We start from the raw sequence: 448399 nt of genomic DNA on the forward strand, positions 1-448399 counted from the left end.
GATCGTGGTCGGCGGCCAGGACGGCATGCTGCTGGCCTTCGACATGGATGGCAAGGCGCTGTGGAAGACCCAGCTGTCGAGCGAACTGCTGTCGCCGCCGGCGGTGGCCCAGGGCGTGGTGGTCGCGCGCTCGCTCGACAACCGCATCGTCGGCGTCGACGCCAAGACCGGCGACAAGAAGTGGACCGTGCAGAAGGTCGCGCCGCCGCTGACCCTGCGCAACGCGCCGGGCATCATCGTGGCCGGCAGCGACGTCATCGTGGCCCAGCCGGGCGGCAAGCTGTCCTCGCTCATCCTCGCCACCGGCGCGCCGCGCTGGGACGTCGAGGTGGGCGTGGCCCGTGGCGCCACCGAACTGGAGCGCGTGACCGACATCGGCGGCGCTCCGGTGCTGTTCGAGAACGACGTCTGCGCCGTGTCCTACCAGGGCCGCGTGGGCTGCTTCGACATCACCACCGGCGCCCCGCGCTGGACCCGCGACCTCTCGTCCGAAGTGGGCGTGGCGGTCGACCAGCGCTTCGTGTTCGCGCCCGACGACAAGGGTGCGCTGCACGCCTTCGCGCGCGACACCGGCGCCTCGGTCTGGAAGAACGACAAGCTGTCCTTCCGCCGTCTCTCAACCCCGCTGTCCTACGGCCGCGCCGTGGCGGTCGGCGACTACGAAGGCATCGTGCACTTCCTGTCGCGCGAGGACGGCGCATTCCTGGCGCGCGCCGCCACCGACGGCAGCCCCATCGTGGGCACGCCGCTGGTGGCAGGCACGAACCTGATTTTTCAAACACAAAATGGAACTGTGGCCGCCATCGCGGTCGAATAGAATAACTACATGAAGCCGGTAATCGCACTCGTAGGTCGTCCCAACGTCGGGAAGTCGACCCTGTTCAATCGCCTGACCCGTTCGCGCGACGCGCTCGTGGCCGACCTCCCTGGCCTGACCCGCGACCGCCACTACGGCGAAGGGCGGATTGGGGAACGTCCCTTCCTGGTCATCGACACGGGCGGTTTCGAACCGGTCGCCAAGGAAGGCATCATGCACGAAATGGCGCTCCAGACGCGCCAGGCCGTGGCCGAGGCCGACGTGGTCGTGTTCATCGTGGACGGCCGCCAGGGCCTGACTCCGCACGACAAGACCATCACCGATTACCTGCGCAAGACCGGCCGCAAGGTCATGCTGGTGGTCAACAAATCCGAGGGCATGAAGTACACCTCGGTCACGGCCGACTTCTACGAGCTCGGCCTGGGCGACCCCTACGTGATCTCCGCCGCCCACGGCGACGGCGTGCACGACCTGGTGCGCGAAGCCCTGGACATCGCCTTCGAGCAGCGTCCGGAAGACGCCGAGGAGCTGGAAAAGGCCGACCGCGGCGTCAAGATCGCCATCGTCGGCCGTCCCAACGTCGGCAAGTCGACCCTGATCAACACCCTGGTCGGCGAGCAGCGCGTGATCGCCTTCGACATGCCGGGCACCACCCGCGACTCGATCGAGGTGCCCTTCGAGCGCGATGGCAAGGCCTATACCCTGATCGACACCGCCGGCATCCGCCGCCGCGGCAAGGTCTTCGAGGCCATCGAGAAGTTCTCCGTGGTCAAGACCATGCAGTCGATCTCGGACGCCAACGTGGTCATCCTTCTGCTGGATGCGCAGCAAGATATTTCGGAGCAGGATGCCCACATCGCCGGTTTCATCCTGGAAGCGGGCAGGGCGCTCGTGGTCGCCGTCAACAAGTGGGACGGCCTGCAGTCGGACCAGCGCGACCAGGTCAAGATCGATCTGGACCGCAAGCTCGACTTCTTGTCCTTTGCCAAGACCCATTTCATCTCGGCACTGAAAGGCACCGGCATCACCCAACTGATGAAGTCGGTCGACTCCGCCTATGCCGCCGCCACCGCCAACCTGTCCACCCCGCGCCTTACCCGCGCGCTGCAGGAGGCGATCGAAAAGCAGGAGCCGAAGCGCAAGGGCAGTACCCGTCCCAAGATGCGCTACGCCCACCAGGGCGGCCAGAACCCGCCCATCATCGTCATCCACGGCAATGCGCTGGACGGCGTCACCGAGCCCTACAAGCGCTACCTCGAGAAGCATTTCCGCGATACCTTCAACCTGGTGGGAACGCCGCTGCGCATCGAACTCAAGAGCGGGAAGAACCCGTTCGCCAAGGAACAGAAATAGCCGTAGCAGTACGACAAAAAGTGGCAAAACAGGTTACAGTAGCTCAGGGCTTTCATTCGCCATAGCGGAATGTCGCCTTAACACTTGAAATCTGGCAAAGTGCCTCAAACTTTTAACTACAACAACATTACGGAGCTGTCATGAGCAACAAAGGGCAACTGTTACAAGACCCATTCCTCAACGCCTTGCGCAAGGAGCACGTCCCCGTCTCCATTTACCTGGTCAACGGCATCAAGCTGCAGGGCCACATCGAGTCTTTCGACCAGTATGTCGTCCTGCTTCGTAATACCGTGACCCAGATGGTCTACAAGCATGCCATTTCCACCGTCGTGCCGGCTCGCGCCGTCAATCTTAACCTCGACAACGAAGCCGAGTAAGGCCGATGGCTGACGCCCCCGGCACTACCACCATGCGCGCAGCGCTGGTCGGCATCGATTTTGGCGCTGGCGACTTCACCGCCAGCCTGGAAGAGCTGTCGCTGCTTGCGCGTTCCGCCGGCGCCGAACCGATCACCACGATCACGGCGAAGCGCGCCAGCCCCGATCCCGCGCATTTCGTCGGCAGCGGCAAGGCCGACGAGATCGCGACGGCCGCCAAGGCCGAACGCATCGACATCGTCATCTTCAACCACGCGCTTTCTCCCGCCCAGCAGCGCAACCTGGAGCGCCGCCTCGGCATCCGGGTGGTCGACCGCACCAGCCTGATCCTCGACATCTTCGCCCAGCGCGCCAAGAGCCACGAGGGCAAGCTGCAGGTCGAGCTGGCCCAGTTGCAGCACCTGGCCACGCGCCTGATCCGCGGCTGGACCCACCTTGAACGCCAAAAGGGCGGTATCGGCCTGCGCGGCCCCGGCGAAACCCAGCTCGAGACCGACCGCCGCCTGATCGGCGAACGGGTCAAGATGCTGCGCACCCGCCTGACCAAGCTGCGCAAGCAGCACGAGACCCAGCGCCGCGCGCGCGGACGCAACCAGACTTTCTCGGTGTCGCTGGTCGGCTATACCAATGCCGGCAAGTCGACCCTGTTCAATACGCTGACCAAGGCCGGGGTGTATGTTGCGAACCAGCTGTTCGCGACCCTGGACACCACCAGCCGCCGCCTCTACCTGGGCGACGAGGTGGGCAGCGTGGTCATCTCCGACACCGTCGGCTTCGTGCGCGAACTGCCGCACCAGCTGGTGGCGGCCTTCCGCGCCACGCTCGAGGAAACCATCCACGCCGACCTGCTGCTGCACGTGGTCGACGGCAATTCGCCGGTGCGCATGGAGCAGATCGAGCAGGTCAACGAAGTGCTGCGCGAGATCGGCGCCGATCACGTGCCCCAGATCCTGGTCTGGAACAAGATCGACGCGGCCGGGCTGGAGCCCGGGGTCGAGCGTGATGAATATGATAAGATCAGCCGCGTTTTCATCAGTGCCCATACAGGCGCCGGACTCGACTTGCTGCGTGACGCGGTGGTCGAAGCGGCCCTGGCCGGACCTGGTCCGGGCGATACCAATGAAGCGCAGGACTCCGTCCTGAATTTCGCACAGGGAGAGCCGTCGGTGGGCGGCGTCCTGGGCGGTCCTGCCGATAATATGCCAACTTCCACCCATCACGGGCCACACTAGCCTATGCTTGTTTCTTTACTAAAACGTCTCGGCATCAAAATGTCGCTGAACGATCCGCGTTGGGGCCGCAACCCCGACGACGACCGCAAGGCCCAGGAGGGCCGTCGTCCGGGGGAGGGGCCGCCCGACCTCGATCAACTCTGGCGCGACTTCAACGCCCGCCTGAACCGCATGTTCGGCAACCGCGGCAATGGCGGTGACGGCGGTGGCGGCGCGCCCGGCCGCGGCGACATGCGCGGCGCCGGCGTCACCGCCGGCGTGGTCGCCTTCATCGTCGGGCTGATCTGGCTGGCCAGCGGCGCCTTCATCGTCCAGGAAGGCCAGGTCGGGGTGGTCACCACCTTCGGCAGGCTGAGCCACACCACTAGCGCCGGCTTCAACTGGCGCTGGCCCTATCCCTTCCAGGCGCACGAGACGGTCAACGTCTCGGGCATCCGCACCGCCGAGATCGGCTACCGCGCCAACGTGCGCAACAAGCAGCCGCAAGAATCGCTGATGCTCACCGACGACGAGAACATCATCGACATCCAGTTCGCGGTGCAGTACACCCTGAAGGACCCGGTTTCCTGGCTGTACAACAACCGTGACCAGGACGAGACCGTGCGCCAGGTCGCCGAGACCGCGATCCGCGAAGTGGTCGGCAAGAGCAAGATGGACTTCGTGCTGTACGAGGGCCGCGAGAAGGTCGCGGTCGACGTGCACGCGATGATGCAGAAGATCGTCGACCGCTACGCGCTCGGCGCCTTGATCACCAACGTGACCATGCAGGCGGTGCAGCCGCCGGAGCAGGTGCAGAGCGCCTTCGACGACGCCGTGCGCGCCGGCCAGGACCGCGCCCGCGCCCGCAACGAGGGCGAGGCCTACGCGAACCAGGTGATCCCGCAGGCGCGCGGCCAGGCCTTCCGCCTGCTGCAGGACGCCGAAGCCTACCGCTCCATGGTGGTCGAGAACGCCACCGGTAACGCCTCCCGCTTCAACCAGGTGGTGGGGGCCTACGCCAAGGCGCCGGCCGTCACCCGCGACCGCATGTACATCGACACCATGCAGCAGATCTTCACCAGCACCACCAAGGTCATGCTCGACACGCGCAACAACAACGGCATGATCTACCTGCCGCTGGACAAGCTGATCGCCCAGGCCGCGGCCAACGACGCCGCGGTGGGCGGCAAGTCGGGTCCGGTGCAGGTGCAGGGCGGACAGAGCCTGTCGTCCCAGCCTTCGCCCGAAGTGACCCAAGCCATGGACAGCGTGCGCCAGCGCGACGAGCGCAGCCGCGATTCTTCACGTGACCGGGAGAGCCGTTAAATGAACCGCCTCGTAACTCTTTTCGTGGCGGGCTTCATCGCCCTGATGCTGCTGTCCTCGACCGTGTTCGTGGTCGACCAGCGCCGCTTCGCCATCGTGTTCGCCCTGGGCCAGGTGCGCGACGTGATCGTCGAGCCGGGCCTGCACTTCAAGCTGCCGCCGCCGTTCCAGAACGTGATCTACCTGGACAAGCGCATCCTGACCCTCGACACGCCGGACGCCGACCGCTTCATCACGGCCGAGAAGAAGAACATCCTGGTGGATGCCTTCGTCAAGTGGCGCATCATCGACCCGCGCCTGTACTACATCAGCTTCAGCGGCGACGAAGGCCGCGCACGCGACCGCATGTCGCAGATCGTCAAGGCGGCCCTGAACGACGAGATCACCAAGCGCACCGTGCGCGAAGTGATCTCGGGCGAGCGCGGCGCCGTGATGGCGGCGGTGCAGCAGAAGGTGGTGGCCGAAGCCAAGGAGATCGGCGTGGGCATCGTCGATGTGCGCCTCAAGCGCGTCGACTACATCGAGCAGATCAACAACTCGGTGTACGAGCGCATGCGCGCCGAGCGCGTGCGGGTGGCCAACGAGTTGCGTTCGACCGGCGCCGCCGAGTCCGAGCAGATCCGCGCCGACGCCGACCGCCAGCGCACCGTGATCATCGCCGAAGCCTTCCGCGAGGCCGAGAAGATCAAGGGTGACGGCGACGCCAAGGCCTCGGTGATCTATGCCGATGCCTTCGGGAAGAACCCGGAGTTCGCCAAGTTCTACCGTTCGCTGGAGGCTTACCGCGCCAGCTTCAAGGATCGCAACGATGTGCTCGTGGTGGATCCGAATTCGGAGTTCTTCAAGTACTTCAAGCAGCCGGGTGGCGGCGGGAAGTAAGTGAGGCGCTGCGCCGGTCCTGAGGGTGGGGCGGGCGCAGCGGGTCTTCAAGCAAACTTGGGTCCCCGCCTGCGCGGGGACGACGTTTTGGGGTTGCGGGTGATAGCCTGCGCCGCGTCGCATCAGATATTGCGATTGGTGACGCAAGCCTTAAGACCGTCGTCCCCGCGCAGGCGGGGACCCAAGTTCGTCCCGCAATGTTGACCCGTCCCCGCACCCCAAAGTAAGCAAACCACCAACTTGTCTATCGTGGCAAATTGCCAACCAGACAGCTGTCAAGCCAGCATTCCTCGCCTGCTCCCACCCATTTTCAGGTAAAATTGTCGATTCGGCGCTTGCGCCGTGCGTCGGCACGCCTGCTGCCGCCATGAAGAACAACACTCCCACTACGCCGTTGCCCATGCCGAACTGGCTTTTGCCTGAGAACATAGCCGACGTCTTGCCGTCCGAAGCGCGCAAGATCGAGGAATTGCGCCGATTGATGCTCGACAACTTCCGGCTGTATGGCTACGAGCTGGTCATGCCGCCCCTGCTCGAGTACGTCGAGTCGCTGCTGGCCGGGGCAGGGCAGGATACCGAAGTCCGGACCTTCAAGGTCGTCGACCCGCTCTCCGGCCGCCTGCTCGGTCTGCGCGCCGACATGACCACCCAGGTGGCGCGCATCGACGCCCACCTGCTCAACCGCGACAGCGTCACCCGCCTGTGCTACGCCGGCTCGGTCCTGCATACCCGTCCCTCGGGCCTGCACGCGACCCGCGAGCCGGTCCAGATCGGCGCCGAGATCTACGGCCATGCCGGCCTCGAGGCCGATGCCGAGATCCAGGAACTGGCCCTCGGCTCGCTGGCCCTGGCCGGCTTCACCGAGGTGCGCCTGGACCTGTCCCACGCCGGCGTGCTGCGCACCCTGCTGGCCGAGGACGCCGCAGCGCGCCGCGACGAAGCCCAGCTCTATACGCTGCTGCGCGCCAAGGACACCGCCGGCATCGACGAGATCTCGGTCAACTACTACCCGCAGACCCGCAAGGCCCTGCTGGCGCTGCCCCAGCTCTACGGCGACATCGAGGTGCTGGCCAAGGCCAAGGACGTGCTGCCCCAGATGCCGGGCATCACCCGCGCGCTGGCCGAGCTGGCCGCGCTGGCCGGTTCCGCCCTCGGCCGTGCCGACGTCGCCATCGACCTGGCCGACCTGCGCGGCTACCAGTACGAGAGCGGCGCCATGTTCGCCCTCTACGTGCCGGGCCTGCCGAACGCGGTGGCGCGCGGCGGCCGCTACGACCACGTGGGCGAGGCCTTCGGCCGCGCGCGCCCGGCGACCGGCTTCTCGCTCGACCTGCGCGAGCTGGCGCGCCTCCTGCCGACCGCGGAGCGCAAGCACTCCATCCGCGCGCCCTGGGGCAATGCCCCGGAACTGCGCGAAAAAATCGCTGACCTGCGCAAGGCAGGCGAAGTCGTGATCCAGAGCATGCCGGGTCACGACAATGTTCAGGACGAGTTCGAGTGCGACCGCGTGCTCGTCCTCGAAAACGGAAATTGGATTCTCAAAAACTTAGGTTAAGTGATGTCAAATACTAACGTGGCAAAGAACGTCGTCGTCATCGGCACCCAGTGGGGCGACGAGGGCAAGGGTAAGATCGTCGACTGGCTGACCGACCACGCCGCCGGCGTGGTGCGCTTCCAGGGCGGCCATAACGCGGGCCATACCCTGGTGATCAAGGGCCAGAAGACCGCGCTGCAGCTGATCCCCTCGGGCATCATGCGCGAAGGCGTGGCCTGCTACATCGGCAACGGCGTGGTGGTCTCGGTCCCCGACGTCCTGCGCGAGATCGACAAGCTGGCCGCCGCCGGCGTCGAAGTCGTGTCGCGCCTGATGATCTCGGAAGCCTGCCCGGTCATCCTGCCTTACCACGTCGCCATCGACAAGGCGCGCGAAGCCAAGCGCGGCGAGAACAAGATCGGCACCACCGGCAAGGGCATCGGCCCGGCCTACGAAGACAAGGTGGCGCGCCGCGCGATCCGCATCGCCGACATGCTCAACGAGACCCGCTTCGCCGAGAAGCTGAAGGAAAACCTCGAGTACCACAACTTCGTGCTGGTCAACTACCTGGGCGGCGAAGCGATCGACTTCCAGCAGACCTTCGACGACGCGATGGCCCTGGTGCCGCGCCTGCGCCCGATGGTCGGCGACGTGTCCTCGGCCCTGTACGCCGCCCACAAGGCCGGCGGCAATCTGCTGTTCGAAGGCGCCCAGGGCTCGCTGCTGGACGTCGACCACGGCACCTATCCCTTCGTGACCTCGTCCAACTGCGTGGCCGGCAATGCCGCCGCCGGCGCCGGCGTGGGTCCGGGCATGCTGCACTACATCATGGGCATCACCAAGGCCTACACCACCCGCGTCGGCTCGGGCCCGTTCCCGGCCGAGCTGCCGACCGACCAGGGCGTCGGCGAGCACCTCTCGCGCGTGGGCCACGAGTTCGGCACCGTCACCGGCCGTGCGCGCCGCTGCGGCTGGTTCGACGCCGCGCTGCTGCGCCGCTCGGTCCAGATCAACGGCGTGTCGGGCATGTGCCTGACCAAGCTGGACGTGCTGGACGGCCTGGAGTCGCTCAAGCTCTGCACCGGCTACAAGATCGACGGCCGCGACGTCGACATCTTCCCGGTCGGCGCCGAGGAAGCCGCGCTGTGCCAGCCGGTCTACGAAGAAATGCCGGGCTGGAAGGAAAGCACCGTCGGCGCCAAGTCGATGGACGAGCTGCCGGCCAACGCGCGCGCCTACATCAAGCGCATCGAAGAACTGGTCGGCATCCCGATCGACATGGTGTCGACCGGCCCGGACCGCGAAGAAACCATCGTGCTGCGCCACCCGTTCGCGGCCTAAGCATCCATAAGAATAGGAATAGCCTGAAATGAACACCCCTGCATCGACCGACAAGGACCTCTGGGTATCGTGGGACGACTACAACCGCCTGGTCGAGCGCCTGGCCCTGAAGGTCTATGAGTCGAACTGGAAATTCGACATGGTGCTGTGCCTGGCGCGCGGCGGCGTGCGCCCGGGCGACGTGATCTCGCGCATCTTCGACGTGCCGCTGGCGATCCTGTCGACCAGCTCCTACCGCGAAGAAGCCGGCACCAAGCAGGGCAACCTGGACATCGCCAAGTACATGACGATGACCAAGGGCCCGCTGGCCGGCCGCATCCTGCTGGTCGACGACCTGGCCGATTCCGGCGTGACCCTGCAAAAGGTGCGCGAGCACCTGCAGGCCAACTACCCGGACGTCACCGAGGTCAAATCGGCCGTCATCTGGGTCAAGGGCACCTCGGCGTTCAAGCCGGACTATCACCTGGAAGACCTGCCGCACAATCCGTGGATCCACCAGCCCTTCGAAGACTACGACGGCCTGCGCCCGCACCAGCTGGCGGCGTGGATGAAGAAGTTCGAGAAGTAATCCCCGGGTGCATCCGGCACGAAACGGGAGCGGGCGCAGGTCCGCTCCCGTTTTTATTTCTGGGGCGAAATTTCTCGGCCCTCTGGTAAGATGCAGGCACCCATCCGCCGGGTAAACCAACAATAAGAATCCATGACCCAAAGCTTCTTCCAGACCTTCATCCTGCTCATCCTCGTAACCGACCCCTTCGGCAACGTTCCCCTGTTCGCCGCTGCCCTCAAGGACGTGCCGGTCCAGCGCCGCCCGCGCATCGTGGTGCGCGAATGCGCGATCGCCTTCCTGCTGCTGCTGGTCTTCATGTTCTTCGGCCAGCACTTCCTCGAAGCGCTGCACCTGTCGCCGATCGCCCTGCGCATCGGCGGCGCCGTGATCCTCCTGATGATTGCGATCCGCATGATCTTCCCCCACCCGGACGGCGTGCTGGGACGCAGCGAGCATGGCGAGCCCTTCATCGTGCCGCTGGCGATCCCGGCCCTGGCGGGACCCTCGGCCCTGGCCACCGTGCTGCTGTTCAGCTCGACGAGCCTGTCGGACACCATGGTGCACGTGGCCGCGCTGGCGGCGGTGGGCGTGGTCTGGCTGGTCGTGTTCCTGAGCGCCGAGCGCCTGCAGGCCAAGCTCGGCCCCCAGGTCATGACCGCCTTCGAGCGCCTGATGGGCCTGATCCTGACCGCGATGTCGATCGAAATGCTGCTTGGCGGCATCCGCGAGTTCGTCAAGACCCTGTAGCCGCCGTATTGACGCCGCCAGCCGTGCGGAAGGGTTGCCGGGAAATCTGGCACACTGCGGCTGGCGCGGTCACGCGTCGTCCACCTGAACATTAAAAGAATGAAACAGGAACACGCGATCCCTTCAGAATGGCTGCCCTTCCTCAGCGGCGGCGGCATGATGGGCGCCATGATGCGCGCCCACGACTGGTCGCAGTCGCCGCTCGGGCATCCGCGCGCCTGGCCACAGGCCTTGCGCACCGTGGTCGGCCTGATGCTCAACTCCAAGTTTCCGATGTTCGTGGCCTGGGGGCCGGAGCTCGGCTTCCTGTACAACGATTCCTACGCGCTCATCCTGGGCGAAAAACACCCCGCCGCGCTCGGCCGGCGCTTCCACGACATCTGGGCCGAGATCTGGGACGACATCCATCCCCTGATCGTGCGCGCGCTCAAGGGCGAGGCCACCTACATGGACCGGCTGCCCTTGCGCATGCGCCGCCACGGCTATGACGAAGACACCTGGTTCACCTTCTCGTACTCGCCGGTGCGCGACGAGGGCGGCACCGTGGCCGGCATGTTCTGCGCCTGCGTGGAGACCACCGCCGAGGTGCTGGCCGAACGCTATCGCGAGGAGGAGAACGGGCGCCTGATGGCCTTGTTCGAGCAGGCCCCCGGCATCATCGCCGTGCTGCGCGGCCCCGACCACGTGTTCGAGCTCACCAACCGCTCTTACATCGAGCTGATCGGCCGGCGCGAACTGGTGGGCAAAAGCGCGCGCGAGGCGCTGCCCGAGGTGACGGGGCAGGGCTTCTTCGAGCTGCTCGACCAGGTCTACCGCTCGGGCGAGCCTTTCGTCGGCCACGACGTCCCCTTGCGCATCCAGCGCGAGCCGGGCGCGCCGCTGGAAGAGCGCTACATCGACTTCGTCTACCAGCCCTTCCGCGACGACAAGGGCGAGGTGGCCGGCATCTTCGTCGAGGGCAGCGACGTCACCGCGCGCAAGCGCGTGGAGGACGAGCTGCGCGCCGCCAACCGCCAGAAGGACCAGTTCCTGGCGATGCTGGCCCACGAATTGCGCAACCCGCTGGCCCCGATCACCACCGCGGCCCAGCTGCTGCAGCGCGGCAGCCTGGACGAGGCGGCGGTGCGCCGCGCCAGCGACATCATCGCGCGCCAGGCCGAGCACATGACCGACCTGGTGAACGACCTGCTGGACGTCTCGCGCGTCACGCGCGGCCTGGTCGAGATCGCGCGCGAGGAGCTCGAAGTGAAGGCCATCGTGCGGGAGGCGGTGGAGCAGGTGCGGCCGCTGATCGACGCGCGCCAGCACCAGCTACGCACCGAACTGCCGTCGGAGCCGCTGCATGTGGCGGGCGACCGCACGCGCCTGATCCAGGTGCTGTCGAACATCCTCAACAACGCGGCCAAGTACACGGCGCCCGGTGGGCGGATCCTGCTGCAGGCGGGGGTCGAGGACGAGTGCGTGGTGATCAAGGTGCGCGACAACGGACAGGGCATCGACCGCCAGGTGCTGCCCTACATCTTCGACCTGTTCACCCAGGCCGAGCGCACGCCCGACCGTTCGCAGGGCGGGCTGGGCATCGGACTGGCCCTGGTCAAGAGCCTGGTCGTGCTGCTCGGCGGCAGCGTCGAGGCGCACAGCGAAGGGCCGGGCAAGGGCAGCGAGTTCGTGATCCGCCTGCCCCTGCTGGCGCAGCCGCAGCCCGCCGCGCCCGCGGCCGAGGCTGCGGCGCCCTCGGAAGGCGCCGGCGTGCGCGTGCTGCTCGTGGACGACAACGCCGACGCAGCCCAGATGCTGGCGACCCTGCTGGAGCTGAGCGGCCACCGGGTGAGCGTCGAGTACGACGGCCAGGGCGCGCTGGCGCGGGCGGCGGCCGAGCGTCCCGACGTGACCCTGCTCGACATCGGCCTGCCCGACATCGACGGCCACGAGCTGGCGCGCCGGATGAAGGCGATGCCGGAGGCGGCCAAGACCGTGCTGGTGGCGCTCACCGGCTACGGTCAGCCGGACGACCTGCGGCGCGCGCAGGACGCGGGCTTCGACCACCACATGGTCAAGCCGGCCGACCTGAGTCGACTGCTTGCGCTGCTGGAAGAGGTGAAGGCGCGCCGGCGCTGAGACTTTGACGCGTGCGCGGCCCGGCGGGGCGCGCGGTGTATGCTGGTTCCGACGACGAACCCCGGGAACCGGTCATATGAGAAGCTGGAGAATTGCAATCGAGGACGCGGCGCTCGACCGCAGCTGCGAGGGCGCCAGGAAGAGCGGAGGGCACTGGCACCAGGAGGGCTGCGCGGCCTTGTACGCCGCGACGACGGTGGAACTGGCGGTGCTGGAGACCTTCGTGCACACGGAGGGCGACGATCCTTCGCTGGTGCTGGTGGCGATCGACCTGCCCGACGACCCGGGGCTGGGCGTGGACATGCCGGCGCATTGCCTGCCCAATGGCTGGGACGACCTCGAGGACGCCGGGAGCGCGGCGAGCTTCGGGACCAACTTCCTCAAGGACTGCAAGCATCTCTACATGCGCGTGCCTTCGGTAATCGTGCGCGAGGGCGTCAACCTGGTCATCAATCCGGAGCATCCGGCCTATGAACAGGTGAAGTTCAGCATCCTCAGGTCCTTCAGCTTCGATCCGCGGATGTTCGACCGGCCGTCGCGCTGACGGCCGGCCCGGGCGATCACTTGCCCAGGATCGAGACCACGTTGTCCGCCCCCGGCGCGCCGAAGGCCTGCTGCTTGAGCACGTGCAGCTGGTCGCGCACCTGGGCCGCTTTTTCGAACTCGAGGTTCTTGGCGTGATCGACCATGAGCTTCTCGAGCCGCTTGATCTCCTTGCCGATCTGCTTCTCGCTCATCGACTCGACCTTCGCGGTTTCCTTCGCCTCCTGCAGCATCTCGCGCTGGGCATTGGCGCTGTACACGCCGTCGATCATTTCCTTGATCTTCTTCTGCACACCCTTCGGCGTGATGCCGTTCGCCTCGTTGAAGGCGATCTGCTTGGCGCGCCGGCGCTCGGTCTCGTCGATCGCGCGCTTCATCGAATCGGTGATCTGGTCCGCGTACAGGATCGCCACGCCGTTCAGGTTACGCGCCGCGCGGCCGATGGTCTGGATCAGCGAACGCTCGGAACGCAGGAAGCCTTCCTTGTCGGCGTCCAGCACCGCCACCAGCGACACCTCCGGCAAGTCCAGGCCTTCGCGCAGCAGGTTGATGCCCACCAGGACGTCGAAGGTGCCCAGGCGCAGGTCGCGCAGGATCTCGACCCGCTCCACCGTGTCGATGTCGCTGTGCAGGTAGCGCACCTTGATGCCGTGGTCGCCCAGGTATTCGGTCAGCTGCTCGGCCATGCGCTTGGTCAGCGTGGTGACCAGCACCCGCTCGTCCTTGGCGATGCGGTCGTTGATCTCGCCCATCAGGTCGTCCACCTGCGAGCGGGCGGGGCGCACGATCACTTGCGGGTCGACCAGGCCGGTGGGGCGCACCACCTGCTCGACCACGTTGTCGGCGCGCTCCTTCTCGTACTCGGCGGGCGTGGCGGAGACGAAGATGGTCTGGCGCATCTTGCCCTCGAACTCCTGGAACTTGAGCGGGCGGTTGTCCAGCGCCGACGGCAGGCGAAAGCCGTAGTCGACCAGGTTGACCTTGCGCGAACGGTCGCCGTTGTACATCGCGTTGAGCTGGCCGATCATCACGTGCGACTCGTCCATGAACATGATCGCGTCCTTGGGCAGGTAGTCGATCAGGGTCGGCGGCGGTTCGCCCGGCATCGATCCGGACAGGTGGCGCGAGTAGTTCTCGATGCCCTTGGTGAAGCCGACTTCGGCCAGCATCTCGAGGTCGAAGCGGGTGCGCTGCTCGAGGCGCTGTTCCTCGATCAACTTGTTCTCCTTGCGGAAGAACTCGAGGCGGTCGCGCAGCTCGGCCTTGATCGACTCCACCGCGCGCAGCACGGTCGAGCGCGGGGTCACGTAGTGCGAACCCGGGTAGACGGTGAAGCGCGGGATCTTCTGGCGCACCCGGCCCGTGAGCGGGTCGAACAGCTGCAGCGACTCGATCTCGTCGTCGAACATCTCGACCCGCACCGCCAGTTCGGCGTGTTCGGCCGGGAAGATGTCGATGGTGTCGCCGCGCACGCGGAAGGAGCCGCGCGCGAAGTCCATCTCGTTGCGCGTGTACTGCATCTGGATCAGGCGCGCGATGATGTCGCGCTGGGCCACCTTGTCCTTGTGGCGCAGCGTGAGAATCATCTTGTGGTATTCGTTGGGATTACCGATACCGTAGATCGCCGACACCGTGGCCACGATGACCACGTCGCGCCGCTCCATCAGCGACTTGGTGCACGACAGGCGCATCTGCTCGATGTGCTCGTTGATCGACGAGTCCTTTTCGATGAACAGGTCGCGCTGCGGCACGTAGGCTTCTGGCTGGTAGTAGTCGTAGTAGGAGACGAAGTACTCGACCGCGTTCTGCGGGAAGAACTCGCGGAACTCCGCGTACAGCTGGGCCGCCAGCGTCTTGTTGGGGGCGAACACGATCGCCGGACGGCCCGCGCGGGCGATCACGTTGGCCATCGTGTAGGTCTTGCCCGAGCCCGTCACGCCCAGCAGGGTCTGGTACATGAGGCCATCGTCGATGCCCTCGATCAGGCCTTCGATCGCGGTCGGCTGGTCGCCCGCCGGCGGGAAGGGCTGGTGCAGCTTGAAGGGGGAATTCGGGAAAGTAATGACGGTCGGTTCGGGGGATGTTGCGACGGATAAATCAGCCATACTTTCAGACCTTTGCTAGAATGGTGGCCCGCTTGCGGCACTGCAGCACCTGTGCCGCTGTCTATACAACCGCTGCGAACCAGCCGACAATTCAGTTTATCACGATGACTTCCACTGCCTCTGCCAGCCTTTTCGGCGCCATTGAGATGGCCCCGCGCGACCCGATCCTGGGCATCACCGAAGCATTCAACGCCGACACCAACCCGGAGAAAATCAACCTGGGCGTGGGCGTCTACTACGATGACAATGGCAAGGTTCCTCTGCTGCAATGCGTGCAGAAGGCGGAAGCGAAGCTGATGGAGCAGCCAGCCCCGCGCACCTACCTCCCGATCGACGGTCTGGCAAGCTACGACAAGGCTGTACAAGAGCTCGTATTTGGGGCCGACAGCGCGGTAATTCAAGAGAAGCGTGCGATCACCGTGCAGGCCCTGGGCGGCACCGGCGCGCTCAAGATCGGCGCCGATTTCCTCAAGCGTTTCCTGCCGGGCGCGCAAGTGTACATCAGCGACCCGAGCTGGGAAAACCACCGCGCGCTGTTCGAGGGCGCTGGCTTTACCGTCAACAACTACACCTACTACGACCCGAGCACCCGCGGCGTGAATTTCGCCGGCATGCTGGCGGCCCTGAAGGACATGCCGCAGGGTTCGGTGGTGGTGCTGCACGCCTGCTGCCACAACCCGACCGGCGCCGACCTCAGCCAGGATGAGTGGACCCAGGTGATCGAAGTGGTGCGCGCGAACGGCCTGGTGCCTTTCCTGGACATGGCCTACCAGGGCTTCGCCAATGGCATCGCCGAAGACGGCGCCGTGGTGCGCCGCTTCGCCGACACCGGCATGCCGCTGCTGGTCTCGAACTCGTTCTCGAAGTCCTTCTCGCTGTACGGCGAGCGCGTGGGCGCGCTGTCGATCGTCGCCACCAGCGCCGAGGAAGCGGCGCGCGTGATGTCGCAAGTGAAACGCGTGGTGCGCACCAACTACTCCAACCCGCCGACCCACGGCGGCAAGGTGGTGGCCACCGTGCTGTCGACCCCGGAACTGCGCCAGCTGTGGGAAGAGGAACTGGCCGCGATGCGCGTGCGCATCCGCGAGATGCGCGGCGCGATGGTCGAGAAGCTCAAGGCCAAGGCCCCGGGCCACGACTTCGAGTTCGTGCGCCAGCAGGTGGGCATGTTCTCGTATTCCGGCCTGACCAAGGAGCAGGTCGGGAAACTGCGCGAGCAGTCGATCTACGCGGTGGACACCGGCCGTATCTGCGTGGCCGCGCTGAACTCGAAGAACATCGATCGTGTCGTTGACGCGGTCGCCAAAGTTCTCTAAAATCTCGGCTCTCCGGAACTGCTGTTAGTGCCGGAGAGCAGCAGAAGTGGTTGTTGAAACAAGCGCGAGTTTGACAGGCGCAGTCCGGCAACACTATAATGCTTACCTATTCCCTGATAGCTCAGTCGGTAGAGCGACGGACTGTTAATCCGCAGGTCCCTGGTTCGAGTCCAGGTCGGGGAGCCAGAATTTGGAAAGGCCGCATCTTCGGATGCGGCCTTTTTGCTTTGTGCGCCTGGCTGTGCGCACCCCTCATGAGGATCTTAGCGTGAAGCAATTGCCAAAGAGTCATGCGACTGCCCTTGAAGGGCAGGTATTCCGTTTTTCCAAGTCGGGGCAGGGCAGCCCGTCCATCGTGCTGATCAATGGCGCAGGCGGTCCGCTGGACGCCTGGTACAAGCTCTTTCCCGAGATCGAGCAACTGGGCACGGTGTTCGCCTACGACCGGCCGGGCGTGGGCGGCAGCGGCAAGCCGCGCGAGCCCCAGTATGGCGAGACCGTGGTCGCCCAGTTGCGCCAGTTGCTGATGGCGGCCGGCGTGCAGCCGCCCTTCGTGCTGGTCGGGCATTCCTTCGGCGGCCTGCATGCGAATCTGTTCGCGCGCGAGTTCGCGGACGATGTGGCCGGGGTGTTGTTCCTGGAGGCCACCGCGCCCGAGGACGTGACTGGGCTGAAGGCGAAGCAGCCCTGGTGGCAGCGCAAGTTCATCGGCCTGCTCGACAAGGTGGCGCCGCGCGACCAGAACGACGAGATCCGCCACGAACTGGAAACGGTGCGCGACATCGCCGAGGCCCCGGCCTTTCCGCCGGTTCCCGTGACCGTGCTGTCGGGCGGCAAGCGCCTGCCGCGCTGGGCGGTGCCGGAGGCGGTGGTGCAGGAGCGCGAGCGCAACCAGAAACTGCTGGCGGCCTTGTCGCCGCTGGGCGAGCGGGTGGTGGCGCGGCGCAGCGCGCACTTCCCGCAGATGTCCGAGCCGCAGGTGGTCCTGGACGCGCTGGCGAAACTGGTGGAACGGGCCAAGTCCTACTCGCGCACTTGAGTTTCTTTTTGTCACGGCCGTACTTGCCAAATCGGCGGCAGCGGGTATAATGCGGCCTCCATTCCCTGATAGCTCAGTCGGTAGAGCGACGGACTGTTAATCCGCAGGTCCCTGGTTCGAGTCCAGGTCGGGGAGCCAGAATACGAAGGGCTGCACGCAAGTGCAGCCCTTTTTGTTTTTGAATTGCTGATTGTTCAATGGGCGAATGGCGAATGGCGAATGGCGAATGGCCGAGTGGTCGAGTAGTCGAGTAGTCGAGTAGTCGAAGTCCGCCGAGTCTGATCCTCCCGCGCCTAAAAACAACGTCATCCCGGCGAAGGCCGGGATCCAAGTTCTGTATGCAGGCGACAAGCGATTGTCGTGGCTACTCACGGAAACTTGGATCCCGGCCTTCGCCGGGATGACGTTGGGAGGCGGCAGGGTAGGACAGATGAGCGGAATCCGGGGCCGCATATGACCTGCTTGGGCACGCCTTTTCCCGGCCTTCGCCGGGATGACGTTGGGAGGCGCAGGGTAGGAGAGGTGAGCGGACTCCGGCTCAGCCCGTAACCTGCTCAGGCATGCCCTGCAATGCCTTCTGCCTCTGCTCCGCAGTCACATGCCGCCGCTTCCACCACAGCACCAGCCCGCTCCACAGCACCCAGATGCTGAGCAGGTCCAGCACCAGCCACAAGACCTTGAGCGCCATCCCGCCGTAGTCCCCGAAATGCAGGGGCTGAGACAGCATCAGCGTCGACACGTACCACGGCATTTCCCCGGTCGTCACCACCTGCCCGCTGCGCGCGTCGATCATCACGATCGACAGCAGCTTGGAGGTCAGCGGCGTATCGCCCTGCATGAAAGCCATGAAGTGCTGGGGCGTCGCGAAGTCATTGCCCGGATACGCCATGAAGCTGAGCGACTTGCCCGGCGCCGCCGCCAGGGCCGCCTTCAGCGCCGCCTCGGTCGACACCGGCCCGGTCACAGGCGGCTGGCCACGGAAGGGTTCCGCGAGCGCCTTCAGTTCGCTGGCCTGCCAGGCCGCGAAGATCGGCTGGTTGAGCGCATTGATGGTCCCCGTCACGCCCACCACCAGCAGCCACACCAGGGTCACCATGCCCAGCAGGTTGTGCTGGTCCAGCCACTTCAGGCGCGAGGCGCGGTCGCGCCGGATGCTGCCGAAGCGCAGCTTCTTCATGGTGGGCCCGTACACGTAGATGCCGGAGACGATCGAGGCCGCCAGCAGCAGGCCCATCAGCCCGAGGAAGAGGGTGCCGCCGAGCCCCATGTACATGTCGACGTGCAGGCGCAGCATCACGTCCATGAAGCCCTGGCCGAGCGGATACTCGGAAAGGAATTGGCCGGTACGCGCATCATAGGTGTAGAAGGCGGTGAGCCCCGGCGAATCGATGCGATCGGCCATGCGCACGTAGATCAGGTCCGGCTCGTCCGCCTCCGCCACCAGGAACTGCAGCACGTCCTGCGGCCGGCGCGCCTGGGCGTCGGCCACGATGGCGTCGATGCTGGCGCGCCCCGTATGGCCGGGCGCGAGCTGGGGCGGATCGGCGCTGGTGCCGAGCGCGTGGCTGATCTCGTGCGAGAAGATCAGCGGCAGGCCGGTGAGACAGAGCATCAGCAGGAACAGGGTCGCGATGAGGCTCGTCCATTTGTGCACGGTGTACCAGGCGCGAAAGCTCATGCTCGTCTCCGTCTCAGAAATTGGCGTGCAGGCTCAGCTCGACGCTGCGCTCGGCGCCCATCCAGCAGTTGTTGGCGTCGTAGCAGGCGCCCACATAACGCTTGTCGCCCAGGTTGCTGGCGGTGAGGCCCACGCGCCAGGTCTTGTCGATGCGGTACATCGCGGCCGCGTCGAACACTGTGTACGAGGGCACGGTGCCCGTGTTGCGCGCATCGAGCTGGCTCTCGCCCACGTAGCGCACGCCGGCGCTCAGGTCGAGCGCGTCCTGCGGCTTGTAGCTGAGCCAGAGCGTGGCCTGCCTGTCCGCCACCCACACCGGGGTCTTGCCGATCAGCGAGCGGTCCGAATCGTTCTTCGTCACTTCCATGTCGAGGCGGGTCAGGCCGAGCGTGAAGTCGAGCTGCCCGGTGAGTTCCTGGTTCCATGACAGCTCGGCGCCCTTCGAGCGCACCTCGCCGTTCTGGGTGTACTCGCCGAAGTCCGGCGTGTTGACCACCACGTTCTGCTTCCTGATGTCGAAGGCGGCAGCGGTCAGCTGGGTGCGGCCGTCCTGCGAGCGGTACTTGAGGCCCGCCTCGATCTGCTTGGCCGTGGTGGGTTTGAAAGCCTGGCCCGTGCGGGTGTCCACGCCGGAAGCCGGCTCGAAGGAGGTCGAGTAATTGAGGTAGGGCGCCAAGCCGTTGCCGAGCTGGTAGATCGCGGCCAGGCGGCCGCTGGTGCGGCGCTGGGCGATGCGGGTGGTGCTGTCGGAAGGGGAGCCCATGTAGCTCATGCGCTCCACGTCCTCGCTGCGGTAGCGGTCGCGCCGCACGCCGCCCAGCAGGGTCAGGGCGCCCAGCCTGGCTTCGTCCTGCAGGTAGAAGCCGAGCTGCGACTGACGGATGCCGTGGCGCTCGGTGTAGGTGTCGAAGGGCAGGGTGGCGACATTGAACAGTGCGTGATTCGGCGCGCCCAGGTCGATCGCGGGCGTGTCGGCGCCGAGGGTGTCGCCATAGCTCACGCTGGTGCGCAGCTTCTGGTAGTCGACGCCGGCCAGCACGCGGTGGGTCCAGGCGCCGGTATGGAAGCGGAAAGCCAGCTGGTTGTCCACCACGTAGCCGCGCATGGATTCGTCGGTGAAGTAGGCGGAGCGGCTCAGGCTGCGATTGTCCGGCAGCAGGCCGAGGTTGTAGCTGTTGCGCTGGAAACCGTCGGCCTTGGTGTAGCGGAAGTTCTGCAGGAAGCTCACGCTGTCGTTGAAGTCGTGCTCGAACTTCCAGCCCGCCAGGGTGGTTTCGCGCTGCATGCCCGACCAGTTGGCGTCGCCCGCGAAGGCGTCCGAGGGCAGGCGGCCGTAGGGCGCGTCGCGCAGGGCGCCGATGGCCGGCAGCGGGGTGGACGGAATCAGGGCCGGGTCGTCCTGGTAGTAGAGATTCAGGTTCAGGCGCGTGGACGGGCTGATGCGCCAGGTGAGCGAAGGCGCGAACAGGCGGCGTTCTTCCGTCGTCGTCACCTGCTGGCCGTCGCGCTCGCGCGCCAGCGCGACCACGCGGTAGTCGACGTCCTTCGACAGCGGTCCGGTGCTGTCCAGGGCCAGTTCGCGCAGCGCATTGGTGCCGACGCGGGCGCGCACCAGGGTCTCCTGTTTCGAGCGCGGCTGCTTGGCGGTCTGGTTGACCATGCCGCCCGGCGGCGCGGAACCGTAGAGCACCGACACCGGACCCTTGAGCACTTCGATACTCTCGGTGGCGAAGGCGTCCACCTGCGGCACCAGGTTCCACAGGGTGTCGTACTGGAGCGGCAGGCCGTCGTAGTAGTTGCGGTAGCTCTCGAAACCGCGGATCGTGTACTGGTCGAAGATGGTGACGGTCGAGCGGCTCTCGGGCGTCACGCCCGGCACGTAGCGCAGCGCCTCGTTGACGCTGTCGGCCTGGCGCGCGCCCAGCAGTTCGCTGTCGTAGATCTCGTAGCTCATCGGGGCTTCCATGGGCTTGAGGTCCGACTTGGTGCCGGTGGTGCGGTAGCCGGTGGCGCTCACGATCACCTGGGCGGTGTCGGCCGGGGCGGGGTCGGCGGCCTGGGCTGGAACGAGGGTGGACAGGACGAGCAGCGCGACAAGGCTGCGTGGAGGCAGGACGGGCGTAGGCATGATTTCTTCTTGTTAACGCAAATGATAATGAGAATGATTATCAATTGCGATAACAAGGATGTCAAGCTGACAGCGCCGCCGCGTCGTGGCGACGCGGCGGTTTTACATGGATTTACTTCTTGCCGGATACTGGTTTGACCTTGCCGGCAGCCTCGAGCGCGCGGGCGCGGGCGGTGTCGACATCGATCGCCGTCGCCAGCGCCACGCCCATGCGGCGGCGCGCGAAGGATTCCGGCTTGCCGAACAGGCGCAGGTCGGCGCCCGGCACGCGCAGCGCTTCGGCCACGCCCTCGAAGGCGATGCCGGCTTCCTCGAGCTGGCCGTAGATGACGGCCGAGGCGCCGGGCGCGCGCAGGGCCGTGTTCACGGGCAGGCCCAGCACCGCCTTGGCGTGCAGCTCGAATTCGCTCTGCACCTGGCTGGCCATGGTCACCATGCCGGTGTCGTGCGGACGCGGGCTGACTTCCGAGAACCACACCATGTCGCCCTTGACGAAGAGTTCGACCCCGAACACGCCCAGGCCCCCCAGGTTGGCCGTGACCTTGGCCGCGATGTCGCGCGCGCGTTCCAGGGCGAGCGGCTGCATCGGGTGCGGCTGCCAGGATTCGACATAGTCGCCGTGCACCTGCTTGTGGCCGATCGGCTCGCAGAAGTCGGTCCGGACCACGCCGTCGTCGCCGAGCGAGCGCACGGTGAGCAGGGTGATCTCGTAGTCGAAGTCGATGAAGCCTTCGGCGATCACGCGGCCGGCGTCGACCCGGCCGCCGCTGGCGGCATAGTCCCAGGCGGCCTTGACGTCGGCCGCGCCGTCCAGCTTCGACTGGCCCTTGCCGGACGAGGACATCACCGGTTTCACGACGCAGGGAAAGCCCACCTCGGCGCAGGCCGCTTCGAGTTCCTGCAGGCTGCTGGCGAAGCGATAGGGCGAAGTCGGCAGGCCGAGTTCCTCGGCGGCGAGGCGGCGGATGCCTTCGCGATTCATGGTCAGCTGGGCCGCGCGCGCGGTCGGGATGCAGGTGATCGCGCCGGCCGCTTCGAGCTCGGCCAGCTTGTCGGTGGCGATCGCTTCGATCTCCGGCACCACCAGGTGCGGGCGCTCCTGCGCGATCAGGGCCGCCAGGGCCGCGCCGTCGGTCATGTCGATCACGTGGGCGCGGTGCGCCACCTGGTGGCCGGGCGCGTTCGGGTAGCGGTCGACCGCGATCACTTCCACGCCCAGGCGCTGCAGGGCGATGATGACCTCCTTGCCGAGTTCGCCGGAGCCGAGCAGCATCACTTTGGTGGCGGAAGGAGAGAGCGGGGTGCCGAGGGTGGGGGAAGTGGTCATGGTCTTTATCGCTGGATGGTTGGCGGGCTGGCGGGCCCAGGGAGGTGCGAGTATAGCGAAGGGTAGCGCCGCCTGCAGGCGCCGGCCATTTTGCATCCGGCACTGGTCAAACCGGAACCGAGCCGCTATAATGCGGCCTCCTTTCCCTGATAGCTCAGTCGGTAGAGCGACGGACTGTTAATCCGCAGGTCCCTGGTTCGAGTCCAGGTCGGGGAGCCAGAATACGAAGGGCCGCATCTCGATGCGGCCCTTTTTGTTTTGCGGCTTCCTCAGCCCAGCCTTCGCGCCTTGCGGAAGGCGCCCGGCGTCATGCCGTGGCGGCGCTGGAACTGCCGGCTGAAATTGGACAGGGTCTCGAAACCGCAGGCCTGCGCGACCGCGGCGACGCTGCGCTCGCCCCGGGCCAGCAGCAGGCAGGCTTCGCTGCAGCGCACGTCGTTCACGTACTCGGAAAAGCGCTTGCCCACTTCGCGCCGGAAGTAGCGGCTGAAGGCGGCCGGGCTCACGTGCACCAGGCGCGCCGCTTCCTCGACACAGAGCGCTTCGCTGTAGCGGCTGTCGATCCAGGCCAGCACCCGGTCGATGCGGCGCTCGCCCATGCCGGCTTCCCGTTCATCCAGCGTCCCCAGCGCGGCCATGTCGTCCTCGTGCTCGGCCAGCAGCCCGAGCAGGTGGATCACGAGCGCAAGCCGCGCCAGATCCGACCCGGCGGCATCGAGTTCGCGCAGCGCCGCGGTGACGGCGACGTGGGCCGCGCCCGTGATGCGCAGCCCGCGGCCGGCGCGCGCCACCAGGCCGCCAAGCGCCGCCAGCTCCGGCAGAGCGCTGTGAAACAGCAGCTCGGGCGCGATCTGCAGCACGGTCGCCGCGTGCCGCCGTCCCGCGTGCGCCGGGGTGCTGACCCAGGTGTGCGGCAACTGTGGCCCGATCAGCACCAGGTCGCCCGCCTCGAAGGGCGCGACGTGGTTGCCGACGAAGCGCAAGCCCTCGCCGGCCTCGATCCAGGTCAGTTCCAGATGGGCGTGGCGATGGCGCGCGTTAGTGAACGCCTGCTGCGTCAGGCGCAGCAGCCGGAAGGACCTGGCTGGATGGGATATCGTCTCTCGTTCAACCCGCATAGCTGGATTCTAGCAGCCTGTGGGTCAGAAAAAAGGTGAAGATGGCCATTTACGGCCTGCCCGGGAAAGCACGGTCGGGGCGATAATGGGCGCCCGCTTTCTCGATTGCTCCTGGACGCCATGCCCCGCTTCTTCGCCGCAGCCTTCCTGTTTACCTTCGCGTCCTGGGCCGGCCTGGCCGCCGCCCAAACGCAGCAAGCGGCCCAGCCGCGCCCCTCGACCGGCAGCCTGGTGCGGCTCACGCTGCCCTCGGCCCACGTCGACCAGCGTCCGGTCGACGTCTGGCTGCCCGAGGGCTACACAGAGCGCGCTCGCGCCGGCCAGCGCTACCAGGTCCTCTACATGCACGATGGCCAGATGCTGTTCGACCCGACGACCACCTGGAACCGCCAGGCCTGGCGCGTGGACGCCGTGCTCGACCGCCTGATGCGCGAGGGGAAGGTCGAGCCCACCATCGTGGTCGGCGTCTGGAACAATGGGAAGCTGCGCGCTGCCGAATACTTCCCCCAGAAAGCGCTGGCCTACCTGCCGGAACGCGGCCGCGCGGCTTTCGCAGCGGCGCGCTTGGAAGGCGGGCCCAGGGCCGACGCTTACCTGCGCTTCCTGGTCGAGGAACTCAAGCCGGAGATCGACCGCCGTTTCGCCACACGCAGCGACCCTGCCGGCACCTTCATCATGGGCTCCAGCATGGGCGGGCTGATCTCGGTGTATGCCTTCGCCGAGTATCCCCAGGTCTTCGGCGGCGCGGCCGGCCTGTCCACGCACTGGGTCGGCAGCTTCGAGGCCAACGCCGCTATTCCGCTCGCGATGTTCAACTACCTGGGCGCGGCGCTGCCGCCGCCCTCCGGACGGCGCCTGTATCTCGACCGCGGCACCGCCACGCTCGACGCGCTGTACGGCCCGCACCAGAGCTTCGTCGACCTGATCGTGCGCGAGCGCGGCTACACCGACGCCAACTTCCTCAGCCGCGTGTTCGACGGGGCGGACCATAGCGAGAACGCCTGGGCCGAGCGGCTCGAGCATCCGCTGCTGTTCCTGCTCGGGCGGCGCGCGGCGCCTGCACGCTAGGAGTCTCCGGCCCCTTCAGCAGCCGCATTCGGCGGCGGCGGCAAGGCGCCCCGCCTCCATGCCGGTGGCCACGGGGTGGCCGTCGCGCTTCCAGAAATCCAGCCCGCCCAGCAGTTCCTTCACCCTGAACCCCAGCCGCGCCAGCTTCCAGGCGCCCTTGGTCGAGCCGTTGCAGCCGATGCCATCGCAGTAGACGACATAGGTCTTGGTGCGATCGAGCATGGCGGTGCTGCCCTCGTCCATGGTCCGGTGCGGGAAGCTGATGGCGCCCGGGATGTGGCCGGCCGCGTAATGCGCCGGGCTGCGCGTGTCGATCACCACGATCTCCGCGACGCCGTTGGCGAGGTCTTCGGCCAGGTCGGCGGAGTCGGTGTGATAGGCCAGCTTGGCCTGCATGAAGGCGGCGCTGTCCTCGGGGGCGGGGGCGGGAAACTGCAGCACCAGCGAGGGAGTGGTCATGGGATGGCTCCTGTGTCGAAAGAAGCCCCATTCTACGGCGCGCTTGGCATTATCATGGAGACCAATTTCCATGCTTCGATAAGACCAATGCCGAATCCGCCCACCCTCTGGCTGAACCTGTTCCAGCGCGAAGACCAGGCCGTGCCCCTGCGCGAACGCCTGTGCGCGGCCCTGCGCGGCGCGATCCGGCGCGGCGAACTCGGTCAGGGTGCGCGCCTGCCGTCCACGCGCATGCTGGCGGCGGACCTGGCGATTTCCCGGGTGACGGCGGAGGCGGCCTACGCCCAGCTCGAAAGCGAAGGCTACCTGACGCGCCGGGTCGGCCACGGCACCGTGGTCTCGATCGCGGCGCCCGCGGCTCCCGCCCCGGCGCCGGCGCGGGGCGAGCTCGCGCAGGCCCGGCTGTCGCGGCGCGGCGCGGCCATCGTGGCCACCGGCGGCTGCGTCGATCCGCGCGAGCCGCGCGCGTTCTGCGCCGGCAGCCCGGACCTGCGCGCCTTTCCGGTCGAGACCTGGCGCCAGATCACTGCGCGCCAGTTGCGCCGCCACGGCGCGCAGCTGATGGGCTATGGCGATCCGCAGGGCTATGCCCCGCTGCGCGCAGCGGTCGCGGCCTATCTCGCGCAGTCGCGCGGAGTGCGCTGCGACAGCGACCAGGTGGTGATCCTCACCAGCTCGCAGCAGGCCCTGCAACTGCTGGCCACCTTGCTGCTCGACCCGGGCGACAGCGTGCACCTCGAAGAGCCGGGCTACCTGGGCGCGCGCAATGCCTTTGCCAGCGCCGGCGCGCGCATCGTGCCGCTGCCGGTCGACGCCGAAGGGGCGACGCTGCCGGCGGGCGCCGCGCGCCTGACCTACCTGACGCCCTCGCACCAGTACCCGCTCGGCGTCACGCTCAGCCTCGCGCGCCGCCTGGCGCTGCTGGACGCGGCGGAGCAGCAAGGCGGCTGGATCGTCGAGGACGACTACGACAGCGAGTTCCGCTACGACGCGCGTCCGCTGCCCGCCATGCAGGGCCTGGACCGGCATGGCCGCGTGATCTACCTGGGGACCTTCTCGAAGGTGCTGTTCCCCTCGCTGCGCCTGGCCTATGCGGTGCTGCCGCCGGCGCTGGTGGAGCCGCTGGTGCGCACGCGCACCGTGATGGACGGCCACAGCGCCCAGCTGGCGCAGGCGGTGACGGCGGAGTTCATCGCCCACGGCCACTTCGCGCGGCACCTGCGCCAGATGCGCCTGCTGTACGCCAGCCGGCGCGCCCTGCTGCTCGAACGCCTGCGCGTGGAAGGCATCAGCTGGCTCACGCCGCTCGCCGGCAGCGGCGGGCTGCAACTGGCGGCGACCCTGCCGCCTGGGAGCGAGGCCACGCTCACGCGCCAGGCCGCCGCGCTGGGGATCGCCACGCCCTCGCTCTCCAGCCTGCACATGCTGGGGGAGGGCGAGGGCTGGCTGCTGGGCTACGCGGCCTTGCGCAACGAGGAGATCGTCGACGCGGTCGCGCACCTGGCCACGCTCAGGCCCGGACGCGGGCGGCAGGGCGGGGGGCCTTCGCCGCGCCATCGCGCTTGAGGATGCGGCCGATGCGGGTTCGGAGCCCGGGCAGCGGCTCGGCCTCGATTCCGAACTCGCTGCGCAGCAGCGCGAAGATGGCGTCCACGCTGGTGAGCTGCATGTGCACCGGCTCGGCCCCGATGCCGTAGAAGCTGTGGCGCGTGTTGTAGATCACGCGGCGTCCGGCGGGGCTGCTGCGCACCACCACCAGGTCGTGCACGAAGTGCGAATTGCCGTGGGTCGACACATACCAGTTGCTCATCTCGAAGTCGCTCTGGTAGCGCGGGGTCAGGTCGAACACGTAGAGCGGCTCCCAGCGTCCGGCCAGCTCGGCCTCCAGCCGGTAGCCTGCCTCGTCTTCCATCACCCGGTACGGGCCGTTGGGCGTCTCCTGCACCGCGCCCGGCTGCAGGCGCAGCGGCGCGGTCGGCACCGCGCGTCCGAAGCCGGTGTCGGCGATCCAGCGCTCGCCATCGAGTTCGATCATCAAGAGCATGTGGGTCTGGGGCGTGATCAGCTCCGGCGGCTGGTTGTAGCGCACCCGCGCCAGCAGGGCGCGCGTGCTGAAGCCGAAGCTGTCCAGCGCGTGGCGGAACACGATGTTGTGCTCGAAGCAGTAACCGCCGCGGCGCGCGCTGAACTTGTTCAGCAGCGAGGGCAGGTCGAGCCGCACCGGCAGGCCGGCCAGCGGCGTCAGGTTCTCGAAGGGGATGGTGTGGGTGTGGCGCAGTTGCAGCTCGCGCAGCGCTTCCAGAGTGGGCGCGCCGCCGTGGCGGTAGCCGATCAGGTCGAAGTAGGGCGAGAGGTCGGTCATTGCACGGCCTCCTGGTAGGGCGCCGCGCCGCGGGCGGCGCGCAGCGCCCCGGCCCACCAGCGCAGTTGCAGCAGCATCTTGCGAAACGCCGATTCCTCGTGGCGGGTGGCCTCGAGCTGGCCGTCGGCGCCGATCCGGTCGCCCACGTGGGCGAAGCCGACCGCGTCGCGCATGGTGACCACGTGCAGTTCGGCGAACACCTGGCGCAGCTGCTCCACGGCGCGCACGCCGCCCGAGCTGCCGCCGTAGGAGACGAAGCCGGCCGCCTTGGCGTTCCATTCGCGGTAGGCGCCGTCGATCAGGGCTTTGAGCGGGGCGGGGTAGCCGTGGTTGTACTCGGGCGTGACCACGATGAAGGCGTCGGCGCGGGCGATGCGCGCCGCCAGTTCGGCGGCGCCAGGCTGGCCGGGGGCGTGCACGCGCGGGTCGAGCAGGTCCAGCACCAGGCCCTCGTGGCGCGCCGCCTGGGTGCGCACCCAGGCGACCACGCGCTCGCACTGGCGGTTCTCGCGGCTGCTGCCGTAGACGATGGCGATACGCAGTTCTTCCTTCATTGTTCCTCCACTTGTTGGTTAGCCTGGCTCGCAGTCTAAAACCTCAAGTTAAATTGAGGTCAAGCGGAGGAATGCATTTTTTCAGCTTGGCCGCGTCATCGCCGGCAGCCGCTCGAACCAGGGTTGGGCCTGCTCCAGCTGGGCCGCGAGCTGCAGCAGCCGGTCCTCGCGTCCGAAGGGGGCGACGAACTGTACGCCCAGCGGCAAGCCGTCCGCGGTCCAGTACAGCGGCAGCGAGACCGAGGGCGTGCCGGTCAGGTTGGACAGCTGGGTGAAGGGCACGTAGCGCAGGTTGTCGCGCGCGATGCCGTCGACGGTCTTGTCGAGCAGTCCCAGGCGGGCCAGCAGGCCGAGCAGGCCGCTGCGCTCCAGGAAGCCGAGCATGGCCTGCTGGGCCGGCGGCAGGTCTCCCGTGCCGTGACGGACGGGCGGATGGGCCAGCGTGGGCGTGAGCAGCAGGTCGTAGCGCTGGTGGAAGCGTCCCAGCGCCCGCGCGAAGCCATTCCATTGCAGCAGCTGCTCGGTCAGCGCGGGCGCGCCGATGCTGCGTCCCAGCGTGACCAGCAAGCGCGTCATCAGCTCGACCTCGCCGCCTTCGGCGCGCAGCTTGCGGTTGCGCGCCACCAGCGCCGGCACCTGGCCGAAGTAGATGTGCAGGTAGCTGCGCGCCAGCGCCGCGCCGTCGATCTCGGGGGCGGCTTCCTCGACCTGGTGGCCGAGGGAGGCGAGCAGCGCCGCCGCGTGCCGCACCGCGGCCACGGCTTCCGGATGGACCTCGGCGCCGATCGGCGAAGCGGCCGTGAAGCCGATGCGCAGGCGGCCGGGGTCGCGCCGCATCAGCTCCGCATAGGGCGCCTCGGGCGGCGCGATCACGAAGGGGTCGCCGGCTTGCGCGCCCTGCAGCAGGTCGAGGGCGCGCGCGGTGTCGCGCACGCTGCGTGAGAGCACGCCTTCGCTCGAGGCCCCGAACCAGACCTCGTTGGTGGCCGGCCCGGCGCTGACCCGGCCGCGCGAGGGACGCAGCCCGACCAGGCCGCAGCAGGCGGCCGGGATGCGGATCGAACCGCCGCCGTCGTTGCCGGCGGCCATGGGCACGATGCCGGCCGCCACCGCGGCCGCCGCGCCGCCGCTCGAGCCGCCCGGGGTGTGCGCCAGGTTCCAGGGATTGCTGGTGCGCCCGAACAGCACCGGGTCGGTGACGCCCTTGAGCGCGAATTCCGGCAGGTTGGTCTTGCCGAAGATGAGCAGGCCGGCGCCGAGGTAGCGCTGGACCACCGCCGCGTGCTCGGTCGCGACGTGGCCGCGCATCGAGCGGCTGCCGTTGGTGGTCGGCAGGCCGGCGTAGTCCTGGGCGCAGTCCTTGATCAGGAAGGGCACGCCGGCGAAGGGGCCGCTCAGCGGCCTTTCGAGCTGGGCGCGCGCCTGCTCCTCCATCAGGCGGCAGATCGCGTTGACGCGGCCGTGGACCTCGGCATGGCGCGCGAGCGCGGTCTCCAGCAGGTCGAGCGGCGTGACCGCCCCATCGGCGACCAGCTGGGCGAGGGAGGTGGCGTCGTGGCGCAGGTAGTCGGCGTAGTGCATGGGCAAGGTCTCAATGAGTTGCCCACGATGAAACGGTTTGTCGAGCTTCCTGTCAAGAAAAAACTGCCGAGCCGGTTCAGGCCTTCCTGCGTTCGAGCAGCTCGAAGATGGCCATGCCCGCGACCATCGCCCCGAGGAACAGCAGGGCCTTGGCGCCCCCGGTGGCGAGCGAGGCGACGGCCGGGCCGGGGCAGTAGCCGGCCAGGCCCCAGCCGGCGCCGAAGGCCAGGCTGCCGAGCACCAGGCGGCGGTCGATGCGGGTGGCGGTCGGCAGCGCCAGCGGCGCGCCGTCCAGCGTGCGACCGCGCCGCCTGGCCCAGGCGTAGGCGGGCGTGGCGGCCAGCAGCGCGCCGCCCATCACGAAGGCAAGCGAAGGGTCCCAGTCGCCCGCCAGGTCGAGGAAGGCCAATACCTTGGCCGGGTCGGTCATGCCCGACAGGACCAGGCCGATGCCGAACACCAGGCCGGCGAGCAATGCGATCAGGATTTGCATGGGAAATCCCTTCAGGACAGGTGGCGCAGCAGGAAGACGGTGAGAAAGCCGGCGCCCACGAACACCGCGGTGGCCACATAGGACCGTGGCGAGCGGCGCGCGATGCCGCAGATGCCGTGTCCGCTCGTGCAGCCCGCGCCGTAGCGGGTGCCGAGGCCGACCAGCAGCCCGGCCGCGACCAGGAGGGCCGGTCCCGCTTCGACGGTGGCCGGAGGCAGCGGCGCGGCCAGCGCATACAGCAGGGGCGCGGCCGCCAGGCCGCCGAGGAAGGCCAGGCGCCAGGCCAGGTCGCCCCGCCGGGGACGCAGCAGTCCGCCGAGGATGCCGCTGACGCCGGCCACGCGCCCGGCCAGCAGCAGGAAAGCGGCGGCCGCCAGACCGATCAGGACGCCGCCGAGCAGGGAGGTCCAGGGCGTGAAGTGTTGCCAGTCGAGGTTCATGCACCCTCCGGTCGGGGACAATAGAGTTGATAGAGCACTTGCAGCACCGCGAGCGCTTCGGGGCTGGCGATCCGGTAGAACACCTGCTTGCCTTCGCGGCGGGTGGATACCAGGCCGCCCCCGCGCAGCACGGTCAGCTGCTGCGACAGGGTCGGCTGGCGGATGCCGGTAAGCGACTCGAGGGCGCGAACGGCGGCTTCGCCCTGGCTGAGCTGGCACAGGAGCAGCAGGCGGTCGCGATTCGCCAGCGCCTTGAGTAGTTCACTGGCCTGGCCGGCAGCCGCCTGCAGGAGGCTTAGATCGGGAGGAGCGGAGTTCATTGCATGCCCGTGTCATTATATCGAACGATAATATATCAAATTATAGAATGACGTACGAACGAAGGCCGCGATCCTGCCTCACCGACGCGCCTTCTTGCTGTTGGCGGTGTAGGTGCGGGTATAAAAATCCGGCGGTTTCCTGGCCACCCAGGCGATGAAGGCGCGGATGTCCTCGTGTGCGCGCAAGGCTTCCCAAGTATGGTATGTATTCAATAATTCCCGTTCAGTAAATGCCGAGTGGATCTTCCTATGGCAAATTTTGTGAATGGGAAACTGTTCCTTGCCTTTGAAGGTCTTGGGAATCAGGTGGTGACGGTCGATGTTGACGGTCCCCAGCGGCCGGCCGCACAAGGGGCAGGGCTGGGAAGCGAGCGGATCGCTCATGCTTGCTCCGGCTGGTTGGCTCATCTCACTCGCATATGGCGCCGTTCGCGGGCAGTGCAAGGTAGCGCCCGTCAATACCGCGCACCGCAGAAAGGGATCAGCCCATGTTACAAGTTCATGGTGTAGAATTTAAGCTTAACATTTTGCAATATTTTTGCTTCGACCAGCCCTGAAAGCCAGCAGTTGCAAATGATCGACGACGACACTTCCGCCTGTTCCGTGCTGCTGATCGACGACGAGCCCTTCGCCCAGGACATCATCGCCCACGGCCTGCAGGGTTGCGCGCGTCACACGCTGTGCTACGAATCCGATCCGGGGCGCGCGGTCGAGGTGGCGCGCGAGGTCAAGGCGACCGTGGTGCTGGTCGACCTGCGCATGCCCGACCTCGACGGCTTCGAGGTTACCGCCCGCCTGCGCGCCAATCCCGACACCGAGGACGTGCCCGTCGTCCTGCTCTCCTCCGAAGACGATCCCGACATCAAGGCCAAGGCCTTCGCAGTCGGCGCCAACGACTACCTGGTCAAGTGGCCCGACCCGCGCGAACTGGTGGCGCGGGTGCGCTACCACAGCGGCGCCTGCATCGCGCGGCGCCAGCGCGACCAGGCCTTCGTCTCGCTGCGCGTGAGCCAGGAACAGCTGGCCGCCAGCCAGTCGGCGCTGCATCAGGCGCAGAAGATGGAAGCCATCGGCCAGCTCACCGGCGGCGTGGCCCACGACTTCAACAACGTGCTGCAGATCATTGGCGGCAACCTCCAGCTGCTCAAGCTGGTCGGCAGCCTGAACGAGGCGGCCCGCACCCGGGTCGAGATGGCGCTGGCCGGCGTCGACCGCGGCGCCAAGCTGGCCTCGCACCTGCTGGCCTTCGCGCGCCGCCAGCCGCTGCAATCGGTGGTGATCGATCCCGGCCACCTGGTGCGCGACATGGACGACATGATGCGCCGCGTGCTGGGCCCGAGCGCGCGCGTGGTCACCGAGATCGAGCCTGGCCTGGGCAGCACCATGGTCGATCCCAACCAGCTCAACAACGTGCTGCTGAACCTGGCCATCAACGCGCGCGACGCCATGGCCGGCAGCGGCACCCTGACCATCCGCGCCTATAACGTGTCGGCACAGGCCGACGGCCTGCCCCCCGAACTGCCGCGCGGCGACTACGTGGCGATCGAGGTGAGCGACACCGGCAAGGGCATGGCGCCGGAGGTCCTGCAGCGCGCCTTCGAACCCTTCTTCACCACCAAGCCGACCGGGCAGGGCACCGGCCTGGGCCTGTCGATGGCCTATGGCTTCGTCAAGCAGTCGGGCGGCGAGATCGTGCTGCGTAGCGAAGTGGGACGCGGCACCACGGTGGGCATCTACCTGCCGCGCAGCGACGCCGCGCCCAGCGTGGCCGAGCAGGTGCCGGCGATACCGCTGACCGGCGGACTGGAAACCATCCTGGTGGTGGAAGACGAGGACGACGTGCGCTCCTCGACCTGCGGCATCCTGTCGGCCCTGGGCTACCAGGTGCTGGAAGCGGCCGACGCGCAGGCGGCGGTGGCGATCATCGAGAGCGGCCAGCTCGTCGACCTGGTGTTCACCGACGTGATCATGCCGGGGCCGGTGAGCAGCCTGCAGCTGGGCGAGATCGTGCGCCAGCGCCTGCCCGAGGCCCAGATCCTGTACACCTCGGGCTATGCCGAGGGCGTGCTGACCCACGAGGGCAAGCTGGACGCCTCGGTGCACCTGCTGCAGAAACCCTATCATCCCGACGCGCTGAGCGCGCGCATCCGCCACCTGCTGCGGCGCGGGCGGCGCGCGGCCGGGCGCCAGCAGGCTACTTGGGCTTGACGTAGCGGCGCGAGCCCGGCGGCGGTTCGTTGAGCACGGCCCAGAAGATGCCGAGGTCGGCGATCGCGCGCACGAACTCCGTGAAGTCCACCGGCTTGACCACGTAGGCGTTGACGCCCAGTTCGTAGCTGCGCACCAGGTCCTGTTCTTCCTTGGACGAGGTGAGCATCACCACCGGAACCGGCTTCAGGTTCTCGGTCTGGCGGATCTCCTTCAGCACTTCCAGCCCGTCGACCTTCGGCAGCTTGAGGTCGAGCAGGATCACCGCCGGGTTGCCGACCGCGCGGCTGGCAAACTCGCCTTGGCGCTTGAGGTAGTCGAGCGCCTCGGCGCCGTCGCGCACGACCACCACCTCGTTCGCGAGCTGGCTCTTGGACAGCGCGATCAGCGTGAGCTCGAGGTCGTTGGGGTTATCTTCCACCAGAAGGATGGGCTTGAGCATGGTACGGCCTTAGGGGGTAGGTGAGGATTTGGGGATGCTGAACGAGAAGGTCGCGCCTTCTCCCTGCCGGGACTCGGCCCATACCCGGCCGTTGTGGCGCTCGACGATGCGGCGCACGTTGGCCAGGCCGATGCCGGTGCCCTGGAAGTCTTCCATGCGGTGCAGGCGCTGGAACACGCCGAACAGCTTGTGCACGTAGTCCATGTTGAAGCCGGCGCCGTTGTCGGCGACGTGGAACACGGCTTCCTCGGGGCCGTCCTCGGCCCAGATGCGGATCACCGCCGGGTCGCGCTGGGCGGTGAACTTGACCGCGTTGGACAGCAGGTTGTACACCGCCAGGTGCAGGAAGCTTGGGTCGGCCTGGACCGTGGGCAGATGGTCGATGTGCCAGTCGACGTTGCGCTGGCCGATGTCGATCCCGAGCTTGTCGATGCAGGCCGAGACCAGGTCGTTCATGTCGACCGCGGTCGGGCGCAGGGCCGCGCGGCCCATCTGCGAGAAGGACAGCAGGTCGTCGACCAGCTTGCCTGCCAGGCGCGCCGATTCCTTGATGTTCTTCAGAAAACGCTGGCGCCGGTCGGCGTCTTCGGTGCCGGCCGATTCCAGCAGCAGGTCGGAAAAGCCGACGATGTGGCGCAGCGGCGCGCGCAGGTCGTGCGAGACCGAGTAGGAGAAGGCTTCCAGTTCCTTGTTGGCGCGCCCGAGTTCCTCGGCCAGTTCGGCCATCTGCTCGGCGCGTTCGAGCGCGATGCCGAGCAGGGCGCTGCGGAACTCGGTGGTCAGCTCGATCTCGGCGCTGTGCCAGGGCAGGCTGTGGCCGTGGATGGTCTCGCGCCAGGCGGCGAAGCTGGTGCGCGGCGACAGCTGGGTGGGCGCGTTCGGCGCGGCGATCTTGTTCTCGTAGGGGTTGCCGGCCCATTCCACGGTCTGCACCAGCTCGGGGCGGAACCACAGCAGGTAGTGCTTGTGGATGCGCGAGATCGGCAGCGCCATCAGGCCGCTGGCGCTGCGCGTGAAGGCCCCGGCCGGCGGGTAGACCGCCGCCAGGTGGCTGGTGTGGAAGACCTCGACGTGGCCTTGCACCGCCAGCCAGGTCGAGAGCGCGCGGATGGCCGCCTCGTCCGGGGTGTCGCCATAGGTCAGGATGCGGTCGTCGGCCACGATCGCCACCCCGCCCGCGCGCGCGAAGCGCAGCAGCTCGGGGAAGACGCCGCTCATGTTCTCGAGGAAGTCGCTGCCCTTGGTCAGGTGGCCCAGCAGTTCGACCATGATGCGGCGCACCTCGAGCCGGAACTGCAGCTCGCTGGCGTCCTCGCGCGACTCGATGCACAGCGACAGGATCTGGCCCAGTTGCTCGCAGGCGGTGCGCTGCTCGACCGAGACCGGGCGCGGCGAGGTGTTGTGGCAGGAGATCAGGCCCCACAGCTTGCCCTTGACCAGCAGCGAGACCGACATCGAAGCCAGGGTGCCCATGTTGCGCATGTATTGCAGGTGCACCGGCGAGACGCTGCGCAGGGCGGCGAAGGACAGGTCGTTGGCCTTGCCGGTCACCGGATTGTGCGGCGGCAGCAGGGGCGCCGGGACGTAGTTGGCGTCCTGGATCAGGCGGATCGGTGACAGCGTGTACAGCTCGCGCGCCTGGGCCGGAATGTCGCTGGCGGGGAAGGACTGGCCGAGGTAGGACTCGTAGTCGGCGTCCTTCGATTCGGCCACCACGCGCCCGTGGCCGGCCGGGTCGAACTGGTAGACCATCACGCGACCGAAGCCGGTCACCGAGCGCACGTGGCGCGCGGCCAGGTCGGTCAGGGCCGGGATCGAGGCGTGCTCGTTGACCCTGGCCAGGAAATCGCTGATCAGGGGATAGAGGTGGCGGAAGTCGGCCGGGCGCGGACGGTCGACCGCCTCGAACTCGGCGATCACCAGCTTGTCCCAGGCGTGGCCCAGCACGTCGAAGTGGCGGCCGTTTTCCATCGTCACCGTGCCCAGGTAGAGCGGCCGGGCGCCCAGGGTGCCGCTGCCGAGTTCCAGCGCCAGGCGCGCGTGGGCGGGCTCGCCGATCACCTCGCGCAGCGGGCGGCCCAAGGCCTCGCCGGCATCCATGCCGGCCCACTGGGCCAGGTTGGCGCTGGCCTGCAGCACCTCGAGGGCAGGCGACAGGGTCAGCATGAAGCCGTGCGGCTGGATGCTGCCGGGCGTGCGTATCGGTTCCCTGTCGCAGGCGGACAGGTCGAGTTGCTCGGGGGAAGCCTGGGTCATGGTGCTCTAAAGTAAGACGCTTGGACAAACAGTGCACTATTGTAACGTGAAAGCGGCCGAGTTTTTTCACACTGTGCTATTCGTGCAAGTCCTATGCGCCTTGCGCGGCGCGTCGGCGGACGCGCCTTGCGTGGCGGTATCGTCGCCGTTTGCGGTATTCCGGTCCATGTTTCAGGTCAGTATGTACATGGACGGCAAGCTCTCACGGCTGCCGGGGCCTGGCGCGCTGCCTGCGCCGCGTGCATCAGGCCGCTGCGAATTCGCCCGGCTTCTCGCCCGGCTCTTGCTCGTGGGGGATGGCTGATATCGTCATCGGCATGGTATCCAGCGGGTTGTCCGCATCCGTCACGCAGCCGGCGGGCTGGAAGGGTTCATGCCATCGCATACCTTCCTCAGCGGGATGATGACGTTTCGGGTTGATCGCATCCAGCAAGCGCTTCACCATGCGGACGTTGTACTGGTGCCAGCTCAGCCAAGGCCCGTCCACTTTGGCGAGCTCCTGCTGGATCTTCAGGTCGCGCCGCAGCGCTTCGATCAAGGCGAGTCGCTCGTAGGGCAGCAATAGATCTTCACGAAGTACCATGCGCTTTCCTTCATCGTCGCGGCGGCGCCTGCAAGGGCCGAGGCTTATACAGTGAACTCCAGGCTGGCGATCAGGCCGCGTTCGAGGCGAAAGCGCATCGTGAGATCGACGTGGCTGCCCGGGAAACTGCCGGCCACATGGCAGGAGACCAGGTGGACGCCGTCGATGAGCTCGACCGAGAAGGGCACCACCACATAGGCATACGAGGTCGACGCCGCCTTCCATGCCCGGATCGCCTCGCGGCCGACGTAGGTCAGGCCCATGTCTCTCACCACGCCCTGGGGCGTGAAACAGCGGGCGACCTCGTCGGGGCCGTGCGTGTCGGCCGCCAGGTAGGCGGCAACCGGCTCGGGGAGGGTCAGGGCTGGCATGGCGAACTCCTTGGAAAGAGAGTCCACAGGATGCACGATGGTGCCGATGTAGAGAATGGCCTAGAATTGGGATTTGCTATGTAGGAAAGAGCACATAATGCGCGGTTCCGAATTCGCCGAGTTGAAAGCCTTCGTCGCGGTGGTCGAACGCCAGAGCTTCGCGCGGGCGGCCGAGCACCTCGGTCTCTCGCCCTCGGCGCTCAGCCAGACCATCCGCCAGCTGGAGCGCCGCATCGGCACCCGGCTTCTGAATCGGACCACCCGCAGCGTCGCGCCGTCGGCGAGCGGTGAGCAGCTGTACCAGCGCCTGGCCCCGCTGTTCCGCGAAATGGCGGTCGCGGTCACCGAAGCCAGCGAAGCCACGGGGCGGATGAGCGGCACGCTGCGCATCAACACCCTCGGGATCGCAGCCAGGACGATCATCGGTCCGCGGCTCGCGCGCTTCCACGAGGTCCACCCCGAGGTGGAACTCGACATCGTGGTCGACGACGCGCTGGCCGACATCGTGGCCGGGCGCTTCGACGCCGGCATCCGCGTCGGTGGGCAGCTCGAGAAGGACATGGTCGCCATCCGCCTGACGCCGGACCTGAAGATGGTCGCGGTGGCCTCGCCGGACTACCTCGCGCGCCGGGGCGTACCCATGTCGCCCGCCGACCTGCACGCGCATGCCTGCATCAACTGGCGGCTCCAGATCGATGGCCGCTACCACCGGTGGGAATTCAAGAAGCGCCAGCAGCGTGTCGAAATCGCGGTGAATGGCCCGGTCGTCACCAATCATGCCGACATCGGCGTCGCCGCCGCAGTGAATGGACTCGGCATCGCCTACCACTTCGAGCAGGACGGCGTGGGCGAACTGCTGGCGCAGGGAAGGCTGGTGCAGGTCCTCGCGGACTGGTCGATCGTGCGGCCCGGGCTCTTCCTCTACTACCCGAACCGGCAGCACCGGCCGGCGGCGCTCGGCGCCTTCATCGACTGCCTGCTGGATCGGGGGCCGTTCGCCCAGACATAGCCGGGGTGGACCCGGTCGGCGGATTGTGTACGCTTTTCTTCACAACCCGTGCGATTTATGGAGCATTCCCTCATCTTTCGATTCGGCGCATCATGGGCTCTCTGTCACCCCACATGGAGCCAACAACATGAGCACCCTGACGCTTCCCGCGCCAATCGCCGACTACTTCGCGGCCGAACACGATCCTGAAGCCCTGGCAAACTGCTTCGTGCCGGACGCCGTCCTGAAGGACGACGGCCACACCTACATCGGCGTCGACGCCATCAAGGCCTTCATGGCCGCGGCCTCGGCCAAGTACAACGCGACGACCGTGCCCTTCGCCCTGAACGAGGACGGTGGTATTCAGGTCGTCCGCGCTGCGGTGAGCGGCAACTTCCCGGGGAGCCCGGTCAACCTGTCCTACCGCTTTGGCCTCGAGCGTGGCCTGATCGGATCGCTGGAGATTTCGGTATGAGCTTCGACCTTCAACTGAACGGAAAGCGCGCCCTGGTCACCGGTGGTACCAAGGGCCTGGGCGCCGCCCTCGTCAAGAGCCTGCTGGAGGCGGGAGTGGAAGTGATGACGTCGGCGCGCTCCGCGCCGCAGGAGCCGCTGCCGGGCGTCACCTACGTGACGGCCGACCTGGCGACGCCGGAGGGCGTGGCCGAACTGGCCCGCGCGGTCGAGCAGCGGTGGGGCGGCCTCGACATCCTGGTCAATTCCGTCGGCGGCTCCACCGCGCCGGTGGGCGGGTTCGCGGCGCTCACCGACGCGGTATGGTTCGATGAACTGAACCTCAATTTCATGGCCGCCGTGCGCCTGGATCGCGCACTGCTGCCGGGCATGCTGGCAAAGGGCGCGGGCGTCATCCTGCACGTGAGCTCCATCCAGCGCGTGCTTCCGCTTCCGGAATCGACCACCGCGTATGCGGCGGCGAAGGGCGCTTTGTCGACCTACAGCAAGTCGCTGTCGAAGGAAGTGACGCCGAAGGGCGTGCGCGTCCTGAGCGTCGCGCCGGGCTGGATCGAAACCGAAGCCTCGGTGGATTTCGCCGAGCGCATGGGACGCGAAAACGGCACGGACTACGAGGGCGGAAAGAAGCTCATCATGGACTGGCTCGGCGGCATCCCGGTGGGGCGTCCCGCCAAGCCGCGAGAGGTCGCGGACCTGATCACCTTCCTCGTGTCGCCGCGCGCCGCATCGGTGGCGGGCTCCGAGCACGTGATCGACGGCGGCACCGTGCCGACCGTTTAAGCGGCGGCTCGTCCGGCTGCGCGGCTGCCCCGATTTGCAACGCATCGGGGCAGCCGGGGCTGGCGCGAACACTGCATCGACAAGGACAGCCCGAAAGACGACCACCATGACGCAACTGACCGACCTGCTCGGCATCCGCCATCCCATCATCCAGGCGCCCATGGCGGGCGTGTCCACGCCCAAGCTGGCCGCCGCCGTGTCCGAGGCCGGCGCGCTCGGTTCGATCGCCCTGGGCGCCGGCAAGGCCGCGCAGGCGCGCGCCGCGATCCAGGAAGTGCGCAAGCTGACCGGCAAGCCCTTCAACGTCAACCTGTTCGCCCACCGTCCAGCCCGGGCCGACCCCGCGCGCGAAGCGCGCTGGCTGGAGCACCTGCGGCCTCACTTCGAGGGGCTCGGCGCCGCCCCGCCGGCCGCGCTGCGCGAAGTCTTCACCAGCTTCCTGGCCGACCCCGAGATGCTCGCGTTGCTGGTCGCCGAAGCGCCGCCGGTGGTGAGCCTGCATTTCGGCCTGCCCGAGCCGTCCTGGATCGCGGCCCTGCACGCGGCGGGCTGCGTGCTGATGGCCACCGCCACCTCGCTGCCCGAGGCGCTGGCGATCGAGGCCGCCGGCATCGACGTGGTGGTGGCCCAGGGCTACGAGGCGGGCGGGCACCGCGGCATCTTCGACCCCGAGGTGGAGCCGGCGATCGGCACCCTGGCCCTGACGCGCCTGCTGGCATCGCGCCTGCGGACTCCGGTGGTGGCGGCCGGCGGCGTCATGGACGGCCAGGGCATCGCCGCCGTGCTGCGCCTGGGCGCGGCCGGCGCCCAGCTCGGCACTGCATTCATTTTGTGCCCGGAATCCTCGGCCACCGCCCACCACCGCCAGTTGCTGCGCCAGCCCGAGGGCTTGCGCACGGCGGTCACGGCGGAGATCTCCGGGCGGCCGGCGCGCGGGCTGGTGAACCGCGTTTTCGACGACATCGGCGCGCCCGGCCATCCTCCCGTCCCGGACTATCCGATTGCCTACGACGCCACCATGTCCCTGCATGCGTCAGCCGCCGCCCGGGGCGTGCAGGATTACTCGGTCAACCTGGCCGGCCAAGGCTTCGCGCTGGCGCGCGAGATGCCGGCCGCCAGCCTGGTCGACACCCTGGCTGCCGAAATGAGTGCTGACTGAGACCGTCCCGCCGGAGAGGCCCCGTGCTTGCTCACGGTCTCGACACGCGGCCGGAAGCTGTCGAGAGCACGTCTCCATCGGGCTCAACTCGAAGCATCCGCCAGGACCTCGACAGCGTGCATGGGGTCGGTGTATTCCCGTATCTCGGCGATCTTCCCGTCTCGCAGTCGAAAGAGCAGGTGGTACTCGTTCTCATACGATTTGCCGGTCTTCGTGAGTCCCAGCGAGCGGGCTTGCGCAGCCACGATATCACCGTCGGCGACCACGCTGTTCAATTCCATTTTCAGACCGCCATCGAAGAGAGCGAAAAGCCCGCCAAGCACGGACTCCATCTCTGCTTTGGTCTTCAGGCCGGCAAACGGAAAAAGATGCGGTTTGCCGTTCACCCACCAGGTCGCGTCATCACTCATCATGTCGAGCAGCTGCTTGACGCCGGACGTTTCGAAGTGACCGAGAAAGGCGTCGACCAGGAGTTTGTTCGCACGATGTGACGCATCCGTGTTCTTTGGCTCGCGGTCCGAGACATGCACCGACATGCCGGTTTGTCCGGGCAGGATATCGGCGCGCAGCGTCAGCGCGGGTATGTCGTATTCTCCCGCGTTCTGAGGTCGAAACGCGATGGGATCCGCGGTGAAGAGGGTGTCGAGGCGTCGTCCCAGTTCATCGTGGATGCGGGCGAGCCTGGCCCCATCCGTGCTGTCCGCGCGGTACACCACGAAGGGCGGCATGACATCGAAGCCCGGGTAGTACAGGATGCCGTGCTGGATCGGGTATAGCAGGTCATCGATGGGACCGTTGATCCCGCGCGGACCGTAATGTGATTCCCAGCCTCCGGCCGTCACCATCAGCATCGCGCGTTTTCCGGCCAGTTTTCCCTCACCAAAACGATCTCCCCAATGCGTATCGGAATGCTCGCCGACACCGTAGGCGAAACCGTAGGCATATACCCGTTCCACCCACCCTTTGAGAATGGCCGGCATGGAGTACCACCACAGCGGGAATTGCAGGATGACGGCGTCCGCCCATTGCAGCTTTTTCTGCTCGCTTGCGATGTCTTCAGCCTGGAAACCGTTCTCGAAGGCGTGTTTGGATTCGAGAGCGACATTGAACCGGGAAGTGGAGACGCGGCGGGTGGTATCGCGCGCATCGGCCTGGGCTTTCCACTGCATCGCATACAGGTCCGACACGGCGACGGCGTGTCCAGCCTGTTCGAGCCTGTCGACCGTGAAATCCTTCAGCGCGCCGTTCAGGGAAGTCGGCTCCGGATGTGCGTAGACGAGAAGTATGTTCATGACTGATCTTTCATAGGGAAGGCGATGAGGCAGGATAGGACCTGCTCTGTTATATTGGAAATGAATACTTAACATTCGCCCTATTAAGATGCTTAATCTGCGAAGACTGGACCTGAACCTGCTAGTGACGCTCGACGTGCTGCTGGACGAGCGGAGCGTGACGCGGGCAGCACGGCGCCTCAACTATTCACAGCCGTCCGTCAGCGTTCATCTCGCCAAGCTCAGGGATATATTTGGCGACCCACTGTTGCTCCCGGGGCCACACGGTATGCAGCCCACCGCAAGAGCGGAGGAATTGATGCAGCCCCTGCGCCAGGCGCTGGAGTCGCTGGATATGGCGGTGACGCCGGCGCGCCGGTTCGACCCTGCACAGTCCGACCGGACCTGGCGCGTCGCCGCTTCGGATTCCAGTGCATCGACGATACTCGTGCCAGCGATGCCGACCATCCGTGCGGCGGCGCCGGCAACCCGGCTTGCCGTGCTCGATATGGTCCCTTCGCTCCTCGCCAGGCAAGCGGAACAAGGCGAAGTCGACCTTGCCTTCCATACCGGTGAAGGCTCTCATCCCGGACTGCGCCGTCGCACGCTGTTCGCCGAGCGTTATGTATTGGCCGGCAGGGTGGGGCATCCGCATCTGCATCCGCAACTGAGTCTCGAGCAGTTCTGCGAACTGGAGCATGTCATGGTGTCGCCGGACCGGGGCGGATTTCATGGGGTAACCGATGACGCGCTTGCCAAAGTCGGATTGCGGCGCAAGGTGGCCCTGTCGGTTCCCCATTTCCTGTTGATGATGACCGTCCTGGCCCGCACCGACCTTGTCGCGATGGTGCCCTCGCGACTCATTCAAGATACCCAAACGCTGCAGATTATCGAGCCGCCCGTGGAGCTGCCCGGCTACGACATGCTGATGCTCTGGCATGAGCGTTCCCATCGGGATCCGGCCCATCAGTGGTTGCGGGAGACGATCGCCGCGTCGGTGTGAACCGGATGCCTTGGCTCCGGTTGCAAGGTCGCGCCTGAGCGATCACGACGGCGCGGTCCATGCCTGGTGTGCGCGCTCTTTACCAGCGCGCTGCCGACGGCATGCCAGCGGCCTTCGCTGACCGCCCTGGCTTGGCGCTGCCGAATTCCACTGTGGGGCTCGGGTCACTTCGCTCACTTGCGTCCAGACGCCACTAGTCACGTCGAACTGCGGGCCGATCCGCGCCACGTCCGGGTTGTGAGGCACAGGCCGCATCAGATACCGCGCTCGTTTTCGCAAGCGGGTCAACTGAGCTGTCAATGCTGGGAGAAGTGCCGGGCTAACAGCAAGCCGGTGACCAGCAGGGCGGCCCGTCCGATGCGTTCGCTCCATGGCAGGGCCGCGGGGTGCCCGTTCAGAACCGCCACGAAAAGCAAGCCGCCAGCCAGCCAGGCGCACCAGACGGTCACTACGGCGGCCGCCATCCCGGCCGCCAGGCTGCATGCCAGGAGTTGGACGCCGATCGTGCCGCCGATGAGAGGCGCCGCGGTGCGCAGCCTGGCCGGCGCCGGCGTATCGCCCAGGGCGCGTGTCGGCACCGCCCGGCACCAGGCAGCCAGCCCGCCCAGCGTGGCGAGGCAGGCAAACATCATGATGACCGTGTTCATGCCCGCCTCCGGCGGAGGCCGACACCGACCGCGAGCGCGCCGCAGAGCAGCGCCGCGAGCCACCACTGCGGCAGCTGGGCCTTGAGGGCCACCAGGGCCCACAGCAGCGATGCCGCGCCGAACAGCAGCGCGGCCGTGCGTGGCAGCCACGTGGCCAGCGTGGCGCCGGGCAGGAGCAGGAAGAATGCGATCACCATGCCGACCATCCCGGCCCCCCGTAGCGCGTCCTGTCCGAGGTGGGCCAGGCGGAAGGCCTCGACCAGCAGGGCGCCTGCGATCCCGAACGGCAGGCCGCGCATGACTTGCGACAGCCGGGAACCGGGACCAGCCTGGCGGCGCTCAAGCCCTGTCGACCGGGCCGCCTGCTGGTGCCGCTTGACGCGGTGCTCTCCGATTGCCGCTGCGGCGGCCACGCACAGCGTGCCGATGATGGCGAGCGATATCAGCATGCTGGTCGCGATCGGGGCACCGGTTGCCATCCCGGCGCACGCTGCGGCCAGCAGCAGGGCGCCGGTGGAGTGCAGCGCGATTTTCCAGAGCACGATACGGCGTCGCGACAGCGCCAGCAGCAGCGACGATGCCAGCCAGATGCCGACGGTCAGCCAGACGACCCATGCCGGCCGCAACGCCGGCGACGTCAGCCGCTCCGGCGGGAACAACTGCACCAGGGTGACAATGACCAGGGTGGCCGGAACGGTCGCATGCAGGCCAAGGAAGAAGCGCTCGATCATGCTGCCCGTCCTGCGTGCGAAGATGCGGTGGCTGGGCGGCGCCGCTGCTCGCGGCCGTCAAGCCAGATCAGCGTTCCGGAAAGCGACAGGAAGGCAGGTGTCAGGCCGAGCAGGAAGTACAGCCATTTGAGCACCAGGCCACCGAAGTCGCCGAAATGCAGTGGCTCCATCAGTCCGTTGAACTGACTCCAGAAGCCCTTGTGGCGCGGATCGTGCAGCGACTTGATCGCACCGGACGCGCCGTTGAACTCTACCCGTGCCGTGCTGGCCAGATGATCTTCCAGCCGGCCCGCGAAGGCGACATGCGCATCGGCCATGCCCCAGTTACGAAGCGACACGAACCTGGCCTTGAAGCCCGGTACTACCTGTGCCGCCTTTGCGTGCATGGCGTCGAGCGACTGCATGACCGCGGGCGCCGGCTCGGGTCGTTTTGCAGGCTGGACCTTGTTCGATTGGGTGGCGTAGTCGAAGCCGCGCTCGAACACCGGCGCCAGGCCGAGCCAGGCACCAGTGAAGGCGATCATGATATGGAATGCCAGTCCCCACACGCCGGCGGCCTTGTGCAGGTCGGACATCACCACGCGCAGGCTGCGGCCCCAGCGTTGCGTGAACAGTTCGGCGATGATCTTACGGTGGATCACGACGCCGGTGCCGATAAGCACCAGCATCGTCACGCCGAGGAAGCCCACGATCCAGCGCGGACCCACGAACAGGAATACGTGCAGCATGCGCAGGAACTGGCCGAGCTGGCTGTCGACCGGTCCCATCACCTCACCATTGTCGGAGCGCAGCGCCAGCTTGGTGCGCTGGTTCGCGGGCTGGTCGTGTTCGCGGATCAACACGAAGACATTCGGATTGACGTCATCCGGGAACCAAACCGATTCCAGCGTGCTGGTGGGATAAGCTTCGTGCACCTTGCGTACGATGTCGTCCAGCGGCGCCATCCTGGCGGTGCGTGTACCCTCGGCGAGCACCGGATTGGCCCACAGGTCGATCTCATGCTTGAACACCACCACCGCACCTGAAAAGCACACGATGAACATCAAGAGCCCCGTGACGATTCCGGCCCACGAATGAATCGTGAACAGCATGTTCAAGGTGCGCTGCCGGGTCATCGTGCGCCTGCTCAGAAGAAGAAGGTGGCGTTGACCGCGTAGTTACGCGGCATGGACGGCGACACCACATTGGCATTGATTGCGCCGTCATAGTACTGGCGGTCGAACAGGTTCTTCACGCCGGCGGTAACGCGGAATGATTTGCCGGCGTAGGTCAGCGAGGCATCGGCAACCGTGTACGATGGGAGCGTGAAGGGCAGTGCGCCTTTCTGCTCGCTGACATAGCGCGCGCCCAGGCCCACGCTGACGCGCTGGAAGACGGGTACGCGATAGGATGCCCATAGCGCCACGGTATGGCGCGGCGTGAGATTGAGCGGCTTGCCGAGGATTTCCGGGTTGCTGTCTCGCGTGACCTCGGTGTCGGTAAAGGCGTAGCTGGAGGTGAGCTTCCAGCCGTTGCGCAGGTCGGCGCCGGCCTCGAATTCGACGCCGCGCGCGCGTTGCTCCCCGGCCTGGATGCTGAAACCGGGGTGGGACGGATCAGCCGTGGTGACGTTCTGGCGGCGCAGGTCGAACAAGGCCAGCGAGCCGGTCACCCTGCCGCCGAAGCCTTCGTATTTCAAGCCGGTTTCCCACTGCTGGCCAGTCTCCGGCTCGAACTGTTCGCCGGCGAAGGTCACGCCCCCCACCGGAAGGAAGGACTCGCCGCGGCTGGCGTAGACCGACCAGTTCGGCGTGATCGCATACACCAGGCCGCCGGAGAAGGTAGTGGCATCGTCCTTCTCGATCGTGCGCTGACCGGTGCGGCGGTTGTCGGTGTCGTTCTTCGAGCGGTCATGACGCGCTCCGATCAGCGCCGTCCAGCCATTGCCGAACTTGATCTGGTCCTGTGCATACAATCCGGTGACCGTCAGCTTGGACGGCGCGTCACTGGTCAGGTTGGCCGGGCATGCCGCGGCCGCTCCGTACACAGGCTGGTACAGGTCGAGTGGCGCCAGGCTGCAGGACCGTGCCCCCAGGTGGCTGGTGCCGGAACGCGCATCGAGTCCGGCCACCAGTTGGTGTCGCACGCCGAGCGCGGAAAAGCGCGACAACAGCGAGGTATCGGTCGCCAGCAGGTCGTAGTCCATGTACTGGCGCGTAGCGGTACGGTTCTGCAGGCGCCGGTTCGCTTGCAGCACGCCGTTGGCGACGAAATTACCCACGCCTTTTTCGGTTTCGTGGCGCACGTTCTGGCGCAGGATCAGATCGGGCGTGAACTGGTGCTCCAGCGTATAACCGACCGTGATCTGTTCGATGTCGTAGGCGCCGAAGCCCGGCTCGCCAGTGAAGCGTGTCAGCGAAACCGGACCGTTCGGATTCGGCAGCAAGGTGCCGTACGGCGTCACGCCTTGCTGGCGCAGCCACTCGCTCTGGCTGTACGTTGCGAACAGGACGAGGTCGGTCTTGGCGCCGAGGTCGAACGAGACCGATGGCGCCGCCCAGCGGTCCTTGCGATAGACAAAATCGGTGGGGTCCTTCACCTCCGACACCTGCGCATTGACCCGGACGGCCGACTTGCCGTCTCCCGACATCGGACGGTTGAAATCGCCCGACAGGGTGCGCAGGCCGAAGCTGCCGACTTCAATCGACGCCTCGTTGAAGGTCTGGGTCTTGGGACGCTTGCTGATCGCGTTGACGATCCCGCCCGGCTGTACCTGGCCATACAGGATCGAGGCGGTGCCCTTCAAGACTTCGAAGCGCTCGTAGCCATAAGGCGTCATGCGCGTCCACATGCCCGGGCTTTGCACCAGGCCGTCGATCAGCAGCGATTCGGTTGAACGGAATCCACGGATATTGATGTCGTCCACGCCGCGCCGGCCGAAGTTGACCGGGCTGACGCCGGCCACGGTTTGCAGGGCCTGCTGCAGGTTGGTGATCTGGCGGGATTCCATCAGTTCGCGGGTCACGACGCTGATGGACTGTGGCGTTTCGAGCAGGCGCATTGGAGCCTTGCCGGCGGTCTGCGCCTGGGTCGGCGCGAAACCGGTGTCTTTTTCCACAGTGGCGTTGACCCGCACCACCTGCACCTCGGTTGCGACGCCGTCCGCGTTGGCGCTGCTTGCGTCGTCAGCGGCAGGGTGGGCGAATGCCAGCTGGGAGATGCACAGAGCAAGTGGCGTGAGCGAGAACCTCATGACGGCATGACTGCCGAGATCATTTTTTTTCTGAGCGGAGCGGGACGACATGGTGCGATTCGGTATCGAGGTGAGGGCGGCGCCCGTGGGGCATATGAACTGGACCTGGATTGTACATGATAATGAGAATGATTTGCATTCATGTTTTTTCCTCGAACCAAGAAATGAGAATTGCGTATCAGCGCGGACCCTTGAACCCGATGGACGCTATCGCAGGGCGCGTTCTGGACCTGCCGCTGTTGCAGGGAGCAGTGCTGGCATCGCTGCCGCCATCCATGCCTTCCCGCGCGTCAGAGCGCGAAGACCAGGTCGCTGATCTTCTCGTACAGCGGATTGGCCGACGGCCCGCCGTTCGGCCAGTTCAGGATGTCGAAGTGATCGTAGCCGCGCCAGGTGCCGAGGTAGTTCCAGCAGCCCGGCACCGACCTGCCGTCGAAGTCGCGCGCCGGGTGCCCGTTGGGCGCGCGCATGCTCACCGTGTTGACCACGCCGTCGCTGGCGAACCAGTCGCTGTCGATGCGCTGGCGTCCCGGCGCGTCCTGGGTATAGCTGCCCATCCCGCGCTGCAGGGGCGAGGGTACGATCCACTCACCGGCGAACAGCTTGAAGTAAGGGATCATGTCGGCGCGCGCGTACTGGAAGGCGGTGGTCTGGACCGGCGCGATCACGCGGTCGGTGCCGTTGCAGCACCAGCTCCCGGCCTCGGTCGCCAGCGTCCCCACCGAGTAGTACACCACGTGCGGCGAGGTGCGCGCCCAGCGGTTGAATTCGCGCGCCCCGTCCGGCGCCAGCTCCCATTGCGCGGCGCGGTTGCTGAGCAGTTCGCGCAGCGGGGTGCGCAGGGTAGGAATGATGTCGAACACCGCGTCGCTCAGGGTGGTGCCGTTGTGCGGGGCCGAGATCGTGGTCGCGCTGCGCACCCAGCCGACCTTGCCGCCCCTGAACAGCTCGCCGCCGCCTTCGTCCTCGGGCGAGCCGTGCTCCAGCAGTTCGATCAGGGCGCGGATGGTGGTGCCTCCCTGGCTGTGGCCGATCAAGTGGATAGGGTGGGCGGCGTCCCAGGCGGGGTAGAGGGCGAGCGGATAGCCCTGGGGATTGTCGGCCGGATCGGCCGCCCAGCACTTGCCGGGCGGTTTCTGAACCTGGCCGGGCGTGCCGTGGCGCCGCACGTGGGCAGCGCCGTAGTCGACGCAGCCGCCCTTGATCTGGGCGTAGAGGTCGGCGGCGCGGTCCCAGTTGGAGCTGATCGGCCCCACGGCCGCCGCGAACACGTTGCGCGGGCCGCGGTAGACCTGCATGTGGCGGGCGATGTCGCCGTAGCCGCCCCAGTAGTTGAAACCGCTGTGCTGGAATTCGTCCGGGCCGAAGCCGAGGAAGCCATGCACCATGATGACGGGATAATTGTTGGCGCCCAGCGCCGGCGCGCAGCCGGCCGCCGCCAGCAGCAGGGCCAGCGCCCAGGATTGAAAAAACCGCAACATCCTGCTTCTCCGATGAACGTGTCAGGCACATTGTCGGAGGAGGCGGGCTGAAGCGGTTTGCGCTGCGTCTGACCACGACGCGCTTGCCCGGCCCGGCGCACGGAAAGCGTGCGCGACGGGCTTGACAGCCTGGCTTGCCGGCAAAAGGCGGCCGGCCGGCGCCGGCGCGCGGCGATCAGCGCGTGCCGCCGACCGAGGTGGTGGGAGCGGAGGTGGCCGGAGCGGCCGGACGCGGACTGAGCGCGGCGGTGGCGGCGGCTTTCTCGGCGGCGTCGATGCGCTCGCCGTTCCAGACCACGTAGTCGTCCATCGAATACAGGCGGCAGGGCTGGGTGCTCTTGGCGCTGCAGGTGGCCAGGGCGCGCGCGCCCGGGTCTTCGCCTTCCTCGGCCCAGGTCCAGGCGCCGCTCGGCGACACCGCGAAGGCGCGCGGGGTCATCTTGGTGAGATAGTCGGCGTAGGCGCGCTTGCCGTGTTCCGACAGGAAGGGCACGGCCTCGACGTCGTCCACGCGCGCATAGTCGGTCTTGGCCGGGCTCGGCGGCGGCGCCACTTCGCGCACCACCTGGGTCGGCATCCCGACTTCCTTCAGGAAGCGCATGGTGTCGTCCAGCCAGACCTTTTCGCCGTCGCGGCTGGCCAGCATGCCGTGGGCGTCGCGCTTGAAGGGCGCGAACTCGACCAGCCGGCCGCGCCCGCCGGCGCCTTCGAAGGCGCTGAACATGCGCTGCGCCAGTTCCGGGCCGAACAGCGAATCGTTCTGGCCGTAGAGCCAGAGCGTGGGCACGGTGTTCTTGCGGCCGTATTCGGCGAAGGCCGACACCAGTTGCGAACGCCAGGCGCAGCGGTCGCTGTCGTCGCGCAGGCCGCCGGCGACGTTGATCAGGCCGCGCACGCCGGGCAGGCGCTCGGCGCCCAGGGCCACGGTCGCCAGGCCGCCATAGGACTGGCCGGCGACCACCACGTGGTCTTTGTCGACCCAGGGCTGCTGGCGCGCGTACTCGAGCGTGGCGCGGATGTCGCCGGCCTGGCTGTAGCCGTTGGCGGTCATGTCGCAGCCGTGGTCGGCGTAGCGGCCGGTGGAATTCGAGAAGCCCTGGCGCATCGGCACCATCACCGCGTAGCCGCGCTTCACGAAGGCGCTGGCCATGTGGTAGAAGCGGTCGCGTGGCTGCAGGCTGGGGCGGCCCGGGTCCTTGCCGTGGTTGATGATGATGAGCGGGAAGGGGCCGGCGCCGTCGGGGCGGAACACCGTGGTTTCGAGCCTGGCCTGGCCTTCCGTGCCGGCAGGGACCTGGACGATGCGTTCGTTCATGCGGTAATCGAGCGGCGGCTCCTGCGCCATGGCGGCGGCGGGAAACAAGACCGATACGGCGAGGACGGCGGAAGCGAGAGTACGGACGGAAAAACGGACGTTCAACATGGCTGCTCGGGTCACTGCGGTGGGGCTACTTCACGGAATAATTTCCGCACGGAATAAATTGATTCTAGGCAGGCCCTAGACGCAGAGCAATACTCAATCTAGCAATTCCGGGTGCTAAATTTTTGCGTGTGGCAAAACTGTCTATCCCATCAGATACCTCCAGGCAAACACCGTCGTTTTCCACCAACGGGTATCATGTGGAAGTGACAACGTGTCAGGAAAAACAAGGGATGAGCAAGTACGCGCCGCGCCAGTGGACACCCGAGGAAAAGCCGATGTTTCCGGGCTCTCCGTCCACCCCGGCTCATCCGACGCCGCTGCGCCTTGCCTATCTGTTCGTCGGCATCCTGGTCACCGTCACGGGCGGCCTGGGCAACGCGCTGGTGGTGGTCAACCTGGTCAACCTGCAGGGCGTGCTGGGCGCCTACGCCACCGAGACCAACTGGCTGCCGGTGGCCTACGTCATGACCAACGCTTCGATGAACCTGCTGCTGGTGAAATTCCGCCAGCAGTTCGGGCTGCGCCTGTTCACAGAGTTCTTCCTGGTGCTGTACGCGCTGGTGACCTTCGCCCACCTGTTCGTGAACGACCTCGGCTCGGCGATCGCGGTGCGCGCCGCCCACGGGATGCTGGGGGCGGCCATGACGCCGCTCGGCCTGTTCTACACGCTGCAAGCCTTCAAGAAGGAATGGCGCCTGAAGGGCGTGGCGATTTCGCTCGGCGCGGCCCAGCTGGCGCTGCCGCTGGCTTACATCTTTTCCAACGACCTGCTGCAGATCGCCGAGTGGCGCGGGCTCTACATCTTCGAACTGGGCCTGGCGCTGGTCTCGCTGGGCGCGGTGCTCTTGCTCAAGCTTCCGCCGGGCGACCGCTTCAAGGCCTTCCGGCCGCTGGACTTCCTCACCTTCGCGCTGTTCGCGCCGGGCGTGGCCCTGCTGTGCGTGGTGCTGACCTTCGGGCGCGTGCTGTGGTGGTTCGAGCAGCCCTGGATCGGGGTGGCGCTGGCCTGTTCCATCGCGCTGCTGGCGGCCGCCATCTGCGTCGAGCACAACCGCGTCAACCCCCTGCTCAACGTGCGCTGGCTGACCAATGCCAACATCCTGCGGCTCTTGATGGCCCTGGTCCTGGTGCGCATCGTGCTGTCGGAGCAGAGCGTGGGCGCGGTCGGCTTCCTGCGCGCGGTGGGGCTGGACAACGACCAGCTCCAGACCCTGTATGCGATCGTGCTGGCGGCCACCGTCGCCGGCATCGTGGTGTCGGGGCTGACCGTCTCGATCCAGCACCTGATGGCGCCGCAGGTGATCGCGCTCCTGCTGATGGCACTCGGCGCCTGGCTCGACGCCCACGCCACCAGCCAGACCCGCCCGCAGCAGATGTACCTGAGCCAGAGCCTGATGGCCTTCGGCGGCACCCTGTTCATCGGACCGGCCGTGATCTCCCTGATCGGCACCGTGATCGCCAATCCGGGCAACCTGATCAGCTTCTCGGTGCTGCTCGGCCTGAGCCAGAACCTGGGCGGCCTGCTCGGCTCGGCCATGGTCGGCACCTTCCAGGTGCTGCGCGAGAAGTTCCACTCCTCGGTCATCGTCGAGCACCTGAGCGTGCTCGACCCGCTGGTGGCCAGCCGCATCCAGCAGGGCGCGGCCGCCAGCGCGCGCCTGCTGGCCGACCCCGAGGCGCGCACGCGCCAGGGGCTGGCCGCGCTCCAGGCCAGTGCCACGCGCGAAGCCAACATCCTGGCCTACAACGACGTCTTCTTCGTGATCGCCATCCTGGCCGCAGCGAGCGCCGCATGGATCTTCCTGCACGCCCTGTGGCTGCGTTACCAGACCCCACCCGCGCCCGCGCCGGCCCAGCCGCCCCAGCCGCCCGTCGGGCCGCCACCACCCGAACCCGTGACCGACTGACATGCCAGAACCGACCACCACGCCCAATCGCCCACGCAAGATCCTGCTCAGCGCGCTCGCCTTCGGGGCCGTCGCCCTGACCGGCATCCTGATCGTGCTCTACGCCTGGAAGCTGCCGCCTTTCCGCAGCACCCTGCAGAGCACCGAGAACGCGCTGGTGCGCGGCCAGGTGACCATCATCAGCCCCCAGCTGTCGGGCTACGTGGTCGAGGTGCTGGTGCAGGACTTCCAGCAGGTGCGCCAGGGCGAGCTCCTGATGCGCATCGACGACCGCATCCCGACCCAGCGCGTGGCCCAGGCGCGCGCCGAACTGGCCAACCGCCGCGCCGCGCTCGAGAACTTCGCGCAGAGCCAGCGCAGCGCCCAGGCCAGCATCGCGCAGGGGCAGGCCACGCTGGCCTCGAACGAGGCCCAGGCGCGGCGCGCCGAGGCCGACCTGCGCCGGGTCGAGGAACTGGCGGCCGACGGCTCGCTGTCGGCACGCGAGCGCGACGCCGCGCGCGCCGCGCGCGCCCAGGCGGTGGCGGCGCGCGACCAGGCCAGGGCCGCGCTCGAGATCGCGCGCCAGAACCTGGGCTCGGTGGACGTCAATCGCGCTTCGCTCGAAGCGGCGGTGGCCGGCGCGGAAGCGGCGCTCAGGCTGGCCGAGGTCGACCTGTCGAACACCCGCATCCACGCGCCGCGCGACGGCCAGCTGGGCCAGGTGACGGTGCGCCAGGGCGCCTACGTGAACGCCGGCGCCCAGCTCACCGCCCTGGTGCCGAAGCAGTTGTGGGTGATCGCCAACATGAAGGAAACCCAGATGGCCGACGTGCGCCTGGGCCAGCCGGTGCGCTTCACGGTGGATGCGCTCGACAACGCGATACTCCGCGGCCACGTCGAACGCATCGCGCCGGCCACCGGCTCGGAGTTCGCGGTGATCGCGCCCGACAACGCGACCGGTAATTTCGTCAAGATCGCCCAGCGCATCCCGGTGCGGATCAGCATCGACCCGGGCCAGCCGCTGGCGGCGCGCCTGCGGCCCGGCATGTCGGTGGTGGCGACCATCGACACCGCCTCAGCGCGCGGGGAGGCCCGATGAGGCGGCGCATGCTATTCGCGCCCTGCGCGGCGCTGCTGCTGGCCGCTTGCGGCATGGCGCCGCAGCCGGCGCCGCCTTCCTCGCTGGAGCTGCCCCACGGCTGGCGCACGCCGGCCAGCGCGCCCTCGCAGGCGGTGGACCGCGACTGGTGGCGGGCCTTCGGCGACCCGGCCCTCGACACCCTGGTGCGGCGCGCGCTCGACAACAACGGCGACCTCAGGATCGCGCGCGCGCGCCTAGAGGAATACGCGGCGCGCGTGCGGGTGGCCGAGAGCGCCCTCCTGCCGGCACTGAACCTGTCCTTCGCGCCGACCCGCGCGCGCGCCATCGGCCCGCTGGGCCAGCCGGTGGAAGTGACCTCGCTGGTCGGCAGCGTCCAGGCCAGCTATGAGCTCGACCTGTTCGGGCGCGTGGCCGAGACGGCGCGCGCGGCGCGCTTCGAGGCCGAGTCGCAGGAGGCGGCCCTGGACGCCGCGGCGCTGGCGGTGGCCGCCAGCACGGCTTCCGGCTACCTGAACCTGCTCGGCCTGGACGCGCAGCTGGCGCTGGCGCGCGAGACCCTGGCCTCGCGCCAGCGCTCCTATGCGCTGGCGCGCCACCAGTTCGAGGTCGGCTACAGCTCGCGCCTGGAGATGTCGCAGGCCGAGGCCGAGCTGCATGCCACCGCCGGCGCCGTGCCCCAACTGGAGCGCGCCATCGCCCAGCAGGAGCAGGCCCTGAGCCTGCTGCTGGGGGCGAGTCCCGGCCCGATCGCGCGCGGGGCCGGCCTCGCCGCGCTGCGCCTGCCGGCGCCGGAGCCGGGGCTGCCCTCGGAACTCCTGCGCCGCCGGCCCGACATCGCCCAGGCCGAGCGCCTGGTGGCGGCGGCGGACGCTGGCCTGGCCGCCGCGCGCGACCAGCTGCTGCCGGCGGTCCGCCTCAGCGCCTCGGTGGGAGCGGAGGGTTCCAGCCTGGCGCGCCTGCTGCGCTCTCCGGTGGAATTGTGGAGCATCGGCGGCAGCGTGCTGGCGCCGCTGTTCGACGCCGGCCGCCTGCGCGCCCAGGCCGAGATCGCGGCCACTGCCCGCGACCGCGCCGTGTTCACCTACGAGAACGTGGTGCGCACGGCCTTCGCCGAGACCGAGAACGCGCTGGCCGCCATGCGCTGGCTCGACCAGCAATTGCAGGAGGCCGAGGCGCGGCGGGTCGCGGCGGCCGAAGTGCTGCGGGTGGCCCACAGGCGCTACGCCAACGGCTACGCCTCCTATCTGGAAGAGCTGGACGCCCAGCGCAACGCCTTCAGCGCCGAGACCAATGTGCTGCAACTGCGCGCCAGCCTGCTGGCGGCCCACGTCGACCTGTACCGCGCGCTGGGCGGGGGCTGGGCGCCCGCGCCCTGAGCGGCCGCGCCGGCGGGCTGCTACAATCCGCCGGCCTTGCCAGAACCCCGCCGCATGAACCCGTCCGCTTCCAAACGTCCCCTCTGTGCCACCTGCCTGCGCGCCGCCGCGGCCTGCATCTGCCACTGGATCGCGCCGGTCGAGGCCCGCGCCGCGCTGCTGGTGCTCCAGCATCCGCTGGAGACGCGCAACGCCAAGAACAGCGCGCGCCTGCTGCACCTGAGCGTGACGGGCAGTGTGCTGGCGGTGGGCGAAAGCTTCGCGCTGGAGGAGCTCGATGCGCTGCTGTACGCAAACGGGCGCAGGCCCGTGTTGCTGTATCCCGACACCTCGGGCGACTCCCGGCTGCCGGCGCCGCCGGCCTGGGAGGAGGGGCCGGCCGCCGGCCTGCGCCTGGTGGTGCTGGACGCGACCTGGCGCAAGAGCCGCAAGATGCTGCACCTGAACCCGGCGCTGCAGCGCCTGCCGCGCCTGGCCTTGCGTGAGGTCGCGCCATCCGCTTACCGGATCCGCAAGGCCCACGCCCCGGATCAGCTGTCGAGCCTGGAGGCGGCCGCCCTGGCGCTGGGGCAGCTGGAAGGGGACGCGGCGCGCTTCCAGCCCCTGTTCGCCGCCTTCGACGGGTTTGTGGAACAACAAGCCGCCTACGATCCGCGCCTGAGCGGCACTTGAATGTTCAGTGAAGGCGGCGTACCATACTGTATAAATATACAGTATGAGGCCAGCCGTGCTTGAACCGAAACCTCCGATCCGCCGCGAGCCCGTGGACGAGCAGCCCCTGCTCGGTCCGCTGCCCCCGGTCGCCCGCAAGGGCAGGGGAGCGGTGTCCAACATCCAGGGCCGCTACGAGCTGAATGGCCGCGAGCGCTTCGACGATGGCTGGGAGCACGAGGACGACGAGCTTCCGGCCTTCCGCACCGTCGTCACCGACGAATACGCCAAGAGCATCCTCACGCGCAACACCTCGCCGGACATTCCCTTCAATGTCTCGCTGAATCCCTACCGGGGTTGCGAGCACGGCTGCATCTATTGCTTTGCGCGGCCCACGCACAGCTACCTCGGCCTGTCCCCGGGGCTGGACTTTGAAAGCCGCCTGTTCGCCAAGGTCAACGCGGCCGACCTGCTGCGGCGCGAGCTGGCCAGGCCAGGCTATGTGCCCGAGCACATCGCCATCGGCGTCAACACCGACGCCTACCAGCCCTGCGAACGCGACAAGAAACTCACCCGCCAGGTGCTGGAAGTGCTGTCCGAATGCCGGCATCCGGTCGGGCTGATCAGCAAGTCCGCGCTGATCGAACGCGACATCGACCTGCTGGCGCCCATGGCCGCGCAAGACCTGGCCTGCGCGGCGGTCACCATCACCACGCTCGACCCGCAGATCGCGCGCACGCTGGAGCCGCGCGCGGCGGCGCCGGCGCGGCGCCTGCGCACCATCCGCACCCTGGCCGAGGCCGGCATTCCCGTGAGCGTGAGCGTCGCGCCCATCATTCCCTTCGTCACCGAGCCGGAAATCGAACGCATTCTGGAGGCGGCTTTCGAGGCGGGCGCCAGCGGGGCCCACTACGTGGTGCTGCGGCTGCCCCACGAGGTCAATCCGCTGTTCCAGGAATGGCTGCAGGCCCATTTCCCCGACCGGGCCCAGCGGGTCATGAACCGCATCCGCGAGATGCGTGGCGGCAAGGACTACGACAGCGATTTTTCGCGCCGGATGCACGGGGAGGGCGTCTGGGCCGACCTGATCCGCCAGCGCTTCCACAAGACAGTGGAACGCCTGCGCATGACCGAGCTGCGCGGACGTTTCGGACGGCTCGACAGTTCCCAGTTCCGGCGGCCGGTCGTGGTGCCGCCTTCGGCGGGCAAGCAGTGCGGCAACGCGACCGGGCAGCTGGACTTGTTCTAGTCGGAGCAGGCGGGCGCCGGCGGCGCTGCGCATCGGTGCTGCCCCCGCACCAGCGCGGATCTTATCGGCGCTGCCCCGCCACCAGCGCTGACCCCAACGGTGCTGTCCAGCACCCGCGTCGCTAGGCCTCCGGCACGCGGTTGGCCAGCGGCTCACCGCGCTCGAAGGCCGTGATGCTGGCGATGGTGGTCTGCATGATCTGCCCGATGGCCTCGACAGTGAAGAAGGCCTGGTGGCCGGTTACGATCACGTTCGGGAAAGAGACCAGGCGCTGGATCACGTCGTCGCAGATGATGGTCGAGGACAGGTCCTGGAAGAACAGATTGGCCTCCTGCTCGTAGACGTCGATGGCCAGGCCGCCGAGCTGGCCGGTCTTGAGCGCCTCGATGGCGGCCTCGGTATCCACCAGGCCGCCACGGCTGGTGTTGACCAGGATGCTGCCGCGCTTGGCCTTGGCGAGCGTGGCCGCGTTCACGATGTGCCGGGTCTGCTCGGTCAGCGGGCAGTGCAGCGACACCACGTCGCTGCACGAGAGCAGTTCGTCCACCGTCACGTAGCGGCCGCCGGCATCCTCGAACGCGGGATTGCGGAAGGGATCGTGGCCGAGGATGGTGCAGCCGAACCCGGCCATGATGCGCGCGAAGATCGCCCCGATCTTGCCGGTACCGATCAGGCCAACGGTCTTGCCGTGCAGGTCGATGCCCATCAGGCCGTCGAGGTCGAAATTGCCGTCGCGGGTACGGGCGCTGGCGCGCGCGATTTTGCGGTTCACGGCCAGCAGCAGGCCGACGGCGAACTCGGCCACCGAATACGGCGAATAGTCGGTGACGCGTACCACGGCGATGCCAAGGCGGGCGGCCGCGCCGGTGTCGATGTGGTTGTAGCCGGTCGAGCGGGTCGCCAGCAGGCGCGTGCCCTGGGCCGCCAGCAGGGCCAGCACTTGCGCGTCGGCATTGTCGTTGACGAACACGCACACCGCTTCGCAGCCTTCCGCCAGCGCGGCGGTTTCCAGGCTCAGGCGGTCCTCCACAAAACGCAGCTCATGGCCGGCGGCCTCGTTGGCCTTGGCCAGCATCGTCCTGTCGTAGCGCCGCGCGCTGAATACCGCAGTCCTCATGGCGTCCTCCTTGTCCGGTGCCTACGCCAGTGTACGAGGATGGCGGCACCTGCCGAACACGGTTCGCCGGGCTCCCCGTTACCCGGCGTCGCCGACACGACCCACCTGGGCGGGCGCTTACTTCTTGCTGATCTTGTTGTGCACCTCGTTCACCATCATCAGCGCCGCCGAGCCGTAGAGCTTGTGGTAGTCGGCGACCATCTCGCCCTTGACGATCACCGGGTCGGCCGCCACCAGCTTTTTCGCTTCCTCGAGGTCCTTGGTGGTGAGCACGAAGATGCCGCGCCGGCCATCCACGCCGTCCAGCGGGCCGGCAAAGGCCAGCTTCTTCTCGGCGGCCAGCTTGTTGATGTTGGCGAAGTGCCCCTGGAACATCTTGGTGCGATCGGGCCCCTCCGGCACCCTGGTCGGGCCGGTCTTGAGAATGACCAGCACGTACTGGCGCATACCGTTGTCGTCGCCGCCGAGCGAGGCTGCAAGCGCGGCGTCGTAGCCCGGCGGGGGCGCGGCCTCGCTTTGGGCGAGCGCCTGGCCGCAAGACGCGGCCAGCAGGCCGCACAACAGGATTCGTTTCAACATAGGGGCTCCTCAGGACTGTTCTTGTGCCGCCTCCCGTCTTCAGCGGCAGGACGAGGAGGATCCGGCGCCGCTCCTGAAGGAGGGCGCACAGGCAGCGTAGCACGTTGACCGAATCGCAACAACGCCGGCGTTTTCGCCGCTTGCCGCTACCGGATTTACGCATCCCGGGTAAGTCGGACCAGATATATGCATGTTTGAGGCGGAATGTGATGATCCGAGGATTTTTGTTGTCTTTTTAATGCCAGAATACGCGCCTTCGAGTACCGGCGGACGATCACATGTCGGCCGGATCAGGGTGACGCGACGTGCTGAACAAGTGGCAGGTGAACGAATGCGGTGGATACAAAGGATAGGGCTGTCGGCGGCGATCGCCGCTGCGGCAGTCGGCTTTCTCATCGTCGAGGGTATCTTTGCCGATGAGGACGCGATGGCGCTGTTTGCCGTCATCGCCAGCCTCATGCTGCTGATGCGGCCCGAGCGCTTCTTCCACCCCAAGCCCAACGCCGAACCGGGCGTCCAGCCGGTGCGGGCGAGCCACACCCGCAAGCGCTGACTCCGCTCTCGCCGCCATGCCGGCTTGAGCTCGTGGCCGCTTCCGGCTAGGATGGCGGCCCCGGATGGAGGAGAGCAGGCATGCAGCGGAAGGTCAGGATGGTGGTGTTCGTGGGCGCGGAGTCGACCGGCAAGTCGACCCTGGCGCAGCATCTGGCGCGCACGCTCGGCGCCGGCTTCGTGCCCGAAATCGGCCGCTTCATCTGGGAAGAAAAGCAGGGCAGGCTGGACGCGGACGACTACGTCGAGATCGCCGAGCGCCACCGCGAGGCCGAGGACGCGGCGCTGGCCGCCTGCGCCGGCCCCTACGTGTTCGTCGACACCAATGCGCTCACGACCCTGCTGCTGGGCCGCTGCTTCGGCCAGGTGCCGGATCCGGTGCCGCCGGCGCTGCTGGGCTATGCGGACGAATGCCGCACCCGCTACCTCCACCATTTCGTGTGCGCCGACGACATTCCGTATGAGGAAGAGCCGGGCGTGCGCGAGAACGCCGCCTGGCGCACCCGCATCCAGCAACTGGTGCTGAAGGACCTCGACACGCGCCGCATCCCCTACACCGTGCTGACCGGGGACGTCGAAGCCCGCGCTGCGCGCGTGCAGCGGGTGCTGGCCGGGCTCGAGGCCTGAGCCTCAGGCATCGGGCTGCCTGACGCCGAGCGCGGCCAGGTGCCGCTCGATCTCGAACACGTGCTCGTCCGGCTTGCCCATTTCGCGCAGGGCCTGGGCCAGCGCCAGCAGGTATTCGCTGTTCGGGCCGCTCGGCCCGCGCGCCGAGGCGATCTGGCGCGCGATGTCGCGTTCCGAGGCCGGCCCCAGGTAGGCCGCGTTCTCGTGGGTGGCGATGTAGACGATGCCCTCGGCACTGCCGCCATCCTCGAAGTGCATCTCGGTCGCCAGGCGCAGGTAGCCGTTCTTTTCGCGGTGGTCGAGGTGGGCGAATTCCTCGGGCGTGACCAGGTAGGCCATGCCGTGGCAGATGGCGCCTGCCTCCGGCGCCAGGGTCACGACCCGGCCCGGATGGGTTTCGGTGCCGCGGTGGTCGTGCGAGCCCTGCCAGAAGCGCCGGGACCAGCCCCCGATGCTGGCCGGGCGCCGGTCGAGGAAGGGGAAGTCGGCCTTGAAGATCAGCGAGCCATAACCGAACAGCCACACGCTGTCGTGGCTGTCGAACTTGTCCATGCGCTGATTGATCGCGATGGTGTTGAGGGACATGCGGATTCCTGCTGCTGGGGAGACGCCGCATTGTAGCGCGGCGCGCCGCCCGGTACAGCGCTCAGGCGCGCGGGCGGGCGACGTACTCGGCCAGGAAGGCGATGAAGCTCTCGGCCGCCGGCGACAGCGAGCGCCCCGGGCGCGTGTAGATGAAGAAGCGGCGCGTCAGCTCCGGCTCGCCGAGCGGGCGCATGACCAGTCCGTACAGCCTGGCCAGCGGCTCGGCATAGGGCAGGCAGACCGTCACCCCGAGGCCGGCGGCGACCATCGCCAGCGCGGTGGTCATGAAGGTCACCTCGTTGGCGGGCTTGACCGGGGTCTCGCGCAGCGAGGCGTGCATGTCGTCCAGCAGGCGCTCGGTGAACTGGCCCTGCAGCGAGATGAAGGGGTGGCGCCCCAGATCCTGCCAGGTCACGCGCGCCTGCCGCTCCAGCGCGTGGCCCTTGGGGAAGACCAGCGCGAAGGGCAGCTCGAACAGCGGCTGGGCATGCAGCGGCGGGGCGGGTTCGCGCTCCGGGCCGACCCCCACGTCCGCCTCGCCCGAGAGCACGCGCGCGATCACGCCTTCGACCGCGGTGTCGGCCAGGCGCACCTCGATGTCGGGATGGCGCGCGCGGTAGGCCGCGATCGCTTCGGGCATCACGGTGCAGGACAGCAGCTGTGGCGCGGCGATGCGCACCACGCCCTTTTTCAGGCGGGTGTGATCGGCCACGTTAGCCAGCGCACCGTCGAGGTCATCGATCATCTGGCTAAATAAGGGATAGAGTTCGCGCCCGATGTCGGTCAGGCCGATCCGGCGGGTACTGCGGTCGAGGACCCGCGCACCCAGGGTTTGCTCCAATTCCTTGATCAAACCGGACAAAGCGGATTGAGTTATGTGCAACTGCTCTGCTGCAAGAGTAAAGTGACCAGTCTTGGCGACCGCCACGAAAGCACGCATCTGGCGCAGAGTGGGATTCATAAGATAATCCGATAAATCGAGCGGAAAATACTGGTTGTATGATAGTACGTTTTGTTTTGTAATGGCGAGGAACAAGATTTAGTGAAGGAAATATCATGAAACTCGCCAGCCTCAAGACCGGCGGCCGCGATGGCACCCTGGTGGTCGTGAGCCGCGACCTCGTGACCTGCCAGGCCGTCCCCGAGATCGCCCGCACCCTGCAGGCCGCCCTGGACGACTGGGACCGGGTCGCGCCGCGCCTGCAGGCCGTATATGAGCAGCTCAATGCGGGCAGCGCCGGCAAGGCCGAGTCCTTCCTCGAAGAAGAGTGCCATTCGCCGCTGCCGCGCGCCTACCAGTGGGCGGACGGCTCGGCCTACATCAACCACGTGGAGCTGGTGCGCAAGGCGCGCAACGCCGAGGTGCCGGCCTCGTTCTACACCGATCCGCTGATGTACCAGGGCGGCTCCGACTCCTTCGTCGGCCCGAACGACCCGATCATGGTCCAGTCCGAGGACTGGGGCGTGGACCTGGAAGCCGAGGTGGCGGTGGTCACCGGCGACCTGCCCATGGGCGCCACGGTCGAGCAGGCCGCGGCCGCCATCCGCCTGGTCATGCTGGTCAACGACGTCTCGCTGCGCAACCTGATCCCGAACGAGCTGGCCAAGGGCTTCGGCTTCTTCCAGTCCAAGCCGGCCAGCGCCTTCTCGCCGGTGGCGGTGACCCCGGACGAGCTGGGCGACGCCTGGCGCGACAGCAAGCTGTGCCTGCCGCTGCTGGTGACCCTCAACGACACGCCTTTCGGCCGCCCCAACGCGGGCGAGGACATGACCTTCAGCTTCGCCCAACTGGTCGCCCACGCCGCCAAGACCCGCGAGCTGGGCGCGGGCAGCATCATCGGCTCGGGCACGGTGTCGAACAAGCAGGGCAACCTGCACGGCTCGAGCATCGAGAACGGCGGGGTCGGCTACTGCTGCCTGGCCGAGGTCCGCATGTACGAAACCATCGAGCAGGGCGCGCCCCGGACGCCCTTCCTGCGCTACGGCGACACCGTGCGCATCGAAATGTTGGATACCAGCGGCGCCAGCATCTTCGGCGCCATCGACCAAGAAGTAGCGCCTTATCACTGGAGGCATCGATGAAGCTCTATACCTACTTCCGCAGCTCGGCCGCGTACCGGGTGCGGATCGCGCTGAACCTGAAGGACTTGCCCTACGAGGCGGTGCCGGTGCACCTGCTGCGCGGCGGCGGCGAGCATCACCAGGACGAGTACCGCAAGATCAACCCGAGCGGCCTGGTGCCGGCCTTCCAGGACGACTGGATCACCCTGACCCAGTCGATGGCGATCATCGAATACCTCGAGGAGAGCTACCCCGAGGTGCCGCTGCTGCCGCAGGATGCGCCGGGGCGCGCGCGGGTGCGCGAGCTGGCGCAGATCATCGGCTGCGACATCCACCCGATCAACAACCTGCGCGTGACCAGCTACCTGGTCAACCAGCTCGGGCTGCCGGAGCAGGCCAAGCGCGACTGGTACCGCCACTGGGTCATCGAGGGCCTTCGTTCGCTCGAGGCGCACCTGGCGCGCGATCCGGGCGCGGGGCCGTTCTGCCACGGCGACCGTCCGACCATCGCCGACTGCTACCTGGTGCCGCAGGTGTTCAACGCCCAGCGCTTCGACATCGATATCTCGGCCTATCCGAACATCGCGCGCATCAACGCGCTGTGCGTGGAGCTGCCGGCCTTCAAGGCGGCCCATCCCTCGCAGCAGCCGGACGCGGACTGAGAAGGGCGCGCGCCCTTGCTGTTCAGGACGTCATGGACTGCCGATCCTGGGGCTGGGAGTGCGCAGCGAGCGCGAGCCGATATGGTGTCTGAGATCGACAGGGCGCTGCTGAGCGGCGCGATCGGTGGCGCCATCGCAAACGTATTGTGCGTTTACCTGCGACGCTGGTTGAAAGACGCCTGCGATAAAAAAGATGCGGCCATGCTTCTGCACCACTATCGCGTGGCGATCTGGTCCGCGAACGTGCTTCTGTTTTGTGGCGGCCTGGCCGGAATCGCCGTGTACCAATTGGGATGGTTCGCCAGGGATGACTGGCGCGGCTTCGCCGTCTGCGTTGGCGCTGGCGGGTGCGCGGCGATGATCGCCTTGCTCCTTCTGTCTCTGGGCTTGCGGGGGACGCCGAAGGAAGCCCTTGTGGCCTACACCATCGCGCAACGCACGCCAGCCGTGCTCTTGTACGCCATCTTCGTTGCGCTGACAATGGCGTTCGTCGGCGCGGCGACCAGCCTGCTTACGGGCGTGTAACGAACGCTTGGCGCCGCGCGGCCTTGCCCTTAGTGTCGCGACTCCGGCCGGTCCGGCTCGGACGGCGTGGAGATTTCGTCGAGGGCGCGGTCGACCTGGGCCGAGTGCTTGGTCGCCATGTCGCCGAGCGAGACGATGCCGATCAGCTGGTGCGATTCCTCGTCCAGCACCGGAACGCGGCGGATCTGGACGTCGCCCATCTGGCCCAGCACCTCATCGACGGTCTGGGTGCTGAAGCAGGTGCGCACGTCGATGCTCATCACGTCCGCCACGCAGGTGGCGTCCGGCGCCTGGCCGGCTGCGGTCGAGCGCACCGTGATGTCGCGGTCGGTGATCATGCCGACCAGCTTGTCGCCGTCGCAGACCGGAATCGCGCCCACGTTCAGCTCATCCATCAACTGCGCCGCCCGGCGCACGCTCTCCTGCGGTGAAATCGTCTGCACGTCCGGTGTCATGATGTCCTGGATGGTTTGCATGCTTGCCTCCTGTTCGTTGGTCGAAGCCCCGGTGGGGGACGAGGGGATCATGCGCCGAAAGCTCAAAGGCGGACGCTAGATTGAAAGGTGGAATGCTCTCTCTAGGGGGCATGGATGAGGTAGTGGTGTGTACGAAAACTTGGGTTCCGGCCTTCGCCGGAACGACGCTGTTAGGGGACTGGGGACGGTCTGCAGGGTCAGCTTCGGACACGTACGTAAGCACGTCGTTCCGGCGCAGGCCGGAACCCAAGTTTGCCCGCAGAACGCAGGCGCCCGCTCTCGCCCGAAACAGCGCATACGCTACAATCCCGCCACGCCAAAACGCCGAACCCGCACCATGACCACCATCCCCACTCAACTGCTCCCCGCCCTCGACCGCGCCGACCCCTCCTGGCGCCCGATCCTGGAACAGGGCCTGCACGCGATGGCCGCCGCCAACCCCGGCTACCTGCCGGCCCTGGCGGTGGACGACTACCTGCCCACCGAAGACCGCCTGTTCGCCGCCTTCGCCCAGCCGCTGGAACAGGTCCGCTACGTGCTGGTCGGCGAAGGCCCTTATCCGCGCGCCGCCAGCGCCACCGGCGTCTGCTTCATGGATGGCGCCGTGGGCGAGCTGTGGTCCGAGGCCGGCCTGTCCAAGCCGGTCAACCGCGCCACCTCGCTGCGCAACTTCATGAAGATGCTGCTGGTCGCCTCCGGCCAGCTCCAGCCGGACGATACCGGCGGCGCAGCCCTGGCCCCGGTCGCCCAGGCCGCGCGCCAGGCGGGCGGCGGCGCCATCCAGACCCTGGCCGAGCTGCAGGACAATCTGCACCACCACGGCTTCCTGCTCCTGAACGCATCGCTGGTGTTCCGCAGCCACGTGGCCCCGGCCATCGACGCCCGCGCCTGGCTGCCTTTCCTGCAAACCGTGCTGGCAGCCCTTGGCAAGCAGCCGCAACGCCCCACATTGGTCCTGTGGGGCAAGATCGCCGAGCAATTGCGAAAGCTGCCGGAAACGGCCGGGCTGCCGCAGATCGTCGCCGAACACCCCTATAACCTGTCCTTCATCGGACACAAGGGCATGCAGGAATTCTTTGGCCCCATGCAGTTGCTGCGGGCACGCTGATCAATCAGAGGGAAGACGGGGAAGGGCGCCGGGCCGTTTTGGGGGGCGCCAAGACAAGACGCCGGCGTTTTGCTATACTTGACTAAATCGTTCAACTAATCGGGTTTTTAGCAGTCTGCAACGAGGAGATGTTGCGGCAGCCGATGTGATTTGAACAAGGGAAATATTTTAACACTAACCGGGGTTGAGATGCGTCTGACCACCAAAGGCCGTTTTGCTGTTACCGCGATGATCGATCTTGCCATGCGTCAAGGCAATGGTCCGGTCACGCTGTCGGGCATCAGCCAGCGCCAGGCCATTTCGCTGTCCTACCTGGAGCAGCTGTTCGGCAAGCTGCGCCGCCACGAGATCGTCGAATCGATCCGCGGCCCGGGCGGCGGCTACAGCCTGGCCCGCCCGGCGGAGAAGGTGACTGTCGCCGACATCATCATCGCCGTCGACGAGCCGCTCGACGCCACCCAGTGCGGCGGCAAGGAAAACTGTCACGGCGCCGACGCCGCCAGTGGCACACGATGTATGACCCACGAGCTGTGGACCACGCTGAATGCGAAAATGGTCGACTATCTCGATTCGGTCTCGCTGCAAGACCTGGTCGACCAGCAGAAGCAGAAGGAACAGAACGTCGTGGTGGTGCACCGCAGCCACGCCGCCGTCGGACAAAATTGAAGCATATTGGAGCTAACTGATGAACGCGCCTTTGGACAAGAAAACCGAGCAGAGCTTCGCGACTGCCCCCCACTTCCCGATCTACATGGATTACTCGGCCACCACGCCGATCGATCCGCGTGTGGCGGACAAGATGATCCCCTACCTGCGCGAGCAGTTCGGCAACCCGGCCTCGCGCAGCCACATGTACGGCTGGACGGCGGAAGCGGCGGTCGAAGAGGCGCGCGGCCACGTGGCCGCCATGGTCGGCGCCGACCCGCGCGAGATCATCTGGACCTCGGGCGCGACCGAGAGCAACAACCTGGCGCTGAAGGGCGCGGCCCACTTCTACAAGACCAAGGGCAAGCACATCATCACCGTCAAGACCGAGCACAAGGCCGTGCTGGACACCGTGCGCGAACTGGAGCGCCAGGGCTTCGAGGCGACCTACCTCGAACCCCAGGCCAACGGCCTGATCACCCTCGAGCAGCTCGAGGCGGCGATCCGTCCGGACACCATCCTGGTCTCGGTCATGCTGGTCAATAACGAGATCGGCGTGGTCCAGCCGATCGCCGAGATCGGCGCGCTGTGCCGCTCGAAGGGCATCATCTTCCACAGCGACGCGGCCCAGGCCGTCGGCAAGGTCGACATCGACCTCGAAACCCTGAAGGTCGACCTGATGACCTTCACCGCCCACAAGGTCTACGGTCCCAAGGGCATCGGCGCCCTGTACGTGCGCCGCAAGCCTCGCGTGCGCCTGGAAGCCCAGATGCACGGCGGCGGCCACGAGCGCGGCCTGCGCTCGGGCACCCTGCCGACCCACCAGATCGTGGGCATGGGCGAAGCCTTCCGCCTCGCCAAGGAAGAGATGCACAGCGAACTGGCGCGCGTGAAGGCGCTGCGCGATCGCCTGGCCAAGGGCCTGCTGGAGATCGAAGAGGTCTACATCAACGGTGACATGGACCACCGTGTGCCGCACAACCTGAACGTCTCGTTCAACTACGTCGAGGGCGAGTCGCTGATCATGGCGATCAAGGACATCGCCGTCTCGTCCGGCTCGGCCTGCACCTCGGCCTCGCTGGAACCGTCCTACGTGCTGCGCGCCCTGGGCCGCAGCGACGAACTGGCGCACAGCTCGATCCGCTTCACCATCGGCCGCTTCACGACCGAGGAAGAAATCGACTTCGCCGTCGACCTGCTGAAATCGAAGGTCGGCAAACTGCGCGAACTGTCGCCGCTGTGGGACATGTTCAAGGAAGGGATCGACCTGAACTCGATCCAATGGGCAGCCCACTAAACAACGCATTGAAGGAGCAATACCATGGCTTACTCGGACAAAGTCCTCGACCATTATGAAAACCCGCGCAACGTCGGCGCCTTCGACAAGGGCGACGACGCGGTCGGCACCGGCATGGTGGGCGCACCCGCCTGCGGCGACGTGATGAAGCTGCAGATCAAGGTCAACGATCAGGGCCTGATCGAAGACGCGAAGTTCAAGACCTACGGCTGCGGCTCGGCGATCGCTTCGAGCTCGCTCGTGACCGAATGGGTCAAGGGCAAGTCGCTCGACGAAGCGCTGGCCATCAAGAACACCCAGATCGCCGAAGAACTGGCTCTGCCGCCGGTCAAGATCCACTGCTCGATCCTGGCAGAAGACGCGATCAAGGCCGCCGTCGCCGACTACAAGGCCAAGCACGCCGACAAAGTCGCGTAACCACCGTCGCTAAGCAGCTGGAGAAACACATGGCAATCACCCTGACCGAAAAAGCAGCCAAGCACGTCAACCGTTACCTCGAGCGCCGGGGCAAGGGCATCGGCTTGCGCTTCGGCGTGCGCACCACGGGTTGCTCCGGTCTGGCCTACAAGCTCGAGTACGTCGACGAAGTGGCGCCGGAAGACAACATCTTCGAGTCGCACGGCGTCAAGGTCTTCGTCGACCCCAAGAGCCTTCCCTACATCGACGGCACCGAGCTGGACTTCGCGCGCGAGGGCCTGAACGAGGGCTTCCGCTTCAACAACCCGAACGTCAAGGACAACTGCGGCTGCGGCGAAAGCTTCCGCATCTGAGCATGCAGAACCACTTCGACCTGTTCCAGATCCCGGCCCGCTTCGACGTCGACCTGAACGCCCTGGACGCCGCCTACCGCGAAGTGCAGGGGCGGGTTCATCCGGACCGCTTCGTCAACGCCACCGACGCCGAGAAGCGGGTGGCGATGCAGTGGGCCACGCGCGCCAACGAGGCCTACCAGACCTTGCGCAACCCGCAAAAGCGCGCCCAGTACCTGATCGAGCTGAACGGCGTCGACCTGCAGACCGAGTCCAACACGGCCATGCCGATGGCCTTCCTGATGCAGCAGATGGAATGGCGCGAGGCCCTGGACGATGCGCGCGCCGGCAAGGATGTGGACGCGCTCGACGCGCTCGACGCCCAGGTCAAGCGCGAGCGCAAGCAACTGCTGGCGCAGGTCGGCCAGCAGCTCGACGGCGGCGATTACCAGGCCGCGGCCCAGAACGTGCGGGCCCTGATGTTCCTCGATAAATTCGGGGACGAGGTACAGTACGCGTTCGAGGCCCTCGAGGCATAGCGCAGCGCCGCGCGGGCGGCCAGGCCGCTTCCGCGCTCCATAAGAACAACCAGGTAACACCATCATGGCACTCCTCCAAATCGCCGAACCCGGCATGTCCACCGCGCCCCACCAGCACCGCCTGGCCGTGGGCATCGACCTGGGCACCACCAATTCCCTCGTGGCCACCGTGAGGAGCGGCAGCCCCGAAGTGCTGAGCGACGAGGACGGCCGCGCGCTGCTGCCATCGGTCGTGCGCTACCTGCCCAACGGCCACGCCAACATCGGCTTCAAGGCCCAGGCCCACCGCACCACCGACCCGCGCAACACCATCGTCTCGGTCAAGCGCTTCATGGGCCGCGGCCTGAAGGACATCGCCCACGCCGAGAACATGCCCTACGACTTCGTCGATGGGGGCGGCGAGGGCGGTCACGGCATGGTGCAGATCAACACCGTCGCCGGCCGCAAGAGCCCGGTCGAGATCTCGGCCCAGATCCTGGCCACCCTGCGCCAGCGCGCCGAGGATTCGCTGGGCGACGAGCTGGTGGGCGCCGTGATCACCGTGCCGGCCTATTTCGACGACGCCCAGCGCCAGGCCACCAAGGACGCGGCCCAGCTCGCGGGCCTGAACGTGCTGCGCCTGCTGTCGGAACCGACGGCGGCCGCCATCGCCTACGGCCTGGACCACGGCAAGGAAGGCATCTACGCGGTCTACGACCTGGGCGGCGGCACCTTCGACATCTCGATCCTCAAGCTGTCCAAGGGCGTGTTCGAGGTGCTCTCCACCGGCGGCGACTCGGCCTTGGGCGGCGACGACTTCGACCACCGCCTGTTCTGCTGGATCGTCGAGCAGGCCAAGCTGGCCCCGCTGTCGGAAGAGGACACCGCGACCCTGATGGTCAAGGCGCGCCAGGCCAAGGAACTCCTGTCGACCAACGACGAGACCATCATCGATGCGATCCTGAAGTCGGGCGAACTGGTGCACGTGACCATCAGCGCCCACACCTTCGCCGAGATCACCAAGCACCTGGTGACCAAGACCATGAACGCCATCCGCAAGGCCATGCGCGACGCCAACGTGGCGGTCGAGGACGTGGACGGCGTGGTGATGGTGGGCGGCGCGACACGCATGCCGCACGTGCGGCGCGCGGTGGGCGACTTCTTCCACACCATCCCGCACGCCAACATCGACCCGGACAAGGTGGTGGCGCTGGGCGCCGCCATCCAGGCCAACCTGCTGGCCGGTAACCGCGCCGAGGGCGACGACTGGCTGCTGCTGGACGTGACCCCGCTGTCGCTGGGCATCGAGACCATGGGCGGGCTGGTGGAAAAGATCATTCCGCGCAACTCGACCATTCCGGTGGCGCGCGCCCAGGAATTCACGACCTTCAAGGACGGCCAGACCGCGCTGGCGGTGCACGTGGTGCAGGGCGAGCGCGAGCTGGTGTCGGATTGCCGCTCGCTGGCGCGCTTCGAGCTGCGCGGCATCCCGCCGATGGCGGCCGGCGCGGCGCGCATCCGCGTGACCTACCAGGTGGACGCGGACGGCCTGCTGTCGGTGTCGGCGCGCGAGATGCGTTCGGGCGTGGAAGCCTCGATCACGGTCAAGCCGTCCTACGGCTTGGGCGACGACGAGGTGGCGCGCATGCTGCAGGATTCCTACTCGTCGGCCCAGGTCGACATGCAGCTGCGCGCGCTGCGCGAAGAACAGGTCGAGGCCGAGCGCATCCTGCTGGCGACCCAGTCGGCGCTGGACGCCGACAGCGAGCTGCTCAGCGAGGCAGAGCGCGCGGAACTGGAGAAGCTGGAGCAGGGCGTGCGCGAAGCCATCGCGGTGTCGCAGGATGCGGCGCTCGATTCCGGCAAGCGCCAGAGCCAGCTCCACGATGCGGTGCAGGCGCTGGCCAAGGGCACCGAAGACTTCGCGGCCCGCCGCATGGACAAGAGCGTGCGCAAGGTCTTGGCCGGCAAGTCGCTGGACGAGGTGTAATGCAGTAGGGGCCAGGCGTCCGCACACCGGCCCGCTACCGTTTTGACCCATAGCGTCAGAACGTCATCCCGGCGAAGGCCGGGATCCAAGTTTGTTCGCACACCACTGGCGTTCCAACCAAGTGGGGGCTCAGGCAAACGTGGATTCCGGCTGGGCCGCCCAGGCCGTCGCCGGAGTGACGTATCCAGTACGACGCATAGAACAACGGTGCTTGTCGCCGAACGATTAATTAACGAGGTAACCCAAGTGCCACAAATCGTCATCCTGCCCCACCCGGTGTTCTGCCCCGAAGGCGCCGTCCTGGAAGCCCCGCAGGGCAAGTCGGTCTGCGACGTCCTGCTCGAGAACGACATCGAGATCGAACACGCCTGCGACCGCGTGTGCGCCTGCACCACCTGCCACGTGATCGTGCGCGAAGGCTTCGACTCGCTCAACGAGCTCGAGGAAAAGGAAGAGGACATGCTCGACAAGGCCTGGGGCCTGGAGCCGAACTCGCGCTTGTCCTGCCAGGCCATCGTCGCCGAGGAAGACCTGGTGGTCGAGATCCCGAAGTACACCATCAACCACGCAGCAGAGAAGAACCACTGAGCAGCCATGAAATGGACTGACGTGCAGGCCATCGCCGAGGCCCTCTACGAGAAATACCCGGACGTCGATCCGGCCACGATCCGCTTCACCGACCTGCACAACTGGGTGGTGGGCCTGGACGGGTTCGACGACGACCGCGCGCGCGGCGGCGAGCGCGTGCTGGAAGCGATACAGGCGGCATGGATCGATGAAGCACGCTAAGCAGGCCACCAGGGCCGCGGCCCCGTCCGCCCCCGAGCTGCCGCCGGAAGTCCGGCCGGGCCAGTCGATCGAGCTGCTCAAGGAGCTGCACATCCTGACCCGCGACGGCAAGCTGAACCAGGACAGCCGCCGCAAGCTCAAGCAGGTCTACCACCTGTACAACTTCATCGAGCCCCTGCTCAAGGACGTCCAGGAACAGAAGGGCGGCGGGGTGTCGCTGGTCGACCACGGCGCCGGCAAGTCCTACCTCGGCTTCATCCTCTACGACCTGTTCTTCAAGGGACAGGAGCAGGGCGGCCACATCTACGGCATCGAGACCCGTGAAGAGCTGGTGCAGAAGTCGACCGAGCTGGCCGCGCGCCTGGGCTTTGGCGGCATGTCCTTCCTGCCGCTGTCGGTGGCCGAATCGACCACCTCGAGCAGCCTGCCGGAACGGATCGACATCGTCACCGCCCTGCATGCCTGTAACACCGCCACCGACGACGCCATCGACTTCGCCCTCAAGAAGCAGGCCAAGCACATGGTGCTGGTGCCCTGCTGCCAGGCCGAAGTGGCCTCGGTGCTGCGCAAGAACAAGGGCAAGGACCTGGGCCGCAGCGCGCTCACCGAGATCTGGCGCCACCCGATCCACACCCGCGAATTCGGCAGCCAGCTCACCAACGTGCTGCGCTGCCTGCAGCTCGAAGCCCATGGCTACCAGGTGACCGTGACCGAACTGGTGGGCTGGGAACACTCGATGAAGAACGAGCTGATCGTCGCCACCTACAAGAACCTGCCGCGCCGCCGTCCGGCCGAGCGCCTCGACGAGGTGATGTCGGAGCTGGGCCTGCAGGAAATGAAAGCACGCTTCTACACCCCGCAGGCGGCCGGCGCCGCCGGCGAATAAACCTGGAACAGCACATGGACAAGTGGATCGACCTGCGCAGCGACACCGTGACCCAGCCCTCGGACGCCATGCGCGCCGCGATGGCAGCCGCCGAGGTGGGCGACGACGTGTATGCGGACGACCCTTCGGTCAAGCGCCTGCAGGACTATGCGGCCGAGCTGTTCGGCTTCGAGGCGGGCCTGTTCGCGCCGAGCGGCACCCAGACCAACCTGATCGCGCTGATGACCCATTGCGGCCGCGGCGACGAATACCTGGTCGGCCAGGAAGCCCATACCTACAAGTACGAAGGCGGCGGCGCCGCCGTGCTGGGCAGCATCCAGCCGCAGCCGATCGCCAACCAGCCGGACGGCTCGATCCTGCTGGCGGACATCGAGGCCTACATCAAGCCGGACGACATGCACTTCGCCCGCACCCGCCTGCTGGCGCTGGAAAACACCATCGGCGGCCGCGTGCTGGGACAGGACTATATGGCGGCGGCGACCTCGCTCGCGCATGGCAAGGGCCTGGCGACCCACCTCGACGGCGCGCGCATCTGCAACGCGGCGGTCAAGCAGGGCATCGGACTGCGCGCGGCGGTGGCCGGTTTCGATACCGTGTCGGTCTGCCTGTCCAAGGGCCTGGGCGCGCCGGTCGGCTCGGTGCTGCTGGGGCCGAAGGATTTCATCGAACAGGGCAAGCGCTGGCGCAAGATGCTGGGCGGCGGCATGCGCCAGGCCGGCGTGCTGGCCGCGGCAGCCCAGTACGCGCTCGAGCACAACGTCAAGCGCCTGGCCGAGGACCATGACAACGCGGCCCTGCTCGCGCGCGGCCTGGCCGGCATCGAGCAGCTCGCGGTCGGCACGCCGCAGACCAACATCTTCTGGATGGACGTGCCGGCGGCCGCCTGCGGGCCCCTGCGCGAGCACCTGGCGCGCGCCGGCATCAAGGCTTCGATCGGCCCCAAAACTCGCCTGGTGACCCACCTCGACGTGAGTGCCGCCGACGTGGCGCGCACGGTGGCCGCGTTCAAGGCCTTCTTCGCCGAGTGGCGCGCGTGATGGGCGACGACGGCATCCGCCTGGCCAAGCGCGTGGCCGAACTGAAGGGCTGTTCGCGCGCCGATGCCGAACGCTACATCGCCGGCGGCTGGGTGACGGTGGACGGCGAACCCGCCGAGGACCCGGCCTCGCGCGTCACCCCGTCGCAGACGGTGGCGCTGCTGCCCGGCGCCCAGGCGGTGGAGCCGCTGCCGGTCACGATCCTGCTCAACAAGCCTGCCGGCGCGGACCTCGACGCCGCGCTGGCCTGCCTGCGCCCGGAAACCCTGGTGCAGGAAGGGCGGGGCGGCCAGCGTTTCCTGCGCCGCCACCTGAACAAGCTGACCCTCGCCACGCCGCTCGACACGGCCGCCGAAGGCCTGGTGGTGTTCAGCCAGGACTGGCGCGTGCTGCGCAAGCTGGTCGAGGAGGCGGCGCGCATCGAGCACGAGTACGTGGTCGAAGTCGACGGGCAGATGGCCGGCGAAGGCCTGGCCGGTCTCAACCGGCACTTCAAGGCCAGCTGGCAGAACGAGTCGCGCCTGCGCGTCGCCGGCAAAAATATCCAGCCGGCGCAGATCGAGCGCGCCTGCCTGGAGGCCGACCTGCGCGTGCGCGCCATCCGCCGCCTGCGCGTCGGCCGCATTCCACTGGCCAGCCTGGCGGTCGGGCACTGGCGCTATGTTCACGAGGCCGAACGCTTCTGAGCCCGCCGGGCATTTGTTTCCGAATGTGTCGGGGCAGGGCGTGAAACACAAGCGGGTGCAATAGCGGCCCGATCATGAAATATCCAGGATAAGTTGCGGCGGTGTAATAGACACATCCGGCGGCGAGCAACACAGCGCGCGGAACGAGTCTGACAATCGCCTTGAATGTCCACCTATCCTGGAGAAGAACATGATTGACGCCATGAATCCGAAGCGCCGCAATTTCCTGAGCACTGCCTCGCTGAGCCTGGTGGCCGCGGCCACCCAGCTGGGCCTCACCGGCGACGCCCTCGCCGCCGCCGCCTCAACCGGCACCGCCACCGGCAACGGCATCTCGCCCGCCACCAACACCTTCAGCGAGATCAAGCAGATCCGCGCCGGCGTGCTGAACGTGGGCTATGTCGACATCGGCCCGCGCGAAGGCTACCCGGTGCTGCTGCTGCACGGCTGGCCCTACGACATCCATGCCTTCATCGACGTCGCCCCGATCCTGACGGCGGCGGGCTACCGCGTGATCATCCCCCACCTGCGCGGCTACGGCAGCACCACCTTCCTGTCGAAGGACACGCCGCGCAACGGCCAGCAATCCACCTTCACCGCCGACATGATCGCCTTCATGGATGAGCTCAAGATCTTCCAGGCCATCGTGGGCGGCTTCGACTGGGGTGGCCGCATCGCCAATACCCTGGCCGCGCTCTGGCCGCAGCGCTTCCCGGCGATGGTCTCGGTGAGCGGCTACCTGATCGGCAGCCAGGAGGCCAACCGCAAGCCCCTGCCGCCGAAGAAGGAACTGGAGTGGTGGTACCAGTACTATTTCGCCACCCCGCGCGGCGAGCAGGGCTACCGGGAGAACACCCACGAGTTCGCGCGCCTGATCTGGGAGCTGGCTTCGCCGCAGTGGAAGTTCGACGACGCCACCTTCGCCCGCTCGGCCAGGTCGCTCGACAACCCCGATCACGTGGCCATCACGATCAGCAACTACCGCTGGCGCCTGGGCCTGGCGCCCAGCGAGAAACGCTACGAGCAACTGGAGAAGGCGCTCGCAGCCTTCCCGGAGATCAAGGTGCCGTCGATCACGCTCGAAGCCGACGCCAACGGCGCGCCCCACCCGGACCCCAAGGCCTACGCCAAGCGCTTCACCGGCAAGTACGAGCACCGCGACCTGAACGGGCGCGGCATCGGCCACAACCTGCCGCAGGAGGCGCCGCGCGACTTCGCCCAGGCCATCCTCGACGTCGGCAAGTGGATTTGAGGAAGGGGCGGCCAGGTCACGATCTTGTCATCTTCACATCCTAAGCTGTCGGGTTTTCAACTTGGGATTGTGATAATGTCTTTCCGTGATCTGCCGACCCCTTCGAAGCCCCTCCGCATGTTCCTCCTGACCCTGCTGGCCGCCGGCGCCCTGAGCGCCTGCGGCGGCGACAGCGATGAAGATCCGACCCCACGCACGCTGGCGCTGGAAAAGATTGGAAGCTATAACGGCGGCGCCGTCGGCGCGGCCGAGATCACGGCCTATGACGCGGCCAGCAAGCGCCTGTTCGTGGTCAACGGCGCCAACGGCACGGTCGACGTGCTCGACCTGTCGAACCCGGCCGCGCCGGCGCGCGTGGGCACGATCAGCGTGGCCAGCATGGGCGCGGCGGTCAACAGCGTCGCCGTCCACGACGGCCTGGTGGCGCTGGCCATCGAAGCCAAACCCAAGACCAGCCCGGGCACCGTCGCCTTCTACAACGCCGCCGACCTCAAGCTCCTGAACAGCGTCAAGGTCGGCGCGCTGCCCGACATGCTGACCTTTACGCCGGACGGCCTCAAGGTGCTGGTCGCCAACGAAGGCGAACCGAACAGCTACGGCCAGGCCGACTCGGTCGACCCGGAAGGCTCGGTCAGCATCGTTACCGTCAACCGCGGCGCCACGCCCACGGTCGCGAGCGCCGACTTCAAGGCCTACATCGGCCAGGAAGCGGCGCTGCGCGCCCAGGGCGTGCGCCTCTACGGTCCGGGCGCCAATGCCGCCCAGGATATCGAGCCCGAGTACATCGCCGTCTCCGCCGATGGCCGCACCGCCTACGTGACCCTGCAGGAAAACAATGCGGTCGCGGTGGTCGACGTCGCCACCGCGCGCGTCAGCGCCATCAAGCCGCTCGGCACCAAGAACCACAACCTGGCCGGCATGGGCCTCGACCCCTCGGACGAGGACGGCGTGGCCAACACCAATGACGGCAAGCCGGCGGTGAAAATCGGCCAGTGGCCGGTCAAGGGCATGTACCTGCCCGATGCGATCGCCTCTTTCAGCGTCGACGGCAACCAGTACCTGATCACCGCCAACGAAGGCGATGCGCGCGCCGACTGGCCGGGCTTCAACGAGGAAACCCGGGTGCGCGCGCATTGCACCGCGGGCCTCGACCCGGCCGTGTTCGCGGACGTTGCCAACCTGATCCTCGATTCCAACCTCGGCGCCTTCGCATCACGGCAACGCCGAACGGCGGCAGCGCCGGCAAAAACGCCGCCGGCCAGTGCAACGAGCTGTACGCCTTCGGCGCGCGCTCGTTCTCGGTCTGGGACGCCAACCTGAACCGTGTCTACGACTCGGGCGACGAGTTCGAGAAGAACACCCAGGCTTTGTCCAACGGCCGCTTCAACGCCAGCAACGACAACGACAGCCTCGACAGCCGCAGCGCCTCCAAGGGTCCGGAGCCGGAAGGCGTGGTGGTCGGCAAGTTCGGCAAGAAGACCTATGCCTTCGTCGGCCTGGAGCGCATCGGCGGCGTGATGGTCTATGACGTCAGCAAGCCGGCCAGCGCCAGCTTCGTCACTTACCTGAACACCCGCAACAACGCCACCGGCGACCTCGGTCCCGAGGGCCTGGCCCTGATCCCGGGCGACAAGTCGCCGAACGGCAAGCCGCTGCTCGTCATCGGCAACGAGGTCAGCGGCACGACCGCGATCCTGCAGATCAATCTGCAGTATTGAGCGTTCTCAGCGCGGCGGCTCGACGGCGAGGTCCATGGTCGCCGTGTCGGTGTCCGTGGGCAGGGGCTTGCCGAACAGGCTCAGCCAGGCAAAGCCCAGGATGCCGGCGCACAGCGAGGCCAGCAGGATCGCCATCTTCGAGGCGTTGATCACATCCGCCTGGCCGGCGAAGGCCAGGTTGGTGATGAAGATCGACATCGTGAAGCCGATGCCGCCCAGCAGGCCGGCGCCGAGGATGTGGCGCCAGGACAGGTCGAGCGGCAGGCGGCACAGGCCCAGCAGCACGGCGCCCAGGCTGAACAGGGTGATGCCGACCGGCTTGCCGATGACCAGGCCGGCCAGGATGCCCAGGCTGTTCGAGGCGCCCAGCTCGTCCATCGCATCGGCGCCGATGGTGATCCCGGTGTTGGCCAGCGCGAAGATCGGCAGGATCAGGAAGGTCACCGGCAGGTGCAGGGCGTGCTCCAGCCGGTGCGAGGGTGAATCCGTATCGTCCTGCTGCTCGGAATAGGGGATGGCGAAGGCCAGCAGCACGCCGGCGATGGTCGCGTGCACGCCCGACTTGAGCATCAGGAACCACATCACCGCGCCGCCCAGCAGGTAGGGCCACAGCAGCGTGATTTTCAGCACCCGGTTCATGCCCAGCAGCAGGGCGAACAGGACGAGCGCGCCCACCAGGTAGGCGAAGGCCAGATCGGCCGTGTAGAACAGGGCGATCACCACGATCGCGCCCAGGTCGTCCATCACGGCCAGGGCGGTGAGAAAGATCTTCAGCGAAGCCGGGACGCGGCTGCCCAGCAGGGCCAGCACGCCAAGGGCGAAGGCGATGTCGGTCGCCATCGGAATGCCGACCCCGGCCTGGAAGGGTGTGCCGGCGTTCAGCGCGAAATGGATCAGGGCCGGCACGCAGATGCCGCCCGCGGCCGCCACGATGGGCAGCAGGGCATGGCGCAAGTCGGACAGCTCGCCATTGACCAGCTCGCGCTTGAGCTCGAGGCCGATCAGGAGAAAGAAGATGGCCATCAGGGCATCGTTCACCCACAGCTCCACGCTCAGGCCGGCGACCACCGTGTGCCAGAAGCCGAGGTAGGCGGGCGCGTAGGCCGAGTTCGCCAAGACCAGCGAGGCGAAGGTGCAGAGGATGAGGACGAAGGCGCCGCTCTTCTTGGAACGGAAGAAGAGTTCGAAGGCGAGGGAAAGCTGTTTCTGGATCGAAGCGGTAGCGGTCATGGGTTCAGGTCGCGCGAGGGCCGCGCGGCGGCCCGACCGGCGCTGAACCTGTCAGGCCACCACGGCCTTGACACCCAGGCAAGAGTGTAACACGCCTTCAGGCGCGTACAGGCTTGGAGAACAGGACCAGGCGGGTGCCAGCCAGCCTGTCGTGCAGGAACTGCCGGTCCTTGTCGAGGAAGGCGGTGAGGGCCCAGGCCAGCACGCCGATACCGAGGGCGATGGCGATCTCGCCTTTGGCGTGCAGGCCGAACACGGCGCACACCAGCAGGGCCGGCGCGAACCAGCCCCAGGCCAGCAGGTAGCGCAGGGCGGCGGTGCGCCAGGACAGGCGCGCCTGGCCGGGGCGGACCACCTTCATGCGCCAGGTCTTCATCGCCAGCGTGTGGCCGCTGTCGACCCAGCACCAGATGAAATAGGCGCCCGTGACCAGGAACAGGAAGACCTTCAGGCCGACCTGGTAGGCCGGCTCCTGGCGGTTGCCGGTGAGCAGGAGGTAGACCAGCACCGCCAGCATCTCGACTGCGAACAGCAGGAAGCCCTCGTACACCATCGCCAGCACGCGGCGCTTGACGGTCGGAACGGCGGCTGCGGTCGGCGCGACCGCAGCTTCGGCGGGGCTAGTTGCTTGCATTCTGCGGCGATGGGGGAATGGAAGGGGGAGCCGACGGCATGGCCGGCGCGCTGTGCGCGCCGGAAGCCGGGACGCCAGAGGCCGGTGCGCTGGACGCCGGGGCATTCGGGGCCGGCGCGCCCGGTAGGGCTGGGCTTGCGCCCGGGCTGGCCGCCGTCGCCGGCGCCGGCTCGGCGCCCGGCAGGGTGATGCAGGAAGCGCCGCGGCGCGTGGTATTGGGCGGGCAGCTGGTCGGCGCGATCAGGGTCGGCGACTCCGGCAGGGCCACCGGGGCCGGCTTGCGGGCGGATTTCGCCAGCTTGCGCTTTTGTTCTTCAGACAGTTGCTTGTAGCTTTCCCAGGTGGCGGCCTTGTCGCCCGGCGACAGGCTGCGTGCCTTGCTGAAATTCTCGCGCGCCAGGTTACGCTGCTCCGGGGTAAGCTTCATCCATTCGCGCATGCGCTCGTGCACGCGCTGCTGTTCGGTCGGGCTCATCGAGCTGAAGCGCTGCGACAGTTCGAGCCAGCGGCGCTTGCGCAGGCCGCCGAGCTGGTCCCACTCGGCCTGCAAGGGCGCGAGCGCGCGCTGCTGGGCAGGGGTGAGATCGCGCCACAGGGGCTTGTCCAGGGTTTTCGGCGCGGGGCGGGCGCCGGCCGCCGAGGCCGCGGTCGCCGAAGCCGGCGCCGAGGAAGGCGTGCTGCTGCGGTCGACGATGAACCAGGCGACGGCGCCGGCCACCAGGACCGCAGCCGCCGTTCCCAGCAGGGCGACGCGAGGCTTCGAAGCGGGTTTCGTCATTGCTGGCGCTGCTGCGACTCCAGGTAGACGGGGAAGCCTTTGTCGAGATAAGCGGTCAGCGGCAATTCATCGGCCAGCACGGCGGCGTCGATGTCGGCCAGGTCGGCGAGGCGCTGTTGCTGTTCGTACTGGTAGACCCCACCCATGCCGATCACCAGGGCCAGCAGCGGCACGGCGACGCCCAGGCGCGCCAGGCTCGGCCCGCTGAGCAGGGTCTCGAAGTCGAACCAGCCGCGGCGCGGCGCCTGCTGCCTGGACGCATCCGGCTTCTTGCGGGCCATGGCGCGGGCGCGCGCCTGCGCCAGCCGGTCGGTGGTCGAAGCCGGCAGTGCGTCGAGCTGTTCGTTCAGCGCGTGGCGTATCTTGTACGCCAGGTTGATGTCGTCGGTGTTCATAATGTGATTCCCTTGGCCTTGAGCGCATCGGCGAGGGCGTGGGTGGCGCGGGAACAATGTGTCTTTACGCTACCCTCCGAGCAGCCCATCGCTTCGGCCGTCTCGGCCACGTCCATATCCTGCCAGTAACGCATGAGGAAGGCTTCCCGTTGACGCGCGGGGAGCTTTTGCACTTCTTCTTCGATCAGGCGCAAGGTTTGTGCGCGTTCTAGCTGGTCCGCGCCGGATTCCGTCGCCGATCCTTCCTCGGCTTCATACGAGGAAAGTATATCAAATTCGTCATCGTCTCCCTCCCGGCCGCCGAAGCCCGAGAACAGACTGACCCAGGTGTTGCGCACCTTCTCGCGCCGGAAGTAGTCGAGGATGGTCGTCTGGAGGATGCGCTGGAACAGGGCGGGCAGCTCGGCCACCGGTTTGTCGCCGTATTTCTCGGCCAGCTTGATCATGGCGTCCTGGACGATGTCCAGGGCCGCCTCGTCCTTGCGCACCGCATACACCGCCTGCTTGAACGCGCGCCGTTCGACATTCTCGAGGAAGTCGTTGAGTTCTTTGTCTGTGGCCATGCGGGTTCAGGGAAGCGTTCTTGCTCATGCCTTAGGGAAAACTGACGAATCCTAGCAAAAATCCTTCCGGCATGCACCGGAATCGCACAGTTGGGCACCCGGTCGGGGCATGGGCTGGCGGAAAGGAGCGGCCCGGGCGGCAGCAAAAACCGCATGAGCATCCTCGAAATGATTCGTTGTTGGGCCAATAGTGTCTGGCTATTCTGGAAAAACGATCCATCAGCACAGACTCTCATGCCACTCGATTCGCACCGCCAGGAATTCGACATCCGCCCCTTCGCCGGCGCCGCCCTCGGGGCCGAAGTGCTGGGCCTCGACCTGTCCCGCCCGGTCAGCGAGGAGGACTTCCAGCGCCTGCACCGCGCCCACCTCGACCATCACGTGCTGGTGTTCCGCGACCAGCACATCACCCCCGCCGAGCAGGTGGCCTTCAGCCGCCGCTTCGGCGAGCTGCAGATCCACGTGCTGCGCCAGTTCCAGCTGCCCGAGCACCCCGAGGTCCTGGTCATTTCCAACATCCGCGAGAACGGCGAGCCGATCGGCCTGGGCGACGCCGGCCACTTCTGGCACTCCGACCTGTCCTACAAGGAGACCCCGAGCCTGGGCTCGATGCTGCACGCCCAGGAATTGCCGGAAGAGGGCGGCGACACCCTGTTCGCCAACCAGCACCTGGCCTGGGACAGCCTGCCGGCCTGGCTCAAGCGCGAGGTCGAGGGCTTGCAGGCCGAGCACTGGTACCTGGCGCGCTATGAAGACCTGCGCGCGCGCAACCCCTGGCGCCCCAGGCTGACCCAGGAACAGATCGACGAGGTCAAACCGGTGGTCCACCCGGTGGTGCGCACCCATCCGGAAACCGGACGCCGCGCCCTGTTCGTCAGCGAGCACTTCACCACCCGCCTGCTGGGCGTGCCGGAGGCGCGCAGCCGCGAGCTGCTGGATGCCCTGTTCGCCCACAGCACCCGCGAGGAGTTTATTTACCGCCACCAGTGGAAGCCCCATGACATGGTGTTCTGGGACAACCGCTCGCTCCTGCACCTGGCGGCCGGCTGCCCCGAGCACCTGCGCCGCAAGCTCTACCGCACCACCATCGCGGGCGACGTCCCGTTCTGATCGAGGAAAGCATGTCCATGTATAAGAAGATCGCCGCCGGCGCGCTGGCGCTGGCCCTCGGCCTGCCCGCGCTGGCCCAGGCTGAAGGCAAGATCCGCATCGCCGAGCAGTTCGGCGTGGTCTATTTGCTGCTGAACGTGGCGCAAGACCAGAAGCTCATCGAAAAACACGGCCGCAAGCAGGGCATCGAGATCGATGTCGACTGGGTCAAGCTCTCGGGCGGCGCGGCCACCAACGACGCGCTGCTGTCGGGCTCGGTGGACGTGGTGGGCGCCGGCCTGGGTCCGCTGTTCACCATCTGGGACCGCACCCGGGGCCGCCAGAACGTGCGCGCCGTCGCTTCGCTCGGCAATTTCCCGTACTACTTGGTGAGCACCAACCCGGCGGTCAAGACCATCGCCGACTTCAGCGACAAGGACCGCATCGCCCTGCCGGCCGTCACGGTCTCGGTGCAGGCGCGCATCCTGCAACTGGCCGCCGCCAAGCAATGGGGCAAGGAACAGTACAAGAAGCTCGACCCGATCACCCAGACCGTGCCGCATCCGGACGCGGCGGCCGCCATCATCGCCGGCAAGACCGAGCTCAACGCGCACTTCGGCAACCCGCCTTTCCAGGACCAGGAACTGGCCGGCAACCCCAAGGCCCACGTGGTGCTCGATTCCTACCAGGTGCTGGGCGGCCCCAGCTCGGCCACCGTGCTCTACGCGACCGAGAAATTCGTGAAGGAGAACCCGAAGACCACCCGCGCCTTCATCGACGCCCTGGTCGAGGCGGCCCAACTGGCCAGCAGCAATCCGGAAGCCGCCGCCGACGCCTATCTGCGCGTCAACAAAGGCAATATCGACCGCGCGCTGCTGGTGAAGGTCATCAAGGATCCCAAGGTGCAGTTCAAGGTCGCGCCCCAGAACACCCTGGGCCTGGCGCAATTCCTGCACGAGGTCGGCGCGATCAAGAACAAGCCGGCCAGCTGGCGCGATTACTTCTTCGCCCATCCGGCCGTGGACACGGGTAGCTGAATGGGCTCGACCAGCTTCGTCCCTTCGCTGGTGCCGTCCGAGCCGCTGCTGCGCGCCGAGCACCTGACCCTCGACTATCCGGGCGAGCACGGCGTCGTGCGCGCTTTGGACGACGTCAGCTTCGAGGTCCACCGCGGCGATCGCTTCGTGCTGCTGGGGCCCTCGGGCTGCGGCAAGTCGACCCTGCTCAAGGCCGTCGGCGGCTTCATCCAGCCGCAGGCGGGCAGCCTGAGCCTGGCCGGCAAGCCGGTCACGGGGCCGGGCCTGGACCGCATCGTGGTATTCCAGGAATTCGACCAGCTGCCGCCCTGGAAGACGGTGCGGCAGAACGTGATGTTCCCGATGCTGGCGAGCGGCCTCAGGAAGGCCGAGGCCGACGCTCGCGCCCGCCACTGGCTGGGCAAGGTCGGCCTGGCGCGTTTCGCAGAGGCCTATCCGCATACGCTCTCGGGCGGCATGAAGGCGCGGGTGGCGATCGCCCGCGCCCTGGCCATGCAGCCGGCCGTGCTGCTGATGGACGAACCCTTCGCCGCGCTGGACGCGCTGACCCGCCGCAGCATGCAGGAAGAGCTGCAGGCGCTGTGGGAAGAGATCGGCTTCACCATGCTGTTCGTGACCCACTCGATCGAGGAAGCGCTGGTGGTGGGCAACCGCATCCTGCTGCTCTCGCCCCATCCGGGCCGCGTGCGCGCCGAGCTCAATAGCCACCAGTTCAGCCTGTCCAGCGCCGGCAGCCAGGAGTTCCAGGCCGCCACCCAGCGCATCCACGGCCTGTTGTTCGGCCCCGAATCCGGCCAGCCGGCCCCACCCGATACCTTCGCCACAGTACGATGAACGCCTTTCGTGAACCGCCGGTGCGCCCGGAATTCATCCTCGAACCCCGCATGGTGGTGTCTCCGAGCTTTGCCGCCCAGGCCCCCGTGGCCCGGGCGTCTCCTTTTCCGCTGCGCGACCTGGCCTGGCTGCGCAAGCTCGGCATCCTGCTGGCGCTCGCCCTGGTGTGGGAAGGACTGGCGCGCTGGTTCGACAACGACCTGCTGCTGCCCGGCGCGCTCCAGACCGCCAAGGCCTTCGCCGACGGCGTGCTGAGCGGCGAGCTGTTCGGGTACGTGCGCGTGTCGCTGGCCGTGCTGGTCCAGGGCTTCCTGCTGGGCGTGGGCGGCGCCTTCCTGCTGACCTGGCTGGCCGTGTCGAGCCGCTGGGGACGCGAACTGATCGACACCCTGACCGCCATGTTCAATCCCTTGCCGGCGATCGCCTTGCTGCCCCTGGCCCTGCTGTGGTTCGGCCTGGGCAAGGGCAGCCTGCTGATGGTGCTGATGCACTCGGTGCTGTGGCCGCTCACCCTGAACGCGACGGCGGGCTTTCGCGCGGTGCCCGAGACCCTGCGCATGGCCGGACGCAACTACGGCCTGGGCGGCTTGCGCATGGTCCTGCAGATCCTGATCCCGGCCGCCTTGCCCTCGATCCTGTCGGGCCTGAAGATCGGCTGGGCCTTCGCCTGGCGCACCCTGATCGCGGCTGAGTTGGTTTTTGGCAGCACCTCGGGGCAGGGCGGGCTGGGCTGGTTCATCTTCCAGAGCCGCAACGAACTCTTCACCGACAAGGTGTTCGCCGGCCTGGCCGCCGTCATCCTCATCGGTCTCGCCGTCGAGGCCGCCATCTTCCAGACCCTGGAACGTTGCACGGTCCGGCGCTGGGGCATGCAGCGCTGAGCGCGGCGCCCCGTTTTGGGGCGCCCAAGATTTTCCAATTATCTCCTTGACCAAAATGGTGCAGCGCGGTAATGTGCTCAATACGCTTTGCACCCCCGAAGCTTCAAGTCAACCGGAATCGGCACACAAGGCCTCGTCCGGATCATTGACGCGCTTTCATTTGTAGGCAGTTTGCTCCAACCCGCGCCACAAGCGCGAGAGATGCGATCGACCGCTACAGACACTCACGCTGAACGAGTTGCGCCCAGCGCCGGTGCGTAAGGACCCTACGGTGGCCTGAAACATCGACGTGCACGCAGAAAGAAGGGAAGCATGAGCACTGTCGCGCAAGACGCGTTTCGTTAGGAACGGGCATCCGATCAATCTCCCTCTGGGTTTTGAAAGGAATGAACATGAGTAACGATTCAGCCGTCCCCATCACGGGCGCTGAGATAGTGGTGCGTTGTCTCGCGGAAGAGGGCGTCAAGCACGTCTTCGGCTATCCCGGCGGGGCAGTCCTCTATATCTACGACGCCATCTTCAATCAGGACAAGTTCCAGCACATCCTGGTCCGCCACGAACAGGCCGCGGTGCACGCCGCCGACGCCTATTCGCGCAGCTCCAACACCGTCGGCGTCGCCCTCGTGACCTCGGGTCCGGGCGTGACCAATGCCGTCACCGGCCTGTCCACCGCCTACATGGATTCGATCCCCATGGTCGTGATCTCGGGCCAGGTGCCCAGTCACGCGATCGGCCAGGACGCCTTCCAGGAATGCGACACGGTCGGCATCACCCGCCCTGTGGTCAAGCACAACTTCCTGGTCAAGGACGTGCGCGAGCTGGCCGCGACCATGAAGAAAGCCTTCTATATCGCCCGCACCGGCCGTCCCGGCCCCGTGCTGGTCGATATTCCGAAGGACATCAGCATGCACAAGTGCGTGTTCGAGTATCCGCGCGAGATCGAAATGCGCTCCTACCGCCCGGTCGACAAGGGCCATGCGGGCCAGATCCGCAAGGCGGTCCAGCTGCTGCAGGGCGCCGAGCGCCCGATGATCTATGCCGGCGGCGGCGTGATCCTGGCCAATGCCTCGAACGAGCTGAACCGCCTGGTCGACAAGCTCGGCTTCCCGGTCACCAACACCCTGATGGGCCTGGGCGCCTCGCGCTCCTCCAGTCCCCATTTCGTCGGCATGCCGGGCATGCACGGCACCTATGAAGCGAACATGGCGATGCAGAACTGCGACGTCCTGATCGCCATCGGCGCCCGTTTCGACGACCGCGTGATCGGCAACCCCAAGCACTTCGCCACCAATCCGCGCAAGATCATCCACATCGACATCGACCCTTCCTCGATCTCTAAGCGGGTCAAGGTCGACATCCCGATCGTCGGCAACGTCAAGGACGTGCTGGTCGAGCTGCTGTCCCAGCTCGACGCGGGCGGCGCCAACACCAACACCAACGCCCTCCAGGCCTGGTGGAAGCAGATCGCCGAATGGCGCGGCCGCGACTGCCTGGCCTATACCAAATCGGACGAGCTGATCAAGCCGCAGTCGGTGATCGAGCAGCTCTACAAGGTGACCGACGGCGACGCCTTCATCACCTCGGACGTCGGCCAGCACCAGATGTGGGCGGCCCAGTACTACGGCTTCGACAAGCCGCGCCGCTGGATCAATTCGGGCGGCCTGGGCACGATGGGCGTGGGCCTGCCTTACGCCATGGGCGTGCAGATGGCCAACCCCGGCGCCACCGTCGCCTGCGTGACCGGCGAGGGCTCGATCCAGATGTGCATCCAGGAGCTCGCGACCTGCAAGCAATACCACCTGAGCCCCAAGATCATCCTGCTCAACAACCGCTTCCTGGGCATGGTGCGCCAGTGGCAGCAGATCGACTACGGCTCGCGCTATTCCGAGTCCTACATGGATTCGCTGCCGGACTTCGAGAAGCTGGCCGAGGCCTATGGCCACGTCGGCATGCGCATCGAGAAGCCGGGCGACGTCGAAGGCTCGCTGCGCGAAGCCTTCGCCATGAAGGACCGCCTGGTGTTCATGAACTTCATCACCGACCAGAGCGAGAACGTCTGGCCGATGGTCAAGGCAGGCAAGGGCCTGAATGAAATGCTGCTCGGCTCGGAGGATCTGTAATGCGACACATCATTTCCGTCCTCCTCGAGAACGAAGCCGGCGCCCTGTCGCGCGTGGTCGGGCTGTTTTCCGCGCGCGGCTACAACATCGAGACCTTGACCGTGGCCCCGACCGAGGACGCGACCCTGTCGCGCATGACCATCGTCACCTCGGGCTCGGACGACATCATCGAGCAGATCACCAAGCACCTCAACCGCCTGATCGAGGTGGTGAAGGTGGTCGACCTGACCGAAGGCCAGCACATCGAGCGCGAGCTCATGCTGATCAAGGTGCGCGCCGTCGGCAAGGAACGCGAAGAGATGAAGCGCACCGCCGACATCTTCCGCGGCCGCATCATCGACGTGACCGAGAAGACCTACACGATCGAGCTGACCGGCGCCAAGAGCAAGCTGGACGCCTTCATCGACGCCATCGACCGTGCCTCGATTCTCGAAACCGTGCGTACCGGCGGCTCCGGCATCGGCCGCGGCGAACGCATCCTGAAAGTATGACCGTCACGCGCGGCGGCCGGTCCGCCCGCGTGCACGCCCAACATTGAACATTTAAAAAATACAGGACCTGAACATGAAAGTTTTCTACGACAAAGACTGCGACCTCTCCCTCATCAAAGGCAAGAACGTCGCCATCATCGGCTATGGCTCGCAAGGCCATGCGCACGCCCAGAACCTGAGCGAATCGGGCGTCAACGTGACGGTCGGCCTGCGCCGCGGCGGCGCATCGTGGAACAAGGTCGAGCAGGCCGGCCTGAAGGTGGCCGAGGTCGACGAGGCGGTCAAGAACGCCGACGTCATCATGATCCTGCTGCCGGACGAGAACATCGCCCAGGTCTATAAAGAGAACGTCGAACCGAACGCCAAGCAGGGCGCGGTGCTGGCCTTCGCCCACGGCTTCAACGTCCACTACGGCCAGGTCGTGCCGCGCGCCGACCTCGACGTGATCATGGTCGCTCCCAAGGCGCCGGGCCACACCGTGCGCAACACCTACCGCCAGGGCGGCGGCGTGCCCCACCTGGTCGCGGTCTACCAGGACAAGTCGGGTGCGGCGCGCGACATCGCGCTGTCCTATGCCATGGCCAATGGCGGCGGCCGCGCCGGCATCATCGAGACCAATTTCCGTGAAGAGACCGAGACCGACCTGTTCGGCGAGCAGGCCGTGCTGTGCGGCGGCACCGTCGAGCTGATCAAGGCGGGCTTCGAGACCCTGGTCGAAGCCGGCTACGCGCCGGAGATGGCCTACTTCGAGTGCCTGCACGAGCTCAAGCTGATCGTCGACCTGATCTACGAAGGCGGCATCGCCAACATGAACTACTCGATCTCGAACAATGCCGAGTACGGCGAGTACGTGACCGGTCCGAAGGTCGTCACCGCCCAGACCAAGGAAGCGATGCGCCAGTGCCTGAAGGACATCCAGACCGGCGAATACGCCAAGAGCTTCATCCTCGAGAACAAGGCCGGCGCCCCGACCCTGATCTCGCGCCGTCGCCTGACCGCCGAGCACCAGATCGAGGAAGTCGGCGCCAAGCTGCGCGCGATGATGCCCTGGATCGCCAAGAACAAGCTGGTGGACCAGTCGAAGAACTGAGTTTTTCGCGCACCCGCAGGGCGGGCGGCAACCGGGCGGCGAGCCGGGTTGCCGCCCGTTTTTTCTTGGCGCTGTCACCGTGCAGTGTTGATCACCCCGAGTGCGATGCGCAGCAATTGCTCGACAGTATTGACCCGTCCGCCATCGAGCGCCCAGCGCCAGCCCAGATAGTTCGGCAGGTAGCGCGAGGCCACGCCGTGAAAGCGCGCCAGCCAGTCCCGGAATCGGTGGTGATAGGCATTCACGTTTTGAACGTGGATGGCGCCTGAAGCGCCGGCCCGCACCCGCACGCCAGCGCGCAGGTTCACCGCCTGATGCGCGATACCATGCTGGCGACAGAAGGCGCGATACGCGGCATTCGAATCGGTGACCAACAGTGCCTGCGGGTCGAGTTTTGGCAGCAGATAGCGCGTCAGCTGCCGTGCGCTGACCGCGCCGCGACCTGTGACGGCGTCGATGGTCTGCCCGCCGCGATCGCGCGCCACCAGAATGCAGTCGAGCTCGCGCGAGATTCCCCGCCTGCTGGCCGAACCGCCGCGCTTGCGCGCAGGTCGGCCGAGCTCTCGCGCTCCTTTTTGCGATTCGAGCAGGAACATTTCATCGGCCTCGACGATGCCACTCAAGCGCGCCGGACGGTCGTGCTTAACCTGGTCCAGGAAGCGGTGGCGCCAGCGAAAGGCGGTGTTGCGGTGCACGCCGACTTCGCTTGCCGCCGCCCGCACGGGCCGCGACGCCAGCAGCGCCTGCAGATAATCGAGCCATTTACCGCGCAGCCGCAGGCGCGCCAGCGGCGTGCCGCTCAGGTCGTTGTATGTGCGCCCACACTGGCGGCAACGGTAACGTTGCAGGTCATTGGCGTGACCATGGCGGTGCCACGATGGGCTGGCGCAGCGCGGACAGCGCCGGTCCGCGGCGCGGATTACCGTGAGCAGCGCAACGATCTGGGCCAGCCCGGCCGCCGGACGCAGCGCATCGAGCACGCGCAGGCGCTGCGGCTGGTTCAGCGAGGGCAGCTTGTCGAACCATTTCTGGAACCCTGACGCCTTCATGATCGCTCCTGTCGAGAGATGACAGGGCTTGGACCACCAAGACGCTCAGCAGTTCAGTACTCATCCATAGCTAACGGTGACAGCGCCTTTTTTAGCGTTTGCCGCTTACTGCCCGGGCGGCGGTTCCCACAGCTCGACCTTGTTGCCCTCGGGGTCGATGACCCAGCCGAACTTGCCGAACTCGGAATCCTCGCGCTGCTCGAGCACCTGGCAGCCTTCGTCGCGCAGGGCCTGGAGCAGGGCGGGCAGGTCGGCGACGCGGTAGTTGATCATGAAGTTCGCCTTGCCGGGCGCGTAATGGCCGCTGTCTTCCGGGCCGATCGACCAGATCGTCGTGCCGCCGCTCGGCTTGCCGTCCTCGCCGGTCCAGGTGAAGGCCGCGCCGCCCCAGTCCAGCACGTTCACGCCGAGGTGGCGCTGATACCAGGCGCGCAATGCGACCGGGTCCTTCGCGTAGAAAAAGATGCCGCCGATGCCGGTAACCCGCTTCATGGATGTCTCCTGTGGACGATATGCGCTGCCGGCCAGGCCGCGCGCGCTGTTGTCGGAAGGGCCACTCTAGCACGGCCGAGTTCTCCGGCGACAGCCAGCCTGCCGTCCGGCCGGAAAGCAGCCGGGCCCGGCCTGCGCGTGGCAGGCCGGGCCCGGTGAGAAGTTCGAGCGCGCGTGGCGCCGCCTTCACTTCAGCTTGTAGGTGATCGTGCCGCTGAGGGTGGCAGTGCCGGCGCCGGTGGCCATGTCTTCGGTGCCGGTCAGGTCACCGCCGCCGCTCGCCTTGTCGTAACGGCCGGTGCCGCCGGTGATCTGGAAGCCCGCATTGTTGAATACGAACTTGGTGCCTTCGCCGGTGGGAACGAACTGGCCGGAATAGTTGACGAAGATCTGCTCGCCGGTCACCGTCATGATGATCAGGCGGCCATTGCCGAAGTTGAACAGCGGACCGTCCTGGGTGATGCAGTCCCTGCCAATGAAGGCGACCTTGCCGATCAGCGCGCTGTCGCCGTGGCCGAGTAGGGTGCCGCCGAACTTCGAGGCGCAGCGCTCGGCAGGTCCGACGATTTCCTGGATCACACCGGAAATCACGAGAGGTTTGGTGACCGTCGGGCCGGCGGAAGCCGACACCGATGCGCACAGCAGGAGGGAGGCAGCGGCGAGACGCAGAGACAAGCTTTTCATGGAAGATGACCTTGGTTGGTGGAGAACGTTGCAATATTACTATGTACAATAATGCAACGCGCGCACAAATGAAAATCATTCTTGTCGCATCAATTCTGCTCACCGAATTCCCATTTTTGCCACAGTCCAGTCCTGCGTTCAGCCGGGGGAGGGCGGTTCAACCGCTGTCCGGGATGACGAAGGCGCGCAGCTCGGCAAGCTTGCCGTTGCGCAGGCGCCAGACGTCCGAATAGGCGGCGTTCCCGGCCCGGCCCTGTTCGTCCTCGATCTCGATGCTGCCGAGTGCGACCACGAAGTCGCCCTCGGCCACCAGATGCTGCACCGTGAAGCGCGGCGGCTCGCGGTAGGACTCGCTCATCCAGCGGCGCACGGCTTCCTTGCCGTGCAGGGTCTCGCCGCCCACCGTGGTCCAGACAATGTCCTCGGTGCAATGGCGCAGGAAGCCTTCGTTGTCGCCGGCGCTGACGGCCGCATTGGCATCTTGCAGGACACGTTTGTTTTGCTCGGACATGCTCGACTCCTTTCCGGGTAATGGATAAACAGCTGGCTGGCGCGGCCTAGTGTAGCGAGCGCTCGCCTGGGTGTCGCCGCCTTGCCGGCGGGCGAAAAACCGTCACCATTTGCAATCATTTGCAACTTTCCATTACAGAAACAGTGTGCGCGGGCGAAAAGCGCTATTGTTGCGTCGAAAACAGCATGTCGCTGTCCCGTTTTCAGGAGAAGAACCATGTCCCTTGCCAAACCGTCCCTGCTGATCGCCCTGTTGTTCGCTGCCCAGGCCTATGCCCAGTCCCCCGCGCCGGCGACCGCGGGCACCCTGGTCATCGTGCCGGCTTTCGGCGAGGTCAAGCATGCCAACGACCAGGCGATCGTCACCTTCGCCGTCGAAGAGCACGACAAGGACAAGGCCAAGGCCGCCGAGCGCGTGAACCGCAAGATGAAGGAAGGCACCGAGATCCTGCGCAAGCTCGACCCGCGCGCCGAGTACAAGACCATGGGCTATTACACCTACCCGATCTATCCGGAAAACGTGCAGCCGCCGCGTCCGGTCGATGGCGTGGTCAAGCCGCCGGTGCCGGTCGCATGGCGCGTCGGCCAATACCTGGAAATGAAAACCACCAGCCTGGCCGAGCTGCCGAAGACCGCCGCCAGCGCGCAGAAGGTGCTGACGATCAATAACATCCAGTTCGGCCTGGCCCCCGCCACCGAAAAACGCCTCGACGACCAGCGTATCGCCGAGACCTACAAGAACCTGAACGAACGCATCGTCTCGATCGCCAACGCGATGGGCCGCAAGCCGGCCGAGGCGGTCATCGACACGGTCGACTTCGAAGGCTCGGGCAACTACGTGAACGGCGGGGGCGACGCCGCGGCCGCCGCGCCGATGATGGCGCGCATGAGCGCCAAGCGCGAGATGGCCGACAGCGTCTCGGAACCGAGCTTCGAGCCGGGCGAAACCACCCTGCAGATGCGCCTGGTCGGGAAAGTCAAGTTCAAATAAGCGATGTGGAAAGTGTGGCGTTTCGCTAACGCTGTCCCCGCCTCTATAATGGCGGGGACGCGCCGCATGGCGCACAATGAATTAAATTCTTTATGCCAACCTTTCCAAGAAGAAGAACACCAGGGGCAGTGCCCAAAGCACCCCGCTTCTCCCGCCTGAATTCGCGCCTGAAGCGCTTCGGCCGGCGCGCCGAGGACCGCCTGCCGGGCGAGCGCGGGCGCGGCATCTACCTGCTGCCGAACGCCTTCACCACCGGGGCGCTGTTCTGCGGCTTCTACGCCATCGTGATGGCGATGAACCAGCGCTTCGAGCACGCCTGCTGGGCCGTCTTCATCGCCATGATCCTCGACGCCCTCGACGGCCGCATCGCGCGCCTGACCAACACCCAGTCCGAGTTCGGCGCCCAGTACGATTCCCTGTCCGACATGGTGTCCTTCGGCGCCGCCCCGGCCCTGGTGATCTACGAGTGGTCGCTGCGCGGCCTCGGCAAGCTGGGCTGGATCGCGGCCTTCATCTACTGCGCCGGCGCGGCCCTGCGCCTGGCCCGCTTCAACACCAACATCCAGGTGGTCGACAAGCGCTTCTTCCAGGGCTTGCCCAGCCCGGCCGCGGCGGCCCTGGTGGTGGGCTTCATCATGATGATGACCGACCCCGACATCAGCGTGAGCGCGCGCCAGGTCGACTGGGTCTCCTGGGGCATCGCCGTCTTCGCCGGCATCACCATGGTCTCGAACGTCCCATTCTACAGCTTCAAGGACGTCAACTTCCGCAAGTCGGTGCCCTTCATCGTCGTGTTCCTGATCGCGCTCGCGCTGGCCCTGCTGGCGATCGATCCGCCCAAGGTCCTGTGGCCGATCTTCGTGATCTACGGCCTGTCCGGCTACGTGGTGTTCCTGGTCCGCCGGGCGCGCGGCAAGCCGGTCAGCATCATCCCGACCGACGACGACGAGCACGACGACGACGAGGCCGTGCGCCGCTGAGACCCAGGGGCGCCGCGACTTCTTCCCCCAGACAGCGACCGGAGGCCCCATGCACGACCCGAACCGACTCATCATCTTCGACACCACCCTGCGCGACGGCGAGCAGTCGCCCGGGGCCTCGATGACCAGGGACGAGAAGGTGCGCATCGCGCGCCAGCTCGAACGCCTGCGGGTGGACGTGATCGAGGCCGGCTTCGCGGCCGCCTCGCCGGGCGACTTCGAGGCCATCCGCGCCATCGCCGGCGCGGTGCGCGAATCCACCATCTGCTCGCTCTCGCGCGCCAACGAGCGCGACATCGCGCGCGCCGCCGAAGCCCTGGCGCCCGCCGCAAGGAAGCGCATCCACACCTTCATCGCCACCTCGCCCCTGCACATGCAGATGAAGCTGCGCATGGAGCCCGAGCAGGTGCTGGAGCAGGCGCGCCTTGCGATCCGCTACGCGCGCCAGCATACGGACGACATCGAGTTCTCGCCCGAGGACGGCAGCCGTTCCGACGAGGACTTCCTGTGCCGCGTGCTGGAAGCCGTGATCGACGAGGGCGCCACCACCATCAACTTCCCCGACACCGTGGGCTACGCCGTGCCCGAGCAGTTCGGCCAGCGCATCCGCCGCCTGCGCGAGCGGGTGCCGAATTCCGACAAGGCCGTGTGGTCGGTCCACTGCCACAACGACCTCGGGCTGGCCGTGGCCAATTCCCTGGCCGGGGTGGCGATCGGCGGCGCGCGCCAGATCGAATGCACCATCAACGGCCTCGGCGAGCGCGCCGGCAACACCTCGCTGGAAGAGGTGGTGATGGCGCTGCGCACCCGCCACGATTACTTCAACCTGACGGTCGGGGTGGACACCACCCAGATCGTCCCGGCCTCCAAGATGGTCTCGCAGATCACCGGCTTCGCCGTCCAGCCGAACAAGGCGGTGGTGGGCGCCAACGCCTTCGCCCACGCTTCGGGCATCCACCAGGATGGCATCCTGAAGGCGCGCGAGACCTACGAGATCATGCGCGCCGAGGACGTCGGCTGGACCGCCAACAAGATCGTGCTGGGCAAGCTCTCCGGCCGCAACGCCTTCAAGGCGCGCCTGCACGAGCTGGGCATCGAGCTCGAATCCGAAGCCGAGATCAACGCCGCCTTCGCCCGCTTCAAGGAACTGGCCGACCGCAAGGCCGACATCTTCGACGAGGACATCATGGCCCTGGTGTCCGACGAAGACCACGCGCAAGGAGCGGAGACCTACCGCTTCGTCTCGCTGGCCCAGCGCTCCGAGACCGGCGAGCTGCCGCATGCGCGCATCGTGTTCTCGATGGAGGGCAGGGAAGTGGCGGCCGAGGGCAGCGGCGACGGCCCGGTGGACGCCACCATCAAGGCCATCGAGAGCGTGGTGCAAAGCGGCGCCGAGCAGGTGCTGTTCTCGATCAACGCGATCAGCAACGGCCCGGCCTCGCAGGGCGAGGTGACCATCCGCCTGGCGCACGCCGGGCGCATCGTCAACGGCGTGGGCGCCGACCCCGACATCGTGGTGGCCTCGGCCAAGGCCTACCTGTCGGGGCTCAACAAGCTGCACTCGAAGAACGAGCGCGTCAACCCGCAGGGCGTGTGAGGCTCACCAGCCGAAGCGGTCGCGTGGCTCGTACATCGGGTCGGGGCCGTTGAGCATCTGGCGCACGATGCCGTTGCGGTCGAAGTGCACGTGCATCAGCGAGTTCCAGACCCCGGCCTCCTTGTAGCGGTAGGACCAGACTTCGTAGTTGTTGAAGGCCACGAAGGAGCGCTCGGCCGGGCGGCCGATGGTGCGCAGTACCTGTTCCTTGTTGGCGGCGTCGATCTTGATGGTCGCGAACTTCTCGCCGGTCAGCACCTGTTCGTAGGAAGCCAGGCGGCCGTCCGGCCCCAGGCGCGCCATCCAGGTGAACTGGCCCATGGGGCCGGTGGCGTATTCCAGCACCTGGCCGTCGGGGGAGGGGTAGACCGCCGTCGGCCGGCCGAGCTTGGCCTGCACCGCTTCGATCGGCTCGCCCGGCCTGGGCGCCTCGCGCGCCAGTCCCGCGCAGCCGGCCAGCGCCAGGGTGGCGGCAAGAGTTGTCAAATTGGCTAGTTTGAGCATGGGATCGTCCGTGGTTTGTCCGGAAAACCCTATGATGCCCGATCCTGGCCACGCAAACACTGGCTCCGCGCCGCGTTTTACCCTATACTGGCGGGTCTGTCCGTTTTGGGCAGGTATTTTGACAATCACGGTGCGCTGGGTTCCGACTCTTGCACCGCATGTGAAAGGTAACATCATGACCGTAGAAAACATCAACAAAGCCGCGATCATCGCGGACAACGCACGTGGCCAGAACGACACCGGTTCGCCGGAAGTCCAGGTCGCACTGCTGACCGCCCGCATCAACGAGCTGAACGGCCACTTCAAGGCGCACCAGAAGGATCACCACTCCCGCCGTGGCCTGATCATGATGGTCAACCGTCGTAAGAGCCTGCTGGCTTACCTGAAGCGCAAGGACGCCAACCGTTACCGCGATCTGATCGCCAAGCTCGGCCTGCGTAAGTAATCGTTGCGCCAGACGGTTTAGTCACGAAATGCCTGCGCCAGAGAGTCTGACGCGGGCATTTTTTGTTTTAGCTGTTTTGTTGTTGTAGTAAAGATCGCCGCGAGTGAATGGCGGCGATCCGTGGTGAGGTGGAACGACAGCCCCTGAAAATCTGTCGGCAAATAGAAAGGGATTACCCATGTTTAACAAAGTTACGAAAACCTTCCAGTACGGCCAACACACTGTCACCCTGGAGACGGGTGAGATCGCGCGCCAGGCATCGGGCGCCGTCGTGGTGTCGGTCGAAGACACGGTCGTGCTGGCCACTGTGGTCGCCAAGAAGGACGCCAAGCCTGGCCAGGACTTCTTCCCGCTGACCGTGGACTACATCGAGAAAAGTTACGCTGCCGGTAAGATCCCGGGCGGTTTCTTCAAGCGCGAAGGCCGTCCTTCCGAAAAGGAGACCCTGACCTCGCGCCTGATCGACCGTCCGATCCGCCCGCTGTTCCCGGAAGGCTACCTGAACGAAGTCCAGGTCATCATCCACGTGCTGTCGGTGAACCCGGAAGTCGATCCTGACATCCCGTCGATGATCGGCGCCTCGGCCGCCCTGTGCGTGGCCGGCATCCCGTTCAACGGCCCGATCGGCGCGGCCCGCGTCGGCTACGCCAACGGCCAGTACATCCTGAACCCGACCACCACCCAGATGAAGACCTCGCAGATGGACCTGGTGGTGGCCGGCACCGAGACCGCCGTGCTGATGGTGGAATCGGAAGCGCAGCAACTGTCGGAAGAAATCATGCTGGGCGCGGTCGTCTACGGCCACGAGCAGATGAAGGTCGTGATCGACGCGATCCACGACCTGGTCGCCGAAGGCGGCAAGCCGGAAGTCGAATGGTCGCCGGCGCCGAAGAACGAAGCCCTGATCGCGCGCGTCACCCAGCATGCCGAAGGCCTGATCCGCGCCGCCTACCAGGTGAAGGACAAGCAGGCGCGCACCGAGAAGCTGCGCGACGCCTCGGCCCAGGTGCTGGCCGCGCTGAACGCGGACGGCCAGGAAGAAGTGGACGCCGTCGAAGTCGGCAACATCCTGTTCGACCTGGAAGCGCGCGTGGTCCGCTCGCAGATCCTGGAAGGCGAACCGCGCATCGACGGCCGCGACACCCGCACCGTGCGTCCGATCTCGATCCGCACCAGCGTGCTGCCGCGCACCCACGGCTCGGCCCTGTTCACCCGCGGCGAAACCCAGGCCCTGGTGATCGCCACCCTGGGCACCGCGCGCGACAGCCAGAAGATCGACGCGCTGATGGGCGAGTACACCGACGACTTCATGATGCACTACAACATGCCTCCGTTCGCCACCGGCGAAACCGGTCGCGTGGGCACCCCGAAGCGCCGCGAAGTGGGCCACGGCCGCCTGGCCAAGCGCGCGCTGGTCGCTGCGCTGCCGGCGCCGGAAGAGTTCAGCTACTCGGTGCGCCTGGTCTCGGAGATCACCGAATCGAACGGCTCCTCGTCGATGGCATCGGTGTGCGGCGGCTGCCTCGCGCTGATGGACGCCGGCGTGCCGATGAAGGCCCACGTGGCCGGCATCGCCATGGGCCTGATCAAGGAAGGCGGCAAGTTCGCGGTCCTGACCGACATCCTGGGTGACGAAGACCACCTGGGCGACATGGACTTCAAGGTGGCCGGCACCGCCAACGGCATCACCGCGCTGCAGATGGACATCAAGATCCAGGGCATCACCAAGGAGATCATGCAGGTTGCGCTGGCCCAGGCCAAGGAAGGCCGCCACCACATCCTGGCCGAGATGCAGAAGGCCATGCCGACCGTGAAGACCGAGCTGTCGGACTTCGCGCCGCGCCTGATCACCATCCGCATCAACCCGGAAAAGATCCGTGACGTGATCGGCAAGGGCGGCGCCGTGATCCGCGCGCTGACCGAGGAGACCGGCACCCAGATCGACATCACCGACGACGGCGTGGTCACCATCGCCTCGGTCGACGCCGCCGCCGGCCAGGAAGCCAAGCGCCGCATCGAAGAGCTGACCGCCTCGGTCGAAGTGGGCAAGACCTACGACGGCACCGTGCTCAAGCTGCTGGACTTCGGCGCGATCGTCCAGGTCATGCCGGGCAAGGATGGCCTGCTGCACATCTCGCAGATCGCCAACGAGCGCGTCAACGCCGTGGCCGACTACCTGAAGGAAGGCCAGCAAGTGCGCGTGAAGGTCCTCGAGACCGACGAGCGCGGCCGCCTGAAGCTGTCGATGAAGGCAGCCGATCCGGTGGAAGCGGCGGCGCAGTAAGCCTCCCGCTAGGTCTGTCCAAGAAACCGCCAGAGCGTGAGCCTGGCGGTTTTTTTATGGGGATCGCGGCCTTGCTCGGCGACGACGGACCCGGCCATCTGCTGGTATTCGGCACGGACCGGCGGACCGGGAGGGTCGTCAGCGTCCAGTTGGCGCCGCCGGTCGACGCGCAGCGCTAGCCAGGACCCCCCGGTTTGAGCGCGATTAAAGATGTTCGGCGAACTTTCGCCGAGAATAACGAAGATCGCCACTCCTTCGGGTGCGTCACGGGGACCGCTGATGAGATTGTTCTGGGCATGGCTGCTCGCCTTCGGCATCCTGCAAGGATGCTTGGGCTATTCGGTCGAGGTGCAGATCAACACCCTGGGCCACGACCATTTCACGGTCAAGGGCTGGGCCGGCGCCGACCAGGTCGGGCGCGGGCGCATGGTCGGCTCCTTCCTCAGCCAGTTTCCCGTCACCCAGCTCACCCGCGCCGAGATCCGCGATCTGCTGGGCGAGCCCACCGGTTCCATCGGCCGCGACGACAGCCTGTGCTACTTCGTCGGACCGACCACCGTGGTCAGCCAGTATGGGCGGGGCTACCTGCTGATCTTCTTCCTCGACCAGGGCGGGAAGGTGAGGGCGGTGGACATCGTCCCGCCCGTGACCATCACCTGACCCGCTTCCCCTCCCTGTCCTTGCGCATCCCTCGCGCGGCCTATAGCCAGCGCCGGAAAATTCGGGCACACTACGCCGGTAGGCTCGCGCCGCGCCAACCCCGGACTTTCATGAAACGCCTGTTACTGATCCTGCTGCTCGTCACGATGCCGCTCCAGGCCGTCTGGGCAGCCGCATGCGCCTGCTGTCCGGAGCCGGCCCAGAGCAGCGCCCAGCACGACGCCGACCAGGCCGGCAAGCAGCAGCCGGCCGGCGATGGCGAGGACGGCAAGGCCAAGCCCTGCGACAACTGCGACGGCTGCGACGTCTGCCACCATCTCTCGGCCAGCGCGCTCCCCTCCGCCAATCCCGACCTGCCCCTGCCCAAGGGCGCCCCGCACCTGCGCGGCGAATTGCGGCGCTACGTCTCCCACATCCCCGATCTGATCCCGCCTCCGGACCGGCAACTGCGTCTCTGAGCCGGCGGGACACCCTGCATCGACACTGGCCGCAGCCCTGCGGCCGCACGCATCGCGCCCGCCGAACGACCCACCTGTTCGGAGCACACCATGTCGTTCTTTACCAGGCCGCGCAAGCACGTGGCCATCCTTGCGGCCATCCTGGCCACGGCTCCGGCCGTGCCCGTGGCCGCCCCCTTGACCCTGGCGGCGGCCATCGAACTGGCCGAGCGCGCCAGTCCGGCCCTGCGCGCGGCCGCGCACGAGGTCGCGGCCCAGGACGGCGCGCTGGCCCAGGCCGGGGCGCTGCCCAATCCGGAGCTCGAACTCCTGCGCGAAGGCCAGCGGCGCGATACCCGCACCACCACGGCCCAGCTCAACATTCCTTTCGAGCTGGGCGGCAAGCGCGCGGCCCGGGTGGCGCTGGCGCGCAGCGAGGGCGAGCTGGCCCGGCGCGAACTGTCCGCCCTGCGCGCCGAGCTGAGGGCCGACACCGCCGCCGCCTTCCACGAGCTGGTGCTGGCCGCCGAGCGCCAGCGCCTGGCCGGGGAGATGGCGGCGCTGGCCGCGCGCGCCCTCGATGCGGCGGCGCGCCGGGTCCAGGCCGGCAAGGTCTCGCCGGTCGATGAAACCCGCGCCCGCATCGCTGAGGCCAACGCCCGCATCGAGCTGCTGCAGGCCGGCCGCGCGCTGCAGGAGGCGCGCGTGCGGCTGGCCGCGCTGTGGGGGGGCGAACCGGCCGCGCTGGAGCCGGCTGCGCCGGAGGCGCCGCCGCCGGTGCTGCCTTTGGCGCAACTGGCCGCCCGGCTCGACGCAGCGCCCGCCATGCGCCGCGCGCTGGCCCGGGTCGCCCAGCGCGAAGCCGAGGCGCGCCTGGCGCGGACCCAGCGCACGCCGGACCTGACCCTGGTGCTGGGCACGCGCCGCGAAGGCCAGGACGCGGGCAACCAGGCCGTGGTCGGCCTGTCGGTGCCGCTGCCGCTCTTCAACCGCAACGAGGGCGCCCTGCGCCAGGCCCTGAGCCGGGTCGACCAGGCGCGCGAGCAGCAGGCGGGCGAGGGCGCGCGCCTGCGTGCGGACCTGGCCCAGGCCCATGCGCGCCTGCTCGCCGCGCGCGACGAGGCGGCGCTGGTGCGCGGCGAGATCCTGCCCGGCGCACGCAGCGCCTGGCAGGCCGCGAGCCGCGGCTTCGAGGCCGGCAAATTCGGCTTCCTCGAGGTGCTGGAGGCCCAGCGCACCCTGTTCCAGTCCCAGCTTCAGGCCTTGCAGGCCGACGCCGAGATCCAGCGCGCGGCCGCCGAGATCGCCCGCCTCACCGGCGCCTCGGCATTCCAGGAGAACCCATGAACAAGCAGCAAATGAAAGTCATCGCCGTCATGCTGGCGGTGGCCATCGCCATCGCCGCCCTGGTGCTGGCGCGCGGCGGCAGCGAAGACAGCGCCCACGCGGACGAGGATCACGGTGAGCAGGCCGACCAGGCGCAGCGCGCCGGCGCGGGGCGCGAAGACCTCGAGCTGGTGCCCATGACCGAGGCCCAGGTGCGCGCCGCCGGCATCGTGGTGCAGGCGGCCGGCCCGGCGCGGATGGACAGCTTCATCCGCGCCCCCGGCCAGATCTCCCTGAACGAAGACCGCACCGCCCACGTGACCCCGCGCGCGGCCGGCGCCGTGGAGGCGGTGCGCGCCAACCTCGGCGACCGGGTGCGCAAGGGCGAGGTGCTGGCCGTGATCGCCAGCGCCGACGTCGCCGCCCAGCGCGCCGCGCTGGCCAGCGCCGAACGCCGCATGCGCCTGGCGCGCGAGCTGCACGCGAGCGAACGGTCGCTGTGGGAAGCGCAGGTGACGGCGCGCCAGGACCTGCTCAAGGCCGAGGCCGAACTGCAGGAGGCCGGGATCGCGCTGCAGGCGGCGCGCCAGCAACTGCAGGCGCTTGGCGGCCTTGGGGACGGCGGCTCCAACCGGCTCCAGATCCGCGCCCCCTTCGACGGCGTGGTGGTCGAGAAGCACATCAGCCTGGGGGAAGTGGTCGGCGCCGACACCCGCGTGTTCACCATCGCCGACCTGGCCACGGTCTGGGCCAACGTGGTGGTGCCGGCGCGCGACCTCGACATCGTGCGCGATGGCACGCCGGCCGTGGTGCGCTCGATCGCCTCCGAGGCCACCGCGCCCGGCAAGGTGAGCTACGTCAGCTCCCTGGTGGGCGAGGAATCGCGCTCGGCCCAGGCGCGCGTGGTGCTGGACAACCCGAAGCTGGCCTGGCGCCCCGGCCTGGCCGTCAACGTCGACATCGTGACCGGATCGAGCGCCGTGCCGGTGGCGCTGCCGCGCGAGGCGGTGCGCACCGTCGAGGGCAGGCTGGTGGTGTACGCGCGCACGCCCCAGGGCTTCCTGGCCAGGCCGGTGGCGGTGGGCCTCTCCGACGGCCGCCTGGTCGAGATCACGGCCGGCCTGCGCGCCGGCGAGCTGGTGGCCACCTCGGGCAGCTTCGCCATCAAGGCGGAGCAGGGCAAGGGCGAGGGCGGGCATGGGCACTGAAGGGACCTCGAACATGTTCAACCGACTCATCGAGGCGTCCATCGCCCACCGCTGGCTGGTGATGCTGGCGGTGCTGGCCATGGCCATCCTGGGCGCGGTCAACTACGGCCGCCTGCCGATCGACGCCGTGCCCGACCTCACCAACGTGCAGGTCCAGATCAACACCTCGGCGCCGGGCTATTCCCCGCTCGAGACCGAGCAGCGCATCACCTATCCGGTGGAGTCGGTGCTGTCCGGCCTGCCGGGCCTGGAACAGGTGCGCTCGCTGTCGCGCTACGGCCTGTCGCAGGTGACGGTGGTGTTCAAGGACGGCACCGACATCCATTTCGCGCGCCAGCTGGTCAGCCAGCGCCTGCAGGACGCGCGCGAGCAGCTTCCCGCGGGGGTGGTGCCGGCCATGGGCCCGATCGCCACCGGCCTGTCCGAGATCTACCTGTGGACCGTGGAAACCGTGCCGGGGGCGAAGAAGCCCGATGGCACGCCCTACACCCCGGCCGACCTGCGCGAGATCCAGGACTGGATCATCAAGCCCCAGCTGCGCACCGTGCCCGGCGTCACCGAGATCAATTCGATCGGCGGCTTCGACAAGGAATACCTGGTGGCCCCGGACATGGCCACGCTCTCGTCCTATGGCCTGGAGCTGGCCGACATCGTCGGGGCGCTGGAGAAGAACAACAGCAACGTCGGCGCCGGCTACATCGAGCGCGAGGGCGAGCAATACCTGGTGCGCGCCCCCGGCCAGGCGGCCTCGAAGGAGGACATCGGCAACGTGGTGGTGTCCACCGTGCGCGGCATCCCGGTGCGGGTGCGCGACGTGGCCGACGTCTCGGTCGGGCGCGAGCTGCGCACCGGCGCCGCCACCGAGAACGGCCAGGAAGTCGTGCTGGGCACGGTGTTCATGCTGCTCGGCGAGAACAGCCGCGCGGTGTCGAAGGCGGTGGACGCGCGCATGGCCGAGATCAACCGCTCGCTGCCGCCCGGGGTGAAGGCGGTCACGGTCTACGACCGCACCAAGCTGGTCGAACGCGCCATCGCCACCGTGCGCGACAACCTGCTGGAGGGCGCGGTGCTGGTGGTGGCCGTGCTCTTCCTCTTCCTCGGCAATATCCGCGCCGCCCTGCTCACCGCCATGGTGATCCCGCTGGCGATGCTGTTCACCTTTTCCGGCATGGTGGGCAACCGCATCAGCGCCAACCTGCTCAGCCTCGGCGCGCTCGACTTCGGCATCATCGTCGATGGCGCGGTAGTGATCGTCGAGAACTGCGTGCGCCACCTGGCCGCGGCCCAGGCCCGCCTGGGGCGCGAGCTCACGCGCGAGGAGCGCTTTCGCGAAGTGCTGGCGGCGGCGCGCGAGGCGCGCCGGCCGCTGGTCTACGGCCAGCTGATCATCATGATCGTCTACCTGCCGATCTTCGCCCTCACCGGCATCGAGGGCAAGATGTTCCACCCGATGGCCTTCACGGTGGTGATCGCGCTGCTGGGCGCGATGATCCTCTCGCTCACCTTCGTGCCGGCCGCGGTCGCGCTGTTCATCGGCCGCAGCGTGGTGGAGCGCGAAAGCCGGGCGCTGGGCGCGGCGCGCCGCTGGTATGAAGCCTGCCTGGGCTACGCCCTGGCCAACCGGCCGGTGGCCCTCGGCTTCGCCGTGCTGGCGCTGGCGGTCTCCGGCCTCATGGCGACCCGCCTGGGCGCCGAGTTCGCGCCCACGCTCGACGAAGGCGACCTGGCGGTGCTGGTCACGCGCGTGCCCGGCACCAGCCTGACGCAGTCGGTCAGGATGCAGCAGCAGATCGAGCTGGCCCTGCTGGCGGCCCACCCCGAGATCGAGCGGGTGTTCGCGCGCATCGGCACCGCCGAGGTGGCGTCCGACCCGATGCCGCCCAGCGTCGCGGACGGCCTCATCATGCTCAAGCCGGAGCGCGACTGGCCGCGGCCGCGCAAGACCCGCGCGCAGTTGCTGGAGGCGATGCGGCGCACCCTGGACGGCCTGCCCGGCAACAGCTACGAGTTCAGCCAGCCGATCCAGCTGCGCGTCAACGAACTGATCTCGGGCGTGCGCAGCGACGTGGCGGTGAAGGTGTTCGGCGACGACCTGGCGGTGCTGGACGCCACCGCGCGCCGCATCGCCGCCGTGCTGCGCCAGGTGCCGGGAGCGAGCGAGGTGCAGGTGGAGCAGACCACCGGGCTGCCGATGCTGCAGGTGCGGGTCGACCGCGAGCGCGCCGCGCGCATGGGCCTGAACATCGGCGACGTGCAGGAGACCATCGCCACCGCCACCGCGGGCCGCGCGGCCGGCGTGGTGTTCGAGGGCGACCGCCGCTTCGACATCGTGGTGCGCCTGCCCGAGGCGGTGCGCGCCGACGTCGACGCCCTGCGCCGGCTGCCGGTGGCGCTGCCGACGGCGGCCGGGGCGCCGCACAGCTTCATCGGCCTGGGCGAGATCGCCAGCTTCGAGACCACGCCCAGTCCCAACCAGTTCAGCCGCGAGCAGGGCAAGCGGCGGGTGGTGGTGAGCGCCAACGTGCGCGGGCGCGACATCGCCTCCTTCGTGGCGGATGCGCAACAGCGGATCGCGGCCCAAGTTCCGGTGCCCCCCGGCTACTGGACCGGCTGGGGCGGCCAGTTCGAGCACCTGCAGGCCGCCGCCGGCCGCCTGCAGCTGGTGGTGCCGGCCTCGCTGGCCCTGGTGTTCGCGCTGCTCTACCTGGTCTTCAACAACCTGCGCGACGGCCTGCTGGTGTTCACCGGGATTCCCTTCGCCCTGACCGGCGGCGTGTGCGCCCTGTGGCTGCGCGGGATTCCGTTCTCGATCTCGGCGGCGGTCGGCTTCATCGCCCTGTCCGGGGTGGCGGTCCTCAACGGGCTGGTGATGATCTCCTTCATCCGCCAGTTGCGCGAGGGCGGGGCGCCGCTGGGCGAGGCGGTGCGCGCGGGGGCGCTGGCGCGCCTGCGGCCGGTCCTGATGACGGCCCTGGTGGCTTCGCTCGGCTTCCTGCCGATGGCCCTGGCCACCGGCACCGGGGCCGAGGTGCAGCGGCCGCTGGCCACGGTGGTGATCGGCGGCATCCTGTCCTCGACCCTGCTGACCCTGATCCTGTTGCCGGTCATCTACGAGATGGCGCATGGCCGGGCGGAGCGTGCCCGCGCGGCCGTCGCAAATGTTAATTTGGAAGCGTAGAATGTCAAATTTCGTGGCCGGTGCCAGCAGTGCGCGAGCATTTCCATTTTTGCAGTGAAAATATCCAACAGACAACCCAACCGTGCCCTGTCCGCTATGGCGGAAATGGTATAGTTGGCTGTTTAGCTCTCTCGTGTATCTGCACGCACCAGGGGAATGGCCCGGTGCGTGACTCCGCCGACTATTCGAACAAAAGGACCGATCGATGACCACCATGGATTACGCAACCCGTATCAGCCAGATGCTGCAGGACCAGGAATCGGCCGTCGGCGCCGAATGGCTGGCGCAGCTCGAAGCGCTGCTGGTGCGCGGCACCAGCGCGGCGCGTGAACAGTTGCGTACCCACTGCCAGCAATTCCTGGCCGCCTTCACCGCCGCCACCCGCGGCGGTGAGCTCAACAACATCGAGCACCGCTCCTGGGACGAGGTGCGCGACCTGCTGGCCGAGATCTCCTCGACCCGCGCCAAGGCCGGCTCGACCCCGGCCGAAACCGCGACCTTCGTGTTCTCGCTCAAGCAGCCGCTGTTCGCCCGCCTGCGCGACAGCTTCGCCGGCGACGCCGAGGCGCTGGCCTCGGCTTCCTGGACCATCAACACCCTGCTGGACAAGCTCGGCCTGTACACCATCGAGGTGTTCCAGAAGACCAAGGACCAGATCATCGTGCGCCAGCAGCAGGAACTGCTGGAACTCTCGACCCCGGTGGTCAAGCTGTGGAACGGCATCCTGGCGCTGCCCCTGATCGGCACCCTGGACTCGGCCCGCACCCAGGTGGTGATGGAGAACATCCTGCAGAAGATCGTCGACACCGGCGCCGTGATCGCCATCATCGACATCACCGGCGTGCCGACCGTGGACACCCTGGTGGCCCAGCACCTGATGAAAACCATCGCCGCCGCGCGCCTGATGGGCGCGGACTGCATCATCAGCGGCATCCGCCCGCAGATCGCGCAGACCATCGTGCACCTGGGCGTGAACCTCGAGGACGTGGTCACCAAGGCCACCCTGGCCGACGCCTTCCTGGTGGCGCTCGAGCGCACCGGCACCTCGGTCATCAGCAAGCACGCCTGAGACCGCGCACATGGAACGCATCCCTATCCTGCGCATGGGCGACCTGCTGCTCGTGACGATCCAGGTCGACATGCACGACCGCCTGGCCATGACCCTGCAGGACGACCTGACCGAGCGCATCGTGCGCGACAACGCCAAGGGCGTCCTGATCGACATCTCGGCGCTCGACCTGGTCGACTCCTTCATCGGCCGCATGATCAGCAACACCGCCGCCATGGCGCGCGTGCTCGACGCCCAGACCGTGGTGGTGGGCATGCAGCCGGCGGTGGCGATCACCCTGGTCGAACTGGGCCTCACCCTGCACGGCGTGAAGACCGCATTGAACGTCGAGAAGGGCATGGCCCTGCTCGGAAAGAGCTATAAGTGATGGGTGACGCGCAGACCAATGTCCTGTTCGAGACCGAGCTGCTGGAGCGCCGCCGCCAGCAGCGCACGGGGCGGGTAATCCTGCCGCTGCGCTCGGACGAAGACGTCGTGGGCTTGCGCAAGCAGGTGCGCGAACGCGCGGTGGCGATCGCGCTCTCGCTGGTGGACCAGACCAAGCTGGTCACCGCCGCCAGCGAACTTGCGCGCAACACCCTCAAGTACGGCGGCGGCGGCGAAGTCTGCCTCGACGCGCTCTCGGACGGCATGCGCCAGGGCGTGGGGCTGATCTTCGTCGACGGCGGGCCGGGCATCCCCGACATCGACAGCGCCCTGCGCGACGGCTTCACCACCGGCGGCGGCCTCGGGCTGGGCCTGGGCGGTTCGCGCCGCCTGGTCGACGAGTTCGATATCGACAGCCGTCCGGGCGAGGGCACAGCCGTCTCGGTGGTCAAATGGAAACGCTGATCAGTTCGCGCAGTCCGCAACACGTGTTCGCGATCACCCACGCCAGCGACGTGGCGGCCGCGCGCCGGGTCGGCCAGCGCCTGGCCGACGCCCTCGGCTACAACGAGACGCGCGCCGGCCAGCTCGCCCTGATCATCACCGAGGCCGCGACCAACATCCTCAAGCACGCGGGCGAGGGCGAGATCCACGTCGGGCCGGCCCAGTCGGCCTCCGGCGTCGGGATCGACGTGCTGGCCATGGACAAGGGTCCCGGCATCCACGACCTGGCCGCCAGCCTGGTCGACGGCATGTCGACCGCCGGCACGGCGGGCACCGGCCTGGGAGCGCTGCGCCGCCTGTCCGACGAGTTCGACGTCTACACCGAGCCGGGCAAGGGCTCCGCCTTCTTCATGCGCCTGTGGCGCGACCTGCCCGCTCCCGACCATTGCGGCCTGGACGTGGGCGCGCTGTGGGCCCCGATGGCCGGCGAGGAAGCCTGCGGCGACGGCTGGGCGGTGAGCTGCGAGCGCGACGGCGCCACCCTGCTGGCGGCCGACGGGCTGGGACACGGCCCCGAGGCGGCGCGCGCCGCCAACCTCGCCATCGAGGCGCTGGCCCAGCGCCCCGGCATCCCGGCCGGCGAGCTGATGCACGCCGCCAACGAGGCCCTGCGCATCACGCGCGGCGCGGCCCTGGCCGCGGCCCGCCTCGACTACGACCGCGACGAGCTGCGCTTCGCCGGGGTCGGCAACATCGCCGGCTATGTCTTCGACGCCGGGCGCCGCGCCCTGGTCTCGCACAACGGCATCGTCGGCCACAACATGCGCAAGGTGCAGGAGTTCGCGCTGCCCTTCCGGCATGGGGCGCTGTGCATCCTGCATTCGGACGGCATCCAGACCCAGTGGGACCTGGGCCGCTACCCGGGCCTGGAGGGGCGCAGCCCGCTGCTCATCGCGGCGGTCCTGATGCGCGACTACATCCGCCGCCGCGACGACGCGATGGTGCTGGTGGTCAGGCGCGCGGGGACGCGCCGATGAGCGTCCAGCGCATCCTGAGCGTGGGCCTGGACAAGGACCAGGACGTGGTGCTGGTGCGCCAGCGCGCGCGCCAGGTGTCGAGCCTGCTCGGCTTCTCGCAGCAGGACCAGGTGCGCATCGCCACCGCGGTGTCCGAGGTGGCGCGCGGCGCCTGCCACCAGGGCTCCGGCGGTCGCGCCCAGTTCCAGCTGCGCGAGATGGGCGGGCGCCAGCACCTGGAGGTCTTGATCGGCGCCGGCAACGGCCCGCGCGCGGCCGGCCTGCCGGAATTCGACGACGAGGCCCAGTCGCTGCACCAGCTGGCGATCGTCACCGCGCACCGGCTGATGGACGCCTGCGAGGTCGACCCGGGCCCGGAAGGCGCGACCACGGTCACCGTGCGCAAGGCCCTGCCGCTCCAGGAGCGCATCGGTCCGGCGCGTCTGGCCGAACTGGGCGCGCGTCTGGCCGACAGCCCGGTCGCGAACACCCTGCACGAGCTGCAGGTGCAGAACCAGGAGCTGCTGTCGGCCCTGGCCGAGCTGCGCGAGCGCCAGGAAGACCTGCTCTCGCTCACCCGCGAGCTGGAAGACACCAACCGCGGCATCGTCGCCCTGTACGCCGAGATCGAGGACAAGGCCGAGCGCCTGCGCCGCGCCGACGAGATGAAGTCGCGCTTCCTGTCCAACACCAGCCACGAGCTGCGCACCCCGCTGTCCTCGATCCGCGCCCTGGCCCAGCTGCTGCTGGACCGCATGGACGGCGAGCTGACCGTGGAGCAGGAGCGCCAGGTGAAGTTCATCGAAAAGGCCGCGAGCGACCTGTCGGAGCTCGTTAACGACCTGCTCGACCTGGCCAAGATCGAGGCCGGGCGGGTGCAGGTGGCGATCGAGCCGGTGGTGGTCGAGAACCTGTTCCGCACGCTCAAGGGCATGATGCGGCCGCTGGTGGACGAGGGCAGGGTGGAGCTGGTGTTCGAGCCCTCCGGCATCGAGGAACCCTTCCATTCGGACGAAGGCAAGATCCAGCAGATCCTGCGCAACTTCATCTCGAACGCGCTCAAGTTCACCGAGCAGGGCTCGGTGATCGTGTTCGCCAGCCTGGACCTCGAGGACGACACCATCTCGTTCTCGGTAGCCGACACCGGGATCGGCATCGGTCCGGATAACCTGCAACTGATTTTCGAGGAGTTCAGCCAGATCGAGCACCCGCTGCAGCGGCGCAGCAAGGGTACCGGCCTTGGGCTCCCTTTATGCCGCAAGCTTGCCGGGCTGCTCGGCGGGCGGGTCGACGTGTCCAGCACGGTGGGTGTCGGTTCGACATTCACCCTGACACTGCCGCGCCGCGCGCCGCAGCCGCCGGCGGAGAACGACGGAACCGAACCATGATCGCCCATACGACCCAGATCCTGAACGTTGACGACAATGACGGCGCGCGCTACGCCAAGACGCGCATCCTGCAAAGCGCGGGATTCCAGGTGACCGAGGCCGCCAACGGCACCGACGCGCTCGACCTGGTCAAGCGCATGGTGCCGGCGCTGGTGCTGCTGGACGTGAAGCTCCCGGACATCAACGGCATCGAGGTGTGCCGCCGCATCAAGGCCGACCCCGAGACCAGCAGCGTGCTGGTGCTGCAGACCTCGGCCGCGCTGACCGGGCGCGCCGACAAGATCCGCGGCCTGGAGGGCGGCGCCGACAACTACCTGGCGGCGCCGATCGAGGCCGACGAGCTGATCGCCAACGTCAACGCCCTGCTGCGCATGCGCCAGACCCAGGTCGACCTGCGCGACAGCGAGGAGCGCTTCCGCCAGCTCACCGACAACATCGACGACGTGTTCTGGATGTTCTCGGTGCCGGGCCGCGAGCTGGTCTACGTCAGCCCGGCCTATGCGGCGGTCTGGGGCCGCAGCGCCGAGTCGCTGCGCCAGCAGCCGGGCGGCTGGCTGGACGCCGTGCATCCGGACGACCGCGTGATGATGACGCGGCGCTGGGAAGCCCTGGCCGAGGAACACCATTACGACGCCGAGTTCCGCATCCTCGACGCGGCCGGCCAGACGCGCTGGGTGCGCGACCGCCTGTTCCCGGTGCGCGCCACGCGCGGCGAGGTGTACCGGGTGGCGCGGGTGACCAGCGACATCACCGCGCGCAAGGAGATGGAAGCCCTGCTGCGCGTGGCCGACAGCAACAAGAACCAGTTCCTGGCGACCCTCGCGCACGAACTGCGCAACCCGCTCAGCCCGATCCGCAACGCCGCCGCCCTGCTGGGCGCGACGGGCGAGGGCGCGGCCGAGCACCAGGCGCGGGCGCGCGAAGTCATCACGCGCCAGGTCGACCACCTGGCCCACCTGGTGGACGACCTGCTCGACGTGGCGCGCATTTCGGAAGGCAAGATCGTGCTGCGCGAGGAAGAGGTTGACCTCGGCGCGGTCATCAGCCAGGCGATCGAGACCGCCGGTCCCCTGATCTCCGCGCGCGGCCACCGGCTGGAGGTGGTCAAGCCGGACCAGCAGGTGTGGGTCCGGGGCGACTCGGTGCGCCTGGCGCAGTCGATCGGCAACCTGCTGCACAACGCCGCCAAGTTCACCCCCAAGCACGGCGAGATTCTGCTCTCGGTTTCCCTGGCGGGGGAGGAGCGGGTGCGCATCTCGGTGCGCGACAACGGCATCGGCATCGCCGAGGACAACCTGCCGCGCATCTTCGGCATGTTCGCCCAGGTGGCGGTGCCGCCGGACCGCGCGCCGGAGGGCCTGGGCATCGGCCTGTCGCTGGTGTCGCACCTGATCGAGCTGCACGGCGGACGCCTGTCGGCCGACAGCGCGGGGATCGGCATGGGCAGCACCTTCACGGTCGAACTGCCGGTGCTGCGCGTGACCCAGCACAGCGGCGCCCAGGACGAGGACGCGGCGGTACGTGAGGACGGCGCCGGCATGCGCGTGCTGCTGGTGGACGACAACATCGACGCCATGGAGATGATGGGCTTCCTGCTGGGCGAGATGGGCTACGAGGCCACCACCACCGCCGACGCCAGCCAGATCGAGACGCTGGCGCTGCGCCACAAGCCGCACGTGATCGTGCTCGACATCGGCCTGCCGGGCGTGGATGGCTACGAGGTGGCGCGCCGCATCAAGCGCAATCCGGCGCTGTCGCGCATCCGCCTGGTGGCGCACACCGGCTATGGATCGCCCGAGGATCGCCGCCGCGCGCAGGAGGCGGGCTTCGACGCCCACCTGGTCAAGCCGGCCGAATTGCAGGATCTGGAAAAGGCGCTGCGGGGATAGGCCGGCGCGCCGCGGCGCCCTCGGGCGTCGTCAGATCGGCGCGGCCGCGACCAGGATGGCCCGGCTGGCCGCCTTCGCCAGGATCCGGTCCAGCGCCTCGACGTCGATCGGCTTGACGAAGTGGTGGTCGAAGCCGGCCGCGAAGGCCTTGTCGATGTCGTGCGTCTGTCCATAGCCGGTCAGCGCTACCAGCACCGCTTCCCCGGCGCCGGGCATGGCGCGCAGCCGGCGCGCCAGCTCGTAGCCGTCCATGCCGGGCAGGCCGATGTCGAGGATGTACAAGGCGTAGGCTTCCTGCGCGCTGCGCTCCAGCGCGCTCGGGGCGTCGGGCAGCACGCTGACCCGGTGGCCCTTGGCTTCCAGCAGGCTGGCCAGGGCGCGCGCGGCGTCCAGGTTGTCGTCGACGATCATCAGCCGCACTGGCGGCACGAGGCCGTGGGCCAGGGCCGGGACGGCGGCCGGCTGCTGGGCCTCGCCGGCCAGCAGCGGCAGGTGGAGGACGAAGCAGGAGCCCTTGCCGGGTCCCTCGCTGTGGCCCTCGACCCGTCCGCCATGCAGCGAGACGATGCTGCGCACCAGCGCCAGTCCCAGTCCGAGCCCGCCCTGGGCCCGCTCCGAGGTGCGCTTGGCCTGCCGGAACAGGTCGAACACGTGCGGCATCAGTTCGCTGTCGATGCCGATGCCGTTGTCGCGCACCGAGATCACCGCCTCGCCTTCGCGCAGCTCGACCTCGAGGGCGATGGCGCCGCCGTCCGGCGTGTACTTGGCGGCGTTGTTGAGCAGGTTCGACAGCACCTGGATCAGGCGCGTGCGGTCGCCCAGCACGCGCGCCTGGGGCGCGTCCGCCCGCACGGATAGCGTGTGGCGGTGGGCCAGCATCAGGGGCTGGGCCTGTTCGACCGCGCTGGCCACGACCGCGGCGACCTCCACCGGCTCCTTCTCGATCTCCACCAGGCCGCGCGTGACGCGCGAGACGTCCAGCAGGTCGTTGATCAGGGACTTGAGGTGGTCGACCTGGCGCACGATGACCTCGCTCGCGCGGCGCACCACGTTCTCGTTCTTCACGCCCAGCGCCAGGGTGTGGGCGGCGGCCGCGATCGGCGCCAGCGGATTGCGCAGTTCATGCGCCAGCATGGCCAGGAACTCGTCCTTGGTGCGGTTCTGGTTCTCGGCCTCGCGCCGGGCGTCGCGCTCGCTCGCCAGCAGGGTTTCGCGCTCGCGCTCGAGGGCGCGCCGGGCTTCGTTCTCGCGCGCCAGCTTGGCGCCGGCCTCGTTCAGGGCGCGCTGCAGCAGGTCGGCTTCGACCACGCCCGAGGGCCTGACCTCGGGGATGCCGCCCACCTCCAGCGTCTTGGCGGCCGCCAGCGTCAGCCGGGTGGACCCGGTGATGCGGCGCGCGAACAGGATGATGCCGGCCGCCGCGAAGGCGAGGGCGGCCACCAGCACCAGGGCCGCGAGGGCGGTGGCGGTGCGCGCCGGGCTGTTGATCTCGTCCATCGGCGAGGCGATGGCGACGGTCCAGGCGGCGCGTGAGGTATGGGTGAAGCTGGTATAGGCCTCGATCCCTTCGCGGGTGACGTTGGGGATCCTGCCGGAGGCGTTGCGGCGCGCCGCTTCGTACAGCTTGGGCTTGACCGGCTTGCCGATGAACTCGTTCTCGCGCAGGTTGCGCGCGAGGGTGACGCCGTCGGTGCCGAACACGCCGATCACCCAGCTGTGCGGCAGATCCTTGCGCAGCAGGAGCTTGGTGATGTGGCTGACGTGGAAGGTGTGGGTGATCAGGAACTGGCGGCCCTCGGCGGTGGTCACCGGCATCTGGACCGACACCACCTTGGATTTGCCCGCCCGTCCATCGCGCAGGTCGGACACGCTCGCGCGGTGGCGCGCGATGGCGTCCAGCACCCAGGGATTCGGACCTTCGTTGAATTGCGTGCCATAGGGATGGTGGGTGTGCATCAGCATGCGTCCGTCGGCGTCGTACAGCACGCCCCAGGAGTCGGCCGAGGTGATGGTCTTGCGCATCAGGTCGTAGACCGGCGCGAAGTCCTCGCGGCGCATCGGTTCGGTCTGGGCGATGACGCGCAGGGCGCCTTCGGCCGCGGCCAGCTCCTGGTCGATCGACAAGGCGATCGAGCGCGCCTTTTCGGCGACGCCGGCCAGGCGCGCCTCTCTTTCATCCTCCAGCAGCAGGTGCAGGCCCCAGGCCGACAGCGCCAGCAGGGGGGCCAGCACGATCAGGATGATCGCGGTCAGGTAACTACGCGTCTTCATGGAGAATGATGGGCATCGCCGCTTTCGCACGTGTTCTGCATGGCAGGGGCCGAAGATGGCGCCGGCCAGCCTGAAACCGGTTCATTCTAACAGGCCGGGCGCGCAGATGTATCGAATTGCAACGGAGCTGACGTGGGCCGGCGCAACAATCTAGACTGGGCGGTAGCGCTGGCTGACACCTGTCGGCTCGCCCGGCGCCACCCGCCGCAAGCCGGGTGCATGGGCCGGCGCCCCTCGGTATGATGCGAGCGCATCGCCGAACCAACCACCACAGCCCCATGAACACTCCCACTTCTTCGTCCTTTCCGCTTCCCGGCTGGCGCCGCGGCGCCTGCCGCCTGGCGCTGGCCTTCGCCTTCGTCGGCGCCCCGGCGAGCCAGAATGCGGCGGCCTCGATCCTGCCCGAGGTGCCGGACATCGCCGCCGTCACCGACTACCGGCCCAAGATCCCGCTGCGCGTCTACAGCGCGGACGGGGTCCTGATCGGCGAATTCGGCGCCGAGCGCCGCGAGTTCGTGCCGATCGCGAAGATCCCGGCCCAGATGAAGGCGGCCGTGCTGGCGATCGAGGACACCCGCTTTTACGAGCACAACGGCATCGACTGGATCCGCGCCCTGGGCGCGGCCAAGGCCAACCTGAGCAATCTTGGCGGCGGCTACGGCCAGGGCGCGTCCACCATCACCATGCAGGTGGCGCGCAACTTCTTCCTGTCGCGCGACAAGACCCTGCCGCGCAAGCTGACCGAGGTGGCGCTGGCCTACAAGATCGAGCAGGCCCTCAGCAAGGACCAGATCCTCGAGGTCTACATGAACCAGATCTACCTGGGCCAGCGCGCCTACGGCTTCGCGGCCGCCGCCCGCACCTATTTCGGCAAGCCGCTCGAGCAACTGAGCCTGGCCGAAACCGCGATGCTGGCCGGGCTGCCGCAGAACCCGGGCCGCCACAACCCGGTCGCCAACCCGCAGCGTGCGCAGCAGCGCCAGCGCGTGGTCCTCAAGCGCATGTTCGAGACCGGCAAGATCAGCCAGGCCCAGTACCGCCGCGCCCTCGACGAGCCGCTGCGCGTGCGCCGCGACGGCGCCGGCCCGGGCGCGGGTTCCGAGTACGTGGCGGAACTCGCGCGCCAGGCGGTGTTCGCGCGCTTCGGCGAAGCCTCCTACGAGCGCGGCATCAACGTCGTAACCACCATCGTCGCGGCCGAACAGGAAGCCGCCTACCAGTCGCTGCGCCGCAGCGTGCTGGCCTACGACCGCCGCCACGGCTACCGCGGGCCGGAAGCGCGCATCGCCCTGCCCAAGGGGGCGGACGAGCGCGAGGAGGCGGTGGCCGAGGCGCTGCAGAAGCGCGGCCCGGTCGGCGGCCTGCTGCCGGCCGTGGTCACCGCCGCCTCGCCCAAGCGGGTGCGCGCCGTGCTGGCGGGCGGCGAGACGATCGAGATCAGCGGGGCCGGCCTGGGCTTCGCCGCCGCCGCGCTGCAGCCGAAAGCGGGCAAGCAGCTGCGGATCGCGCCGGGCGCCGTGGTGCGCCTGGCGAAAACCAAGGGCCAGGTCTGGGAGATCGTCCAGCTGCCCGAGGTGGCGGCGGCCTTCGTCGCGATCGACGCCGGCACCGGCGCCTACCGCGCCATGGTCGGCGGTTTCGACTACCAGCTGCAAAAGCTCAACCACGTGACCCAGGCCTGGCGCCAGCCCGGTTCCGCGATCAAGCCCTTCGTCTATTCGGCGGCGCTGGAACGCGGCTTCTTCCCCGGCACGCCCATCCTCGACGAGCCGCTCGACTTCTCCGGCGAGAAGGACTACGCCAACTGGTCGCCGCGCAACGACGACAACACCTACGAGGGCCTGGTGACGGTGCGCCATGCGCTGACCCATTCGCGCAACGTGCCCACGGTGCGCATGCTGCGCAGCATGGACGTCGACTACACCCGCGATTATTTCAAGCGCTTCGGCTTCGACACCGCGCGTCACCCGCGCAACCTGACCCTGGCCCTGGGCACGGGCGCGGTGACGCCGCTGCAGATGGCCGGCGCCTACGCCGTGATCGCCAACGGCGGCTACCGCGTCCAGCCCTGGCTGATCGCGAAGATCCAGGACCGCGACGGCAAGCCGCTGTTCGAGGCGCCGCCGCCCCAGGTGCGCCAGGAGGGCGCGCGCGTGCTCGATCCGCGCAACGTCTTCATCCTCGACAGCATGCTGCGCGACGTGGCGCGCTTCGGCACGGCGGCCCAGGCCGGCCGCCAGCTAGGCCGCGTCGACATCGCGGGCAAGACCGGCACCACCAGCAACGCCATCGACGGCTGGTTCGGCGGCTATGGCGGCAACGTGGCGGCGGTGGCCTGGATGGGCTACGACGAACCGCGCTCGCTGGGCGGGCGCGAGTTCGGCTCGACGCTGGCGCTGCCGATCTGGATCGACTACATGAAAGTGGCCCTGGCCAAGACCCCCGAGCGTGCGCCGCTGGTGCCGGAGGGCGTGGTCCGCGACGGCGAGGACTGGGTGTATGCGGAATACGCCGGCCAGGCGCCGGTGGAGGAGAGCGCCGCGGCGCAGGCCCCGCAGCCGCAGGACAGCCCGCGCTGAAGCCCCGCGCTGGGCGCCCGCCGCGGGTTCAGGCCAGCAGCGCCACCGCCTTGACCTGGGCCCAGACCCGGGCCCCCGGCACGATGCCCAGCTCGCGCCGCGAGCGCTCCGAGATGCGCGCCAGCAGCGCGATGCCGCCGCACTGCAGCTTGACCAGCACCTGGCCGCTGGGCCCGGCCGGCGCGGTCTCGCTCACCTCGGCTGGCAGGATGTTGACGATGCTGGAGTGGCGTGGCCGCTCCAGGGCCAGGCTGACGTCGCGCGCCTGGATGCGGCAGCGCATGCGCGCGCCCGGCGCGCCCGTTGCGTCGGCGCGGCGCGCCGCGATCAGGGTCCCGCCCGGGAAAGCAAGGCGCGACATGCCGTCCTCGTCCAGCCCCTCCAGCACCGCGTCCACCACCACGCCGGCGTCGTCCTCGAAGGCGCCGGCCAGGTCTATGCGCGCCAGCAGCTCGGCCAGCGGCCCGCTGGCGCTGACCCGGCCGCCGTCCAGCAGCACCAGGTGGTCGGCCAGGCGCGCGACTTCGTCCGCCGCATGGCTGACGTAGACGATGGGCAGGGACAGCTCGTCGTGCAGGCGTTCCAGGTAGGGCAGGATCTCCAGCTTGCGGCGCAGGTCGAGGGCGGCCAGGGGCTCGTCCATCAGCAGCAGGCGCGGGGCCGCCACCAGGGTGCGCGCGATCGCCACCCGCTGGCGTTCGCCGCCCGACAGCGAGGCCGGGTCCTGGCCGAGCAGGTGCCCGATGCCGAGCAGTCCGGCGATCGTGTCCAGCTCCGGCTGGCGCTGCGGCGCGCGGCGGTCCAGGCGCCGGGCGCGCTTGCGCCCGAATTCCAGGTTGCCGCGCACCGACAGGTGGGGGAACAGGCTCGGTTCCTGGAACACCATGCCGACCGCGCGCTGCCAGGTGGGCACGAACAGGCCGCGCGCCTCGTCCTGCCAGACCTCGTCGCCCAGGGCCATGTAGCCGCCGGGCGCGCGTTCCAGTCCCGCGATGGCGCGCAGCAGCGTGGTCTTGCCCGAGCCGGAATGGCCGAACAGGGCGCTCACGCCGCTGGCGGGCAGGGTGAGGTCGGCTTCCAGGCGGAAGCCGCCGCGGTCGATGGCGAAGCGCGCACGGATGCTCATCGCCGGGCTCCGCGCATCGATTGCGGATACAGGGTGTAGAGCAGCAGCAGGACCACGAAGCTGAACACCAGCATGCCGCCCGCCAGCCAGTGGGCCTGGGCGTATTCCATCGCCTCGACGTGGTCGTAGATCTGGACTGAGACCACGCGGGTGCGTTCTGGGATGTTCCCGCCGATCATCAGCACCACGCCGAATTCGCCGATGGTGTGGGCGAAGCCGAGGATGGCGCCGGTGACGAAGCCGGGCCGCGCCAGCGGCAGCACCACCGAACGGAAGGTGTCCCAGGGGCTGGCGCGCAGGGTCGCCGCCACTTCCAGCGGGCGGTCGCCGATGGCCTCGAAGGCGTTGTGCAGCGGCTGCACCACGAAGGGCATCGAATACAGCACCGAGGCGATCACCAGACCGGGGAAGGTGAAGGCCAGGGTGCCCAGGCCGAGCGCGCCGCTCAGGCGCCCGAGCGGACCGTCGGGCCCCATCGCGAGCAGCAGGTAGAAGCCCAGCACCGTGGGCGGCAGCACCAGCGGCAGGGCGACCACCGCCGCCACCGCGTTCTTCAGGCGCGAGCGGGTGCGCGCCAGCCACCAGGCCAGGGGCGTGCCCAGCACCAGCAGCAGCAGGGTGACGATCGTCGCCAGTTCGAGCGTCAGGCGGATCGCGCCCAGGTCCTCGCGGGAGGGCATCAGATCTCGTAGCCGAAAGAGCGGATCAGGGCTTTCGCCTTGTCCGAGCGCAGGTAGTCGGCCAGCGCCCTGGCCGCCGGGTTGTCGCGGCCCTTGGCCAGGATGACGGCGTCCTGGCGGATCGGCGCGTGCAGGTCCGCCGGCACGACCCAGCCGGAGCCGCTGCTCAACTTGCCGTCACGCCAGACCTGGGCCATGGCGACGAAGCCCAGTTCGGCGTTGCCGGTGCTGGCGAACTGGTAGGCCTGGGCGATGCTTTCGCCCTGGACGATGCGCGGCTGGAGCGCGGCGCGCAGGCCCAGCTTGTCGAGCACGGCCACGGCCGCGGCGCCGTAGGGCGCGGTCTTCGGGTTGGCGATGGCGAGGTGGCGGAAACCGGACTTGAGCACCTCGCCGCGGGCGTCGACCACGCCCGGCTTGGGCGACCACAGCACCAGGCGGCCGACCGCGTAGGTGAAGCGCGTGCCGGCGGCGGCATGGCCCTCGGCTTCCAGTCTGGCCGGGGTCTCGTCGTCGGCCGAGAGCAGCATCTCGAAGGGGGCGCCATTGCGCACCTGCGCATAGAACTTGCCGGTGGCGCCGAAGGCCAGCCTGGCCTGGTGCCCGGTATCCTTCTGGAACTGGGCCGCGATGGCCTCCATGGGCGCGGTGAAGTTGGCGGCGACCGCGACCTGGACTTCGGCGGCCACTGCGCACAAGGGCAGGCCAAGGATGGCGATCAGGCAGGCATGGGCTTTCATGGTGGGCTCTCCGGCTGGTCTGGAAGCGTTATATATGCGAGTATATAACGATAGGATGGACCACTGGCAATAGGGTGGAGGGCATATGGGCATCGAACTGCAGGGCAAGCTGTGGATGGCGGTGGGGGGCGAGAACCTTGGGGGCCACCAGCGGGTCGAACTGCTGGCGCACATCGCGCAGGCCGGGTCGATCACCCAGGCCGCCAAGGCGGCCGGGCTCAGCTACAAAGCGGCCTGGGACGCGATCGACACCATGAACAACCTGGCGGGCGAGCCGCTGGTCGAGCGGCTGACCGGGGGCAAGGGTGGCGGCGGCACGCGCCTGACGGCGCGCGGGCAGCAGCTGGTGGATAACTTTCGCAAGATCGAACAGGTGCACCATGAGTTTCTCGAACGGCTCAACCGCCAGGCCGGCATGCTGGCCGACGACCTGGCCCTGCTGGGGAGGCTGGGCATGAAGACCAGCGCGCGCAACCAGTTCTTCGGGACCGTGCGCCGGGTGCGCACGGGCGCGGTGAACGACGAGGTCGAGCTGGAGCTGGCGGGCGGGCAGGCGATCGTCGCGGTCGTCACGCGCGAGAGCCTGCAGAACCTCGGGCTGGCGCCGGGGCGGCAGGCGTATGCGCTGGTGAAGTCCTCGTCGGTGATCGTGATGACCGGGAGCGGGGCGCGGCTGTCGGCGCGCAACCAGCTCGCCGGCAGCGTGGCGCGGGTGGTGCGTGGCGCGGTGAACGCGGAAGTGGTGATCGGACTGGAAGGGGGCGGCACGGTGGCGGCGACCATCACCAACGAGAGCCTGGATGCGCTCGCGCTGGAGGAGGGCTCCGAGGCCACCGCCCTGTTCAAGGCCTCGAGCGTGATCCTCGGATTGCCCTGAAACGTCCTCCCCGCCGGGGCGGAAAGGACGCTCGCTGCGAGCCTGGCTTACTTGTCGCTGACCGTGAACTCGCCGAAGGCCTTGAGCTGCTCGCCCACCGCCTTCTGGTCGCCAACCACGACGATCGACTGGTTCTCCGGCGCGAAGTACTTCTTCGACACCTCGCGCACCTGCTCCGGCGTGACCTTCTGGATCAGCGGCACGTACTGGCCGAGGAATTCGGCCGGCAGCCCCACCAGCCAGTTCGAGGCCAGGGTGGTGGCGACGCCGCGCTGCAGCTGGTTGGTCAGCAGGTAGCCGCCCGCCAGGTAGCGCTTGTTCATCTCCATTTCCTTGGCCGGCACCGGCTCGGCGCCGATGCGCTTGTACTCGCTGAAGTACTCGTTCAGCGAGGCCGCGGTCACCTCGTTGCGCACCTCGGCCCCGCCCACGATGGCGCCGCCGGCGCGGTTCATGCGCGCGCCCGCCGATGCGCCGTAGGTGTAGCCCTTTTCCTCGCGCAGGTTGGTGTTGATGCGGCTCGAGAAGCCGCCGCCCAGGATGGTGCTCGCCAGGCGCAGCGGGATCTGGTCGGGCGCGCTGGCGGCGATGCCCGGGCTGCCCAGGCGCAGCGCCGACTGCACGCTGCCGTCGCGCTGCAGCAGGATGCGTGCGGGCTTGGCCGCCGCCGGCGCCGGGGCGGTCTCGGTCAGGGCCGGGCCGCTCGCCTTCCAGTCGGCGAAGGCCTGCTGGGCCATCTTCATCGCCTCGGCTTCCTTGATGCGGCCGGTGATCACGAGCAGGGCGCGGTCCGGACGGAAGCGCTTGGCGTGTTCGGCGCGCAGCATTTCCTGGGTCACGACATTGATCGATTCCACGGTCGGGGTGGTGCGGCCATAGGGGTGGTCGCCATAGACCGCCTTGCTGATCGCGCGCTCGGCGCGGAAGGCCGGCTGGGTCTCGGACACGCGCAGCGACTGCAGCGCATTGGCCTTGGCCAGCTGGACTTCGTTCTCGGGGAAGGACGGCGAGCGCGTGACTTCGGCCAGCAGCTGCATCATGGGCGCGGCGTGCGAGCTCAGGGCGTTGGCCTGGATCAGGATGCCGTCCGAGGTCGGGCTGGCGCCCACTTCGCCGCCCATGCCCTGGGCCGCCTCGGCGATCGCGCGCGAGTCGCGCTTGGCCGTGCCTTCGTTGAGCAGGCCGGCCAGCATGTTGGCGAAGGCCGGGTGGGCCGGGTCGTCGGCGGCGAAGCCGGCGCCGCGGATGGCCAGCACGTAGTCCACGCGCGGCAGGCCCTGGCGCGGCACCACCCACACGGTCAGGCCGTTGGGCAGGGTCTTCTTGGCGATCTTCGGCACCGGGATCGGCTTGTCGGCGGCGTAGGACGGCATGCCTGCCGGAGCGGGCGCGTCGGCGAAGGCGGCGGCCGGCGCGAAGGCGAGCGAGACGGCCAGTGCGAGCATCAGTTTGTGCATGATGCGCTCCTCATTTGGTGGCGCCAGCAGGCGCATTGTTGGTCGGGGCGGCGGAGGCCTTGTTCTCGGCGGCCAGCATGGCGGCCGGCTTGCGGTCGATGACGGTGCGGTTGGTCGGCACCAGGTAGGTGCGGATCACGCGCTGGATGTCGGCCGAGCTCACGCCTTCGATCCAGCCCGGGATCTTGTTGACCACGTTGGCGTCGCCCCACAGGGTCTGCAGCTTGGCCAGGGTGTCGGCGCGGTTGATGAAGCTTTCCAGCTTGTTGTTCCAGTCGGCGATCATGCGGGTCTTGACGCGCTTGAGCGTGGCATCGTCCACGCCTTTCTCGGCGATCTTGGCGACCTCCTCGTCCATGGCCTTGAGCAGGGCGTCGGCGCTGCTGTTCGGCTTGTACAGCGCGAACACGGTCAGCAGGGTGGGGCCGTTGTATTCCCAGGGGCTGGTCAGGCCGAACAGGGTGTCGACGTTGAGCGCGATCTCGCGCCCCTTGACCAGGCCCTGGTAGAACACCGAGGCGTCGCCGCCGGCCAGCAGTTCGGCCAGCACCGCCATCGGCGCCTGGTCGCGGCTGCCGCGTTCCGGCACCTTCCAGGCGGCGGCGATGGCCGGCACCTGGGCCAGGGCGTCGCTCTGCACCACGCGCTTTTCGGCGGTGTTGAGCGGCTCGGAGAAGTCGCCCGGCTTCGGGGTCGGACGGGCCGGGATCTTGCCGAAGTATTTCTCGGCCAGCGCGAAGCCCTGTTGCGGCGAGATGTCGCCGGCGATCGCCAGCACCGCGTTGTTGGGGCCGTAGTAGTCGCGGTGGAAGGCGCGCACGTCGTCCAGGTTGGCGTTCTCCAGGTCCTCGAAGCTGCCGTAGCCGTCGTGGTTGTTCTCCCATTTCTGGAAGGCCTGCTGGCTGATGTCGATCCACATGAAGCCGCCGTAGGGCTGGTTCTTCACGTTCACGCGGATCTCTTCCTTGACCACGTCCTGCTGGTTCTTCAGGGTCTTCTCGTTGAAGTCGAGGGTCTTCATCCGGTCCGCTTCCAGCCACAGGATCGGTTCCAGCGCCGACACCGGCGCGGTTTCGATGTAGTTGGTGAAGTCCGGCCGGGTCGAACCGTTGTTGCGCCCGCCGCCCGCGGTGATGGTGGTGTCGAACACGCCCTTGGGCGCATTCGGCGTGCCCTGGAACATCAGGTGCTCGAACAGGTGGGCGAAGCCGGTGCGGTTGCGCGGTTCTAGGCGCATGCCGACGTGGTAGACCACCGACACGCCCACGGTCGGCGACGTGCGGTCTTCCGAGACGACGACGGTCAGGCCGTTGTCGAGTTTTTTGACGTTGACCGGAAGGGTCCACTGGTCTTTCGGTGCGGCGAAAGCCGACACCGACAGCGTGATCCCGGCCAGCAATACAGGTAAATGGCGCATGCGCATGGTGACCTCGAAAATGAACTCTGAAAGATGAGCTTCGATGACGGCTTGGTGTCCTGTCAAGGTCCGCATCTTATCTCAATGTCATGCCAATAAGTAATCTTTTTATTGCGCCAGGTCATGACATTGTGTTGTCATGGCGACGTGCATCCATCAGGCCCATGCGCGCCCTGTGCCGCGTTTTTTGCAGTTCGTCGCATCCGGCGCGATCGCAGCGCCGGGCTTGGATATAGTTGCAACATGCCAAATCGGTAAGTAACTGAAGAGCAAGCAAGAGGCCGCCACGAGCGCCCGCATCGGAACAGACGAGGAAATTGGAGGACGCTGGATGAATCACCTGATCAAGCTGGGCGTGGCGCTGACCACCCTGTGCACCTGCTGCGGCATCGTGAAGGCAGGGCAGGACGTGGCCACGGAGACGCGCCCGATCGATGCGCGCGTGGTGCGCGTCAAGCTCGACGGGGTGGTCGACATGAAGATCCGCCAGGGCAGCAACGCCACCCTGGTCCTGACCGGCGACCCGCGCCTGCTGGGCAAGACCACCACCCTGCAGAGCGGCGACACCCTCAACATCGACACCGAGACGCGCGGCGTCGGCCTGAACCTGGGGCGCAGCCCCGGCCTGCGCGCCGAGCTGGTGCTGCCGAGCCTGCGCGAAGTGTCGTCCGAGAGCGTCGGCGCCACCGAGGTCAGCGGCTTCTCCGGCGAGGAACTCGAGCTCACCCTGGACGGGGCCGGCTCCATGAACGTGTTGTCGAATTACCGCTTCGTGACCGCCAGCCTGGGCGGCGTGGGCAGCATGCGGGTCCATGGCATCAACAGCGAGGGCATCGACCTGAACCTGCGTGGCGCCGGCTACGTGACCCTGTCCGGGCGCAGCAAGAGCCTGAAGGCCGAGCTGGGCGGCCTGGGCGGGCTGGACGCCCAGCAGTGCACGGCCGAGAACGTGACCCTGGAGCTGTCGGGACTGGGCAACGCCACCGTGACCGCCCACCAGAACGCCAACCTGACCCTGTCGGGCATGGGCTCGGTGACCGTGTACGGCAAGCCGCAGACCCGCAAGGTGGCGGTGGAGGGCCTGGGCAAGGTCAGCTGGAAGTAAAACGACAATAACAATACAGAACAACGGGAGTCCTGCAGCCTGGGGGACCCAAGGGTACGCAGAGATCCTGAATCCATGCACGAGACATGAAAAAACTATTCGTAGCGTTCGCAGTCGCGTTCGGCCTGCACTTCAGTGCCCAGGCCGGTCTGGCGGAGGGGGCGAGCGCATATAACGCCCGCAACTATGCGCTGGCGCTGAAGGAGATCAGTCCGCTTGCCAAGGCTGGCAACGCGGACGCCCAGCATTTGCTGGGCCTGATGTATTACATGGGCCGCGGCGTCACGCGCGACTACAAGCAGGCCTTCAGCTGGCACCACAAGGCCGCGCTGCAGGGCAAGGCCGCCGCGCAATACGTGGTCGGCGCCATGTACTACACCGGCAACGCGGTGCCGCAAGATCAGAAGCACGCGGTGACCTGGTTCCGCAAGGCGGCGGAGCAGGGCCATCCCGAGGCCCAGCACGCGCTGGGACTGATGTACCGCTACCACCAGGCCGGCATGCCGCAGGACATGGTGCTGGCCTACATGCTGTGGAACCTGGCGGCGGCCAGCGGCAACCGCAACGCGGTCGACCAGCGCGCGGCGATCTCGCGCCAGATGACCCAGGAGCAGATCGAGGAGGCCCAGGCCTTGTCGCGCACCTGGAAGGCGGGCACGCCCTTGCCGTCCACCTCGCGCACGGGCGGCGTCCATTGAGGCCGCTGCGGCGCCCGGTGGCGGCAGCGACCGTGCTCGCGCCCTGAAGGGACGGGCGTGGGCCTCGACCTCCTGAAGTACCTCCTCATCGCGATCGGTGGCGCGCTGGCCTGCGCCTGCCTGTTGCTGCAGTACGCGGTCGGCGTCCTGACCGAGGCCAAGGCCCTGCACGGCTCGCCGGGGGAGAAGAGGGCGGCCTACGCGATGCGGATCGGCGCCGCCGTCGCCGCCTATGCCGTCGTGATCGTCATCGCCCGCCTGTTCGCATCCTCGACCGCGCAGACCACGCCCGAGGCGCTGGTCCTGATCGCGGCCGGAGTGCTGACCCTGGTCGCCGGCGGCCGGCGGCTCAGGCGCTGGAAGGAAGGACGGGCGCCGTCGCGGCGCTGAACCGGTGGCCCCTGTGCGCGCGGCTGGCCACGCGTTGCCAGACTGCTAATTCGGGCCGCCTGGCCTGTCGGTTCGGCCGCCGCTCCGGTATCATGCCGGGATGAATCAAGATTCCTTCCAACCCTTCGTCATTGGCGTGGCCGGCGGCAGCGGCAGCGGCAAGTCGACCGTGACCCAGCAGGTGCTGGCTTCCTTCGGCGCCGAGATGGTCTCGGTCGTGATGCAGGACGATTACTACCGCGACCAGTCCGACCTCACCCCGGAAGTGCGCCGCAAGCAGAACTACGACCACCCACAGGCCTTCGACTGGCCGCTGCTGGTCGAGCACGTGCGCGCCCTGCGCCAGGGCGAGACCATCGCCATGCCGGTCTACGATTTCACCATCGACAACCGTTCCGACCGCACCATCGCCGTGAAACCCGCCCCGGTGATCGTGATCGAGGGCCTGTTCGCCCTCTACGACGCCGACCTGCGCAAGATGATGTCGCTGAAGATCTTCGTCGACACCGCGCCTGACGTGCGCTTCATCCGCCGCATGCAAAGGGATATCGCCGAGCGCGGCCGCTCGATGGAGAGCATCGTGAACCAGTACATGGAGACCGTGCGTCCCATGCACAAGCAGTTCATCGAACCGACCAAGCGCCACGCCGACGTGATCCTGCCGCACGGCGCCAACGGCCCGGCGGTCGACGTCATCACCACCAAGGTGGCCAGCGTCATCGGCCAGCTCAAGCGCCCCTGAGCCCGCGCGGGCGTGGCCCCGTGTTCCCCTTGCCGACGCGCCGTAGCGCGGCCGGGGTGCTGTTGCATTCATGTCAATGTTCCTGCGGTCCAGGGCGACGCCGCGCTGCTGCCTGCCGTACAATTGCGCTTTTTTCAATACGGAGCATCCCATGCGCGCCATCGAGATCACGCAGCCCGGCAAGCCCGAGGTACTCCAGCTGTGCGAACGCCCGCTGCCGGAACTCAAGCCCGGCGAAGTCCTGATCAAGGTCCACGCCGCCGGGGTCAACCGTCCCGACGTGCTGCAGCGCCTCGGCCACTATCCGGTGCCGCCGGGCGCCTCCGACCTGCCGGGCCTGGAAGTGGCCGGCGAGATCGTCGACGGCGACCTGGGCGACAGCGGCTTCGCCAAGGGCGACCTGGTGTGCGCCCTGGTGCAGGGCGGCGGCTACGCCGAGTACTGCGCGGCCCCGGCCGAACAATGCCTGCCCCTGCCGCCCGGCCTCACGCCGCTGGAAGCGGCGAGCCTGCCCGAAACCTATTTCACGGTCTGGAGCAATGTCTTCGACCGCGCCCGGCTGGCCGAGGGCGAGACCCTGCTGGTACAGGGCGGCAGCTCGGGCATCGGCGTGACCGCCATCCAGCTCGCCACCGCCCTGGGCCACCGCGTGTTCGCCACCGCCGGCTCGGATGAGAAATGCCGCGCCTGCGAGGAACTCGGGGCCGAGCGCGGGATCAATTACCGTAGCGAAGACTTCGTCGCCGTGGTCAAGGAGCTGACCGGGGGGCGCGGCGTCGACGTGGTGCTCGACATGGTCGCCGGCGACTACGTGACACGCGAACTGAGCTGCCTGGCGGACGACGGCCGCATCGCCGTGATCGCGCTGCTGGGTGGCGCCAAAGCCACAGTCGACATGGGCCAGGTGCTGCGCCGCCGCCTCACCATCACCGGCTCGACCCTGCGCCCGCGCCCGGTGGCCTTCAAGGCCGCCATCGCGCGTCAGTTGCGCGAACGGGTCTGGCCGCTGTTCGGCGAGGGCAAGCTCAAGCCGGTGATCTACCGCAGCTTCCCGCTGGAACAGGCCGCCGAGGCGCATGCGCTGATGGAATCGAGCGCACACGTGGGCAAGATTGTGCTGCAGCTTGTGTGATCCACAAGGGCAGCGGGGGAGGCGGATCGGGCGGGTCATGAGCTCAGCCATTGTTTGACCGCCTCATTATCGACCGCTAGAATAGCGGGTTACTTCACCATGGGGTACTATGCGTCCCAAACTCGTCGTAGGTAATTGGAAGATGAACGGCAGCCGCGAATTCACCGCGTCGCTGCTGTCCGGTATTCTCGAAGGCCTCGACGGCAACGCCGCCGCTTGCGCGGTCTGCGTGCCGTTTCCCTATCTGTACCAGTGCGAACAGCTGCTCGCGGGCAGCGCCATCGCCTGGGGCGCCCAGGACGTGTCCTGCCAGCCGTCCGGCGCCTACACCGGCGAGGTGTGCGCCGCGATGCTGGCCGAGTTCGGCTGCCGCTACGTCATCGTCGGCCACTCCGAGCGCCGCGCCTATCACGGCGAGTCGAACGAGCTGGTGGCGCGCAAGGCCGGGGCGGTGCTGGCCGCCGGCCTGACCCCCATCGTGTGCGTGGGCGAGACCCTGGCCCAGCGCGAAGCGGGCGAGACCGCGGCCGTGGTCGGCGCCCAGCTCGACGCCGTGCTGGAACTGCTGGGCAAGGACGCCGTCGGCCGCTTCGTGCTGTCCTACGAGCCGGTATGGGCGATCGGCAGCGGCAAGACCGCCACCCCGGCCATGGCCCAGGAAGTGCACGCCCAGTTGCGCGCCCAGCTGCGCGCCTGCAACGCGGAGGGCGCCGAGAAGGTGCAGATCCTTTACGGCGGCAGCATGAAGCCGGAGAATGCCGGGGACCTGATGGCCCAGCCGGACATCGATGGCGGCCTGATCGGCGGCGCGGCGCTGAAGGCGGCAGACTTCCTCGGTATCATCCGCGCGGCAGGACCAAGAATTTAAAACGCTGTTAAACCTTGAAATGGAATTGCAATGAACACCTTGTTCAACTTGATTATCGTCGTGCAGGTTATCTCCGCCCTGGCCATCATCGGCCTCGTCCTGGTCCAGCACGGTAAGGGCGCCGACATGGGCGCAGCCTTCGGCTCGGGCGCCTCGGGCAGCCTGTTCGGCGCATCGGGTTCGTCGAACTTCCTGTCGAAGTCGACCGCGGTGGCCGCTGCAATCTTCTTCGCCTCGACCCTGGCCCTGGCCTATGTCGGCAACAGCCGCAGCACCGGTCCGGACGAAGGCGTGATGGGCCGCGTGACGGTGCCCTCGAGCCAGGCCCCGGCCACCGGCATCCCGGCCACCACCCCGGCGGCGCCGGCCGCTCCGGCCGCCGACGTGCCGACCCTGCCGGCCACCCAGGCCGCGCCGGCCCCGGTTCCGGCTGCACCGGCACCGGCCGCTCCGGCCCAGGCTGCTCCCGCAACGCCGGCCCCGGCCGCCCCGGCTCCGGCAACGAAGTAATCCTCCCGGGTCGGCCTGGCCGGCCCCGCGCTTGACCCGTGTCTGCAGCGCCGCCAGGCGTGGCAGCTCAACATCAAGTTCGTGAATGGAGAGGTGTCCTGAGCATCTCTTCGCAAATAGCTGTAGAATAACGCCTCGCAGGGCGACCCTGCCTGCCGAGGCGTTCAAACCCACCGCTTTTCGAGCCCATCAGCTCCGTCGTCATGCTCATGTAAGCTTTGGATGAGCATGATTTCAAAGTTGAACAATTGCGAAATTTCCTTGTGATACCGCAATTTGTGCATTGAAATAAAGTGGTAAGGCAGGGTAAAATACTGGTCTCCAGCCGACGTGGTGAAATTGGTAGACACGCTATCTTGAGGGGGTAGTGGCGCAAGCTGTGCGAGTTCGAGTCTCGCCGTCGGCACCAAGATACAGAAAGCCAGCAAGGGCACAAGAGCATTGCTCCTGCCTGAGCTGGCTTTTTTACGAGGATCAGTCGTACGGTCCTGGTGGCAGGCTTCATGCCAGGTTCGCGCGATTCGGCGCTGCAGCCCTGCAGTGTTTCTTTAACCGATCGTTCAAATAGGCTTCATCGTGAACCTCGAAAACTATTTCCCCGTTCTTCTCTTTATCCTGATTGGCGTCGGCGTTGGTGTCGCTCCGCAGGTGCTCGGCCGTCTGCTCGGTCCGCACCGCCCGGATGCCGCCAAGCTGTCCCCGTATGAATGCGGCTTCGAAGCCTTCGAAGACGCACGCATGAAGTTCGACGTCCGGTACTACCTGGTCGCGATCCTGTTTATTTTGTTTGATCTGGAAACGGCATTCTTCTTCCCATGGGGCGTCTCGATGCGCGAACTGGGCTGGGCCGGCTTCGTGACGATGATGGTGTTCATCGCCGAATTCATCGTCGGGTTCTGGTACATCTGGAAGAAAGGTGCCCTTGATTGGGAATAAGCCATGGCAATTGAAGGCGTATTAAACGAAGGTTTCATTACCACCACAGCCGATAAGCTGATCAACTGGGCGCGCACCGGGTCGATGTTCCCGATGACGTTCGGTCTGGCATGCTGCGCGGTCGAGATGATGCATGTGGGCGCTGCCCGCTACGATCTCGACCGCTTTGGCATTGTGTTCCGCCCATCGCCGCGCCAGTCCGACGTCATGATCGTCGCCGGCACGCTGTGCAACAAGATGGCCCCCGCCCTGCGCAAGGTGTACGACCAGATGGCCGAACCGCGCTGGGTGATTTCGATGGGTTCCTGCGCCAACGGCGGCGGCTACTACCACTACTCGTACTCGGTGGTGCGCGGCTGCGACCGCATCGTGCCGGTCGACGTCTACGTGCCGGGCTGCCCGCCGACCGCGGAAGCGCTCCTGTACGGCATCATGCAGCTGCAAAACAAGATCAAGCGCACCAACACCATCGCGCGCTAAGCATAAAACGGTGTACTCCATGACGACAAAACTCGAGACCCTCCAACTCGCCCTGCGCAACGCGCTGGGCGAGGGCGCCACGATCACCTCGGCGCTGGGCGAAGTAACGGTGGTGGTGAAGGCGGCCGACTATCTCCAGGCCATGCAGACCCTGCGCGACGACGCGGCGCTGCGCTTCGAAGAACTGATCGACCTCTGCGGCGTCGACTACTCGCAATACGGCGAGGGCACCTGGGAAGGCCCGCGTTTCGCGGTCACCACCCACCTGCTGTCGATCGAGCACAACTGGCGCGTGCGCGTGCGCGTGTTCTGCCCGGACGACGAGATGCCCCTGGTGGAATCGGTCACCGGTATCTGGCGCGCCGCCAACTGGTACGAGCGCGAAGCCTTCGACCTGTACGGCATCCTGTTCGACGGCCACGGCGACCTGCGCCGCATCCTGACCGACTACGGCTTCATCGGCCACCCGTTCCGCAAGGACTTCCCGATCTCGGGCTATGTCGAAATGCGCTACGACCCCGAACAGAAACGCGTCATCTACCAACCCGTGACGATCGAGCCGCGCGAAAACATCCCGCGCGTGATCCGCGAAGAAACCTACGGGACGTCGAAATAATGGCTGAGCTTAAGAATTACACCCTGAACTTTGGTCCGCAGCACCCGGCAGCGCACGGCGTGCTGCGCCTCGTGCTGGAACTCGACGGCGAGGTGATCCAGCGCGCCGACCCGCACATCGGCCTGCTGCACCGCGCGACCGAGAAGCTGGCCGAAACCCGCACCTACCTGCAGTCGGTTCCCTACATGGACCGCCTGGACTACGTCTCGATGATGTGCAACGAGCACGGCTACGTGCTCGCGGTCGAAAAGCTGCTGGGCATCGAAGCCCCGGTGCGCGCGCAGTACATCCGCGTGATGTTCGACGAGATCACCCGTATCCTGAACCACCTGATGTGGCTGGGCGCGCACGCGCTGGACATCGGCGCCATGGGTCCCTTCCTGTACGCCTTCCGCGACCGCGAAGACCTGTTCGACGTCTATGAGGCGGTGTCGGGCGCGCGCATGCACGCGGCCTACTACCGCCCGGGCGGCGTCTACCGCGACCTGCCGGACCGCATGCCCCAGCACAAGGAATCGCCGATCCGCTCGAAGAAGGCGATCGACGAGCTGAACGAACACCGCCAGGGTTCGGTGCTGGACTTCATCGAGGCCTTCACCAAGCGCTTCGACGGCTACGTGGACGAGTACGAGACCCTGCTGACCGACAACCGTATCTGGAAGCAGCGCACGGTCGGCATCGGCGTGGTGTCGCCGGAAGCGGCCAAGGCCATGGGCTTCACCGGCGCCATGCTGCGCGGCTCGGGCATCGCCTGGGACCTGCGCAAGCACCAGCCGTATGCGGTCTACGACAAGATGGAATTCGACATCCCGGTCGGCACCAACGGCGACTCCTACGACCGCTACCTGGTGCGCATCGAAGAACTGCGCCAGTCGAACCGCATCATCAAGCAGTGCGTGGCCTGGCTGCGCGCGAACCAGGGTCCGGTGATGATCGACAACCACAAGATCGCGCCGCCGAGCCGCATGGACATGAAGTCCAACATGGAATCGCTGATCCACCACTTCAAGCTGTTCACCGAAGGCTTCCACGTGCCGGAAGGCGAAGCCTATGCGGCCGTGGAGCACCCGAAGGGCGAGTTCGGCATCTACATCGTCTCCGACGGCGCCAACAAGCCGTACCGCCTGAAGATCCGTACCCCGGACTACGCGCACCTGCAAAGCCTCGACGAGATGGCCCGTGGCCACATGATCGCCGACGCCGTGACCATCATCGGCACCCAGGACATCGTGTTCGGCAGTATCGACAGGTAAGAAGGGCAGGGAAAAGAATATGTTATCGCAGGAATGCTACAAGAAAATCGATCGTGAGCTGGCCAAGTACCCGGCCGATCAACGCCAGTCGGCCGTGATGGCCTCGCTGGCCCATGCCCAGGTCGAACTGGGCTGGCTGTCGCCAGAAACCATGCAGGAAGTCGCCGACTACATCGGCATGCCGGCCATCGCCGTGCAGGAAGTCGCGACCTTCTACAACATGTACAACCTCAAGCCGGTCGGCAAGCACAAGATCACCGTGTGCACCAACCTGCCGTGCGCCCTGTCGGGTGGCGAGCGCGCCGCCCAGCGCCTGAAGGACAAGCTGGGCATCGATTACCGCGACACCACCGCTGACGGCCAGTTCACCCTGATGGAAGGTGAATGCATGGGCGCCTGCGGCGACGCACCGGTCATGCTGGTGAATAACCACCGCATGTGCTCGTTCATGAGCGACGACAAGATCGACGCCCTGGTAGAGGAACTCAAGAAATGACCAGCCTGCACGACCGTCACATCAATCCCCTGATCCTGAAGGATCTGAACGGCGACAACTGGCGCCTGGCCGACTACGTCAAGCGTGGCGGCTATTCGGCGCTGCGCCGCATCCTGGAAGAGAAGATCGCTCCCGAAGCCATCATCGCCGACCTGAAGACCTCGGGCCTGCGCGGCCGCGGCGGCGCCGGCTTCCCGACCGGCCTGAAGTGGAGCTTCATGCCGCGCCAGTTCCCGGGCCAGAAATACCTCGTCTGCAATACCGACGAAGGCGAGCCGGGCACCTTCAAGGACCGCGACATCATCCGCTACAACCCGCACGCGCTGATCGAAGGCATGGCCATCGGCGCCTACGCGATGGGCATCACCGTGGGCTACAACTACATCCACGGCGAGATCTTCCAGGAATACCTGCGCTTCGAAGAGGCGCTGGAAGAGGCGCGCGCCGCCGGCTTCCTGGGCGACAAGATCATGGGCTCGGAGTTCAGCTTCCAGCTGCACGCCCACCACGGCTACGGCGCCTACATCTGCGGCGAGGAAACCGCGCTGCTGGAGTCGCTCGAAGGCAAGAAGGGCCAGCCGCGCTTCAAGCCGCCGTTCCCGGCCTCCTTCGGCCTGTACGGCAAGCCGACCACCATCAACAACACCGAGACCTTCGCGGCCGTCCCCTTCATCCTGAACCTGGGCGCCGAGAACTACATGGCGCTCGGCAAGCCGAACAACGGCGGCACCAAGATCTTCTCGATCTCGGGCGACGTCGAGCGTCCGGGCAACTACGAAGTCCCGCTGGGCACCCCCTTCGCCAAGCTGATGGAGCTGGCCGGCGGTATGCGCGGCGGCAAGAAGATCAAGGCCGTGATCCCGGGCGGCTCGTCGGCGCCGGTGGTGCGCGGCGAGGTCATGATGGACACCGACCTCGACTACGATTCGATCGCCAAGGCCGGCTCCATGCTGGGCTCGGGCGCCGTGATCGTCATGGACGAGACCCGCTGCATGGTCAAGTCGCTGCTGCGCCTGTCGTACTTCTACTACGAAGAATCCTGCGGTCAGTGCACCCCGTGCCGTGAAGGCACCGGCTGGATGTACCGCATGGTCCACCGCATCGAGAACGGCCAGGGTCGTCCGGAAGACATGGACCTGCTGAACAACATCGCCTTCAACATCAAGGGCCGCACCATCTGCGCCCTGGGCGATGCGGCGGCGATGCCGGTCGAAGCGATGATCAAGAACTTCCGCGAGGAATTCGAATATCACATCGAGCACAAGCACTGCCTCGTGCCCGCATACCTTTAAACCAGGTCAGGTAACGATCAAATGGTTGAAATTGAATTAGACGGCAAGAAAGTCGAAGTCCCACCGGGTTCCATGGTGATGGACGCCGCAAACAAACTCGGGACCTATATCCCGCACTTCTGCTATCACAAGAAACTGTCGATCGCGGCCAACTGCCGCATGTGCCTGGTCGAAGTGGAAAAGGCGCCGAAGCCCATGCCTGCCTGCGCGACCCCGGTCTCGCCGGGCATGATCGTGCGCACCCACAGCGACAAGGCGGTGCAGGCGCAGAAGTCGGTGATGGAGTTCCTCCTGATTAACCACCCGCTCGACTGCCCGATCTGCGACCAGGGCGGCGAATGCCAGCTGCAGGACCTCGCGGTCGGCTACGGCAAGGGCGAATCGCGCTACGCCGAAGAGAAGCGCGTGGTGGCCCCGAAAGAGGCCGGCCCGCTGATCTCGATGGAAGAGATGTCGCGCTGCATCCAGTGCACCCGCTGCGTGCGCTTCGGTCAGGAAGTCGCCGGTGTGATGGAGTTCGGCATGGTCGGCCGCGGCGAGCACTCGGAGATCACCACCTTCGTCGGCAAGACCGTCGACTCCGAAGTCTCGGGCAACATGATCGACCTGTGCCCGGTCGGCGCGCTCACCAGCAAGCCGTTCCGCTACTCGGCCCGTCCGTGGGAACTGCAGCGCCGTAAATCGGTGTCGCCGCACGACTCGCTGGGCTCGAACCTGATCGTCCAGGTCAAGGGCGGCAAGGTCATGCGCGTGCTGCCGCTGGAAAACGAAGCCATCAACGAATGCTGGCTGTCGGACAAGGACCGCTTCTCCTACGAAGCCCTGGACAATGCCAACCGCCTGATCAACCCGATGATCAAGCAGGACGGCAAGTGGATCGATACCGACTGGCAGACCGCCCTCGAGTACGTGGCCCACGGCCTGCGCAACATCCGCCACGAACATGGCGCCGATGCCATCGCCGCCGTCGCCACCGCCCACTCGACCCTGGAAGAGCTGCACCTGCTGAACAAGGCTTTCCGCGGCCTGGGTTCGGACAATGTCGAATTCCGCCTGCGCCAGAGCGACTTCGCCCTGGACGGCCAGGTCACCCCGTGGCTGGGCATGCCGATCGCCGCGCTGAGCAAGCTCAAGCGCGCCTTCGTCATCGGTTCCTTCCTGCGCAAGGATCACCCGCTGGTCGCCACCCGCCTGCGCCAGGCAGTGAAGGGCGGCGCCAAGCTGTCCGTCCTGCACGCCGCCGACGACGACCTCCTGATGCCGGTCGCTAACAAGCTGATCGCCGCGCCTGGCGACTGGCTGGCCGCGCTGTCCGAAGTCGTGGTGGCCGTGGCCGCCGCCAAGGGCGTCGCCGCCCCGGCAGGTTTCGAAGGCATCGAGGCGGGCGCCGGCGCCAAGGGCATCGCCGCCGCGCTGGTCGTGACCGGCGATGCTGCGCTGCCGGGCGCCGTCCTGCTGGGCAATGCCGCCGCCAACCACCCGCAAGCCTCCAAGCTGCACGCGGCCGCGCAGTGGATCGCCGAGCAGACCGGTTGCGAGTTCGGCTACCTGGTCGAAGCCGCCAACACCGTGGGCGGTTACGTGGTCGGCGCCACCGGCAAGGGCGAGGCTGTGTTCGCCCAGCCGAAGAAGGCCTATGTGCTGCTGAACGCCGAGCCGGAGCTGGATGCGGGCAACCCGCAGCAAGCCCTGGCGGCCCTGCACGGCGCCGAGATGGTCGTGGCCATGTCCGCCTTCAAGCAGAGCATGGAATACGCCGACGTCCTGCTGCCGATCTCGCCCTTCACCGAGACCTCGGGCACCTTCGTCAACTGCGAAGGCCGCGCACAGAGCTTCAACGCCACCGTGCGTCCGCTGGGCGAGACCCGTCCGGCCTGGAAAGTGCTGCGCGTGCTGGGCAACCTGCTGGGCCTGCAAGGCTTCGACTACGAGACCTCGGAAGCCATCCGCGAAGAAGTGCTGGGCAAGGGCAACACCGACGTCAAGGGCACGCTGAACAACGTCGCCAAGCTGGCGCCGAGCGCGGGCAAGTACGCCGCCGCCGGCCAGCTCGAGCGCATCGCCGACGTGCCGATCTACTTCACCGACGCCCTGGCGCGCCGTTCGGAGCCGCTGCAGCGCACCGCCGACGCCCACGCGCCGCTGGTGAACCTGTCCAAGGCGGTCGCCGAGCAGCTCGGCGTGCAGGCCGGCGACAAGGTCAAGATCACCCAGGGTTCGGGTAGCGCCGTCCTGGTGGCCAACGTGGATGCGCGCCTGCCGTCGAACGCAGTGCGCGTGGCCGCCGGCCACCCGGCCGTCGCCACCCTCGGCGCCATGTTCGGTTCCATCAGTGTTGAAAAAGCAGGGGAGGGCAAGTAATGGCAACGCCCGGTTACATCGATAGTTTTTACGAGTTCGGCGCAGCCAGCCCGATCGCCCCGGTCTGGCCGCTGATCTGGACCGTGCTGAAGATCGTGGTGGTGCTGCTGCCGCTGATGGGCCTGGTTGCCTACCTGACCCTGTGGGAGCGCAAGCTGATCGGCTGGATCCAGATCCGCGTCGGCCCGAACCGCGTCGGCCCCGGCGGCCTGCTGCAGCCGATCGCCGATGCGGTCAAGCTGCTGCTCAAGGAAATCGTGATCCCGGCCAAGGCCAACCGCAGCCTGTTCGTGATCGGTCCGATCATGACCATCATGCCGGCCCTGGCCGCCTGGGCGGTCGTGCCCTTCGGTCCGCAAGCCGCGCTGGCCAACGTCAACGCCGGCCTGCTGTTCCTGATGGCGATCACCTCGATGGAAGTCTACGGCATCATCATCGCCGGCTGGGCTTCGAACTCGAAGTACTCCTTCATGGGCGCGATGCGTGCCTCGGCCCAGATGATCTCCTACGAGATCCCGATCGGCTTCGTGCTGGTGGTGGTGCTGATGGTGACCGGCAGCCTGAACCTGTCCGACATCGTCGCCAGCCAGCAGATGGGCCGCTTCGCCGACATGGGCATCAACTTCATGTCCTGGAACTGGCTGCCGCTGCTGCCGCTGTGCGTGATCTACTTCGTCTCCGGCCTGGCCGAGTGCAACCGCCACCCCTTCGACGTGGTGGAAGGCGAATCGGAAATCGTGGCCGGCCACATGGTCGAGTACTCGGGCATGTCCTATGCGATGTTCATGCTGGCCGAATACGCCAACATGATCCTGATCTCGACCCTGGTGGCGATCCTGTTCCTGGGCGGCTGGTCGGCTCCCTTCGGCTTCCTGGAATTCGGCGCTGTCGGCGGTTTCTTCTGGCTGTTCCTGAAGATGTTCCTGGTCGTCTCGCTGATGATCTGGGTGCGCGGCACCTTCCCGCGCTACCGCTATGACCAGATCATGCGCCTGGGCTGGAAAGTGTTCATCCCGCTGACCCTGATCTGGCTCGTGCTGGTCGCTGTCTGGATGCAGACGCCCTGGAACATCTGGGCTACTCCGTTGAAGTAAGGAAGCAGACAACAAATGAATCGAGTTAAAGAAATCCTCGGCAGCCTGATGCTGTCCGAACTCTTCAAGGGCCTGGCCCTGACCGGTCGCTATGCGCTGTCGCGCAAGATCACGGTCCAGTACCCGGAAGAGAAGACGCCGATGTCGAACCGCTTCCGCGGTCTGCACGCCCTGCGTCGCTACCCCAACGGGGAAGAGCGCTGCATCGCCTGCAAACTGTGCGAAGCGGTGTGCCCGGCGATGGCGATCACGATCGAGTCGGCGCAGCGCGAAGACGGCACCCGCCGCACCACGCGCTACGACATCGACCTGACCAAGTGCATCTTCTGCGGCTTCTGCGAAGAGTCCTGCCCGGTCGATTCGATCGTGGAAACCCACGTGCTGGAATACCACGGCGAGAAACGCGGCGATCTCTACTACACCAAGGAGATGCTGCTGGCCGTGGGCGACCGCTACGAAGCCGACATCGCCGCCGCCCGCGAAGCGGACGCGAAATACCGATAAGAAGAGGCTGTCCTTTCATGGAATTCACAACTTTCCTGTTCTACGCGTTCGCGGCCATCATGGTGCTGGCCAGCCTGCGCGTCATCACCACCAAGAACCCGGTCCACGCCGCGCTGTTCCTGGTGCTGGCCTTCTTCAACGCAGCCGGCATCTGGCTGCTGCTGAAGGCGGAGTTCCTGGCCATCGTGCTGGTGCTGGTCTACGTCGGCGCCGTGATGGTGCTCTTCCTCTTCGTCGTCATGATGCTCGACATTAATATCGACCGCATGCGCGAAGGCTTCTGGGGTTACCTGCCGCTGGCTTCGGGCATCGGCGCCCTGATCGTGCTGGAAATGGCCGCCGTCCTGTACCGCGCCTACAACCAGACCGACCTGTCGGCCGAGGCTGCCGCGCTGAACATCGGCGGCACCAAGGAACTGGGCCTCTTGATCTACACCAAGTACATCTACGGCTTCGAGATCGCGGCCGTGATCCTGCTGGTGGCGATCATCGCCGCAGTCGCCCTGACCCTGCGCAAGCGCAAGGACACCAAAGCCATCGACCCGGGCCTCGCCGTCCGCGTCAAGCGTAACGACCGCCTGCGCATCGTCAAGGTGGAAGCGGTCAACCAGCGCGCCATCGATGCAGCCAATGCCGAGAAGGCAGCGGCGGCAGCAGCGGCGGCAGCCCCGAAGGAGACCCCATGACCTTGTCGCTCGCACACTACCTGATCCTGGGCGCGATCCTGTTCGCGATCTCGGTGATCGGCATCTTCCTGAACCGGAAGAACATCATCATCCTGCTGATGGCCGTCGAACTGATGCTGCTGGCGGTGAACCTGAACTTCGTCGCGTTTTCCCACTACCTGGGCGACGCGGCGGGGCAGATCTTCGTGTTCTTCATTCTGACCGTCGCGGCCGCCGAATCGGCGATCGGCCTGGCGATCCTGGTGGTCCTGTTCCGTAACCTGGACACGATCAATGTGGAAGACCTCGACAGCCTGAAGGGCTGACGGTCTCGGCTGACTAACAATAACGACTAAGGTTCAACAATGGCGGGGCAACTCTCTTCCTCAATGTTACTGGCGGTGCCTCTGGCGCCGCTCGCAGGCTCGGCGATCGCCGGCCTGCTCGGCACCAAGTTTTTGGGCAATGTGGTGGGCCGCAAGGTGTCGCACACGGCGACCATCCTGGGCGTGCTGATCGCGCTGATCATCTCGGTCCAGACCCTGATGGCGGTGCTCGACGGCGCCACCTTCAATGAAGACATCTACACCTGGATGACGGTCGGCACGCTCAAGCTGGCGGTCGGCTTCCAGATCGACACGCTGTCGGCGATGATGATGTGCGTGGTGACCTCGGTCTCCCTGATGGTGCACATCTACACGATCGGCTACATGGCCGAGGACGAAGGCTACAACCGCTTCTTCTCGTACATCTCGCTGTTCACCTTCTCGATGCTGATGCTGGTCATGTCCAACAACTTCCTGCAGCTGTTCTTCGGCTGGGAAGCGGTGGGCCTGGTCTCGTATCTGCTGATCGGTTTCTGGTACACCCGTCCGACCGCGATCTTCGCCAACATGAAGGCCTTCCTGGTCAACCGCGTCGGCGACTTCGGCTTCATCCTGGGCATCGGCCTGCTGCTGGCCGCGTCCGGCTCGATGCAGTACACCGATGTGTTCGCCCAGGCCGACAAGCTGGCCGGCATGAGCGTGCCCGGCATCGGCTGGCCGCTGCTGACCGCCGCCTGCATCTGTCTGTTCATCGGCGCGATGGGTAAATCGGCCCAGTTCCCGCTGCACGTCTGGCTGCCGGACTCGATGGAAGGCCCGACCCCGATCTCGGCCCTGATCCACGCCGCGACCATGGTTACCGCCGGCATCTTCATGGTGTCGCGCATGTCGCCGCTGTTCGAACTGTCGGACGGCGCGCTGTCCTTCATCATCGTGATCGGCTCGATCACCGCGCTGTTCATGGGCTTCCTGGGCATCATCCAGAACGACATCAAGCGCGTGGTCGCGTACTCGACCCTGTCCCAGCTCGGCTACATGACCGTGGCCCTGGGCGCCTCGGCCTACTCGGTGGCCGTGTTCCACCTGATGACCCACGCCTTCTTCAAGGCCCTGCTGTTCCTGGGCGCCGGCTCGGTCATCATCGGCATGCACCACGACCAGGACATGCGCAACATGGGCGGCCTGCGCAAGTACATGCCGATCACCTGGATCACCTCGCTGCTCGGCTCGCTGGCCCTGATCGGCACCCCGCTGTTCTCGGGTTTCTACTCGAAGGACTCGATCATCGAAGCGGTGCACGCGACCAACATCCCGGGCGCGGGCTTCGCCAACTTCGCGGTGCTGGCCGGCGTCTTCGTGACCGCCTTCTACTCCTTCCGCATGTACTTCCTGGTGTTCCACGGGGAAGAGCGCTGGCACCATGCCCATGGCCATGACAGCCACGCGCAAGATGCCCACGACCAGAAGGTCGCGGCCGCCGGCCACGGCGATCCGCACGCCCTGCACGATTCGGACGCCCACCATGAGGAAGAGCACGACGACCACGGCCACCACGGCCTGGCCCCGGGCCAGAAGCCGCACGAGTCGCCCTGGGTGGTGACCCTGCCGCTGATCCTGCTGGCGATCCCCTCGGTGATCATCGGCTACCTGGCGATCGGCCCGATGCTGCACGGCGACTTCTTCAAGGGCGTGATCTTCGTCGGCGAGAACCACCCGGCGATGGCGACCCTGAACGAGGAGTTCCACGGCGCGATGGCGATGGCGATCCACGGCCTGTCGACCGCACCGTTCTGGCTGGCCCTGGCCGGCGTGGCCCTGGCTTACTACTGCTACATGGTGAATCCGCGCGTGCCGGCCTGGTTCTATGCCAAGTTCAAGCCGCTGCACACCCTGCTGGACAACAAGTACTACATGGACAAGTTCAACGAAGTCGTGTTCGCCGGCGGCGCGCGCGCCATCGGTGGCGGCCTGTGGAAAGTGGGCGACCGTGGCCTGATCGACGGCCTGCTCGTCAACGGCAGCGCCAAGCTCGTGGGCTGGTTCTCGACGGTCACCCGTACCTTCCAGACGGGTTACATCTATCACTATGCATTCGTGATGATCGTCGGCGTGCTGGCAACCCTGCTGTACTTCTTCCCGTTCTGGCGCGGTTAATCACAGGCAGAGAAAACAAACATGATGCAGTCAACAATTTCTACCTTTCCACCTTACCTGAGCCTGGCGATCTGGCTCCCGATCCTCTTCGGCCTGATCGTCCTGGCAGTCGGCCGTGACAAGAACGCGGGCCTGGTGCGCCTGCTGTCGCTGGTGGGCGCCGTGGTCAGCTTCCTGCCGACCCTGCCTCTGATCGCCAACTTCGACAATGCCGCCCACGGCATGCAGTTCTACGAGTCGGCCGCCTGGATCGAACGCTTCAACGTGTTCTACAAGCTGGGCGTGGACGGCCTGTCGCTGTGGTTCGTGCCCCTGACCGCCTTCATCACCATCATCGTGGTGCTGGCGGCGTGGCAGGTGATCGAGGAGCGCGTGGCCCAGTACATGGGTTCCTTCCTGATCCTGTCGGGCCTGATGATCGGCGTGTTCGCCGCCATGGACGGCCTGCTGTTCTACTTCTTCTTCGAAGCCACCCTGATCCCGATGTACATCATCATCGGCGTGTTCGGCGGCCCGAACCGTGTGTACGCGGCGTTTAAGTTCTTCCTGTACACCTTCTTCGGCTCGCTGCTGACCCTGGTCGCGATCATCTACCTGTACAACAAGGCAGGCAGCTTCGACATCCTGGAATGGCACCGCCTGCCGCTGACGATGAACGAGCAGATCCTGATCTTCATCGCCTTCTTCATGGCCTTCGCCGTCAAGGTCCCGATGTGGCCGGTGCACACCTGGCTGCCGGACGCCCACGTGGAAGCGCCGACCGGCGGTTCCGTCGTGCTGGCCGCGATCATGCTGAAGCTGGGCGCATATGGTTTTCTCCGGTTTTCGCTGCCGATCACCCCGGACGCCTCGCACTACCTGGCCCCGGTCGTCATCGGCCTGTCCCTGGTCGCCGTGATCTACATCGGCCTGGTCGCCATGGTCCAGAAGGACATGAAGAAACTGGTCGCGTACTCGTCGATCGCCCACATGGGCTTCGTCACCCTGGGCTTCTTCATGTTCAACGACCTGGGCGTGCAGGGCGGCCTGATGCAGTCGATCTCGCACGGCTTCGTGTCGGGCGCGATGTTCCTCTGCATCGGCGTGCTCTACGACCGCGTGCACTCGCGTGAAATCGCCGACTACGGCGGCGTGGTCAACACCATGCCGAAGTTCGCCGCCTTCGCCGTGCTGTTCTCGATGGCCAACGCCGGCCTGCCGGCCACCTCGGGCTTCATCGGCGAATTCATGGTGATCCTGGGCGCCGTCGAGTTCAACTTCTGGACCGGCGTGGCCGCGGGCACCGCCCTGATCCTGGGCGCCGCCTACTCGCTGTGGATGGTCAAGCGCGTCGTGTTCGGTTCCATCGTGCACAAGCACGTGGCCGAGCTGACCGACCTGAACGGCCGCGAGTTCGCCATCCTGTCGGTACTGGCCATCGCCACCCTGTGGATGGGCCTGTATCCGGCGCCGATCGCCGAAACCCTGCAGACCTCGGTCACCGACCTGCTGCAGCACGTTGCAGTCAGCAAGCTGCCTCAATAACCATGAACGAAATGACTACGACTCTGCAAGCGGCAACCGACACCAATCTGGCGCCGGTCTACGCTGAAATCTTCCTGCTGGTCGCGGCGTCCGCGATCCTCCTGATCGACATGTTCCAGAAGGAGGGCAAGCGCACCCTGACTTACGTGCTGAGCCTGCTGGCCATCGGCGGCTGCGCCGTGTTCACGCTGGCCGACATGAATGCCGGCGCGACGGTGTTCACCTTCTCGGGCATGTATGTGTCCGATCCGATGTCGAACCTGCTCAAGCTGGTGACCTATATCGCCGTGGCCATGACCCTGGTGTACTCGCGCCAGTACGCGGACGATCGCCAGATGATGTCGGGTAACCTGGGCGGCGAGTTCTACGTGCTGGCCCTGTTCTCGATGCTGGGCCAGATGATCATGATCTCGGGTAACAGCATGCTCACGCTCTACCTGGGCGTGGAACTGATGTCGCTCTCGCTCTACGCCCTGGTGGCCCTGCGCCGCGATCACGCGATCTCGACCGAAGCCGCGATGAAGTACTTCATCCTGGGCGCGCTGTCCTCGGGCTTCCTGCTGTACGGCATGTCGATGATCTACGGCGCCACCGGCTCGCTCGACATCACCACCATCGGCCAGGTCTCGGCCGCGCCGGAAGCCAACGCCACCATCCTGGTGTTCGGCCTGGTGTTCATCGTTGCCGGCCTGGCCTTCAAGCTCGGCGTGGTTCCCTTCCACATGTGGGTTCCGGACGTGGTGCAGGGCGCCCCGACCGCGGTCACCCTGCTGCTGGGCGGCGCGCCCAAGCTGGCCACCTTCGCCATGGTGATCCGCATCCTGGTCGAGGCCCTGCCGTCGATGGCCTTCGACTGGCAGCAGATGCTGCTGGTGCTGGCCGTGCTGTCGCTGGCCGTGGGTAACATCACCGCGATCGCCCAGACCAACATCAAGCGCATGCTGGCCTACTCGACCATCGCCCAGATGGGCTTCGTGGTGCTGGCCATGATGACCGGCGTGGTGAACGGCGACAGCAGCAACGCCGCCGCTTCCTACAGCGCCGCCATGTACTACACCATCACCTACGTCCTGACCACCGTGGGCAGCTTCGGCCTGATCATGCTGCTGGCGCGCGCCGGCCACGAAGCCGAGCTGATCTCGGACTTCAAAGGCCTGGGCAAGCGCAGCCCCTGGTTCGCGATCGTCATGACCATCCTGATGTTCTCGCTGGCGGGCGTGCCGCCGATGGTCGGCTTCATGGCCAAGTGGGCGGTCCTGCAGGCCGTCGCCACCGCCGGCATGGTGTGGCTGGCCGTGGTCGCGGTGCTGTTCTCGCTGATCGGCGCCTTCTACTACCTGCGCATCGTCAAGACCATCTGGTTCGACGACGCCGCCGACACGGCGCCGATCCACACCCCGGGCGACATGCGCGCGGTGCTGTCGCTCAACGGCCTGGCGGTCGTGGCGCTGGGCGTGGTCCCGGGCTGGCTGCTGGCGGTGTGCTACACCACCATGCAGGCAACCCTGGCGAAGTAAGCCGGTGGATACCTCCCTGGCTGTCTGGCTGGTGGTCGCCCTGTCCGTGGCGGCCGCCAACCTGCCTTTCTTCACCGAGCGCGTGTTCGGCTTCGTCGCCGTCAAGCCCGCGCCCGGTGGCCAGGCGCACGGCAAGCGCTTCGCCCTGCGCCTGCTGGAGCTGATTGTTCTATACTTCATCGTCGGCGCGGTAGCCCGGCTGCTCGAGTCCCGGATCGGCGGCGTATTTACGCAGAACTGGGAATTCTATGCGGTGACCGCCTGCCTGTTCCTGGTGCTTGCCTTCCCCGGATTCGTCTGGCGTTACCTGCGCAAGCGGCGCGTCTGAACGGCCTTCGGGCCGTTTTTCTTTTCCAGGGCCGGCACGGGCCGCGCGCGCCTTTCCCAACGCTGCAATGGAGAAAGCATGACCCTGGAATTGAAGGAAACCCGCATCGATGGCGGCGTCGTCTACGATGGCCGCTTCCTGAAAGTCGAACGCGACCGCATCCGCCTGCCCAACGGGGCCGAGAGCGACCGCGAATTCATCCGCCACCCCGGCGCCGTCGTGATCCTGCCGCTGCTGCCCGACGGCCGCGTGCTGCTCGAACGCCAGTTCCGCTACCCGAACGGCCAGGTCTTCATCGAATTCCCGGCCGGGAAGATCGACCCGGGCGAAGACCACCTGGCCTGCGCCAAGCGCGAGCTGCAGGAAGAGACCGGCTACACCGCCGGCAAGTGGCGCTTCGTGTGCACCATCCACAACGCGATCGCCTATTCGGACGAGCACCTCGAGCTGTTCCTGGCCGAGGACCTGGTGCCCGGCCAGCAGCAGCTCGACGAGGGCGAATTCCTCGAGACCTTCACGGCCACGGTGCCCGAACTGCTGGAGATGGTGCGGCGCGGCGAGATCACCGACGTCAAGACCATCATCGGCAGCTTCTGGCTGGAAAAGATCCTCGCGGGCGCCTGGAGCCCCGCCTGAATCCATGAGGCTCGCGGCCGCGCTTGCGTTGTTCCTGCTGGCGCCGCTCGCCGCGGCCCAGGGCCGCACCCCGTTCCAGGCGCGCTGCGAGGACACGATCGGCGGCGCGGTGGCGGTCCTGAGCAGCCGCCAGGATGGCTACCGGATCGACAACACCCGCTCCACCTACGACCTGACCCGGCTGAAGGGACGCTCGCGGCCGAACGCCTTCGTGCTCGGCCTGACCCACACCGAGGCGCGGGTCGCGATCCAGGTCGGCGGGCGCATGCTGGCCGACCCGGCCAGCGGCTACGAATGCATCGCGCCGCGCATCGATATCGCCCTGGTCTACCCGACCATCGTGGTCTACGTGGGCCGGGAGTTCAAGCCCGGATCCTGCGCGTATCAACAGGTGCTCGCGCACGAGATGCGCCACCTCAATACCTATCTCGACCACTTGCCCAAGGTCGAGGCGCGCGTGCGCGCCGCGCTGGCCCAGCGCTTCCAGTCCAGGCCCCTGTACGCGCGCACCGGACAGGCGCAAGCTCTGCTCCAGAACGAAATCGACCGCAGCTGGATGCCCTATATTAGAAGCGAACTGGCGAAGGTCGAGGCGCTGCAGGCCGAGATCGATTCGCCGCAGGAATACGCGCGTCTAGGCAAGGTCTGCGCAGGTGAGGTACAGTCCTTAATCAGAACCGCACCACGAAGCCGTACTTAATGACCAACCCTGCAATTCCACGATACGTCGCCCTGATTCCCGCCGCCGGGGTGGGCGCCCGCATGGCAGCCGGCAGTCCCAAGCAGTACCTGCCGATCAATGGCAAGCCCATGCTGCGCCACACCATCGATGCTTTCCTGTCCAGTCCCCTGATCGCCCACACCTATGTGGTGGTGAGCGAAGACGACCCCTACATCGATGCGCTCCTGCCCGCCGACGGGGTGACCGTGCTGCGCTGCGGCGGCGCCAGCCGCATGGAGTCGATCCGCAACGGCCTGCGCCGGCTCGACGGGCAGCTGGCCGAGGACGACTGGGTGCTGGTGCACGACGCCGCGCGCCCCGGCCTGAATGCCGGACTGATCGCGCGCCTGGTCGAGGAAACCGGCGCCCACCCGGTCGGCGGCCTGCTGGCCCTGCCGGTGGTCGACACTGTCAAGAAGCGCAGCGGCGACGGGCTCGCGACCGTGCCGCGCGAGGGCCTGTGGCTGGCGCAGACGCCGCAGATGTTCCGCAAGGCGCTGCTGGTGCGCGCCCTCGACGCCGCCACCGACCCCGAGCGTATTACCGATGACGCCAGTGCGGTTGAAGCGCTCGGACTGGCCCCCAAATTAGTAGAAGGACACCCCTGCAACCTCAAGGTGACGCTGCCGGCCGACATCCGGATCGCCGAGATCTACCTGGCCGCGTCCCGCAACGACTGAACTGAGAACACATGGCACTCGCATCCTACAATCCGACTCCGCCGTTCCGCATCGGGACCGGCTATGACTGCCACGCGCTGGTCGAGGGGCGCAAGCTCATCGTCGGCGGCGTGACCATCCCGCACCGCCTGGGACTGCTTGGCCACTCGGACGCCGACGTGCTGCTGCACGCCATCATCGACGCCTTGCTGGGCGCGGCCGCGCTGGGCGACATCGGCAAGCATTTCCCCGACACCGACCCGATGTTCGCGGGCGCCGATTCGCGCACCCTGCTGCGCGAGGTGGCCAACCGCGTGCTGAACGCCGGCTACACCATCGGCAACGTCGACGCCACTATCATCGCCCAGGCGCCCAAGATGGCGCCCCACATCCCGCAGATGGTGTCGCGCATCGCCGAGGACCTCGGCGTCTCGCCGCAGCAGGTCAACATCAAGGCCAAGACCAACGAGAAGCTCGGCTTTCTCGGACGCGAGGAGGGCATGGCGGCGGAAGCGGTGGCGCTGCTGATCCGCGCCGCGGGATGAGGCCATAAGGCGAGCCATACGTCGAGCCATAGGGCATCCATAAGGCGAGCCATAGGGCATCCATAAGGCGCAATGGTGTTCAGTCAGCCGAGAAACCGTCGCCCCGGCGGAGGCCGGGGCCCAAGTTCAGCGTCTCATCAGCTCAACAAAACTTGGATTCCGGCGTGGCCGACCAGGCCTACGCCGGAATGACGCGTATGCGCTAACTGAATGGCATTGAGCCATAAGGCGAGGCATTTACGACAACTAGGTGCAACTGCACTATAATGGTTGACCGACCACGTGTGGGTCGGGGCGCGCTCCCGCGCGGTCCGGCCCACGCGTCGTTCTTGACCACGCAGGAGACGTGCATGAGCACCCAACAACCCGAGATGACCCCGCGCGCCGCGTGGGCCCTGATCCTGGCCGCCAGCGCCATCCTCATGATCACCATGGGCGCGCGCCTGACCACCGGCTTGTTCCTGTCTCCGATCAATACCGCGACCGGCCTGGGCATCGCCTCGATCAGCTTCGCGATGGCCGTGGCCCAGCTCCTGTGGGGCGCTTCCCAGCCGATCTTCGGCGCCGTGGCGGATAAATACGGCCCCGGCCGCGTGCTGGTGCTGGGCGGCCTGATGCTGGCCGCCGGCACCGCCGCCACCCCCTTCGTCGACACCCAGTGGGGCCTGATCCTGACCATGGGCGTGCTGTCGGCGGCCGGGGCGGGGGCGGGCAGCTTCTCGATCCTGATCGGCGCCACCGCCCAGCGCCTGCCGGCCTCGCGCCGCGCCTTCGCTTCCGGCTTCATCAATGCCGGCGGCTCCTTCGGCCAGTTCGTGTTCGCGCCGCTGATGCAGGCCATCATCGCCGGCGCCGGCTGGGTGTGGGCGATGCTGACCATGGCCGCGGCGACCCTGCTCACCATTCCGCTGAGCTGGCCGCTGCGCGGCAAGAAGCCGGGCGTGCCGGCGGCCCCGTCGGCGCCGGCCGGGTCGGCAGCCTCGGCGGCCCCGGCCGCCCCGGCCGCCCCGGCCGCCTCCATGACCCTGACCGAACAGCTGCGCGTAGCCATGCGCGACCGCAGCTACCTCTACCTGCACGCCGGCTTCTTTACCTGCGGCTTCCACATCGCCTTCCTGGTCACCCACCTGCCGGGCGAGGTGGCCCTGTGCGGCCTGCCGGCCAATGTCTCGGCCACGGCCCTGGCCCTGATCGGCCTGTTCAACATCCTGGGCAGCCTGAGCGCGGGCGCGCTGTCCTCGCGCTACCGCATGAAGCACCTGCTGGCCATCATCTACTTCGCGCGCGCCATCATCATCGTCGGCTACCTGCTGGCGCCCAAGACCGCCTGGACCTTCTACATCATGGCGGCCCTGCTGGGCTTCACCTGGCTGGCCACCGTGCCGCCCACGGCCGGCCTGGTGGGCAAGCTGTTCGGCATGCGCTACCTGGCGACCCTGTTCGGCCTGACCCTGCTGTCGCACCAGATCGGCGGCTTCTTCGGCGCCTGGCTGGGCGGCCTGGCCTTCGTGAAAAGCGGCGACTACACCTGGATGTGGTACGCCGACATCCTGCTGGCGCTGGCGGCGGCCCTGGTCAACCTGCCGATCCGCGAGCAGTCGCCGCGCGCCGTTGCCGGCCTGAGCCCGGCGAAGGGCTGAGCATGGCGCGCGAGGCCTGGGCCTACCGCGAGGTGGCGGTCGAGTCGGTGCCGGACCCGCGCAGCGGCCGCCTGCGCATCCGGCCGCTGCCGGGCCAGGCCTACGCGGTGAGCCTGCGCGTGCAGTGCGCGCGGGCCTTGAGCGACCCCGCGCAGTATCCGGCGGGCACCCGTTTCCTGATCTCGGCCAAGCTCACCGACCGCCAGGGCGGCGAGCCTTTCCTCTACGCCTGGCACGGCGACCCGGTGCGGGTGCTGAGCAAGAAGGAAGCCGCCGTCTTCCTCGAGCAATACCGACGTCTGCGCCTGTAAGTCCGCCGATTCGCGCGCGGTCTTGTAAAAATGGTTACCATCGGGTCTTCCCAGCACACGGACCCGAAAGGAGCACCATGGCAACCCGCAACATCGCCGTCATCGTCGGCAGCCTGCGCAAGGCATCCTTCACCCGCAAGGTGGCGCACAGCCTGATCGAACTGGCCCCCGCCGGCCTCGACATGCAAATCGTGGAGCTGCGCGAGCTGCCGCTCTACAACGAGGACGAGGACACGGCCACCCCGCCGGCCGCCTTCACCGCTTTCCGCGATCGCATCCGCGCCGCCGACGGCATCCTGTTCTGCACCCCGGAATACAACCGCTCGGTGCCGGCCGCGCTGAAGAACGCCATCGATGTGGGCTCGCGCCCCTACGGCAAGGCCGCGTGGGCCGGCAAGCCCTGCGCCATCGTCAGCGTCTCGCCGGGTGCGATGGGCGGCTTCGGCGCCAACCACCACCTGCGCCAGATGCTGCCTTTCCTGAACATGCCGACCATGCCTGCCGAAGTCTATGTCGGCGGCGTGGCCGCCAAGTTCGAGGGCGAGCGCCTGGTGGACGAATCGACGCGCGCCTTCTTCCAGGGCTTCGTGAACAATTTCGCGGCCTGGGTGGAGCGTCATGCTGCCTGAACCCGCGGGCGCGATTCCGGTGCGCGGGCTGGACCACATCGTGCTGCGCGTGCGCGATGCCGAGGCCATGCTGGGTTTCTACGGCGAGGTGCTGGGCTGCCCGGTCGAACGCCGCCAGAACGAACTCGGCCTGATCCAGCTGCGCGCCGGCAGCGCCCTGATCGACCTGGTGCGCGTGGACGGCAAGCTGGGCCGCATGGGCGGCGCCGCGCCGGGCCGGGAAGGGCGCAACCTCGACCACCTCTGCCTGCGCGTCGAACCCTTCGACGAAGCCGCCATCCGCGCCCACCTGGCGCGCCACGGGGTCGAGGCCGGGCCGCTGGAGTCGCGCTATGGCGCCGAAGGCGAGGGCCCCTCGATCTACCTGCAGGACCCGGAGGGCAACACGGTCGAGCTCAAGGGGCCGCCCAGCGCATGACGCCGCTCACAGCACCTGCGCCCCAGGAGCTGCCGGACGTGTTCGGCCGTCCGGCGCGCGGCTGGCGCCGCCGCATGTTCGACGTCATCTTCGGCATCGACACCCCGGCCGGGCGCAACTTCGACATTGGCCTGGTGGTGGCGATCCTGCTCAGCATCCTGGTGGTGGTGCTCGACAGCGTGCCCTCGATCGGGGGCCGCTATGCCGGCCCGATGGCGGTGCTGGAGTGGGGCTTCACCCTGCTGTTCACGGTGGAATACCTGGCGCGCCTGGCCTGCGTCAACCGGCCGCTGCGCTACGCCACCAGCTTCTATGGCGTGATCGACCTGGTGTCGGTGCTGCCGACCTATATGTCGCTGCTGGTGCCCGGCAGCGAGCTGCTGCTCGACATCCGCATCCTGCGCCTGCTGCGCGTGTTCCGCATCTTCAAGCTCACCCTCTACATCGAGGAATACACGCGCCTGGGGGAAGCCTTGCTGGCAAGCCGGCGCAAGATCCTGGTGTTCCTGTCGGTGGTGCTGATGCTGATCCTGATCCTGGGCACCGTGATGTACGTGGTGGAGGGACCGGAGCACGGCTTCACCAGCATCCCGATGGCCATGTACTGGGCCACGGTCACCATGACCACGGTGGGTTATGGCGACCTGACCCCGCATACCACCCTGGGACGCGGCATCGCTTCCTTCATGATGCTGCTCGGCTGGGGCATTCTTGCTGTGCCGACCGGCATCGTGACGGCCGAGATGACGGCGCGCCGCAACGACCGCCGCGGCGGGGCCGAGCGTCCGCGCCAGCCGGCGCGGCGCTGCCCGGCCTGCGGCAGCGCCGGCCACGAGGCGGCCTCGAAGTTCTGCAAGGATTGCGGCGCGGGCCTCACGCTGCGCCCGCGCCCGCCGCTCAGAACTTCAGGCCGAGACGGGCGTAGTAGTAACCGCCGTTGATGCCGAAGGGCGAGAAGCTCGGGTAGATCGTCACCGCCGCGTTGTCGAGGTTGGCGCGCTGCTCGGCCAGCAGGGCCGGGTTCACCTGGTCGGGATACTCGTTGAACAGGTTGTTGGCGCCTACCGACAGGGTCCAGCGCTTGCCGAACTGGTAGCTCACTTCCAGGTCGGTGATCGCGGTGGTGTCGATCTCGGTCTTGTAGTACACCGCGCCGTCGCTCGAGGCCATCTCCGAGGACTTGCCGAAGATCGCTTCACGCAGGTTGATGGTCCAGTTCCCGATCTTCCACAGCGCGCCCAGGTTTACGCGGGTCTTGGGCGAGGCGGTCTCGAGGTGGGAGATCGCGGTCGCGTCGAGCAGGGTCTGGGGCTGGAGCTGGACCGGGGCCTGGTTGATCTTGCGCAGCTTGACCCGGTTGTAGTTGGCCGCCGCCGACCAGTCGACCCGGCCCCATTCGCCGTAGTTGCTGTTCAGGGTGGCCACCGCTTCCAGCCCGCGGCTGCGGGTGTTGACCGCGTTGGTGAAGATGTTGATGCCGGTCTGCACCACGGTCGGGTCGAGCACGTTGCCGTTGGCCAGGATCGCCGCCGTCACCGCCGGCGAATTCACCGCGCCGCCCGAGCCGTACACCGCGCCGCTGCCGACGATGCGGTCGCGGATGCTGATCTGGTAGGCGTCCAGCGTGATCGCCAGGTTGGCGCTCGGATTGAGCACGATGCCGGCGCTGATGTTGGTCGAGGCCTCCGGACGCAGGCCGTCGATGCCCACCAGGCGCGCGCCCGGCGAGTTCGGCGCCAGCTGCACGAAGGCGCTGCGCGGCGACACGTTGGTGGCCGAGTAGTAGGACTCGGCCAGGGTCGGCGCGCGGAAGCCGTTGCTGTAGGTGGCGCGCACCGCGACGGCCGGCGAGAAGTCGTAGCGGCTGGTCAGCTTGCCCACCTTGGCGTTGCCGAAGTCGCTGAAGTGCTCGTAGCGGCCGGCGATGTCGACCGTCCAGCCGGGCAGGGGCTGGCCCGAGACGTTGACGTAGATCGCCTTGTTGTCGCGGTCGTGGCTGCCGGCGTCGGTGAGCGAGAAGCCCGGGTAGGACTGCGAACCCTCCTTGTAGCGCGAGGCGGCGTCGCCGGCCACGATGGCGTAGGTGTCGCGCCGGTGTTCCAGGCCGGCGGCGAAGGTCAGCGGGGTGGCCCAGCCGATCTCGAACTCGCGGCTCAGGTCGAAGTTGTTGGTCCACTGGCTGGCGTGGAACTCGCCGGCCTTGAAATTGAGCGGGGTCGAGCCGGTGTCCTGGTAGAGCGAGACGTTGGCCGAATTGGCCACGCCCAGCTCGGCCTCGTCCTTGCCGTAGGTCGAGGACAGGTCCCAGCGCCAGCCGCCCGCGCTGCCCTTCAGGCCGATCGTGATCGCGTAGTCCTCCTCGTCGAAGGTTTCCTGCGGGCTGAAGCCGAAGGGGTAGATCTGCGGCAGGCGGTTGGGCATGCGGTAGTTCTCCCAGGCCCGCGCCTCCTTCTTGCCGTAGGTGCCGAAGCTGTACAGCGAGAGGCCGGGGCTGAGCTCGGCGCCGAAGTTGGCGGCCAGGATGTGCTGGCGGTACTGGGCGTCGCCGGAGATCTTGTTGAGGTAGGGGTAGCCCGGCGCCTGGGTCAGGGTCGGCTGGGCGGCCACGGTGGCCGGATCGATCACGCGCGGATCGATCCCGCCGCGGTTCGAGAAGCCGTGGTACTTGGTTTCCGCGGTCAGGCTCAGGAAGCTGTCCTGGAAGGGCGCGAGGCCGATGTTGGCCATGCCGTCGCCGGTGTGGCCGCCGCCATCGAAGTAGCCGCCGCCGTTGACGTTGGCGGTGCCGCCGCGGTAGTTCGACTTGAGGATGATGTTGACCACGCCGGCGATCGCGTCGGTGCCGTACTGGGCGGCGGCGCCGTCCTGCAGCACCTCGACGTGGTCGATCGCGGCCACCGGGATGTAGTTCAGGTCGGCCGCCGCGCCTCCCTGGTAGGGGCCGCCCAGCACGGCCAGGTTGGCGGTGCCGTGGCGGCGCTTGCCGTTGACCAGCACCAGGGTGTTGTTGGGGCTCAGGCCGCGCAGGCGGGCCGACAGGGTCATGTTGGCCATGTCGCTGCCGAAGGCCTGGGCATTGAGCGAAGGCAGGTTCTGGGACAGTGCCTGGATCAGGTCGGGCTGGCCGGTGCGCGCCAGCGAGCTGGAGTCGAGCACCTGCACCGGCGAGGCGCTGTTCTCCACCTTCAGGCCGGCGGCGCGGGTGCCGGTCACGATCACGGTGCCGCTGGTGGTGATGCCCGGCGCGGCCGGGTCGAAGGCCGGCGCGGCCGCCGCCGCCGGGGCCTCGTCGGCCGCGGCCGGCTTGTCGTCCGGCGTGTCCGCCGGTCCGGCGTGCGCGAGTCCCAGGCCGCAGGACAGGATGCCGGCTGCGACGCCGGTCTGGATGATGACCTTCTGCATGTATTACCCCCTAGTTGACGACGAATTCTGTGGAGCGCGCCCGCGGGCGCGCGGAAATCACTTCTTGGCGGCGACCACTTCGATCTCGACCAGCCAGCCCGGGTTGCTGAGCGCCGCGACCTGCATCACGGCGCGCGCCGGCAGGTTCGGCTGGGCGCCGCCGAAATACTGGGTGTAGCCCTCCATGAAGCCGGCGACGTCGGCGCGGCCGTTCTTGCCGGGGTCGCCGACCAGGAAGACCTGCATCTTCACGACGTCGCCCATGCCCAGGCCCATGCCGGCCAGGATCTCCTTGATGCGGTTCAGGACGCCGATGGTCTGGGTCTTGGTGTCGCCGAAGGCGGCGATGGCGTTCGGGTCGGCGCTCTTGTTGACCACCGGCGGCACCTGGCCGCTGATGAAGTGGATGGTGGCGCTGGGCGGCACGCTCACCGCCAGCGCGATCGGGAAGTCGGAATTGGGAATCTTGTGGCGCACGATCTCCTGCGACTGGGCATGGATGGCGAGAGGCAGCAGGAGCAGGGCGGCAAGCGTGTTTTTCATGAAGTGCTCTTTCATCGTGAGGAAGGGAAACCGTGTAGCGGATCAGTGCTGGTTGCCGAAGCGGCTGCGGCTGGCGGGCGGCAGCTGGAGCGCGTTGCGCTGGGCCAGCACCTCCTGGGTGCTGACCGCGCCGGACCGGTTGCCCCAGCTGCTACGGGCGTAGCTCAGGACCTCGGCCATCTCGGCGTCGTCCAGGCTGGCGCTGAAGTCCGGCATGCCGCCGCGCCCCTTGAGCAGCACGGTGGCCACCTCTACCGGCGCGCCGGCCAGGAAATCGTTGCCCGCCAGGGCAGGGAAGGCGCCGGGAATGCCGCGCCCGTTGGCCTGGTGGCAGGCGGCGCAGTTCTTGGCGTAGAGGGTCTTGCCGTCGGGGCGGGCGGGGCCGTCCTGGGCCATGGCCGGGAGGGTCAACGGGGCCGCCAGCAGCAGCAGGGAAATCAGGATGCGGGGTGTCATGCGCTTGCCCTCTTGTGGAGTTGTTCGATCTGCTGCCAGGCCGATTCGATGGCGCCGGCCTGCCAGCCGGTCAGGTAGCTCAGGTGCTCGCCGGCCAGCAGCACGCGGTCCTGGCCTTCGAGCAGCACCGGATAGGCGGACTTGCGCGCGGCCTCGTTCCAGTCGGCCCAGCCGCCCAGGTTGTACTGGACCCGGTGCCAGGCCACCGAGAAGGCGTTCTCGTAGGCGTCGCGGTAAGCCGGGAAAATCTTCTCGCCGGCGGCCATCGCGAATTCGGCGCGCTCGGCGGGGCTGAGGGCGCTCGCTTCGATCGCGTCCAGCGCATAGTGGTAGTAGCCCAGCACCACGCCCTTCTTCTGCTGCCAGTTGCCGGAAGGAAGGGAGATGACGTTGATGCCCTTCATGTCGGTCAGCACGTGGCCGCCGTAGATGTGGTCGTCCTCTTCCCAGAAGCGGCGCTTCATCTGCAGGCCGATCTTGCCCACCGGGGCATAGGGGACGGCCTTGATCGCGGCCTTGAAACCATCGGAAAAATCGGTGTCGATGCCGCGCAGCACCGACAGGGGCACCGTGCACAGGCACCAGTCGGCGCTGGTGCTGGCCAGTCGCCCGCTGGCGAGGTCCTTGTAGTTGACGGTCACCTTGCCCTGGCCCTGGCGGATCGATTGCACCTCTGCCTGGTAGCGCACGGCCTTGCCGAGACGTTTGGCGAAGGCCTGCGGGATCTGGTCCATGCCGCCCACCGGCTGGAACATGGTGGCGTGCATCGGATACTCCTGGACCGCGCTGTAGACCAGGCCCACCTTGGACGCCAGCAGGTCGCGGAAGGCCAGCGGGTCGGAGGGCGTGCCGGGCTTCAGCCCGGCGCCGGGATTGACCGCCCAGCCGCGTCCGTTGCGGCCCCGGTAGAGCAGGTCGCTCTTGCTGAGCGCGCCTTCGTGGGCCAGGTAGTCGAGCAATAGGGCCTGGTCGTCGCGGGTGAGCAGGGTGTCGAGCTGGCTGCCGCGCACCGACTTGGCCAGCAGCTCGGCCACATGGCCGCGCATGTCGGCCTTGATCTCGGCGCCGCGCAGGCGGCGCCTGGACAGCGGGCCGCCGTCTTCGAGATAGACCCAGGCATGGTCGTTATCGTTGACCATGATCTCGAGCGGAATCTCGAACTGGCGCGTGTAGTAGAGGGTCGACTGGTGGTCGAGCGGGATGCGCCAGGGGCCGTGGTTCAGGTAATGGCCGGCGTCGTAGCGGCACACCTGCTCCTCGCCGCCCAGCTCCTGCAGCCGAAAGCCCTTGCGCGCCGTCTGGCAGCGCCCGCCGGCGAAGCCGCGCGCCTCCAGCACTTCGCACTCGTAGCCGAGCTTGCGCAGCTCGTAGGCCGCGGTGAGCCCGGCCAGGCCGGCGCCGAGGATCACCACTTTCTTGCCCTTGCCGCTGCCGCTCAGGGCCGGGGGCGCCGTGGCGCGGGACTGGATCCCCATGCCCCAGGCGTTCAGGGTGTTGAGTAACAGCGCCGAACCGCCGACGGCGGCCGCGCGGTACAGGAATTCGCGTCGCGTCAGCGACGTGGTCGAACGTTTCATCCGCACCTCATGGTCAAGACAGGAAAGACTTACTCGCTCGAGCTGTCTTTCAGCAATAGCCGTGCCAAGGGAATGCGGTAAATGAGAACGATTTGCAAACAAAATATAGTTTGCAAGACGATTTTGCAGATGTAAGTTAGCGGTAAGCCATCCTGGTCGAATAATGTTTGTTCACGGCCATTCTCGCGCTGTATTGACGCTTGGCCATGCCAGGCCGTGTCACACAAAGTTTATTTTTCCCGTCCACACTTTGTTTTTCGCCCGCGCCGACGGGCCGCACGGGCCGGTGCAGGGCGCCGCGATCTGAAAATGCGGCGTTGCACCATTGCGTGACGCCGATGCACCGGATTGGCATGCTCAGGGCGCGCTCCGGCGCCCCGCGCCGGGAGGCAGGGTCTGGGCATCGCGCTCCAGCCAGTAGCGGAACTGGCCGTAGCTCGGCACCACGCCCGGCTCGGCGTCATGGAAGTAATCGGCCAGCATCTGGCGGTAGGCGGCGCGCCGCGAGAACACCTCGTGGGTGGCGGCGTAGCGCGCGGCGGCGGCCACGAAAATGGCGCGCATGCGGGCGTCGGCATTGGCGCCCGGAAGGAGGCCCTTGCGCGGCCGGCCGCGCTTGACGCCCGCGTTCGCCATGCGCGTGCGCCCGCGCGCGCCCGAGTTGGCGTAGTCGGGCAGCAGCGCCTCGGGCGTCTGGCCGCGTTCCCACCAGCGCCGCAGGTAGCGCATCAGGGTGGCGCGCGACACCCCGTGGGCATCGGCGTAGGCGCTCAGCAGCGCGGCGCGCTCGCGCTGCTGGTAGAGCGCGGGCAGGCCGGCATGCAGGGACTGGACGGCGTCGAGCGCGCGCGCCTGGAGCGCCGCGTGCGCCGGCGGCACGGTCCCGGCCGGGCGCGCGGCCGCATAGGGGTCGGTCGGCAGCAGCCGCGCGCGGCCGTCCTGCACGTCGCGCACCAGCGAGCCCAGTTCCACCTGCCGCGGCAGGGCGCGTTCCTGGCGCAGTGCGAACACCCAGGCCAGGGCCCGCTCGCGATCGATCCACAGGATGCGCAGGGCCTGGGACGGCGGTCCTGGATACGCGATCACATCGTTTGCTAACAGCATCGGCACCTCACGGACGAGTTCAGGTGCTTTCTCTGATGCAAAGATCGCGCCAGGACCGGCGGCCCGGGCGGCGGACACTTTTGGGGCACATCAAGCGGCCCCGCGGCCAGGCCTTTACCTTCTAAGCTCGTGCCCAAGCCTGCGCCTGCAGCTGGCGCTGCGGGCACTCCGTCCAACCCCTGAGCGAGGCCCACCATGTTTCCGTTTCCACCGACCGTGACGCCGGCAGTGCGCAGTCACCTGGACGCACAGACGGCGTTCGTCAACGACATTTCCAGATCCCTGTTCCGTTCCTTCCAGCACCTCTGCGACCTGAACATCCAGCTGGCCCAGACCCTGCTGGAAGAAAGCGCCCTCGCCAGCCGGCAGGTGCTGGGCGCGGAGCGCCATACCGAGGTGCTGGGCGCGGCGGCTGCGCGCGCCCAGCCCACCACCGACAAGCTGCGCGCCTACCAGCAGCACATCGCACGCGTGGCCGCCGACGCCCAGGTCGAGCTGGCGCGCGTGGCCGAGCAACATGTGCAGAACGCCACGCGCACCGCGCGCGCCCTGGTCGACGAGGTAGCCCGCAGCGCGGCCGAGGAAACCGAGCGCGGTCTGCGCACCCAGCAGGAGGCGATGCGCAACATGGCCGACCCCTTCGCCCGCCCCGACGGGGCCGGCGGCGGCATGCACATGGGCAGCGAAGAGGGCAAGGCGGCCCAGCGCGACATGGAGCAGGGCATGCAGCAGGCGCGCGCGCAGGCGAGTGCGGACATGCGCCCGCCCGGCAGCGCCACCCATTAGGCGGCGCGCGGGCGCCGCTGGCCGGCGGCCGCGCCATCTTCGTCGTTCGCCTCCCTTGCAGGGAAGCGCCTGGAGGCAAGGCCGAACAGCGGGCGCAGCACGCCGACGCGGCGCACTGCCTCGAACAAGGCGAAGCACCCGGTCAGGGTCAGGACCGCGAGCAGCAGCGCCTCGATGCCGGGCGCCAATCCGAGCGGCTTGGCGGCGTGGGCGAGCACGACGATGAGGCTCTGGTGCACGATATAGACCGGCAATATCGCTTCGCCCAGGTAGCGCCGCGCCGGGCCGTCGGCATCGAGGTGGCGGCGCGCGAAGCCGCAGGCGGCCACGATGGCGCTCCAGGCGCACAGGGCATAGACACAGCGCATCGGCGCCTTGACGAGGGCGATGAGCTCCGGCGTGAGCTTGTCGTAGGCCGCGCTCCAGACCACGACCGCGGCCCAGCCGGCCAGGGCCAGGACCAGCGCATGCCAGCGCAGCGAGCTGGTCTGTTCCCAGAAGCGCGGCGCGCGGGCCATCAGGGCGCCGAGCAGGAAGGGCAGGAAGTAGGCGGCGTGGTTGTACCAGTCGTCGACCAGCGCATGGGTCGTTGGGAAGCGCTCGGCCAGCCACACGCGCAGCAGCCCCAGCACAATGGCGGGCAGCGCCAGCAGCCGCCAGCCCGAGAGCAGCGCGCCGGTGCGGGCCGCCAGGGCCTCGATGCGGGCCGGGGGCAGCAGGGCTGCCAGCAGTCCGAGCAGCATCGTGTAGACCCACAGGTAGGCGAGGAACCACAGGTGGTTCCAGGTGGGGAGGTCGAGGCAGTCTTCGCGGCAGAAGCCGCCGTAGCCGCTGTAGTACAGGCGCAGGAAGGCCGCGAAGCCGTCGGCATAGCCCAGCTTTTCGACCACTTCCAGCCAGGGCTGGACGGGCACGATGACGGCCATGCCGAACAGCAGCGGCAGCAGCAGGCGCAGGCTGCGCTGGCGCAGGAAGGTCGCGCTGCCCAGGCGCTCGAGGAGGAAGCGGGAGGCCACCCCGGCCACGAAGAACAGCAGGGTCAGGCGCCAGGGCGAGGACAGCATCATGAAGGGCTCGGCGGTCTCGCTCGCATGCGGGCTTTTCACGTGCCAGTCCCAGCTCACGTAATACATGCCGATGTGGTAGGCGATCAGGACGAAGAAGGCGAGGATGCGCACCCAGTCGAGGAAGTAGAGGCGCTCGCCCGGCGGGCGGGGAAATGCTGGCATGGTCGGCTCCGTGGATGGGAATGGGGCCAGCATGCCGCCGGGTTCGCGCGTCGCCCAGCGGAAGGTGGCGAAACGGGTCCCGCGCGGGGCGAACCGGAACGGCGCGCGGCGGAACCCAGGCGTCGGGCCGCGCATGGCCACGCGCACGCAGCGGCGCCGCCCGGGCCGGGCTTGCTCGCGCCGCCCAGACTCCTAGCGTCCGCCTTCCAGCCTCGCCATCACTTCGGACCGGTACTGCCGGCTGCACGGCACCCTTGCGCCGCTGCGCAGGACCAGCTCGCAGTCGCCCTTGTCCAGCGGCACCACGCGCTCGATGCGCTCCGGACGCAGCGCCGCCCGGCGGTGACAGCGCACGAAGCCCGGCCCGAGCCGTTCGAGCAACCCGGCCAGGGTCTGGCGCAACAGCGGCGCGCCGCTGGCGGTGTGCAGCACCACGTAGTTGTCGGCCGTTTCCAGCCAGTCGATGTCGGCCACCTGCACCACGCGGGTCGCGCCGCGCTCGCTCACCAGGAGCTGGCGCGGCGGCGCCGCCGGCAGCGGCTGTTCGCGGCCGGCCAGCAGGCGCGCGCGCAGGCGCTCGAGCGCGCGTTGCAGGCGCGCCTGGTCGAAGGGCTTGAGCAGGTAGTCGACCGCCTCGGCGTCGAAGGCGCGCAGCGCGTAGTCGTCATGGGCGGTGACGAACACCACCAGCGGCGCCGGCGCCGGCAGCGAGGCCGCCAGGTCGATCCCGGACAGCTCGGGCATGGCGATGTCGAGCAGCAGGGCGTCCGGCGCGAAGGCGGGCAGGCGCGCCAGCGCCTCGATGCCGTCGGCCGCTTCCTCCACCGCGTCGACACAGGGCTCGAGCGCCAGCATGCGGCGCAGGCGGGCGCGCGCGGGCGCTTCGTCGTCGACGATCAGGATGCGCATGGCACCCGCATTTCCGCCCGCACGCCGCGCGGCGCGAGCGCGCTCAGTGTGAAGCCGGCGCGCGCCCCGTGCAGGGCATCCAGGCGCGCGCGCAGGTTGGCCAGCGCCACGCCCTGGCCGCCGGGCGCGGGCTCGCCGTCCAGGCGGCCGCCGTCGTCTTCCACGCGCAGCACCAGCTCGCCCTCGCGGCAGGCCGCGCTCACCCGCACCCGCGTCGGCTCGCGCCGCGTTTCGACGGTGTGGCGGAACACGTTCTCCAGTAGCGGCTGGAGGCTCACCGCCGGCAGCAGCACCTTCATGGCGGCATCCTCGATCTCCCAGTCCAGCGCCACCCGGCCCTCGAAGCGCTCGGCCATCACGGCGGCGTAGGCGCGCGCCAGGCGCAGCTCATCGGCCAGGCTGGCCTGGGGGCGGGCGCCCAGGTCCATGGCGGCGCGCAGCACGTCGGCCAGCCGCACCAGGGTGGCGTCGGCGCGCGCGACGTCCACGTGCATCAGCGACGAGACGGTGTTCAGGGCGTTGAACAGGAAGTGCGGCTGCATTTGGCGCGTCAGGCGCGCCAGTTCGGCTTCGCGCAGCAGGGCCTGGGCGCGCTGGGCGCGCACCCGCTCGTCCAGGAGCTGGCGCCAGGACAGCAGGCCGAAGCCGACCGCCGTGAACAGGCAGACGAAGACCGTGATCTTGAGCGCCTCGTAGACCAGGACCTCGCTCCAGGGCTCGTGATCGTAGCTGGCGCCGGCCCAGCCGTAGACCAGGTGGCGGATGCCGAAGGCCAGCGGCGCGAAGGCGATCCAGTACAGCGGCAGCCAGCGCGCCTGCAGGGCCGCCCAGCGCCAGGGCTGGGAGATCAGGGCGTCGTGGCGCGCGGTGAAGCGGCGCTGGAGCAGCAGCAGGCCGGTTGCGACCAGCGCCGACGAGGTCTCCCACAGGACCGGCTGCCAGAGGGCGGCGCCGCCGTCGCGCCGGAAGTCCTCGATCGCGACCAGCACCATCAGGGCCCAGAACAGGACCCAGGCGAGGAGGGCGGCGGCGAGGCTGCGGTTCGGTAGCATGGTGGGGGCGTGGGGAAGCGATGAGCGATCATCGGCGAACTCCCGCCGCTTGTCAAAGCATGGCCGGCGGCCCGAGGCTCAGCCGCCGTCCTGGCCGCGCCCGCGCCGGCGTTCGGCGTCGATCTCGGCGCGCATGGCGCCCACCTGGTCGATGTACCTGGCCACCGGCGCGTCCGGGCTGGCGCGCGTCTCGGGCGGCAGCAGCACCGACATATAGAGTTCGTCGGCTGCGCGCCCGTGGCGCTGCTGGTTCCCGACCAGCACCAGGCCCGAGGCCAGGATCGCCAGGCCGGCGCAGATCGCGCGCAGGCGCCGGCGCAGCTCGGGCTTGACGGTCGCCAGGTGGAAGTAGATGACGCCGGCGACGGTGAGCACCGCCGCGTGCGAGCCGTAGCGGGTCAGCCACTCCCAGGAATAGGCATAGGCCAGCGCGCTGGCCAGCAGGCGGAAAGCCACCAGCACCGCGAGGCCGCAGCCGAAGATGAAGAAGTGGCGCCCCAGGCGCGCGTGGCGCGAGAACACCCGGTTGTTGAAGGCCCACAGGCCGCTCCACAGCAGGCCGACGCCGATGCCGGCCGCCAGGGCCTGCACGCCGTCCTCCAGTCCGAAGTTGCCGAAGTCGGTCAGCCAGGCGACCAGCAGGGCCACCAGGCCGGTCAGCGCGGCCCCGGCCAGGCCCGGCACCAGGCCCTCCCAGCCGTGCATGGTGCGGTCGCGCAGTTCGGCCGGCACCGGATGGTCGGCCGCGCGCAGGCGCAGCGAGGTATGCCCCATGCGCACCACCGTGTCGCCGTCCAGCGCGACCGCGGTGACGCGCTTGTTCTTGTGGACGATGCCGTTGCGGCTGCCCAGGTCGCGCATGACCGGCTTGCCATCCTCGCCCGCCTCGATCACCACGTGGTGCGGCGCCGCGTATTCGTCGTCGACAATGAAGTCGTTGTCGTAGGCGCGTCCGACCCGGATCGGCAGGCTGGCGACGCGGTGCCGGTGCAGCACCTCGCCGCTGCGCGCCAGCATCTCGATGGTCCAGGGGCCGTTCATCGGCGTCCGCTGCGCCCGAAGGCGCCCAGGAAGGCGCGCGTGACGCGCATGCCGTTTTCGTAGGACACGCCCGAGACGTCGACCCGGCTCTGCAGGCTGGCATAGGTGGCGTCGGTGCTGGCGGTGAGCAGGGTGAAGTTGTACAGGCCCTCGAACTTGCGGTAGCCGCGCACGCAGGTGACGGCGCGCAGCGGCAGGCTGCGGGTGTGGACGAAGCCCTCGGTGCACACCGGCTTGGTCAGGCGCGGATCGCCCGCGCTGCCCAGGTTGTCGACCTTGAACAGGCTGCTGGCCAGCGAGGCGAAGCGCAGCGGCTCCATGTTCCCGGAACGGATGTACTGGTGGGTCACCGCCACCGCCCCGGTCTGCTGCGACTCCGACACGTAGACCGCCGACTGCATCACGCAGCTCATGGCGTCGACGTTGTACACCGCCGCCGACTTCACCGTCGAGCGCCCCCAGCAGCGCACCTGGCCGGAGTCGCGCACCGGCACCAGGTAGGGGCCCATGCCCTTGAGGGTCAGCGGTTCTTCCAGCAGGCGGTCGACCATGCCGGCCTGGTGGACCAGCAACTGTTGCGCGATCAGCGGATTGAAGTCCCTGGGGGGCGCCGGCTTGGCGGCGACCTCGCGCAGCAGTTCCTGGGCGTATTCGACCGGCACCAGGAAGCTGACCGATTCGCCGTCCAGGCGGCGCGCCACGTTGATGCCGGCCACGGTGCCGCTGGCGGTGATGCTGGGGCCGCCGCTCATGCCCGAATTGATCGGACCGCCGAAGATCAGGCGGTTGTAGAAGCTGCGCTGGAGCACACCGTTGTACGCCCCTTCCGAGATCGCGAAGCCGAGGTCGAGCGGGTTGCCGAGCGAGTACAGGCGCTGTCCCTGGCGCAGGCGCACCGGGCGCTCCGGCACCTTGAAGAAGCCGCTGCCATTGCGGTTGACGCGCACCACGGCCAGGTCGTGCAGCACGTCGACCGCCATCAGTTCGACCGGGCCGGTGTTGCCGTCGGTGTCGATGTATTCGGCGGTGTAGACGTCGGGGTCGAGCGCCATCTGCGACACCACGTGGTAATTGGTCAGGGCCAGGTTGCTGCTGCCAACCAGGAAACCCGAGCCGACCGTGGACTGGGTGCGGCCGTTCTTGAGCAGCATGCGGATCTGCAGCAGGTCGGGGCGGGCCGAGGCGTACAAGTCCTGGGCTTCGGACGAGGGCTGGGGCAGGGGATCGAGGGCCTCCACTTCGCCCGGTCCGGGCGCGGTCGGCGTGGCGGCGGGCGGCAGCTGGGCGGGCGGCAACTGCATGGCCGGGGCGGACGCACGGTTGGCGGCGCCCCCGGTCTGGGCCGCTGGCTGGGTGGCGCTGGGCGGCGCGCCGGGCGCCGTCGCCGCGCCGAAGCCGAGGAGGGAAAGCAGGAGAGCAAGGACGACCCGTTTCATGCAATCTCTTGTTTGCAAGACGATGAGGTCTATCTTGCCACCGGATCAGGTGGCCGTGCGCGCGTTACGTCATGGCGCGCAAGAAATATCAGGCCGCGCCGGGTTCGGTCACCGCCTGGCGCGCGGGCTCGGTCGGGGCTGCCGGCGCAGATGCGGCGCCGGTCAGCGGGCCCATCATGTGGCCCAGCTTGGCCTGCTTGGTGTTCAGGTAGTGGTTGTTGTAGGCGTTGCGGTTGACCAGCAGCGGCACGCGCTCGGCGACCTCGATGCCGAGGCGGGTCAGGGCGTCGATCTTGCGCGGGTTGTTGGTCATCAGGCGCACCGACTTGATGCCGAACTGCTCCAGCATCGGGCGGCACAGCTCGTAGTTGCGGGCGTCGGCGTGGAAGCCCAGCTGCAGGTTGGCCTCGACCGTGTCGGCGCCGGCTTCCTGCAGGCGGTAGGCGCGGATCTTGTTGACCAGGCCGATCCCGCGGCCTTCCTGGCGCAGGTAGAGCAGGATGCCGCGGCCTTCCTCGGCGATGCGGCGCAGCGCCCCTTCGAGCTGGGCGCCGCAGTCGCAGCGCTGCGAATACATCACGTCGCCGGTCAGGCATTCCGAGTGCACCCGCGCCAGCACCGGTTCACCGCTGCCCAGGTCGCCCAGCGCCATCGCCAGGTGCTCCTTGCCGGTCGCCGGCTCGACCCAGGCGTGCAGCGTGAACTGGGCCCAGGGCGTGGGCAGGGTGCACGAGGTGGCGTAGTCGAGGATGGCGGCAGGGGCGGTGGCTGGCATGACGGTGTTTCCCAATTGCTTGCGTGAATGCATGTAGCCCGCAAGTTTACCGGAAATCGGCTATGACCGTGCGGAATCACCCGGTTTTGGGAGGCAAGCACCCCTTCTGGCCGATGCGCCACGGTGAGTGTTGCGCACCGCACAACTATGTGCCGCAGAGCATCATCGCTGTGGTACGCTTTGGGAAAGCAAGCTCCCCCCAGGCCATGGCAACTTCCCGCTCATTTTTCGACCGTTTCAAACCCCGTGGCCTTGGCGCCTGGCTGGCGCTGGCCTTTTCTTCGCTGACGGTGATCCTGACCCTGCTGCTGGTGGGCGTGGTCGAAAGCGCGGCCACCGACCAGGTCAAGAGCCGCATCGGCTTCAACCTCGGCGAGATGGCCCTGACCATGGCCGACAAGCTGGACCGCGGCATGTACGAGCGCTACCGCGAAGTCAGCCTGATGGCGCGCCGGCCCGACCTGGTCGCCCAGGACGCCCCGCCGGCTCAACGGCGCAAGGTGCTGGCCGACATGCAGGAAACCTACTGGTATTACGAATGGATCGGCATGGCCGGCCTGGACGGCAAGGTGCTGGTCGAGGCGCGCGGCCTGCTGGAGGGCGCGAACGTGGCCCAGCGTCCGTGGTTCCGCGACGCGCTCAAGGGCATCTACGTGGGCGACGTGCACGAGGCGGTGCTGCTGGCCAAGCTGCTGCCGGTGCAGGAGGGCGAGCCGCGCCGCTTCGTCGACGTCGCCTTTCCCTACATGGACGCGAGCGGCAAGCCGGCCGGCGTGCTCGGCGCGCACCTGTCCTGGCAGTGGGCGCGCGACATCGAGCGCTCGATCCTGGCCCCGGTCCAGACCCGCCACAAGGTGCAGGCCCTGATCCTCAGCCGAGAGGGCGTGGTCCTGCTCGGCCCCGAGGACCTGCAGGGCAAGACCATCGACCTGCCCAGCCTGCGCGAGGCGCGCCAGCAGCGCGCCGGCTACCTGGTCGAGCAGTGGCCGGACGGCCGCTCCTACCTGGTCGGTTATGGCGCGACCAAGGGCCGCGGCATCTACCCCGGCCTGGGCTGGAACGTGCTGGTGCGCCAGGACATCGAGGACGCCTACGCCCCGGTGCGGCGCCTGAGTGCGCGCGCCCTGTGGAGCGGCGCCGCGCTGGCGGTGCTGTTCTCGCTGGCCGGCGTGCTGGTGGCGCGCCGCATCACCCGGCCGATCGAGGCCCTGGCCGATTCCGCCGACCGCCTGCGGCGCGGCGACAGCGCCGAACTGGTGCCGGGTCGCGACGGCTACGTCGAGATGCGCAAGCTGTCGGGCGCGCTCAACGGCCTGGTGACGGCCCTGGTGCAGCGCCGCGCCGAGCTGCAGCACCTGAACGCCACCCTGGAGCAGCGGGTGGAAGAGCGCACCCGCGAGCTGGAGCGGGCGCTGGAGGCCGTGCGCGCCAGCGAGCAGCGCATCGGCGCCATCGTCGATACGGCCCAGGACGCGTTCGTGGCGGTCGACCTGCGCGGCATGGTGCTGGACTGGAACGCGGCCGCCGAGCGCATGTTCGGCTGGCAGCGCCACGAGGTGGTGGGCTGGCCGCTGGCCGAGCTGGTGGTGCCGGAACGCTTCCGGCCCAGCATCGGCAAGGCCCTGCACGTGTTCCGCCAGACCGGCGACCTGCCGGGCACCGAGCGGCGCCTGGAGCGCATCGTGATCAACCGCCAGGGGGCGGAATTCACGGTCGAGATGACGGTGGGGCTGGCCGGCGCCGGCGAAGACGCCTTCTTCAGCATGTTCCTGCACGATATCTCGGAGCGCAAGAAGATCGAGCGCATGAAGAACGAATTCATTTCCACGGTCTCGCACGAGCTGCGCACGCCGCTGACCTCGATCCGGGCCTCGCTGTCGATGCTGGACGACGGCATGGCGGGCGAGCTGGCTCCGGACGTGGCGGGCCTGATCCGCATCGCCAGCCAGAGCGCCGAGCGCCTGGTGCGCATGGTGAACGACCTGCTCGACATCCAGAAGATCGAGTCGGGCAAGATGGAATACCGGCGCGAGGCGCAAGCCGTCCTGCCCCTGGTCCGGCATGCGCTCGACACCATGCAGGGCAATGCGCGCCAGGGCGGGGTAGCCCTGCGCCTGGATAGTCCGCAAGGGGCGGAACAGATCCGGGCCGAGGTCGATCACGACCGCATGGTGCAGGTGCTGGTGAATCTCCTGTCGAACGCAATCAAGTTCACGCCCAACGGCAAGACGGTCACCGTGGGCCTGGCGCAGCTGCACGGGCGGGTGCGCCTGAGCGTGACGGACGAAGGGCCGGGGATCCCGCCGGACTTCCGGGGCCGGGTGTTCGAGCGTTTCGCGCAGGCCGACGCGGCGGACACGCGGCCCAAGGGCGGCACCGGGCTGGGCCTGAGCATCAGCCGGGCGATCGTGGAGGAGCATGGCGGGACCATCTCCTTCGAGACCGAGATGGGGAAAGGCACGCGCTTCGTGGTGGAGGTGCCGGCGGTGTGACGGTGGTGTTCGCTTTGCGTCTGCTGCTGGTCGCCAGCAGCCAACCACCAACCACCAACCACCAGCCGCCAACCGCCAACGTCAACCGCCAAGCGCCAAGCGCCAATACCGACATCGACCCGCGACTCATGTACCGTCATTCCCGCGAAGGCGGGAATCCAAGTTTGCGTGCACATCCAGGACAGCGTGCTTTAGTGGCTACGGCACGAACTTGGATTCCCGCCTTCGCGGGAATGACGGTGAAGGTGACGGGCGACTCTAGCGCCACTCGTGCAGCGCGATCCCCCCGAAGCCCTTCCACGCCCCGAACACCCGCTCCAGCCCCGGCAGCAGGCGCCGCAGCGCCTCCTTGTCGCCGTGGAAGGTGGTCGCCGACCCATCGATCTTGCGCGTGCCCGCCAGCGTGAAGGCCTGCCCCTGCGGATGCGCCGCCGGCTGGCGCAGCAGCACCAGCAGCGGCTGGCCGCCCAGCTCGAACAGCAGCATGTCCCCGGCCGCGCCCGCGTCCGCGCGCCGGTAGCGGCGCTGCACCTCGGCCCCGATCGGCCCGGCCTCGAGCGCGATACGCACCTCCTTGCCGTGCTCCTCGGCCCAGTCCAGGAAGGGCACGGCGAAACGGTAGATCTGCCCCGGATCGGTGCGGTAATCCATCACCGACAGCGCGTCCGCCGACTTGGCCAGCTCGCGCAGCAGCGCGGTCTTGCCGTCCCACCAGAAGGGCACCACGAATTCCAGCCGCATCGCGCCCGCGGCTTCCCTCAGCTTCGCGGCCATTTCCAGATAACGGCTGTCGCGCTGCCCCACCGGCAGCACGTGGCCCGGCAGCAGGTAGGGCTCGACGTCGAACTGCATGCCTTTCAGCCGCGCCGCCGCGTCGGCCTGGGCGTTGTAGGCGGCGAAGGCGCGCGCGCGGGCGGCGGTGCTGGCCTGCACGTCCGGCAGGATCATGTGCGGGTCGCCCTCGACCGCCGTCACCGCCACCCCGCGCGCGCCGGCCGCCTTGATGAAGGCCCCCAGGGCCTCGGGCTCGGCGACCCGGCCTTCGCTCAGGGGCACGGTGATGAAGATCTCGCCGATGCCTTCGGCCGCGGCCCAGTCGATCAGGGCCGGCCCGCGTTCGCGCCATTCGCTGCGGCTCCAGATCCAGGTCGAGCGCGGCGCGCGGGTGGCGGCGGCCGGCTCCAGGCTCAGGGCGTCCAGCGCCAGGCTGGCCGCCCCCTGCGGACACAAAATGGTGAACTGGCGCCAGGCGCCGCGTTCCAGCCCGGCCGGCAGCAGCAAACGGCCGCTTGCCGCCTTGGGCTTGGCGCGCAGGCTGCCCATGTCGAGCGCGTCCTCGCGCGCGGCGCGCGCCTCGTCCGCGGCCTGCCAGGAAAACTCGCCGCTGCCCGCGAAGCCGGCCTGCAGCGCCGCCTGCGCGCGCGGCAGGAACCAGGGGCCGCGCAGCAGCACGCCGGCAGGGCGCGTGCCGGCCTTGCAGTCGATGCGCAGGCGCCCGTCCTCCAGGCGCGCCGTGACGCGCTCCTCCACGCCGAAGCCGCGCGCCTGCATGGAGCGCAGCAGGTTCTCGCCGAAGGGCATGGGCGCGGGCGGATCGGGCTCGGGACGCGCAGCGATCAGGGTGTGCTCGCTCACGTCGAGCGCTCCCTTGCTGTCGTCGCCCTGGAGCAGGATGGTCTGTTCCGGCTTCGTCCCCGCCGGCAGCGGATACACGGCTTCCACCTGCGCCGCGTCCAGGCCGAGATCGAGCTTGCGGCAGCCCGGCAAGGCGGCCGCGTCGCCGACCACGGCGCGCAGGCGCTGGCCCTCGGGCGTGGTGATCCCGGCCGACAGCGAGGTCGCCGGCGCCTTCTCGGCCGGGCAGAGATACAGCGAGGCGGCGTGGGCCGGGGCGGTCATGAGCAGCAGCGGCAGCAGGAAGGAGGATGGATGAAGGGGCATGGGCACTCGTTTCACTTGGGCGCGTCAGGCTGGGAAATGCCCTTGCGCTTCATGGCGCCCCAGGTCGATTCCTTCTGCACCAGCCAGCGCCACAGGCCTGTCAGGCGCCACCAGGAATTGAGCTGGCGATAACCGAAGTTCTCGAGGATCACGACCAGGCCCAGCATCGCAAGCTGCTTGCCGCGCGGGTAGATGTGGAAGGACATCTCTTCCAGCAGCAGGCCCGAGGCCGACAGCAGAATGCCCATGCCGACCGCGACGAACAGGAAGGCGCCGAAGGCCTCCCACGAGATCATGCCGGTGAAGAAGGCCCAGATCATGAAAGCATAGCCGCCCAGCTCGATCAGCGGGCCGAGCCACTCGAACAGCAGCATGAAGGGGAAGGCGACCCAGCCCGGCACGCCGCCATTGCGCGAGAACACCAGGCCCCAGTTGGCGTTCAGGCTCTCGGCCAGCCCGCGCTGCCAGCGGATGCGCTGGTTCTTGAGGGTGCGGAAGTCTTCCGGCGCCTCGGTCCAGCACACCGGGTCGGGCACGAATTCGATGCGGTAGGGCTGGCGGCGCGCCCGCAGCAGGCGGTGCATGCGCACCACCAGCTCCATGTCCTCGCCGATGGTGTCGCGGCGGTAGCCGCCGGCCAGCACCACGGCGTCCTTGCGGAACACGCCGAAGGCGCCCGAGATGATCAGCATGCCGTTCATGGCCGACCAGCCCAGGCGCCCGAACAGGAAGGCGCGCAGGTACTCGACCACCTGGAACAGGGCCCAGACGTTGGTCGGCAGGCCGACCTTGGTCAGGAAGCCGCCGCTGACCTGGCAGCCGTTGGCCACCCGCACGGTGCCGCCGGCCGCCACCACGGTCGGGTCGCGCAGGAAGGGCTCGGTGACCTTGGCCAGGCTGTCACGCTGCAGGATCGAGTCGGCGTCCACCCCGCAGAACAGCGGGTAGCGCGAGATGTTGATGCCGGCGTTGAGCGAATCGGCCTTGCCGCCGTTGAGCTTGTCGATCACGCGCACGTTGGGGTAGCGCGTGGAGCGGTAGACCTGGCGCACCTCCTTCGTCGGGATCTGGCGGCGGTAGGCTTCGGGGAAGGGCAGCAGGGCGAACTCGCGCTTGAGCACCTCGAGCGTGTCGTCCTTCGAGCCGTCGTTGATGATCACGATCTCGAACTCGGCATAGCTCAATTGCAGCATCGAGCGGATCGAGGCCGCGATGGTCGCCTCCTCGTTGTAGGCGGGAACCAGGATGCTGATCGGCGGCTCCAGGCCCGAATAGGCGCGCGGCAGCTCGGCCATGAACATCTCCTGGCCCTTGCGGCGCAGCGAACGCAGCGAGAAAAGGTTCAGGCTCAGGTAGCCCAGGTTCAGCGCGATGAAGTAGCAGAACACGAACCAGGTAATGAACTCGACGAGGAAGCTGCTGAAGCTCATGCGTTTTCCTCCTCGGCCAGCACCTGCTGCAGCATGTCGGCGGCGTAGCGGTCGGTCAGGCCGGCGCGCACCGCCTCCAGGTCGGCGCGCGACAGCGCCGGCAGCTCGCGCAGGGCCTGGGCCGCCCGGTAGCGCACCCACCACTGCGGATCGGCCAGCAGCGCGACCAGGCGCGGCACGTCTTCCCTGGCGCCGATGCGCCCCAGGGCGCGCGCGGCCTGCACCCGCACCTGCCAGTCCTCGTGCGCGAGCAGGGCGCGCACCTCGGCGATGGTCTCGGGCGTCATCACGCCGCGCAGCCCGGCGATCACCACCGGCACCTGTTCGCTGTTCAAGGCCCCGGCCAGCACCGCGCCCGGCAGCGGCACGCGCAGGGCCTCGGCGATGCGCAGCGCGCGCGGCAGGCGCTCCTGCGGCAGGGTGGGCAGGAGGCGGCCGATCACCGCCGCGGTGGGGGCGGCGGCCTCCTTCAGGATCCCGGCCACGTGCGACAGGGCCCAGTCCTCGCGCTCGATGAACAAGGGGGTAAGGTAGTCGGCGGCCGCCACCGGATCGACCCGCACCAGCGCCCACAGGGCGGTGAGCGAGAGCGCGCTGTCGCTCAGTTCGGCCAGGGGCAGCAGTTGCGGCCAGGCCTCGCGATCGCGCAGGTGGCCCAGCACCAGGGCCGCCAGCAGGCGTTCCTCGCGCGCGCCGCGCGCCAGCATGGCGCGCGCCAGGGCGTCGACGCCGAGGCCGCGCGCCATGGCGTTGAGGGCCTCGGTGGCATCGCCGCGCAGCGAGCCCTGCAGGTGCACCCAGAGGCGCAGGAAGGGCAGGCGCTCGCGCGGCGCGAGCGCGGGCAGGGATGGGCGCTCGCCCACGACGATCTGGTTGAGCAGGGGGCGCCAGCGCGCCAGCACCTGGGCTTCGCGCCTCTCGCGCCGGCGCAGGGAAACGCGCATCAGGACGATCTGGATCGCCAGCAGCAGGGTCAGGCCGAGCGCCACGGCGCCGGTCCAGAGCGCGACGGTGACGAAGCTGTCAGACTGCTGGACGATCGCCAAGGCCGCCGCCGTCGACAGTCGCCCCCGCCTGGTCCGGGGCCGGGGTCAGGGCCGCGCGGCGGCCCGTTGCGGCGCGCTTCATGCGCCGGCTTTCAGGAAACGGCGCACGCGCGCCAGCAGTTCGTTGGGCTGGAAGGGCTTGATCACGAAGTCGTTGGCGCCGGCGTCGAGCGCACGTACGGTGTCGCGCTCGGTGTTCTTGGCGGTGAGCATCAGGATCGGAACCTCGGCCCAGGCGGCGCGCTCGCGCACCAGGCGCACGAGCTCGAAGCCGTCGATATAGGGAAGCATCACGTCGAGCAGGATCAGGTCGGGCGTCGTGCCGGCGTTGGCGATGTGTTCGCTGGCGGCGCGGCCGTCCGCGAGATGGGTCACGCCATACCCCTGGCGTTCGAGCATGAAACGGAGCACTTGGGCGATGTGATCGTCGTCCTCGACAACCATGACCTGCGGGATGGAAGCTTGTTCGTTTGACATTGTGTTGCTCATATTGGCTTACGCCAATTATATAGCGCCACGCCCCGGTGTTGCGCCATGCAGCGCGACATAACTGGGACGGGTAGGCGCCTGACAACGGAGCCTCGATCTAGCGTCGCGGACGCAGCGGGTCCAGCAATCCGCGCAAGGCGTTATGGTCGAGCTCATACATCAGGGCCAGCAACTGGCCCAGCTCGCCGCGCGGGAAACCTTCGCGCGCAAACCAGGCCAGGTAATGACCGGGCAGGTCGGCCAGCTTGCGTCCTTTGTATTTGCCATATGGCATCTCTCGGACCACGAGAAGTTGCAGGGATTCACTATTCATCGTGCGCCACTTTAGCAAACAACGATGACGCTGTAGCATCTGACGGACAGGAGGACAGCATCATGAGCGACGAATTCAATCTGCAGCGCTTCGTGGACGCCCAGGCGCCGGTCTACGACACCGTCCTGGCCGAGTTGCGCGCCGGCCGCAAGCGCAGCCACTGGATGTGGTTCATCTTTCCCCAGGTCGCAGGCCTGGGCCACAGCGAGATGGCGCAGCGCTATGCGATCCGCTCGGAAGACGAGGCGGCGGCCTACCTGGCCCATTCGCTGCTGGGCGCGCGCCTGAACGAATGCGCCCGCATCGTGGCCGCGCTCGACACCGACACCATCGAAGACGTGTTCGATCCGCCGGACGACATGAAATTCCATTCCTCGATGACCCTGTTCGCCGACGTGGCGCCGGACGTGGCCGTGTTCCAGGACTGCATCGACAAGTATTTCGACGGCGCGCCCGACCGCAATACCCTGGCGCGCCTCATGTAGCGCTCAGGCCTCGAGGTAGAGCCGCTCCAGCTCGCCCTTGCGGCCATGCTGGGCGATATGGAGGATGACGGTGGTCGAGAGTTGCAGCACCGGATGGCGCGCGCGGTGCCTGGCGTACCAGAACGCATCCTCCAGCTCCTCGTCCTCGTGCGAGCTGGTCACGATCAGGCGTTCTTCCGGCACCTCGCCGTAGTCGAAGGCCTCCAGGTTGGCATCGTCCACCGATTCGGCCCAGTCTTCGCAATACTGGCCCCAGGCCGCGACGTAGCGGCAGTTCGAGGCCGCCAGCCAGCGGCTGACATCCCAGCGCCACATCTCCTCGCAGACCTCGTCGACGACCAGCACGGCGAGAAAAGGGGGCAGGCCGCCGATCGGCGGCAGTTCCTCGTCCGGGCGGACGTGAAGATAGGTGAGTTGCGGTGTCTGCATGGCGCCTTGGCTGCTTGGTCAGGCCGGCATTGTGCCAGAAGCCGGCGTTCCCTTCCCGCTCACGCCGCGCCGCGCTCCGGACGGCCGCGATACTGTCCCGGCGTCGCGGCAGTGAGGCGCTTGAAGATGCGCTGGAAATGGGCCTGGTCGGCGAAACCGGCTTCCAGCGCCGCCTGGGCGATCGGCAGGCCCGCGCGGAGGCCCGCCTTGCCGTGCTGGATGCGGCGGTTGACCTGGTATTCGTGGGGCGCCATGCCGTAGCGCTGGCGGAAGGCGCGCACCAGGTAGGACACCGAGAGCCCGGCGGCGGCGGCGATGTCTTCCAGGCGCAGGGGCGCGGCGAAATGGGCGTCGATGTAGGCCGCGGCGCGCTCCAGCCGGGCGGGCGGCGGGTCCGGCTCGCCGGTCGCGGGTTCGAGGCGCGTAAAAAAGCCGACCAGCAGCTCGTCGCGGCGCAGCGGCGCGCAGGCGGGATCGAGCAGGGCGTCGAACATGGCCATGTAGTGGCCGTAGAGCCTGGGCGAGCGCAGCGACCTGGCGGCGTAGGGGCGGAAGCGCCCGTCGGGCTGCAGGGAGGCGAGCCAGCCGGTGTCGACGTACAGCATGCGGTAGGACCAGGGCTGGCCGTCGATCGGGTTGCAGGCGTGGACTTCGCCCGGGTTCATGAACACCAGCGTTCCCTGCTCGACCTGTTCCGCATGCTCGCCGTTCAGGTAGGTGCTGCGGCCGCTGGTGATCGCGCCCACCGAGAAGGTTTCGTGCCAGTGCCGTTCGTAGCACAGCAGGCGACCGTCCGCGACCTCGCGCGCCTCGACCTGGGGCAGGGCGGGATCGCGCCAGAAGCGCGGGCCTGGCTGGCTGGAGGAAGGACGCGGCACGGCGGACCTCGGTGTACATGGAAGCGTCGATTCTAACGCAGTGGCCGCCCGGCCTGCGCGGCCCTGCGTGGGCAGCCCAGGGCGCATGCCGGACAGGTGAAATCGGTCCGGAAGCCCTCCGCGGCGTCCGGGGAGGATGTTGTTGCGTATAATCGCCCGGTAGCTTGTCCGATCATTACTAAAATACAACAACTCATGGCTTCATCTTCCGACAATATCAGCATGGCGGTGTTTTGCGACTTCGAGAACGTCGCACTGGGCGTGCGCGACGCCAACTACGAAAAATTCGACATCAAGCCGGTGCTGGAACGGCTGCTGCTCAAGGGCAGTATCGTCGTCAAGAAAGCCTATTGCGACTGGGACCGCTACAAGGGCTTCAAGTCGACCATGCACGAAGCGAACTTCGAACTGATCGAGATCCCCCACGTGCGCCAGTCGGGCAAGAACTCGGCCGACATCCGCCTGGTGGTGGACGCGCTCGACCTCTGCTACACCAAGTCCCACGTCAACACCTTCGTCATCATCTCGGGCGACTCCGACTTCTCGCCCCTGGTGTCGAAGCTGCGCGAGAACGCCAAGCAGGTGATCGGCGTGGGCGTGAAGCAGTCAACCTCCGACCTCCTGGTGGCGAACTGCGACGAATTCATCTTCTACGACGACCTGGTGCGCGAGCAGCGCCGCGCCGCCGCCAAGCGTGACGAGCGCAAGGCCCAGCCGCAGACCAAGCGTCCCAGCGACGACCGCCGCAAGGAAGAACTGGAAGCGCGCAAGGTGCAGGCGCTGGAGATGGTGGTCGAGACCTTCGACGCCCTGGTTTCCGAGCGCGGCGACACCGGCAAGATCTGGGCCTCGCTGCTCAAGGACACGCTCAAGCGCCGCCGCCCGGACTTCTCCGAGACCTATTACGGCTTCCGCACCTTCGGCAACCTGCTCGAGGAAGCGCAGACCCGCGGCCTGTTCGAGTTCGGCCGCGACGAGAAATCCGGCACCTACGTCTACCGCAGCGCCGGCGCGCCGGCCCTGCTGCCGGTGAGCGAGCAGGCGGCGGAGCCGGTGTCCGCCCTGATCCCCGAAGCGCTCATGCCCGAGGTGCAGGAGCCGGCGGAAGCGCCGGCCGCCACGGAAGAGGCCGAGCGCGAGCCGCGCCGCCGTGGACGCGGCGGCCGCAAGCAGGGTGGCCGTGCCGAAGCCGCCGCCGCGCCTTCGGCGCCCGAGCTGGGCCAGCCGGATGCCGACGAGCCGGTCGCGCTGGAGTCCGCGCCGCCGGCGCCGGCCGAGCCGGAACCGGCGCCGGAAGCAGCGCCAGCCGAGGAAGTCGCGGCCCCGGCCAAGGAACGCCGCCGCGCGCCGCGCAAGACGGCAGCCAGGAAGTCGGCGGCCACGCCGGCTGAGGAGGCCGCACCGGCCGAGGCGCCGGAAGCCGCTCCCGAGCCGGCGCCGGAGCCTGCCGCCGAAGCGGCGGCTGGGGACGTGGAAGCGGGCGAGACCGAAGACGCCAAGGCAGCCCGCAAGAAGCCGGCCCGTCCGGCCCACAAGGCGCCGGCGCGTAAGCCGGCGGCGCGCGGACGCCGTCCGGCCAAGCCCAAGGCGGGCGGCGAGAACGGCTGAGCGAGGGCAAGGCTCGTGGGGCGGCGCGTCGTCCGACGCCGCCGTCCAGTTAGTGCAATAATGGAAACGCCTGCGATGGCGCAGGCTTGCCGCACCGACTGTCGAAGGAGCCTGCCATGCGCGCGCTTGTCGGACTGTTCTCCCTGCTTCTCCTGAGCGGCCCGGCTGCGGCCGCGCCCGCGGCCGGCCATCCCATCCTGGGCATCTGGCGTCTCACGCTGCCGCAACTCGGCTGCTCCGAAACCTACCGCTTCCGCGCCGACGGCACCAGCCTCGTCACCAGCGCGGAGGAAATCTCGGAAAGCGAATACCAGATCCCAGACAAGCCCAGCGCCAAGGGCTTCTACCGGATGGAAGACCGGATCACCAAGGACAACGGCAAGAAGGATTGCGCCGGCGTCATCATGAAGGTCGGCACCCGGGCGACCAACTTCATCCGCTTCCATCCCTCCAACACACTGTTCCTGATGTGCGCGGACGAGAGCATGGAGACCTGCATCGGCCCCTTCGAGCGGATCGAGGGCGAGGAGGCCTGAGGCTTCAGCTGTGAGCGCCGGGGCGCGCCCTGTGGGTCGCGATCTTGGCGCGATTGCCGCACAAGGCCATGCTGCACCAGCGCCGCTTGTTGGCTTTGGTGCGGTCGATGAAGATGATCGAGCAGTCCTGCCCGTCGCAGTGCTTCACGCGCAACAGGTCTTCGCGTTCCAGCAGCTCGGCAATGGCGCGTGCAACCGGCTGCAGTGCCTGGTCAGCCGACGTCCAGCGCACCTTTTCCACCACCACGGGGTGATGACTTCCATCCCCCGCCTGCAGGTTTTCCTCTAGTTCGAAATACCATTCGCCCTCGGCCAGCACCTCCCTCAGTGGCTGCAGCGAGGTCGCGGGCAGGGCGCTCGCGCCGAGCTCTCGCTGGCGCGAGAGCTTGTCGCGGAACCATTCGCGCAGCCCACGGGCACGTTCAGCCGTGCGCTCGAGCGCTTCGCTTCCGAATGCGCGCAAACGCTCCGCATCCTGCGCGCCGATCGCACCAGCGAGATGAAGCCAGCGCACCAGACCCTCTCCGTCACGCAGGCATTCCGTTGCCGGAATGTGCGGCTTTTCGATGCTGTTCAGGAAATCCATGGCCAGGTGCCCTCCCAGTAGGAAGGGCTCGGGATAGGGGCGCAGGTCTGTTGACATGGTTTACTCCGTAACCAATATAAGTCTATTTTAGCGGTGTCTCCGCCGGCTCGCAAGCGGAGTGCTCGATTGAATCTCGCTATCATGTAACCGATTAAATTTGATTTGACCGGTTTCACTCAACGATATACCATTTAAACCAAGCTTAACCGGTTACATAGCTCTCCGTCCCTGAGTTGATGGGGCGAGGGCCGGTGCCGTGGGGCTTCTTATCAATTACCTGGAGCAATTATGAACTTTCGACCCCTCATCGCCGGTGCAGCAGCCTTGCTTGCTTCCGGCACGCTTCAAGCCGCACCGGCCGCAACGGACCCGAACACGGCCGTGCCAAGCGCGAAGGCCATCCGCGGCGCCTCTACCTATGTCGAACTCGAGAAAGAGCCTCCGCCTAAGCTGATCGTCGACGATCCGCTGCCGGAAGGGCTGGCGCAGGGCATCGTCTGGATCCAGTACCGCGTCGAAAACCTGCGCATCGTGCCGGTGTTCGGCAAGGGCGCCACCCAAGTGTCGCCGCGCGTCGGCCACCTGCACATCACAGTCGACAACCTGCCGTGGTGGTGGGCCGACGCCAGCGACAACAACACCATCGACATCGCCGGCCTGCCGGCCGGCGAGCACACCGTACGCATCGAACTGGTCAATCCGAACCACAAGATCTACGACACCAAGATCGTGAAGTTCCATCTTCCGGTCGCGGTGCAACACGAGTTCCACGAGAAGCACAAGCATTAATCCGTTTCACCCACCCACCTTCATTCAAGGAGCACATCATGCAAGCGAATCAGAAAGTTCTGTACACCGGTAAAACCCGAACCAGCGGCAGCGGGCGCGATGGCGGCAGCGGCCGCAGCGACGACGGCCGCCTGGAAGTCGGCCTGAGCACGGCCGGCGGCAAGGGCAATGGCACCAATCCGGAGCAACTGCTGGGAGTCGGCTGGGCGGCCTGCTATATCAGCGCCCTGCATTTCGCCGGCAAGGAGTTCGGTGTCGTCTTGCCGCAAGGGGCGGTGGTGGACGCCGAAGTCGACCTGGTGCATGGCGACGATGGCTACGGCCTGCAGGCCCGTCTGGACGTCCATATCCCCGGGGTGGATCTCGAGACCGCGCGCAAGCTGGTCGAGCGCGCCCACCAGACCTGCCCGTACTCGAAAGCCTTGTCGAAGACCACTCAACTCGTCACCCGCGTGCTGTGAAAGTCACGCTCATCCGCGGCCGGCATGCCGGTCGCGGGATCACCTGGAAACGACATGAAAAATGACATTCTGAAAGCGGGCCTTGCCGCGCTGCTGGTCTCGGCGTCCTGGATCGTGGCAGCCCAGTCGGCGGCCGGGCGCGACACCGCAGCGCCATCTTTGCCCTATACGCTGGACGGAACGGCCGATCCATCCTATGCGCTCCTGCAGCAGCAGGTCACCGACAGCGAGCGCGGGTTCGCGGCGACGATGCAGCGGCGTGACTTCGCGGCCCTCGGCCAGTACCTGGCCGAGGACGCGATCTTCTTCACCGAAACCGGTACGTTGCGAGGGCGCGAGGCAATCCTGCGCGACTGGCGCAAGTACTACGAGGGCAAGCAGGCGCCGTTCTCGTGGGGACCGGACCAGGTCGAGGTCTTCCCCTCGGGACGACTCGCCTACAGCGGCGGCGTGGTGAAGAACCCCGAGGGAAAACCGATCGGGCGCTTCAGCACGATCTGGCGCCTCGAGGCGCCAGGACAATGGAAGATCGTCTTTGACCGCGGCGAGCCGCTGCCACCCGGGAAATCGCGCTGATCCGAAGCCGCGCGAACTAGCCGCCCTGGCGGGCCGCTGCCTCGCGCGCGCGGCGCTTCGTCACTACTTCGCCGGCTATCCCCCAGTTGTCGGTGCTGACTTCGTCGATGACGACGAAAGTGGATTCAGGGTTCTTGTTCAGCACCTTCACCATCAGCTCGGTCGCGCCTGCGATCAGGGCTTCCTTCTGCGCTGCGGTGACCCCTTCGTCGGTCACCTGGATCAGGATATAGGGCATGGTGCTCTCCTTGTTTGTGATGTCGGGCCGGCCGGACGCCCGCCGCTGCACCTTCAGTATGCGGCGAGCCGAAGGCCGGGCTAAGTTCGCGTGGTTCTGCCATTGGTGAGAGTAGATGCAAAGGACATCGGCGCTGCGCACGATTCCTTATCTTGTCATTAACTTTTCATCGTCGGTCCCTAAGCTGGTGTTTCGCTGGACACCAGTTTTTTCCTCAACCGACCCCGGATCACTCACATGCCCAAGTTCGACTTCGCGTTTTCGCGCATGACGCGCACGGAGGTGCACGCATGAGCCGCCGCAACTTCCTCAGCACCCTGGCCCAGGCGGGCGGCGCCAGCGCCGTGCTCGCCACCTTCCCACCCGCCATCCAGCGCGCCCTGGCCTTGCCGGCCAACCAGCGCACCCGCAGCCTGCAGGACGTCGAGCACATCGTCGTGCTGACGCAGGAAAACCGCAGTTTCGACCACTACTTCGGCACCATGGAAGGCGTGCGCGGCTTCGGCGACCCCTTCCCGGTGCCGGTGAGGGACCGCCAGAACCTGTTCAGCCGCAAAACCGTCTTCGTGCAGCAGACCGTCGGCGGCGCCCCGGTGCCTGGCCGGCCGAACTGGCCCAGCAGCCGTCCGATCGCACCCTTTCGCCTGAACACGGTGCAGGACTTCCCCGTCATGCGGGTGGCCGGGACCCCGCACGCCTGGGCGGACGCCCAGCTGGCCTGGGACCATGGCCGCATGAACGACTGGTGCACGATCAAGCAGAACCACTCGATGGGCTACTACGCCGAGGCCGACATTCCCTTCCAGTTCGCGCTCGCGCGCGCCTTCACGATCTGCGACCATTACCACTGCGCCACGCAGAGCGGCACCAATACCAACCGCCTGTTCCTGTTCAGCGGCCACAACGATCCGCTGGCGGTGGCCGGCGGACCCTCGACCGACAACAGCCGCGACGACTTCAACCCGGACATGTCCACCGACTACCTGTGGACCACCTATCCGGAGCGCCTGGAGGCGGCCGGGGTCAGCTGGCAGGTCTACCAGAACATGGCGGACAACTTCACCGACAACTCGCTTGCCGGTTTCCGCAATTTCCGCAACGCCTGGTACCGCCGCCCGGGCTACTCGCCCTCGCTGCGCGAGCGTGGCGTGAGCACGCGCGACCTCGACCTGCTCAAGGCGGACGTGCTGGCCAACCGCCTGCCCCAGGTGAGCTGGGTGGTCGCCACCGCCGAGGGTTCCGAGCACCCGGGGCCGTCGAGCCCGGCTTCCGGCGCCGACTACATCGCGCGCGTGCTGGACGCCCTGACCGCCAACCCCGAGAGCTGGAGCAAGACCGTCCTGCTCATCAACTTCGACGAGAACGACGGCTTCTTCGACCACATGCCGCCGCCGGCCGTGCCGTCCTACCTCAGCTACAGCCCGAATCCGGCGCTGGCCCAGCTCGCCGGCGCATCGACGGTCGACACCACGGGCGAGTACCACCACGTCCTCAACGGCGCCGATCCGCGCACCCTGAACCGTCCTTACGGCTTCGGCCCACGGGTGCCGATGTACGTGATCTCGCCCTGGTCCAAGGGCGGCTGGGTCAACTCCCAGGTGTTCGACCATACGTCGGTGGTGCGCTTCATCGAGGCGCGCTTCGGCGTGCGCGAGCCCCTCATCAGCCCGTGGCGGCGCGCAGTCAGCGGCAACCTGCTGAGCTGCTTCGACTTCGTCAATCCGGACAACAACGGCTTCAAGCAATTGCTGCCGGAGACGGCAGCGCGTCGCGCGATGGCGCTGGCGCTTCCCAACACCAAGACCCCGGCCACCCCGACCACCCTGGCCGCACCAAGCCAGGCCGCCGGCGTTCGCCCGGCACGGGCCTTGCCCTATGAGCTGCAGGTCCAGGCCAACGTGCCCCTGGGCAGCAGCCAGGTCGAGCTGAGCTTCGAGAACGCGGGCGAGGCGGGCGCGGTCTTCCACGTCTACGACCGCCTGGCGCTGGACCAGATCCCGCGCCGTTACACCGTGGAGGCCGGCAAACAGCTGAAGGGGCGCTGGAATACGGTGGGCGCCTATGACCTGTGGATCCTCGGTCCGAACGGCTTCCATCGCCACATCACGGGCGACGTGCGCCGCGCGGGCGATGCGGCATGGCCGGAAATGATCCTGCGTGCCGACCGCAGGGCAGGGGAACTGGTCCTCGAGCTGGTCAACAACGGCGCCCAGGCCTGCACGTTCCAGCTCAGCGCCAACAAGTATTACGCAAACCGTCCTCAGGAAGTGCGCGTGGTGGCGCGTTCGCGCAGCACCATCCGCCTGCCGCTGGCCTCGAGCTCCCACTGGTACGACTACAGCCTGCGCGTGCCCGGCCTGCCGGGCTGGCTGCGCCGCTTCGCCGGCCACCTGGAAAACGGACTGCCGTCGATCAGCGACCCGGCCATGCAGGGTCCGGCCCAGCTCGACCAGTACCGCGTCATCTGAACCCACGAGGAGTGTGAATGAAATCGAGAATCTTCCTTGCCGCGGCCCTGATGGCCGTGGCCTGCGGCAGCCAGGCCGCGGTCATCTACGGCGACAACCTGGTCGTCAACGGCGACGCCGAAGCCGGCACCACGGGCTGGACCGGCTACTCCACCTACAGCCTGTTCCAGTCGGTGGACTATGGCAGCAACTGGGTATTGCCCACCCAGCCCGGCCCCGGCGATCGGGGCAACAAGATGTTTGCCGGGCTCAATCAGTATGCGGCGGGTTACCAGACCCTGGACTTCGGTCTGACGACCACGCAGGATATTTCCTTCTCGCTCAGCGGCTGGTTGGGCGGCTGGTCCAGCCAGGGCGACAATGCGCTGTTCTACGTGCAGTTTCTCGACGAACTGAATAACGAGATCGGCGCGTCGGCCCTCGGTCCGGTGACGCCGGAAGATCGCGACAACCAGACCGGCCTGTTCTATCGGGAAGCGGGCGGCTTCATGCCGGCCGGCACCCGCAAGCTGTCCTTCTGGCTGTCGATGGAACGCCTGGTGGCGGGGGACAACGACGGCTATGCGGACAACCTGTCCTTCATCCTGCAGGAGCCCGTCAACGCGGTGCCGGAACCCGGGGTGCTGTCGAGCTTCCTGCTCGGGCTCGGCGTACTGGGCTGGACCCGCCGGCGCAGGCGCGGCGCCTGAGCATCAGGGGCCGGACATCGGATCCAGGCCTGCAGGCCTCCGATGTCCGGCGCGCGGGCGGCGCTCAGCGCGGCGCGCCGCCCTTGACCACTTCGCCGCCCTTGATCACCACGGCCGGCGCTTCCAGCAGGCGCACGTCGGCCGTCGGGTCGCCCGCCACCGCCACCATGTCGGCGTAGCGCCCGGCCTCGATCACGCCCAGGTCCTTGCGCGCCAGGGCTTCGGCGGCATTGATGGTGGCGCTCTGGATCGCCTGCAGCGGCGTCATGCCGTACTTGACCATGACCGCGAACTGCTTGCCGTTGCCCCCGTGCGGGTGCACGCCGGCGTCGGTGCCGAACACCATCTTGACCCCGGCCGCGTGGGCGCGCTTGAAGTTCTGGCGCTGGATCTCGGTGACTTCACGGTCCTTGCGCAGGTTGTCTTCGAGCACGCCGTTCTTCTTGCCCTCGGCCGCCGTGTAGTCGCCGTTGTAGATGTCCATCGACAGCCACGCGCCGTGCTTCTTGGCCAGCGCAATGCCTTCGTCGTCGATCAGGCTGGCGTGCTCGATGGTGTTGACGCCGGCGCGGATCGCATCCTTGATGCCGGCCGCGCCGTGCGCGTGGGCCGCCACCCTCAGGCCCCATTGCTGGGCTTCTTCCACGGCCGCGCGCAGTTCGGCCAGGCTCATCTGCTGCTGGCCGGGTTCGGTGTTACGCGAGAACACGCCGCCGGTCGCGCAGACCTTGATCACCTGGGCGCCGTACTTGCGTAGCGATCGCACCGACTTGCGCACCTCGTCCGGGTTGTCGGCGTTGTAGGGCTTCTTCTGGTCCATCGAGGGCGGGAAATAGGTGCTGTCGCAGTGGCTGCCGGTCGGCCCGAAGGACCAGCCCGCCGGGATGATGCGCGGCCCGCGCACCTTGCCGGCCTCGATGGCCTGGCCCAGGCCGACGTCGTTCCAGTCCTCGGCGCCCAGGTTGCGCACGGTGGTGAAGCCGGCGTCCAGGGTGCGGCCGGCGTGGACCACGCTCAGGGCCGACCAGAAGCGGTCGTTGTATTCGAGGTATTTGTAGCCGCCATAGGTCGGGTCGGAATCGAGGTGGACGTGCATGTCGATCAGCCCCGGCACCAGGGTCATGCCGGGCAGGGCGATGCGGGTGACGCCCTCGGCCGCCTGGGCGGCGCCGGCCTTGCTGTTCACGCTGACCACGCGGCCGTCGCGCACCAGGATCTCCGGATTCGGGATCATGCGGCCGGCGCGCACGTCCAGCAGGCGGTCGGCGGTGATGAGGACGTCGGCGGCCTGGGCGGCCCAGGTGGCGGACAAGCCGGCCAGGGCCAGGCAGAGGGCGGCGGTGCTAGGGTAAAGACGGTTCAAGAGTTCCCCCGATTCTAAATATAGACAAAATGCAACTTTATACCGGGGATACCGGCCGGCGTCCAGAAGCGGGAGGGAAGGGTACAGGGTAAATACGCGCGAAACAGACAATGATGGGGCGTTATGGCCGACCGACATCGGCTCATGTCCCGCCTCAGCCCATCGGTGTATATTGCCGGGTTGATCGACAATAAACGTCCACCATGTCCCCGGTCCTCCTTTTCTGCATTCTCATCGGCTATTTCGCCCTGCTGCTCGGCGTCGCCTGGGCCACTTCGCGCAACGCCAACAATGACAGCTTCTTCATCGGTAACAAAAGCAGCAACTGGATGCTGGTCGCCTTCGGCATGGTCGGCACCACGCTGTCCGGCGCCACCTTCATCAGCGTGCCTGGCAACGTGGGGGCGGACGGCTTCGGCTACGCCCAGATCCTGATCGGCTACGTGATCGGCTACGTGCTGGTGGCCTACCTTCTGCTGCCGCTTTACTACCGGCTCAAGCTGACCTCGATCTACCACTACCTCGACGTGCGGCTCGGACGCCGCGCCTACCAGAGCGGGGCCGGCTTCTTCATCCTGTCGCGCCTGCTGGGCGCCACCGCGCGCCTCTACCTGGTGGTGAACATCCTGCAGGCCATCATCCTCGACAGCCTGGGCATCCCGTTCTGGATCACCACCCTGGTCATCCTGGGCATGATCCTGGCCTATACCTACCAGGGCGGCGTCAAGACCATCGTCTGGACCGACACCCTGCAGACCAGCTGCATGCTGTTCGGCCTGTTCGCCTGCGTCTGGTTCCTGCTGGACCAGCTGGGCATGTCGGTGCCCGAGACCCTGGACGCGATGCAGTCGCAAGGCCTGTCGCGCATCTTCACGACCGACTTCGACAGCCCCAACTTCTTCCTCAAGCAGATCGTCGCCGGCGCCTTCATCGTGCTGACCATGACCGGCATGGACCAGGAAATGATGCAGAAGACGATCTCGGTCAAGACCCTGGCCGACTCGCAGAAGAACCTGCTGACCCTGACCGCCGTGCTGGTGGTGGTGCTGATGTCCTTCCTGTTCCTGGGCGGCCTGCTCTACCTGTACGCCCCGGTGGCCGGCGTCACCGCCACCGGCGACAAGATCTTCCCGGCCGTGGTCATGGGCCTCCTGCCGGCGGCGGTGCAGATCATCTTCCTGATCGCCCTGATCTCGGCCCTGTTCCCGAGCGCCGACGGCGCCATCACGGCCCTGACCTCGTCCTTCTGCATCGACATCCTCGGCATCAAGCGCCGCGAAGACCTGAGCGAGGCCGCCAAGGAGCGCCTGCGCCGCCATGTGCACCTGGGCTTCGCCTTCCTGTTCCTGCTGCTGGTGATGGGCTTCAAGGTGGCCGACAGCCCGAGCATGATCGTGGTGATCCTCAAGCTGGCCAGCTATACCTACGGGCCGCTGCTGGGCCTGTTCGCCTTCGGCATGCTGACCCGCCGCAGCCTCACCGACCGCCTTGTCCCTTACGTGACGATAGGCGCGCCCATTCTTTGCGCGCTCCTTGAGTACAATCAGGACATCCTGCTCGGCTCTTATCGACTCGGGCTGGAATTGCTCATGGTAAATGGCATACTCGTGTATGCCGGCCTGTTCGCGATCTCGCACCGTGAAAAGACCGGCCCGGCAGCCGTTGCCGCCTGACCCAGTATTCATTTTTGATCGGAGTTTCGATGGCCTTCAAGCCCTTCAGTGCCCTGAGACGCGGTGTCGTCTGGCTGTGGAGCGCGCTCGACGCGACCCGCCGCACTTTCTTCAACCTCTTGTTCCTTCTGTTCCTCATCGTGCTGCTGTGGATGGTGTTCGGCGGCGGCGGCGTCAAGCCGATCGCCGGCAATACCGCCCTGGTGCTGGAGCTCAAGGGCGACCTGGTGGAGCAGTACCAGGCCAACCTGCGCGAGACGGTGCTGGACAGCGTCGGTGGCGACAGCAAGCGCACCGTGCGCCTGCGCGACGTGCTGGTGGTGCTGGAGAAGGCCGCCGAGGACCCGAACATTTCGACCGTCGTGCTGCTGCTGGACGAAATGGAAGGCGGCGGCCTGGCCATGCTGCGCGAGTTCGGCGCCGCCATCGACAAGGTCAAGGCCGGCGGCAAGAAGGTGGTGGCCTGGAGCGGCAACTACGACCAGAAGCGCTACCTGGTGGCATCGCACGCCGACGAGGTCTACGTGCACCCGATGGGCATGGTCCTGATCGAGGGCTTCGGCCGCCACAAGAACTACTACCGCGACGCGCTGGACAAGCTGGGCGTGACGGTCAACCTGATGAAAGTCGGCACCTACAAGAGCTTCGCCGAGCCCTTCATCGCCAACGGCCCCTCGGACGCCGCGCGTGAGGCCGACGCCTACCTGTTCAATGCCCTGTGGGCCGGCTACACCGGCGAAATCGAGAAGAACCGCCGTCTCGAAGGCGGCGCCGTGGCGCGCCTGATCGACACCCTGCCGCAGCAGATGGAGGCGGCGGGCGGCAACGCCGCCAAGGTGGCGCTGGCCAACAAGCTGGTGGACGGCCTCAAGACCCGCGACGAGATGCGCGCCATGCTGATCAAGCGCGGCGTCTATGAAGAGAGCTACAAGTCCTTCCGCCAGGTCGGCTTCTACGACTACCTGTCGCGCCACCAGCAGAAGCCCTTCGGCGACGCGGTGGGCGTGATCGTCGCCGCCGGCAACATCACCGAAGGCCTGGGTGGTCCGGGCGTGGTCGGCGGCCTGACCACCGCCAACCTGATCCGCCAGGCGCGCGAGGACGACGAGATCAAGGCGGTGGTGCTGCGCGTCGATTCGCCCGGCGGCAGCGCCTACGGCTCCGAGCTGATCCGCCGCGAGCTGGAGCTGACCCGCGCGGCCGGCAAGCCGGTGGTGGTGTCGATGGGCAGCACGGCGGCCTCCGGCGGCTACTGGATCGCGATGGCGGCCGACGAGATCATCGCCGACCCCTACACCGTCACCGGCTCGATCGGGGTGTTCGCCATCCTGCCGACCGCCGACAAGGTGCGCGACAAGCTGGGCATCCACACCGAGGGCGTGACCACCACCTGGCTGGCCGACGCCTACAACCCGCTGCGCCCGCTCGATCCGCGCTTCGGCCAGCTGGTCCAGAGCAGCATCAACCACGTCTACAACGAGTTCACCACCAAGGCAGCGGCCGCGCGCAAGACCACGCCCGCCAAGATCGACGAAGTGGGACAGGGCCGGGTCTGGACCGGCGCCCAGGCCAAGGACCGCGGCCTGGTCGACCGCCTGGGCGGCTATCGCGACGCCCTGGATTCGGCGGCCCGCCGCGCCAAGCTGGACGGCGACTACCGCGTCGCCTACATCGAGCGTCCGGTCAACCGGATCGAGCGCTTCCTGCAGATGATGGGAGCGTCGGCGGCCCAGGCCGTCAATATCCAGGTCAAGCTGGGCCTGCTGGAAGAAGCGCTGCCGGCCGGCCCGGTGGCCCAGGTGGCCGAGGACATGGCCTTCCTGTCCGAACTGAGCGAGGGCCGCAAGCCTTTCGCTGCCGTCACCCACTGCCTGTGCGCCTCGCCGTGATAAGAAATGTAGGCGCTTTGTAAGCAAGTGCGACAGGCAGAAACGGGCTCGGGACCCAGGTTCCGGGCCCGTTTTCCGTTTACGTCCGCCAACGCGGGGGCAACGGTGTAAATCGATGTAAAGGACTTGTCCCGGTCCCTGTTACAAGGTGGCGCGCAATGTACGTTATGAAACATAACGCTGCGAGACCCCATGCTACATTCAAAAGCACTCGTGTTATCCGAATGGCATTCTGGCCGGAAAGACAAGGAAGAGCATGGACGTCAAGCATCCCCCGACCACAGCACCCGCAAGCACCTCCCCAGCAGCACGCCCCGCGCGCACCCGTCGCGCCCGCATCGTTGGTTCCATCGTCGCCATCCTGGCGATGATCGGCCTGGCCTGGCTGGCCTGGTGGCTGACCAACCGGCCGGCCGGTCCGGGGCCGGGCGGGCCGGGTGGACCGGGCGCGGCGGCCGGCCAGCGCGCCGGCGGTCCCGGCGGTGGCGGCCCCGGTGGCGGACGGCGCGGCGCGCCCGCCACCACGGTGGGCGTGGCCACGGCGGAGCAGGCAGACATCCCGGTCACCATGGACGCCCTGGGCACGGTGGTGGCCGCGGCCACCGCGACCGTGCGCCCGCAGGTGTCGGGCGTGATCCAGAAGATCCATTTCACCGAAGGGCAAATGGTGCGCCCGGGCCAGGTGCTGGCGACCATCGATCCGCGCCCCTTCGAGATGGCCTTGCTGCAGGCGCGCGGCCAGCGCCAGCGCGACGAAGCCCAGCTCGAAAGCGCGCGGGTAACCCTGGCGCGCTACCGCACGCTGCTGGAACAGGACTCGATCGCGCGCCAGGAGGTCGACACCCAGGCAGCGCTGGTCAAGCAGCTGGAGGGCACGGTGATGACCGATCGCGCCATCGAGGGCACGGCCCAGCTGAATCTCGGGTATGCCTCAGTCAAGGCGCCGATCGCCGGCCGCGTGGGCCTGCGCACGGTGGACGTGGGCAACCTCGTGGGCAGCGGCGACGCCAACGGCATCGCCCTGATCACCCAGCTTTCGCCGATCGACGTCGAGTTCACGGTGCCCCAGGACCAGCTCACCGTGCTGCAGCGGCGCATCGCCCAGGGCGCCCGCCTGCCCGCGACGGCCCTGGACCGCACCCGCACCGAGGAGCTGGCGGTCGGCAGTTTCGCCGCGCTCGACAACCGGGTCGACGTGCAGACCGGCACGGTGCGCGCCAAGGCGCGCTTCGCCAACGCCGACGGCAAGCTCTTCCCCAGCCAGTTCGTCAACCTGCGCCTGCAGGTGAACGTGATCCAGGACGCGGTGGTGGTGCCGGTGACGGCGCTGCGCCACGGCGCCGACGGCGACTTCGTGTACGTGCTCAATGCCCCGGAGCGCACCGTCTCGCTGCGCAAGGTGACGCGCGGCGAGGCGATGGTGGACAAGGTGCAGATCCGCACCGGCCTCAAGCCGGGCGAGCAGGTGATCACCGAAGGCGCGGACCGCCTGCGCGACGGCGCCAAGGTGATGCTGCCGGGGGACCGGCCGCAGGGCGCCGGGCAGCAGGGGCAGGGACGTGGACGCGGTGAGGGCGGGCAGGGCGGTGGTCGTGGCCAGGGCGAGGCCGGGCAGGGCGGTGGCCGTGGCCAGGGCGAAGGTGGGCAGGGCGGCGGCCGTGGCCAGGGCGAGGGCCGCCAGCGCCAGGGAGCGCAGCAATGATGGATCGTCGCCGCTCCGCGCCCGCTCCCCTTGCACCGTCGTTCCCGCGCAGGCGGGAACCCAAGTTTGTCCGCGGGTTCGCGCCTCGTGCTGACGGATGGGCAGGTGACCCGGATACAAACTTGGATTCCCGCCTGCGCGGGAATGACGGTGGTGGGCGGGCGCTGCGCTCATTTGAGACAGACGGTGGTGGGCGGGCGCTGCGCTCATTTGAGACAGACGGTGGTGTGCGGGCGCTGCGCTCATTTGAGATAGACGGTGGTTGGCGAGCGCTGCGCTTGTACGCGATGACGTATCGTCACCGCGTTGCGCCTGCAGCCCACGCACCGTCGTTCCCGCGCAGGCGGGAACCCAAGTTTGCCTGCGGGTCCGCGCCTCGTGCTGAAGGATGGGAAGGCGGCTGGTACATGAACTTGGATTCCCGCCTGCGCGGGAATGACGGTGATCGGCGAGGGTCGGCGGAGAGGAGGGCGGCATGAGTCCGTCCACCCCCTTCATCCACCGCCCGGTCGCCACGGCCCTCCTGATGCTGGCCATCGTGCTCTCCGGTCTGGTGGGCTACAAGTTCCTGCCCCTGTCCGCGCTGCCCCAGGTCGACTTCCCGACCATCCAGGTGCAGACCCTCTACCCCGGCGCCAGCCCCGAAGTGATGGCGCGCACCGTCACCGCCCCGCTGGAGCGGCAGTTCGGCCAGATGTCGGGCCTCACCCGCATGAGCTCCACGAGCGCCGCCGGCGTCTCGGTGGTCACCCTCCAGTTCGGCCTGGGCCAGACCCTCGACGTCGCCGAGCAGGAAGTGCAGGCCGCCATCAACGCCGGCGGCAGCCTGCTGCCGACCGACCTGCCGGCCCCGCCGGTCTACGCCAAGGTCAACCCGGCCGACGCCCCGGTCCTGACCCTGGCCATCACCTCCGACACGCTGCCGCTGACCGAGATCCAGAACCTGGTCAACACCCGCTTGGCCCTGAAGATCAGCCAGGTCTCCGGCGTCGGCCTGGTGACCCTGGCCGGCGGCCAGCGCCCGGCCGTGCGCATCCAGGCCGATACCGAGGCCCTGGCTTCCTACGGCCTGGGCCTGGACACCCTGCGCAGCGCCATCACGGCCGCCAACGCCAACAGCGCCAAGGGCAATTTCGACGGCCCCACGCGCGCCTACGCCATCAACGCCAACGACCAGCTGCTCACGGTGCCGGACTACAAGGAGCTGATCGTCGCCTACCGCAACGGCGCCCCGGTCAAGCTGGAGGAAGTCGCCCAGGTGGTCGACAGCGCAGAGAACGTGCGCCTGGGCGCCTGGGCCAACATGAAGCCGGCCATCATCCTGAACGTCCAGCGCCAGCCGGGCGCCAACGTGATCGCCACCGTGGACGCCATCAAGGAGCGCCTGCCGGAACTGCAGGCCGGCCTGCCGCCTTCGCTGCGCGTGGACGTGCTGAGCGACCGCACCGCCGGCATCCGCGCCTCGGTCCACCACGTGCAGATCGAACTGCTGCTGGCCGTGGTGCTGGTGGTGCTGGTGATCTTCGCCTTCCTGCATTCGGTGCGCGCCACCGTGATCGCCAGCCTGGCGGTGCCGATCTCGCTGATCGGCACCTTCGGCGCCATGTACCTGCTCGGCTACAGCCTGAACAACCTGTCGCTGATGGCGCTGACGATCGCCACCGGCTTCGTGGTCGACGACGCCATCGTCATGATCGAGAACATCGCGCGCTACATCGAGGAAGGCGAAAAGCCGATGGCGGCGGCGATCAAGGGCGCGACCCAGATCGGCTTCACCATCATCTCGCTCACCGTGTCCCTGATCGCGGTGCTGATCCCGCTGCTGTTCATGGGCGACGTGGTGGGCCGCCTGTTCCGCGAGTTCGCGGTGACCCTGGCGATCACGATCCTGATCTCGGGCGTGGTGTCCCTGACCCTGGTGCCGATGATGTCGGCGCGCTGGCTGCGCGCCAAGGAAGACGAGCACCCGAGCCGCTTCGCCCTGCGCACCCAGGCCTTCTTCGACCGCGTGATCCAGCGCTACGACCGTGGGCTGGACTGGGTGCTGGCGCGCCAGGGCCTGACCCTGCTGGTGGCCCTCGGCACCCTGCTGCTGACCGCCTTGCTGTGGGCCGTCATCCCCAAGGGCCTGTTCCCGACCCAGGACACCGGCCAGCTGCAGGCGCGCCTGGAAGCGCGCAAATCAATCTCTTACCGCGAGATGGCCCAGCTGCAGAGCGCCGCCGCGCGCGAGATCCTGCGCGATCCGGAAGTGGCCTCGATCAGCTCCTACGTGGGCGTGGACGCCGCCAACAACACCATGCTCCACACCGGCACCATGCTGATCAACCTGAAGGAAGACCGCGGCGACCAGGATGAGACGATGGCGCGCCTGCGCCAGCGCGTGGCCGGCGTGCCCGGCCTCACCCTCTACCTGCAGCCGACCCAGGACCTGACCATCGACGCCGAAAGCGGCCCGACCCAGTACCGCCTGTCGCTGGAGGGCGCCGACAGCGCCGTGGTCAACGAGTGGGCGCACCGCCTGGTGCAGAAGATGAGGACCCTGAAGCAGGTGCGCAACGCCACCACCGACGCCGGCGCCACCGGCCTGGCCGCCTTCATCGACATCGACCGCGACACCGCCTCGCGCCTGGGCGTGACCGCGGCCGCCATCGACGACGCCCTGTACAGCGCCTACGGCCAGCGCATCGTCTCGACCATCTTCACCGAGACCAACCAGTACCGCGTGATCCTCGAAGCCCAGCAGGACGAGGCGATGTCGCTCGACGCCCTGGCCAACCTGCAACTGCGCACCAGCTCGGGCGAGCCAACCCCGCTGTCGGCGTTGGCCACCATCAGCGAGCGCGCCGCGCCCCTGCAGGTCGTCCACGTGGCGCAATACCCGGCGGCCACGGTCGGCTTCGACACCGCGCCCGGGGCCTCGCTCGGCCAGGCGGTGGACGCGATCCGCGCCGCCGCCGACGAGATCAAGCTGCCGGCCTCGGTCTCGATGAACTTCCTGGGCGCTTCCGGCGCCTACCAGGCATCGCTCTCGAACCAGCTGTGGCTGATCCTGGCGGCGGTGGTCTGCGTCTACATCGTGCTGGGCGTGCTGTACGAGAGCTACATCCACCCGCTCACCATCCTCTCGACTCTGCCCTCGGCCGGCGTCGGCGCGCTGCTGGCGCTGTGGGTGACGGGGCAGGGCCTGGGCGTGATCGGCATCATCGGCATCATCCTCCTGATCGGCATCGTCAAGAAGAACGCCATCATGATGATCGACTTCGCCATCGAGGCCGAGCGCGACGAGGGCAAGGAGCCGCTGGAGGCGATCCGCCAGGCCGCGCTGCTGCGCTTCCGCCCGATCCTGATGACCACCCTGGCCGCGCTGTTCGCCGCCATCCCGCTGATGCTGGGCTGGGGCGAGGGCGCGGAACTGCGCCGGCCCCTGGGCCTGGCCATCTTCGGCGGCCTGATCGTGAGCCAGCTCCTGACCCTGTTCACCACCCCGGTGATCTACCTGGCCTTCGACCGCCTGGCGCGCCGCTGGAGCGGCAGGGCGCCCAACAAGCCGCGCGAGGCCGGCGCATGAACCTGTCCCGGCCCTTCGTCGAGCGCCCGATCGCCACCGTCCTGCTGACCCTGGGGCTGGCGCTGGCCGGCATCGCGGCCTTCTTCGTGCTGCCGGTGTCGCCGCTGCCCCAGGTCGACTTCCCGACCATCTCGGTGTCGGCCTCGCTGCCCGGCGCCAGCCCCGAGACCATGGCTTCCAGCGTGGCCACCCCGCTCGAGCGGCGCCTGGGCGTGATCGCGGGCGTCAACGAGATGACTTCCAACAGCAGCACCGGCTCCACCCGGGTCAGCCTGCAGTTCGACCTGAACCGCAAGATCGACTCCGCCGCGCGCGAGGTGCAGGCCGCGATCAACGCCGCCCGCGCCGACCTGCCGGCCACCCTGCGCAGCAATCCGACCTACCGCAAGGCCAATCCTTCCGACGCGCCGGTCATCATCCTGGCGCTCACCTCGAAGACCCGCACTCCGGGCCAGATCTACGAGGCGGTGTCCAACCTGGTGCAGCAACGCCTGGCCCAGGTCAAGGGCGTGGGCGAGGTCGAGATCGGCGGCGGGTCGCTGCCGGCGGTGCGGGTCGAACTGGTGCCGTATTCGCTCAACCGCTACGGCGTCTCGGCCGAGGACGTGCGCGCCGCGATCCAGGCCAGCAACCCGAACCGGCCCAAGGGCGTGCTGGAAGGGGGCGGCAACCGCTTCCAGATCTACTCGCAGCCGGCCATGACCGGCGACGGCCGCAGCGCCGCCGACTACCGCGACCTGGTGGTGGCCTGGCGCGACGGCGCCGCGATCCGCCTGCGCGACGTGGCCGAGGTCTTCGACGGTCCCGAGAACATCAACACACTGGGCCTGTTCAACGGCGAGCCGGCGGTGATCGTGCTGGTCACCCGCCAGCCCGAGGCCAACGTGATCGAAACCGTGGACGGGGTGCGCGCGCTGCTGCCTTCGCTCCAGGCCCAGTTGCCGGGCGACGTCACCCTGCAGGTCGCGTCCGACCGCACCAATTCGATCCGCGCCTCGCTGCACGAGATCGAATTCACCCTGGTCCTGTCGGTGGTGCTGGTGGTGCTGGTGGTCAGCGTCTTCCTGCGCAGCGTGCGCGCCACCGTGGTGCCGGCGGTGGCCACCATCGTCTCGCTGCTGGGCACCTTCGGGGTCATGTACCTGCTTGGCTTTTCGCTCAACAACCTGTCGCTGATGGCGCTCACCATCGCCACCGGCTTCGTGGTCGACGACGCCATCGTGGTGCTGGAGAACATCGCGCGCCACCTGGAGCAGGGCATGGACCGCATGCAGGCGGCCCTGCTGGGCGCCAAGGAAGTGGGCTTCACCGTGCTTTCGATCTCGCTGTCGCTGGTGGCGGTGTTCATTCCGCTGCTGTTCATGGGCGGCCAGGTGGGACGGCTGTTCCGCGAGTTCGCCGTCACCCTGTCGGCGGCGGTCATGATCTCGCTCGTGATTTCGCTCACCACCACGCCCATGATGTGCGCCTGGCTGCTGCGCAAGGGCGAGACCCAGCGCAAGCAGGGCCGCTTCGCGCGCTGGTCCGAGAAAGGCTTCGGCAAGATGCTGCGCGTGTACGAGCATTCGCTCGACTGGGCGCTGGACAGCAAGCTCCTGGTGATGCTCATCCTCGGCTTCGTGGTGGCCCTCAACGTCTATTTGTTCTCGGCCGCGCCCAAGGGCTTCTTCCCGCAGCAGGACACGGGCCAGATCAGCGGCGGCATCCGCGCCGACCAGAGCATCTCCTTCCAGGCCATGCAGTCCAAGATGCGCGAGCTGGTCAACATCATCAAGCGTGACCCGGCGGTGGACACGGTGGTGGGCTTCACCGGCGGCGGGCGCGCCGGCGGCGGCTTCATGTTCATTAACCTGAAGCCGGCCGACCAGCGCGACGAAGCCGGCCAGGCCGTGATCGCGCGCCTGCGCCCGCAACTGGCGAAGGTGACCGGGGTGTCGCTGTTCCTCAATCCGGTGCAGGACCTGCGCATGGGCGGACGCCAGAGCAATTCCACCTACCAGTACACCCTCAAGAGCGACAATGCGGCCGAGCTCAAGCTGTGGGCCGGGCGCCTGGCCGAGGCCATGAAGCGCCAGCCGGCCCTGGTCGACGTCGACACCGACCAGGCCGAGAACGGCGTCGAGACCTTCGTCACCATCGACAAGGACACCGCTGCGCGCCTGGGCGTCAGCACGCGCGACGTCACCAACGCCCTGTACAACGCCTTCGGCCAGCGCCAGGTGGCCAACATCTACGATGAGCTGAACCAGTACCACGTGGTGATGGGCGTGGCACAGCGCTACGCCCAGTCGCCCGAGGCGCTGCGCGACGTCTACGTGCCGGCGCGCCCCAGCGGCTCCCAGTCCGCGAACGGGGCAGGGGGGACGGCGACCGGCGCCGGCGCCGGCGCGGCCCAGCAGCCGGCGGCCGGCACCATCGGCAACGCGGCGCCTGCCGGCTCGGCCGGGGCGCCCGGCAGCGGCGGCGGCCTCACGGCGGCGCGCGATCCGTCCAGTGGCCAGGCCCTGGCCGGCACCCCCGCCACCATGGTCCCCCTGATGGCGTTGGCGCGCTACGACGAGAGCTCGACCCCGACCTCGGTCAGCCACCAGGACGGCGAGCTGGCCACCACCGTGTCCTTCAACCTGGCCCAGGGCTATAACCTGGAAGACGGCCAGGCCGCGGTGCGCCAGGCCGAGGCCGACATCGGCATGCCGACCACGGTGCGCGGCAGCTTCCAGGGCACGGCGCGCGCGGCCCAGGAGTCGAGCGAACAGCAGCCCTTGCTGATCCTGGCCGCCATCGTCGTGATCTACATCGTGCTCGGCATCCTGTACGAAAGCCTGGTGCACCCGGTGACGGTGCTTTCGACCCTGCCCTCGGCCGGAGTGGGTGCCGTGCTGGCGCTGCTGCTGTTCAGGATGGAGTTCTCGATCATCGCCCTGATCGGGGTCTTCCTCCTGATCGGCATCGTCAAGAAGAACGCGATCCTGATCATCGACTTCGCGCTGGAGGCCGAGCGCGCGCGCGGCCTGAGCGCGGTCGAGGCGGTGCGGGAGGCCTGCCTGCTGCGCTTCCGGCCGATCCTGATGACCACGCTCGCCGCGGCCCTGGGCGCGCTGCCGCTGGCGATCGGCTTCGGCGAAGGCTCCGAACTGCGCCGCCCGCTGGGCGTGGCCATCATCGGCGGCCTGATCGCCAGCCAGCTGCTGACCCTCCTGACCACTCCGGTGGTGTACGTCCTGCTCGACAAGCTGCGCAAGCGCAGCGACAGCGAGCGCGAACTGTCCCGTCATCCCTCGGGAGACGGCGACCGAACTTCTCTTGCCAAGCCATGAAGACAAACTGCTCCCGTCACGACGACATTGCCCGGCCCGCGCCCCAAGCGTGCGCCTCAGCCCATGCACGTCATTCCCGCGCAGGCGGGAATCCAAGTCATGAACGTCACTTCCTCGCGGGGGAAAATCCAAGTCATGAACGTCACTCCCACGCAGGCGGGAATCCAAGCCATGAACGTCATTCCCGCGCAGGCGGGAATCCAAGTTCGTCGCGTAGTGGGAACGCATGCAAACCTTGGGTTCCCGCCTTCGCGGGAACGACGGTAAGGGCGCTGGGCCTCGCCGTGGCGCTCGCCACCGCCGGCTGCTCGGTCGCGCCACCCTACGAGCGTCCCTCGGTCCCCGAACCCGCCGCCTACAAGGAAGCCGAGGGCTGGATCCCGGCCGCCCCCGCCGACACCCTCGACCGCGGCCCCTGGTGGAAGCTGTTCGGCGACGCCGACCTCGACCGCCTGGCCGACGAAGCCCTGCGCGCCAACCAGGAAGTCGCCGCCGCCGTGGCCAACTACGCCCAGGCGCGCGCCCTGGTCGCCCAGCAGCGCGCCGCCCTGTTCCCGGTGGTGAGCCTGGGCGCGGGCGCCGAGCGCGCCGGCGGCGGCGAGCGTTCCCCGGCCAACCAATACCGCCTGTCGATCGGCTCGAGCTGGGAGCCCGACCTGTTCGGGCGCCTGCGCAACTCGGTCGCCAGCGCGCGCGCCGGCGCCGAGGCCACCGCCGCCGACCTGGCCAACCTGCGCCTGGCGGTGCTGGGCGAGCTGGCCGCCAACTACGTCGCCCTGCGCGAGGCCGACGCCCAGCGCGAGCTGATGGCCAACACCATCGCCGGCTACCAGCGCGTCCTGCAGATCACCCAGAACCGCTTCGACGCCGGCATCGCCGCCAAGTCCGACGTGCTGCAGGCCCGGACCCAGCTCGCCAACGCCCAGAACGACGAACTCGGCCTGGTGCGCGAACGTGCCCAGTTCGAGCACGCGATCGCGGTGCTGGTGGGCCGCGCCCCGGCCCAGTTCTCGCTGCCGCCCGCGCCTTGGAACGTGACCGTGCCCGAAGTGCCGGCCGGCGTGCCGGCCACCTTGCTGCAGCGCCGCCCCGACATCGCCGCGGCCGAGCGGGACGTGGCCGCCGCGAATGCCGAGATCGGCGTGGCGCGTTCGGCCTACTTCCCCAACATCGGCCTGTCCGCATCCTACGGCAACACCGCCAGCCGGGTAGGGGACCTGTTCTCGGCGTCCAGCGCGCTGTGGTCCTTCGGCCTGTCGGCCGCCCAGACCCTGTTCAACGCCGGCGCCACCCGCGCCAGCGTGGAGGGCGCGCAGGCGCGCCACCAAGCGGCCGTGGCGCGTTACCGCCAGGCCGTGCTGGACGCCTTCGCCGACGTCGAGAACCAGCTCACCGCCACCCGCGTGCTGGCCGGCCAGCAGGACCTGCGGCGCCAGGCCGCCGAAGCCGCCACCCAGGTCGAGGAGCAGATCCTCAACCGCTACAAGGCCGGCCAGGTCAGCTATACCGAAGTGGTGCAGGCCCAGGTGACGGCGATGAACGCGCGCCGCTCCGTGATCCAGGTGCAGGCCGATCGCCAGGCGGCGGCCGTGGCCCTGATCCAGGCACTCGGCGGCGGCTGGCGACCGGGCGCCGAGGGCTAGGACCCCGCGCGGCGGCAGGAAGTTGGCCCGGAGCCTTGCGCTCGCGGAGTTCTGGCCGGCCGGCTCGCCTTGCCCTAGACTGGGGGAGAAAAGGGAAACTAACCATTTCCACATGGAAAGTATTAGAATTCCAGACTTCCCGAAACCAGGGCTATAAGCATGAAAAAATGGATAGACCGCCTGCTAGGCGGCGGCAAGGAGACAAACGCGCCCGAGGCGGCCCAGGCCGGCCCGGACGCCGAAGAACGCGACTTCACCGGCGAGGTCGACGCGACCTGGTACCGCTGGCTCACCGCCTCGAGCGGCTACCAGGCCTCGGAGGAGCTGCAGGACCGCATCCTGGACGCGGTGCGCGCCCTGGTGCACGATCCCGCCGGCGCGGCCGAGCTGGTGCCGCGCATGCCCGAGCTGATCCCCCAGCTGATGCGCAGCCTGGCCGAGGAAGACATGTCGGCCGCCGACCTGTCGCGCCAGGTGGCCCAGGACAAGGTGCTGGTCGCCGAGGTGATCCGCGAATCCAACAGCGCCTACTACCGTCCCCTGACGCCGATCGAGACCCTGGAAGCGGCGGTCATGATGCTGGGTCATAACGGCCTGCGCATGCTGCTGGCCCGCGTCGCCTTGCGCCCCCTGATCAAGATGCAAAGCGGCGGCTTCGCGCGCCAGGCCGCGCCCCAGGTGTGGAACCAGTCCGAGAAAAGCGCTTTCGCCGCCAGCCTGATGGCCCCCGGCCTGTCGGCTGGCGTGTTCGAGGCCTACCTGGCCGGCCTGATGCAGAACATCGGCCTGGTGGTGGCCTTCCGCGTGGCCGACGGCCTGGTCGAAGGCAATCGCATGCCGGGGTCGAGCGCCTTCGGCCTGCGCCTGATGAGCGTCAGCCGCCAGCTCTCGGCGGTCATCGCGCGTCACTGGGACTTCCCGCCCGAGGTGGCCGACGCCATCCACGACCCTGGCGCCGACACCGGCCTGGCGCAGGCCCTGGCCCTGGGCGACCGCATCGCCAAGCTGCGCGTGCTGATCGACGGCAGCGTGGTGGATGAGAGCGATCCGCTGGTGATGGACGGCCTGAACGGCTTCCAGCGCCGTTGCCTGGGCAAGCTGGCCGACATCGAAAGCTGAGCAGTGAAGGCCTGGGCCGCCATGCTTGCTTCCAGCCTTCTCCTGGCCGCCGCCCCGTCCACGGGCGCGCCGCTGTCCGAGGAGCGCGCGGCGGCGCTGACCCGCCAGCTGGAGGAGATCATGCGCGATCCGGCCATGCCCCTCCCTGGCCTGGCCGTGGTCGCGATCCGCCACGGTGAGATCGTCTACAGCCGCGAGCTTGGCAGCAAGCGCCTGGCCAGCGCCAGGGGCCCGGCGCGCCCGGTGGACGCGCGCACCATGTTCCGGGTCGCCTCGGTCTCCAAGCTGGTGACCGCGATCGGCGCCATGAAGCTGGTGGAGCAGGGGCGCCTCGCGCTGGATGCCGACATCGGCGACTATCTCGGCTACCCGCTTCGCAATCCGCACTTCCCGCAGCAGCCGATCACGCTGCGCATGCTGCTCACCCACACCTCCTCGCTGCGCGACGACGCCGGCTTCAAGTGGGACCCGGCGGTCGACCTGCGCGAGGTGCTGGTGCCCGGCGGGCGCTACTACGGCAAGGGCCTGGCCTGGTCGGCCAAGGCGCCGCCCGGCGCGTATTTCGACTACGTGAACTTCAACTCGGGTTTGCTCGCCACCGTGATGGAACGCGCCGGCGGCGAGCGTTTCGACCGCCTGATGCGGCGCCTGGTGTTTGATCCGATGGGACTGAAGGCCGGCTTCTACCTGGCCGACTTCGCGCCCGCGGATGTCGACGACGTCGCCACCCTGTACCGCAAGCGCGAGAAGGACGGCGCCGAGCGCTGGGATCCGGACGGACCCTGGATCGCCCAGGCCGACGACTTCGACACCGCGCCACCGGCCGCACCGCCCGGACTGGACCGGTACGTGGCCGGCGCCAACGGCACCCTGTTCGGCCCGCAGGGCAGCCTGCGCATCTCGGCCGGGGAACTGGCGCGCATCATGCTGATGCTGATGCACGGCGGCCGCGACGGAAAGCAGCGCATCCTCGCGCCCGAGACGGTAGCCACCATGCTGTCGCGCCAGTGGACCTTCGCCGGCGCCAACGGCAGCGGCGACAGCGACCATTTCCGTGGCCTGTACCGCGCCTGGGGCCTGGGCAACCAGCATTTCCTCGACCTGAGCGAGGTGCGCGACGGACGCGCGGCCGGCGACCGCCTGGTGGAGGGCGGAGGCTTCAAGGGCGTCGGCCACCTGGGCTGGTCCTGGGGCCTGAACGCGCTGTTCGCCTTCGACCCAGCCACCAACAACGGCATGATCTACGTGAGCAGCGGAGTGGGGGCCGACCCCGAGCGGCAGCCGGGACGCTTTTCGTCCGAAGCGCGCTTCCAGGAGCACATCACCGACGCGCTCTGGCGCGGCGCGATCGCCGCGCCCTGATCCGGTTCTCACTGCTGAGTTGGTATTTCGTCATACCGCCGGGGTCGCCAATCGTGCGGCTCCGGTGCGCTGCTAAGCTGTGCGGTATCGCCCTTCACCGGAGCCCGTCATGCGCGCAGTCCTTTCGCTGGCCACCGCGGCCTGTCTCCTGCTGTCCGCCGCTCCGGCGCAAGCCGAAGCCTGGGGGCGCGTCACCAACAGCCAGTTCAGCTACAGCCTCATCGACCTCGATCCGGAGGATGGCGTCACGCCTTCGATCAGCTTCCAGCCGGTGCAGACCTTTCCCCAGCAAGCGCCATGGGGACGCTATAACTACTGGGAGGGCCCGGTGTTTTCGGGTGAAGACATTTCCGGCAGCGGACCTGGTCCGTTCAGCATGGCGATGCGCGCACCCCACGCCCGCGTCGACGGCCGCGCGAGCGGCGACGCGGCCGACTCGGTCGCGCTCGAACTGGCGGTGCGCGCGGACGGCGCTGCGGCCGGCGAGGACTTGCGCATCCATAGTTTCGTGGTGTCGCTCAGCCAGGGTTTCGTGCTGTCGCCGAATACCGGCATCATCATCGAAAGCCGTGGCAATTTTTGGGGCAAGGTGGACCGGCTGGGCGAATCCTTCGACGGCGGCGGCCAGTTGTCGCTGACCTCCTTCGACGCCGACGGCAACCGCTCCACCTGGGGCCGGGGCGAGTTCCTGCTCGCGTCACTGGAACCGGGCGAATCGGGTGAGGTCGACCGCGACTACTTGGTCGACACCATGTACTGGAACCAGTCGTCCGAGGCGGTCGAAGGCACGCTCGACCTCTCGGTGTTCGCCTATGCCGTGTCGCCCGTGCCGGAGCCGGCGCCGCTGGCGCTGGCGGCCCTCGGCGCGGCGCTGGTGCTGCTGCGCGCACGGCGGAGGGGCGGCCGGTCCGCTTAGCGATGCCAGCAGGGGCGCCGCGAGCCATGTGAGAAGAATACTTTCGCTCCGCCCTTGGAGAGCGCGGGCAATGCGGCAGGATACGCCCCTTCCGCATTTCCGCTTCCGTCTGGGGCGCAGCAGCGCGTATCCGGGCCACGCGATGGCGCGGGTGACGCTGGAATCGCGCTTCTGAAGGTCGCGCGCGCGGCGTCAATACGGCGGAAAACCACCATACGCCGACGCAGGGGCGCTATACTCCCGGATCGCATTTTTCATCCCGGGGTTTCACCTTGTTCAAATCCATCGTCCTGCGGGCCGCCGTGCCCGCCGTTCTCGTGGGCGCGGCCGCGGTTGCCATTGCCGACGAAGGCCAATGGCAACCGCACCAGCTGCCGCAACTCAAATCCGAACTCAAACGCATTGGCATCACCATCCCGGCCGAGAAACTGGCCGACCTGAGCAAGCATCCGATGAGCGCCATCGTCTCGCTCGGCGGCTGCTCGGCCTCCTTCGTGTCGCCGGACGGCCTGGTGGTTACCAACCACCACTGCGCCTACGGCGCCATCCAGCGCAACGCGACGCCTGAAAAGAATTACATCGTCAACGGCTTCCTGGCCAAGACCCGCGCCGAGGAGCTGCCGGGCGGCCCGAACACCCTAGTCTACGTGACCGAGAAGGTCGAGAACGTGACCGAGCGCGTGCTCAAGGGCCTGGCCCCGACCCTGTCGGGACGCGAACGCCACGAGCTGGTCGAAGCGCGCATCAAGGCCCTGATCGCCGAGTGCGAGACCGACAAGGCCTACCGCTGCTCGGTGCCGGCCTTCCACCGCGGCCTCGAGTACTACCGCATCAAGCAGCTGATGATCCGCGACGTGCGCCTGGTGTACGCGCCGTCCAACCGCATCGGCGACTTCGGCGGCGACATCGACAACTACGAGTGGCCGCGCCATACCGGCGACTACTCCTTCCTGCGCGCCTACGTCGGCAAGGATGGCCGTCCGGCCGACCCGTCGCCGGACAACGTGCCCTACAAGTCGAAGGACTTCCTGGTGGTCTCGGCCGAGGGCCTGAAGGCGGGCGACCCGATCCTGCTGGCCGGCTATCCGGGCCGCACCAGCCGCTACAAGCTGCCGACCGAGATCCGCTTCGCGCGCGACGTCGACTTCCCGGCCAAGGTCGCGACCATCACCGCCGACCTGTCGGTGATCGCCGCCGCGACCCACGGCAACGCCGCCTGGGACGTGCGCTACGCCAGCGTGGCCAAGAGCCTGAACAACGTGCTCAAGAAGACCCAGGGCCTGCTCGACGGCTTCGCGCGCAAGGACATCGCCGCCATCAAGGACGTGCAGGACGCCGAGTTCCGCGGCTGGTACAAGCAGAGCGGCAACGGCTCGCGCCTGCTGGTCGACCTGGACAGCGTGATCTCGGCCGACATGGTGCAGTCGCGCCATGAAGCCGCCTGGGCGGAAGCCACCCACAGCGACCTGCTCAAGAGCGCGCGCAGCCTGTACCGCCTGGCGCTGGAGCGCCAGAAGCCGGACGCCCAGCGCGAGAGCGGCTACCAGGAGCGCGACCTGTCCTTCATCAAGGCGCGCCTGACCCGCCTCGAGCAGTCCTTCGTGCCCCAGGTGGACGAAGCGCGCTGGGGCGCCGCGCTGCAGCGCTACGCGCGCGGCGACGCCAAGTACCGCCCGCCGGGCCTGGACGCGCTGCTGCCGGCGCCGACCGCGCTGAACGCCATGTACAAGGCCACCGAGCTGTCCGACACTGCCAAGCGCCTGGCCTGGATCGGCAAGGATCCGGAGGCCTTCCGCAAGTCGGGCGACCCCTTCATCCAGCTGGCCGTGCGCCTGCACGACATCGGCATGGGCCTGGAAAACCAGCGCAACGAGATCGACGGCAACCTGGAACGCGTGATCCCGCAATACATGGCGGCCGTCATCGCCTGGAAGAAGTCGCAAGGCAAGCCGGTCTACCCGGACGCCAACTCGACCCTGCGCGTGACCTACGGCACCGTGGCGCCCTACGCGCCGCGCGACGGCCTGCTCAAGGGACCGTTCACCACCGTCGAGGGCATCACCCAGAAGGCCAGCAGCAAGGACCCGTTCATCGTGCCGGCCACCCTGAGCGAGGCGATCAAGGGCAAGCGCTACGGCGTGTTCAAGGACCCGGTCCTGAACACGGTGCCGGTGAACTTCCTGTCGAGCGCCGACACCACCGGCGGCAACTCGGGATCGGCGGTGATGAACAAGCGCGGCGAACTGGTCGGCCTGAACTTCGACTCGACCTACGAGTCGATCACCAAGGACTGGTACTTCGACAGCGCCATCACGCGCGCCATCCACGTCGACATCCGCTACATGCTGTGGGTGATGAAGGAAGTCGACAAGGCTGATAACCTGCTCAAGGAAATGACGATCAAGTACCCGAAGAAGTAAGCTGGACTAGCGCCTGAGGGGCCGCGGCGCACTTCGCCGCGGCCTTTTGCTTACCTGGTACTCCGCCTTCCACCGCACCATGAACGACACGCTCAACCTCGCCGGCCTCACCACGACACCGCTGGAACTGATCTCCTTCCTGCTCGCGGTCACCACCGTGGTGCTCAACATCCGTCAGAAGCATTGGGCCTGGCTGTTCTCGATCGCGTCCTCCGCCACCTATGCGGTGGTGTTCTTCGACGCCCGCCTGTACGGCGACATGGGCCTGCAGTTCGTGTTCATCGGCGCCTCGGTGTGGGGCTGGTACCAGTGGCTGCACGGCGCCGGCAACGCGCCCCTGGTGGTGACGCGCCTTCGCCCCAGGGGCTGGGCCTGGGCGCTGGCGGGCTGGCTGCTCGGCTTCCTGCTGCTCTCGTCCTTCCTCGACCACTACACCGACACCGACGTGCCGCACGCGGACGGCTTCCTCACCGCGGGCAGCCTGGTCGGCCAGCTTCTGCTGGGCCGCAAGAAGGTCGAGAACTGGCACGTGTGGATCGCGGTCGACATCCTGTACGTCGGCCTGTACGTCTACAAGGGCCTGAACCTGACCGCAGTGCTGTACGCGGTGTTCGTGGTGCTGGCCTGGACCGGCCTGCGCGCCTGGTCCAACATCGCGCGGAGGGATGCGTGATCGCGGCGCGGCGCGTGGCCATCCTGGGCGCCGAGTCGTCCGGCAAATCGACCTTGGCCGAGGCGCTGGCGGCCCGCTACCGGACCGTCTGGGTGCCTGAATACCTGCGCGAATTCGTCGACACCCTGGGGCGCGTGCCCTTCGAGCACGACCAGTTCGGCATCGCGCGCACCCAGCGCGAGCGCGAGGAGGAGGCGGCGGCCCAGGCCACGGGCTGGCTGTTCTGCGACACCACGCCCCTGATGACGGCGCTCTACAGCCGCGTGTACTGGGGCAGGGTCGACCCGGAACTTGCGCGGCTCGACGCGCGCCACGACTACGCCTGGACTTTCGTCACGGCCCCCGACAGCCCCTGGGAGCCGGATGGACTGCAACGCGAGTCGGAGGAAGTGCGCCAGATGGTGCACAGGATGCTGCTCGAGACGCTGGAGGCGCGCGGTATTCCCTACGTCCTGCTGGAGGGCGGACTGGCGCAGCGCCTGCGCAGGGTGGAGGAGTTGCTGGCTGCCTCCTAATCTCTGGACCTGGTCACCTGTTATGCTGAAGTGAGCGGCAGCCTTCGGCCAGCAAAGAAAATCGGTACTCAGGGCTTCCGAAAGACGATCGCATGCTGAATCGGCAGCGATTTGATGCTGCGTTCCCACTTCAGGCCGTGCGCCGTGGCTTCACGCCGTATCTGGCGCTCGCTCATCTTATGCAGCGGCTTGATTGCGACGGAAGGATCCTCGGCCCGATATTCGACAAAGACGACGCGCCCGCCGGGCTTCAAGGCCTTGATAATGCTGTCGAGGACCTCCGAAGGATAAGCGAGCTCATGATAGACATCGACCATGATTGCCAAGTCGACGCTTGCCGGGGGCAGCTTGACATTGGTTTCGCTGGCTAGCACCGACACCACATTGCGCACGCCACGCTTTTCCATTTGTCTGTCGAGCATGCTAATCATTTCCGGCTGGACGTCGACTGCATATACGCGCCCGCCGGATCCGACCTGTTTCGCCAACTGCCAGGTGTAATAGCCGGTGCCGGCGCCGATGTCGGCCACCGTCATGCCCGGTGCCAGCTCCAGTTCCCGCAGAAGCAATTCGGGCCGCTCCTCACTTGCCCGACTTTCGCGCTCCAGCCATTGGGCGCCTTGCCATCCCATCACGCCGGCGATCTCGCGACCCATGTAGCGCTTGCCGATGCCATCCGCGCTAGGTACGACGCGTTCATATCGCCTATCGGCGCCCGCTACCGGTGTTGCGGCATCGCTACTGGCGGTTGACAGCAGCGGGCAAGCCGACAGGCAAGTGAGCAGGATGCTTAGCAGGCGGTAAGTGTTTGAGGCGAGGCAATTGTGAAGGCGGATGCGGAGCATGATCGGTTCCCTTGATAAGGCGCTACCTGCGATAACGCCCGCAGGTTTGCCGTGGATAGATAGAAGCAGTGTAGTGGCCTTCGCTGCGAAAGTGCGTCCGCTATGCAAGGCTTTCCTGCTGGTGTCGCGTTGACTGAGCAAGTTCAGCGGATCGGATTGACTATCTCCACGCTATCTGCGAGTCGAAGAGCTTTTACCGTTCAGGACGGGAGATGCTGGATGTACTGGCGGAACTGACCTGCATCTTGAGAGGCTGTCTCGGGTCGCTCGCAGCCCTTCGCAACAATCTGTGACTTAACGGTAATGACAACCTGATATGCTCGGGCTTCGATGCCGGTGTTGTCTCAAGCCTTCAAAGCTCACTATAAGTCGAATCCAGAGAGCTGTTTGCCGCTGGCTGAGGGTTGAGATCAGCCGAGGTTTGCAATAAGTAGAAAGTGGACTCAGCTGTACAGCTGCAAGTGGCGGAAGTGGACCGTTGTAAAACGAGAACGGGGGAGAACAATGGCAGAAGGCGAAGTGGTAGTTAAAAGCGGAACTTTTTTATACGACGGGACAGTCACGTGCGACTTGCGAATCATGCGTTGCCAATACCGTCCCGGATCTGGCGATTATCAAGATCCACCTGAAATCGCGGACGATCAGGAAGGCGAATACTTCTACGTCCAATTCGGGAGCACGACCGAGCGTGGACGTTTCAATGCGGGCGGAGGAGGTGGCGCAACGATCGAAGAGGCGATTGCCGCGGCTGAATCTGCGCCCGGCATTGGCAAGACAGTTCAATGGATCGACTGACTGCACGTCTATCACCGGTGGCTAGCCTAGCGGTATCGAGAGCCATCTAGGGGCGAGAGGAGACGCTGCGAGGGGCTGCCTTTCGCAACCGCCGGAAGGGAGCGAAACCGTGCTCATCCGTATGTTCCGGGCACTGCCGAGCGCCCGTTGCGTCTACAATACCGAGAAACGAACCGACTGATCATCGTGCCGAAAATCGACTTCATAACGCTGATGCGCCTGGCCCAGGACTCCGCCTCGGTGACCGCACCGTGCAACTGCAACAAGGAATCGCTCGCCGCCTGGCGCGCCTTGCCCTTGGGGCTGAAGCTCGACCGCCTGGAGGAGGTCGGGACCCTGTTCGACGATCCTTACGACGAACCGACCTTCGCCGAGTTTCACCCGGCAGGCACCCGTTACGAGAGCGAGGACGCCCCGATCGCGCCCGCCTTCTACCCCTATAACCGCTGCACCGTCACGCGCTGCCTCGATTGCGGCCGGCACTACCTGCGCTACAACGAGGCAGGCGGTTATTTCACGGAATTGCGCATCCGCGCCCTGCAGCCCGAATTGCTTGTCGATCCGCCGGCCGGCCCTTGACGCTCAAGTACCGGCCTTCCTGGCCTGTGGCGCACATGTGTTTGCGGCCATGCAGTCGGTGATACGCCGCGCGATTCAGCCCAGAACCGCCGTCCCCGGGCAGCTGTAGACCCGGGGTCGGGGGCGACAACCCGGCGCTGTCAGAAATCGAACTGCGCCGACACGCGGAAGGTGCGCGGCGCGCCTGGCAGCAGGTAGCCGCCGAGCGACTGCGTCACGTCACGCCAGTGGAACTTGTCGAAGGCGTTGTCCACGCGCGCGCGGATGGTGGTGCGCATGCCGCCCAGCGCCAGCGCATACGAGCCGCCGAAGCCGAACAGGTGATAGGACGGCACCACCGCCCGGTTGGCCGGATCGAAGGCCTTGTCGCCCGAGTACTGCCACACGGCGTCCAGCTTCAGGCCCGACACAGCAGGCACCGCGTACTCGACCAGCGCGGTCGAACGGAGCTCGGGCACGTTGGTCACGCGCTTGCCGTCGGTGGACGGGTCGCCGGTGCCGTTCTGCTCCGCGTCCAGCGCCATCAGCGACAGGCTGTAGCTCAGGTCCGCCGTCGCCTTGCCCTGGGCCGAGAGTTCGATGCCGCGGTGGCGCTGTTCGCCCGCGCGCACGAAGGTGTTGGCGGCGTTGGTGTACTCCAGGCCCTGGCGCATGTCGAACACGGCGGCCGACACCATCAGCTGGCTGTTCACCAGGCCTTTGACGCCCAGCTCGGACTGGCGCGAACGGCTCGGCGACAGCGCGGTGTTCTGGTTGCTGGTCTCCATCGGCGCCACGCCGCCGTACTGCAGGCCGTGGCTCAGCGAGGCGTAGACGCTCCAGTCCTGAGCCGGCTTGTAGACCAGGGCCACGTTCGGCAGCGCGAAGCTGTCCTTGCCGCGCACCCAGGGCTGGTCCAGCTCGGCCAGCTCCTCGCGCTCGAGCTTCACATAGCGCACCCCGGCGTGCAGCGCGAACTGGGGCGAGAGGGTCATCACGTCCTGCACGAACACCGAACGCTCCTCGTTGCTGCGGCGCTCCATCACCGGGCCGGTGACGCGGTCGGCGGAGACGGGCGGCACCACCAGGTTGTTGTAGATGTTGCTGTAGCCGACATAGTCGTACACGTACTCGCCGAAGCTGTCGTGGCGCTCGGCATAGGCCAGGCCGGCCGTCAGGGCGTGGCGCACCGCGCCGGTGTTCAGGCGGCCCTGCACCATAGCCTGGATGCCGAACGGGGTCTTGCGCTCGCCGGTGCTCTGGTAGTCGTAGAGGTCGTAGTCGCCGTTCGAGCAGTAGCCCGGGTAAAAGCCTTCGCCCTCGTTGCTGCAGCCATAAGGGAAGGCGGTGTAGTCGTCGCGCTTGAACCAGTGCTTGTTGGCGCTGACGCTCGCGTTCCAGTCCGGGTTGAAGCGGTACTCGAAGCGCAGGCCCAGGTTGCTGCTGTCGGTGTCGACCGGGCGCGTCCAGGGCTGGTTGTTGAGCAGGGTCTTGGCCGAGACGCCGGTCGGCAGCGCTTCGTTGCGGATCAGCTGGTAGCCGGGCGCGGTGATCTGCGACTTGTGCTGGTGGTCGAGGTCGAGCTGGAGCAGGGCGTCCGGGCTGATCTGCCAGTCGAAGGCGGCGGACACGAACTGGCGCTCGCCGTCGGCGCCGCGCACATAGGACTTCAGGTCCTCGGCGGCGGCGTTGATGCGGTAGCCGAAGCGGCGGTCGGCGAAACGCCCGCCCAGGTCGAGCGCGGCGTACACGGTGCCGCGCTCGCGCACCTCGACCGTGGCCGAGCGCAGTTGCGTCGCGGTCGGGCGCTTGGTCACGTAGTTGACGATGCCGCCGGGCCCGGCCACGCCGGCCTGCAGACCGGCCAGGCCGCGCAGCACTTCGAAGCGCTCCTTGTTCTCGAGCGGGATCTGGGTGTCGGCCGGGATCGCGATCATGTCCTTGCGGTAGCTGGTGGCGTTGTCGAGCGCGAAGCCGCGGATCGAGAACTGCTCGGCATAGCCGACCGCGTTGTAGGCGTCGCCGATCGAGGCGTCGAAGCGGGTCGCTTCGGTGGCGTTGCGGATCGACAGGTCGTCGAGCTGGGCGCGGCCAAGGGCGCTGATCGAGGCCGGGGTGTCCAGCAGGGGCGCGTCGGAAAAGCCGCCGACCGTGGCGCGCTCGCTGGCGACCCATTTGCTGCCAGTGACGACCACCGAGGGCAGGGCGCTCTGGGCGTGGACGGAGAATGCCTGCGCGAGGGCGCAGGCCAGGATGCTGTGCTTCAAGGTGGTTTTCATGGTTGCTCGTCTTCGCACGCATCGCTGCGCGCTGCTTTTTTCAAAAAGCCGGAGCCAACGTGGGGGAAGGGCAAACTGGGATGGGAACTGCGTTGCGCTTTCCTTCGCTGGCATTATCCAGATCAGGTACGAAGGGTATCTCTCACCCGGAACTGCCGTTCCAGGACCCCTAGCGAAGGCGCGAGTGTAACACGACGCGGGCACGCCGTGGTGAATGTGTCAATCAATGCTTGATTCAGGTCGTGGGCGTCAGCAGCATCGAAAAGAAGAGCCGCGTCGGCCCGTTCGACAACTTGAAGAAGATCGTGTTGCGTCCCTTGCGAAAGCGGACCAGGCGCTGGCCCTCGGTGCGGTTGTAATCGCGCTGGTAGGTGTTCTTGCCGCCGTAGACGCTCTGGTAGAACCAGCGCTTGGACGAATTCCCGGCTTGCCAGATGAGCCGGTCGTTCACCTTGACCGCGACGTCGTCGTCGGCGCCGATCCAGACCAGCATGTCGCGCTCGCGGTCCATGGAGACTTCCGTGTAGCCGTAATAGACGGCGTTCTCCTCGGCGACGCGCGGCACCAGGGGATAGCTGGCCGCGCTCACGTATTCCCACTTGACGACGCGCTGGTCCTTGCCGTAGTAGGCGGCATCGAGGAGCACCGCGTCTTCGGGCGGGTGTCTCGGGTTGTTGAATAGCTCCAGGCCATGGCGTCCCTGGAAGGGGCCGATCATGTACCAGCTGTTGAGATAGATGCGGTTCGCGTATTGTCCTCCCGCGCCGAACGTGCGGCCGCTGCCCTTGACCATGCGCGCCGTATCGAAGCCGGGGATCTTCCCGCGCCCGCCCGCGAAGATGTCACGGCGCTTGTGCCTGTACGCGCGGCTGGTCCAGTCCCGCTCCGCTTCCTCGCCCTCGCGCATGAAGCGTGCGATTTCCTCGGCGGTGCGTTCGATCACGCCCGCTTGCGGCTTTCCCAGCCCGCTGCCCAGTCCGGATGCGCTGCTTTCATCGGGGCCGACGCCATCGCCATCGCCGTCGCCGATGCCGGACATGCCCTGGTCGTCTCCAGTCCCTGCTGCGCGCGCACCCTCGCGCTCCACGGTGACGCCCTCGCGTTCGCGCGCCAGCTGCCCGGCGCGGCTGGCCAGCACGGCCCGAGCCCGCGCTTCCAGCGCGGCCAGTTCGGCCGCCGGGTCGCCGCCTGGCGCAGCCTCCGAAACGGGGTGGGGCGGGGCTGCAGCGTCCACTTCGGCGCGCGCCTCTTCCTTCGTCCTGTCGGTCAGGCGCGCCAGCTCCTCCGCCTTCAGCTCCTGGCCAAGTTCATCGATGGCGCGCGCCATCGTGCGCGCCTGCTCCAGCATCCGCTCCGGTTCGGCCGCCGCCGCGCCGTGCGTCGCTGCCGTCGCGTCCGTGGACGGGGCGGGCTCCGGCGCGCGCTGGGCGGACTGCTCCAGCAGCTCCTTGATCTTCCTGAGGTCCTCGACGCGCCGCGCCATGCGGGCCTGCGCCGTGGCCCGCACGCTGGCCGCCACCTCGGTGTCCTGGCGCCGCAGGATGTCGACCGTGCCTAGATGGTAGAGCCAGGCCGCCAGGCCGGCGTGCAGCCCGACCGACACCAGCAGGCACCAGCGCGACGAACCCACCCTGAACATGGTCCTCATCGGCGGGTGTGCATTGCGATCCTGGTGAAGCCTTCGAACTGGCACAAGTCGAGCACGTGGACGATGTCCTGGTAGCGCGCCATTTCGTCGCCGTCGATGCGGATCGGCCGCCCTGGATTGGCGGCCGCTTCCGATTTCAGCCTGTCGTGCAGTTCCCGCACGGTGACCTGCTTGCCATCGAGGTAGAGCTTGCCCTTGCTGTCCACGCCGATCGCGAGCGGCGCCGGCGCCGCATCCGCACGCTCGAGGCTCATCTGGGCGGCCGGCAGCACCACGGGCAATTCCATCTGCTTCCCGGCTTCCGACTGCTTGAACGAAGTCGCGATCATGAAGAACATCAGCAGGAAGAAGATGCAGTCGATGAGGGCGATCAGCCCGATTTCCGGCGCTTCGTCCGTCCCCAGGTCAATGCGCATGGGAGGCCTCCGCTCCGGCGGTCACCCTGGCCGGGGCGAACCATTCCTGCAGCAGTCCATTCACCTGCTTTTCGAGCTCCAGGCTGTAGAAGGCCAGGCGGTGCTTGAAGTAATGGTGCATGCCGAGCGCAGGCAGCGCCACGGCCAGGCCGGCTGCCGTGTTGATCAAGGCCTTCGCGATCCCGCCCGCCAGCAGGGCGGGATTGCCCATTCCTTCCGCGTAGGCGATCACATGGAAAGACTCGATCATGCCCAGCACGGTCCCGAGCAAGCCCACGATGGGCGCCACGGTGGCCACGATCGCCAGGGCATAGAACTTCTGCTGGTGATGCCGCAGTTCGAGGGAGGCGATATCGCCCGTTCCGGCGCTGACATAGGCGTACTGCTGGCCGCGGTGCGCGAGCATGTAGGCGATGATCCGGCCGAGGGTGCTGTCGCTTTCCTGCGCCGCAGCTTTCAAGCCAGCGCTGTCGGACGCCGCCCACAACTCGCGCGCCTGCTGGGCGAGGCCCGCCGGTACGACGGCCCGTGCGCGCAGGTGCAGCAGGCGCTCGATGCTGACCGCGACCAGCAGCACCGACAGCCCCAGGGTGACGACGATCGCCGCGCCGCCCTCGCGCAACTGGTCGAGCAGGTCGATCTGCGCCGCGTGGGCGGCGCAGGCCGATCCCAGCCAGGCCAACAGAACGAACACGGTCTTCGACAGCGCTTGGAAACCAATCTGCGTGCGCACGGCTGAGCCTCGCCAGGAAGTTATTATTGCTACATCCTAGCAGTAAAAAATTCCAAGATGTGGAATTATTTTTTTCTATCCATGCTGGGTAAGGTGGCTGACGGCGTAGGGCTGCCCACCGGCGTAGGCGAGGGTCGCCTTGAGCTCGATACGCCATGTCGTCCCGGCGCCCGGTGCGCTGCGCAAGGTGGCGTCGGCATGGATCAGCCGGGCGCGCTCCTCGATGCCTCGCAGTCCCCAATGACCGCATTTGTCGCGCTCGCTGGGCGCGATGCCTCGCCCGTCGTCGCGCACGGTCAAGACCAGCGTGTCCGCGCCGTAGTCGACGATGAGTTCATGGTGTCTGGCCTGCGCGTGACGGTAGGCGTTGCAGACGGCCTCCCGCCCGATGGCGCATAACTCCTGCTGTACGATGGGGTCGAGCGCGCGCGGCTTGCCTACGCAACGCAGGCTGAACTGCTGGCCAGGCCCGGCCGCCTGTACGGCGGCGCAGCGCAGCATGTCATGCAGGCTGTGGCTGGAGACGCCGCGCAGGCTGGCCACTTTCTCGCGTCCTTCCTTGATCGCCACCGTCGCGTCGCGCAGGCAATGGCTGAGCGAGTCCCCGAGCGCCGATTCGGAGTCCGGGAGCATCGCGCTCGCTTTCATCACGAAGCCCTGGAAGGTCTGCAGGACGGTGTCGTGCAGGTCGCGTGCGATGCGCTCGCGCTCCTCGCGTTCGGCGGCGGCCTTGAGTTCGTCCACCAGGCGCAGCATGATGAGCAGGAACAGCACCCAGCTTCCCAGGACGATGGTCAGTACCGCATTGATCCAGATGAGGACGTTAGCCGGGGTTGCCCATGCTGCAGTCTGAGAGCCGATTTCCGCCGCAAGCAGGGCGAAGGCCGCTTGTGCGAGCGCCGCCCCCGCTTGCACCAGCATGGTGGCGGCCGCGATCCCGTAGGCGGCTTGCGCATTCCTGGCCCGATGCTGCCACAGCAGCCAGGCCATCCATGCGTTGGCGCCGGCGTACAGGGGCGTCAGGCTCAGCACCCTCAGCGCGCTGTCGGGGAAAGCCAGGGTCCAGGTAAGGGCAAGGAGCGTGACCGTGGCCAGCAGCAGGGGCAGGGCAGGCCGCCGGAAGGGACGGCCGACGAACTGGGCCGCCCCGAACAGGAACAGGATTTGCCCGCCCACCAGCGGGATGTTGAACAGCAGGGAGGCCAGTGACGGATTGGCGATCAGGCCGGAAAGGTCGAGCAGAACGGCGAGCCCGACCGCAAACGAGGCCAGCGCCCATAGGTAAAGGCCGGGAATGCGGCGCGCGGATCGGTGGAGCAGGTAGAAGACCAGCCCGGCCAGCACCGATTTCATGCCCAGTACCGCCGCCATCGTGGACTGATCGAGTTCCATACCGATAACCCCGGTTCTTGTAAGAGTGAGACTGCGGCGCCGGACTGCCCGGCGACCGGCAATCCGTGTCGCGCCGCTTCACGATGGCAGGGCCAAGCCCGCCAGGCTTGCTCAGACGCTCAGTTCGAGCACCTTGCGGCTGACCTCGAGCGTCACGCCACGGTCTTCGCCCAGCTTGGTCAGCTGGTGGGCTTCCAGGGCGGCCAGCACCGGTTCGACGTGCTCGCGGCTCAAGCCGTAGCCAGACAGCTTGGTGGGCACGCCGACGCTCTCGAAGAAGGCTTCGGTCTTCGCGATGGCGGCCTCGATGCGCGCGTCCTCGTCGCCCTCGCGCAGGTCCCACACGCGCGCCGCGTACTGCAGCAGCTTGGCGCGCTTGGCCTCGCGCCGCACGCGCAGCATCGAGGGCAGCACCACGGCCAGGGTCTGGGCGTGATCGAGACCGTAGAGCGCGGTGAGTTCGTGGCCGATCATGTGGGTCGACCAGTCCTGGGGCACGCCGGCGCCGATCAGGCCGTTCAGGGCCAGGGTCGCGGTCCACATCAGGTTGGCGCGCGCGTCGTAGTCCTCGGGGGCGGCCAGGGTCCTGGGGCCTTCCTCGATCAGGGTGAGCAGCAGGCCTTCGGCGAAGCGGTCCTGGACCTTGGCGTCGACCGGATGGGTCATGTACTGCTCCATCACGTGCACGAAGGCGTCGACCACGCCATTGCCGACCTGGCGCGCGGGCAGGGTGAAGGTCTTGGTCGGGTCCAGCACGGCGAAGCGCGGGAACACGTGGCGCGAGGCGAAGGCGCGCTTTTCCTGGGTCGCCTTGCGTGTGACCACGGCGGCGGAATTCATCTCGGAGCCGGTAGCCGGCAGGGTCAGCACCGCGCCGAAGGGCAGGGCGCCCTGCACGTTGGCGGCGCGCTGCTCGAAGATGGTCCACGGATCTTCCTCGAGCAGGCTGCCGGCGGCGACGAACTTGGTGCCGTCGATGACCGAGCCGCCGCCCACCGCCAGCAGGAAGTCGATGTTCTCGGCGCGCACCAGGGCGATCGCGCGCATCAGGGTTTCGTAGGTGGGATTTGGCTCGATGCCGCCGAATTCGAGCAGGGTGTGGCCGGCGAGGGCGGCCTTGACCTCGTCGTAGACGCCGTTGTTGCGGATGCTGCCGCCGCCATAGAGCATCAGGACGCGGCTGCCGGCCGGCACCAGTTGCGCCAGCGCGGCGATCTGGCCCTTGCCGAACATGACGCGGGTCGGATTATGGAAATCGAAGTTCTGCACGGCTTACCCCTTGTTGTTGTCGAGACAAAGAAGGGATTATCGCCGATGCGCGCCAAGCCTGCCCGGCGGCGGCGCCGCCGCACGGGCTCGAGCTGGTGTCAAGCCTGCTTCAGGCCTGCTTCAGGCCCTCGGCGGCCGCGCCGGCGGGGGCGGTGGCTTCCACGGCCACCATGTGGCGCAGCAGGGTGCTGCGGGTGGAGTCGCCGATCGCGCGCCAGTTCTCGCGGCGCTGGGCGGCGCGCTTGCGGTGCTTGGACGGCATGTCTTCGAGCGGCTTGAGGTAGAAGGGCAGGCGGATCAGGAAGCTGCGCTCGTTCATCTCGGCGCCGCCCAGGATGCGCCAGAAGCCGTCGTAGGCGTTCTCGAAGTGGCGCAGGTCGGCGGGGTCGTAGTGGATGTGGGCGGTGCAGCGGATCGCCACCACCCGGTCCATGCCCAGGGCCTGGGCCACGCCCTGCATCGCCGCGAAGCAGAAGAAGCTCGGCGAGTTGTTGGGGAAGACCGCGTCGAAGGCCTCGAATGCGGGACCGGAATCGGCCCAGCGGCCCTGGTTGCGGGTGATGAAGGGGACGGTCGGCAGCTCGACGCCGGCCAGTTCGCCGTCGACCCAGGTGTAGGACAGGCGGTGCAGGTAGTGGCCGTCGGCCAGCAGCGAGATGGTCAGGTCGCCCTCGGCGTCGTGGCGCGGCGCCATTTCGAGGCGCAGGACGAAGCTGTGCTCCTCGGTGTCGTGCTGCCACAGGGCCAGCCCCGCGCCGCCGTAGACCGCCTCCTTGTAGGCGGCGTTGAAGCGCGCGTCCTCGAAGCGGTAGTGCGACAGCACGAACTGCACCCGCTCGCGGGTGGACAGGCCGCGCACCAGGTAGTCGCGGTCGCCCAGGTGCTCGAAGGGGTCGCCACCGGGAGATTCGGCGCCGAAGCGGCGCATGAGTTCGAGTCGCCCCAGGGCCTGGTGTTCGCGCCAATAGCGCAGCATGCGCAACCGGCGCGCAATGCCGCGGACGGGGTTGGAAAGATGAGCGATGGTCATCGGGCGCTCCATGTCGCGATAAATAGCGGGCAACCGCAGGGCGGTCGCCAGTCTTGTTCACGTCCGGGAACGGGACGTGCCCAGCGGAAAGGAAATTCCTGACCGCAATTATCGTCGGAAACGCTAAGTTATGCCCGAACGCAAGAAATTAAGTGGTGGGGAACCAACGTAGCGAAAAGTAATCATGGCGTCTCTCTCTCGGAAATTTTAACTTTTAGTTTATGGCGATCCGATGAGTAAGACTATCATGTTTAAGGAGCGACAGGCTTAGCGATCATCACAGATAATTGCGCCAGACCGAAGCAGACCGGGAGGCGGGCGATGGTGTATGAACTTTATTACTGGCCGAGCATACAAGGGCGCGGCGAATTCGTCCGGCTCGCGCTGGAGGAGGCGGCGGCGGATTACGTCGACGTGGCGCGCCGCGAAGGCGGCATGAAGCGCCTGATGGCGGCGCTGGAGGTGGAGGAATACCCTTCGTTCGCGCCGCCCTTCCTCAAGGCGGGGGAGCTGACCATCGGCCAGGCGCCCAACATCCTGATGTACCTCGGCGAGCAGCACGCGCTGGCGCCACGCACCGATCCGGGCCGCCTGTGGGCGCACCAGCTGCAGCTGACCATCGCCGACCTGGTGACCGAGGTGCACGACACCCACCACCCGATCTCCACCTCGCTGTACTACGAAGACCAAAAGCCGGAAGCCATGCGGCGGGCCGCGGACTTCGTCGAGACGCGCATCCCGAAGTTCCTCGGCTACTTCGCGCGCCTGCTGACCAATCCGGAGCCGCGCGAATTCCTGGTCGGGGACAGGCTCAGTTATGCGGACCTGTCGCTGTTCCAGGTGATCGAGGGGCTGCGCTATGCCTTCCCGAGGGCGATGCGGCGCATGGAGGAGGAGTATCCGGCCTTGACCGCGCTGCGCGACCGGGTGGCGGCGCGGCCGAACATCGCGGCCTACCTGGCGTCGGAGCGCAGGATCCCGTTCAACCAGAACGGGATCTTCAGGCGCTATCCGGAGCTCGATCAGTAGGCCTTCGCGGCGGCGGCAGGCCTGCTCAATCCCACTGCGGCGCGAAATCGGGGCTGACCAGCCGCTCCCCGCGGTCCAGGGCGTCGAGCGCGGCGATGTCGCCGGCATCCAGCACCAGTTCGCGCGCCTTCAGGTTGGCCGCCAGGTTCTCGCGCCTGGTCGACGACGGAATCACCGCATAGCCCTTGGCCATCAGCCAGGCCAGGCTCACCTGGGCCGCCGTCGCCCCGTGCCGCGCGCCCACCGCCTGGATCGCCGGGTCGTCGATCACCTTGCCGTAGGCCAGCGGCATGTAGGCCGTCAGGTGCACCCCCAGCTCGCGCGCCGCCGCGCGCAAGGCGGGGCTCTGCAGATAGGGGTGCAGCTCCACCTGGTTGGTCGCGATGTTGTCCGCTCCCACCACCTGCGCCGCTTCGCGCATCAGCGCGACCGGGAAGTTCGACACGCCGATGGCGGCGCTCAAGCCGGCCTCGCGCGCCGCCAGCAGCGCCTGCATGGTGTCGGCCAGCGGGGTCGCGCCGTCCGGCGAGGGCCAATGGATCAGGGTCAGGTCCACCTGCTCGAGCCGCAGCTTGCGCAGGCTTTCTTTCAGGCTGGCCGCCAGCTTGTCGGCGGCCAGGTGCTCGGTCCAGATCTTGGTGGTCACGAAAACGTCGCTACGCGCCACCCCGGATTCCGCCAGGGCCTGGCCGACTTCGGCTTCGTTGTCGTAGATCTGCGCGGTGTCGAGGTGGCGGTAGCCCAGTTCGAGGCCCATGCGCACCGAGGCGAGCGCCTGCTCGCCCTTGAGGCGGAAGGTCCCGAGGCCCAGTCGTGGCATTTTCATAGGAGTTCCTTTCAAGTTCATGGTTCAGTGGGTGGCGACCACGCGGCCGGCCGCCAGCTTGGCGGGCACGCCGTCGCGGCGGTCGAGCCAGCCGGCCAGGGTGGTCAGGGCGAAGGCGCCGACCACGATCAGGGCGCCGATCGGCGGCGTGGCCATCAGGCCCAGCTTGGCGACGATCAGGCCGCCGCCCCAGGCGCCGAGGGCGATGCCGACGTTGAAGGCGGCGATGTTCAGGCCCGAGGCCACGTCCACCGCCTGCGGGGCGTCGCGCTCGGCACGCTGCACCACGTAGACCTGCAAGCCGGGCACGTTGCCAAAGGCGACCGCGCCCCAGGCCAGCACGGTCAGCAGGACCAGGGGCTTGCTGGGCGCGGTGAAGGTCAGGGCCAGCAGCACCAGGGCCAGCAGGGCGAACACGATCTGCAGCGCGCGCACCGGGCCCTTGCGGTCGGCCAGCTTGCCGCCCCAGATATTGCCGGCGGCGACAGACACGCCGTACACCAGCATCACCAGGCTCACGGTGCCGGCCGCGAAGCCGGCCACTTCCTGCAGGATCGGTGCGAGATAGGTGAAGGCGATGAAGGAACCGCCGTAGCCGAGCGTGGTCATGGCGTAGACCAGCAGCAGGCGCGGCTTCTTCAGCACCGCGAGCTGGGTCAGCAGGCTCGAAGGCGGGCTGCCGGCGATGTTGGACGGCACCAGGATGGCGCTGCCGACGATGGCGACGATGCCCAGCAGCGAGACCGCCAGGAAGGTGGCCTGCCAGCCGAAATGCTGGCCGATGAAGGTCCCGAGCGGCACCCCGGTCACCAGGGCCACGGTGAGGCCGGTGAACATCAGGGCGATGGCGCTGGCCGCCTTCTCCTTCGACACCAGGCTGGTGGCGATGGTCGAGCCGATCGAGAAGAACACGCCGTGGGCCAGGCCGGTCAACACCCGCGCCGCCATCAGGGCCGGGTAGTTCGGCGCCATCCAGGCGACCAGGTTCCCGATCGTGAACAGGGCCATCAGGCCGAGCAGGAGCTGCTTGCGCGGCACGCGGCCGGTGAGCGCGGTCAGCACCGGCGCGCCGACCGCCACGCCGAGGGCGTACAGGCTGACCAGCAGGCCGGCGGAAGGCACCGACACGCCCAGGCTGGCGGCGATGGTGGGGATCAGGCCGACGATCACGAATTCCGTGGTCCCGATGGCGAAGGCGCTCAGCGTGAGCGCCCAAAGTGCGAGTGGCATGGTGTTCTCCTTGTGCATGGATATGCCGGCTTCAATAAGCCGGTTTCAAACAGGCATGCAGTGTGCCGCGCCTGGCCGCAAGGAAAAATGCCTTGGCGTACAATTGACTTTTGATTCGGAGTCACAAATGATCGATGTCGACGCGCTGATTGTCTTCTCCACCGTCATGGATGCGGGCTCCTTCTCGGCCGCCGCCGAGCGCCTGGGCCAGACCCCGTCTGGCGTGTCGCGCACCATCTCGCGCCTCGAGGACAAGCTGGGCATGACCCTGCTGCACCGGACCACGCGCCGCATCCAGCTCACCGAGGAGGGGGCCTGGCTGCTGGGCCGCGCGCGCAGCCTGCTGGCCGATCTTGCCAATACCGAGGCCGAGGCCCAGGCGCGCCGTTCCCAGCCCTCCGGCCTGGTGCGGGTGAACTCGGCCACGCCCACGCTCGACCACCTGCTCGCGCCCCTGGTGCCGGAATTCCTCGAGCGCTATCCGCTGGTGCAGCTGGAGCTGGTGAGCGGCGAGACCTACGTCGACCTGATCGAGGAGCGCGCCGACCTGGCGATCCGCATCGGCGCCTTGCCCGATTCGACCCTCAACGCGCGCCGCCTGGGCGCCAGCCGGATCCGGGTGCTGGCCGCGCCCTCCTACCTGGACAAGCATGGCGTCCCGGGCGAGCCGGCCGAGCTGGCGCGCCACCGCACCCTGGGCTTCACGGCGCCGGCCTCGCTCAACACCTGGCCGCTGCGCCACGGCGGCGCCGAAGGCTGGACCGTCACCCCGGCGGTGAGCGCCTCGAGCGGCGAGACGGTGCGCCACCTGGCGCTGGCCGGGGCCGGCATCGCCTCGCTGTCGGACTTCCTGACGCGCGCCGACGTCGCCGCCGGCCGCCTGGTGCCGGTGCTGGAAGCGCACAGCCTGCCGTGGCTGCAGCCGGTGTGGGCGGTGTTCTACAAGCAGGGAGCGCTGGCGCCGCGGGTCGCCGCGCTGGTCGAGTTCCTGGCGGCGCGGCTCGGCGGGATGTTGGGAGAGGAACCGGTTTGAGGCGCCAAACTTACACGTAACTTACTGGCAAGCCAATTTTGCAACCGCCTGTCGTTTTTTGCGCCATCGTCGTGCATTTGCGCACCAAATTGGGTGACATGATGCCTTCTCGCAGCTATAGTTGCCGTCAATAAAAATCATAAAATCACCTACACGGAGGAGGACACCATGTTCACATGGTTGAAGGCGGTGCTGCGTCCATCCATGACGCATTTCGCGGCAATGGGTGGCGGCATCCGCGGACGTTTCCATGGCCTGGTGGTCAGCGCGCGCGACGGCAGCATCCGCACCGCGATCAATGCGGCGCGCCTGCGCAAGGAGGTCGACCATTCGCTGGCCCAGGCGAAGCAGCAGTACGAGGCCGCCAACGAACTGGCGGCCGCGGCGCGCGAGGTGACCCAGCTCTCGGCCGACGTCAAGGCCGGCACCGACGAGATCGCCACGACGGCCGGGCGCAACCTGGCGGTGGCGCGCGAGTCGATGGACAACCTGGCGCAATTGGAGCAGCGGATGCGCGCCATCGAGACCCAGGTCGACGGCTTCGCCCGCACCGTGGAACAGCTGGTCGCGCATTCGCGTTCGATCAGCGAGTTCGGCACGGTCATCCAGCGCATCGCCAACCAGACCAACCTGCTGGCCATCAACGCCGCGATCGAGGCGGCGCGCGCCGGCGAGGCGGGACGCGGCTTCGCCGTGGTCGCGGCCGAGGTGCGCCGCCTGTCGCTGCTGGTGAACGAGGAGACCAGCAAGATCGCCGTCGTGAACAGCGAGATGCGCGGCCTGGTCGAATCGACCGCCGGCGCCACCGCCGGCATCCTCGACGGCGTCGGCGCCTCGAGCGCCGAGGTGGGCGCCGCGGCCGGCCGTTTCTCCACCTTCGTGGCCGACTTCGAGCGCATGGCCGGCACCGTCAACGCCATCGCCGGCTCGATGTCCTCGCTCGACGCCATCAACCAGGACATCGGACGCAAGGTCGGCCAGATCGCGGCCAACGCCTCGGCCTCGGGCAAGTCGATGGCGGACGCCTCGCGCCGCGTGGACGAAGTGCGCGCCGCGAGCGAAGAGATCCAGGGCGTGCTGTCCGAGTTCCACACCGGCGGCACCCCCTTCGACGCGCTGGTCGCGGCCACCAGCCGCCTGCGCGACGACGTGCTGGCCTGCCTCGAGGGCCATGCCGCGCGCGGCGCCAACATCTTCGACCAGGCCTACCAGCCGATCGCCGGCTCCAATCCGCCGCGCTACCACACCAGTTACGACCGCGCCGTGGAGCGCGACCTGCAGGCCATCTTCGACGGCGTGTTGAGCGGCCTGCCGGGCTGCGCCTACGCGCTGGCGGTCGACAACCGCGGCTATGCGCCGGCCCACAACGGCAAGTTCTCGCTGCAGCCGACCGGCCAGCCCGAACACGACCTGGTCCATTGCCGCAACAAGCGCATCTTCGACGACCCGGTGGGCAGCAAGCTGGCGTCCAACCGCAAGCCAATCCTGTTCCAGACCTATCTGCGCGATACCGGCGAGGTGATCAACGACCTGTCAATGCCGCTCATGATCGACGGTCGCCACTGGGGCGCGGTGCGGGTGGGCTTCGATTCGGCGCGACTGCAGGGCGGGGCGGGGCGCTGAGAGGGTGCATCGTCCTTGTGTCAGAATACGCGCTGGACGACACTTCGACGACGCCATGGAAAAGCTGATCTCCGCGCTGAACCGCCTTTATCTGCGGCCCGGCGCATTTCCGGAAGATGCCCTGCTGCGCCAGCTGCGCGGCGAACACACCCAGGCCCTGAGCCTGGCGGGACCGGACGGCCTGATGCGGGCCGCCATGATTCCCTTCGCGCGAGTGGACGCCGACGGCAGCCACTGGACCCGCCTGTGCGACGCCGCCAACGGGCTGCAGCAGGAACTCGGCCTGCCGGCGCCGGCGGTGAGCATCTCGGGCGACGGCGCCTACGGCCTGTGGCTGTCGCTGGCCGAGCCGGCGCCGGTAGAGCAGATGCAGGCCTTCGTCGACGCCCTGCACGCGCGCTATTTTCCCGACATGGCCGCGCCCGGCCCGGTGAGCGCGCCGCTGGAACTGCCGCCCTGCCTGCACCAGGCCAGCGGCAAGTGGGCGGCCTTCATCCATCCCGGCATGGGCGCTTCCTTCGCCGACGAAGCGGGCCTGGACCTGCCGCCGCCGGCGGCCGGGCAGGCCGCCTTCCTCGACGAGCTCGACAGCATCGCCCCGGCGGCCTTCGCCCAGGCCCTGGCCAGCCTGCGGCCGGCAGGCGGCGCCCCTCAGTCCACGTCCTCGGCAGCCGCCTCGGCGCCGCCGGGGGCGCGGCCGGATGCGGGCCGGCCGAGGGGCTGCTGCTCAAGGATGCAACCCTCGAGGACATCGTTGCCTGGCTGCATGCGCGGCATATCGAGCCCAGCTTCCGCTATGTGCTGCCTGCCGGGCGTGAATAGGCGCATATCGTCGTATTGACGCAACGTTTATAGTCAGGAAACATAATTTTCTAAAAGGAATGCAGTTTTGACATGGCAAGCCTGATATCCTGTAGGAACCTTCCTACACAGGCCGTCCATGTCCAGCCCGCTCGCCACCCTCTACCGCCGCGCCAGTTCCCTGTCACCGACCGCCCGCCTGGTGAGCCTGGCCTTCGCCGGCCTGGCCGGGGCCGCCGTGCTTCTGCCGCGACAGGCGCCGGTGTCCGCGTCCCTGGCCGATCCGGCCCGGCCGGCCATCCCCGCTTCCCCCGCAAGCCCGGCCACCCCGGCCACCCAGGCTGCTTCCGCTTCCGCGCAAGCCCAGCCGGGCAGCGCGCCGCTGGTCGCCGAGGCCGAGCCGGCGCGCCGCGTCTACCCGTATTCGGTGGTGCCTGGCGGCGTCGCCAGCGCGGAGGAACTGAGGGCCGCGGTGCGCAAGGACAGGCTGGTCGCCGCCCACTACGCCGATTTCGGGCTCGACAAGGCCTTCATGACCAGGGTGGCCAAGCCGCGCGCGGTCTACGTCTCCTACCGCAAGGACGGCAAGATCTACTGGACCGCGCACAAGCTCATGCTGGCCGAGGGCGAAGCCCTGGTCAGCGACGGCGTCAACGAGGCGCGCGCCCGCTGCGCCAACCGGATCTCGGACCTGCCGCGCCAGCCGGTGGCGGCCAGCGAGCCGAGCGCGGAAGAGCTCGATACGCCGCTGGTGCTCGAGGGCGCGCTGGGAGGGGGCGCGGAGAGCGTCGAGGCCTTCTCGGCCGGCGGTTTCGGCGACGAGGGCGGCAGCGGCCAGCGTTACCAGTTGCAGGACTTCGGTGGCGCCCGCCTGCTGGCCGAGGCGGTGGCGCAAGCCGGCGGCAAGGAGCTGGCCGCGCGCATCGGTGCGCCGCCCCCGCATCCTTCGCTCGGCAGCCCGGTCAGCGCGCGCGCCGGCTCGTCGCGTTCCGGTAGCGAGACCGGCAATCCGGCCACGCCGGGCGCGGACGGCGGCCAAGCCTCGGGCGGCGCCCCGGCCCCGGGCGCACAGCAGCCCGGCCCGGCGGCGCCCGGCAATCCGGCCCCAGGCACGCCCAACCCGGCAACGCCGACGCCGGACACTTCCACTCCGGGTAATCCGACGCCGGGCAATCCCACCCCAGGCAATCCGACTCCAAGCAATCCGACGCCTGGCAAGCCGAGCACTGGCAAGCCCGGCGCATCAACGCCGGACAAGCCAGCGCCGCCGACCGGCACCCAGCCGTCGACACCGCAGCAGCCGGAAACCGGCGAGCCCGGCGCCGGCCAGCCGTCGCCGGCCCCGCCTGGCGGCGGGCAGCCGGGCACGAATCCGCCCGCGCCCGGTACGCCGGGACCGCAACCCGGCGGTCCGTCCACCCCGGATGGGGGCGGTCCGACACCCCCGCTCCCGGAAACGCCGGCCGGCCCGCCGAAGCCCGAGTTGCCAACCGGTCAGCCAAAGCCCGAGTTGCCGACCGGCGCGCCGACACCGGAACTGCCGGTGGGCGGCGAGCAGCCGATCCGGCCCGATCCGGTCAAGGTGCCCGAGCCGGGCACCCTCTGGCTCGGCGCACTCGCCGGCGCTGCCATGTGGCTGATGCGCCGTCGCCGCGCCTGAATCCGTCCGGCGCCCCCGCTCAGAACTGCAGGGGCGTGTCGGTGCGCTTCAGGGTGCGCAGCACGAAGCTGGATTTGCTGTGGCGGATGCCGGGGATCTTGTACAGCCGCTCGCGCAGCAGGCGCTCGTAGTCGCGGGTGTCCTTGACCGCGATGCGGATGAAGTAATCGTAGTCGCCCGAGATCAGGCTCGCTTCCAGCACCTCCGGGATCGACTCCAGCGCGCGGCCGAACTCGTACAGGGTCTGCTCGCTGTGGCTGTCGAGGGTGACCTGGACGATCACTGTGTCCTGGTAGCCCAGGTGGGCTAGGTCCACCTTCACCGTATAGCCCTGCAGCAGGCCGGAATCCGTCATGCGCTTGATGCGGTTCCAGCACGAAGTCGTCGATAGCCCGACCGCCGCGCTGATCTCCTGCAGCGGGGTGCGCGAGTCCTTGAGCAGGATGCCCAGGATGGCGCGGTCGGCCGCGTCGAAAATCTTTCTGTCTCTTTCCTCTTCCACGGAAAGCCTTTCAGGTTGGGTGCTGTAACAGTGCATGATTATGAAGCACTTTCAGCCTCTCGATGAATAGAATTCCAGGGATGAGAACCTTTCCCGTCCCCGACGCCGCCCCGCCCGCCACCCCCGCCCGCAATGGCGCCGCCCTCCTGCTCGAGCTCCTGGTGGAGGCGGGCGTCGACACCGTCTTCGGCTACCCCGGCGGCGCCGTGCTGCCGCTCTACGATGCGCTTGCCCTGGACGGCCGCCTGCGCCACATCCTGGTACGCCACGAGCAGGCCGCCGTGCACGCCGCCGAAGGCTATGCGCGCTCGACCGGCCGCCTGGGCGTGGTCTTCGTCACCTCCGGCCCCGGCGTGGCCAACACCACCTCGGGCCTGCTCGACGCCCTGAGCGATTCGATCCCGGTCCTGTGCATCAGCGGCCAGGTGAGCACCGCGGCGATCGGCACCGACGCCTTCCAGGAATGCGACGCGCTCGCCATCTCGCGCGCGGTGACGCGCTGGAACGCCCAGGTGCTAAACGTGGACGAGATCGCGCCCACGCTGCGGCGCGCAATCCGCGAGGCGACCGGCGGACGTCCCGGCCCGGTGCTGGTGGACCTGCCCAAGGACGTGCAGGCCGCCCCGGCCCCGCCGTTCGCGCCCACCGCCCCCGCCTCAGGACACCGGGCGGCGCGTCCGGCGCCGCCGCCCGCGGACCTGGACCGGGCCGCCGAGCTGATCCGCACCGCACGCCGCCCGGTGTTCTACGGCGGGGGCGGGCTGGTGAGCGCAGGTCCGCGCGCCTGCGCCGCGTTCGCGCGCCTGGTGGAGCTGGCCGATGCGCCCTGCACCCTGAGCCTGCTGGGCCTTGGCGCCTTCCCGGCCTCGCGTCCGGAATGGCTTGGCATGCTGGGCATGCACGGCACCCTGGAAGCCAACCTGGCCATGCACGAGGCCGACCTGGTGATCTGCGCCGGCGCCCGCTTCGACGACCGCGTCACCGGCCGGCTCGACCAGTTCTGCCCGCAGGCGCGCATCGTCCACGTCGACATCGACCCGCGCTCGATCGGCAAGGTGGTGCGCACCGAGGTCGGCCTGGTCGGCGATGGCGGGGAGGTGCTCGAGGCCTTGCTCGCGCGCCTGGAACCGGCGCCGCCCGAGCCGGGCCTGACGCGCGCTTGGTGGGCCCGCATCGCCCGCTGGCGCGCCCGCCGCTGCCTGGAGATCGCGGAGCGCGCGCCGGCGATCGCGCCCCAGCGCCTGATGCAGGTCCTGGCCGGACCGCTGGCCGCGCGCCACGCCATCGTCTCGACCGACGTCGGCCAGCACCAGATGTGGGCCGCGCAATACCTGCGCTTCGAGGCGCCGCGCCACTGGCTCACCTCGGGCGGGGCGGGGACGATGGGCTATGGCCTGCCGGCCGCGATCGGCGCCCAGGTGGCCCATCCGGACGCGCTGGTGGCTTGCATCAGCGGCGACGCCTCGGTCCTGATGAACATCCAGGAGCTGGCCACCGCCGCCCAGCACCGCTGCCCGGTCAAGCTGATCGTGTCCAACAACGGCTGCATGGGCATGGTGCGCCAGTGGCAGGAGCTGCATCACGGCGGACGCTACAGCCACAGTTGGAACGAGGCGCTGCCCGACTTCGTGCTGCTGGCGCGGGCCTTCGGCTGGCAGGCGGCGCGGGTCGCGCGCGCCGACCAACTCGATGCGGCGATCGCCGCCTGCCTCAGGTCGGATGGGCCTTATCTGCTCGACGTGGCGGTGGAGCAGGCCGAGAATTGCTTCCCGATGATCCCCGCCGGCCGTGGCCACCATGAGATAATGCTGAGCAAGGATAGTTGGTATAAAGAAACTACAGCCTGAAATGCGGTCAAGCCGATAACTTGAATAGTGTGTCGGGGGAGCGTTTTTCTCCAATATGACGCGGTGCAGGTCGGTACGGCTGTCCTTCCGGTGCGCCGCCAAGGCGCGTCTCTCGACCCGCTCGTACTGCGAGCCCCATTGGAGTGTTCCTCATGAAGACAGCGCAAGTCATGAGCGCCGCGCGCCTTGCGGCCTTGGCCCTGGCGATGCTGGGCGCCCATGTCGCGGCCCAGGCCGCGACCTACACGGTCGGCCCCGGCCAGTCGATCCAGGCCGCGGTGAATGCGGCGGTAGCCGGCGACACGGTCCTGGTGCAGGCCGGCATCTATACCCAGAAGGTGCTGGTGAGCGGCAAGAATGGCGCCGCCGGCGCGGCCATCACGCTCAAGGGCGAGCCCGGCGCAATCATCAGCGGCGCAGGCCTGAGGCCGTCCGGGCGGGAAGGGCTGATCACGGTCCGCAACTCGAGCCACTTCCGGGTCGAGGGCTTCACCGTCACCGGCTTCGCCACCGGCAGCGCGGGCGACAGCCCGGTCGGCATCCTGGTTACGGGGAACGGGACCAGGGTCCAGATCGTGAACAACAAAATCCACGGCATCAAGCATCTCAGCACCTGCGCCGATCCCTGCCTCGTCGGCGCCCACGGACTGGCGGTTTTCGGGACCGATACCACCGGCATCACCGACCTGCTGGTGCAGGGTAACGAGGTGTACGGCAACCTGCTGCAGGCCAGCGAGGCCTTGGTCATCAACGGCAACGTCGACCGCTTCGAGGTGCTGTTCAACGACGTTCACGACAATAACAACATCGGCTACGACTTCATCGGCTACGAAGGCGAGTGCGCCGCCTGCGGCGAGAACGACCGCGTGCGCAATGGCCTGGTGCGCGGCAACCGGGCCGCGAACAATTCCACCATCAACAATCCCTGGTACGGCGGCGAGGGCTCGGCGGCCGGCTTCTATGTCGATGGCGGGCGCAACATCGTCTTCGAGCGCAACATCGCCACGCTCAACGACATCGGCTTCGAGTTCGCCAGCGAGCATCCGGGCAAGGCCACCGAGGACATCCTGATGACGAACAACCTCGTCTACCTGAACCGGGAGGCGGGCGTCTCGCTCGGCGGATACGCGGCCGGCCTGGGCGAGGCGCGCCGCATCCACGTCAACAACAATTCCTTCTACAGGAACAAGGGCTGGGGCACCGAGATCGTGCTCCAGCACAAGGTGCTGAACTCCCACTTCAACAACAACATCATCGTCGGCGCGACCAGCGTCGTCGACAGCGTCGACAACAGCGGCAGCGGCAGCAGCGGCAACGTCTGGGGCGTCAACCTGTGGTTCGCGCCGAACACCAGCAACGTGGCCGTGCCGGGCGCCCGCCTGGTCCAGGATCCGCGCTACGTCGATCCGGCGAACGGCAACCTGCGCCTGCAGGCCGGCTCGCCGGCGATCGGCAAGGGCGTCGCGGGCGCGGCGCTGGGCGGCTGGTCCTCGCCCCTGTGGAGCAGGCACTACCGCCCCGGCGCGATCCCGGCCAACGGCAGTCGCGACCTCGACGGCCAGAGCCGGGTCGAGGGCGGCAGCCTGGATCTCGGTGCGGACGAGTTCGGCACGGCCTCGCCGGCCCTGTGCGGCGCCATGGGCGCCTGCTCCTGACAGGAACTGTCAGCAGGTCTCGCTAACATGGTCTCCCCATTCATCGCGAAGGCAATAAAGGCACGCGGGGCAAGCTGAGCAAACTCAGCAAAATAGTGCGTTGCCAGAACCCGGTCGCAGGCGTAATGTCTACAGTCGGGATGTCCGTCGCTGTTGTTAACCTGGAGGAGAAAACATGACTTCAAGCACTACCAAGCCGGTGGAAGATGGCATGCACACCGTGACCCCGCACCTCATCTGCGCCGGCGCCGCCGACGCGATCGACTTTTATACCCGCGCCTTCGGCGCTGAAGAAGTGATGCGCCTGCCGGACCCGAACGGCAAGCTGGCCCATGCGGCGGTGCGCATCGGCGACTCGATGGTGATGCTGATGGACGAATTCCCCGACTGGCAGGCGCGCGGTCCCAAGACCCTGGGCGGCTCGTCGGTCACCATCCACCTCTCCGTGCCCGACGTCGACGCCGCCTTCCGCCGCGCGGTCGAGGCCGGCGCCACGGTGCGCATGGAGCCGGCCGACATGTTTTGGGGCGACCGCTACGGCGTGGTGGAAGATCCCTTCGGCCATCAATGGTCGATAGCGACCCATATCCGCGACGTGCCGGTGGACGAGCTGCAGGAAGCGATGAAGCGCCAGGCCGCCTGCGCATAAGCGGCCCGGCAAGGGCCAGGGTCGCGGGCCGAGGCCACTGGTCAAGGCCATGGTTCACGGCCACGGCTCAAGTCCACGGGTCAAGGCCACGGGTCAAGGCCACGGGTCCACAATCCAGTTTGTGGGTCTTGGCCGAGGCCAAGCGGCGCGGGCCAAGGCCGTGGGCCAATGCCGGGCTATCATGGCGGTTTCTCTTTTGACGAGCCAAGGCCATGAGCAGCAACGACACCGCGCACGCGCCCCCGCCGGCGCCCGCCACCCCGGGCGACCACGCCCGCCTTGCGGAGGTGCTGCGCATCGCCGCCTTCGACGACGCCGGCCAGGGCGGCAACCCGGCCGGGGTCTGGCTGGGCGCCTCCCTGCCGCCGGCGGCCGAGATGCAGGAGCTGGCCCATGCCCTCGGCTTTTCCGAGACCGTCTTCGCCGCCCCTGAAGGGCAGGGCTGGCGCGTACGCTATTTTTCGCCCGCTTCCGAAGTGCCCTTCTGCGGCCACGCCACCATCGCCCTCGGCGCGGCGCTGGCGCGCGCCCACGGCGACGGCGTATTCCCCCTGCAATTGAACGCCGCCGCGATCACGGTGGAAGGCCGGCGCGAGGACGAGCGCATGCTGGCAGCCCTGCAATCGCCGCCGACCTGGTCCAAACCGGCTCCGGACGAGGTGGTCGAGGCCGCGCTGTCGCTTTTTGGCTACAGCCGCGCCGATCTTGACCCGCGCATCCCGCCCGCGCTGGCGCATGGCGGCGCCGACCACCTGGTGCTCACCTTGAACAGCCGCGCACGCCTGGCCGCCATGGCCTATGACCTGGAGGCGGGCCGCGTCTTCATGGAGGCGCACGGCCTCGTGACTGTGGTGCTTGCCTGGGCCGAGGACGCCCAGCATTTCCACACCCGCAACCCCTTCGCCTCGGGCGGCGTCTATGAGGATGCCGCCACCGGGGCCGGCACGGCCGCACTGGCGGGTTACCTGCGCGACCTGGGCTGGCCGCATTGCGGGCGGATCGACGTGGTGCAGGGCGAGGACATGGGCATGCGCTCGCGCCTGACGGCAGAGTTCGATGCCCGGCCCGGGGGCTCGATTCGCGTTTCGGGCAGCGCGCGCATGATGGATTAGATGCGCACTAAGTTAAGTGGCGCACAGACATTTTGCGAAAAGTCAAATATACGGGCGAAAAGCACATCTGCTCAGCAGTTAGATTGGGAATAGGCGGATTGATAATTTGAAGCAGACAAGTTCTGTTTCAATCAATCAATAAGGAGTCCCGCCATGGAGCTGTTTCCTGCAGCCGTGTTCAACCCACCGAAAGCTTCGCGCCAGCGCACCTCGCGCGAAGCCGCGGCGGGACGTTCGATCGAGCGTCTCCCGTTCACCGTCCGCCGTGTCGAAACCGAGTCCGACCTGCTGAAGGCGGTTCGGATCCGCCACGCCGCCTATGCCCGCCACGTGCCGGAGTTCGCGCGCAGCCTGGCCGAGCCGGAAGCCGCCGACTACGACGACGACACCGTCGTGCTGCTGGCCGAGTCCAAGCTCGACGGCACGCCGATCGGCAGCACCCGCATCCGCACCAACCTCTACCGCCCGCTGGGCGTGGAAGAGTCCATCGTGTTGCCGGACTGGCTGCAAGGCAAGCGCCTGGTCGAGGCCACCCGCCTCGGCATCGACGAGGGCAGGGTGGGGCGCATGGTCAAGATTGCACTGATCAAGGCCTGCTTCATGTATTGCGAAGACAACGCGATCGACTGGTCGGTGGCCACCGGCCGGCCGCCGGTGGACCGCCAGTACGAGCAGCTGATGTTCGTCGACGTCTTCCCCGAGCAGGGCCCGGTCCCGCTTCGCCATGTGGGCAATATCCCGCACCGCATCATGGCCTTCGAGATCGCCACCTTCCAGGAACGCTGGGCCCAGGCTGGCCATCCGCTGCTGAATTTCTTCTTCAACACCCATCATCCGGACATCGACATCGGACCGGCCGCGCCCCCGCCGACCCTGGCCATGCCGCGCGGCTTCGTCCTCGACCGTGCTGATGAGCGTTGTGAATTGGCAGTTGCCTGAGGCTTTAGGACGCCGTCGGCCCAAATATTGCATGACGGCATCAACATTAAGCGGTATCCTTGCGCCTTAGCGGCCGCAGTTTCGCTGCGGCCGTGCGCTCGTCCGGATACCGCCTATGCCCTTTGCCCCTTTCAAGTTTCGCTCCTCCCTTCCCGCCGCCGCCCACGGCGCGGTGGAGCTGGTGCTGAAGCTGTTCGGCTACTACCTGATACCCTTCGGGATCGGGCTGGTGTCGTTGGTGGCGCTGATCTTCTGGCACGATGAATACCGGGTCAGCGGCGAGGTGCCGCTGGCCATGCACGTGACGGTCCAGGAGGAGCTCCCGCTTGCGGGGGCGCCTGCGGCCGCGCTCTCGCCCGCCGCCGCGCTGGCCCGCGCCGAGGCCGGTCCGCTGGTGGCCAGCCACGAAACCCATCTGTCCGAAGCCCCGGTCTGGTTCTCTTTCGAGCCCATGCCGCGCGGCGGCGAGCAGGTGATCGAATTCCCTTCGCGCCATTCGCTCGAAGTCGCCTGCTGGGACGCCGCCGCACCACAAGGCGCGCCGCTGGTCCCGCTGGGCAGCGCCACCCGCGCCGGCGGCAGCGGGGCGATCGAGGCGGCCAAGGCCGGCTTCGTGCTGCGCGCCGCGCCCCTGCCGCGCCAGTTGCTGTGCCGTGGCGTCTTCTCCGGCCCGGCGCGCCTGTCGGTGCTGCAATGGCCGGCCGAGCAGTTCGAGAAATCGGTCGAGCAATACCACCGCAAGTCGGGCCTGCTCGACGGCGGCATGATCGTGCTGGCCCTGTTCGTCCTGATCACCGCCCTGATCAACCGCCAGCCCCTGTATGTGCTGTTCGCCGGCTGGCTGATCCTCAACCTGCGCGTGGGCGCGCTGTCGGCCGGCTGGGACATCCAGTGGCTGGGCCAGGCCATCCCCTCCGACTGGCTGCTGCGCAGCCGCTCGGTGACCATCACCCTGTACGGCATCGCCACCCTGACCCTGTACCAGGCCCTGCTCAAGGACCACCTGGCCGAGATGCGCTACGTGCTCCCGATGCGGGTCATGCAGTGGCTGTGCATGCCCATGCTGCTGGCCGCCCTCCTGCTGCCTTACCGCGTCTACCTGCCGCTGATGTGGGTGATCGTGGTGTGCTGCTTCGCCCTGATGACGATCGGGCTGTTCAAGATCATCGTGGAGTCGCGCAACCGGGTCGCGTCCTGGTTCGCGGCCTCGTTCGCGCTGACCTTCGTGGCATCGATGGCCGAGGTGGCCGCCGCCGCCCTCGGCCTGCGCGAGCTGCTCGGGGTGATCAACAGCGTCACCGCCGCGCTGGCCTCCAGCCTGCTGGCGGCGCTGGCCGTGGCCGAGCAGATGCGCAGCGAGACCGAGAGGCGGCGCGAGGCCCAGGAAGAACTGGAACACGCCTACAAGGCGATGCCGGTCGGCCTGTTCACCCTCGACATGTACGGTCACTTCCTGAGCGTCAACCCGGCCCTGCAGAAAATGCTCGGCATCGGCGCCTTCACGCCAGGGCGCACCGCCTGGCGCCAGTTCTTCACTGAGCTCAGCTGGACTGAGCTGCACGAGCAGGTCCACGCCAAGGCCGAGGCCGAGATGGAACTGACCAGCCGCGACGGCAGCCAGCGCTTCCTGGTCAGCGCCACCCTGGCGCGCTCGCGCATCGAAGGCGTGCTGCAGGACACCACCGAAAAGTACAAGGCCACCGAGCAGCTGCGCTTCATGGCCAACAACGACCCGCTGACCAAGGTCTACAACCGGCGCGGGATCGAGAAGGAATTCACGGCCGCCGCGGCCTCGCTGGCGCTGGGCCGGCCGATGGCCCTGGCCTACGTCGACCTCGACCGCTTCAAGCTGATCAACGACCTGTTCGGCCACGCGGCCGGCGACGAAGTGCTGCGCCAGGTCTGCGAGCGCATGGGCACCATGCTGGCCGGCGGCCAGCAGATCGGCCGCGTGGGCGGCGACGAATTCGTAATCGTGATGCCGGAGACGGCGATCCCGCTGGCCGGCATCATCTGCCGCGGCATCGTCGACCGCCTCGGCAACACGCCCTACCGGGTGGGCGACAAGGCCTTCCACGTGCGCGCCTCGGTCGGCCTGATCGAAGTGGGGCCGGGCATGGCCATGAAGGACGCGGTCTCGACCGCCGACCGCGCCTGCCGCGAAGCCAAGACCGGCGCCGGCGACGGCCTGGTGATCTACGAGCGCGGCGCCGACGCCTTCCGCCAGCGCGCGGCCGAGCTGGACCTGGTGGCGCGCCTGTCCGGCCCCAACGCCACCGACAACCTGCTGCTGGAGATGCAGCCGATCATGTCGCTCAAGTCGCCGGGCGAATCGCTGAATTTCGAGGTGCTGCTGCGCATGCGCGAGCCGGACGGCCGCGTGGTGCCGGCCGGCCCGGTGATCGCCGCCGCCGAGAAGAGCGGGCGCGCCAGCGTGATCGACCGCTGGGTGCTGTCGAGCACCCTGGCCTGGATCGCCGAGCACGCCGAGGAGCTGGTCAACACCCGTTTCGTCTGCATGAACCTGTCGGGCGCCTCGCTCAACGACGAGCGCTTCGTGCAGGACACCTTCGACATCCTGGGCCGCTACGTGCACGTCGCCAGCCGCCTGTGCCTGGAGATCACCGAAAGCGTGGCCCTGCACGACCTGGACAACACGCGCCGCTTCATCGACCAGGTGCGCAATTTCGGCTGCAAGGTGGCGCTGGACGACTTCGGCGCCGGCTATACCTCCTTCTCCTACCTCAAGGAATTGCCGGCCGACGTGCTGAAAATCGACGGCAACTTCATCGTCAACATCAATGCCCACCCGGCCAACGTGGCCATCGTCGAAGCCATCGTCAGCCTGGCGGTGAACCTGGGCATGAAGACCATCGCGGAATGGGCGGAGGATGCGGAGACGGTGCGCACCCTGCACGAGATCGGGGTGGACTACGTGCAGGGCTGGGTGGTGGCGCGTTCGCTGCCGCCGGAGCAGATCCTGGAAGCGAAGTCCTCGGCCAGCTTCATCAAGGACGAGGCGCTGCTGGAACTGATGCGCGAGCTGGCCACGCCAACGCCGCCGCACCTGGCGAGCGTCAGCCGCCTGCACTGAAGGGCCGGCGCGCGCCGGCCTGCGTTATTGCAGCCCCGCCAGGGTAGGGCGGACGCTGCTGTCGCCCAGCAGGAACTGGGCCCGCGCCGCCTTCAGGGTGGCGACGTCGCGCTGCATCGGCTTGGCTTTCACGCGGCTCGGCGCGGCGCGCCGGATCTCGGCGCGGGGCGGCGGCATGCTGCTGCGCTCGGCCGTCATCGGATAGGGCTGCACCGGCTCCGCATGCGCGGGCGCCGGCATGTGGACCATGCGTACCGTGGTGCTGCCCTCGGCGCAAGCCTGGTCGGTCAGGGTGACATGGCCGTCGCGATCGATGCACTTGAGGATCGCGTTGCCGGCAAGGACCGCGGGCGCGGCCGCCGCCGTGGCGGCGATCAGGCTGAGTTGGCACAGGATACGCTTCATGGTCGGCTCCTCGTTCGTGATGCCTCCATTGTCGGCCCGGCCCGCCTCGCCTTCTGTTCGTTGACTCACGGTGGCGCGCCTTGCTTTTTTACAATCGCCCGGCGCCTGGCTTACAATGCACGAGGCCACGGCGCGCCGCCGCGGCGAGATCATCGAACAGGAAGCCCCCCATGAGTCTGCTCCCCACCTATGACGACGTGGTCCAGGCCGCCGCCCGCATCGCCGGCGCCGCCAACCACACCCCGGTCCTGACATCGCGCACCGCCAACGAGGAGTTCGGCGCCGAGGTCTTCTTCAAGTGCGAGAACATGCAGCGCATGGGCGCCTTCAAGTTCCGCGGCGCCTACAACGCGCTGTCGCGCTTCAGCCCGGAGCAGCGCCGGGCCGGCGTGGTCGCCTTCTCGTCCGGCAACCACGCGCAGGCGGTGGCCCTGTCGGCCCGCCTGCTGGGCATGCCGGCCACCATCATCATGCCCCACGACGCCCCGGCGGCGAAGGTCGCCGCGACCCAGGGCTATGGCGGCAAGGTGGTGTTCTACGACCGCTATACCGAGGACCGCGAAGCCATCGGCCGCGCGCTGGCCGAGAAGGACGGCCTGACCCTGGTGCCGCCCTACGACCACCCGGACGTGATCGCCGGGCAGGGCACGGCGGCCAAGGAGCTGTTCGAGGAGACCGGCCCGCTGGACGCCTTCTTCGTCTGCCTGGGCGGCGGCGGCCTGCTGTCGGGTTCGGCACTGTCGACGCGCGCGCTCGCGCCCGACTGCAGCCTGTATGGGGTCGAACCGGAAGCCGGCAACGATGGCCAGCAGTCCTTCCGCAAGGGCGAGATCGTGCACATCGACACGCCCAAGACCATCGCCGACGGCGCACAGACCCAGCACCTGGGCAAGCTGACCTTCCCCATCATCCAGCGCGACGTGGACGACATCCTCACCGTCAGCGACGACGAGCTGGTGGCCTGCATGCGCTTCTTCGCCGAGCGCATGAAGATCGTGGTCGAGCCGACCGGCTGCCTGGGCTTCGCAGCGGCGCGCAAGATGAAGGACAGCCTCAAGGGCAAGCGCATCGGCATCCTGGTCAGCGGCGGCAACATCGACCTGCCGCGCTTCGCCAGCCTGATGGGCTGAAGCGCGCCGCCACCCCGCCTCCTTGTCCGCTACGCCTTCGCCTCTGCCTGATGGGAGAGGGAAGGGCGTAGCTGCAACGTTTGCTCTTCAGTATTTACCTCTGTTCAAGATTCTCTGATAGAATGCCATCCGTGCAATAAACTTTTCAAAATAGAAACGTTCCTGGCACCACTAATTCTTCAGTTCGCCCGCGCGAACGTGTTGTCGGCCCAGCCAATGCCGGCAGTTTTCACTACTGTCCCCATTCGACTGGAGCTTATTCATGCGCATTCCTGCTGTACTGCTGTCCCTGTCCGCCGCCGCCGCGCTCTACGCGGGCGCCGCCAACGCCTCCCTGATCACCAACGGCAGCTTCGAGCTGACCGGCAACGGCAGCAACAAGCAGCTGTCGTCCAGCCCATCCGACCGCGCCGACCGCACGACCCTGACCGGCTGGACCAGCAGCAACGGCAATGACGGCGGCTACAACTTCGTGCTCGACAGCACGATCATGCACACCAACGCCTCGGCCATCGCCTTCAGGAGCGAGAACAACGGTTACAGCATGCCGGCCGGCGCCGGCAATGTGTTCGCCTCCGACGCCCAGTACTATCCCGGCGTGCTGTCGCAGACCATCAACGGCTTGACCGTCGGTCTTACCTACACCCTGAGCTTCGACTACGCCGTGGGCCAGCAGGCCGGCTTCGACGGCATCAACAAGAACAACCAGTGGCAGGTGAAGCTCGGCGGCGATACCCGCAGCACCGAGGCCCTCGATCTCGCCGCCGGCGGCTTCAGCGGCTGGAAGAGCGCGACCATGGAATTCACCGCCACCAGCGCCAGCGAAGTCCTGTCCTTCCTGGCCCTGGGCGGCTCGCGCGGCGGCCCGCCCTTCATGCTGCTGGATAACGTGTCGCTGGACGCCAACCAGGTGCCCGAGCCCGCGACCTGGGCCCTTTTCCTCGGCGGAGCGGGCCTGCTGGCCGCGCGCCGCCGCCGTCCCCAGGCCTGAACCGGGGCGGCGCATGCTGGCCGACTTCGTCGCCACCACGCTGCGCCTGTGCGCCTGGCTGGCGCTGCTGAGCGCGCTGTTCGTGCCGCTCGAGCGCTGGTTCGGCCGGCCGCGCAGCGGCGCGCGCCGCGTGCTGGGCCAGGACCTCGCCTACTACTTCCTCAGCGGCCTGCTGCCGGCGGTGCTGCTCAGCCTGCCGATGGCGGCACTGGCGGCGGCCGCGCGCCTGCTGGTGCCGGATGCCTTGACGCAGGCGCTTGCCGGGCTGCCGCTGGCGGCGCGCATCGCGCTCGGCTTCGTGGTCGCCGAGACCGGCTTCTACTGGGGGCATCGGCTCAGCCATGAGCTGCCCTGGCTGTGGCGCTTCCACGCGCTGCACCACGCGACCGAACACATGCACTTCCTGGCCAACACGCGCTCGCATCCGGTCGACCTGGTGGTGACCCGCCTGTTCGGTCTTGTGCCCCTGTACCTGCTGGGATTGGCGAGCCCGTCGGTGGCCGGGAGCGGCACGCCGGCGCTGCTGCTGGTGTTGGGAACGATGTGGGGTTTCTTCATCCACGCCAACCTGCGCTGGCGCTTCGGACCGCTCGAATGGCTGGTGAGCACGCCGGCCTTCCATCACTGGCACCACAGCCGGCGCGAGCACATCAACCGCAATTACGCCTCGACCCTGCCGGTGCTGGACCGGCTGTTCGGGACGCATTACCTGCCGCGCCACTGGCCGGAAGAGGTGGGCACCGACACGCCGCAGCCGGCCAGCCTGGGTGCTCAGCTGCTCGATCCGCTGCTGCCGGCCAAGCTGGCGCGCTGACTGCGCGGCCGCGCCTCGCGGGGCTCAGGCGATCAGGTCCGCGCTTGCATGACATGCGCTACACATTCCGACCATAGCCGCTGTCTCGCTGGACAGTAATCGCCTGCGTCATGCCTTCAGGGCATGCGCAGGTCCAGGCCTAGCCTGGTCCCAAGCGCGAAGGTGAGCAAGCCCAGGGCGAGAAGCACCAGCACGAAGCCCACGGCCACCATGCCGCTGGTGCGCAGCAGGGCGCGCGTGTCGCTTGCCTTTCCCTTCTTGCCCTGGTCGTAGTGCCATTTGATGGCGAAGAACATGCCGACGCATAAGGCGATGACCTTGAAGGTGCCGGCAGCGATAGGGAACCATTCCATGATATTGAGTCTTCCAGGCGGTGAGTGACACGATCTGTCGCGGGGAGCGTGGCCCCGGCGCGCACTCATCGTGCGTCATCCCGACACGCAGTTGATCAGCTCGGCGCGACGCCGGGCGTGCAGCGCTTTCGTGCACGCTCACCCGGATTCTAGGCAAAAGCAATTTCCATACATCGGGACAAAATGTCCCAGTTGCCACCCCGGCAAGGCGTGGCTGCTCAGGCGTAGCCGTGGTAGCTGAAGCGCAAGCGCTTGTCCTCGGGGCGGTAATCGGCCTCGAAATAGCACTTGCCGCCATCGTGGACCCGGATGAACTGCTGCGACAAGCGCCAGTCGGACTCGCCGAGGGCGTCGCAGGCGCCGACCACTTCCACCACCTGGCGCCCCTCCACGTTCTCCCCACGGAACTGGATCGCATACCGTGGGGGAGTCCCCTCGGGAAAGAAGTGCTTGTTGCGGCCGATCTCCCTGTCGATCAGGGACCGCAGTTCCTGCAGCGTTTCAGGCGGGACCCGCCAGCTGCCGCCGCGTACTTCGTACCAGTGCGGGACCGGATTGATCGGCGGGATATACCAGGCCGCGCCCGGAGGCTCGCGCCTGAAGTCCTGGGCCTGGGCCGGGAGCGCGGGCAGCAGGACCAGCAGGACGGCGATGGTCTGGCGCAGGCGCATCGATCCTCGCCCTAGCTCGCCAGCGGCAGCGCGATCTGCACCAGCAGCCCGCCGCCATCGCGGTTGCGCACCGCCAGTTCGGCGTTGTGGCGGGTCAGCACGCGCTCGACGATGGCCAAGCCCAGGCCGGCGCCGTTGGCCTGGCCGCGCGCGGTGTCCAGGCGCGTGAAGGGCTTCATCAGCTGTTCGATCTGGTCGGGCGGCACGCCCACGCCATGGTCGCAGATGTCGACCACCGCGCGCCGTCCGTGGGCGGTCGACTTCACCCGCAGCAGGATGTGGATCTCGGTGATGTCCTGGCCCGGGGTCTTGCCGTAGCGGCGCGCGTTCTCGATGATGTTGTTGACCACGCGCCGCAGGTCGGTGGCGTTGCCCAGCACGTGCACGCCCGGCATCAGGTCGCACTTGACGCGCAGGTCGCGGATGCGGCCGGCCTCGCGCCCGACGTCCGCCAGCATCTCGGACAGGTTCACCGCCACGAAGGTGGCGGCGTCGGTCGGCTTGGCGTAGTCGAGGAACTGGCCGATGATGGCGTCCATCTGGGCGATGTCCGACTGCATGCCGTCGCGCGCCTCCTGCGACAGGTTGGCCATCTCGACCTCGAGCTGCATGCGCGCCAGCGGCGTGCGCAGGTCGTGCGAGATGCCGGCCAGGATCACGGCACGGTCCTTCTCGACCTGGGCCAGGTCCTCCACCATCTGGTTGAAGCTGCGGTTGGCCTCGATGATCTCCTGCGAGCCTTTTTCCGGCAGCGGGGAAGGGCGCTCGCCGCGGCCGATCGCGCGCGCCGCCGCGGTCAGGCGCGCCAGCGGCAGGTTGACCAGGCTCGAGATCAATGCCGCGCCCACCAGCGACAGCAGGCCGACCAGGGTCGCCCAGCCCAGCCACTGCACGCGGGTGAGGGTCGCCAGGCGCTCGCGTTCGAGCATCAGCCAGTACTTGTCGTCCTCGATGTTGAAGCTGATCCAGAAGCCGGCGACTCCGTTCACGCGGCTCGAGAAGCGCGTGTCCTTGCCCAGCTTCTCGCGCACCTTGGCCGCGATCTCGGGCATCAGGGGATTGTTGGGCGGCGGCTCGACGACGTCGGAATCCTCGAGGGTGAAGATGCGGATGCCCTCGTTCGAGACCAGCTCGAACAGCAGCTCGCGCCGCAGGTCGGGCGCCGAGTGGGTGAGGGCGGCCTTGGTGATGGTCACCACCGAGACCACCAGCTCGGCGGTCTGCTCGACCTGGGGACCGCGCTGGAACACGCTGATCATGCCGACCCAGGAGCCGATCGAGAGCGCGGTCAGCACCGACAGCAGGAAGAAGGTGCGCCAGAACAGGCCGCTCTTGTACCAGGCGAAGCGCGCGGCGCGGCGCGCCGCCGAAAACAGGGCGAACACTAGCGCGGCTGTCCTTCAGGGATGAAGACGTAGCCAAGGCCCCACACGGTCTGGATGTACAGCGGGCTGGAAGGATCGGGCTCGATCAGCTTGCGCAGGCGCGAGATCTGCACGTCGAGCGAGCGGTCGAAGACTTCGTACTCGCGGCCGCGCGCCAGTTCCATCAGCTTCTCGCGCGACAGCGGCTGGCGCGCATGGCGCGCGAACACCTTGAGCACCGAGAATTCGCCGGTGGTCAGGGGCACGGTCTCGCCGTTCTTCTTGAGCGTGCGCGTGCCCAGGTCGAGCACGAAGTCGCCGAATTCGAAGGTCTGCGGGGTCTCGCTGGGCGCGCCGGGAATCTCGTCCGGGCCCTTGCGGCGCAGCACCGCGTTGATGCGGGCCACCAGCTCACGCGGGTTGAAGGGCTTGGGCAGGTAGTCGTCCGCGCCCATCTCGAGGCCGACGATGCGGTCCACGTCCTCGCCCTTGGCGGTCAGCATGATGATCGGGGTCTGGTCCCCGGCCCCGCGCAGGCGGCGGCAGATCGAGAGGCCGTCCTCGCCCGGCAGCATCAGGTCGAGCACCAGCAGGTCGTAGCGCTCGCGCAGCCAGAGCTTGTTCATGGCCGGCGCGCTTTCCGCCGTCACCACCTGAAAACCCTGTTCGGTCAGGTAGCGGCGCAGCAGGTCGCGCAGGCGCACGTCGTCGTCGACGACCATGATCTTCGCGGCATGACCGGCCTGCGCGCCGGCGCCAGTGTTGTTTCCAGGATTCGAAGAAGATGCACTCATGTGGCGTCCAGAATTGTCAGAAGAATGTCGCTATGGTAACGTCTTATAGCTTAGGCATATCGACCACATGCCCCATCCATTACATTGTGTTACAAACTTTACCCAATCACGCTTACACCTCAGGCGGGATGCACATACACTGGCGGCAAGTGGTCATCACAGCTTATCTGTTTATAAGGCATCGCGGAAGAGGAACACCATGAAAGACGCCCTCAACGACATCCAAGCAGCACCCGGCAGCGGCCATGGCCGCCTGGCCCGGTTCGTGCGCCACGGGGTGCTCGCCTGCCTCATGGCCGCCCTCGGCGCCGGCGCGATGGCCCAGGACCGCGGCCGTCGCGACGAGCAGGGCATGCGCGACCGCTACCAGATGCAAGCCCAGGAACAGCGACTCGAGCAGCAGCGCATGATGGAGCAGCAGCGTCTGTACGAAATGCAGATGCGCGAGCAGCGCCGCGACTACGAGCGCCAGGAATCGCGCGGCGAACGCCGCATGACGCCGGACGAACGCAGCGACCTGCGGCGCCAGATCAACGAGGCGCGCCGGGATATCTACCCGAACGCGCAGCGCCGCTGATCAGCAGCCTGCCTCCCATCGACGGCGCCTTCGGGCGCCGTTTTCTTTTTGCGCAATCGCTCATTCCACCGGCATAGAAAATTTCTATCCGGAAATCTAGTTGCAATATGTTTATTTATCTTCCGCAACATGCTACCCTTACGCCGGGCTTACTGTAGGCATTGCGCCGCATGCCTAGATCCCCCGTAACTGGAGCGTGAATGATCAACCCCGCCGTGCCTGCCGCCGTGCCACCTGCCGTGCCTGTCCCGGTTCCCCGTTTCGCGGGCGCCGGGCCGGAGCACTGCATCGCCAGGCGGCCCGACGGGGTGTACGCCGATCCGCAGGTGCTGGGCACCACCCTGATCGCGGCGGTGGACGGCATCCTGCTCTCCAACCAGTATTTTTCCGGCGTCGACTACCCGGTCCTGATCAAGGCCTTGTACGGCCACGGCCCCGAGCTGCCGCGCGATGAACGTGGCCAGGCGGTGGTGCGCATCGCCGACGACATCCTGCCGTTCGCCCCCAGCCGGCGCGCCCTGTACCGCTCGGTGAAGATCGCCGATGGCCAGGCCGAGTACTACTTCGAGCCGGTGTTCCTGCCCGGCCCCGACGGCGAGGAGCAGCCGACCCGGCTCGACGTCGACGAGTTCATCGCCGACATGTGGATGAAGGGGATCCGCTTCGGCGTCGACGTCGAGGCGATCCGCGACGCCATCGAGAGCGCCGCCGCCGGCCGCTACACGGTGGCGCGCCGCCTGCCGCCGCGCGCGGGCCTGGATGCGCGCGTGGTCGAGGTCTCGCGCGACCTGCACCGCAGCGACGCGCCGCGTGAGCTGGCCAACGGCAAGCTCGACCTGATGAGCTTCCAGAACCGCTTCCCCCAGATCCGCGCCGGCGAGCGCCTGCTGCAAAAGCTGCCGCGCGAGGCGGGCGAGCCGGGCTTCGACCTGTCCGGCATCCCGATCGCGCCCGAGATCCCCAAGGACCTCGAACTCGGGATGTACGCCGGGCAGGGCACGCGCGTGCTGCAGGCCCCGGACGGCGAATTCCTGGTGGCCCAGCAGGACGGTTTCCTCAACGTCGATCCGAAGACCAGCCGCATCGAAGTCGGCGACAAGATCGTCAGCCGCGACGGCGTCAGCGCCCGCACCACCGGCAACCTGAACCTGACCGGCGACTACGAGGAATTCGGCGAGGTGCAGGAGCAGCGCATCATCGAAGGCGAGGGCATCACGGTGCACGCCGACGTCTACGGCAACGTGGTCTCGCGCGGCGGCGTGGTCCTGCTCAACCGCAACCTGGTGGGCGGCAGCGCGCGCAACGCCAAAGGGCCGGTCACGGTGCGCGGCACCGCGTCCGGCGCCGTGATCCAGAGCGCGGACGGCGAGGTGCGCGTCGGCCGCGCCGAGAACTGCGTGATCTCGGGCGCGAAGGTGGTGGTGGAGCAGGCGGTCAACTGCGAGATCCTGGCGCTCGAGGTCGAGGTGGGCCAGGCCGAAGGCTGCGCCATCGCCGGGCGCAGACTGCGCATCGGCAGCGCCGCGCCGCGCCGCCAGAACGAGATGCTAGTCTACGTGCTGCGGCCGGACTGTTCGCGCATCCTCGACGCCCAGGCCCAGGTGCGCGAACGCGTGGCCCAGTTCGGCGAGCTGGCGGCCCAACACCGCGCCGCGCGCGACGCGCTCGGCGCCGAGCCCGAGCTGCGCAAGTATCTGCAGCTGGCGCCGCGCATCCGCAAGGGCGAGCTGGTGCTGAGCCCCCAGCAGCAGCCGCAGTTCACGCGCCTGGCGCAGGCGGTGCTGCCGGCGCTGCGCGAGCTGGGACGGCTGACGCACGAGCTCAAGGCGGCCGAGCAGGAACAGCAGGCCGGCGCCGCCTTCCTGGCCCAGCTCGAAACCCAGCGCGCTGCGCGCGCCGGCTCGGCCCAGGTCGAGATCGGTCAGATCGAAGGCGAGCTGCAGGTGCGCGCCATGGCCTACGAACCGGATGCCGGCAGCGTTTACGATGTCGCCCCGCGCGAGGTCAAGTCGCGGGTGCGCGAGGCGGTCGGCACCGAGCTGCTGTTCGCCGGCGCCGAGGGGAGTTTCCGCTGGGACGACAGCACAGCTGCGGCAGGCTAGACTTCGCGTTTCATACAGTTGACTGCAGTCAACAAGGCGCTGGCGGCGGGCTCGTAAGATGGAGTTCGTTGTAAGAAATCTCCGAAAGGACCGCCATGCACGCCGACACCGCCGCGACGCCGCAGGATTTCCTCAGTTTCACCCTGGGAGGCCTCGAGTATGGTCTCGACAGCGCCAAGGTCCAGGAGCTCAAGCCCCTGAAGTCGCTGGAGCGCTTCGCCGCCGACGGCGAGATCATCGGCGGCGTGGCCTTGTCGCGCGGCGTGATCCTGCCTGTGGTGGACCTGCGCGCGGCCTTCGCCCCGGGCGCGGGTGCGCCGCATCCGGACACCGACGTCATGATCGTGCGCCTGGCGTCCTGCCTGGCGGGCCTGGTGGTGGAGAAGGTCAACGACGTGGTGCGGCTGCTGCCGTCCCAGATCCGGCCCTTGCCGGGCGCGCACGTGGCCGACTACCTGATCGGGATGGGCGTGGCCCAGGACAGGAGGCTGGTGCTGGTGGACATCGACCGGCTGATGTCGCTGGCGCCGGTGGGGCGGGCTAAGCGGGTGGCGTGATACTCCTTCGTCCGGTGACGGCATGTTCGGCCGCGTCAGACCCCGGTCTGCATGTGGACCGATAGCGCGTCACGCCGGTGGCGGCGGAACGACGATCATACGCAGCGGGACTCGCGTGTAAGCGTGGCGGATCACAGCGCGCTCAGGCCTCCTGCGGCAGGGTGGCCAGGTAGGCATGGATCTGCGCCACCACCTGCGCGCCTTCACCCACGCCCGCCGCCACCCGCTTGGTCGAGCCGGCCCGCACGTCGCCAATCGCGAAGATGCCGGGCACGCTGGTTTCCAGGCTGGCCCGCTCGAGCGCTTCACGCGCATCCTGCGTGTCCGGCTCGCCGTCCCGGCAGCGCGCCTTGCCGGCCGCGCTGCCGGTGCGCACGAAGCCCAGTTCGTCCATTTCCACCGCGCAGTCGCGCAGCCAGTCGGTATTCGGGTCGGCCCCGATGAACAGAAACACGCGCCGCACCTCGCAGGTCGATTCCTGTCCGCTGCGCTTGTCGAGCAGGGCCACCCGGCGCAGGCCGTCCTGGTCTTCCTCCAGCCCCACGATCTCGGTATGGGTGTGCAGCTCGATGTTGGGCGTGGCCTTGATGCGCTCGATCAGGTAGGTCGACATGGTCGCCTTCAGCCCTTCGCCGCGGATCACCATGTGCACCTTCTTCGCGTGCCCCGACAGGAACACCGCGCCCTGGCCCGCGGAGTTGCCCCCGCCGACCAGGATCACTTCCTGCTCCTTGCACAGGTTGGCCTCGATGCGCGAAGCCCAGTAATAGATGCCGCGCCCCTCCAGGTGGCGGATGTTGGCCAGGGAAGGGCGGCGGTAGCGCGCGCCGCAGGCCAGCACCACGGTGCGCCCGCGCACCCGCTTGCCCGAGCACAGCTCGACCTCGAGCGGCGCGTTGTCGCACAGCAGGCGCTTGGCGGTGGCCGGAATCGCCACCTGCACCCCGAACTTCATCGCCTGCACGTAGGCGCGCCCGGTCAGGGCCCCGCCCGAGATCCCGGTCGGGAAGCCCAGGTAGTTCTCGATGCGCGCGCTGGCGCCGGCCTGGCCGCCGTAGGCGCGCTGCTCCAGCACCAGCACCGACAGGCCCTCGGAACCGGCGTACACCGAGGCCGCCAGGCCGCCGGGGCCGGCGCCGACCACGATCACGTCCCACACCTTGTCGGGGTCGAGATCGGGCAGCAGGCCGAGGCAGTAGCCCATGTCGGCGTTGCTCGGATTCTTCTTGACCACGCCGTCCGGACAGACCACCAGCGGCCAGTCCTCGGGCGTGGGGTGGTGGCGGTCGCACAGGGCGCGCGCTTGCTCGCTCACGGCGGGGTCGAGCACGAGGTGAGGGTGGGCGTTGGCGTTCAGGAAGCTCTGCAGGTAGAACAGACGCGGGTGGCCGGCGGGCGCGATCAGGATCGGGCCGCCGGAATTGGTGTCGAACAGGTTCACCCGGCGCAGGATCAGCGAACGCACGATGCGCTCGCCCAGGTCGGCCTCTGCGATCACCAGCGCGCGCAGCTGCTCGGGGCTGATCACCAGCACCTCCAGCGCACCGGCGGCGATGGCGTTGACCATCGAAGGACGGCCGGCCAGCTGGGAGACCTCCCCGGTGAATTCGCGCGGGCCGTGCGAGGTGATGAAGGCCGAATTGCCGAGCCCGTCCTGGCGGTAGATATTCAGGCGGCCGGACAGGACCAGCATCATGCCGAAGCAGGTGACGCCTGCTTGCAGCACCCGTTCGCCGTCGCCGTAATGACGCACCTCGCCGAAGCGGCGCAGGCGCGCGACGTCGTCTTCCGACAGGGTGGGGAAGACCTGGTGGCGGCGCAGCGCGATCGACTGCGCGAGGATGGGCGCCTGCTCGTCCTTCGACGATTCGGGCAGGAAATCCGTGGGGGGCTGGTGCGGGGTATTCATGGTGGATGCGGTCGGGCGTGGCAAGATGAGGGCCAGTCTACTCGATGGATCCAGGCGGGTGGCCGCTATCGGCCGCTTCTCTCCCATTCGGTGGATCGCTGTAGAATGCGCGCATGGCAAGCAAGCACCCCATCTTTCCCGGGCCGCGCACCGCGCGCGGCGCGGTCCTCGCCGTCCTCCTGTCGGACGCCGACCAGGCCGGCGCCGAACCCCTGCGCGGGCGCGTGACCCTGGCCGCCATCGTGCGCGCCCTCAAGCACAAGTACCACTGGCCGATCGAGACCAGCAGCTTTCCCTCCAACGCCCCTGACGGCCGCGCCACCTGGGCCACCGTCTACAGCCTGCCGCCCGACGTGATCGCCGCGGCGCTCGACGCCAGGGGACGCGACTGGCTCAAGGCCGCCGGCGTCACGGCCCCCGAGGTTTGAGCCGCCGCAAACGCCGCGCCTGACGACGATTCGATCAGCATTCGCTCCCCACGCCCGCACTAATCTGGCATGCGGCGCAGCGGCCTGCCGGCCCTGCGCCGCTTTCCTACGGCAAACGACCAGCATAAAAAGGGGCAGCGACATCATGGATACCTACCAGCAGAACGAGGGCGAGGTCATCGACTTCGGGCGCCGCAAGCGCGAGTTCGAATTCCGGCGCGACTGGTTCCACAACACCCGGACCACCGACCTGCGCGCCCTCGGCAGGCTGTGGGAGAGCGGTTACGCCTACAAGTTCAGGCTGATCGACGCGCAGCGCGGCCAGATCCCCCACCTGGCGGCCTACGGCGCCGGGCCGGCGGCGGCCGGCACGCCCTGGTTCAGCATTGGTCCGCGCAACATCAACGGCCGGGTCAAGGCCCTGGCCGTGCACCCGACCGACCCCAACACCCTGTACGCCGGCGCCGCCAGCGGCGGGGTATGGAAGAGCACCGACGGCGCCGAGAGCTGGCGCCCGCTGTGGGACACCACCCTCACCATGGCGGCGGTGGCGATCGCGATCGCGCCGTCCAGCCCCAGCACGGTCTACGTCGGCACCGGCGAGTGGACCCCGGGCTGGGGACCGGGCTATCCGGGCGCCGGCCTGTACGTCTCGACCGACGCCGGCGCCACCTGGACCCTGCGCGCCGGCCTGGTCGCGCGCCGCCTGGCCCAGGTGCTGGTCTCGCCCACCAACCCGGCGATCGTCTACGTGGCCGGGGACTCCGGTTTCGAGCGCTCGCTCGACGGCGGCCTCACCTGGACCACCCTGCGCGCCGGCCAGATTTCCGACGCCGTCATCGACCCCAACAACGCCTCGGTGCTCTACATCGCGGTGCGCAACGACCGCATCTACAAGTCGGTCGACGCCGGCGCCACCTGGACCGGCCTTGCCGCCGGGCCGGTCGGGGCCGACGCGAGCTGGCTGCGGCTGGCCATCGGCGCCAGCGGGGCGCTCGGCTCCAATCACATCGTCGCCAAGCGCGACGGCGCCATCTACCGCTCGACCAACGGCGGCAGCACCTGGACCCTGCTGGCCGGCTCGCACGGCGGCGCCTCCTACCACGAGTGGACCAACCTGGTGGCGGTGGCGCCCGACGACGCCAACATCATCCTGGCCGGCGGCGTGGGCGCCGAGCGCACCACCAACGCCGGCGCCAGCTGGAGCGGTTTTTCCGGCTCGCTCCTGCACGCCGACTACCACCGCGCCGTGTTCGCGCCCTCCAATCCGAACATCGTCTACCACTGCAGCGACGGCGGGGTGTACCGCTCCACCAACAAGGGCGCGAGCTGGGAAAAGACCAGCGACGGCCTCGTGGTCACCCAGTTCTACGACGTCAACGCCTGGCCGCGCATCTCGAGCGTGATCGGCGGCGGCACCCAGGACAACGGCACCAACGTCAGCACCGGCGGCCTGACCTGGAAGAACATCCTGGGCGCGGACGGCGGCTACCTGGTGATCCATCCGACCAACCCGCGCATCATGTACGCCGAGACCCAGTACACCGGCCTGCGCAAGACCACCAACGGCGGCGCGAGCTGGCTCAGCGTCACCGCCGGCCTGACCGGCGGCACGCCCTGGGTCGGGGTGTTCGCGATGGACCCGAACGCGCCCGACACGCTGTACGTCGGCACCACCTTCGTGCACAAGACCGTGGACGGCGTGACCACGCCCTGGACCGTGGTCAGCCAGAACCTGGGCGCCAACGTCAGCGCGCTCGCCATCGCGCCGACCGACTCCTGCCGGGTGTACGCCAGCGCCGGTTCGCAGGTGTTCCGCACCGACGACGGCGGGTCCACCACCACCTGGGCCAACAAGACCGCCGCGCCGCTGCCGGGGCGCCCGATCACCGACCTCATCGTCTCGACCCTGGACCGCGAGCGCCTGGTGGTCTCCTTCGGCGGACCCAGCCCCGGGCCCGGCGCCCAGGCCGTCTACCTGAGCACCAACGGCGGCAACAGCTGGACCAACATCAGCGGCAACCTGCCGAACGTCGGCGTCAACGCGCTCGAACTCGACCCCGCCAACAGCGCCATCGTCTACGCCGGGACCGACATCGGCGCCTTCCGCACCACGGACGGCGGCGCCACCTGGCACGTGTTCGACAACGGCCTGCCGCACGCGCCGGTGGTCGACCTGCACCACGACGGCCCGGCGCGCATCCTGTACGCGGCCACCATGGGGCGCGGCATGTACAAGGTCTCGACCAGCACCACGGTCGAGCCGACCGTCGACCTCTACCTGCGCGACAGCGAGCTCGACACCGGCGAGCGCTTCCCCTCGCCCTCGGGCGAGCCCGACCCGCTCGACGCCACCAGCGACGAATACTGGTGGATGAGCCCCGACATCAAGGTGCAGTCCAGCTTCTACGCCCCGGACGCGGTGTTCGACGGGGTCGAGTTCGACACTGAGGTGAGCCACCAGGACGCGGTGCGCGGCGCCGTCAACCGTTTCTACCTGCAGGTCCACAACCGCGGCTGGCAGAACGCCACCAACGTGCGCGTGCGCGCCTTCTTCGCCGACGCCTCGGCCGGGCTGCCGGCCCTGCCGGGCGACTTCTGGACCGCCTTCCCGGCCAGCGACCCCTCGGGCACGGCCTGGAAGCCGATCGGGCCGGCCCGCACCATCGCCACCCTGGAGCCGAACCGCCCCGTGATCGTCAGCTGGGACTGGACCGTGCCCACCGGCGCGGCCACCCATAGCTGCCTGCTGGCGGTATCGACCTGCAACGAGGATCCGATCACGACCACGGTGCTCGACCCGGCCGCGCTGATCCCGAACGAGAAGCGGGTGGGACTGAAGAACCTGCAGGTGGTGAACGCCGGCCCGGCATCAGGCCAGCGGGTGATGTCGATCGACTTCCATAACGCCTCGGACAAGGACGCCCTGATCGACATCGTGGTCGACAGCACCCGGTTCGACGGCGCCAACCTGGGCCTGCTGCTCGGGGCGCACAGCTTCGCCAACCCGGACGAGGCCCTGCGCAACGCCAAGGTCTATCCGCTGCGCCGGGGCGAGTATGTGGGCGACTGGGGCGGGCGCGGCGGGGAAGGGCGCCAGCAGCTGCAGGAGCTGCTGTCGCGCATGGACCTGAGCCGCCTGTACGAGCTCGATCCCACCAAGACGGCGGAGCTGCGCGGCATTCCGCTGGCGGCCGGCGCGGTGCTGCATGGCGCGCTCACCGCCTTCCCGGCGCGGCGCGCCTCCTATGTCGACGCCAACCGGCTGGCGGTGCTGCAGCGGCGCGACGGGCAGGTGGTGGGCGGCAGCACCTTCGAGTTCCAGCTGACCCGGGCGCGCGGCCTGCATCCGGTGTCGCGCATCCGCATCGTGCTGGAGAAGATCCGCATCACCGACAAGCACCGCCACCTGTTCGCGCGCGACGAATACCGCTTCAAGGTGGCGGTCGGGTTCAACGAGCAGGCTTGCCGCCAGCACGAACGCATCTTCCCGGCCAAGGGCTGGCTCAAGCCCAAGGATTGCGAGATCGTGCTCGATGCCTGCGTGTTCGAGGGCTACGTGGCCGAGGCCGACCGCCTGCGCCTGGCGGTGCTGCCCTCGGACCACACGCTGCTGCACGACCACCCGCTGGTGCTGTACAGCCGCGCCTTCGACGGTCCGCCCGAGACCTGGGTCGCTTCCTACCGGCCGGACGACCAGAGCCCCGACCCCGAGAGCCTGAAGGACTGGATGCTGTGGTACCGCATCGAGTCCCTGCCGCTGGGCTGAGGGGGAAGGAGGCTCGGGCCTGGGGCGGAAGGAGGCTCCGGCCTGGGGCGGAAGGAGACTCGGGCCTGGGGCGGAAGGCGGCTCAGGCCTGAGGCGGAAGGAAGCTCAGGCCTGGGACGAAAGGCGGCTCAGGCGGCCAGGCCTTCGAGCTGCTCCTGCAGCTCCAGCCATTCCACCTCGAGCTGTTCGAGGTCGCGGCTGGCGAAGGCCTGGTCGGCCACCAGGGTCTTGAGCTTGTCTTTGTTCCCGGCCTCGTAGATCACGGGGTCGAGCAGCTGGGCGTCGATCTCGGCCTTCTTCGCATTGAGCTTGGCCATCTGTTCCTCGAGGCGCTTGATGCGGTTCTCGATGGGCTTGCGCAGGGCGGCCAGGCGCTGGCGCTCCTCGGCTTCCTGGCGCTTCTGCTCCTTGCGGTCGACGGCGGGCGCGGCGGCTTGGGGGACGGCCTTGCCGTCCGCCCTGGCATCCACCTTGGCTTCGCCCTTGGCCTCGCGCGCGCCGGTCGGCGCCGGCAGGGTGTCGGTGCCCTTGCCCAGCTTGGTCTGGAACAGCCATTCCTTGTAGTCGTCCAGGTCGCCGTCGAAGGGCTGGAGCTTGCCGTCGGCCACGATGATGAACTGGTCGGTGGTGGCGCGCAGCAGGTGGCGGTCGTGGGAGACCAGCACCAGGGTGCCTTCGAACTGGGCCAGCGCCATGGTCAGGGCCTCGCGGGTCTCCAGGTCCAGGTGGTTGGTCGGTTCGTCCAGCAGCAGCAGGTTGGGGCGCTGCCACACGATCAGGGCCAGGGCCAGGCGCGCCTTCTCGCCGCCCGAGAAGGGCGCGATCGGGCTGGTAACCATCTCGCCCGGGAAATTGAAGCTGCCGAGGAAGTTGCGCAGCTCCTGCTCGCGCACGTTGGGCGCGATCTTGGCCAGATGCCACAGCGGCGACTCGTCGTGGCGCAGCATCTCCACCTGGTGCTGGGCAAAATAGCCGATCGACAGGCCCTTGCCGAGGGTGGCGCGGCCGTCCAGCGGGGCAAGCTCGCCGGCGATGGTCTTGACCAGGGTCGATTTACCCGCGCCGTTCACGCCCAGCAGGCCGATGCGCTGGCCGATCTGGAGCGAGAAGTTCACGCGCTGCACGATGGTCTTGCCGCCCACCTTGTCGCCATGGCCGTCGAGGATGGGATAGCCGGCGTTCACGTCCTCCATCACCAGCAGCGGGTTGGGCGCCGACAGCGGCTCGCGGAACTCGAAGGAGAACTCGGCGGCGGCGCGCAGCGGGGCCAGCTCTTCCATCTTGGCCAGGGCCTTCATGCGGCTCTGGGCCTGGCGCGCCTTGGTGGCCTTGGCCTTGAAGCGGTTGATGAAGGATTCCAGGTGGGCGCGCTGGCGCTGCTGCTTTTCAAACGCCGCCGCGGCCAGGGTCAGGTGGGCGGCGCGCTGGCGCTCGAAGCCCGAATAATTGCCCGAGTAGCGCTTGAGCTTGCGCTCGTCGATGTGCACGATCACGTTCACGATCCCGTCCAGGAAATCGCGGTCGTGCGAGATGATGATCAGGGTGCCCGGGTAGCGCTTGAGCCAGTCCTCCAGCCAGATGATGGCGTCGAGGTCCAGGTGGTTGGTCGGTTCGTCCAGCAGCAGCAGGTCGGAGGGGCACATCAGGGCTTGCGCCAGGTTCAGGCGCATGCGCCAGCCGCCCGAGAAGCTGGCCACCGGCTGGTTCATCTGCTCCAGCGAGAAGCCCAGGCCCAGCAGCAACTGCTCGGCGCGCGAGCGCACCGTGTAGGCGTCGGCGTCGGACAGCAGGCCGTGCAGCTCGCCCAGGCGCATGCCGCTGGCGTCCTGGTCCGGGTGGGCTTCGAGTTCCTCCAGTTCGGCCTGCAGGCGGCGCAGGTTGGCGTCGCCGTCGATCGCGTATTCCAGCGCCGGGCGGTCCAGGGCCGGGGTCTCCTGGGCCACGTAGGCCATGCGCCACTTGGCCGGGAAGTCGATCGCGCCCTGGTCCGGATGCAGTTCGCCGCGCAGCATGGCGAACAGGCTCGATTTGCCGGCGCCGTTGGCGCCGATCAGGCCGATCTTGTCGCCGGGATTGAGGGTCAGGTCGGCGTCTTCGAGCAGCGGCTTGGTGCCGCGCATCAGGCTGACGTTCTGGAATCGGATCATTGCAGGGCTATCGGGGAAAGAAGGCGCGCCGCGTATTGGAGCGCGGCGCGTGGAAGCGGGGGCTTATTTGGCGGCTTGCAGCTGCTCGGCGGTCAGCAGGAACACGGCGTCGTCGCCGACGCTGGTGGTCAGCCAGGTCAGGCCCAGCGCGCCGAAGGCCGCCTCGGCGTATTCGCGCTCGTTGCCGATCTCGACCACCAGGATGCCTTCCGGGGTCAGGCGCTCGGCGGCGCCGGCGACGATCTTGCGCACCAGGTCCATGCCGTCCTCGCCGCCGGCCAGGGCGATCTGGGGCTCGCGCAGGTATTCCGGCGGCAGCTCGCGCATCGAGGCGGCGTTAACGTAGGGCGGGTTGGAGACGATCAGGTCGTACTTCTTGAACGGGACGTTCTGGTACAGGTCGGACTCGATCGGATTGACGCGGCCCTCCAGCTTGTACTCGCGGATGTTGTGCTCGGCCACGGCCAGCGCGTCCTTCGAGATGTCGACCGCGTCGACCACCGCATTGGGGAAGGCGTCGGCCATCATGATCGCCAGGCAGCCGCTGCCCGTGCACAGTTCCAGCACGTTCTCCACGCTTTCCGGATCTTCGACCCAGGGGCTGAAAGTCTGGGGAATCAGTTCCGCGATGAAGGAGCGCGGCACCAGCACCCGCTCGTCGACGTAGAAGCGGTACTCGCCCAGCCAGGCCTCGTGGGTGATGTAGGCGGCCGGCACGCGCTCGGTGGCGCGGCGCTCGATCACCGACAGCACCTGCAGCACCTCGTCCGGCAGCAGTCTGGCGTCGAGGAAGGGCTCGAGGCGGTCGAGCGGCAGCTTGAGGGTGTGCAGGATCAGGTAGGCCGCCTCGTCGAAGGCCTCGGCGCTGCCGTGGCCGAAGAAAAGCTTGGCGCCGTTGAAGCGGGTGATGGCGTAGCGCAGCAGGTCGCGCGGCGTGCTGAAGGGAGAGGTAGTCATGGCCTTGTTCTCGTGTTGGTGGGCTCAGGCGGCCAGCAGGCGTTCCAGCGTGCGCCGGTAGATGTTCTTCAGGGGATCGATGTAGCGCAGTTCGATGTGCTCGTCGATCTTGTGGATGCTGGCGTTCGGTGGCCCGAATTCTATCACCTGGGGGCAGATGCGGGCGATGAAGCGGCCGTCCGAGGTGCCGCCGGTGGTCGACAGCTCCGTCGTGACGCCCAGCTCGTCGCGGATGGCGCCGCACACCGCGTCCGAGAGCGTGCCCTTGGGCGTCAGGAAGGGCAGGCCGGACAGGGTCCATTGCAGCTCGTAGTCCAGGCCGTGGCGGTCGAGGATGGCGTGCACCCGCGCTTCCAGGCCCTCGGCCGTGCTGGCGGTCGAGAAGCGGAAGTTGAAGTCGAGCGTCATCTGGCCGGGAATGACGTTGTTGGCGCCGGTGCCGGCCTGGATGTTGGACACCTGCCAGCTGGTCGGCGCGTAGTATTCGTTGCCTTCGTCCCAGACCTCGGCCGCCAGCTCCGCCAGCGCCGGCGCGGCCTGGTGGATCGGGTTGCGCGCCAGGTGGGGGTAGGCGATGTGGCCCTGCACGCCCTTGATGACCAGGTGGCCGGAAAGCGAACCGCGGCGGCCGTTCTTGATCATGTCGCCCAGCACGTGGCTGGAAGTCGGTTCGCCGACCAGGCAATAGTCGAGGGTTTCGCCGCGTTCCTCCAGGCGTTCGCAGACCACCACGGTGCCGTCCACGGCCGGGCCTTCCTCGTCGCTGGTGATCAGGAAGGCGATCGAGCCCTTGTGGTCCGGGTGGGCGGCGATGAATTCCTCGCAGGCGACCACCATGGCGGCGATCGAGGTCTTCATGTCGGAGGCCCCACGGCCGTAGAGCTTGCCGTCGCGGCGGGTCGGCGCGAAGGGCTGGGAGTGCCACTGGTGGAGCGGACCGGCCGGCACCACGTCGGTGTGGCCGGCGAACACGAACACGGGCGAGGCCGTGCCCTTGCGCGCCCACAAATTGGTCACGCCGTTCGACTCGATGGTTTCGCAGTGGAAGCCCAGCGGGGCCAGCAGTTCGATCAGGCGCTGCTGGCAGCCCTTGTCATGGGGCGTGACCGAGTCGAGGGCGATCAGCGCTTCGGTAAGCTCGAGGGTGCGCGAGGGCTTCATCAGGCCTTGGCCTCGAAGATGGCGCGGTACTGGTCGGCGGAGAAACCGACCGCCAGCGGGCCTGCGCCCTCCAGGACCGGGCGCTTGATGACGGAGGGGTTCTCCAGCATCAGCTCGGCGGCGCTGGCCTTGTCGACGATCTGGGCCTTGCGTTCATCGCTCAGGTTGCGCCAGGTCATGCCCTTGCGGTTGACCAGGGTTTCCCAGTCGAGCTGGGCAAGCCAGCCCTCGACCAGTTCGCGGCTCAGGCCTTGTTTCTTGAAGTCATGGAAGCTGAACGCGTGGCCATTATCGTCCAGCCAGGTACGGGCTTTCTTGACGGTGTCGCAGTTGGGGATGCCGTAGAGGGTCGTTTTCATGCGCGTGGGTTCTTGGCCCGCCGTCGTGGGCGGGCTGATGGAATTTTGGAAACGCGGGAGGATAGCACAGGCTTCCGCAGGGAAGATTGTACACAGAAGGCCGCCGACGCCGGTGCGCGTGGCGGCCGAAGGGGCGGGCGCGGGCGCGCCCGCCAGGCGTCAGGCGTAGCGGCCGACCAGGGGAATCACGCCGAACAGCACGGCCGCCGCCAGCATGACGAGGGCGGCCGAGATCGACCACAGCAGGGTAAAGCGCTGGTGGTCGCCGAATTCGACTTCCGACATGCCTACCAGCAAATAAGTCGAGGCCACCAGGGGGCTCAGCAGGTGCACCGGCTGCCCGATGATCGAGGCGCGGCCGATTTCCGCCGCCGTGATCCCATACACTTCGGCCGCCTTGGCCAGCACCGGCACCACGCCGAAATAGAAGGCGTCGTTCGAGATGAAGAAGGTGAAGGGGATGCTCAGCAGCCCCGTGATGACGGCCAGGTAAGGGCCCATCCAGTCCGGCACCGCGGCGATGACGCTGGTGGCGATCGCGTCCACCATCTTGGTGCCCTGCAGGATGCCGACGAAGATCCCGGCCGCGAAGATCAGGGACACCACCGGAAGCACGTTGCCCGCGTGGGCCGCCAGCCGCTCTTTCTGCTGCTGCAGGCCGGGGTAGTTGATCATGATCGCCACGGCGAAGAAGATCATGAACAGCACCGGCAGCGGCAGGGCGCCCAGGATCAGCAGCACCAGCAGCAGGACCGTGAGGGCGAAGTTCACCCAGATCAGGCGCGGCCTTGCGGTGCCGGGCTCGCCCAGGGCGATCTCCGGACCTGCGCCGCCAGCGCCCGGCGCGCCGTCCGAAGTCGCGCCGCCGGCCGCCATCGCCAGGGGCTTGGCCCTGGCTTCGTCGCCGGCGCCCGGCGCGGCATGGGCCGGCATGGCCATGCCGGCGTAGGAGGGCTGCAGTGCCCCCATGCCGGCCGCAACCGGGATGGCTTCGCGCGGCAGCACCACGGCGCCGAGGCGCTTGCGTTCGCGCAGGCCCAGCACGTAGGCGACGAACAGCACCCACAGCGCGGTCACGGCCATCGGCAGGATCATCGGCAGGAAGATCTCGCTCACGTCGACGCCCAGGGCGCTGGCTGCGCGCGCGGTCGGTCCGCCCCAGGGCAGGATGTTGAAGACGCCGCCGGCCAGCATGATCACGCAGGCCAGGATCAGGCGGCTCATGCCAAGGCGCTTGTAGAGCGGCAGCATGGCCGAGACCGTGATCATGTAGGTGGTGGCGCCGTCGCCGTCGAGCGAGATGAACATCGCCAGGGCGGCGGTGCCGACCACGATCTTCATCGGGTCGCCCTGCACCAGCTTCAGGATCAGGCGCACGACCGGATCGAACAGGCCGGCGTCGATCATGATGCCGAAGTAGAGGATGGCGAACATCAGCATGACGCCGGTGGGCGCCAGGTTCTTGATCCCGCTGAGCATCATCGGGCCGAGTTCGGCCCCGAAGCCGCCGATCAGTCCGAAGGCGATGGGCACCACGATCAGCGCCACCAGGGCGGGCAGGCGCTTGGTCATGATCAGGAACATGAACACCACGACCATGGAATAGGCAAGGATGGTCAACATCGTCGTCCTCCCCGGTCAGCGCTGCGCGCCGGTATGGGCACGGGCCGGCCTGGCCGGCCGATCATGGGATGGGGATGGGAATGGCGCGGCCGGGATGGCGCGCGCGTGAGCGGCTGGGTGCATGGCGTCTCCGATCGTTGTCGTGGGTGCGGCTTGTTTTCGCCCACTATAGGGGTCGCCGGCTTTCAATCAGCTTTCAGTCGGCGCAGCGGCGAACAGCACCTCGACCTTGAGCCCCTGTCCGTCCGGGCCGGCGCCCAGCGCGAGCCGGGCGCGGTGCAGGTCGGCGATCTCGCGCACGATCGCGAGGCCCAGGCCGGTGCCGCCGGGATTGGCGTCGAGGGTCGCGCCGGCGCGGTAGAAGGGCGTGAAGACCTTGTCGGCGTCCTGGGCGGCGATGCCCGGGCCGCTGTCGATGACCTCGAGCGCCACGCCGGACTCGCCGCGCCCGACCCGCAGCAGCACCTTGCCGCCGGCCGGGGTATAGCGGATCGCGTTGTCCACCAGGTTCGACACCAGTTCCTGCAGCAGCGGCTCCTGCCCCAGCACGCGGGTGTCGGCGCCCTCGCGCACTTCGAGGGCCAGGTCGATCCCCTTGTGCAGCGCGGGCAGGGCCAGGTCCAGCCCGACCTGGCGCGCCACCGCCGCCAGGCAGACCGGAGCGGACTGCCCCGTGTCGCCGCCGTGCTCGATCCGCGCCAGGGTCAGGAGCCGGTTGGCGAGCCGGATCGCGGCATCGGTGGTGCCGGCCATCGCGCCCACCAGCGCGCGCAAGGCCGCCGGGTCCTGTTCGCGCAGCGCGAGCTCGGACTGGGTCTTGAGCACGGCCAGCGGCGTGCGCAGCTGGTGCGAGGCGTCGGCGATAAAGCGGCGCTGGCTGCCGATCAGTCCCTGCATGCGCGCCATCGCGCCGTTCATGGCGTCCACCAGCGGCCGCACCTCCTTGTGCACCAGGGAGGCGTCGATGTTCGACAGGTCGGAGAGGGCGCGGGTCTCGACCACGTGCTTCAGGCGCATGAGCGGGCGCAGCACCAGCCGCACCGCGAACCAGACCAGGGTCGCCACCGCCAGCACCAGCAGCGCCTGGCGCAGCAGGGTGTCGACCAGGATGCGGCGCGACAGCGCGCGGCGCGCGTCCAGCGTCTCGCCCACCTGGATCAGGGCGATGCCGCGCATCGAATCGTCGTACACCGGCTGCAGCAGGGCGGCGATGCGCACCGGCTCGCCGTTGTAGTCCGCATGGTAGAAGCGCACCAGGGCCGGATACAGGTCGGAGCGCGGCACCCCCTTCGGCACCGGCGGCAGGTCCTCGAAGCCGGACACCGTCTCGCCCTGCAGGCCGGTCACCTTGTAATAGATGCGCCCCAGGGTGTCGGTCTCGAAGCTGTCGAGGGCCACGTAGGGCACGTCGGCCACCACCTTCCCTTCGCGCACGGTGACGCGCTCGGCCAGCGCGCGGGTCGAGGACAGCAGGGAGCGGTCGTAGGCGATGTCGGCGGCGTCGAGCGCGTCGCGGTAGAGCGACACCGCGTTCAGGGCCACCAGCCCGACCAGCGGCAGGATCAGCCAGCGCAGCAGCTGCCCGCGCAGGCTGCCGGGAGGACGCGCGGCATCCAGCAGGGCGCGCCACGGGCGCGGCAGGCGGAGCAGGCGGGCGGCGGGCATGGGACGCCGGCTTCAGGCAGGACGTTCCTGCATCACGTAGCCGATCCCGCGCAGCGTGACGATCGCCACGCCGCCCTCGGGACGGCGTTCGAGCTTCTTGCGCACGCGGTGGATGTACAGCTCGATCGCATCGAGATTGGCCTCGTCCTCGAGCGCGAAGACCTCCTGGAACAGCTTTTCCTTCGAGAGCGCGCGGCCGGGCGGCGCGATCAGCGCTTCCAGCACCGCATGTTCGCGCGGCGTCAGGGCCAGCGCTTCGCCGCAGTAGGTGAACATGCGCGCCACGGTGTCGAAACTGAGCTGGCCGCAGCGGTGCACCAGAGCTTCGGCCCCGCTGCGCCGGCGCAGCAGGGCCTTGACGCGCGCTTCCAGTTCGGCCAGTTCGAAGGGCTTGGCGAGATAGTCGTCGGCGCCCAGGTTCAGGCCCTGGACCCGCTCGTCCAGGCCGCCCCGCGCGGTCAGGATCAATACCGGCGTGTTGGCGCGCGCGGCGCTGCGGGCGCGCAGCCGGCGCAGCACCTCGAGCCCGTCCATGCGCGGCAGGGTCAGGTCCAGGATCACCAACGCGTAGTCCTGGGTATGCAGCAGGGCGTCGGCGTCGGCGCCGTTCGCCGCGCGTTCGACGGTGAGATGGGCGTCGCGCAGCGCCTTGGCTACCCAGTGCGCCAGCTCGTCATGGTCTTCGACTAACAGGATTCTCATCGCGCCAGTGTAAGCGCAAACCCGGCATGGCGAAAAGCGCGGGCGGCGCGCATGGCGCGCCTGCGCGACTGAAAGCGAATTGAAAGCTTGGCGCGCATATAGTCGGGGCCAAACAGCGGGCGCCCGCCACGCCTTGCGGCGCCCGCGCACAACACGTCACGAACGGAGACACCATGAAGCATCACGCCCTCGCGCTGGCCGTCCTGGCAGCGCTATTCCCGACCGCGCCCGCGCAGGCCCAGGGCAGCGCCCAGGGCAGCGCCCAGTTCTATGGATTGCTCGACGTCGGGGTCGAATACCTCGACCATGCCGCCGGCGGCGGGAGCGGCGTGCGCGTCATCTCTGGCGGCAAGAACACCTCGCGCTGGGGCGTGCGCGGCAGCGAAGACCTGGGCGGCGGGCTGAAGGCGGTCTACAACCTCGAAGGCGGCGTCCTGCTGGACACCGGCGCGGCCGACGGCGCGCTGTTCAAGCGCCAGGCCTACGTGGGCCTGGACGGCAGCCTCGGGCGCCTGGTGATCGGGCGCTCCTTCACCACCACCTATGACCTGGTGATCAAGTTCGACCCGATGGGCTTCGCGCCGAATTATTCCTGGGCCACCGGCGGCAGCGCCAGCGGGCCCTCGAAATACGGCATGACGACCTCCTTCGACAACCTGGTCAAGTACACGGGACGCAGCGGCGCCTTCACCTATGGCGCCTCGATCGGCCTGGGCGAGCAGGCCGGCGACGCGGCTGCGGGGCGCAAGCTGGCCGTGGGCGGCTCCTGGTCGGCCGACGGACTGGCTTTCATGGCGGCCTGGGAGCAGGTCAACGGCAGCACGTTGGCCGCGACCGGCATGGGCGACAGCAAGCGGGACCGCACCCGCGCCCTGCATCTGGCCGCCGACTACCGCAGCGGCGCCTGGCGCACCACGTTCGGCATGCGCGCCTACCGGATGCGTCCCGGCCAGCCCGCGGCGGCGGAGGTGCGCGGCGACACCTTCTGGGGAGGCGTCAGCCACGTCGACGGGCGCGTGACGCTGACCGCGGCCATCTACCACGTCAACACCCGCGAGCTGCCGGCCGGGCGCGACGCCGACCCCAGCCTGCTGGTGGCGCGCGCCATGCTGGCCTTGTCCAAGCGCACCGATCTCTATCTGTCGCTGGCCCATGCGCGCGCCGACGCTGGCCAACCGGTCAGCCTGTCGCGCGACGAGGCGGGCGATGCCGACACCCAGAGCGGCCTCACCGCCGGCATCCAGCACCGCTTCTGAAGCGCCGGCGCGACACGCGCTATGATGCTCGGCATGACGAGAATGCGCCACATCCTGCCGCTGGTGTCCGCCCTGGCCGCTTTCCCGGCCGTGGCGGCCGAGTGCCTGATACCGTCCAAGCCGGGCGGCGCGATGGACCTGACCTGCAAGCTGGCCCAGAAGGCCCTGCACGCCACGCCCGGCGCGCCGGAACTGAAGCTGAGCTACCTGCCCGGCGGCGTCGGCGCCGTGGCCTGGCACACGCTGGCCACCCAACGCCGCACCGAGCCCGATACCCTGGTCGCGTTCTCGGGCGGCTCGATCCTCAATCTGGCGCTCGGCAAGTTCGGCAAGGCCCAGGTGGACGACGTGCGCTGGGTGGCGGCCTTCGGCGCCGACTACGGCATGATCGCCGTGCCCGCCGATTCGCCCTACCGCACGCTCGCGGACCTGCTGGCGGCGATCAGGCGCGATCCGCGCAAGGTCCTGATCGGCATGTCGGGCACGGTGGGCAGCCAGGACTGGATCAAGATGGCCTCGCTGGCGCGGCTGGCCGGGGTCGATCCGCGCAAACTGCGCTTCGTCGCGCTGGAAGGCGGCGGCGAACAATTCATCGCGATGCAGGCCGGCCAGGTGCAGGCGGTGTCGGGCGACATCTCCGAAGCCATGCTGTATGCGGGAGCCGGGAAGGTGAGGGTGCTGGCCGTGCTGTCCGAGCGCCGGCTGCCGGGCCGCCTGGCGGCGGTGCCGACCGCGCGCGAGCAGGGCTACGACGTGGTCTGGCCGGTGATTCGCGGATTGTGGATGGGGCCGGGCGTGCGCGAGGCCGACTACCGGCGCTGGGTGGCCGCCTTCGAGCGCATGGAATCCTCGCCCGGCTTCGCGCGCATGCGCGAGGAGGCCGGCCTGTATCCGTTCTCGCTCACCGGCGACGCCCTGACCGGCTACGTCAAGCGCGCGGTCGCGGCCTACCACCGCCAGGCCAGCGAGTTCGGCCTGATGCGCGCACGCTAGCGGCTCAGGAATTCAGGTTGAATTCGGTGAACGAGGCCCCCTGGGGCTCGGCGGGCTTGTGCTGCTCTTCCTGCTGGATCTGGCTTTCCGGCCCGTTGTTGAGCAGCCAGAGCAGGTTGGTCGCCGAATCGGCATTGGCCAGCGCTTCCTCCTGCGTCACCAGGCCGTCCTTCACCAGGCGCAGCAGCGCGGTCTCGAAGGACTGCGAACCCGGCGACAGGCTCTTGTCCATCGCTTCCTTGATCTGGCTGATTTCGCCTTTCTCGATCAGGTCCGCGATGTAGCGGGTGTTGAGCATGACCTCGACCGCCGGCTGGCGCTCGCCGCCGGCCGCCGATTTCACCAGGCGCTGCGAGACGATCGCCTTGACGCTCGAGGCCAGGTCCTGCAGCAGGGCGGCGCGGTTCTCGATCGGGTAGAAGCTGATGATGCGGTTCAGCGCGTTGTAGCTGTTGTTGGCGTGCAGGGTGGCCAGCACCAGGTGACCCGACTGGGCGTAGGCCAGGGCGGCGGCCATGGTCTCCTGGTCGCGGATCTCGCCGATCAGGATGCAGTCCGGCGCCTGGCGCATCGAGTTCTTCAGGGCCGTATAAAAACTGGTGGCGTCGCTGCCGATCTCGCGCTGGTTGACGATCGATTTCTTGTTCTTGAACAGGTATTCGATCGGGTCCTCGAGCGTGAGGATGTGCCCGGTGCGCTGCTCGTTGCGGTGGTCGAGCATCGAGGCGATGGTGGTCGACTTGCCCGAGCCGGTCGCGCCCACCACCAGCAGCAGGCCGCGCTTTTCCATGATCAGCTCCGACAGCACGGTCGGCAGGCCCAGTTCGCCCAGCGGCGGAATGCTGGCCGGGACGAAGCGGAAGACGGCCGAGATGCTGCCGCGCTGGCGGAAGGCCGAGAGGCGGAAGCGCCCCAGGTTCGGGACCGACACGCCCATGTTCAGTTCATGCTCGCGGGCCAAGGCCTCCATCTGCTCGGGCGAGCAGATTTCCTGCAGCAGCGAGTGGATGTTCTCGGGTTCGAGACGATGCTGGTTGATGGGGATGAGGTTGCCGTTGATCTTGATGTGGACCGGCGAATTCACCGCGAAGAACATGTCGGACGCGTTCTTCTCTTTCATCAGCTGGAACAGGCGTTCCATGGCCATGGCATCGTCTCCGTGTGGGGTGTTCGGGTGGCGGGGCAGGCGCGGGGCGCCTGCCGCCGGAGGGCGACTCAGTCGCCGCGCAGCAGTTCGTTGATGCCGGTCTTGGCGCGGGTCTGGGCGTCGACGCGCTTGACGATCACGGCGCAGTACAGGCTGTACTTGCCGTCCGCCGAAGGCAGGCTGCCCGACACCACCACCGAACCCGAAGGCACGCGGCCATAGCTGATCTCGCCGGTCTCGCGGTTGTAGATCTTGGTCGACTGGCCGATGTACACGCCCATCGAGATCACCGAGTTCTCTTCCACGATCACGCCTTCGACGATCTCGGAGCGCGCGCCGATGAAGCAGTTGTCTTCGATGATGGTCGGCTTGGCCTGCATCGGCTCCAGCACGCCGCCGATGCCGACGCCGCCCGACAGGTGCACGTTCTTGCCGATCTGGGCGCAGGAGCCCACGGTCGCCCAGGTGTCGACCATCGCGCCTTCGTCGACATAGGCGCCGATGTTCACGTAGGACGGCATCAGGACCACGTTCTTGCCAATGAAGCTGCCGCGGCGGGCGACCGCCGGCGGCACCACGCGGAAGCCGCCCTTGGCGAAATCTTCCGGGGTATAGCCGGCGAACTTGGTCGGCACCTTGTCGTAGAACTGGATGTCACCGCTGGCCATCGGCACGTTGTTCTCGAGACGGAAGGACAGCAGCACCGCTTTCTTGATCCACTGGTTCACGACCCAGCTGCCGCTGTCTTTTTGCGCCACGCGCAGGCTGCCGTTGTCGAGGCCGGCGAGGACGTGGGCGACCGCGTCGCGCACTTCGGCGCCGGCGCTGGACGGGCTGATCTCCGCGCGCTGTTCCCACGCGGTCTCGATGATGTTCTGGAGTTGTTGAGTCATGATGTGCTTAGTGTGGATGGAGGTGTTGCGGTTCAGGCGATGCTCTTGCAGAACTGGACGATGCGGTTGGCCGCTTCGAGTCCCTCGTCGACGCCGGCCACGAGGGCCATGCGGATGCGGTTGCGCCCCGGATTGACGCCGTGCGCTTCGCGCGCGAGATAGCTGCCCGGCAGGACCGTGACATTATAGTCGGCATACAGGCGGCGCGCGAACTCGGTGTCCGACAGGCCGGTGCGGCGCACGTCGGCCCACAGGTAGAAGCCGGCGTCGGGCAGCTCGACGTCCATCACGCCCTTGAGCAGCGGGGTGATGAGCTTGAATTTTTCCTTGTACAGCGCGCGGTTGTCCTGCACGTGGTGCTCGTCGTTCCAGGCCGCCACCGAGGCCGCCTGCACCGTGGGCGACATGGCGCCGCCGCAGTAGGTGCGGTAGAGCAGGAATTTCTTCATCGCCTGCGGGTCGCCGGCCACGAAACCCGAGCGCATGCCCGGCACGTTGGAGCGCTTGGACAGGCTGGAGAACACGATCAGGTTGCGGTAGGGCTGGTCGCCTTCGCTGCGGCCCAACTGGTGCGCCGCCTCGAGGGCGCCCAGGGGCGGGGTCGCGCCCGAATAGATCTCGGAATAGCACTCGTCGGCCGCGATCAGGAAGCCCCAGCGGTCGGCCAGCTCGAACAGCTGGCGCCAGTCGTCCAGGGTGAGCACCGCGCCGGTCGGGTTGCCCGGCGAGCAGACGTAGAGCAGCTGCACGCGCGGCCACACCGCATCGGGCACGCTGGCGTAGTCGCAGGCGAAGTTGCGGGCCGGCTCGGAGTTCACGAAGTAGGGCTCGGCCCCGGCCAGGTAGGCCGCGCCTTCGTAGATCTGGTAGAAGGGGTTCGGGCAGATCACCAGCGCGCCCGGCTTGCCGCCGTCGATCATGCACTGTGCGATGGCGAACAGCGCCTCGCGCGAGCCGTTCACCGGCAGCACCATGGTCGCCGGATCGAGCGGCGGCACGCCGTAGCGGCGCTCCAGCCAGCCGGCGATGGCGGCGCGCAGCGCTTCGCTGCCGTGGGTGCTCGGGTAGGACGACAGGCCGGACACCGCGTGCATCAGGGCTTTCTCGATGAAGGCCGGGGTCGGGTGCTTGGGCTCGCCGATCCCGAGGCTGATCGGCGCATAGTCCGGATTCGGCGTCACGCCGGCGAACAGCTGGCGCAGCTTTTCGAAGGGATAGGGTTGGAGTTTGTCGAGATGCGGATTCACGGCGTGGTCCAGTTGGCGCATTGCAATAATCGTACAATTATAGCGCTTTGCCGTGGCGGGCCAGGCATGCTTCCGGGTATGGATTTGCGGTAACATGAATCCAGTCCATCCTGGAGTTCGCCGTGCCGATTCATTATGCGCGCAGCCTCGCGGGCGACGACCGCAGCCCGTCCGCCAACCGCCACCTGGGCGTGGCGCTGGCCTTCATCGCCGGCGCCATCAATGCCGGCGGCTTCCTGGCCGTGCGCCAGTACACCTCCCACATGACCGGCATCGTATCGAGCCTGGCCGACCGCCTGGTGCTGGGCGAGGGCGCGCTGGTGCTGGGCGCGCTGGGCGCGATCCTGAGCTTCCTGCTGGGGGCGGCGGCCACCGCCGTGATGGTCAACTACGTGCGCCGCCAGGGCCTGAGCTGCGCCTACGCGCTGCCGCTCCTGCTGGAAGCGGTGCTGCTGCTGGTCTTCGGCGTGCTGGGTGCGCGCCTGGCCGGGATCGATGCGCCGGTCTTGCCTGCAGTGCCGCTGACCGTCATGCTGCTGTGCTTCATCATGGGCTTGCAGAACGCGGTGATCACCAAGGTGTCGCAGGCCGAGATCCGCACCACCCACATGACCGGCATCGTGACCGACCTTGGCATCGAGCTGGGCAAGCTGATGTACTGGAACGCCGACGGCGGCGCGCTGCGGCCCAAGGTGCTCGCCAACCGGACCCGCCTGGCGCTGCTGCTGTCGCTGCTGGCGGCCTTCCTGGTCGGCGGCCTGGCCGGGGCGCTCGGCTTCAAGTACCTCGGCTATTTGTCGACCGTGCCGCTGGCCGCTTTCCTGTGCCTGCTGGCGATCGTGCCGGCGGCGGACGAAGCCCTGCGTTTCCTCGCCCGCCAGCGACGAGGGAGCTGAGGCCGCCCGGGACGGCGGGCAGGCGCATGCCGGCGCCGGGCGCCAGCACCCGGCCCAGGGGCGCTTCCACCCAGCGGTGGAATGCCGCTCCCGCGCCCACGCTGGCCGCCCAGGCCAGCAGCACGCCCAGCGCTTGCAGGGGCGGCCACTCGGGGACGAAGCGCGCGAAGGCCGCGTTGACGACCAGGCACACCGGGAAATGCACCAGGAAGATGGAGAAGGAGATCGCACCCAGGTAGTCGACCAGGGCGGTGGCGCGCCCGGCCACCGCGGGCGAACGCACCCGGCCGCACAGCATCAGCAGGCAAGCCACTACCAGGGCCACCGCGATCCTGCTGCGGTAGCCCAGCAGCAGCGCCAGCAGGGGCAGGATCAGCAGCGCGACCAGCAGCAGCGCGACGGTGTCGAGCCGGCGCGCCGGATCGCCCGCCCACCAGGCCAGCACGCCCAGCCCATAGCTGCCGAAGAAGTAGGGCGCCCAAACGTCCCATTCCGCGTCCAGGTTGAAGTGGAGCAGGGAAGCGGCCACGCCGCCGACCACCAGCGCCGGCAGCAGGCACCGGGACGCCAGGCCGGCCGGCCCGCGCCCGCTCAGCCAGGCCAGCAGGGCCAGGCAGGCGTAGAGCTGGAAGTCGATCGCCACGTACCAGGCGCCGGCCGACAAGGCATCGAAGCCGAGCAGGTCGTGCAGCAGCAGGGCGTGGGCCAGAAGCTGGTCCCAGGTGGGAGGCGCCGAGATCGCATCGTGGCGCATCCATGCGCCGGCCAGGCTGGAGGCGAGGCTTGCCAGCAGCATCGCCGCGATGAAGGGCGGCGCCAGCTTGAGGTAGCGGCGCCAGAGCGCCTGTAGCGGATCGGCGGCGAGCGGCCGGCCCTGCGGCGACAGCGACCTGGCGGCCAGGAAGCCGCCAACCACCAGGAAAACCTGCACCGCGATGCGTGCGTCGTCGTGGAGCCAGTCGATCAGTTCCGGCACGAGGACCCGCGCGTGGTCCGCCATAGGGCCATAGAAGGCGAGATGGTGCAGGACGATCAGCTGGGCCGCGCCGGCCTTCAACAGATTAATCAGAAAAAAGGGAGGCTGGACTGCCGGCCGGACGCCGGAACTGTCGACTGCATGCTTGACCACGTGATACCAATCTTCATTCGATGTTGCAGCGCCCTGCCAGGCAGGGCGGCCCGGCATCCCGCCGGGGCCGCGCATCATAGCTGAGCTGGCAATCCGGGTCCACGCGATACGTGTAAGAAACTTATGAGCATGCTGTAAGCGGCAAGTTGCCGTGTTGCCGAAGCGCCACTAACCGATCGAAAACATCGAATTGTACATTTCCGTTTGGAAATGAAGATTTCCCTTAGGTTAGAATGTCACCAAATCTATCGCCCATGCCGGCGCGCCTGACTCCCCAACCCCGCCTCACGCGTTCCGGCAGATCTATCAGGGTCTTCTTTCGCAGCAGCCTCTTGGCCGCTGTCTCACCCAATTCACTACCACATGCTCCCGTGCTGTCACTAGACCTGTCCACGTCCCGCCTCCATATCGACCCGCGACTCGCCGAATTCGCGGATCGCGAGGTCGAGGACCGCTTCCTGCGCCAGAGCCTGCCCGAGCGCGGCCGCCAGACCAGGACGAGTCTGCTGATCGCGGCCGTTTTCTATGTGGCCTTCGGCGCGACCGATGTCGCCACGCTGGGCGCGACCCCGGTTGCCTGGATGCTGGTCGCGCTGCGGGTACTGGTTGCCGTGGTCGGTATCGGTGGCTGGTACGCCATCCGCCGTCACCCTGAGTCGCTGCGCGTTCCGGTGGGCGCCGTCTGCGCCTTGCTGGTGACCGGGCTGCCCGTATTCCTGGTCGTATGCTGGTTCCAGCCAGAGACGATGGCCTGGAACACCATGTCGCAGGCGCTGATGGTCATGGCGGTTTATGTCAATTTTCCGAATCGTTTCGTGTATTCGGTCGCACTCGGCCTGGGTTTCAGCGCCGCGTTCGCGGTGATGCTTTGCCTGCAGGGCATGCTGGCGCCGGACGACCTCCTGACCCTGGTTCTCCTGCTCGTCATGGGCAACGCCCTCGGGTATATCGCCGCGCGCCGCATCCAGGTGGCGCAACGCGAACAGTTCCGCGCCGCGATGCAGTTGCAGCAGATGGCCGATCGCGATCCCTTGACCGGCTGCTACAACCGGCGGGTCCTGCAGCGCGGCCTGCTCGACGCCGAGCTGGCGCGCTGCCGCCGCTACGGCGCCGCACTGTCGGTGGTCCTGTGCGACATCGATCATTTCAAGCGCATCAACGATACCCATGGTCATGCCGCCGGCGACCAGGTGCTGGAATCCTTCGCGCATGTCTTGCGCACGATGACGCGCGAAGCAGTGGACCGCGTGATCCGTTATGGCGGTGAAGAATTCCTGATCGTCTTGCCCCATACCGACCTGGCCGGGGCGCAGGCGCTCGCGGAGCGCATCCGTACCGCATTCGCGGTCGACGTCATGCATCTGGGCGACAATGTTTACCTGACCGCGAGCGCCAGCTTCGGCGTGGCCACGGTTCCAGCCGAACTCACGCATGCGTCGGTTTCCTTCGAAGAGCTGGTCGGCCTGGCGGATGCCCAGCTGTACGCGGCCAAGGGCGGCGGACGCAATCGGGTGTGCGCGGCGATCCTGGCCCCGGCCGCCGACCACGGACAGCGGCGCGCCTGAGACCAGTCTGGCTTCAGGACTGGCCGCATCCCGCCATCGTCGCTGGCCGGGCCTCGAGTTCGGCGATCCGCTGCGCCAGTTCGGCGCGGCGCGACGATGCGGTCGCGCCTGCGGCCCACCGCTTCAGGATATCGAGCTGCGCGACGCGCAGCGCGTCCGCGGCGCACACGGCGACATCGGGCGTCACGCCCACGCCCTCCCAGTTGGTCCCCGTGACCGGGCTGACCAGCCGGCTCAAGGGCACGAAAGCGGCGAAGTGGGGCAGCAGGGGCAGATGGTCGCCCGCGTTGGCGCCGCCTCCGGTCGTTTCGCCGACCACGGTGGCGCGCTTGAGATTCTTGAGCGCATAGGCGAAATCCTCGGCGGCCGAGAAGCTGTCCTTGCTGGTGAGGATGCTCACCGGCTTGCTGGCGCCGTAGCGCGGGCCCGGCAGCACGCCGAGGCTCCAGCGCTGCTCGACGCGATTGCCGTCGCGGTAGCGGAAGTCGGCCAAGTGGCTGCGCCGCTCCAGCAGGTAGCTCGCCAGCTGGGTGGACGCGGCCGCGTCGCCGCCGCCGTTGTTGCGCAGGTCGATGATGAGGGCGTCGGTGTGGGCGAGCACGGTCATCGCCGCCGCGATGGTCTCGGCGGACTGCTGTGCGGGGGCGAAGCCGTCCAGGGCCAGGTAGCCGATGTTGAGGGGCAGGCGTTCGATTCTCTCGACGCCGAAATTCCTGGCGCGCAGCGCCTCGAGCTGGCGCGCGGCTTCCTCCGGCGTGCTCGCGGCCTGGGCGCGCCGCACCAGGACCGGCTCGTCGCTGTAGACCACGCGCAGGTGGCGGTCCTTGGACAGCGCCTGCATCTCCTGGCTCAGGACCTGGGTCAGCCTGCTCGCGCTGGCGATGCCGTCGTAGGCGCCGCTCCGCTGCCGCTCGCGCAAGCGGGCTGCGATCTCGCGCCCCACGTCCGGGAACACGTAGCGCTGCTCGATGGTTGCGCTCAGCTTGTCGATGAGTTCCTGCCGGCTTGCCGCCGTCATCGTCGTGTCGGGTTGGCCCGATACCTGAGCGGGCTGCGCGAAAGCCGGCAGCCAGGCAAGGGCGGACGCGAGCAGCGCCGTGGCGAGCGCTTGTGATGCTTTCATAAAACCTCTGGTCGGTGTGTTGCGCGGACGGGTTCGTCCGCTCCCGGTCTATGTTAGGAACGATTGCAAAATTTCAATACGCAACAGGCAGAATGCCCGATTTGCATGGTCGAGCTCGCGGCCGAATGTCAGGCCTGACCCCATTCACGAAGGACGGTCCAACAGCCAGGTGCCGGAAGCCGGTGAAATGATGCCGATCAGCCGACCCGCGGCGTAGAACTGGATTTTCCGCGTCTCGCCGTGCCGGCACGCCATCGAAGCGGCAAATTCCTGCATGCGGGCAGGACGCTCCGAAGGCGGCAACACGATCGTCTTCGTGTTGAAGTTGACGACGATGTAGTCGGCGTTGACGCTCCAGCCCGCCACCCTGTTAAAGGCGGCCAGCGATCGTTCGGCAGCGGCGATATCGCATTGTGCGCCAGCGGTGACGGGCGCTGCGGCAGGGGGAGCGTCGCCGCCTCGGCCGTTGAACAGCAGACCGATAACGGCAATGCCCGACACCACGCTCGAACCGGCGGCGATGATCGTTCTAGTGGACGCACGCATGCTTCACTCCTCCGCTTTGGCGCTCCTGGCAGGTTCGGTAAGGGTCGATGTTCCATGCATGCTCGCCGTCCTCAAGCGCACTGCTCGCGCCAGGCGCCGGGGTTCATGCCGCTCCACTCGCGGAAGGCATGCGTGAACGCGCTCTGCTCCTGGAAGCCGAGCAGGAAGGCGATGTCGACCAGGCCGAGCTCGCGCTGGCGCAGATAGTCGCGGGCCAGCGCGTAGCGCAGGGCGTCCAGCACCTGCTGGAAGCTCACGCCGGCCTCGGCCAGCTTGCGCTGCAGGGTGCGCGCCGACATGCCCAGGTCCTCGGCCACCTGCGGCAGGCGCGCGCCGTTGTTCGGCAGGCGCCGCACCAGGGCCGCGCGCACCTGGGGCACCACGCCGTCGCCCGCCGCGCGTTCGAGCAGCAGGCGCTCGGCATGCTGGCGCAGCACCGGATACAGGCTCACGTCCGCGTTCGGCACCGGCATCGCCAGGATCGCGGCGTCGAAGCGGGCCGCGTGTTCCGGCGCCCCGAACTCGGGCTCCACGCCCAGCACGCGGCGGTACTCCTGCAGGCCGGCCTCGCTGCGGTGGCCGAAGGCGATGCGGGAAGGCGTCAGCGGGCGGCCGGCGAGCCAGCTGCCGAACACGCGGATGCCGGCGAACACGCTTTCCACCAGGTGCCGGCTGGCCTGCGGATAATGGCAGTCCCAGGCATACACGGCCTGCGCACCGTCCAGGGCCAGGCGGGTGCGCCCGAGGTCGTGCGCGAGCTGTTCGTAGCGCTGGGTCTGGGCCAGGGCCTGGCCGAAGTCGCTGCAGGCCAGCAGCATCATGCCGTAGGCGCTGAAGGTGCCGGGCCTGACCTTTTCGCCGACGTGCAGGCCGAAATGGGGATCGCCGGCCAGCCGCGCGCCCGCGTCGAGCAGCGCGACGTAGCTGCGCGCGGGGATGGAGTCGGGCAGGGCGCCGGACAGCATACCCAGGCTGGCGGGCGGCAGGCCGGCGGCATCGGCCAGCGCATCGGGCGCGACGCCGCGCTCGGCGGCGGCCTCCAGCAGGGGCTGGGCATAGGCCCCGGTCACCCGTCCCGCATCGGCGAGGACCTCGCGCCGGGCGCCTGGCGTCTTGGAACAAAGCTGTGTCATGAAAGCGCAATACAGGTGGTGGCGGCGAACCTAATCTGGCGTCGATGGCAACAACCAGTATAAGGGGAAAACAGGCATGCGGCGCTGGAATGGATGGGGGGACGACACGATCGAGGTGGCGCTGGCGCCGCAGGCGCTGGCCTTCCTGGCGCAGCGCCTCGGCCCCGGCACGGCGCAGGTGGACGCGGACTTCGAGCAGGCCTGCGCGGCCCTGCCGGCCAGCCGCCTGCCCATGCATCCGCTGGTCGATGCTTCGCCAGCCACCCGGGCGCGGCATGCGCTCGGCCAGAGCCTGCACGACTGGCTGCGCCTGCGCCACGGCCGCCTGGGCGCCGTCCCCGATGGCGTGGCCTTTCCCGAATCGGGGCAGCAGGTGCGCGAGCTGCTCGACTTCGCCGCGCACGCCGGCGCCGAGCTGATTCCCTATGGCGGCGGCACCAGCGTCGCCGGCCACCTCGAGGCGGGCCAGGCGCGCCGTCCGGTGCTGAGCGTGGCCATGGGCCGCATGCGCGCCCTGGTCTCGCTCGACCGCGAGGCGCAACTGGCCTGCTTCGGCGCCGGCGTCAGCGGCCCCGATCTCGAAGCCCAGCTGCGCGCCCACGGCTATACCCTCGGCCACTTTCCGCAGTCCTTCGAGTATTCGACCCTGGGCGGCTGGGTCGCCACGCGTTCCTCGGGCCAGCAGTCGCTGCGCTATGGACGCATCGAGCAGCTGTTCGCGGGCGGGCGCGTCGAGACCCCGGCCGGCACCCTGGAGATTCCGACCTTCCCGGCCTCCGCCGCCGGCATCGACCTGCGCGAGATGGTGCTCGGCTCCGAAGGCCGGCTCGGCATCCTGACCCACGCCAGCGTGCGCATCAGCCGCCTGCCGGAGCACGAAGCCTTCCATGCCGTGTTCTTTCCCGACTGGGAGCGGGCCGCTGGCGCGGTGCGACTGATCGCCCAGGCGCGCCTGCCGCTGTCCATGCTGCGCCTGTCGAACGCGGCCGAAACCCAGACCATGCTGACCCTCGCCGGCCACCCGCGCCAGGTGGCGCTGCTGGAGCGCTACCTCGGCTGGCGCGGCTGCGGCGCCGGCAAGTGCATGCTCTTGGTCGGCGTCAGCGGCCGGCGCGCGCAATGCCTGCCGGCGCTGCGCGCGGCGCTGTCGATGGCGCGCTGCCACGGCGGGGTGCACCTGGGGCGGCTGCTGGGCGAGCGCTGGCGCCGCAACCGCTTCCGCAGCGTCTACCTGCGCAACGCCGCCTGGTTGCATGGCTACGCGATCGACACGGTGGAAACCGCGGTCGACTGGTCGCGCGTGTCGGCCACCGTGGACGCGGTCGAAGGCGCGGCCGGCAAGGCCCTGCAGGCCTTCGGCGAACGGGTGCACGCCTACACCCACCTGTCCCACCTCTACCCGCAGGGCGCGAGCGTGTACGCGACCTTCGTGTTCCGGCTCTCGGGCGACTTCGAGACCGACCTGGCGCGCTGGCGCTGCCTCAAGGACCGGGTGTCGGAGGCGATCGTGGCCAGCGGCGGCACCATCAGCCACCAGCACGGCGTCGGCCTCGATCACGCGCCCTGGCTGGCCGCCGAGAAGGGGGAGCTCGGCCTGTCCGCGATGGCGGCGCTGTTCCGCCACTTCGACCCCGAGGGGCGCATGAACCCCGGCAAGCTGGTGCGCTGAACATGGACGGCGGCATCGACCCCATCCTGGCCGCGCGCGACTGGGACGTATTGGTGATCGGCGGCGGCATCACCGGCGCCGGCATCCTGCTCGAAGCCGCGCGCCGCGGCCTGCGCGCGCTGCTGGTGGAGCAGCGCGATTTCGCCTGGGGCGCCTCGAGCCGCTCGTCCAAGCTGGTGCACGGCGGCCTGCGCTACCTGGCCGAAGGCCAGTTGCGCCTGACGCGCGAATCGGTGCGCGAGCGCGAAGCCCTGCTGCGCGAGGTGCCCGGCCTGGTCGAGCCGCAGGGCTTCGCTTTCGCCGACCACGGCGGGGCGCGCGGCAAGCGCCTGGCCTTTCTCGCCGCGCTGCGCGTCTACGACCTGCTGGCCGGACGCCGCGAGGCGCACTGGGAGACGGCGGACGGCTTCGCGATGCTGGCGCCCAACGTGCGGCGCGAGGGCCTGGCGGGCGGCGTGCGCTACACCGACGCCAAGACCGACGACGCGCGCCTGGTGCTGCGGGTGCTGGACGAGGCGCGCAGCCATGGGGCGGTCGCCTGCAACCACGTGGCGCTGCGCGCACTGCTGCACGAAGACGGCAAGGTCGCGGGCGCGCGCCTGCACGATGCGCGCAGCGGCGCGGAGCATGCGGTGCGCGCCCGCGTGGTGCTCAACGCCACCGGGGCCTGGGCCGGCGCGCTGGCCGCCGCAGGCAAGGGGCCGCGTCTGCGCCCGCTGCGCGGCAGCCATTTGCTGCTGCCGGCCTGGCGCCTGCCGCTGGCCCTGGCCGTGAGCCTGATGCACCCGCAGGACGGCCGTCCGGTGTTCGCCTACCCCTGGGAGGGCGCGACCTTGGTCGGCACCACCGACGTCGACCACGGCGAAGACATGGCGCGCGAAGCGCGCATCACGCGCGCCGAATTCGACTACCTGCTGGCGGCCTTGCACGCCGCCTTTCCGCAACTGGGGCTCGGCCCCGGCGACGTGATCGCCACCTATGCAGGCGTGCGTCCGGTGATCGACGGAGGCAGCCACGGCGCGCCGTCGAAGGAGCGGCGCGAGCACCTGGTGTGGTCCGAGCCCGGCCTGGTCTCGGTCACCGGCGGCAAGCTGACCACCTTCCGCGCCATCGCTCTCGACGCCCTGCGCGAAGCGGCGCGCCAGCTGCCCGGCTGGGAGGCGGACCTGCGTCCGCAGCCGCTGTTCGCGCGGGCGGCGCCCCCACGCTGCGCGGCGCTCCCGGCCGGCATCCTGCAGCGCCTGGCCGGCCGCCACGGCGCCCAGGCCCAGGCCCTGCTGGATGCGGCCCGCGAGGACGAGCTGGACGCCGTGCCCGGCACCCAGACCCTGTGGGCCGAGCTGCGCTGGGCCGCGCGCGCCGAACGGGTGCTGCACCTGGACGACCTGCTGCTGCGCCGCACCCGCCTCGGCCTGCTGCTGCCCGCGGGCGGGGCGGCGCTGCTGCCGCGCATCCGCGCCATCTGCCAGCCGGAGCTGGGCTGGGACGAGGCCCGCTGGCTGGCCGAGGAGGCCGCCTACGTGCTATGTTGGCGCGAGCACTACGCCCCCCCGAGCGCAGCCACCAGGACGACACCATGCATGAACCCCTGATCCTCGCCATCGACAACGGCACGCAGAGCGTGCGCGCGATCCTGTTCGACCTGCGCGGCGAGATCGTGGCCAAGTCCCAGGTCCACCTGCAGGCCTATGTGTCGCCCCAGCCCGGCTGGGCCGAGCACGACGCCGACGGCTACTGGCAGGCCCTGTGCCAGGCCTGCCGCGCGCTGTGGACCATGCCGGGCGCCGACCGCTCGCGCGTGGCCGGGGTGGCGGTGACGACCCAGCGCGGCACCGTGGTCAACGTCGACCGCGAGGGCCGTCCGCTGCGCCCGGCGATTACCTGGCTCGACCAGCGCCGCACCGACCGCGTGCCGCCCATCGGTCCGTTGTGGCGCGCCGCCTTCAAGCTGGCGCGGGTGGCCGACACCATCGACTTCTTCCGGGGCGAGGCCGAGATCAACTGGATCCGCGCCCACCAGCCCGAGGTCTGGGACGCGACCCACAAGTTCCTGCTGCTCTCGGGCTACCTGAACTACCGGCTGTGCGGCAGCTACGTCGATTCCTCCGGCTCGCAGGTGGCCTATGTGCCCTTCGACTACAAGCGGCGGCGCTGGGCCGCGGGCCACGACTGGAAGTGGCAGGTCCTGGCCGTGGAGCGGCGCATGCTGCCCGAGCTGGCCGAACCGGGCGCGCGCCTGGGGCAGGTGACGGCCCAGGCGGCGCTGGAGACCGGCATCCCGGAAGGCATGCCGCTGCTGGCCGCCGCCGCCGACAAGGCCTGCGAGGTGCTCGGCGCCGGCTGCCGCGAGCCCCACGTGGGCTGCCTGAGCTACGGCACCACCGCCACCATCAACACCACCTCGCGCCGCTACGTCGAGGTGACGCCCTTCGTGCCGCCGTATCCGGCCGCGATTCCCGGCGCCTACAGCACCGAGGTGCAGGTGTTTCGCGGCTACTGGATGGTCAACTGGTTCAAGGAGCAGTTCGGCCACCACGAGCAGGCGCGCGCGCTGGAAGAGGACGTGGCGCCCGAGCAGCTGTTCGACGCCCTGGCCAACGCGGTGCCGCCCGGCTCGATGGGGCTGATGCTGCAACCCTACTGGACGCCGGGGATCCGCATTCCCGGCCGCGAAGCCAAGGGCGCCATCATCGGCTTCGGCGACGTGCACACCCGCGCCCACGTCTACCGCGCCATCCTCGAAGGCCTGGCCTATGCGCTGCGCGAAGGGAAGGAGCGGATCGAAAAACGGAGCGGGGTGCGCATCACCGAACTGCGCGTCTCCGGCGGCGGCTCGCAGAGCGACGCCGCGATGCAGCTCACCGCCGACATCTTCGGCCTGCCGACCGCGCGGCCCCACGTCTACGAGACCTCGGCCCTGGGCGCGGCCATCGATGCCGCCGTGGGCCTGGGCCTGTATCCGGACTTCGGCGCGGCGGTGGCGGCCATGACCCGGGTCGGCCAGGTGTTCGAGCCGAACGGCGCCCACCGCGAGATCTACGAGCGCTTGTATCGCGAGGTCTACCTCAACATGTACAAGCGCCTGCAGCCGATGTACCGCGACATCGCGCGCATCACCGGTTATCCGCAGCAGACCTGAGGTCCCGCTTTCAGCAGAAGGCCTGCTCTGACATTTTCACGAGGAAACATTAATTTAACGAAATCTTAACGCGCCCCCTGTTAGCGTAGACCTACGCCCAGTCACCTTGAGCACTGGGCCACTTTTACCATAGGGGTCTAACCATGAAACGCACTACCCTGAGCCTCATGCTCTCCGCCTGCGCCGTGTCGATCTTCGCCGCCACCGGCGCCCAGGCCGCCGAGCCGGCGCATTGGGACTACGGCAGCAAGGCCGGTCCCGCCCACTGGGCCGAACTGGAGCAGGATTTCGCCGCCTGCAAGCTGGGCAAGACGCAGTCGCCGATCGACATCCGCGCCACCCATGCGGCCAAGCTTGCGCCGCTCGACTTCCATTACGGCCTGACGCCGGCCGAGATCGTCAACAACGGCCACACGGTGCAGGTGAACCTGGAGCACGGCGGCTCGCTGGGCCTGCCCTCGGGCGACTACAAGCTGGTGCAGTTCCACTTCCACACCCCGAGCGAAGAGAAGATCAATGGCAAGAACTACCCGATGGTCGCCCACCTCGTGCACAAGAGCGACAGCGGCGAACTGGCCGTGGTCGCGGTGCTGTTCAAGCAGGGCAAGGAAAACGCGGCGCTGAAGGAAGTGTTCGCGGGGCTGCCGGCGGCGGCCGGCGAGAAGCATGCGCTGGAAGGCGGCATCGACCTGGCCGGGGTGCTGCCGAAACAGCACGCCTACTACTCCTACATTGGCTCGCTGACCACGCCGCCCTGCAGCGAGGGCGTGCACTGGCAGATCCTGAAGCAGCCGGTGGAGGTCTCGAAGGCCCAGCTGGCGGCCTTCCGCAAGCTGTACACGATGAATGCGCGTCCGGTGCAGCCGCTCAACGGCCGCGTGGTCGACGCCGTCAATTAAGCTGCTTAGTGCGCGACGACGTCGCGCACCCGGTCCCAGGCCGCGCCGGCGTGCACCGCCACCACCTGGTTGCGCCCGGCCGACTTGGCTTCGTACATGGCGCGGTCGGCCGCGATGAAGAAGGAGCGCAGGTCGTCGAACAGGGTCGGGATGATGGTCGCCACGCCGATGCTCACCGTGACCACCGCGGCGGTCGTGGCGCGCGGATTCGGCACCGCCATCTGCTCGATGTGGGCGCGGATCGCTTCGCCCAGGCCGGCCGCGCCTTCGTTCGGGGTGTCGGCCAGCAGCACCACGAATTCTTCGCCGCCGTAGCGCGCCGCCAGGTCGGTGGGACGCAGCGCGTGCTCGCGCAGCACCTCGGCCACCAGTTGCAGGCAGTGGTCGCCGGCGGCGTGGCCCAGGCTGTCGTTGTAGCCCTTGAAGTGGTCGACGTCGAGCACGATCAGCGACAGCGGCTGTCCGCTGCGGATCGCGCGCTGCCATTCGCGCTCCAGCGCGGCGTCGAAGTGGCGGCGGTTGGCGATGCGGGTCAAGGGGTCGACCAGGGCCGCCTGCTGCAGCGCGGTCTCGGACTGCTTGTGGTGGGTGATGTCGTGCAGCAGGGCGACGAACAGCGGTTCGGTGCCCGCCATCGGCGTCAGGCTCAGGTCCATCGCGCGCAGCGCGCCGTCGCGCTGGTAGACCAGCACCTCGCGCGTGCCGCGGCAGCGCGCCGCGCGCGCCTCGTCCTCGCGGTCGGCGAAATAGGCGGCGTAGTCCTCTTCCATGGGCGGCGCCAGCAGGCTGGCCAGCGGCAGGCCGGCCAGCTCGCCGGCCGAGTGGGCGACGAAGCGCTCGCTGGCGGGGTTGGCGTAGACGATGCGTCCGCAGCCGTCCACCAGCAGCAGGCCCTCGTCCATCCCGTCCAGGATCATCTGCAGGCGATCCGCCTGCTGCTTCTGGTTGGCGTTGTTGCTGCGCACGCGCAGGTGGGCGCCGACGCGGGCGCAGACCTCGGCCATGCGCACCGGCTTGGCGATGTAGTCGACCGCGCCGGTGTCGAAGCCGGCCACGATGTCCTCGGTCTCGCCGCAGGCGCTCACGAAGATCACGGGGATATGGGCGGTGTCGGGCTGGCTCTTGAGGCGGCGGCAGATTTCCAGGCCGTCGAGGTCGGGCAGCAGGACATCGAGCAGGATCAGGTCGGGCTGGACGCGGGCCGCGATGTCGAGCGCGCGCTTGCCGGTGTTGGCGACGAAAGTCTGGTAGCCCTGCTGGCGCATGATCTCCTGGAGCAGCCCAAGGCTGTCCGGGGCATCGTCGACAATCAGGATCGCGGACTGGCGCGCGGGCGCGGAGAACGCGAGGGCAGGATGAATCATGGTCGCTGGCAGAAACGGCATCGTAACGCCGACGATCATACTCTTAATATGATCCCTTGAGGCAACTTTTGTTGCCGTATGTCCACGTTTGACCCGTTGTTGCGCGTACGCGACTATTTGTAGTCAGCGTGCATAGACTAGCGGTGACGGGCGGCCCCCTCGAAGGACGCCGCCCGGCCGGGTGCGGCTTACAGCATGTCGGCGATCAGCTTGCCGAGGATGGCGATGCCTTCGCGGATGCGTTCCGGCGGCACAGTCACGAAGGACAGGCGCAGGGTGTTGGTTTCCGGCTCGTTGGCGTAGAACGGCGAGCCCGGCACGAAGGCCACGCGCGCGGCCAGCGACTGGTCGAGCAGCTTCATGGCGTCGATCTGCTTGGGCAGGGTGACCCAGATGAACATGCCGCCTTCCGGCTTGGTCCAGCTCACGCCGGCCGGGAAGTGCTCGGTCATCGCGTCCAGCATCACCTGGCACTGGTCGCCGTAGAGCTTGCGGATGGTCGGGATATGCTGGTCGAGGAAGCCGTCCTTGACCACTTCGTGCACCACCATCTGGGTCAGCTGGGCGGTGTGCAGGTCGGCGGCCTGCTTGGCCAGCTCGAGGCGGCGCACCAGCGGCAGCGGGGCGCACACGTAGCCGAGGCGGATGCCCGGGGTCAGCACCTTAGAGAAGGAGCCCATGTAGATGACGCCGTCCGGGTTCATCGCCACCATCTTGGGCATCGGCTCGCCGCGGTAGGACAGGGCGCCGTATGGGTCGTCCTCGATCAGCGGCAGGCCGAGGCGGGCGCAGGTCTCGACCAGCTCGCGGCGGCGTTCGATCGACAGGGTGCGGCCGGTCGGGTTCTGGAAGTTGGGCAGCGAGTACAGCAGACGCGCGCCCTGGGCCACGCCCTCGATCGAGGACGGCACCAGGCCATGCTCGTCGGTGACGACCGACTTGAATTCGGGACGGTAGACCGAGAACGCCTGGAGCGCGCCCAGGTAGCTCGGGGTTTCGACCAGCACGCGGCTGCCTTCGTCGATCAGGACCTTGCCCAGCAGGTCGAGCGCCTGCTGCGAGCCCGAGGTCATGAGGATTTGTTCCGGGAGGATCTTGGCGCCTTCAGTGGACAGGGAATTCGCAATCCACTCGCGCAGCGGCGGATAACCATCGGTCGGACCATACTGCAGGGCAACTTTACCGGTCTCGGTCAGCACCTTGTCGTACGCGGCCTTCATGCGTTCGACCGGGAAGGTGGCGGGCGAGGGCAGGCCACCGGCGAAGGAGATGATCTCCGGACGCTGGGTGATCTTCAGGATCTCGCGGATGAACGAGCTCTGCAGCTGCTGGGCGCGCTCCGAGAATTGCCACTGGATGGGATGGGGATGTTCGATTTTCATACTGTCTCACTTACTCTCAGGAAGGGACCGCGGGGGTGCCGGGCCATTATAAAGCACGCCGGATAGGCGGCTTCGCCAAGGCCGGGCCGGGTAGGCCCAGCCCTCATCGGTACAAGGACGATAACGCTAGTTTAGGCGACTTCGGCGATCAGTTCGATCTCGACGCAGGTGCCGCGCGGCAGCGAAGCCACACCGAAGGCGGAGCGGGCATGTTTGCCGGCATCGCCGAACACCTCGCCCAGCAGTTCCGAGCAGCCGTTGGTGACCAGGTGCTGTTCGTTGTAGTCCGGCGTCGAGGCGACCAGGCTCATCACCTTGACGATGCGCTTGACGCGGTTCAGGTCGCCGCCCACGGCTTCCTGCAGGGTGCCGATCAGGTCGATGGCGACCGAGCGCGCGGCGGCCTGGCCGTCGGCGGTGGTCTTGTCCTTGCCCAGGATGCCCGCGTTCGGGCTGCCGTCCGGGTTCTTGGCGATGTGGCCCGAGATGAACACGAGGTTGCCGGTTTGTACGTACATGACGTAGGCAGCAGCCGGGGTGGCCGGGGCTTGCAGGGTGATGTTCAGTTCTTTGAGTTTATCGTAGACGGACATGGTTTTCTGATTGCTGTGGGTGAAGGCGTTATTGTACTTTGCCGGACGGCCCTTCGGGCGTCGCCAGCACCGCCGAGAACAGGGCGGCGTCGACGTTGGCCCCGGTCAGCGGCAGCCCGAGCCTGTCCACCCCGCCCAGCCGCCCCTCGCGCTTGAGCTGCAGGGCGCCGGCCAGGGCCGCAGCGCCGGCGCCTTCGGCCAGGTTGTGGGTGCAGGCATACATCAGGCGCATCGCCTGCGCCACCTCGTCGTCGCTCACCGCGATCACGTCGTCGGCGTGGCGGCGCACCAGTTCCAGCGACACCGGATCGGGCGTGCGGCAGGCCATGCCGTCGGCCAGCACCGTGCTCACCGGCGCATCGATGGCGCGCCCGGCCTGGTAGGAGAGCAGGTAGGCCGGGGCATGGGTCGACACCACGCCGACGATCCGGGTCTTCAGGCCCAGCGCCTCGCGCGCCGCCACCGCCGCCGCGAAGCCGGAGCCCTGGCCGATAGGGACCAGCACCAGGTCGAGATCGGGGCGGGCGCGCAGCAGCTCCAGCCAGTAGCTGGCCACGCCGGCCACCAGGTCGGGGTGGTAGGAGGGCACCATGTGCAGCCGTTCGCGGTCGGCCAGCGCATAGGCGTGCTCGCGGCTCTCCTGGAAGTCGGCGCCGTGCTCGATCAGGCGCGCGCCCAGGGCGCGCATGGCGGCGTTCTTTTCGACGCTGTTCCCGTGCGGGACCACGATGGTGGCTTCCAGCCCGTGGCGGCGCGCCGCGAAGGCGATCGACTGGCCGTGGTTGCCGCGGGTGGCCGCGGCCACGCCGCGCACGCCGGGTTCGCGCCGCAGCAGGCGCTCCATGTAGACCACGCCGCCGCGCAGCTTGAAGGCGCCGGCCGGGCCGTGGTTCTCGTGCTTGACCCAGGTCTCGATGCCGAGCGCCACGTTCAGCAGGGGCCAGCTGTACTGGGGCGTGGGCGGCATCGCGGCATAGACGGCGAGGGCGGCCTGTTCGAGGTCGGCGAGCGGGGGCAGGGACATGAGATTCTCCTTATTGTTAGAGAGGTGATCAGTGACGGACCTGCATCCGGCGGCCGGCGAACACCACGCCGACCACGGCCAGGGCGAACAGGCAGTTGACCAGGGTGAGGGCATCGCCCAGCAGCAGGGCCGCGCCGAGCAGGCTGAGGAAAGGCTGGAGCAGCTGCACCTGGCCCACGCGCGCCACGCCGCCCAGCGCCAGTCCACGGTACCAGAAGAAGAAACCGATGAACATCGAGAACACGGTGACGTAGGCGAAGGCGCTCCAGGCCAGCGGGCCGACCCTGTGCAGGGTGGCGAACTGCGCGCCGCCCAGCCAAAGGAGCAGCGGCAGCACTGCCGGCGCCGACAGCACCAGCGCCCAGCAGATCACTTCCTGGCCTCCCATGCTGCGCGACAGGCGGCCGCCTTCCGCGTAGCCGACGGCGGCCGCCGCGACCGCGCCGAACACCAGCAGGTCGGCCAGGTGCAGGGTCCCGCCGCCCTGGGCCAGGGCGAAAGCGACCACCAGGCCGGAGCCCAGCAAGGCCATCAGCCAGAAGCCGGCGGACGGGCGCTCGTAGCCGCGCAGCGCCGCGTACAGGGCCGTCATCAGCGGCAGCACGCCGACCAGCAGCGCGCCGTGCGAGGCGGGCAGGGTGCGCAGCGCGATCGAGGTCAGGAGCGGAAAGCCGACGATGCAGCCGGCCGCCACCAGGGCCAGGGGCCACAGGGCCGAGCGCGGCGGCAGCGGCACGCGCTTGAACGCCAGCCAGGCCGCCGCCAGCACGGCCGCCCCCAGGGCCCGCCCGAGGGCCACGAAGGCCGGGTCGAGCTCGGCCACCGCCATGCGGGTGAAGGGCAGGGTCAGGCTGAAGATGGCCACGCCCGCCAGGCCGAGCAGCATGCCGCGGGTTTCGTCGAGCTGCATCGTCGGGGCAGGGCAGGTGGTGCTGGCGCTCATGGGCTTTCCTTTACATTCCGATTGCGGCGGGGCGGTGTGAAGGTCTATGCTAGCGCTGTCGGACCAATACAGTCCCAGTACACCTGTCGACATACTTTTTCCACTGTGATGGTGAAATGACCAATACGCTGCCCCTGCACCTGAGCCGCGAATCGGGCGAGGCCCTGGCCGACCAGATCGTCCGCTCGGTGGCGGCCCGCATCGAGGAGCGCCTGCTGCGCCCCGGCGCGCGCATGCCCTCGATCCGCCAGTTCGCCAGCGCCCACGGCGTCTCGGCCTTCACGGTGGTGGCGGGCTACGACCGCCTGGTGGCCCAGGGCTACCTGGAATCGCGCCGCGGCGCCGGCTTCTTCGTGCGCGAGCGGGTGCTGGCCGAGCGGCGCACGCCCGCGCCGGCGCCGGCGCGCGGTGCGGCGCCGCCGACCCTGGACGTGGCCTGGCTGATCCGCAGCATGTTCCGCCAGGCGCCCCTGCACCTGTCGCCGGGCGCGGGCGTGCTGCCGGCCGACTGGCTGGACGGCCCGGCGGTGGGCAACGCCCTCAAGGCCCTGAGCCGCCAGAACAGCAGCGGCCTGCTGAACTATGGCGCGCCCCAGGGCTTCCTGCCCCTGCGCCAGCAGTTGCAGCTCAAGCTGGCCGAGAACGAGATCGAGGCCGCGCCCGAGCAGATCGTCACGACCCTGGGCGTGACCCAGGCGCTGGACCTGGTGGCGCGCGAGTTCTGCCAGCCGGGCGACACGGTGCTGGTGGACGATCCGGCCTGGTTCCTGATGTTCGGGTCCTTCGCCGCGATGGGACTCAAGGTGGTCGGGGTGCGGCGCCTGGCCGACGGGCCGGACGTCGCCCAGCTCGCGCAACTGGCCGAGCTGCACAAGCCCTGCCTGTACGTGCTCAATTCGGTGCTGCACAATCCCAGTTCGACCTCGCTGTCGGCGGCCAAGGCCTTCCAGGTGCTGCGTTTGGCCGAGCAGCATGGCTTCACGGTGGTCGAGGACGACATCTACAGCGACCTGCATCCGGGCGGCGCCACGCGCCTGGCGGCGCTCGACCAGCTCCAGCGCGTGATCTACCTGGGCGGCTTTTCGAAATCGATGGCGGCCAACCTGCGGGTGGGCTTCATCGCCACCTCGCCGGAGCGGGCCTTGCGCCTAGCCGACCGCAAGATGCTGGCGACCCTGACCACCAGCGACCTTGGCGAGCGGGTGGTGTACAAGGTCCTGTCCGAAGGCCACTACCGCAAGCATCTCGACCGCATCCGCTCCCGCCTGGACGCCGTGCGGCCGCGCGCCCTGCGCCAAATGGAAGCGCTCGGCATGCGCCCCGGCCCCGTCCCGTCGGCCGGCATGTTCGTCTGGCTCGACACCGGCTGCGACACCAATGTTCTGGCCGCGAAAGCGATGCAGGAAGACCTGCTGCTCGCCCCCGGCAGCCTGTTCTCCCCGAACCAGCTGCCGTCCACCTGGATGCGCCTGAACATCGCCACCCTGCAGGACGACAGCGTGTGGTCCTTCTTCGAACGCCACCTGCGCTGACCCCGCAGCAAGACCCGCCGAAGAAAAAACCGGGGTCGGAGTCGAATTGTTTGACAACTTTGAGGAATTGCCCAAAAAGTCGACTCCGACCCTATTTTTTTCCTGTCCGCGGCGTAAGAAAACCAGTTCGTAGCTTGCGCTTGCTCAGTTTGGCTTTGCTTGCCTTTGCGGCGTTCCATGCTTCGGCGAGCTCGGCCAGCCAAAATAAAATAGGGTCGGAGTCGAATTGTTTGACAACTTTGAGGAATTGCCCAAAAAGTCGACTCTGACCCTAGTTTTATCTTTGCTCGTCATGCGCTGCATCGCTGGACGCCGGAGGCGTCCTTCCGGTTCTGATGGGAAAAGGAAATTTGCATAAGCTTTTGTTATGCGGAAAATTGTTTGCAGGTAAGCTTATTTGTGCAAATTTTGTTGGCTTGGGGCCATTGTTGCGCGGATTGGGCTTGAAATCCTTGTCTTTCGCCCAATATGTGGGCGGTCTGTTTCAAACCACACTCACACGAGGAACAAGATGGCTGTCGCCGAAAAAGAAACCCTTGGCTTCCAAGCTGAAGTAAAACAGCTGCTGCAACTGATGATTCACTCCTTGTACTCGAACAAGGAGATCTTCCTGCGTGAACTGATCTCGAACGCGTCCGACGCCGCCGACAAGCTGCGCTTCGAGGCGATCAACAAGGACTCCCTGTATGGCAACGACCATGAGCTCAAGATCAAGGTCTCGTTCGACAAGGAGGCCAAGACCATCACCATCTCGGATAACGGCATCGGCATGAGCCGCGAAGAGGTGATCGCCCACCTGGGCACCATCGCCAAGTCGGGCACCAAGGAATTCTTCAGCAAGCTCTCGGGCGACCAGCAGGCCGACGCGGCCCTGATCGGCCAGTTCGGCGTGGGCTTCTACTCGGCCTTCATCGTGGCCGAGAAGGTCGTCGTCGAGACCCGCCGCGCCGGCGCCGAGGCGAACGAAGGCGTGCGCTGGGAGTCGGCCGGCGAGGGCGACTACAGCGTCGAGCCGATCGAGAAGGAAGGCCGCGGCACCGACATCATCCTGCACCTGCGCGCCGGCGAAGAGGACCTGCTGTCGTCCTGGAAGCTCAAGTCCATCATCCGCAAGTATTCCGACCACATCTCGCTGCCCATCGTCATGCGCAAGGAAGAGTGGGACGAAGAGAAGAAGGAAACCGTCCTGAAGGACGAGTTCGAGACCGTCAACCAGGCCAGCGCCCTGTGGGCGCGCAGCAAGTCGGACATCAGCGAAGAACAGTACAACGAGTTCTACAAGCACATCTCGCACGACTTCCAGGACCCGCTGACCTATACCCACAACCGCGTCGAAGGCCGCAGCGAATACACCCAGCTGCTCTACGTGCCGAGCCACGCCCCCTTCGACCTGTGGGACCGCAACAAGCGCGGCGGCATCAAGCTGTACGTCAAGCGCGTCTTCATCATGGACGACGCCGAGCAGCTCATGCCGACCTACCTGCGCTTCATCAAGGGCGTGATCGACTCCAGCGACCTGCCGCTGAACGTCTCGCGCGAGATCCTGCAGGAGTCGCGCGACGTGCGCGTGATCCGCGAGGGCTCGACCAAGCGCGTGCTGGGCATGCTGGAAGAGATGGCGAACTCGGAAGAGCAGGCCGGCAAGGACAAGTACGCCACCTTCTGGAAGGAGTTCGGCCAGGTCCTCAAGGAAGGCATCGGCGAGGACGCCACCAACAAGGACCGCATCGCCAAGCTGCTGCGCTTCGCCTCGACCAATGCCGATTCGAGCGAGCAGACCGTGTCCTTCGAGGATTACGTCAAGCGCATGAAGGAAGGCCAGGACAAGATCTATTACGTCACCGCCGACAGCTACACCGCCGCCAAGAACAGCCCGCACCTGGAAATCTTCCGCAAGAAGGGCGTCGAAGTGCTGCTGCTGACCGACCGCGTCGACGAATGGATGCTGTCCTTCCTGAATGAATTCGACGGCAAGGAGCTGGTCTCGGTGGCCAAGGGCGGCCTGGACCTGGGCAAGCTGGAGGACGAGGCAGAGAAGAAGGAGCACGCCGAGACCGAGAGCCAGTACAAGGACCTGGTCGAGAAGATGAAGGGCGCGCTGGCCGACAAGGCCAAGGACGTGCGCGTGACCTTCCGCCTGACCGATTCGCCGGCCTGCCTGGTGGCGGACGAGCACGACCTGTCGGGCAACCTGCTGCGCATGCTGAAGGCGGCGGGGCAGAATGCGCCGGAATCGAAGCCTATCCTCGAGATCAATCCGAACCACCCGCTGGTGATGCGCCTGAAGTACGAAGATGCGGCAGGTCCGCGCTTCGCGGACTGGACCCACATCCTGTTCGACCAGGCGCTGCTGGCCGAGGGCGGCAGCCTGAGCGACCCGGCGGCCTTCGTCAAGCGCCTCAACGAGATGCTGCTGGCGAATACCAAGTAAGTTCGTCTAAGCGTTAGCAAAAGCACGTCGTTCCCGCGAAGGCGGGAACCCAAGTAAGCATGCGTTTCAACGACGCTAGAAAACTTGGGTTCCCGCCTCCGCGGGAACGACGTTTTTGGGCAGGCGAGAATACTTGGGTTCCCGCCTGCGCGGGAAGTCGTAGGCGCCAGTGGCGCGTACGACGTTCTGGGGCAGACGATAATATTTGGGTTCCCGCCAAGGAGGCTGCCGAGGCCGGGAACGACGTTTTTGGGGCAGGCGAGAATACTTGGGTTCCCGCCTTCGCGGGAAGTCGTATGCGCCAGTGGCGCGTACGACGTTTTGGGGTGCGTGAGAATTACAGATGCCGCGTCTCGGCCGGCGGCGTGGTCCAGTTGTCGTTGCGGCCATCGATGTAGCGCACCGGCGCGGCGATCAAGTCCTCGACCGGCACATCGTCCAGGCTCGCCACCGTTACCGCCACGAACGGCCCACTAGTCGGCGCATCCCCGGTCGAAAACACGTTGATCCCGCACACGCCGCAAAAGCAATGCCCGTCGCGGCGCGCATGGAAACGGTACTCGCGCAGACTGTCCCGCCCTTGCAGCAGGCGAAAGGCCGACGGCGGCACCTGCGCCGCCCAGAAGCGCATCTTGGCGCACACGCTGCAGTTGCACTTGATCGTGCCGCGCGCCAGGTCGATATCGGCCTCGTAGCGCACCGCGCCGCAGTGGCAGCTGCCGTGATAGGTCTTCACGCCGCGTTGCGCTCCCAGTCCGCGCGGTCGATCTCGTACAGCAGCACCGGATACCCGTCCCATACCTCCTCGCCGCGCAGACGCATCCCGAGCTTGCGCATCAGGTGGGCCGAGCGCTCGTTGTCCCGGTCGCAGACCGCGCACAGCAGCGGCGCCTCCAGTTCCTCGAAGGCGAAGCGCGCCATGCGTTGCGCCGCTTCCAGCGCATAGCCCATGCCCCAGCGGTTGGGCCGCAGACGCCAGCCGATTTCGTGCGGATTGGCCGGGTCGTGCCTGAGATGCTGGATGCAGCCGGCGCCGACCAGTTCCCCGGTCTGGCGCTCGATGAAGCTCCACCATGAATAACCGAAGCGCGCCCAGCGCTCCTGCACGCGCGCGATGACGGCATGGGTCTCTTCCGGCGTCTCGGCCGCGCCGGTGATGTAGCGCATCACCTCGGGGTCGCCGTTAAGTACCCGCAGGCCAGCATAATGCGCTTCGCTCATCGGCTCCAGGCGCAGCCGCGCCGTCTCCAGGACCGTCATGTCGCCCCCGTGACCTGGTCGCAGAACTCGGCCAGCAGGCGCTCGCCCTCCGGCCACTCGCCGTAACCCGACTCCGCGTTGATGTGCCCCCCGGCGCCGATGTCGACGAAGCGGCTGCCCCAGCTCGATGCGAACAGGCGCGCCCGCTCCGGCGTGACATAGGGATCGTCATTGCTGGCGACCACCAGGCTGGGGAAGGGCAGGGGCGCGAGCGGAATCGGTGCGAAGCCGTCGGCGGGCACCGGATAGCTCGGCGCCTCGACGTCGCTGGGCGCGACCAGGAAGGCGCCCGCGATCTTGAGCGGCGAGCCGCAGTGCGCCCAGTGCACGGCCAGCATGCAGCCCAGGCTATGGGCAACCAGGATGGGCGCGCCCTTGCAGTCGGCGATGGCGGCGTCGAGCTCGGCGACCCACTCGTCCTTCTGCGGGCTGGACCAGTCGCGGTGCGCCGCGCGAATCCACTTGGGATGACGCGCCTGCCACAGCGACTGCCAGTGCTGGGGGCCGGAATTCCACAGGCCGGCCAGGATCAAGACGTCGCATTTCATGGGCTCTCCTCACAGCGGGTATCGGATTGCCGATTGTACAACGGAGCGCGTTTACAGTTCCGTGCGCAGCGCGAACAGCTCGGGGAACAAGACCACGTCGAGCATCTTGCGCAGGTAGCTCACGCCGGCGGTGCCGCCGGTGCCGGTCTTGAAGCCGATGATGCGCTCGACCGTGCTGACGTGGCGGAAGCGCCAGAAGCGGAAGGCGGTCTCCATGTCGACCAGCTTCTCGGCCAGCTCGTACAGGGCCCAGTGGCGTTCGGTGTCGCGGTACACCTCGAGCCAGGCCGCCTTGACGCTGTCGTCGGCGCTGGTCGGCTCGGTCCAGTCGCGCTGCAGGCGCGCGGCGGCGATCGGCAAGCCCTTGCGCGCCAGTAGCATCACCGCCTCGTCGTAAAGCGAGGGCGCGTGCAGCTCGCGCTCCAGCAGCGCATGCGCATCGGGGAATTTCTCATGCACCGCCAGCAGGGCGCGGTTCTTGTTCCCGAGGATGAACTCGAGCTCGCGGTACTGGAAGGACTGGAAGCCCGAGGACGAGGCCAGGAAGGGGCGGATCGCGGTGTACTCGGGCGGCGTCATCGTGGCCAGCACGTCCCAGGCATGGACCAGCTGGTCCATGATGCGCGCCACCCGGGCCAGCATCTTGAAGGCCGGCGGCAGGTTGTCGTCGCGGATGTGGCGGCGCACCGCCTGCAGCTCGTGCAGCATCAGCTTGATCCACAGTTCGCTGGTCTGGTGCTGGACGATGAACAGCATCTCGTTGTGGTTGGGCGAGAGCGGGTGCTGGGCCGTGAGGATCTGGTTCAGGCCGAGGTAGTCGCCATAGCTCATGGACTCCTTGAAGTCCAGCTTGGCGCCGTGCCATTCGCCGGCCTGTGGATTGGTCTTGTCGTTCATGGTCAATACTCGTGAAGGCTCAGGTCACGGCGCTGCGCTGGGCGCCGGCGTCGTAGGCATTGCGGTCGAGGATGTCCTTGAGGACCTCGACCGCGTCCCAGACCTCGGCGTAGCTGGTGTACAGGGGCGTGAAGCCGAAACGCATGATGTGCGGCTCGCGGTAGTCGCCGATCACGCCGCGCGCGATCAGGGCCTGCATCACGGCGTAGCCGTGCGGATGGGTGAAGCTGACCTGGCTGCCGCGCCGCGCATGCTCGCGCGGGGTGACGAGTTCGAGCGGGTGGCCGGCGCAGCGGCTTTCCACCAGCGCGATGAAGAGGTCGGTCAGGGCCAGCGACTTGGCGCGAATCGCTTCCATGCTGGTCTCGGCGAAGATCTCCAGGCCGCACTCGACCAGCGACAGCGAGACCACCGGCTGGGTGCCGCACAGGGCGCGCCCGATGCCGTCGCAGGGCGCGAAGGCGGGGGCCATCGCGAAGGGCGCGGCATGGCCCCACCAGCCCGAGAGCGGATGGTCGAAGCGCGCCTGGTGGCGCTCGGGCACCCAGATGAAGGCCGGGGCACCGGGGCCGCCGTTCAGGTATTTGTAGGTGCAGCCGACCGCGAAGTCGGCTTCGGCGGCGTGCAGGTCGAGCGGCACCGCGCCGGCCGAGTGGGCCAGGTCCCAGACCGCCAGCGCGCCTTGCGCATGGGCGTGGCGGGTGAGGGCCGCCATGTCGTGCTGGTAGCCGGTGCGGTAGTTGACGTGGGTGAGCATCAGCACCGCGCAGTCGGCGTCGACCGCGGCGGCAATCTCGTCCACGCCGTCGACCAGGCGCACCCGGTAGCCGCGGTCGAGCCAGCGGCTCAGGCCTTCGGCCATATAGATATCGGTCGGGAAGTTGCTGCGCTCGGTGACGATGGTGCGGCGGCCGCTCGCCGGCCCCTGGGCCTGGAGCTGGAGCGCGGCGGCCAGGGCCTTGAACAAATTGAGCGAGGTGGTGTCGGTAACCGCCACCTCGCCGGCGCGCGCGCCCAGCAGCGGGGCCAGGCGGTCGCCCAGGCGCTTGGGCATGTCGAACCAGCCGGCCGTGTTCCAGCTCGTGATCAGGTCGCGGCCCCATTCGCGCGCCACGACCTCCTGGGCGCGCGCCAGCGCGGCCCGGGGCCGGGCGCCGAGCGAGTTCCCGTCCAGGTAGATCACGCCCTCGGGCAGGTCGAAGCGTTCGCGCAGGGCGCGCAGCGGGTCGTCGGCGTCGCGGGCCAGGCAGGCCTCGCGGGTCAGGGTAGTCATGCTCATGCGGTTTCCTTGTGGGGCAGGGCGCGGACGAGTTGGCGTAATACTGCCCGGACCGGGCTGGCGTCCATGCCGGCGAATTTCAGGGGCAGGGCGATCAGCTCGTAGTCGCCCTCGGGGACCTCGTCCAGCACCACGCCCTCCAGGATGGCCATGCGGGCCGCGCGCACCGCGTGGTGGGCGTCCAGGGTCTTGGAGTCCTGCGGGTCGAGCGAGGCGGCGTCGGTGCCGACCAGGACGACGCCGCGGCTGGCCAGCAGCGCGATGGCGGCCGGGCTGATGGCGGCGAAGCCGGGGTCCCAGCTTGTTTGCGGCGCCTGCGCGTAGGTACGCAGCAGGACGCGCGGCGGCGTGCCTTCCAGGCGGCCGGCCAGGTCGGCGGCGTCCACCAGCCTGGCGCCGATGCAGTGGATCACCCGGCAGGGGCCGAGGTAGGGCATCAGGTCGACCCGGTCGATGCTGGCGCCCTCGGGATCGTAGTGCGAGGGCGCGTCGGTATGGGCGCCGAGGTGGGTCGTCATGGTCATGCGGCTGACGTGCACCGGGCAACCATTACCGATCTGCCAGGTGGGAGCGGCCTCGAACGGCGTGTCGCCGGGCCAAACCGGGATATCGGCCGAGATCGTCGGGCTGATGTCCCAGAGTTGTGGAGCTTCCATGTGGACCCCTTTATTCCTTGAAGCTTAAACAATTGCTTAGCCCCGCAGTGTAACAAGTTCCCCGCATGGCGCCTAATGGTTGATGTACGTTCGACAAGCTTTATTGGACCAGAATTTTTTTTATTTTTTTTTGCGTCCTGGCCTAAAGTTCCTCGAAACCCGTCCGTTAAGAATCCCAGATAGGCAGTAATGGGTCGAAAAATTTTTTCAAACAGCCCTAAAGTTCTCCGCGTGGCAGTCGATAACAGGGGTGGAAGGGCAGGGAAGATGAAAAAAATTTTCAAAAAACCCTAAAGTTCTCCTAAAGCCTGTCGTTAAACGTCTCAGGTACGCGACAGATCAAGTCGAAGCCTGGCCACAATTCAGGGTGTCTCCCGGCGCCGTCTCCCTCCCCGGTTTCATAGGGGAATCAGAGTGATCCAGAAGGGTTTGTCAGACAAACTCCTACGGGTCCTGTCCGTCGTTCGCGGACGAAAAATACAGACTTTCTCCAATTCCGCAAAAGTTTCCCCACGGTCAGAATCTATCTCAACGGCAACACATTAGTCGCCGGTTCAACACCAACGGAGAGAGAAAATGACTGCGAACGACATGATGGCTGAAATTCGTGATGCTAACCTGAGCTACCTGATGCTCGCCCAGCAGATGATCCGCGCCGACAAGGTCACCGCAATCTTCCGCCTCGGTATCTCGGCCGATATCGCCGACCTGATCGAAGGCATGAGCAACGCCCAGATCCTGAAGCTCGCAGGCGGCAACATGATGCTGGCCCGCTTCCGCTTCGACGACACCGCCATCCTCGGCATGCTGACCAGCCACACCAAGGAACGCAGCCTGGCCCAGTCGCACGCCGCCATCCTGATGGCCGGCCAGCCGGTCGAAGAGATCGTATAATCCGCCTGACGGCCGGTCCCGGCCGGTTGTGAACAGGTCCGGAGCAGTTTATGAGCAAAAAGAGCGTCGTCACGGAAGCACAGGAAATCCAGCTCGCGATCGAACTGATCAACCTGGGCGCCCGCCTGCAGTTGCTCGAGACCGAAGTCTCGCTGTCGCGTGAACGCCTGCTCAAGCTGTACAAGGAACTCAAGGGTGTCTCTCCACCCAAGGGCATGCTGCCGTTCTCGACCGACTGGTTCCTGACCTGGCAACCGAACATCCATTCCTCGCTCTTCATCAATATCCATAACTTCCTGGTCGAACATGCCGGCGCCACCGGCATCGAGGCGGTGATGAAGGCCTACAAGCTCTACCTCGAACAGATGCCGCCCGAGCCGGGCGAAGAGCCGCTGCTGTCCCTGACCCGCGCCTGGACCCTGGTGCGCTTCTTCCAGAGCGGCATGCTGCAACTGGCCCCATGCAGCAAGTGCCAGGGCAAGTTCGTCGTCAATTCCCTCGACCTGAACGCCGATTACCAGTGCGGCCTGTGCCACATGCCTTCGCGTGCCGGCAAGACCCGCAAGGCCAAGGACGCGGCCAGCCAGTAAGGCCGGCCCGGCGAGCCGCTGCGTGAAACGCATCCTGCGCGCCCCGGCCGTCCAGGCCTTCCTGCTCCAGCTCGCGGCTTTCCCTCTGACCCTGGCCGCCGTCTACGGCCTGGCCCGCGCCGGCCTCTCTGTTAACTATATCCACGTGGCCCTGGTCCAGGGCCTGTTTGCCGCTGGCCTGAGCTGGTGGCGCGGCCTGGCGTCCTGGTGGCGCGCGATCCAGTTCGCCTTTCCGCTCGCCGTCCTGGGCGTCGGCCAGTTCGCGATCCCACCCGCCGTCTTCCTGGGCGTCTTCCTCTTTTTGCTGCTGCTCTATTGGTCGACCTACCGCACCCAGGTGCCTTATTACCCGTCCGGCCGCAAGGTCTGGGACGCGGTGGCGCAGGGTTTGCCCCAGGGCAGGGCGCTGCAGGTGATCGACATCGGCAGTGGCCTGGGCGGCCTGGTCCTGGACCTGCAGCGGCGCCGGCCGGAGTCGCGTATCTGGGGCATCGAGCTGGCGCCCTTGCCCTGGCTGGCCAGCCGGCTGCGCGCCTGGGCCACGGGCAGCCCGGCCCGCTTCGTGCGCGGGGACTACGATTCCCTCGATTTCGGCAGTTTCGACGCCGTCTTTGCCTACCTGTCCCCGGCCGCCATGCCGGCCCTGTGGGACAAGGCGGCGCGCGAGATGCGTCCCGGTTCTGTACTTTTCAGTTACGAATTCATCATCACGGACAGGCCGCCGACTGGCATTGTCACTCCAACACCAGAGGGACCAAAGCTTTACCGGTGGGACTTTTAGGCGACACAATCAGGCGAAAAGGGGCTGTTTTACTTGCCGGTAACCCATTCTCAAGCTATTGTAGTTCCCTAGGTAAATAATTCCCTGAATCACTGTTTTTCGTCTGCCGGAATGATATTTCCGGCATTTCTGGAGTCGGTCCCTTGCTAGTCATTATCGGTTACATCGTCGTTTGCATTTCGGTGTTCGGCGGATTTGCCCTGGCGGGCGGCCACCTGGCTACCCTGTTTCAGCCCATCGAACTCCTGATGATCGGCGGCGCGGCCGTCGGCGCTTTCTTCGTCGGCAACAACGCCAAATCGATCAAGGCGACGCTGAAAGCCTTCCCGACCATCTTCAAGGGCTCGCAGTACACCAAGGACATGTATATGGAGCTGATGGCGCTCCAGTTCGACGTGCTGTCCAAGGTGCGCAAGGAAGGCCTGATGTCGATCGAAGGCGACATCGAGAACCCGGAGGCCTCGCCCCTGTTCTCGAAATACCCGGCGGTGCTGGCCGATCACCACATCGTCGAATTCATGACCGACTACCTGCGCCTCATGGTCTCGGGCAACATGGACGCCCTACAGATCGAAAACCTGATGGACAACGAGATCGAGACCCACCACCACGAAGGCGCGATCCCGGCCCATTGCATCGCCAAGCTGGGCGACGGCCTGCCGGCCTTCGGTATCGTGGCGGCGGTGATGGGCGTGGTGCACACCATGGAATCGGTGGGCATTCCGCCGGCCGAGCTGGGCATCCTGATCGCCAAGGCCCTGGTCGGCACCTTCCTCGGCATCCTGCTGGCCTATGGCTTCGTCGGCCCGCTGGCCAGCGTGCTGGAACAGAAGCTCGAAGAATCGACCAAGATGTTCCAGTGCGTGAAGGTGACCCTGCTGGCCAGCCTGAACGGCTACGCCCCGGCGCTGGCGGTGGAATTCGGCCGCAAGGTGCTGTACTCGACCGAGCGCCCGTCCTTCGCCGAGCTCGAAGAGCACATCAAGAAGAAGAAATAAGCCCGCGATGAGCGTCCATTCCGACAAGCTGAGCATGGGAGGTGCCCATGGCTGACGACGGCGCACGGCCGATTGTCATCAAGCGCATCAAGAAGGTCTCCGGCGGTCATCACGGCGGCGCCTGGAAGATCGCCTACGCCGACTTCGTGACGGCGATGATGGCCTTCTTCCTGCTCATGTGGCTGCTGGGTTCGACCTCCAAGGGCGACCTCGAAGGCATCTCGGAATTCTTCAAGAACCCGCTCAAGGTGGCGATGCAGGGCGGCTCGGGCTCGGGCGACTCTTCCTCGGTCATCAAGGGCGGCGGCGAAGACCTGACCCGGCGCGCCGGCCAGGTCAAGAAGGGCGACATCGACCCGACTTCCAAGACCTACGACCTGCAGGCGGCCAAGCAGGCGCTCGAGCGCCAGGAAGCGGAGCGCCTGCAATCGCTCAAGACCAAGATCGAGTCGATCATCGAGGTCAACCCGATGCTCAAGAAGTACAAGAACCAGCTGCTGCTCGACATCACCAGCGAAGGCTTGCGCATCCAGATCGTGGACGAGAAGAACCGCCCGATGTTCGCGCTGGCCAAGGCCGAGCTGCAGCCCTATACCAAGGACATCCTGCACGTGATCGGCATGGTGCTCAACGAAGTGCCGAACAAGGTCGGCCTGTCGGGCCACACCGATTCGACCCCGTATTACAGCGAAGCCGGCTACAGCAACTGGGAGCTGTCGGCCGACCGCGCCAACGCCTCGCGCCGCGAAATGGTGCTGGGCGGCCTGGGCGAGGACAAGGTGCTGCGCGTGGTGGGCCTGGCCGCGGCCGCCCATCTCGACCGCAAGGACCCGTTCAACCCGGTCAACCGGCGCATCAGCATCATCGTGATGAACAAGCGCACCGAAGAGGCGGTCATGCGTGACGCCGCCTCGCTGGAGGTGCCGGCGCAGGATGCGCAGGCCGCGGCGATGGCCACCGCGGGCGCGGTGTCGGGCCAGGGCAAGTAGCCCGGCCTGGACTGGAGGACTAGAATGACAAGAAAAAAGATACTGGGATCGCATGTGAAGCGCCTGCTGTCGGGCGTGTCGATGCACGGCCGCAGGCATTTGAACGAGGTCGAGACCGACCTGCTGCAGACCGAACTGCTGCTCGAGGAAGCCATCGACAAGCTGACCAGCAGCTTCATGGCGATCCACTCGGCGGTCGGCGCGCGCCAGGAGACCATCGACCGCCTGCTGGCCGGCGGCACGCCCAGCCTGGAGGACAGCGAGAAGCTGTCGGCCATGTCGGGCGAGATCGGCCGGCACGTGAACTCGGCCATCACCAGCATGCAGTTCCAGGACATGACCAGCCAGCTGATCGAGCGCACGCTCAAGCGCGTGGCCGGCCTGCGCGACTTCCTCGGCACGCTCAGCGAGCACGGGGCGGACATCGCGCCGGAGACCGACAGCGACGAGATCGTGGAACGGCTGGGCAAGGTCAGCATGGCGCTGGCGATCCAGTCGCTCGAACTGCGCAGCATGCTGCGCAAGTCGGTCGAGCAGCGGCACCTTGAAAGCGGCGACATCGAGCTGTTCTGAGTCGCCCCGAACGGAAACACATTCAACCGGACCAACCGGACATAAAACAGCAGGAGCATAAGATGGCAAAAACGATTCTCGCGGTCGACGATTCCAGTTCGCTGCGCCAGATGGTGGCCTTCAGCCTGAAGGCGGCTGGCTACAACGTGGTGGAAGCCGTCGACGGCCAGGACGGCCTCGACAAGGCGAAGCAGCAGGCCGTGGATCTGGTGCTGACCGACCAGAACATGCCGCGCATGGACGGCCTGGCGCTGATCAAGACCCTGCGCACCCTGCCGGCCTACGCCAAGACCCCCATCCTGATGCTGACCACCGAATCGTCCGACGAGATGAAGGCCAAGGGCCGCGCCGCCGGCGCCAATGGCTGGCTGGTCAAGCCCTTCGATCCGCAGCGCCTGATCGAGGTGGTCAAGAAAGTGATCGGCTGATGCGATGATGCACGGCCAAACCGACCGGACTGAATCATGACGATCGACATCAGCCAGTTTTACCAGGTCTTTTTCGACGAAGCAGAGGAACTGCTCGCCGAAATGGAGCGGCTGCTGCTGGGCGTCGACGTCGATTCGCCCGACCCGGAAGACCTGAACGCGATCTTCCGCACCGCGCATTCGGTGAAGGGCGGGGCATCGACCTTCGGCCTGACCGACATGAGCGAAGTGACCCACGTGCTGGAGTCGCTGCTGGACCGCATCCGCAAGGGCGAGATGGCGCTGACCTCGAACCACGTGGACGCCTTCCTGGCGGCCAAGGACAGCCTCAAGATGCAGCTCGACGGCCACCGCCATGGCGCCAGCGTCGACCAGGAAGCCGTGGCCAACGTGCGCATGGTGCTGCACGACCTGGCCGAGGGCCTGGTGCCGCACGCGCCGGTGGTGGCGCCGTCCTTCCTGACCCTTGAAGCCAAGGTCCAGCACCAGGCCGAGGGGGCGCACCGCTACAAGATCGAACTGCCGGAAGTGGCCCAGCGCGACATCAACGCCCTGGTCGACGAACTGGGCCTGATGGGCCGGGTCTCGGTGACCCCGCTCGACGGCGGCCGCACGGCCCTGGTCATCACCACCCACGAGAGCCTGGACGACATCATCGCGATCTGCTCCTTCGTGCTCAATCCGGACGACCTCAGGATCTTCGAGGCCCCGGCCCTGACGCCGGAGCAGCGCGCCATCGAGGCGGCCGAGCGCAAGCGCATCGAGGACCAGCAGGGCTACGGCTTCTTCGGCCCGGACGACGACTTCGACGCCCCCAGCCAGGAAGAGTCGGACGAAGACCGCGGCTACGGCTTCTTCCAGCCGATCGAACAGATCCGCGCCCTGGCCGGGATCAAGGACACGCCGCCGGAAGCGCCGCTGCCGGCCGCGCGCCCGGAGCCGCTCGAGATTTCCGAAGTCGCGGCCGAGAAGAAGGCCGAGAAGGCAGCCCGCAAGGATGAGAAGAAGGACGCCCACGGCGAATCCTCCTCGATCCGGGTGTCGGTCGAGAAGGTCGACCAGCTGATCAACCTGATCGGCGAGCTGGTGATCACCAACGCCATGCTCGAGCAGCGCAGCCATGCGCTCGACCCGATCCTGCACGAGCGCCTGCTGTCCTCGGTGAGCCAGCTGGGCCGCAACACCCGCGAGCTGCAGGAAGCCGTGATGTCGATCCGCATGATGCCGATGGACTTCGTGTTCTCGCGCTTCCCGCGCATGGTGCGCGACCTGGCCTCCAAGCTGGGCAAGAAGGTCGACTTCATCACCCACGGCGCGGCGACGGAACTGGACAAGGGCCTGATCGAACGCATCGTCGATCCGCTCACCCACCTGGTGCGCAACTCGATCGACCACGGCATCGAGATGCCGGCGGCGCGGGTTGCGGCCGGCAAGTCGGAAGCAGGTCGCCTGTTCCTGTCGGCCGGCCACCAGGGCGGCCACATCGTGATCGAGGTGGCCGACGACGGCGGCGGGCTGAATCGCGAGCGCATCCTGGCCAAGGCCGCCCAGAACGGGCTGGCCGTGTCCGAGAACATGAGCGACGAGGAAGTCTGGCAGCTGATCTTCGCCCCGGGCTTCTCGACCGCCGAGCAGGTGACCGACGTCTCCGGCCGCGGGGTCGGCATGGACGTGGTCAAGCGCAACATCACCGCCATGGGCGGCACGGTCGACATCCGTTCGGCGCGCGGCTTCGGCACCACGATCTCGATCTCGCTGCCGCTCACCCTGGCCATCCTGGACGGCATGTCGATCCGCTGCGGCGAAGAGATCTACATCCTGCCGCTGTCCTTCGTGGTCGAGTCGCTGCAGCCGGCGGCCGCCGACATCAAGGACATCGCGGGCCGCGGCCGGGTGCTCAAGGTGCGCGGCGAATACCTGCCCCTGATCCCGCTGTACCAGATGTTCGAGATCACCCCGCGCCACCTGGATCCGACCCAGGGCATCGTGGTCATCCTCGAGACCGAGGGCCGCAAGGCGGCCCTGTTCGTGGACGAGCTGGTGGGCCAGCAGCAGGTGGTGGTCAAGAACCTGGAAGCGAATTACCGCAAGGTGGCCGGGATCTCCGGCGCCACCATCATGGGCGACGGCGGCGTCGCCCTGATCCTCGACGTGGGCGCGCTGGTGCGCTCCTCGCGTCAACTGGCCGACGATCCCGTCGTTTCACAACAATTTTGACAAGCATAGGACCTGAATATGTCTACTGTACCGACCACCCAAACGGCTGACGGGATCGCACGCGACGGCGCCGGCCGCGAATTCCTGGCATTCAAGCTGGGCGCCGAGGAATACGGCATCGATATCCTCAAGGTGCAGGAGATCCGCGGCTACGAAGCCGTGACCCGCATCGCCAATGCCCCCGAATTCATCAAGGGCGTGATCAACCTGCGTGGCATCATCATCCCGGTGGTGGACATGCGCATCAAGTTCAAGCTGGGCAACCCGGTGTACGATCAGTTCACCGTGGTCATCATCCTGAACATCGGCGGCCGCATCATGGGCATGGTGGTGGACAGTGTCTCCGACGTGACGACCCTGAGCCCGGACCAGATCAAGCCGGCCCCGGAAATGGGCACCGCCTTCGATTCGCAGTACATGATCGGCCTGGGCACCGTGGACGAGCGCATGCTGATCCTGGTCGACATCGACAAGCTGATGTCCTCCAGCGAGATGGGCCTGATCGACAAGATGGCCGCCTGATGGTCTGGGCTGCCGCGCCTGCGGCAGCCGGCACGGCAAGCCCGGCGCGCCGGGAAACAACGAGTGTAAAGGGCAGGGCAAGTGCCGCAGCAGAAAGCAGAAACGGTCAAGGAGTTCGAGTTCACCCGGCGTGACTTCGAGCGGGTGCGCGCGCTGATCTACCAGCGCGCCGGCATCTCGCTGGCCGACAGCAAGCAGGAGATGGTCTACAGCCGGCTGGCGCGGCGTCTGCGCGCCACCGGCATCCAGTCCTTCGGGCGCTACCTCGACGACCTGGAAGCCGGGCGCATGACCAGCGAGTGGGAATCCTTCACCAACGCGCTGACCACCAACCTGACCTCCTTCTTCCGCGAGGCCCACCACTTCCCGCTGCTGGCCGAGCACCTGCTCCAGCTCAAGCGCCAGGGCGGCGGGCCGCTCACCATCTGGTGCTCGGCCGCCTCCACCGGCGAGGAGCCGTATTCGATCGCGATGACGGCCTGCGAGGCCTTCAACACGCTCACCCCGCCGGTGCAGGTGATCGCCACCGACATCGACACCAACGTGCTGGCCACCGGCGCCAACGGGGTCTACCCGATGGAGCGGGTCGACAAGATGGCGCCCGAGCGCCTGCGCCGCTTCTTCCTGAAGGGGAAGGGCAACCACGAGGGCATGGCGCGGGTGCGTCCCGAGCTGCGCCAGCTGGTGAGCTTCCGCCAGCTCAACCTGCTGGCCGACGGCTGGCCGGTGGACGGCCCCTTCGACGCGATCTTCTGCCGCAATGTGATGATCTACTTCGACAAGGCGACCCAGCGCAAGATCCTGAGCCGCTTCGTGCCGCTGATGAAGCCGCACGCGCTGCTGTTCGCGGGCCATTCCGAAAACTTCCTGTACGTCTCGGACTCGCTGCGCCTGCGCGGCAAGACCGTCTACGAGCTGGACCAACGCAGTGCCTGAAGCCGCACGTCATCGCCATGAATAGCCAGTTCGCCACCAACGTCTACTACGACCGCACCTTCGACGTCGAAGCCGCGAAGATCCTGCCGGGCGAGTACTACTACACCGGCAAGAACATGCTGATCGTGACCGTGCTCGGCTCCTGCGTATCGGCCTGCATCCGCGACCGCATGAGCGGCCTGGGCGGCATGAACCACTTCATGCTGCCCGACGGCGGCGATTCCGGCCCGGTCTCGGCCTCGATGCGCTACGGGACCTTCGCCATGGAAGTACTGATCAACGACCTGCTCAAGGCCGGCGCGCGGCGCGAGCACCTGGAAGCCAAGGTGTTCGGCGGCGGCGCCGTGCTGCGCGGCTTCTCGGCCATGAACGTGGGCGAGCGCAACGCCGCCTTCGTGCAGCAGTTCCTCAAGACCGAGCGCATCCCGGTGCTGGCCGAGGACCTGAACGACATCTATCCACGCAAGGTGTACTTCTTCCCCAAGACCGGCAAGGTGCTGGTGAAGAAGCTGATGCAAACCCAAAACGACACGCTGGCCAAGCGCGAGCTCGATTACGCCAAGCGACTCAAGGTCGAACCGGTCGGCGGCGACATCGACCTGTTCTGAGCCGGCAGACCTGAAAGGGAAGAACAATGAAGACAAAGGTGCTGATTGTCGACGACTCCGCGCTGATCCGCAGCGTGATGAGCGAAATCGTCAACTCCCAGCCCGACATGGAAGTGGTCGCCACCGCACCCGATCCGCTCGTCGCGCGAGAACTGATCAAGAAGCACAACCCCGATGTGCTGACCCTGGACGTCGAGATGCCCAAGATGGACGGCCTCGACTTCCTCGAGAAGCTGATGCGCCTGCGCCCGATGCCGGTGCTGATGGTGTCCTCGCTGACCGAGCGCGGTTCGGAAATCACGATGCGGGCGCTGGAACTGGGCGCCGTCGACTTCGTGACCAAGCCCAAGATCTCGATCCAGACCGGGATGCGCGAGTATGCCGAATTGATCGCGGACAAGATCCGGGGCGCCTCGCGCGCCCGCATCGCGCCGCGCAGCGTGCACGCGAGCACGCCCAGCGTGCCGCTGTCGGCCCTGCGCAGCCCCCTGATCTCGTCGGAAAAACTGATCATCATCGGCGCCTCCACCGGCGGCACCGAGGCGATCCGCGAATTCCTGATGCAGATGCCCTCGGACTGCCCGGGCATCCTGATCGCCCAGCACATGCCGGAAGGCTTCACCTCGTCCTTCGCCAAGCGCCTCGATTCGCTGTGCAAGATCAGCGTGGTCGAGTCCCAGGGCAACGAGCGGGTGCTGCCCGGCCATGCTTATATTGCTCCTGGGCATTCGCACCTGCTGCTGACCCGTTCCGGCGCCAACTACATGACCCGGATCGAGCAAAGCCCGCCGGTGAACCGTCACCGTCCTTCGGTGGACGTGCTGTTCCGCTCCGCCGCACAGGCAGCCGGCAAGAACGCGGTTGGTGTTATCCTCACCGGCATGGGCAAGGACGGTGCGCAGGGCATGCTGGAAATGCGCCAGGCCGGGGCCCACAACTTCGCCCAGGACGAGGCGACTTCGGTCGTGTTCGGCATGCCGCGCGAGGCGATCGCGATCGGCGCCGCCCACGACGTGGGTCCTTTGCAGGCGCTGCCGCGCATGGTGCTCGAGCACCTGGCCGCGCAGGGCAGCCGGGCGTTGCGCGTTTGATCCGTATACGGTGCTTCAGAGACCATTTTATCGCCGTAGAGCAACAAAAATGCTATTCTTGAGGCTGCAGATTGCAGCGCTCACCATCTAACCAGATTAAAAAGATTCAAACGGAGTAATTCATGGCTGATCCAAAGATGCGTTTTTTGGTTGTTGACGATTTCTCGACGATGCGACGCATTGTCCGGAATCTGTTGAAGGAACTGGGTTACGCCAACGTCGACGAGGCTGAAGATGGCGTGATGGCGCTCGCCAAGCTGCGCAGCGAACAATTCGACTTCGTGGTGTCGGACTGGAACATGCCGAACATGGACGGCCTGACCATGCTGCAGAACATCCGTGCCGATCCCGCGCTGGCCAAGCTGCCGGTGCTGATGGTGACTGCGGAAGCGAAGAAGGAAAACATCATCGCCGCGGCCCAGGCCGGCGCCAGCGGCTACGTGGTCAAGCCGTTCACGGCCGCCACCCTGGACGAGAAGCTGAACAAGATCTTCGAGAAACTCGAGAAGAGCGGAGCCTGAAATGCTTGAGCCTCAAGCCGAGCAGGCCCAGGCATCTCATGAAGAGGTCTTGAGCCGGATCGGACACATGACCCGCGCGCTCCACGAGAACCTGCGCGGGCTCGGTCTGGACAAGCTGATCGAAAAAGCCGCCAGCGACATTCCCGACGCGCGCGACCGTCTCGATTACGTCGCGCGCCTGTCGGAACAGGCCGCCAAGAAGGTGCTGGACGCGACCGACACGGCCGCGCCGCTGCAGGACGCGATCGAGACCCGTTCGGCCGAACTCTCGGCCAGCTGGCAGGCGCTGCTGGACAATGGCGCGAGCGAAGCGGCCTGGCGCGAGCTGGCCACCCGCACCGTGGGCGCGCTCGAAGAGTCGCGCGCCGGCGCGGTCGCCACCCGCACCGAGCTGATGAACATCATGATGGCCCAGGACTTCCAGGACCTGACCGGCCAGGTGATCGGCCGCATCACGAACATCGCGCAAAACCTCGAAAAGCAACTGGTGCAGGTCCTGATCGACTTCGCGCCGAGCGAGATCAAGCGCGAGCTGGACAATGGCCTGCTCAACGGTCCGCAGATCAAGCCCGAGGGCAACAGCGAGGTCGTGGCCGACCAGGGCCAGGTCGACGACCTGCTCGACAGCCTCGGATTCTGAGCGCGCGCCGCGCATCCTTGTTTCACCGGGTAGACACACCTTCGTTCAACCCATCACGGCGCCACCATGCATCAGACCCATTTCATCGTCCGTGAACCGCTGCTCGATCCGAAGCAGCGCGTCATCGGCTACGAGCTGTCCTGGCAGCGGCACGGCGACGCCGCCATCAGCGACCGCCAGCTCGAAGACCTGGTCGGCTTCGTGGCCGAGCACGTGCAGCACCCCGAGCAGGGCTGGCTGCTGCGCGACAAGCTCCTGTTCCTGGACGCGGTCCCGGCCATGCTCTCGACCGACGCGCTGCACGCGCTGCCGCCCGAGCGCACCGTGCTCACCCTCGACATCCGCCACCTGACCGACCTCGACGTGCGCGCCGCCGTCCAGGGCGTGCGCGCGGGCGGGGTCGGGGTGTCGATCCGCGGCGCCGACCTCAACCTGCTGTCGCGCAATCTCTCGCCCTATGCCTCCTACGTCGAGGTGCGCTTCACCGGCGCCGCCGTGGCCGAGCAGGCGCGCACCTACGCCGCCGCCAAGCATTCGGCGATGCGCATGGTGGGGCGGCCGGTAGCCACCTGGGCCGACTACGACGCCTGCGCCGCGCTCGGCCTGGACGCCTTCGTGGGCAAGCTGCACCTGACGCCGCGTCCGGGCAATCCGGTCAAGGGCATGAACCCGACCCAGAGCGTGATCCTGCAGCTGATGCAGATGGTGCAGAACAACGAGGACGTGCCGCGCATCGAGGACGTGCTCAAGCGCGATCCGGCGCTGACCTACAAGCTGCTGCGCTTCATCAATTCGGCCGGTTTCGGCGCGGGGCGCGAGGTGCAGTCGCTGCGCCAGGCGATCGCCCTGATGGGTTATGCGCCGCTGTACCGCTGGCTGGTGCTGCTGCTGGCCACGGCCAGCCAGAGCGGCTATTCGCCGGTGCTGATGGAAACCGCCGTGGTGCGAGGACGCCTGACCGAACTGCTGGGCCAGATGCGGCTGGGGCGCGGGGAGGGCGAGCAGCTGTTCGTGGCGGGCATGTTCTCGCTGCTGGACCGTTTGCTCGGGCTGCCGATGGAAGAGGTGCTGGAGACGATTCCCTTGCCGGACGAAGTGGTGAAGGCGCTGCTGGGGCGGGAAGGGCGGTATGGGCCTTGCCTGGCGCTGGCGGAGGCTTGCGAGCTCAATTCCAGCCTGGTGGCGTCGCTGGCGCAGGCGCTGGATATCAGTCCGCTCGAGGTCAACAAGGCGCACTTGTCGGCGCTGGCGTGGGCGCAGAGTGTGGCGGCTTGAGGTTTTAAGCTGGAGGTTTGCTGGCAAACTTGGATCCCGGCCTTCGCCGGGAGTCATTTCCGACAGTGTCGGGAATGACGGTTTTTGGGCTAACGCAGAGTAGTGCAGGTGCAGTTTTGCTCACGCTGCACTAGTACGTCATCCCGGCGCAGGCCGGGATCCAAGTTCCCGTCCGAAGTCGCAAACAGAAGAACAGCCGCACGACCAGACCAGCAACCCTCAGCGCACCGCCCGCCTCTCCGGCACCCCACTGGTCACAAACCGCTCCAGCGTCTCCTGCATCTGCATCGAAATACTCGCGAAACTGCAGCCGATCTGCACCTGCTCGCCCAGCAGGAAGGTCCTGAACGGCCTGAGCAGCCTCACCTCGAGATCCGCCACCAGGGTCAGCGCCGGCCCGAGCTCGAGGCGCGCGCCCTCGATCTTCTTCCCGACCGATAGCCCCATGCACTGCTCCGGCGTCCCGCGCAGCCCCACGCCACCCTGCGAGAAATCGTAGAGCGGCAGCTCGTAGCTGCGCCCGCCCAGGCCGAAACTGGCGGTGTAGTTGACCCCCACCGGCGTCTCGATGCGGCGCTGGGCGCGGCGGTTGAGCACCAGGCAGCTGTCCGGGAACTCGGCATGCACGTGGAAGGGATTGCCCGGCATGGGCTGCCACTCGCGCTCCATCTCGAACTGCAGCTTGGCGTTGCCGCCGATCGAGGCCACGAAGGTGGCCTTGCCCGGCGGCGGCAATTCGCTGCCGGTGAAGTCGAAGACGAAATGCGGCAGCTCCGGATCGACCGACTCGATCCGGGCCAGCAAGCCCTCGATCCACCCGGCAGGGTAGACGGTGACGGCGTCGCCACGTTCGGCCAGGGTGGTCAGCGCTTCCCCGATATCGAAGGGGTCGCGCATCTCGTGCGGCTCGACATTGGCGCCGATGCGGCTGACCGCATCGGTGGGTTTGGGCGGGCCCTTGCGGGCGATGCTGGCTGCGGGTACGTTCACGGCGGGTCCTGGGGCGTGAGTGTCGGTACGGTCAGTACTACTATAACCCCGAACTGAAAACGTTGCAATTGCGCAAGACTCGATAATCCTTTGCTATCGCTCACATCAGATTTCGAGGTTGTCGATCAGGCGCGTCGCGCCCAGCTTGGCGGCGGCCAGCACCACCAGGGCTTCGCCGCGCTCCAGGTCCTCGCCCGAGGGCGCCTGCAGGTCGGCGCGCTTGCGCACCGAGACGTAGTCGGGCTGCCAGCCGCGCGCGGCCAGCTCGGCCATGGCGCGTCCCTCGACGGCGCCGATGTCGCGGTCGCCGCCGCGCACCGCCTCGGCCACGGCGTTCAGGCCGCGGTACAGGGCCGGGGCTTCGGCGCGCTCGGTGGCGGACAGGTAGCCGTTGCGCGAGGACAGGGCCAGGCCGTCCTCGGCGCGGAAGGTCTCGGCGCCGATGATCTCGGTCGGCAGGGCGAACTGGCGCGCCATGTTACGGACGATCATGAGCTGCTGGTAATCCTTCTTGCCGAACACGGCCACGCGCGGCTGCACGCAGGAGAACAGCTTGGTCACGACCGTGCACACGCCCTCGAAGAAGCCGGGGCGGAACTCGCCTTCCAGGGTATTGCCCAGGCCGTCCGGCGGGCGCACCCGGTATTCCTGGGGCTCCGGGTACATGTCCTTCTCGGTCGGCGCGAACAGCACGTAGACGCCTTCCTTTTCCAGCTTCTCGACGTCGGCCTGGAAGGTGCGCGGGTACTTGTCGAAGTCCTCGTTGGGGCCGAACTGGAGGCGGTTGACGAAGATCGAGGCGACCACCGGGTCGCCGTGGCGGCGCGCCAGGCGCATCAGCGACAGATGGCCTTCATGCAGGTTGCCCATCGTCGGCACGAAGGCGGTGCGCAGCTGGCCGCGCAACTGGTCGCGCAATTCGTCAACGGAAGAAATGATTTTCATGGTGAGTCAAAAGGTGAGGTACCGGCCGCTCAGGCCGGCGAATAGGCCAGGCGCACGTAGATCGGCGCAAACGGTTCGGCCTGGGTGATTTCGATCAGGGTTTCTTTCGCCAGTTCGAGCATGGCGACAAAGTGTACTACCACAATGGGAACACCGTGCTGGCCCGCGAACAGCTCGGAAAACTCGACGAAGCGCTGCGACTGCAGGGTGCGCAGGATGGCCGACATGTGCTCGCGCACCGACAGTTCCTGGCGGCTGATGCGGTGGTGCTGGGTCAGCTTGGCGCGGCGCAGGACATCGAGCCAGGCGCGCTGCAGGTCCCAGGGGTCCACGTCGGGCCAGACCGGGGCCAGGCCCTGCTCGACGACCAGCTGGGGACGCAGGAAATCGCGGCCTTCCTGGGGCAGGTTCCCGAGTTGCACGGCGGCGGTCTTGATCTGCTCGTAGTCCAGCAGGCGGCGCACCAGCTCGGCGCGCGGATCGCCCACGTCCTCGACCAGCTCGTCCTGGCGGCGCGGCAGCAGCATGCGCGACTTGATCTCGATGAGCATGGCCGCCATCAGGAGGTACTCGGCCGCCAGCTCCAGGTTGTGGGCGCGGATCTGCTCGACGTACTTCAGGTATTGCAGGGTCACCTGGGCCATCGGGATGTCCAGGATGTTGAAGTTCTGCTTGCGGATCAGGTAGAGCAGCAGGTCGAGCGGACCTTCGAAGGCTTCGAGGAAGACTTCGAGCGCGTCCGGCGGGATGTAGAGGTCGTTCGGCAGGCGCGTCAGCGGCTCGCCGTACAGGCGCGCGATCGCATTGTCGGCGCCGTCGGCGCCGACATCGGGTGGCAGGGCCTCGCTCGACGCCGGTATCAGGTCGGCCGGCGGAGCCTGCTCGGCCTGCTCGGGCAGCATCGGCGCGCCTGGCTCAGACCTTGGTCTGGTAAGGGTAGGCCTGCTGGCGCAGGCGCGATTCCTGGATGCGCTTCTGTTCTTCCAGCGACAGCGGGGCCTTGTCCCACAGCAGGGAGCGGCCGGCTACCTGGCGCTCTTCCATGCCCGGCAGCTGTTGCTTCAGCTCCTTGATGAACTTGGTGTGCTCCGATTCGTACATCGAGTGTTTTTTCGAGAAGATCATGGTACTAAGAGAGAATTAAACAAACCGGGGCAGATTCTTCTGCCCCGCCGGTCCGCCGTCAAGCTTAATTGTGCAGCGCGTTGAGCTGGCGGGCGATGATGTCGTGGCTGAGCCACAGCACCGGGGCGATTTTCTCCGACGCGCCATGGAACATCAGCGGTCCGGCGCCTTCCAGCACCAGGCTCGACAGGTGATCGGTGATCAGGGCCTTCTTGTCCTTGTGCAGGGCGGTGATTTCCTCGGAGGTGCCGATCATGACATCGGCCAGGGCCGGGGTATTGTCCATCGGCCAGGCCTCGAAGTTGCGGAAGTGGGCGCTGGTGGCGTCGTTGTTGTAGCGCTCGATGGTGTCGATGATCGACTGCAGCGACACGCCCTCGTTCAGCAGCGATTCGCAGATGCGCCATTGCTCGTTGGCCCAGGCGCCGCCGCCTTCGCGCTTGAGCGCGGACAGCAGCGGGAACAGGGACAGCTCGACGCCGACGAAGATGTCGGAGGAATTGGTGCGGATTTCCGGGCAGTTGAACACGGTCGCCCACACGCCTTGCTTCCAGGCCGCCTGCGCGATCGATTCCAGGCGCATCTTGGCGTAGCCCTGGGTGTAGTTGGTGTAGGTCTGCCAGGTGTAGTCGCCGCCGATCAGGATCTCGGTGCCGTGGTAGCCGTAGGCGGTGTAGCGCACTTCGCCGCCGGCCTTGGTCACGCGCTCGCGGATCGGCGCGGAGGCGTCGATCAGGTACTTGAGCGTGTTGGCGGTCACTTCGTCGAAGTTCATCAGGATCAGCTTGCCCAGGTCGCTGTCGAGCAGGGCGCGCGAGGACATGAAGCGCTCGCCGCGGCCCTTGTAGATGCGGTTGGCGATGGCCAGGAAGGCCTTGATCTTGGGGATGCCGCCGGCCATGGTGTGGGCGAAGAAGACGTTGGCGCCTTCCGGGACCAGCTTGTCGATCTCGGCCATGACGGTGGCGGCCGAGCTGGTGAAGCGGCGCACGCCGGCTTCGCGGCAGCGCTCGATCTTTTCCCAGTCCAGCTTGTCTTCCTGCCAGCTCTTCAGGGTGATCCCGGAGAGCATCTCGGTCGGGTTCTGTTCGCCTTCCGGGGCGTCCATGTCGAAGCCGGCCATCAGGGGCACGTTGATGATGCGGCCGCCCAGTTTTTCTTCCGCTTCGGCCAGTTCCTCGGCGGTCAAGGCGCGCAGGGCGCCGCCTTCGTCACGGCGGCCGACGGTGATGCCCACGATGCTCATGCCGGCGGCGCGGGCCTCGTCGATCAGGCCGTTCACATAGCCGCGGCCGAACAGTTCGCCGAACAGGACGAAGACGTCGCCCTTGCGGAACACGTTGGCGGTCGGGATGTGGCGGAGGGGGGTGAGTTCGGTCATATTATTAGCTACCTATCTGGTTGGTCTGAAGGGGCCCCGGGCGCTGGCGCCGGGCCGTGCGTTTCAGAAAACAGGTCATTATAACGCTGCCGGTGGGGGGCAGAGTTGATTTTGCCGGTGGGCAGCTTGGGCGTTATCGGGGGAGGGATGCGCTAGAGGCTGCGGTGCGAACTTGGGTTCCGGCCTTCGCTGGAACGACGGTTTTGAGGCAGCGGACTGCGAAACTCATTCTGGACGCCAGCAATTGAAACGTCGTTCCGGCGAAGGCCGGAACCCAAGTTTGCTTGCACGCCGCTGAAGCATGCGTACGAAGCAGCAATCAGCGAATCCGCATCCCCGGCATCGCCCCCGGCATCGGATCCAGCAGGTACAGCCCCGGATTTTCCTTCTCGTCCGCCGCCGAGGCGCACAGCACCATGCCCTCGGACACGCCGAACTTCATCTTGCGCGGCGCCAGGTTGGCCACCAGCACGGTCAGCTTGCCGATCAGGTCTTCCGGCTGGTAGGCCGACTTGATGCCCGAGAACACGTTGCGATGGCGTCCTTCGCCCACGTCCAGGGTCAGGCGCAGCAGCTTGGTCGAGCCTTCCACGTGCTCGCAGTTGACGATCTTCGCCACCCGCAGGTCGATCTTGGTGAAATCGTCGATCGAGATGTCCGGCGCCAGTTCCTCGATCCCGCCCGCGCCGGCCGAAGAGACGGCCTCGGCAGCGGCAGAGCCGGCGGCAGAGGTGGCGACAGAACCGGCGGCAGCAGCGGCGGGAGCAGCCGCCGGCGCGGCCGGCTTGTCGAACAGGTTCTCGACCATCTTCGCATCCACGCGCTGCATCAGGTGGCTGTAGACGCCGATGGTGCGGCCCAGCATGGTCTCGTAGACCGCCGCGCCGTGGGTGTCGGCCCAGGACAGCTCGCTCTCGCCCAGGAACTCGGTCACGCGCGCAGCCACCTGCGGCAGCACCGGCGACAGCATGATGGTCAGCTGGCGGAACAGGATCAGGGCGGTGGTGCAGACGTCGTGCAGCTCGGCGGTCTTGCTCTCGTCCTTGGCCAGGATCCAGGGCTTGTTCTCGTCCACGTACTGGTTGGTGACGTCGGCGATCTCCATGATCTCGCGCACCGCCTTGCCATACTCGCGCGCCTCGAAGTGGGCGGCGATCAGGGCCTGGCGCTCGCTGCCTTCGCTCATCAAGGCCTTGCAGATCCAGCTCTTGGCATTGTCCGAGAGGGTGTCGGCCAGCTTGCCGTCGAACTTCTTGGCGATGAAGCCGGCGCAGCGGCTGGCGATGTTCACGTACTTGCCGATCAGGTCGCTGTTCACGCGGGCCACGAAGTCTTCGCCGTTGAAGTCCAGGTCCTCGACCCGGGCGTTGAGCTTGAAGGCCAGGTAGTAGCGCAGCCATTCCGGGTTCATGCCCAGCTCCAGGTAGCGCAGCGGCGAGATGCCGGTGCCGCGCGACTTGGACATCTTTTCATTGTTGACGGTCAGGTGGCCGTGCACCGCGACCTTCAGCCTGTCGATGATCGGGTGGCCCGAGAAATTCAGCATCGCCGGCCAGAACAGCAGGTGGAAGGACACGATGTCCTTGCCGATGAAGTGGATCTGCTCGGCGGCCGGGTCGTTCAGGAAGGCCTCGAAGTCCATGCCCTGCTTGTCGAAATAGTTCTTGAGCGAGGCCAGGTAGCCGACCGGCGCGTCCAGCCAGACGTAGAAGAACTTGCCCGGCGCGTCCGGAATCGGAATGCCGAAATAGGGCGCGTCGCGCGAGATGTCCCAGTCGGCCAGCTTCTCGCCCGCTTCGCCCAGCCATTCCGAGACCTTGTTGACCATCTCGGGCTGCAGCCGGCCCGGGGTGTTCAGCCACTCCTTCAGGAAGGAGAAGCAGCGCGGGTCGGACAGCTTGAAGAAATACTGCTCCGAGGGTTTCAGGACCGGGGTCGAGCCGGTGAAGACCGAGAACGGGTTGATCAGCTCGGTCGGCTGGTAGGCCGCGCCGCAGACTTCGCAGTTGTCGCCGTACTGGTCCTTGGCGTGGCAGACCGGGCACTCGCCCTTGATGTTGCGGTCGGCCAGGAACATGCCCTTGACCGGGTCGTAGAAGCGGTCGACCGTGCGGGTGACGATCAGGCCGGCATCACGCAGCTTGCGGTAGATGCCCTGCGACAGTTCGACGTTTTCCGGAGAATCCGTCGAATACCAGTTGTCGAAGGCGATGTGGAAGCCGTTCAGGTATTGCGGGCGGCCGGCGGCGATCTTGGCCACGAACTCCTGGGGCGTGATGCCTTCCTTCTCTGCCGCGATCATGATCGGGGTGCCGTGGGTGTCGTCGGCGCACACGAAGTGCACCTGGCGCTGGGCGCCGTCCGCCTCGCGCTGCATTCGCTGGAAGCGGACCCAGATGTCGGCCTGGATGTATTCCATCATGTGGCCGATATGGAAGGCTGCGTTGGCGTAGGGCAGGGCGGTGGTGACGAACAGCTTGCGGGTCATGGTCGAAACGCTCGGGTTATATGAAAAGAAGCATTTTAACAGCGGATGGCCCTGCACGCGCAGGGGGTATAGCCCCGTTTTGCCAAAGCGACAAGAGCTGAAAGGCGGTTTTGCGCTACACTTCCGGCCATTACATTGGAGAAAACCATGAGCATCACTGAGAACGACGTCAAGGCTGCCCTGTCTGCGGTCATCGATCCTAACACCCAGAAAGATTTCGTCGCCTCCAAATCCGTCAAGAATATTCAAATTAGCAATTCCGACATCGCCTTCGAGATCGAGCTGGGCTATCCGGCGGCCAGCCAGATCGCCGGCATCCGCGACCAGGTGGTGGCGGCGGTCCAGGCCCTGCCGGGCGCCGGCAAGGTGAGCGCCAGGGTCTATAGCAAGATCGTCTCGCACGCGGTCCAGCGCGGCCTGAAGGTGATGCCGAACGTGAAGAACATCATCGCCGTCGCTTCGGGCAAGGGCGGGGTCGGCAAGTCGACCACCGCGGTCAACCTGGCCCTGGCCCTGGCGGCCGAGGGCGCCAGCGTCGGGGTGCTGGACGCCGACATCTACGGCCCTTCCCAGCCGATGATGCTGGGCATTAACGCCCGTCCGGAAAGCCTGGACGGCAAGACCATGGAGCCGCTCGAGAACCACGGCGTGCAGGTCTCCTCGATCGGCTTCATGATCGACCCGGACGAGCCCATGGTCTGGCGCGGTCCGATGGTGACCGGCGCCCTCCAGCAACTGCTGGAGCAGACCAACTGGCGCGAGCTGGACTACCTGATCGTCGACATGCCGCCGGGCACCGGTGACATCCAGCTGACCCTGTCGCAGAAGGTGCCGGTCACCGGCGCGGTCATCGTCACCACGCCGCAGGACATCGCCCTGCTGGACGCGCGCAAGGGCCTCAAGATGTTCGAGAAGGTCGGCATCCCGATCCTGGGCGTGGTCGAGAACATGGCGACCCACGTCTGCTCCAAGTGCGGCCACGTCGAGCACATCTTCGGCCAGGGGGGCGGCGCCAAGATGTGCGCCGACTTCGGGGTCGATTTCCTGGGCGCGCTGCCGCTGACCATGGCGATCCGCGAGCAGACCGATTCCGGCCGCCCCACCGTGGTGGCCGATCCGGAAGGCCCGGTGGCCGCCGTGTATAAAGAGATCGCACGCCGCATCGCGGTCAAGGTGGCGGAAAAGGCCAAGGACATGAGCGCCAAATTCCCCAGCATCGTGGTCAAGAACGACTAAGTGCGCATCCAGGCGATCCGCGAGCGCCTGCGGGCGCTGGGCGCGCTGCCCGAGCACGAGCGCCGCGTGCTGCGCGACTGGGTCCAGGCCGCGCCCCACGAGCGCGGCCGGCGGCGGCCGGCCGACTACCTGCCCAAGCCAGTGCGCGAGGCCTTGCCCGCGCTCGACGCCGAGCTCGCGGGCATGGCGCGGCTGCTGAGCGAGCATCCGGCCGAGGACGGCTCGGCGCGCCTGCTGGTCGGGCTGCAGGACGGCCAGGCGGTGGAATCCGTGCTGCTGCCGCGCGATGGCGTGTGCGTCTCGAGCCAGGTCGGCTGCGCGGTCGGCTGCCAGTTCTGCATGACCGGGCGCGACGGCCTGCTGCGCCAGGTGACGAGCGGCGAGATCGTGGCCCAGGTGGTGCTGGCGCGGCGCCGCCGCCCGGTGAAGAAAGTGGTGTTCATGGGCATGGGCGAGCCCGCGCACAACCTCGACAACGTGCTGGAGGCGATCGAGCTGCTCGGCGTGGAAGGCAATATCGCGCACAAGAACCTGGTGTTCTCCACGGTGGGCGACCCGCGCGCCTTCGAGCGCCTGGGACAGGGCGCGGTCAAGCCGGCGCTGGCGATCTCGCTGCACACGGTCGACCCGGAGCTGCGGACGCGCCTGCTGCCGCGCGCCCCGCGCCTGAGCCCGCGCGAGCTGGTGGAGGAGGGCGAGCGCTACGCGCGCCTGAGCGGCTATCCGATCCAGTACCAGTGGACCCTGCTGGATGGCGTCAACGACGGCCAGGCGGAACTCGACGGCATCGTCGAACTGCTGCGCGGGAAGTACGCCGTGCTCAACATGATTCCCTATAACAGTGTGCCCGAGCTGGCCTTCCGCCGTCCGGACTGGGACAAGGCCAGGGCCATCGCCGCCGGCCTGCACGCGCGCGGCATCCTCACCAAGCTGCGCGATTCGGCGGGCCAGGACGTGGACGGCGGCTGCGGCCAGTTGCGCGCCCGCGCCGCACGCACCATCGCGGTGCATCCCGCCTAGCGCCGCGGGCGCCGTTGCGGCGCCGCCGCGCCATCGCTCCCCTTGAGCGCACAAATGTGCGCGGACTCCGGTTTGCGCAGGAGCCGGGCCGGGGCGACGTGATACATCTGGAGGCAGCTTCCACTTCCTCCTTTCTGCACCATGCTCATCGACGGCAGAACGCTCGCGCCGGGCAGCACCCTACAGACCGACGTCTGCATCGTCGGCAGCGGCATGGGCGCGCTCTCGGTGGCCCACGCCTTGGTCCGGAGCCGGCGCGACGTGCTGCTGGTCGAGGCCGGGCCGCTGCACCTGGCGCGCCGCGATCCTCCCGCGGTGCGCATCGAGAACATCGGCCGCCCCTTCGGCATCGCCACCAGCCGCGGCCTGGAGGTGGGCGGCGGCACCAATTTCTGGCACGGCGTCTGCGCGCCGCTCGACGAGGCCGATTTCCGCGCCCGCGACTACATCCCCCATAGCGGCTGGCCGCTTCAGCGCGCCGAACTGGCGCCCTGGTATGCGCTGGCGCTCGACTTCCTGTGCGGCGGCGAGGGCCCGCAGGAGGCGCCCGGTCCCGGCAGCACGGCCATGCGCGACACCGACGTGTTCGATGCCAAGACCTACCGCTACCGGCCCGCGCCCGTGCGCGGCAAGGCCTTGCTCGCCGACTGGTGCGCGCGCGCGCTGCTGCGCTGCGTCTACCATGCCACCGCGCTGCGGCTGGTGTTGCGTCACGGACGCGCCCTGGCGCTGGAAGCGGGCAGCGGCGGGCGCCGCCTGCGGGTCGAGGCCAGGCGCTTCGTGCTGGCCGCCGGCGCGCTCGAGACCCCGCGCCTGCTGCTCAACACCCTGGCCCAGGAGGGCGCGCCGCCCGCGTCCTGGTGGCTGGGGCGCAACCTGGTCGACCATCCGGTCGGCTACCTGTCCCAGGTGGTGTTCGAGCGGCCCTTCGCCGCGCCGGCCAGCCGCCCGGCCGGCGCCGATGGGCGGCAGGCGCTGCTGGCCTTCCCCGGTTTCCTGCTGCGCGGCGACGTGCAGTCCAGCCTGGGCCTGCCCAACCATGCGGTGTTCGTGCGCCAGGGCTACAGCGCGCGCCCGGTGCCGAACCGGCCCCTGATGTCCTTCCTCGGGCTGCGCGACCCGCGCGACCTGCGCCTGGCCCACGTGGCGGCGCTGCTGCGCCATCCCTATATCCTGTGGCGCATCGCCCAGCAGCTGATGCCGCTGCGCCTGAAGTCGGCCTACGGCGACCTGTTCTTCATGACCGAGCAGCTGCCCAATCCCGACAGCCGGGTCAGCCTGTCGGCGCATGCCCGCGACGAGTACGGCCTGCCGCTGGCGCGGGTCGACTGGTGCCTGGGCGAGCGCGACCTGGCCCTGTTCGGCGCCTATCACGCGCTGCTCATGGCCAGCCTGCGCGGGCACCGCGAGGTGCGCGGCCTGCGCGCCGATCCGCTCGAACGCTGGGCCGAGAGCGCCGCGTCGGCCGCCCACCACCTGGGCACGGCGCGAATGGGGGCCAGCATTCGCGAGGGCGTGGTCGACCGCGACGGCAAGGTGTTCGGCCTGGACAACGTCTGGGTCGGCGACGGCTCGGTGTTCGCCACGGCCGGCAACGTCAATCCCTCGCTCAGCATCTGCGCGCTCGGACAGCGCCTGGGAAGCCATCTTCGGCAAGCCCGCGCCTAGTCGAATACCGGCGCCGGCGCTTGAGTTGCCTCAAACGAGTTCAGAACGAACACCACCTACAACGCTGGGCGCGGCCGGAACCCGAAGGGCGCGTTTTTCCGGCCGCTTTCTGTTCGGAATTAAAGTCGTCAAGAAATTCCCTGTCTACACTCGGTCCTCGGGGCGTCTTTCCGGGCGCCAGGGTTCGGGACGGGAGCGAGATGAAGAACGACAGCATGCGGTGGGGCGGGCGCTACCTGTCCTGCGTGCACCGCTTCATTCCAGCGACGCTGCAGCAGGATGCGGCGACGACGGCGCGCGCCGGGAACGTGGTGAACGCCGCCGTGATGGCCGCCACCGCCGGGCCGCTGTACGCGCTCGCCTACTGGCTGCTCGGCCTGCACCTGGCGGCGCTCGAGATCCTGCTGTGCTGCGCGTGCATGCTGCTGGCGCCGGCCGTGCTGCGCGCCACCGGCAGCATCGTGGCCGCGCGCGAACTGTTCCTGTGCGCGCTGTTCTTCAACTTCTCCTGGCTCACCTGGCACCTGGGCGGGATCACGGCGCCCACCGCCAGCTGGCTGATCACCGGGCCGGTGGTGGCCATGTTCCTGGGCGGGGTGCCGAGCGCCGTGTTCTGGCTGACGATGAGCTGCGCCAGCGCGGCGGCGATCTACGGCGCCCAGGTGTCGGGGCTGGCCCTGCCGCCGCGGCCGCAGGCCGACATGGCCCTGCTGCACCTGGTGTGCGACATCGGCCTGTACGTGGTGGTGCTGGTCTTCGTGCTGCTGTTCGAGCTGACCAAGACCGAGGGCTTCGTCAAGCTGCAGCAGGCCCTGAGCACCATCAACGAACTGGCGATCCGCGACGAGCTCACCGGCAGCCATAACCGCCGCTTCCTGCTCGGCCTGATCGACAAGGAGAAGGAGCGCAGCGACCGCAATGGCCGCAGCTTCTGCCTGTGCCTGTTCGACATCGACTTCTTCAAGCGCATCAACGACACCTATGGCCACGCCGCCGGCGACACCGTGCTGCGCGAGTTCGCGCAGGCGGTGCAGGGGCAGATCCGCGGCACCGACGCCTTCGGACGCTATGGCGGCGAGGAGTTCATGCTGATGCTGCCCGAGACCCCGGCGCCGGACGCGGTGCTGCTGGCCGAGCGGGTGCGCGGCGTGATCGCCGGCCTGCGCTGCATGGAAGGCGAGGGCGGGGGCGCGATCACCCTGACCGTGTCGGTCGGCGTGGCCGAGTACCGGCTGGGCGAGCCGGTGGCCCAGGCGATCGTGCGCGCCGACGAGGCCCTGTACCTCGCCAAGTCGCTGGGCCGCAACCGGGTGGTCTGCCACGGCGAGGACCAGCGCCAGCCCGCGCCCGCGTCTGCGCACGACCCGCGCGACATGGGCGCCAGCCTGGCGCGCATGCTCGACGGCGCCCAGTGCGACCAGCTCACCGGCCTGCTCAACCGGCGCCTGCTGCGCGACCGCCTGCGCCACGCCATGGACCGCGCCAACCGCAACCGCCGCCCGATCGCGCTGCTGCTCCTGAACATCAACCGCTTCAAGGAAGTCAACGACGCCCTCGGCTACGAGGCCGGCGACGCCCTGCTGGCCCAGTCCGGGGCCGCGATCCGGCGCTGCCTGCGCGACAGCGACACCGTGGCGCGCTGGGGCGGCGACGAGTTCATCGCGCTGCTGGAAGACCTGGGCGGCGAGGGCGACGCCCTTCAGGTGGCGGAAAAGATCCTCGACCGCTTCGCGTTGCCGATCGTGGTGGGCGGGCGCGAGTGCTTCGTCAGCCTGGCGGTGGGTGTGGCCCTGTATCCGGCCGCCGACTGCGACATGGACGCGCTGCTCAAGCGCGCCGACCTCGCCATGCGCCACGCCAAGGAGTGGGGCGAGAACAGCGTGCAGCTTTATCGTGGCGTGCAGGCCCAGCCTCCCTCCGAGCGCCTGGCCCTCAAGAACGGCCTGCGCGACGCGCTCGCGCGCGGCCAGCTGTTCCTCGAATACCAGCCCCAGGTCGACCTGGCCACGCGGCGCGTGGTCGGGGTCGAGGCCCTGCTGCGCTGGCAGCACCCGGTCTACGGCCGGATCGACCCTGGCCGCTTCATCCCGCTGGCCGAGGAGACCGGCATGATCGTGCCGATCGGCGAATGGGTGCTGCGCAACGCCTGCCTGCAAAACCGGGCCTGGGTCGCCTCCGGCCTGCCCGAGCTGAAGACCGCGGTCAACCTGTCGGCGCGCCAGCTCAAGGAGCCCGGCCTGGCCGGACGCGTGCTGGCCATCCTGGCCGAGACCGGGATGCCGGCGCGCTGCCTCGACCTCGAACTCACCGAGGGCATGCTGATCGAGGACCTGGGCGCCAATAGCGCCCTGATGAACCGCCTGCGCCAGGCCGGCGTCCTGGTCTCGATCGACGACTTCGGCACCGGCTATTCGAGCCTGAACTACCTGTGCGAGCTGCCGGTGGACATCCTCAAGATGGACGGCCTGTTCGTGCGCCGGCTGGGCGGCAGGGCCACGCCCGGCGCGGCCGCGCCGGGACGCTCGTTCGCGATCGCCCAGACCATCGTGGCCATGGCCCACCGCCTCGGCCTGTCGGTGATCGCCGAATCGGTCGAGACCCAGGATCAGCTCGACGACCTGTGCGTCATGGGCTGCGACGCCGCCCAGGGTTATCTGTTCGCGCGCCCGCTGGCGCCCGACGACCTCGCCGCGCTGCTGGCCCGGGCCTTGCCCGCGGCGGCGCTGACCGCCTGACATCCCTAGCTCACTGGAGGAAGCCGTGCACAACGAATCCGTTCCCTTCGATCCCGCCCAGGACCTGGCGCTGCTGGCCGCATCCGGCGCCCTGGACGGCAACGTGGCCCAGTTCGCGCAGCCGCGCGGGCCCGACCTGCTGCGCCGCAGCGCGCCCCTCGAGGCCTGGTGCGGCCTGCGCGCGCGCCACGGGGTCTGGCCCTATGCGCGGGTGCTGGAAGGGCCGCCCGAGCCGCTCGCCAACGTCGGCGTCGGCGGCGCGGACGGGGCCACCCTGGTACGCGGGATCAACTTCGCATCCCAGGACTACCTGTCTCTGGCGGCCCATCCGGCGGTGGCCGAGGCCGCGCTGCGCGCCCTGGGCGAAGCCGGTCCGCACAGCGCCGGCTCGGCTGTCCTGTTGGGGAACACGCGCTACTCGCTGCGCGTGGAGCAGGCCCTGGGCGAGCTGCTCGGCCTGTCGCAGGTGGTGCTGTTCCCGACCGGCTGGGCGGCCGCCTTCGGCGCCATCACCGCCCTGGTGCACGGCGCCGACCACGTGGTGATCGACCAGCTGGCCCACGCGTCGCTGCGCCAGGGCGCGGCGGCGGCCACCCGCAACGTGCTGGTGCACCGCCACCTGGACTGCGACCACGTGCGCGAGCTGCTGGCCGGGATCCGCGCGCGCGACAGCGCCAACGCCATCCTGGTGGTGACCGAAGGCCTGTTCAGCATGGACGCCGACAGCCCCGACCTGCCGCTGCTGCAGCACCTGTGCCGCGAATACGGCGCCACCCTGCTGGTGGACGTGGCCCACGACCTGGGCGCCACCGGGCCGGGCGGGCTGGGCGCGATCGGGGCCCAGCGCATGCAGGGCCGGATCGACATCGTGATGGGGGCCTTCTCCAAGACCTTCGCCGCCAACGGCGGCTTCGTGGCCTGCGCCGAGCGCTCGGCGCGGCGCCAGTTGCAGATGTACGCGGGGCCGCACATGTTTTCCAACGCGCTCTCGCCGGTGCAGGCGGCGGTGGTGCTGGAGAGCCTGCGCATCGTCACCTCCGGCGAAGGCGACGGCCTGCGCGCCGACCTGATGAGGAATGCCGTCGAGCTGCGCGCCCTGCTGCGCGACGCCGGGCTGCGTTGCCTGGGCGAACCCTCGCCGATCGTGCCGGTGTGGATGGGGCAGGAAGCAAACGCCCGCGTGGCCGGCATGCTGCTGGCGCGCGACGCGGTGTTCGTCAACCCGGTCGAGTACCCGGGCGTGCCGCTGGGCGCGGCGCGCCTGCGCCTGCAACTGATGGCGAACCATACCCCGGCCCAGATCCGGCGCGCGGCGCCGCTGGTGGCGGCAGCAGCCGCGCGCGCGGGTGTGCCGGCCGGCGGCATACCGGCTGCGGGCTTGCCGGCGGCGGGCATGCCGGCAGCGGGCGCACCGGTCTCCGGCATGCCGGCCTCGGGAGCGGCAGCGACGGAGGCCTGCCGTGGCTGAGCGCGAACCCTACCGCGCCAGCCCGGTGCTGGAACGGCTGCAACGCCACGCGCAGGAGGCGCCGGCGCGCATCGCCTTCAGCTTCGTGCGCGAGGACGGGCGCGAGGAATCGATCCTGTTCGGCGAACTGGCGGCGCGCGTGGACGCGCTGGCCGGGGCGCTGGCGACCTTGGCCGCCAGCGGCGAACGCGTCCTGCTGCAATATCCGCCCGGGCTGCCCTTCGTGGTGGCATTTTTCGCCTGCCTGCGCGCGGGGCTGGTGGCGGTGCCGGCTCCGCTGCCGCGCAAGCATGGGGATGGCCAGGGCCTGCTGCGCCTGCTGGAGGACGCGGCCCCGACCCTGGTGCTGAGCACCCGCGACGCCGCGCCGCTGGTCGAGCCCCAGTTGCGCGGGCATGCGGCCGGCCTGGTCTTCACCGACGCCTTCGACGCCGGCCAGGGGACGATGCGCGCGCCGCGCCCGCCGCGCACGCCGCTCGCCTTCATCCAGTACACCTCGGGCTCGACCAGCCGCCCGCGCGGCGTCGAGGTCACCCACGCCGCCCTGTCGGCCAACGTGGAGGCGATCGGCGAGGCCTTCGGCTTCCGGCGCGACAGCGTGATGGTGAGCTGGCTGCCGCCTTTCCACGACATGGGCCTGGTGGGCAGCATCGTGACGCCGGCCGCGCTGGGCTTTCGCTCGGTGCTGATGGCGCCAGCCTCCTTCCTGCGCCATCCGCTGCGCTGGGTCGAGGCCATGAGCCGCTACGGCGCCACCTGCGCCGGCGGGCCGGACTTCGCCTGGGACTTGTGCGCGCGCCGCTACCTGGCCGAGCCGGCGGGGCGCGAGGCGCTCGACCTGTCGCGCCTGGAAGTGGCCTACAACGGCGCCGAGCCGGTGCGCGCATCGACGCTGCGCCGGGTGCGCGCCGCCTTCGCCGCCTGCGGCCTGCGCGAGGAGGCCTTGTTTCCCTGCTACGGCCTGGCCGAGCACACCCTGCTGGCGGCCGGCGGGCCGCGCGGGCGCGCGCCGCGCATCCTGAGCCTGAGCAAGGCGCGGCTGGAAGCGGGGCAGGTGAGGGAGAGCGCGGAAGGCGACCCGGACGCGCGCGAGCTGGTGAGCTGCGGACCGCCGGCGCCGGGCGTCACGGTGCTGGCCGTCGACCCCGACAGCGTGCGTCCGGCCGGCCCCGGCCGGGTCGGCGAACTGTGGCTGGCCGGCGACTCGGTGGCGCGCGGCTATCGCGCGAGCGGCGGCGGGCAGGCCGGGGAGGCGGGTGGCCGGGTGTTCGGGGCGCGCCTGGAGGGCGGCGACGGGCCCTGGCTGCGCACCGGCGACCTGGGCTTCGTGCGCGAGGGCGAGGTCTACGTCACCGGACGGCTCAAGGACCTGGTGATCGTCAACGGCCGCAATATCTATCCGCAGGACGTCGAGGCCGTGGTCGAGGAGGCCGCAGGCTTCCTGGAGCCGAACCGCTGCGCCGCCTTCGCCCTGGAAGAAGACGGGCGCGAGCGCCTGGCGGTGGCGCTGGAAGCAGACCGCCGCCTGCTGCGCCTGGCGCGCCGCGCGCAGCAGGACGGCGCCAAGGTCGCGGAACTGGACGCGCTGGGGCAGCGCATCCGCACCGCGGTCGCGCGCCGCTTCGGCATCGCGCTCGGCCTGCTGGCCTTCGTGCGCCCCGGGAGCTTCCCGCGCACCACCAGCGGCAAGGTCCAGCGCTCGCGCTGCCGGCAGCTCGCCGCGCGCGCGGAGCTGGACCTCGTGTACGCCACCCGCGAAGCCAGGCGCGCGCCGCACCCGCAGCGCCGGCGCGACGACCCGCCGGCGCTGGCCGCCAGCAGCGTCCAGGCCGACGTCATGATCGCGTGGCTGCGCCAGTACGCGGCGCGCCGCCTCGACTCGCGCCTGATGGACGAGCGCCGCTCCCTCGCTCCGCACCTGCTGCTCGACTTCGGCAACCGCGGCCTGCTCGGCCTGCAGGTCCCGAAGGCATTCGGCGGCCGGGCCCTGGCCACGCCCGACCTGCTGCGCGTGATGGAGCAACTGGCCGCGCTCGACCTGACGGTGGCCACCGTGGTGGGCGTGCACAACGGCCTGGGCCTGCGTCCGCTGCTGCGTTACGGCACGGAGGCGCTGCGCGCGCATGCCTTGCCAGACCTGGCGGCGGGACGCCAGCTGGCGGCCTTCGCCCTGACCGAACCGGCCGCCGGGGCCAATCCGCTGGCGATGCGCACCCGCGCCCAGCGGGTGGAGGGCGGCTGGCGCCTGAACGGCGAGAAGCACCTGATCGGCCTGGCCAGCTGGGCCGGCTGGATCACGGTGCTGGCGCGCGCGGTCGGCGCCGACGGCGGCGCGCTGGGCACGGTGGCCCTGCTGGTGCCGGAGGACGCGCCCGGCCTGCGCCAGGGGCCGGAGGCGCTCACCATGGGCATGCGTGCGATGGTGCAGAACGCGCTGCGCTTCGAGGACATGTTCGTGCCCGACGCCCAGGTGCTGGGCCATCCCGGCGCCGGCATGGAGGTGGCGCGCGACGCCATGGCCTTCGCGCGCCTGGGCATTGGCGCCCTGTGCATCGGCGCCATGAAGCGCTGCGCCCAGCTGATGCTGCGCTACGCCGGGCGGCGCGAGGTGGCCGGCGGCCTGCTGGCCGAGAATCCGGAAACCCTGGCGCGGCTGGATGAGCTGAGCTGCGCGGTGGCGGCCCTGGAAGCCCTGGTGCGCGCCATCTCCGCGCACGACAAAGGTGGCGAACTGCCGCAGGAGGCCTGCATGGCCTGCAAGTGCGTGGCCTCCGAACTGTTGTGGGAGACGGCGGACGCCCTGATGCAGATGCTGGGCGGACGCGGCTATCTGGAGCCGAACCTGGCGCCCCAGATCCTGCGCGACGCGCGCGTGCTGCGCATCCTCGAAGGCCCGACCGAGGCGCTGTACGCCCACCTCGGCGCGGCGCACGAGATCTGCTGCGGCTTCATCGGCGAGGCACTGGGGGCGCCGCTGCTGGCCGACAGCGCGCGCGAGGCGGCGCGCCGGGCGGGGCCGGACGCGGCCCACGGGGCGGGCGAACTGTGCGCCTGGACCATGCTGGCGGCGGCCGCCGCCGGCGCCGGCGGACCCGCCGCGGCCTGGGCGCGGCGGCGCCTGGATGCGCTGCTGGCCGCGCTGCGGCGGCGAGATGAACGCCCCGCCTCGGCCGAGCTGGCGGCGCGCATCGCGGCCTACGCGCTGGCGATCGGCGAGCCGGAACAGGAGGCGGTGGGCGAGGCGCAGCAGCGCGACCCGCTGCTGGCGCGCGACTGGGACGGGGGAGGGCGGCCGGCCGCGGCAGCGGCGGCGACCGGCTCCGGGACCGGCCTGGCGGAGGGCATGGGGGATGGCGCGGGCGCGGGGGCGGCAGAGGCCACGCGCGCGCTGGTGCGCGAATGCCTGCTCAACAGCTTGCGCGACGGCGGCGTGGAGGACATCGACGACGACACCTCGTTCGCCGAAGCGGGGCTGGATTCGCTGGCGGCGATGCCGGTGGCGCTGGAGCTCGAACAGCGCACCGGGCTCCAGGTCAATGCCGAGCTGCTCTATGAATATCCGACGGTGGCGGCCCTTGCCGCCTATATCGACGCGCGGCTGGCCGTTAGGCCTGCCGTTCGGCTTGCATCGGGAGAGGAGGCGCAGCGAGCGGATGCCGGCACGCAGGGCGACGGGGTAAAATAACTTTTTTACCTCATCGCTTTATTCTCCTATGACCGTCCGCACCCGTTTCGCCCCGAGCCCGACCGGCTACCTCCACCTGGGCGGCGCCCGCACCGCGCTGTACTCCTGGGCCTATGCCCGCCACTTCGGCGGCACCTTCATCCTGCGCATCGAGGACACCGACCTCGAGCGCTCGACGCCGGAGGCCGTGCAGGCCATCCTGGACGGCATGCAATGGCTGGGCCTGGAGCACGACGAGGGTCCGTTCTACCAGATGAAGCGCATGGACCGCTACCGCGAAGTGATCCAGGGCATGCTGGCCCAGGGCACGGCCTACCTGTGCTACTGCTCGCCGGAGGAAGTGGAGGCGATGCGCGAGCGCATGCGCGCCGCCGGCGAAAAGCCGCGCTACGACGGCACCTGGCGCCCGGAACCGGGCAAGGTGCTGCCGCCGGTGCCGGAAGGCGTCAAGCCGGTGGTGCGCTTCAAGAATCCGCTCGAGGGCGAAGTCACCTGGGTCGACGTGGTCAAGGGCCCGATCACCATCGCCAACAAGGAGCTGGACGACCTGGTGATCGCACGCCCGGACGGCACCCCGACCTATAACTTCTGCGTCGCGGTCGACGACTGGGACATGAAGATCACCCACGTGCTGCGCGGCGACGACCACGTGAACAACACCCCGCGCCAGATCAACATCCTGCGCGCCCTGGGCGCCGAGCTGCCCCAGTACGGCCACCTGCCGATGATCCTGGGCGCGGACGGCCAGAAGCTGTCCAAGCGCCACGGCGCGGTGAGCGTGATGGAATACCCGGAGCAGGGCTACCTGCCGGAAGCGATGCTGAACTACCTGGCGCGCCTGGGCTGGAGCCACGGCGACGACGAGATCTTCTCGATGCAGCAGTTCACCGAATGGTTCAACCTGGAACACCTGACCGCCTCGGCCGCCCAGTTCAATCCGGAAAAGCTGGCGTGGTTGAACAACCACTACATCAAGCAGGCCGACAACGAGCGCCTGGCCGCGCTGGCGCGTCCGAAGCTGGAACGCGACGGCGCCGTGTTCGAGGGCGCGCCGCCGCTGCCGGCGGTGCTGGGCCTGATGAAGGAACGCACCAACACCATCAACGAACTGGCCGACGCCGCCATGCTGTTCTATCGCCAGCCGCAGCCGGACGCGGCCCTGCTGGCCCAGCACCTGACCGATGCGGTGCGCCCGGCCTTGAATGCCTTCGCCGAGCGTTGCGCCGAGGTGGAATGGAACAAGGCCGCCCTGGCCGCCATGCTGAAGGAAGTGCTGGCCGCCCACGGCCTGAAGATGCCGCAGATCGCCATGCCGCTGCGCTTGCTGGTCACCGGCCAGCTCCAGACCCCGGCCATCGACGCGGTGCTGGAGTTGTTCGGTCGCGACGTGGTGGTGGCGCGCGTACGCAAATATCTTTGAAATGAAAATGGCTATTTGCGTAATGCAAGGTCGTCCGCTATAATGCTCGCACTTCAGCGCTGCGGGGGTATAGCTCAGCTGGGAGAGCGCTTGCATGGCATGCAAGAGGTCAGCGGTTCGATCCCGCTTACCTCCACCAACTCTGAAGTGTAGTACGGTCGTTCCGGGTCCCCATCGTCTAGAGGCCTAGGACATCACCCTTTCACGGTGAGTACCGGGGTTCGAATCCCCGTGGGGACGCCAGGCAACTGGCAGGATATGACCGAGACGAAGCAACGACAACCCAGCATGTCGGCCTAGTCGAAGCAGTAGCAGTATGTTAGAATGTTGTTTTTCCCGTAGGGGGTATAGCTCAGCTGGGAGAGCGCTTGCATGGCATGCAAGAGGTCAGCGGTTCGATCCCGCTTACCTCCACCACGTTGGAAAAACACACTAGCAGTCCAGGGTCCCCATCGTCTAGAGGCCTAGGACATCACCCTTTCACGGTGAGTACCGGGGTTCGAATCCCCGTGGGGACGCCAAGAATTTGGTAAGGCGACGCAGAACGCGTCGCAGGTTGTCGGTAGTAGAGCAGTTTTAGGTCCCCATCGTCTAGAGGCCTAGGACATCACCCTTTCACGGTGAGTACCGGGGTTCGAATCCCCGTGGGGACGCCAGCTTAAACCGGAGTAGACCAACGCGCATGCGCGGAGAGGTGCTCCGGTTTTCTCATTGGTGGGCTGGTTTTATCGCGCCTGGTGGTCGGGCCTCGTCAAGACGCCGGGTTACAGCGCCGAGGCTGTGTGGATACACGGCTTGCAACACGACAGTTTTAGGTCCCCATCGTCTAGAGGCCTAGGACATCACCCTTTCACGGTGAGTACCGGGGTTCGAATCCCCGTGGGGACGCCAGTCAGGAACCGGAGCAGACCACGATGTGGTGCTCCGGTTTTTCTTTTTCAGGGCCCGCACGGGCGAGCGCAGGCCTTCCTGTCTCTCTGTAGCGTCGCGGCGCTTTTGGCACTCGTTTGCGGCGCTTTTGGCATCGCATCCGATGCGCCTCGGCCCCACAGTTGCGATCTGATTGTCCCTAGACTTGGGGCGAAGCGCTGCCGTGGCCGAGGACATGAATTGACCACTCTTGCACCCATTCGGAGCCGTCCTGGCCTCGCTCAACACCCTTGAAGAGCATTCGACTCGTACCCATGCTGATGAGCCGCGCATCGAGCAACGTTGGGATTAACGGTCGCATCGTCGAGTCGTCGCGGCTCGAAAGCTGCAGCTCGTACGACGCCCCCACAAGCGCATAGGTCAGATTTCCGACTGAGCCGGGGAGCGACACGATTTCACGATCTGGCCGCCGCCTTCCTCTGACTCTCAATGTTTTGACGATGCTGTACATGTGTACAGTATAGCTGTGGCTGCTGCGATTTTTGGGCTGGTCACATACGGAGCGTGGCCATAACGGCGCCTCTCCCCCCAGCGCACGCGTACAATGGCCCTATATCCACCAAGTCAAAACTGCTGTGAAACTAACAATGTTCGCGGATATTGCAGGAAGGGTCAGCCAGGCTCGGCACGGCGCCGATCGAATCACTGCCGCCGCTGTATGCCTTCCATCTCTCGGACTTCGGGCAATTCGGAAGAAACTGCCGCAGGATCTGCCGAAATGGAAAAACGCCGATGACCGGGCAGTTGATCTGGTCAGCTCTATCGTTCGGGAGGAGGCGTTTGGAGTTGGCGTTTACTCAATTGATAAAACCGAGGGCGCATGGGAGAAATTCTGGGCTGACTCGGCGTCTCTCTACTCAGCATTAAACGGTAGAGTTAGCGTAGCGAGAGCGGCATATCAGGTGAAGTGTTTGATGTCCGTCCATTCTACGACGATTGCAAGCGTCAATGCGATTAAAACAATTGGCCAGTTTATCGAACGTCAAACAATCATAACTAAAGAAAACCTAGTTTTTGATCGCGAAATAGATGGGGCAGATAATATTGACGTTTTTGAACACATATGGCGCCGTGCGAATACGAATAAACCGTTACTCTACGAGCGCCGATCAATACAGCGGCAGTTTGAAGCCGTAGAGCTAAAGACGGAGAATGAAGAACCTCTTCTGCTGCTAGCAGACTACATAGCGGGGCTTGCGCACGCGGCTAGCAGCACCTCGAATGTTTTGTCTGCTAGCGCTGTGACGGCTGCATGTGCAAAGCGCAATCACGACTTACTTTCCGCATGCTCAAACTACACGTTGACGAAAGACAGATTCACGCTAGACCACGCTGAGATTTGGGCTAAGGAATAGCCGGTAATTCTCTGACCCGTACTAAAGCGCTTTTCTGAATTGCAATCATGTGTAAATCAATGGGACGCACGCGCCGGATATAAGCTGGGTCTAGTAATTCCACCCCTCCAGCTAAAATAATCGCGAAGACCAATTCGGAGCACCACCAGGCTGTGTCGTCGTTCCAGTCTTCCGAGAAGGTAAATGGTATTCCGATCGCGCCTGCCCAGTCGTAGCGCTTTCCGACCTGAGCTTCGGCGAAGGCAATCGCGCCTCCGAGGTCGGGTACCCATACATCCATGTCGCGGTAGAGAGCGACTCCGTCCATTAGCTCATCCAGCGTGCCTGCTCGACAAGCGTGCGACATCGAGGCCTCGTAGGCCCGTTCGCCAATGATGGCTATCGCGTGGCTGAACTGACGAGAACCCGACAGCACGCCGACGACCAGGCTCAGCGGGTTGTAAGGCCACCGGCTGGTGAGCCGGACCGTTACCCAACCACCGTGAGTGTAATTGGCACGCATCCTGTCACCAGATGATCGCTGCAATCTGCTCTACGGTTCGGGCCGCAGCAAGGGCCGACTTCAGTTCTTGAGCACGCACGAAATTGCGGGTTCCCTGTGTAGTCATCGATGCATACATGGCTCGAAATGCCTGGATGTCAGCAAGAGGGATAAACGTATTGTCGGTTGCTTTCCAGGCACCGGGGAAGCCATCCGGGAAAGCCCCAAACAGCGCGATATGATTCGCGACCCCATCAATGTCCGATCGCGAGAGCGTGTCGCAGGCAATCAATTTGCCGGCATGCGGAAAGGTAGACAGATTGGCGGCTGCGCGCCAGCTATTGATTTCCTCGTTCTTCGCTGCTTTGAGCAAGTCGAGATTCGGAGCCGGCACCTCGTCCAAGACGGACCAGACACTCCCACTCCAATGCGCGTACTGACCATTCTCCAGGTCCGGTGGCGCAGTTAGGGTGAACCGTTCCGGCATACGTTCCAGCGGATCGCGATCTTCGCGGCCGATAAGGATGCCTTGCTCGTTAAGGAGGTAGATAGTGAGCATTTTTTTCCTCAAGTCTTGACGTAGCCGAGCAGGCCAGATCCGTCGACTGTCTGAACCGGCAGTTTAAACAAGGTATTGGTGTCGTATTCGACGCGATAGGAAACCACGTAGGGCGCAGCCTGGATGCCCACGGCCAAGGTCAAACTGTCAGCGCTGAATGCGACGCTGTAGGCATTGCCGAGTGCAGGGGTCGGGCTTGGAACGGCCGTGAAAGCGTCACCGTTGCGCCGATACAGTAGCAGGCCGCCGACAGTAGCTGTCGAGTTGCAGGTAGCAGCCAAGAATTCGCCATTCGGACTGAAGGCCACACTCCAGAGTTGCGCCAGTCCACTTGGCGTGACGGGGTTCCCATTCACACGCGAGAACGAGTCTCCGTTGCGCTTGTAGACGAGCAAGCCCGAGTCTGCAGCCAGGGCGAGATAGTTCCCGTCGTAGCTGAATGCGACACCACGCAAATTATTCGTTGGGAGAACATCAGGGTTTGCGAGCAGTGTGAAGACGTTGCCGGCGCGCTTATAGATGAAAATGAAAGGCGCCACCGTAGTCCCGACAGCGAGGTAAGTTCCATCGGGGCTAAATGCCACGGACAAACCATTCATTCCGGATGGCGGCAAGCCGGCAGGGTCGGAGAGCTTGGTGAAGGTGTCGCCACTGCGGCTGTACAGAGCGAGCCGCCCAGCCAGGTTGTGCAATGCCACGGCGAGGTAGGATGCATTTGGGCTGAACGCTACCGCATTCGCCCCATTGCTCGGCTGTGTCGGGTCAGCCAACTGATTGTAGGCATCGCCACTCTTCTTGTGAATCTTGAGGTACGGCGATGCGGAGCTTGCGGTCGCAAGGTAGGCCCCGTCAGGGCTAAACGCAACGGCATTCACCGCCGGCGCGTTGCTGACTACGCTGCCGGATGTGAACTGCTCGCTCGCGGTCCGCTTGTACAGTCGCAGACTGGCCGACGGTGCTGTGGGCAATCCAAGCGCAAGATACAGGCTATCCGGACTGATGGCGACGCCGGTGACCGAATAGCTCGGTGGGCTGCTCGGGTCCACCATTTTGCTCGTCGGGTATTGAATTGGCAGCAGCGCCGCCAACGCGGTGTAGCTCGTCCGGAGGTAAAGCCCGCCATCCATCGGTAGCCAATCCGGCGTTGTATAGTCCTTGCGCGCGGTGACCACCACGTCCCCAGTCGTGAACTCCTTCATGTTCACCACCCCGGTGCGGCCGTTAATGCTGATGACTGGACCGCCAGCGACGCTCGCGAGCGCCTGGTTGACCGCCTGTTTTGCCTGCTGCGCGGTCGTAGCGCTTTGCGCTGCCTCGGTCGCGCTTTGCGCCGCAGCATTCTTGCTTGTCAGGGCGCTCGCCGCGTGGCCAGCGGCGTCCTGGGTAGAAGCGGCCGCCGCCACCGCCACCGCCGCCGAGTCGCTCGCAAGGGCCGCTTTCGCTGCCGCCTCGAGCGCGTTCAGATACGCACTGCCAGCCACAGCGACGATCTCGCCGTTGAACTTCGTAGCCATGTGCGTACCGAAAAGGTACGCCTTGTTGTTGTAGGAGCCGTCCGCCCGATCGGACAAAGCCGGGAACGGCGGGATAGCAGTGGTTGGTGGAACAGGTGTAATTGCCATCAGATATTGCCTTCGACTTTAAGGTTCAGTGAGGCTGCGCCGTGGGAGTCAGCTCGGATGCTCCCGGTGACAAAGCCGAGTGTGTTGAGGTACCCATAATTGGGGAGATTCACCGCTTCGAACGGCACCGCGATATCGATGATTTCACCGAGAATCGCGTCGGCGTTCATCGCCTGATCAGCCGGGAGCGCGATGGTGCAGCTAACCTCCCGGCTGCTCGCACGCCTCACGATCTTGTAGGTTCCATCGGCGTTGTACTGACGAAGCGTGTAGCTCTTCCTGGTCGACTGTGCGCCGTACTCGGTGCCGCCGATCTGGCCAGTTCCGATAAAGTGTCGCCAGTCGCCCAACTTGATCGTGCCGATAGCGACCCGCGCACCAGGCGCCGCAGAGATCGTGATACTCACCTGGGCGTTTGGCGCGAGCGGGATGTCGTCGAACGAAAGCTGATCGATGGGCAGCAGGTTGGAAAAGAGCAGCTCATAGAAGCCAACAGCCTGGCTGTACAAATCACCCGACCATTCGCGGACGACAGTTCCACCTGGTGCGTCGCGCACGATGACGCTGTAGCTCGAGCCTTCCATGCCGTAGATCTTGATGCCGTTGAGGAATCCTGGCTCGATCACATAGGTTAGCGACGTGGTGCCGATGACCTTGGTATTCGAGTAATCGTCGAATGGAGCCATCCTGTTGGTAGGGCCTTCGCGGTACCAGTAGGTCACGTCGACGTCTGGTGTGGTTGGGCGGCCGGTATGAGCCAGTTTGCAACCCCACACCGAACCCTTGTAGGTGCGGCGGTCATTGACGGCGTAGTTCGTGTTAGCGGTCCACGCCACTTCGCCATTTGCCGTATCCGGTTCTGGGATGGTCGTCCCAACCTTGAGCATATTCGCCGTGACACTGATCGGCACCATCACCCTGGCGGTGGTCGTCATGCAGTTTCCTTCACCTGTACGATGTTGATCACCTCAGCCCTGAATGCGTTTCCGCCTTCAGTGACGTTGTCGAACTGGCCGGCGAGTTGCTCGACATGTCCCTCCGATCGCTCGTTGGAGTTAGCTGACCTTTCCGCTGCTTCCCGCAACCGAGCGACTTCGCCACGCAGCGCAGTGACCTCGGCCACGAGCGCGGCGTTCGCCTCTGGAGGATTGCGCAGCGCGTCGATCAGCGAGCGCGTGCTATGGATGCGCGACGGACCGGTTGCTTCCAGCTCGACTGAGTCCTCACCTACCATCCGAATGCCGCCATCGTGCGATCCGCCGTTGACGAACGCCGGGATACGTTTGGCCTTGCCCTCGCTGCTGTTCGCCAGCTCCTTTTCGATGTCCGCATACGACATTCCGCTGCTGGCCGCCTTGAGCCAAAACTGCAGGCCGGCAGCGTCAGCCTCTCGACCAAGCGTGCTCTTGTACAATTTCTTCAGCTTGGCTTCTGGCGAGTTCGCGATCGCACTTGCGATATCGGTGACCGAGGTGCCGCTCTCTGCCTGCTCTTGCCAGTACTTGAGCCCTGCAGCGTCCGGTGCGCGCCCCAGCGAGGCCTGGTACGCCGCAGCGATGCCGGAGGTCGCGTTGACGACCGGGTTCGCCATCGCTCCTTGGACGGCCTGGCCGAGGGCGGTGAGCGCCTGGGCAACCGATAGCACTGAGGTGTCGATGCCCTTGAGCGCGTCGATCTGCTGCTGCGCGGCCTGCAACATCGAATCGAGCTTCTTGGACTCGTCCTCCAGCGCCTTGAGCGAGCGCTCCTCGATCGTCAGCGTCGCATCGGTGGCATCTGCCAGGGCGGCAATGTCACCCTGAGTACGGTAATAGTCCCTGAGGTAGTCTTTTTGGGTAGCGTAGAGGGCCGAGGCGTCCTGCCCGACGACCGAAAGTGCGTTACGCAGCTTATCTGCGTCCGGGAGGGGCCCGCCGGCCTTCGCAATCGCAAGCGCCGCTTTGATCTGAGCCTGCGCCTCCTGCCGGCTCTCGAGCGCCTGGCCAGGTGCGGTCGCGCTCTCCAGCGCGCTTCGCAGCGCTGAGGACAAAGCCTTATGCTTCGAGATCGATTCCTGCTGAATCGCGATGCGGTCCTGAATCAATGCCTTCTCGCGCCCCACGGCAGCCTGGAGCACATTGAAGGCCTGGTCGACATCACCGAGAAGGCGCGACGCTTGTTCCTTCTGCTGCTGCAGCTCTTCCTTGAGCTTGTCGACGGCCGCCGCCGCGTCGTTCGCCGCTGGATAGACCTGGGCAAACGCTTCGGCTATCTTCATCAGCTCAGCGTAAGTCTTAACACCCTTGTCGTTCGTCAGGTCGAGTCCGAGCACGAGCGACTTGAACTGGTCTCGGGTGACGACGCCGGCGTAGCCCAGCTCGGACATCTTCTCCGTGACCATGGCCAGGACAGGCGCATTACGTTCGGCTTCCGACAGGAAGTTCTGCTGGAAGAACCCGGCATTACGAGCGAACGCTTCGACACCGCCGGACAGCTCGAGGAGGCGCTCGCGCGCGGCGAGCGACGCGACGCCGACGGAGCCGAACCTCATCCCGATCGAGGTCAGGACCGTATCGATGGTCGCGTAGTCGACGGCCAGGCGCTGTAGGGTCGAGCTGGCCAGCTCGCCCTCCTTCTGGAAGTCCTTCAGCGAGGGCAGCAGCTCGACGGCGATGTTGTTGCCGACGCCGATGAAAAAGTCGGCCACGGCCTTTTTGTTCGCCTCATCATCCTTGCCGAGGGCGATGGACATGCTCTGCGTGCGCGTCTTGATCGCGTCCGCGTTAATGCCCAGCACCGTGGCAAATTCGATCGAGGAGGCTTTGATCGCGTCGTAGCCTTGGGTGTACAGCTTCGCGGTTTCGGCATCAATCGCGGGCGTGTCGACGCCCCGCTTGGTGCTGCGGAAGAGGCCGCCTTTCTTCACCCAGGCCGAATCCAACGTCCCGGAGAAGCCACCATCAGCGCCAAAATTCCCGTTAATGGTGGTGCTCGTGATCTCCTTGGCCTTGCGCCCGAACAGGCGGTTCACGGCTCCACCGAGGAAACCACCGAGCGCGGCGCCAACCGGACCACCGAGGAGAGCGCCGATCGCGGTGCCGACGTTGACTGAAGTGTTTCCGGAGCCGCCTAGGGCGGAGTATCCGCCTGAGATCAGTCGCCCGCCGTACACGCCGACAGCCGCGCCGCCGAGGTAGCTCGCGGCTGTCCCGGCAGCCTGCGCAAACGGTGTGACCGCCTGGCCGGATGCGGTCGATAAGCCCGACGCGGCCGATGGGTAGTAGCCGGCCGAACTCATCACGCTCTGCACGCCACTGGCCACCGCGTCGCCGAGGCCGGCGAAGCCGGTGGTGATCGCCGAGTAGGCATTCTTCGCGGCCGAGACCATTCCTACGATGCTCGACAACCCGGATCCGCCCGATGCGCCTGCAGCTTGCGCGACGCTCCCGATCGCGCTGCCACCGCTGATGGACGCCCCGATGTTGAAAATCCACTGCTTGACGGTCATCTGGTACAACAGTTCCAGAAGGCCATTCTTCAAGGTATCGCGCAGCCGATCGAAGGCGGACTTGCCCGAGTCGAAGATGCTGATGAAGGTATCGTGCGCTGTCTGTTCGATCGAACCCCACAGCTTGCGTTCGGCGTCCAGGCGCGGCTTGGCCGCCTGGTTGGCGTACCAGATGTCAAACTGCTCCTTGAGCGCGCGTTGGGCTTCAGTACCCTCCTGGGCCAGTGCAATGCGCTCGCGCCATACGCTGGCCTCGATCTCGAGCAGCGCAGCAGCACGAGTTCGCTCGTCGGCGATCGACTCCGCGGCGAAGCGCCTGTTCTGCTGGCGCAGTTCCTCGGCCGCAGCGAGCGCCTGCCGCTGGCCCATGATCGCGGCGATGTCCGCCTTCCTGGCCTCGGCCTGACGCTTGATGCCCTCAACCTCAGCCGCGCTGAGGGTCTTTCCTTGCTTCTGCAGGTTGGCCAGGAACTGACGCAGCTCGACGTCGACCTTGAGCTGCTCATTGGCGATGCGGCGCGCTTCACCGCTCACGCCCATCAGGCTAACTTCGTCCTGCAGCGCGGCGCGCTCGGCGGCGCTGTTGCTTGCCCAGGCGTTCGCCTGCTCTTTCAGCGCTTGCGCGGTGGCGTAGGCCGACTCGGCCAGCTGGTTGTCGGCCGACTGGATGATCGCGCGACGCTCCTCTTCCAGCACCTTGACCTGGGCGAGATACTTCGCGCGCTCCTGGACGTCGCCAGAGCCGCCGGCAATCTTTCCACGCTTATTGACACTCTCGATCTCGCGTTGCAGATCCTGGAGCTGCAGGTCGCGTTTCTGGGTGATGAACTGGGCCTCGGTGACGAGCTGCCGCTTGTGGCGGCTCTCCAGTTCGGCCAGGCTTTGCGCGGTCTGCTCCTTCTCGAGGGCGCGCTGCGCCTCGACCGCCTGGATGCCCAGGTTGTTTGTCTCAGCGTACTGCTTGCGGATCGCGGCCAGGCGCTGGTTGATCTGTTCCTGAGGAATCCCGGCCGCGTCACCCTCGTTCTGGGTTTTGGTCAGCGCGCGATCGCGCTGCTGGGCCTTGGTGAGGTATTTGTCCTCGTCGGCCGACCATTTTTTCCTGGCGGCGTCCCGTTCCGCCTCCTGCTTGCGCTTCGCCGCAGCATCACTTTCCGCTTGAGCGCGTGCGCGCACGCCATCGATCTGACGCTGGTTCAGGTCGAGCATGGCCTGCACGGAGTCGATCTCCCGCGACAGGTTTTGACGGCGCGCCCGCGCCATACGCTCCTCAAGCCGGCCGCGCTCCTCGAGAAGCGTACCGATCTTCTGCTGGTTGCCTTCCTCTCGCCCCATGGCGAAGTCGATCGCCGCGTCGACGGCGCCCGAGGCCGCCTTCTTGATTCGCAGCCAGCCACGCTCCCAGTCGGTCAAACTGTCCAGAACCTTCTGCCGCTGCTCGAGAACACCCTTGGCGTACGCCTCTTGCGCAACCTGGGCGGCTTCGGTCATGCGCCCCTGGTCCTGCAGCGCCTTGACCTGCTCGTACGTCGAGGCAGTGATGAAATGGTACTTCTCGTCGATCTTGTCCAGGGCGGACAGCGGGGACTTGCCAAGGCTGGCGAACTCCTCGGCCGTATCGGCGACGCTACGCCCGAGGACACGCTGGGCCTCGACGGCAACGGTGCCGAACTCGCGCAGGTTTGCCATCGAGACCTGGGCGGTCGCGGCCAGCTCGGTGATGGCCATAGCAGCCTCGCGCTGCGAGCCTGCCACCTTGCCGATCTGGTCGGCGACGTCTGCCATCTGCGACACCGTCGCGCCGGCGACGTTGTTGGTCAGGGCGAGTGCCCGAGCGTAGCCCTGGGCCTCCGCTTCCCCGGCATGGTACGCCAGTGTCAAAGCGGCCGCAGCGGCGGCGGCGAGCATCCAGGGGCGGTAGAGTCCCCGGATCGTCTCACCTAACGCCCGCGCTGCGGCGCCGGCGCTGCCGAAACTGTCACGCAGCTGGCCACCCTGCTGCAGGAACACGGTGAGGGGCGACTGGCCACCCTGCAGCGAGGTGACAATGTCTGTCAGCTGGGCAGGCACCTGGCGCATCGCGTTGTTGAGCTGGGCCTGGCTCATGCCGAGTTGCTGGGTCGCCTGGTTGGTACCACGCAGGGACTGCTGCACGGCCTGATGGCCGCCGGCGATGCCCGCCAGTTGGGAACCTTGGGCGGCCAGCGTACTGCCCAGAGTAGTCTGGGCGCCCTGCAGGCCGCTCACCTCGCGCCGCTGGCGAGCCTGCGCCTGGCTGACCTGGTCGAGGGCTGCGCGCTGGCCACCGATCGTGCTGGTCAGGCGCTCCTGGGCCGCCTGTAGGCCGGCGGAACTGCCGGTTTGCTGGCTCTGCGCCTGTGCGGCCTCACGCGCCGCCTGGCTGAGCCGCTGCTCGACCTCGGCCAGTTGCCCGATCGCGCCGGCCGCCGTACGGCTAGCCGAGGCTGCGTCGTCCATTGCTGAGGTGTTGGCGGCCTGGCTCTGCTGGGCGCCCTGGAGCGCATCGGCGACCCGATTGGCGGCGCCGGTCAGGCGCTCATTGGCCTGGCTAACCTGGTTGATCGCATCCGCCGCCGCCCGATTGCCGTTGACGTTGATACGGATGCCATACTCGACCTGGTTGCTCATGCGATTTACAGTTCCTTAGCTTATTGGCGCCGCGCGGCGGCAGCTTGTCGTTCGCGCTCGCGCTGCTTTTCCTTGCGTCGCGCGACGACCGCTTCGTTGAAACCGGTCAGTGCTGCGTCTTCCATCGCCTCGATGTCGGCGATGATCCCCGGCCAGTCCTTCTTCTTGACTCCCTGGGAGGTGCGCAGCATGCCTTCGATGTTGGGGTAAGGGATGCCGGTCATGATCAGCTCGTTGTCCGGCATGGCGACGAAGTTCCACTTGTTCTGCAGCCGGCGGAACATTTGCCAGATCGGCAAGTTGTCGGCCCAGATCACGTAGACGTCTTCGTCGATGTCGGCCTCTCGAGGCGCGTCCGCGATTTCGTCTTCGATGCCGAGAAGCGCTAGCTCCTCGGCCACCTCGGCGGGGATGGCGCGGCGAGAGACCTTGGGGGTGGCGCCGCCGATCCACCGGCCCCACAGCTCTGCGGCGCCTTCTAGTTTTTTCGTTTGGCCGTCTTCATCGAGTCGAAGAACGAGACCACCAGGACGGCGCGGGTCGGGCTGATGTTCTTGACGATGGCGAGGTTTTGCTCGTTGAACTCCAGGGGCTCGCCGTCCTTGTCCAGCACATCGGCCCAGCCGACCATCACCCGGTCCAGCACCTCGTCATCGGTCAGCGGCTCTTCACCTTCGTTGAGCTTTTCGGGGTTCAGGCGGCGGTACAGGTCGTCCAGCTCCTCCTGGGGCAGGCGCTTAAATTGCGCCTTGAACTTGTATTCGGTGCCGGTGCCGTCACCATTGGGCACCAGAACCTTGATCGGGGTAAAGTAGGTCTGATTGACTGCGCTGATTTGGAACATGGGATACCTCGAAGTGTTGCGGTTTAATTGGCCCCTTGCGGGGCGGATCGGTTACGGGACGCGAGGCTTACAGCAGCGTCAGTGCGACCTCGTCGTTGCCGGCGACCGGGGTCGGTTCGAGCTTCAGGCTATAGGCTGCAATGCCCTCGACCTCGGTGTAGGAGACGTCGGCTACGCGCGCCTGCAGGTCGTACCGCGCTTTTTTGCCGGCGGTGCTACCGTGGGCCACGCTCACCGGCACGACCTGGTTGCTCTCGGCCAGCGCGAACGGGTTGAACGCGGCCAGCGGCGGCGCCAGCACAGTGAGTGACGAGTTCGGCATACGGTCTGTGATCTCGATGGCCAGGTGCGGCCCCGGCAGGTTCAGCCGGCTGATCTTGTTGCCGAGGTCGAAGTCGAAGGCCGACCAGGACAGGTCGACGCCGTTGACGGAAGCGGCCTGAGTGTTCTTGGCGTTAACGCCTTCTTCGGTCTGCCAGCCGGTACGCGTGACGGCCGGCAGCGGGCCGACGACCGGGGTCACGTACAGCGCGTCGAACTCGAAGGTCAGCCTCGGCGTGTCCTGCTGGGCCATGGTCCCTTTGCAGTTGCCGCGCATGCCGGTGAGCTTGTGCAGCACGCCATCGATGTACATGTAGCCCACCACGCTGGAGTGGTTCTGGCTCACCAGGTTATAGGCGACCGAAGTGGTGGCCACCACGGTTTGCGCCATGCCGCATCCCAGAAGAGGCGCGGAGAACTTCGGCGCGGTGCCGGCAGTTCCCGAGCCGACCAGGGCGACGTCGAACGACAGCTTGGCCCAGATGCCGGTCACGACGCTGCCGGCATTACCCATGTAGGGCAGGATGATGTCGCGTTCCTTGCGAGTCATCTCCATCGGGGTCAAGTTGACGTTGCGCGCCTCGATCCAGTTCGTGGCGCCATCGGGGGTGTTGTCAACGCCGTATGCGGTCTCCAGCTTCATGAGCAGGACTTTGTTTTTCCACAGGCGTGGTTGCGTGAGCAGGTTAGGCACGGGTGCGTTCCTTCCGGGTGGTGGTCTCGCTCGCCTCGACGGTGGCCGGCGCGGCTTCGCTGGCCGGCTCGACGGTGGCGGCCAGGGTCGCATCGTCGCCTGCAGGGGCTTCGACGCGGGTGCGGGTCTTGGTGGCTGGGTCGTAGACATACTCGCCACCCTTGCCCCAGTCAGGGCAGTGGATGAGGTCTTGGACGGCGATCGGCGCCGGCTCGTTGACCTCGGTCTTGTCGTTGTCGTTCACAGAACGCTCCTGTCGTAGTAGGAAGTGGTGAAAAGGTCCTGCCACCAGGCGTGGCCATCGCGAAAGGCCAGCAGCTGGCCTGCGCCGCGCTCAAGGGGCGCGATCGCCGGATCCGGCGTCCAACCGTAGATCTGCTCGCGCACCTGGCGACGCAGCACCTCGAGGTCGTTGCCGGCGCCGGCGCCGGTGGTGTCACCCAGGTGACGCACGACGAGGACGACGCCGATCGACGCGGTCACCTTCTGCTGCATCACGTCCGATGCGATGCTCGGACCTGGTTGCTCCCGCATCGGTATCACGAAGCAGGCCGGCGTCGCCTTGGGGTTGTTCTCGACCGCAGCCTGGAAGTCGATCGCGCCGCCCACCAGGCGAAGTTGCGGCACCATGGTGTCGATGCGCTCGATCAGCTGGTTGATCATGGGCGGCCGCTCCGTCCGAAAAGCCGCTCAGTCGGCGCCAGCATGACGACGGTGTCAGGCGAGTTGCCAGGCACCGGCGCCACCTGCTGCAGGACGACCCGGCCGGCCGCCACATCGCGAAGCCAGCTCACCGCGTCGACGTACTGCGCGCGTGCGTTTTCGGTCACCGCGTCGCCCAGGAGCTTGTACCGAGCGATCGCGCAGGCGTAACCCACGAGCGCCTCCGGCACCTGGGCCAGCGGCAAGGCGTACTTGCTGGCCAGGTAGCCGTCGATCATAGAGGTCGCGTCGCGCACGATGTCGCCCAGGCCACCGGCCGGCAGCATGGACAGGCGCTGCGCCACCTCTTCGATGCCGTAGCGGCGCTCCAAGGCCGCTTGATCGACGTAGGGCATGGTCAGAAGTCCTCGCCGTCGTCGTCCAGGTCGACCAGGTCGACCACCAGCATGGGATCGGCGAGCAGCGCTTCAGCCTGCTCTTGGGTCAGCTCAGAAAGCGCGATCACGATCGGCGTGGTACTCCAGGCGCGACCAGCTCGGCGGAAGCCCGCCTGCTTGGAGGTCACCTTGAGACCAGGCGTGCTTGGGAACACGGCTGCGGCGATCTTGTCGAAGCTTTCGCCAGAACCGGCCGCCGCGTCCGAACTGCTGTTTCCGCTGGAAGTGTGGGAGCCAGCCTGCTCCCCAGCTTGGGTGGCCGCGTCCAGGGGCGGGGCTGCGGCCGATTCCTCCGGCAGGGTTCCCGAGTTCGGCTGCTGCGTCGCCGCCGAGGTGGACTCGCTGGCCCCGGCCGCCAACACGTTCTGCGCGTCCTGCTTGGTCGACGCGTCGGCGGTCTCGCCCAGCGTCTGCGAGCTGCCGCTCACCTGCTCGCCGGTTGCTGCCTGGTTGACCGAGCCCGGAGCCGTCTTCTCTTCGACTTTGCCGCCGTCCTGGGCTTGCGCGGCTTGCGCTTTTTTTGGCATTTTCTAATCCTGGTGGGTGGGTCGAACATCCGCCCAGGCGGGCGGATGTGTGGTCAGATCAGGTTCAGGCGACGGTGCCGTCCGAACCGTAGGCGAGCTGCCAGAAGCCGTAGCCGCCGGCCGCGCGCGCCTCGGCGCCGAACTTGTACTTCTTGCGGCTGAACACGTCGTCCGACTGCGGGTCGACCTGCTGCACGAAGACCGGTGCCTTGCGCTCCTGGTAGACAAACGGCTTGACCGGCTTGGTGGTGTCGAGCAGGAACCATGCGGTGCGCGATTTCAAACGCGCGTCGACACGGACCACATACGCGCCCTTGAACGGGTTCGGCTTGCCGTCCTCCAGGCGGTCGGCCGTCATCAGGGTGTTGGCCACGGCCTTGAGTGCCGGCGGGACCATCAGCACGGTCGGCTTGATGTTCAGCGGGCGACCTTCGTCGTCCTTGAATTCCATCATTGCCGTTTCGGCGGCACCCAGGCTGTCCAGGGCGGCCTGGTAGCTGGCCGCGCTCAGCTTCTTGGTTCCTTTGTTGGAGATCGAGACGTCGTTGCCGTTCTCGTCCTTGCCAGGGTGGTCGGTGTCGAAGAAGTACTGGCCGTCATAGCAGACAGTCGTGAAGCCGGCGTTGACCACGTCGGCGATGATCTCGTCCGGCAGCTGGGCCGCCGAGTCGCCGGCGGCGGTAGCCTGCGGCTGGTAGATGCCGATGTTGTCGTCCTCGATGTCGTTGCGGTCGACTTCGACGGTCGCTTCGAAGTCGTTGTTGACGATCACGTATTTGAAGGCGGACAGGGCCTTGACCGTTTTTTCGCCGATCCACTGGCGCATACGGGGGAACTTCGACAGCCAGGCATAGTCATTCTGGCCGGTGGTCGACGGCACCTTCATGGCGATCTGTTCCCAGTCGCCCTTGGAAGCGGCGAAGGCGTTGTTGTAGGTCGTCTTGAGGCTGACGAACAGGTTGGTGATGGTTTCGCGATTGACGAGCATTTCGTTTCCTAGAGGTTCAGGGGGCTTTTGTGGCGGTGACCTGCTCCGCCGGTTCGGTGCTGCTGGCCGGATCCGGCGCGCTAGACTGGCGCCGCCGACCTCGCGGCAGCCCAGGCCACCGCGCCAGCGCGTACACGGCCAGGCTGAGCAGCATGCAAAGCCGCATACCCAGGAAGAGCCAGAGGGCCGTGTGCGCGTGGTCTTTCATGGTCGGCGGTTGTTACTCGATCCAGACGCCGTCGACCTCGACCGCCAGGAGCTTGCCTGCAGCCGACCGGGTGCCGGTGCCGTTGGTCTTGGCCACGGTCTGGTCGTCGACGATGTAGACCACGTTGCCCACGTCGGCCTGGGCGACCGGGTCGCCAGCGTGGTTGGCGAACTTGAACGCCTGCCGGCGGCGCACTGCGACGGTTTTGGCACCATCGGCGCCGCCGGTGTTGTCGCAGAATGCGTTGGCGCGGCCCTGGTAGCGCAGCGTGGTCGACACGGTGCCAGGCACCAGGAAGCCGGCGGCGTTGATGGCGACCAGGGCGCCGGCGAAGATCTTGGCGTTCGCGGCGACCGGGAATACGACCAGCTGGGCGTCCTTCATCGGGGTGTTTCGGGATGCGGTGAGTGCAGCCATATAAGTCTCCAGTTGAGGATGAGGCCACGCTTTACGCGCCGGCGACTTCCTTCAGGGTTTTGAGGTAGTCGGCTTCGGACACGCCCATCACGCGGCACATTTCCTTTTGCGAGGCCGACAGGGCCGCCACGCCGCTGGCCGGGACGGGCGGTTGGGTGCGGGTCTGCATGCTGCTCAAGGCCGCGATCGCCGGGGCCGCGTCCAGGTAGGCCGAGAGGCCCGCGATGTCCTTGGCGCCGTACTCGCGCGCCCAGGCTTCCTGGGCGGGCAGCAGCTTGCCCGAGGACAGCGCCGCAGTGACGATCTCGTCAACGCGGTCTTTGCCCTGGGTAGCGGACAGGGCGGCCAGTTTCTCCTGCAGGGCCGTCATGGCGCCGATCGGGACGTACTTGGCCGGATCCGGCGTCGTCGACGACAGCGCGGCCATCACCTGGCGTTGCGACACCAGGTAGTCGACCAGGCTGAACGAAGCGGCGGCGGTCGCCTCCGGCTCATCCTTCTTGAGCTGGTCGACCAGCTTCTGCAGGTGGGCGGTGATGTCTTCGGCGGGCGAGCCGACCGGCAAGTTGAGCAGCCAGCGGAGCTGCTCCAGGAGTTCTTCCATGGTGTTGTCCTCGGAAAGCGGGGTGGGTGGAGAAAGCGAGAAGTGCAGCGCGGCGGCGGCGAGCAAGACTTCGCCCATGCCGTCGATCGCGGGATTGTTGGTGACGGCCGCCATATATATAGAGGTGACGGCGCCGGTGGCCTTGTCGTAGCCGATGACCGGAGAGATATAGCGGTACTCGCCCGCGTCGATCATCTCGACGGCGCGGTCGGTCCATTTCACGTCGACGGCGAAGAGTCCCTGGCCTTCGCGCCACTCCAGCTGGTGGAACCAGCCGGCCGCCGGCGCCGGCTTACCGTTTTGCTTGATGAACAGCGTCTGGTGGTCGTAGTCGATGACGTAGGGGTTCTTGCGCGACTTGGCCGCCTCGATCAGGCGCGCCGCCAGCTCGGCATCCATGTACCAGCCTGGGGCATCATGCGGGCGGCCGTCCTGGCCGGCGAACTTACCGGCTGGGAGGAGCTGGATCTCGCGGTTCGGCGTGATGGCCAGCGCGCACGCGGCGATGCCGAATGGCTGAGGTGCGAGGTGTTGAACTGGTCTAGGCATGCCGCTATCGTCGCAACAATAGCCGGCCGGAAACAGACTGACAGGTGTCAGCAGTGCCTTGCGGAATTAAATCTTCTTGGAAATTGCGTTTGCCGCTCGGCACATGATCACGTACCGGGGAATTAACGCGGGACTAACGGGGCTAGAAGCCGTTTTCGTACCGCGTTTGGGGGAATGTGTCACCTTACGCTAGAAAACGCCTGGAGGGCTTAATTTTCCAAATTGTCAAACTGCAATGAGCTTCATGACACAAAAGGACGAATTGCCAATCACATGGCCGCTGCGGAATTAGAGGACGCGATTCGTCGTCAGTTCGAGCTATCGCGGGGCCTGCTCGCCGAAACCGGCGCCGACGTGAGCAGGATGTCCTGTCCAGCCGGCGCCTAATATATAGGGCTTAAGCTACGCGTTAACCTTTCGGCGGTCGCTGAGTTACTAAAGCGCCTATTCCTTGCCGGGCAGGATGTTCAATTCGCATGGGCGCGGGCGGCGGTGCGATACCGCTTTTCGCTACGTGAAGCCCAACTCGCTGTGAATCCCTTAGGCTAGAGATTCCGTCTTGCCGCACCGAGTTCGGGCAGTCGACACTCGATTGAGTCTGCTGGCTCTCTTCAGGTTTTGGGCAGATCCCTTGCGCTGCGGCGTTTTCGTTGGTCGATTTCATTGATATATCCTTTTAAATGAAGTTGTTTCGCGTATAACCGGCTTTCATAAATGCCGGTTTGACAACCCTCTCCATCCTCAATTCGCCGGGTACACCGGTCTCGATCCACTCTTATCAACGAGCATGCTGCTGCTCTTTGAGTTATCGGCTGGTCTAACACTGTCTATGCTACAGCCTTCCGGTTAAATAGTCGTTTCCACTAGGAATCAAAGCGAAAATAAATCCGTTTTGCTGGCGCAGTCCCAGTTCGTGATCACCAGCTCGCTGCTCGTTGCCGGCGCGCCGTGGGCGTTAGCGACCGAGTATTTAATGTCCAGCTCGAGGAAGTACATTCCCTCGAAAACCTTGCGAATGTCAGGGTGGTCGTTGATGCTGACCATGACCTTCGCCTTGCAGGTCCGCATGCATTCGGCCATGTCTCTGTAGTTCTGGAAGTCGAAGTCGACGCCGTACCCCTCCGTCTCCCAATATGGCGGGTCCATGTAAAAGAAGGTGTGCGCGCGGTCGTAGCGTTTAACACACTCCCGCCAGGGCAGATTCTCGACGTAGGTTCCGGCCAGGCGCAGGTGCGCGGCGCTCAAGTTCTCCTCGATCCGAAGCAGATTGACCGGCGAGCCAGTCGTCGCCGTGCCGAAGGTCTGGCCCTCCACCTTGCCGCCGAAGGCGTGCTGCTGCAGGAAGTAGAACCGCGCTGCTCGTTGGATGTCGGTGAGCGTCTCGGGCTTGGTCATCTGCTGCCACTTGAAGATTTGCCGGCTCGAGATAGACCACTTGAACTGCCGTACGAACTCCTCCAAGTGGTGCTGCACGACCCGGTAGAGGTTCACCAGTTCGCCGTTGATGTCATTGATCACCTCCGTCTTGGCAGGATAGGCGCGCAGGAAGTACAGCGCGGCGCCGCCGCAGAAGACCTCTACGTAGCACTCGTGCGGTGGAAACAGCGGCAGGAGCTTGTCGGCGAGGCGGCGCTTTCCGCCGATCCAGGGGATGATGGGTGTTGCAGTAGGGTACATGTTTCTCCGTGTTAAAATCCGGCCGCCTCCGTACGGGGTGGCAGAGCCTTGGCGAAGCATGCAGGTCAAGCTGCGTGCCGAGTGGCCGGCCTGGTGTTCCCGCACCAGACCGGTCGCTCTGTTTCTAAAATGTCATTTATCAGCGACTCAGGAACGGGAACTCTCGATAGCAAATCTGGTCGATTTCCCAGAAAAGTGCTTTATCTTCCTCAGGCCTTTTACTGTCTGTATGCCGCGAGATCGTCAGGTAGTAGTTCTGACCATTATGTTTCGCAAAAACAATCCACTCTCCTGTGAGCTTCTGCTGATCCGCCCGTTGCTCAAACTGCTCGACGGTTAACCTTGTGGACAGCTCGCGAAGTATTTCTTCAGTCATCACTTCGCGACCTTGGGCCACTTCCCAGAAGATCTTCTCTATACCTTTCCGTCCGAGCTGGTTCAGCATGTTTTGAGCGAGAAACTGCGGAGCGAAGAAGTGCTGGTGGTACAAGCCTGCCAGGGGCGCGTGCTTAAACTGAGTCGCCGGCTTCATGCCGCACGCGGAACCCGCTCCCTCAAGTGCACGCACTTGGTCGATAACAAAGTTCGGGGCAATCCCGTCAAGGCGGGACATTGCGTAGATCTTCCAAACAAACAATGAGCAAAAGCGCTCTGGCGCGTACCTGGTCAGACCGATTCGCTCAGCAAAGCTCATCAACTCCTTTTCATCCATTGTTTTTTCCCCATCGGGGAACTTGCTTGTGATCGTGAACTTCACCATGCTCCTCTTTATATGACAGTCAGATAGTGTCGCAAGGAGTCAACAATATCCGATTCCTCCGCTGCGTAGAGACTGCCATCTGGACGGATTGGGAAGAAAGGCCGCGCAGGGATGTCTCCCCAAAGGTGGGGAAACTCCGCCTTCCTTCCTCCGAACTGCATCATGAAGGCTTGCGGCGTATTTGACGCTACGACCAGGGCATCGCCGCGTACCTGGTAGTGCATGCCGCGCGCCATTTCGCCACTGGCCACCAGGGGCTTCTTGGCCGGGGCCGCCGCAGCACGCTTGCTCGACCGACGACCGCGCGAGGCGATATAGCGCGCCAGGGTGACCGGGCTATTGGCCGCCCAATGGACACCGTCTGGGCCAACACCTGACCCGAACCGCATCTTGATCCGCTCGACCATATCCTCGCCCAGGGCGCGCAGGAACGGCTCCATGTCGCCAGTGCGCCGGGCCAGCTGGTCGAGCAGCTCGGTCGTGGCCTGATTGCTGATTTCAATTTGTGAAGTCATGAAACGTGCCTATAATTAGCTTTGAGCCGATGAGCTGTGGAAATTCGGAGTCCACAGGCTTGTCCGGTCGCGGTGCTCCCGCTCGGTCATGGATGGAGGGTTTCCGGCCTCCCATCGGCTCACTTCACCACCTGCAGCAGTCCGCCCACGATCCCGCCCTCGATCTTGTCCAGCAACGGCTTGAACGCCGAGACGATCATGTTGAGCAACCCATCCCGCTTTTTGATCTGGAAGTCGAACTCGACCGCCAGTTTCTGGGCGCGGCCGTCGCCGGCTGGCAGGACGTACAGCAGCTTGCCGCTGTTGACGTCGTAGAGCACCTGCAGCGGATTGGCCAGGGCATCGAACAAATCCAGCCATTCCTCGGGAGTGAGCGCATCGCCGGCCGCCTCGTGGCGCTGCGCCTTCTTGCCGACCAGGAGACCATCCTGCACCGCGATCTCGGCGCTGGCCGGCACGATCCCTTTGTTGTCCTCGAGCCAGTCGAGGATGTCGGGCGCGATCGCGCCGACGATGGCCGTTCGACCGCGCTTGACCGGGTCGGCCAGCACGGTGGCCACAAACTCCTGGAAGGCGGCCTTGCCCTCGGCCTGCAGGACGGGCTGCATGGCTTCGTACAGGCGCGATCCGATGGGAGACGCCAGGCGCACCAGGCGCTCGTCGATCAGGGAGCGCAGCGGCTCGGTGGCTCGCGCACCTGGTGCGTAGTCGAACCCCTTGTCGATCCCGACCGGCGCGCCGGTCTTAGGGTTGATCTGCAGGTACCCCTCTGGCGCTGTCCCCTCGCCGGCCTTGAGCGCGGCGGCGTAGGCGCGCGCGTCGACCGCGACCACCCGGCAGTGGCATCCCCAGCCGTTTGGCGGAAAGTGGGTCTTCCAGAACTCGTCGTCATGGCGCAGCACCAGGCCGTTCCATTCCACGTGCAGCGGCCGAGGGTGCTCCACGCCGTCCGCATGCACATACTTCCAGTAGGGCTTGAGCTGCAGCAGCTTCCGGTCGTTGAGCTGCTTCCAGCGCCCGGCCGCATAGCTGGTCGACGTGTTGGTCTGGTAGATGATCCTGGTGCGCCAGGCTTCGCCGGCAGCCGTCCCTTCGCCGGTCCAGCCGGTCCAGCCATGCTTCTTGACGATCTGCTTGAAGTCTTTCCGGAATTGCTCCAGGCCGCTCCCGGTCTCGATCCCCCGCGCCACTGCCGCGTTCAGGTCCGCCAGCAGGTCAGCCTTGGCCGCGCCGGCGACGACGAAGGCTCGGTCGTGCGCCGAGCGCATGATGTCGTCCCAGCGCTCCGTGGGCAGGTTGAGCTTGTTGCGGAAAAACTCGAGCTGCTCAGCGAACGGGGTGTTCTTGCCGACCTCCAGGGGCATCTCAGGCTCCGTCCTGGACGTCCGCCAGACCCTTGAGTTCGGCCAGGGCCAGGGCGGCCGCCATCATCCTGACCAGGTCATCCTCACCTTGGCCGCCGAAGGTGGCGATCATTTCCCGCTGGAGCGCCTCGAGGCTGGTGGCCTGAGCTACCATTGCCTCGATCGCTGCCATGAGCGCCGCCCAGCTGGGCGTGGCGCCGGCCGCGAGCTGCGCGGCGATCTCCTCGACCGGGTCCGCAGCCGGCGCAGGTTCTGGGAACTGCGAGGAAAGACTTGCGCGGCCGGTCGCGACCGGCGCCGGATGTGCTGGTGCTTTGTTTGTCACCTGCAGCACCGGCTCACCCTCCTTCGGCATAGGGATCCGCAAGCGCTCCTGCGCCCATGCGACAGGCACCTGCAGGCCGGTTTCCACGAGCTTGGGCAGCGCGTCGGCGTACAGGGCCACGTCTTCGGGCTCCTCGGTGTTGAACACCAGGCGCGGGCAGCGGCGCAAACTCTCGACGCCGCGGTTCAGCGCAATCAGTGGGTAAATGTAGTCGCGAGTGATGGTCGCGGCGATCTGGCGTGCATCGCTGTCGCGTATGTCGTGGCGCACCTCGTTGTGAACCTTGCCCAGGGCGTGGCTACCGCCGCCGTTTTTGCCGGTGTCGCTGGTCAAGGTTTGGCCGAGGATGCTCTTCGACTCGGAACCTTCCGCCCACTGCATCATCTGCAGGTGCGCCGGCTCGCCGCCGCTGCTGGTAATCTTGACCACTTCCAGTTGCATCTCCGCCGGCATGATCGCGCGCGCGTCGTGGCCCAGGGCGGTGACGGCGCGCATCAGGCTCGCCTTCTCCTCGGCCGTTGCGCCGCTCTGGTACTTGCCGACGATGATCGGCAGACCGTAAGTTTCCAGGAACTCGGCGAAGTCGCCCAGGGCGTACGCTTTGTAAAGGAAAGGCCACACCAAGGTGCGATACAGCCCCATCCGGCCGAGGTAGCCAGTCTTGGCCTTGCCGTGGGTGTGCATGATCCAGCCGAACGGCTGCAGCGCCTCGCCGTCGAGCGATGCCGTCTGCAGGCGCAGCTCCGTGCGTTTGGAATTCAGGCGGAACCACTCCTGCGGGCGCGGATGGATGGTCGGCAGCCACTCGCTACCCTCCCGGCGCCACTCCAGCTCGATCGGCGCGAAACCATGGCCGACACCATCCATCATGGCCAGGATCAGGTCTTCGATCGGGTCGACCGCGTCCTGCAGCACCTCCTGCACCCACTCTGCGCTGGCTTTCTCGGCGGCCGTCGCGTTCCTCGGCGGCGCGATCGTCCACTCGAGCCCGGCCACCGCCGACTTGCGCTTGTCCATCTCGCTGCGGATGTGTCCGTCACGCTCCTCCATATCAGCGAAGATCCGGTGCTGGTCGAGCAGGTCCCCAGCGTCGGCCGCCTGTAGCGTCTGCGCCAGGCGCGCCGGCGTCAGGCCGCCAAGCATGGGAGTCAGGTATTGGTTTTCCAGTGCACCGATGCGCGCCGTCTGCGGCTCGGCCAGGGTGGCCCGGTTGATCGGCTGGCCGAACTGGTCAAGAATCTTGCTCAAAACATCCTCCTCGATTGCGAGCCATGGTCGTCGTCGCGACCGCCGGCGGACGAGCCGCTGCGCGGCGCCGTCTGGATCTCGTATTTGCCCATGCCGCGCGTGATGGCGATATGCCACAGCAGGTGTAGCGCGGTCAGGCCGTCATAGTGGTGATTGCTCTGCGGCTCCGGCCAGGTGTCCAGCTCGGCCAGGAGCTGGGTCAGGCTCGCGTGGAACACGATCCCCGGCATGAGGCGGTCGGTCACGAACGGCTCGATGCCGTCGATCCGAACCGGTGCCGGCACCGTGGCGGTGATGCCGACCAGGGGGAGTTGCACCCCCTGCCGCAGGGCCGCCAGGATGAAGGTCTGCCGCGAATGCTCGTAGGCGTTGTTGTTCTCGAACCCCCAGGCTAGACACTGGAATTCGCGCTGGGTCTTGATCAGGTCGCTCTCGAGCTTAGACGGCACCCGACGCTTGATCTCGGCGTGCATGACGTGCAGCCGCTTCATGCGTTGATCCAGCCCGCCGACCAGGATCGCGGAGGGGTCGGACTTCTCGTTCGCGCCCATGGAAGGGTCGCAGGCCCCGAAGATGAGCCAGTCACGGGAGCGCTGGACCCAGAAAGTGATGTGGCCGAAAACCTTGTCTTCGTCGGTACGCGGGTCGCCTTGCATCTCGGTGTTGAACGCCCTCGGGGCGGTGGCGCGCTGACGCATCAGCCAGAAGAGGCTCCGCACGCTCGGCCAGGACACGACCGCGCCTTCGTCCATCGCGGCCTTATTGGCCAGGTAGAACCGGTGCGATGGAAGGTCGACGTCGGCCACCACCTGTCCGCGCTCGGCGGCGGCCTGGACGGCCTTCGCGTCGTCGTTGCGCATCATCTCTTCGCACGTCGCCCACAAATCCATGTCCTGGGGCAGCTGGGCCAGCGCGCGGAAGTGGTGCACCACGTGGCCGATAGTGCGCTTGGCGCGGCTGATCGGGTCGTCCTTGTCCAGGATCGTGCCGACACCGCAGTACTTGACCGAGCCGTCTGGAGGGCCGAGGTAGTCGATCGCCTTCGTCAGCCACGTCCAGCGGTTCTCGCGCTCGGTCGGGCTTTTGGCCTCGGCGTCCGTGATCAGGTCGTCGCCCAGCAGCAGCTTCGGGCGACTGGCGCCGTGGAAGGTGCCTCGGATCGCCTGCTCGGCGCCGAACGACTCCAGCTTGACCCCGGTCGCAGTGATGACCTCGCCGATTCGCCACATGCTGCCCTGGCCACATGCCTCGGGAAAGTCGAGCGCAAGCGCCGCGTTGCCGGTCAGCTCGGTCTTGACGACTTCGACGAGCTTCGTAGGCAGCTCGGTCTCGGCGCCCAGCAGGATGACGTAGTCAATGAAGGGTGGCGCCACCTCGAGGCTGACCTCCTTGCGGATCTCGGGACGCTGCAGGAGCGCCTGCACGTTGACCCAGCACGGCCCGATCTTGGTCAGCATCGACGACTTCGCCTCACCTCGAGGTGCGATCCACCACTCCTTGACGCCGCCGGCCTGCTGCAGCAACTGTGGGAAGCGCTGGCAGAACTGCGCCTGGAAGAGCGATGGCGTTCCCCGGATGTGGTGGGGGAAGTAGGTGTAGGCGAAGAACTGGAAGTCGCCCAAGAGCACGCGGCGGCGGCGCTCGCGGATCGCGGCCGGCGACGCGTCCAGGCCGGCGGCGTGCGCTTCGATGTCCTTACGTAAAGAGCTGACCAGGTCGGTCAGCTCCAGCTTGAACTCTCTCTGAGTGAGGTCTTTGCTAATCATTTGGCACTTGCAAGGATCTTCGGCAGCACTTCGCCGAATGGCTCCAGGATTTCGACCAGCACTGCGCCATGCTGCGGGTAGCGCGCCTGCACGAACTCGGCCAGGCCGCGCAGCACCGCCATGCCGATCGACAAGGCGTTGGCCTCGGGCAGGAATCGCTTCATGGCCGCCATGCTCTTATGGATGTTGTCCATCAGAGACGACAGGAGGTCGACGCGCTGCAGCGCCGGCATCGCGTCGTCGGCCTTGATGAGGTCGAGGGTCGCGTTGAACTGGACGAGCATCTCGGTCAGGATCTGTTGCGAGAGCTGCTCGATGTCGCCGCCGGCCAGGCTGGAGGCGGTCCGCAGCTTCTCCCAGTCGTCGCCTTCGGCCGCAGCGGCGTCGCGCCAGCGCTTGGCGGTCGAATACGACACGTTCGCCAGCTTGGCCGACTGCTCCAGAGACAGCCGGTCGAAGACGTAATGCTTGCGCACCTTGGCGCGAATGTCGGCACCCTTGGCCATTACATCCCGATCTTCTTCTTGAGCAGCTCGACCAGGATGGCCATGCCGGCCGACGAGCCGATACCGGCGATGACTCCAGCGCGCGCCGCGCCCTTCTCCAGCTCGGCCAGGCGCTTTTCGTGGCCGGCGATGGTCTGCGCCATCCCGGCTGGATCGGTCTTTTCGAGCGCCCTCAGGCGCAGATCGTGGTCGTCGAGGCGGCCGGTGAGCTTTTCATCGAGCGCTTCGACCGCGCTTTCGATGCGCGCCGAGGTTTTGCCCTGGGCTTCGAGGTTGGCTTCGATGCGCCCGAGGATGCGCGCCAGGTCGTTGTTGCTGATTTCCATTGTGGGTCCGTGGTTGGGTTATCGGGCCTTGCGGCCGGCTTTCATGCGCTCACAGTGGGCGCAGCGCAAACAGCCGGGTACGGCCTGGCGGCGCGGTTCGGGGATGAGTTCCTCGCAGTCGACACACGGTGCTGGGCGGCCGGCGCGGGCCGCCTCCCGCTCTGCGGCCTGGCTTGCCGCCAACTCCGAGCGCGCCTGCCGGTGGCGCCAGGCGGCTTCGCGTTCGGCCGTCTCGACGCGGCTCGCTTCGTCCAGGATCTCGCTCACTCGGGGTTCTCCGTGTTCGTGTACCAGCTGATCCAGCCTGCCGTCTTGATCTGGCAAAGCCGGTACAGCCTGGCGGTTTCAATGTGGTTCGTGACCGCGTTCTGGCCAGGCTCGAGCTTCGGCAGCGGTCTGCACGGCACCAGAAGGTTCGCTTTCGGGGTCGACGTGGGACTGGGCGTTTGCCTCGTTCCAGCGGCGCAGGCTGTCAGCGTCAAGCACGCAGCCAGCATCAGGGTTCTTGCGTAGGTCGGCTTCATAGTCGGTTCGGATGGTCTGGAAGGCTTCATCGGCACGTGCCTGGGCGCGTTCGGTGCGTACGCCGGCAGCAAGTGCGACCTGGTCTTTCCGGTCGCGGGTCTTGGCTTGGGTGCGCAGGGCCTGCACCTCGTGCGACGCCTGGCGCGCGTCGCGGACAAACCAGCCCAGGGCGTAGGCGCCAATGCCGACCAGGAGCGACCAGGTCAGTACGGCTACAACGGCGGTAGCGGTTCTCATGCGATCACCCCATTGCACAGGAGTGGCCCCCAGCTGGCATAACGGCGCTGCAGGGAGAAGATGATCTTGCGGGGATATTGGCGCGATGCCTGGAAGTTGGCGAGGCTCTGGCCAGCGTTGATGTGCTCGGTGACACCGAACCAGACGCCTGGCTGGGGAGAGAGGCGCTGGGCGCGCTGCACATAGCCCAGACCGGCGTTGTAGCCCTTGAACGTGGCGGCCCAGCGGTGGCATTCGTTGACGGCCTTGACGCGCTGGCTCAGCCAGCGGTTGAACCTCGCCTGGCCACGCATCGCCCAGGTGGGGTTGTATGGGTCGGGCGCGCCCAGCTCAGGGAATAGGCGCGTGACCTGTTCTGCGGTCGGATCCATGAACTGCGCGAGGCCCCGACCGTCATCCCAGGCGGTGATGTCGGCCCGGCAGCTACTTTCCTTCATGAGCTGGGCGGCCAGGGCGGGGATCGGCGCGCCAAGCCCGAAAACCGCCTGCGCCTCGCGGGTGAGCGTGGCGCGGTAGCGGTCGCATGGATCGGCATGCGCGAACTGAGCAGTCAAGCTTGCCGCGAGGATGAGCAGGGCCAGCAGAGCGCGCATTACAGCCCGAGGCCCAGGGTGAACATGGCGCCAGTGATGATGATCGCGCGCCGGACCATCACCAGAGGCTGCGAGTAGGCTGTGATGCGATCGCGGAAGGCCGCGCGGTCGAGCCAGTAGCCGGCGTAGCCGCCCAGGGTCACGTGGCCGAGCTTCCAGACGATCGTCTGGATCGGGCCGGAATAGCCACGGTCGAGCAAGATCAGCGCGAAGGCGTACAACAGCACGGCGACCAGCAGCCAGCGCACCATGCGCAGGCGTTCCTTCGATTTGGTTGTCAACATTCTTCCTCCAGTGCTGACAGGCGTCAGCCTAGTGAAGGAGGCAGCGTGCGGGACGGTTACCGTGCCGCTAACTACGCTCCAGCGCCGCGAACGGTATTGCTCGCGTGGAAGAATGTTCGCTTACGGAAACAGCCGGCCAAAGACTGACACGTGTCAGCAGTAGCCTGTAGGAAATGATTTCGGAGGGTTGCGGCCTTGACGCGAGCGCGTCAGGCCAGCTAGAAGAGTTTTTGCTGCCGAGGGTCGACCGGTTCAGCTTGGCCGGTTTTCTTGAGCACGCGCCAGATAGTACGCTCATGGATCGGCGGCGTATAGTCCTTGACAATCTGAAGCACGCTGGCGCGCGCCGAGAGTTTTTCGACCATGGTGAGGTGATCGAATCTGGCCAGGATGTCACGGTTGCGGAGCGTGACGAGCGCATTCTTGCAAGTCGCGATCGTCACCGGCGTATTGCCGAAGAAGCTGATGATCTTCTGCGCGGCCTCGGCGCCGACCACCGAGGAGAGCTTCTGGACGCACGCTTCGCTCCGGTAGAGGTAGAGGGTTGTACCACCGAACACCTCCACCATGCGCAGGGTGAGCGGCAAACCGATCAAGGCGATCAGCTTCTGCACGCTTCCCGGCAAGTGGGACAGATCATTATCCATCGGTTTCCCTTTGTCCTTGTGCTGGGTGACGCTTGGCGTCGATGGCGAGCGCCGCGACGATCTTCCCGAGCTGCTCCTCGTCGAGCCAGTCCACCTTCACGATCTTGAACATGCGCTGAGCCATGGCGTCGGCGTAGCTCCAGGGGCGCCCCGCGTGCGTCAGCTGAGCTTCGATCTTGCGGATCAAGGCAGCGCGGCGCGCTGGCGGGTTCGGCCGCTTACCATAGCTGGCCTTTACTTTGGGTTTGAAGCCCGACTTTTCCAGGTGCTGCAGCACCCGCGCGGCGCCCAAGGGCGTCAGGTCTTTCGACGAGGTCACGCCGCCGTGCTGCTGGAGCATGGCGCGATAGGTCTCATCGTCCAGGCCCAACTCTTTCTTGGCGATGTGGATCTTGGCAAGCGAAGGATTGCGCGGCATTTGTCACCCCTCCGTCAGCGCGTCCACGACCGGCTCGGCCGCGACAGGCTTGGCCAGCGCGTTAAGAGCGACGCGCGCTTCGTCAACCGACAGCAACTCGATCGATTCGCAGACTTTGCAGAGGTGGTTAATGGCGGCCTTGCCGTTTACCCAGTCCGGCAGGTACAAGGTGTACGAACCGCTGTAGAACGGATCCCGAGCGACATAACGCTTGCCAAGAGCTTTCTCGGCCGCCTTGCGCTTTGCCGCCGACAGGTTCGGTCGAATCGATTTGCGCATGAACCTGGACTCCTGGGCCGCGCTACTCTCGACGAACCACGCTCCCTCGATTCTCCCGTTGACGAAGGTCGTCACGCGGAAGGTTAGCGAATTCTTGCCGGTGCGCTGCATCACCAGCGTCACCAGGTAGCCGTCGCAGCGCAGCGACACGCGCCCCCACGGATGGCTCAGGTCGGCGATCGCTCGCTCTTTCTGCTCTTTGCTTAGTGTCATGTTTGTCCTTTTGGCTGCTCATCAGTGCCTAGCCACCGCGCCAGGCAGACCGACCGCCGTGGCGGCCGGTTTCGCTTTAGTAGTTCGGTGTCACGAAGGTGACGCCGTGGCGACCCTTGTGACCGTTATTCCCTGCGCACCACTTGAGCCACTTGGCCAGAGCATCACCGCGCGCCTGCTCGTCCTGCGCCTCTGGAACTCCAGGCACCAGGTAGACGCCCTCACTCGCGCCACGGCCCTGGCGCGTCAGCACCGCCAGGGTGCCGTTGAGGTAGGCCTTCGGGCCTCGAGCGATGAGGATGGCGCCCTCCGGGAGATCGTCCTCGTCGCCCATCTCGATCCGGCCAGAGGCCCAGCACCAGGCCGCCTGCTCGACGATCTCGTAGTAGGCATGAGCAGCACAGCGTGGGCAAACCCGAGCGCTGCGACCGTCGCCGATCTCGTGCAGGAGCCGCTCGGACTCCATGTGTTTGTGGCGGCAACGGCAGCACTGGACCGGGACAGTGCCGATTGCCGGCTTGGCTGGCCCCGTCATTTGCGGTCCTCCCACGTGAAGTCCGGCCCCTGGCAGTGAGCCTGGACGGCGTTCGCCTCGTCCAAGATCCGCAGCTTCGCGCGATCGTTCAGGTGGACGACCAGCTGGGCAGCGCGCTGGCGAACCATCTGCTCGTCCTTCTGGTCGAGCCGGCTGATATGTCGCCAGCTTCCGGCGTCGTTGATCTGCAGCTTCATGCCGTGGCCATATCCAGGGAGATCGGCAGGTACTGCTCGGTGTCGCCGACCCGCTCGTAAAAGCGGACGTACTGCTTGCTGCCCACCACCTGGACGGATTCGCCGATCGCCTTCATCGCTTCCTGCCAGCGCTTGTCCTTGATCTCGAGGCGGCGCAGCGCAAGGATGCGGCCGGTGTTGACCTGGCCTTCCTTGTCGGTGTTGAACGCCTGCTGCACCAGCACCTGGATCTCGGGGCTGCTGCCGGCGCTCCAGTCGCCGATGCACTGGTCGATCAGCGCCTTGGCCGCCTGCAGGCGCTCGTCGAAGGCGACCTTGTCGGCCGTGGCGAGCTGGATCCGGTAGCGGCCGTCAAAGCTGTGCAAGGTCGTGTTGCCCTTCTTGCCACCGATCGGCGAGTTGTACTGCTCGGCCGAGAGCTGGATGAAGGCGGCGCAGTCTCCGAAGACGAGGTTCTTGAACTCGCGCATCTCGGTGCTGAGGCGCTTGGCCCGCGCCATCAGCTCGCCGACCAGGCGATCGCGCTCGATGTCGATCGGCTTGATCATTTCCTCCGGGATCAGATGACCTTGGGCGTTCTGGCGGTAGCCGGCCGGGATCTGGGTTTTGGTTTCGTTGTTGCTCACGGTGTTTCCTTTCAGGTTGGTCAAATGTCGGTTGGACCGATCGGGATTCGCTTTTCCGGTGCCGTCGGCGCCGGCTGCTCGGCCGGCTTGTTCTTGTCGTCCTGGGTGCGGCTCGGCCAGGGGATGAGTGGATCGAATGCGCCCATGGATGTCTCAGTGCTTCGTCTCTGGCTCGGCCACCCGCACGACGACGTTCTTCGCGATCACTTCATCCACGCGCTGCAGCGCGCCCTCGGTATCGCCTTGCATGCGCGCGAAGACGATCTCGCCGAGGGTTTTTGAGATGTCTTTCGCCACAGCCTTGAGGTTGTTGTGGTCTTGCAGGAGTCCCTGCAGGCTTTCCTCCAGCAACTCGTAGGTAGGCTGCTGATTCGCCTGCAGAGTTGCAGCAAGGCGGGTGGACCAGTGTTCTTGGGTCATCGGGGTATCTCCTAGTAGTGGGGCTGGTGTTTGGTCGGTTAAGTGGTTTCGAACCAGGTGATCTGGCAGTCGTGCAGCTCGACGCTGCACAATCGTTGTCCGGCGCCAGCGGGACGGCTGTTAAACCCGCAAGCCTCCTGGATCAGCAGCGGCGCCGCCTCGGCGACTACATGCAGCGACGGCATGCGGCCCTTGAGGTAGACGGCCACCGGCGGAAAGCCGCGAGCACGGAGCCAGCGGCCCGCCGAGTTCACGGCGTGCAACCGCGCCATGAAGTCAGGGGTAAAGGTCTTCGACGTCCCGGATGCCTGATCGGTCACGGCAGGGTGGCCGCTCCGTAGTGGCAGGATCTGGGCGGTGCCGGTGAGGATCGTCATTGCTGTTCTCCTTTGCAGTTGTTTTGGCACTTCTGGCAGGCACGCCAATGAGCCATCTTGGTTGGGTGGTGCGTTGGCGCGCGCTGCATGGCGTACGCACGGCAGTCGGCGCTCGGCAGCTCCTGTCCCAGGTAGGGGCAGTCCACTACGGCCGGCGTCTCTAGTACCTCAATCGCTTTGGCCGCGATCTTGTCCGTCTGGCCGGGATAGGTTCCCGACAAGACCAGGCTGACCGTGGTGCGGGAGTAGTTCAGCCGATCGGCCAGGGCGCGCATGCTGGTGCGCCCCGCTTCCTCCCGCATCAACGCCAGCCAGCGCGGTTCAGAGGTCGTCGTCATTCTTCGGTTCCTCCTTCCAGACGACCTTGCACAGGTTCGGGTCGTAAACCTGCTTGGTGCGCTGGATCATCGGGGGCCGCGGCCCCGTGTACTTGCCAGGCGCCAGGCGGTAGCGCGCCTGCACTTGGCCCCTGCCAAAGCCACGGCTGCGAGACTCGGCAACCCGCAGCAGGTAGCCGGCGTTAAACAGGGCGGAGATGTACGATTTCGCCGTTTCCTGGGTGACGCGCACGCCCGATGTCTCGGCGTGAGCTGCCAGCTCGGTCGTGTTGAACTCCCCAATGATGCGCATCGACCGCCACATCGCCTCGGTGCCGAGCCCCTGGGTGACCGGCTTGCCGTCGCGCGTCACGCGCGGCGCCTCGACGCCGTTGTCGCGCACGATCGTCCACTTGGCATGCCGCTGGATCGCCTTGCCCTCGACGCGCTCGCACTGCACGATGCCGGCGCGCTCCAGAGAGTTGAGGTAGGTGAACAGGGTTTCGTCGTCGACCTTCGCCTTGCGAGCGATCTGGAAGCAGGTAAACGGTCCCGCGTGCCGGCGCATTTCCTCCCAGGCACGTTGGCGCGACCCCTTACCACCAACCAGCTCCATGTGCGCCGGCTTACGGCGTCCGCGCACGTTCTCGACTTGCTTCTCCACGCGCATCCTCCTCACACCGTCCGACGTTTCGGCGCGTCGCCGGTGTAGAGGTCGGTGTCGCCCCACTTAGCCAGGGTCATCTCCGACTCGGCCTGCAGCATCGCCTCCTCGTGAATGCGGGTGAGGTTCACGCATACCCGGCGGATCGATCCGTGGGCCAGGTCGACCACGCGCTGCATGAGCGCCTCGTCGATCGCAACGCCGGGGCAGTAGATTGGTGCCAGCTTGCGGGCGTCGTCCAGAGACGCCGGCAGCGCCGGGATCCATGCGAGCACGCGGCTGTGCATTCGCTCCCAGCGCTTCATCTTCTGCGGCACTTGCTCTTCGCCCACCAGGAGGAGCGTCCCTTGGCTTCCCTCGTAGATGTCGCGCACCAGCTCAACCATGCCGTCCTTCTTGAGGCAGTGGTCGAATTCGTCAATGATCAGCGGTCGGCCCGAGGAACCCAGCTGCTCGCACACCTGGTCGAGCATCGCCGCGATGGTCGCCGCCGGCTTGACGCCCATCTCGAAGAGGATCTTCTCCAGCAGCGTCTTGCGGTTCCATGCGCTCATCATCTGCACGTAGTAGCCGCGCATCTGGTTGGCGATCGCCGAGCAAGCGATCGTCTTGCCCCGGCCGGCTTCGCCATACAGCACCCCGATACCGGGCAAACCGTTGACGCGAGAAGAGAGCTTCTCGGCCGCGACGGCGACCAGGTCGAGGTTGCTGATCTTGGCCACACGATTGACCGGAGGATTGGTAGTCGTCATACTCTTGGTTCCTTATTTCTACTGTTTGCCGTTGCAGCGGCAGGCTTTACGCAGTTCGTTTCTGAAATGCTCGGAATTCGGCGGTCTCCTGATAGGTGTGCCGCCATTTTTTTTGCTTCTCTCCTTCCAGTTCCTCCTCGTTCAGGTTGCTAATTCGTTGCCACTCGGCGTAGCGCTCGGCCGCAGTGGCCGGTACCGTCCAGGTGGTCGGGTGCTCAATCGGCATGGACGGCGTTGCGGCCAGCGGCGGCGTCTGGACGCTTTGCACCTCGACCAACTCAGCCTGGCGCGCGCGATCGGCGAGTTGGCTGACGTTGAAGCTGCTCATCAGGCCGGGGATCGTGATCTGCTGCGGCATCTCAAGGGCGGGGGCGCCCCGACGTTCCAACTGAACCTCGACCAGCTTGTTCTGGAGGCGGCGCTCACGGCCGGCGGCCCGTTGATCCCTGGCGCGCTCGATGACCGACATCGGCATGTAGTCGCGACGGTTGCCATCCAGCTCGGCCGTGCAGAGGAAGCGGCCGGTGGCGTCGTAGACCCAAACTGTGCTCGGATCGTGGATGTCGTAGCCGATCCGGAGCTGCTCCGTGTTGAACTCCTCGAGCTGACGCGAGAAGTAGCGGTTGCCGAACAGGTTGATTTCGCAGCGCTGGATGGTGCGCAGCACCTGCGGCCTGAACAGTGGGCGTGCTTCGTCGTCGGTGACCAGGTGCGGCTCGAACCCCGCAGCCACTGCGCGCTCCCAGGCTTCGTTCGGTGTCATGTGCCGGCGCCGGCCGGTTGCAGGATCGGCGATCTTCGGCAGCGAGCGATGCGGTCTGTTGTTGTAGGCGTCGACCTTCGCCTTGCAGAACTCCACGAACTGGTCCCAAGGCGTGAGGGGCATTGCCACAGCCTCACTAGAAGAGGTGGCGATTGCTTTGCGCGATAGCTTGAAGCTAGCGAGCTTTGCCTGGCGGTCCATCGAGCGGCCGATAAAGCCTGGCAGTTCCTTCGCAGCGTTGACCCAGATAGTCTGGTGCAGCTTTTCGATAACGCCTCGCGCCTGGCTGTTGTACGGCAGGCTGTTAATCATTTCGATCCCCAGGCGCGCCAGAAAGCCGGTGCCGGTGTCGCTCATCAGCTCGTTCTTGTAGCCCGAGCCGTTGTCGACGTAAAAGACAGCCGGGATCCCGCCGTTAAATACAGCAGAGCGCAAGGCGTCGACGACCGCGAAGGTGCTTTCGGCCAGGCCGACAGACCAACCCACGGTTCTGCGAGTTGCGATGTCGATCACCGAGGTGATCTCCGGTCGGAATGGACGGCCGTGCATTGGGTGCTGAACTTCCGCGTCGAAGGTGTGACCGTCAGCGCTATAAATGTCACCCGGCAGCAGATTGGCGAAGTCGCGGCGGACGAATCCCTTGAGGCTCTTGATCTCGCGGTCGCCCATGCGGCCGAGCTGCAGGGAGACATTGCCGACCTTCGCCAGGAAGCGGCGGACCTGCCAAATGCTGGGCGCGGCCGTCTTGTCTCCGAGCGCCTGAAGGAACTCGCGGTAGGCGTGCTCCACGGTAGGCTTTTCGGGCCTCTGGTAGTGCGCCAGGAACGCCTTGGCCCAGGCAGGAACCGACATGTCGGCTTCGCGCTTTTTCGGCGCCAGCATGCCAGCACGTTCGTACTCAACAAACCGCAAAACGCTGCGCTCGGAAGGGAGCCCATCCGGGCTTGGTCGACCGCGACCGTCGCGCGCCATCTTGAGCATCGCGATCATCTGTTCGCCGGCTTCGCCCTTGCGCGCCATTTCGATGAGGACCCGCGCGGCCTTTTTCATCGGGTAACCGGACCTATTCATCAGCGTGTCCAGGGCGAGCAGCACACCTTTTCGGGCGTCGGCTTTCAACGCTTGCCCCTCAGTCTCGATCAGAGGGAGTTGATCAGCAGGGCCAACTTTGCGCGGGACAATGGGCGCAGGCGCTCGCGCAGCGATCGCTAAAAATTGCTGTGCTTCTTTTGCCCGGATCGCATCGATAATTTCCGGAGACGGGATATATTCGCGACGTTTGCCCCCGCGACCGCAAACTTCCACATAAGTCCACTTCGCCTTTTCGGCGAACTGGATTACTTTGCCTTTGCTCGCGGGAAGATTGGGTAGCTGTAGAGAGGCCAGCTCAGCAGCGGAATAACGATCCTTGATCATTGATCCCCCGCAAACAGATCAAGCTCAGGGCTCCCAGCCTTCATAACATTGCTTCGCTGAAAGGCAAGCTGGGCCAAGGTCCGCGTAATTGCCTCGACCGTAGCTTCAAGCGATTCGCCGTTTTGATAAAACCGCGAAAGCAACATCATTGCTTCGCTGAAATTAGCTTGGACACTCGCTAAGTCGGTCACATCCGATTTTTTTCCGACCGGAATTGGGACGACAATCTTGTCCCCGTGCGCGGCCGCCAGGTATTCGCTTACGAAAGAAACGCCGCAAAACGTCTCGAACTGACGAAGTCTGTTCAAGGGCATTGCGTTATCGGCAACCCAGCGATAAAGCGTCTTCGTCTCAACGCCCATGAGATCAGCGAGCACTTTGACCGGCTTGCGGTTTTCGCTTGAATAGTCGACGCAAAGTTCCAGCGCTTCAGAGAGGCTGGACGGTCGAATTGTTTTCCATCGTGCTTTTCGCATTGTTGCTTTTTCCATCATGAGAATCTGCGAGGTAGTGCAGGAACGTTCCTCTCGGTACGATTCACCCCACTGCTGCCGTTGCAGTGGTGCGCTCAGCGGTACGCAAGTGTTCCGAGAGTGTCAAAACCGGCGTAAAATCACGCTTTGCGTAACGTTCTGGCCAGATTGTTTCTGGTGCGACACCGAGAGCCGAGGCGATGATTCGCTCAGCTTTGGGATAGGGTCGATCTAAGGCGGACTTCAGCGTTCCATCGCTCAGGCCGCTCTGGCGGGATAGGTTACGCAGCGACCAGCCAGCTTTATGGAGGGCTGCGACGACATCTGCCCGGTGCCAATCAGTAGCAGCGGGTTTTTTTTGGACAGGGGATACACTCATTGGTTGACCTCATAGGTTGGAGCCATGAGCGAATCTTAAGTGTTCCCAAGCGTTCCGTCAAGAGTGTATCCATCGGAACGCTTTCACGTTTAGCGCTGCCGTCAGCGCTATTTCTAATAGGGGCTGTAAGTGATTGTTTCTGCGGAAGAAAGTGGGAAGCGTTCCCAAGGGGATCAGATTCATTCCGAGGGGAACACATCGGAAGGATCAAGTGTTCCTTCGAGCCGTCGCTTCACGGCAGCCGAGCTGGCCTCGATGAATGTGCCTGGGCTACCGAAAACGAAGGCTCGGATCATCGATCGCGCGACAAGTGAGGGGTGGGCGTTTGAAGAGGTGAAAGGTATAGGTGGGACTCGTAGGCTGTACGAGGTGCCTTCGGCTTACCTCCTGCCTCAAGACTTGCCACCGCGTGCAACCTATGTGAAACGCTCGCCGCCGGCGGAGAACACCCAAGCGCCGCACGTGCCCACGATCGTTAGCGGAGCGAAGGCCGATATGGAGCGGCTCACGTTGGCCGTACAAGCGGTTGAGGAGTGGTGCCAGGAGACAGGGCGCCCCCTGGAGCCTGGTCAAAAGGGTGCCGTTATAGCCGTGCTATACGACTATCTACTTCGTGGAGGAGAGGAGGACAACGTTAGATCGCTCCTGAAAGTCGTAAGGTAGTGACAATGAGTGAAATTTAGTTGCCGTGCATAAACTATACTGAATATATTTGTATGTACAGCACCATCAACACACTCAAACAGATTCTGCGCGACGCCTCGGGAAGCCCGAGCAACTGGGCTCGTTCCAACTTCATTTTGCGGCCTGGTTACGATGCGGCCGCCGCGAACGACCCCGCCTACGGAGTGTCGCGCTCACAAAGAAGTCGCCGCGATGTCAAAAAAGGCGCAATCGCGGCCTAAACAGGCTCATTCGTAGCTAGAGAGTGCCAAAACAAGAAACTCGCCCATGTCTGCTAAGTTATTGAAATGACTTAGCTTTCTTGGTCTGGCTGGTCAACGTTGCGGTGACAAACTGCTCACTCCCCCACACTCTCCACGACACGAGCGCGCGTCCAGGAATCGGTGTTTTTCAAGACAAGCACGCGAGCAGACCGCCATTTCTTTTTTAGGCTTCGCACAGGCAAGCGCGGGCTTCTCGCCTCTCCGGGACACCAGCGCGCGTCCAGGACTCCCTGTTTTTCGAGACAGGCACGCGAGCAGACCTCCATGTCTTTTTTAGGCTTCGCACAGGCAAGCGTGGGCTTCTCGTCTCTTCGGGACACGAGCGCGCGTCCAGGACTCTCTGTTTTTCGAGACAAGCACGCGAGCAGATCTCCATTTCTTGTTTAGGCTTGGCACAGGCAAGCGTGGGCTTCTCTTCTCTCCGGGACACGAAAACGCGGCCAGGTCTCTCTGCTTGTTAAGACAGGCACGCGAGCGCAGGCTTCCTTCTTTTCCAGGGCTCGCACAGGCAAGCGTGCGTTTCTTGTCTGTCGACGACATGAAGCTGAGTCTAGGTCTGCCTGTTTCTCAAGATAGTCACGCGAGCGGGCCTCCTTTATTTCCGCGACGCGAGCGCAAGCCCGGGCACGCTTGTCGTTCGCGGCGCAAACGCGGCAACAGGCACTCTTGTCGCTCGCGGCGCAAACGCGGCAACAGGCGCTGATCTTCCGAGTGGCAAAGGCTGGCGCAGGCGCTCGTTTCCTGAGCGCATTGCGCGTGTGGCCGCTCGGCCCGCCGCCTTGCGCCGCCATCGTCGGCCGGCGCAAGACGGACCGCTTGCTACCAGCCTGAAGGCCGCAGGCCGCCGAAGGCGTAAGGATAGGGGAAGCCCGATGCCGTCTGGGCCGCTTGGCCACCCACGCCAGCCAGGTACTGGGCCATGCCCTTGTCGGCCACGCCGGCGAACATCCCGTGCGGCAGGCCGAAAGCGATCGGCTGGGCCGCCCACGGCGCCTGCTGGGTAACCGGCAGACCGAGCGCGACCAGGGCGTCCGGCATCCCGTAACCCACCCGCGTGGGATCCGAGAGCGTGACCGGTCGCGCGCTCATGCGCAAGACCTGGAACAGGCGTTCTACCCGCTCCGCCGACCGCACGCCTCCGAGGCCCTGGAACTCGGCGCGGTGCGCCAGCACCAGGGCGGCCAGGCCGCTCACATGGGGCGCCGCCATCGAGGTGCCGTCCCAGGCCGCGAAGTTATTGGGCGGCACGGCGGAGACCACCGCGACTCCGGGCGCGGCCACATCCACCTGTGGCCCGCCGCAACTGAAGCGGGCCGTGAAGTAGCCCTGGGCATCGACGTCCCCGGCGAGCGTCTCGGCGTGATAGCTGTCGGGCGGGAATTCGCCGAGCTTGCCGATTGCCGCCACGGCCAGCACCAGGGGCGAGGATGCCGGGTACTGCACCGGGCCGCCGGAATTGCCCGCCGCCGCGATGCAGGCCACGCCGGCCTGCCGGGCGCGCGCGATCTGGCGTTCCAGCGCCTCGGACGGGGAGCCGCCGCCCAGGCTGAGGTTCACCACGTCGATCTGCTGCTCGATGCAGTATTCGAGCGCGTCGATCAACTGGCTGACCTGGCCGCCGGGGAAGAGCTTGCAGACGTGGATCTCGGCATCCGGTGCGAAGCCGCGGATGCCCCAGGCCGGATTGGCGGCGCCGATCACGCCCGCGCAATGCGAACCGTGGCCCAGGGTGTCGATGTTCCAGGTGTTGCGGTCGACGGTCTTGTTGATGACGTCGAAGCCGGCCCGGATGCGGTTCAGGTTGCCGTGCGAGGTGGCGGCACCGGAATCGATGACGGCGACCTTGACGCCCTGGCCGCGAAACTGCGGCGGCACCTGGTCCAGGCGCATGGCGCGCGCGCCCCAGCCCATGGCGTTCTGCTGCGGGATGCCCTGCAGCGCGGGCCAGTCGGCCAGGGCGCGCAGCGCCACCAGATTGGGCTCGTCCAGGCTCAGGTCGGGATCGCGCTGGTAGAAACTCCAGTAATCGGTGCGCGGCTTGACGTACAGGCCGCTGACCGCGTGCGCATCTTCGCCGTACAGGCGCAAGCGCACCATGCCGTCGGGACCGGTGAGGCCGCTGCTCGGCAGCACGCCCCCGAAGAGCGAGACCTCGGCCTCGGCCAGCGGCGCGCCATCTTTGCCGAGCACGACCAGCACGAGTTCGGTCTGGGGGCCGTCGTAGGGAGTGAGGGAGGACACCAGGTCGGGGCGGCGCAGCACGGGGTCGAGCAAGTGCAGATGCTGGTCGCGCTCGACCAGCAGGCGGCCCTGGCCGCTTTGGTAGAGTTCGCGCGCCCTCTGGTCGGTCATGCGCGCCACCACGACGCCGTCGGCGTCGCCGGCTGCTGCGCCCAGCGCGCCGCCGACCGAGGCCATGGCGAGCCCCGCGCGCAGCTTCAGGGCCTCGACTACGTCGATGTCGGGCGCGGCCTGCAGGGCCTGCTCGAGCGCGGACAGCGACATCGGCGGCGCGTAGGCGTTGGCGTTGCCCAGCCCGCCGAGGCTGGCGAAGGGCGCGAGGCCGCCCGCTGCGGCGCCAGGCGCGCCGCCCGCAGGCGCCGCGGACAGGGGAGCGCGTGGGGCGACGAGGTATTTTTTCTTGCGTTCGGCAACGGCGTGCCCGTGTTCGCGCGGGGAAGCCGCGTCGGTGGCGGGCTGCGCCATGGCGCCGTCATGCGATTCGGATGCGCCGTCTGGCGCCTTGCCGTGGCGACCCTGCGGCTCGCCCGGCGGGTGTGAACTTTTTGGCATGGCTTGTCCTTTGGCCGCCTTGCGCGCTAGTCCGACAGGGACAGCGGCTGGTCCGGCTCGATCGTTAACTGGTCATGGGTGCGGCGCCGCAATTGTTCCGCGGTTGCCGGGTCGGTTTCCACGACGGCGGTGTGCGGCGGACCGGCCGAGGGGCCGATCGTATCGACCAGCCGGATGGCCGTCTGGGCCCCCAGGCTGTCGAGAAAATGCATGAGCGCGCTCGCGTCGCGGGCGGCGCGCACGATGTAGCGCTGGCTGGCGTTGGCGGATGCCGACATCGGTGAACTCCTGAAAAACCGGGCCACGCGGCCCGGCGTATCGTCGAGACTTAGTGCACGGTTTGCTGGCCGCCCATCTGGGCCTGTTGGGCCTGCTGGGCCTGGGCATAGGCGGTCCACGGATCGACCGAGAAGGGCAGGAAGCGGCCCAACTGGCCGGCGATGCCGCCGATGGTGCTACCCAGTTGCTGGTTGCCGAGCTGGCCGCCGATGAAGCTGCCCACCGGCTGGGCGTACTGGCCGATCATGTTGCTGACCCAACCCTGCGGCGCCATCTGGCCGCCGGTCTGTGCCGCCTGCTGCTGCAGCATCGCCTGCTGTTGCTGGACCTGTTGCAGCAGTTGTTGCAGTTGCTGCTGGTAGGCCTGCAGTTGTTGCAGCTGCTGGACCACGCCGACCTGCTGGGCCGGCTGGGCCACGGCGTCGGCCCCGAAGGGCAGCAGGCTGCCCAGGCCGGACAGGCCGCCGCTGATCACGTTGCCCAGGGTCGGATTGTTGGTGAGGTTGCCGATCAGGCTGCCGGCCGGCTTGCTGAACTGGTTGATCAGGCCGCCGAAGAAGCCACCCTGCGGCGTGAACTGGCCCTGCTGCGCGGCCTGCTGCTGCAACTGTTGCAGTTGCTGCAGCTGCTGGAGTTGCTGCAATTGCTGGATTTGCTGGGGCGAGACGCCGCCGAACTGCGCGGAAGGATCGGCGCCGAAGGGCAGCAGGGCCCCGCCGATGCCGCCCGCCATTTCGCCGATGCGGCTGCCCAGGTTGGGGTTGCCGAACAGGCCGCCGATGCCGCGGCCGATGGCGCCGCCCACCGGCGCGCCGAACAGGCCGCTCAGCAGGCCCTGCGGTTGGAATGGCGCTTGTCCGTAAGCCGATTGCTGGAACTCGTACATGCTGAACTCCTCCATGATGGCGGCGGCCGCCGCCGGGCCCGGCGCACTGCGCCGGATGCCGCGTCCTTACTGCCCCTTGCCGGCCGCCGTGTCGGTAATGCCCGCGCCGCCGGTAAGGACGGCGGCGTGGGCGGCGTGCAGGGAAGGGCAAGGTTCGGGCCGCTCCGCCTGCAGGTAGGCGTTCGACTGGTTCGGCCGGGTGAAGTTTGGAGGCGAAGGCGAGGGCGGGCGCAATCAGGAATCGTGCTTGCGATGGCGCAGAAAATTTGTAAAAACTCTCTCGTCGCTTACGCAACAATTCTGTGCCACAGGAAAAAGCATGTGCGAAATCGGGTAGAATGACGGCCCCTGTCATCCGGCGCTCCGCGCACAGTCCCCGCCATGTCCCCGCCAGCCACCGCCGCCACTACGCTCGTGATCTTCTGCAAGGTCGTCGACAACTATGGCGACATCGGCATCTGCTGGCGCCTGGCGCGCCAACTGCGCCACGAGCACGCCGTGGCGGTCACGCTCTGGGTTGACGACCTGGCGAGCTTCCGGCGCATCTGTCCCGAGGTCGCGCCCGGCGCCGAGCTGCAGGAAGTGCAGGGCGTGACGGTGCGCCACTGGGCCGGCCAGGACGGCGTCTTCGCCCCGTCCGAGGTGGCGGACATCGTGATCGAGTTCTTCGGCTGCGAACTGCCGCCCGGCTATGTCGAGGCGATGGCGCAGCGTACGCCGCGTCCGGTGTGGCTGAATTACGAGGGCTTGACGGCCGAGGAATGGGTGGAGGGCTGCCACCGGCTGCCTTCCATGCATCCACGCCTGAAGCTGACCAAGCATTTCTTTTTCCCCGGCTTCACGCCGCGCACCGGCGGCCTGCTGCACGAAGCCGACCTGGAGGCGCGCCGCGCCGCCTTCCAGGGCGACCCGGCCGCGATGGCCGGCTTCCTGCGCGGCCTGGGCCTGGGCGAGGCCGAGATCGCGGCGCGCAAGGTCTCGCTGTTCTGCTACCCGCACGCGCCGGTGGCCGCCTTGCTGCGCGCCTGGGAGGAGGGCGACGAAGCGGTCGCCTGCCTGGTGCCGGAGGGCGTGGCGGCGGACGCGGTGCGCGATTTCCTGGGCGCGGCGCCGGTGGCCGGCGCGGCCGGCGCGCGTGGCAAGCTCAGCCTGCGCGTGCTGCCCTTCCTGCCCCAGCCGGATTACGACCTGCTGCTCTGGGCCTGCGACCTGAACTTCGTGCGCGGGGAGGATTCCTGGGTGCGCGCGCAATGGGCGCAACGCCCTTTCATTTGGCACATTTACCCGCAAGATGAGAACCTGCACCATAAGAAACTGGCCGCCTTCCTCGGACGCTACGCGGCCAGCTTGCCGGCCCTGAGCATGTTCTCGCTTGGCTGGAACGGCGCCACGGCGATCGGCGACTGGGCCGGGGCCTGGCGCTTGCTGCGCGAGGAACTGCCCCAGGTCGCCGCGCGGGCGGCGCCCTGGACCGAGGAAGTGCTGGCGAATGGCGATTTGGCGACGCTGCTGCTCGATTTCGCTTGCGAGCTGGGGCGGGGCGAGGAAAATCGGGTATAATGCCCGGTTAGTCTGTTACGGATTCCTCCGCGGATCCTCGAGGATCAAACGTAGGCTTCACGGCATGTGCCTCACCAGCCACCGATGATTTAATGCAACTACTTTTTTACGTATAACTTACTATGAAATTCGCAAAAGAAATTCGCGTCGGTAACATCATCATGGTTGATGAGAAGCCCTTCATCGTTCTGCGTTCGGACGTCAACGGTTCGAGCCGCACCGGCTTCACCTACAAGTGGAAGATGAAGAACCTGCTGACCAACGCCCCGCTGGAAAACGTGTTCCGCGGCGACGACAAGTTCGACGTCGTCATCCTGGACAAGAAGCCGGTGACCTACTCGTACTTCGCCGATCCGCTGTTCGTCTTCATGGATGAAGAGTACAACCAGTACGAAATCGAAGAAGAGAACATGGGCGACGCCGTCAACTACCTGAAAGACGGTATGGAATGCGAAGCCGTGTTCTACGACGGCAAGGCGATCTCGGTCGAACTGCCGACCACCATCGCGCGCCAGGTGGTGTACTCGGAGCCGGCCGTCAAGGGTAACACTTCGGGTAACGTCCTGAAGGAAGCCAAGATCGAGAACGCGATCGAAGGCCGCCAGCACACCGTGATGGTGCCGCTGTTCGTGAGCCAGGACGACGTGATCGAGATCGACACCCGTACCAACGAGTACAAGAAAGTCGTGCGTAACTAAGCACCGGCTTCCCGAAAAAAGCGCTGCCTGCGGGCAGCGTTTTTTTTTGCCTTGTAAGGACAGCCTCATCGGGCCCTGCGCTGCTATTCTATTGCTTTAAATAAAACATCGAGGGGAGCACATGGATCGCAGGGATTTCGTTCGACTGGGTGTGGCAGCCGGCGCCGTGGCCGGCATGGCGAATGCGGCGGCGGCCCCGGATGCCGGCGGCATCCTCGACGCGGGCGTGCGGGAGCAGCAGGACGCCATGCGCACCGGAAAGCTCAGCTCGAAGGAGTTGGTGACGCGCTACCTGGCCCGCATCAAGGCCATCGACCAGTCCGGTCCGCGCATCAACTCGGTCATCGAAACCAATCCCGAGGCCTTGGCGATCGCCGCCGAACGCGACCGCGAGCGCGCCGCCGGCAAGCTGCGCGGTCCGCTGCACGGCATTCCCGTCCTGCTCAAGGACAATATCGCCACCGGCGACAAGATGAGCACCAGCGCCGGTTCGCTCGCCCTGGCCGGGGTGCGCGCCAGCAAGGACGCCCATATCGCGGCCCTGCTGCGCGAGGCCGGCGCCGTCATCCTCGGCAAGACCAACCTGTCGGAATGGGCGAACATGCGCTCGACCCGCTCGACCAGCGGCTGGAGCGCGCGCGGCGGCCAGACCCGCAACCCCTATGCCCTCGACCGCAACACCAGCGGCTCGAGCTCGGGCGCGGGCGCGGCGATGGCGGCCGGCCTGGCCACGCTCGCGGTCGGCACCGAAACCGATGGCTCCATCGTCTCGCCTTCCTCGATCTGCGGCATCGTCGGCATCAAGCCCACGCTGGGCCTGGTCAGCCGCAGCGGCATCATCCCGATCGCCCATTCGCAGGACACGGCCGGCCCGATGACCCGCACGGTGGCCGACGCCGCGCTGCTGCTGGCCGCCCTGGCCGGCGAGGACGAGGCGGACGCCGCGACCCGCGGCAGCGCCGCGCGCAAGGCGGATTACGCTGCGGCCCTGCGCAAGGACGGCCTGAAGGGCAAGCGCATCGGCGTGGCGCGCAATTTCTTCGGCTCGAACGACGGCGTCGACGCCCTGATCGAGAAGGAGCTGGCGGTGCTGAAGGCCCAGGGCGCGGTGCTGGTCGAGGTCAAGGTCCCCAACACCGACAAGTACAACGAGAGCGAGATGGCGGTGCTGCTGCACGAGTTCCGCCCCGGCCTGGAGGCCTATCTCGCGGCCTATGCGCCGCATGCTCCGGTCAAGACCATGGCCGATGTCATCGCCTTCAACGACAGGCACGCGGGCAAGGAAATGCCCTGGTTCGGCCAGGAGCACCTGATCGCGGCCCAGGCCAAGCCGGGGCTGGAGGCGCGCGAGTACAAGGAGGCGCTGGCCAACAACCTGCGCTATGCGCGCGAGGAGGGCATCGACCAGGTGCTGCGCGAGCACAGGCTGGACGCGCTGGTGGCGCCCACCGGCGGCCCGGCCTGGCTGACCGACTACGTCAATGGCGACCACTACACCGGCAGTTTTTCCTCGCCGGCGGCGGTGGCCGGCTATCCCCACGTGACGGTGCCGGCCGGCTACCTGCGCGGGCTGCCGATCGGCATCTCCTTCGTGGGCACGGCCTGGAGCGACGCGGCGCTGATCGGCATGGCCTATGCCTACGAGCAGGCCACGCGCCACCGCCGCGCGCCGGGCTATCCGGCCAGCATCAACCCGAAGGCCTGAACGGCGCCGGCGCGGCGCGCCTCAGCGCGCCACCGACTGCTTGGCCTTGGCGAACACCGGCCCCCACAGCGGGTGGCTGTGTTCGCCGGGGCCGAGGTCGAAACCGGGGTCGAGCCTGAGGGCGCGGTCGAAGGTCTGGCGGCACAGGGCCTGGCGGCCGGTGACGCAATAGCTGAAGGCCGTGTACTTCAGGGCCGTGACCCGGTTGCGCAGCGAGGCCCCGTTCATGTCGGCCGAGTTGAGACGCTTGATGGCGGCGTTGAACTCCCCGTCGTTGTACAGGTTGATGCCCTCGCGCAGGGCGAGCTCGTCGCGGTCCGGCTGCGGCGGGCGTTCCGGGCGCAGCACGCGCTCGGCGCGTTCTCCGCGCTCCGGACGCTCGGCGCGCTCGGCCCGCGGGCGCGATCTTTCCTCGACCCGGGCGGGCGGCCGGTGCGGGTCGCGCTTGCCGAACAGCGGCTCGAGCTGGGCGCAACCCGCCAGGGTGAACAAGGCCAGCAGGGAAAGCGCGGACAGGGACCGTTTCACTCCATCTCCTCTTCGGTAAAGTCCAGCTCGATCACCGCGGTCTCGCCCTTGACGGAATTGACCGTGACGGTGTGTTCGGGAAAGCTCGGGTTGATGATGCGGATCGTGTGCTGGCCGGCCGGCAGGGTCAGGCGCTTGAGCGGCGGGCTGACGCCGCGGTTCACGCCGTTGACCAGGATCGTGCCCCAGGGCTTGACGACCAGCTTGTAGGTCGCGCCCGGCAGGGCCGCCGCCGGCAGCACGGTCACCGAGGTCGGCGGCGCGGGCTGGTCGGGGGCGGGCTGGCTGGGGGCGGCCGGCGCCGGGGTCACCACGATGCCGGCGCCAGGCGTGGGAGCGCCGGGGCTGGATGCGCCCGGCGCGGCGGCGTAGCCGGGCGCCGCCTGGCCAGCCGCGGCGCCGGGCGACGGGGCCAGGGCCGGTGCGGCAGCGTCCGCCTCGCCCTCGTCCTGGGGCAGGGCCAGCACCAGGGCGTCGCCGGTATTGGTTTCGTGCAGCAGCGCGACCAGGGCCGCCAGGCCGCCCAGCAGCACCGTGGCGGCCAGGGTCAGCAGCAGCCAGCGCTGCAGGCGCATCGGCTGGCCGCGCGCAGCGACCGGCTCCTCGGGCGGCGCATTGGCCGCCGGCAGGTCGGCGAACTGGGCGAAGGTGGCTTCGACCGTAGACTTCATCGAAGGCTGGGCCGGCACGGCGGGCCCGAGCACGACGATGCCCAGCAGGTTGCGCAACTGTTCGATGGTCTGCGGGCGCTCGGCCGGGTCGGGGGAGAGGCAGCGGTCGACCGCGGTGACGAAGGAATCGCTGTAGTCGCCCAGGGTGCGCCCGCGCAGCGGCGCCGCCGGCTCGCGCTCCAGGGTGATGGCGTAATGGATGACCTGGGCCAGGTCGTGGACGTCCTGGGCTTCGGTGTCGCCCGGCGCGGTGCCGGCCGTCGGCAGCAGCATCGGGTCGCCCGAGTCGAGCACCAGCACGGTGTCGGGGGTGATCGGCCGGTGCGGCATCTGCATCGTGTATTGCAGTTCGAGCGATTGCAAGACCTGACGGAAAATGCGCCGGCACCAAGGCTCGTTCACCATTTCCTGGTTGTTCTCGACGATTTCGCGAACCGTGCGGCCGTCGGTCTGCTGCTGTGGCGTACTCAGTGTGCTCGTCATCATGGCAATATGCCGGGCCGTTGCACGGACTGCGCCGGGCCGGACCGGTCAGGTCTGGTTTTGTTGCAAATAATGCCAGAACTGCCGCGATGATGCCTTCGTCAACCGTGCGCGACGGTTACATTTGTCACAATTTCCCAAAAGGGTCGACGAAGCGCATCTTGAACCAGCGTCCCTTGATGGCGCCGTAGTCGGGGCCGAGGGTGCTGCCGGCGCTCAGGCGCGCCACCGCCGCCCGCGCCGCGTGGCGCTCGAGGGCGACGTAACTGCTGAATTCGCCGATGTTGATCTTGCCCACCTGGTCCTTCGTCAGGCCGGCGTCGCCGGTGAGGGCGCCCAGCAGGTCGCCGGCGCGCAGCTTGGCTTTCTTGCCGCCGGCGATGTTGAGCGTCACCATGGGCGCGGGCGCTACAGCGTCGGCATCTTCCTCGAGCGCATCCAGGCGTTCCCACACCGCCTGCGCATCCTGGTATTCCTCGACCAGGCGCACCCACTTGCTTTCGTTGGGCGCGCACAGGGTGTGGGCCATGCCGCTGCCCGCGCCGCGTCCGGTGCGGCCGATGCGGTGCACGTGGACCTCGGGGTCCTTCGACACGTCGACATTGATCACGGTGTCGAGGTCGGCGATGTCCAGGCCGCGCGCCGCCACGTCGGTCGCGACCAGAACCGAGCAGCTGCGGTTGGCGAACAGCACCAGGATCTCGTCGCGTTCCTGCTGCTCCAGTTCGCCGTACAGGGCGAGCGCCGAGAAGCCCTGTTCGCGCAGGGCCTCGGCCACTTCGCGGCAGCGCGCCTTGGTGTTGCAGAAGGCCAGGGCCGACACCGGCTTGTGGTGCCTGAGCAGGCGCGCCACCGCGTCCACCCGGCCGTCGAAGCCGATCTCGTAGAAGCGCTGGTCGATGCGGGTGGCGTCGTGGCGGCTCTCGACCGCGATCTCGAGCGGGTCGCGCAGGAAGGGCGCGGTGGCCTCGCGGATATCGTCCGGATAGGTGGCCGAGAACAGCAGGGTCTGGCGGCGCTGGGGCGTGGCGCGCACGATGTTGGCGATTTCGTCGTAGAAGCCCATGTCGGTCATGCGGTCGGCTTCGTCCAGCACCAGGGTCTGGACCTTGGACAGGTCGAGGCTGGCGCGCCCGAGGTGGTCGCGGATGCGGCCCGGGGTGCCGACCACGATGTGGGCGCCGAATTCGAGCGAGGCGATCTGGGGCCGCATCGAGACGCCGCCGGTGAGGGTGAGGATCTTGACGTTGCCGACCCCGCGCGCCAGGCGCCGCAGCTCGCCCGCCACCTGGTCGGCCAGTTCGCGCGTCGGGCACAGCACCAGGCCCTGGACCGCGAACCAGGCCGGATTGAGCTTGTGCAGGATGCCGATGCCGAAGGCGGCGGTCTTGCCGCTGCCGGTCTTGGCCTGGGCGATCAGGTCGCGGCCCTCGAGCACGGCGGGCAGGCTGGCGGCCTGGATCTCGGTCATTTCGTGGTAGCCGAGCGTGGCGAGGTTGGCGAGGAAGAGCTGCTTGAGGGGCAGGGAGGCGAAGGACGTCATGGGCGGGCTCCAGGGTGGGCCGCCGCGGGGCCTACGGCGCGCCCGGCGCTTCCGGTTCCCAGATGGGCAGGCCGGTCAGGTCGAGCTTGTCGTCGCGGCGCCAGACGGGCAGGCCGGTGGTGTCGGTTTCTTCGAGCAGGCCGAGCTGCTCCTGCTTGAGTGTAGTACGGCGGGGACGCGGGCCGACGCGCTTGGTCTCGACAACGGGAACCAGGGGAGCGGCCGGCTCGAAGCCCGGCAGGTCGAAGGTTGCGTTGTCTTTCTTGTCTCTCATCTGCCTTTGCTGCCGCAGAAAACAAAAGCCCGGCTCGCTGAGTCGGGCTTGTGTATCGATATTCTGGTTGCGGGGACAGGATTTGAACCTGTGACCTTCGGGTTATGAGCCCGACGAGCTGCCAGACTGCTCCACCCCGCGTCTGAGAACGATAGTATAGCGCGTATGGCTGGAACATGCAATCCGGGCCATGGGCAAGCCGCCCGCGCTCATGCTCCTGCTCATGCAGCGCGCAGGCGCCACAGCGAGGTCACTTCCCTGGCGCGCGCCGCATGCAGCGGATCGTCCGGGTCGCTGGCCTTGCCGTGCACGGGGCGGGTGTCGTGGCGCGCGGCCACCGCCAGGCCGGCGTCGGCGATCCAGCCCAGCAGCTGCTCGCGGCTGCGCAGGCCGAGGTGCTCGGCCAGGTCGGACAGGATCAGCCAGCCTTCGCCGCCCGTTTCCAGGTGGGCGGCGAGGCCTGCCAGGAAACCCTTGAGCATGCGGCTGTCCGGATCGTAGATCGCGTATTCGATGGCCGAGCTGGGCTTGCCCGGCAGCCAGGGCGGATTGCACACCACCAGCGGCGCGCGGCCCGGGGGAAACAGGTCGGCCTGGATCACCTCGACCTGGGGCCCGAGGCCCAGGCGCGCGATGTTCTCGCGCGCGCAGCCGAGCGCGCGCACGTCCATGTCGGTGGCGGTCACGCGCAGGCCGCGCCGCGCCAGCACCGCCGACAGCACGCCGGTGCCGGCGCCGATGTCGAAGGCCTCCTTGGCCCCGGCGGGCAGGGGCGCCTGGGCCACCAGCTCGACGTATTCGCCGCGCACCGGCGAGAACACCCCGTACCAGGGATGGATGCGCTCGTCGAGGGCCGGGATCGGCACGCCCTTGCGGCGCCATTCGTGGGCCCCGATCACGCCCAGCAGCTCGCGCAGCGAGGCCACGTAGGCTTCGTCGGCCACGCCGTAGGCTTCCAGGCAGGCCAGGCGGGCGTCGGGTGCGCGCCGCAGGGGAATGGCGTGGTCGGCCTCGAAGGGAATCAGGAGCATCGCCAGCGTGCGCGCCCGCTGCAGCTGGGACAGGCGGTGGCGGTGGAAGGCCTCGGCCGGCGTGGCCGGCGGCTTCGACTTGGCGCGGCGCGCGCGCTCGCTCTTGTGTTCGATCCGGCGCACCAGGGCTTGCAGGAGCTGGCGCGCGTTCTGGTAGTCGCCGCGCCAGAGCAGGGCGGTGCCGTCCAGCGCCAGGCGGTAGGCGGTGTCGGCGTTCATGGTGTCGTCGGCGATCACCACTTTCTTCGGCGCCGGCCAGCCGCTCTCGGAACGCCAGCGCGCCGAGCGCTCCTGGCCGCCTTCAGTCCATGCGATGCGTTCCATCAGTGATGGTGGTGCCAGTGGGCGTCGTTCGATTCGAGGAAGGACTTCACCGCGTCCGGGCTGCCGGTGGCGTGGCGCTTGACCTCGCCGCAGTCGCAGATGCCCTGGTAGGGCTGGATGTGCGAGCAGGCGGACACCTTCTGCAGGAAGACTTTGACCGGCTTGGCGCACTTGGCGCACTTGAACGTGAGGATACGGGCGGGCTTCATGGGGGCGAAAAAGCGAAATGGGACAGGAGCGGCATTCTACACCCGCCGCCCCCGTCCGCAGCCCGCGCCGATGGCTACTCGACGATCACGAGGCTGCTGCCGCCGCCGGCCGGGCGCACCAGCACCTTGGTGGCGATGCGCTCGGTCATTTCCTGGACGTGGGAAATCACGCCGACCTTGCGGCCCAGCGACTGCAGGGCGTCGAGCGCGTCCATGGCCACGCCCAGGGTTTCGCTGTCCAGGCTGCCGAAGCCCTCGTCGATGAACAGCGACTCGACCCGCACCCGATTCGAGGAAAGCGAGGCCAGGCCGAGCGCCAGCGCCAGCGAGACCAGGAAGGATTCGCCGCCCGACAGCGAATTGACCGAGCGGATCTCGCCGCCCATGTCCTGGTCGCGCACCATCAGCGCCAGCGAGGGCGCGTTGGCATAGGTGACGCGCTCCAGGCGGTAGCGCCGCGCCAGCTGGGCCAGGTGGGCGTTGGCATAGCCGAGCAGGACGTCGAGCGTGAACTGCTGGGCGTAGTTGCGGAACTTCTTGCCGTCGGCCGAGCCGATCAGCTCCGCCAGCTTGCCCCAGCGCTGCTCGACCTCCTGCTGGCGTTCGATCTCGGCCAGGGCCGACCTGGCCTGCTCGCGGCGCGCGTCGTCCTGGGCCAGTTGCAGGCGCAGGCTGGTGGCCGTGTCGTGGGCGGCGCGGCGTTCCTGGCCCAGGGCCTCGAAGGCCGCCTGGACCTCTTCCATCGGCTGGCCGCCGGCCGGCGCGCTTTCCAGGTGGGCCTGGCGCTGGGCGCGCCGCTCCCCGAGGACCACGGTGGCGCCGGTCACGGCGGCCTCGAGCGCGCCAAGGGCGGCGCGCTCCTGGGCCAGCCAGGCGGCGCCCACGTTCAGCAACTGGGCCAGGGCGGCGCCGTCCTCGACCGCGTCCAGGCCGTCGGCATGGCGCCGGTAGTCCTCGAGCCAGTCGGCCAGGGCGGCGGCGGCCTGGGCCCCGGCCCCGTCCAGCTCGGCAATGCGCTGGGCCAGCTGGCCGAGGGCGGCGCGGGCGCGCGTCTCGGCCTGGGCCGCCTCGTTGGCCGCGCCCTGGCGCGCGGCCAGGCGTTCGCGCGCGGCGGCCAACGCCGCGCCGAGCTCGCGTTCCACTTCCAGCGCGGCGCGGCCCTGCCACAAGGCGCCGCGTTCGGCGCGCATGCGCGCCAGTTCGTCCCCGATGCGCTGGCATTCGGCCGCCACCTGGGCGCCGCCGCGGTCGATCTGGGCGATGCGCTCCTGGGCCGCGGCGAGTTCGGTGTCCAGCGTGGCGATGGCCGCCGCGCTGCGCGTCTGCAGCCCGGTCTGCTCGGCCCATTGCGCCGCTTCCAGGGCGCGCGCGGCGCGCCAGGCGGCCGGCTCGCGCCGCCACGCCGCCTGCCAGCCGTCGCCGCAGGCGTCCGCCAGCACCGGGTCGAGCTCGGCCAGCAGGGTGTCCAGCTGTCCGCTGGCGGCCTCCAGGCGCGCGGACTGGGCTTGCAGGTCGGCGGCCAGGCGCGCGCTGGTCTCGCGTTCGGCGTCGAGGGCGGCCTGGAGGCGCTGGCGCGCTGCCTGGGCCTTGTCGAGTTCGGCCTGGGCGGCGTCGCGCGCGGCGGCGGCCTGGCGCATGGCCTGCTCGCCGCGCACGAGCTCCTCGGCGGCCTCGCGCAGGGCGGCGCGCGCGTCGGCGAACCAGGCCTCGCGCTCGGCTTCGGCCGGCGCCTCAAGGGCGGCGGGATGCTGCTCCCATTCGTCGGCCAGGGCGGCGATGCGCCCGTCCAGCGCGCCTCGCTGCTGGGCCAGGGCCGCCAGGCGCTCGCGCGCCGAGCCGAGGATCGCGTCCTGGGTGGCCTGCGCGGCGCCATTGGCGCGCACCGCGCCCCGGCAGCGCTCGACCTCGGCGCGCAGGCCGGACAGCATCGCGTGCAGCTGGGCGTCCTGGTGGCGGTAGGGATGATCAAGGCCGCCGCACACCGGGCAGGGCGCGTCGTCGGCGAGGGCCGCGCGCAACTGCTCCACGCTGGCCGCGCAGGCCAGTTCGGCAGCCGCCAGCGAGCGCTCGGACTGGGTCATGGCGGCCTCCAGCGCGGGAGCGGCCGCGCCGAGCGCAAGCAGCTCGCGCTCGGCGGTCGCGCGCGCGGTGTCGGCATGGTCGAGCTCGCGCGCCAGTGCCCCCAGGGAGGCGCGCGCCGCGGCCAGCTCGGTCCAGGTGTGCTGGGCCTGCAGCAGGCGTTCGCGGCGCTGTTCGAGCTGCTGGCGCTCCCTGGCCAAGGCGGCGCCGTCGAAGCTTTCCAGCGCGGCCGTGGCGGCGGCGCGCGCGGCTTCCTGCGCGCTCACGCTTTCCAGCGCCCGGGACAGCGCGGCTGCGGCGGCGGTCGCGCGCTCGCCGGCGTCGAGCGCGCCGCGCCGGGTGTGTGCGAGGGCTTCCTGGCTGCCTTGTAGCCCGGCGGCGGCCTCGCCGGCCTGCACCAGCAGGCGTTCCCAGCGCGGCCACTGGCTCGCCATCGGGGCCAGGCGGGCGTGCGCGGCCAGCCAGGCATCAGCGCCGTCGCGCGCCTTGCGGGCGCGCTCCAGCTCGTCGGCCTTGGCCTGCAGGCCGGCACGCGCCGCGCGCGCCTCGGCGCGGGCCGACTCCAGCGCGGCCTGGGCCTGGGCGTGGCCAGGGGCCAGGGTGGCGATGGCGGCGTCCAGGGCCTTGGCGCGGTCCAGCTGGGGGCCGGCCGCACGCAGGGCTTCCTCGGCCGCGTCGACCTCGACCAGCGCGGCGTCCAGTCCGGCGCCCGCCTGGCGCCGCAGTTCGAGGGCGGCGGCGAGCTCGGCTTCGAGCTTGGCGGTGGAAGAAGTGGCCGCCTGGCGTTCCCCGTTCAGGCGCTCGAGCTCGGCCAGCAGCGGCCGGGCCGGCTGCACCGCCTCCAGGGTCGCCAGGCGCCGGCGGCGTTCGCCGGCCGCGTCGCGCGCCGCCGCGGCCTCGGCCAGGGCCTGGGCGGCGGCTTCCTCGCCGCGTTCCAGCTTGGCGGCTTCCTGGTGCCAGCGCAGTTGCTGCTCCAGCAGCGCCTGGCGCGCTTCCAGCGCCTGCAGGGCCAGGTCGGCGCTTGCGCTCTCGGCTTCCAGGGTGGCGCGCGCCTCCGGCGCCAGCGGGGCCTGGTTGGCCAGTTGCGCGCTCAGCATCTGGGTGCGCGCCTGCTCGGCGCGGTAGCGCTCGAAGGCGCGGCGCGAGATGTCGCTGTAGATGGTGGTGCCGGTGAGGGTTTCGAGCAGTTCGCCGCGTTCGTTCTCGTCGGTTTTCAGGAAGGCCGAGAACTCGTTCTGGGCCAGCAGCACGGCGCGCGTGAACTGCTCGAAGGACAGGCCGATGCGCTGCGCGATCTCGGCCGCGACCTCGGTCTTGGTGCCGCCGATGGCGACCAGGTCGGGCAGGCGGTGCAGGCTCATCTTGGAAGGCTGGAGGGCGCCGCCCGGCTTGCCGTAGGCGCGCCGCACGCTCCAGCGCGCCCGGTAACGGCCCTCGTCGCTGCCGACGAAATCGACTTCCGACCAGGCCTCGGCCGCGCCGCGCCGCAGCAGGGTGCGCGGATCGAGGGCCGAGACGGTGTCGCCGCCCACGTCGGGCAACTGGCTGCCGGCGCGCTTGAGCAGGCGCGGGGTGGCGTCGTACAGGGCCAGGCAGAGGGCGTCGAGCAGGGTGCTCTTGCCCGCCCCGGTGGGGCCGCTGATGGCGAACAGGCCGCTCGAAGCGAGCGGCTCGGCCTCGAAATCGACCGTGAATTCGGCGGCCAGCGAGGCCAGGTTCTTGCCGCTGATGCGCAGGATCCTCATGCCGCGCCCCCGTCCAGGGCGTGCGCCAGTTCGGCGAAGGCGGCCAGCTGGTCGGGCGGAGCGTCGGCGCCGTAGCGCTGCTGCCACAGGCGGCGGAAAATGTCGTCCGGCTGCAGGCGCGCGAGCTGGTCGAGGCTCAGGGCCTGTTCGGTCTCGCTCACGAGGGTCAGCTTGCGGGTCGGTTCGATCTTGGCCAGGCGCACCGGCTTGCCCTGGAGCGCGGCTTCGACGCGGGCGCGCAGGCCGGGTTCGGGGCCGTCCAGCAGCACCCGCACCTCGAGGTAGGGATGGGCCTGGGGCGGCAAGTCCTCGAGTTCGAGCGCTTCCAGCGCGCCCAGGACTTCGTCGAGCGGGGCCGGAGTGGCGGGCACGCGCAGCAGCTGGACCGCGCGCGGCACCGGGATGGCGGTGATCGAAGCGGCCTTGCAGCCGTCCAGCTCCACGCACACCACCTGGTGCTGGTAGCCGACTTCCGAGAAGGACAGGGGCAGCGGGCTGCCGCTGTAGCGCACGTGCTCCTGCCTGCCCACGCGCTGGGCCAAGTGCAGGTGGCCCAGGGCCACGTAGGCCAGTTCGGGGTCGAACATGCTGGCCGGGAGCGCCTCGGTGCCGCCGATCACGATGCGGCGCTCGGAATCCTGGGAAGACTGGCCGTCCACCATGTGGCAGTGGCCCATGGCGACGATGGCCTGGCCCGCTTCGCAGCGCTGCCTGGCCAGCGCATGGGCCTGGCGGTAGAGCAGGGTGCTGCCGTACAGGTAGGGGTCGAGCGGCTCGCTCTTGGGCTCGCCCTCAGGCGTGGGTGCCGGCTCGCCCTCGGGCTGGTCGTCGGGGGCTTCGTCCTTGTCCTGCTCCCGGCTCGACGTCCGCGGCACGTCGCCCGGGCGCAGGAAGGGTACGGCCAGGCACCAGGCGCGCACCGCGCCGCTGCGGTCGCGCAGCGGAACCAGCAGGCGCTCCATGTCGATCTCGCCGTCGGCGCGGCGCAGCACGTTGCCTATCACGATCGTGCCATGGGCCTCCAGCAGCGGGGTCGGCGCTTCCAGCCGGCCCGGCGAATCGTGGTTGCCGGCGATGACCACCACCTGCAGGTGGGGAACCGCCGCCTTGGCGCGCTGCAGGAAACGGTAGAACTGGCGGTGGGCGAGGGCGGAGGGGTTGGCGTTGTCGAACACGTCGCCCGCGATCAGGAGCGCGTCGATGCGCTCGGCCACCAGGGTATCGACCAGCCAGTCGAGGAAGCACTGGTGTTCGTAGATCCGGTCGTAATTGTGCAGGGTCTGGCCGAGGTGCCAGTCGGAGGTGTGCAACAGCCGCATGGAAGGTATAGGTTGGGCAAAGTCTGGTCGGCGCCAACTATAACGCAGCGCGGCCGCGCGGCCCAAGGCGCGCGCCAAAAAAACGCGCGTGCGCCGCCCGGTGTTGCCGAAACCTTACTACAATGTGCGGATGATCGAACTCGAGCTGAGCATCGGCGCCGCGCGCGCCCTCCACCTGGCGGCCCAGGGCCTGGACGCCCCGCGCCGCCGCCGCGCCGGCAAGGACGAGGTGCTGGAGGCCATCCGGCGCATGGAAATGCTGCAGATCGACACCATCAGCGTGGTGGCGCGCAGTCCCTACCTGGTGCTGTGGAGCCGGCTGGGCGACTACGATCCTGACTGGCTGGACCAGTTGCTGGCCGAGGGCAGGCTATTCGAGTACTGGGCCCACGAAGCCTGCTTCCTGCCGATCGAGGACTATCCGCTGTACCGCCACCGCATGCTGGCGCCCGAGAAGATGGGCTGGAAGTACCCGGCGCGCTGGATGCGCGAGCACGCGGGCGAGGTCGAACGCCTGCTCGCGCAGGTGCGCGCCAGGGGACCGGTGCGGGCCGCCGACTTCGAGCGGGTGGACGGCAAGTCGGGCGGCTGGTGGGAATGGAAGCCCGAGAAGCGTGCGCTCGAGGTCTTGTTCACCGCCGGGCGCCTGATGATCGCGCGCCGCCACAATTTCCACCGGGTCTATGACCTGGCCGAGCGCGTGCTGCCGGACTGGGACGACGCCCGCCTGCCGTCCGAGGAAGAGGTGAGGCGCGAGTTCGTGCTGCGCACCGTGCGCGCCCTGGGCCTGGCCAGGGCGGCCTGGATTCCCGACTATCACCGCACGCGCCGGCCGCACACAAGCCCCCAGGCGCTGGCCGAGCAGGGCCTGCTGCTGCGCGCCCGGGTCGAGGGCTGGCGCGAGCCGGTCTACATCCACCCCCAGCACCAGGCGCTGGCGCACGCCGCCGCCGAGGGCAAGCTGGGCGCCAGCCTCACGACCCTGCTGTCGCCCTTCGACCCGGTGGTCTGGGACCGGCGCCGCGCCCTGGAGCTCTTCGATTTCGACTACCGTCTCGAATGCTATACGCCGGCCGGGAAGCGCCGCTACGGCTACTTCACCCTGCCGATCCTGCGCCGCGGCGCGCTGGTGGGCCGGATCGACGCCAAGGCCCACCGCAAGGCCGGCCTGTTCGAGCTGCGCAATCTCGTGCTCGAGCCCGGCGTACGCCTGAGCGCGCGCCTCGCGGCCGACGTGGCCGGGGCGGTGCGGCGCTGCGCGCGCTGGCACGGCTGCCCGCGCGTCGAGGTCGTTCAATGCAGCCCGGAAACGTTTGTTGCCCAGCTCACGACGGCCTTGGCGGAAGACACGCGCGTCGCCGCATAAGCCCGAAAGTTCCCACCCGGCTGTTTGACTCACCTCAAACCCGCCCGGGGCCTTCTCTCTACACTTGAACTTCCTGCCGGCCAGCGACAACAGCACAACAAGAGCTGGCCGCCCTACAAAGCATCCCCAGCCAACGATCCCTGCCCCACGGGCCGTGCTGGCGGAGCCATTCTGAGAGGAGACACAATGCTGACGTCAACCTATACGCTGGTCGCCCTGTCCGTCGAGCAAGCACGCGCGCGGGTCGAGGTGCAGGCGCTCATGGAGCGCTGGCGCCCCGGCGCCTGGTGGGGCGACACGCCCGGCCGCCGCCACTTCGAGCAGGCCTGCGATGCCCTGCGCCGGGTCTACGAAAACTGCCACTGGCGCAAGCTCGACAAATTCGTGCTGCCGGCCCTGCGCCGCGCCGGCGGACTGGCCGAGGCGCTGCTGGCGCGCCTGGAGGGCATCAGCGGACGGGCGCTGGAGGAGCGGGTGCGGGCCCAGGCCCAGGCGGCCGAGGGCAATCCCGACTGCTTGTGCGCCATGGAGCGCTGCTGCCGCCTGCTGCTCGAACGGCTCGAGCTCGAGGAGCGCGAACTCTTCCCCCTGGCGCGCACGCTGATTTCCGGCGAGTCCTGGTTCGCCATCGCCAACCAGATGCTGGCCCACGATGCCCACCAGAGCGAGCAGCGGCCGGCGCCCCCGCCCCAGCCGGCGCCGGCGCCGCGCGGCGGCGCGCACCCTGATTATTCCGCTCGGCAAGGCCCCTCTTTGCCCTTGGTACATTGATGTCGAGGACGCTTGAAGGAGCGGACAATCGGGGCCAAGGTTCTTTGCTATGATGGGGGTTTTGGAAGTGCGATTTCATCATGTTCGAATTCCTATTCAAGCGGCAGGGCGGGGACAAGGCCGGCACGCCATCGGGCGCCGGCGAACCCGGCGCGCCGCCCGAGGCGCAAGCCTCCGGCGGCAAGGCGCAGGGCCAGTCCCCCACGCAGGGCGCCGGCGCGCCCAGCGCCCGCGAGCAACAGGCCGAACAGCTCAAGGCACTGAACGGTGACGAAGCCGCCGCCGTCGAATTCATCCTCCGCTCCGATTTCTCCGAATTGCGCCTGGCTGCGGCCGAGATGGTCCACAGCCGCGAACACCTCGAGCGCGTCCATTCCGCGATGCGCAACCTCGACCGCCGGGTCGCCAAGCTGACCCATGCGCGTCTCGACGCGATCCGCCACAAGGAAGCCGAGCTGCGGCGCGGCCAGGAAGCCCTGGCCCAGGCCCGGGTCCTGCTGGGCGACCACCTCCTGACCCCCAACCACGTCGCCGAACTCGACCGCAAATGGTCGGTCACCACCGCCCCCGAGCTGGCGCCCGAATTCGAGGCCGTGCGCGCCGAGCTGGCGCGCCGCCTCGAGGCCCAGGTGCAGTTGCAGCGCGCCATGATCGACCGCCTGGCCGCCCTGCGCCAGCTGGGTGCGGCCGGCCTCGACGCGGCCGCCTTCGCCGAACGCCTGGACGCCCTGCACAAGGAGCAGGAGGCGGCCCTGGTGGCGCCCGAGCACGCCTCGCTGCCGCGCGCCCTGGTGGCCGAATTCGCCACCGAGCATGCGCGCCTCTCCGCGGGCTTGGCCGGGATCGAACAGGACCAGGCGGCGCTGGCCGCGCGCGAGGCCCAGCTTGCCGAATGGCAGGGCAGGCCCCAGGCCGAACTCAAGGCCGAGCAGTTGCGCAAGGACTGGCTGCGCCTGCCGGCGCTGCCGGCGAACCCGGCCGGCGCCGAGCTGCAGCGCCGCTTCGAGGCGCTGCTGGCCGCGTTGCCGCAGGAAACCCGCAAGCCCAAGCCGCAGCAGCCGGCCAACGCAGCCAGCGCTGCCAACACAGCCAACGCAACCAACGCAGCCAACCCGGCCAGCGCGGCCAACGCGGCCAACGCGGCCAACGCGGCCAACGCGGCCAACGCGGCGGCCGGGGAGGGCGCGCGCGATCGCAAGCCGGCGCGCGGCGCCGACCAGCAGTTCATCGACAACCTGGATGCGCTCGAAGCAGCCCTGCAACAAGGCTCGCTGGGCACGGCGGCCGAGCTCGACAAGTCGCTCAAGGAGAGCAAGGACAAGGGCATGCGCCTGACCCAGGCCCAGGCCGACCGCCTGGCCCACCTGCGCGCCGAACTCAAGCGCCTGTCGGACTGGGCGCGCTGGGGCGGCAACGTCTCGCGCGAGGAACTGATCAAGACCGTCGAAGCCCTGCCCACGCAGAGCCTGTCGATGAGCGAGCTGGCCAAGAAGGTGGGCAGCATGCGCGAGCGCTGGAAGGCCCTGGACAGCCTGTCGGGCGCCGCCCCGCGCAGCCTGTGGGAGCGTTTCGACGCCGCCTGCAGCGCCGCCTACGCGCCGGCCGCGGCCCACTTCCGCCAGCTGGCCGACGAGCGCCACGCCAACGCCGCGCGCGGCCAGGCCCTGGTCGAGGAAGCCCAGGCCGAGATCGCACGCCTGCAGTCCGGCGAAGCCGACTGGAAGCACGTCTCCGGCACCGTGCAGCGCCTGCGCACCGCCTGGAGCCACCTGGGCGCGATCGACCGCAAGGACAAGAAGCGCCTCGACCAGCTGTTCACCGAGGCCCTCACCACCCTGCAAAAGCCGCTCGAGCAGCAGCGCCAGGTCGAGATCGCGGTGCGCGAGCAATTGATCGAGGAAGTGCAGCGCCTCGATCCGCACGAGCGCCATGCCGTGGACCTGCTGCGCGAGCTGCAGCACCGCTGGCAGGAGCATGCGCGCGCCCTGCCGCTCGAACGCAAGGCCGAGCAGGCGCTGTGGCAGCGCTTCCGCGCCGCCTGCGACGCGCTGTTCGCGGCGCGCAAGGAGCACGCCCACGCGGCCGACGCCGAGCGCCGCGCCCACGAGGCGGCCAAGGAAGCGCTGTGCGCGCGCCTGGAAGCGGCCGCGCCCGACGCCACCCCCGCCAGCGCCCGCAAGCTGCTGCGCGAAGCGGCGGCCGAATGGCAGTCCATCGGTCCGGTGCCGCGCGCCCACGAGGCGCGCATCGAGAAACGCTATCACGCGGCGCTGGCCCAGGTCCAGCACCATGCCGACCTCGCCAAGCGCGCGGCCGGCCTGGCCCTGGCGGGCGCGGTGCGCGACAAGCTGCGCCTGATCCAGGCGCTGGAGACGGCGCTGGTCAATCCCGACGCCCACACCCACGCCGCCGACTGGCGACAACGCTGGGACGCCTTGCTGCCGCTCGAAGGCGGATTCGAGGACGTGCTGCACGCCCGCTTCGAGGGCGCGCTCGCGGCCTTGGAGGGCGAGCGCGCGGCCTATGCGCGCCGGCTCGAGGACAACCGGCCGCGCCTGCTCAACGAGCTGCTGCGGCTGGAGATCGCGGCCGGCATCGACAGCGGGCCGGAATTCGCGCGCGAGCGCCTCAAGCTGCAGGTCGAGGTGCTGCAGAGCTCGCTCAAGTCCGGACACAAGCCGGGCGCCCAGGGCGACGAACTGCGCCAGTTGCTGGCGCTGCCGGCGCTGGCGGACGCACGAACCGAAACGCGCATCGAACAACTCCTGATGCGCCAGGCAAGGGAGGGGAAATGAACGAAGTGCGGGTGCAGGCCGGGGATTTCGACCTCGGCCGCGAGATCGCGCGCCTGCGCGAGGGCGATGCGCGGGTGGGGGCGGTGGTGAGTTTCGTCGGGACGGTGCGCGACCTCAACGACGGTGCCGCGGTGGCCGAGCTCGAACTCGAACACTATCCGGGCATGACCGAGAAGGCGCTGGAAGACATCGCCGCGCAGGCGCGCGCGCGCTGGCCCTTGTACGGCACCCTGGTGATCCACCGCATCGGGCCGATGAAGCCGCTGGACCAGATCGTGCTGGTGGCCTGCACCGCGGCCCACCGCGGCGACGCCTTCGCCGCCTGCGAGTTCATCATGGACTACCTCAAGACCGAAGCGCCGTTCTGGAAGAAGGAGCAGACGCCGGAGGGCGCGCGCTGGGTCGATGCGCGCGTCAGCGACGACGCCGCCCGGGCCCGGTGGGCCAGACCTTGAGCTGGGTCGCGGTCGGCGTGGGCGCCGCCCTGGGCGCCTGGCTGCGCTGGGGACTCGGCCTGTGGCTGGGCAGCCTGCACGGTTTCGTCCAGATCGGCACGCTGGCGGCCAACCTGGCCGGCGGCTTCCTGGTGGGGCTGGCGCTGGGCTTCTTTTCAAGTAACCCTCAGATCATGCCGGAGTGGCGGCTCTTCATCATCACCGGCTTCCTCGGCGGTCTCACCACCTTCTCGAGCTTCTCGGGCGAATCGGTCGGCCTGCTGCAGCGTGGCGAAGTGGGCTGGGCGCTGGCGCATACCGCCTTGCATCTGTTCGGCTCGCTACTCCTGTGCGCGGCCGGCATGGCCGCCTGGCGCATGCTGCGCGGCTGAGAGAGGATCAGACAGGCTGAGACAGGCTGAGACAGGCTGAACGCGGCGTAGATTATTCTCATCGCATACGTTCTTTCGGGTTTCCCGTGCTACATTCTCTGCCCATCCACGCCTGGGGAGTCCGCATGCAATCGACCTACCGTCCCACCGCCGCCTTCGTAGGCGCTTCCTACGCCGCGCTCGGCATCAGCGTCGCCTTCTACCTGGTGGGCTTGTGGAACGCCACCATGCAGCTGAACGAGAAAGGCTATTACCTGGTCCTGCTGCTCTACGGCCTGTTCGCCGCCATCTCGCTGCAGAAGTCGGTGCGGGACCGCTCGGAAGGTATTCCGGTCACGGGCATGTACATGGGCCTGTGCTGGGCAAGCGTGACCGCCGCCATCGGCCTGTTCGCGATCGGCCTGTTCAACGCCACCCTGGCCCTGAGCGAGAAGGGTTTCTACGCCATCTCCTACATGATGGCGCTATTCGCCATCATCGCCGTGCAAAAGAACGTGCGCGACCTCGCCGCCGCAGGGGGCGGTTCCGGCGGAGTCTGAGCACATGCGCCGTATGGGAGGGTGTTGCGCATCTTGAAAAGCGCGTCGCCGGCCCAATTTTGCTCTCTAGTCAAGAACATCACTAGGGAGCAATATCATGCGCCAAGATAAACTGACGACCAAGCTCCAGGAAGCGCTGGCGGATGCCCAGAGCCTGGCGGTCGGCAACGATAACCAGTACATTGAACCCCTGCACCTGCTGATCGCCCTGTTGAACCAGGACGACGGCAGCGCCCGTTCGCTGCTGCAGCGTGCCGGCGTCAACGTCGGCGCCCTGAGCACCGCGCTGAAGAACGCCCTGGAGCGCCTGCCCAAGGTCTCGGGCACCGGCGGCGACGTGCAGGTCGGCCGCGAGCTGGTGGCGCTGCTCAACCTCGCCGACCGCGAATCGCAGAAGCGCGGCGACCAGTTCCTGTCCTCGGAAATGGTGCTGCTGGCCCTGACCGAAGACAAGTCCGAGGCCGGCCGCCTGGCGCGCGAGCACGGCCTGGCGCGCAAGGCCCTGGAGTCGGCGATCGCCGCCGTGCGCGGGGGCGAATCGGTCAACTCGCAGGATGCCGAAGGCCAGCGCGAGTCCCTGAAAAAATACACCCTCGACCTGACCGAGCGCGCCCGCATGGGCAAGCTCGATCCGGTGATCGGCCGCGACGACGAGATCCGCCGCGCGATCCAGGTCCTGCAGCGCCGCTCCAAGAACAACCCGGTCCTGATCGGCGAACCCGGCGTGGGCAAGACCGCCATCGTCGAGGGCCTGGCCCAGCGCATCGTCAACGGCGAAGTGCCCGATTCGCTCAAGGGCAAGCGCGTGCTCTCGCTCGACATGGCGGCCCTGCTGGCGGGCGCCAAGTACCGCGGCGAGTTCGAGGAGCGGCTGAAATCGGTGCTCAAGGAGCTCGCCCAGGACGAGGGCCAGACCATCGTCTTCATCGACGAGATCCACACCATGGTCGGGGCCGGCAAGGCCGAGGGCGCCATGGACGCCGGCAACATGCTGAAACCCGCGCTGGCGCGCGGCGAGCTGCATTGCGTGGGCGCGACCACCCTCGACGAGTACCGCAAGTACGTCGAAAAGGACGCCGCGCTGGAGCGCCGCTTCCAGAAGATCATGGTCGACGAGCCGAGCGTGGAGGCGACCATCGCCATCCTGCGCGGCCTGCAGGAAAAATACGAGCTGCACCACAAGGTCGAGATCACCGACCCGGCCATCATCGCCGCCGCCGAGCTCTCGCACCGCTACATCAGCGACCGCTTCCTGCCGGACAAGGCGATCGACCTGATCGACGAGGCCGCGGCCAAGATCAAGATCGAGATCGACTCCAAGCCGGAAGTCATGGACCGCCTCGAACGCCGGCTGATCCAGCTGAAGATCGAGCGCGAAGCCGTGCGCAAGGAGACCGACGAGGCCTCGATGCGCCGCCTCGAGCTGCTCAACGAGGAGATTGCGCGCCTGGAGCGCGAATACAACGACTTCGAGGAAGTGCTGAAGGCCGAGAAGGCCGCGGTGCAGGGCACCACCCACATCAAGGAAGAGATCGAGCGCATCCGCCACCAGATGGAGGAAGCCAAGCGCCAGAGCAACTGGCAGAAGGTCTCGGAGCTGCAGTACGGCCGCCTGCCCGAGCTGGAAGCCCAGCTCAAGAAGGCCGAGGAAGCGGCCACCCACGCCGACGGCGACGGCCTGCCCAAGCTCCTGCGCACCCAGGTCGGCGCCGAGGAGATCGCCGAGGTCGTCTCACGCGCGACCGGCATCCCGGTCTCGCGCATGATGCAGGGCGAGCGCGAGAAGCTGCTGCACATCGAGGACGAGCTGCACAAGCGCGTGGTGGGCCAGGACGAGGCCATCACCGCCGTGTCGGACGCGATCCGCCGCTCGCGCGCCGGCCTGGCCGACCCGAACCGTCCCTATGGCTCCTTCATGTTCCTGGGCCCGACCGGGGTCGGCAAGACCGAGCTGTGCAAGGCGCTGGCCGCCTTCCTGTTCGACACCGAGGAATCCCTGATCCGCATCGACATGAGCGAATTCATGGAGAAGCATTCGGTGGCCAGGCTGATCGGCGCGCCCCCGGGCTATGTGGGCTACGAGGAGGGCGGCTACCTGACCGAGGCGGTGCGCCGCAAGCCCTACAGCGTGATCCTGCTGGACGAGATCGAGAAGGCCCACCCGGACGTGTTCAATGTGCTGCTGCAGGTGCTGGACGATGGCCGCATGACCGACGGCCAGGGCCGCACGGTGGACTTCAAGAACACCGTGATCGTGATGACCTCGAACCTGGGTTCGCACAAGATCCAGTCGATGGACAGCGACGATCCGGGCGTGGTCAAGCTGGCCGTGATGGCCGAGGTGCGTGGGCACTTCCGTCCGGAGTTCATCAACCGGATCGACGAGATCGTGGTGTTCCACGCGCTGGACGAGAAGAACATCGGCGCCATCGCCCGCATCCAGCTGCGCAACCTGGAAGAACGCCTGGCCAAGATGGAGATGTCGCTCGACATCGACGAGGAGGCGCTGCAGAAGATCGCGGAGGCCGGCTTCGATCCGGTGTACGGCGCGCGGCCGCTCAAGCGGGCGATCCAGCAGCAGATCGAGAATCCGCTGTCCAAGGCCATCCTGTCGGGCCGCTTCGGGCCGAAGGACACCATCCCGGTGCGGGTGCGCATGGGGCAGCTGGTGTTCGGGGACCAGCCGGTGGAGCTGGCGAAGTAAGCGGGCGGGTCCGGCCCGGTCCCGCGCGGAGCCGGCTTACCCGAGGGTGGCCGGCTCCGGAAGCTCGTCCCTGGCCTCGGGGCATCCCGTGGCGGAGACGAGCGTCATGCGCCTGCGGCGCGGCTTACTGCTTCCGGCGGCGCCGGGCGGCGAAGCCCACCAGTCCCAGGCCGCCGATCAGCATCGCATAGGTTTCGGGTTCCGGCACCGGCGCGATGGTCTGCGACAGCAGGCTGCCCACCTTGCGGTCCCCCTCGCCGAAGAAATTCACCTTCAGGTGAGGCGCGTCCAGCATCGGCGCGCCGCCGCCAAAGGTGAACTGGAACACCATGTCGTCCCCCAATGCCACGCGCTCGCCCGAGAAGCAGGCGCCCTTGCCGACGTGGGCGCCGCCGGCGCAGCCGTTCGCATTGAGTTCGTTCGCCGACAGGGTCCAGGCGCTGGCGCCGCCCGGCGCCGACACCAGGCTGACGTCGGTGAAGGTGCCGATGTCCTTGAGCTGGATCGCGCCGAGGGTGCTGGCGCCGGCCCAGTCGCCGCTGCGGTTGGCGGCGTCGATCTCCAGGGTCAGGGTGTTGCCCGACCACGAAGACGTGAAGGTCACGCCCTGATAGGTGAGGGTGCCGGCGGCCGCCGGCAGGGCCAGGCCGCAGGCGAGAGCGGCCAGGGCAGCAGCTTTGATGAGTGTGGTTTTCAACTTGCTCTCCTCGTATAGGTGACAGCCCCTGCCTTCGCGTCCTGCGAACGGCATGGACTGGCGTACTGTCGAGTACGCTGGGCTCAGCCTATTGGGTTTGGCAATACGGTTCCGTTAGCTGAATCACGTATGGCTCAGTTCCGTGCCGGAGAAGCGGCGCGGGGGAGCAGGAAGCGGGCGCTTGGGAAGCAGGGGCCGCGCAATGAAAAACGGGCCCGAGGGCCCGTTGTGCGAGGAGATGCGTGCGCCGCGGTGCGTCAGGCGTGCGGCTTGCGGCGCCTGCGCGCCAGGGCGAATGCGGCGATGCCGCCACCGAGGAGAGCCAGCGAGGCTGGTTCCGGCACCTGGGCGCCACCACCGGCGTCACCAGTGCCGTCGGTTCCGCCACCGATGCCGCCTTCGCCGATGCCACCGCCGATGCCGCCGTCGCCGATACCACCGCCGGTTTCACCGCCACCGATTCCACCGTCGCCGGTTTCACCGCCACCGATGCCGCCGCCGGTTTCACCACCGCCAATGCCACCGCCGGTTTCACCGCCACCGGCGCCACCGCCATCGGTTGCGCCGCCACCAGTGCCGCCGCCGGTATCACCCTTGCTGCCGCCGGTATCGCCGCCGCCAGCGACCGTCTCTTTCGTGAACGGGAAATCCTTGGACAGCAGGTCGCCGGCCTTGCCGCCGGCGGCATCGACGAAGTGGACCTTCAGGTGCGGCATCGACAGGTTAAGGTCGTTGGCAAAGGTGAAGGTAAAGACCATGTCGTCGGCCAGCGCGATCGCATTGCCGGTATAGCAGAATCCTTTGTTCGACGATGCCGCTGCGGCGGGCACGGCGGCCGCGGCGACGCTGGCCTGCTTCTTCTTGCCACCGCCACTACCTTTGTCACTGCCTTTGTCACTGCCTTTGTCACTGCCCTGGCCGTTGCCGTTGTTGCCGGCCGGCGCAGATTCGGCGACGCAACCGTCGGCCTGCAATTCCTGGTGATTCAGGCTCCACGAATTGGTGCCCAGTGAGCTGCTCATGGTCACGCCGGCGATGTCGCCCATCCCTTTGAGGGCAATGGCATTGATGCCGGTGGCCTGTTGCCAGCCGCCGCTGCGCTTGGCGGCATCGATTTCGATGGTCAGCACCCTGCCGGTATAGCTGCTGGTGAAGAACACGCCGTCGAGCTCGATGACGCCGGCGCCGGCGGTGGCTGCGCTGGTAGCGAGCAGAAGAGAGAGCGCCGTCCGGCGCGCGGTGGAGACCATGGACATCCCTGTTGATAAAGTTATATGTGTAGTTGCTACTAATTCAAGCGCCATGGTGGGGCCTACGATGCTTGTAGTCAATTAGATATGCTCATTTACAACAACTATTTTTCTCAATCGTTGGAATAGTGAAAGGCGATCGGCGATGTACATTTCCTCTTAGAAACATTGGCTCGAATTTTCACCATGCGAAAAGACCTTCTCGCCATGCGAGATATGCAGCAAAACGTATCGGGTCCAGATTATCATTCTGAGAAAAGTCGTTCCGTATCATGGAATGATCGACGTAAAACATTGATTAGAAAGAGAAAAAAATTAATGCTATGTCTTATATAAGACTAATTGTGCCGCGCACAAACTGATCTATGATTTCTCCAACGGATACGCTTTTTTACTCATCAACTTTGCACTTCCTAGGAGAACCACCATGGCAACGCGTGAACAGCAAATCAGCCAGCTCCAACAAGACTGGGACACCAATCCGCGCTGGAAAGGCGTGACCCGCAACTACAGCGCGGCCGACGTCGTGCGCCTGCGCGGCTCGCTGCAGATCGAGCACACCCTGGCCAAGCGCGGCGCCGAAAAGCTCTGGGACCTGGTCAACGAGGAGCCCTACGTCCACGCACTGGGCGCCCTGACCGGCAACCAGGCCATGCAGCAGGTGAAGGCCGGCCTGAAGGCCATCTACCTCTCCGGCTGGCAGGTCGCGGGCGACGCCAACCTGGCCGGCGAGATGTACCCCGACCAGTCGCTGTACCCGGCCAACTCGGTGCCCAGCGTGGTCCGCCGCATCAACAACACCTTCCAGCGCGCCGACCAGATCCAATGGTCCGAGGGTAAGGACGAGATCGACTTCTTCGCCCCCATCGTGGCCGACGCCGAAGCCGGTTTCGGTGGCGTGCTCAACGCCTTCGAGCTGATGAAGTCCATGATCGAGGCGGGCGCCGCCGGCGTGCACTTCGAGGACCAGCTGGCCTCGGTCAAGAAGTGCGGCCACATGGGCGGCAAGGTGCTGGTGCCGACCCGCGAAGCGGTCGAAAAACTCAACGCGGCGCGCCTGGCGGCCGACGTCATGGGCACCCCGACCCTGGTCATCGCCCGCACCGACGCCGAGGCCGCCGACCTGCTCACCTCCGACGTGGACGACAACGACCGCGAGTTCTGCACCGGCGAGCGTACCGTCGAGGGCTTCTTCCGCGTGCGCCCCGGCCTCGAGCAGGCGATCTCGCGCGGCCTGGCCTACGCTCCTTTCGCCGACCTGGTGTGGTGCGAGACCGGCAAGCCCGACCTTGCCTACGCCAAGGCCTTCGCCGACGCCATCCACGCCAAGTTCCCGGGCAAGATGCTGGCCTATAACTGCTCGCCCTCGTTCAACTGGAAGAAGAACCTGGACGACGCGACCATCGCCAAATTCCAGAAAGAGCTCGGCGCGATGGGCTACAAGTTCCAGTTCATCACCCTGGCCGGCTTCCACGCCCTGAACTACGGCATGTTCAATCTCGCCCACGGCTACGCGCGGCGCGGCATGTCGGCCTTCGTCGAGCTGCAGGAAGCCGAATTCGCGGCGGCCGAGCGCGGCTTCACCGCGGTCAAGCACCAGCGCGAAGTCGGCACCGGCTACTTCGACGCCGTGACCCAGACCATCCAGCAGAACCAGAGCTCGACCACCGCGCTTCACGGCTCGACCGAGGACGAACAATTCTTCGACGAGAAGAAGGTCGCGTAAGCGGATCACACCAATCCAGCGTCCGCAGCACCGGGCCGCGGTCCCCACGAGGGGCCGCGGCCTTTTCCTTTTCGGCGCGGTTTTTCAGGCCGATCGGTTTTGTAGTGGATAATGGCGCCCAATATCGCCGCGCGCATCGATGCGGCCACCACGATCCAAGGAACACCACCCTATGCTGAGCTACCGCCACGCCTTCCACGCGGGCAACCACGCCGACGTCCTCAAGCACTTCGTGCAGGTGCAGCTGCACCTCTACATGAACCAGAAGGACACCGCCTACACCTATATCGACACCCATTCGGGCGCCGGTGTGTACGCCCTCGACAGCGTCCAGGCCCTCAAGAGCGCAGAGTCCGCGACCGGCATCGCGCCGCTGTGGAACAGCAGCGATGCGCCGGCCCCGCTGGCGGCCTACCTCGACCTGGTCAGGGGCATGAACCCGAGCGGCAAGATGCGCTACTACCCCGGCTCGCCCTATGTGGCCGACCAGGTTTCGCGCGAGCAGGACCGCCTGCGCCTGTTCGAGCTGCACCCTTCCGACCACCGGATCCTGAGCGAGAACTTCCGCAAGCTCGACGCCCACAAGGCAGAGCAGGGCGAGCGCGCGCGCGGCCGCCGCGTCATCATCGAGCACGGCGACGGCTTCGCCAGCCTCAAGGCGCTGCTGCCGCCGCCCTCGCGCCGGGCCCTGGTGCTGATCGACCCGCCCTACGAGATCAAGGACGACTACAAGCGCGTGCGCGACGCCCTCGACGAGGCTTTGGGGCGTTTCCCGAGCGGGACCTACGCGGTCTGGTATCCGGTGCTGCAGCGCATGGAGTCGCGCCAGTTCGCCGACCGCCTGAAGCGGCTGCCGGCCAAGGAATGGCTCAACGTGACCCTGACCATCCGCACCCCGACCCCGGACGGCACCGGCCTGCATTCGAGCGGCATGTTCATCCTGAACCCGCCCTATACCCTGGAGCCGATGCTGCGCGAAGTCATGCCCTACCTGGTGCAGGTGCTGGGCCAGGACGGCGGCGCGCGCTTCACCATCGAGAGCGGCGCCCAGGTCACCGGCGCCGCCGCCGGGCGCAATGTCGGCGGCGTGCCGCGTGTGCCTGTCGGCAATGCGCGTCGCGCCAGCCCCCTGTCGGGCCAGGGCAGCCTGCGCCTGCCCGGCCAGAGCATGCCGGGGCGTGAGGAGGGCGCTGCCCGTCCGGCGCGCGGTCCCAAGCCGGAAGGGCGCCCGGGCGAACGCGCCGCAGCCGGGCGTGCCCCGGGCGACCGTCCCGCAGGCGACCGTGCCCCGGGTGAGCGCGCCCCGAGCGAGCGTGCCCCCGGCAACCGTGCCCCGAACAAGCGTGCCCCTGGCGAGCGCAGCGCGGAAAGCCGCCGTCCCCAGGGCGCGGCCCCGCGCAGCGCCGCGCCGGGCGGCGCCGGCCCGGCAGCCGGCACGCGCAGCCGCCGCACGCCGCCGGGAGGCCGCAAGTAACATCTTGATACGATGTCGAAATGCTAACACGGTAGCTTTCGTGTATAGTCGGTAGCGGTGGGGAGAAGGGCCCTCCGCCCGCGCGGCGCGGCCGCGTGGCCAGGCCTTGCCCACCCTTGTTACCGGGAGTTTTTGATGCACGCCGACTCGACGGCAGCAGTATCCGTGCCGTCCAACGATTTTTTCCTCGCCCGTCAGCCTATCCTCGGTCGTGACCAGCACCTCGTCGCCTTCGAGCTGCTGTTTCGCGCCGCAGGCGAAGACGACGACGCCAAGCTGACCGACGGCGCCGCGGCGACGGCGGCCGTGATCTCGCACGCCTCCCAGCTCGGCATGGAGCAGGTGGTGGGCGAGCAGCTGGCCTTCGTCAACGTCGACGAAGTGGTCCTGATGAGCGACTTCGTACGCTTCCTGCCGGCCCACAAGGTGATCCTCGAGATCCTCGAGACCGTGCAGCCTTCCGAAAAGCTGCTGGCGCGCGTGGCCGAGCTCAAGGAGCTGGGCTTCAAGTTCGCAGTCGACGACGTGATCGAGCATTCCGGCGAGCTCGACCGGCTGCTGGCGCTGGTCGACGTGATCAAGGTCGACATCAAGGGGGTAAGGCCGGAGGAGCTGGCGCGCCTGGCCGATTCGCTCAGGGGCACCGGCAAGAAGCTGCTGGCGGAGAAGGTCGAGACCCTCGACGAATTCCGTTTGTGCATGGAACTCGGCTTCGAGTACTTCCAGGGCTATTATTTCGCGCGCCCGGCCATCCTGTCGGGCAAGAAGATCACGCCTTCCGAAATCGCGGTGCTGCGCCTGCTGGAACTGGTCAACTCGGACGCCGACGCCCAGGCCATCGAGGCCGCGGTCAAGCGCGACGCCCTGATCAGCCTGAACCTGCTGCGCCTGGTGAACAGCCGCGCGGCCCCGGGGCCGCAGATCGAATCGCTGTCCCAGGCCCTGAGCCAGCTCGGGCGGCGCCAGCTCGCGCGCTGGCTGCAGATCCTGCTTTACACCTCGGCCGGGGCCAGGGTCGATTTCGATTCGCCCCTGCTGCAACTGGCCACCACCCGCGGCAAGATGCTGGAGCTGATGACCCAGCGCGTGCGCCCGCGCGACAGCGCCAGCGCCGACCGCGCCTTCACGGTGGGCATCATGTCCCTGGCCGACGCCCTGTTCTCGGTGCCGATGCGCGACATTCTCGACAACGTCGAGGTGGCGGACGACGTGCGCGCCGCGCTGCTCGAGCGCGAGGGCGATTTCGGCGTCATGCTGCGCATCGCCGAGATGCTCGAGGCCGCCACCGGCGGCCGCAAGCTGGCGGCCGAACTCAAGAAGGTCGGCCTGACCGGGGCCGAGATCCGCGACATCGAACTGGCCGCCTTCGACTGGGTGCGCGAGCTAACCCACGACGTGTCCTGAGCCGGCCCGATCGAGGCGGCCCGATCAAGGCGGCTCGATCGAGCGGCTCGACGCAGACGGCTTATTGTCCCAGCAGCAGGAACACGGTCGGCTTCTTGTGGAAGTCGGGCGCCTTGCCGGCCGCCAGCTCGGTCTTCCACTTGCCCGCCGCCTGGGTGCGCACCGTTTCGCTGGCCAGGGTCAGGTCGGTCGCCACGCACACCAGGGTGCCCGGCTGGCAGGCCGCCACCAGGGCTTCCAGCATCTGGCCGTTGCGGTAGGGCGTCTCGATGAAGAGCTGGGTCTGGCGTTCGCTGCGCGAACGGTTTTCCAGTTCGCGGATGCGCTTGGTCCGCTGGGCGGCGTCGGTCGGCAGGTAGCCGTTGAAGGCGAAGCTCTGGCCGTTCAGGCCGCTCGCCATCACGGCCAGCAGCAGCGAGGAGGGCCCGACCAGCGGGCGCACCGCGATGCCCTGCTGGTGGGCCAGGCGCACCAGGTCGGCGCCCGGGTCGGCCACCGCAGGCACCCCGGCTTCCGAGACCAGTCCGGCATCGCGTCCGGCCTTGAGCGGGCCCAGCAACTGGGCCAGGGCCTGGGGCGGGGTGTTCACGTTCAGCTCGGCGATCTCGATTTCCTGCAGCGGCCTGGCCAGCGGGTGGTCGATTGCGACCAGCTTGAGGAAGGCGCGCGCGGTCTTGGCATTTTCGGCCACGAAGTAGTCGAGCCGGGAGGTGATGGCCTGGACCTGGGTCGGGAGCAGGGCGGACAGGGCGCCGGAGGCCGGATCGACCGGGCCGAGGGTGTTGGGAATCAGGTAAAGCGTGCCAGCCATAAATGCATTGGAAAGTGGTCGGGTGCCGCTCAGGGGCGGAAGAAGGCGACGCCGGCGCGGCGCAGCATGCCGGTGAGGGCGATCAGGGGCAGGCCGGTGAGGGCGGTCGGGTCGGACGAGTCGATGCGTTCGAGCAGGGCGATGCCGAGGCCCTCGTTCTTGGCGCTGCCGGCGCAGTCGTAGGGCTGCTCGATGCGCAGGTAGGCGTCGAGCTCGGCGTCGGGCAACTCGCGGAAGCGCACGAAGACCTGCACGTTCTCGATCTGGGCGGCCTGGTCCGGATCGCTTTCGCGGCCGTCCCACAGGCAGAGCGCGGTATGGAACACGACTTCGCGGCCTCGCATCAGGCGCAATTGCTCGAGGGCACGGGCATGGTCGCCCGGCTTGCCGATCTGCAGGCCGTCGAGGGTGGCGACCTGGTCGGAACCGATCACCAGGGCGCCGGGGTGCAGGCGCGCCACCGCGCCGGCTTTCTCGCGCGCCAGGCGCAGGGCGGTGTCCTGGGGCGCTTCGCCGGCCAGCGGGGTCTCGTCGATGTCCGGGGCGACGGCCTCGAAGGGCAGGCGCAGCCGTCCCAGCAGCTCGCGGCGGTAGGCGGAGCTCGAGGCGAGAATCAGGCGCGGCGGGGCGGAACTTGGTATCATGTCGGCGCTCGAAAGAAAACCATCAGTAAAACAAATAGATAGCTGCCTCGCAGCAAGCAAATCCGATGAATCCCGGGCTCCGCGCAACAGCCGCTTGCCGGCGGGTTAAAAAACTGCGCAAGTCTTTGACTCTGCGGCGAGAAGCCTGTTATTATCGCAGGTTTTCCGGGGTATGTTCCAAATGAGCGCTTTTGTCATCGACGCCTTCGAGTTTTGTCGGAACAATGGAGTCCGCGAGGGTCAGACCCGCGTGGCCGACATGCCCCGCCTGGCTGCGGATTGCGCCGACAACAGCGGTGAGATCCGCTGGAGCATCGAAGGCGGCCAGACCCGCCAGGGCTACCCGTCGATGACCCTGTCGGTCGCCGGCACGGTCCAGCTGGTGTGCCAGCGCTGCCTGCAGCCCTTCGGCCACGAGCTCGATTCGTCCACCATGCTGGTGCTCGGCAAGGACGACGAGGAAGCCGACCAGATCGAGGAAATCCTCGACGACGAGAGTATCGACGTGATCGTCGGCAGCCACGCCACCGACATCCGCGACCTGCTCGAGGATGAAGCCCTGCTGGCCCTGCCGCAGGCACCGAAACACGATGTGTGTCCGGACACCCAGCTCCTGGACAGCCTGAAGACCGAAAAGGTCTCGCCGTTCGCCAGCCTCAAGGGGCTGGGCGGCCAGAAACCCGAATAAAGATAGTAGTACCGCAGTGGCAGTACGACGAAAGAACGTGTCAAACGCGTGCAGCAGTCGAGTATGGCAGTAGGCAGTAGATGTAGGCAGCGTTAAAACATGTCGGCGTGTCAGGGGGAAGATGCTCTGGGATTGCCGGTGGGATACTCGATGCGCATGTAATTGCAAGTCGAATGTGTTAGAATTTTAGAACTTATGTATTAGGAGTCATCATGGCAGTTCAACAGAATAAGAAGTCCCCCTCGAAGCGCGGCATGCATCGTTCGCACGATTTCCTGACCGCCCCGAACCTGGCAGTCGAGCCGACCACCGGCGAGACCCACCTGCGTCACCACATCAGCCCGAACGGTTTCTACCGTGGTCGCAAAGTCCTGAAGACCAAGAACGACGAGTAATCGACGTCTTGTCCTCGGTATCATGAAAGCGGTGCAACGTCAGACCTCTGCGTGGCGCCGCTTTTTCTTTGCGCATGTCCCTGTTTTCGGCTGCAAGTCTAGTTTGCACACCGTCATTTACCATCGCGCGGATTCCGGCCGGCCTGATGCCCCGCCGTCTTCCCCTCTTGCCGCCTGCTGTCTTTAAGCCGCGGCAACTCCCGACAAATGACAATTAAAATCTCCATTGACTGCATGGGCGGCGATCACGGCCCCTCAGTTACCATTCCAGCAGCCATTTCCTTTCTAAAAAAGCAAGTCGACGCCGAACTCGTTTTGGTCGGCAACGAAGAGCTGCTGCGTAACGAACTCAAGAAACACCATGCCGAGGGCCTGCCGCGCCTGTCGGTGAAGCACGCCAGCGAAGTCGTCGCCATGGACGATCCGGTCGAGGTGGCCCTGCGCCGCAAGAAGGATTCGTCGATGCGCGTGGCGATCGAGCTGGTCAAGGACGGCAGCGCCAACGCCTGCGTCTCGGCCGGCAACACCGGCGCCCTGATGGCCGTCTCGCGCTACGTGCTCAAGACCATGGCCGGGGTCGACCGCCCGGCCATCTGCTCGATCATGCCGAACCAGAAGAACGGCCCCACCTACGTGCTCGACCTCGGCGCCAACGTCGACTGCGAGCCCCACCACCTGCACCAGTTCGCGATCATGGGCTCGGTCCTGTGCTCGGCCATCGAAGGCATCGAGCGCCCCCGCATCGGCCTGCTGAACGTCGGCACCGAGGACATCAAGGGCAACGACGTGGTCAAGTCCACCGGCGTCCTGCTGCGCGACGACCACGAGCGCGGTAAACTGAACTTCCACGGCAACGTCGAAGGCAACGACATCTTCAAGGGCACGGTCGATGTGGTCGTCTGCGATGGCTTCGTCGGCAACGTCACCCTGAAGGCGATCGAAGGCCTGTCGCGCTTCGTCAAGTCGGTCTTCAAGGAAAGCCTGCTGTCGATGCTGGGCGCGCTGCTGGCGCGCAAGGCGCTTAAGAAGCTGAATCCGGAGCGCTACAATGGCGCCGGCCTGCTGGGCCTGAAGGGCCTGGTGTTCAAGAGCCACGGCGGCGCGAACGCCTACGCCTTCGAGTGGGCGATCAAGCGCGCCTACGAGGCCGCGGCGCACAACGTACAAGAGCATCTGTCGGCCCTGATCGCCGAACTGATGCCCTCACCCGACCCCGAGCGCCAGGCCTGAGGGCCCCGCCCGGACGGCCGTGTTCAATAACTAGCAGGATGGTGAAGCAATGACTGTATACAGCAAGATCACCGGCACCGGCAGCTACCTGCCGGCCAAGCGCGTCAGCAACGAGCAGCTCGCGGCCCAGCTGGCCGAACAGGGCATCGAGACTTCGCACGAGTGGATCGTCACCCGCAGCGGGATCGAGGCGCGCCACTACGCGGCGGCGGACGAGAATTCGTCCGACCTGGCCGTGCACGCGGCGCGCAAGGCGCTCGAGATGGCGGGCAAGCAGCCGGAGGACATCGACCTGGTGCTGGTCGCCAGCTCCACCCCCGACTTCCACGGCAGCTTCCCCAGCACCGCCTGCATCGTCCAGCAGAAGCTGGGCATGCACAACAACAGCGCCGCCTTCGACGTCCAGGCCGTGTGCAGCGGCTTCGTGTATGCGCTGTCGACCGCCGACGCCTTCATCCGCTCGGGCATGCACAAGACCGTGCTGGTGATCGGCGCGGAGGTGTTCTCGCGCATCCTGGACTTCACCGACCGCACCACCTGCGTGCTGTTCGGCGACGGCGCCGGCGCCGTGGTGCTGGAAGCCTCCAGCGAGCCGGGCATCCTGGCCTCCAAGCTGCACGCCGACGGCCGCCATTCCGACATCCTGTCGGTGCCGGGCAGCCTGGCCCAAGGCGCGATCGCCGGCAGCGGCTTCCTGTACATGGACGGCCCGGCGGTGTTCAAGCTGGCCGTCACCGTGCTCGAGGAAGTCGCGCACGAAGTGCTGGACGCGGCCAGGGTGCGCCCGGCCGACATCGACTGGCTGGTGCCGCACCAGGCCAACCTGCGCATCATGAAGGGCACCGCCAAGAAACTCGACCTGCCGCTCGAGAAGATGGTCGCCACCGTCGGCGAGCACGGCAACACCTCGGCCGCCTCGATCCCGCTGGCGCTGGACCAGGCCGTGCGCGACGGCCGCATCAAGCCGGGCCACAACGTCCTGATGGAAGGCGTGGGCGGCGGCTTCACCTGGGGCGCGGTGCTGGCGCGCATGTAAGCGCCCGAGCCGCGCTTCGTCTCAACCCATTGAGGACAACAAGAAGATGAGCAAATTCGCATTCCTGTTCACGGGCCAGGGCGCCCAGGCCGTCGGCATGCTGAACGGCTTCGCCGGCAACCCGGTCGTCGAGCAGACCGTGCTGGAAGCCTCCGAAGCCCTGGGCTTCGACCTCGGCCGCCTGATCGCCGAAGGCCCGAAGGAAGACCTGGACCTGACCACCAACACCCAGCCGGTCATGCTGACCGCCGCCGTCGCCGTCTACCGCGCCTGGATCGCGGCCGGCGGCCCGGCGCCTTCGGTGGTGGCGGGCCACAGCCTGGGCGAGTACTCGGCCCTGGTGGCTGCGGGCGTGATCCCGTTCAAGGACGCGGTGCCGCTGGTGCGCTTCCGCGCCCAGTCGATGCAGGAAGCGGTGCCGGTGGGGCAGGGCGGCATGGCCGTGATCCTCGGCCTGCAGGCCGATGACGTGCGCGCGCTGTGCCAGGAAGCGGCCCAGGGCGAGGTGGTCGAGGCCGTGAACTTCAACGAGCCGACCCAGATCGTCATCGCCGGCCACACCGCCGCGGTCGACCGCGCCTGCGAACGGGCCAAGGCCAAGGGTGCCAAGCGCGCCATGAAGCTGGCGGTCTCGGCGCCTTTCCATTCCTCGCTCCTGAAACCGGCATCCGACCGCCTGCGTACCTATATGGCGGCGCTGGAATTCGCCGCGCCGCAGATCGACGTCATCAACAACGTCGACGTCGCCGTGCTGAAGGATCCGGAAGCCATCAAGGACGCCCTGGTGCGCCAGGCCGCCGGCCCGGTGCGCTGGGTCGAGACCATGCAGAAGATGGCCGCCGAAGGGGTGACCCAGGTCATCGAGTGCGCTCCCAGCAAGACCCTGATCGGCATGGCCAAGCGCATCGATCCGGTGCTGGCTGGCGACGCCCTCGTGGACCAGGCTTCGCTCGAGCACGTGCTGAGCGCACTCAAGCAGGCCTGAGAACCAAGCTTGACGCAGATCTGCGGCTAATCGAAACCGTCAATCAAAGGACAACAATGAATCTGGAAAACCAAGTCGCCCTCGTCACCGGCGCCTCGCGCGGCATCGGCAAGGCCATCGCGCTCGAACTGGCCCGCCAGGGCGCCAAGGTGGTCGGCACCGCCACCACCGAGAGCGGCGCCCAGGCCATCACCGACTACCTGGCCGAATTCGGCGGCAAGGGCCTGGTCCTGAACGTCACCGACGCGGCGCGCTGCGCCGAGGTGGTGGACGAAGTGCAGAAGGGCTACGGCAGCCTGTCGATCCTGGTCAACAACGCCGGCATCACCCAGGACAACCTGGCCATGCGCATGAAGGACGAGGAATGGGACAGCGTGATCGCGACCAACCTCACCTCGGTCGGCCGCCTGTCGCGCCTGGTACTGCGCGGCATGATGAAGGCCAAGCACGGCCGCATCATCAACATCACCTCGGTGGTGGGCGCCTCGGGCAACCCGGGTCAGATGAACTACGCCGCCGCCAAGGCCGGCGTGGCCGGCATGACCCGCGCCCTGGCGCGCGAGATCGGCAGCCGCAACATCACCGTCAACTGCGTGGCGCCCGGATTCATCGACACCGACATGACGCGCGCCCTGGGCGACGACCAGCACGCCGCGCTGCTCGGCCAGATCCCGCTGGGCCGCCTGGGCAAGCCGGAAGATATCGCCCACGCCGTGGCCTTCCTGGCCGGCCCGACCGCCGCCTACATCACGGGCACCGAGCTGCACGTGAATGGTGGCATGTTCATGAATTGATGCGGAAAGTGCCGGCGCCCCTTTTCATAGGGGAAAGCCGGCGCAATCTCATCTTTTAGCAGGAGTTTCGGTCGAATTAGCTGCAATCGCCGAAAATAGTTTTTCAAGGCGCAAACCTGATAAAATGCGCGCACTTTCCGCAACACATACCTTAATGGAGCCAAAACATGTCGGATATCGAACAACGCGTTAAAAAAATCGTCGCTGAGCAACTGGGCGTTGCCGAAGCAGACATCAAAATCGAATCCTCGTTCGTTGACGACCTCGGCGCAGATTCCCTGGACACCGTCGAACTGGTGATGGCACTGGAAGACGAGTTCGAAATGGAAATCCCTGACGAACAGGCTGAGAAGATCACCACCGTCAAGCAGGCTATCGACTACGCCACCGCGCACGTCAAGGCCTAAGCTGCTTTAAAAGTTTTTGGGAGAAACGCTTGAGCCGTTCACGCAACCGCCGTGTCGTCGTTACTGGCCTGGGCTGCATTTCACCAATCGGCAACACGATTGCCGAGGCGTGGGACGCGGCGCTGGCGGGTAAGTCGGGCATTGCCAACATCACCAAGTTCGACGCGACGCCGTTCACGACGCACTTCGCCGGCGAAGTCAAGAACTTCAATGTCGAAGACTACCTGCCTGGCAAGGAAGGCCGTCACATGGATACTTTCATCCATTACGGCATGGCGGCCGGCATCCAGGCCCTGCAGGATTCGGGCCTGGAAGTGACCGACGAGAACCGCGACCGCATCGGCGTGACCATCGGTTCGGGCATCGGCGGCCTGCCGATGATCGAAGCCACCAAGGACGAATACGCGGCGCGCGGTCCGCGCCGCATCTCGCCCTTCTTCGTGCCGGCTTCGATCATCAACATGATCTCGGGCGATCTCTCGATCAAGTTCGGGCTGCGTGGTCCGAACCTGGCCATCGTCACGGCCTGCACCACCGGCCTGCACTGCATCGGCGCGGCTGCGCGCCTGATCGAATACGGCGACGCCGACGTGATGATCGCGGGCGGCGCCGAGTCGACCGTTTCGCCGCTGGGCCTGGGCGGCTTCGCCTCGGCACGCGCGCTGTCGACCCGCAACGAGGATCCGGCCACCGCTTCCCGTCCCTGGGACAAGGACCGCGACGGCTTCGTGCTGGGCGAGGGCGCCGGCGTCATGGTGCTGGAAGAATACGAACACGCCGTCAAGCGCGGCGCCAAGATCTACGCGGAAGTCATCGGCTTCGGCATGAGCGCGGACGCCAACCACATCACCTCGCCGGTCGAAGACGGCAGCGGCGCGGCGCGCTGCATGGTGGCGGCACTGAGCAACGCCGGCCTGAACCCTGACCAGGTCCAGTACGTCAATGCGCACGGCACCTCGACCCCGCTGGGCGACGTGGCCGAAGTGCGCGGCATCAAGCGCGTGTTCGGCGACCACGCGAAGAACATCGTGGTCAACTCGACCAAGTCGATGACCGGCCACCTGCTGGGCGGCGCGGGCGGCCTGGAATCGGTGTTCACCGTGCTGGCGATCCACAACCAGGTCTCGCCGCCGACGATCAACATCTTCAACCAGGATCCGGAATGCGACCTGGACTTCTGCGCCAACCAGGCGCGCGAGATGAAGATCGACTACGCGGTCAAGAACTCCTTCGGCTTCGGCGGCACCAACGGCACCCTGGTCTTCGCCAAGGTCTGATCCTTCCGGGTTTACCCTCAGATGAACTCCGCACGCCCATCCCTGTCCAAGGGGATGGGCGCCCGTCTCAACCGGTAACGGCCATCCCGGCCTCGCGTCCCGCAACCGGCCTGCATTTCCCTACCGGCGTGCTTCCCGGTACGTTCTTTCCTATACAACATGTCCGTCGCGGTGACATCCGTCGTCGTGCTGTCGCGCCGCCTGCGTCTCCTGCTGGCGGCCTTCGGCCTGTCCCTGTTCGCGGCCGCCGCGGCCGTAGGCTGGCTGCTGCCCGGGCGCTTCGTCTCGCCGCTGGCGGCGCTGCCGCCGCTGCTGGCCGGTCTCGCGCTCTGGCATGCGGCCTGGGCTGGTCCGGCGCCCCTGGGGGCGCGCGGGCGCCGGGGACCGGCGCTACGCGGGATTGATATTTCTGGAGTCGGGCGGATACGCCTGACGGTACAACAAGACCTGCGCCATCCGATTTGCGTACCCGCCGAGGCCTTGCCCGGCGCCACCGTCTGGCCCGCGTGCATGCTGCTGCGCCTGAGCCCCAAGCCGGAGGCCGGAACGCGCGCGGCAGGCGAGAACGCGAGCGCGAACGCAAGCGGGAGCGCAAGCGGGATCGCAGGCGGGAGTGAACGCGGGAGCGAAGACGGGAACGCAAACGGGAGCGAAGACGGGGGCGAAGACGGGAAAAAGGGCGGGAACGCGGTCGGGAGCGCAGGCGGGAACGCGGTCGGGAACCCAGGCGGGAACGCGGTCGGGAACCCAGGCGCGAGCGGGCGAGGGGCGGAAAGCGCTGCGGATGTCGGCGCGCACGGCACTCGGCCCCTGGCTTGGCGGCTCCTGCTACTGCCGGACAATGTCGCGCCTCAGGCCTACCGCCGGCTGGCGGTGGCCTTGCGCGCCCAGGCTGCGCGGACCTTGGAGGCCGGGCCCGGGCTGGAAACAAAAAATACTTTGAACTTATTGCAGTAGGCCAACTCTTATATACGAAGGTCTGCTGCAGCCGATGGGACACCGTCCGTGACGACAGAACGCGAGTGTGATCAGCTGCTGGTGGAGCGCGTCCAGGCCGGGGACCGGCAGGCGTTCGACCTCCTCGTGGCCAAGTACCAGCGCCGCCTCATGCGCCTGGTATCGCGCCTGGTGCACGACCCGGCCGAGGCCGAGGACGTGGTGCAGGAGACCTTCATCAAAGCATTCCGGGCGCTGCGCCACTTCCGCGGCGACTCGGCCTTTTATACCTGGCTGTACCGGATAGGAATCAACACCGCAAAGAACTTTCTAGTCACCCAAGGACGCAGGGCGCCGACCTCGACCGAGGCCGACGCCGAACGCGCCGAGGGATTCGACGATGCAGACAGCCTGCGAGACATCAACACCCCGGAATCGGTGTTGGCCAGCAAGCAGATCGCCCACACCGTCAACGCGGCCATGGAGGCGCTCCCGCTGGAACTGCGCACGGCAATCGTTCTGCGTGAAATCGAAGGACTGAGCTACGAAGAAATCTCCGAAGTGATGGCCTGTCCCATAGGCACCGTGCGCAGCCGGATTTTCCGTGCGCGCGAAGTCATCGCCGAGAAATTGCGCCCTTTGCTCGATTTCCCGGTTGACAAACGTCGGTAGGTAGCGAGATCGTACACAGGCGCAGCACATCTTGAACACACCGACGGCGACAAGCGATGGACATCAACAAAAAATTCCGCGAACACATCTCCGCGCTGGGCGACGGCGAGTTGCCCGCCGACGAGCTGGAGCTGGCGTTCGCCGCATTGCAGGAGCCCAGCGGCCGCGCCGCCTGGGACCTGTACCACCGCATCGGCGACATGCTGCGCGCGCAGCCGGTGCCGGATCTCTCGCCGGATTTTCAGGCCCGCCTGGCGGAGCGGCTGGCTCAGGAAGCCTTGCCGGCCAAGCGCCCGCCTGCGGCGGGGGAGGGCGAGGCCAAGCTGCCGCCGGCGGTGTCCAATCCCTAGGGGCATTCCGGCGCGCGGCCTGCTCTCACGGGGTCGCGCCCCCTCTGTTTGTGGTACGCGCCATGGCGCCTGCGGCTTCCCGCGCCCAAGTTCCTGCACACCCATCACCGCTGCGCCAGTCCCAAGCCCTACGCACGTCGTTCCCGCGCAGGCGGGAACCCAAGTTTCCTGCACACCCGTCATTGCTGAACATGGCCGAGCATGCAAACTTGGGTTCCGCCTTCGCGGGAAGTCGTAGGCGCCAGTGGCGCGTACGACGAGGGGGAGGGCGCGCCCTGCGCACGTCGTTCCCGCACGCGGGAAGCCAAGTTCCTGCGCACCCATCACCGCTGCGCCTGTCCCAAGCCCTACGCACGTCGTTCCCGCGAAGGCGGGAACCCAAGTTTCTTGCACACCCGTCATTGCTGAACATGGCCACGCATGCAAACTTGGGTTCCCGCCTGCGCGGGAAGTCGTAGGCGCCAGTGGCGCGTACGACGGAGAAGGGGGCGCTCCGCATGCATACCCACGCGCCGCGACAAAGCGCGGATTTTGGCTTACCATTCAGTCAATCATAGCCCTGATAACCCCATCTCCATGACAAGCAAAACTGCCAGCCTCATCCTGTCGGCACTGCTCGTGTCCGGCGCTTCCGCCTTCGTCCACGCCCCGGCCTTCGCGGCCGCCGCTCCCGTCCCCACCCCGACCGTCACCGGGCTTCCCGACTTCACCGACCTGGTCGACAAGGTCAGCCCGGCCGTGGTCAACATCCGCACCACCGAGCGGGTCCGCGCGCGTGGTGCGCCGGGCGAGGAGGAGATGCAGGAATTCCTGCGCCGCTTCTTCGGCGGGGGCGTGCCGCGCGGTGGCGGCCGCCGCGCACCCCAGCAGCAGGAAGAACAGGAAGTGCAGCGCGGGGTCGGATCCGGCTTCATCATCTCCAACGACGGCTACGTGCTGACCAATGCCCACGTGGTCGAGGGCGCCGACGAGGTCACCGTCACCCTCAACGACCGGCGCGAATTCAAGGCCAAGGTGCTGGGCGCCGACCGCCGCTCCGACGTGGCCCTGCTTAAGCTGCCGGCCACCAACCTGCCTTACCTGCGCACCGGCGACTCGAGCAAGATCCGGGTCGGCGAATGGGTGCTGGCGATCGGCTCGCCTTTCAACCTCGACAACACCGTCACCGCCGGCATCATCTCGGCCAAGTCGCGCGACACCGGCGAGTACCTGCCCCTGATCCAGAGCGACGTGGCGGTCAACCCCGGCAACTCGGGCGGCCCCCTGATCAACCTGCGCGGCGAGGTGATCGGCATCAATTCCCAGATCGCCACCCTGTCCGGCGCCTATAACGGCATTTCCTTCGCGGTCCCGATCGACGAGGTGATTCGGGTCTCCGACCAGCTCAAGAAGACCGGCAAGGTCACCCGCGGCCGCCTGGGCGTGCGCATCAGCGAAGTCACGCGCGACGTCGCCGAGTCGCTCGGCCTGGGCAAGGCGCGCGGCGCCGAGGTCTCGATGGTCGAGCCGGGCGGCCCGGCGGAGAAGGGCGGCATCAAGGTTGGCGACATCATCCTGGCCTTCAACGGCCAGCCGATCGAATCCACCCGCGACCTGCCGCGCCTGGTGGGCGCCGCCAAGGTCGGCAGCCGCGCCAGCGTCACCGTGTGGCGCCGCGGCAGCCAGCTCGAGGTGCCGGTCACCGTGGTCGAGCTGCAGGACGACAACCCGAACCCGGCGCGGCCGCAACCCGGCAAGCCGGCCCCGAACGCCGCCCCCAACGCCCTTGGCCTCAATGTCTCCGCCCTGAGCGCCGAGCAGCGCCGCGAGCTGGGCGTCGAGGGCGGGGTGCTGGTCGAGAACGCCCAGGGCAATGCGGCCACGGCCGGCATCCGTGCGGGCGATTTGATCCTCCAGGTGGGCAATACGCCGGTCAACGACGTCGCCCAGTTCAACGCCCTGGTCGGCAAGCTCGATCCGAAGAAACCGGTGGCCGTGCTGGTGCGGCGCGAAGGCATCACCCAATACCTCGTGATCAAGCCGCGCCAATGAGCATTCCCTTCACCCTGTACTCGCGCTCCTGGTGCCACCTGTGCGAGGACATGCTGGCGGCGCTGCGGGCGCTGGAGGCGCCCGGCCGGCCCTTCGCCATCACCGTCCTCGACGTCGACGCCGACCCCGCCCTGGTGGCGCGCTTCGACGAGCTGGTGCCGGTGCTGTACGGGGACCCGGCGGAGCCGGAACTCTGCCATTACTTCCTGGACGAGGCGGCGGTCAGGTCTTACCTGGCCAGCGTCGACGCCGCGCGCGCGGCCGCTCCGGCCTGAGTCGGCGTCGCCCGCGGGCCTCACGGGGCTTGCCTTGGGGCGTTTTGCCCCGAGATATCCCCCCGAGGCCCCCGGAAACCGGGCTTTCTGCCTCGAAATCCGGTAAAATGCCGGGGCCGGAAAGCTTCTGTCCACGTCACACCAGCTTCCCTTGCTTTGATAAGGCGCTCGCCTGGGACCGTCCCGGCCCCGACGCAGCGCTTTTTTCGTATTGCGCTGCATGTCGCGGCGCCGGTTGCCGCCGCGGGCGGTATGGCCGGCCGCGGCCTTTTTGGTTTTGAGCTTTGTTAATGAACAACATACGTAACTTCTCCATCATTGCCCACATCGACCACGGTAAATCGACCCTGGCCGACCGCATCATCCAGTTGTGCGGCGGGCTGTCGGAACGCGAAATGGACGCGCAGGTGCTCGACTCGATGGACCTGGAGCGCGAGCGCGGCATCACCATCAAGGCCCAGACGGCGGCGCTGCAGTACAAGGCGCGCGACGGCCAGACCTACAACCTGAACCTGATCGACACCCCCGGTCACGTCGACTTCAGCTATGAAGTCTCGCGCTCGCTGTCGGCCTGCGAAGGCGCGCTGCTGGTGGTCGACGCCTCCCAGGGCGTGGAAGCCCAGACCGTGGCCAACTGCTACACCGCGCTCGACCTGGGCGTGGAAGTGGTGCCGATCCTGAACAAGATCGACCTGCCGCACGCCGATCCCGACAACGCCAAGAAGGAAATCGAGGACGTCATCGGCATCGACGCCTCGGACGCGACGGTCTGCTCGGCCAAGACCGGCCTGGGCGTGGAAGACGTGCTCGAGACCCTGATCGCCAAGGTGCCGCCGCCCAAGGGCGACCCGGATGCGCCGCTGCAGGCCCTGATCGTCGACTCCTGGTACGACCCCTATGTGGGCGTGGTGATGCTGGTGCGCGTGGTCAACGGCACCCTGCGTCCGAAGGACAAGATCCTGCTGATGGCGACCGGTTCGGTGAACCTGGTCGAGAACATCGGCGTGTTCACCCCGCGCTCGGTCTCGCTTCCGGAACTGTCGGCGGGGCAGGTGGGCTTCATCATCGCCGGCATCAAGGAACTGACCGCCGCCAAGGTCGGCGACACCGTGACCCTGGCCAACAAGCCGGCCCCCGAGCCGCTGCCGGGCTTCAAGGAAGTCCAGCCGCAGGTGTTCGCCGGCCTGTTCCCGGTCGAGGCCAACCAGTACGACGCCCTGCGCGATTCGCTCGAAAAGCTCAAGCTGAACGACGCCGCCCTGATGTACGAGCCGGAGGTGTCGCAGGCCCTGGGCTTCGGCTTCCGCTGCGGCTTCCTCGGCCTGCTGCACATGGAGATCGTGCAGGAACGCCTGGAGCGCGAGTTCGACATGGACCTGATCACCACCGCCCCGACCGTGGTGTACGAGGTCGAGATGCGCGACGGTTCGATCATCCGTGTCGACAATCCGTCGAAAATGCCGGAGCCGTCCAAGATCAACGAGGTGCGCGAACCGATCGTCGACGTCAACCTGTACATGCCGCAGGAATACGTGGGCTCGGTCATGACCCTGTGTAACAACAAGCGTGGCGTCCAGATGGACATGGCCTACCACGGCCGCCAGGTCAAGCTGCATTACGAGATCCCGATGGCGGAAATCGTGCTGGACTTCTTCGACCGCCTGAAGTCGACCTCGCGCGGCTACGCCTCGATGGATTACGCCTTCAAGGAAAACCGCGCCGCCGACGTGGTCAAGGTCGACATGCTGATCAACAGCGAGAAGGTGGACGCGCTGGCGATCATCGTCCACCGCGCCAACGCCCCCTACCGCGGACGCCAGGTGGCGGCCAAGATGCGCGAGCTGATCCCGCGCCAGATGTTCGACGTGGCGATCCAGGCCGCCATCGGCGCCACCATCATCTCGCGCGAGAACGTCAAGGCCTTGCGCAAGAACGTGCTCGCCAAGTGCTATGGCGGTGACATCTCGCGTAAGAAGAAACTGCTGGAAAAACAAAAAGCCGGTAAGAAACGCATGAAACAGGTCGGTTCCGTGGAGATTCCGCAGGAAGCCTTCCTGGCTATCCTCCAGGTGGACGAAAAATAATGAACCTGCAACCCATCCTGGGCAATTTTGCCCTGATCCTGTTCGTGGCCATGGTGATCACCGGTGTGATCTGGTGCCTCGACGTGTTCTACCTGGCCAAGCAGCGCCGCCGCAGCGCCGACGCGGCCCTGGCCGAGTTCGACGCCCGCCACGCCAAGCTGACCGCGAACGGGATCAAGGTGGACGAGGCCGGCAAGCGCGCGGCCCTCGAGCACGCGATCCTGCGCCAGCCGACCTGGATCGAGTACTCGGGCAGCTTCTTCCCGGTGATCGCCCTGGTCTTCGTGCTGCGCTCCTTCCTGTGGGAGCCCTTCAAGATCCCGTCGTCCTCGATGGTGCCGACCCTGCTGGTGGGCGACTTCATCCTGGTGAACAAGTACACCTATGGCATCCGCCTGCCGATCATCAACAGGAAGATCATCGAGGTGAACGATCCCCAGCGCGGGGACGTCATGGTATTCAAGTACCCGAAGGACATGAGCCAGGATTACATCAAACGCGTCATCGGTGTGCCGGGTGATAAAATCACCTATGAGAACAAGCGCCTGACGGTAAACGGCGTGCCGGTCGCTTACACCCCGCTGGACGACTACCTGGACGACCAGCACCCTGTTTACCACAAGCAATTCGTGGAGAAACTCCCGGGCAAGGAGGGCGTGACCGAGCACCGCATCCTGAACACCGAGAACCGTCCGACCTTCGATCTCGGCACCGTGGAGAACTTCCCCCAGCGTGAAGCGTGCGACTATTCCTACGAGAAATTTACCTGTATCGTACCGGAAGGCAACTACTTCATGCTGGGCGATAACCGTGACAACAGCCAGGACAGCCGCTATTGGGGCTTCGTTCCGGACAAGAACATCGTTGGCAAGGCGATCGTCGTGTGGATGAACTTCGGCAATCCGAAACGGATTGGCGGCATCCGGTAACTCACGGGGAGGGGAAATGGGTCGTAACAAGCAATTCGTGGTGGGCGCCGAGCGCGGCGTATCGCTGACCGGGCTGATCGCGGTGCTGGTGGTCCTGGGCGTGCTGGCCGTGCTGGCCATGAAGCTGGTGCCGGCCTACCTGGAATACAGCGCGGTCAAGGACGCGATCGTGCGCGCCAAGGAAACCGGCGGTAGCCCGCGCGAAATGCAGGCGGCCTTCGACAGGACGGCCAGCGTGAACGACGTGACGGCCCTGCGCGGACGTGACCTGGTGATCACGCGCGAAGGGGGCGAGCCGGAAATCAGCTTCGCCTATGAAAAGCGGGTCCCGCTGGCGGGCAACGTCAGCATCGTGATCGACTTCGCCGGCACCACCGACCCCAGCGGCGTGGTGGCGGCCTCGAGCGGGCAGGACCGGTAAGGTCCGGAGCCCGGTAATACAGCAGCACCCGGCGCGGCCGGGCGTGGACGACATCGACAATGAATCTTCAGTTATTGCAAACGCGCTTGGGGTATACGTTCCGGGAATCCGGGCTGCTTCAGCAAGCCCTGACCCACCGTAGCCACAGCAGTTTGCATAACGAGCGCCTGGAATTCCTGGGCGACTCGATCCTGAATTGCGTCGTCGCGTCCATCCTCTACGAGCGCTACGCCGGCCTGGACGAGGGCGACCTGTCGCGCCTGCGCGCCAACCTGGTCAAGCAGCAGTCGCTGTTCGAGATCGCCCAGAAGCTCGAGCTCTCGCAGTTCCTGCGCCTGGGCGAGGGCGAGCTCAAGTCGGGCGGTTTCCGCCGCCCCTCGATCCTGGCCGACACCCTGGAGGCGATCCTGGGCGCGATCTTCCTCGACAGCGGCTTCGAGTCGGCGCGCACCGTGATTCGCACCTTCTACATCCCGCTGCTGGAAACCGTCGACCCGGCCACCCTGGGCAAGGACGCCAAGACCCTGCTGCAGGAATTCTTGCAGAGCAAGAAGATTCCGCTGCCCACCTATAACGTGGTGGCGACCCACGGCGCCGCCCACAGCCAGGAATTCGAGGTCGAATGCCTGGTGCCCAAGCTGAACATCCAGGTTTTCGGACGCGGCGGCAGCCGCCGCGCCGGCGAGCAGGCCGCGGCCCGGCTCGCCCTCGAGGTGGCCCAGCAAGCCCTGACCAAGGCGCCCGGCGCCCGCAAATCGAAACCGCGCGCGGCCCAGCTCAAGCTGGCCGGCATCGCCACCATCCAGGCCGAGGCGCCGGCCGCCGCGCAACCGGAACAACCAGGAACCACCCCATGAACGGCAGTACCCAAGACCACTTCCGCTGCGGCTATATCGCCATCGTCGGCCGCCCCAACGTCGGCAAGTCGACCCTGATGAACGTGCTGATCGGCGCCAAGGTCTCGATCACCTCGCGCAAGGCCCAGACCACGCGCCACCGCATCACCGGCATCCAGACCCGCGACGACGCCCAGTTCATCTACGTCGACACCCCGGGCTTCCAGACCCGCCATGCGAATGCCCTGAACAAGACCCTGAACAAGACGGTCTCGAACACCCTGACTTCCTCGGACGTGATCCTGTTCCTGGTCGAGGCCGGCACTTTCGGCCCGGCCGACGAGCAGGTGCTCAATCTGCTGCCCAAGAACGTGCCGGTGGTCCTGGTGATCAACAAGTCGGACCGCATGAAGGACAAGGCGGTCCTGATGCCCTTCGCGCAAAAGGTGGCGGCGCTGCGCGACTTCGCCGCCATCGTGCCGGTCTCGGCCAAGATGCGCTTCCAGGTCGACGCCCTGGAAGAAGAGATCAAGCGCCACCTGCCGGAAAACCCGCCGATCTTCGGGCCGGACGACATCACCGACCGCAGCGAGAAGTTCCTGGCCGCCGAGATCGTGCGCGAAAAGGTGTTCCGCCTGCTGGGCGACGAGCTGCCCTATACCAGCACGGTGCTGATCGAGCAGTTCGAGCAGGAAGGCAACTTGCGCCGCATCTTCTCGGCCATCCTGGTCGAGCGCGACAGCCACAAGGCCATGATCATCGGTAACAAGGGCGCGCGCCTGAAAGAGATCTCGACCCAGTCGCGCCTGGACATGGAAAAGCTCTTCGGCGGCCCCGTGTACCTGGAGATCTGGGTCAAGGTCAAGTCCGGCTGGGCCGACAACGAAGCGGGCCTGCGCGCCTACGGCTACGAGTAAGCGCAGGGGGACCTCCAGGCACGCATGCCCAGCCACGACGACCTCGACGATGCGCAGGAACTGATCGCGCCCGCACTTGCCGGCGGCGAGCCGGCCGGCCAGCCGGAGCGGCGCATCCGTGCGCGCGCGCCCTTGCGCGAGGGCAGGGTGGTGGGCCAGCCGGGCTTCGTGCTGCACAGCTACCCCTACAAGGAAACCAGCCTCATCGTCGACATGTTCACGCGCGACCACGGCCGCGTGGGCCTGGTGGCCAAGGGCGCCAAGCGCCCGCTGTCCAAGCTGCGCGGCGTGCTCCAGACCTTCCAGCCGCTTTCGGTGTCCTTCAGCGGCAAGTCCGAGCTGCGCACCCTGATCGACGCCGAATGGGTGGGCGGCATGCTGCCGCTGGAGCGCACCGCGCTGCTGTGCGGCTTCTACCTGAACGAGCTGCTGGTCAAGCTGCTGGCCCGCGACGACCGCCATCCGGCCCTGTTCGACCACTATGTCTCGACCCTGAACCAGCTCGCCCACGGCGAACCGGCCCAGATCGTCTTGCGGAAATTCGAACGGGCCCTACTTAAGGAGACGGGCGTGGCGGCCGAGCTGGGGCGCTCGACGCGCACCCGCGCCGCGGTCGAGCCCGCCGCCAGCTACGTGGTCGACCCCGAGCGCGGTCCGCGCGAAGCCCAGCCGGCCGAGGTCTGGCCTGTGGTCTCGGGCAAGACCCTGCTCGACATGGAGCGCGAAGACTACGCCGACCCCGTGACCCAGGCGCAGAGCAAGCAGCTGATGCGCTTCCTGCTGGCGCACCAACTGGGCGGGCAGCCGCTCAACACGCGCCAGATTTTGATCGACCTGATGCAGTTATGATGCATTGATAACCGACCTACAACCATGAGCTTCCTGCACCCCGCCGGCCCGGTGATCGACCTGGGCGTGAACATCGACCACATCGCCACGGTGCGCAACGCGCGCGGCACCAGCTACCCGGACCCGATCCGCGCGGCCCTGCTGGCCGAGCAGTCCGGCGCCGACCTGATCACCCTGCACCTGCGCGAAGACCGCCGCCATATCAAGGACGCCGACGTGCTGGCCCTGCGTCCCCAGCTCGCCACGCGCATGAACCTGGAAGCGGCGGTGACGCGCGAGATGATCGACTTCGCCTGCCAGGTGAAACCCCAGGACGTCTGCCTGGTGCCGGAGCGGCGCGAGGAAGTCACCACCGAGGGCGGCCTGGACGTGATCCGCTACTACAAGGAAGTGGAAAGCGCGGTCAAGCAGCTGCAGGGCGAGGGCATCCGCGTCTCGCTCTTCATCGACGCGGACGAACAGCAGATCGAAGCCGCGCGCGCGGTGGGCGCGACCGTCATCGAGCTGCACACCGGGCGCTATGCCGAGGCCGAAGGTGCGCAAGCCGCGCACGAGCTGGAGCGCATCAAGGCCGGCGTGCACGCCGGCGTGACGCGCGGCCTGCGCGTGAACGCGGGTCACGGCCTGCACTACACCAACGTCCAGCCGGTCGCGGCGATCCGCGACATCCACGAGCTCAACATCGGCCACGCGATCGTCGCCCACGCCCTGTTCGCGGGCTGGGAGAACGCGGTGCGCGAGATGAAGGCGATCATGGTCGCGGCGCGCCTGGGCGTGTCCTACCAGGGGGCCTGAGATGATCTACGGGATCGGCACCGACATCGTCCAGATCTCGCGTGTCGAGCAGGCGCTCGCACGCAGCGGCGAGCGCTTCGCCGAGAAGATCCTCGGCCCCCAGGAGCTGGAAAAATACCATGCGCGCCGCGCCAAGAACGCGGTGCGCGGACTGCGCTTCCTGGCCACGCGCTTCTCGGCCAAGGAAGCCTTTTCGAAAGCGATCGGCCTGGGCATGCGCATGCCCATGACCTGGCGCTCCATGCAGATGTTGAACGCGCCGAGCGGCAAGCCGGTGATCGTCTGCAGCGGCGCACTCGACCAATTCATGCGCGACAACCGCCTGAGCGCCCAGGTCTCGATCAGCGACGAGGCCGACTATGGGGTGGCCTTCGTCATCGTGACCCAGGCGCCGGCAGAAGAGTAGAGCGAAGTGACCAAGGAAGTGCAAGCGACCGGGCAGCCGCAGGATGCGGCGCCCAGCAATGAAGCCCAGGAGGCGCCCGCCGCCTACGTGGCGGCCGGCGGCGCCGCGCTGCCGGCGGCGCCCGCGCCCAAGGCGGCTGGACGCGCTGCGACGGCGCGCGCCAAGCCCGCCGCCAAGGAGCGCGGCCCTTCGCCGCGCGCCCGTCCCGACGGCTGGCAGGCCAGGAAGGAAGAACTGGCGGCGACCCTGAACAAGGACGCCGAGGAACCGGTGCAGCCGAGCGCCCTCGCGCGCGAGCAGGTGCTGGCGACCGTCGCCCGGCTGCCCGACCTGCCGGGCGTGTACCGCTATTTCGACGCCAAGGACGGCGTGCTCTACGTCGGCAAGGCGCGCAACCTCAAGAAGCGCGTCTCTAGTTATTTCCAGAAGACCTTGTCCAGCCCGCGCATCGCGATGATGGTGTCTCAGATCGCGCGCCTCGAGACCACGGTGGTCAACAGCGAGGCCGAGGCCCTTATCCTGGAAAACAACCTGATCAAGTCGCTCAAGCCGCGCTACAACATCCTGTTCCGCGACGACAAGAGCTACCCCTACATCAAGATCTCGAGCGGGGAGGCCCCGCGCCTGGGCTATTACCGTGGCGCGCTGGACAAGAAGAACCAGTACTTCGGACCTTTCCCGAGCGCCTGGGCGGCCAAGGAATCGATCCAGCTGCTGCAGAAGGTGTTCAAGCTGCGCACCTGCGAGGACAGCGTCTACGCCAACCGCACCCGGCCCTGCCTGCTGCACCAGATCGGCCGCTGCAGCGGTCCTTGCGTGGACCTGATCGCGCCCGAGGACTACCAGGCCGACGTCGACAACGCCGCGCGCTTCCTGCGCGGGCGCCAGGGCGAGGTCATGCAGGACCTGGAGCAGAAGATGCAGGGCTTCGCGATGGAGCTCAAGTTCGAGCAGGCGGCGAGCGTGCGCAACCAGATCCAGGCCTTGTCGAAGGTGCTGCACGCCCAGAGCATGGAGACCGCGGGCGACGCCGACGTCGACGTGATCGCGGTGGTGGTGCAGGGCGGGCGCGCCTGCGTCAACCTGGCGATGGTGCGCGGCGGGCGCCACCTGGGCGACCGCGCCTACTTCCCGGCCCATGTCGGCGAATCACTGGGCGAGTGCCCGATCGAGGTCGAGGTGCTGTGCGCCTTCCTGGCCCAGCACTACGCGGGCCAGTTCATTCCGCACACCCTGATCCTGAACATCGAGTTCGACCAGCCCGAGCTGATCATGGCGCTGAGCGAGCAGTGCGGCCACCGCATCAACCTGGTGTTCCAGCCCCAGGGCCAGCGCCGCCAGTGGCTGGAGATGGCCTGCAAGGGCGCCGAGATCGCGCTGGCGCGGCTGCTCTCGGAGCAGGGTTCGCAGCAGGCGCGCACCCAGGCCCTGGCCGACGTGCTGGAACTCGACAGCGAAGACCTGGAAAGCCTGCGCATCGAGTGCTTCGACATCTCGCACACGGCGGGCGAGGCGACCCAGGCCTCGTGCGTGGTGTTCCACCACCACCAGATGCAGAACGGCGAGTACCGGCGCTTCAACATCAACGGCATCACGCCGGGCGACGACTACGCCGCGATGCGCCAGGTGCTCACGCGCCGCTACGAGAAGGTGGCCAATGGCGAGGGCGTGATGCCCGACATCGTGCTGGTCGACGGCGGCAAGGGCCAGGTCGAGATGGCGCGCCAGGTGTTCGAGGAACTCGGGCTGGACGTCTCGATGATCGTGGGCGTGGCCAAGGGGGAAGGGCGCCGGGTGGGCCTGGAAACCCTGATCTTCGCCGACGGCCGCCTGCCGAAGGAGCTGGGCAAGGAATCGGCGGCCCTGATGCTGGTGGCCATGATCCGCGACGAGGCGCACCGCTTCGCCATCACCGGCATGCGCGCCAAGCGCGCCAAGGCGCGCCAGGCTTCGCGCCTGGAGGAGATCGAAGGCATCGGCGCCAAGCGCCGCCAGCGCCTGCTCGCGCGCTTCGGCGGGCTGCGCGGCGTCATCGACGCCAGCGTGGAGGACCTGATGTCGGTCGAAGGGATCTCGAGCACGCTGGCGGAAGAGATTTACCGGCAGCTGCATTGAGTCGGGCTGGGGCGGGAGCCCCGGCTTTACATGGACGGCGCTTCAGCACACTTGAGTTGCCGCCAGGGGGCGAGGTCCGGAACGATGTACTGATCGTGCGTATCAGAAGCGTGTTCATTGACTACAGCCTTAAAACCGTCGTACGCGCCACTGGCGCCTACGACTTCCGGCGCAGGCCGGAACCCAAGTTTGCTCGCACACCGCCAACGCCCGCCACCACATACAGACGAGTCACCTAGTCCAATTGGCAATACCAATGTAGACTAGCGGCGCAAGCTATTTTGCGGTCTAGAAGCCGTCACCCTATGCCTTTCAACATCCCGATCCTCCTGACCTGGTTACGCGTAGCGCTCATTCCCCTGGTTGTCGGTGTCTACTACCTGCCCACCCACTGGCTGCCGCTGGCCGACCGCAACCTGGCCGCGACCCTGGTGTTCATCGTCGCCGCCGTGACCGACTGGTTCGACGGCTACCTGGCGCGGCGCTGGAACCAGACCTCGGCCTTTGGCGCCTTCCTCGACCCGGTCGCCGACAAGCTGATGGTGGCGGGGGCGCTGCTGGTGCTGGTGCAGCTGGACCGCGTCAACGCCGTGATCGCCTTCATCATCATCGGCCGCGAGATCACCATCTCGGCCCTGCGCGAGTGGATGGCCGAGATCGGCGCGCGCAAGTCGGTCGCGGTCAGCTCGCTCGGCAAGATCAAGACCGCGGCCCAGATGGCGGCCATCCCGATGCTGCTCTTCCATGACCGCCTGCTGGGCCTGGTCGACACCCACTACTGGGGCGAGTACCTGCTGTGGGTCGCTGGCGTGCTCACCGTCTGGTCGATGTTCTACTATCTGCGCAAGGCCTGGCCTTTGATCAAAGAGAAGTCCGGCGTGGCGTAATTTGTTCCGAAGCATCCTTGACGTACAGAATAGAATCTCTATAATGCCTGCCTGTTGCGACGACATCGTTGCAGACGGATGACGAAGCGGGAGTAGCTCAGTTGGTAGAGCGCAACCTTGCCAAGGTTGAGGTCGAGAGTTCGAGACTCTTCTCCCGCTCCAAGATTGCAGAATGGCAGCAGTCTTGAAAATTAGTCAAATGTCTGAGATAATCGTTGTCTTGTATGCGGGAGTAGCTCAGTTGGTAGAGCGCAACCTTGCCAAGGTTGAGGTCGAGAGTTCGAGACTCTTCTCCCGCTCCAGCGCTTGCTGGTGCGGCATATAAACAGTAAGACTCCATGCGGGAGTAGCTCAGTTGGTAGAGCGCAACCTTGCCAAGGTTGAGGTCGAGAGTTCGAGACTCTTCTCCCGCTCCAAAGGTTTTACGAAAGTGTTGTACTCCTAAGCGGGAGTAGCTCAGTTGGTAGAGCGCAACCTTGCCAAGGTTGAGGTCGAGAGTTCGAGACTCTTCTCCCGCTCCAGAATTCATCGGAAGCTGCGTCTTCCCCTTGTTGATGTAGGCCATAACCCGCCAGTCAACAAAGCGTACTCTACACTCTGGCGAGGTAGCAAAGCGGTTATGCAGCGGCCTGCAAAGCCGTCTAGACGGGTTCGACTCCCGTCCTCGCCTCCAAATTCTGCTAGCACGGGCCCGTTCAGGGCCCGTTTGCTTTTGGCTTGCGACGCACGGAACATGTGCTGCACCACAGTGCCCCACGCCCGCCTGCCGCTTCCCCTTTTCGTCTTCCAAAATCTCCCGCCGAGCCGGATAATCGGCCCAAGGGGGATGCTATGGACAAGCTCGACGCAATGCGCGTCTTCTGTGCGGTAGTGGAGGCCGGTGGCTTCAGCAGGGCCGCCGAACGCCTCGGCATGTCGCCCTCGACGGTGACGATGCAGGTGGCCAGCCTCGAATCGCATTTTCGCGTGAAACTGCTGAACCGGACCACGCGCAGCATGTCCCTGACCAGCGAGGGCGTCCTGTGTCACCAGCACGCGCTGCGCTTGCTGACCGAGATGTCCGACCTGGAGTCGCAATTGCACGAGGCGGCGGATCTGCCCAGTGGGACGCTGCGGGTGGACATGCCGGGCATCGTCTCGCGCCTCTACGTGGCGCCCGCGCTGCCGCGTTTCCTCGCGCAGTATCCCGACATCACTCTGCGCGCCACCGTCAGCGACCGCCTGCTCGACATGGTGGAAGAGGGCGTGGACGTCATGATCCGCATCGGGAACGTGGCGGACTCCGGCCTGGTTGCGCGCCAGTTGATGCAGACCCGCTTCGTTTGCTGCGCCTCGCCCGACTTCGTGCGCCGGCACGGAATGCCGCGCTCGCCCGAGGACCTGCCGGATTTCGATTGCCTGGGCTTCATGCTGCCCAAGCTGAGGCGCTTGCGGCCCTGGGTGTTCGATGGCGCCGACGAATTCCATCCCGGCACACGGGTCAGCTCCGACCACGTCGACTCGCTGCTCGAAATGTGCAAGGCGGGCGGCGGGATAGCCCAGTTCATGTCGCTGTCCGTGGCGGAAGCGCTGCGCAGCGGCGAGCTGCTGCCCGTGCTCGCGCCCTGGCAGGCAGACGGCCCCGTGGTGCACGCGCTATTCCAGCAACGCCACCAACGCGCGGCGAAAGTCCGCGCATTCATCGATTTCGTGAGCGCCTTGTTCGCTGCGCCGACCCAAGCGGGCAGTCCGGCCTGAGCCGGGGACCCATCGGGATCACGCGCCGCATTCTTTTAAGTTCATAAAAACTGCATCCATTGTTGCCCCGTTGTACTGCCTTCTGCCGTTACCTACACTGATCTCATTCCAACCCCACCGGAGTAGATCATGAAAGAGACGATGAAAGCAGTTGTATTGAAAGCCTTTGAAGCACCGATGACCCTGGACGAGGTCGAGCGTCCGCATGCCGGACCGGGCCAGGTGCTGGTGCGCATCATGGCCAGCGGCGTGAATCCCCTGGACCTCAAGATCGCCGCAGGGAAGGCCGATCACGCCAAGGCCGTGCTGCCAGCCATCCTCGGCATCGACATGGCCGGTGTGGTGGAGAGCGTCGGCGAAGGCGTGCAAGGTTTCGCGCCCGGCGACGAGGTGTGGGGCATGACCGGCGGCGTCGGCGGTGTGCAGGGCTCGCTGGCGGAACTGGCCGCCGTGGACGCCCGGCTGCTGGCCCGCAAGCCCGCCAGCATCGGCATGCGCGAAGCGGCGGCGCTGCCGCTGGTGTTCATCACCGCCTGGGAGGGCCTGGTCGATCGCGCCCATGTCTCGGCCGGCAGGACGGTGCTGGTGCATGGCGGCGCAGGCGGCGTGGGACACATTGCCGTCCAGATTGCGCGCGCCGCCGGCGCCCAGGTCTATGCCACCGGCAATGTGGCCCAGCGCGCCACCATCGAAGGCTTCGGCGCGACCTTCATCGATTACCAGAGCACCAGCGTCGAGGAATACGTGCAGCAGTACACCGACGGCGAAGGCTTCGACATCGTCTACGACACCGTCGGCGGGGCCACGCTGGACGCGTCCTTCAAGGCCGCGCGCCGCTACCACGGCCACGTGGTGAGCTGCCTGGGCTGGGGCACGCATGCGCTGGCGCCGCTGTCCTTCCGCGCCGCCACCTATTCGGGCGTGTTCACCCTGCTGCCCCTGCTCAGCGGCAAGGAGCGCGCCAACCACGGCGCGATCATGACCGAGGCGGCCAAGCTGGTGGATGAAGGCAAGATCCGAGTGCTGCTGGACGAACGCCGCTTTGCCCTGGACCAGGTCGGCCAGGCCCACGCCGCCATGCAGGACGGCAGCGCGCGCGGCAAGATCGTGGTGGAAGTCGCATGAGCCTCCTCGCGCGCACACCGCTGTCGGCCCTGGACGTCGTTCCGGTGCGCGCCGGGGGCTCGATCGCCGACGCCCTGGCCGTGGCGCTGGCATATGGACGGGCACTCGAAGGGCTCGGCTTTCACCGGATGTGGCTGGCGGAGCACCACAACCTGTCCGGTGTCGCCAGCTCCGCCACCGCCGTGCTGATAGGCCAGGTTGCCGCCACCACCCGCAGGCTGCGGGTCGGCGCCGGGGGCATCATGCTGCCGAACGACGCGCCCCTGGTGGTCGCCGAGAATTTCGGCACGCTGGAGACCTTGTTCCCGGGGCGGATTGACCTGGGCCTGGGCCGCGCGCCCGGGGCGGACGGGGAGACCATGCGCGCGCTGTGGCGCAGCCCGGCCGACGGCGGCAGCTTTGCCGATCATGCTGGTAGGGGGGCGTGACAAGGTCAATCAGTTGAAGGAGCAAGGCGTGTCGGTCGATCAGATCGTCGCGGCCAGGCTCGTCTCCGCCTGTGACTCGAACAGGCAGTTCGTCATCAACCCGGATTTGTCCACCCGCTTGGTGTATGCAGGGCTGTAGTAGTTCAACGAGGCTGATGGTGATATCCTCGGGGCAATAATTATCGGCCATTGCTGCCATTGCTATCGGCTTCACAGACGGAACATGGACCTGGTCTGTGGGCGGCGGCGGGTACGCAGGGCCGCCTCTCTGACCAGACTCCCGACATGCACATCCATACATTGCGTTACTTCCTCACTGTCGCGACGACCGGCAGTTTCCTCGCAACTGCACGCCACTTCGACGTCCCGGCATCCTCGGTGTCGCGCGCCATCGCCGCACTGGAAAAGGAAGTCGGTCAGCAGCTCTTCTATCGGAGCACTCGTGCGGTAAGGCTGACCGAGCCAGGGCAACGCTACTACACGCAGGTTCGCGCCGCAGTGGAGCTGCTGGACAGCGCGACGGAGCAGATCGATCCCCGCGCGTCTGGAACGCGCGGACTGGTCAGGATCAACGCCCCGGAATCCTTGGGAAGGCTACACATCGGCGCTCTGGTGAACCAAATGCAGCGCAAGTATCCCGAGTTGCTGGTCGAGCTGACGCTGACGAACACCTTCGTCGATCCGGTGCAGGCGGGCGCCGACGTCATTCTCCGGGTCGGTCGCCTGGTCGACTCCGGTTTGATCGGCAAAGTCGTATGCAATCAGCGCTATGTCCTTGCCGCTAGTCCCGCCTACCTGGCCGAGCATGGCACGCCGGCCAATCCGGAAGACCTCCTGCAGCACAGCTGTCTCCTGTACAAGGGACTCGTCGAGCCACAGCGCTGGCATTTCAGGCGTAGCGCTGACGAGGACTACGAGCCACTGGTCGTCAGCGGCCCCTTACGCAGCAATAATTCGGAAATCCTGATCCAGGCGGCGATTGCCGGGCGCGGCATTGTGCTGTTTCCGACCTGGCTGTTCCCACCTACGAGCTTCAAGGACGGCAGGCTCGTGAGCCTGCTGGCCGACTGGGAAATGTCGGCGTACGCGGACCAGCTCTACATCCAGATCCTCTCCCCGGAGAACCGGCTGCGCTCGCAGAAAGTGCGCGACGTATCCGCATTCCTTGTCGAGGCGATCGGATCGCCACCCTATTGGGAGCAGTGGATCTGAAGCCAGGTGTGGCGTGCATCGCTCGTTGACCAGCCTCACCAGGGTGCCACACTTTGCGCGCGGACTGGCGTGTCACGCGGCCGGCACCAGGCGCAAGGGCTGGAATCCAAGCTTACGCGCGATGATTTCCTGCACCTGGACTGCCGCGGGCAGGGGGCGCCATGCCACTTCGATGTGGTCGATCAGGCCGTTTTCATCAAGGTGGAGATGCTCGTTACCTTTGACCGTGATTCCCTGGACAGTAAAGCTGAAGAACACGGCCACGTCGCGTCCGGATGCGAGTTGCCCATGCACCTCGAGCGTGTCGATCGTATCGAGAAAACCCGCCAGCACCTGCACGACTGTCTCCCTTCCTTGCGTCGGCTCGGCAAAGATCGGGCCAAGCAGCTCGATGTTACCGGCCAGGTGAGGGACGATACCCCGCTTGTCCTTTGCCGCCAAGGCCTCGAAGTAAGCGTCGACATGAGCCACGCCAGTGGCGTCGCTCTTGCTTGACGCCCGCGTCGCTGCCAGGACTTCGGCGGCTGGCGCCAATTGGGCCGCAGCGGCCATCAGGCTCAGCGAAACGGTACCGAGGAAATTGCGGCGTTTCGGATGGACTGCTTCGTTCATGTTTTTTCTCCTGGATAGATGGACCTGTGGGGTAGTGCGCCGCGTCCCTGGCGACCTGCGCCGAGTACTCGACAGGGAAATGGTAAGAGCGCACCAGCTCGGCAACAATCCTCCGGCGCAGCAATTCATTCTTGCTGAAAGCGCATTCAGGCACCCGGATACGCTTTCGCGCAGCATTCCCTCAGCAGTCTGAAACACTGCATCGCGATTTGGATGCTGATTCAGCAAAAATGAATTGCGACATGGCCGGATTGTTGATGGCGAGGAGCATTCCTATCATTTCCTCCGTCGAGCTGTTTTCGATCCCATCAATGTCCTAAGGAGAAACACCATGAGTACTTCGCAAAAGGTTGCCATCGTCACGGGCGCATCGCAAGGCATCGGCGCCGCCATCGTCCAGGCCTATCGCAAGCTCGGATATCGCGTCGTCGCGAGCTCGCGCAACATCAAGCCATCCGACGATCCCGACCTGGTGACCGTGGCCGGCGACATCGGCGAGCGCAGCACCGCCCAGCGCATCGTGGCCGAGGCGGTCGCGCGTTTCGGTCGTGTCGACAGCCTGGTCAACAATGCCGGTATCTATATCGGCAAGCCGTTCACTGAATTTACCGTCGAGGACTTCGACGCCAAGATGAACGTGAACATGGCCGGCTTCTTCCACATCACCCAACTTGCCCTGCGCGAGATCGAAAAGCAGGGCGCGGGCCACGTGGTGACGATCACCGGCAGCATCGATAATGGCATGAGCGGAGGCGTGTACACCGGACTGGCAGGCTTGACCAAGGGCGGCTTGAACGCCGCCACCCGCGCGCTGGCGATCGAGTACGCCGAGAAGCGCATCCGCTTCAATGCGGTCGCGCCGGGCGTCATCGAGACGCCAATGCACGATCCGGACATGCTCAAGTTCTTCGGCAAGTATCATCCGCTTGGCCGAATCGGCAGCGCGAATGAGGTGGCCGAGGCAGTCAGCTTCCTGGAGAGAGCCGAATTCGTCACGGGCGAGATCATCCACGTCGACGGCGGCCAGCACGCGGGCCGCTGAGCGGTGTAAGTTGATCGGGGCCCGCCTGATGTTGGAGGTGGGTCCCGGTGGTCAGGCAGTTTGCATCGCCAATGAGCCTGGCCTGCTTCCTAAATCGGCACGATCTCGAAACGAAGACGCCCGGCCTCGCGAAAGCGAAGGCCGGGCGTCGAGGCGACCCGGGGGAGGCGACTCAGTCTGGCCGGCCCTCAAACACGTCCTTGAGCACGGCCAGCGCCGTGTAAGCGCTCGACCAACCCGCATAGAAGGCGACCTGAATCATCACTTCGGACAGTTCGGCGCGACTGATGCCATGGTCCAGCGCACGGTTCAGGTAGAAGGCGAGCTGCGCAGTCTGCGCCGTCGCGATGACGGAAGCGATCGTGGCGAGGCAACGGCCGCGCATCGAGAGTTCGGGTCTCAGCCACAAGTCCCTGAACAGTACATCGGTTGTCAACTCGACGAGTCCAGGCGCGACGGCGCCGAACCTGCGCATCACGGTCGCGTGGCGTCGTTCTTCGGCAAGCGGGTCCTGCGCAAGCACTTGTGCGCCGGATGGAGCAAGCTGCGAGCGGTCGATGCCGCGCCGCTCGAACACCGGTTCTACGACCTTCGTTGCGGCGATCGCGTTGGCCCAACCTGAATAGAATGCGAGATGAGTGATCAAAGCGGATAACGCAGCGGGAGTGACGCCAAGGTCGAGCGCCGTCTCGACATGCGAGGGCAGGTGTTCGCTCTGGTTGCGTGCGATCAGCACCGATATCGTGACGATGCTGCGGTCCCGCATGGGTAGCTGTGGACGCTGCCATACCTGTCCAGTGAGAATCTCGGAGGTATAGCGTTCGAGCGCAGGCGCGACCCTGCCCACGCTGTCCGGTATCCCACCAGGGCGCGGATAGTTTGTGTTTTCCATGATGATTGTTTGTTGGAGGTCTTGTATGCAGGTCTGTGCAAGTCAAGCTCGGGCTTGCCGCACAGGGTAGTCATAGGGTCTGCGCCGGGCCGGGCCGGGCCCGGATAGTCGGGCCATGCCAGCCCGGAAACGGATGGCGCCAGCCATGCGCCAGGCGGAGTCAGGCGGGAACCAGGCGCATCGGCTGGAAGCCGAGCTTTCTGGCGAAGCTCTCCTGGACCATCACGGCAGCGGGGAGGGGGCGCCAGGCCACTTCGATATGGTCGATCAGTCCGTCCTCGTTCAGGTGCAGATGTTCGTTGCCCTTGACGGTGACGCCCTCGCACGAGAAGCTGAAGAATACGGCCACATTGCGGTCCGAAGCAAATCGCAGCTTCACGTCGAGCGCGTCGATTGTATCGAGGAAGCCCGAAAGGATGTTCGCAACGGCTTCTTTTCCTTCGGTCGGTTCAGGAAAAATGGGTCCGTGCAGGACGATGTCCTTGGCAAGGTGGGATGCGATGCCGGCCTTGTCCTTGTTGCTCAGGGCCTTGAAGTAGGCGTCGACGTGGGTAGTGTTCATAGATTTACTCCTCAGGTTTAGGATCGATGGAAATCGACGAGGCCCATGATAGGAGTACCTGTTTGCTCCAACAATCCGCTGGCGCGACAATTCATTTTTGCCGAATCCGCATTTGCAGCATGGCCGGCGTCTATATCAGCCCGGGTGCGCCTGGGCCACATGATTGCCGTCCACCTCAGACTCGACGATAATCCCAGCGACATTCGCTCTGGACAGCAAGAGCGAATGGCCGCCGGAATCCCATTCCGTCAATACCATGAAAGAATACGATGCCTCTCTCGAAGCCCGCGTTTCTCGTCCCACTGGCCGCTTTGTTCGCCGCGCCTGTCGTTGCGCATGCCCAGCCGGCCGGCGCCACCCCGCCGGCGCAGATCGGCATCGCCTCCTTCAACCTGGCCTGGGCCGGCTCCCAGCAGGATTTCGACCGCCACGCCGCGGTCTGCCAGGCCGTTTCCTGGTGCGACACGCGACCCCGGCGCGAGCCCGGGCAGGCGTCCGCCAGCGAGGAGGCGATCCGCGCGGCGCGCCAGTGCGTGGCCGATACCGAACGCCTGGCAGGCGGTCCGGCCCTGGCGGCCATGATGGCGCCCTGTAACGCCTACCAGGGCCGCAATGCGGGCGCGCCGCCCACGAGCGCCGATTACGCGGCCAAGCTGGCTGGCCTGCAAGCCACGATCGACCAGCTGATCGAGGCGCAGCAGGTGCGCGTCATCGCCTTCCAGGAGGTGCGGTCGGCGGAGGTGGTCAGACAGCTGCTCGGACGTCACGCCGAGCGCTTCAGCGTCTGCGATGCGTCGCACGACGGATTCCAGACCGTGGCCTTCGCCTGGGAGCGCAGCCTGAGCCCGGAGCCGGCCACCTGCAGCGTCGAGCGCGCCCTGGCGGTCAGCGACAAGCCCGGCGACCCGCAGGCGCGCAGCGTGCGCCCGGGTCTCGCGCTCGAGCTGCAATGGCCGGGACGCCGGCTGAGTTTCCTGAACGTGCACCTGAAATCCGGCTGCGCGAACATCGTGCCGACCCCGATCTACCAGGCGCGTCTGCTCGACGACGGGGCGGCGGCCTGCCAGGTGCTGAACCGTCAGGTGGCCCCGCTCGAACGCTGGCTCGACGCCGTGGCCAAGCGCAGCCCGGACTATGTGCTGCTGGGCGATTTCAACCGCCGCATCGACGAGGAAGCAGCGGCCGCGATCCGCCCGCAGCAGGTGCGCGCGGACGGCAGCGACCCCGCCGGGGTACCGGCCGCCGACAAGGACGGCAAGGTGGCGACGCGCTACCTGTGGCAGGAGCTGAGCGACGGCGCAAGAACCCTCCGCCAGGTGCCGCTGACCGGGGTCGACCCTGGCTGCCGCGGCTTCTCGGGCCTCGACCACATCGTGCTCAGCGGCCCGCTGGCGGCGCGCCAGCAGGCCGACCTCGGCTCGCGCAAGAGCGCGGTGGTGCAGGCGCCCGGACAGCGCATCGAGACCAGCGACCACTGCCCGCGCAGCCTGACCCTGTCCTTCTAGTGCGGCTGGGGCGCCAGCAGGTCGCTGACCGCCTGGAACAGCCGGCTCGGCTCCTCCGCGATCCGGTTCAGCACGTACAGGAAGTATTCCTCGCCGAACACCGCGTATTCGCGGGTGCGGAAGCCGCGCCGCTGGAGGTCGTCGATCTGCTCCGTTCCCAGTCCCATCAGCGACTCGAACTCGACCTGGCCGCCGCCGGCGCCACCTGAGCGCTGCAAGCGGGCCGCCAGGTCCTGCTGGATGGCGCGGTCATGGGTCGCGATCGAGCACAGGTGGCCGCTGTCGATCAGGCGCGCCGCATACGCGCGGTAGCGCTCTCCCAGCAGGGGATCGTCGCGGCGCAGGGCCACGCTGTCAGGCTCGGCGAAGGCGCCCTTGACGAGCCGGATGCGTCCGGGCAGCTCCAGCAGGCGCGGCAGATCCTCGGCGCTGCGGTGCAGCTTGGCCGGCACCGTGATGCCGACATGGGAAAGCCCCGCTTCGCGCTGCAGGCGCGCATAGATGGCGTAGATGGCGTCGGCGCGCTCGGCGCCTTCCATCGAAATCATGACCTCGCGCCCGCCGCGCGCCGCCGCGATGGCGATGCGGCGCGCGTTCTCGTAGCCGAATTCCGGACTCACGAGGGAGCCGACGTGCGACAGGTCGAAGCAGATCGTGCCCGGCATGCGCGCGGCGTCGAGCGCGTCGATCAGCGCCAGGAACACGCCGGTCTCGGCGTCCGCCTGGGCGCCGTCGCGGCAGCTCTCTCCCATGTACTCGACCGAGACGTGGTGCCCGCGCCGGCGGATGCGCTCGAGCGCGGGCAGGGTGTCATCGATGTTCCTTCCGGCGATGTAGCGCGCGGCGACCCGGCCAGCGAGGCGGTTCAGTTCGGGGTCGCGCAGAAAGCGTTCCTTGACCGCCTCGTCGAGGGCGAGCAGGCGCAGGGCTTCGGCAGCCTGCCGGCTGGCCGCCTGCCATGCGGGGGGAAACTGGGCTGGGCCTGGATCGTGCATCGTGGTTCTCCGCTGAACAGTGAAAACCACAGCCTAAGGCGAGACCCCGAAGCAGTATTGAACAAAATGATCCGGTGACCAGGCCGGCGCTCAGGCCTTGATTCCAAGTCTGGCCGGCCGGCCTCGCCATCGCGGCAGCGCGCGCGGCTGCTGCCGACGCGCGCGGTCGCCTGGGCGCCGCTCAGGCCTTCCTGCGGCGCGCCGCGCCCAGCGCGGCGGCGCCCAGCAGGGTGAGGGCGATGGAGGTGGGCTCGGGGACGCGGCCCGGGACATCGTCCAGGCGGGTGAACACGTAGTTGACGGAGTTGAGCGCTTCGTCGTGGTCCCGGATGTACGCGGACCAGTCGCCCAGGCCGAAGCCGGCGAAGGTGTAGCCGTCGCCATCGGGATCCTCGTTGATGTCTTCGGGAAGCCCGACGTTGCCGCCGCCATTGTCCAGATGCTGGGTCTGGCCATAGCCGTCGTACCAGGCTAGGTGGTTGACGAAGTCGTCGTCCGTGCTGAGGGCGTAGGCGCCGCCAGGCGCCGGTGCGCCAAACAGCAGGGTGGCGGCTTCGATGCCGTTGTAGGTGATGCCGCCGTTGGACCACTGCGGGCCGTCGCTGACGTTGAACGAACCGATGTAGGTCCATTTCTGGTTGGCGGCGTCGAGGTAGACCTGGCCGAGGACCGGCGCGGCGGTCACGGTGCCCGAGGCGCACAGCGCAAGGAGGGTGGTGGCGAGAAGTCGTTTCATGCGGCATCCTCTGTTGTTCATATGTTATCGTTGCTCAGCAAGAAACGTGCCAAATTCGCAAGTCCCTGATTTTTATCAAGTTGGGTCTCACCGGGGATTCCCGGTGTAAAGCCTCCCGACAAGCGCGTCGGGCGTCGGCGGCGGGCAGGCGGCCGGTCTGACGGCTGTTCCGACCGCCTCCCGCAAAAAGCCGCTCTGGTCCCCATGCCCCGCGCTATACTGCGTTCGCCTGCGGCGGCGTCCGTGGTCCGCATGCGCCAGGCATTTTTTCGGAGGAAGCATGCGCGGTCGGGTGATCGTCCTGTTCAGCATCGGCGTCGCGGCGGCATGCGTCGTCTTGCCGCCCTGGTTCGCATTCCAGGAAGCCCGGCGCCAGGGCTTCGTCGCCGCCGCCGAGATCGCGCAGACCTATGCCCAGGACGTCCTGCACCGCGCCGACGAGACCGCGCGCCAGACCGGGCGGGTCTTCACCCAGCTGGAGCGGGTGCCTGACGGTCCCTGTTCGGAAGCCTCGCTGCGCCTGATGCGCCAGCTCGACCTGACCTCGACCTACATCCAGGCCATGGGCCACGTGCGCGATGGCGCCGTGGTCTGCTCGTCGATGGGCGGCCCGCCTATCCCCCTGGGCGGCGATGTGTTCCGCACCGCGCGCGGGGTACTGATCCATCCGCGCGTGCCGGTCGACACGCCCGGCGCCTCGCCGCTGATGGCGGTCGTGCGCAACGGTTTCGCGGTGCTGGTGCACCGCGACCTGCCACTCGACACCTCGACCGCGATCCCCGGCGTGGCTCTGGGTGTGATGCATCTGGACGCCCTGCGCCGGGGCCCGCCGGAGCTGGCCAAGGGCCTGGTCAAGCGCGAGTGGCTGGCCAGGCTCGGCGCGCGCGCGGAGGCGGTGTTCATCGATGGCGGCCAACTGGTCGCGCTGCGGCGCTCCCCCGAGTTTCGCATCGTCGCGGTCGCCGCCGTGCCGATGGCCTACCTCGAGGAGCGCGCGGCGGCGATCGCGTGGCGCCTGGTGCCGGCCGGGGCCCTCTTCGGGCTGGCGCTGGCGGCCGCCGTCCTGCTGCTGGCGCGCCAGCAGCGCTCGCTCCCGACGGCGCTGAGGCAGGGCTTGCGCCGCAACGAATTCCACCTGCACTACCAGCCGATCGTCGACCTCGACAGCGGGCGCTGGGTCGGACTGGAAGCCCTGTTGCGCTGGCGGCGCGCGGGCGGAGAGACGATCGGCCCGGAACTCTTCATCCCGGTGGCGGAACGGAGCGGCATGATGTCGCGCCTGACCGAAAGGGTGTTCGAGCTCGCCGCGGCCGACCTGGGCGCCTTCCTCGCCTCCCATCCCGGCTTCCACCTCGCCGTCAACCTGTGCCCCACCGACCTGCATTCGGAGGCGCTGCTGGGAATGGTCGACCGCTTCCTGGAGCGCACCGGCGCCGGTGCGTCCAGCCTGATGGTCGAGATCACGGAGCGCGGCTTGCTCGACGTGAACAGCGCCCGCCGCATCATCGCGGCGCTGCGCGCGCGCGGCGTCGGCATCGCCGTCGACGACTTCGGCACCGGCTATTCCAGCCTGTCCTACCTGGAGACCCTGGAGCTCGACTACCTCAAGATCGACCGTTCCTTCATCGAGGCGATCGGCACCGGGGCCCCGACCAGCCAGGTGGTGGGCCACATCGTTGCGATGGCGCGCGCGATGGGGCTGCGCATGATCGCCGAGGGCATCGAGAGCGAGGCCCAGGCCGAGTTCCTGCGCGGGCACGCGGTCCAGTATGCCCAGGGCTGGCTGTTCGGCAAGCCGGCGCCGGCCGCCGAGGTGCTGCGCCTGGCGCAAGCGGGCGAGGGCGCCGGACTGGCCATGATGAGCGCCGCCTGACGCGATTGTTCGCTCATCCGGGACACAGTGTTCGCGTGTGCCGGGCCAGTTTCCCCACCCCCTTGGGTTACATTGCTGCCATCACCTATTTGGCACGCAAGACGCCGGGCGCCAGGGCGTGTGCGCCGCGCTTGCATGGAGGAGGGAAACTTGGCAGTCGCCACCCATCGAGACCAACTGATCAGCATGCTCGCCGAGGCCGCCGAGGTCGAGCACTGCCTGATGTGCAGCTACCTGTACGCCGCATTCTCCCTCAAGCAAAGCACGGAGGAAGACCTGCTCCCCCAGGAGCTGGCCGCCGTCAAGCGCTGGCGCGCCGAGATCATCGCCATCGCCACCGAGGAAATGCTGCACCTGGCCCTGGTCAACAACCTCCTGATCGCGGTCGGTTCGCGTCCCCACTACAGGCATTACAACTTCCCGGCCACCGCCGGCCAGTTCCCCGCCGACGTCGCCGTGGCCCTGCTGCCCTTCGACGGCGCCACGCTCGACCATTTCATCTACGTCGAACGTCCCAGCCAGGCGAACGAGCGCGACAGCGCCACCCTCGAGAAGCCGGCCTATACGCGTGACATGGCGCGCACCGACCTGATCACCGACGTTCCCTGCGAGTACGCGACCGTGGGCGAGCTGTACGGCGCAATCGCGGCCAGCATCTCCCACCTCGCGGCCGAGCTGGGCGAGCAGGGCCTGTTCGTGGGCCAGCCGGAGGCCCAGCTCACCGAGCGCGACGTGTTCCTGCCCGGCCTGTGCAGCATCGCGAACGAGGCCGAGGCCCTGCGCGCGCTGGCGCTGATCGTGGAGCAGGGCGAGGGCTCGCTCGTGTGCGAGGAAGCCTCGCACTTCGCGCGCTTTCGCGCCATCCGCGAGCAGTGGCAGGCGCTGTCGGCGCAGCGCGGCGATTTCAAGCCCTACCGCGACGCCGCCCGCCATCCGGTGATGCGCTCGCCGGTGAGCAGCAGCCCGCGGATCCAGGTGGTGAGCGAACCCGCGATCCATCTGCTCGACGTCGGCAACGCCAGCTACTTCCTGATGCTGCGCATCCTGGCCCTGATGAGCGACACCGTCAATTGCCTGCTGCCGCGCCCGGTCGTGATGCGGCAGGCCATGAACCTGATGCATGCGCTGGCCGACATCGGCAGCGCGCTGACCCGCCTGCCGGCCAATCCCGCGCATCCGGGCGTGAGCGCCGGCCTGACCTTCACCCTGTCGCGCACCGCGCTCGGCTACGAATCGCCCGATTCCGCCGCCCGCCTGATCGCCGAACGCATGGAACTGCTGGCGGGCCATGCCGAGGCCTGCGTGGCGGCCTTGCCGGCCCTGGCCCGCTTCGCGCAGGCGCTGCGCGAAGGCGCCTGGGCCTGGCGGCGCGCCCACGACGCGAAGGGTGGGGCGGCGCAGCCCGCCGCGAGCGCGCCCGCCGCCGCGTCCCTCAGGCCCTACCAGCCCGAGGTCGTGCGCGGCGCCACCGGCACCGTCTATTTCGATGCGCGCCGCTGCGTGCATTCGCGCCACTGCGTGCTCGAAGAGCCCGAGGTGTTCAAGGCCAACCAGGACGGCGACTGGATCTTCCCAGACATGGCCACGCCCGAGCGCCTGGGGCGGGTCGCGCGCCGCTGCGTCTCCGGCGCGATCCGCTACGAGCAGCACGACGGCAAGGACCCCGAGCTTGCGCCGCCGGTCAATCTGGTGCGCATGCGCGAGAACGGCCCGCTGGCCTTCGACGCCGACATCCGCATCGCGGGCGCGGACGGCGGGGGCGAGGCGCAGTTGCGCGCCACGCTGTGCCGATGCGGCCGCTCCAACAACAAACCTTACTGCGACCAGTCGCATCTGGCCGCCGGCTTCGAGGCCTCCGGCGAAGCGCTCACCCGGCCATCGGCGCCGCTCGAGCAGCGTGACGGTCCGCTCGTGGTGACGCCGCTTCGCGATGGGCCGCTCGACCTGCGCGGGGCCGCCGAAGTCATTACCGGAACCGGACGCACGGTCGACCGGACCCTCGCGGTGCGCCTGTGCCGCTGCGGCCACTCGCGCGACAAGCCCTTCTGCGACGGCAGCCACCGCGCGGCGGGCTTCGTCGCCGACGGGCGCGGGGCGTGAAGCGCCCGCGCATGCGGCTTCAGTGCCTGAGCGTGTCGATCTGGTGCGCGAGCACCACGCACTCGCGCGCGCTCATGCGCTGGCCCACCGGGATCAGCGCCTGCACTGGCGCCGCCGACACCTCGCTGCCCGGCAAGACCTGGATCGGCGCGCCGCTCGCCGCCTGGTAGAGGGCGCTGTCTCGACTCGGACGGGACTTGCAAGGGAAGTGGAACGGGTGCTAATATGGGAACCGATCGGTTCATATATACGACCCCTACCCAGCGAGGCAAAAGAATGGCAAACCCGTCCGGCCCCGGCCGCCCCCGTGAATTCGACCTCGACGTCGCCGCGCGCGACGCCATGGACGTGTTCTGGGACCGCGGCTACGAGGGCGCTTCGCTGCCCGACCTGATCGCCGGCACCGGGCTGTCGCGCGGCAGCCTGTACAAGGCCTTCGGCGACAAGCGCGGCCTGCTGCTGGCGGCGCTCGACCTGTACACCGCGCGCGGCCTGAAGGCCAACGCCGAGCTGCTGTCCCAGCCCGGTTCGGTGAAGGAGGCGATCCGCGCCACGCTGCTGCGCTACGCCGCGCTGTCTTCCGGAGAAGCAGGGCGGCGCGGCTGCCTGGTGGTGGCGATGGCCACCGAGATGGCGACCCACGATCCCGAGATCGCCGAGCGCACCGGCCGCATGTTCCGGCGCCTGCAGCAGCTGTACGCCGGCGCCATCGTGCGCGGCCAGGCCAGCGGCGAGTTGCGCGACTGCGACGAGCAGGCGGTGGCGCGTTTCCTGGTCTCCCAGGCCCAGGGAATGCGGGTGCTCGGCAAGACCGGGGCGACCGAGGCCGATATGCTGGCCGTGGTCGACACGACGATGCGCGTCCTCGACTGAGGCGCTTTTTTTTCACCATTTTGGAACCGATTGGTTCCTTTGAAAGCCAGCCATGTCCCATCACGCAATGGTCCCGCCCGAGCCCCGACGCTGGGCGATGTTCGCCGTCCTGCTGGCCGGCTCCTTCCTGCCGCCTCTCGACTTCTTCATCGTCAACGTGGCGCTGCCCTCGATCCAGCAGGAGCTCGGCGCCTCCAACTCGGCCGAGCAGCTCGTCATCTCCTGCTACGCCGCGCTGTACGCGGTCACCCTCACCACCGGGGGGCGCCTGGGCGACCTGTTCGGCCGCAGCCGGGTGTTCTTCGCCGGGCTGCTCGGCTTCACCGCCGCCTCGGCGCTGTGCGGCCTGGCCTGGTCGCCCTGGGCCCTGGTGGCCGGCCGCGCCCTGCAGGGCGTGACCGCGGCGATCATGGCGCCCCAGGCGCTCGCCTCGGTCCAGGCCATCTTCCCGGAGTCGGAAAAGCCGCTCGCGCTCAGCCTGTATGGCGCGGTGTTTGGCCTGGCCTCGGTGATCGGGCAGGCGCTGGGCGGCATCCTGATCTCGCTCGACCTGTTCGGCCTCGGCTGGCGCGCGGTCTTCCTGCTCAACCTGCCGGTGGCGCTGGTGGTCGTGCCGGCCGGCCTGGCGCTGCTGAAGAACAGGCGCGAACAGGGCGGCGGCAAGCTGGATCCGGGCGGCATGGCCTTGTCCATGCTCACCCTGGGCCTGCTGATCGTGCCGCTGATCGAAGGCCGCGAGGCCGGCTGGCCCTGGTGGTCCTGGCTGTCGCTGGCCGCCGCGCCGCTGCTGGCCCGGGTGTTCTGGCGCCACCAGAGCCGCCTGGCGCGCCGGGGCGGGGCGCCGCTGCTCGATCCGGCGGCGCTGCGCGCGCCCGGTCTCGGCCGCGCCCTCCTGATCGCGCTGTGCTTCTATTCGATCGGCTGCTTCTTCCTGCTGTTCTCGGTCTACCTGCAGGACGCGCTGCATGCGAGTCCCCTGAGCGCGGGCCTGGTCTTCCTGCCTTTCGGCGCGGGTTTCCTGCTCGGTCCCCTGGCGACGCCGCGCCTGCGGCGGCTGATCGATGCCTGGGTCAATCCGCTCGGCATGGCGCTCGAGATGGCCGCCTTCCTCGGCCTGGCCTGGCTGGTCGCCGCCACGCCGGAGGCGGTCGCGCCTGCCCGCGCGCCGCTGGCCGTGCTGCTGTTCCTGATCGGTTTCGGCCAGGGGCTGGGTTTGCCGACCCTGATGCGCATGATCACCGGCCGCGTCGCGCCCAACCTGTCGGGGATGATCGCCGGTGTCGCCAGCTCGACCCTGCAGGTCAGCACGGCGCTCAGCGTGGCGTTGATCGGCGGGATCTTCTACACCGTCCTCGGTGGACGCGAGGATCCGGCCGCGATCGCCCACGCCTTCGTGGTGTCCGCCCTGTGCATCGCGGCCTGCCTCGGGGTCGGCGTGGCGCTGGGTGTGAGCCTGGCCCGGGAGAGCGGCCGCGCCGAGGCGGCGACCGGACGCGCCGGCGCATGAGCGCCCAAGGGCAAGCATGTTTCTCAACGGCCCGCAGGGGCCATCTCAGGAGTCCACAACCATGAACGCCAAGCACTCTTCCGTCATCGTGTACGTCATCTACCGCGGCACGGAAACCACCCGTTTCGACCGCGACTACTACGTGAGCCGCCACCTGCCGCTCGTCATGGACGCATGGCGGCAATACGGCTTGCAGGGGGTGGCTGCCTTCTTCCCCGCGGTCGGGCAGGAAGGCACGATCGCCATCTGCGAATGCGTGTTCCGCGACGAGGCGGCGGTGGACGCGGCCTTCGGTTCGCCAGAGACGCCGGCGGTGATGGCCGACGTCGCGCGCTATACCGACGCCGCGCCGACCCGCCTGCGTGTCATGGCGATGTGAGGGCGGGCGCTCAGCGCCGCGCAGGCTTGCCGGCCGCCTCGCGCAGGCTGGCCGGGAGCTGGTCCACCGGGCAGTAGCGGAAGCTGGTCGTGGTCCCGCCCGCGCGCTGGGTGAAGCGCAGGGCGTGGTCCACGGTCACGGTCTGGCGCTGGGCCTTGCCCTCGCCGTCGTCGCAACGCTGTTCGACCGTGTAGCGCATTCCATAGCCGGCCTTGGCGCGCTTGAGCACCTTCACCTTGCAGCTGGCGGCGTCGGTGGTCGCCAGGCCCTTGCCGTCGTAATAGCGCAGGTCGGCCGCGTCGGGCGCGGCGCAATCCTTGCCCTCGGCCACGTAGACGCCCGGCTTGAGCTTGTAGACGCCGCCCGGCTTGGGCGTGGTGTCGACGCTGGACCAGGCCGGGCCGGCGGCGCCGAGGGCGGCGCAGGCTCCCACTGCGGCGAAAAAGAGCTGGGTTTTTTTGTGTTGCATGCGGTCTCCTTGCTGTCTGCGAGACGCCATTCTAGTGCCGCGCCAAGGCGCATCCGGAGCGCAATTGTAAGGATGTGCTACCGCCGTTTTTGGTGCCGCCGAGCAGGAAACGGCGGACTTGCGTACAATTCCGGATGTGCGGCGCGGAGTCCTTCGCGCTCCTATCCCCGATTTTCAAGCCGTTTTTCAAACCGATTTACACGCCGATACCTGCGCCGGCCTGCGCCGGCGCCAGCCGTTTCCGGCATCGCTATTGTATTTTTTGGAACACTCATGGGCTACGACATCAAGACCCTCAAGGATGCGCTCGCACTGGTGCGGCGCGTGTGGCGCGACTCCGCCGGCTTCTTCCTGAGCCTGGAAGTATGGCTGATGGTGGCGGTCGCGGCCTGCACCGTGGCCGGCGTCTGGCTCGGCTTCATGGGCGACCTGCGCGGCGTGCTGGCGCTCGGCTTCGCCGCCGCCTACATGCTCACGCGCACCGTGCTGCACGCCAGGCGCATCCTCGCCTGGCCCTTCCTCTAAGCCGCGCGCGCCAAGGCCGCCGCCCGCTCAGTCCTCGTGCGCGGTGGCGCCGGCCGTCCCCTGCAGGTAGTTGTCCTTGACCCGCACGTAGTGCTCGGCCGAGTAGCGCAGGTAGGCGATCTCCTCCGGCGTCAGCTGGCGCAGGCGCCGCACCGGCCGGCCCACGTAGAGCCAGCCGCTCTCCAGCACCTTCCCCGGCGGGACCAGGCTGCCGGCGCCGACCATCACCCTGTCGTTTACCCTCACCTCGTCCATCAGGATCGTGCCCATGCCGATCAGGCATTCGTTGCCGATGCTGCAGCCGTGCAGGATGGCCGAGTGGCCGATGGTGACGTAGTCGCCGATCACGAGCGGCACCCCGAGCGGATTCTTCTCGTGCCGGTGCGAGACATGGCCCATGCTCAGGTCCTGGATGTTGGTGCAGCGCCCGATGTGGATGTGGTTCACGTCACCGCGCAGCACGGTATTGCACCACACCGAGCTGTCTTCGCCGATGCGCACGTCGCCGACCACCTGGGCGGATGGGTGGAGGTAGACCCGGTCGCCCAGGACCGGGTGGAATTCGAGATAGCTGCTGAGGGGCATCGCCTGGCTCCTGCCTGCTGGGTGAAGAATGGCGACAGCATACCAGCGGCGCGACGCATCCGCGTGCATCCGCGCGCCGCGCCGGCACGTAGCTCTGCCAGGCCGGACGCATCCCGCATCCGGCATTCCCTGAGCAGAAAGCGCATCATGCAAGCACACCGCCGCCTCCGTGGCCTGATCCTCTTCGTCGCCGCCTCGGCGGCTCCCCTCGCCGCCCTGGCGGAATGGCCCGTGGTCCGCCACCACGAACCCGGCTACTACAGCATGTGGCCGGACGAACAGGACGAAAGCATCGTCGTCGACTTCCATGCGCGCCGCGTCGAGGGACACAGCGCGCATCTCCCGGCCGTCGCCAGACCGGACAAGTGGAAGCATCCGAATTTCTGGAGCGACGACCCCGACCCCAGGCAGGTGAAGGACGCATCGGCGCCGCCATCCGCCGAGGGCGCGGCGCGCGCCCCGCAGCCGGCCAGGGATGGCGCGCACGGCAAGGGCGAGGGCGGCGACAAAGGCGGACGCGCGGTGCCGAAGGCGCCAAAGGCGCCCGCGGCCGGTCACGTCCATCTGCAGCCGTCCAGCCCCGGTTTCCAGGCCGAGCGCGCGGCCTCCGCGCGCTTGCTGCCCCTGGACCGGGACCATGGGCACCGAGCTTCATGAAAGCTTTCATGCGGCCTGTCATGATAAAAGCCATATCGGCCGCTGGGTCGAAAGAGGGAGGCGCAGGCGCCGGGAAGCGATGATCCTGTCTGGAAGGGGAACACGATGGAAGCCGGTCTCGCAACGCATGAAACGCTTTCATTTCCCGACGAAGAGCCGGCTACTGCGCGCCTGCCCGATTCAGGCGCGGTGCGGCCGCTTGCTATCGGCCGCACGGCCGGCGATGTCGCGCGCGAGACGGGCGAGCTCCCCGGCATGACGGCAGGCGAGGGCGCGGCGCGCCTTCGGTAACCGGGGACGCACATGAAGATCAGGGATACGGTGGCGTTGGTCACCGGCGCCAACCGCGGCCTGGGCCGCGCATGGGTGCAGTTGCTGCAGGAAGCCGGCGCGCGCAAGGTGTATGCCTGCGCACGCGACCCCGCCGCCATCGACGCTCCGGGGGCCGAAGCGCTGCAGCTGGACATCACGCGCCAGGATGACGTCGACCGGGTCGCGCGCCAGTGCGGCGACGTCGGCCTGCTGGTCAACAACGCCGGCATCATCCGTGGCGGCGGCCTGCTCGACCCGCAGGCCCCGGATCTCGCGCGCCAGGAGCTCGAGACCAATCTGTTCGGCACCCTGGCCATGTGCCGCGCCTTCGCGCCGGTGCTGGCGCGCCAGGGAGGGGGCGCGGTCATCAACGTGCTGTCCATCCTGAGCTGGATCACCCTGCCGAACGTGGAGACCTATAGTTGCTCGAAGGCCGCCACCTGGGCGATGACCAACGGCCTGCGCGCGGCCCTGCGTGGCCAGGGCACCCAGGTGCTGGCGCTGCACGTGAGCTTCATGGACACCGACATGACGGCCGGGCTCGACGCCCCCAAGGCGGCGCCGGCCGACGTGGTGCGCCAGGCGCTGGCGGCGCTGGAGGCGGGGGCCAGCGAAGTGCTGGCCGACGAGATGACGCGCCAGGTCAAGGCCGGCCTGTCGCGCGAGCCCGCCATCTACCTGGGCTGAACCGGCGGAGGCGAGGGAAGGCGCCCGCCACGTCGGGCGCGCAAGCCGCGTCGAGGGCGCCGCGCGTGCCTCCCGCTTGGTTCCGCCCGATCCCGCTTGATCCCGCCTGCATGATTTCCAACCCACCAAGAAAGGAAACGACATGGCCGCACTCTCCACACTCGGCATCGTGCACACCGCGATCGCCCTGGTTGCCGTCGGCGCCGGGGTCCGCGCCTACCTGCGCTACCGCGAGATCACCCCGCGCAGTGGCGCCGGCGTGTTGTACATCGTGATGACGGTGCTCACCTGCCTGACCGGTTTTTTCATCTTCGCCCACGGCGGGCCCACCGCGGCCCACGCGCTCGGCGTCCTGACCCTGGCCGTGCTGGTATTCGCGCTGGCGCTGAGGCATGCCGGCTGGCTGGGGCGCTACGGGCGTCCCGTCGAGACGGTCGCCTATTCGCTGACGTTCTACTTCCATTTCATTCCAGCGCTGACCGAGACCGGCACCCGGCTGCCGCTCGGCGCGCCACTGTTCAGCGGCCCGGAAGACCCGACCCTGAGCATGTGCGTGGGCCTGCTGTTTGTGGCCTTCGTCCTTGGCGCCATCGCCCAGGTGCGCTGGCTGCGCGCGAACGGGGAGTTTCCGGCGGCGGGCAAGCCGCGCATGCCGATCGCCTGAGCGGCATCATGGCCAGGCCCTGCGGCGGGAACCGCGGGGCCGGTCTCCGATCCAAACCGCAACCATCATGAGGAGAGCTACATGGCAATGTTCACGACCACCGACGGCGTCGAGATCTACTACAAGGACTGGGGCCGCGGGCAGCCCATCGTGTTCAGCCACGGCTGGCCCCTGGATGCCGACAGCTGGGAGTCGCAGATGATCTTCTTCGCCAACCACGGCTACCGCTGCATCGCGCACGACCGACGCGGCCACGGCCGCTCCAGCCAGCCCTGGGACGGCAACGACATGGACCATTACGCCGACGACCTGGCCCAGTTGCTCGAGCGGCTCGACGTGCGCGACGCGGTGCTGTTCGGATTCTCGACCGGCGGCGGAGAGGTGGCGCGCTACATCGGCCGCCACGGCACGGCGCGCGTGGCCAAGGCCGGGCTGATCTCGGCGGTGCCGCCGCTCATGCTCAAGACCGCCGCCAATCCCGGCGGCCTGCCGCTCGAGGTCTTCGACGGCATCCGGGCCGGGCAGCTGGCCGACCGCTCCCAGCTCTACCTCGACATCCCATCCGGCCCTTTCTACGGTTTCAACCGCCCGGGCGCCAAGGTCTCGCAGGGACTGATCCAGTCATGGTGGATGCAAGGCATGATGGGTGGGCACAAGAACACCTTCGATTCGATCAAGGCGTTTTCGGAAACCGACTTCACCGAGGATCTCAAGAAATTCACGATCCCGACCCTGATCATCCACGGCGACGACGACCAGATCGTGCCGATCGACGCGGCCGGGCGCGCCTCGGCCAAGCTGATTCCGCATGCGAAGCTGATCGTCTATCCGGGCGCCCCTCACGGCCTGACCGACACCCACAAGGAGCAGGTGAACGCCGACATGCTGGCCTTCGTCAAGGGCTAGCGGTGCGGGGCTGCCCCGCGCCCCATGCGCCGGCCCCCTTCGCTTCAGTGCCGCCCGCGGCCGCGGTGGCCGCCATGGTGCCCGCCGTGGTGGCCGCGGCCCCGGCCATGTCCCCAGCCGTGGCCGCCGTAATGGCGCGGGCCGCGGTCGTAGTAGCTGAACCCCAGGTCGACCGAGACCGGGGGATAGGCATAGCCTGGACCATCGTAGTAGGAATAGCCGGAATCGTAGGCATAGGGCGGGCCGTAGACGGCGCAGCCGCCCAGGCCACCGGCGAGAAGTAGTGCGAGGGCGAGACGTTTCGCCGAGCGTCGGATGTGCGTATTCATGCTGGCCTCCTGCGGGGTTCGACGCCCCATTCTAGGCCGCCGGCTGCTGACGTAACTATCGGATTTGTAAGCAGATATTTGTAAGCAGATGCTACTTCGACAGCGGACGCCCGGGTATTCCCAGGGCGTGCATAAGGGAGCGAGTCATGTATACGGTTTGTGAATGGCGATCATCATGGATCGCAATTTGATTTCTAACTGAAAGGGCGCATACTGGAGGCATACCAAACGTTCACTGAGGAAACGATCATGTCCACCAGCCTGTCGACCCGTCCTGCCGCCGCCGGTTTTGCCCGCGCCTCCTTCGACTTCCTGCGCGGCCTGTTCACCGGCGCGTCGCCGGCCTATGGCCGTGCCACGGACAGCAGCGAGATCTGGGCCCTGTACCGCATGAGCCGCGGCGTCGACACGGTGCCGCCGGCCGCGCTGCGCCGCCTGGCCGAGCGCGCCAGCCAATAAGTCCGTCCGGCCCCGCCTTCACGGCGGGACCGCCTTCGCCCGGCAGGCGCCGGGCGCGCGGCCTCAACGCGACGCCACGCTGGCCTTGATCACATACATCACCGCCAGGCGCCGGTCGGGCACGTAGCTCATCACCAGGTCGCTGTCCTCGCGCGGCGTGAAATCCATCGTCACATTGCCGTCGTAGGAGACGAAGCGCTCGGGCGACATCGCCATCAGGCGGATCGGCGGACGCTTGTCAATCCGCGCCACCAGGCCGCCACGGTCGGGCTGCACGTCGAGGCGCCAGCCATTGGACAGCTTGTACATGCCCGAGACCCGGTCGGCTTCGTGCGGCCAGATGTCGTACGCGGGCGCCGGCGCGGTGACCTGGACCGTCGACGAGGGGCTGACGCTGGGGTAGGGCGTGGTCTGGGCGGCGGCTTCGGCCGCGACCATCAGCAGCAGGGCTGCGGGGATTGCCAGGGATGCTTTCATGATTGCTCCTTCTCGATACGGGCTGGGCCGTCGGGAGCGACGCGCGTGCAGGCGCCTGCGCGCGGGCGCGCCTTCCGGTGGTCTGGGCGCCCTGGCCATGCCAGCGGCGCTCATTCCAGTCTAGGACGGCGCGCGCGCAGCACAAGGCCAAGCGCGCGGGTATCACGAAATCGTCTTGTTTCCATATTGTTCAGATCGGCCGGATATGACACCGGAAAGGCCGTTCGTCCTTCGATTCTGAATCGCGTAGCCGCGCCGTCCGCATGCATATGCGCGCGCGCCCGGCCTGGCGATTGGCCACGTCGAATTGGCCGGGATTGGCCGCCCGGCAGCCGCCTTCCATCCCCTACGATGGGCTCATGTCAACCGAGGAGCATCGCATGAGCCAGCGTACCCGCCACATCCTTGAAGCGAAACCGTCCCGTGCTTCGCTATCCCGCCTGCGCCGCCTGGCGCCGGCCGTCCTGCTCGCCGTCGCGCCCCTGGGCGCCGCCCTGGCGCACGGTCCCGCGGACCATGCCGCCCCCGGCGCCGAGAAAGTCACCCTGCTGCAGCGCCAGCCGCTGGCGCGCGCACCGGGCACCGCCATCCAGATGATCAGCGTCGAGTACGCGCCCGGCCAGGTCTCGATTCCCCACCGCCACCCCGGCGCCGCCTTCGTCTACGTGGTCGAGGGCGAGGTGGTGTCGCGCCTGGAGGGCGGGCAGGAAGTGCGCTACCGCGCCGGCCAGTCCTGGTATGAGCCGCCCGGCGTGCCGCACCTGGTGTCGCGCAACGCCAGCGCGACCAGGAAAGCACGCATGGTCGCGGTGCTGGTGCACGGCGAAAACGAGCCGGTCCTCGAACCTCTTCCCGCGCGCTGAGCGCATCCCCCGCCGGCCGGCGTCGCGCCGCAAGCGCGGCTGCGGGCGGGCGATTGTCCGACGGCTCCCGCCCGGGACCGCCATCTCATCCTCATCCGGAGTGCATCATGAAACAACATATTCTCGTCATCGGCAGCGGTTTTGCCGGTTTGTGGGGCGCATTGGGCGCCGCCCGCCTGCTCGAACAACAGGGCCGGACAAGCGAGGTCGACATCACGCTGGTGTCGCCCGCGCCGGTGCTCCACATGCGGCCTCGCCTGCACGAGCACGATCCGGCGCGCATGGAAACGCCGATCGCGGCCCATCTGGCGGCGGCCGGGGTGCGCCATGTGGCCGGCCTAGTCGAGCGCATCCACCACCGCGACCGCAGCGTCGAGCTGCGCGGCGCGGACGGCAGCCTGAGCCAGCTCGGCTACGACCGCCTGCTGCTGACCTCGGGCAGCAGGATGCATCGCCCGGGCGTGCCCGGCATCGGCGAGCACGCCTTCAGCATCGACCAGCTCGACGAAGCCCTGGCCCTCGAGCGGCACCTGCAGGCGCTCGGCGCGGCGCCATCCTCGACGGCCCGCGACACCGTGGTCGTGGTCGGCGGCGGCTTCACCGGCATCGAGATCGCGGCCGAGCTGCCGGCGAGGCTGCGCGCTGCGCTCGGCGCAGGCGCTGCGCCGCGGGTGGTGCTGGTCGAGCGCAATGTGGCGGTCGGCCCGGAACTCGGCCCCGGTCCGCGCCCGGTGATCGAGGAAGCGCTCGAACAGCTCGGCGTGGAAATCCTGCTGGGCGCGGCGGTCCAGGCGATCGACGCCGGCGGCGTGCGCCTGGCGGGTGGGGCGCGGATCGAGGCCTCCACCGTGATCTGGACCGGCGGGGTGCGCGCGAGCGGCCTGACCGCCCAGTTGCCGGGCGAGCGCGACGCCTTCGGCCGCCTGCACGTGAGCGACGACCTGCGTCTGCCGCAGGCGCACGAGGTGTTCGCCGCCGGCGACGTGGCGCGCGCCGCCACCGACGAGGAGGGGAACCACGCGATGATGGCCTGCCAGCATGCGATCAACATGGGGCGCTATGCCGGGCACAATGTGGCCGCCGACTTGCTCGGGCTGGCGACGGTGGCCTACCGCCAGCCCTTCTACGTGACCTGCCTCGACCTCGGTGGCTGGGGCGCGGTCTACACCGAAGGCTGGGAACGCACGATCAAGATGATCGGTGGCCGCGCCAAGGCGCTCAAGACCCAGATCAATACCGAATGGATCTATCCGCCGGCGCCGGAGCGCTCCCTGCTGCTGGCCGAGGCCGACTGGCGCAACACCGTGGTGGCTTGAAGCAGGAGGGCGGCGGCCGCCCTGGCGCTAGCGGATGCCGTCTCCGTCCTGCACGCGCAGCAGGCGCTCGACCTCGGGCCAGCGCGCCCGCACCGCGGGAAAATCCAGCGGCGCGTAGCGCGCGACGGTGGCGCCCTTGGCGTCGCGGATCAGGATCGCGAGCTTGCCGCCGTGGCGGCGCGCGATCTCGTGCCAGCTCACCAGTTCGGCGAAGTCCTCGCCGGCGGCGGCGGTGGCGTACAGGCTGACGAAGGGCGTGTCCGCCAGCGCGTCATAGACGGCGCGGGCGCGCGCGGCCGGCAACGCGGGAGCGCGCCGGAAGGGCGTGGCGGCGGCGGGCGAGGCGGCCAGGGCGGGTGCCAGCTCGCGTCCGCCGGCCCAGATTCCCCGCACCAGCGGGGCCTGGCGGTCTTCGGTGATGCCGAGCGCCATGTCGACGACATGGCTGGCTTCGTGCAGGAGCACGTAGCCGAGGGCGTCCATGCCCGAAGCTTCGATGCTGACGCTGTGTCCCGAGCCGTCGTCCGCGAACAGGCGCTTTTCCTTGGTGCTCAGGAACTGGCCCAGGCTTTCCTTCAGGATGCTGGCGCGCAGGGTGATGTCGAATTGTCCGCTGCCTTCGACCGCGGAAGTCAGGCCGGTGCCGGCGCCCGGGATGCCGTCCACGAAGCCCAGGCGGCGCAGCCGTTTTTCCAGCACGCGGCGGTGCAGCTCGGGCAGCGCGGCCAGGGCCGCCTCGACCTGGCGGCGTTCGCCGGCATCAAGTTCATGGGGCCGCACCTCGCGCATGCCTGCGTCCACGAAATGCTGCACGACATCCGGCGCCGGCGCGCCGGCGCGCTCCAGCAGGCTGGCGGTGGGCTGCGCAGCGCTAGCCCAGGCCGCGGGCGCGGTGGCCAGTAGCGCCAGGGCGAGCTGGGTGGCAAGCAGGGTCTTTCGCAAATCGGTCTCCCGGAGTGACAAGGGCATTGTAGTGGGAGATACGCGCCGCGCCCCGGTCCGGATGCGTCGCGCCGGCGCCGTTGCGCGCGCGCCAAAAAAAAAGCCCCGCCGGGAGGCGAGGCCTGGAACACGGCGGCGCCACGCGCCGCCGGTATCCGCTTACAGCGACTTGAGGAAGGCCAGCAGGGCTTCCCGGTCCGCCTTGGACAGGTTGGCGAAGCGCTGCTTGGACTTCTCGGCTTCGCCGCCGTGCCACATGATGGCTTCGGTCAGGTTGGCCGCGCGGCCGTCGTGCAGGTAGCCGACCTTGCCCTTGTTGGCCATGACCATCTCGGTGTAGCCGATGCCCCACAGCGGCGCGGTCTTCCACATATTGCCCTTGGCCTGGCCTTCGACGTAGTCGTCCGCCAGCCCTTCGCCCATGTCGTGCAGCAGCAGGTCGGTGTAGGGACGGATGGTCTGGTTGCGCAGTTCGGCGAACAGGTGGGTCGAACCGGTCTTCATCTCGGCCGTGTGGCAGGCCACGCAGCGCAGGCCCTGGAACAGCTTCGAGCCCGCCGCGACCTTGGCCGGATCGACGTTATGCTCGGGCAGCGGGGAGACGAATTTCGGGAAGCCGCTCGGCAGGCTGCGCTGGGCCGGGACCGCGACCAGGGCCAGGTACTCCGAGATCGACTTCAGTTCAGCATCCGAGACGCCGCGCTGCGCCGGCTGCGACTTGCAGCTGGCCGGATCGGCGGCGCAGGCGCGGTTCGGGTACACCGGCGAGGTCACCGCCATGTCCAGCAGCAGCGCTTCGGCGCTCTGGTGGCGCAGCGAGGCCTTGGCCGCCTTCCAGCCGAAGCGGCCCATGCGCACCGCGCCGCTCTCCGGATCGAACACGAAGTTGGCCACGCCCTTGACGCCATCCTCGTCCGGCGTCGAACGCACGCGCGCCAGGATGTCGGCTTCCGGTACGGCTTCCAGCAGGCCCACGCCCAGCATCGGCTGGGCCGCGCGCAGCGAGTAGATCTGCGGCGCGCCGCCTTCGAAGGACACGACCGGCTTGGAGAGCTTGACCGGGGTGCCGTCTCCGAGGGTGACGGTGCGCGACTCGACGCCGGAGACGCGCACGTTGGTGCCCCAGTTCTGCGGGGTGGCGTTGGCGCCGTAGGCGTTCATCTGGACCGAGATGCCGTACTTCGGATGCGGCAGCTGCTTGCCGTCGGCATCCAGCACCGCGGTGCGCACGCCCATGGTGTCGAGGCGCTGGCCGGCCAGCGGCGCCGGGCTGCGGCCGTTGTTGACGTGGCAGGCGATGCAGACCGACTGGCTGAAGCGCTGGCCCTGCAGGCCGACGGCCGGGTCGTAGCGGTCGTTGCCGACTTCGCTGTGGCGGCCGGTGGTGAAGTTGGTGTGCAGCAGGCGGCGTCCTTCGACGAAGCGCTGCATGTTCTGCATGCCGATGTTGGTATGCGGCTGCTGGAACATGAACTTGCCTTCGTCGGTGTAGTTATAGGACACCGAACCGAGGCCGCCCGACAGGGTCGACTCGGGCAGGGGCACCGAGTTCAGGCGCGGCTGCACGCCGTACCAGGGACGCAGGCCCTGGCCGACCACGTAGACCCACTCGTAGGAGTAGTAGCGCTCGCCGCCGAAGTCGCCCTTGGCCGCCAGCGCTTCCTTGGTGGTGAACATCGAGGGCGAGACTTCGATCACGTCGCCCGCCACCAGCGGACGCGCCGGGATGCTCAGGCCGTTCGGAAAACCGTCCGGACCCAGGGCGCGGTGGCCGGGGTAGTCCTTGATCTGCAGGGTGCAGCCGTTGTTGATGCCGTTGACGGTGGTCAGGCGGCCATTGGCCGGGTAGGGCACCGGTTTGCAGACCTTGATGCCGTTGTCGACCAGTTCGCCCGGCGCCATCCAGCCGTAGCCGGTGTCGCCCGGACGGTCGAAGGCGCGGAAGAAGGCGATGCCGCCCGACAGGAAGTCGGTCTGGGTGTACTGGTTGACGATCAGGGTCGGCTTGGTCACGCCGGCCACGCGGCTGTTGTCGATGATCTCGACGCCCCAGGTGCGGTTCTTGAAGTATTGCGGCACGAAGCTGAGGTAGTTGCCCGGGCCCTTGTCGACCGGATTGCCGTTGGCGTCGATGGTCTCGTTAGGGCCGTAGCCGACTTCGTTCCACTCTTCGCCGCGCTCGCGGCCGTGACGCGCCAGGCCGCGCGCGCCGAAGCGGGTGACCAGGGTGCCGTCCGGCAGGGTGAACTGCAGCGACTCGACCGGATCGGTGCTGCCGGGCAGGGGCGTCATGGCGCCGCCGTTGGCGGGGTAGGGCACCGGGGTGGTGTTCACCACCGGCAGGGTGTTGTCGCTGCCCGGGGTCTTGAACTCGACCTCGTACAGCGAGTAGCCGTAGGCGGTGGCGCGCTGGTAGCCCTGCAGCTGGACGTAGCGGGCGTTGATGCCGAGGTTGAAGAATTCCTCGGTGCCGCCCTTGCCGTCGGTGACGTGGCGCACGTCGGTCCAGGTCTTGCCGTCGTCCGAAGAGCGCAGCTTGTATTCGCGGCCGTAGGCGTTTTCCCAGGCCAGCTTCATGTAGCCGATCTGCGCCTTGGCGCCGAAGTCGAACACGATGTAGGCGCCGTTCTCGTGGGCGCTGCCCCAGCGGGTGGCCATGTTGCCGTCGATCGCGGCGGCGGTCGTGTTGTTGCCCTCGACCGGCGAGCCGCTGGTGGCGACCGGCTTGATCGCGACGCCCGGCTTGGTGGTGTCGACCGGCGGCTGGGGTTCCTCCGGCAGCGGCGGTTCGCTCACGGCGCCGCCGGTGTAGGCCTTGATCTCGAAGATCGAATAGCCGTAGCCGGTGTTGCGTTTGATCCCGCGCATGCGCAGGTAGCGTCCCTCGCCGTTCAGGCCGGTCAGGTTCTCGCTGCCGCCCTGGCTGTCGGTGACGTGCTTGATGACGGTCCAGCTGCGCTCGTCGTTCGACACTTCGAGCACGTATTCGGTGGCGCGCGCGTTTTCCCAGTCGATGGCGACGCGGTTGATTACCACGGAAGCGCCGAAATCGAGCTGCAGGTGCTCGTTGTCGGTGAAGCCGCTGCTCCAGCGGGTGTTCGGGTCGCCGTCGATGGCGGCCTGGGGACCCAGGTCGCCGCGCTCCGAGTTGCTGGCGCTGGCCTTGACCGGGGTCAGCGGCGCTTCCGCCGCCACCCGCCCCGCCGAGCGCGACATGGTCGACGCGGTGGCGCTGGCCGGGGTATCGGCGTCGCCGCCGTTGCCGCCGCAGGCCGCCAGCAGCAGGGCCAGCGCGAGCGGCGCGGCCTGCAGGCCCTGTCGGGCCAGGCGCGTGCGTGAAATGGGACCCGGGCCACGCCGGGTCATGGTTGGTGTCATGGTACCTCCCTCTACCGTTGATTTTGTTGCAATGAAAGCCGCATGGTCCGGATCCCGCTGCGGCTCGGCGCGTCGTCGGCGGCGGGCGCTGGGAGGTGATCCAATCATGTCCTCTCGGCTTTCGAGTCCGACACAAAATTTCCACGCAGCAATGTTAACGATAGCATATTTGTTCCGTATGTACGGAGAGCTCTACCAAAGGAAATAGATCTAGATCAAGCCCGGGATGGCTTGCGGGTTCGCGCGAGGGGAGCGGCAGAGGGAAGAGGCGTGTTGCGGAAAATCCACATGCATCCGGGATTTTTCATGCTACAGCGAGGAAGAATGCGCTAGGGGTCATGCTACAAGCGCCAAAAAAGAGGAAATCTTGATTTCCTGATTGACATTATCTCTTGCTTTGCCGCACAACAGTAGAGGAATCGTTCGAATCGCCGAACGCGGCTTCCAGGGTCGACCGGAGCCATGTTCGCACCGCCTGGATCGCCGGATTGCCGCGCTGCGCACCGTGAAACACGATCCAGGCTGGTTTCTCCATCGGCGCCGCGCCGGGCAGGGTCGTGAGCTCGGGATAGCGGTCCAGCATGTAAAGCGGCAGCAGTCCGCAGGCCGCGCCGTGGCGGATCGCCTCCACCTGGGCCAGCAGGCTGTTGCTGCGCAAGGCGGGTTCGCGCTGCGGGTAGTGGCGGCGCAGGTAGGCCGATTCTGGCACGGTCTCGGCCGCACGGTCATAGCCCGCCAGCGGCAGCGCATCCGCGCCGGCCGAGGCCAGCGCCGCGCGCGCCGCCATCATTGCGTAGCGCAAGGGCGGCAGGGCCAGGGCCACCAGGTTGCCGTCGCTGGGCTCGGCGAGGCGCACCGCGATGTCGGTTTCCTTGTGGCTGAGGCTGAGCACGGCCATCGAGACCTGGAGCTCGATGCCGAGCCCGGGGTGCTGGCGGCGCAGCGCCGCCAGGGCAGGCGCCAGCAGGCAGGTCGCGATGCCTTCCGGGGCCGTGACCCGCACCCGGCCAGCCAGGCGCGGTCCCGCCTCCTCGCCGGCTTGTCCGATGCCGCGCACCAGTTCGTTCATCTCGTGGGCGGTGGCGACCACCCTGAGGGCATCCGGCGTGAGCCGCACCTTGCCCTGGCTTTCCTCGACCAGCTGGTAGCCGAGCGCCAGTTCGAGCCGGCGCATGCGCCGCACCACGGTGGCGCGGGTCAGGTCGAGCGCGCGCGCGGTCGCGCCATAGCTGGCCTGGCGCGCCAGGGTCGAGAGCGTCAGCAAATCATCCCAGGACAACGCGCGTTTTTTAACGGCGCTGTCGGTTTTCGAGCGTTGTTCCACAGCGAGGGCTTTCCTAGAATCGTCCGCATCGTCAGCGATGGGAGTGCATATGAAAGCAGTAGTGTATCGGGCCCTGGGGCCGGCCGCCGAGGTGCTGGGGCTGGAAGAACTGGAAGTGCCGGAGCCAGGCGCGCAGGAACTGCGGATCCGGGTCGCCTATTCCGGGGTCAATCCGTCCGACACCAAGGCCCGGGCAGGGATCTCGCAATCGGCGATGGCCTGGCCCTGGGTGGTGCCGCACAGCGACGGCAGCGGCGTGGTGGAGCGGGTCGGCGCCGGGCTCGATCCGTCCTGGCTCGGCAAGCGGGTCTGGTTTTTCAACGCCCAGTGGCGGCGCCAGCACGGTTCTGCGGCCGAGTACCTGTGCCTGCCGCCGTCCCAGGTGGCCGAGCTGCCGGATGGAGTGGCGCTGGAGCTGGGCGCGGCGATCGGCATCCCCCTCCTGACCGCCTGGCACGCCGTGCATGCCTACGGCGAGCTGCGCGACCGGACCGTGCTGGTGACTGGCGGCGCCGGCAACGTGGCCCTGCATGCGATCCAGCTGGCGCGCCGGGCCGGGGCGCGCGTGATCGCCACCGCCAGCAGCGAAGCCAAGCGCAGCCAGGCGCGCGAGGCCGGCGCCGCGCTGGCGCTCGACTATCGCGACATGGACGCGCTGGCGGCAGCGCTGCGCGCCGCCACCGATGGCGCGGGCGCGGACCTGATCATCGACGTCGACGCCTCGTGGTACGCGCCGCACTATCCGGCCCTGCTGGCGTTCGGCGGCAGGGCGGTCGTCTACGGCTCGCGTGCGCCGGACTTCCGGCTCGACTACCGCGGCATGATGCGGATCTTCGGCAGCGTCAGCCACTTCATCGTCTACCTGCTGCCGCCGGCGCAGCTGGCGCGCGCGGTCGAAGGCGTGAACGCGCTGCTGCGCGCAGGCGGGCAGCGCTTCGGGCCGGTGCTGCGCTTCGCACCGGAGGATGCGGCCGCCGCCCACCGCTTCGTGGAGGAAGGGAAAGTCGGGAAGGCGGTGCTGGCCTTCGCCGGCGGCGACTAGGCGCCCAGGTAGCGGCGGTGGAAGCGCCCGCCCAGCCGGGTCAGCAGCTCGTAGCCGATGCTGCCGGCGTCGCGCGCCACCGCGTCCAGGTCCTGCTGCGCGCACAGCAGGTCGACCAGGCGGCCCGGCGCCACGCGCTCGGCCGGCAGGCCGCTGACGTCGAGGGTGATCGAGTCCATCGACACGGTGCCGGCGAAGGGCGCGGCCACGCCGTCGACGAAGGCTTGCCCGCGTCCGCTGAGGGAACGCAGCCACCCGTCGGCATAGCCGAGCGCGATGGTGGCGATGCGGCGCGGGCCGGGGGCCACCCAGCGCGCGCCGTAGCCGACCGCCGCGCCCTCGGCGATCTCGCGCACCTGCACGATGCGCGCCGCCAGCTGCACCGCCTGGCGCAGCGGATTGGGCTGGTCCGGCTGGGGATTGATCCCGTACAGGGCCGCGCCCGGACGCAGCAGGTCGTAGTGGAAGGCGGGGCCGAGGAAGACGCCGGAGGAATTGGCCAGGCTGGCCGGCACTCCGGGGAAGACTTCGCGCAGCCGCTCGAAGCGGCGGCGCTGGCCGGCGTTCATCGGGTGGCCCGCCTCGTCGGCGCAGGCCAGGTGGCTCATCACCAGCTTCAGGTCGAGGCCGGACAGCCAGTCCGGCTTCGCGCTCTCGGCCGCCAGCTCGGCGGGCGCCATCCCCATGCGCGACATGCCGGTGTCGAGCTGGATCGCGGCCGGCAGGCGGCGTCCGAGCTGGCGCGCGGCGGCGCGCCACTCGCGCAGCTGGCCGGGGTCGTTCAGCACCGGGATCAGGTCGTACTGGTAGAAGTCGGGCGCGGTGCCCGGGGGCGGGCCGTGCAGCACGTAGATCGCGCAGTGCTCGGGCACCAGCTGGCGCAGGCGCATGCCTTCGGCCACGTGGGCGGTGAAGAACACGCGGCAGCCTTCGCGCGCCAGCGCCGGCGCCACCCGCTCCATGCCCAGCCCGTAGGCGTCGGCCTTGAGCACGGCGGCGCAGGCGGCGCGCGGCGCCTGGGCCCCCAGCAGCCGGTAATTGGCGCGCACCGCGTCGAGGTCGACGCTCAGCACCGCGCCGGCGCGCGCCAGCTCGCTGGCGCCGTAGCGCACGGCCTCGAGGGCCGCGCCGGAACCCGCGCTCACGGGATCAAGCCTGGACCAAGCCGCCGCGCGGGGCGCTGCCCGGCGTGCCGGCGTAGCGGAACACCGCCAGGTCGTCGGCGCGGATGGCCGGCGTCCTGCCGCCCACCAGGTCGGCGATCACGCTGGCCGAACCGCAGGCCATGGTCCAGCCCAGGGTGCCGTGGCCGGTGTTGACGTACAGGTTGCCCAGCGGGGTGGCGCCCACCACCGGGGTCGAGTCCGGGGTCATCGGGCGCAGGCCGGTCCAGAAGCTGGCCTGGCGGGTGTCGCCGGCGCCCGGGAACAGGTCGTTGACCACCAGCTCCAGGGTTTCGCGGCGGCGCGGGTTCAGTTCCTTGCTGTAGCCGGCGATTTCGGCCATGCCGCCGACGCGGATGCGGTCGTCGAAGCGGGTCACGGCGATCTTGTAGGTCTCGTCCAGGATGGTCGAGACCGGAGCGCGCGCGGCGTCGGTGATCGGCACCGTGATCGAATAGCCCTTGAGCGGGTAGACCGGCAGCGGGAACCAGCGCTGCAGCAGCAGGCGCGAATAGCTGCCCAGGGCCAGCACGTAGCGGTCGGCGCTGAAGGTCCCCTTGTCGGTCACCACGCCGGACACCTGGCCGCCGGTCTCGAGCAGGCTGCGGATGTCGACGCCGTATTCGAAGCGCACGCCGAGCGCCTCGGCCATCGCGGCCAGGCGGGTGGTGAACAGCTGGCAGTCGCCGGTCTCGTCGTTGGGCAGGCGCAGGCCGCCCACCAGCTTGTCGCGCACGTTCGCCAGGGCCGGTTCGGCGCCGGCCAGCTGGTCGCTGGCCAGGAGTTCGTAGGCGACCCCGGCGTTCTTCAGGACCTCGATGTCCTTGCCGGCGGCGTCGAACTGCTGCTGGGTGCGGAACAGCTGCAGGGTGCCCTGCTGGCGGCCTTCGTAGTCGATGCCGGTTTCCTGGCGCAGGGCGCGCATGCAGTCGCGGCTGTACTCGGCCAGGCGCACCATGCGCTCCTTGTTGACCGCATAGCGGTCGGCCGAGCAGTTGCGGTACATCTGCCACATCCAGGCCAGCTGGAACAGGCTGCCGTCCGGGCGGATCGCCAGCGGCGCGTGGCGCTGGAACAGCCACTTGGCGGCCTTCAGCGGGATGCCGGGCGCGGCCCAGGGCGAGGCGTAGCCGGGCGAGATCTGGCCGGCGTTGGCGAAACTGGTCTCCAGGGCGGGACCCGGCTGGCGGTCGATGACGGTGACCGAATGACCGGCTTTCGCCAGGTAATAGGCGGTGGTGACGCCGATCACGCCGCTGCCCAGCACGATGACTCGCATAGCTTCCTCAGAAAGATTGATTGTTTTTAGGAATGGTTGCCATGTTATCGCTAGTGACGCCATAATTGTTCCTGTTAATCGTCGTGTTTTCAGGAACTTTTTACTTTTCGGGTCTCCATGCGCGTACAGAAGGCGTCCAGCCGTGTCCTGGACAAGATCGACCACCACATCCTGTCCATCCTCCAGCAGGACGGGCGCATCGCCATGAAGGACCTGGCCGAGCAGGTCGGGCTCTCGCTCACCCCCTGCATCGAGCGGGTCAAGCGCATGGAACGCGACGGCGTGATCGCTGGCTACTACGCGCGCGTCAATCCCCAGGCCCTGGGATTGCAGATCCTGGTGTTCGTCGAGATCACCCTGCACCAGAAGTCGGAGAAGGCCTTCGACCGCTTCAAGCGCGCCATGTACGCGATCCCCGAGGTGATGGAATGCCATCTGGTCTCGGGCGACTTCGACTACCTGATCAAGGCGCGCATCCCCGAGATGTCGGAGTACCGGCGCCTGCTGGGCGAGATCCTGCACGTGGCCGACGCCGGCCAGTCCAAGAGCTATGTGGTGATGGAAGAGCTGAAGGAAACCCTGGCGCTGTCGATCGGAAGCTAGCGGGCGCCGCCGCCGGGCGCGGCCGCGCTCCGGCTCTATAATGGGGACATCTCTT

425 protein-coding genes, 16 tRNA genes, 1 other RNA gene, 2 pseudogenes and 1 riboswitch (1 of these 445 only partly in view) are annotated in these 448399 nt (G+C 67.5%); of the genes and pseudogenes, 254 read left to right on the plus strand and 190 right to left on the minus strand.

The window, feature by feature from the left end; translation table 11 throughout:
* The 12 genes from bamB to B0920_RS00575 all read left to right on the plus strand — a co-directional run.
* Nucleotides 1-817: the 3' portion of an outer membrane protein assembly factor BamB gene (bamB, locus tag B0920_RS00520; RefSeq protein ID WP_078030649.1), read on the plus strand. It extends 338 nt beyond the left edge of the window; only the last 817 of its 1155 coding nucleotides appear in the window; the start codon falls outside the window, past its left edge; the stop codon is at nucleotides 815-817.
* 9 nt (nucleotides 818-826) lie between these two features.
* Complete coding sequence (gene der / locus B0920_RS00525) at nucleotides 827-2170, plus strand: ribosome biogenesis GTPase Der (RefSeq protein ID WP_078030650.1); 1344 nt, start codon at nucleotides 827-829, stop codon at nucleotides 2168-2170.
* A 140-nt stretch (nucleotides 2171-2310) separates the two neighbouring features.
* Nucleotides 2311-2547 (plus strand): RNA chaperone Hfq, encoded by a 237-nt coding sequence (hfq, locus tag B0920_RS00530; RefSeq protein ID WP_078030651.1) that lies wholly within the window; start codon nucleotides 2311-2313, stop codon nucleotides 2545-2547.
* 32 nt (nucleotides 2548-2579) lie between these two features.
* Nucleotides 2580-3779 (plus strand): GTPase HflX, encoded by a 1200-nt coding sequence (gene hflX, locus B0920_RS00535; RefSeq protein WP_078030652.1) that lies wholly within the window; start codon nucleotides 2580-2582, stop codon nucleotides 3777-3779.
* A gap of 3 nt (nucleotides 3780-3782) precedes the next feature.
* On the plus strand, nucleotides 3783-5084 hold the full coding sequence (hflK, locus tag B0920_RS00540) for an FtsH protease activity modulator HflK (RefSeq protein ID WP_078030653.1): 1302 nt from the start codon (nucleotides 3783-3785) through the stop codon (nucleotides 5082-5084).
* On the plus strand, nucleotides 5085-5963 hold the full coding sequence (hflC, locus tag B0920_RS00545; protein ID WP_078030654.1) for a protease modulator HflC: 879 nt from the start codon (nucleotides 5085-5087) through the stop codon (nucleotides 5961-5963).
* Between the two features lie 400 nt (nucleotides 5964-6363).
* Nucleotides 6364-7518, plus strand: coding sequence for an ATP phosphoribosyltransferase regulatory subunit (locus tag B0920_RS00550; protein ID WP_078030655.1), 1155 nt, complete (start codon nucleotides 6364-6366; stop codon nucleotides 7516-7518).
* A gap of 3 nt (nucleotides 7519-7521) precedes the next feature.
* On the plus strand, nucleotides 7522-8838 hold the full coding sequence (locus tag B0920_RS00555) for an adenylosuccinate synthase (protein WP_078030656.1): 1317 nt from the start codon (nucleotides 7522-7524) through the stop codon (nucleotides 8836-8838).
* A gap of 28 nt (nucleotides 8839-8866) precedes the next feature.
* Nucleotides 8867-9406: a phosphoribosyltransferase gene (locus B0920_RS00560; RefSeq protein WP_078030657.1), complete on the plus strand. Its 540-nt coding sequence runs from the start codon at nucleotides 8867-8869 to the stop codon at nucleotides 9404-9406.
* Nucleotides 9407-9538: 132 nt separating this feature from the next.
* A complete protein-coding gene (locus tag B0920_RS00565; protein ID WP_078030658.1) occupies nucleotides 9539-10135 on the plus strand; it encodes a MarC family protein in 597 nt (198 codons plus the stop codon).
* Between the two features lie 99 nt (nucleotides 10136-10234).
* Nucleotides 10235-12253 (plus strand): PAS domain-containing protein, encoded by a 2019-nt coding sequence (locus B0920_RS00570; protein ID WP_078030659.1) that lies wholly within the window; start codon nucleotides 10235-10237, stop codon nucleotides 12251-12253.
* A 76-nt stretch (nucleotides 12254-12329) separates the two neighbouring features.
* Nucleotides 12330-12797, plus strand: a complete 468-nt coding sequence (locus B0920_RS00575; protein WP_078030660.1) for an RES family NAD+ phosphorylase — start codon at nucleotides 12330-12332, stop codon at nucleotides 12795-12797.
* 16 nt (nucleotides 12798-12813) lie between these two features.
* Here B0920_RS00575 and uvrB read toward each other — a convergent pair whose 3' ends face one another.
* Nucleotides 12814-14901: an excinuclease ABC subunit UvrB gene (gene uvrB, locus B0920_RS00580; RefSeq protein WP_078030661.1), complete on the minus strand. Its 2088-nt coding sequence runs from the start codon at nucleotides 14899-14901 to the stop codon at nucleotides 12814-12816.
* Between the two features lie 104 nt (nucleotides 14902-15005).
* Here uvrB and B0920_RS00585 point away from each other — a divergent pair, with 104 nt between their 5' ends.
* The 4 genes from B0920_RS00585 to B0920_RS00600 all read left to right on the plus strand — a co-directional run bounded on the left by B0920_RS00585 (nucleotide 15006) and on the right by B0920_RS00600 (nucleotide 17394).
* Complete coding sequence (locus B0920_RS00585; RefSeq protein WP_078030662.1) at nucleotides 15006-16217, plus strand: amino acid aminotransferase; 1212 nt, start codon at nucleotides 15006-15008, stop codon at nucleotides 16215-16217.
* Between the two features lie 110 nt (nucleotides 16218-16327).
* Nucleotides 16328-16403: transfer RNA gene (locus B0920_RS00590), tRNA-Asn, on the plus strand.
* 82 nt (nucleotides 16404-16485) lie between these two features.
* Entirely contained in the window at nucleotides 16486-17256 is a 771-nt protein-coding gene (locus B0920_RS00595; protein ID WP_078030663.1) for an alpha/beta fold hydrolase, read from the plus strand.
* 62 nt (nucleotides 17257-17318) lie between these two features.
* A tRNA-Asn gene (locus tag B0920_RS00600) sits at nucleotides 17319-17394 on the plus strand.
* Between the two features lie 400 nt (nucleotides 17395-17794).
* On the opposite strand, the gene B0920_RS00605 is transcribed toward B0920_RS00600, so the two are convergent.
* The 3 genes from B0920_RS00605 to purT all read right to left on the minus strand — a co-directional run bounded on the left by B0920_RS00605 (nucleotide 17795) and on the right by purT (nucleotide 22389).
* Nucleotides 17795-18934: a PepSY domain-containing protein gene (locus tag B0920_RS00605; protein WP_078030664.1), complete on the minus strand. Its 1140-nt coding sequence runs from the start codon at nucleotides 18932-18934 to the stop codon at nucleotides 17795-17797.
* 13 nt (nucleotides 18935-18947) lie between these two features.
* The gene (locus tag B0920_RS00610; protein ID WP_078030665.1) at nucleotides 18948-21062 is read right to left on the minus strand and encodes a TonB-dependent siderophore receptor; all 2115 of its coding nucleotides are present in this window, start codon (nucleotides 21060-21062) and stop codon (nucleotides 18948-18950) included.
* Nucleotides 21063-21174: 112 nt separating this feature from the next.
* Nucleotides 21175-22389 carry a formate-dependent phosphoribosylglycinamide formyltransferase gene (purT, locus tag B0920_RS00615; protein WP_078030666.1) on the minus strand — a complete coding sequence of 405 codons (1215 nt, stop codon included), beginning with the start codon at nucleotides 22387-22389 and terminating at the stop codon, nucleotides 21175-21177.
* A 143-nt stretch (nucleotides 22390-22532) separates the two neighbouring features.
* Between purT and B0920_RS00620 the strand changes: the two genes are divergently transcribed.
* Nucleotides 22533-22608 (plus strand) — tRNA-Asn (locus B0920_RS00620).
* Nucleotides 22609-22658: 50 nt separating this feature from the next.
* Here B0920_RS00620 and B0920_RS00625 read toward each other — a convergent pair.
* Nucleotides 22659-23507 (minus strand): AraC family transcriptional regulator, encoded by an 849-nt coding sequence (locus tag B0920_RS00625; RefSeq protein ID WP_078030667.1) that lies wholly within the window; start codon nucleotides 23505-23507, stop codon nucleotides 22659-22661.
* 120 nt (nucleotides 23508-23627) lie between these two features.
* Here B0920_RS00625 and B0920_RS00630 point away from each other — a divergent pair, with 120 nt between their 5' ends.
* Nucleotides 23628-24575 (plus strand): alpha/beta hydrolase, encoded by a 948-nt coding sequence (locus tag B0920_RS00630; RefSeq protein ID WP_078033235.1) that lies wholly within the window; start codon nucleotides 23628-23630, stop codon nucleotides 24573-24575.
* Nucleotides 24576-24590: 15 nt separating this feature from the next.
* On the opposite strand, the gene B0920_RS00635 is transcribed toward B0920_RS00630, so the two are convergent.
* A complete protein-coding gene (locus B0920_RS00635; protein ID WP_078030668.1) occupies nucleotides 24591-25034 on the minus strand; it encodes a rhodanese-like domain-containing protein in 444 nt (147 codons plus the stop codon).
* 87 nt (nucleotides 25035-25121) lie between these two features.
* Between B0920_RS00635 and B0920_RS00640 the strand changes: the two genes are divergently transcribed.
* Nucleotides 25122-26600: a PLP-dependent aminotransferase family protein gene (locus tag B0920_RS00640; RefSeq protein WP_218669322.1), complete on the plus strand. Its 1479-nt coding sequence runs from the start codon at nucleotides 25122-25124 to the stop codon at nucleotides 26598-26600.
* Here B0920_RS00640 and B0920_RS00645 read toward each other — a convergent pair.
* The 7 genes from B0920_RS00645 to B0920_RS00675 form a co-directional block, all read right to left on the minus strand.
* The gene (locus B0920_RS00645; RefSeq protein ID WP_078030670.1) at nucleotides 26545-27396 is read right to left on the minus strand and encodes an arylamine N-acetyltransferase; all 852 of its coding nucleotides are present in this window, start codon (nucleotides 27394-27396) and stop codon (nucleotides 26545-26547) included. The genes B0920_RS00640 and B0920_RS00645 overlap by 56 nt on opposite strands.
* Nucleotides 27393-27950: an NADPH-dependent FMN reductase gene (locus B0920_RS00650; RefSeq protein ID WP_078030671.1), complete on the minus strand. Its 558-nt coding sequence runs from the start codon at nucleotides 27948-27950 to the stop codon at nucleotides 27393-27395. The genes B0920_RS00645 and B0920_RS00650 overlap by 4 nt, the downstream gene beginning before the upstream one ends.
* An 81-nt stretch (nucleotides 27951-28031) precedes the next feature.
* Complete coding sequence (locus B0920_RS00655) at nucleotides 28032-29531, minus strand: amidase (RefSeq protein ID WP_078030672.1); 1500 nt, start codon at nucleotides 29529-29531, stop codon at nucleotides 28032-28034.
* 76 nt (nucleotides 29532-29607) lie between these two features.
* Nucleotides 29608-30024, minus strand: a complete 417-nt coding sequence (locus B0920_RS00660) for a YeeE/YedE family protein (protein ID WP_078030673.1) — start codon at nucleotides 30022-30024, stop codon at nucleotides 29608-29610.
* 11 nt (nucleotides 30025-30035) lie between these two features.
* Nucleotides 30036-30464, minus strand: a complete 429-nt coding sequence (locus B0920_RS00665; RefSeq protein WP_078030674.1) for a YeeE/YedE family protein — start codon at nucleotides 30462-30464, stop codon at nucleotides 30036-30038.
* Nucleotides 30461-30784, minus strand: coding sequence for a metalloregulator ArsR/SmtB family transcription factor (locus tag B0920_RS00670; protein WP_078030675.1), 324 nt, complete (start codon nucleotides 30782-30784; stop codon nucleotides 30461-30463). The genes B0920_RS00665 and B0920_RS00670 overlap by 4 nt, the downstream gene beginning before the upstream one ends.
* Before the next feature lie 78 nt (nucleotides 30785-30862).
* Nucleotides 30863-31168 (minus strand): hypothetical protein, encoded by a 306-nt coding sequence (locus B0920_RS00675; protein ID WP_078030676.1) that lies wholly within the window; start codon nucleotides 31166-31168, stop codon nucleotides 30863-30865.
* A 189-nt stretch (nucleotides 31169-31357) separates the two neighbouring features.
* Between B0920_RS00675 and B0920_RS00680 the strand changes: the two genes are divergently transcribed.
* On the plus strand, nucleotides 31358-32992 hold the full coding sequence (locus tag B0920_RS00680) for a response regulator (protein ID WP_078030677.1): 1635 nt from the start codon (nucleotides 31358-31360) through the stop codon (nucleotides 32990-32992).
* On the opposite strand, the gene B0920_RS00685 is transcribed toward B0920_RS00680, so the two are convergent.
* The 4 genes from B0920_RS00685 to B0920_RS00700 form a co-directional block, all read right to left on the minus strand.
* Nucleotides 32979-33434, minus strand: a complete 456-nt coding sequence (locus B0920_RS00685) for a response regulator (RefSeq protein WP_078030678.1) — start codon at nucleotides 33432-33434, stop codon at nucleotides 32979-32981. The two genes, B0920_RS00680 and B0920_RS00685, sit on opposite strands and share 14 nt — an antisense overlap.
* Nucleotides 33435-33443: 9 nt before the next feature.
* Complete coding sequence (locus B0920_RS00690) at nucleotides 33444-35690, minus strand: ATP-binding protein (protein WP_078030679.1); 2247 nt, start codon at nucleotides 35688-35690, stop codon at nucleotides 33444-33446.
* Nucleotides 35691-35934: 244 nt separating this feature from the next.
* Nucleotides 35935-36273: a hypothetical protein gene (locus B0920_RS00695; RefSeq protein WP_078030680.1), complete on the minus strand. Its 339-nt coding sequence runs from the start codon at nucleotides 36271-36273 to the stop codon at nucleotides 35935-35937.
* Between the two features lie 44 nt (nucleotides 36274-36317).
* On the minus strand, nucleotides 36318-36644 hold the full coding sequence (locus B0920_RS00700; protein ID WP_078030681.1) for a nuclear transport factor 2 family protein: 327 nt from the start codon (nucleotides 36642-36644) through the stop codon (nucleotides 36318-36320).
* Nucleotides 36645-36741: 97 nt separating this feature from the next.
* Here B0920_RS00700 and B0920_RS00705 point away from each other — a divergent pair, with 97 nt between their 5' ends.
* From B0920_RS00705 to B0920_RS00720, 4 genes are all read left to right on the plus strand, one after another.
* Nucleotides 36742-37653, plus strand: a complete 912-nt coding sequence (locus tag B0920_RS00705; RefSeq protein WP_078030682.1) for a LysR family transcriptional regulator — start codon at nucleotides 36742-36744, stop codon at nucleotides 37651-37653.
* Between the two features lie 127 nt (nucleotides 37654-37780).
* Nucleotides 37781-38107: a nuclear transport factor 2 family protein gene (locus B0920_RS00710; protein ID WP_078030683.1), complete on the plus strand. Its 327-nt coding sequence runs from the start codon at nucleotides 37781-37783 to the stop codon at nucleotides 38105-38107.
* A complete protein-coding gene (locus B0920_RS00715; RefSeq protein ID WP_078030684.1) occupies nucleotides 38104-38886 on the plus strand; it encodes an SDR family oxidoreductase in 783 nt (260 codons plus the stop codon). Before B0920_RS00710 ends, B0920_RS00715 begins: the two co-directional genes overlap by 4 nt.
* A gap of 106 nt (nucleotides 38887-38992) precedes the next feature.
* Complete coding sequence (locus B0920_RS00720) at nucleotides 38993-40045, plus strand: nitronate monooxygenase family protein (RefSeq protein WP_078030685.1); 1053 nt, start codon at nucleotides 38993-38995, stop codon at nucleotides 40043-40045.
* An 83-nt stretch (nucleotides 40046-40128) separates the two neighbouring features.
* On the opposite strand, the gene B0920_RS26175 is transcribed toward B0920_RS00720, so the two are convergent.
* Nucleotides 40129-40581 (minus strand): nuclear transport factor 2 family protein, encoded by a 453-nt coding sequence (locus tag B0920_RS26175; protein WP_267873367.1) that lies wholly within the window; start codon nucleotides 40579-40581, stop codon nucleotides 40129-40131.
* Nucleotides 40564-41337, minus strand: a pseudogene (locus B0920_RS26180) (NAD(P)H-dependent oxidoreductase); the annotation flags it as partial. The gene B0920_RS26175 and the pseudogene B0920_RS26180, both read right to left, overlap by 18 nt.
* An 88-nt stretch (nucleotides 41338-41425) precedes the next feature.
* Here B0920_RS26180 and B0920_RS00730 point away from each other — a divergent pair.
* Complete coding sequence (locus tag B0920_RS00730) at nucleotides 41426-42319, plus strand: LysR family transcriptional regulator (protein WP_078030687.1); 894 nt, start codon at nucleotides 41426-41428, stop codon at nucleotides 42317-42319.
* A 296-nt stretch (nucleotides 42320-42615) separates the two neighbouring features.
* Here B0920_RS00730 and B0920_RS00735 read toward each other — a convergent pair whose 3' ends face one another.
* From B0920_RS00735 to B0920_RS00760, 6 genes are all read right to left on the minus strand, one after another.
* On the minus strand, nucleotides 42616-42966 hold the full coding sequence (locus B0920_RS00735) for a hypothetical protein (protein ID WP_078030688.1): 351 nt from the start codon (nucleotides 42964-42966) through the stop codon (nucleotides 42616-42618).
* Nucleotides 42963-43697, minus strand: a complete 735-nt coding sequence (locus B0920_RS00740) for a hypothetical protein (RefSeq protein ID WP_078030689.1) — start codon at nucleotides 43695-43697, stop codon at nucleotides 42963-42965. The genes B0920_RS00735 and B0920_RS00740 overlap by 4 nt, the downstream gene beginning before the upstream one ends.
* On the minus strand, nucleotides 43694-44812 hold the full coding sequence (locus tag B0920_RS00745; protein ID WP_078030690.1) for a PepSY domain-containing protein: 1119 nt from the start codon (nucleotides 44810-44812) through the stop codon (nucleotides 43694-43696). The genes B0920_RS00740 and B0920_RS00745 overlap by 4 nt, the downstream gene beginning before the upstream one ends.
* A gap of 11 nt (nucleotides 44813-44823) precedes the next feature.
* Nucleotides 44824-46980 carry a TonB-dependent siderophore receptor gene (locus B0920_RS00750; protein WP_229455087.1) on the minus strand — a complete coding sequence of 719 codons (2157 nt, stop codon included), beginning with the start codon at nucleotides 46978-46980 and terminating at the stop codon, nucleotides 44824-44826.
* Nucleotides 46981-47219: 239 nt separating this feature from the next.
* On the minus strand, nucleotides 47220-48410 hold the full coding sequence (locus B0920_RS00755; protein ID WP_078030692.1) for a triacylglycerol lipase: 1191 nt from the start codon (nucleotides 48408-48410) through the stop codon (nucleotides 47220-47222).
* Between the two features lie 175 nt (nucleotides 48411-48585).
* Nucleotides 48586-49833 (minus strand): dienelactone hydrolase family protein, encoded by a 1248-nt coding sequence (locus B0920_RS00760; protein ID WP_229455090.1) that lies wholly within the window; start codon nucleotides 49831-49833, stop codon nucleotides 48586-48588.
* Between the two features lie 230 nt (nucleotides 49834-50063).
* On the opposite strand from B0920_RS00760, the gene B0920_RS00765 reads away from it, so the two are divergent.
* From B0920_RS00765 to B0920_RS00785, 5 genes are read left to right on the plus strand one after another with little or no spacing between them, the layout of a single operon-like run.
* On the plus strand, nucleotides 50064-51740 hold the full coding sequence (locus B0920_RS00765; RefSeq protein ID WP_078030694.1) for an MFS transporter: 1677 nt from the start codon (nucleotides 50064-50066) through the stop codon (nucleotides 51738-51740).
* Nucleotide 51741: 1 nt separating this feature from the next.
* Nucleotides 51742-52821 (plus strand): HlyD family secretion protein, encoded by a 1080-nt coding sequence (locus B0920_RS00770; protein WP_078030695.1) that lies wholly within the window; start codon nucleotides 51742-51744, stop codon nucleotides 52819-52821.
* Between the two features lie 8 nt (nucleotides 52822-52829).
* Nucleotides 52830-54200 (plus strand): efflux transporter outer membrane subunit, encoded by a 1371-nt coding sequence (locus tag B0920_RS00775; RefSeq protein WP_229455091.1) that lies wholly within the window; start codon nucleotides 52830-52832, stop codon nucleotides 54198-54200.
* Nucleotides 54201-54254: 54 nt separating this feature from the next.
* Nucleotides 54255-54872: a tRNA-uridine aminocarboxypropyltransferase gene (locus B0920_RS00780; protein ID WP_078030697.1), complete on the plus strand. Its 618-nt coding sequence runs from the start codon at nucleotides 54255-54257 to the stop codon at nucleotides 54870-54872.
* Nucleotides 54873-54915: 43 nt separating this feature from the next.
* Nucleotides 54916-56100, plus strand: coding sequence for a PA0069 family radical SAM protein (locus B0920_RS00785; RefSeq protein WP_078030698.1), 1185 nt, complete (start codon nucleotides 54916-54918; stop codon nucleotides 56098-56100).
* Between the two features lie 121 nt (nucleotides 56101-56221).
* On the opposite strand, the gene B0920_RS00790 is transcribed toward B0920_RS00785, so the two are convergent.
* Both B0920_RS00790 and B0920_RS00795 read right to left on the minus strand, forming a co-directional pair.
* A complete protein-coding gene (locus tag B0920_RS00790; protein ID WP_078030699.1) occupies nucleotides 56222-57217 on the minus strand; it encodes a 2-hydroxyacid dehydrogenase in 996 nt (331 codons plus the stop codon).
* A 117-nt stretch (nucleotides 57218-57334) separates the two neighbouring features.
* Entirely contained in the window at nucleotides 57335-57796 is a 462-nt protein-coding gene (locus tag B0920_RS00795; RefSeq protein ID WP_143745590.1) for a YciI family protein, read from the minus strand.
* Between the two features lie 190 nt (nucleotides 57797-57986).
* Between B0920_RS00795 and B0920_RS25320 the strand changes: the two genes are divergently transcribed.
* Both B0920_RS25320 and B0920_RS00805 read left to right on the plus strand, forming a co-directional pair.
* Nucleotides 57987-58349 (plus strand): hypothetical protein, encoded by a 363-nt coding sequence (locus B0920_RS25320; protein WP_143745591.1) that lies wholly within the window; start codon nucleotides 57987-57989, stop codon nucleotides 58347-58349.
* Between the two features lie 80 nt (nucleotides 58350-58429).
* Entirely contained in the window at nucleotides 58430-58975 is a 546-nt protein-coding gene (locus tag B0920_RS00805) for an AAA family ATPase (protein ID WP_078030701.1), read from the plus strand.
* Nucleotides 58976-58978: 3 nt separating this feature from the next.
* Here B0920_RS00805 and B0920_RS00810 read toward each other — a convergent pair whose 3' ends face one another.
* Both B0920_RS00810 and B0920_RS00815 read right to left on the minus strand, forming a co-directional pair.
* Nucleotides 58979-59560, minus strand: coding sequence for a gamma-glutamylcyclotransferase (locus tag B0920_RS00810; protein ID WP_078030702.1), 582 nt, complete (start codon nucleotides 59558-59560; stop codon nucleotides 58979-58981).
* 61 nt (nucleotides 59561-59621) lie between these two features.
* Nucleotides 59622-60521, minus strand: a complete 900-nt coding sequence (locus tag B0920_RS00815) for a LysR family transcriptional regulator (protein WP_078030703.1) — start codon at nucleotides 60519-60521, stop codon at nucleotides 59622-59624.
* 95 nt (nucleotides 60522-60616) lie between these two features.
* Here B0920_RS00815 and B0920_RS00820 point away from each other — a divergent pair, with 95 nt between their 5' ends.
* The 3 genes from B0920_RS00820 (at nucleotide 60617) to B0920_RS00830 (ending at nucleotide 62808) form a co-directional block, all read left to right on the plus strand.
* A complete protein-coding gene (locus B0920_RS00820; protein WP_078030704.1) occupies nucleotides 60617-61642 on the plus strand; it encodes a fumarylacetoacetate hydrolase family protein in 1026 nt (341 codons plus the stop codon).
* Nucleotides 61639-62283: a maleylacetoacetate isomerase gene (gene maiA, locus B0920_RS00825; protein WP_078030705.1), complete on the plus strand. Its 645-nt coding sequence runs from the start codon at nucleotides 61639-61641 to the stop codon at nucleotides 62281-62283. Before B0920_RS00820 ends, maiA begins: the two co-directional genes overlap by 4 nt.
* Before the next feature lie 81 nt (nucleotides 62284-62364).
* A complete protein-coding gene (locus B0920_RS00830) occupies nucleotides 62365-62808 on the plus strand; it encodes a hypothetical protein (protein WP_078030706.1) in 444 nt (147 codons plus the stop codon).
* 29 nt (nucleotides 62809-62837) lie between these two features.
* Here B0920_RS00830 and B0920_RS00835 read toward each other — a convergent pair whose 3' ends face one another.
* The gene (locus B0920_RS00835) at nucleotides 62838-63284 is read right to left on the minus strand and encodes a CBS domain-containing protein (RefSeq protein WP_218669323.1); all 447 of its coding nucleotides are present in this window, start codon (nucleotides 63282-63284) and stop codon (nucleotides 62838-62840) included.
* 337 nt (nucleotides 63285-63621) lie between these two features.
* Here B0920_RS00835 and B0920_RS00840 point away from each other — a divergent pair, with 337 nt between their 5' ends.
* The 15 genes from B0920_RS00840 to B0920_RS26185 all read left to right on the plus strand — a co-directional run bounded on the left by B0920_RS00840 (nucleotide 63622) and on the right by B0920_RS26185 (nucleotide 75959).
* On the plus strand, nucleotides 63622-64392 hold the full coding sequence (locus B0920_RS00840; protein ID WP_078030707.1) for a uracil-DNA glycosylase: 771 nt from the start codon (nucleotides 63622-63624) through the stop codon (nucleotides 64390-64392).
* A gap of 189 nt (nucleotides 64393-64581) precedes the next feature.
* On the plus strand, nucleotides 64582-65058 hold the full coding sequence (gene iscR, locus B0920_RS00845; RefSeq protein WP_078030708.1) for a Fe-S cluster assembly transcriptional regulator IscR: 477 nt from the start codon (nucleotides 64582-64584) through the stop codon (nucleotides 65056-65058).
* 19 nt (nucleotides 65059-65077) lie between these two features.
* A complete protein-coding gene (locus B0920_RS00850) occupies nucleotides 65078-66334 on the plus strand; it encodes an IscS subfamily cysteine desulfurase (RefSeq protein ID WP_078030709.1) in 1257 nt (418 codons plus the stop codon).
* Nucleotides 66335-66358: 24 nt separating this feature from the next.
* Nucleotides 66359-66751, plus strand: a complete 393-nt coding sequence (iscU, locus tag B0920_RS00855; RefSeq protein ID WP_078030710.1) for a Fe-S cluster assembly scaffold IscU — start codon at nucleotides 66359-66361, stop codon at nucleotides 66749-66751.
* Between the two features lie 29 nt (nucleotides 66752-66780).
* The gene (iscA, locus tag B0920_RS00860; RefSeq protein WP_078030711.1) at nucleotides 66781-67104 is read left to right on the plus strand and encodes an iron-sulfur cluster assembly protein IscA; all 324 of its coding nucleotides are present in this window, start codon (nucleotides 66781-66783) and stop codon (nucleotides 67102-67104) included.
* A 2-nt stretch (nucleotides 67105-67106) separates the two neighbouring features.
* Nucleotides 67107-67622 carry a Fe-S protein assembly co-chaperone HscB gene (hscB, locus tag B0920_RS00865; RefSeq protein WP_078030712.1) on the plus strand — a complete coding sequence of 172 codons (516 nt, stop codon included), beginning with the start codon at nucleotides 67107-67109 and terminating at the stop codon, nucleotides 67620-67622.
* Between the two features lie 64 nt (nucleotides 67623-67686).
* On the plus strand, nucleotides 67687-69591 hold the full coding sequence (gene hscA / locus B0920_RS00870) for a Fe-S protein assembly chaperone HscA (RefSeq protein ID WP_078030713.1): 1905 nt from the start codon (nucleotides 67687-67689) through the stop codon (nucleotides 69589-69591).
* A gap of 246 nt (nucleotides 69592-69837) precedes the next feature.
* Nucleotides 69838-70179, plus strand: a complete 342-nt coding sequence (gene fdx, locus B0920_RS00875; protein WP_078030714.1) for an ISC system 2Fe-2S type ferredoxin — start codon at nucleotides 69838-69840, stop codon at nucleotides 70177-70179.
* A 6-nt stretch (nucleotides 70180-70185) separates the two neighbouring features.
* Nucleotides 70186-70380, plus strand: a complete 195-nt coding sequence (gene iscX / locus B0920_RS00880; protein ID WP_078030715.1) for a Fe-S cluster assembly protein IscX — start codon at nucleotides 70186-70188, stop codon at nucleotides 70378-70380.
* On the plus strand, nucleotides 70367-71266 hold the full coding sequence (locus B0920_RS00885) for an SAM-dependent methyltransferase (RefSeq protein ID WP_078030716.1): 900 nt from the start codon (nucleotides 70367-70369) through the stop codon (nucleotides 71264-71266). Before iscX ends, B0920_RS00885 begins: the two co-directional genes overlap by 14 nt.
* Nucleotides 71267-71280: 14 nt before the next feature.
* A complete protein-coding gene (gene ltaE, locus B0920_RS00890) occupies nucleotides 71281-72303 on the plus strand; it encodes a low-specificity L-threonine aldolase (protein WP_179119058.1) in 1023 nt (340 codons plus the stop codon).
* Entirely contained in the window at nucleotides 72303-72989 is a 687-nt protein-coding gene (locus B0920_RS00895) for an RNA pseudouridine synthase (RefSeq protein ID WP_078030718.1), read from the plus strand. The genes ltaE and B0920_RS00895 overlap by 1 nt, the downstream gene beginning before the upstream one ends.
* Before the next feature lie 190 nt (nucleotides 72990-73179).
* Nucleotides 73180-74241 carry an alpha/beta fold hydrolase gene (locus B0920_RS00900; RefSeq protein ID WP_078030719.1) on the plus strand — a complete coding sequence of 354 codons (1062 nt, stop codon included), beginning with the start codon at nucleotides 73180-73182 and terminating at the stop codon, nucleotides 74239-74241.
* A gap of 117 nt (nucleotides 74242-74358) precedes the next feature.
* Nucleotides 74359-75561 (plus strand): choice-of-anchor I family protein, encoded by a 1203-nt coding sequence (locus B0920_RS00905; RefSeq protein ID WP_229455093.1) that lies wholly within the window; start codon nucleotides 74359-74361, stop codon nucleotides 75559-75561.
* On the plus strand, nucleotides 75453-75959 hold the full coding sequence (locus tag B0920_RS26185; protein ID WP_373887888.1) for a hypothetical protein: 507 nt from the start codon (nucleotides 75453-75455) through the stop codon (nucleotides 75957-75959). The genes B0920_RS00905 and B0920_RS26185 overlap by 109 nt, the downstream gene beginning before the upstream one ends.
* 6 nt (nucleotides 75960-75965) lie before the next feature.
* Here the strand turns inward: B0920_RS26185 and nhaA are convergent, their stop codons facing one another.
* From nhaA to B0920_RS00930, 5 genes are all read right to left on the minus strand, one after another.
* Entirely contained in the window at nucleotides 75966-77189 is a 1224-nt protein-coding gene (gene nhaA / locus B0920_RS00910; protein WP_078030720.1) for a Na+/H+ antiporter NhaA, read from the minus strand.
* A gap of 97 nt (nucleotides 77190-77286) precedes the next feature.
* Nucleotides 77287-77823, minus strand: coding sequence for an RDD family protein (locus tag B0920_RS00915; protein WP_078030721.1), 537 nt, complete (start codon nucleotides 77821-77823; stop codon nucleotides 77287-77289).
* Complete coding sequence (locus B0920_RS00920) at nucleotides 77810-78601, minus strand: DUF3106 domain-containing protein (protein ID WP_078030722.1); 792 nt, start codon at nucleotides 78599-78601, stop codon at nucleotides 77810-77812. Before B0920_RS00920 ends, B0920_RS00915 begins: the two co-directional genes overlap by 14 nt.
* Nucleotides 78598-78996 (minus strand): DUF3619 family protein, encoded by a 399-nt coding sequence (locus B0920_RS00925; protein WP_078030723.1) that lies wholly within the window; start codon nucleotides 78994-78996, stop codon nucleotides 78598-78600. The genes B0920_RS00920 and B0920_RS00925 overlap by 4 nt, the downstream gene beginning before the upstream one ends.
* Entirely contained in the window at nucleotides 78993-79559 is a 567-nt protein-coding gene (locus B0920_RS00930; protein WP_078030724.1) for an RNA polymerase sigma factor, read from the minus strand. Before B0920_RS00930 ends, B0920_RS00925 begins: the two co-directional genes overlap by 4 nt.
* 234 nt (nucleotides 79560-79793) lie before the next feature.
* On the opposite strand from B0920_RS00930, the gene B0920_RS00935 reads away from it, so the two are divergent.
* The 7 genes from B0920_RS00935 (at nucleotide 79794) to ilvC (ending at nucleotide 87101) form a co-directional block, all read left to right on the plus strand.
* Nucleotides 79794-80669, plus strand: coding sequence for a TauD/TfdA family dioxygenase (locus tag B0920_RS00935; protein WP_078030725.1), 876 nt, complete (start codon nucleotides 79794-79796; stop codon nucleotides 80667-80669).
* Nucleotides 80670-80680: 11 nt separating this feature from the next.
* A complete protein-coding gene (locus B0920_RS00940; RefSeq protein ID WP_078030726.1) occupies nucleotides 80681-81685 on the plus strand; it encodes an ABC transporter substrate-binding protein in 1005 nt (334 codons plus the stop codon).
* Nucleotides 81686-82519: an ABC transporter ATP-binding protein gene (locus tag B0920_RS00945; protein WP_078030727.1), complete on the plus strand. Its 834-nt coding sequence runs from the start codon at nucleotides 81686-81688 to the stop codon at nucleotides 82517-82519.
* The gene (locus B0920_RS00950; RefSeq protein WP_078030728.1) at nucleotides 82516-83400 is read left to right on the plus strand and encodes an ABC transporter permease; all 885 of its coding nucleotides are present in this window, start codon (nucleotides 82516-82518) and stop codon (nucleotides 83398-83400) included. The genes B0920_RS00945 and B0920_RS00950 overlap by 4 nt, the downstream gene beginning before the upstream one ends.
* 392 nt (nucleotides 83401-83792) lie before the next feature.
* Nucleotides 83793-85520: an acetolactate synthase 3 catalytic subunit gene (locus B0920_RS00955; protein ID WP_078033238.1), complete on the plus strand. Its 1728-nt coding sequence runs from the start codon at nucleotides 83793-83795 to the stop codon at nucleotides 85518-85520.
* Nucleotides 85520-86011, plus strand: coding sequence for an acetolactate synthase small subunit (gene ilvN / locus B0920_RS00960; RefSeq protein WP_027867685.1), 492 nt, complete (start codon nucleotides 85520-85522; stop codon nucleotides 86009-86011). Before B0920_RS00955 ends, ilvN begins: the two co-directional genes overlap by 1 nt.
* 73 nt (nucleotides 86012-86084) lie before the next feature.
* Nucleotides 86085-87101 (plus strand): ketol-acid reductoisomerase, encoded by a 1017-nt coding sequence (gene ilvC / locus B0920_RS00965; protein ID WP_078030729.1) that lies wholly within the window; start codon nucleotides 86085-86087, stop codon nucleotides 87099-87101.
* A gap of 74 nt (nucleotides 87102-87175) precedes the next feature.
* Here the strand turns inward: ilvC and B0920_RS00970 are convergent, their stop codons facing one another.
* The 4 genes from B0920_RS00970 to B0920_RS00985 all read right to left on the minus strand — a co-directional run bounded on the left by B0920_RS00970 (nucleotide 87176) and on the right by B0920_RS00985 (nucleotide 89837).
* Entirely contained in the window at nucleotides 87176-88150 is a 975-nt protein-coding gene (locus B0920_RS00970) for an IS1595 family transposase (protein ID WP_078030730.1), read from the minus strand.
* 105 nt (nucleotides 88151-88255) lie between these two features.
* The gene (locus B0920_RS00975; protein ID WP_078030731.1) at nucleotides 88256-88642 is read right to left on the minus strand and encodes a VOC family protein; all 387 of its coding nucleotides are present in this window, start codon (nucleotides 88640-88642) and stop codon (nucleotides 88256-88258) included.
* 186 nt (nucleotides 88643-88828) lie between these two features.
* Nucleotides 88829-89326: a hypothetical protein gene (locus B0920_RS00980; protein ID WP_078030732.1), complete on the minus strand. Its 498-nt coding sequence runs from the start codon at nucleotides 89324-89326 to the stop codon at nucleotides 88829-88831.
* A 157-nt stretch (nucleotides 89327-89483) separates the two neighbouring features.
* Complete coding sequence (locus B0920_RS00985) at nucleotides 89484-89837, minus strand: nuclear transport factor 2 family protein (RefSeq protein WP_078030733.1); 354 nt, start codon at nucleotides 89835-89837, stop codon at nucleotides 89484-89486.
* Nucleotides 89838-90053: 216 nt separating this feature from the next.
* On the opposite strand from B0920_RS00985, the gene B0920_RS00990 reads away from it, so the two are divergent.
* From B0920_RS00990 to B0920_RS01000, 3 genes are all read left to right on the plus strand, one after another.
* Nucleotides 90054-90827 (plus strand): SIMPL domain-containing protein, encoded by a 774-nt coding sequence (locus B0920_RS00990; RefSeq protein WP_078030734.1) that lies wholly within the window; start codon nucleotides 90054-90056, stop codon nucleotides 90825-90827.
* Nucleotides 90828-90919: 92 nt separating this feature from the next.
* Nucleotides 90920-91807, plus strand: coding sequence for a CDP-diacylglycerol--serine O-phosphatidyltransferase (gene pssA, locus B0920_RS00995; RefSeq protein WP_078030735.1), 888 nt, complete (start codon nucleotides 90920-90922; stop codon nucleotides 91805-91807).
* A 49-nt stretch (nucleotides 91808-91856) separates the two neighbouring features.
* Nucleotides 91857-93404 (plus strand): 2-isopropylmalate synthase, encoded by a 1548-nt coding sequence (locus B0920_RS01000; RefSeq protein WP_078030736.1) that lies wholly within the window; start codon nucleotides 91857-91859, stop codon nucleotides 93402-93404.
* A 3-nt stretch (nucleotides 93405-93407) separates the two neighbouring features.
* On the opposite strand, the gene B0920_RS01005 is transcribed toward B0920_RS01000, so the two are convergent.
* Nucleotides 93408-93908 carry an outer membrane protein assembly factor BamE gene (locus B0920_RS01005; protein ID WP_078030737.1) on the minus strand — a complete coding sequence of 167 codons (501 nt, stop codon included), beginning with the start codon at nucleotides 93906-93908 and terminating at the stop codon, nucleotides 93408-93410.
* A gap of 175 nt (nucleotides 93909-94083) precedes the next feature.
* On the opposite strand from B0920_RS01005, the gene rpsO reads away from it, so the two are divergent.
* Together rpsO and pnp are read left to right on the plus strand one after the other, a co-directional pair.
* Nucleotides 94084-94353, plus strand: a complete 270-nt coding sequence (rpsO, locus tag B0920_RS01010; protein WP_027867691.1) for a 30S ribosomal protein S15 — start codon at nucleotides 94084-94086, stop codon at nucleotides 94351-94353.
* Between the two features lie 178 nt (nucleotides 94354-94531).
* Nucleotides 94532-96637: a polyribonucleotide nucleotidyltransferase gene (pnp, locus tag B0920_RS01015; RefSeq protein ID WP_078030738.1), complete on the plus strand. Its 2106-nt coding sequence runs from the start codon at nucleotides 94532-94534 to the stop codon at nucleotides 96635-96637.
* An 8-nt stretch (nucleotides 96638-96645) separates the two neighbouring features.
* Here the strand turns inward: pnp and B0920_RS25325 are convergent, their stop codons facing one another.
* Nucleotides 96646-96888, minus strand: a complete 243-nt coding sequence (locus tag B0920_RS25325) for a hypothetical protein (RefSeq protein WP_143745592.1) — start codon at nucleotides 96886-96888, stop codon at nucleotides 96646-96648.
* 28 nt (nucleotides 96889-96916) lie between these two features.
* On the opposite strand from B0920_RS25325, the gene B0920_RS01020 reads away from it, so the two are divergent.
* The 11 genes from B0920_RS01020 (at nucleotide 96917) to B0920_RS01070 (ending at nucleotide 109618) form a co-directional block, all read left to right on the plus strand.
* The gene (locus B0920_RS01020; RefSeq protein WP_143745593.1) at nucleotides 96917-97297 is read left to right on the plus strand and encodes a hypothetical protein; all 381 of its coding nucleotides are present in this window, start codon (nucleotides 96917-96919) and stop codon (nucleotides 97295-97297) included.
* Between the two features lie 110 nt (nucleotides 97298-97407).
* The gene (locus tag B0920_RS01025; protein WP_078030740.1) at nucleotides 97408-97755 is read left to right on the plus strand and encodes a hypothetical protein; all 348 of its coding nucleotides are present in this window, start codon (nucleotides 97408-97410) and stop codon (nucleotides 97753-97755) included.
* 90 nt (nucleotides 97756-97845) lie between these two features.
* Nucleotides 97846-99081: a TolC family protein gene (locus B0920_RS01030; protein WP_078030741.1), complete on the plus strand. Its 1236-nt coding sequence runs from the start codon at nucleotides 97846-97848 to the stop codon at nucleotides 99079-99081.
* Nucleotides 99078-100268, plus strand: coding sequence for an efflux RND transporter periplasmic adaptor subunit (locus B0920_RS01035; protein ID WP_078030742.1), 1191 nt, complete (start codon nucleotides 99078-99080; stop codon nucleotides 100266-100268). Before B0920_RS01030 ends, B0920_RS01035 begins: the two co-directional genes overlap by 4 nt.
* Before the next feature lie 13 nt (nucleotides 100269-100281).
* Nucleotides 100282-103446, plus strand: coding sequence for an efflux RND transporter permease subunit (locus B0920_RS01040; RefSeq protein ID WP_078033239.1), 3165 nt, complete (start codon nucleotides 100282-100284; stop codon nucleotides 103444-103446).
* Nucleotides 103447-103651: 205 nt separating this feature from the next.
* Nucleotides 103652-104515, plus strand: coding sequence for an STAS domain-containing protein (locus tag B0920_RS01045; protein ID WP_078030743.1), 864 nt, complete (start codon nucleotides 103652-103654; stop codon nucleotides 104513-104515).
* Between the two features lie 10 nt (nucleotides 104516-104525).
* Entirely contained in the window at nucleotides 104526-104882 is a 357-nt protein-coding gene (locus B0920_RS01050) for an STAS domain-containing protein (protein WP_078030744.1), read from the plus strand.
* Entirely contained in the window at nucleotides 104882-105346 is a 465-nt protein-coding gene (locus B0920_RS01055; protein ID WP_078030745.1) for an anti-sigma regulatory factor, read from the plus strand. Before B0920_RS01050 ends, B0920_RS01055 begins: the two co-directional genes overlap by 1 nt.
* A complete protein-coding gene (locus B0920_RS01060; protein ID WP_078030746.1) occupies nucleotides 105334-106362 on the plus strand; it encodes an ATP-binding SpoIIE family protein phosphatase in 1029 nt (342 codons plus the stop codon). The genes B0920_RS01055 and B0920_RS01060 overlap by 13 nt, the downstream gene beginning before the upstream one ends.
* Nucleotides 106359-107729, plus strand: coding sequence for a sensor histidine kinase (locus B0920_RS01065; protein ID WP_078030747.1), 1371 nt, complete (start codon nucleotides 106359-106361; stop codon nucleotides 107727-107729). Before B0920_RS01060 ends, B0920_RS01065 begins: the two co-directional genes overlap by 4 nt.
* Nucleotides 107726-109618, plus strand: a complete 1893-nt coding sequence (locus tag B0920_RS01070) for a response regulator (protein WP_078030748.1) — start codon at nucleotides 107726-107728, stop codon at nucleotides 109616-109618. Before B0920_RS01065 ends, B0920_RS01070 begins: the two co-directional genes overlap by 4 nt.
* Before the next feature lie 30 nt (nucleotides 109619-109648).
* Here B0920_RS01070 and B0920_RS01075 read toward each other — a convergent pair whose 3' ends face one another.
* The gene (locus B0920_RS01075; protein ID WP_078030749.1) at nucleotides 109649-111889 is read right to left on the minus strand and encodes an ATP-binding protein; all 2241 of its coding nucleotides are present in this window, start codon (nucleotides 111887-111889) and stop codon (nucleotides 109649-109651) included.
* Between the two features lie 278 nt (nucleotides 111890-112167).
* Here B0920_RS01075 and B0920_RS01080 point away from each other — a divergent pair, with 278 nt between their 5' ends.
* Nucleotides 112168-114468, plus strand: a complete 2301-nt coding sequence (locus B0920_RS01080; protein WP_078030750.1) for a penicillin-binding protein 1A — start codon at nucleotides 112168-112170, stop codon at nucleotides 114466-114468.
* A 28-nt stretch (nucleotides 114469-114496) separates the two neighbouring features.
* Here the strand turns inward: B0920_RS01080 and modC are convergent, their stop codons facing one another.
* Genes modC through modA form a run of 3 tightly spaced genes read right to left on the minus strand, consistent with a single transcriptional unit; the run spans nucleotide 114497 to nucleotide 117014 of the window.
* Entirely contained in the window at nucleotides 114497-115594 is a 1098-nt protein-coding gene (modC, locus tag B0920_RS01085) for a molybdenum ABC transporter ATP-binding protein (RefSeq protein ID WP_078030751.1), read from the minus strand.
* Nucleotides 115591-116274, minus strand: coding sequence for a molybdate ABC transporter permease subunit (gene modB / locus B0920_RS01090; RefSeq protein ID WP_078030752.1), 684 nt, complete (start codon nucleotides 116272-116274; stop codon nucleotides 115591-115593). Before modB ends, modC begins: the two co-directional genes overlap by 4 nt.
* The gene (gene modA / locus B0920_RS01095; RefSeq protein ID WP_078030753.1) at nucleotides 116274-117014 is read right to left on the minus strand and encodes a molybdate ABC transporter substrate-binding protein; all 741 of its coding nucleotides are present in this window, start codon (nucleotides 117012-117014) and stop codon (nucleotides 116274-116276) included. The genes modB and modA overlap by 1 nt, the downstream gene beginning before the upstream one ends.
* Before the next feature lie 85 nt (nucleotides 117015-117099).
* Between modA and B0920_RS01100 the strand changes: the two genes are divergently transcribed.
* Nucleotides 117100-117891, plus strand: coding sequence for a TOBE domain-containing protein (locus tag B0920_RS01100; RefSeq protein ID WP_078030754.1), 792 nt, complete (start codon nucleotides 117100-117102; stop codon nucleotides 117889-117891).
* 47 nt (nucleotides 117892-117938) lie between these two features.
* Here the strand turns inward: B0920_RS01100 and B0920_RS01105 are convergent, their stop codons facing one another.
* Together B0920_RS01105 and B0920_RS01110 are read right to left on the minus strand one after the other, a co-directional pair.
* Complete coding sequence (locus B0920_RS01105; protein WP_078030755.1) at nucleotides 117939-119348, minus strand: pitrilysin family protein; 1410 nt, start codon at nucleotides 119346-119348, stop codon at nucleotides 117939-117941.
* A 10-nt stretch (nucleotides 119349-119358) separates the two neighbouring features.
* The gene (locus tag B0920_RS01110) at nucleotides 119359-120771 is read right to left on the minus strand and encodes a pitrilysin family protein (RefSeq protein WP_078030756.1); all 1413 of its coding nucleotides are present in this window, start codon (nucleotides 120769-120771) and stop codon (nucleotides 119359-119361) included.
* Nucleotides 120772-121096: 325 nt separating this feature from the next.
* Here B0920_RS01110 and B0920_RS01115 point away from each other — a divergent pair, with 325 nt between their 5' ends.
* The 32 genes from B0920_RS01115 (at nucleotide 121097) to B0920_RS01270 (ending at nucleotide 148256) form a co-directional block, all read left to right on the plus strand.
* A complete protein-coding gene (locus B0920_RS01115; protein ID WP_078030757.1) occupies nucleotides 121097-121870 on the plus strand; it encodes a GIN domain-containing protein in 774 nt (257 codons plus the stop codon).
* A gap of 86 nt (nucleotides 121871-121956) precedes the next feature.
* Nucleotides 121957-122568 carry a tetratricopeptide repeat protein gene (locus tag B0920_RS01120; RefSeq protein WP_078030758.1) on the plus strand — a complete coding sequence of 204 codons (612 nt, stop codon included), beginning with the start codon at nucleotides 121957-121959 and terminating at the stop codon, nucleotides 122566-122568.
* Between the two features lie 57 nt (nucleotides 122569-122625).
* Nucleotides 122626-122958 (plus strand): hypothetical protein, encoded by a 333-nt coding sequence (locus tag B0920_RS01125; protein WP_078030759.1) that lies wholly within the window; start codon nucleotides 122626-122628, stop codon nucleotides 122956-122958.
* A gap of 100 nt (nucleotides 122959-123058) precedes the next feature.
* Nucleotides 123059-123700, plus strand: a complete 642-nt coding sequence (gene udk, locus B0920_RS01130; protein WP_078030760.1) for a uridine kinase — start codon at nucleotides 123059-123061, stop codon at nucleotides 123698-123700.
* 151 nt (nucleotides 123701-123851) lie between these two features.
* Nucleotides 123852-124832 (plus strand): NAD(P)H-quinone oxidoreductase, encoded by a 981-nt coding sequence (locus tag B0920_RS01135; protein WP_078030761.1) that lies wholly within the window; start codon nucleotides 123852-123854, stop codon nucleotides 124830-124832.
* Nucleotides 124833-124941: 109 nt separating this feature from the next.
* Nucleotides 124942-125700: a triose-phosphate isomerase gene (gene tpiA, locus B0920_RS01140; RefSeq protein WP_078030762.1), complete on the plus strand. Its 759-nt coding sequence runs from the start codon at nucleotides 124942-124944 to the stop codon at nucleotides 125698-125700.
* A 30-nt stretch (nucleotides 125701-125730) separates the two neighbouring features.
* Nucleotides 125731-126210, plus strand: coding sequence for a preprotein translocase subunit SecG (secG, locus tag B0920_RS01145; RefSeq protein ID WP_078030763.1), 480 nt, complete (start codon nucleotides 125731-125733; stop codon nucleotides 126208-126210).
* Nucleotides 126211-126534: 324 nt separating this feature from the next.
* Nucleotides 126535-126619 (plus strand) — tRNA-Leu (locus tag B0920_RS01150).
* 167 nt (nucleotides 126620-126786) lie between these two features.
* On the plus strand, nucleotides 126787-127146 hold the full coding sequence (locus B0920_RS01155) for an NADH-quinone oxidoreductase subunit A (RefSeq protein WP_078030764.1): 360 nt from the start codon (nucleotides 126787-126789) through the stop codon (nucleotides 127144-127146).
* Between the two features lie 3 nt (nucleotides 127147-127149).
* Nucleotides 127150-127626 (plus strand): NADH-quinone oxidoreductase subunit B family protein, encoded by a 477-nt coding sequence (locus B0920_RS01160; RefSeq protein WP_020654624.1) that lies wholly within the window; start codon nucleotides 127150-127152, stop codon nucleotides 127624-127626.
* Nucleotides 127627-127645: 19 nt separating this feature from the next.
* Nucleotides 127646-128242, plus strand: a complete 597-nt coding sequence (locus B0920_RS01165) for an NADH-quinone oxidoreductase subunit C (RefSeq protein WP_078030765.1) — start codon at nucleotides 127646-127648, stop codon at nucleotides 128240-128242.
* Complete coding sequence (locus tag B0920_RS01170; RefSeq protein WP_078030766.1) at nucleotides 128242-129495, plus strand: NADH-quinone oxidoreductase subunit D; 1254 nt, start codon at nucleotides 128242-128244, stop codon at nucleotides 129493-129495. The genes B0920_RS01165 and B0920_RS01170 overlap by 1 nt, the downstream gene beginning before the upstream one ends.
* A 19-nt stretch (nucleotides 129496-129514) precedes the next feature.
* Nucleotides 129515-129991: an NADH-quinone oxidoreductase subunit NuoE gene (nuoE, locus tag B0920_RS01175; RefSeq protein WP_078030767.1), complete on the plus strand. Its 477-nt coding sequence runs from the start codon at nucleotides 129515-129517 to the stop codon at nucleotides 129989-129991.
* Nucleotides 129988-131283 carry an NADH-quinone oxidoreductase subunit NuoF gene (gene nuoF / locus B0920_RS01180; RefSeq protein ID WP_078030768.1) on the plus strand — a complete coding sequence of 432 codons (1296 nt, stop codon included), beginning with the start codon at nucleotides 129988-129990 and terminating at the stop codon, nucleotides 131281-131283. The genes nuoE and nuoF overlap by 4 nt, the downstream gene beginning before the upstream one ends.
* A gap of 21 nt (nucleotides 131284-131304) precedes the next feature.
* Nucleotides 131305-133644: an NADH-quinone oxidoreductase subunit NuoG gene (gene nuoG / locus B0920_RS01185; RefSeq protein ID WP_078030769.1), complete on the plus strand. Its 2340-nt coding sequence runs from the start codon at nucleotides 131305-131307 to the stop codon at nucleotides 133642-133644.
* Nucleotides 133644-134738 (plus strand): NADH-quinone oxidoreductase subunit NuoH, encoded by a 1095-nt coding sequence (nuoH, locus tag B0920_RS01190; RefSeq protein WP_078030770.1) that lies wholly within the window; start codon nucleotides 133644-133646, stop codon nucleotides 134736-134738. Before nuoG ends, nuoH begins: the two co-directional genes overlap by 1 nt.
* Before the next feature lie 15 nt (nucleotides 134739-134753).
* A complete protein-coding gene (nuoI, locus tag B0920_RS01195) occupies nucleotides 134754-135242 on the plus strand; it encodes an NADH-quinone oxidoreductase subunit NuoI (protein WP_078030771.1) in 489 nt (162 codons plus the stop codon).
* A 17-nt stretch (nucleotides 135243-135259) separates the two neighbouring features.
* Nucleotides 135260-135928: an NADH-quinone oxidoreductase subunit J gene (locus B0920_RS01200; protein WP_078030772.1), complete on the plus strand. Its 669-nt coding sequence runs from the start codon at nucleotides 135260-135262 to the stop codon at nucleotides 135926-135928.
* Nucleotides 135925-136233, plus strand: a complete 309-nt coding sequence (gene nuoK, locus B0920_RS01205; RefSeq protein WP_027863874.1) for an NADH-quinone oxidoreductase subunit NuoK — start codon at nucleotides 135925-135927, stop codon at nucleotides 136231-136233. Before B0920_RS01200 ends, nuoK begins: the two co-directional genes overlap by 4 nt.
* A gap of 39 nt (nucleotides 136234-136272) precedes the next feature.
* Entirely contained in the window at nucleotides 136273-138387 is a 2115-nt protein-coding gene (nuoL, locus tag B0920_RS01210) for an NADH-quinone oxidoreductase subunit L (protein WP_078030773.1), read from the plus strand.
* A 21-nt stretch (nucleotides 138388-138408) separates the two neighbouring features.
* The gene (locus tag B0920_RS01215) at nucleotides 138409-139911 is read left to right on the plus strand and encodes an NADH-quinone oxidoreductase subunit M (RefSeq protein ID WP_078030774.1); all 1503 of its coding nucleotides are present in this window, start codon (nucleotides 138409-138411) and stop codon (nucleotides 139909-139911) included.
* A gap of 11 nt (nucleotides 139912-139922) precedes the next feature.
* Nucleotides 139923-141428 carry an NADH-quinone oxidoreductase subunit NuoN gene (nuoN, locus tag B0920_RS01220; protein ID WP_078033240.1) on the plus strand — a complete coding sequence of 502 codons (1506 nt, stop codon included), beginning with the start codon at nucleotides 139923-139925 and terminating at the stop codon, nucleotides 141426-141428.
* A 4-nt stretch (nucleotides 141429-141432) separates the two neighbouring features.
* A complete protein-coding gene (locus B0920_RS01225; RefSeq protein WP_078030775.1) occupies nucleotides 141433-141756 on the plus strand; it encodes a DUF2818 family protein in 324 nt (107 codons plus the stop codon).
* A gap of 78 nt (nucleotides 141757-141834) precedes the next feature.
* The gene (locus B0920_RS01230) at nucleotides 141835-142392 is read left to right on the plus strand and encodes an NUDIX domain-containing protein (protein WP_078030776.1); all 558 of its coding nucleotides are present in this window, start codon (nucleotides 141835-141837) and stop codon (nucleotides 142390-142392) included.
* 4 nt (nucleotides 142393-142396) lie between these two features.
* Nucleotides 142397-143092 (plus strand): hypothetical protein, encoded by a 696-nt coding sequence (locus tag B0920_RS01235; protein WP_078030777.1) that lies wholly within the window; start codon nucleotides 142397-142399, stop codon nucleotides 143090-143092.
* Complete coding sequence (gene ispD / locus B0920_RS01240; protein ID WP_078030778.1) at nucleotides 143092-143793, plus strand: 2-C-methyl-D-erythritol 4-phosphate cytidylyltransferase; 702 nt, start codon at nucleotides 143092-143094, stop codon at nucleotides 143791-143793. The genes B0920_RS01235 and ispD overlap by 1 nt, the downstream gene beginning before the upstream one ends.
* Nucleotides 143794-143804: 11 nt before the next feature.
* Nucleotides 143805-144317 (plus strand): 2-C-methyl-D-erythritol 2,4-cyclodiphosphate synthase, encoded by a 513-nt coding sequence (gene ispF / locus B0920_RS01245; RefSeq protein WP_078030779.1) that lies wholly within the window; start codon nucleotides 143805-143807, stop codon nucleotides 144315-144317.
* Nucleotides 144318-144667: 350 nt separating this feature from the next.
* The gene (locus B0920_RS01250) at nucleotides 144668-145957 is read left to right on the plus strand and encodes an MFS transporter (protein WP_078030780.1); all 1290 of its coding nucleotides are present in this window, start codon (nucleotides 144668-144670) and stop codon (nucleotides 145955-145957) included.
* A gap of 2 nt (nucleotides 145958-145959) precedes the next feature.
* Nucleotides 145960-146268 (plus strand): hypothetical protein, encoded by a 309-nt coding sequence (locus B0920_RS01255; protein ID WP_078030781.1) that lies wholly within the window; start codon nucleotides 145960-145962, stop codon nucleotides 146266-146268.
* 77 nt (nucleotides 146269-146345) lie between these two features.
* On the plus strand, nucleotides 146346-146897 hold the full coding sequence (locus B0920_RS01260; RefSeq protein ID WP_078030782.1) for an NADPH-dependent FMN reductase: 552 nt from the start codon (nucleotides 146346-146348) through the stop codon (nucleotides 146895-146897).
* Nucleotides 146887-147315: a VOC family protein gene (locus B0920_RS01265; protein ID WP_078030783.1), complete on the plus strand. Its 429-nt coding sequence runs from the start codon at nucleotides 146887-146889 to the stop codon at nucleotides 147313-147315. Before B0920_RS01260 ends, B0920_RS01265 begins: the two co-directional genes overlap by 11 nt.
* Nucleotides 147312-148256: an ion transporter gene (locus tag B0920_RS01270; protein ID WP_078030784.1), complete on the plus strand. Its 945-nt coding sequence runs from the start codon at nucleotides 147312-147314 to the stop codon at nucleotides 148254-148256. Before B0920_RS01265 ends, B0920_RS01270 begins: the two co-directional genes overlap by 4 nt.
* On the opposite strand, the gene B0920_RS01275 is transcribed toward B0920_RS01270, so the two are convergent.
* The 5 genes from B0920_RS01275 to B0920_RS01295 form a co-directional block, all read right to left on the minus strand.
* Nucleotides 148213-150717, minus strand: coding sequence for a TonB-dependent siderophore receptor (locus tag B0920_RS01275; RefSeq protein ID WP_078030785.1), 2505 nt, complete (start codon nucleotides 150715-150717; stop codon nucleotides 148213-148215). The two genes, B0920_RS01270 and B0920_RS01275, sit on opposite strands and share 44 nt — an antisense overlap.
* A 57-nt stretch (nucleotides 150718-150774) precedes the next feature.
* On the minus strand, nucleotides 150775-151260 hold the full coding sequence (locus tag B0920_RS01280; protein WP_078030786.1) for a RidA family protein: 486 nt from the start codon (nucleotides 151258-151260) through the stop codon (nucleotides 150775-150777).
* A gap of 42 nt (nucleotides 151261-151302) precedes the next feature.
* Nucleotides 151303-151716 (minus strand): cytochrome c, encoded by a 414-nt coding sequence (locus B0920_RS01285; protein ID WP_078030787.1) that lies wholly within the window; start codon nucleotides 151714-151716, stop codon nucleotides 151303-151305.
* On the minus strand, nucleotides 151713-153293 hold the full coding sequence (locus tag B0920_RS01290; protein ID WP_078030788.1) for a flavin monoamine oxidase family protein: 1581 nt from the start codon (nucleotides 153291-153293) through the stop codon (nucleotides 151713-151715). The genes B0920_RS01285 and B0920_RS01290 overlap by 4 nt, the downstream gene beginning before the upstream one ends.
* Before the next feature lie 357 nt (nucleotides 153294-153650).
* Nucleotides 153651-154397 (minus strand): hypothetical protein, encoded by a 747-nt coding sequence (locus B0920_RS01295; RefSeq protein WP_078030789.1) that lies wholly within the window; start codon nucleotides 154395-154397, stop codon nucleotides 153651-153653.
* Nucleotides 154398-154592: 195 nt separating this feature from the next.
* Here B0920_RS01295 and B0920_RS01300 point away from each other — a divergent pair, with 195 nt between their 5' ends.
* The gene (locus tag B0920_RS01300) at nucleotides 154593-155183 is read left to right on the plus strand and encodes a phasin family protein (RefSeq protein ID WP_078030790.1); all 591 of its coding nucleotides are present in this window, start codon (nucleotides 154593-154595) and stop codon (nucleotides 155181-155183) included.
* On the opposite strand, the gene B0920_RS01305 is transcribed toward B0920_RS01300, so the two are convergent.
* The 6 genes from B0920_RS01305 to ribA form a co-directional block, all read right to left on the minus strand.
* Nucleotides 155180-156412: an acyltransferase family protein gene (locus tag B0920_RS01305; RefSeq protein ID WP_078030791.1), complete on the minus strand. Its 1233-nt coding sequence runs from the start codon at nucleotides 156410-156412 to the stop codon at nucleotides 155180-155182. The genes B0920_RS01300 and B0920_RS01305 overlap by 4 nt on opposite strands.
* Nucleotides 156413-156604: 192 nt before the next feature.
* On the minus strand, nucleotides 156605-157321 hold the full coding sequence (locus B0920_RS01310; protein WP_078030792.1) for a LytTR family DNA-binding domain-containing protein: 717 nt from the start codon (nucleotides 157319-157321) through the stop codon (nucleotides 156605-156607).
* The gene (locus B0920_RS01315) at nucleotides 157309-158373 is read right to left on the minus strand and encodes a sensor histidine kinase (RefSeq protein WP_078030793.1); all 1065 of its coding nucleotides are present in this window, start codon (nucleotides 158371-158373) and stop codon (nucleotides 157309-157311) included. Before B0920_RS01315 ends, B0920_RS01310 begins: the two co-directional genes overlap by 13 nt.
* Nucleotides 158374-158451: 78 nt before the next feature.
* The gene (locus tag B0920_RS01320; protein WP_078030794.1) at nucleotides 158452-159414 is read right to left on the minus strand and encodes an FHA domain-containing protein; all 963 of its coding nucleotides are present in this window, start codon (nucleotides 159412-159414) and stop codon (nucleotides 158452-158454) included.
* Nucleotides 159411-160850, minus strand: coding sequence for a serine protease (locus tag B0920_RS01325; RefSeq protein WP_078030795.1), 1440 nt, complete (start codon nucleotides 160848-160850; stop codon nucleotides 159411-159413). The genes B0920_RS01320 and B0920_RS01325 overlap by 4 nt, the downstream gene beginning before the upstream one ends.
* A gap of 88 nt (nucleotides 160851-160938) precedes the next feature.
* Complete coding sequence (gene ribA, locus B0920_RS01330) at nucleotides 160939-161625, minus strand: GTP cyclohydrolase II (RefSeq protein ID WP_078030796.1); 687 nt, start codon at nucleotides 161623-161625, stop codon at nucleotides 160939-160941.
* 206 nt (nucleotides 161626-161831) lie between these two features.
* On the opposite strand from ribA, the gene B0920_RS01335 reads away from it, so the two are divergent.
* Nucleotides 161832-164117 carry an ATP-binding protein gene (locus B0920_RS01335; protein WP_078030797.1) on the plus strand — a complete coding sequence of 762 codons (2286 nt, stop codon included), beginning with the start codon at nucleotides 161832-161834 and terminating at the stop codon, nucleotides 164115-164117.
* Between the two features lie 258 nt (nucleotides 164118-164375).
* Here B0920_RS01335 and B0920_RS01340 read toward each other — a convergent pair whose 3' ends face one another.
* The 5 genes from B0920_RS01340 to B0920_RS01360 all read right to left on the minus strand — a co-directional run bounded on the left by B0920_RS01340 (nucleotide 164376) and on the right by B0920_RS01360 (nucleotide 169336).
* Entirely contained in the window at nucleotides 164376-166058 is a 1683-nt protein-coding gene (locus B0920_RS01340) for a hypothetical protein (RefSeq protein WP_078030798.1), read from the minus strand.
* 11 nt (nucleotides 166059-166069) lie between these two features.
* On the minus strand, nucleotides 166070-167488 hold the full coding sequence (locus tag B0920_RS01345; RefSeq protein WP_078030799.1) for a glycosyltransferase: 1419 nt from the start codon (nucleotides 167486-167488) through the stop codon (nucleotides 166070-166072).
* Nucleotides 167485-168534 carry a HEAT repeat domain-containing protein gene (locus B0920_RS01350; protein ID WP_078030800.1) on the minus strand — a complete coding sequence of 350 codons (1050 nt, stop codon included), beginning with the start codon at nucleotides 168532-168534 and terminating at the stop codon, nucleotides 167485-167487. Before B0920_RS01350 ends, B0920_RS01345 begins: the two co-directional genes overlap by 4 nt.
* 78 nt (nucleotides 168535-168612) lie before the next feature.
* Nucleotides 168613-169011, minus strand: a complete 399-nt coding sequence (locus B0920_RS01355; protein ID WP_078030801.1) for a response regulator transcription factor — start codon at nucleotides 169009-169011, stop codon at nucleotides 168613-168615.
* A 109-nt stretch (nucleotides 169012-169120) separates the two neighbouring features.
* The gene (locus B0920_RS01360; protein WP_078030802.1) at nucleotides 169121-169336 is read right to left on the minus strand and encodes a DUF3820 family protein; all 216 of its coding nucleotides are present in this window, start codon (nucleotides 169334-169336) and stop codon (nucleotides 169121-169123) included.
* A 62-nt stretch (nucleotides 169337-169398) separates the two neighbouring features.
* Here B0920_RS01360 and B0920_RS01365 point away from each other — a divergent pair, with 62 nt between their 5' ends.
* The gene (locus B0920_RS01365; protein ID WP_078030803.1) at nucleotides 169399-169821 is read left to right on the plus strand and encodes a DUF1810 domain-containing protein; all 423 of its coding nucleotides are present in this window, start codon (nucleotides 169399-169401) and stop codon (nucleotides 169819-169821) included.
* A gap of 3 nt (nucleotides 169822-169824) precedes the next feature.
* Here B0920_RS01365 and B0920_RS01370 read toward each other — a convergent pair whose 3' ends face one another.
* On the minus strand, nucleotides 169825-170250 hold the full coding sequence (locus B0920_RS01370; protein WP_078030804.1) for a hypothetical protein: 426 nt from the start codon (nucleotides 170248-170250) through the stop codon (nucleotides 169825-169827).
* 59 nt (nucleotides 170251-170309) lie between these two features.
* Nucleotides 170310-171128, minus strand: a complete 819-nt coding sequence (locus B0920_RS01375) for an AraC family transcriptional regulator (RefSeq protein WP_229455097.1) — start codon at nucleotides 171126-171128, stop codon at nucleotides 170310-170312.
* Nucleotides 171129-171323: 195 nt separating this feature from the next.
* On the opposite strand from B0920_RS01375, the gene B0920_RS01380 reads away from it, so the two are divergent.
* Both B0920_RS01380 and B0920_RS01385 read left to right on the plus strand, forming a co-directional pair.
* Complete coding sequence (locus B0920_RS01380; RefSeq protein WP_078030806.1) at nucleotides 171324-172736, plus strand: NYN domain-containing protein; 1413 nt, start codon at nucleotides 171324-171326, stop codon at nucleotides 172734-172736.
* A 116-nt stretch (nucleotides 172737-172852) separates the two neighbouring features.
* Nucleotides 172853-173272 (plus strand): hypothetical protein, encoded by a 420-nt coding sequence (locus tag B0920_RS01385; RefSeq protein WP_078030807.1) that lies wholly within the window; start codon nucleotides 172853-172855, stop codon nucleotides 173270-173272.
* A gap of 4 nt (nucleotides 173273-173276) precedes the next feature.
* Here the strand turns inward: B0920_RS01385 and B0920_RS01390 are convergent, their stop codons facing one another.
* Nucleotides 173277-173915, minus strand: a complete 639-nt coding sequence (locus B0920_RS01390) for a CGNR zinc finger domain-containing protein (RefSeq protein WP_078030808.1) — start codon at nucleotides 173913-173915, stop codon at nucleotides 173277-173279.
* Nucleotides 173916-174182: 267 nt separating this feature from the next.
* On the opposite strand from B0920_RS01390, the gene B0920_RS01395 reads away from it, so the two are divergent.
* From B0920_RS01395 to B0920_RS01405, 3 genes are read left to right on the plus strand one after another with little or no spacing between them, the layout of a single operon-like run.
* Entirely contained in the window at nucleotides 174183-174647 is a 465-nt protein-coding gene (locus B0920_RS01395) for a DUF6130 family protein (RefSeq protein ID WP_373887889.1), read from the plus strand.
* A gap of 38 nt (nucleotides 174648-174685) precedes the next feature.
* Nucleotides 174686-175108 (plus strand): Ohr family peroxiredoxin, encoded by a 423-nt coding sequence (locus B0920_RS01400; protein ID WP_078030810.1) that lies wholly within the window; start codon nucleotides 174686-174688, stop codon nucleotides 175106-175108.
* 54 nt (nucleotides 175109-175162) lie between these two features.
* Entirely contained in the window at nucleotides 175163-175684 is a 522-nt protein-coding gene (locus tag B0920_RS01405) for a DUF4440 domain-containing protein (RefSeq protein WP_078030811.1), read from the plus strand.
* A 16-nt stretch (nucleotides 175685-175700) separates the two neighbouring features.
* Here B0920_RS01405 and B0920_RS01410 read toward each other — a convergent pair whose 3' ends face one another.
* Nucleotides 175701-175922 carry a 4-oxalocrotonate tautomerase family protein gene (locus B0920_RS01410; RefSeq protein ID WP_078030812.1) on the minus strand — a complete coding sequence of 74 codons (222 nt, stop codon included), beginning with the start codon at nucleotides 175920-175922 and terminating at the stop codon, nucleotides 175701-175703.
* Nucleotides 175923-176212: 290 nt separating this feature from the next.
* On the opposite strand from B0920_RS01410, the gene B0920_RS01415 reads away from it, so the two are divergent.
* Together B0920_RS01415 and B0920_RS01420 are read left to right on the plus strand one after the other, a co-directional pair.
* Nucleotides 176213-178390 (plus strand): phosphocholine-specific phospholipase C, encoded by a 2178-nt coding sequence (locus B0920_RS01415; RefSeq protein WP_078030813.1) that lies wholly within the window; start codon nucleotides 176213-176215, stop codon nucleotides 178388-178390.
* Between the two features lie 17 nt (nucleotides 178391-178407).
* On the plus strand, nucleotides 178408-179079 hold the full coding sequence (locus B0920_RS01420; RefSeq protein ID WP_078030814.1) for a PEP-CTERM sorting domain-containing protein: 672 nt from the start codon (nucleotides 178408-178410) through the stop codon (nucleotides 179077-179079).
* A 64-nt stretch (nucleotides 179080-179143) separates the two neighbouring features.
* Here the strand turns inward: B0920_RS01420 and B0920_RS01425 are convergent, their stop codons facing one another.
* Nucleotides 179144-180442: an amidohydrolase family protein gene (locus tag B0920_RS01425; RefSeq protein WP_078030815.1), complete on the minus strand. Its 1299-nt coding sequence runs from the start codon at nucleotides 180440-180442 to the stop codon at nucleotides 179144-179146.
* 203 nt (nucleotides 180443-180645) lie between these two features.
* On the opposite strand from B0920_RS01425, the gene B0920_RS01430 reads away from it, so the two are divergent.
* The 12 genes from B0920_RS01430 to B0920_RS01485 all read left to right on the plus strand — a co-directional run bounded on the left by B0920_RS01430 (nucleotide 180646) and on the right by B0920_RS01485 (nucleotide 201242).
* Entirely contained in the window at nucleotides 180646-182115 is a 1470-nt protein-coding gene (locus tag B0920_RS01430) for a sodium:solute symporter (protein WP_078030816.1), read from the plus strand.
* Between the two features lie 29 nt (nucleotides 182116-182144).
* Nucleotides 182145-184004, plus strand: coding sequence for a signal peptide peptidase SppA (gene sppA / locus B0920_RS01435; protein WP_078030817.1), 1860 nt, complete (start codon nucleotides 182145-182147; stop codon nucleotides 184002-184004).
* Between the two features lie 256 nt (nucleotides 184005-184260).
* Entirely contained in the window at nucleotides 184261-185706 is a 1446-nt protein-coding gene (locus B0920_RS01440; RefSeq protein ID WP_078030818.1) for an efflux RND transporter periplasmic adaptor subunit, read from the plus strand.
* A gap of 475 nt (nucleotides 185707-186181) precedes the next feature.
* Nucleotides 186182-189277, plus strand: coding sequence for an efflux RND transporter permease subunit (locus B0920_RS01445; RefSeq protein ID WP_078030819.1), 3096 nt, complete (start codon nucleotides 186182-186184; stop codon nucleotides 189275-189277).
* A complete protein-coding gene (locus B0920_RS01450; protein WP_078030820.1) occupies nucleotides 189274-192594 on the plus strand; it encodes an efflux RND transporter permease subunit in 3321 nt (1106 codons plus the stop codon). The genes B0920_RS01445 and B0920_RS01450 overlap by 4 nt, the downstream gene beginning before the upstream one ends.
* A gap of 284 nt (nucleotides 192595-192878) precedes the next feature.
* Nucleotides 192879-194237, plus strand: a complete 1359-nt coding sequence (locus B0920_RS01455) for an efflux transporter outer membrane subunit (protein WP_229455100.1) — start codon at nucleotides 192879-192881, stop codon at nucleotides 194235-194237.
* A gap of 159 nt (nucleotides 194238-194396) precedes the next feature.
* Complete coding sequence (locus B0920_RS01460; protein WP_078030821.1) at nucleotides 194397-195356, plus strand: HDOD domain-containing protein; 960 nt, start codon at nucleotides 194397-194399, stop codon at nucleotides 195354-195356.
* A gap of 21 nt (nucleotides 195357-195377) precedes the next feature.
* Nucleotides 195378-196718 carry a serine hydrolase gene (locus B0920_RS01465; protein WP_078033242.1) on the plus strand — a complete coding sequence of 447 codons (1341 nt, stop codon included), beginning with the start codon at nucleotides 195378-195380 and terminating at the stop codon, nucleotides 196716-196718.
* 109 nt (nucleotides 196719-196827) lie between these two features.
* Nucleotides 196828-197634, plus strand: coding sequence for a hypothetical protein (locus tag B0920_RS01470; RefSeq protein ID WP_078030822.1), 807 nt, complete (start codon nucleotides 196828-196830; stop codon nucleotides 197632-197634).
* 272 nt (nucleotides 197635-197906) lie between these two features.
* Entirely contained in the window at nucleotides 197907-200054 is a 2148-nt protein-coding gene (locus tag B0920_RS01475; protein WP_078030823.1) for a S46 family peptidase, read from the plus strand.
* Nucleotides 200055-200133: 79 nt separating this feature from the next.
* The gene (pnuC, locus tag B0920_RS01480; protein WP_078033243.1) at nucleotides 200134-200727 is read left to right on the plus strand and encodes a nicotinamide riboside transporter PnuC; all 594 of its coding nucleotides are present in this window, start codon (nucleotides 200134-200136) and stop codon (nucleotides 200725-200727) included.
* A complete protein-coding gene (locus B0920_RS01485) occupies nucleotides 200724-201242 on the plus strand; it encodes an AAA family ATPase (RefSeq protein WP_229455102.1) in 519 nt (172 codons plus the stop codon). Before pnuC ends, B0920_RS01485 begins: the two co-directional genes overlap by 4 nt.
* Nucleotides 201243-201310: 68 nt before the next feature.
* On the opposite strand, the gene B0920_RS01490 is transcribed toward B0920_RS01485, so the two are convergent.
* Nucleotides 201311-202087, minus strand: a complete 777-nt coding sequence (locus tag B0920_RS01490) for a class I SAM-dependent methyltransferase (protein ID WP_078030824.1) — start codon at nucleotides 202085-202087, stop codon at nucleotides 201311-201313.
* Nucleotides 202088-202591: 504 nt separating this feature from the next.
* On the opposite strand from B0920_RS01490, the gene B0920_RS25335 reads away from it, so the two are divergent.
* Nucleotides 202592-202882, plus strand: a complete 291-nt coding sequence (locus tag B0920_RS25335) for a hypothetical protein (protein ID WP_143745596.1) — start codon at nucleotides 202592-202594, stop codon at nucleotides 202880-202882.
* Between the two features lie 213 nt (nucleotides 202883-203095).
* Nucleotides 203096-203461 carry a hypothetical protein gene (locus B0920_RS01495; protein WP_078030825.1) on the plus strand — a complete coding sequence of 122 codons (366 nt, stop codon included), beginning with the start codon at nucleotides 203096-203098 and terminating at the stop codon, nucleotides 203459-203461.
* A 140-nt stretch (nucleotides 203462-203601) separates the two neighbouring features.
* On the opposite strand, the gene B0920_RS01500 is transcribed toward B0920_RS01495, so the two are convergent.
* From B0920_RS01500 to B0920_RS01530, 7 genes are all read right to left on the minus strand, one after another.
* Nucleotides 203602-205719 (minus strand): TonB-dependent siderophore receptor, encoded by a 2118-nt coding sequence (locus B0920_RS01500; protein ID WP_078030826.1) that lies wholly within the window; start codon nucleotides 205717-205719, stop codon nucleotides 203602-203604.
* Nucleotides 205720-205801: 82 nt separating this feature from the next.
* Nucleotides 205802-205900, minus strand: a riboswitch (TPP riboswitch).
* Between the two features lie 54 nt (nucleotides 205901-205954).
* Nucleotides 205955-207367 (minus strand): hypothetical protein, encoded by a 1413-nt coding sequence (locus tag B0920_RS01505; RefSeq protein ID WP_143745597.1) that lies wholly within the window; start codon nucleotides 207365-207367, stop codon nucleotides 205955-205957.
* Nucleotides 207364-207783 (minus strand): biopolymer transporter ExbD, encoded by a 420-nt coding sequence (locus tag B0920_RS01510; RefSeq protein WP_078030830.1) that lies wholly within the window; start codon nucleotides 207781-207783, stop codon nucleotides 207364-207366. The genes B0920_RS01505 and B0920_RS01510 overlap by 4 nt, the downstream gene beginning before the upstream one ends.
* Nucleotides 207773-208516 (minus strand): MotA/TolQ/ExbB proton channel family protein, encoded by a 744-nt coding sequence (locus B0920_RS01515; protein WP_078030831.1) that lies wholly within the window; start codon nucleotides 208514-208516, stop codon nucleotides 207773-207775. The genes B0920_RS01510 and B0920_RS01515 overlap by 11 nt, the downstream gene beginning before the upstream one ends.
* 75 nt (nucleotides 208517-208591) lie before the next feature.
* Nucleotides 208592-209908, minus strand: a complete 1317-nt coding sequence (locus B0920_RS01520; RefSeq protein WP_143745598.1) for a sensor histidine kinase — start codon at nucleotides 209906-209908, stop codon at nucleotides 208592-208594.
* Between the two features lie 111 nt (nucleotides 209909-210019).
* A complete protein-coding gene (locus tag B0920_RS01525) occupies nucleotides 210020-211177 on the minus strand; it encodes an iron-containing alcohol dehydrogenase (protein ID WP_078030833.1) in 1158 nt (385 codons plus the stop codon).
* 109 nt (nucleotides 211178-211286) lie between these two features.
* Nucleotides 211287-212207 (minus strand): DUF535 family protein, encoded by a 921-nt coding sequence (locus B0920_RS01530; RefSeq protein ID WP_078030834.1) that lies wholly within the window; start codon nucleotides 212205-212207, stop codon nucleotides 211287-211289.
* A 321-nt stretch (nucleotides 212208-212528) separates the two neighbouring features.
* Here B0920_RS01530 and B0920_RS01535 point away from each other — a divergent pair, with 321 nt between their 5' ends.
* Nucleotides 212529-213236 carry a glutathione S-transferase gene (locus B0920_RS01535; RefSeq protein WP_078030837.1) on the plus strand — a complete coding sequence of 236 codons (708 nt, stop codon included), beginning with the start codon at nucleotides 212529-212531 and terminating at the stop codon, nucleotides 213234-213236.
* Nucleotides 213237-213261: 25 nt separating this feature from the next.
* On the opposite strand, the gene dkgB is transcribed toward B0920_RS01535, so the two are convergent.
* Complete coding sequence (gene dkgB, locus B0920_RS01540; RefSeq protein WP_143745599.1) at nucleotides 213262-214062, minus strand: 2,5-didehydrogluconate reductase DkgB; 801 nt, start codon at nucleotides 214060-214062, stop codon at nucleotides 213262-213264.
* A 24-nt stretch (nucleotides 214063-214086) separates the two neighbouring features.
* Nucleotides 214087-215292 (minus strand): MFS transporter, encoded by a 1206-nt coding sequence (locus B0920_RS01545; RefSeq protein ID WP_078033245.1) that lies wholly within the window; start codon nucleotides 215290-215292, stop codon nucleotides 214087-214089.
* 127 nt (nucleotides 215293-215419) lie between these two features.
* Between B0920_RS01545 and B0920_RS01550 the strand changes: the two genes are divergently transcribed.
* The 4 genes from B0920_RS01550 (at nucleotide 215420) to B0920_RS01565 (ending at nucleotide 220409) form a co-directional block, all read left to right on the plus strand.
* Nucleotides 215420-216325, plus strand: a complete 906-nt coding sequence (locus B0920_RS01550) for a LysR family transcriptional regulator (protein ID WP_078030839.1) — start codon at nucleotides 215420-215422, stop codon at nucleotides 216323-216325.
* A gap of 168 nt (nucleotides 216326-216493) precedes the next feature.
* Nucleotides 216494-217948, plus strand: a complete 1455-nt coding sequence (locus tag B0920_RS01555) for a methyl-accepting chemotaxis protein (protein WP_078030840.1) — start codon at nucleotides 216494-216496, stop codon at nucleotides 217946-217948.
* Between the two features lie 55 nt (nucleotides 217949-218003).
* Complete coding sequence (locus tag B0920_RS01560; RefSeq protein ID WP_229455104.1) at nucleotides 218004-218789, plus strand: hypothetical protein; 786 nt, start codon at nucleotides 218004-218006, stop codon at nucleotides 218787-218789.
* Between the two features lie 99 nt (nucleotides 218790-218888).
* Nucleotides 218889-220409, plus strand: a complete 1521-nt coding sequence (locus tag B0920_RS01565; protein ID WP_078030841.1) for a PEP-CTERM sorting domain-containing protein — start codon at nucleotides 218889-218891, stop codon at nucleotides 220407-220409.
* 19 nt (nucleotides 220410-220428) lie between these two features.
* Here the strand turns inward: B0920_RS01565 and B0920_RS01570 are convergent, their stop codons facing one another.
* Entirely contained in the window at nucleotides 220429-220911 is a 483-nt protein-coding gene (locus B0920_RS01570) for an Lrp/AsnC family transcriptional regulator (protein ID WP_229455105.1), read from the minus strand.
* Between the two features lie 80 nt (nucleotides 220912-220991).
* Here B0920_RS01570 and ilvB point away from each other — a divergent pair, with 80 nt between their 5' ends.
* From ilvB to B0920_RS01600, 6 genes are all read left to right on the plus strand, one after another.
* A complete protein-coding gene (gene ilvB / locus B0920_RS01575; RefSeq protein WP_078030843.1) occupies nucleotides 220992-222758 on the plus strand; it encodes a biosynthetic-type acetolactate synthase large subunit in 1767 nt (588 codons plus the stop codon).
* A gap of 152 nt (nucleotides 222759-222910) precedes the next feature.
* Nucleotides 222911-224413 carry a nitrous oxide reductase family maturation protein NosD gene (locus B0920_RS01580; RefSeq protein WP_143745601.1) on the plus strand — a complete coding sequence of 501 codons (1503 nt, stop codon included), beginning with the start codon at nucleotides 222911-222913 and terminating at the stop codon, nucleotides 224411-224413.
* A gap of 175 nt (nucleotides 224414-224588) precedes the next feature.
* The gene (locus B0920_RS01585; protein WP_078030845.1) at nucleotides 224589-225062 is read left to right on the plus strand and encodes a VOC family protein; all 474 of its coding nucleotides are present in this window, start codon (nucleotides 224589-224591) and stop codon (nucleotides 225060-225062) included.
* Between the two features lie 212 nt (nucleotides 225063-225274).
* The gene (locus B0920_RS01590) at nucleotides 225275-226174 is read left to right on the plus strand and encodes a PhzF family phenazine biosynthesis protein (RefSeq protein ID WP_078030846.1); all 900 of its coding nucleotides are present in this window, start codon (nucleotides 225275-225277) and stop codon (nucleotides 226172-226174) included.
* Between the two features lie 153 nt (nucleotides 226175-226327).
* A complete protein-coding gene (locus B0920_RS01595) occupies nucleotides 226328-227113 on the plus strand; it encodes a hypothetical protein (RefSeq protein ID WP_078030847.1) in 786 nt (261 codons plus the stop codon).
* Nucleotides 227114-227228: 115 nt separating this feature from the next.
* Nucleotides 227229-230207: an EAL domain-containing protein gene (locus B0920_RS01600; RefSeq protein ID WP_078030848.1), complete on the plus strand. Its 2979-nt coding sequence runs from the start codon at nucleotides 227229-227231 to the stop codon at nucleotides 230205-230207.
* 24 nt (nucleotides 230208-230231) lie between these two features.
* On the opposite strand, the gene B0920_RS01605 is transcribed toward B0920_RS01600, so the two are convergent.
* The gene (locus B0920_RS01605; RefSeq protein WP_078030849.1) at nucleotides 230232-230612 is read right to left on the minus strand and encodes a hypothetical protein; all 381 of its coding nucleotides are present in this window, start codon (nucleotides 230610-230612) and stop codon (nucleotides 230232-230234) included.
* A 170-nt stretch (nucleotides 230613-230782) separates the two neighbouring features.
* Between B0920_RS01605 and B0920_RS01610 the strand changes: the two genes are divergently transcribed.
* From B0920_RS01610 to B0920_RS01620, 3 genes are all read left to right on the plus strand, one after another.
* A complete protein-coding gene (locus tag B0920_RS01610) occupies nucleotides 230783-231742 on the plus strand; it encodes a threo-3-hydroxy-L-aspartate ammonia-lyase (RefSeq protein ID WP_078030850.1) in 960 nt (319 codons plus the stop codon).
* 262 nt (nucleotides 231743-232004) lie between these two features.
* Nucleotides 232005-232733 carry a PEP-CTERM sorting domain-containing protein gene (locus B0920_RS01615; protein WP_078030851.1) on the plus strand — a complete coding sequence of 243 codons (729 nt, stop codon included), beginning with the start codon at nucleotides 232005-232007 and terminating at the stop codon, nucleotides 232731-232733.
* Between the two features lie 13 nt (nucleotides 232734-232746).
* Entirely contained in the window at nucleotides 232747-233547 is an 801-nt protein-coding gene (locus B0920_RS01620) for a sterol desaturase family protein (protein WP_078030852.1), read from the plus strand.
* A 116-nt stretch (nucleotides 233548-233663) separates the two neighbouring features.
* Here B0920_RS01620 and B0920_RS01625 read toward each other — a convergent pair whose 3' ends face one another.
* The 4 genes from B0920_RS01625 to ompR all read right to left on the minus strand — a co-directional run bounded on the left by B0920_RS01625 (nucleotide 233664) and on the right by ompR (nucleotide 236657).
* Nucleotides 233664-233900 carry a hypothetical protein gene (locus B0920_RS01625; RefSeq protein ID WP_078030853.1) on the minus strand — a complete coding sequence of 79 codons (237 nt, stop codon included), beginning with the start codon at nucleotides 233898-233900 and terminating at the stop codon, nucleotides 233664-233666.
* Between the two features lie 218 nt (nucleotides 233901-234118).
* Nucleotides 234119-234571 carry a hypothetical protein gene (locus B0920_RS01630; RefSeq protein WP_078030854.1) on the minus strand — a complete coding sequence of 151 codons (453 nt, stop codon included), beginning with the start codon at nucleotides 234569-234571 and terminating at the stop codon, nucleotides 234119-234121.
* Nucleotides 234572-234582: 11 nt separating this feature from the next.
* On the minus strand, nucleotides 234583-235956 hold the full coding sequence (locus B0920_RS01635) for an ATP-binding protein (protein ID WP_078030855.1): 1374 nt from the start codon (nucleotides 235954-235956) through the stop codon (nucleotides 234583-234585).
* Nucleotides 235956-236657, minus strand: coding sequence for a two-component system response regulator OmpR (ompR, locus tag B0920_RS01640; RefSeq protein ID WP_229455535.1), 702 nt, complete (start codon nucleotides 236655-236657; stop codon nucleotides 235956-235958). Before ompR ends, B0920_RS01635 begins: the two co-directional genes overlap by 1 nt.
* A 271-nt stretch (nucleotides 236658-236928) precedes the next feature.
* Here ompR and B0920_RS01645 point away from each other — a divergent pair, with 271 nt between their 5' ends.
* From B0920_RS01645 to B0920_RS01655, 3 genes are all read left to right on the plus strand, one after another.
* Complete coding sequence (locus B0920_RS01645) at nucleotides 236929-237306, plus strand: hypothetical protein (protein WP_078030857.1); 378 nt, start codon at nucleotides 236929-236931, stop codon at nucleotides 237304-237306.
* A gap of 200 nt (nucleotides 237307-237506) precedes the next feature.
* Nucleotides 237507-239408: a flagellar assembly protein A gene (locus tag B0920_RS01650; RefSeq protein ID WP_078030858.1), complete on the plus strand. Its 1902-nt coding sequence runs from the start codon at nucleotides 237507-237509 to the stop codon at nucleotides 239406-239408.
* A gap of 95 nt (nucleotides 239409-239503) precedes the next feature.
* Nucleotides 239504-239965 carry a chemotaxis protein CheW gene (locus B0920_RS01655; protein ID WP_078030859.1) on the plus strand — a complete coding sequence of 154 codons (462 nt, stop codon included), beginning with the start codon at nucleotides 239504-239506 and terminating at the stop codon, nucleotides 239963-239965.
* A 142-nt stretch (nucleotides 239966-240107) separates the two neighbouring features.
* On the opposite strand, the gene B0920_RS01660 is transcribed toward B0920_RS01655, so the two are convergent.
* On the minus strand, nucleotides 240108-241874 hold the full coding sequence (locus B0920_RS01660; RefSeq protein ID WP_078030860.1) for a cyclic nucleotide-binding domain-containing thioredoxin-disulfide reductase: 1767 nt from the start codon (nucleotides 241872-241874) through the stop codon (nucleotides 240108-240110).
* A 113-nt stretch (nucleotides 241875-241987) separates the two neighbouring features.
* On the opposite strand from B0920_RS01660, the gene B0920_RS01665 reads away from it, so the two are divergent.
* Nucleotides 241988-242302 carry a hypothetical protein gene (locus tag B0920_RS01665; protein WP_078030861.1) on the plus strand — a complete coding sequence of 105 codons (315 nt, stop codon included), beginning with the start codon at nucleotides 241988-241990 and terminating at the stop codon, nucleotides 242300-242302.
* A 145-nt stretch (nucleotides 242303-242447) separates the two neighbouring features.
* Nucleotides 242448-246071, plus strand: coding sequence for a hypothetical protein (locus B0920_RS01670; protein WP_078030862.1), 3624 nt, complete (start codon nucleotides 242448-242450; stop codon nucleotides 246069-246071).
* A gap of 128 nt (nucleotides 246072-246199) precedes the next feature.
* Here B0920_RS01670 and B0920_RS01675 read toward each other — a convergent pair whose 3' ends face one another.
* The 7 genes from B0920_RS01675 to B0920_RS01705 all read right to left on the minus strand — a co-directional run bounded on the left by B0920_RS01675 (nucleotide 246200) and on the right by B0920_RS01705 (nucleotide 254685).
* Complete coding sequence (locus tag B0920_RS01675; RefSeq protein WP_078030863.1) at nucleotides 246200-248218, minus strand: ATP-binding cassette domain-containing protein; 2019 nt, start codon at nucleotides 248216-248218, stop codon at nucleotides 246200-246202.
* Nucleotides 248219-248281: 63 nt separating this feature from the next.
* Nucleotides 248282-249175, minus strand: a complete 894-nt coding sequence (gene prmB, locus B0920_RS01680) for a 50S ribosomal protein L3 N(5)-glutamine methyltransferase (RefSeq protein WP_078030864.1) — start codon at nucleotides 249173-249175, stop codon at nucleotides 248282-248284.
* 24 nt (nucleotides 249176-249199) lie between these two features.
* The gene (gene dapE / locus B0920_RS01685) at nucleotides 249200-250336 is read right to left on the minus strand and encodes a succinyl-diaminopimelate desuccinylase (RefSeq protein ID WP_078030865.1); all 1137 of its coding nucleotides are present in this window, start codon (nucleotides 250334-250336) and stop codon (nucleotides 249200-249202) included.
* A complete protein-coding gene (locus B0920_RS01690) occupies nucleotides 250336-250695 on the minus strand; it encodes an ArsC family reductase (protein ID WP_078030866.1) in 360 nt (119 codons plus the stop codon). The genes dapE and B0920_RS01690 overlap by 1 nt, the downstream gene beginning before the upstream one ends.
* A gap of 159 nt (nucleotides 250696-250854) precedes the next feature.
* Nucleotides 250855-252318 (minus strand): CitMHS family transporter, encoded by a 1464-nt coding sequence (locus B0920_RS01695; protein ID WP_078030867.1) that lies wholly within the window; start codon nucleotides 252316-252318, stop codon nucleotides 250855-250857.
* A gap of 189 nt (nucleotides 252319-252507) precedes the next feature.
* Nucleotides 252508-253983, minus strand: coding sequence for a sensor histidine kinase (locus B0920_RS01700; RefSeq protein ID WP_078030868.1), 1476 nt, complete (start codon nucleotides 253981-253983; stop codon nucleotides 252508-252510).
* Between the two features lie 12 nt (nucleotides 253984-253995).
* Nucleotides 253996-254685, minus strand: coding sequence for a response regulator (locus tag B0920_RS01705; protein WP_078030869.1), 690 nt, complete (start codon nucleotides 254683-254685; stop codon nucleotides 253996-253998).
* A 173-nt stretch (nucleotides 254686-254858) separates the two neighbouring features.
* Here B0920_RS01705 and B0920_RS01710 point away from each other — a divergent pair, with 173 nt between their 5' ends.
* Both B0920_RS01710 and B0920_RS01715 read left to right on the plus strand, forming a co-directional pair.
* Nucleotides 254859-255941, plus strand: a complete 1083-nt coding sequence (locus B0920_RS01710; protein WP_078030870.1) for a porin — start codon at nucleotides 254859-254861, stop codon at nucleotides 255939-255941.
* Between the two features lie 33 nt (nucleotides 255942-255974).
* Nucleotides 255975-256934, plus strand: a complete 960-nt coding sequence (locus B0920_RS01715; protein WP_078033246.1) for a tripartite tricarboxylate transporter substrate binding protein — start codon at nucleotides 255975-255977, stop codon at nucleotides 256932-256934.
* Nucleotides 256935-256938: 4 nt separating this feature from the next.
* Here the strand turns inward: B0920_RS01715 and B0920_RS01720 are convergent, their stop codons facing one another.
* The 3 genes from B0920_RS01720 to dapC all read right to left on the minus strand — a co-directional run bounded on the left by B0920_RS01720 (nucleotide 256939) and on the right by dapC (nucleotide 260221).
* Nucleotides 256939-258081 carry a PilT/PilU family type 4a pilus ATPase gene (locus tag B0920_RS01720; RefSeq protein WP_078030871.1) on the minus strand — a complete coding sequence of 381 codons (1143 nt, stop codon included), beginning with the start codon at nucleotides 258079-258081 and terminating at the stop codon, nucleotides 256939-256941.
* A 68-nt stretch (nucleotides 258082-258149) separates the two neighbouring features.
* Nucleotides 258150-258974: a 2,3,4,5-tetrahydropyridine-2,6-dicarboxylate N-succinyltransferase gene (gene dapD / locus B0920_RS01725; RefSeq protein WP_078030872.1), complete on the minus strand. Its 825-nt coding sequence runs from the start codon at nucleotides 258972-258974 to the stop codon at nucleotides 258150-258152.
* Between the two features lie 32 nt (nucleotides 258975-259006).
* Nucleotides 259007-260221 carry a succinyldiaminopimelate transaminase gene (gene dapC, locus B0920_RS01730; RefSeq protein WP_179119165.1) on the minus strand — a complete coding sequence of 405 codons (1215 nt, stop codon included), beginning with the start codon at nucleotides 260219-260221 and terminating at the stop codon, nucleotides 259007-259009.
* A gap of 122 nt (nucleotides 260222-260343) precedes the next feature.
* On the opposite strand from dapC, the gene B0920_RS01735 reads away from it, so the two are divergent.
* Nucleotides 260344-261117: a YoaK family protein gene (locus B0920_RS01735; protein WP_078030874.1), complete on the plus strand. Its 774-nt coding sequence runs from the start codon at nucleotides 260344-260346 to the stop codon at nucleotides 261115-261117.
* Here B0920_RS01735 and B0920_RS01740 read toward each other — a convergent pair.
* Entirely contained in the window at nucleotides 260999-262174 is a 1176-nt protein-coding gene (locus B0920_RS01740) for an acyltransferase (protein WP_229455106.1), read from the minus strand. The two genes, B0920_RS01735 and B0920_RS01740, sit on opposite strands and share 119 nt — an antisense overlap.
* A 443-nt stretch (nucleotides 262175-262617) precedes the next feature.
* Here B0920_RS01740 and B0920_RS01745 point away from each other — a divergent pair, with 443 nt between their 5' ends.
* Nucleotides 262618-263811 (plus strand): GGDEF domain-containing protein, encoded by a 1194-nt coding sequence (locus B0920_RS01745; RefSeq protein WP_179119059.1) that lies wholly within the window; start codon nucleotides 262618-262620, stop codon nucleotides 263809-263811.
* A gap of 13 nt (nucleotides 263812-263824) precedes the next feature.
* Here the strand turns inward: B0920_RS01745 and B0920_RS01750 are convergent, their stop codons facing one another.
* From B0920_RS01750 to B0920_RS01760, 3 genes are all read right to left on the minus strand, one after another.
* Nucleotides 263825-264934 carry a S41 family peptidase gene (locus tag B0920_RS01750; protein WP_078030876.1) on the minus strand — a complete coding sequence of 370 codons (1110 nt, stop codon included), beginning with the start codon at nucleotides 264932-264934 and terminating at the stop codon, nucleotides 263825-263827.
* A gap of 144 nt (nucleotides 264935-265078) precedes the next feature.
* Entirely contained in the window at nucleotides 265079-265480 is a 402-nt protein-coding gene (locus tag B0920_RS01755) for a hypothetical protein (protein WP_078030877.1), read from the minus strand.
* Between the two features lie 71 nt (nucleotides 265481-265551).
* Entirely contained in the window at nucleotides 265552-266613 is a 1062-nt protein-coding gene (locus B0920_RS01760; RefSeq protein WP_078030878.1) for an AraC family transcriptional regulator, read from the minus strand.
* A gap of 76 nt (nucleotides 266614-266689) precedes the next feature.
* On the opposite strand from B0920_RS01760, the gene B0920_RS01765 reads away from it, so the two are divergent.
* The 4 genes from B0920_RS01765 (at nucleotide 266690) to B0920_RS01780 (ending at nucleotide 272320) form a co-directional block, all read left to right on the plus strand.
* Nucleotides 266690-268282 (plus strand): FAD-binding oxidoreductase, encoded by a 1593-nt coding sequence (locus B0920_RS01765; RefSeq protein ID WP_078030879.1) that lies wholly within the window; start codon nucleotides 266690-266692, stop codon nucleotides 268280-268282.
* A gap of 2 nt (nucleotides 268283-268284) precedes the next feature.
* Nucleotides 268285-269874: a glycerol-3-phosphate dehydrogenase/oxidase gene (locus B0920_RS01770; protein ID WP_078030880.1), complete on the plus strand. Its 1590-nt coding sequence runs from the start codon at nucleotides 268285-268287 to the stop codon at nucleotides 269872-269874.
* Nucleotides 269859-271421, plus strand: a complete 1563-nt coding sequence (locus tag B0920_RS01775) for an FGGY-family carbohydrate kinase (RefSeq protein ID WP_078033247.1) — start codon at nucleotides 269859-269861, stop codon at nucleotides 271419-271421. Before B0920_RS01770 ends, B0920_RS01775 begins: the two co-directional genes overlap by 16 nt.
* Nucleotides 271422-271564: 143 nt before the next feature.
* On the plus strand, nucleotides 271565-272320 hold the full coding sequence (locus tag B0920_RS01780; protein ID WP_078030881.1) for a carbonic anhydrase: 756 nt from the start codon (nucleotides 271565-271567) through the stop codon (nucleotides 272318-272320).
* Between the two features lie 5 nt (nucleotides 272321-272325).
* Here the strand turns inward: B0920_RS01780 and B0920_RS01785 are convergent, their stop codons facing one another.
* The 5 genes from B0920_RS01785 to B0920_RS01805 all read right to left on the minus strand — a co-directional run bounded on the left by B0920_RS01785 (nucleotide 272326) and on the right by B0920_RS01805 (nucleotide 277626).
* Entirely contained in the window at nucleotides 272326-273684 is a 1359-nt protein-coding gene (locus B0920_RS01785; protein WP_078030882.1) for a diguanylate cyclase, read from the minus strand.
* Between the two features lie 188 nt (nucleotides 273685-273872).
* Nucleotides 273873-275066 (minus strand): PLP-dependent aminotransferase family protein, encoded by a 1194-nt coding sequence (locus B0920_RS01790; protein WP_078030883.1) that lies wholly within the window; start codon nucleotides 275064-275066, stop codon nucleotides 273873-273875.
* A gap of 131 nt (nucleotides 275067-275197) precedes the next feature.
* The gene (locus B0920_RS01795) at nucleotides 275198-275659 is read right to left on the minus strand and encodes a RidA family protein (RefSeq protein WP_078030884.1); all 462 of its coding nucleotides are present in this window, start codon (nucleotides 275657-275659) and stop codon (nucleotides 275198-275200) included.
* 28 nt (nucleotides 275660-275687) lie between these two features.
* A complete protein-coding gene (locus B0920_RS01800) occupies nucleotides 275688-276683 on the minus strand; it encodes a threonine dehydratase (protein WP_078030885.1) in 996 nt (331 codons plus the stop codon).
* Between the two features lie 28 nt (nucleotides 276684-276711).
* Nucleotides 276712-277626 (minus strand): DMT family transporter, encoded by a 915-nt coding sequence (locus tag B0920_RS01805; protein WP_078030886.1) that lies wholly within the window; start codon nucleotides 277624-277626, stop codon nucleotides 276712-276714.
* 116 nt (nucleotides 277627-277742) lie between these two features.
* Here B0920_RS01805 and B0920_RS01810 point away from each other — a divergent pair, with 116 nt between their 5' ends.
* Complete coding sequence (locus B0920_RS01810; RefSeq protein WP_078030887.1) at nucleotides 277743-279158, plus strand: PLP-dependent aminotransferase family protein; 1416 nt, start codon at nucleotides 277743-277745, stop codon at nucleotides 279156-279158.
* Between the two features lie 511 nt (nucleotides 279159-279669).
* Nucleotides 279670-281589, plus strand: coding sequence for a molecular chaperone HtpG (gene htpG, locus B0920_RS01815; protein ID WP_078030888.1), 1920 nt, complete (start codon nucleotides 279670-279672; stop codon nucleotides 281587-281589).
* 337 nt (nucleotides 281590-281926) lie between these two features.
* On the opposite strand, the gene B0920_RS01820 is transcribed toward htpG, so the two are convergent.
* Genes B0920_RS01820 through kynB form a run of 6 tightly spaced genes read right to left on the minus strand, consistent with a single transcriptional unit; the run spans nucleotide 281927 to nucleotide 286229 of the window.
* Nucleotides 281927-282325, minus strand: coding sequence for a GFA family protein (locus B0920_RS01820; protein ID WP_078030889.1), 399 nt, complete (start codon nucleotides 282323-282325; stop codon nucleotides 281927-281929).
* Nucleotides 282322-282849: a GNAT family N-acetyltransferase gene (locus B0920_RS01825; RefSeq protein ID WP_078030890.1), complete on the minus strand. Its 528-nt coding sequence runs from the start codon at nucleotides 282847-282849 to the stop codon at nucleotides 282322-282324. Before B0920_RS01825 ends, B0920_RS01820 begins: the two co-directional genes overlap by 4 nt.
* Nucleotides 282846-283397, minus strand: coding sequence for an alpha/beta hydrolase (locus tag B0920_RS01830; RefSeq protein WP_078030891.1), 552 nt, complete (start codon nucleotides 283395-283397; stop codon nucleotides 282846-282848). The genes B0920_RS01825 and B0920_RS01830 overlap by 4 nt, the downstream gene beginning before the upstream one ends.
* 51 nt (nucleotides 283398-283448) lie before the next feature.
* A complete protein-coding gene (gene kynA, locus B0920_RS01835; protein ID WP_078030892.1) occupies nucleotides 283449-284294 on the minus strand; it encodes a tryptophan 2,3-dioxygenase in 846 nt (281 codons plus the stop codon).
* 19 nt (nucleotides 284295-284313) lie between these two features.
* Complete coding sequence (kynU, locus tag B0920_RS01840) at nucleotides 284314-285573, minus strand: kynureninase (protein WP_078030893.1); 1260 nt, start codon at nucleotides 285571-285573, stop codon at nucleotides 284314-284316.
* Complete coding sequence (gene kynB, locus B0920_RS01845) at nucleotides 285570-286229, minus strand: arylformamidase (RefSeq protein ID WP_078030894.1); 660 nt, start codon at nucleotides 286227-286229, stop codon at nucleotides 285570-285572. The genes kynU and kynB overlap by 4 nt, the downstream gene beginning before the upstream one ends.
* A 576-nt stretch (nucleotides 286230-286805) precedes the next feature.
* Here kynB and flhD point away from each other — a divergent pair.
* The 15 genes from flhD to B0920_RS01920 all read left to right on the plus strand — a co-directional run bounded on the left by flhD (nucleotide 286806) and on the right by B0920_RS01920 (nucleotide 299292).
* Nucleotides 286806-287123 carry a flagellar transcriptional regulator FlhD gene (gene flhD, locus B0920_RS01850; RefSeq protein ID WP_078030895.1) on the plus strand — a complete coding sequence of 106 codons (318 nt, stop codon included), beginning with the start codon at nucleotides 286806-286808 and terminating at the stop codon, nucleotides 287121-287123.
* Between the two features lie 50 nt (nucleotides 287124-287173).
* Nucleotides 287174-287713 (plus strand): flagellar transcriptional regulator FlhC, encoded by a 540-nt coding sequence (gene flhC / locus B0920_RS01855; RefSeq protein WP_078030896.1) that lies wholly within the window; start codon nucleotides 287174-287176, stop codon nucleotides 287711-287713.
* Between the two features lie 22 nt (nucleotides 287714-287735).
* On the plus strand, nucleotides 287736-288494 hold the full coding sequence (locus tag B0920_RS01860; RefSeq protein WP_143745603.1) for a class I SAM-dependent methyltransferase: 759 nt from the start codon (nucleotides 287736-287738) through the stop codon (nucleotides 288492-288494).
* A 143-nt stretch (nucleotides 288495-288637) separates the two neighbouring features.
* Nucleotides 288638-289492 (plus strand): flagellar motor stator protein MotA, encoded by an 855-nt coding sequence (gene motA / locus B0920_RS01865; RefSeq protein WP_078030898.1) that lies wholly within the window; start codon nucleotides 288638-288640, stop codon nucleotides 289490-289492.
* Between the two features lie 47 nt (nucleotides 289493-289539).
* Nucleotides 289540-290481: a flagellar motor protein MotB gene (gene motB / locus B0920_RS01870; RefSeq protein ID WP_078030899.1), complete on the plus strand. Its 942-nt coding sequence runs from the start codon at nucleotides 289540-289542 to the stop codon at nucleotides 290479-290481.
* A gap of 24 nt (nucleotides 290482-290505) precedes the next feature.
* Nucleotides 290506-291054: a chemotaxis protein gene (locus B0920_RS01875; protein ID WP_078030900.1), complete on the plus strand. Its 549-nt coding sequence runs from the start codon at nucleotides 290506-290508 to the stop codon at nucleotides 291052-291054.
* Between the two features lie 62 nt (nucleotides 291055-291116).
* The gene (locus B0920_RS01880; protein ID WP_078030901.1) at nucleotides 291117-291482 is read left to right on the plus strand and encodes a response regulator; all 366 of its coding nucleotides are present in this window, start codon (nucleotides 291117-291119) and stop codon (nucleotides 291480-291482) included.
* Between the two features lie 36 nt (nucleotides 291483-291518).
* Nucleotides 291519-293699, plus strand: coding sequence for a chemotaxis protein CheA (gene cheA, locus B0920_RS01885; RefSeq protein WP_078030902.1), 2181 nt, complete (start codon nucleotides 291519-291521; stop codon nucleotides 293697-293699).
* An 18-nt stretch (nucleotides 293700-293717) separates the two neighbouring features.
* Nucleotides 293718-294221, plus strand: coding sequence for a chemotaxis protein CheW (locus B0920_RS01890; RefSeq protein ID WP_078030903.1), 504 nt, complete (start codon nucleotides 293718-293720; stop codon nucleotides 294219-294221).
* A gap of 81 nt (nucleotides 294222-294302) precedes the next feature.
* A complete protein-coding gene (locus B0920_RS01895) occupies nucleotides 294303-295157 on the plus strand; it encodes a CheR family methyltransferase (RefSeq protein WP_078030904.1) in 855 nt (284 codons plus the stop codon).
* A gap of 17 nt (nucleotides 295158-295174) precedes the next feature.
* Nucleotides 295175-295765, plus strand: a complete 591-nt coding sequence (gene cheD / locus B0920_RS01900; RefSeq protein WP_078030905.1) for a chemoreceptor glutamine deamidase CheD — start codon at nucleotides 295175-295177, stop codon at nucleotides 295763-295765.
* 26 nt (nucleotides 295766-295791) lie between these two features.
* On the plus strand, nucleotides 295792-296856 hold the full coding sequence (locus B0920_RS01905; RefSeq protein WP_078030906.1) for a chemotaxis response regulator protein-glutamate methylesterase: 1065 nt from the start codon (nucleotides 295792-295794) through the stop codon (nucleotides 296854-296856).
* Nucleotides 296857-296978: 122 nt separating this feature from the next.
* Nucleotides 296979-297377 (plus strand): chemotaxis response regulator CheY, encoded by a 399-nt coding sequence (gene cheY, locus B0920_RS01910; RefSeq protein WP_078030907.1) that lies wholly within the window; start codon nucleotides 296979-296981, stop codon nucleotides 297375-297377.
* Nucleotide 297378: 1 nt separating this feature from the next.
* Nucleotides 297379-298017: a protein phosphatase CheZ gene (gene cheZ / locus B0920_RS01915; RefSeq protein WP_078030908.1), complete on the plus strand. Its 639-nt coding sequence runs from the start codon at nucleotides 297379-297381 to the stop codon at nucleotides 298015-298017.
* A gap of 66 nt (nucleotides 298018-298083) precedes the next feature.
* A complete protein-coding gene (locus tag B0920_RS01920) occupies nucleotides 298084-299292 on the plus strand; it encodes an EAL and HDOD domain-containing protein (RefSeq protein WP_078030909.1) in 1209 nt (402 codons plus the stop codon).
* A 219-nt stretch (nucleotides 299293-299511) separates the two neighbouring features.
* On the opposite strand, the gene B0920_RS01925 is transcribed toward B0920_RS01920, so the two are convergent.
* The 6 genes from B0920_RS01925 to metG form a co-directional block, all read right to left on the minus strand.
* Nucleotides 299512-300282: a flagellar brake protein gene (locus B0920_RS01925; protein ID WP_078030910.1), complete on the minus strand. Its 771-nt coding sequence runs from the start codon at nucleotides 300280-300282 to the stop codon at nucleotides 299512-299514.
* A gap of 105 nt (nucleotides 300283-300387) precedes the next feature.
* Nucleotides 300388-301227, minus strand: coding sequence for a pantoate--beta-alanine ligase (gene panC, locus B0920_RS01930; protein ID WP_078030911.1), 840 nt, complete (start codon nucleotides 301225-301227; stop codon nucleotides 300388-300390).
* Nucleotides 301228-301256: 29 nt separating this feature from the next.
* The gene (locus B0920_RS01935; RefSeq protein ID WP_078030912.1) at nucleotides 301257-302129 is read right to left on the minus strand and encodes a ScpA family protein; all 873 of its coding nucleotides are present in this window, start codon (nucleotides 302127-302129) and stop codon (nucleotides 301257-301259) included.
* A 13-nt stretch (nucleotides 302130-302142) separates the two neighbouring features.
* On the minus strand, nucleotides 302143-302328 hold the full coding sequence (locus B0920_RS01940; protein ID WP_373887871.1) for a DUF3460 family protein: 186 nt from the start codon (nucleotides 302326-302328) through the stop codon (nucleotides 302143-302145).
* 88 nt (nucleotides 302329-302416) lie between these two features.
* The gene (locus B0920_RS01945; protein ID WP_078030914.1) at nucleotides 302417-303733 is read right to left on the minus strand and encodes a hypothetical protein; all 1317 of its coding nucleotides are present in this window, start codon (nucleotides 303731-303733) and stop codon (nucleotides 302417-302419) included.
* Nucleotides 303734-304052: 319 nt separating this feature from the next.
* Nucleotides 304053-306221 (minus strand): methionine--tRNA ligase, encoded by a 2169-nt coding sequence (gene metG, locus B0920_RS01950; protein ID WP_078030915.1) that lies wholly within the window; start codon nucleotides 306219-306221, stop codon nucleotides 304053-304055.
* A 147-nt stretch (nucleotides 306222-306368) separates the two neighbouring features.
* On the opposite strand from metG, the gene apbC reads away from it, so the two are divergent.
* The 14 genes from apbC (at nucleotide 306369) to B0920_RS25340 (ending at nucleotide 321738) form a co-directional block, all read left to right on the plus strand.
* On the plus strand, nucleotides 306369-307457 hold the full coding sequence (gene apbC / locus B0920_RS01955; protein ID WP_078030916.1) for an iron-sulfur cluster carrier protein ApbC: 1089 nt from the start codon (nucleotides 306369-306371) through the stop codon (nucleotides 307455-307457).
* Nucleotides 307458-308477 carry an RNA methyltransferase gene (locus tag B0920_RS01960; protein WP_078030917.1) on the plus strand — a complete coding sequence of 340 codons (1020 nt, stop codon included), beginning with the start codon at nucleotides 307458-307460 and terminating at the stop codon, nucleotides 308475-308477.
* 141 nt (nucleotides 308478-308618) lie between these two features.
* Nucleotides 308619-310145 (plus strand): GMC oxidoreductase, encoded by a 1527-nt coding sequence (locus tag B0920_RS01965; RefSeq protein WP_078030918.1) that lies wholly within the window; start codon nucleotides 308619-308621, stop codon nucleotides 310143-310145.
* 200 nt (nucleotides 310146-310345) lie between these two features.
* A complete protein-coding gene (locus tag B0920_RS01970; protein ID WP_078030919.1) occupies nucleotides 310346-312880 on the plus strand; it encodes a bifunctional diguanylate cyclase/phosphodiesterase in 2535 nt (844 codons plus the stop codon).
* Between the two features lie 25 nt (nucleotides 312881-312905).
* Entirely contained in the window at nucleotides 312906-314348 is a 1443-nt protein-coding gene (locus B0920_RS01975; protein WP_078030920.1) for an aminotransferase class I/II-fold pyridoxal phosphate-dependent enzyme, read from the plus strand.
* Nucleotides 314341-318033, plus strand: coding sequence for an AMP-binding protein (locus tag B0920_RS01980; RefSeq protein ID WP_078030921.1), 3693 nt, complete (start codon nucleotides 314341-314343; stop codon nucleotides 318031-318033). Before B0920_RS01975 ends, B0920_RS01980 begins: the two co-directional genes overlap by 8 nt.
* A 28-nt stretch (nucleotides 318034-318061) precedes the next feature.
* Nucleotides 318062-319453 carry a glutamate--tRNA ligase gene (gene gltX / locus B0920_RS01985; RefSeq protein ID WP_078030922.1) on the plus strand — a complete coding sequence of 464 codons (1392 nt, stop codon included), beginning with the start codon at nucleotides 318062-318064 and terminating at the stop codon, nucleotides 319451-319453.
* 63 nt (nucleotides 319454-319516) lie between these two features.
* Nucleotides 319517-319592: transfer RNA gene (locus B0920_RS01990), tRNA-Ala, on the plus strand.
* 28 nt (nucleotides 319593-319620) lie between these two features.
* Nucleotides 319621-319696, plus strand: a tRNA-Glu gene (locus B0920_RS01995).
* Between the two features lie 98 nt (nucleotides 319697-319794).
* Nucleotides 319795-319870 (plus strand) — tRNA-Ala (locus tag B0920_RS02000).
* A 28-nt stretch (nucleotides 319871-319898) separates the two neighbouring features.
* Nucleotides 319899-319974: transfer RNA gene (locus B0920_RS02005), tRNA-Glu, on the plus strand.
* A gap of 59 nt (nucleotides 319975-320033) precedes the next feature.
* Nucleotides 320034-320109 (plus strand) — tRNA-Glu (locus B0920_RS02010).
* 159 nt (nucleotides 320110-320268) lie between these two features.
* A tRNA-Glu gene (locus B0920_RS02015) sits at nucleotides 320269-320344 on the plus strand.
* Nucleotides 320345-320970: 626 nt separating this feature from the next.
* Entirely contained in the window at nucleotides 320971-321738 is a 768-nt protein-coding gene (locus B0920_RS25340; protein WP_143745604.1) for a hypothetical protein, read from the plus strand.
* On the opposite strand, the gene B0920_RS25345 is transcribed toward B0920_RS25340, so the two are convergent.
* The 43 genes from B0920_RS25345 to B0920_RS02225 all read right to left on the minus strand — a co-directional run bounded on the left by B0920_RS25345 (nucleotide 321728) and on the right by B0920_RS02225 (nucleotide 355390).
* Nucleotides 321728-322240, minus strand: a complete 513-nt coding sequence (locus B0920_RS25345; protein WP_143745605.1) for a hypothetical protein — start codon at nucleotides 322238-322240, stop codon at nucleotides 321728-321730. The genes B0920_RS25340 and B0920_RS25345 overlap by 11 nt on opposite strands.
* Before the next feature lie 4 nt (nucleotides 322241-322244).
* A complete protein-coding gene (locus B0920_RS02025; protein ID WP_078030924.1) occupies nucleotides 322245-322778 on the minus strand; it encodes a DUF4376 domain-containing protein in 534 nt (177 codons plus the stop codon).
* Nucleotides 322779-322786: 8 nt separating this feature from the next.
* Nucleotides 322787-324400 (minus strand): WD40 repeat domain-containing protein, encoded by a 1614-nt coding sequence (locus B0920_RS02030; RefSeq protein WP_078030925.1) that lies wholly within the window; start codon nucleotides 324398-324400, stop codon nucleotides 322787-322789.
* Nucleotides 324400-325335, minus strand: coding sequence for a hypothetical protein (locus tag B0920_RS02035; RefSeq protein WP_078030926.1), 936 nt, complete (start codon nucleotides 325333-325335; stop codon nucleotides 324400-324402). Before B0920_RS02035 ends, B0920_RS02030 begins: the two co-directional genes overlap by 1 nt.
* Nucleotides 325332-330536 (minus strand): phage tail length tape measure family protein, encoded by a 5205-nt coding sequence (locus B0920_RS02040; RefSeq protein WP_078030927.1) that lies wholly within the window; start codon nucleotides 330534-330536, stop codon nucleotides 325332-325334. The genes B0920_RS02035 and B0920_RS02040 overlap by 4 nt, the downstream gene beginning before the upstream one ends.
* Nucleotides 330537-330556: 20 nt before the next feature.
* Nucleotides 330557-330937, minus strand: coding sequence for a DUF1799 domain-containing protein (locus tag B0920_RS25850; protein WP_179119060.1), 381 nt, complete (start codon nucleotides 330935-330937; stop codon nucleotides 330557-330559).
* A 77-nt stretch (nucleotides 330938-331014) separates the two neighbouring features.
* Complete coding sequence (locus B0920_RS25855; RefSeq protein ID WP_179119061.1) at nucleotides 331015-331380, minus strand: hypothetical protein; 366 nt, start codon at nucleotides 331378-331380, stop codon at nucleotides 331015-331017.
* Nucleotides 331381-331447: 67 nt separating this feature from the next.
* Nucleotides 331448-332395 (minus strand): phage tail tube protein, encoded by a 948-nt coding sequence (locus tag B0920_RS02050; RefSeq protein ID WP_143745608.1) that lies wholly within the window; start codon nucleotides 332393-332395, stop codon nucleotides 331448-331450.
* Complete coding sequence (locus B0920_RS02055; protein WP_078030930.1) at nucleotides 332388-332639, minus strand: hypothetical protein; 252 nt, start codon at nucleotides 332637-332639, stop codon at nucleotides 332388-332390. The genes B0920_RS02050 and B0920_RS02055 overlap by 8 nt, the downstream gene beginning before the upstream one ends.
* Nucleotides 332636-333058: a hypothetical protein gene (locus B0920_RS02060; RefSeq protein ID WP_078030931.1), complete on the minus strand. Its 423-nt coding sequence runs from the start codon at nucleotides 333056-333058 to the stop codon at nucleotides 332636-332638. The genes B0920_RS02055 and B0920_RS02060 overlap by 4 nt, the downstream gene beginning before the upstream one ends.
* On the minus strand, nucleotides 333055-333453 hold the full coding sequence (locus B0920_RS02065) for a gp436 family protein (protein ID WP_078030932.1): 399 nt from the start codon (nucleotides 333451-333453) through the stop codon (nucleotides 333055-333057). Before B0920_RS02065 ends, B0920_RS02060 begins: the two co-directional genes overlap by 4 nt.
* Before the next feature lie 2 nt (nucleotides 333454-333455).
* Nucleotides 333456-334022 (minus strand): hypothetical protein, encoded by a 567-nt coding sequence (locus tag B0920_RS02070; RefSeq protein ID WP_078030933.1) that lies wholly within the window; start codon nucleotides 334020-334022, stop codon nucleotides 333456-333458.
* 64 nt (nucleotides 334023-334086) lie between these two features.
* On the minus strand, nucleotides 334087-335010 hold the full coding sequence (locus tag B0920_RS02075; RefSeq protein ID WP_078030934.1) for a Mu-like prophage major head subunit gpT family protein: 924 nt from the start codon (nucleotides 335008-335010) through the stop codon (nucleotides 334087-334089).
* Between the two features lie 220 nt (nucleotides 335011-335230).
* The gene (locus B0920_RS02085) at nucleotides 335231-335635 is read right to left on the minus strand and encodes a hypothetical protein (protein ID WP_078030936.1); all 405 of its coding nucleotides are present in this window, start codon (nucleotides 335633-335635) and stop codon (nucleotides 335231-335233) included.
* Between the two features lie 31 nt (nucleotides 335636-335666).
* Complete coding sequence (locus tag B0920_RS02090; protein WP_078030937.1) at nucleotides 335667-336788, minus strand: phage protease; 1122 nt, start codon at nucleotides 336786-336788, stop codon at nucleotides 335667-335669.
* An 870-nt stretch (nucleotides 336789-337658) separates the two neighbouring features.
* Complete coding sequence (locus tag B0920_RS02095) at nucleotides 337659-338465, minus strand: DNA adenine methylase (RefSeq protein ID WP_078030938.1); 807 nt, start codon at nucleotides 338463-338465, stop codon at nucleotides 337659-337661.
* A 139-nt stretch (nucleotides 338466-338604) separates the two neighbouring features.
* Nucleotides 338605-339225: a hypothetical protein gene (locus tag B0920_RS02100; RefSeq protein WP_078030939.1), complete on the minus strand. Its 621-nt coding sequence runs from the start codon at nucleotides 339223-339225 to the stop codon at nucleotides 338605-338607.
* Between the two features lie 8 nt (nucleotides 339226-339233).
* The gene (locus tag B0920_RS02105) at nucleotides 339234-339740 is read right to left on the minus strand and encodes a phage virion morphogenesis protein (protein ID WP_078030940.1); all 507 of its coding nucleotides are present in this window, start codon (nucleotides 339738-339740) and stop codon (nucleotides 339234-339236) included.
* Nucleotides 339741-339859: 119 nt separating this feature from the next.
* On the minus strand, nucleotides 339860-341104 hold the full coding sequence (locus B0920_RS02110; RefSeq protein WP_078030941.1) for a phage minor head protein: 1245 nt from the start codon (nucleotides 341102-341104) through the stop codon (nucleotides 339860-339862).
* Nucleotide 341105: 1 nt separating this feature from the next.
* Complete coding sequence (locus tag B0920_RS02115) at nucleotides 341106-342677, minus strand: DUF935 domain-containing protein (RefSeq protein WP_179119062.1); 1572 nt, start codon at nucleotides 342675-342677, stop codon at nucleotides 341106-341108.
* Entirely contained in the window at nucleotides 342674-344443 is a 1770-nt protein-coding gene (locus B0920_RS02120) for a hypothetical protein (protein WP_078030943.1), read from the minus strand. The genes B0920_RS02115 and B0920_RS02120 overlap by 4 nt, the downstream gene beginning before the upstream one ends.
* Nucleotides 344440-344949: a DUF1804 family protein gene (locus B0920_RS02125; protein ID WP_078030944.1), complete on the minus strand. Its 510-nt coding sequence runs from the start codon at nucleotides 344947-344949 to the stop codon at nucleotides 344440-344442. The genes B0920_RS02120 and B0920_RS02125 overlap by 4 nt, the downstream gene beginning before the upstream one ends.
* Entirely contained in the window at nucleotides 344949-345275 is a 327-nt protein-coding gene (locus B0920_RS02130; RefSeq protein WP_078030945.1) for a hypothetical protein, read from the minus strand. Before B0920_RS02130 ends, B0920_RS02125 begins: the two co-directional genes overlap by 1 nt.
* 18 nt (nucleotides 345276-345293) lie before the next feature.
* On the minus strand, nucleotides 345294-345542 hold the full coding sequence (locus B0920_RS02135) for a TraR/DksA C4-type zinc finger protein (protein WP_218669325.1): 249 nt from the start codon (nucleotides 345540-345542) through the stop codon (nucleotides 345294-345296).
* 78 nt (nucleotides 345543-345620) lie between these two features.
* The gene (locus B0920_RS25355; RefSeq protein ID WP_143745609.1) at nucleotides 345621-346037 is read right to left on the minus strand and encodes a hypothetical protein; all 417 of its coding nucleotides are present in this window, start codon (nucleotides 346035-346037) and stop codon (nucleotides 345621-345623) included.
* Nucleotides 346034-346630 carry a transglycosylase SLT domain-containing protein gene (locus B0920_RS02145; RefSeq protein WP_078030947.1) on the minus strand — a complete coding sequence of 199 codons (597 nt, stop codon included), beginning with the start codon at nucleotides 346628-346630 and terminating at the stop codon, nucleotides 346034-346036. Before B0920_RS02145 ends, B0920_RS25355 begins: the two co-directional genes overlap by 4 nt.
* Nucleotides 346630-346914 carry a putative holin gene (locus B0920_RS02150; protein ID WP_078030948.1) on the minus strand — a complete coding sequence of 95 codons (285 nt, stop codon included), beginning with the start codon at nucleotides 346912-346914 and terminating at the stop codon, nucleotides 346630-346632. Before B0920_RS02150 ends, B0920_RS02145 begins: the two co-directional genes overlap by 1 nt.
* Before the next feature lie 218 nt (nucleotides 346915-347132).
* A complete protein-coding gene (locus B0920_RS02155) occupies nucleotides 347133-347561 on the minus strand; it encodes a hypothetical protein (RefSeq protein ID WP_078030949.1) in 429 nt (142 codons plus the stop codon).
* Nucleotides 347554-347979: a gp16 family protein gene (locus tag B0920_RS02160; RefSeq protein ID WP_078030950.1), complete on the minus strand. Its 426-nt coding sequence runs from the start codon at nucleotides 347977-347979 to the stop codon at nucleotides 347554-347556. The genes B0920_RS02155 and B0920_RS02160 overlap by 8 nt, the downstream gene beginning before the upstream one ends.
* A gap of 3 nt (nucleotides 347980-347982) precedes the next feature.
* The gene (locus B0920_RS02165) at nucleotides 347983-348471 is read right to left on the minus strand and encodes a hypothetical protein (protein WP_078030951.1); all 489 of its coding nucleotides are present in this window, start codon (nucleotides 348469-348471) and stop codon (nucleotides 347983-347985) included.
* An 8-nt stretch (nucleotides 348472-348479) separates the two neighbouring features.
* An RNA gene (locus tag B0920_RS02170) (hammerhead ribozyme type II) lies at nucleotides 348480-348548 on the minus strand.
* The gene (locus B0920_RS02175) at nucleotides 348548-349006 is read right to left on the minus strand and encodes a hypothetical protein (protein WP_078030952.1); all 459 of its coding nucleotides are present in this window, start codon (nucleotides 349004-349006) and stop codon (nucleotides 348548-348550) included. The genes B0920_RS02170 and B0920_RS02175 overlap by 1 nt, the downstream gene beginning before the upstream one ends.
* Complete coding sequence (locus tag B0920_RS02180) at nucleotides 349003-349203, minus strand: hypothetical protein (RefSeq protein ID WP_078030953.1); 201 nt, start codon at nucleotides 349201-349203, stop codon at nucleotides 349003-349005. The genes B0920_RS02175 and B0920_RS02180 overlap by 4 nt, the downstream gene beginning before the upstream one ends.
* Nucleotides 349200-349829 carry a DUF3164 family protein gene (locus tag B0920_RS02185; RefSeq protein ID WP_267873352.1) on the minus strand — a complete coding sequence of 210 codons (630 nt, stop codon included), beginning with the start codon at nucleotides 349827-349829 and terminating at the stop codon, nucleotides 349200-349202. Before B0920_RS02185 ends, B0920_RS02180 begins: the two co-directional genes overlap by 4 nt.
* A 20-nt stretch (nucleotides 349830-349849) precedes the next feature.
* Nucleotides 349850-349975 carry a hypothetical protein gene (locus B0920_RS26380; RefSeq protein WP_267873353.1) on the minus strand — a complete coding sequence of 42 codons (126 nt, stop codon included), beginning with the start codon at nucleotides 349973-349975 and terminating at the stop codon, nucleotides 349850-349852.
* Between the two features lie 7 nt (nucleotides 349976-349982).
* A complete protein-coding gene (locus B0920_RS02190) occupies nucleotides 349983-350249 on the minus strand; it encodes a hypothetical protein (protein ID WP_078030955.1) in 267 nt (88 codons plus the stop codon).
* A 38-nt stretch (nucleotides 350250-350287) separates the two neighbouring features.
* The gene (locus B0920_RS02195; RefSeq protein WP_078030956.1) at nucleotides 350288-350626 is read right to left on the minus strand and encodes a hypothetical protein; all 339 of its coding nucleotides are present in this window, start codon (nucleotides 350624-350626) and stop codon (nucleotides 350288-350290) included.
* The gene (locus tag B0920_RS02200) at nucleotides 350623-350964 is read right to left on the minus strand and encodes a helix-turn-helix transcriptional regulator (protein ID WP_078030957.1); all 342 of its coding nucleotides are present in this window, start codon (nucleotides 350962-350964) and stop codon (nucleotides 350623-350625) included. Before B0920_RS02200 ends, B0920_RS02195 begins: the two co-directional genes overlap by 4 nt.
* A complete protein-coding gene (locus B0920_RS02205) occupies nucleotides 350948-351607 on the minus strand; it encodes a hypothetical protein (protein ID WP_229455107.1) in 660 nt (219 codons plus the stop codon). Before B0920_RS02205 ends, B0920_RS02200 begins: the two co-directional genes overlap by 17 nt.
* A gap of 11 nt (nucleotides 351608-351618) precedes the next feature.
* Nucleotides 351619-352359, minus strand: a complete 741-nt coding sequence (locus B0920_RS02210) for an AAA family ATPase (protein WP_078030959.1) — start codon at nucleotides 352357-352359, stop codon at nucleotides 351619-351621.
* Between the two features lie 46 nt (nucleotides 352360-352405).
* Complete coding sequence (locus B0920_RS02215; protein WP_078030960.1) at nucleotides 352406-354538, minus strand: Mu transposase C-terminal domain-containing protein; 2133 nt, start codon at nucleotides 354536-354538, stop codon at nucleotides 352406-352408.
* The gene (locus B0920_RS02220) at nucleotides 354535-355032 is read right to left on the minus strand and encodes a hypothetical protein (RefSeq protein ID WP_229455108.1); all 498 of its coding nucleotides are present in this window, start codon (nucleotides 355030-355032) and stop codon (nucleotides 354535-354537) included. The genes B0920_RS02215 and B0920_RS02220 overlap by 4 nt, the downstream gene beginning before the upstream one ends.
* A 43-nt stretch (nucleotides 355033-355075) precedes the next feature.
* On the minus strand, nucleotides 355076-355390 hold the full coding sequence (locus B0920_RS02225) for a helix-turn-helix domain-containing protein (protein WP_078030962.1): 315 nt from the start codon (nucleotides 355388-355390) through the stop codon (nucleotides 355076-355078).
* A 716-nt stretch (nucleotides 355391-356106) separates the two neighbouring features.
* On the opposite strand from B0920_RS02225, the gene B0920_RS25365 reads away from it, so the two are divergent.
* A complete protein-coding gene (locus tag B0920_RS25365; protein ID WP_143745611.1) occupies nucleotides 356107-356295 on the plus strand; it encodes a hypothetical protein in 189 nt (62 codons plus the stop codon).
* 861 nt (nucleotides 356296-357156) lie between these two features.
* On the opposite strand, the gene B0920_RS02230 is transcribed toward B0920_RS25365, so the two are convergent.
* The 4 genes from B0920_RS02230 to B0920_RS25860 all read right to left on the minus strand — a co-directional run bounded on the left by B0920_RS02230 (nucleotide 357157) and on the right by B0920_RS25860 (nucleotide 360529).
* Nucleotides 357157-359130 carry a S8 family serine peptidase gene (locus B0920_RS02230; RefSeq protein ID WP_078030963.1) on the minus strand — a complete coding sequence of 658 codons (1974 nt, stop codon included), beginning with the start codon at nucleotides 359128-359130 and terminating at the stop codon, nucleotides 357157-357159.
* 26 nt (nucleotides 359131-359156) lie between these two features.
* Nucleotides 359157-359408, minus strand: a complete 252-nt coding sequence (locus B0920_RS02235) for a hypothetical protein (RefSeq protein ID WP_078030964.1) — start codon at nucleotides 359406-359408, stop codon at nucleotides 359157-359159.
* A gap of 50 nt (nucleotides 359409-359458) precedes the next feature.
* Complete coding sequence (locus B0920_RS02240; protein ID WP_078030965.1) at nucleotides 359459-360295, minus strand: hypothetical protein; 837 nt, start codon at nucleotides 360293-360295, stop codon at nucleotides 359459-359461.
* A 66-nt stretch (nucleotides 360296-360361) separates the two neighbouring features.
* A complete protein-coding gene (locus B0920_RS25860) occupies nucleotides 360362-360529 on the minus strand; it encodes a hypothetical protein (RefSeq protein WP_179119063.1) in 168 nt (55 codons plus the stop codon).
* Between the two features lie 114 nt (nucleotides 360530-360643).
* Here B0920_RS25860 and earP point away from each other — a divergent pair, with 114 nt between their 5' ends.
* The 3 genes from earP (at nucleotide 360644) to B0920_RS02255 (ending at nucleotide 364258) form a co-directional block, all read left to right on the plus strand.
* The gene (gene earP, locus B0920_RS02245) at nucleotides 360644-361855 is read left to right on the plus strand and encodes an elongation factor P maturation arginine rhamnosyltransferase EarP (RefSeq protein ID WP_179119167.1); all 1212 of its coding nucleotides are present in this window, start codon (nucleotides 360644-360646) and stop codon (nucleotides 361853-361855) included.
* A 122-nt stretch (nucleotides 361856-361977) separates the two neighbouring features.
* Complete coding sequence (locus tag B0920_RS02250) at nucleotides 361978-362553, plus strand: elongation factor P (protein ID WP_078030967.1); 576 nt, start codon at nucleotides 361978-361980, stop codon at nucleotides 362551-362553.
* A 121-nt stretch (nucleotides 362554-362674) separates the two neighbouring features.
* Nucleotides 362675-364258 carry an amidase gene (locus tag B0920_RS02255; protein ID WP_078030968.1) on the plus strand — a complete coding sequence of 528 codons (1584 nt, stop codon included), beginning with the start codon at nucleotides 362675-362677 and terminating at the stop codon, nucleotides 364256-364258.
* A gap of 21 nt (nucleotides 364259-364279) precedes the next feature.
* On the opposite strand, the gene B0920_RS02260 is transcribed toward B0920_RS02255, so the two are convergent.
* The 9 genes from B0920_RS02260 to B0920_RS02300 form a co-directional block, all read right to left on the minus strand.
* The gene (locus B0920_RS02260; protein ID WP_078030969.1) at nucleotides 364280-364786 is read right to left on the minus strand and encodes a TssQ family T6SS-associated lipoprotein; all 507 of its coding nucleotides are present in this window, start codon (nucleotides 364784-364786) and stop codon (nucleotides 364280-364282) included.
* The gene (locus B0920_RS02265; protein ID WP_078030970.1) at nucleotides 364783-365943 is read right to left on the minus strand and encodes a hypothetical protein; all 1161 of its coding nucleotides are present in this window, start codon (nucleotides 365941-365943) and stop codon (nucleotides 364783-364785) included. Before B0920_RS02265 ends, B0920_RS02260 begins: the two co-directional genes overlap by 4 nt.
* Nucleotides 365944-366067: 124 nt before the next feature.
* Nucleotides 366068-367483, minus strand: a complete 1416-nt coding sequence (gene dbpA, locus B0920_RS02270; RefSeq protein ID WP_078030971.1) for an ATP-dependent RNA helicase DbpA — start codon at nucleotides 367481-367483, stop codon at nucleotides 366068-366070.
* Between the two features lie 31 nt (nucleotides 367484-367514).
* Complete coding sequence (locus B0920_RS02275) at nucleotides 367515-367757, minus strand: hypothetical protein (protein ID WP_078030972.1); 243 nt, start codon at nucleotides 367755-367757, stop codon at nucleotides 367515-367517.
* A 64-nt stretch (nucleotides 367758-367821) separates the two neighbouring features.
* Nucleotides 367822-367898 (minus strand) — tRNA-Met (locus B0920_RS02280).
* A gap of 80 nt (nucleotides 367899-367978) precedes the next feature.
* Nucleotides 367979-369112 carry a class I SAM-dependent methyltransferase gene (locus tag B0920_RS02285; protein WP_078030973.1) on the minus strand — a complete coding sequence of 378 codons (1134 nt, stop codon included), beginning with the start codon at nucleotides 369110-369112 and terminating at the stop codon, nucleotides 367979-367981.
* Nucleotides 369112-369321, minus strand: a complete 210-nt coding sequence (locus B0920_RS02290; RefSeq protein WP_078030974.1) for a hypothetical protein — start codon at nucleotides 369319-369321, stop codon at nucleotides 369112-369114. The genes B0920_RS02285 and B0920_RS02290 overlap by 1 nt, the downstream gene beginning before the upstream one ends.
* 74 nt (nucleotides 369322-369395) lie before the next feature.
* Nucleotides 369396-373145 carry an AAA family ATPase gene (locus tag B0920_RS02295; RefSeq protein ID WP_078030975.1) on the minus strand — a complete coding sequence of 1250 codons (3750 nt, stop codon included), beginning with the start codon at nucleotides 373143-373145 and terminating at the stop codon, nucleotides 369396-369398.
* The gene (locus B0920_RS02300) at nucleotides 373142-374464 is read right to left on the minus strand and encodes an exonuclease SbcCD subunit D C-terminal domain-containing protein (RefSeq protein WP_078030976.1); all 1323 of its coding nucleotides are present in this window, start codon (nucleotides 374462-374464) and stop codon (nucleotides 373142-373144) included. Before B0920_RS02300 ends, B0920_RS02295 begins: the two co-directional genes overlap by 4 nt.
* Nucleotides 374465-374594: 130 nt before the next feature.
* Here B0920_RS02300 and B0920_RS02305 point away from each other — a divergent pair, with 130 nt between their 5' ends.
* From B0920_RS02305 to clpB, 7 genes are all read left to right on the plus strand, one after another.
* A complete protein-coding gene (locus tag B0920_RS02305; RefSeq protein WP_078030977.1) occupies nucleotides 374595-375830 on the plus strand; it encodes a winged helix-turn-helix domain-containing protein in 1236 nt (411 codons plus the stop codon).
* A 186-nt stretch (nucleotides 375831-376016) separates the two neighbouring features.
* The gene (locus B0920_RS02310; RefSeq protein WP_078030978.1) at nucleotides 376017-376601 is read left to right on the plus strand and encodes a hypothetical protein; all 585 of its coding nucleotides are present in this window, start codon (nucleotides 376017-376019) and stop codon (nucleotides 376599-376601) included.
* 80 nt (nucleotides 376602-376681) lie between these two features.
* Nucleotides 376682-379396 (plus strand): DUF349 domain-containing protein, encoded by a 2715-nt coding sequence (locus tag B0920_RS02315; RefSeq protein WP_078030979.1) that lies wholly within the window; start codon nucleotides 376682-376684, stop codon nucleotides 379394-379396.
* Entirely contained in the window at nucleotides 379393-379851 is a 459-nt protein-coding gene (gene moaE / locus B0920_RS02320) for a molybdopterin synthase catalytic subunit MoaE (RefSeq protein WP_078030980.1), read from the plus strand. Before B0920_RS02315 ends, moaE begins: the two co-directional genes overlap by 4 nt.
* Complete coding sequence (gene crcB, locus B0920_RS02325; RefSeq protein ID WP_078033249.1) at nucleotides 379848-380222, plus strand: fluoride efflux transporter CrcB; 375 nt, start codon at nucleotides 379848-379850, stop codon at nucleotides 380220-380222. The genes moaE and crcB overlap by 4 nt, the downstream gene beginning before the upstream one ends.
* A 125-nt stretch (nucleotides 380223-380347) precedes the next feature.
* Entirely contained in the window at nucleotides 380348-380761 is a 414-nt protein-coding gene (yiaA, locus tag B0920_RS02330; protein WP_078030981.1) for an inner membrane protein YiaA, read from the plus strand.
* Between the two features lie 97 nt (nucleotides 380762-380858).
* Nucleotides 380859-383465: an ATP-dependent chaperone ClpB gene (gene clpB / locus B0920_RS02335; protein WP_078030982.1), complete on the plus strand. Its 2607-nt coding sequence runs from the start codon at nucleotides 380859-380861 to the stop codon at nucleotides 383463-383465.
* A 124-nt stretch (nucleotides 383466-383589) separates the two neighbouring features.
* On the opposite strand, the gene B0920_RS02340 is transcribed toward clpB, so the two are convergent.
* A complete protein-coding gene (locus B0920_RS02340) occupies nucleotides 383590-384162 on the minus strand; it encodes a PEPxxWA-CTERM sorting domain-containing protein (protein ID WP_179119064.1) in 573 nt (190 codons plus the stop codon).
* Nucleotides 384163-384419: 257 nt separating this feature from the next.
* The gene (locus tag B0920_RS02345) at nucleotides 384420-385412 is read right to left on the minus strand and encodes a PEP-CTERM sorting domain-containing protein (RefSeq protein ID WP_179119065.1); all 993 of its coding nucleotides are present in this window, start codon (nucleotides 385410-385412) and stop codon (nucleotides 384420-384422) included.
* Nucleotides 385413-385839: 427 nt separating this feature from the next.
* On the opposite strand from B0920_RS02345, the gene aceA reads away from it, so the two are divergent.
* The 3 genes from aceA to B0920_RS02360 all read left to right on the plus strand — a co-directional run bounded on the left by aceA (nucleotide 385840) and on the right by B0920_RS02360 (nucleotide 390016).
* Nucleotides 385840-387138: an isocitrate lyase gene (gene aceA / locus B0920_RS02350; RefSeq protein ID WP_078030985.1), complete on the plus strand. Its 1299-nt coding sequence runs from the start codon at nucleotides 385840-385842 to the stop codon at nucleotides 387136-387138.
* 172 nt (nucleotides 387139-387310) lie between these two features.
* Nucleotides 387311-388612 (plus strand): 23S rRNA (adenine(2030)-N(6))-methyltransferase RlmJ, encoded by a 1302-nt coding sequence (gene rlmJ / locus B0920_RS02355; RefSeq protein WP_078030986.1) that lies wholly within the window; start codon nucleotides 387311-387313, stop codon nucleotides 388610-388612.
* A gap of 135 nt (nucleotides 388613-388747) precedes the next feature.
* The gene (locus tag B0920_RS02360) at nucleotides 388748-390016 is read left to right on the plus strand and encodes an EAL and HDOD domain-containing protein (RefSeq protein WP_078030987.1); all 1269 of its coding nucleotides are present in this window, start codon (nucleotides 388748-388750) and stop codon (nucleotides 390014-390016) included.
* Between the two features lie 61 nt (nucleotides 390017-390077).
* Here the strand turns inward: B0920_RS02360 and B0920_RS02365 are convergent, their stop codons facing one another.
* Both B0920_RS02365 and B0920_RS02370 read right to left on the minus strand, forming a co-directional pair.
* Nucleotides 390078-390827 (minus strand): SAM-dependent methyltransferase, encoded by a 750-nt coding sequence (locus tag B0920_RS02365; RefSeq protein ID WP_078030988.1) that lies wholly within the window; start codon nucleotides 390825-390827, stop codon nucleotides 390078-390080.
* A gap of 29 nt (nucleotides 390828-390856) precedes the next feature.
* Entirely contained in the window at nucleotides 390857-391471 is a 615-nt protein-coding gene (locus B0920_RS02370) for a Maf family nucleotide pyrophosphatase (protein WP_078030989.1), read from the minus strand.
* A 181-nt stretch (nucleotides 391472-391652) separates the two neighbouring features.
* Between B0920_RS02370 and B0920_RS02375 the strand changes: the two genes are divergently transcribed.
* The 32 genes and pseudogenes from B0920_RS02375 (at nucleotide 391653) to B0920_RS02530 (ending at nucleotide 417288) form a co-directional block, all read left to right on the plus strand.
* Nucleotides 391653-392159 (plus strand): DUF177 domain-containing protein, encoded by a 507-nt coding sequence (locus B0920_RS02375; RefSeq protein ID WP_078033250.1) that lies wholly within the window; start codon nucleotides 391653-391655, stop codon nucleotides 392157-392159.
* A 212-nt stretch (nucleotides 392160-392371) separates the two neighbouring features.
* Complete coding sequence (gene rpmF, locus B0920_RS02380; protein ID WP_005666806.1) at nucleotides 392372-392554, plus strand: 50S ribosomal protein L32; 183 nt, start codon at nucleotides 392372-392374, stop codon at nucleotides 392552-392554.
* A 207-nt stretch (nucleotides 392555-392761) separates the two neighbouring features.
* Entirely contained in the window at nucleotides 392762-393784 is a 1023-nt protein-coding gene (gene plsX, locus B0920_RS02385) for a phosphate acyltransferase PlsX (protein WP_078030990.1), read from the plus strand.
* A gap of 49 nt (nucleotides 393785-393833) precedes the next feature.
* Nucleotides 393834-394820 (plus strand): beta-ketoacyl-ACP synthase III, encoded by a 987-nt coding sequence (locus B0920_RS02390; RefSeq protein WP_078030991.1) that lies wholly within the window; start codon nucleotides 393834-393836, stop codon nucleotides 394818-394820.
* Nucleotides 394821-394866: 46 nt separating this feature from the next.
* Nucleotides 394867-395805 carry an ACP S-malonyltransferase gene (gene fabD, locus B0920_RS02395; protein ID WP_078030992.1) on the plus strand — a complete coding sequence of 313 codons (939 nt, stop codon included), beginning with the start codon at nucleotides 394867-394869 and terminating at the stop codon, nucleotides 395803-395805.
* Between the two features lie 56 nt (nucleotides 395806-395861).
* Nucleotides 395862-396599, plus strand: a complete 738-nt coding sequence (fabG, locus tag B0920_RS02400; protein ID WP_078030993.1) for a 3-oxoacyl-ACP reductase FabG — start codon at nucleotides 395862-395864, stop codon at nucleotides 396597-396599.
* Nucleotides 396600-396766: 167 nt separating this feature from the next.
* Entirely contained in the window at nucleotides 396767-397006 is a 240-nt protein-coding gene (acpP, locus tag B0920_RS02405) for an acyl carrier protein (RefSeq protein WP_020653257.1), read from the plus strand.
* A 29-nt stretch (nucleotides 397007-397035) separates the two neighbouring features.
* A complete protein-coding gene (gene fabF / locus B0920_RS02410; RefSeq protein WP_078030994.1) occupies nucleotides 397036-398283 on the plus strand; it encodes a beta-ketoacyl-ACP synthase II in 1248 nt (415 codons plus the stop codon).
* Nucleotides 398284-398442: 159 nt separating this feature from the next.
* Nucleotides 398443-399240, plus strand: a complete 798-nt coding sequence (locus B0920_RS02415; protein ID WP_078030995.1) for a hypothetical protein — start codon at nucleotides 398443-398445, stop codon at nucleotides 399238-399240.
* A gap of 48 nt (nucleotides 399241-399288) precedes the next feature.
* The gene (rpoE, locus tag B0920_RS02420) at nucleotides 399289-399891 is read left to right on the plus strand and encodes an RNA polymerase sigma factor RpoE (protein ID WP_078030996.1); all 603 of its coding nucleotides are present in this window, start codon (nucleotides 399289-399291) and stop codon (nucleotides 399889-399891) included.
* A gap of 56 nt (nucleotides 399892-399947) precedes the next feature.
* Nucleotides 399948-400241 (plus strand): sigma-E factor negative regulatory protein, encoded by a 294-nt coding sequence (locus B0920_RS02425; RefSeq protein ID WP_078030997.1) that lies wholly within the window; start codon nucleotides 399948-399950, stop codon nucleotides 400239-400241.
* A 576-nt stretch (nucleotides 400242-400817) separates the two neighbouring features.
* Nucleotides 400818-402272: a DegQ family serine endoprotease gene (locus tag B0920_RS02430; RefSeq protein WP_078030998.1), complete on the plus strand. Its 1455-nt coding sequence runs from the start codon at nucleotides 400818-400820 to the stop codon at nucleotides 402270-402272.
* Entirely contained in the window at nucleotides 402269-402547 is a 279-nt protein-coding gene (locus tag B0920_RS02435; protein WP_078030999.1) for a glutaredoxin family protein, read from the plus strand. Before B0920_RS02430 ends, B0920_RS02435 begins: the two co-directional genes overlap by 4 nt.
* 290 nt (nucleotides 402548-402837) lie before the next feature.
* On the plus strand, nucleotides 402838-404631 hold the full coding sequence (gene lepA, locus B0920_RS02440; protein WP_078031000.1) for a translation elongation factor 4: 1794 nt from the start codon (nucleotides 402838-402840) through the stop codon (nucleotides 404629-404631).
* Nucleotides 404631-405560 carry a signal peptidase I gene (lepB, locus tag B0920_RS02445; protein ID WP_078031001.1) on the plus strand — a complete coding sequence of 310 codons (930 nt, stop codon included), beginning with the start codon at nucleotides 404631-404633 and terminating at the stop codon, nucleotides 405558-405560. Before lepA ends, lepB begins: the two co-directional genes overlap by 1 nt.
* A gap of 16 nt (nucleotides 405561-405576) precedes the next feature.
* Nucleotides 405577-405981 (plus strand): DUF4845 domain-containing protein, encoded by a 405-nt coding sequence (locus tag B0920_RS02450; RefSeq protein ID WP_078031002.1) that lies wholly within the window; start codon nucleotides 405577-405579, stop codon nucleotides 405979-405981.
* A gap of 59 nt (nucleotides 405982-406040) precedes the next feature.
* A complete protein-coding gene (gene rnc / locus B0920_RS02455; RefSeq protein WP_078031003.1) occupies nucleotides 406041-406838 on the plus strand; it encodes a ribonuclease III in 798 nt (265 codons plus the stop codon).
* Complete coding sequence (era, locus tag B0920_RS02460; protein WP_078031004.1) at nucleotides 406835-407734, plus strand: GTPase Era; 900 nt, start codon at nucleotides 406835-406837, stop codon at nucleotides 407732-407734. The genes rnc and era overlap by 4 nt, the downstream gene beginning before the upstream one ends.
* 24 nt (nucleotides 407735-407758) lie before the next feature.
* Nucleotides 407759-408583: a DNA repair protein RecO gene (gene recO / locus B0920_RS02465; protein ID WP_078031005.1), complete on the plus strand. Its 825-nt coding sequence runs from the start codon at nucleotides 407759-407761 to the stop codon at nucleotides 408581-408583.
* Between the two features lie 24 nt (nucleotides 408584-408607).
* A complete protein-coding gene (locus B0920_RS02470; RefSeq protein WP_078031006.1) occupies nucleotides 408608-409378 on the plus strand; it encodes a pyridoxine 5'-phosphate synthase in 771 nt (256 codons plus the stop codon).
* A gap of 1 nt (nucleotide 409379) precedes the next feature.
* Nucleotides 409380-409784, plus strand: coding sequence for a holo-ACP synthase (acpS, locus tag B0920_RS02475; RefSeq protein ID WP_078031007.1), 405 nt, complete (start codon nucleotides 409380-409382; stop codon nucleotides 409782-409784).
* Between the two features lie 270 nt (nucleotides 409785-410054).
* Nucleotides 410055-411899, plus strand: a complete 1845-nt coding sequence (gene uvrC, locus B0920_RS02480; protein WP_078033251.1) for an excinuclease ABC subunit UvrC — start codon at nucleotides 410055-410057, stop codon at nucleotides 411897-411899.
* Nucleotides 411900-412204: 305 nt separating this feature from the next.
* On the plus strand, nucleotides 412205-412786 hold the full coding sequence (pgsA, locus tag B0920_RS02485; protein ID WP_078031008.1) for a CDP-diacylglycerol--glycerol-3-phosphate 3-phosphatidyltransferase: 582 nt from the start codon (nucleotides 412205-412207) through the stop codon (nucleotides 412784-412786).
* 86 nt (nucleotides 412787-412872) lie between these two features.
* Nucleotides 412873-412948 (plus strand) — tRNA-Gly (locus B0920_RS02490).
* A 64-nt stretch (nucleotides 412949-413012) separates the two neighbouring features.
* A tRNA-Gly gene (locus B0920_RS02495) sits at nucleotides 413013-413088 on the plus strand.
* Between the two features lie 38 nt (nucleotides 413089-413126).
* Nucleotides 413127-413202: transfer RNA gene (locus tag B0920_RS02500), tRNA-Gly, on the plus strand.
* 29 nt (nucleotides 413203-413231) lie between these two features.
* Nucleotides 413232-413307: transfer RNA gene (locus tag B0920_RS02505), tRNA-Gly, on the plus strand.
* Between the two features lie 78 nt (nucleotides 413308-413385).
* A tRNA-Cys gene (locus B0920_RS02510) sits at nucleotides 413386-413459 on the plus strand.
* 158 nt (nucleotides 413460-413617) lie between these two features.
* Nucleotides 413618-414523 carry a LysR family transcriptional regulator gene (locus B0920_RS02515; protein WP_078031009.1) on the plus strand — a complete coding sequence of 302 codons (906 nt, stop codon included), beginning with the start codon at nucleotides 413618-413620 and terminating at the stop codon, nucleotides 414521-414523.
* A gap of 129 nt (nucleotides 414524-414652) precedes the next feature.
* Complete coding sequence (locus B0920_RS02520) at nucleotides 414653-415648, plus strand: zinc-dependent alcohol dehydrogenase family protein (RefSeq protein WP_078031010.1); 996 nt, start codon at nucleotides 414653-414655, stop codon at nucleotides 415646-415648.
* Nucleotides 415645-416049 (plus strand): annotated as a pseudogene (locus B0920_RS02525) (MsnO8 family LLM class oxidoreductase); the annotation flags it as partial. The gene B0920_RS02520 and the pseudogene B0920_RS02525, both read left to right, overlap by 4 nt.
* 312 nt (nucleotides 416050-416361) lie before the next feature.
* A complete protein-coding gene (locus tag B0920_RS02530) occupies nucleotides 416362-417288 on the plus strand; it encodes a LysR family transcriptional regulator (RefSeq protein WP_078031011.1) in 927 nt (308 codons plus the stop codon).
* A 72-nt stretch (nucleotides 417289-417360) separates the two neighbouring features.
* Here the strand turns inward: B0920_RS02530 and B0920_RS02535 are convergent, their stop codons facing one another.
* Nucleotides 417361-417900: a nuclear transport factor 2 family protein gene (locus tag B0920_RS02535; RefSeq protein ID WP_229455109.1), complete on the minus strand. Its 540-nt coding sequence runs from the start codon at nucleotides 417898-417900 to the stop codon at nucleotides 417361-417363.
* A gap of 331 nt (nucleotides 417901-418231) precedes the next feature.
* Between B0920_RS02535 and B0920_RS02540 the strand changes: the two genes are divergently transcribed.
* Nucleotides 418232-418942, plus strand: a complete 711-nt coding sequence (locus B0920_RS02540; RefSeq protein WP_078031012.1) for an SDR family NAD(P)-dependent oxidoreductase — start codon at nucleotides 418232-418234, stop codon at nucleotides 418940-418942.
* Between the two features lie 172 nt (nucleotides 418943-419114).
* Here the strand turns inward: B0920_RS02540 and B0920_RS02545 are convergent, their stop codons facing one another.
* Nucleotides 419115-419834, minus strand: coding sequence for a carboxymuconolactone decarboxylase family protein (locus tag B0920_RS02545; RefSeq protein ID WP_078031013.1), 720 nt, complete (start codon nucleotides 419832-419834; stop codon nucleotides 419115-419117).
* Nucleotides 419835-419994: 160 nt separating this feature from the next.
* On the minus strand, nucleotides 419995-420396 hold the full coding sequence (locus B0920_RS02550; protein ID WP_078031014.1) for a nuclear transport factor 2 family protein: 402 nt from the start codon (nucleotides 420394-420396) through the stop codon (nucleotides 419995-419997).
* Between the two features lie 269 nt (nucleotides 420397-420665).
* Between B0920_RS02550 and B0920_RS02555 the strand changes: the two genes are divergently transcribed.
* Entirely contained in the window at nucleotides 420666-421901 is a 1236-nt protein-coding gene (locus B0920_RS02555; RefSeq protein ID WP_078031015.1) for a hypothetical protein, read from the plus strand.
* Here B0920_RS02555 and B0920_RS02560 read toward each other — a convergent pair.
* Both B0920_RS02560 and B0920_RS02565 read right to left on the minus strand, forming a co-directional pair.
* Entirely contained in the window at nucleotides 421898-422896 is a 999-nt protein-coding gene (locus tag B0920_RS02560) for a proline dehydrogenase family protein (RefSeq protein WP_078031016.1), read from the minus strand. The two genes, B0920_RS02555 and B0920_RS02560, sit on opposite strands and share 4 nt — an antisense overlap.
* A 181-nt stretch (nucleotides 422897-423077) precedes the next feature.
* Nucleotides 423078-423632 (minus strand): PEP-CTERM sorting domain-containing protein, encoded by a 555-nt coding sequence (locus B0920_RS02565; RefSeq protein ID WP_179119066.1) that lies wholly within the window; start codon nucleotides 423630-423632, stop codon nucleotides 423078-423080.
* A gap of 280 nt (nucleotides 423633-423912) precedes the next feature.
* On the opposite strand from B0920_RS02565, the gene B0920_RS02570 reads away from it, so the two are divergent.
* The 6 genes from B0920_RS02570 to B0920_RS02590 all read left to right on the plus strand — a co-directional run bounded on the left by B0920_RS02570 (nucleotide 423913) and on the right by B0920_RS02590 (nucleotide 430364).
* Nucleotides 423913-425505, plus strand: a complete 1593-nt coding sequence (locus B0920_RS02570) for an EAL domain-containing protein (RefSeq protein WP_078031018.1) — start codon at nucleotides 423913-423915, stop codon at nucleotides 425503-425505.
* A gap of 150 nt (nucleotides 425506-425655) precedes the next feature.
* Nucleotides 425656-427605 carry a ferritin-like domain-containing protein gene (locus tag B0920_RS02575; RefSeq protein ID WP_179119067.1) on the plus strand — a complete coding sequence of 650 codons (1950 nt, stop codon included), beginning with the start codon at nucleotides 425656-425658 and terminating at the stop codon, nucleotides 427603-427605.
* A gap of 11 nt (nucleotides 427606-427616) precedes the next feature.
* Nucleotides 427617-427775 (plus strand): hypothetical protein, encoded by a 159-nt coding sequence (locus B0920_RS25865; RefSeq protein WP_179119068.1) that lies wholly within the window; start codon nucleotides 427617-427619, stop codon nucleotides 427773-427775.
* A gap of 106 nt (nucleotides 427776-427881) precedes the next feature.
* Nucleotides 427882-428478: a TetR/AcrR family transcriptional regulator gene (locus tag B0920_RS02580; protein WP_078031020.1), complete on the plus strand. Its 597-nt coding sequence runs from the start codon at nucleotides 427882-427884 to the stop codon at nucleotides 428476-428478.
* Nucleotides 428479-428530: 52 nt separating this feature from the next.
* Entirely contained in the window at nucleotides 428531-429985 is a 1455-nt protein-coding gene (locus B0920_RS02585) for an MFS transporter (protein WP_078031021.1), read from the plus strand.
* A gap of 61 nt (nucleotides 429986-430046) precedes the next feature.
* Complete coding sequence (locus B0920_RS02590; RefSeq protein ID WP_078031022.1) at nucleotides 430047-430364, plus strand: EthD family reductase; 318 nt, start codon at nucleotides 430047-430049, stop codon at nucleotides 430362-430364.
* A gap of 10 nt (nucleotides 430365-430374) precedes the next feature.
* Here B0920_RS02590 and B0920_RS02595 read toward each other — a convergent pair whose 3' ends face one another.
* Nucleotides 430375-430833, minus strand: coding sequence for a hypothetical protein (locus B0920_RS02595; RefSeq protein ID WP_078031023.1), 459 nt, complete (start codon nucleotides 430831-430833; stop codon nucleotides 430375-430377).
* Nucleotides 430834-431106: 273 nt separating this feature from the next.
* On the opposite strand from B0920_RS02595, the gene B0920_RS02600 reads away from it, so the two are divergent.
* The gene (locus B0920_RS02600) at nucleotides 431107-431358 is read left to right on the plus strand and encodes a hypothetical protein (RefSeq protein ID WP_078031024.1); all 252 of its coding nucleotides are present in this window, start codon (nucleotides 431107-431109) and stop codon (nucleotides 431356-431358) included.
* A 27-nt stretch (nucleotides 431359-431385) separates the two neighbouring features.
* Here B0920_RS02600 and B0920_RS02605 read toward each other — a convergent pair whose 3' ends face one another.
* A complete protein-coding gene (locus tag B0920_RS02605; protein ID WP_078031025.1) occupies nucleotides 431386-431943 on the minus strand; it encodes a gamma carbonic anhydrase family protein in 558 nt (185 codons plus the stop codon).
* Nucleotides 431944-432090: 147 nt separating this feature from the next.
* Here B0920_RS02605 and B0920_RS02610 point away from each other — a divergent pair, with 147 nt between their 5' ends.
* The 5 genes from B0920_RS02610 (at nucleotide 432091) to B0920_RS02630 (ending at nucleotide 435169) form a co-directional block, all read left to right on the plus strand.
* On the plus strand, nucleotides 432091-432600 hold the full coding sequence (locus B0920_RS02610; protein ID WP_078031026.1) for a hypothetical protein: 510 nt from the start codon (nucleotides 432091-432093) through the stop codon (nucleotides 432598-432600).
* Nucleotides 432601-432705: 105 nt separating this feature from the next.
* Nucleotides 432706-432891 carry a hypothetical protein gene (locus tag B0920_RS02615; protein ID WP_078031027.1) on the plus strand — a complete coding sequence of 62 codons (186 nt, stop codon included), beginning with the start codon at nucleotides 432706-432708 and terminating at the stop codon, nucleotides 432889-432891.
* 12 nt (nucleotides 432892-432903) lie between these two features.
* Nucleotides 432904-433599, plus strand: a complete 696-nt coding sequence (locus B0920_RS02620) for an SDR family oxidoreductase (protein ID WP_078031028.1) — start codon at nucleotides 432904-432906, stop codon at nucleotides 433597-433599.
* A gap of 142 nt (nucleotides 433600-433741) precedes the next feature.
* On the plus strand, nucleotides 433742-434263 hold the full coding sequence (locus B0920_RS02625) for a hypothetical protein (protein ID WP_078031029.1): 522 nt from the start codon (nucleotides 433742-433744) through the stop codon (nucleotides 434261-434263).
* An 81-nt stretch (nucleotides 434264-434344) separates the two neighbouring features.
* On the plus strand, nucleotides 434345-435169 hold the full coding sequence (locus tag B0920_RS02630) for an alpha/beta fold hydrolase (protein ID WP_078031030.1): 825 nt from the start codon (nucleotides 434345-434347) through the stop codon (nucleotides 435167-435169).
* Between the two features lie 44 nt (nucleotides 435170-435213).
* Here the strand turns inward: B0920_RS02630 and B0920_RS02635 are convergent, their stop codons facing one another.
* Nucleotides 435214-435498 carry a hypothetical protein gene (locus B0920_RS02635; protein ID WP_078031031.1) on the minus strand — a complete coding sequence of 95 codons (285 nt, stop codon included), beginning with the start codon at nucleotides 435496-435498 and terminating at the stop codon, nucleotides 435214-435216.
* 249 nt (nucleotides 435499-435747) lie between these two features.
* Here B0920_RS02635 and B0920_RS02640 point away from each other — a divergent pair, with 249 nt between their 5' ends.
* Nucleotides 435748-435957, plus strand: coding sequence for a hypothetical protein (locus tag B0920_RS02640; RefSeq protein ID WP_078031032.1), 210 nt, complete (start codon nucleotides 435748-435750; stop codon nucleotides 435955-435957).
* Between the two features lie 63 nt (nucleotides 435958-436020).
* Here the strand turns inward: B0920_RS02640 and B0920_RS02645 are convergent, their stop codons facing one another.
* Entirely contained in the window at nucleotides 436021-436434 is a 414-nt protein-coding gene (locus tag B0920_RS02645; protein ID WP_078031033.1) for a hypothetical protein, read from the minus strand.
* A 380-nt stretch (nucleotides 436435-436814) separates the two neighbouring features.
* On the opposite strand from B0920_RS02645, the gene B0920_RS02650 reads away from it, so the two are divergent.
* Nucleotides 436815-437297 carry a cupin domain-containing protein gene (locus B0920_RS02650; RefSeq protein ID WP_078031034.1) on the plus strand — a complete coding sequence of 161 codons (483 nt, stop codon included), beginning with the start codon at nucleotides 436815-436817 and terminating at the stop codon, nucleotides 437295-437297.
* Nucleotides 437298-437404: 107 nt separating this feature from the next.
* Complete coding sequence (locus B0920_RS02655) at nucleotides 437405-438613, plus strand: NAD(P)/FAD-dependent oxidoreductase (protein WP_078031035.1); 1209 nt, start codon at nucleotides 437405-437407, stop codon at nucleotides 438611-438613.
* A gap of 27 nt (nucleotides 438614-438640) precedes the next feature.
* Here the strand turns inward: B0920_RS02655 and B0920_RS02660 are convergent, their stop codons facing one another.
* The 3 genes from B0920_RS02660 to B0920_RS02670 form a co-directional block, all read right to left on the minus strand.
* Complete coding sequence (locus B0920_RS02660; RefSeq protein WP_078031036.1) at nucleotides 438641-439555, minus strand: hypothetical protein; 915 nt, start codon at nucleotides 439553-439555, stop codon at nucleotides 438641-438643.
* A gap of 159 nt (nucleotides 439556-439714) precedes the next feature.
* Entirely contained in the window at nucleotides 439715-442933 is a 3219-nt protein-coding gene (locus tag B0920_RS02665; RefSeq protein ID WP_229455111.1) for a di-heme oxidoredictase family protein, read from the minus strand.
* Nucleotides 442934-443318: 385 nt separating this feature from the next.
* Nucleotides 443319-444212, minus strand: coding sequence for a LysR family transcriptional regulator (locus B0920_RS02670; RefSeq protein ID WP_143745612.1), 894 nt, complete (start codon nucleotides 444210-444212; stop codon nucleotides 443319-443321).
* A gap of 94 nt (nucleotides 444213-444306) precedes the next feature.
* Between B0920_RS02670 and B0920_RS02675 the strand changes: the two genes are divergently transcribed.
* Nucleotides 444307-445299 carry an NADPH:quinone reductase gene (locus B0920_RS02675; protein WP_179119069.1) on the plus strand — a complete coding sequence of 331 codons (993 nt, stop codon included), beginning with the start codon at nucleotides 444307-444309 and terminating at the stop codon, nucleotides 445297-445299.
* Here the strand turns inward: B0920_RS02675 and alr are convergent.
* Nucleotides 445296-446444 (minus strand): alanine racemase, encoded by a 1149-nt coding sequence (gene alr, locus B0920_RS02680; RefSeq protein ID WP_229455113.1) that lies wholly within the window; start codon nucleotides 446442-446444, stop codon nucleotides 445296-445298. The genes B0920_RS02675 and alr overlap by 4 nt on opposite strands.
* A 4-nt stretch (nucleotides 446445-446448) precedes the next feature.
* Nucleotides 446449-447804, minus strand: coding sequence for a D-amino acid dehydrogenase (locus tag B0920_RS02685; RefSeq protein WP_373887872.1), 1356 nt, complete (start codon nucleotides 447802-447804; stop codon nucleotides 446449-446451).
* Nucleotides 447805-447858: 54 nt separating this feature from the next.
* Here B0920_RS02685 and B0920_RS02690 point away from each other — a divergent pair, with 54 nt between their 5' ends.
* Nucleotides 447859-448344: an Lrp/AsnC ligand binding domain-containing protein gene (locus B0920_RS02690; protein WP_078031041.1), complete on the plus strand. Its 486-nt coding sequence runs from the start codon at nucleotides 447859-447861 to the stop codon at nucleotides 448342-448344.
* The last annotated feature ends 55 nt before the right edge of the window (nucleotides 448345-448399 follow it).

Origin of the sequence: Massilia sp. KIM, assembly GCF_002007115.1 — a bacterium.
In the GTDB taxonomy this organism is placed as follows: domain Bacteria; phylum Pseudomonadota; class Gammaproteobacteria; order Burkholderiales; family Burkholderiaceae_D; genus Telluria.

Excerpts from the sequence above, each read along its gene's own strand:
- der (WP_078030650.1), top strand. The coding sequence starts at position 827 with ATGAAGCCGGTAATCGCACTCGTAGGTCGTCCCAACGTCGGGAAGTCG.
- hfq (WP_078030651.1), top strand. The coding sequence starts at position 2,311 with ATGAGCAACAAAGGGCAACTGTTACAAGACCCATTCCTCAACGCCTTG.
- hflX (WP_078030652.1), top strand. The coding sequence starts at position 2,580 with ATGCGCGCAGCGCTGGTCGGCATCGATTTTGGCGCTGGCGACTTCACC.
- hflK (WP_078030653.1), top strand. The coding sequence starts at position 3,783 with ATGCTTGTTTCTTTACTAAAACGTCTCGGCATCAAAATGTCGCTGAAC.
- hflC (WP_078030654.1), top strand. The coding sequence starts at position 5,085 with ATGAACCGCCTCGTAACTCTTTTCGTGGCGGGCTTCATCGCCCTGATG.
- B0920_RS00550 (WP_078030655.1), top strand. The coding sequence starts at position 6,364 with ATGCCGAACTGGCTTTTGCCTGAGAACATAGCCGACGTCTTGCCGTCC.
- B0920_RS00555 (WP_078030656.1), top strand. The coding sequence starts at position 7,522 with ATGTCAAATACTAACGTGGCAAAGAACGTCGTCGTCATCGGCACCCAG.
- B0920_RS00560 (WP_078030657.1), top strand. The coding sequence starts at position 8,867 with ATGAACACCCCTGCATCGACCGACAAGGACCTCTGGGTATCGTGGGAC.
- B0920_RS00565 (WP_078030658.1), top strand. The coding sequence starts at position 9,539 with ATGACCCAAAGCTTCTTCCAGACCTTCATCCTGCTCATCCTCGTAACC.
- B0920_RS00570 (WP_078030659.1), top strand. The coding sequence starts at position 10,235 with ATGAAACAGGAACACGCGATCCCTTCAGAATGGCTGCCCTTCCTCAGC.
- B0920_RS00575 (WP_078030660.1), top strand. The coding sequence starts at position 12,330 with ATGAGAAGCTGGAGAATTGCAATCGAGGACGCGGCGCTCGACCGCAGC.
- uvrB (WP_078030661.1), bottom strand. The coding sequence starts at position 14,901 with ATGGCTGATTTATCCGTCGCAACATCCCCCGAACCGACCGTCATTACT.
- B0920_RS00585 (WP_078030662.1), top strand. The coding sequence starts at position 15,006 with ATGACTTCCACTGCCTCTGCCAGCCTTTTCGGCGCCATTGAGATGGCC.
- B0920_RS00605 (WP_078030664.1), bottom strand. The coding sequence starts at position 18,934 with ATGAGCTTTCGCGCCTGGTACACCGTGCACAAATGGACGAGCCTCATC.
- B0920_RS00610 (WP_078030665.1), bottom strand. The coding sequence starts at position 21,062 with ATGCCTACGCCCGTCCTGCCTCCACGCAGCCTTGTCGCGCTGCTCGTC.
- purT (WP_078030666.1), bottom strand. The coding sequence starts at position 22,389 with ATGACCACTTCCCCCACCCTCGGCACCCCGCTCTCTCCTTCCGCCACC.
- B0920_RS00625 (WP_078030667.1), bottom strand. The coding sequence starts at position 23,507 with ATGCGGGTTGAACGAGAGACGATATCCCATCCAGCCAGGTCCTTCCGG.
- B0920_RS00630 (WP_078033235.1), top strand. The coding sequence starts at position 23,628 with ATGCCCCGCTTCTTCGCCGCAGCCTTCCTGTTTACCTTCGCGTCCTGG.
- B0920_RS00635 (WP_078030668.1), bottom strand. The coding sequence starts at position 25,034 with ATGACCACTCCCTCGCTGGTGCTGCAGTTTCCCGCCCCCGCCCCCGAG.
- B0920_RS00640 (WP_218669322.1), top strand. The coding sequence starts at position 25,122 with ATGCCGAATCCGCCCACCCTCTGGCTGAACCTGTTCCAGCGCGAAGAC.
- B0920_RS00645 (WP_078030670.1), bottom strand. The coding sequence starts at position 27,396 with ATGACCGACCTCTCGCCCTACTTCGACCTGATCGGCTACCGCCACGGC.
- B0920_RS00650 (WP_078030671.1), bottom strand. The coding sequence starts at position 27,950 with ATGAAGGAAGAACTGCGTATCGCCATCGTCTACGGCAGCAGCCGCGAG.
- B0920_RS00655 (WP_078030672.1), bottom strand. The coding sequence starts at position 29,531 with ATGCACTACGCCGACTACCTGCGCCACGACGCCACCTCCCTCGCCCAG.
- B0920_RS00660 (WP_078030673.1), bottom strand. The coding sequence starts at position 30,024 with ATGCAAATCCTGATCGCATTGCTCGCCGGCCTGGTGTTCGGCATCGGC.
- B0920_RS00665 (WP_078030674.1), bottom strand. The coding sequence starts at position 30,464 with ATGAACCTCGACTGGCAACACTTCACGCCCTGGACCTCCCTGCTCGGC.
- B0920_RS00670 (WP_078030675.1), bottom strand. The coding sequence starts at position 30,784 with ATGAACTCCGCTCCTCCCGATCTAAGCCTCCTGCAGGCGGCTGCCGGC.
- B0920_RS00675 (WP_078030676.1), bottom strand. The coding sequence starts at position 31,168 with ATGAGCGATCCGCTCGCTTCCCAGCCCTGCCCCTTGTGCGGCCGGCCG.
- B0920_RS00680 (WP_078030677.1), top strand. The coding sequence starts at position 31,358 with ATGATCGACGACGACACTTCCGCCTGTTCCGTGCTGCTGATCGACGAC.
- B0920_RS00685 (WP_078030678.1), bottom strand. The coding sequence starts at position 33,434 with ATGCTCAAGCCCATCCTTCTGGTGGAAGATAACCCCAACGACCTCGAG.
- B0920_RS00690 (WP_078030679.1), bottom strand. The coding sequence starts at position 35,690 with ATGACCCAGGCTTCCCCCGAGCAACTCGACCTGTCCGCCTGCGACAGG.
- B0920_RS00695 (WP_078030680.1), bottom strand. The coding sequence starts at position 36,273 with ATGGTACTTCGTGAAGATCTATTGCTGCCCTACGAGCGACTCGCCTTG.
- B0920_RS00700 (WP_078030681.1), bottom strand. The coding sequence starts at position 36,644 with ATGCCAGCCCTGACCCTCCCCGAGCCGGTTGCCGCCTACCTGGCGGCC.
- B0920_RS00705 (WP_078030682.1), top strand. The coding sequence starts at position 36,742 with ATGCGCGGTTCCGAATTCGCCGAGTTGAAAGCCTTCGTCGCGGTGGTC.
- B0920_RS00710 (WP_078030683.1), top strand. The coding sequence starts at position 37,781 with ATGAGCACCCTGACGCTTCCCGCGCCAATCGCCGACTACTTCGCGGCC.
- B0920_RS00715 (WP_078030684.1), top strand. The coding sequence starts at position 38,104 with ATGAGCTTCGACCTTCAACTGAACGGAAAGCGCGCCCTGGTCACCGGT.
- B0920_RS00720 (WP_078030685.1), top strand. The coding sequence starts at position 38,993 with ATGACGCAACTGACCGACCTGCTCGGCATCCGCCATCCCATCATCCAG.
- B0920_RS26175 (WP_267873367.1), bottom strand. The coding sequence starts at position 40,581 with ATGTCGGTGCATGTCTCGGACCGCGAGCCAAAGAACACGGATGCGTCA.
- B0920_RS00730 (WP_078030687.1), top strand. The coding sequence starts at position 41,426 with ATGCTTAATCTGCGAAGACTGGACCTGAACCTGCTAGTGACGCTCGAC.
- B0920_RS00735 (WP_078030688.1), bottom strand. The coding sequence starts at position 42,966 with ATGAACACGGTCATCATGATGTTTGCCTGCCTCGCCACGCTGGGCGGG.
- B0920_RS00740 (WP_078030689.1), bottom strand. The coding sequence starts at position 43,697 with ATGATCGAGCGCTTCTTCCTTGGCCTGCATGCGACCGTTCCGGCCACC.
- B0920_RS00745 (WP_078030690.1), bottom strand. The coding sequence starts at position 44,812 with ATGACCCGGCAGCGCACCTTGAACATGCTGTTCACGATTCATTCGTGG.
- B0920_RS00750 (WP_229455087.1), bottom strand. The coding sequence starts at position 46,980 with ATGTCGTCCCGCTCCGCTCAGAAAAAAAATGATCTCGGCAGTCATGCC.
- B0920_RS00755 (WP_078030692.1), bottom strand. The coding sequence starts at position 48,410 with ATGTTGCGGTTTTTTCAATCCTGGGCGCTGGCCCTGCTGCTGGCGGCG.
- B0920_RS00760 (WP_229455090.1), bottom strand. The coding sequence starts at position 49,833 with ATGTTGAACGTCCGTTTTTCCGTCCGTACTCTCGCTTCCGCCGTCCTC.
- B0920_RS00765 (WP_078030694.1), top strand. The coding sequence starts at position 50,064 with ATGAGCAAGTACGCGCCGCGCCAGTGGACACCCGAGGAAAAGCCGATG.
- B0920_RS00770 (WP_078030695.1), top strand. The coding sequence starts at position 51,742 with ATGCCAGAACCGACCACCACGCCCAATCGCCCACGCAAGATCCTGCTC.
- B0920_RS00775 (WP_229455091.1), top strand. The coding sequence starts at position 52,830 with ATGCTATTCGCGCCCTGCGCGGCGCTGCTGCTGGCCGCTTGCGGCATG.
- B0920_RS00780 (WP_078030697.1), top strand. The coding sequence starts at position 54,255 with ATGAACCCGTCCGCTTCCAAACGTCCCCTCTGTGCCACCTGCCTGCGC.
- B0920_RS00785 (WP_078030698.1), top strand. The coding sequence starts at position 54,916 with ATGAGGCCAGCCGTGCTTGAACCGAAACCTCCGATCCGCCGCGAGCCC.
- B0920_RS00790 (WP_078030699.1), bottom strand. The coding sequence starts at position 57,217 with ATGAGGACTGCGGTATTCAGCGCGCGGCGCTACGACAGGACGATGCTG.
- B0920_RS00795 (WP_143745590.1), bottom strand. The coding sequence starts at position 57,796 with ATGTTGAAACGAATCCTGTTGTGCGGCCTGCTGGCCGCGTCTTGCGGC.
- B0920_RS25320 (WP_143745591.1), top strand. The coding sequence starts at position 57,987 with ATGTTTGAGGCGGAATGTGATGATCCGAGGATTTTTGTTGTCTTTTTA.
- B0920_RS00805 (WP_078030701.1), top strand. The coding sequence starts at position 58,430 with ATGCAGCGGAAGGTCAGGATGGTGGTGTTCGTGGGCGCGGAGTCGACC.
- B0920_RS00810 (WP_078030702.1), bottom strand. The coding sequence starts at position 59,560 with ATGTCCCTCAACACCATCGCGATCAATCAGCGCATGGACAAGTTCGAC.
- B0920_RS00815 (WP_078030703.1), bottom strand. The coding sequence starts at position 60,521 with ATGAATCCCACTCTGCGCCAGATGCGTGCTTTCGTGGCGGTCGCCAAG.
- B0920_RS00820 (WP_078030704.1), top strand. The coding sequence starts at position 60,617 with ATGAAACTCGCCAGCCTCAAGACCGGCGGCCGCGATGGCACCCTGGTG.
- maiA (WP_078030705.1), top strand. The coding sequence starts at position 61,639 with ATGAAGCTCTATACCTACTTCCGCAGCTCGGCCGCGTACCGGGTGCGG.
- B0920_RS00830 (WP_078030706.1), top strand. The coding sequence starts at position 62,365 with ATGGTGTCTGAGATCGACAGGGCGCTGCTGAGCGGCGCGATCGGTGGC.
- B0920_RS00835 (WP_218669323.1), bottom strand. The coding sequence starts at position 63,284 with ATGCAAACCATCCAGGACATCATGACACCGGACGTGCAGACGATTTCA.
- B0920_RS00840 (WP_078030707.1), top strand. The coding sequence starts at position 63,622 with ATGACCACCATCCCCACTCAACTGCTCCCCGCCCTCGACCGCGCCGAC.
- iscR (WP_078030708.1), top strand. The coding sequence starts at position 64,582 with ATGCGTCTGACCACCAAAGGCCGTTTTGCTGTTACCGCGATGATCGAT.
- B0920_RS00850 (WP_078030709.1), top strand. The coding sequence starts at position 65,078 with ATGAACGCGCCTTTGGACAAGAAAACCGAGCAGAGCTTCGCGACTGCC.
- iscU (WP_078030710.1), top strand. The coding sequence starts at position 66,359 with ATGGCTTACTCGGACAAAGTCCTCGACCATTATGAAAACCCGCGCAAC.
- iscA (WP_078030711.1), top strand. The coding sequence starts at position 66,781 with ATGGCAATCACCCTGACCGAAAAAGCAGCCAAGCACGTCAACCGTTAC.
- hscB (WP_078030712.1), top strand. The coding sequence starts at position 67,107 with ATGCAGAACCACTTCGACCTGTTCCAGATCCCGGCCCGCTTCGACGTC.
- hscA (WP_078030713.1), top strand. The coding sequence starts at position 67,687 with ATGGCACTCCTCCAAATCGCCGAACCCGGCATGTCCACCGCGCCCCAC.
- iscX (WP_078030715.1), top strand. The coding sequence starts at position 70,186 with ATGAAATGGACTGACGTGCAGGCCATCGCCGAGGCCCTCTACGAGAAA.
- B0920_RS00885 (WP_078030716.1), top strand. The coding sequence starts at position 70,367 with ATGAAGCACGCTAAGCAGGCCACCAGGGCCGCGGCCCCGTCCGCCCCC.
- ltaE (WP_179119058.1), top strand. The coding sequence starts at position 71,281 with ATGGACAAGTGGATCGACCTGCGCAGCGACACCGTGACCCAGCCCTCG.
- B0920_RS00895 (WP_078030718.1), top strand. The coding sequence starts at position 72,303 with ATGGGCGACGACGGCATCCGCCTGGCCAAGCGCGTGGCCGAACTGAAG.
- B0920_RS00900 (WP_078030719.1), top strand. The coding sequence starts at position 73,180 with ATGATTGACGCCATGAATCCGAAGCGCCGCAATTTCCTGAGCACTGCC.
- B0920_RS00905 (WP_229455093.1), top strand. The coding sequence starts at position 74,359 with ATGTTCCTCCTGACCCTGCTGGCCGCCGGCGCCCTGAGCGCCTGCGGC.
- nhaA (WP_078030720.1), bottom strand. The coding sequence starts at position 77,189 with ATGACCGCTACCGCTTCGATCCAGAAACAGCTTTCCCTCGCCTTCGAA.
- B0920_RS00915 (WP_078030721.1), bottom strand. The coding sequence starts at position 77,823 with ATGCAAGCAACTAGCCCCGCCGAAGCTGCGGTCGCGCCGACCGCAGCC.
- B0920_RS00920 (WP_078030722.1), bottom strand. The coding sequence starts at position 78,601 with ATGACGAAACCCGCTTCGAAGCCTCGCGTCGCCCTGCTGGGAACGGCG.
- B0920_RS00925 (WP_078030723.1), bottom strand. The coding sequence starts at position 78,996 with ATGAACACCGACGACATCAACCTGGCGTACAAGATACGCCACGCGCTG.
- B0920_RS00930 (WP_078030724.1), bottom strand. The coding sequence starts at position 79,559 with ATGGCCACAGACAAAGAACTCAACGACTTCCTCGAGAATGTCGAACGG.
- B0920_RS00935 (WP_078030725.1), top strand. The coding sequence starts at position 79,794 with ATGCCACTCGATTCGCACCGCCAGGAATTCGACATCCGCCCCTTCGCC.
- B0920_RS00940 (WP_078030726.1), top strand. The coding sequence starts at position 80,681 with ATGTCCATGTATAAGAAGATCGCCGCCGGCGCGCTGGCGCTGGCCCTC.
- B0920_RS00945 (WP_078030727.1), top strand. The coding sequence starts at position 81,686 with ATGGGCTCGACCAGCTTCGTCCCTTCGCTGGTGCCGTCCGAGCCGCTG.
- B0920_RS00950 (WP_078030728.1), top strand. The coding sequence starts at position 82,516 with ATGAACGCCTTTCGTGAACCGCCGGTGCGCCCGGAATTCATCCTCGAA.
- B0920_RS00955 (WP_078033238.1), top strand. The coding sequence starts at position 83,793 with ATGAGTAACGATTCAGCCGTCCCCATCACGGGCGCTGAGATAGTGGTG.
- ilvN (WP_027867685.1), top strand. The coding sequence starts at position 85,520 with ATGCGACACATCATTTCCGTCCTCCTCGAGAACGAAGCCGGCGCCCTG.
- ilvC (WP_078030729.1), top strand. The coding sequence starts at position 86,085 with ATGAAAGTTTTCTACGACAAAGACTGCGACCTCTCCCTCATCAAAGGC.
- B0920_RS00970 (WP_078030730.1), bottom strand. The coding sequence starts at position 88,150 with ATGAAGGCGTCAGGGTTCCAGAAATGGTTCGACAAGCTGCCCTCGCTG.
- B0920_RS00975 (WP_078030731.1), bottom strand. The coding sequence starts at position 88,642 with ATGAAGCGGGTTACCGGCATCGGCGGCATCTTTTTCTACGCGAAGGAC.
- B0920_RS00980 (WP_078030732.1), bottom strand. The coding sequence starts at position 89,326 with ATGAAAAGCTTGTCTCTGCGTCTCGCCGCTGCCTCCCTCCTGCTGTGC.
- B0920_RS00985 (WP_078030733.1), bottom strand. The coding sequence starts at position 89,837 with ATGTCCGAGCAAAACAAACGTGTCCTGCAAGATGCCAATGCGGCCGTC.
- B0920_RS00990 (WP_078030734.1), top strand. The coding sequence starts at position 90,054 with ATGTCCCTTGCCAAACCGTCCCTGCTGATCGCCCTGTTGTTCGCTGCC.
- pssA (WP_078030735.1), top strand. The coding sequence starts at position 90,920 with ATGCCAACCTTTCCAAGAAGAAGAACACCAGGGGCAGTGCCCAAAGCA.
- B0920_RS01000 (WP_078030736.1), top strand. The coding sequence starts at position 91,857 with ATGCACGACCCGAACCGACTCATCATCTTCGACACCACCCTGCGCGAC.
- B0920_RS01005 (WP_078030737.1), bottom strand. The coding sequence starts at position 93,908 with ATGCTCAAACTAGCCAATTTGACAACTCTTGCCGCCACCCTGGCGCTG.
- rpsO (WP_027867691.1), top strand. The coding sequence starts at position 94,084 with ATGACCGTAGAAAACATCAACAAAGCCGCGATCATCGCGGACAACGCA.
- pnp (WP_078030738.1), top strand. The coding sequence starts at position 94,532 with ATGTTTAACAAAGTTACGAAAACCTTCCAGTACGGCCAACACACTGTC.
- B0920_RS01020 (WP_143745593.1), top strand. The coding sequence starts at position 96,917 with ATGAGATTGTTCTGGGCATGGCTGCTCGCCTTCGGCATCCTGCAAGGA.
- B0920_RS01025 (WP_078030740.1), top strand. The coding sequence starts at position 97,408 with ATGAAACGCCTGTTACTGATCCTGCTGCTCGTCACGATGCCGCTCCAG.
- B0920_RS01030 (WP_078030741.1), top strand. The coding sequence starts at position 97,846 with ATGTCGTTCTTTACCAGGCCGCGCAAGCACGTGGCCATCCTTGCGGCC.
- B0920_RS01035 (WP_078030742.1), top strand. The coding sequence starts at position 99,078 with ATGAACAAGCAGCAAATGAAAGTCATCGCCGTCATGCTGGCGGTGGCC.
- B0920_RS01040 (WP_078033239.1), top strand. The coding sequence starts at position 100,282 with ATGTTCAACCGACTCATCGAGGCGTCCATCGCCCACCGCTGGCTGGTG.
- B0920_RS01045 (WP_078030743.1), top strand. The coding sequence starts at position 103,652 with ATGACCACCATGGATTACGCAACCCGTATCAGCCAGATGCTGCAGGAC.
- B0920_RS01050 (WP_078030744.1), top strand. The coding sequence starts at position 104,526 with ATGGAACGCATCCCTATCCTGCGCATGGGCGACCTGCTGCTCGTGACG.
- B0920_RS01055 (WP_078030745.1), top strand. The coding sequence starts at position 104,882 with ATGGGTGACGCGCAGACCAATGTCCTGTTCGAGACCGAGCTGCTGGAG.
- B0920_RS01060 (WP_078030746.1), top strand. The coding sequence starts at position 105,334 with ATGGAAACGCTGATCAGTTCGCGCAGTCCGCAACACGTGTTCGCGATC.
- B0920_RS01065 (WP_078030747.1), top strand. The coding sequence starts at position 106,359 with ATGAGCGTCCAGCGCATCCTGAGCGTGGGCCTGGACAAGGACCAGGAC.
- B0920_RS01070 (WP_078030748.1), top strand. The coding sequence starts at position 107,726 with ATGATCGCCCATACGACCCAGATCCTGAACGTTGACGACAATGACGGC.
- B0920_RS01075 (WP_078030749.1), bottom strand. The coding sequence starts at position 111,889 with ATGAAGACGCGTAGTTACCTGACCGCGATCATCCTGATCGTGCTGGCC.
- B0920_RS01080 (WP_078030750.1), top strand. The coding sequence starts at position 112,168 with ATGAACACTCCCACTTCTTCGTCCTTTCCGCTTCCCGGCTGGCGCCGC.
- modC (WP_078030751.1), bottom strand. The coding sequence starts at position 115,594 with ATGAGCATCCGTGCGCGCTTCGCCATCGACCGCGGCGGCTTCCGCCTG.
- modB (WP_078030752.1), bottom strand. The coding sequence starts at position 116,274 with ATGCCCTCCCGCGAGGACCTGGGCGCGATCCGCCTGACGCTCGAACTG.
- modA (WP_078030753.1), bottom strand. The coding sequence starts at position 117,014 with ATGAAAGCCCATGCCTGCCTGATCGCCATCCTTGGCCTGCCCTTGTGC.
- B0920_RS01100 (WP_078030754.1), top strand. The coding sequence starts at position 117,100 with ATGGGCATCGAACTGCAGGGCAAGCTGTGGATGGCGGTGGGGGGCGAG.
- B0920_RS01105 (WP_078030755.1), bottom strand. The coding sequence starts at position 119,348 with ATGCACAAACTGATGCTCGCACTGGCCGTCTCGCTCGCCTTCGCGCCG.
- B0920_RS01110 (WP_078030756.1), bottom strand. The coding sequence starts at position 120,771 with ATGCGCATGCGCCATTTACCTGTATTGCTGGCCGGGATCACGCTGTCG.
- B0920_RS01115 (WP_078030757.1), top strand. The coding sequence starts at position 121,097 with ATGAATCACCTGATCAAGCTGGGCGTGGCGCTGACCACCCTGTGCACC.
- B0920_RS01120 (WP_078030758.1), top strand. The coding sequence starts at position 121,957 with ATGAAAAAACTATTCGTAGCGTTCGCAGTCGCGTTCGGCCTGCACTTC.
- udk (WP_078030760.1), top strand. The coding sequence starts at position 123,059 with ATGAATCAAGATTCCTTCCAACCCTTCGTCATTGGCGTGGCCGGCGGC.
- B0920_RS01135 (WP_078030761.1), top strand. The coding sequence starts at position 123,852 with ATGCGCGCCATCGAGATCACGCAGCCCGGCAAGCCCGAGGTACTCCAG.
- tpiA (WP_078030762.1), top strand. The coding sequence starts at position 124,942 with ATGCGTCCCAAACTCGTCGTAGGTAATTGGAAGATGAACGGCAGCCGC.
- secG (WP_078030763.1), top strand. The coding sequence starts at position 125,731 with ATGAACACCTTGTTCAACTTGATTATCGTCGTGCAGGTTATCTCCGCC.
- B0920_RS01160 (WP_020654624.1), top strand. The coding sequence starts at position 127,150 with ATGGCAATTGAAGGCGTATTAAACGAAGGTTTCATTACCACCACAGCC.
- B0920_RS01165 (WP_078030765.1), top strand. The coding sequence starts at position 127,646 with ATGACGACAAAACTCGAGACCCTCCAACTCGCCCTGCGCAACGCGCTG.
- B0920_RS01170 (WP_078030766.1), top strand. The coding sequence starts at position 128,242 with ATGGCTGAGCTTAAGAATTACACCCTGAACTTTGGTCCGCAGCACCCG.
- nuoE (WP_078030767.1), top strand. The coding sequence starts at position 129,515 with ATGTTATCGCAGGAATGCTACAAGAAAATCGATCGTGAGCTGGCCAAG.
- nuoF (WP_078030768.1), top strand. The coding sequence starts at position 129,988 with ATGACCAGCCTGCACGACCGTCACATCAATCCCCTGATCCTGAAGGAT.
- nuoG (WP_078030769.1), top strand. The coding sequence starts at position 131,305 with ATGGTTGAAATTGAATTAGACGGCAAGAAAGTCGAAGTCCCACCGGGT.
- nuoH (WP_078030770.1), top strand. The coding sequence starts at position 133,644 with ATGGCAACGCCCGGTTACATCGATAGTTTTTACGAGTTCGGCGCAGCC.
- nuoI (WP_078030771.1), top strand. The coding sequence starts at position 134,754 with ATGAATCGAGTTAAAGAAATCCTCGGCAGCCTGATGCTGTCCGAACTC.
- B0920_RS01200 (WP_078030772.1), top strand. The coding sequence starts at position 135,260 with ATGGAATTCACAACTTTCCTGTTCTACGCGTTCGCGGCCATCATGGTG.
- nuoK (WP_027863874.1), top strand. The coding sequence starts at position 135,925 with ATGACCTTGTCGCTCGCACACTACCTGATCCTGGGCGCGATCCTGTTC.
- nuoL (WP_078030773.1), top strand. The coding sequence starts at position 136,273 with ATGGCGGGGCAACTCTCTTCCTCAATGTTACTGGCGGTGCCTCTGGCG.
- B0920_RS01215 (WP_078030774.1), top strand. The coding sequence starts at position 138,409 with ATGATGCAGTCAACAATTTCTACCTTTCCACCTTACCTGAGCCTGGCG.
- nuoN (WP_078033240.1), top strand. The coding sequence starts at position 139,923 with ATGACTACGACTCTGCAAGCGGCAACCGACACCAATCTGGCGCCGGTC.
- B0920_RS01230 (WP_078030776.1), top strand. The coding sequence starts at position 141,835 with ATGACCCTGGAATTGAAGGAAACCCGCATCGATGGCGGCGTCGTCTAC.
- B0920_RS01235 (WP_078030777.1), top strand. The coding sequence starts at position 142,397 with ATGAGGCTCGCGGCCGCGCTTGCGTTGTTCCTGCTGGCGCCGCTCGCC.
- ispD (WP_078030778.1), top strand. The coding sequence starts at position 143,092 with ATGACCAACCCTGCAATTCCACGATACGTCGCCCTGATTCCCGCCGCC.
- ispF (WP_078030779.1), top strand. The coding sequence starts at position 143,805 with ATGGCACTCGCATCCTACAATCCGACTCCGCCGTTCCGCATCGGGACC.
- B0920_RS01250 (WP_078030780.1), top strand. The coding sequence starts at position 144,668 with ATGAGCACCCAACAACCCGAGATGACCCCGCGCGCCGCGTGGGCCCTG.
- B0920_RS01255 (WP_078030781.1), top strand. The coding sequence starts at position 145,960 with ATGGCGCGCGAGGCCTGGGCCTACCGCGAGGTGGCGGTCGAGTCGGTG.
- B0920_RS01260 (WP_078030782.1), top strand. The coding sequence starts at position 146,346 with ATGGCAACCCGCAACATCGCCGTCATCGTCGGCAGCCTGCGCAAGGCA.
- B0920_RS01265 (WP_078030783.1), top strand. The coding sequence starts at position 146,887 with ATGCTGCCTGAACCCGCGGGCGCGATTCCGGTGCGCGGGCTGGACCAC.
- B0920_RS01270 (WP_078030784.1), top strand. The coding sequence starts at position 147,312 with ATGACGCCGCTCACAGCACCTGCGCCCCAGGAGCTGCCGGACGTGTTC.
- B0920_RS01275 (WP_078030785.1), bottom strand. The coding sequence starts at position 150,717 with ATGCAGAAGGTCATCATCCAGACCGGCGTCGCAGCCGGCATCCTGTCC.
- B0920_RS01280 (WP_078030786.1), bottom strand. The coding sequence starts at position 151,260 with ATGAAAAACACGCTTGCCGCCCTGCTCCTGCTGCCTCTCGCCATCCAT.
- B0920_RS01285 (WP_078030787.1), bottom strand. The coding sequence starts at position 151,716 with ATGACACCCCGCATCCTGATTTCCCTGCTGCTGCTGGCGGCCCCGTTG.
- B0920_RS01290 (WP_078030788.1), bottom strand. The coding sequence starts at position 153,293 with ATGAAACGTTCGACCACGTCGCTGACGCGACGCGAATTCCTGTACCGC.
- B0920_RS01295 (WP_078030789.1), bottom strand. The coding sequence starts at position 154,397 with ATGCTGTTAGCAAACGATGTGATCGCGTATCCAGGACCGCCGTCCCAG.
- B0920_RS01300 (WP_078030790.1), top strand. The coding sequence starts at position 154,593 with ATGTTTCCGTTTCCACCGACCGTGACGCCGGCAGTGCGCAGTCACCTG.
- B0920_RS01305 (WP_078030791.1), bottom strand. The coding sequence starts at position 156,412 with ATGCCAGCATTTCCCCGCCCGCCGGGCGAGCGCCTCTACTTCCTCGAC.
- B0920_RS01310 (WP_078030792.1), bottom strand. The coding sequence starts at position 157,321 with ATGCGCATCCTGATCGTCGACGACGAAGCGCCCGCGCGCGCCCGCCTG.
- B0920_RS01315 (WP_078030793.1), bottom strand. The coding sequence starts at position 158,373 with ATGCTACCGAACCGCAGCCTCGCCGCCGCCCTCCTCGCCTGGGTCCTG.
- B0920_RS01320 (WP_078030794.1), bottom strand. The coding sequence starts at position 159,414 with ATGAACGGCCCCTGGACCATCGAGATGCTGGCGCGCAGCGGCGAGGTG.
- B0920_RS01325 (WP_078030795.1), bottom strand. The coding sequence starts at position 160,850 with ATGAAACGGGTCGTCCTTGCTCTCCTGCTTTCCCTCCTCGGCTTCGGC.
- ribA (WP_078030796.1), bottom strand. The coding sequence starts at position 161,625 with ATGCCAGCCACCGCCCCTGCCGCCATCCTCGACTACGCCACCTCGTGC.
- B0920_RS01335 (WP_078030797.1), top strand. The coding sequence starts at position 161,832 with ATGGCAACTTCCCGCTCATTTTTCGACCGTTTCAAACCCCGTGGCCTT.
- B0920_RS01340 (WP_078030798.1), bottom strand. The coding sequence starts at position 166,058 with ATGCCCCTTCATCCATCCTCCTTCCTGCTGCCGCTGCTGCTCATGACC.
- B0920_RS01345 (WP_078030799.1), bottom strand. The coding sequence starts at position 167,488 with ATGAGCTTCAGCAGCTTCCTCGTCGAGTTCATTACCTGGTTCGTGTTC.
- B0920_RS01355 (WP_078030801.1), bottom strand. The coding sequence starts at position 169,011 with ATGTCAAACGAACAAGCTTCCATCCCGCAGGTCATGGTTGTCGAGGAC.
- B0920_RS01360 (WP_078030802.1), bottom strand. The coding sequence starts at position 169,336 with ATGAATAGTGAATCCCTGCAACTTCTCGTGGTCCGAGAGATGCCATAT.
- B0920_RS01365 (WP_078030803.1), top strand. The coding sequence starts at position 169,399 with ATGAGCGACGAATTCAATCTGCAGCGCTTCGTGGACGCCCAGGCGCCG.
- B0920_RS01370 (WP_078030804.1), bottom strand. The coding sequence starts at position 170,250 with ATGCAGACACCGCAACTCACCTATCTTCACGTCCGCCCGGACGAGGAA.
- B0920_RS01380 (WP_078030806.1), top strand. The coding sequence starts at position 171,324 with ATGGCTTCATCTTCCGACAATATCAGCATGGCGGTGTTTTGCGACTTC.
- B0920_RS01385 (WP_078030807.1), top strand. The coding sequence starts at position 172,853 with ATGCGCGCGCTTGTCGGACTGTTCTCCCTGCTTCTCCTGAGCGGCCCG.
- B0920_RS01390 (WP_078030808.1), bottom strand. The coding sequence starts at position 173,915 with ATGTCAACAGACCTGCGCCCCTATCCCGAGCCCTTCCTACTGGGAGGG.
- B0920_RS01400 (WP_078030810.1), top strand. The coding sequence starts at position 174,686 with ATGCAAGCGAATCAGAAAGTTCTGTACACCGGTAAAACCCGAACCAGC.
- B0920_RS01405 (WP_078030811.1), top strand. The coding sequence starts at position 175,163 with ATGAAAAATGACATTCTGAAAGCGGGCCTTGCCGCGCTGCTGGTCTCG.
- B0920_RS01410 (WP_078030812.1), bottom strand. The coding sequence starts at position 175,922 with ATGCCCTATATCCTGATCCAGGTGACCGACGAAGGGGTCACCGCAGCG.
- B0920_RS01415 (WP_078030813.1), top strand. The coding sequence starts at position 176,213 with ATGAGCCGCCGCAACTTCCTCAGCACCCTGGCCCAGGCGGGCGGCGCC.
- B0920_RS01420 (WP_078030814.1), top strand. The coding sequence starts at position 178,408 with ATGAAATCGAGAATCTTCCTTGCCGCGGCCCTGATGGCCGTGGCCTGC.
- B0920_RS01430 (WP_078030816.1), top strand. The coding sequence starts at position 180,646 with ATGTCCCCGGTCCTCCTTTTCTGCATTCTCATCGGCTATTTCGCCCTG.
- sppA (WP_078030817.1), top strand. The coding sequence starts at position 182,145 with ATGGCCTTCAAGCCCTTCAGTGCCCTGAGACGCGGTGTCGTCTGGCTG.
- B0920_RS01440 (WP_078030818.1), top strand. The coding sequence starts at position 184,261 with ATGGACGTCAAGCATCCCCCGACCACAGCACCCGCAAGCACCTCCCCA.
- B0920_RS01445 (WP_078030819.1), top strand. The coding sequence starts at position 186,182 with ATGAGTCCGTCCACCCCCTTCATCCACCGCCCGGTCGCCACGGCCCTC.
- B0920_RS01450 (WP_078030820.1), top strand. The coding sequence starts at position 189,274 with ATGAACCTGTCCCGGCCCTTCGTCGAGCGCCCGATCGCCACCGTCCTG.
- B0920_RS01460 (WP_078030821.1), top strand. The coding sequence starts at position 194,397 with ATGAAAAAATGGATAGACCGCCTGCTAGGCGGCGGCAAGGAGACAAAC.
- B0920_RS01465 (WP_078033242.1), top strand. The coding sequence starts at position 195,378 with ATGCTTGCTTCCAGCCTTCTCCTGGCCGCCGCCCCGTCCACGGGCGCG.
- B0920_RS01470 (WP_078030822.1), top strand. The coding sequence starts at position 196,828 with ATGCGCGCAGTCCTTTCGCTGGCCACCGCGGCCTGTCTCCTGCTGTCC.
- pnuC (WP_078033243.1), top strand. The coding sequence starts at position 200,134 with ATGAACGACACGCTCAACCTCGCCGGCCTCACCACGACACCGCTGGAA.
- B0920_RS01490 (WP_078030824.1), bottom strand. The coding sequence starts at position 202,087 with ATGCTCCGCATCCGCCTTCACAATTGCCTCGCCTCAAACACTTACCGC.
- B0920_RS25335 (WP_143745596.1), top strand. The coding sequence starts at position 202,592 with ATGGCAGAAGGCGAAGTGGTAGTTAAAAGCGGAACTTTTTTATACGAC.
- B0920_RS01495 (WP_078030825.1), top strand. The coding sequence starts at position 203,096 with ATGCGCCTGGCCCAGGACTCCGCCTCGGTGACCGCACCGTGCAACTGC.
- B0920_RS01500 (WP_078030826.1), bottom strand. The coding sequence starts at position 205,719 with ATGAAAACCACCTTGAAGCACAGCATCCTGGCCTGCGCCCTCGCGCAG.
- B0920_RS01505 (WP_143745597.1), bottom strand. The coding sequence starts at position 207,367 with ATGAGGACCATGTTCAGGGTGGGTTCGTCGCGCTGGTGCCTGCTGGTG.
- B0920_RS01510 (WP_078030830.1), bottom strand. The coding sequence starts at position 207,783 with ATGCGCATTGACCTGGGGACGGACGAAGCGCCGGAAATCGGGCTGATC.
- B0920_RS01520 (WP_143745598.1), bottom strand. The coding sequence starts at position 209,908 with ATGGAACTCGATCAGTCCACGATGGCGGCGGTACTGGGCATGAAATCG.
- B0920_RS01530 (WP_078030834.1), bottom strand. The coding sequence starts at position 212,207 with ATGACCATCGCTCATCTTTCCAACCCCGTCCGCGGCATTGCGCGCCGG.
- B0920_RS01535 (WP_078030837.1), top strand. The coding sequence starts at position 212,529 with ATGGTGTATGAACTTTATTACTGGCCGAGCATACAAGGGCGCGGCGAA.
- dkgB (WP_143745599.1), bottom strand. The coding sequence starts at position 214,062 with ATGAAAATGCCACGACTGGGCCTCGGGACCTTCCGCCTCAAGGGCGAG.
- B0920_RS01545 (WP_078033245.1), bottom strand. The coding sequence starts at position 215,292 with ATGCCACTCGCACTTTGGGCGCTCACGCTGAGCGCCTTCGCCATCGGG.
- B0920_RS01550 (WP_078030839.1), top strand. The coding sequence starts at position 215,420 with ATGATCGATGTCGACGCGCTGATTGTCTTCTCCACCGTCATGGATGCG.
- B0920_RS01555 (WP_078030840.1), top strand. The coding sequence starts at position 216,494 with ATGTTCACATGGTTGAAGGCGGTGCTGCGTCCATCCATGACGCATTTC.
- B0920_RS01560 (WP_229455104.1), top strand. The coding sequence starts at position 218,004 with ATGGAAAAGCTGATCTCCGCGCTGAACCGCCTTTATCTGCGGCCCGGC.
- B0920_RS01565 (WP_078030841.1), top strand. The coding sequence starts at position 218,889 with ATGTCCAGCCCGCTCGCCACCCTCTACCGCCGCGCCAGTTCCCTGTCA.
- ilvB (WP_078030843.1), top strand. The coding sequence starts at position 220,992 with ATGAGAACCTTTCCCGTCCCCGACGCCGCCCCGCCCGCCACCCCCGCC.
- B0920_RS01580 (WP_143745601.1), top strand. The coding sequence starts at position 222,911 with ATGAAGACAGCGCAAGTCATGAGCGCCGCGCGCCTTGCGGCCTTGGCC.
- B0920_RS01585 (WP_078030845.1), top strand. The coding sequence starts at position 224,589 with ATGACTTCAAGCACTACCAAGCCGGTGGAAGATGGCATGCACACCGTG.
- B0920_RS01590 (WP_078030846.1), top strand. The coding sequence starts at position 225,275 with ATGAGCAGCAACGACACCGCGCACGCGCCCCCGCCGGCGCCCGCCACC.
- B0920_RS01595 (WP_078030847.1), top strand. The coding sequence starts at position 226,328 with ATGGAGCTGTTTCCTGCAGCCGTGTTCAACCCACCGAAAGCTTCGCGC.
- B0920_RS01600 (WP_078030848.1), top strand. The coding sequence starts at position 227,229 with ATGCCCTTTGCCCCTTTCAAGTTTCGCTCCTCCCTTCCCGCCGCCGCC.
- B0920_RS01605 (WP_078030849.1), bottom strand. The coding sequence starts at position 230,612 with ATGAAGCGTATCCTGTGCCAACTCAGCCTGATCGCCGCCACGGCGGCG.
- B0920_RS01610 (WP_078030850.1), top strand. The coding sequence starts at position 230,783 with ATGAGTCTGCTCCCCACCTATGACGACGTGGTCCAGGCCGCCGCCCGC.
- B0920_RS01615 (WP_078030851.1), top strand. The coding sequence starts at position 232,005 with ATGCGCATTCCTGCTGTACTGCTGTCCCTGTCCGCCGCCGCCGCGCTC.
- B0920_RS01620 (WP_078030852.1), top strand. The coding sequence starts at position 232,747 with ATGCTGGCCGACTTCGTCGCCACCACGCTGCGCCTGTGCGCCTGGCTG.
- B0920_RS01625 (WP_078030853.1), bottom strand. The coding sequence starts at position 233,900 with ATGGAATGGTTCCCTATCGCTGCCGGCACCTTCAAGGTCATCGCCTTA.
- B0920_RS01630 (WP_078030854.1), bottom strand. The coding sequence starts at position 234,571 with ATGCGCCTGCGCCAGACCATCGCCGTCCTGCTGGTCCTGCTGCCCGCG.
- ompR (WP_229455535.1), bottom strand. The coding sequence starts at position 236,657 with ATGGTCGTCGACGACGACGTGCGCCTGCGCGACCTGCTGCGCCGCTAC.
- B0920_RS01645 (WP_078030857.1), top strand. The coding sequence starts at position 236,929 with ATGAAAGACGCCCTCAACGACATCCAAGCAGCACCCGGCAGCGGCCAT.
- B0920_RS01650 (WP_078030858.1), top strand. The coding sequence starts at position 237,507 with ATGATCAACCCCGCCGTGCCTGCCGCCGTGCCACCTGCCGTGCCTGTC.
- B0920_RS01655 (WP_078030859.1), top strand. The coding sequence starts at position 239,504 with ATGCACGCCGACACCGCCGCGACGCCGCAGGATTTCCTCAGTTTCACC.
- B0920_RS01660 (WP_078030860.1), bottom strand. The coding sequence starts at position 241,874 with ATGAATACCCCGCACCAGCCCCCCACGGATTTCCTGCCCGAATCGTCG.
- B0920_RS01665 (WP_078030861.1), top strand. The coding sequence starts at position 241,988 with ATGGCAAGCAAGCACCCCATCTTTCCCGGGCCGCGCACCGCGCGCGGC.
- B0920_RS01670 (WP_078030862.1), top strand. The coding sequence starts at position 242,448 with ATGGATACCTACCAGCAGAACGAGGGCGAGGTCATCGACTTCGGGCGC.
- B0920_RS01675 (WP_078030863.1), bottom strand. The coding sequence starts at position 248,218 with ATGATCCGATTCCAGAACGTCAGCCTGATGCGCGGCACCAAGCCGCTG.
- prmB (WP_078030864.1), bottom strand. The coding sequence starts at position 249,175 with ATGACTACCTCTCCCTTCAGCACGCCGCGCGACCTGCTGCGCTACGCC.
- dapE (WP_078030865.1), bottom strand. The coding sequence starts at position 250,336 with ATGAAGCCCTCGCGCACCCTCGAGCTTACCGAAGCGCTGATCGCCCTC.
- B0920_RS01690 (WP_078030866.1), bottom strand. The coding sequence starts at position 250,695 with ATGAAAACGACCCTCTACGGCATCCCCAACTGCGACACCGTCAAGAAA.
- B0920_RS01695 (WP_078030867.1), bottom strand. The coding sequence starts at position 252,318 with ATGTTGACCATCCTTGCCTATTCCATGGTCGTGGTGTTCATGTTCCTG.
- B0920_RS01700 (WP_078030868.1), bottom strand. The coding sequence starts at position 253,983 with ATGCCCGCCGCCCGCCTGCTCCGCCTGCCGCGCCCGTGGCGCGCCCTG.
- B0920_RS01705 (WP_078030869.1), bottom strand. The coding sequence starts at position 254,685 with ATGAGAATCCTGTTAGTCGAAGACCATGACGAGCTGGCGCACTGGGTA.
- B0920_RS01710 (WP_078030870.1), top strand. The coding sequence starts at position 254,859 with ATGAAGCATCACGCCCTCGCGCTGGCCGTCCTGGCAGCGCTATTCCCG.
- B0920_RS01715 (WP_078033246.1), top strand. The coding sequence starts at position 255,975 with ATGACGAGAATGCGCCACATCCTGCCGCTGGTGTCCGCCCTGGCCGCT.
- B0920_RS01720 (WP_078030871.1), bottom strand. The coding sequence starts at position 258,081 with ATGGCCATGGAACGCCTGTTCCAGCTGATGAAAGAGAAGAACGCGTCC.
- dapD (WP_078030872.1), bottom strand. The coding sequence starts at position 258,974 with ATGACTCAACAACTCCAGAACATCATCGAGACCGCGTGGGAACAGCGC.
- B0920_RS01750 (WP_078030876.1), bottom strand. The coding sequence starts at position 264,934 with ATGAAAGCATCACAAGCGCTCGCCACGGCGCTGCTCGCGTCCGCCCTT.
- B0920_RS01755 (WP_078030877.1), bottom strand. The coding sequence starts at position 265,480 with ATGCGTGCGTCCACTAGAACGATCATCGCCGCCGGTTCGAGCGTGGTG.
- B0920_RS01760 (WP_078030878.1), bottom strand. The coding sequence starts at position 266,613 with ATGACACAGCTTTGTTCCAAGACGCCAGGCGCCCGGCGCGAGGTCCTC.
- B0920_RS01765 (WP_078030879.1), top strand. The coding sequence starts at position 266,690 with ATGCGGCGCTGGAATGGATGGGGGGACGACACGATCGAGGTGGCGCTG.
- B0920_RS01770 (WP_078030880.1), top strand. The coding sequence starts at position 268,285 with ATGGACGGCGGCATCGACCCCATCCTGGCCGCGCGCGACTGGGACGTA.
- B0920_RS01775 (WP_078033247.1), top strand. The coding sequence starts at position 269,859 with ATGCATGAACCCCTGATCCTCGCCATCGACAACGGCACGCAGAGCGTG.
- B0920_RS01780 (WP_078030881.1), top strand. The coding sequence starts at position 271,565 with ATGAAACGCACTACCCTGAGCCTCATGCTCTCCGCCTGCGCCGTGTCG.
- B0920_RS01785 (WP_078030882.1), bottom strand. The coding sequence starts at position 273,684 with ATGATTCATCCTGCCCTCGCGTTCTCCGCGCCCGCGCGCCAGTCCGCG.
- B0920_RS01790 (WP_078030883.1), bottom strand. The coding sequence starts at position 275,066 with ATGAAAATCGAACATCCCCATCCCATCCAGTGGCAATTCTCGGAGCGC.
- B0920_RS01795 (WP_078030884.1), bottom strand. The coding sequence starts at position 275,659 with ATGTCCGTCTACGATAAACTCAAAGAACTGAACATCACCCTGCAAGCC.
- B0920_RS01800 (WP_078030885.1), bottom strand. The coding sequence starts at position 276,683 with ATGTCCCTGCCCCCGCTCGCCGACCTCGAACAGGCCGCCCTCGCCGTC.
- B0920_RS01805 (WP_078030886.1), bottom strand. The coding sequence starts at position 277,626 with ATGAGCGCCAGCACCACCTGCCCTGCCCCGACGATGCAGCTCGACGAA.
- B0920_RS01810 (WP_078030887.1), top strand. The coding sequence starts at position 277,743 with ATGACCAATACGCTGCCCCTGCACCTGAGCCGCGAATCGGGCGAGGCC.
- htpG (WP_078030888.1), top strand. The coding sequence starts at position 279,670 with ATGGCTGTCGCCGAAAAAGAAACCCTTGGCTTCCAAGCTGAAGTAAAA.
- B0920_RS01825 (WP_078030890.1), bottom strand. The coding sequence starts at position 282,849 with ATGACGGTCCTGGAGACGGCGCGGCTGCGCCTGGAGCCGATGAGCGAA.
- B0920_RS01830 (WP_078030891.1), bottom strand. The coding sequence starts at position 283,397 with ATGAAATGCGACGTCTTGATCCTGGCCGGCCTGTGGAATTCCGGCCCC.
- kynA (WP_078030892.1), bottom strand. The coding sequence starts at position 284,294 with ATGAACGACAAGACCAATCCACAGGCCGGCGAATGGCACGGCGCCAAG.
- kynU (WP_078030893.1), bottom strand. The coding sequence starts at position 285,573 with ATGAGCATGACTACCCTGACCCGCGAGGCCTGCCTGGCCCGCGACGCC.
- kynB (WP_078030894.1), bottom strand. The coding sequence starts at position 286,229 with ATGGAAGCTCCACAACTCTGGGACATCAGCCCGACGATCTCGGCCGAT.
- flhD (WP_078030895.1), top strand. The coding sequence starts at position 286,806 with ATGACTGCGAACGACATGATGGCTGAAATTCGTGATGCTAACCTGAGC.
- flhC (WP_078030896.1), top strand. The coding sequence starts at position 287,174 with ATGAGCAAAAAGAGCGTCGTCACGGAAGCACAGGAAATCCAGCTCGCG.
- motB (WP_078030899.1), top strand. The coding sequence starts at position 289,540 with ATGGCTGACGACGGCGCACGGCCGATTGTCATCAAGCGCATCAAGAAG.
- B0920_RS01875 (WP_078030900.1), top strand. The coding sequence starts at position 290,506 with ATGACAAGAAAAAAGATACTGGGATCGCATGTGAAGCGCCTGCTGTCG.
- B0920_RS01880 (WP_078030901.1), top strand. The coding sequence starts at position 291,117 with ATGGCAAAAACGATTCTCGCGGTCGACGATTCCAGTTCGCTGCGCCAG.
- cheA (WP_078030902.1), top strand. The coding sequence starts at position 291,519 with ATGACGATCGACATCAGCCAGTTTTACCAGGTCTTTTTCGACGAAGCA.
- B0920_RS01890 (WP_078030903.1), top strand. The coding sequence starts at position 293,718 with ATGTCTACTGTACCGACCACCCAAACGGCTGACGGGATCGCACGCGAC.
- cheD (WP_078030905.1), top strand. The coding sequence starts at position 295,175 with ATGAATAGCCAGTTCGCCACCAACGTCTACTACGACCGCACCTTCGAC.
- B0920_RS01905 (WP_078030906.1), top strand. The coding sequence starts at position 295,792 with ATGAAGACAAAGGTGCTGATTGTCGACGACTCCGCGCTGATCCGCAGC.
- cheY (WP_078030907.1), top strand. The coding sequence starts at position 296,979 with ATGGCTGATCCAAAGATGCGTTTTTTGGTTGTTGACGATTTCTCGACG.
- cheZ (WP_078030908.1), top strand. The coding sequence starts at position 297,379 with ATGCTTGAGCCTCAAGCCGAGCAGGCCCAGGCATCTCATGAAGAGGTC.
- B0920_RS01920 (WP_078030909.1), top strand. The coding sequence starts at position 298,084 with ATGCATCAGACCCATTTCATCGTCCGTGAACCGCTGCTCGATCCGAAG.
- panC (WP_078030911.1), bottom strand. The coding sequence starts at position 301,227 with ATGAAAATCATTTCTTCCGTTGACGAATTGCGCGACCAGTTGCGCGGC.
- B0920_RS01935 (WP_078030912.1), bottom strand. The coding sequence starts at position 302,129 with ATGCTGCCCGAGCAGGCCGAGCAGGCTCCGCCGGCCGACCTGATACCG.
- B0920_RS01940 (WP_373887871.1), bottom strand. The coding sequence starts at position 302,328 with ATGTACGAATCGGAGCACACCAAGTTCATCAAGGAGCTGAAGCAACAG.
- B0920_RS01945 (WP_078030914.1), bottom strand. The coding sequence starts at position 303,733 with ATGACCGAACTCACCCCCCTCCGCCACATCCCGACCGCCAACGTGTTC.
- metG (WP_078030915.1), bottom strand. The coding sequence starts at position 306,221 with ATGACCCGCAAGCTGTTCGTCACCACCGCCCTGCCCTACGCCAACGCA.
- apbC (WP_078030916.1), top strand. The coding sequence starts at position 306,369 with ATGAGCATCACTGAGAACGACGTCAAGGCTGCCCTGTCTGCGGTCATC.
- B0920_RS01965 (WP_078030918.1), top strand. The coding sequence starts at position 308,619 with ATGCTCATCGACGGCAGAACGCTCGCGCCGGGCAGCACCCTACAGACC.
- B0920_RS01970 (WP_078030919.1), top strand. The coding sequence starts at position 310,346 with ATGAAGAACGACAGCATGCGGTGGGGCGGGCGCTACCTGTCCTGCGTG.
- gltX (WP_078030922.1), top strand. The coding sequence starts at position 318,062 with ATGACCGTCCGCACCCGTTTCGCCCCGAGCCCGACCGGCTACCTCCAC.
- B0920_RS25340 (WP_143745604.1), top strand. The coding sequence starts at position 320,971 with ATGTTCGCGGATATTGCAGGAAGGGTCAGCCAGGCTCGGCACGGCGCC.
- B0920_RS25345 (WP_143745605.1), bottom strand. The coding sequence starts at position 322,240 with ATGCGTGCCAATTACACTCACGGTGGTTGGGTAACGGTCCGGCTCACC.
- B0920_RS02025 (WP_078030924.1), bottom strand. The coding sequence starts at position 322,778 with ATGCTCACTATCTACCTCCTTAACGAGCAAGGCATCCTTATCGGCCGC.
- B0920_RS02030 (WP_078030925.1), bottom strand. The coding sequence starts at position 324,400 with ATGGCAATTACACCTGTTCCACCAACCACTGCTATCCCGCCGTTCCCG.
- B0920_RS02035 (WP_078030926.1), bottom strand. The coding sequence starts at position 325,335 with ATGACGACCACCGCCAGGGTGATGGTGCCGATCAGTGTCACGGCGAAT.
- B0920_RS02040 (WP_078030927.1), bottom strand. The coding sequence starts at position 330,536 with ATGAGCAACCAGGTCGAGTATGGCATCCGTATCAACGTCAACGGCAAT.
- B0920_RS25855 (WP_179119061.1), bottom strand. The coding sequence starts at position 331,380 with ATGTTCCAAATCAGCGCAGTCAATCAGACCTACTTTACCCCGATCAAG.
- B0920_RS02060 (WP_078030931.1), bottom strand. The coding sequence starts at position 333,058 with ATGATCAACCAGCTGATCGAGCGCATCGACACCATGGTGCCGCAACTT.
- B0920_RS02065 (WP_078030932.1), bottom strand. The coding sequence starts at position 333,453 with ATGCCCTACGTCGATCAAGCGGCCTTGGAGCGCCGCTACGGCATCGAA.
- B0920_RS02070 (WP_078030933.1), bottom strand. The coding sequence starts at position 334,022 with ATGCCAAAAAAAGCGCAAGCCGCGCAAGCCCAGGACGGCGGCAAAGTC.
- B0920_RS02075 (WP_078030934.1), bottom strand. The coding sequence starts at position 335,010 with ATGCTCGTCAATCGCGAAACCATCACCAACCTGTTCGTCAGCCTCAAG.
- B0920_RS02085 (WP_078030936.1), bottom strand. The coding sequence starts at position 335,635 with ATGGCTGCACTCACCGCATCCCGAAACACCCCGATGAAGGACGCCCAG.
- B0920_RS02090 (WP_078030937.1), bottom strand. The coding sequence starts at position 336,788 with ATGCCTAGACCAGTTCAACACCTCGCACCTCAGCCATTCGGCATCGCC.
- B0920_RS02095 (WP_078030938.1), bottom strand. The coding sequence starts at position 338,465 with ATGTACCCTACTGCAACACCCATCATCCCCTGGATCGGCGGAAAGCGC.
- B0920_RS02100 (WP_078030939.1), bottom strand. The coding sequence starts at position 339,225 with ATGGTGAAGTTCACGATCACAAGCAAGTTCCCCGATGGGGAAAAAACA.
- B0920_RS02105 (WP_078030940.1), bottom strand. The coding sequence starts at position 339,740 with ATGACTTCACAAATTGAAATCAGCAATCAGGCCACGACCGAGCTGCTC.
- B0920_RS02110 (WP_078030941.1), bottom strand. The coding sequence starts at position 341,104 with ATGCCCCTGGAGGTCGGCAAGAACACCCCGTTCGCTGAGCAGCTCGAG.
- B0920_RS02120 (WP_078030943.1), bottom strand. The coding sequence starts at position 344,443 with ATGATTAGCAAAGACCTCACTCAGAGAGAGTTCAAGCTGGAGCTGACC.
- B0920_RS02125 (WP_078030944.1), bottom strand. The coding sequence starts at position 344,949 with ATGGCCAAGGGTGCCGACATTCGCGCCAAGGTGCGCAAGCATTACGTC.
- B0920_RS02130 (WP_078030945.1), bottom strand. The coding sequence starts at position 345,275 with ATGGAAATCAGCAACAACGACCTGGCGCGCATCCTCGGGCGCATCGAA.
- B0920_RS25355 (WP_143745609.1), bottom strand. The coding sequence starts at position 346,037 with ATGAGAACCGCTACCGCCGTTGTAGCCGTACTGACCTGGTCGCTCCTG.
- B0920_RS02145 (WP_078030947.1), bottom strand. The coding sequence starts at position 346,630 with ATGCGCGCTCTGCTGGCCCTGCTCATCCTCGCGGCAAGCTTGACTGCT.
- B0920_RS02150 (WP_078030948.1), bottom strand. The coding sequence starts at position 346,914 with ATGTTGACAACCAAATCGAAGGAACGCCTGCGCATGGTGCGCTGGCTG.
- B0920_RS02155 (WP_078030949.1), bottom strand. The coding sequence starts at position 347,561 with ATGGATAATGATCTGTCCCACTTGCCGGGAAGCGTGCAGAAGCTGATC.
- B0920_RS02160 (WP_078030950.1), bottom strand. The coding sequence starts at position 347,979 with ATGCCGCGCAATCCTTCGCTTGCCAAGATCCACATCGCCAAGAAAGAG.
- B0920_RS02165 (WP_078030951.1), bottom strand. The coding sequence starts at position 348,471 with ATGACACTAAGCAAAGAGCAGAAAGAGCGAGCGATCGCCGACCTGAGC.
- B0920_RS02175 (WP_078030952.1), bottom strand. The coding sequence starts at position 349,006 with ATGACGGGGCCAGCCAAGCCGGCAATCGGCACTGTCCCGGTCCAGTGC.
- B0920_RS02180 (WP_078030953.1), bottom strand. The coding sequence starts at position 349,203 with ATGAAGCTGCAGATCAACGACGCCGGAAGCTGGCGACATATCAGCCGG.
- B0920_RS26380 (WP_267873353.1), bottom strand. The coding sequence starts at position 349,975 with ATGGGCGCATTCGATCCACTCATCCCCTGGCCGAGCCGCACCCAGGAC.
- B0920_RS02190 (WP_078030955.1), bottom strand. The coding sequence starts at position 350,249 with ATGACCCAAGAACACTGGTCCACCCGCCTTGCTGCAACTCTGCAGGCG.
- B0920_RS02195 (WP_078030956.1), bottom strand. The coding sequence starts at position 350,626 with ATGACGATCCTCACCGGCACCGCCCAGATCCTGCCACTACGGAGCGGC.
- B0920_RS02200 (WP_078030957.1), bottom strand. The coding sequence starts at position 350,964 with ATGACGACGACCTCTGAACCGCGCTGGCTGGCGTTGATGCGGGAGGAA.
- B0920_RS02210 (WP_078030959.1), bottom strand. The coding sequence starts at position 352,359 with ATGACGACTACCAATCCTCCGGTCAATCGTGTGGCCAAGATCAGCAAC.
- B0920_RS02215 (WP_078030960.1), bottom strand. The coding sequence starts at position 354,538 with ATGATCAAGGATCGTTATTCCGCTGCTGAGCTGGCCTCTCTACAGCTA.
- B0920_RS02220 (WP_229455108.1), bottom strand. The coding sequence starts at position 355,032 with ATGATGGAAAAAGCAACAATGCGAAAAGCACGATGGAAAACAATTCGA.
- B0920_RS02225 (WP_078030962.1), bottom strand. The coding sequence starts at position 355,390 with ATGAGTGTATCCCCTGTCCAAAAAAAACCCGCTGCTACTGATTGGCAC.
- B0920_RS25365 (WP_143745611.1), top strand. The coding sequence starts at position 356,107 with ATGTACAGCACCATCAACACACTCAAACAGATTCTGCGCGACGCCTCG.
- B0920_RS02230 (WP_078030963.1), bottom strand. The coding sequence starts at position 359,130 with ATGCCAAAAAGTTCACACCCGCCGGGCGAGCCGCAGGGTCGCCACGGC.
- B0920_RS02235 (WP_078030964.1), bottom strand. The coding sequence starts at position 359,408 with ATGTCGGCATCCGCCAACGCCAGCCAGCGCTACATCGTGCGCGCCGCC.
- B0920_RS02240 (WP_078030965.1), bottom strand. The coding sequence starts at position 360,295 with ATGTACGAGTTCCAGCAATCGGCTTACGGACAAGCGCCATTCCAACCG.
- B0920_RS02250 (WP_078030967.1), top strand. The coding sequence starts at position 361,978 with ATGAAATTCGCAAAAGAAATTCGCGTCGGTAACATCATCATGGTTGAT.
- B0920_RS02255 (WP_078030968.1), top strand. The coding sequence starts at position 362,675 with ATGGATCGCAGGGATTTCGTTCGACTGGGTGTGGCAGCCGGCGCCGTG.
- B0920_RS02265 (WP_078030970.1), bottom strand. The coding sequence starts at position 365,943 with ATGATGACGAGCACACTGAGTACGCCACAGCAGCAGACCGACGGCCGC.
- dbpA (WP_078030971.1), bottom strand. The coding sequence starts at position 367,483 with ATGACGTCCTTCGCCTCCCTGCCCCTCAAGCAGCTCTTCCTCGCCAAC.
- B0920_RS02275 (WP_078030972.1), bottom strand. The coding sequence starts at position 367,757 with ATGAGAGACAAGAAAGACAACGCAACCTTCGACCTGCCGGGCTTCGAG.
- B0920_RS02285 (WP_078030973.1), bottom strand. The coding sequence starts at position 369,112 with ATGGAACGCATCGCATGGACTGAAGGCGGCCAGGAGCGCTCGGCGCGC.
- B0920_RS02290 (WP_078030974.1), bottom strand. The coding sequence starts at position 369,321 with ATGAAGCCCGCCCGTATCCTCACGTTCAAGTGCGCCAAGTGCGCCAAG.
- B0920_RS02295 (WP_078030975.1), bottom strand. The coding sequence starts at position 373,145 with ATGAGGATCCTGCGCATCAGCGGCAAGAACCTGGCCTCGCTGGCCGCC.
- B0920_RS02300 (WP_078030976.1), bottom strand. The coding sequence starts at position 374,464 with ATGCGGCTGTTGCACACCTCCGACTGGCACCTCGGCCAGACCCTGCAC.
- B0920_RS02305 (WP_078030977.1), top strand. The coding sequence starts at position 374,595 with ATGATCGAACTCGAGCTGAGCATCGGCGCCGCGCGCGCCCTCCACCTG.
- B0920_RS02310 (WP_078030978.1), top strand. The coding sequence starts at position 376,017 with ATGCTGACGTCAACCTATACGCTGGTCGCCCTGTCCGTCGAGCAAGCA.
- B0920_RS02315 (WP_078030979.1), top strand. The coding sequence starts at position 376,682 with ATGTTCGAATTCCTATTCAAGCGGCAGGGCGGGGACAAGGCCGGCACG.
- moaE (WP_078030980.1), top strand. The coding sequence starts at position 379,393 with ATGAACGAAGTGCGGGTGCAGGCCGGGGATTTCGACCTCGGCCGCGAG.
- yiaA (WP_078030981.1), top strand. The coding sequence starts at position 380,348 with ATGCAATCGACCTACCGTCCCACCGCCGCCTTCGTAGGCGCTTCCTAC.
- clpB (WP_078030982.1), top strand. The coding sequence starts at position 380,859 with ATGCGCCAAGATAAACTGACGACCAAGCTCCAGGAAGCGCTGGCGGAT.
- B0920_RS02345 (WP_179119065.1), bottom strand. The coding sequence starts at position 385,412 with ATGGTCTCCACCGCGCGCCGGACGGCGCTCTCTCTTCTGCTCGCTACC.
- aceA (WP_078030985.1), top strand. The coding sequence starts at position 385,840 with ATGGCAACGCGTGAACAGCAAATCAGCCAGCTCCAACAAGACTGGGAC.
- rlmJ (WP_078030986.1), top strand. The coding sequence starts at position 387,311 with ATGCTGAGCTACCGCCACGCCTTCCACGCGGGCAACCACGCCGACGTC.
- B0920_RS02360 (WP_078030987.1), top strand. The coding sequence starts at position 388,748 with ATGCACGCCGACTCGACGGCAGCAGTATCCGTGCCGTCCAACGATTTT.
- B0920_RS02365 (WP_078030988.1), bottom strand. The coding sequence starts at position 390,827 with ATGGCTGGCACGCTTTACCTGATTCCCAACACCCTCGGCCCGGTCGAT.
- B0920_RS02370 (WP_078030989.1), bottom strand. The coding sequence starts at position 391,471 with ATGATACCAAGTTCCGCCCCGCCGCGCCTGATTCTCGCCTCGAGCTCC.
- B0920_RS02375 (WP_078033250.1), top strand. The coding sequence starts at position 391,653 with ATGAGCGCTTTTGTCATCGACGCCTTCGAGTTTTGTCGGAACAATGGA.
- rpmF (WP_005666806.1), top strand. The coding sequence starts at position 392,372 with ATGGCAGTTCAACAGAATAAGAAGTCCCCCTCGAAGCGCGGCATGCAT.
- plsX (WP_078030990.1), top strand. The coding sequence starts at position 392,762 with ATGACAATTAAAATCTCCATTGACTGCATGGGCGGCGATCACGGCCCC.
- B0920_RS02390 (WP_078030991.1), top strand. The coding sequence starts at position 393,834 with ATGACTGTATACAGCAAGATCACCGGCACCGGCAGCTACCTGCCGGCC.
- fabD (WP_078030992.1), top strand. The coding sequence starts at position 394,867 with ATGAGCAAATTCGCATTCCTGTTCACGGGCCAGGGCGCCCAGGCCGTC.
- fabG (WP_078030993.1), top strand. The coding sequence starts at position 395,862 with ATGAATCTGGAAAACCAAGTCGCCCTCGTCACCGGCGCCTCGCGCGGC.
- acpP (WP_020653257.1), top strand. The coding sequence starts at position 396,767 with ATGTCGGATATCGAACAACGCGTTAAAAAAATCGTCGCTGAGCAACTG.
- B0920_RS02415 (WP_078030995.1), top strand. The coding sequence starts at position 398,443 with ATGTCCGTCGCGGTGACATCCGTCGTCGTGCTGTCGCGCCGCCTGCGT.
- B0920_RS02425 (WP_078030997.1), top strand. The coding sequence starts at position 399,948 with ATGGACATCAACAAAAAATTCCGCGAACACATCTCCGCGCTGGGCGAC.
- B0920_RS02430 (WP_078030998.1), top strand. The coding sequence starts at position 400,818 with ATGACAAGCAAAACTGCCAGCCTCATCCTGTCGGCACTGCTCGTGTCC.
- B0920_RS02435 (WP_078030999.1), top strand. The coding sequence starts at position 402,269 with ATGAGCATTCCCTTCACCCTGTACTCGCGCTCCTGGTGCCACCTGTGC.
- lepA (WP_078031000.1), top strand. The coding sequence starts at position 402,838 with ATGAACAACATACGTAACTTCTCCATCATTGCCCACATCGACCACGGT.
- lepB (WP_078031001.1), top strand. The coding sequence starts at position 404,631 with ATGAACCTGCAACCCATCCTGGGCAATTTTGCCCTGATCCTGTTCGTG.
- B0920_RS02450 (WP_078031002.1), top strand. The coding sequence starts at position 405,577 with ATGGGTCGTAACAAGCAATTCGTGGTGGGCGCCGAGCGCGGCGTATCG.
- rnc (WP_078031003.1), top strand. The coding sequence starts at position 406,041 with ATGAATCTTCAGTTATTGCAAACGCGCTTGGGGTATACGTTCCGGGAA.
- era (WP_078031004.1), top strand. The coding sequence starts at position 406,835 with ATGAACGGCAGTACCCAAGACCACTTCCGCTGCGGCTATATCGCCATC.
- recO (WP_078031005.1), top strand. The coding sequence starts at position 407,759 with ATGCCCAGCCACGACGACCTCGACGATGCGCAGGAACTGATCGCGCCC.
- B0920_RS02470 (WP_078031006.1), top strand. The coding sequence starts at position 408,608 with ATGAGCTTCCTGCACCCCGCCGGCCCGGTGATCGACCTGGGCGTGAAC.
- acpS (WP_078031007.1), top strand. The coding sequence starts at position 409,380 with ATGATCTACGGGATCGGCACCGACATCGTCCAGATCTCGCGTGTCGAG.
- pgsA (WP_078031008.1), top strand. The coding sequence starts at position 412,205 with ATGCCTTTCAACATCCCGATCCTCCTGACCTGGTTACGCGTAGCGCTC.
- B0920_RS02515 (WP_078031009.1), top strand. The coding sequence starts at position 413,618 with ATGGACAAGCTCGACGCAATGCGCGTCTTCTGTGCGGTAGTGGAGGCC.
- B0920_RS02520 (WP_078031010.1), top strand. The coding sequence starts at position 414,653 with ATGAAAGAGACGATGAAAGCAGTTGTATTGAAAGCCTTTGAAGCACCG.
- B0920_RS02530 (WP_078031011.1), top strand. The coding sequence starts at position 416,362 with ATGCACATCCATACATTGCGTTACTTCCTCACTGTCGCGACGACCGGC.
- B0920_RS02535 (WP_229455109.1), bottom strand. The coding sequence starts at position 417,900 with ATGAACGAAGCAGTCCATCCGAAACGCCGCAATTTCCTCGGTACCGTT.
- B0920_RS02540 (WP_078031012.1), top strand. The coding sequence starts at position 418,232 with ATGAGTACTTCGCAAAAGGTTGCCATCGTCACGGGCGCATCGCAAGGC.
- B0920_RS02545 (WP_078031013.1), bottom strand. The coding sequence starts at position 419,834 with ATGGAAAACACAAACTATCCGCGCCCTGGTGGGATACCGGACAGCGTG.
- B0920_RS02550 (WP_078031014.1), bottom strand. The coding sequence starts at position 420,396 with ATGAACACTACCCACGTCGACGCCTACTTCAAGGCCCTGAGCAACAAG.
- B0920_RS02555 (WP_078031015.1), top strand. The coding sequence starts at position 420,666 with ATGCCTCTCTCGAAGCCCGCGTTTCTCGTCCCACTGGCCGCTTTGTTC.
- B0920_RS02560 (WP_078031016.1), bottom strand. The coding sequence starts at position 422,896 with ATGCACGATCCAGGCCCAGCCCAGTTTCCCCCCGCATGGCAGGCGGCC.
- B0920_RS02565 (WP_179119066.1), bottom strand. The coding sequence starts at position 423,632 with ATGAAACGACTTCTCGCCACCACCCTCCTTGCGCTGTGCGCCTCGGGC.
- B0920_RS02570 (WP_078031018.1), top strand. The coding sequence starts at position 423,913 with ATGCGCGGTCGGGTGATCGTCCTGTTCAGCATCGGCGTCGCGGCGGCA.
- B0920_RS25865 (WP_179119068.1), top strand. The coding sequence starts at position 427,617 with ATGCGGCTTCAGTGCCTGAGCGTGTCGATCTGGTGCGCGAGCACCACG.
- B0920_RS02580 (WP_078031020.1), top strand. The coding sequence starts at position 427,882 with ATGGCAAACCCGTCCGGCCCCGGCCGCCCCCGTGAATTCGACCTCGAC.
- B0920_RS02585 (WP_078031021.1), top strand. The coding sequence starts at position 428,531 with ATGTCCCATCACGCAATGGTCCCGCCCGAGCCCCGACGCTGGGCGATG.
- B0920_RS02590 (WP_078031022.1), top strand. The coding sequence starts at position 430,047 with ATGAACGCCAAGCACTCTTCCGTCATCGTGTACGTCATCTACCGCGGC.
- B0920_RS02595 (WP_078031023.1), bottom strand. The coding sequence starts at position 430,833 with ATGCAACACAAAAAAACCCAGCTCTTTTTCGCCGCAGTGGGAGCCTGC.
- B0920_RS02600 (WP_078031024.1), top strand. The coding sequence starts at position 431,107 with ATGGGCTACGACATCAAGACCCTCAAGGATGCGCTCGCACTGGTGCGG.
- B0920_RS02605 (WP_078031025.1), bottom strand. The coding sequence starts at position 431,943 with ATGCCCCTCAGCAGCTATCTCGAATTCCACCCGGTCCTGGGCGACCGG.
- B0920_RS02610 (WP_078031026.1), top strand. The coding sequence starts at position 432,091 with ATGCAAGCACACCGCCGCCTCCGTGGCCTGATCCTCTTCGTCGCCGCC.
- B0920_RS02615 (WP_078031027.1), top strand. The coding sequence starts at position 432,706 with ATGGAAGCCGGTCTCGCAACGCATGAAACGCTTTCATTTCCCGACGAA.
- B0920_RS02620 (WP_078031028.1), top strand. The coding sequence starts at position 432,904 with ATGAAGATCAGGGATACGGTGGCGTTGGTCACCGGCGCCAACCGCGGC.
- B0920_RS02625 (WP_078031029.1), top strand. The coding sequence starts at position 433,742 with ATGGCCGCACTCTCCACACTCGGCATCGTGCACACCGCGATCGCCCTG.
- B0920_RS02630 (WP_078031030.1), top strand. The coding sequence starts at position 434,345 with ATGGCAATGTTCACGACCACCGACGGCGTCGAGATCTACTACAAGGAC.
- B0920_RS02635 (WP_078031031.1), bottom strand. The coding sequence starts at position 435,498 with ATGAATACGCACATCCGACGCTCGGCGAAACGTCTCGCCCTCGCACTA.
- B0920_RS02640 (WP_078031032.1), top strand. The coding sequence starts at position 435,748 with ATGTCCACCAGCCTGTCGACCCGTCCTGCCGCCGCCGGTTTTGCCCGC.
- B0920_RS02645 (WP_078031033.1), bottom strand. The coding sequence starts at position 436,434 with ATGAAAGCATCCCTGGCAATCCCCGCAGCCCTGCTGCTGATGGTCGCG.
- B0920_RS02650 (WP_078031034.1), top strand. The coding sequence starts at position 436,815 with ATGAGCCAGCGTACCCGCCACATCCTTGAAGCGAAACCGTCCCGTGCT.
- B0920_RS02655 (WP_078031035.1), top strand. The coding sequence starts at position 437,405 with ATGAAACAACATATTCTCGTCATCGGCAGCGGTTTTGCCGGTTTGTGG.
- B0920_RS02665 (WP_229455111.1), bottom strand. The coding sequence starts at position 442,933 with ATGACACCAACCATGACCCGGCGTGGCCCGGGTCCCATTTCACGCACG.
- B0920_RS02675 (WP_179119069.1), top strand. The coding sequence starts at position 444,307 with ATGAAAGCAGTAGTGTATCGGGCCCTGGGGCCGGCCGCCGAGGTGCTG.
- B0920_RS02685 (WP_373887872.1), bottom strand. The coding sequence starts at position 447,804 with ATGGCGTCACTAGCGATAACATGGCAACCATTCCTAAAAACAATCAAT.
- B0920_RS02690 (WP_078031041.1), top strand. The coding sequence starts at position 447,859 with ATGCGCGTACAGAAGGCGTCCAGCCGTGTCCTGGACAAGATCGACCAC.